Origin of the sequence: Glaciimonas soli, from assembly GCF_009497155.1 — a bacterium.
Classification (GTDB): Bacteria; Pseudomonadota; Gammaproteobacteria; order Burkholderiales; family Burkholderiaceae_D; genus Glaciimonas; species Glaciimonas soli.
Map to the genome: position 1 here is coordinate 1 of NZ_WINI01000004.1, position 461,373 is coordinate 461,373.

The window sequence follows — 461,373 nt, forward strand, 5'->3', positions numbered from 1 at the left end:
CGTGGCCGATAGTACCGACGTTTACGTGCGGCTTGGTCCGTTCGAATTTGCCTTTTGCCATTTTGAACTCCTAATGATTTGATAAGAATGCTCAGGCACACGCCCGACTGCGACTACAGATGAAAAACATTTACTTCTTTTTTGCATCAATCAAGAAATTGACACAGGAATTCTTTGGTGCTCTTGACGTGGATTGAACACGTGGCCTCTCCCTTACCAAGGGAGTGCTCTACCACTGAGCTACAAGAGCTACGCTTCATTTACGCTAAACACAGAACTGGAGCGGGTGAAGGGAATCGAACCCTCGTCTTAAGCTTGGAAGGCTTCGGCTCTACCATTGAGCTACACCCGCGAGATCATTTCCACATTCACTACCACGTTATTTTCACTACTGAATCCATTTGGTGGGGAGGGCTGGATTCGAACCAGCGTACTCTCTCGAGGTCAGATTTACAGTCTGATGCCATTAACCACTCGACCACCTCCCCGCACGGAACCCAAGACTATAGTGAAAGACTCGTCATTTGTCAATATTTATTAGCAGCTTTACCTAAAATATTTCTTTTAAATAAAACACCATAAAAACTGCGGCGAACCCAATCACGTTTGGGTCGCGCAGTATACTACGAGATTTTTCAAAATCACAAGTGGAATACAGTAATTTTTACTGTTTTTTTTAACTTTCTATAAAAAGCCTAAGTCAGAAGCGCGTTGCACGTGCGGCTTGTAAAAACCCATCCAAAATTGGGGTGCAATCGAGCAATGCCGGGCCGCTTGCGCGATGAAATTCAGGGTGCCACTGCAATCCCATGACAAACGGTGCTTTGCGGTAACGAATTGCCTCAATGATGTTGTCATCGCAAGAAATCGCCTCCACCGTTAAATCTCGCCCCAAATCCTTGACGGCCTGATGATGAATGGAATTGACGACCCACTCTTTCTCAGAATGAAACAATCCTGCCAGTGACGATCCTGGCGGAAACTTAACCGCGTGATGCAGACGCTCATAATCCTCGTTCACGTGAGTAATTGAGCTTGGAACATCGCTTGCAATATCTTGATATAAGGTGCCGCCTAGTGCCACATTAATTAACTGACAACCACGGCAAACTCCTAAAACCGGCTTCCCTGCCTCGATGAATTCGTGCAACAACTCCAATTCATACATATCACGAACCCGATCACCACCCCACTCCGGTCGGGTCACCGCTTCTGCATAACTTTGAGGCGAGACGTCGGCACCGCCTTGCAGCACAAGGCCATCCAAATGTTTGGCGTAATCACGCAAGCGGATGCTGCTGGGATGCACCAGACCATTGGTATTGACCGTCGGAATCATGAATACCATCACATCACGCGACATCACCCATTGCGCAATGGATTCCTCCAAATATTGCAAAGTCCGCCCACGCAATCCCTTCGCCCCCTCTTCCGGGTGAAAAATCCGCGCTGAAATACCAATCTTCAAGGTGCGCTGCATCATGCGGCGCCCGGCCTTATCAGACAATGCGCGGAAACGTGCGGCAATCAAATTCCACACCTGCCCCCACGGCGCCTCATCGTTCTTCAAACTGGAAACAGACTGCGCCGGTTGATGATTTTGATTTTGCGCGGCGGTTTGCGATAAAGGTGTCTGAGTACTCGCAGCGGCGGATGCAGGTTGCGCACCATACGAATCCGAAGCAACCGCAACCGCAGGATCAATTGCGTCAGGAGTGACTGAATCAACACCTGCATCAGGTTTAGTATCCATATTTTTTATATCAGCCATGTTGTCCGAATAGAAAAGAAGAATATAGGTAGACTACAAGCAACGTAAAAATATCCCCGCCCCATACGTAAAATTGTCCCGATAACAAATTCACCAAAGCTTGTTATCGCTGACAATACAGCGACAAGGCAATGTGATTCGACACTGCCAAAACGATTTTGCGTCAGTCCGATAACAAAGTATATGCTTAGTACACAGCCAGCAATCGCAACCACTATGAAACCGATACCGAATATTTTAGTTTTGTACGCCCACCCGACTCCGCATCATTCGCGCATCAATCAACGCATGGCCGATTCAGTGGCTTCATTGGCGCATGTGCATTTACATGACCTATATGAAACTTATCCCGACTTTCATATCGCTGTGCGCCGGGAGCAAAGCTTGGTGGCCGCTGCTGATTTGATTGTGTTTCAACATCCAATTCAGTGGTACAGCATGCCAGCACTGCTTAAACAATGGGTCGATATGGTGCTCACACCGGGATGGGCATACGGCCCCGATGGCAACGCGTTGCGCGGTAAGGATTTCTGGTTAGTCGCCACAACTGGCGGCAGTGAAGCGTCTTATCGGGAAGAGGGGCACAATCGGCTACCATTCTCAGTCTTCCTGCCGCCTTATCAACAAACGGCACAACTATGTGGCATGCGCTGGCTACCGCCGCACATTTTGCATGGCGCTCATCAAGCAAATGAAGCCGCTTTACTCGCCCACATCGATCTTTATCGCGAGCGCCTCGCAACTTATCCGCATTGGCCTGAATTGCAGACAATCAACGGCTCTCCCTCATCAACTCACGAAGTCGACTAAATTCATGGAACACAATCTTCTGTTCAACGCATTAGTTTATTTGGGCGCAGCAGTAGCCGTGGTGCCGATTGCAAAACGACTTGGGCTGGGTGCAGTGCTCGGCTATTTACTGGCTGGCATGGCGATCGGTCCGTGGGGATTTGGCTTAATCACGGGCGTTGAAGTCATCCTGCATTTTGCTGAATTTGGTGTCGTATTACTGTTGTTTGTGATCGGACTAGAACTTGATCCTAAGCGTTTATGGTCGTTGCGGCGACCTATCTTTGGCTGGGGCGGCGCCCAAGTAGCCAGCGTCACGCTGGTTTTATTCGGCGCGGCAATCGCCTATGGCGCTGATTGGAAAACCGCGCTGATCGCTGCTCTGGGCATGTCCTTGTCTTCCACAGCGATCGTCATGGCAACTCTGGGCGAACGCAAACTGACATCCACGTCTGCCGGCACTGCTGGCTTTTCCATTTTGTTGTTTCAGGATATTGCCGCTATTCCGATGATTGCCATCGTGCCTTTTCTCGGCGTAGCTGTCGCTCATGGCAGTGGTCAAGGCTGGCTGACTGCCGTCAAAGTAATAGTCGTCATTGCCGCCTTGATCATCGGCGGTCGCTATCTGATTCGCCCTTTGTTACGCATGATGGCGATGACCGGATTGCGAGAAATTTTTACCGCTTTCGCGCTTTTTCTAGTCATCGCCACTGGTTTATTGATGGAATGGGTCGGTATGTCGATGGCTTTGGGTGCATTTCTGGCCGGCGTGTTGTTAGCCGATTCGGAATATCGTCATGCACTGGAAACCGATTTAGAGCCTTTCAAAGGCTTGTTGCTAGGTTTGTTTTTTATTGCGGTAGGCATGTCTGTCGATTTCGGCGTTTTCATCACCCATGCGTTGCTGATCGTAGAATTGCTGGCCACTTTTTTGCTGATCAAAATCTGTGTGCTATACCTGCTCAGCAAAGCGTTCAAGATCCCTCGCGAACAGCAATTCTTGTTCGCAGCGTTGCTATCGCAAGGTGGTGAATTTGCTTTTGTGGTGTTTGGCGCAGCGGCCACCGCCAAAGTGTTTTCTCATGAAACGGCCTCTATCCTGATCGCTGTGGTTGCCCTGTCAATGGTCACCACACCGTTTTTACTCATCATCTACGACAAGCTGGTCGCACCTTATTTTGCTGCCGCGCGAAAGCGGCCAGATGACGATATCGATGACAACGATGATCACGTCATCATTGCAGGCTTTGGCCGCTTCGGCCAAATTATCGGCCGCTTGCTACACGCCAATCGGATCAACTTGACGATACTTGATCATGATCCAGATCAGATAGAACTGCTACGTCAATTCGGATTCAAAGTTTTTTATGGTGACGCCACCCGTATCGATTTACTGAAGACTGCTGGCGCCGCCAAAGCGCGAATGCTAGTGGTAGCCATCGACAATCCAGAAGACAGTGTGCGGCTGATCGCCGCAGCACGCCACGCTTTCCCACAATTGCCAATAGTTGCGCGGGCGCGTAACGTCACACATTATTATGATCTGATGGATCTGGGCGTCACCGTAATCGAACGCGAAATGTTCGATTCAGCTTTATATCTGGGCCGACGTGCACTGCAAGAGCTTGGCTTTGGCGCCTATCGCGCACGACAGGCCGCGATGAAATTTCGTGCTCACAATATCAAGACCGTACATGAGTTTTATCCGCATCGCGGAGACATGACAAAATTGGTGCCTTTGGCCAAAAAGGCGCGCGAAGAACTGGCAGAAATGTTTGCACAGGATCGTGTGCTACGTGGCGATACGCCGAATGAAAGTTGGGATGATGATGCGCAAAACATGCACGGACATAGTGAGAAGTAAGATAGGTGGATGAAGCGTAGCGATACCCATCCCACTATTTGCGTCCTCCTTACAAAAACCGCGCCAGCAAAAATACGACCGTCGAAATCAATATAGTGGAAGCAAATGGCAAAGAAAAAACTTTGCCAAATAATTTGAAACGAAAATCGCCCGGCAAACGCCCGATGCCTAGTTTTTCCAACCACGGTAACGCGCTTGAAAATACAATCACCGCAATAAAAATCACTAACAGCCAGCGTATCATCGCGTGCTTTCCGAAAAACGCCGTAAAGAAAAATGGGCCATTAAATACCTAAGCGATGGCTACGGTCTTGACGTAAAAAACGTTCTGGCAATGCTGCATTTATGCCGACCACCAGCACCTTGAATAACTCCCCCATTTCTGCGGGCGATAACAACTTTTGCATCGCATTGGCTTGCGGGAGATAGCGCATTACATTTTCCGGCGGCGTTCGCAGCAATAACTGGGAAATGCCAGCTTCCAGTAAAAATCCGGCTTGACTGGTATAGCCCAACACATCCAAACCACCGGCCATCGCCGCCTCGGTCATGGCAGTGAAATCAACGTGCGCGGTGATATCCTGCAAACCCGGCAAATAAAATGGATCGGGATGCGCGTGATGGCGGTAGTGACACATCAGCGTGCCCTGATCACGCTGCTCTAAATAATATTCAGCCGCGGGAAAGCCATAATCAAACAAGAATGCCGCGCCACCTGCTCCGCCTTTCAGCATCGCCGCCAAAGAATGCATGAAACCGATTGCAACCGGATGCACTTCGGTCAAATAATCAACTGCCAACACATCAGCGTCAGGAATTTGCGCCACCAATGCTGCATCAGCCGGTCGATCAATTGTGGAAAATACGATCTCATCACCCACAGATTCATGCAACCCCACGCCGCGCTGCAGCCAGCCATGCTCGCCTTTCAGCACCAATTCAACCGGCATCGCGTCCAACACTTCATTCGCAACCACCACGCCTGAAAAAACTGCAGGTAAACTATCTAACCAGCGCACTTGCGGGAATGCGCTTAATTTCTGTTCCTGGCGCGCCCGTAATTCGGCCGACAATTCAACGATGTAATACGCATCTATTGAACTGCCGATTGTTTGCAATTCCGTCAAGATATCAAAAGCCAGTTGTCCGGTGCCAGCGCCGAATTCCAAAATATTCGGCGATAATCCATCCTCTGGCGCAGAAATTAATTCTGTTGCCAAATTCGCCAATGTTGCACCAAACAACGGCGTAATCTCTGGCGCGGTTGTAAAATCACCGTCTTTTCCTAATTTTGCCGCTCCGCCACTGTAATATCCGAGCCTGGGCGCATATAGCGCCAACTCCATAAAACGTGAAAATGGAATCCAACCTGCATGAGAGTGAATTTCTTGCGCTATGCGCTGCTTGAGTGCTTGAGACGCAGCCAGGGCGTCTGGATGTGGAATGGGTAATTGCATGCCCGGCATTATAGTGAAACTGCGAGAAACTGCGGTAAAACTGCCGCAGTTTTAAGAAGCAAGCGCGCTAAAAACAGCAGAGTAGCCACCAATTGAACAAAATACGATGACGCTATCTAATCAAATTAAACAAACAAACAAAGTTGCCGAGCTTGCTAAAGTTGCACTAGTCACCGGCGCGGCTCAGCGCATAGGTCGCAGCATTGCGCTAGGACTTGCCAGGGATGGCTGGGATATCGCTGTGCATTATGGTCACTCTGAAGAGCAAGCATTGGCAACTGTTGCCGATATCACCGCCTTAGGCCGCCGCGCTGTCGCCCTGCAATGCGATTTAGGTGATGAAGCTGATGTGAAAACATTGCTGCCACGAGCGATTGCTGCACTGGGCTCGGTATCTTGCATTGTGAATAACGCGTCGCGCTTTGAATATGACAGTGCCTCCGATTTTTCGCAAATCCAGCTTGATCCACATATGCGCGTTAATCTGGCTGCACCGATTTTGCTGGCGCAGGCATTGCATGCTGCCACACGGCCCGGCAATCAAGCGTGCGTGATTAATTTACTGGATCAAAAGTTGGCGAATCTGAATCCCGATTTTCTTTCTTACACCTTATCGAAAGCGGCGTTGCAAGCGGCCACCACGATGTTGGCACAAGCTTTAGCGCCAACGGTGCGGGTAGTCGGTCTTTCACCCGGCATCACGATCGTCTCGCCGCATCAAAGCGATGTCAATTTTGCCGCTGCCCACAAGATCGCACCATTGGGGCAGTCCAGCGTACCCGACGATATTGCTGCCGCCGCTTGTTATCTGGCCAGCGCCAGCGGCGTTACCGGCACCACCTTAATCGTCGATGGTGGCCAGCATCTGCTGTCATTGCCACGTGACGTCACGTTTGTCGCCGACTCAACCGCGCAGCCCAACACGCAAGCCAACCCTACTTCTGAAAATAACTAACATCATGCTCTCAGCCCTGACCCATCCTCAATTAGCCGATTGTCGCCGCCTGTTTTTAAGTAATTACGAGGTGATGATCAATATTGGCGTTTATGAATTCGAAAAAAAGGGTGAACAGCGTGTGTTGATTAATATCGACCTCTACGTACCGCTGGCGTTGACCACTCCAAAGCAAGATCAAGAAAGTGAAGTCCTCGATTACAACCTGATGCGCAACACCATCAAAGAACGTATGGCGCAAGGTCACGTGCATCTGCAAGAAACCTTATGTGATGACATTGCAGAACGTTTGTTGTCACATCCGTCAGTGCGCGCAGTACGTGTTTCAACCGAAAAACCAGATGCCTACCCTGATTGCGACAGCGTCGGTGTCGAAGTATTTAGAATCAAGTCATCAGTTTAGAAAGAGTTTCAGCAACATGAATATCGTACAAAAAATTTTTGCACCCAACCTGTTGGATTTACCAACACCGAGTGCAGCAACCGAGCCAGTCACTATGACAACCACGAATAGTAGTGTGAATAGCGTCAAGCAAATCGAAAAAATTGCTCACGAAAATAACAAATTACACAAACGCTTGTGTCGTCAGGTCGGACAGGCGATTGGCGATTTCAACATGATCGAAGATGGCGATAAGATCATGGTCTGTTTATCGGGCGGTAAAGATAGTTATGCTCTGCTCGACATTTTGATGACGCTGCGTGAACGTGCGCCCATCAACTTCGACATCATTGCCGTCAATCTGGACCAAAAACAGCCTAATTTCCCGGCTCACATTTTGCCGGAATACCTGACTAAACTCGGCGTTGCTTTTCACATTGAAAATCAGGACACTTACAGCATCGTCAAGCGTGTGATCCCAGAAGGGAAAACCACTTGCTCGCTATGTTCGCGACTACGCCGCGGCATTTTGTATCGCGTCGCGACGGAACTGGGCGCGACCAAAGTCGCCCTCGGCCATCATCGTGACGACATCATGGAAACGTTTTTCCTGAACATGTTCTTTGGCGGAAAACTCAAAAGCATGCCGCCAAAATTACAATCAGATGACGGCAAACAAATCGTGATCCGACCATTGGCGTATGTTGAAGAAAAGGATCTGACGCGCTATGCAGAGGTCAAACAATTCCCCATCATTCCATGCGATCTATGCGGTAGTCAGGAAAATCTGCAACGCAAACAAATCAAGGGCATGCTGCGTGAGTGGGAGAAAAAACATCCTGGGCGCGTGGATAATATTTTTGCATCGCTGTCCACTGTCGCACCATCACATTTAATGGATCGAAAGCTGTTTGGCTTTACTGATTTAAAAGCCGATGGCGTAGCGGACGCGAACGGCGACATCGCATTTGATGACGAACCGTGCGCAACACCGACGTCAACTATCCCCAACATCATTCCTTTGCGAACTATGGACGAGTAATAAAAAAAAGACGCGAATCGCGTCTTTTTTTATAAGAATACTTAATCGATAATTTTACGGTATTACCGCAACGATCCCGATTCCCCGATCAAAGACGACACACAGTAAATCAATAACAGGTCCGCTAACACCAACCTGGTCGTCACCAAAATACAACGGAATAGCCGTCTTTTCGGCAAATTCGCCTCAAGTTGAAAGCAATTGTAAGGCACGTATTCTTTCCGCACGGCATTTGTTTACACTCCTGTGTCCCTTTTTTGGAGTTAATATGAATCGCCGTTCCTACCGCAATACAGTTTTGGCACTGACTGCTGTGACCGTACTGTCACTCACCGGCTGTGTGGTCGAGCCTCCGCACCAGCATGTCGAACACGTGCAACCGCGCATAGTTCAAGCCCCGCCTGCACCGCTAGTTGAAATCATTCCTTCTGCACCCTCTCCTGATGCATATTGGGTTGGCGGACATTGGAAATGGGAAGGCAATCGCTACGTCTGGAACAACGGACATTGGGAACAATCACGTCAAGGTCAGGTATATCAACAGTCTTACTGGACCCAAAATGGCGGTGAATTTGTTTTCCATCAAGGTCACTGGGTAAACATACAACCTGCATATAACACCGCACCTATCATCATTAACGTCGCACCGCCACCACCAAGAATCGAAATCATCAGCGCCGCACCAAGCCCGAATCATGTCTGGATCGGCGGTTACTGGCGCTGGAATAACAATAATGGCCGCCACGAATGGGTCAATGGTCATTGGGAACAACGTCGCGATGGTCAATTCTGGGCACCAGGTCATTGGGTCAGAAATGGTAATAGCTGGTCGTTCTCAGGTGGCTTCTGGCAGCACTATTAATCTCTGAAATAACGTGTAGCTTGTTTGACGAGGCCGGGAAGCGTTGCGCTTTCCGGTCTTTTTAGCAATTCAAGCGATACATATTGCATTCACCGGCACTTCCTCTTGAGACATATCGTCAATTCAGGTCGCGTGCTAAAATTTTGACCTTCCCTCTTATTCGTAAAGTCTGCTCTTATGAACGTTGTTATCCTCGCCGCCGGTATGGGCAAACGCATGCAATCGGCACTGCCTAAAGTGTTACATCCTCTGGCAGGAAAATCGTTACTCGGCCATGTGATTGATACAGCACGCACGCTGTCACCGAGCAAGCTATGTGTGATTTATGGCCATGGCGGCGATGCGGTGTTAAAACAATTTGATGCCGCCGATCTGGTGTTTGCCAAACAAGAACCACAACTAGGTACCGGACACGCTGTGATGCAAGCGGTGCCACAATTGGATGAGAGCGTGCCGACTCTGGTGCTATATGGTGATGTGCCGCTGACTTCCAGCGCCACACTACAGCGTTTAGTCGATGCCGCAGGCGCAGACAAATTAGCGATTTTGACGGTGCAGCTGGATGACCCGACCGGTTACGGCCGGATCGTTCGTGAAGATGGGAAAATCGCCCGCATCGTTGAACAAAAAGATGCCAACGCAGCCGAACGTGCTATCACCGAATGCAATACCGGCATCATGGTAGCGCCAACCAAACAGCTCAAACAATGGCTGGCCAATCTGTCCAATAACAACGCACAAGGCGAATATTATTTGACCGATATCGTCGCCAGCGCGGTCGCTGCAGGCACACCGGTGGTATCAGCGCAACCGGATGCCGCATGGGAAACGCTCGGCGTTAACAGCAAAGTACAGCTGGCGGAACTAGAACGTATCCATCAACGCAGCGTTGCCTATGCTCTGTTAGAACAAGGCGTGACCTTGCTGGATCCTGCCCGAATCGACGTTCGCGGCACCTTGCATTGCGGTCGCGATGTCACGATTGATATCGGCTGTGTATTCGAAGGCTGCGTCACGCTGGAAGACGGGGTCAGCATCGGCGCCAACTGCGTCATCAAAAATGCACATATCGCGCGCGCATCCAACATCAAACCGTTTTGCCATGTTGAAGATGCGAGCGTCGGTGCAAGTTCACAAATCGGACCTTACGCACGTTTGCGCCCCGGTACAGAACTTGGCGAAGATGTTCACATCGGCAATTTTGTTGAGGTCAAAAACAGCCAGATCGCCGCGCACAGCAAAGCCAATCATTTAACGTACATCGGCGATGCCACCATAGGATCACGCGTCAACATCGGCGCTGGCACCATCACCTGCAACTATGATGGCGTCAACAAATTCCGTACCGTGATTGAAGATGATGCTTTCATTGGTAGCGACAGTCAGCTAATTGCGCCAATAACGGTCGGCAAAGGCGCAACGCTAGGTGCGGGAACAACGCTGAGAAAAGATGCGCCAGCCGGGAAGTTGACCCTGTCACACAGTAAACAGGTGACGCTTGAAGGTTGGGAGCGACCTGTGAAAATAAAGAAATAGATCTGAAAAATTAACGCCATGCTTGTGTTTAAGTCCGGCGCAAAATAAAAGAAACAAAATGGCCGGAGTGCTAGCTTCGGCCTTCCGCCAACGTGTAAGCTTGATTTTTATCGCGTTTCCCTACCGCCAGCACCAATACAGTGACCGTCATGTCGTTGACTTCATATACCAAGCGATAACCAGCATCCCGCAATTTGATTTTATAAGCATCTTTCATATCTCTGCCATGTAAACGCGCAGAAGGAACACGCGGCGTTTCAAGGCGTTTCTCGAGCTGCTTTTTGAATTGCACTTTGATCGAAGGATCAAGTTTTTTCCATTCGTTTAACGTATCCTAATGAAATGCTAGCGTATATATTCCTGACATAACTCACGCTTCACAGCTCATCTAGCGTTACTTTCACCACTTTTCCACCACGGCGATTGCGAACTACGTCCGCTAAAGCAATATCCTCCAATTTTTCCAACATTGCCTCAAATGCCTCTGCTGGCACCAGATAGGCTGTTGCCCGATTGTGATTAAGTATCGCAACAGGGGAGTTTCCCCCCTCTTCGATAACCTGCCCGGGATTGCGTCGTAATTCGGTAATACTCACTGTTGCTCTGGCATGGATGGCATTTGTCATACTCATGATAATGTCCTTTAATAAACTCATTTATATTGCGCATAACTATACGCATTTTTATGTGCTTTATTATTCCCGCAACATCCTCAATGTCAAACCGCAATCCGCGTCTCAAACTTACTGCGCAAAATCGAAAAGTACGCCTTCACATTACGCACATTTTTTTGCGCAGCAAATACTTGATGCGCCAGGGCGTGATACGCCGCCATATCGGCCACCTGCACCACCAACACAAAATCAGGTCCCGGTGAAACCCGATAACATTGCAATACTGCGGCAACGTTAGCGACTACTGCTTCAAAAGCAAGCTGATGCTCATCACCCTGATGATCCAGCGTCACTTCCACAATCGCGGTCAAACCGCTGCCAACCTTTTCTGGCGCTACCAAAGCCACCTGACGTGTGATTACGCCGAGCTCGGTTAAACGCTTTACACGACGCAAACAAGTTGCTGGCGATGCATGTATCCGCTCAGCTAATTGCTGATTGGTTTGCGATGCATCGGTTTGCAGTGCATTTAGAATCCGCTTATCCAGCTCATCCAAAGTAATATCCATTTTAACCCTTGGTAAATTTGAAATATAAATTCAATATTTATTAATAATTGATATTTAATTTCACAGTAAAGTCTTTGTGAAATAATACATCGATTATCTATAAATTTAGATCATTTATTTCATTCACACTAACCTAAGATACGCGTATTCCATCTTTCTATTCGAGGTTGCTATGTGCGGTATCGTCGGCGCGGTTGCGCAAAATAATGTCGTTCCAGTTTTGCTAGAGGGCTTAAAGCGGCTTGAGTATCGCGGTTATGATTCGTGCGGCATAGCATTGCATGTCGACGGCAAATTGCAGCGCTCGCGTAGCACCTCGCGTGTGGCGGATCTCGAAAACCAGATCGCCATCTCCGGCCTGGCTGGCTTCACCGGCATCGCCCACACTCGTTGGGCCACGCACGGTGCGCCGGCAACCCACAACGCCCACCCGCATTTTTCACGTGATCGCATCGCACTGGTTCACAACGGCATCATCGAAAATCACGATGAACTGCGTGCTGAATTGCAAGCGGCCGGTTATGTGTTTGAAAGTCAGACCGACACCGAAGTGATCGCTCATCTGATCAATCACATGTACACCGGTGATTTGTTCGAAACCGTACAGCAAGCCGTCAAACGTTTAACCGGCGCTTATGCCATTGCCGTATTCAGCGTCGACGAACCACATCGCGTCGTCGCTGCGCGCCAAGGTTCGCCGCTGATCGTCGGTGTCGGTAACGGTGCCAATTATGTCGCATCAGATGCAATGGCACTGGCTGGCACGACCGATCAAATTATCTATTTGGAAGAAGGCGATGTCGTTGATCTGCAATTGCAGCGCGTCTGGATCGTCGATGTCAACGGCAAAGCGGTAGAACGCGAAGTCAAAACCGTGCACGCATATAGCAGCGCGGTTGAACTCGGCCCGTATCAGCACTACATGCAAAAAGAAATTTTCGAACAGCCGCGCGCCATCGCCAACACATTAGAAGGCGTCACTGGCGTGATGCCGGAATTGTTTGGCGATAAGGCGTTTGGCATTTTCAAGCAGGTAGACTCAGTCTTGATTCTGGCTTGCGGTACCAGTTATTACGCAGGCCTCACCGCCAAATACTGGATCGAATCGGTTGCTAAAATTCCTGTCAGCGTCGAAATCGCCAGCGAATACCGCTATCGCGATAGTGTGCCAAACCCGAATTCATTAGTCGTCACCATTTCGCAAAGCGGCGAAACGGCCGACACGCTTGCCGCACTAAAACACGCCCGTGCGCTAGGCATGCACCACACGCTCACCATCTGCAACGTCGGCACCAGCGCGATGGTGCGCGAGTGTGCATTGGCGTATATCACACGTGCAGGCGTTGAAGTCGGCGTCGCGTCGACCAAAGCCTTCACTACGCAATTGGTCGCCCTGTTCTTGCTGACTCTCGCGTTGGCACAAAGCAAAGGCCGGCTCAGCGACGAACAAGAAGCCGCGCACTTGAAAGCATTGCGCCATTTGCCCGCCGCATTGCAAAGCGTACTGGCGCTAGAGCCGCACATCGTCGCCTGGGCCGAAGCCTTCGCCCGCAAAGAAAACGCCCTGTTTCTCGGGCGCGGCATTCACTATCCGATTGCTCTGGAAGGTGCATTAAAACTCAAAGAAATCACCTACATCCACGCTGAAGCCTATGCTGCAGGTGAACTCAAACACGGCCCACTGGCACTAGTCACCGAAGAAATGCCAGTCGTCACCGTCGCACCAAACGATGCACTTATCGAAAAACTCAAATCGAACATGCAAGAAGTCCGCGCCCGCGGCGGCCAGCTATACGTCTTCGCCGATGCCGATTCCCGCATCAACTCCAGCGAAGGCGTACACGTGATTCGCCTGCCTGAAAATTATGGTTTGCTGTCGCCGATTTTGCATGTGGTGCCGCTGCAGTTGCTGGCGTATCACACGGCGTTGGTGCGTGGGACGGATGTGGATAAGCCGCGGAATTTGGCTAAGTCTGTGACTGTGGAGTAAGGTTGGGGCAAGGTCTGGAATGATGAAAACAAACAATAAAGTCTGTCGGGTGGCAATATAGTCTGTCGGGGGATACTAAATTCCATAGATATCTTTAATTCTCTTTTTTTAAGAGTTATCAGTGGCTTTAATGGAATGAACGCTCCTTTAGTTAAGCGGGTAATTCTCACCCTCACTATTTTGGCACTTTGATGCCGTTTTGAAAGGGGGCGTCCATTCCATTAAAGCCCAGATAAATCAAAATCAATCACGTTTCACACTGAACTTCAAGCAACTATTGGGATTCAATTTTATAGAAATTTAAATACTGAATCATCAATTGAGCTTGGCCCAGGAATTCATTCGATATATTTTAAGCAGTCAATCCCCAAAGATTATTTCCAACGAGGGAACGTCAATGCTCGCAGATAAATTTCATCGTAGAATTCTCCCATATTTGTTCAACACGTCCGTAGATGCATAGTCGCATCAATATGACCACCATTTCGCGTCTTAAAGTAGGCACACATTCGCATTTCAAAATAGCCGCCACAAGCAAAGTTCGATTCGCGCGTCATCGAAAACTGCCAAATGTCGCATGCGATCATTTTGAACCGATTCGGATTACTGGTAATCCAGCAGCACGGTCATCGCGCCGTTAACCGTCCCCGGCTTGATTGTTTCATCGGTCTTGATATAAGAGGCCTGCATCGGAATCATGTACGAACCGCCGGTTGCCTTGTTGTACGCGTTTACCATCTTCGACATCCCGAAGACCGCAGCGATGCCCTGGTCGTCGGTGATCCGAATATTCACGCCACTCGCGGTCGAATCTCCGGTAAGTGGCAACACGCCCGATGAGCTTGAGAGCATGCCTCCGATTGGTGAAAGCGTATAGCCAATCCGATTGTAGCCCGCCGGACAATTGTTGATCTGGATCCGAAAGTTCTGCGACCCGGCCGTTGAACCGATATCACCGAAATTACGCACTGGCGCGGTGGGCAACGTCACGGTTTGGGCCGGCACTGAGCAAGTGCCAGAGATCGGTGTGATCTTACCGCTCAAATAGATGGCTTGGTAAGTTGTTCCTTGCTCTTGCGAGTAAAGGATGAAATAGGACGCTGAGCCCGATGCGTTGATGCCCGCGAGCGAACCACTGCGAATTGGCTGTCCGTTGCTCAACAATTGTACCTCGAGCGGCTGACTGCTCTGTAGCGCGGGAGTGAACCTCATCGTCGGATATGCCTGTCCGTTGATTAGGAAACGAGTGGACACGCCGGGCACGTTTGTGGCGATCGTCGGTCCCGGAGCGTTAGCCTGGCCGCCATTCGGATAATTGAGAATTTGGGAATAATTACAAGTCGGCTTTCCGCAAGCTTCCAACGGTGAAATGTAGTGCCGCGCCAGCACAACTCCGCTAGGCGTGTTCATCGGTAGCGATATCTCTCTCCCAAAAGCATAAATCGCGCTCATCGCTGATGGCGAGGTGCCTATGCCGACCAGAAAAACAAAAAAGAACACGACTGTATGCAATTGCCGCATGATCATCGTAAGTGCATCATTGTTATGTTTCATCTCGATCGTCACCATTAAATTTCCTCTTTCCTGATCATTTTGTCTTTTCGTACCTGCATAGCCTAGCGGGCGGACAACGCGACGAACCCACCCTGTTCGCGGCTCAGCCCCTCCAGGGACTACTGTGTGGCACACACCGCGTCGAGCCGCCGCACCGTATTCCTGTATGCCATTTCATTGACCATCGGCAGCGCATAGGAGATCGAACACAAGGCCCGCGCGTCGTCGCTCCAGCGCACGGTCAACGTCCCCTTGTCGTCTAGCCCTCGCGCGAAGACCCGGCTACCCTGTCCAACTACGCCGACCTCCTTGCCCGTTGCATCGACGACCGCCGCGCCGAACGGCAGTCCGCTGCCGTTTGGACGCCGCGCGTCAATCACCGCTGACTTACCCAATGACGTCGGGAATGTCAGCATCAATACCGCACCGGCACGCGGCGCAACCTGCTGCGTCGTCGTCTTCACTTCAACGTCGGTGGATAAGCCTTCTGGATCAATCTCGACCGAGTTCATCGAATACGGCGTCAGGTACGGCACGACGGCATAGCCATGTCCATCCACCCGCACTCCCTGCGCATTGAGCACGCGCGCACCGGCCGCATCCGGTGCGTTGACGATCGCGAAAGTCTCTGACAGCGGCTGCGCGAGTGTCACGCCGCCGCGATGCGCAACTGCCGCGCCGCGAATGCCGAGCGAACCCTGCTGATAGCCGGTTCCCGCGCCCGCCGTCGCCGACACTTCACCGTAAGCACCGCGATACACGAGCGTGCCGCTGCCGTCGTTGCTGGCGCGGTCAACGCCGCCGGATGCCCGGTTCCCCGTTACGCTGTACGACAGCTGATCATCGCGGCCTGCCGAGCCAGACAAGGTCGTGGTTGCCTGCATCTGCCCGTTTGTGTTACGTGAGAAACTGGCTGTCGCCATCGTCGACGATGCGCGACCGAGCGGAATCGTCGCGCTCACGTAGTACGTCGTCTCGCTCCGCCCCATCCGACTCCTCTCGCGCAACGCCGATACGCTGTAGCTGACCCTGCGAAAGTTATTCGAATAGGAAACCGAATAGTTGAGATCCGAGCTGTTGCGATTCCAGTAATTCACCGTCGACACGCTACCCGCAAGTCGCCCGCCGCGCTGACCGAGAGCCTGATTAAGCGACAGCGACATGCGGCTACGCTGCCGCACGACCGAATCGACCGATCCGTATTTTTCGACCTGCTCGCGCACGCGCATCGCGTCGTTCAGCCCGAAATAGCCACTCGTCGAATAGCGATACGCGGCGACCGTCACGTCGGTCTGCGTCTGCCTGATCGACTTCGAATAACTAATCCGCGCACTAGTACCGGTGAAGCGCTTGACGCCCGGTACCGAGGTGCCGGCCTGCGCGACATCTATCCCGATCGCTCCGACCGGCGTGTTGAACGCGCCGCCGAGCATTCCCGACAGATAGCCCTGTGCGATGGTCATGCCGCCGTATCCAGTGACCAGGTTCGTAATGCCTTGCTGCCACGTGCCCTGCATAAATAACGGATTATTGTTACTCTGCATATCGCGGACCGTACCAGCGACAAAGTTGTAGCGATGCATGCCGGGCCGCAGAGACAACGGTATCGCGGCATACGGTACACTGAACTGACGTACCGAACCATTAGCTTCAGTCACCGTCACATTCAAATCACCGCCGTATCCGGTCGTATACAAATCATCGATCTCGAAGGCGCCAGGCGCAACCGTGGTCTCGTAGATTGTCAGGCCGTTCTGGCGAATCGCCACCTTGGCATTGCTATTCGCGACTCCGCGCACGACCGGCGCATAGCCGCGCATCGATTCCGGCAACATCCGGTCGTCAGAGCCGAGCTGCACGCCGCGAAACTGCGTCGAATCGAACAACTCACCCGTCGTATACGATTCGCCGATTGTCAATTGCGCTTTCAGTGCCGCGAAGTCTCGGCGCATGTAGGTCGCGATGTCCTGATACTGGCCACCGCGAGTAGTTCCCCAGCTGTACGTGCCTTCGTGCCGAAAGCGCCATTCATTCAAGTTCACCCCTGCGGTCAACCCGACATAACCCTGCGTGGTCGTCGCCCTTCCCGCGCTGCGCTGCGCGTAGACATTGGCGTTGTAGTTCAACATCCCCATCGTCACGCCCTCATCCCAACGATCGGGGCCGACATAGCCACGCGGGCTGCGGCGCAAGGCGGATTGAGGAATGCCCAGACGAAGGCGCTGATCGTCGAACACGAACGCGACCGCAGCGTTCGGAATCGCTTCCGCCAATTCCATGCACGCGCGATCCTCGCTCAACCGCGCGCGTGTTTGTTCGGACAGACGCTCGACATCCACGCCTATGTTTTGTAGCAAGCTTGCATCGAAGCAGGGTTGAGCATCCGGCGAATGCGCCGACACCCGGAACGCGATCCGCTCGCTCTTGACGAGATTGTCGTTCACGTAAACATCGACGCGATATATGCTGGGTAACACGGCATTGCCCTTCTCAAACCGAGACAGATCCACCTCACGGCGACCATTGTCGGTCAAAAAACCACTGTCGAATTGGACTCTTGCCACCTGCGTTGCAACTTCGCTTGACGTCAACGTTCCGCCGTTCGCTGACTCGTGCCAGCAGATGATCGCCGTTAGTACCATCGAATAGAGCAAGTTCAGGCGCGGCGCATAACGCAAGTCGGCGTCGCTTTCGTAAAACCAATTCATATTCACTCCGATTTTTATTTCATATTGCGAATCTGCCCGCCTGTAGATCGCAAATTATTCCGCACCGCGCAGAAGTCAGATGGCAGCCACTTCACCGGCTATTTTTGTTCTGAACGGAAAAATTCTTATCTCTAATGGACATCAATCGCTCGGCTTGTCGCTGATCGAGATTGTTTTCTGCGGCCGAATCACACCCCAATCATCAATCACGCTGTAATCGACCGTCGCGCGGACGGGGGCGGTTTTCACCCCGTGAGCCGACAACGTCACGGACTCTCTGGGGCGTACGAAGCCTGGCTGTAACGCATACTTGTGACCATCAGCGACGAGTTCAATGCTGCCGAAATTCACGACATATGCACTCGGATTCGTCACTTTGACGGCTAAATCTTTGTCGTCAGGCTGACGGACGATTTCCCAGCGCAGTTGTGTCGCTGGGGTAGCCTTATCCGGCAGGCCAGCAGGGCGAAACATCAGCTTGATACGCGTACGGAATGCGAGCTGAATGCGGTTCGCGCCATCGCTGCTGCTTGCCTTCGGCGGCACTTCCAGTACGTTCAGCCAGAACAGCGACTCGCGATCTTCCGGCAGCGGTTCGCCGGTATAGAGCAGCCGCAGCGACTGCCCGTTGCCCTGATCCAGCCGGAATATCGACGGCGTCAGCGCGAACGGCACGACGATCTGCTCCGGCGGCTGCTTTTCGTTGCCGGTATCGATCCAGGTTTGCACCAGTGCCGGCGTATCACCATCGTTCAACAGGCGTACCGTGACTTCACGGTTCTCACCCGGAAAAATCACGCGCGTTCCGGTGATGACGACGCTTGCATGCGCACATTGAGCCCACATCGCCGCACACAGGGCGAGCGCAGCCATGGATTTAGGTATCCGCCAGTTCATAGGTTAACTCGTTCGTTTAATCGAATTCAAGCAGCCGGACGAACTATCGGCGCTTGAATACAGTTAGATATGGGGATGGAGCGTGAAGCCGTCCGACATCGCGTCGAGCGGCCTCCGCGGGAGACTTACTGATAGTCCAGCGAATACTGAATACGCGAGTTCGCGGAGCCAGCCGTTGCCTTGCCGGTCGCGAAGTACTCGGCGTAGTAATTGAGCGTTGCGGTGCCATCGGTCAGCGCGACGGCCTGGGAGTTCTGCTGCAAACCTGCGGCACCCACCTTGATCGGTTGTTGTACGTCGTTGAGCAGATTGATCTGCACGTTGCCTGCAACCGTATCGGCGTCGCCGGAGGAAACGGGCATCAGGCGACCGCTTGACATATCGACGGTATCGCCTGCTTCAAACACCGTCGACACCTTGGTCGAATCGCCTGTGCAGCCACTTAGTTGAATCGAAAACGGCGTACGACCAGCCGCTACACCGGTATCCGCAAGTGCGCTTACAGATACGCTGGGCAGCTTGACGCTCATGTTCTTACCGCCGACTGCACCGCCACCGGCACTGATCGTGCAGGTCGTCGCCAACACCTTCCCGCTAAACGCGATCTCGCCGTCGGCCGCCATGGCCGGTAATGCCGCCGCCATGGCAGCTACTGTAGTCACACACAGGATCGTGCGTTCAATGTTCATTTTCTTACGCATATGTCTTTACCTCAAAAAAATCAGATTATCGAAGAAAATAAAGCGTCACCTTTGCATCACAAGTGTTTTCGCTTAACTTCGATTGAGATTATCCCAAGTGATGATTCACATGAATATGAGACATGTACCAAGCTCATGAGGTATTGACTAGTACATGTCCTATTGCAGCCTCACGGTGAGCACAATCCGATTTATAGGGAGCGCTGCAACGACGTTGCGCTGTCAAAGTCGCGTTGCCGTATCGAACTGCGCCAACGCAGTTTCTACGCGCTCACCGAGATGTACCAGCGCGTGCGTGAGAGCCTCACTTTCGCTGATCGGATCGTGCGCGAGTTGCGTTTCGATCTGCCGGCACACCGCCGCAACCTCGTCAAGTTGCAGCATCTTGAACGCCCCTTTGATCGAATGGATCTGAGCGGAAAACGTGTCCCAATCGTGGCGCTCTAGTGCGTCGTGAGCTGATCGAAGTGACTTTTCCGTTTGCTGCGCGAGCATGCCCTTCAAGTGTGCGGGCCGTGCGACTGGCGAAACGTGAGCCGCGCCGCCAGTCGCGGCACTTGGTCCCATCGTTTTTTTCAGACAACGGCGAACGACCGCATCAATCAATGCCAGCGACATCGGCTTAGATAGGATCGCCGATATCCCAACCTCTTGAAAACGCATAGTGTCCGTGGCGGTGACATCCGCCGTAATCGCGATGATCGGCGTATTCGCTCCCTGATTGCGCAAGCACGTCGCCAGCGCGTAGCCGTCTAATTTCGGCATCCCCAGATCGGTGAGCACAATATCGTAATGTCGTTCATTGAAATAGCGAAGCGCTACGAGCCCGTCTTCAGCAAGATCGCAGGTATAGCCGAGCGTATGGAGCTGATCGCGGATCAGCTCACGGTTCACTTCATGATCCTCTGCCACTAACACGTGAATACCACGCAGTTCCTCGTCCGTGACTTCCGGCTCGGTCGATACCTCCATTTCGTCGGCGCTGGTGGCGAGTGGCAGCGTCACCGTAAAGATGCTCCCGCGATCCGGCTCACTCGTGACTGCTATCGTGCCGCCCATCGCCTCGACGAGCCGCTTGCAGAGTGCAAGCCCGAGGCCCGTCCCACCGAAGCGGCGCGCGATCGTTTCGTCCGCTTGACCAAACGCCTCGAAGATTTTGGCCTGCCGTTCCGTCGGGATGCCGATGCCGGTGTCCGTCACTACAATGTCGAGCCCCTGCGCAGAGCTCTGGCTCGTTTGCACGCTAATCGCCACGGCACCACTGTCCGTGAACTTGATAGCGTTGCCCACGAGGTTCACGACGATCTGACGCAATCGCGTCGAGTCGCCGATATAGCGCAGCGCGATCGAGGCATCGACCGTCTCGGTCAACGTCAGTTTCTTGTGTTGCGCAAGCGGCATCAACATTGCGACGGTGTCGCGGATCATCGCACGAACATCGAAGCTGCTCGACTCGAAGCGCATTGCTCCCGCTTCGGCCTTCGAAAAATCGAGAGTGTCGTTCAAGATGTCAAGCAACGCACGCGACGATGAGGTCACCGTGCGCAGCCGCGCTGCAATCGGTGCCGACTGGGGCAAGCGCTCGATTAATTCCAGATGACCAAGGATCGCATTGAGCGGCGTACGAATCTCGTGGCTTATCGTCGCGAAGAACACACTCTTTGCCGCATTCGCACTGTCCGCCGCCTGTTTCGCCACAGTCAGTTGACGCGCGAGTTGCCGCTCTGCCGTCACATCCGAGAATGCTGCAACCATCACCGGACGTCGCTGGAAATGTGCAGGCGTCAGCTTCGCCACGACGTCAATCGCACCATCATCCGTCGTCGGCAAATGCAGTTCGACGTCAACCGTCTCCGCTTTTTCTTCGCGCCGCTGATGAAACGCTGTCGGTGCGTCCTGACTCAGCGCACCTCCGATCAACCCTTTTCCCCGTTCATCCAACTTCGCCCTGAGCGCCTGCATGTGCGCATTCTCCAGCAACGTCGAATGGTCGCTTGCATCGATCAACGCGAGTCCTACCTGGGCCGTCTCGATCAACGTACGACTTAGGTTTTCGCTGTCGAACACGCGTTCGGAGCGCTCGAACAGCGGAACCATAATCTTTCTATGAAAAAAGAGAACAAATATCCACAGTATTGCAACGGCGATTGCGGCGACAGCGGCCGACGTTGCCATATCACCGGCGACGACATGGAACATCACGCGCCACGGCAACGTATAGATTATCGTAAAGCCGGTATCGCCGAGCGGGCTCGCCAAGGTAAATGCGCCCCTCTCAAACGCCTCAGCGATATTACGCGGCGCGGTGTGCAATATCGTCAGTGCCCATGCAATAGTCGATACTGTCGGTCTCTCGGAAGAGGTGCTGATGATCGGCTCGCCACGTGCGTCGACAATGGTATAAAAGCCCGTGAGCGAACGACCAGCCAGGCCCTCGGTCAACAAGGACGTGCGATATTCGCCGACCACCACGCCGAATGGAGTACTCCCGTCGAATGCAAGCGCGGAGGCGCGAAACGTATCGCGCCCGGACAACCACCCTGTGTCCGGCGGCAGCCATCTAATACTACGCTTTCCCTCGCGCCGCTCGGAGGCCCATAGCACCACATCGTCGAGGCCAGCGCTGAAATAGCGCACGAGACGCGCACGATCCTTGAATGCGGCCGCAATAGCCGGGGCGTCCAGATTCGGTGCCGGCCGTATCGCGACGGTTGATCCCGACAGCGTCACGAAATAGATCCTGGGATCCCATAGGACTCTCGCGGAGTCGGTTAATATGTCGAGCCGACGCTCGCCCTCTCTCTGCACGCCATGCACCAATTCGATTACATGCTGTATGGTAGCGCCATCGTCCGGCCGTACCGACGGCAACCGTAGCATGAGCCCGGTATTCTGGCCTAGGCCATCGAAACGGACCAATCCGGCGCGCTGGAGTGTTGCGAGATCCGCCTCATCTCCTTGAGCAGCATGTTTCCACAAATACTCGGCATTCGTGGCGCGGAGTCGTACACTCGAGCTGATCGAATTGATGTTCGTTATCACACGAATGAGGTCGTTTCCGAACACATTGCGCTCATCCGTAAGCAACTGGCTCAAGGCGCTGATCGTTCCCAACACGAACCCAAGCAGAAGGAACAACGTCAACACACCCGCGCCGGTGAAGAGCAGGCGCAACTGATGGACTCGAAACCGGGAAAATAAAGTAGAAAGGGTTTGTGAGTACATGAAAGATGGACGATGTTAGATAGTGTGGCCGAGGCTTTTCATTCCTGATCGCAGTAGGTATTCAAATTCCTGTACAACACCCGGAAAATTGCGCCCCGACTGCGATATACTTCATTCGAAGCGCTACGCCATATCTGAAAGTCAGCGCTGAAGACATACATTCGACAATAGGCTAGCACAAATATCTTGAACAGCAAGAACCCATTTTTGATCCGCGTTATGCTTGCCGACGATCACCCGACGGTGCTTAGCGGACTTGCCCACGCACTGACGCCGATCAGCAGCGTGAAAATCGTCGGAACAAGCCAGAATGGCAGAGAACTGTGCGCAGCGCTCGCAAAGGAGTCGTGCGACGTAGTCGTCTCCGACTATTCGATGCCGGGCGGTCAACATAGTGATGGGCTCACGCTCTTTGAATACATCCAGCGCCAATATCCAGATGTAAACATTGTCGCGCTGACGGCGATGGACAGTCCGTCGGTCATTCAATCGCTGCTCGCAGTTGGTATTTCGTCGATTCTAAGCAAGTCGGATGCCATCGGCCACATCATCACGGCCATTCACGCGAGCTTTAGCGGCGGCGCATATCTGTCGCCAATCATCGACGACATTGTTCGCCAGCTCTCCAGCACAGGCGACGTCGGGCATCCGCTGTCACCGCGCGAGCATGAAGTCGTGCGACTTTTCGCGTCTGGACTGACGATCGGTGAAATCGCAAAGCGCCTCAATCGCAGCAAGCAAACAATCAGTTCGCAAAAGACATTCGCGATGCGTAAGCTCGGTGTGACGAACGATGCAGACTTGATCCGCTACGCGATAGAAACGCAGCTTGTCGCGTCGACTCCCAAGGATCGCTAGCCCTGCGCCGTGTCAGCTTGGCGGGTGTAATACCCTGTCAAAACCCAAGAACAATTTGTGGCCCACGTCGAAATTCGTATATTCCACTTATGTGTGATGCTAAATCGCTGACTAGCGGTTACTTTCACATGCGAAGTCGTGGCTACTTTAATGCGGATATGCAAGACATTCATCATCTGTTCAAAAATGCATCGGTTCGGAATAACCTCGAAAGCCGCGTGAATAAAGGGCTCGACAGACTATATTGCCTATTTCAACTGAAAATTTAAGATTCGCTATTAGCCCGACAGACTTTGCCGTCGATCTCTCGATTTTTCTTTTTCATAAAAATCAGATACTTATGAAATGCGTTTCCGACAGACTTTATTGTTCGCTTTCAAATACGTAAAGCGTTGCGGAAAATCTATTTCCCTTGTTTTTCTGAATTCTGTGTAAAATCAAAATCAACTTTGATGCAAACAACGGCCAGGGACGATATGGTCTATCGAGCCAGTTCTGACTCCCGAAAATACAGTCGTCAATAGCGAATATCGCTACTATGTAGTTATCCAAAACACAGGAGGAGCGAACACTTCGAAATGTCCAGGTCGTGACAGAAATGACAGGGGAATTGAGGCACAAACCATCTGCAGCTCAATTTGAGATGACGAATGCATCTGATACTGACCTTCATCCTGGCGACGAGCGGCGGGTTAATATCCTCTCTTGGCCGTATCCAGCGATCCAGTCGGGCATGCTTACCAGTTCTTCCGGTAAGACTTGGTATCGTGGAGGCGTTGTCAGTGTTAGCGTTGAATACTCCTTGGGTCACACGCATTTTCCATTTTGACTATATGAAACAACCCATGTTGTTTGATCCACTTCCGGGCGGGCAAAGCGCTCCAGACGCTTTTAACCCTTTCCGTGATCCAACTCATCAATTAGGATCATGATTGATTGTTCAGACGTTCGTCAACAGACCTTCATTCAAGTTCACTTGGTCAGCTATTGCAATATGCTTCACTCCTTTTTCTTCATGGATTTCTGATATAACGTGCTCAAGAAGTTCGTACATGGTTCAAACATCGTCCATTGTTAGGATTTCCAATTGTGGAAAAGTGACATCTAACGAAATATTTGCTTGCAGCGTACTCGTTTCCAATATGCTTTTGTTCCAATTTTTCGGGTCGTAGTATGGTTTGATAAGGGCAGCAGAATGCCCGTACGAGTTTCCCTTGCCATTTGAAAGTACAAGTACCGCTGGCTGTCCAGCTTTGGTCGGAGGTATGTCATTATCACTTATGGTTCCAACGCCCGCTCCTGATGATTTCAAAAGGCTCCATTTTGATCCGTGATGCGTCGCTTCTAAATGACTTAAATTCGCCTTTTGCTGGATTGGAATGTACGAATAGGAGCAGTCGCCAGGTAAAAGAATTTTGAACCCATTGGCTCCACTTATTGTGGCAGCAACTGAATAATTATTATTTTTATCCCATGAACTTTCACTTTTTGTTGACGCACTAAGCACCACATTATTTGGTATCAATGCTGCCGCTACTACCGTTACTGCAGCAAAATCTACACCTTTCCAGGCACCAATTGAATTTTGGGCAAAAGCGGGAATAGTTGGACCTCCTAAATATAATGATGGAATCCCTTTATTTTTTCCTGCTAACAGGATTGCACTGACTATGCGCTCGACAGTAGGGCCTTTTATTCCATAGGACGGAGAAAGGAATGTATTACTGGTCAGAAGTCGACCTAACGCTAAGGTACTAAGGCGGTAATGATCGCGATCCCAATGAGACAAGCAAATTGCCGCTTCTGACTTGACAATTTCACCGACTAATATTGTCATACTAGCGGAGTCAGCGGGGCTACCAAATCCAATATCGTGCCAGAAAAACACCTTACTATTTCCACCAACTGTTGCATTTAACGAGTGGCACGCACCTTGCCCAATATTGCGCACAATCACTGTATCAATTGAAGGGATCGTTACATTGGGGATTCTGAGTTTCGGTATGGGATCATTTTGCTTTACTGGAACCGGTATATTTTGAAAGAGTTGATCCAACAACGGTCCAATGACAGGTTCTAAGGTAGGAGTTAAGAACTCCGCAGCAATTCTTGCTGGGAGTTCAAAAACCGTACCGATTGTTGTCCCCGCTCCAATATTTGAGCCACTGATATAGGTATCAATTGATGAGGTGCCGCTACCAATTGTTTTTGCCTCAAGCTTATGCCACTCGCCAGGAACAATCCCTTTAATCTCATTATCTGTAAGTGGAATAGTTATAACGAAAGAAAATCCGAGGAATGCGTTTGCAATAAACGCAGATAGTGAAGCCGTATCTGTCATTAGTGGACATAAGAGGCAATCGAAAACTGCTATGAAGTTCCCGGGCTTATCCTCTACAGGATCAAGCGAATCCAGAACACCGATATATCTCCGTCCAAAATCATTTCTAACAATTGTCTTTGTATCTTCTTTAGCTTTTTGCCTACTGCGTGCAAGCGAGAGTTGAAGTTCTCTAGCTCCTTGCGCTTTATTTTGTTCGACGATCGCTTGGTATGTTAACTTTTCCTTGGCTTCTTCCAATTGCCATTTTTTTGTATCCCTAACCCATTGTTCCAATGCTTTCTGATACGCTATTTCTTCGGCATTATTATGTCCCCAAAGACTCATTTGAAATGCAACTGTAATAATAGTAAACGCGGCAAGCCCACCGATTATAGCTATACCTTCCAAACCAAGCGCCATCTCCGATATGGACGTGGCCATCAAACTATCAAATTCACCTAAAACATCTCCAAACAAAAAACCGGCATCGGCATCCATCCCATCTGCGCCAATACCATACTCTTTATCCATTAGTTTGAATAAATCATCCAACTCAATATCTGCAATTCCATTCAATTTGGATTGCGATGCAAGGGATTTAGCAGCTAACTGCATTCTTACTGAAAAGCCACTTTTATATACTTCTTTTGGATCAACAATACTTGAGCTCAACGTTTGCCGAATTTCATTTAGATCGTTTTGCCGAGTTACACCTTGTTTCATACTTGAATTAAAGATCGCTGCTTTCAGTTGGTTGATTTTTTGGTAGTCATCATTACCAATATTGGCGAGCGATTGAAGCAAAGTTATTGCCGCACTTACGGAAACTTTCCTCTGATAGCGTGGTGGAGTACTGTCATACTGTTTTTGACTTGCTAATGTCTCCTCAATTCGTGTTGTGACTGTTGGCAAGTTAAGCGCACTAGGAGCTGCAAGATCCTGAAGCCACTTTAGCTTAGTATTTAGGCTATTTGAGGAGCCTTTTAGCGATGACAAAACGGCTGCGGTTATCATACGATGCATCCGAATTTCCAGCCCATTTGGCACCTGGTCATTCAACATGCAATTCGCAAGAGCGCCAAAGCTGAGTGATTCCACTTTGGCGTTGCCATCATTTCCTGACGAGCCCACTGCTCCTGGATTGCCCGGTATGCCGTCAGGTCCATCTTCACCACATGGAAAACGGCTGGTAGCAGGTGATCCTTTCCCGCCTTTACCTAGAGTGCCACCTTTCCCACCTTCTCCAGCTGTGCCTCCAAGTGCCTGCACCAACAACTGTTTTTCTAAGCCGAGTTTGTATTCTGCTGAACTCACAGCGATAGAAATTGAACCGCCATTGCCACCTTTACCCCCATTTCCACCATCTCCACCATGGCCACCCGGCCCTCCGCTTAGCGGCGGATGTCCAGGCTGCAATGGCGGAATATCCGCGCCGGGAAACCCAAACATGCCCTCAGCACCATTTCCACCAGCACCTCCATTTGCCATAACGGATAACTTACTTGAGTTGTCATCAAAATCGATCCTAACTGCATTTATACTTATCGCTCCACCAGTAAATCCTTCATCGCCTACTTTGCTAATTTTAGATTTCCATCCCAGAGCTGTGTCAGTTCCGGAAAAATTAACGGTTACATGTCCGACTATTTTGATAGTCTCACAATCAATACGTAAATCGATCGGACTCACCCCAAGAGCCGCCTGCCACGACGTATCGTCAACCAAAATAACTTCACGCGCAAAAATTCTAATAACACTTCTGTACGGATTTTTAGCTAGATACTGAGGTAACGAAACAGTATCGGCAACATACCAGGTTGGTATGTCACCTTCAGTAATTTGCCATATTGTCTCTTCAGGATTATTCGAGAGCGATTTCATTCATGTCTTTCAAATTATTAATTTAGAGACAATAACACGCCTTGATATATTTCATATAAGAACTATTTGCGTCACTTCCAGAGCGCCAGAAAAGTGCTTTCCACACTCCTGCAACACCGACCGTCAAAGGCGCTAACCTCCGCGCTGTCCATCAAAGAACCCACCCCGCTCGCTCGATCCCCCTTCTGACGAAGCGGGAGTCTGCGCTCGACTGGCTTCGCCAGTACTGCCGCCCAAACTATTTTGGTTCACAATCTGATTGGTTTCAGATGTTGGTTGTCCAGAATATCGCTGACCGGTTCTTTGACTCTCCTAACGTTGCTCTGCACTGATCTCGTTATCCGACTCCATGACACCTTTATGGCCGTGTGCATAGACTTTCTTTCCATAGTAGCCAATTGACGTGTACGGATTGATTCCCAAGTCTGCGGCTGCGCCGGCTACACCCCTGTCCTTTTTACGGTTGGCTGCGAACTGGCCACATAGTTGATGCAAAGTCAACAAAAATTCAGTTCCCAGTTTTCTTATTTTTTGCTTATCCGCGTTAATCGCAGGAACATTCTCTTGTCGATTGCTGCCTGGTCGCGCAAAGCTTTGTTGGCACCGAACCAATCCTTGATCTTGCGGGTTGAATGACCGCTTGCAGGATTTGCGAATGTCCCTAATGGGTGGTTGCTGACTGTCGCAACACGTATTAGTTCGTAATAACGTAACGTGTGATCAACGATGACCCCATCTCAACGTATCAAGACGTTTTGTTTTCGACTTTATTTGTTGGATGAACGTCCCCTCTGGCCTTTCACATTTGTGTTTTCGACTTTGGACAATTTGTAATTAGATTTGAATGGCCGGGAACCAGCATGGATGCTAGTGGCTTGTTTTCGACTTTAATGACACGGAATAAATGATATTTCTTACGCCACATCCAAGCCGGATTATTCCTTGCCCTTGATCGGCTTGGGGTAATCCTTCATCACATCGATCGGTTGCGCATATGCCGAATCCCAGGTTTGCTGGTGCAACTCCGCGATGCGTTGTGCCATCTTCTCATTGCGCAGCACGACTTCCAGATTGCGCGAATTATCCAGGTAGCCGCCGCTCCAGTTACTGGTGCCGATCCATGCCAGTTGGCCGTCGATCTCCATGGTCTTGCTGTGGATCACGCGGGCGAACGGAATGAAGCCGGTGCTGGCCTGCGGCAGCGTAACGATCCTGATTTCCATGCCGGGCAGCAGCGCCAGACTTTTCAGATAAGCGATCGCCGGTTTTTCGGTATTCCAGTTTGACACCATTAGCTTGACCTTGACGCCGCGCGCCAGTGCCGCGCGGATCGCATTATCAATGACCGCGTAATAAGGACGTGTACGATGCGGGCCGTAACTTAACGGCGCATAGTCGAGCAACTGGATCCGAACCTCGGATTTGGCGGCGGCCAGCAGTTTCGGCAATTCGGTTTCCGAGTCGCCGACGCCGGGCGGGTTAAAAGCATTCGGGCTGGCCACCAGAAATGTCGCCTGCCGGTCGTTGGCCGCCATCACGCCCTGATTGAGTTTTGGCACCTCCTTTCCTTGTGCAATCAGTTCCTGCGCATGCCAGTCGTGCTCGAAAATATTCTGCAGCTGGCTGACGACCACGGCGTCCGTGATGCGCAAACCGGTTTCATGAATGTGCACAAACGAGCGCCAGTCGAAATTCTGGCTGCCGACATAGGCGGCACTACCATCGACCACCATATATTTTGCATGGATGATGCCGTTGCCGGTCAGCTTGGAATAATCGAGATAGCGGAATTCCAAATTCGGAATCTGCTTGAGCCGTTCGATGGTTGCCATGTCGGAGGCGAATTTCCCTTTTTCCTCCATCAGAAAGCGGATCTTGACGCCGCGCGCGCCGGCGGCTGCGAGCCGTGCGATCACCTGCTCAAATGTGGCACCAGGTTGGCTCGCCACATAAAACTGGCCCAGCACGATCTGCTGTCTGGCGGCGTCGAACATTTCGCTCCAGACTTGCAGCGGCTCACGCAAATCGGGCGTTGCCAAGGTGGTTTCGACCGGGGCAGTATGCACCAGTTCGTAACCGGGGATGCTGAATTCGGCATGGGCGCTGCCAGCACAAACGAACAGCGTTGCTATCAAAACGATCAATTTACGCATGGAATTTCCGAGAAATATTCAGTTAAGGTTAATGCACGCGCACAATGCGGCCGTCCGCCTGTGCGCTGCCGGCCGGATGGCCATCGTGTTCGCTCGCGCTCAGATAATGAGTCAGGGCATCAAGGTCATTAATGCCGGTGTCGACGCGGTCGGCCCCTTGCGTCAACAGGCTAAAGCCGTCGCCGCCCTGAGCGATAAAGCTGTTGACGCTAAGCCGGTACAGTCCCTGCGGCTTTAAATCGACGCCGTTCAGCTTGACGCTGCCGGGCAGCACCCGCTGTCCGAGCGGCCGCCTGGCATCCCAGCGATAACTCAGGCCATGCGAGACTTGCAACATGATGCGGCCGCTGGGGCGGTCCTGCTCCAACCAGCTTTGCTGCTCCAGCAAAGCAAGCAACTGGTTGCCCGTGAGCGACAGCAGTATCAGCGTATTGCCGTAGGGTGTGGTGGCGGCTATCTGGGCATAGTTACTACCGTCGGCGCCGCTGTCCAGACTCTCGCGAATGCTCTTGTGATTGGTCACGGCAATTTGGGCGCCCAACTTGCGCGTAGCTGCCAGTTGCGAATCGGCGATGACGTCGCCCAGAGGCGATTCACCGGCGTCATCGATCTTGCTATCGATGCGTGCGACCGCAATGCGTGCAATCGGTTGTACCAGCACCACATCGCTGCGTGCTTTCAACGTTTGCAGGAAAGTCGACAAGGCAGGATCTGGCGCAAAGTGCTGGTTGTCCATCAATACGTTCTGGGCCCGGATAGCCGTGATTTTCTGCTGCAGATCGGCGATGCGCGGATCGATGGTGAGCTTGATCCGCGTTAGCATGTGACCAAACGATTCACCCTGCGTCACGGTGCGACCGTCGACCTGGCAGGTATAGCCGTTATGGGTATGCGCGCTGATCACCAGCCGGATCGCCGGGTCGAGACGCTTGACGATATCGACGATAGGGCCGCGCAACCGGGTGCATGCCGCCATGTCGAACGGCTCGGCAGTCTCGCCGCCTTGATGTATCAAGACCACGATGGCGCTGACGCCCTGTGCCTTGATCTCCGGGATCCATTGATTGATGGCGTCGGCTTCGTCGATGAAGCTGACATTGCTGATGCCGTCGGCGGATACCATTTTCTCGGTTTCGCGCACTACGGCGCCGATGAAAGCGATCTTGATGCCGCGCACCTGTTCAATCCGATAGGGCGCCATCAACGGCCGGCCGCTGCTCTTGTCGATGACGTTGGCCGCCAAATAGGAAAATTTTGCGCCTGAAAAATGCTCTTCAAAATGACAGGCTTTGTCGGGCCGGTTTGACTTGCAGCCACCATGTTGATAGCGCAGCAGTTCGGCGCTGCCCTGATCGAATTCATGATTGCCGACGGAACTGACACGCATGTCGAGCTGGTTGAGCGTGCTGATGGTCGGCTCATCGGCCCAGATTGAGGACAAGGCCGGGCTGGCGCCGATCAAGTCGCCGGTGCCAACCAGCAGCAGCTGCGGATCTTGGGCGCGCCACGCGTTGAGAGCACCGCCTATGGTGGCGATGCCGCCAACCTTGGATTTGTGCGGTATGGGATAGTCGGCGCTGACATAGCTTCTGGTTTCGGCTTCCAGATGACCATGCAAATCATTAATCGCGACCAGGTTAATTTCAAGCGGCGCGCCCGGCGTTGTGTTTTGTAAGCTGGCGCACGCACTCAGGAACACCAGCGCCATGTAGCACAACAGCCTGGATAGCACTACAGATTTTGCGCGGAAATATTTCAAGCTGTCCTCGATTCAATCCTGATCAGGCGAGATGCAATTTACCGGATTCTGCCGGCGCCGCTTTGATACTGTTTTTTATGTCGCCACCAGCCAAGCGGCCGACGCAGGCACGCAACATCAACACCTTCAAATGATCGTTGATGCGTTCGATCCGTTCCTGGAACATATTAAAGAAAAACATGCCGATTACCGCGATGCCGATGCCCAGAGCCGTTGCATACAAAGCGGTACCTATGCCTTGCGACACCTGGCCCGGATCGGATACGCCCGATACTGCCAGCGCTTTGAACGTATCGATGATCCCCAAAATCGTACCGAGCAGGCCGAGCAGAGGAGCGGCGGTGACGATGGTGTCCAGAATCCACAACCGGTGCTGCACTTCGCCGCGGTTGGCGATGTAGACCGATTCGCTGAAATCTTCCAGATCCTTGTCGCTGGTCAGCTGATGTTTTTCTGCCAGGATGTCGGATACCAGAGTCAGCGGCAAACTGGCACGCGATGTGAGCGCCGCCGGCAGTTCACGCACATGCTGCACAGCGTGCGTCATGGCGCGTTCCAGGCCGATTGCCTGGCGCAGCGTGTAATTGAAAAATAGTCCGCGCTCGACAATCACGAATATCGCGAGGGCGGCACAGGCGTACATCAGATAGAAAGCGAGCTCGTGGAATAATTGCATGTTCATGGTGACCTTTCTGCGCACGAATGCACGTTTGTTGCAGCGGCGAACCCAACTCAGGATCCGCCACCAGGGATTGCTAGCCAGGAATTGCGCCAACTAGATTAAAAATCCGCCATCAGCGTCACGCTGAAAGTGCGTGGAGAACTGACATAGAACAACGGCGCGCTTGCCGGTGCGCTGGAACCAATCGCAACCGCATTTGTGGTGAAAGTGCTGCCACTGCCGGAGCTGAGACTCAGATACTGTTTGTCGAAGATATTGCTGAGGTTGAAGCGCACGGTCGGTTTTTTCAACCAGGTCGACGACGGGAACGTATATCCGGCGCCGGCGTTGAATACCGTATAACCGCCCAGGCTGTCATCATTGACCAGCGTGGTGTAGCGCTTGCCAGTGTATTTGGCCTGTCCGAACACGTACCAGCTGTCTTGCGCATATTGCAAGCTCATGCCGCTCAGCCAGTTTGGTGTATCAGGAAATTCCTTGCCGGCGGTCGGCAAGGAGAAATTGGCGGCAAACGGCATGTCGCTCTTCATCTTGCTCTTGATGTAGGACAGCGATCCGTACATGCTTAGATTCCTGGTGAGCGCATAACCGGATTCCAGCTCGAGACCCTTGGAGGTGGAATCGCCGACGTTGAAGTCGGTGCGATTTTGGGTATCGGGATTGTAAGAGGTGGCGATGCGATTTTGGTAGTCGATAAAAAACAACGAGCTTGAAAATGTCCACTTGTCGCCGGCGTAGCGGTAACCGAGGTCATAGTTCCACGACGTTTCCTTGTCCACCAATGGATTGCGTACGGTGCCGCCGGTATACGCGCCGTTGACGATATTGCCGCCCGAGATCAAACCGAAATAAGAGAAATTACCTGGCGCCTTGAAGTTCTTCGCCGCGTTGAAAAATACCGACTGTGCAGGATCAAGCTGATAGCGGATACCGACGCTAGGCAGCAAGTCGGAATACGATTTCTGCAAAGTATAGAAACCGGGTGCGCTTTGGCTCGGATTGTTGGTGAAGTCGCGGTCGATGCTCGAATAACGGGCACCGAGTTGCAGGTTCAGCTTGTCCTGCATCAGGCTGATGTTGTCCTGCGCAAAAGCGGATTTCCCGGTGCTGATGGTCATCGTGTCGCGGTATTGTACGAAAGAGCCGTCCTGGTTGCGCAGCCATACATCGGGATTGTTTTGCCAGACGTCCGCGGAGTTGCCGTTGTTGTCGATCGGTGCATAAGGGCCGGTTTGTTGATGACGTGCGCGTTCGTACCAATAGCCGACCATCAGTTTGTGGTTGTCGATCTGCTGGTTGTACTTGAGCGTGACGCCTGGACGATAGGTGCGGGTACGACTGCCTTCGTAAGCGAACACGGTGTCCTTGGTGTCGCCGTCGCCGTTGGCGTCACGCACGCCGCCGCCCAGCAAGCTGCCGGAATTGCCTTCCGTGATGGTTTGTAACTGATTGCCACCGGTGCCGAAGCCATACCACATGTACGGGCTGACATCGACGCTGGATTGCGGCGCCAGCTGGAAGTGGGCGTTCATGGTGGCAAGCCAGTTCTTGAACGGATTCAGGTTGTAGCCGTAGTACAGATTTTTGTTGCCAGTATTGATGCCGGCGTTCGGTCCGTAGGTCGAATCGTTCTGCGCACCGGGGCCGCCTGGCTGGTGGACCGGAGCACGGGTGCCGAAATCCAGATCGGGCCCGAATTGGGCGATCTGCGCTTTGGTCAACGAGCGATAATTGTTGTTCAGAGCCGAGTTATACATGAAGCCGGTATCGATAAAACTGCCGCCGTCCAGATCGAATTTGCTGTTGAAGTCGACGTGTTCCTTGTCGGCACGGCCGTCACCTTTGAACTTGTCGGCCTGGGTCTTGGAATAAGAGACGAAGAACTTGAAGCGATCATTGAGCAATTTGCCGGAATCGAGACGCACGTAGCCCTTCCACAAACTGTTCGAACCGAAGGTGTATTCAGTACGGAAGCGGCGTTGGTCTTCCGGAGTACACATGGTCATGCCGATATTGCCGCCGGTGGCGCCGACGTGCGGTGCTTCTGTGTCGGTCGAACCTTGGGTGACGAAGATGTCGCACAAGTTTTCTGCATCGGTGTATTCCTGCGGATAGACGGCGAAGCTGCCGGAATCGTTGACCGGCGCGCCGTTGATGGTGAAGCCGAGCTGGTCGCTGTTAAAGCCGCGCACCCGGATGTTACCGCCGAACAGGCCAGTGCCATCGGTATCGTAGCTATTCACGCCAGGCAGCAGATTAATCATCTGGAACGGATTGCTGGTGGTGCTTTGCTTGTCCATATAATCGCGATTGACCGAGCTGCGCGCTTTTGCCGATTCCTCTTGCTGGATCAGGCCGGTGTTCAGGCCGCCGTTGGCATCGCCTTGCACTGTGACCTTGCCGACGTCAGACGTATCGGCGGCGTGAACCAGCGGACTGGCGGCGATGAATAACCCGGAAATCAGCAGTGCTAGCCGGGTGACTTTGAATTGCATGGCATTACTCCCTGTACGTTTTTTTATGAAGTGTAAAAATTAAGTCTTCCAGCAGCTAAGTTTTCAAGCTGCTAGATATTCAAACCGTTGCTGGCTGTTTCTCTATCCCGCTACCGGGATGAATTCCAGCTCGGCGCTGAATCGATGTGTCGCTTCCCCGGCCCAGCTAGATTCGGGAAAAGCAGAAAAAGTGGCGCGGTTGATGGTCTTGCGGGCAGCTTCGTCGAGCAGCATGGAGTTCGATGATTCTTCGATGCCTTGTTCCGCCAGGGTGCCGTCGCGATTCAGCACGAACCAGATTTTGACTTTGCCTTGCGGCCGCTGCAGGCTGGCCTCGCGGCCTGTCGGATAGCGTTTGATGCTGTTCAGATGTGCTCGCACCTTGGCGACATAGCTGGCCTCGACGCTGGCGCTGTTCGGTTTGGCTACAGGCGGCGCAGGTTCCGGCGCCGGTGATGTTGCCGCCACTACAGGGGCGGGCGCCGCGACGATTTTTGGCGGCGTTGGCGGCGCAGCCACCTCTGCGCTTGGGCTGTTGGTGTTCGGTGTGGCGCTCACTGTCTGCGGCGGTCGCGGCGGCCGGATCGGCTGGATTAACGGTACCGGCTTCGACACTTGCGGCGGGGTCGGGGTTGGCGGCGGCGTGGGTGCGGTTACGGGCGGCATCGGCGGTTCGGGTTCCATCAATGCAATCTGCACCAGCGAATCGTCGGTGTGGGCTTCACTCTTGGCTGCTTTCTGGATGCCGGCAAAGATCAGGATGGCGAGTATGAGTATCGAAGGCAAAATTGCCAACGCGTCGCGGAATCGGTAGAAGAACGGCATCGTCATCATCGCTTGCATCACGGCTTGCGAGTGGCAATGGAAATCGATTCGAAACCGTTTTGTTTCAGCGTATCCATCACCTCCACCAGACGCTGCACCTCGACCCCGCGATCGCTGTTGACGATAACGTTCAGTTTTTCACCGCTCTTCTTTGCTTGATTCAAGCGTGCTGGCAGATCGGTGATTTTGGTGTCGACGCCATCGACTTGCAATGCGTCATTGAGACCGATCGTGACTACCGCCTTGTTTTGCGGTTTCAGATCCTGTGAGCTACTGGCTGTCGGCAAATGCGTTTTCATGCCGAGCGCAGGAATAACGTTGAGGCTGATCAGCACAAAAAACACCAACAGGAACATCATCACGTCGATCATAGGAATAATTTCGACGCGGGCTTTCCGCTTTTTTGGTTCGTCCCAACTACGCATTGCACTACCCCGAAGAAAGATGCGCGGTGCTAGCGTGAATTCGCTAACCGCTATAATTTTTATAACCGTCGGCAGAATAGCGAAGAATTATTTCGGCAGTATTACAATCGATAATGATGTGACGATCACACCGCGCAAAGTTAGGCGGAAGATCGCGAGGTGCCCTGAATATACGTGTGCGGTGTGCGCGCTGCTTACTTGCTTAACGGCGTGGCAACGGCACGAAAGACAGCAGGAACTTGATCGCATAGACCACGATCAGAGAGCCGGTCAGGTCGCCGATGGACATCACGACCAGGCCCGACCAGAAATGATAGGAGATGCCGCGCATTACAAACCACACCAGCTGCAACAACGGATTGGCGAGGCCGTACAGCAGGATGCAGGTCAGCAAGCGAGTGGTGGTCAGATTGCTCAGCGATCGCTGCAGACGCATCTCCTGCAATGTGAATCTGTAGGCAAGATATGGCGCCAGCGCCGAGATCGCGCTATAGCCGATGGTGGTGACTGGATCGCCGGGAAAGATGGCGTAGATGCTGGAAGTCAGTATTGAGGCAAGCAGGATGCCGAATACGCCCGCCTCGGCAAATAGCAATGTGCAGATCAACCGTATTCCGGCCGGCAAATAGATCCAGGCGATTCCTTGGGTAAACTCGATGTGTTTGAATAGCCAGTCGTTGGTCATGTACACCAGCATATAGACGATCACCGTGGTGGTGATTGTCAGCAGATTGAGACGCAATTTTTCGACAAGGGACGGGGTAGTGATCATGACGCGCGTATATTACCGAATTATCTGCGCGGGTGCTGTAAGATACTTGCGATTGCGATGAAATGACGGGTATGATCGATATAAAATTAACAGCGTTAGCAGAGTGAAACTGACATTTCTGACAACAGCTTACAATAGTGCTATGGATAAAAATAATAGACCTGCAGATATCTATGTGCGTTTTTTACAGCTGGCGAATGCGCTACGCGGCTTACCGTCGCTGCCTTCGCTAGATCCGTTGGAAGACCGTATTTTGGCTTTTGTTGCGCGCGCAGGACAAGCCAAGGAGCGCTTGTCGGTACGCGACATGATGGCGCAAAGCGAACTCGGTTCGCCGGCCATGCTGCATTCGCGTCTGAAGTCGATGCGGGAGAAGGGCTGGATCGTATTGACGGATACTGACGATACACGCCGCAAGCAAGTGGAGTTGAGCCAGGCAGCGTGGCTGCATTTCGATAAATTGTCGAAGTGCTTGCTACAGGCAACGCGGGATGCCGGTGCATAGTCTTGCGGGTTGCAGGTTTAAGATTGCACCGGTGCCGATGAAAAAAATTATAGTTATCCCGTTCATTTCCATTGCCTTCGCATCTGCCGTACATGGATCTCCTCTCGCCATCACAGCGGGTGGCGCAACAACGGTCCAGACTCGGTCACCTGCCATGACAATTGAGAGCGCCTTTTCTCCGGATGATGGCGCTGAGGCGCTCGTTCTCAAGGTGATAAATAGATCTGTTTCGAAAATCAGGCTCGCAGCATACTCCTTCAATTCGCCTCATGTAGTCGAAGCTTTGGTTAACGCAAAGAGGCGCGGTGTCGATGTCAAAGTAATTGTTGATGACCGGCGCAATAAGCGAAAAAACAGTATTGCTGCCCTAAATCTTTTGGTTAATGCAGACATCCCGACGAGAACAATTTCAGTTTATGCCATGCATCACGATAAATATATCGTTTCTGATGACTTATCCGTTCAGAATGGAAGCTTCAATTACAGCAAAGATGCAGCCACATCCAATAGCGAAAATGTAGTTGTAGTGTGGAACAATCCAGAATTAGCGAAAGCGTTTCTCGGTCACTGGGAAAACCGCTGGTCTAAGGGTATCGACTATAAATATTCAGATGATAAAGGTGACGCAGGCAGCCGTTAAATCCAAGAAGTGACTCTCCCACGACACTGCCTGAGCGATTGCAGTCGGCAGAACTGTGCGATTCGTGAAGACGGGTTTCGATGCCAAATTGTCCATCACATCCTGTCAACTTTTCCCTAAAAAAACTAGGCCCATCATATAAACACGTCGACGGTCACACCATCACTGGTTGACGTGACACATCCAAATTGTTACGGCGACTCAACGACGGTTCCTTGGTGGTAGACAATTTTCCATTCTCCGGTAGTGCGTCGCCAAAGCGTTGCCCGACGGGTAGTTCTGGAACCCTGTAACAACGTATAGGTCAACAGATAGGTATCAGGCGCAACTTCCTGGCAGAAGAAGTCTTGCGTCTCCCAATTTTCCTCGATTGACTGGCCGTATCGCTCTTCGAGAATGTCAAGGACGTGCGCCCGACTGTATCGGCGGCCAGACGCACCGACCTCCCAGAACTCTGCGTCTGTCATCAACTCGAAGGCGGCACGCGTTGTTCCATGTTCGGGCCGATGGAAGATCGGTTCTCGCGCCGACAATTCGTCTTGCACGGCCATAAGCCGTATTTCTGTGATTCGAGTAGGTTCCATATGATTGCCGCTAAGGCTTAATAACGGATTTGTCCTTTATCGACTCAATTCTCGGGTAGAAATAGCAGCTTCGTAGCCTGCACCAGATTGCATGGATCAGTCTCCACCAAAAGACGCCGTGACATGAGCCGATGGCACGACGAATGCCAATAGTATGACCGATAATTTCGCAATGCTAACTCCCTAACAGATATGGTGCTCATGCGGGCCGAGTTACGTAAATTGCAGGCATGAAAAAGCCACCTCCTCGGTGGCTTTTTTATTCCAGGTAAAGCCTTGCGGCGGAACTTTATGGCGCGCGTTTCGCTTCTTCCAGTTCTGCTTCTGCATGCGCCAGTTTGCTTTTGCTCTTGGCGATTTTTTTGGGGCTGCCGCTTGCTTGCGCCCGCTTCAGATCAGCTTTCTTTTCCTCGACTGCATGCGTCTTTTCTGTAATCTTCTCCTCGCGCTCTGCTGCCAGGCTGGCTTCCGAGCAGTTGTTTCTGACTGCGTCCAGTGCCGTCTGCAAACCAGCGATCCGTCCGCTGTTGCCATGGGCCTTGGCATAGTCCATTTCTTTTTCAAGCGATGCTCTTTTTGCCGCACATCCAGCAGGTACAGGAGATTGTGCCAATGCTGGCAGGCTGATCAGGATAGTTGCGGCCAAGGTGGCGGAGCGTAAATAGCGCATGGAGGTCCTTATTTGAATATGGGATGATTATTAAAATCACACGTAAAGATTGGCCAACTATACAACATATGAGTATTCGAAAGCAAAGCCATACGCACCAAAACAATGTTAACTTGATCCGTCATAGGCTCACAACACTCTGAATTGATGACCGCCTATGGTCATGAGTCCCAAGCGTCTGACAACCGATTTTTGAGACGACAAAATCATAAGGGTACGTGAAACAATTTGCATGGCCTATGTCCGACGGAGTCTGTGCTCGCGTCCGGCAAAAAGTTTACAGATCGAAATTGACGATTAGTGGTGTGCCATTAACTGATTGAACTTTACGAAACGCCTTTACTGCCTGGGTCTGTAATTCCACCGGCAATGGCACCAGTCCGGACTGCTCAATCGAATCGTCACCTTTGTTGAATGTCCAAAATATAAAGCGCAATGCTAAAGTCATTTTTTTGTCGTTCACGGCTTTTTGCGGGAGAACTATATAAATCGGCAGAAGGATAGGCCAGTTCTGACCAAGGTCCATGGCGGTCAATCTGCGCACACCATAACCGCCGTCTGTCGTTCTGGCACCAACTACGCCAGATCGAAGAAAACCCATATCTGCTTTTACGATTGAGCCGGTTGGGTGCTTTAGTTTTACAAACGTCATTTTATTTATATTGCCAATGTCCATTTCGATATAAGAAATCGCTCCGACAGTATCGTGAATCGTTGTTTCAAGGGTTTCGCCGCTATGCAAAAGCTGGACGGTACTTGGCCACCTGACCAATTCACCCGCTCCTATCTTGGTACTGAACTCGGTAGAAGACTTAGAAAGAAAAGAAGAGATCGCGAGCGTTGCACCTGAAGCATCGGATCGCGCCAAGGGCTTGATACGTATTGAAGGCAGACTCATACCTGGATTTAATGCGCGAATTGACTCGTCATTCCAAGCAGTGATTTCACCAGTCATGATCTTTGCCAATACCAAGCCATTGAGTACTAACTTATTCGACTCGACTCCTGGAAGATTCACGACTGGGACAATTGCTGTAACCATTGATGGAAACTGAATAAGCTTGCGCTCATCCAGTTCCTTGCCTGTAAGTGGAATATCAGTCACGGAAAAATCCACGGCACCAGATGCAACGCTCTTGGCGAATTCTTCCGTTTTCCCACCCGTATATTTTAATAAGAGTGGATTATCGATAGAAGCAAAGTCGTCGGCCAGAGCCATGTACAGTGTTTGCATGTACGGAACGCCCATGACATTAACGGTGACGCTGTTCTCGCTGAACGCCGGGTTCACTAAGAAGATCGATGCTGCCACTATCCAAAACGTTTTCAAGAATAAATTTTTCATAGTCCCTATATGGATAAAAAAATATGAAAGGCGCGTAACTGAGAGGCGGCTCCACTTGTCAGGCATGGTAGCGGAGAGTAAAGCTATCAACGAAAACCCAAGCTCGCCTTGTCGAGGCGCGTCTGAGTTGTTAGGACCAGAGCGTTTTACGTAATGCTGATACAGATAAGTTTTAGCCCCGTACATTTGTCGAAAGCATACAAAGACTTATCGCACCCGTTACCGGTTCACTGGTAGCTACCGAACGGCACCGTCATGTCATTTTCGTTTTACTGGTTGACGTGCACCGTGCGGATATCCGAGACCCAGGCTGCGGCTGACAAGCCAAGCGAGAGCGGAATTACTATAACCGAATAATTGTTCGGCTTTCAAGTGTTATTTGACAACCCTGCGTATCATTGTTCTCTCCATCAACCGTAAGTCTGAATGATTTAGACAGCATTTCGGCTATCTGGGCGAGAACCGCAATCAAGAATGGGCAGTACGCTATTTTTACTGATCCAATGTAAACAAATACGCTTGCGCTTCAACTCCCCGCATGTCCGAATAGCAAATACGTTCGTGCGGTAGCTTGTTTTCAACTTTATTTAAGCTAATATGCGTTGCCGTCAGTTTGTTTACGGCAATATTGTTAGTTTACGCCTTGAAAACGGGGATTTCGAATGGCCGAAGCACAATCGATAGATAATCCGATCGCTGTAAAGCACTATCAGATTCATGGTCGTTTGGGTGAAGGTGGCTTTGCTCACGTTTATGAAGCCTGGGATAGCAAGCTTTGTCGCAGCGTTGCCATCAAGCGCCTTAAAAATATCGATGGTGTCAGCAATGCCAAAGACATGCTGCGGGAAGCGCGTTTGTCGTCATCACTCAAGCATGCCGCCTTTGTCAAAATTCACGCTTTAGAAGAAGACGATAACGATACGGCCTCTATCGTCATGGAGTTAGTGCCAGGCCGTAGCTTGAAGCAGTTACTGGCCGAAGCGCCCGTCTCGGAACTGCAAGCGCTGCAGATAGTACAGGCCACTGCCGAGGCTATGTGCGAAGCACATGATTCAGGTCTGACTCATGGCGATTTGAAGCTCTCGAACCTTATGATCGAGCCATCGGGAACCTTGCGCATACTCGACTTCGGCCTGGCGGTGCACAGCGATCAGCAAGTCACAATCACATTACAGCAAGCAGATCCTCAGGGCACAATCGCTTACATGGCGCCAGAGCGCCTGCGAGGCGCCGCACTGAGTCCGCAATGCGACATTTACGCGCTCGGCGTGGTTTTATACGAATTGGCGACGGCAACGCGACCGTTTCCGCATTTATCAGGGCTCGCACTAGCCGCCGCCCATCTGCAATCTTCATCCGAGCAATGGCACTACCCGGTTACGATGCATGCTCAATTAATCGGTTTGATACACAGAATGACCGCCTATTCGAGCGAGCAACGGCTTCAATCCATGCGCGAGACGCATAGCCAAATCGTTGAGGTTGTGAAAGCACTGCAATCAGATTCATCCACCACTTCCGCGCCGACCGCGTTGATGCCGACTGTTTCGGCACCATTGCCGCCGGTAAGCAAAAATACGCCGCTCTCCCGGCTGGGGCGAAAACTCCCGCTGGCAATTGCACTGACAATTGCGCTCGCCGGTGGCGTGTGGCTGGCGTCGCCGTACGCATCGTATTGGTTAACACTGGTCACACCGAAAGCACCGTTCAGTGAAGCGCTGGAAATGAAACAGGGGCTGGCAGCGCTGCAAGCGTGGGACCGTCCGGGCGAACTGGACGACGCGGAAACCAAATTCACGACCGTACTCCAGCACGATTCGAGTAACGCTGCTGCCGTCGCAGGGTTATCGCAGGTCTACAGCCTGCGCTACAAGAACGACAATCTGGACGATACCTGGCGACAAAAGGCCGCAGCGGCGGCCCAACAGGCGCTCAAGCTGAATGACCAATTGGCGCTGAGCCATGTTGCCTATGGCAACGCACTGTTCAATGAAGGCAAAATCGAGGACGCGTCGGCAGCTTACGAACACGCGCTAAATCTGGACCCGACGAACCTGTTTGGATTATTAGCCAAGGCGCAATCGCTGGACAAATTGCATCGCCCCAATGAAGCGCTGGCCGCAGCGCAAAAGGATCTACAGGATTACCCGCATGAGCGAGCATTTGCCGACCTGATCGGTACGATATTTTATGAGCAGGGAAACTTCAAGGCGGCGGAGCAGGCATTCCGCCAGAGTATCAAGATTCAACCGGACGCCGTATTTTCATACGCGAATCTGAGTGCCGCGCTGCTCAGTCAGGATCGTTCGGCCGAAGCCATGCAAGTGCTGCAACAAGGCTTGCAGATCAGGCCTAGCGCCTGGCTGTATAGCAACCTGGGCAACGCCTTGTTCATGCGTGAAGATTATGTCGGCGCTGTCGCCGCTTTCGAGGCGGCAGTTTCCACAACCAAGGGTAACCCCAACGATTATCTTGGCTGGGCCGATCTTGCGGATACCTTGCTGTGGATACCAGGGCGTGAAGCGGAAGCCCGCACTAGTTATCAACACGCGATCAACCTGCTGTCGACACGCCTCGTACACACGCCAAACAATGAAAAAATGCTATCGCAAATGGCGTTGTACCTTGCCAGAGTGGGTAATCGAAGCGAGTGTGAAACTCTGTTACAGAAGGTGCTAAAACTGGCCCCCGACGATGCTTACGTTCATTTTCGTGCTGGCCTCGCCTACGAATTAATCGGTAACCGGAGCAAAGCGCTGGAATCCATCGCGCGCGCAAGGCATTTGGGGTTTCCTGCAAAATTTATCGAGACCACACCGGAACTGGTTGGACTACGCAAAGACCCGGGGTATTTAAAAATAGGGGCAATTCCGTGAACAGAAATGAGCCTGGCACGGCTTGTGCATTAGATAGCATTCGCGTCACCTTCATGCCAACGAAATAATTCGGAACCCAACCCAATTTCGGCGGCCAATTTAATACCCGGAGAAGTTATATGACTCAAACGAAGCAACCTATAGCCTACACTAGCACTTTGATTCCGTTAGACCAGACGATCCGTTCTGCTCCATACGTACCATGGGTAATTACGCCGACGCCAGAGCATACTGCGGAACCGGGTAAACTCGGCGGAATGCCGTGGTTCAGAGCGGGGGACACAATCACTTTTAACATCCAGGGCGTTGAGTCGGGCTCCGGCAAGAGCACCCTTACTTTCGCCAAACTCCCGCCGATGGAATCGACTTTGCCGACGCCATTCAAACAGTACAATAAGGAAAAACACCCGCACTCACCGTATCATTACAAACTGGGTGAGGTATTGGAGTTTGACAATATCGCCGGGCAGGAAGCGCAGTGGAGTTTTACCTTGGCGCATGATGCTGGAAACGGCAATCACCACGTACTGGAACTTGACCCGGAACTGCGGGTTGGTACTGGTGTTCAAGGCTGTGGCGACGATAAAAGTTAAACGGCCTTAACGATCACAAGATAATGGCGGGTGAAATCCGGAAAAATCCGGACTAGCTCGCCAACTACAATACCCGCAGATAACGCCTCAATGGCTCCGCGGGTGTCTTCAAGCGCGACGCGCACCGCTCGACGTTTCCGCCGCAATCGACCATGGCCTGACGAATTTCCTCCAGCGAAATGCTGTCCAGATTACGAATCTGAGGATGGGCTTCCAATAACTTGTACATTGACGGGCGCGATATCCCCAGCGTTTGTGCGGCACCCTGAATGTGCCAATCGTTCTTCTCCATGGCCGCCAATATCTCCGCCTGCGTCAGATCCACCAACCGCCGCCGGCCCGATACAGCGCTGGCCCTGGCAACACTCGAAAGAGCGCCGGTGGCGGGTCTGATCCGGGCAGCATCAGCCCTGGCATCAACCAAGGTGTAAAAGTCCGGCGCTGGTTCGCCCGGCAGCAATAGTAATAAGCGATTGACGGCATGTGTTAGCTGACGCACATTTCCCGGCCAGTCGTAGAGTATAAATTGCGCGATCAGCGAGGCCGGCAGCTGAAGTTCAACCCCCGTTGATAAGTTGGACGACGCCAGCAAATGGGCGATCAGCGTGCCGATGTCTTCACGTCGCTCACGCAGTGGCGGCAAATGGATGGTAAAACTCTCCAGTCGGCATAATAACGCCTGATTAAACATAAACCCGGTGTCATATAAATTCTGATCAGTAGCGGTAATCAGCCGCGCGCTCGATCGTACGTCGTGCGCCGCACCAAGCGGACGGTATTCACCCGTTTCCAGCACGCGCAGTAGCATGGGCTGTACTGCCGCCGGCGTGTTGCCCACTTCATCAAGGAACAGTGTGGAGTCCTCCGCTTCGGCGAACAGGCCGCTGCGGGCCGTTTGTGCCCCGGTATAGGCACCGCGAGTAGCGCCGAACAAATCTGCCGCCGCCAGTGACTCATTGAGCGTTGCCATATTTACACTTACCAGACGCGCCTTGGCACGCCGGCTCAATCTATGAATACCGCGCGCCGCGACCTCTTTTCCGGTACCGGTTTCCCCCATTAGCAAAACGGAAACATCGGTCTTGGCTACTTGCCGAATCTGGTCACGCGTGGCGATTGCGGCACTGCCTATTCCCAGCCAGCCATCGACCGGATTATCTCTGGGAAGACAGTGCATCCAATGCAGACATAGCACAACCATCCGGCCCAGACTCAATACCGCGCCAGCGGTAATTTGCTCGTGCGACAGAAAAGTGCTCTCGCTGATGTCGTTACCATTGATTTCGAGCGCCATGCGGGTATTACCCGATGGTTGAATGACAATACCGCCCTGGCTCTGTGTGATTCGCAGCGGCGCCCGTGAAATCCCGCCATATGCCAAGCCTCCGGCCTCCCCTCCTGGGCGGCGAAACAAAGGCTCAAAACGCGATAAATCCAACGGCGTGGATGGATCCGCCCACAAGAATTGCTCGCCTATGCGCATCGCATCCGGATGCCAAGCGATACTGAGGGCCAGCAGTGGCACATCCTTTTGCGCACCGGCGAATGAAGGCGATGGGATGGTAAAGTCTGAATTGATCATTGTCCGCCAGAAACAGTCTGAAGGGCGAATGTAAATGAGTGCGGGGCGAGTGTCAACTCGCCCCGCTACAGGCAAATGCAGCGCCGATTCAAAGTCAGATTTTGGCGGATACTACTCAGCAAGACGGCGAGGTATCGTCTTGCTGAGTAGTATTGTTAGAAATTACACGTTAGCCGGCGAACAAGAAACCACTCCGCCCAAGACATAGGCCTTTTGCTGCTGGATCGGGGTCGTGCCGCTGATCACCGGCGGTCCAAGCGTGACAGTGACCGATCCCGACGACGACCCAGCATTGATTTTTTGTACCGAATAAGAGCCTGAGGCTCCGCCGAAATCGAACATGCCGAGTAATTTAAGTTGTACCGCGGCGTTAACCTGAAAGTCGCTGGTGATACCACTGGCGTTGGAGCCGGCAAACGTGATGCTGATGGTCGGTTGCTGGCTGATGACGAAGGTTTTGAGACGCGACAAGGCTTTGCCCGGTCCAAACAATTTGGCCACATCGAACTCACTACCTTGCAGCTGGTAACCGGTCGCATCTTTTCCAGTCTGGGCAGCTATTTCCTGCAAAACATCGTCCGCATACCAACCCGTGGTGTTATCGGCCGATAGCACGCTCGGATTCGACGCAAACATGGTCACGCCCGGATAGGTAACGTTCATGGTGATCTTGGACTGCGACGTAATGTAGCGCGACAAATCGTGCGAGGCACCGGCGTTGACCGCAATGTCCAAAATATCGACGATGGGAATAGTGAAGCTGGCACCACCCGCAATGCTCAACTGTGCGCTGTAGGAACCGAAGTCGGATATATTGATTGCCACACTAATCGCATTGGTACTGGCATTCAAACCCACAACCAATTGATTAGCGGTAGGTAATTTGTTCGGCGTAAAGCCAACATAATCGTCCATATCACTAACCTGCATGCCCCCATTAGTTTGTGATGGCTTAGTGACGTTAGCGACAATTGCCGCAAGACGCGCGGTAGCGGCATAGTAGCGGTTGTGCAGCACATAGCTGTCACCAGATATGCTGTGGTATGCAGCGATCGCGTTACGCAAGGAATGCAACGAGGCTGGCATGTTGGGAACCGAGCCGTATGTCGCATTAATTTGATTGAATATATCCTGTAGTTTTCCACCAAAAGACAACGGCTTTTTGTACCTGCCGCCGACGTTCTCAAACTCGCTCAGGATAGCTGCGATCTGCGCGCTGGCAACCGCGTCTTGCCTCGCCATTATCGCCTGATCGTACTGGGAGAACGAGAACGTAACGGCACCCATGATCCGCGCATACAGTCTGGAAAAACCACCGGCGATGAGTTCTGGCCGACCATTGCTTGCCACACCCAGCAAGGTGTCGATGTCTTGCAGTGCGGCCTGATTATAATAAGTGTTGCTGCCGTCAGTGATACCGTAGTTAAAGCCAGACGGATAGTTAATCATGCTGAATGCGCCGTCGAGCCTGGTCGACAATAACTGGGTAACCTGCTTCTCGACACCATCGATGAAAGCTTGTTGCATCGGTAACACGCCCGCCCTGGCCGCCTGCACCTTGGGCTTATTCGGAAAAGTCAACGCGCGGCACTTCGACAGCAAAGGTGGCGCAGGAATTGGTTTGGCAGCGACCCAATTGGCGTAACATTCTTGTATGGCCGCAGCTGAGGAGGATGCAACGACTGTTTGTACCCAGTCGTATAGAGGGGAATTGGTGGATGGGCGAGCAATGCTGACGCGATACGCAGGCATGATGGTAAAGGCTCCGGATAAAATGATGGTTCAAATAAATGTCGGACGTGAACGGTTTTCCAAATCCGTCACACACACCGCACCTGATGCCAGGGTGACAGTGCCGATCATCGTTACTGCATTTCGACGATCGATTCTTCCTCCACTAACAACATTATTTGCAAACATCATGCCAAGCCAAAAAGCACCGGTTTTAAGCAGATCTCCATCACATCTGTGTAAAGTCGCCGATAATTTTACACACCGCGATTTTCTTTACACACCTTCTTTACACACCTTGCCGTGACAATAGGAAGTGCCAATGCGTCCATCTTCTCGTCATCGATGGATTCGTCTGTGCTCAAACCATAACGTAAATCCCGAGACGGAACCTCGGGACGTTAACGAGATAATTACTGTGTGCATACGCTATCGAGCGCATCCACACAGTTCTGCCGTTCAGGCGGACGCGCGCAACGTCCTGGCTGCAGCAACCATGTTGTTCAGCGCAGGAATGACTTCTGCCCATTGACGTGTTTTCAGACCGCAGTCCGGATTGACCCACAGACGCTCGGCAGGAACACGCTCTGCGGCTTTTTTCATTAGTTGCACGATGTGTTCTTGCGTCGGAATGTTAGGCGAGTGAATGTCATACACGCCAGGTCCGATTTCATTAGGGTAGTTGAAGTTATCGAATGCATCGAGCAACTCCATGTCCGAACGCGATGTTTCGATCGTGATCACGTCGGCATCCATATCGGCGATTGACGCGATGATGTCGTTGAACTCCGAATAGCACATGTGAGTATGGATCTGTGTTTCATCGTCGACTCCGTTGGCGGTGATACGGAAGGATTCGACAGCCCAGTCCAGGTATTCTTTCCATTGCGATTTGCGCAGTGGCAGGCCTTCACGCAAAGCTGCTTCGTCAATCTGAATGACGCGCACACCCGCTTTTTCCAGATCCAGTACTTCTTCACGGATAGCCAGTGCGAGCTGCTTGCACGATACCGAACGCGGCTGGTCGTCGCGCACGAACGACCAGTTCAGGATCGTTACAGGACCGGTGAGCATGCCTTTCATCGGCTTGGTGGTCAACGATTGCGCGTAGGTGATCCATTCGACCGTCATCGCCTGCGGACGGCTGATGTCGCCGAACAGGATAGGCGGCTTCACGCAGCGCGAACCGTAAGACTGTACCCAACCAAACTGGCTGAATGCGTAGCCTTGCAGTTGCTCGCCGAAGTATTCGACCATGTCGTTACGCTCTGCTTCGCCGTGCACCAACACGTCCAGACCCAGTGTTTCTTGTTCACGGACGCTGCGTTCGATTTCGGCTTGCATTGCAGTCTTGTAAGCTGCGTTGTCGAGACGCCCTGCCTTGAACTCGCTACGTGCATGGCGGATTTCTGCAGTTTGCGGGAACGAACCTATGGTCGTCGTCGGATACGCCGGCAATTTGAGCAAAGCCGCTTGTTTCGTTGCACGTTGCAGGTAGACGCTGTCACGTTGACCGAGTTTGGCATCGATCTTGGCAACTGCGGCTTGCACTGCAGGATTGTTCACCCGCGGCGATGCACGGCGCGCAGCCAGAGCAGCTTGATTGGCGGCCAACGCAGTCTTGACGGCATCGCGACCTTCGCGCAGTGCCTTGCCGAGCACACGCAATTCGTCCAGCTTTTGCTGCGCATAGGCCAACCAGGACTTGATCTCACCATCTAGTTTTTGTTCGCCGTTCAGATCGACAGGTACGTGCAGCAGCGAACACGAAGGAGCCACCCACAGACGGTCACCAAGGCGTTTAGCCAACGGTTCGATCCAATCCAGCACGGCAGTCAGATCGGTCTTCCAGATGTTACGGCCGTTGATCACGCCGAGCGACAACACCTTGTCGGACGACAGCAGGTCGATCAGCGGCAGCACGTCGTTGCGGCCGTTGATTGCATCTATGTGCAGACCGGCGACCGGCAGATTGGCGACGAGCTTCTGGTTTTCCAGCAACTGGCCGAAGTAAGTTGCCAGCAATAGCTTGACGCGGCTGTTCTTCAACTGACCGTAGGCAGTATTGAACGCATTTTGCCAGGCAGCGTCTAGTTCGGTAACCAGCAGCGGCTCGTCGATCTGCACCCATTCCACGCCTTGTGCAGCCAACGCGTCCAGCAATTGTGCGTATACCGGCAGAAGACGCGGCAATAGCGCCAACTTGTCCGAGTCGTCCTTGGCTTTACCCAGCGCCAGATAAGTGACAGGGCCGACGATAACCGGCTTGACCTTGACGCCTTGCGTCTTGGCTTCTGCCAGTTGCTCCAGCAGGCGCGAAGTATCCAGCTTGAATTCGGTTCCTGCGTTGAATTCCGGAACAATGTAGTGATAGTTGGTATCGAACCATTTGGTCATTTCGCCTGCGGCAACACCGCCGCAGCATGCGCTATGGTCCTCAGCGCCTTGGGCCGAACGACCGCGCGCCACGCGGAAATAGTTGTCCAGCGTATCGCCATGGAAATCACTGACACGTTGCGGCAGATTGCCTAGCGTAAAGCTCATGTCGAGTACCTGATCGTAGAACGCGAAGTCGCCGACTGGAACCAAATCCAGGCCAGCCTGATTGTCCCAGTGGCGCTTGCGCAGTTGCGCGCCGAGATCCTTCAGCGCTTCGCGTGAGGATTCGCCTTTCCAGTAAGACTCAAGAGCAAACTTCAGTTCGCGCTTGGCGCCGATGCGGGGAAAGCCCAAATTGTGGATGGTGGTCATGATCTATCAGTTTCCAATGGTTAAGAATGGGCTGATAGTAGACGTCGAATTTAATGAAGTAAAATGGTATTATTTCAGCAATCCATGAATTTTACTCATATAACATGCTAGAACGTATCCATTTGGCGGTCGTCCAGGAAGTCGAAAAAACCGGCTCTCTGACCGGTGCCGCAAACGTCCTCTGCGTGACGCAATCTGCCCTGAGCCACAGCATGAAAAAGCTGGAACAGCAACTGGGAACCGACATCTGGCTGCGCGAAGGACGCAACTTGCGACTGACACAGGCCGGAGAATATTTGCTGGCCGTCGCCAATCGTGTACTCCCCCAACTGGCCATGGCTGAAGAAAGGTTGCGCCAGTTCGCGCAAGGCGAGCGCGGCGCATTACGCATCGGTATGGAATGCCACCCCTGCTATCAATGGCTGTTGAAGGTGGCGGCACCTTATTTGACGGCGTACCCCGACGTTGATGTGGACGTCAAACAAAAATTCCAATTCGGCGGCATTGGCGCACTGTTCGGTTATGAGATCGATTTGCTGGTTACGCCGGATCCGCTCTATAAACCGGGCTTGAAATTCGTGCCAGTGTTCGACTACGAGCAGGTGCTGGTAGTTGCTCGCGGCCATGCTCTTGCAAAGGAAAAATACGTCAAGCCGCAACAGCTGACAAATGAAGTGTTGATTACCTACCCCGTCGCCACCGACCGTCTGGATATTTATAATCAATTTCTGATGCCGGCCGGCATAACACCCAAGCGTCACAAAGCCATCGAAACCACTGACATCATGATGCAAATGGTAGCCAGTGGTCGCGGCGTTGCGGCCTTGCCGCGCTGGCTGGTGGCGGAATATGCCAGTAAAAGCGAGGTTGTTCCAGTCCGCTTAGGCGCTGGCGGGATTGCCAAACAAATTTTTCTCGGCGCGCGCGAAGCGGACCTGGAAATCGACTACCTCCAGGCCTTCATTGAATTGGCTCGCAAGCACTCTACAAAATAGTGCCCAATGCTGGCTCCTACGTTTCAGAAAGCAATTATTTCAATCCTGATTGGCAGCAAGCCTTCCGGGGCGAAAATTATTCCGGACTATTAGCTATCAAGAATAAATATGAAGCCGATGGCTTGTTGTTTGTGCATCATGGTGTAGGAAGTGAAGAGTTGAGTGCTGATGGCTGCACACGTATATGTCGGCGCTAAGACAGCTAGTCCATGATGAAAATTGCTCTTAATTGAATGCGTCAGCAATGTCAGCGCAATGATGCTGCGGGGGCGACATTTTTGCTATGCTAACGCCTTTCCATAGTCGGCGCCAATGGCTGCGCCGACAGACCCTATATACGGAGCAGCACATATGGCCTCTTTGCAAGAGCAATTTTTGAAAGCCGGTTTAGTTGACAAAAATACAGTCAAACTGGCCAATCAGGATAAGAATAAGCAGAAGAAGGCCGAGCGCCGAGCCGGCACGGTTAGCGTCGATGAAACGCGCCTGGCCGCACTCGAAACGCAGCGCAAGAATGCCGAACGGGCCCGCGAACTCAATGCGCAACGCGATGCGGCCGCCACCCAAAAAGCAATCGCTGCGCAAATTGTTCAGATGGTGCAGAAAAATCGCCAAAGCCTGGGTTCCGGTGACATTGCCTACAATTTCACCCACAACAATAAGATCGAACGGCTGTATGTGTCCGCCGCGGTTCAGGCGCATTTAATCGCTGGGCGCCTGGTGATCATTTGCCAGGGCGACTCCAGAGAATTAGTGCCCCGGATCATCGCCGATAAGATAGCGGAACGCGATGCCTCGCTCGTCGTGCGGGTGAACAAAACCAGCACTGAGATCGATGCGGATGATCCGTATGCCGCCTTCCAAATCCCCGACGATTTGATGTGGTAGTCCCCGCGACAGTCTGCTACCGGAAAATAAACACCTGCACAGAAAATTGCGCATCGCTCGCTTTTTAAGTCTAGACAAAGCGAGTGAATTTCGATTTTGAACAGAGTCAGGCGGACATGCCACCACCTTAGGGATAAGTTTGATCTGCACTTTTTCCGATAGAAGGCAATGACGGAAGGATCGCATCGCACGCCCACTACACTTCGTCAGGTGCTCAGTGCGTCCAGAACGAAGTCGAGACGATCTTGTCCAAAGAACATTTCCTCACCGACGAAGAAAGTCGGTGCGCCAAAAGCGCCGCGCTTGATCGCTTCTTCCGTGTTCGCTTTCAGTTGGTCTTTAACCGCCTGGTTTGTGCTCATGGCAAAGATTTCCTCAGGATTAAAGCCAGCCTTGACTAGCATGTCAGCCACCACTTCAGCTTTGCCGAGGTTCAGTTGATCGATCCACATGCCGCGAAAAATCAAGTCCGTGAAGCCCATAAAACGGTCGGGCTGGTGCATCTGTACCGCCACGATCATGCGCATCAATTGCAGCGTGTCGATGGGAAAGTGCGGGTTGTAATTGAACGGGACCTGATAGCGGCGGGCAAAGCGTTGCAAGTCCGTGATCATATGCATCGCCTTCGCTGGCACCAAAGCCGGCGAGCCGTTGCCTGTCGCTTTGAATACACCGCCCAGCAGTAGCGGCTTGCGGTCGATCTGGGCACCTGTGGCGGCTTGAATGCGAGACATTTGGGTCCAGGCCAGGTAAGTTGTCGGACTGCCGACGTCGAAATAGAACTCCAGAGTTTTGTTGGTCATGGCCTCGCACCCATTGGTAAGTGATCGTTAGGTAAATGACCATTATGCTATCATTAAAATCTCAATGTCAAGCCGACGACTACAGATGCGCTACTCAAAGACTCACAAAGAAGAAACTCGCCGCAAGCTGCTGGATAGCAGTCGCGCACTGGTAAAGCAAGGTGGATTCGACTCGACTGGCGTCGACTCGCTGATGTCCGCTATCGGCCTGACGTCTGGCGCTTTCTATACCCACTTTCCTTCCAAGCAAGCGCTGCTTGAGGCCGTTATCCAGGAGGAAATCGACAATTCCGTTGAGTTGCTCTCCGTGCCGGAAGTCGGCAACATCCAAGACGTGAACCATGCCGTGGCGCTTTACTTGAGCAATGCCCATGCGCAGCACCCCGAGACGGGCTGCGTACTCCCGGCGCTTGGCGCAGAAATCAGCCGTACACCTCCGAAGATTCGATTCATTGTCGAGTCCGGACTCAAGCAACTGCACGGCAACTGGGAGGCTATCATTGGTGACAGCGATGCCGCCTGGTCGGTAATTTCTCAATGTGTGGGCGCCCTGACAATCGCCAGGACGGTCAAGTCTGAGAAGGCTCGCACAGAGATCCTAGAAGCCAATCGGCGCCACATTGGAAGGCTCGTGTCACAGCTTTTGTCACTCAAGTGACGGCTTAAACCAACAACAAATTTCCCTGCTTGACAAGCGAAGACTTTGCGCCACACAATTACATAACGATCATTTACCAATAGGGAATTTATGCCGCAAAATAAATCCGCCAAGAAGGTTGCCTTAGTGATTGGCGCGGGAGACGCAACCGGGGGCGCCATTGCCAAGCGCTTTGCGCGCGAAGGTTATGCAACCTGTGTGACGCGTCGCTCTGCGGACAAGCTGCGGCCTCTGGTTGACGAGATACTCGCCGCGGGAGGAGAAGCCCATGCCTTTGCATCTGACGCACGCAAGGAAGAAGAAGTCGTCGCCCTGATTGAGAACATCGAGTCGACCATTGGACCTATTGAGGTCTTCGTTTTCAACATTGGTGCCAACGTGCCCTGCAGTCTTTTGGAAGAGACAGCCCGTAAGTACTTCAAGATCTGGGAGATGGCGTGCTTCTCTGCCTTCCTGAACGCGAGGGAAGTTGCCAAGCGCATGGTCAAGCGCGAGCACGGAACGATGTTGTTTACGGGGGCCACGGCTGGCATGCGAGGCTCGGCCAATTTTGCTGCGTTCTCCGGTGCCAAGTTTGCCCTCAGATCTCTGGCGCAGAGTTCGGCGCGCGAATTGGGTCCACTGGGAATTCATGTTGCCCACATCGTTGTGGATGGCGCCATTGATTCGGAGTTCATTCGTACAGCCATGCCAGGCAAATACGCTCTCAAAGATCGCGATGGCATCCTCAATCCAGATCATATCGCGGAGAATTACTGGAACCTCCATTGTCAACCTCGCGACGCATGGACCTTCGAACTCGACCTTCGTCCATGGACAGAAACGTGGTAATGAAGGATTCCCCAAAAGTCCGATAAGTTGACTAATCCTAGCGAATTGCAGCACCTGAATTAACCGCTGAACCTATCGGCAACACCGAGCCTGCAACATTGCCTCTGAACGGCAGGGTCGCGGGGTTTACTTCTCAACTGTAAAAAAGGAGTTACTTGCATGCCCTATTCCATCGACTCGAAACTCGGCGAGTTGCTCGACAACGAAGCTACCAAAGCCATCCTCGAAAAATACATGCCAGACATCAATGAACATCCGCAGCTCAGCATGGGCCGAGGCTTCCCGTTGATGGCGGTGATCAAATTCGTTGGTCTAGCGATCCCGAAGGGCCAGCTCGAGATAATCGACGCGGAGCTAAGGACGCTCGGCTGATTCGATACCTTCCACTCTTCATATAGAGATGTCCGCTTTGGACTGAATTCGCCAAACTCGGTCATTCGCAAAATACCAAACTCTCCCCATTGCAGGCATACGTAATTCCAAATTTGATCAGTAATTAATTACACTAATTGGCTGATCAAATTTGGTAAACCTCAACAGCGCTTACTTAACTTTCGTCATTGAGCGGGAATTTGCATAGAAACTGAGCCAGGGCCTTTTGGTAAATTCAATGGCTGCCCTGCGGCCATGCCACCAGAACTCAGTTCAAATGCGCCGTTTACTACACTGCATTGATAATTTTCACACACCTCATTATGGTTCGGTGTCCAGACCGCATCGCCGCTTGCTTTGGTTAAGCAAAGCAGCATGTTAAGATTCGGCAAATTTCGATTCATTTGCCGACTGATGACAAACAAACAGAAGCCAACTCCGACAGATATCACTGGACACAAACGCCACGCGAAGTTGCGCCTTTCTTATGTCGTAGGTAGTCTTGACCGCATCATTCGGCGCAAGTTAGCCGAAGCGCTCACTCCGCTTGGCCTGACCATCGGGCAATTCACAGTCATGTCCGTTCTCGATGCCGGCGGTCAAACATCCAATGCAAAGCTTGCGGAACGTTCCCTGATAACGCCGCAATCGGCCAACGAAGTCATGAGCGCTATGGCCTTACGGGGCTGGGTTACCAGACAGCCTGATCCCAAGCACGGGCGAATTGTTTTGCTCCAGCTGACCGACGAAGGGCGTGAAATCCTTCGTCAATGTGAGCAGGCAGTGCAGGTAATTGAAGAACAGATGCTCAGTGGCATGGCACCAGACGTTGGAAGCTCCGTCCAAAGTTCTCTCGAACTTTTCGTGCGCAACCTGCGCGCCTAAGTCCTTTTCCTTTTTTTGTTTTTTTTGCCCAATCGGAATAATCGCGTTTGACATATCAGGCTACCTGATATAAAGTTGATTTCAAGGTTGGTGAGCGGCAAGAAAAATCACCTGTTTTATTGGATATTCATGAAGGAGTCTGCAATGAGCAATTACGAAGGTCGTTGGAAAACAGTAGAAGTAAAAGTCGAGAATGGCATCGCCTGGGTGATGCTCAATCGTCCCGAGAAACGTAATGCAATGAGCCCTACGCTAAATAGCGAAATGGTTCAGGTACTCGATGCCATTGAACTGGATGATGCAGCCAAGGTGCTGGTGTTATCCGGCAACGGCACTGCCTGGACCGCAGGCATGGATTTGAAAGAATATTTCCGTGAAGTCGATGCCGGCCCTGAAATACTGCAAGAAAAAATTCGTCGGGATGCATCGGAATGGCAGTGGCGTCGCCTGCGGATGTATACAAAACCGACTATCGCGATGGTTAACGGCTGGTGTTTCGGTGGTGGTTTCTCACCTTTGGTTGCTTGCGATCTGGCGATTGCGGCTGACGAAGCTGTGTTTGGTTTGTCAGAAATCAACTGGGGTATCCCACCTGGCAATCTGGTAAGCAAGGCAATGGCCGACACAGTTGGTCATCGGCGTGCGCTGCACTACATCATGACGGGTGACACGTTTACCGGCGTCGAAGCAGCCGATATGGGCCTGGTCAACAAAAGCGTACCACTAGAACAGCTGCGTGCAGAAACAATAGCGTTGGCCGCGAAGCTGACCGAAAAGAATCCCGTCGTATTGCGCACAGCGAAGCACGGATTCAAGCGTGCCCGCGAATTGACCTGGGAACAAGCCGAAGACTATTTGTACGCGAAACTCGATCAGGCACAATTGCGCGATCCGGAGCACGGCCGACAACAGGGCCTCAAACAGTTCCTCGACGACAAGTCAATCAAGCCTGGCCTGCAAGCTTACAAGCGTTGAATTGACGGCACTGCTCTATCACTACTCTCTATAACTATTCAGGAGATCGTCAAATGAACGAAATTACCATGCTAATTGGCGGCAAAAAGGTACAAGCTACCGACGGTCGCACCTTTGAGCGCCGCAATCCGCTGAGCGGCGACGTTGCTACCCGCGCACCAGCCGCGAGCCTTGCTGACGCCGATGCTGCGGTCGAAGCCGCTCATGCGGCGTTTCCGGCATGGGCCGCGTTAGCGCCGACCGAGCGCCGCAAGCGACTGCTTAAAGCCGCCGATCTGATGGATGCGTGCACCGTTGAATTCATTGCTGCTGGCGCTATCGAGACTGGTGCAATGCCGAATTGGATAGGCTTTAACGTCATGTTGGCGGCCAATATGTTGCGCGAGGCGGCCGCCATGACGACCCAGATTGACGGCAGCGTGATTCCGTCTGACATACCGGGAAATCTCGCACTTGCAGTGCGCCAGCCATGCGGCGTCGTGCTCGGTATCGCGCCCTGGAATGCGCCTGTGATCCTTGCTACGCGCGCAGTAGCGATGCCCCTGGCGTGTGGTAATACGGTTGTATTGAAAGCGTCGGAACTGTGTCCTGCCATGCACGCGATGATCGGCTCCGTGCTGCACGAAGCGGGGCTGGGCGATGGCGTGATCAACGTCGTGACCAATGCCCCGGAGGACGCAGCCGCGATTGTCGAAAGACTCATCGCGAACCCTCATGTGCGCCGCGTAAACTTCACAGGTTCCACGCATGTCGGACGCATCATCGCCAAACTTGCTGCGCAACACTTGAAACCGGTGTTGCTGGAGCTGGGCGGTAAAGCAGCGGTTCTGGTACTGCACGACGCAGATCTGGACGCTGCTGTGAATGCAGTGGCATTCGGCGCTTTCTTCAATCAAGGCCAGATTTGCATGTCGACCGAACGCGTGATTGTGGATCGTAAAATTGCCGATGCCTTCGTCGAGAAACTCTCTGTGAAAGCACGTTCACTTGTTGCGGGGAATCCGAGTGACGCAAATAGTGTGCTCGGCGCCATGGTCGACGCCAATGCGGTAACGCGCGTAACGGAACTGATTGCGGACGCGAGCGCCAAGGGTGCGCATTTACCGGTTGGCTGCAAACACGAAGGCGTCATCATGCAGCCTTCCATCATCGACGGCGTCACCCCGGAAATGCGGATCTATCGCGAAGAGTCGTTCGGCCCGGTCGTGACCGTACAGCGCGTGGACAGCGAAGCAGAAGCGGTGCGGATTGCCAACGACAGCGAATACGGGCTTTCATCGGCCATTTTCAGTCGCGACGTCTCGCGTGCGATGACGCTTGCAAAGCAGATTCAATCCGGTATTTGCCACATCAACGGCCCGACCGTCCATGACGAAGCGCAAATGCCATTTGGCGGCGTAAAAAACAGCGGTTATGGGCGTTTCGGCAGCAAGGCGTCGATAGGCGAATTCACCGAACTACGCTGGATCACCATCCAGAACGAAGAACGGCATTATCCGGTGTAGACCTGGATGCAGTTATAACCACAGGCCACAACGCCGTCATTTAGAAAGGCGGGCCGCAGTAGAAAAGCAGGAGACAAGAACATGACTAGTGCTGAAGCTGGCATAGGTGCGCGCTATAGAGATGTGGCAGTAACTACGGCAACGCCGGAAATCGTAAAAAAAGGCAGCGCCTGGTATCTGCGCTCGACAGAAGCGTTGCAAGCCTTCCCGCTGCGTTTGACCGACCGCCTGGTCAGTGGTGCGCAAGCTCACCCGGACCGAATTCTGGTCGCACGCCGAGACGAACACGGTGCGTGGATCAAGATCACCTATGCAGACATGTTGCGTCGCGCGCGGGCTATCGGCCAGGCGCTTCTGGATCTTGGCTTATCGCCTGAACGGCCACTTGCCATTTTGTCCGGCAATAGCCTGGAACATTTACAACTAAGCTTCGGTGCGATGTTGGCGGGCATTCCTTTTGCACCGCTTTCGCCGGCCTACTCTCTCATTTCCAGTGATTTCGGCAAGCTCCGTCATATGATGGAACGGCTGCGTCCTGGATTGGTGTATGCCGATGATTTTGATACGTATTCTCGTGCCATCGAAGCCACCGTTCCGATTGATGCAAAACTGGTGACGAATCAAACGAGCCACCGTTCTATGTCGTTCAATGCCCTGTTGGCGCATACGCCAACCAATATCGACGCAGTGTCGGCAAAGATCGACGCCGACACGATAGTAAAAATACTCTTTACTTCCGGTTCGACAAAACTGCCTAAGGCGGTACCGACGACCCATCGCATGTTGTGCAGCAACCAGCAGATGCTCTTGCAAACGTTTCCTGAATTTGCAAAGGAGCCGCCAGTACTGGTTGATTGGTTGCCGTGGAATCACACCTATGGTGGAAGTCATAACGTCGGCATTGCTTTGTACAACGGCGGCACACTCTATATCGACGATGGCAAGCCGGTCGGCGGCAAGTTCGAGGAAACATTACGCAATCTGCGTGAAATTTCGCCTACCGCATACTTTAACGTCCCAAAGGGTTGGGAGGAGCTGGCGATTGCATTGGAAACCGATGAGGTATTGCGACAGCGTTTCTTTGCCCGCGTGAAGCTATATTTTTTCGGCGGCGCAGGATTATCACAAGCGGCGTGGAACCGATTGGAGCGAGTCACAGAACGATATTGTGGCGAGCGCATCCGCATCATGTCCGGCCTCGGCATGACAGAAACGTCGCCGTCCTGCCTGTTTACTACCGGTTCGATCGCTCGTGCCGGTTATATCGGACTGCCTGCTCCTGGCTGTGAGACTAAGTTGGCGCCAGTTGATGGGAAATTCGAAGTGCGTTTTCGCGGCCCCAACGTCATGGCCGGCTATTGGCGCCACGACACAATCGGCGAACAAGTTTTCGATGAAGAAGGATTTTATTGCTCCGGGGATGCCGCCACTTTCGTCGACCCGGAACGACCCGAGATCGGACTGCAGTTCGACGGACGTATCACGGAAGATTTCAAACTGAGTTCTGGCACGTTCGTCAGTGTGGGGCCGTTGCGCGCTCGCGCGGTATCTGAAGGTGCACCTTACGTTCAAGACGTGGTGGTAACCGGCATTAATCGTGGTGAAGTCGGTTTGCTGATATTTCCGCGTATCGACGATTGCCGCCGATACGCACAACTCCCGCCTGGCACTGAGGTGAAAAATATATTGACCGCAGAACCGCTGAGGGCATTTTTTTCTGACTTCCTGACACGCGTAAATCTGCAAGCTACGGGCGGAGCGACGTTTGTTGCTCGTCTGTTGCTGCTCGAAACTCCACCGTCATTAGATCTCGGTGAAATCACCGACAAAGGATCTATTAATCAACGTGCAGTGCAGCAGCATCGGGAAGCACTGATCGAGGCGATGTACGCCCCTGATTCAGATCATCCACATGTAATCGCGAAGTGCAGTAAGTAGTCGATGGAGGAACTAAGTTAGCCGTGCAGTACGCAATTGCAAGTCTAAGTTGTATCAAAAAAACCAACACATATACTAATAATTGATGGGGACAACGAATATGAAATCACTTGGCGCTGAGCTGTCAGAAAGTAAGGTATCTGACGGGCCTGCTTTCAAATCCAGTACGATTACTACATTGGGATTGTGTTTTGCCGTCGCCTTGCTCGAGGGACTTGATTTGCAATCGGTTGGCGTTGCTGCTCCGCGCATGGCACGCGAATTTGGTTTGTCGGTTAGCCAAATGGGACTGGTATTCAGCGCCGGAACATTCGGTTTATTACCCGGCGCCATGTTCGGAGGACGGCTGGCAGATCGCATCGGGCGCAAACGCGTGCTGGTGATTTCGGCTTGTCTCTTCGGTTTGCTTTCAATTGCTACCGCACTTGTCAGTGATCTTCACACGCTCGTGATTGTACGTATATTAACTGGCATCGGCCTGGGCGGTGCGTTACCTAATCTGATTGCATTATCGTCGGAAGCGGTGTCGCCGAGATTACGCAGTACTGCCGTGAGTGTCATGTATTGCGGCGTCCCGTTTGGCGGCGTGATTGCAGCGGCTGTTGGCGTATTGTTTGCAGGTGATGCCGACTGGCGACATATTTTCTATGTTGGCGGGGTCGGTCCGCTTGTATTAGTGCCACTAATATTGATGTTTCTACCGGAGTCGACAGCATTTGTGCGCGCCTCAGGTAACGGCAACGTAAAACCTGCCCCGGTGAAGAAGGTACTCTTCGGCGAAACGCGCAGCCTGTCTACATTGCAAATCTGGATCAGTTATTTTTGCACGCTGATCGTTCTCTATTTTCTGCTCAACTGGCTGCCCTCGTTAATGGCTGCACGCGGACTTAGCCGACCTGAAGTCGGTTACGTACAGATATTTTTCAACATAGGCGCCGGGCTAGGCGTACTGTTTATCGGTGCGCTAATGGATCGCATACGTGCAGGTGCAGTCGTAACGGGCATGTACGTTGGCATCATCGCGTCGCTTGCAGCCTTGTCCATGGCACCGGATTTCACTGCTCTTGTTGCATCTGCATTCTTTGCTGGCATGTTTGTAACTGGTGCGCAATCCGTTCTGTACGCACTGGCAGCCGCGTTCTATCCAACAGCGATGCGTGGCACTGGCGTAGGAGCGGCTGTTGCGTTTGGTCGCCTCGGTTCGGTGGTCGGACCGTTGGCTGCCGGTCAATTGCTGGCAATGGGAAGCAGTTCAGCAATCGTCATTGGCGCAAGCATTCCGGTCACGTTGGTTGCCGCAGCTGCCGCCCTGTTGCTGATCGGACGGCCACGCGCAAACGATTAATGCACTTGTTATCCCTCAAGAGATGCGCAGTGAAACACACATTGCAATTTTCCTTGAGGGTTATCAGTTGTCAATTACCGGCCGCTAGTAACTACGAAACACGAGATCTAACGACTATCAGTTAGACACAGTCATTATTATGACAATCCTCCAATGAGTTTAATGAATAATTAAATGCTCTATTGCCGCCTCAGAATGCCCCAACGTAGTTCTCTGCCAACGATGTAGCCAAAGCGCGTGAGCTCACAATGTTCTCCAATTCAGCGCGTTGCATCTCGCGTTCAAACGGCGTGGCGTCGGCGAAGGTGTGCAGCAGACGCGTCATCGTCCACGAGAAATATTCCGCGCGCCAGATGCGCTTCAATGCATCCGCCGTATAACTGTTCAGAAGTTCTTCTCCGCCCTTGCGATAGAACTGCTCCAACCCGCGTGCCAGTAACCAGACATCTGACACGGCAAGGTTCATGCCCTTGGCCCCTGTCGGCGGCACGATGTGCGCAGCGTCGCCCGCCAGGAACAAGCGACCGGCTTGCATAGGCGTAGAAACGAAACTACGCATGCCAATGATATTTTTCTGGAAGATGCGGCCTTCCTTGAGTTTCCAGCCATCGCGATTTTCCAGTCGTGCGTGCAACTCGGTCCAGATGCGGTCATCGGACCAGTTGTCGGTACGGTCGCTGGGATCGCACTGGAAGTACAGCCGCTGCACCGTCGGCGAGCGCGTGCTGACTAACGCAAAACCTCTCTCATGCTGCGCGTAGATCAGCTCGTCGGATGACGGTACCGATTCCACCAAAATGCCGAACCAGCCGAACGGGTAGATGCGTTGGAAATCCTTGCGCAGATTCTGCTCTGGCATCGCCGGACGCGCCACGCCGTGGTAGCCGTCGCAACCGATAACGAAGTCCGCTTCCAGACTGCATGCCTCACCGCCGTGGCGGAAAATCACGGATGGCCGCGACGTTTCGACACCGTGCAGTTCGACATCACTTACTTCAAACAGCAACTGACCCTGCGCCGCCAGCCGTGCCGCCACCAGATCCTTGATCACTTCGTGCTGGGGATAGACGGTAATGGCTTTGCCGGTCAGCTCAGTCAGGTCGATGCGGTGACGAGCACCGTCGAAGGCCAGTTCTATGCCGTGATGCAGGGCACCCAGGCTACGCATACGCTCGCCTACGCCGGTCTCGTTCAAGAGATCCATCGTGCCCTGCTCCAGTACGCCTGCGCGGATGGTGGATTCGATATCGGCGCGCGAACGCGATTCAAGGACGACGGATTCTATTCCTTGAAGATGCAACAGGTGGGATAACAGCAGGCCGGCCGGGCCGGCACCAATGATGGCTATTTGGGTACGCATGGCGTGTCTCCGATGTGGTTTAGTTATGACTGCATCGTAGCCGCGCCGCACATCAAAAAACATGGATGAAGCAGCATAAAACTTGTACTATTTTGACACACCGTATGTTTTAGCTACTTTCACTACATGCCCGATATATCCAAACTCGCTTCCGCCGACATTCCTCAGTTTGCTCTGTACGGCGAACAAACACGGGCGGAAAACGCCGAATTCGTGCATATCGAGCTGATCGAAACACGTAGCCGTCTGTACAATTGGCATATCGCCAACCACACCCATCCTGGCTTGTTTCAGGTACTTTTTTTATTCGGTGGTCAGGTTCGTGCGAACGTCAATAATGTGGTGTGGGAATGCAATGGACCAGTTGCCATCACCGTCCATCCATCGGTGGCACACAGCTTTGATTTTTCGCAGGAAGCACAAGGTTATGTACTGACGGTGGATCAAAATGTGATCTTCGCCGTGGCGGGGAGCCACGCTGACCTCTATTCCTCATTGTTCGTACAACCGCTTGCAATCGCGCTGGCCGAACTGCCGGAAGTACACAGTCGGTTAGAGTCGCTACTGAAAAACTTGTTGGCGGAAGCCTCTTGGCCACAATACGGTCATACACTCATGCTGGAATGGCTGGCGCGTAGCGCCCTTCTGTTGCTGGTGCGCGTGCATGCGGAACATCGGTTGGCCGATCAGTCTGGCCGCAACGACTTTGAACTTTTCAGCCGCTTTCGCGCCGAGGTAGAACGGCATTTCAAGGATCAATGGCAGGTCAGCCAGTACGCCGATGTGCTACGCGTCACACCGACGCGACTGAATCGGCTTTGCCTCAAGCTGTCCGGCAAGTCGGCCTTTGACATCACGCAAGACCGGTTGATGCTGGAAGCCTGCCGCAAACTGACCTATGTCCCGACCAGCATCGCCAGCATCGCTTATGAACTCGGATTTCAGGACCCTGCTTATTTCAGCCGGCTATTCAAAAAACGTATGGGCGTCACGCCCAAGGAATTCCGTCGTCATCCGGCCGAAGCGACAGCAGAAGATTAGAGCAAGGCGTTCAGTTCAACCTGAATCTTGATCATCGCTGGCAGACAACGCTCTACCATTTGATCGATAGGCATGCGACCGGCGTGCACACTGATGTTCATCGCTGCCACTACTTCACCACGGAAGTTCTTCAACGGAACTGCAATAGTGCACAAACCAAGCTCCAACTCCTGATCCACCAACGCATAACCGCGCACACCGGCACGCGCGATGTCTAGCGCCAGGCGTTCCTTGTTGACGATGGTGTGCTCTGTGATTTGCTCTGGCCGTGCACGCTCCAGGAAAGCCTCGATCTGCTCCGGCGGCAGGCTGGCCAGCAGCATGCGGCCGTTGGCGGTGCAGTATGCCGGCACCCGCGTGCCCGGCTGCAGCGTGGCTGACACCAGTTGTCCGGCACTGACTGCCGCCACGCACACCAGCTGGTCGTGATCGAGTACGCCGACCGATGCGGCCTCGCCTAACGCATATGCGAGGCGGTACAGCAGCGGCTGTACTATTCGCGGCAGTCGCGCCGAATGCAAATAGGATTGCCCTAACCGCAATACCATCGGCGTCAACGAAAACAATTTATTCTCGTGCCGCATATAACCAAGGTGAGTTAGCGTAATCAGGTAACGTCGCGCCGCTGCGCGCGTCAGACCAGTACGTTCGGCCACCTCCGCGATGCTCAGACGGCTGCGTTCCTGGTCGAAGGCTTCGATCACTTGCAGGCCTTTTTCCAGTCCGGCGATCAGGTCGCGCTTCGCAGGCAGGTCGATTTCTGTATTCATGGTGAAAAAACGTCGATTTGGGCGCTATTCGCACATATTGTGCGTATAGCGAATATTACACGCCTTTCCTCCCTTGTGATGAGGCAATTGCTTGCATACCATCGTCTTCATCCCTGCCGCCTAACATACAAGGAGTCATGCTTTGAAATTTGATGCTATCGAGCCCGGCGTTTATCCGGAACTGATCTATCCACCCTACAAATCGACCGCCAAGCGCGGCCCTGTTCAACCGTCGCTGCGCATCGCCGCAGGCTTGCCGGTAGAACAAAACATTGCGCCATCGTCACGTATCATCTTGCCTCACGATATGGATCTGACGGCACAAGGCGATGCTGAACCGCTGGGCGAGAAAATCGTCGTCACCGGCCGCGTGATGGATGAAGACGGCAAACCCGTGCGCAACTCCCTGTTAGAAGTCTGGCAGTGCAACTCTGCAGGCCGCTACCGCCACAAACGCGACCAGCATGACGCGCCGCTCGATCCAAACTTCCACGGCTGGGGCAAGATGATGACCGATGATGACGGTCGTTACCGCTTCGTCACCATCAAACCCGGCCCTTATCCGTGGGGCAATCACGACAAAGCGTGGCGTCCGGCGCACATCCATTTTTCCATGTTCGGAAACGTGTATGCGCAACGTCTGGTAACGCAGATGTACTTCCCTAACGACCCGCTGTTCGAATACGACCCTATCTTCCAGAGCATTCCAGACCTGGCCGCACGCCAGCGCCTGATCTCGCGCTACAGTCTGGAACACACCGTTGGTGCCGAAATGCTGGGCTATGAATTCGACATCGTTCTGCGCGGCCGCGATGCCACGCCGATGGAAAAATAAGGAGAGTACACGAATGAGCAAAATCACGACTTCACAAACCATCGGCCCGTTTTCGCACGAAGCCTGGAACTGGGCGACCGAACTGAGCGCCGCCGACACTCTGCAAACCACTGCGCCCACCATCATCGTCAGCGGTACCATCTACGACGGTGACGGCAACGCTATCAATGATGCTCAGATTGAAAGCTGGCAGCCAGCAGCCGCTGCTGCGGAATCCGGCCAAGCCATTCCTGGCTTCCGTCGCATACCCAGCGACGAAGAGGGGAAATTCAGCCTGCGCTTGTCTGTATCTCCACAAGCCCCGGGCGAACCGCTGGCCTACGTAACGGTATTCGCACGCGGTTTGGTCAAGCACCAATTCACCGCTGTATTTCTGGAAGACGATGCCGGACTGAAGCAATCTGCGATACTGGAACAAGTGTCGGCCGCTCGCCGCCCCACGCTGCTTGCTACCCGTACAGCCGACGGCCAATACAGTTGGAATATCCATATGCAGGGCGAACAGGAAACGGTATTTTTCGACTATGAATAACTCTAAATCAGGGCTTACGCAAGATTGTCCCGGCAAGACGCGACGACGAAGACAGTACGAACGTACCGCTAGGAGAAGCAACGCAGCTCGGGTAGTTTTGCGAAAGTCCTGCCAATATGAACTGGAGCTGCAGTGAGTGTATCCATCTTCGATAGCTTCCTGACTACCACCGACATGATCGCTGTGTTTGACGATACGGCGATCGTGCAAGCCATGTTCCGTTTTGAGCAAGCACTGTCGCAGGCACAGGCTGACGAGGGCCTGTTACCACCCACCGCGGCGCGCGCCATCGCCGCCGTCTGCAATGCCCAACTTTACGATATCCCCGCCATCATCACTGCCGGCCGCCGCGCCGGCAGTCTGGCGATTCCATTGGTGAAAGAACTTACCAAGACCGTCGCTCTGTACGACGCAGAGGCTGCCACCAAGGTCCACTGGGGCAGCACCAGTCAGGACGTGATCGACACCGCGATGGTACTTGCCACGCGCGACGCGCTGCAATTGCTGGACGATGGCCTGTTCGACCTCACCGGCCGATTGTTGCAACTGGCGGAGCAGCACCTTGCCACACCAGTACTGGCGCGGACATTGATGCAGCCGGCACAGGTGACCAGTTTCGGTTTCAAGCTGACCGGCTGGCTGGCGCCGCTGGTTCGCTCGCGTGCGCGTCTGCGCGAGTGTGCTGCTCGCGCGCTGCAATTGCAGTTGGGCGGCGCCGTCGGCACCCTGGCCGTAATGGGCGAACAGGGTCCGGCAGTTGCCAATCGCGTGGCCGCTATCTTGGGCTTGAAGGTCGCCGATGCGGCCTGGCACACCCAACGCGACGAATGGGTGCGGCTCGGTCTGGAAGTCGCGGTTCTGTCCGGTAGCCTGGGCAAGCTCGCTACCGATTTGAGCCTGATGGCACAGGGTGAAGTCGCTGAACTGGCGGAACCATCTGGCAATGGCCGCGGCGGCTCGTCAGCGATGCCGCATAAGCGCAATCCGGTCTCGGCCATGATTGCACTTGCCGCCGCCACGCGCACACCGCAACATGGCGCTGCCCTGCTCGCCAGCATGGGCCAACAACACGAACGTGGTTTGGGAAACTGGCAAGCCGAATTGGCCGAATGGCCGGGGCTTTTCCTCAGCGCGCACGGTGCACTGCAGGCGTTGAACGATGCCTTCCTTGGCTTGCAGATTGACGGCTCGCGCATGCTACGCAATATCGATGCGTTGCAAGGCTTGGTATTTGCCGAAGCGACATCTGCTTATCTGGCAGGTGTCATCGGCCGTCCTAAATCGCATGAATTGCTGGAAAAGATGACCGACGTCGCGATATCCACGCAACGCCATCTGGCCGATGTACTGACCGAGGCGGTGCAAGCCGATCCGGCATTACGCGACCACGTAGATCTGATGCATCTGCGGACATTGTTCGATCCCGTCGCAGCAACTGCGCCGGCTCACCGCCTGGCGCAACAACAGTTGCAAAGTCTGCGCAGCGATATCGCTGCCTTGAACCTCGCCCACACCTTTCATCAATAAATGAGAACAACATGAGCTACGATCCTATCGACCACGACTTCGAGCGTGGCCTGAACAACCGCCGTAATATTCTGGGCGACGCCTGGGTGGAACGTTCGCTATCTAACGCCAACAGCTTCAATGCCGATTTCCAAAACCTGATCACCCGCTTTGCGTGGAACGAAATCTGGGGGCGACCCGGTCTGGAACAAAAGACCCGGCGCGCCATCGTCCTGTCGATTACTATCGCACTAGGTCGCTGGGAAGAGTTCGATCTGCACGTACGTGCCGCACTAATGGGTGATCCATCAAACCGTCTGACGCCGGACGAACTGAAGGAAGTGTTAATACAGTCGGCCATTTATGCTGGCGTACCAGCAGCCAATACCGCGTTTACACATGCGCTGGTGATCCTGCGCGAAATCGCTCCACAGATCGGCTACGTGCTGGAATCCATGGCACCAGCAGGTGTCACGCATCCCGGCAACGGCCTCGAAGGCCGTTGCAGTAGTAAGCCAGCATTACATTACTCTGTGCGCGCACGCCATAACGGCAAGGCGCCGCGCCACACTGTGGTGTTGAGCCACGCGCTGGGTTGCGACTTGACGATGTGGGACGAGCTGGCCAATTTGCTGACCGAAGATTGCCGCGTGATTGCTTACGACCATCGCGGCCATGGTAGCTCAGAAGCACCTGCTGGCATGTACGACATGGCGTCGTTGGCCGATGATGCAGCCGCCCTGTTGCGCGAACTTGATACCGGCCCGGTGGTATGGATAGGTTTGTCGATGGGTGGTATGGTCGGCCAGGAACTAGCTCTGCGTCATCCGACGTTGGTAAGTGCGCTGGTGCTGGCCAATACCACGTCCTCCTATACAGACGCCGCGCAGGCTATGTGGCAGCAACGCATCGCTACTGTACAAGAGCAAGGTGTCGAGGTTATCGGCGATGCGGTAATGGGACGTTACTTCACGGAAGAATTCCGTGCTAGCCATCCGCTTACGGTTGCACGCTTCCGCAACCGTGTAGTCAATACCGATGCCGTTGGCTACGTCGGCTGTTGTCATGCAGTCGGTAACGTCAATACGACTGCGCGGCTAGGTGGAATTGCTATTCCGACACTGGTAATTGCTGGCGAGTTGGATCAGGGTACGCCAGTTGCGATGGCGCAAACGCTGGCAGACGGTATATCCGGTGCGCAATTGCAGATATTGAAAGACGCTTCGCACCTGAGCTGCATCGAACAGCCGCAAGCCTTCAACCAAGTGGTGCGTGCCTTTATCGAGAATCTGTAAACAACTGCTGCGGCGTCTTCAATCAAGTGCCGCAGCATTCAAGCTTAAACGCCCGGATCGCGCACCTTATCGACCTTATCGAACTCCATGTTGTAGTACGAACCGCCATTTGCTTCTACCTTGCGGATATACACCGTCTGCACGATGTCGCGCGTAGTGGCATCAATGCTGATCGGACCACGTACGCTAGTCCACGCCATGCCTTTCATCGCGGCAAGCAATTTGTCGCCGTTGCTGTCACCGTTGGTTTGCTTCAGCGCCTGATACAGCAATTGCATGCCATCGTAGGCCCCGACCGAATGGAAGTTCGGACGCATACCTTTGTTCGCCTTGCTGAATGCCTCAACGTAGGCCTTGTTCTCTGGCGATGGATGCGCCGCCGAGTAATGATGGCTACTGACCACGCCAGTGGCGGCTGAGCCGATGCTATCCATCAGGTCATCATCCAGCACGTCTCCGGTACAAATCAGGCGTATCCCGGCTGCAGCCAGCCCACGTTCGGTGAACTGCTTGAGCACCGCAGCGCCCTCGCCCGACGGCACGAAAACAAATAGCGCATCCGGCTTGGCATCCTTGACGCGTGCCAGGAACGGCGCGTAGTCTGGATTGCGCAGCGGTACACGCAGACTGTCGATCACCTTGCCACCGCCTTCGGTGAAGCCCTTGACGAATACCTTCTCCGCATCCAGACCAGGACCGTAGTCGCTGACGAATGTGACTACACTTTTGATCTTGTTCTTCGCTGCCCACTGCGCCATCGGCGCCGTTACCTGTGCCAGCGTGAAACCGGTACGTACGATGTATGGCGAGCGCTGTGGGATCACCGATGTAGCGGCGGCCATCACTATCATCGGTACCTTGGCTTGTGTGGCGACCGGCGCGGCGGCAAAAGCCAGCGGCGTCAAGCCGAAACCAGCCAACACCTGCACCTTATCGCGCGCAACCAGTTCCTGCGCCAAACGCTTGGTGACATCCGGTGCCACTCCGCCATCGTCCTTGAGGATGATCTCGATTGGGCGTCCCGCCACAGTAGAACCGTTGCGCTGCATGTACAACTTTACCGCGGCCTCGATCTGGCGTCCGGTCGATGCGAACGGGCCGGACATTGGCACAATCAAGCCGACCTTTACGGGCTCGGCGGCGCTGGCGATCATTGGTAGCGCTCCCGCCGACAGTGCGGCGGCACCTAGCAGAATAGTTCGACGCTGGTGATTGATTTTCTCTGTCATGTTGTCTCCCTCTCGTTTTTATAAATGACCAGATACCGTGATAACTGGTCTGTTGTAGAACCCTATAGATCCAGCAGCAGCGTTGTGCTCTTGGCGCGCGAACAGCATGGTGTGAATTGATCGTTGGCGGCCTGCTCCGCTTCATCCATATATAAATCGCGGTGATCCGGCACCCCATCCAGAACCCGTGTCAGACAAGTGCCGCACACACCTTGTTCGCAGGAGGCCGGAATGAACACACCAGCATCAGTGAGCACCTGCAGCACCGAGCAGTCAGCCGGGATGGTGTACACCTTGCCGCTGGAAGCCAACTTGACCTCGAATGCCTGGTCGTTGGCGGTATCTGGTGCGGCGGCAGCGCCGAAGTACTCCAGGTGGATCTGATCTTTCGGCCAATCGTGCGCCTTGGCCGTAGCCAGCACGTGGTCAATAAAACCGGCGGGACCACACAGGTAAATATGGGTCTTTCGATTCAAGCCAGTCAGCAACGCCGGCAAATCAAACTTCTGAGCCGCATCACCGTTGTCGTAGTGCGTATGCACCTGCTCAGAGTAAGGTGCGCGCGCGATGCGATCAAGGAAAGCGGTGCGCTCCGGCGAACGTCCGCAGTAGTGCATTTCAAACGCAGCGCCCTGCGCGGACAGTGCCTCGGCCATGCAAAGGATAGGCGTCACGCCGATGCCACCTGCCAGCAGCAGGCTACGTTCAGCCTCCACTAACGGAAAGTGATTTTTCGGCACGCTGATCTGCAGCGTCATGCCGGCGAGAATATCATCGTGCATCGCCTGCGAGCCGCCGCGTGAAGCGGCATCGCGCAGTACACAGATCAGATAGCGATGCTGCTCTTGCGGCGAATTGCACAGTGAATACTGTCGCACCAGACCTGGACGCAGATGCACATCGATGTGCGAACCGGCACTGAAGGGCGGCAACGGTGTGTCGTCTGCGCTGACCAGTTCGTAGCTGCAAATGTCATCGGCCTCATCGACCTTGCGCGCCACCTTCACTTGCAATGTCGCCTCGCTCATGCCTGCTGCTCCTTCTGCAGCCACTGATCCAGCACGCGACGCGACTGCACGCCACCGGCATCAATATTCAACATCAGCAGCTTGCGCTCTGGATAGCGCAGCATATTGGCTTGCTGCAGTTCCAGCATCTCACGGTCTTCGCTGAATATCTTGCCCTGACCTTCTCGTATGGTTGCCGTCAGTTCCTTGTCTTCAGGTTTAAAGTTGCGTGCCATGCCCCAGAAATACCAGTGCGACGTTTCAGTTTCCGGCGTGATGAAGTCCACGACGATACTGGATGCCTTGTAGCGTGGATCGGCATCATAGCCGCCCTTGCCCGCATGCGCCACACCAACCTCAATCATCACATGGCTGGGCGGACTAAAACGGCAAATCTGCCAACGGTCCACCGGCACATCGTCAGCCAGTCCATTGCCGCGCAAGGCCGCACGCCAGAATGGCGGCGCCATGATATTTTCCATGTAGCGGCTGGTGACGACCTGCTCGCCTTCGACCGTGGTATTGACGGGCGCCTCGTCGATTTCTTTCTGACCTATGCTGGATGCGTGCACATAGGTTTCGTGCGTCAGATCCATCAAGTTGTCGATCATCAAACGGTATTCGCAGTTGATGTGATACAAGCCGCCACCATAGGCCCACTCGGGATTGTCTGCCCATTCCAGATGGTGGATCAGTGCCGGATCAGCCAGCTCTTTGTCGCCGGTCCAGACCCAGATGAAACCGTAGCGCTCTTCCACCGGGTAACTGCGTATGCACGGAAAACCGCGCACGCGCTGACCCGGCATGCTGACGACCTTGCCATCGCAACCCATATGCAGACCGTGATAGCCGCAGACCAACTCTCCGTCTTGGACGGAACCGAGTGACAGTGGCGCACCGCGATGCGGGCAAAAGTCCTCGACGGCGGCGACTTTGCCTTCGACGCCGCGATAGAACACGATCTTCTCACCGCAAATCTGGCGTCCTAACGGGCCGTCTTCAATTTCGCTCGGCGTACATGCGACGTACCAGGTATTTTTTGGGAACATTTTTGTCTCCTTGTTCGGTTTTCTAATCTTATATTCAGTGTGCTGAATGTTGTAAAGTATAATCCATTAAGCGACGAAGTAAACCGCCGCCATCAACTTTCGATATTGCGCTGCACAACCAGAGAAACCGCCATGCCAGAAACAGAAAGCAAACTGATAAACCTGTACGAACACCCGGGGCATTTGCTACGCCGTGCACAGCAGATTTCGGTGTCTATCTTCTATGACGAGATGGGTAACGAGCTGACGCCAGTGCAATACGCCATGCTGCGCAACCTTGCGGATCACCCTGGTACTGACCAGGTCTCGCTTGCGGCCCTCACCGGTATAGATACATCCACAGGCGCCACGGTATGCGCGCGCCTGGAGGAAAAATATCTTTTGGAGCGCAAGGTAATTCCGCACAATCGACGCCAGCGTGCGCTGACCATTACATCGGCTGGCGAGGAACTGCTAGACAGCCTTATCCCTGGATCACAACGTTTGCGGCGCCGTATTCTGGCACCGTTGAGCGGTCCGGAGCAGCTGCAATTCATGGAGCTACTCAGCAAGCTGGTCAATACCAACAACGAACAAAGTCGCGCACCGCAAGCAGTAGCGGGCGGCGACTAAATACATAGCTCAGGCGACTGCCACCAGGCGATCCAGCTTATCGCCATCTGCCAGCAAACTCGCGCTATCGGAGTCGTGAACGATGCGGCCCCGATCAAGTACGATGGCGCGCTGAGTCAACGACAGCGCAAGACGCGCGTGCTGCTCGACTACGATCACTGACATACCTTCGTCCTGCACCAGCCTGCGAATTACGCGCACCAGTTCCTGCACAATGATCGGTGCCAAACCCTCCATCGGCTCATCCAGCAACAGGATACGAGGATTAGTCATTAATGCGCGGGCAATCGCCACCATCTGTTGCTCACCACCGGACAACTGATTGCCGAAGTTGCTGCGACGTTCCAGCAATCGCGGGAATATCTGGTAGATTTTCTGCAGATTCCAAGGACCGGAACCAGCGCCTGAACGCGCCACCACTGTCAGATGTTCTTCCACTGTCAGCGACGGGAACATATGACGTTCCTGCGGAACCCAGCCCAAGCCAGAGCGCGAACGCTTGTAGGTCGGGACACGCGCAATCTCTTTCCCACCCCATCGGATACTGCCGCTATGCAAATGCGTCAATCCCATCAACGTCACCAGCAAGCTGGTTTTACCGACACCATTGCGCCCTAGCAGAGCAAGGCTATCGCCCTCATTCATTTTGAAAGACACATCTTCCAGCACGATAGACTCGCCGTAACCGGCGGTGACTTTATCGAGCGCCAACAACTCACGCATGTTCTGCCTCCCCCAGATAGACTTCCTTAACACGCGGGTCTGCCGCAATTTCTGCCGGCGTACCCTCGGTCAGCACCTTGCCGCCCACCAGTACCGTGATACGGTCGGCGAAGCGAAACACTAATCCCATGTCGTGTTCAATGAAGACCACGGTAACATCGCGCGGCAATTGGGCGATCACTTCAAACAGCTCTTTGCTCTCGGCTTGCGGAATGCCCGCTGCCGGCTCGTCAAGCAACAATATGCTTGGCTTGGTCGCCAGCGCCAGTGCGATCTCGACCAACCGCTGCTTACCGTAAGCGAGGCTGCGCGTAATGCTGTTTGCCTCTGCCGACAACTTGAGTGTAGTCAGCAAAGCCATCGCTTCGTCGACAACGTCGGTATGCTTTTCGACGGTCTTGTACCAGACCGAGTGCAGGCCGCGCCGCTCGCAGATCGCCAAAACCACAGACTCCAGCACCGTCATACCGGCAAACAAGGTATTAATCTGAAAGGTCCGTGTCATGCCGCGCTGCACGCGCTTGTGCTGCGGCAGCTGTGTGATGTCTTGATCGCCCAAATAGACTTTTCCACTACTGGGCAAGAAGCCACCCGTCAGCAGGTTGATGAAAGTGGTCTTGCCCGCTCCGTTAGGACCGATCAGCGCGTGGCGCGCACCCTTTGCGAAGGTCAGACTCACATCGCTATTAGCGGCAAACGCTCCCCAACTTTTGGACAGCCCTTCGGTACGCAGGGCAATATTTTGCTGCGTCATATTTGCTCCTTGCGGAAAGATGTTTTAATGCGCTGGACAATCAGATCAAGTCCACCCAGAATACCGCCGCGTGCAAACAGCACGATCAGGATCAACAACAGTCCTATATAAAACTGCCAGTAGGCCGGGTTCAGGCCGGAGATATAGTCTTGCGCCAGCATGAAGACCGCAGCGCCGATCAGCGCACCATACAAGCGTCCGGTTCCACCCAGAACCAAAATGATCAGCAGTTCAGCCGAGCGCGGGAAGCCCAACATGTCGAGGCCGACAAACTGTGTGGTCTGCGCCAGTAATGCGCCGGCCACGCCAGCAATGGCGGCGGAGATGGTGAACACCGTCACCAGACGACGGTTGACGCCCGCGCCAAGCGCAGGCATGCGCTTCCCACCCTCGCGAATACCGATCAGACTCAGGCCGAACGGCGACTTGACCAGTCTACGCATCACCACGAACAAGATAAACAGTATCGCCAGGCTATAGCAATAAGCGACCTTTCCATTTAGGTCAAACTCGAACAGACCGAGCAGCTTGCCGCCGGTCATGCCGGACAATCCATCGACACCACCCGTGATGAAGGCAGCTTTATTGGCCGCCTCAAACAGCATCAAGCCTATGCCCAGCGTAACCATCAAGCGGGTCAGATCCTGGCCGCGTACCACGAGGAAAGAGGTAATCAATCCAAACAGACCGGCCACTATGGCGCCAGCCAGCAGTCCGCTCAACGGCTCGTTCCAGCCATGGACCGACAGCAAACCGGCGGTGTAAGCACCTAAACCGAAGAATGCCGCATGACCCAACGAGACTATGCCGGCGTAACCCAAAATCAGATCCAGCGACAGTGCGAACAAGCCGACGATCATAATCTGGCTGATCAACACCAGGTAATCCGGGAAAAGGAAATAAGACACCACCGGTAGCAGCCAGAAGGCTATCTCCAGCGGCTTCCAGCGGTCATTCGGCAAATGTAATGCAGATCTCATATCGGATTTATTCATGTTCGTTGGCACAGGTATAGTCACCGCCTTGTCGGCAGTTTTGGTGATAGCGCTCATGCTTTCCTCCGCATCAAACCGGCAGGGAACAGGATCAGCAGCAACACCATCAAGCCATAGATGACGAAGGCACCCACTTCCGGCACATAGTATTTTCCGGCAACGTCGAACACACCAAGGATCAGCGCCGCCACCAGCGGCCCTTTGATCGTGCCAGCGCCGCCCACCGCGACCACTAATAGAAAGTAAACCATGTACTTGATCGGGAATGTCGGGTCTAGCCCCAACACGTCAATGCCCAGACCGCCGCCCAAACCCGCCAGGCCGGAACCCAGCGCGAAGGTCAGACTGAACACCAGACTGACATTGATACCCAAGCCGGCGGATGCGGTTGGGTTATCGACTGCAGCACGGATCTGCGCGCCAAAACGCGTGCGTTCAATCAGTAATCCCAGTGCCACAGTAATCAATACCACCACGCCGATCAGGAACAAACGATAGGCTCCCACATCCAGCCCGAACAGCGAAACCTGACCGCGCAGCCAATCCGGCAACGTCACCGGCTGCTGTGTCGGCCCATACAGCCATGTGGCACCGGCGACCGCCATGAATGTCAGGCCGATGGAAAACAATACCTGATCCAGATGACTGGCATTATATAGACGTCGATATAACAGACGCTCCAGCACCAGTCCGACCGCCGCCGACGCCAAAAAGGACAGCAGCAGCGAAGGCAGAAACGGCACGCCAAAGCGTGACAGCACCGTCACGCTGACATAACCACCCAGCATGGCGAAGGCACCGTGTGCCAGATTAATGAAGTTCATCATGCCCATCGTTACCGACAAGCCGACACTGATGAGGAAGAGAAGGCTGCCGTAAGCGATGCCGTCAAATAGCACACCGACCAAATTGCTTAGCATGACTGCCTCCCGCGCGAACGCGATGTTCCGCGGACTTTATTGCTGCTTATTTGCTTATTTATTTGCGTATTTATTTTTTTATTTATTTTGTTATTCATGGTGTCTCCTCCAGTATTCAATGTTGCGCCCTCATACCCGTTCAATGACGATGGCAATGCCCTGTCCTACCCCTATGCACATGGTACATAGTGCATAACGGCCACCAGTACGAATTAATTGATACATCGCCGTTGTTACCAGTCTCGCGCCACTCATTCCCAGTGGATGGCCCAGTGCAATCGCGCCGCCAAGAGGATTGACGCGCGGGTCATCGTCACGCAGGCCCAGCTCACGTAGTACAGCTAATCCCTGCGAGGCAAAAGCTTCATTCAGTTCGATGATGTCCATCTGCTCCAGCGTCATGCCCAATTGACGCATCAGCTTCTGTGTAGCCGGTGCCGGGCCGATTCCCATCACGCGTGGTGCCACGCCGGCCGTCGCCATGCCGACGATACGCGCGCGGGGCGTCAGACCATGACGTGCCGCGGCTTCGGCGCTGGCGATTAACAACGCACATGCGCCGTCGTTGACACCCGAAGCATTGCCAGCAGTGACACTGCCATCAGCGCGTACCACGCCTTTCAATCTGGCAAGCACTTCGACGCTGGTTTCGCGCGGATGCTCATCCTGTGTGAAGAGGATGGGATCTCCCTTCTTCTGCGCCAACGACACCGGCACGATCTCGTCATTGAACAGACCGTCGCGCTGGGCGTTGGCTGTCTTTTGTTGGCTAGCCAAGGCAAACTTATCCTGGTCTACACGGCTGATCTTGTAGTCATCTGCCACATTTTCAGCCGTCTCCGGCATTGCATCGACGCCGTACAACTCTTTCATTACTTTGTTTGGAAAGCGCCAGCCGATGGTAGTGTCGTAAATGGCGGCGTTGCGCGAAAACGCCGTCTCTGCTTTGCCCATGACGAAAGGTGCACGCGTCATTGATTCCACGCCGCCAGCAATCATCAGGCTGGCGTCGCCGGACTGAATTGCCCGCGCCGCCGTACCAACCGCGTCCATGCCAGAACCGCACAGACGATTGATGGTAGAGCCAGGAACTTCCTGCGGCAAACCAGCCAGCAGCGCCGACATACGCGCCACATTGCGATTGTCTTCGCCGGCCTGATTGGCACAGCCGTAGATCACATCGTCGACTTCTTTCCAGTCAACGCTGGCATTTCGACGCATCAACTCACGCAGCGGCACGGCGCCAAGATCGTCGGCGCGCATATCCTTCAACGATCCGCCGTAACGGCCGATAGGTGTACGGATTGCATCGCAGATAAAAGCTTCTGTTACTTGTTTCATAATGTCCTCACTTATTTCGCCTGCGGCAGCAAAACGACGGCGGTCGCAGCCTGTAATTCTTCAAAGGTCAGTCCAGGCGCCATTTCCAGCACCGACAGTCCGGCCTGCGTAACCTCCAGGACGGCCATATCGGTATAGATGCGATTGACACATGCCACACCCGTCAGCGGATAACTGCACGTTTCGACGATCTTGCTTTCGCCGGTCTTGGTCTGGTGATCCATCATCACAAACACCTGCTTGGCACCAATTGCCAGATCCATCGCACCGCCAACTGCCGGAATGGCATCCGGCGCTCCGGTGTGCCAGTTAGCCAGATCGCCGTTCGCAGCCACCTGGAAGGCACCTAATACGCAGATATCCAGATGCCCACCACGCATCATCGCGAACGAATCGCTGTGGTGAAAATAGGCACCACCGACCAATAACGTTACCGGCTGCTTGCCGGCGTTGATCAGGTCTTCATCTTCCTCGCCCGGTACCGGCGCCGGCCCCATGCCGAGCAAGCCGTTCTCACTGTGAAGAAATACTTCGCGCTCGGTCGGCAGGTAATTGGCAACCTTGGTCGGCAAGCCGATACCCAGATTGACGTAGGCTCCTTCAGGAATATCCTGTGCCACACGGGCAGCTATCTGTTCGCGGGTGTAACGATTTGTCATACGGCCTCCTGTACAACACGTTGGACGAAAATACCTGGAGTGATAATCGCCTCCGGATCGAGCTCACCCAGCGCCACCACTTTCTGCACTTGGGCGATGGCAACTTTGGCTGCCATCGCCATGATGGGACCGAAATTGCGCGCGGTTTTACGATACACGAGGTTTCCCCAGCGATCACCGTGCAATGCCTTGATCAGCGCAAAGTCGGCGTAAATCGGCGATTCCAGTACGTACATTCGACCATTGATCTCGCGCGTCTCCTTGCCGGCGGCCAGCAACGTGCCAAAGCCGGTCGGCGTAAAGAAACCGCCGATGCCGGCACCTGCGGCGCGTATGCGTTCGGCCAGGTTGCCCTGCGGGGTCAGTTCCAGCTCAATCTTGCCGGCCCGGTACAAGGCGTCGAAGTGGTGGGAATCGGCCTGACGTGGAAAGGAGCAGATTATCTTGCGCACCCGCCCCGCCGCTAGCAATGCGGCCAGCCCGGTGTCGCCGTTGCCAGCGTTGTTGTTGACGATGGTGAGCTCGCGTGCGCCTTGCTCAATCAGTGCATCAATCAGCGCCGCTGGCATGCCGGCGTTACCAAAACCACCGATCATGACGGTCGCACCGTCATGAATATCCGCCACAGCGTGACTGATTGATTCAAATGTTTTGTCGATCATATTCCGTCTCTGTAATGCATACGGCCTCTGACTTGCTGTCGTATGCTGTCGGCATACCTTGGCAAAGTATGCAATATTGTGCGATAATCGAACTAATGATTGATTACCGCACAAATAGTGTATCCAGCAAAGACTGCTCTGGTCAAGAAAAAAAACATCTTTCAAGCCCAGCTCTTGCATTAAAATCACCCTATGCCCAAGACCACCAACACCAAAGACAAGACTGTCGCCGAGACAGCGGAGGGGTTCGAGCCAACCATCGCCGAACAGATCGACGCACTGGCCGACCCCAGCTTCATGACGTCGCTGGCACGCGGCCTCGCCGTGGTGCAAGCCTTCAGCGATTCGCGCAAACCACAAACCATCGCCAACATCAGCCAGAAAACCGGCATCCCGCGCGCAGCCGTGCGGCGCTGCCTACATACATTACGGGAGCTGGGTTATGTGGATGCGGAGCTGAATAATTTCTCGCTACGGCCAAAAGTGCTCACTCTCGGCTACTCTTATTTATCGTCGACGCCGCTGACGGTGTCGGCTCAGCCTTATCTAAACAATATCAGTCGCACGCTGAATGAATCGAGCTCACTTGCTGTGCTGGACGATAGTGAAGTGCTGTACATTGCCCGCGCCGCCACCTCACGCATCATGTCGCTTGCACTGAATACCGGCAGCCGTTTGCCCGCCTACTGCACCTCACTTGGACGTGTCATGCTGGCATACCTGCCGCAAGACCAACTTGACGAGTACCTGGCCCGCACAAAACTGAAACCGATGACTAAAAACACGGTAGTCAATGTCAAGCGACTGCGAACGATCCTGGCTGACGTACGTCAGGCTGGCTACGCTATCAATAATGAAGAACTGGAACTTGGACTGCGCTCTATCGCGGTGCCGGTACGCGGAGCAACGGGAACCGTCGTGGCGGCGTTGAACGTCGGTGTTCAGGCAGCGCGCGTTAGCGTCGATCAATTGGAGCAAGAATTCCTGCCCGTGCTGTTGCGCGGCGCTCAAGAGTTGTCCGTTCTGCTGCCTTGACGGCAAGCCAAACTGTAACGACATTCCGGCAAGTCAAAAAAATGACAGCATCCCCGCATACGAGAAGCGGATGCTGTCATCAAAAAATACCGGCAGATGCCGGCATACCATTATCTTTAGAACGAGTGGCGCAATCCGCTCATCACGCCATTCTGCGTTCTGCCTGGCCCACCGATTGTTCCGCCTGCATCCAGCGCCAATGCTGACGTGCCAGAATTATCCATGCGACCATATGCACCGTAGATTGCCGTACGTTTCGACAGGTTGTACGTCAAACGTGCCACGAATAGTGTAGCGTTGGCATCCTGATCCTTAACGTCGAGGTGCGACACCTGAACGTCAAGGGTGGTTGCCGGCGCTACCGGATAACTCACGCCCAGGTAATACAGATCGGAATCCTTCTGGCCGGTCACAGCGTGTGTAGAGCGATCAATCACGCCGCCGCCTATTTTGCCCGCGCCCACCATCACATAGCCATTGACGGTAACGCGTCGGTCGCTGTCATCACTGCTAGTCAAACCGGCTGCTGCGCCAGTGTTGCCGTACAAGATATCGTAGGATGCATTAAGGCCATAGGCTTTGCCCTCGTAGCCGACCAAGGCTGTGATCTGGCGGCAGGCCTTACTGTTGCCAGCCACTTGCCCTGGACAGTTGGTAGCTGCAGGGCCGCCAGCGCCCGAAGCGTCGCGACCAGTACTGTATGTAGCACCTACTACGAAGTCGTTGAAGTTACCCCAGTAGCTAATGGAATTGTCACTACGCGCATTTGGAAGGTAGCTATCGATACTTCCGATCGAGAATAGGTTAGGTCCAAGTACATCTGATTTCAATGTGGCGATATAGGTCATGTTGATCTGGCGACCCAGCGATACAGTTCCATATTCATTTTTCAGCCCTACCAAAGCCTGGCGACCAAACAGTCGATTACCCTGTCCCATACTGCCATTGTTCACCGCCAATCCGGCCTCCAGAGTGAAGATGGCTTGCAAACCGCCGCCCAAATCCTCAGTCCCGCGAAAGCCCAGACGCGACGGAAATGATCCCGTTAGCGTTGGCATCTTAACGGCCGATTGGCCGGCAGCGTTGGCGTTTGTTGTGTAGACCAGTCCTGTATCGACAAGGCCATAAATCGTCACGGTGCTTTGCGCCATTGCTACAGATGCGCTCATCCCGCCCAGAAGCGCGAATGCGCAGCTGATAGTTTTTTTCATTACTGTCTCCCGTTGTAGTTTTATTTTCATGTGCGATTAACGAACATTAGGTTGTTAATCGCACATAAATTAGATAATATGGATGTCACGTAGTGTTGTCAACAAACTCTGACCATCGCAATTAGTGATGATGCGCACGACGTGGCAATTGCAACAGTCAGTCCTTCATAGACAAAAACAGCAGCAAACAGGAGACAAAAATAATGATGAAAAAAATTTTGGCAATAACAACACTTGCGGCCGTAAGCTACGCTGCAGTGTCGCCAGCCTATGCGGAAGACACCATTAAGATCGGTGTGATCGCTGCATTTTCCGGCCCCTTCGCGAATTACGGCAAACAGATGGAAGGCGGTATCAAAGCCTACATGGCGCAGCACGGCGACAGCGTGGCTGGCAAGAAAATTGAAATCATCATCAAGGACACTACCGGCCCTTCTCCGGAAATAGCCAAGCGACTGGCGCAGGAATTAGTTGTCCGCGATAAGGTTGATTTCCTGGCTGGCTTTGGCCTGACGCCGGAAGCATTGGCTGTCGCGCCTATCGCAGAGCAGGCAAAAAAACCAATGATCGTCATGAACGCGGCGACCTCTGCCATCACCACCAAGTCCAATTACATTGCCCGCTTCTCGATGACTCTGCCACAGGTCTCGGCACCGATGGCAAAGTGGGCAGTGAAAAACAACATCAAGAAAGTGGTGACGCTAGTTGCCGACTACGGACCTGGCATCGATGCGGAAGCCGCATTCAAGTCAGAATTGGTTAAGGGCGGTGGCGTCGTGACCGAAGCGATTCGCGTCCCGCTAAGCAACCCTGATTTCTCGCCTTACATCCAACGTATCAAGGACGCCAAGCCGGACGCCGTATTTATTTTCGTACCGGCAGGCGAACAAAGCATCGCCTTCATGAAAGGCTATCGTGAGCGCGGCCTGGCTGAAGCAGGCATCAAGGTGATCGCCACCGGCGATCTGACCGATGACCATGTGCTGCCTTCAATGGGCGACGCAACGTTGGGCGTGATCACCACTTTCCACTACTCGGCTGCACACAAGTCGCCAGAGAACCAGGCTTTCCTGAAGAGCTTTGCGGCCGCCAATCCAAACGGTGGACGTCCTAACTTCATGGCTGTCGCCGCTTATGATGGCATGGCAGCGATTTATGAAGTCGTACGCAAGCTAAACGGCAAGATCGATGGCCCGCAAGCGATGGCCATCCTGAAGAACATCAAGTTGAACAGCCCACGCGGTCCGATTGCCATCGATCCGAATACGCGCGACATCATTCAAACTGTGTATGTACGCAAGGTAGAGAAAATCAACGGTGAGCCATACAACGTCGAGTTTGACAAATTCCCAGATCAAAAAGACCCGGGAAAATAAGAGTCATTGATGACTGCTGTTGTCCATCCAGCGCATGCCCGACATCGCGACCAGGCTGGGCAAATACTGGCGCTAAACACCGAACTGTGCTTAGCGCCAGATTTCCTTTATCAGTTAGTTGCGCCTGCTTCGCTACAACAACGCACTCCATGCTCGGCACGCTGAGTTAGTGTCTATAGATCCAATACAAGAATTTTTGATGTGGCGCGTGAGCAGCAAGGCGTAAATTGATCGTTCTTTGCATGCTCCTGATCAGTGAAATACATATCGCGATGGTCAGGAGTTCCGCTTAGCACGCGGGTAATACACGTGCCGCATACACCCTGCTCACAGGAAGTCGGAATCTCGATACCGTTTTCCTCCAGAATCTGAATAACCGTCCTGTCGGCCGGCACGACGTACAGATTGCCGGTACTCGCAATCTGTACCTGGAATTCCGTGTCGGCTGTCGTGTCTTGCGCAGCGGCGCCAAAATATTCCAGATGAAGCTGCTCGCTGGTCCAACCCAGACCTTTCGCGGTGCCAACCACATGATCAATGAATCCCGTCGGCCCGCAAACATAGATATGCGTGTCGGGCTCTGGGCGCGCGATCAGATTTATCAGATCCAACTTCTGTTCCACTGAGCCGGCATCAAAATGAAAATGGACGTTATTAGCAAATGGCGATGCCTTGATCCTATCGTGAAACGCCGTGCGCTCCATAGCACGAGCACAGTAATGCATGTCGAAATCTGCATTGATACGGGTCAGCCGTTCGGCCATGCTGAGTATAGGAGTGATGCCGATGCCGCCGGCAAACAGCAAGAATCGCTTCGCATGACCCAGCGGGAAATGGTTCTTCGGCGCGCTAATCTGGATGACATCGCCTTCATTAACGGTGTCATGCATGGCCATCGATCCGCCCCGTGAATTCGGATCACGCAGCACACCGATCAGGTAACGATGTTCTTCAATAGGATCATTGCACAGCGAATACTGTCTGGTGATATCACGGCTAACCTGCACATCGATGTGCGATCCCGCGCTAAAAGGCGGCAACGGCGTACTGTCTGCGCTGATGAGTTCGAAACTGAAAATATCTTCGGCTTCCTGGACTTTTCTGACAACCTTTGCTGCGATGGTATTCATAATTTAATTAGCATATTAAACTGCGAAAATGGCGCAATGCATTGCGCCATCCTGTCATGCAATACCCGCTCACTGCTGGCTACACAGACGCTCGATGACGCGGCGTGCGCGATTGGCACCGGCATCAACATGGATATCTATCGTCGGGTTGCTGCCAAAGCGGGCCATATTGCGATATTGCGCATCAATGATGACGCGATCTTCTTCAAATGTTTGCTCGGTTTGCTGGTATACCAGTTCGCTGGTATCCGGCTGATCTGGGTGCGAATTGCTGGCCATGCTCCAGAAGTAATGCGAAGTGGTTTCGGTTTCGGGCGTGATGCCATGAAAGCCGCGCATATGGAAACCGCCGCGTTGCGGATCGTCGAGCGCCTCGGTGTCCGCATCAACGGCACCGGTCCAGATCGCCAGATAACTTACATGGAAATCGATTTCCTGCCAGCGATCGAGCAGTCCCTTGAACGGCCATGCAGCACTATAGGTTGCCGGCGCTTTCGAGGATTTCATCCACCGTACCACGCGGACGGTATCGCCATCGCTATACACGTTGGTGGGCGCTTCCATGTGCAATTTCGGGTTGCCGCCTATGGTTTTCAAATGCACGTAACCGAGATGACTCAGATCCAGAAGATTGTCATGGATCAGCTGATACGGCGCGTTATAGTGAAACACGCCGCCCTTGTATTTATATCGCGGATCGTCGTGCACAGCATAGTTTGGCGGCGGCATCGTCGGTTCGCTGCCAGCCTCTGCTCCCATCCAGATCCAGACGATCTGATTACTTTCGACCACTTTGGAAGCCGCGACACAGGCCTTGCCGGGAATCTTTAACTGACCGGGGATTTCGATACACTTGCCGCTAGGTGCATACAACAGGCCGTGGTAACCGCAACGAATGCCGTCGCCATCGAGTGTGCCGCAGGAAAGCGGCACGCTGCGATGACAGCAACGATCTTCCAGCGCGGCGACTTCACCGCTAGCCGTGCGGAACAGTACCACCGGACGATTCAAAAGAGTACGGGCAAGCGGCTTGTCCTTCAGCTCCCAGGCAAATGCAGCGACGTACCATTGGTTCATCGGAAACATGATTTTTTCCTTTCTAAGATAATTAATTCGATCACTTACCTGGGTCTTTGACACCGTCGTAACGATCGATTTCAGTGGCCACCAACTTGCCAGGGCCTTGTTTGTCTATCCTGCGGATATAAATGGTTTGCACGATATCGCGGGTGGCCGGATCGATGCTCACCGTGCCGCGCGGACTTGATGATGAATATCCCTTGACCGCTGCCATGAAAGCGCCGGCATCGGTATTGCCGTTGGTCTTGTTTAAGGTTTTGGCGATCAGCGCCATGCCGTCATAGGCAGATACGGCGAGAAAACTGGGCTTGAATTTGCCGTGTACCGTTTCCGCAAACGCGGCGAGAAATTTGGCGTTCTCGGCACCCGGACGGGTAAAAGAATAAAACCCGGCGGTATAAATACCGACCATCGCATCGCCACCCGATGCCATGATATCGTCATCGGCCCAGCCTTCACCGCCTAGAAAGCGGATGCCAGCCTTATCGAGCCCCTTCTCGCGATACGCTTTGATGAAGGACGCCATCGGCTGGCCATTTGGTAAAAACACGTGAATCGCATCCGGCTTTTCATCCTTGATGCGCTGCATGTAGGCGCTGTAATCGACGGTTGAGATCGGCACCCGCACCGAGCTAATAATCTGACCACCCAAAGCAGTGAAGGTCTTGCTGAACCAGGTTTCTCCATCCAGTCCTGGACCGTAATCTGAAACGATAGAAAAGACACGACGCGATCCGGTTTTGTAGGCCCATTCAGCCAGCGGTTTCACTGATTGTGCGATGGTATAAGAGGTCCGCGTGATATACGGCGAACGCGTGGTGACGGCCGACGATGCAGCATTCATCACGACCATCGGCTTTTTGGCTTGATCGACCACGCTGGCAACTGCCATCGCATTTGGGGTAAAAACGAAGCCGGCAAAAATATCAACGTTGTCGCGCGCAATCAGTTCGGTAGCGAGCCGCTTCGCGACATCCGCCTGTGGGCCGGTGTCGTCCTTGTAAATGACTTGCAACTTCTTGCCGCCAGCGGTATCGCCATTCAGGCGCAAGTAAGTTTCAATCCCCGCCTTCATTTGCTCGCCGCTTTGTGCGGCAATACCAGTCAATGAAGTGATGATCCCGATTTTGACAACTTGATTTGATTCTGCTGCGTTCGACGTCATGACCGCGAAAGTCAAGCTGGCGCAGCATAGCGTGGCTAGTATGCGTGACATATATGATCTCCTTTATATTTTCCCCAACTCATTTTTGGTCAGGTGATTTCGGGCAATCATGAGCTTAGCTACATTATTTTGGAATAGAATATTCTTAATAATGTTTATTTGAATTGTTAATATCATGGAATTTGATCTGAATCTGCTGCCGGTGGCACTGGCGATCTATGAAGAGCGCAGCGTAAGCCGGGCCGCGCAGAAGCTGGGCATGAGCCAGCCGACAGTCAGCGTGGCGTTGAATAAGTTGCGCGTTGCACTCGGCGACCCCTTGTTCGTCCGGACATCTCACGGCATGGAACCGACGCCACGCGCGGCGTCACTGATCACGCCGACCAAAGATATATTGCAGCGCATTAACGCTGAAGTCTTGTCCAGTACCGCATTCGATCCTGCGGTGACCACACGCAAGTTTACGTTCGCACTATCGGATATCGGCGAAATGACGATATTGCCAAAATTGATGGAACGCTTCGGAGCAGAGGCGCCGTTCGCATCGGTATCGTCGCTGAACTTGCCACCTGAAGAAATTTCGGCCGCACTTGAAAGCGGTGAGATTGATCTGGCAATCGGCTATTTCCCGGATTTGAAACACCGCAATTTCTTCCAGCAGCGACTGTTTTCACATTCATTCATTTGCTTGCTGAATGCGTCGCATCCCCTCAAGCAGAACCGCATCAGCATGAAAGAATTCTTGAAGCTGGGACACGCCGTGATTAAGGCGGAAGGCAGAAGCCAGGAGCTTGTCGAACAACTACTGGAGAAGAAGAAAATCCAGCGCCGTATCGTGCTATCGACACCGCACTATATGACGATTCCATTCATTATCGCTTCCACCGAGCTGATCGTAACAGTGCCGTATGCAGTAGGTGAATCATTCGCCAAGCTGACCAATATCAGACTGGTTGAACCACCACTGGAAATCCCGCATTTCGACCTCAAACAACACTGGCACCGAAGATTCAATAAAGATGGTCCCAACATGTGGTTGCGCTCCATTATTGTCGAGCTTTTCGGGGAATGACAAGAAATGCTCATTAACGCTGTGGGCAAGCCAGAAAACTCTGCGTACCCGAACGACCGCACCCCGTTTAGAGAATCGCTTCTCCACAGCGTCAACCAATGCTTACATTACAGATCTCCACGAAGAGGGAATCTTAATATGTCCCCGGTATCAAAATTTGCTTGTCCACTTTATTGACATCGGTGAGCCCGCAAAATGCCATGGTCAAATCTAACTCATTGCGAATAATGTCCAGACACTTGGTCACGCCAGCCTCGCCCATCGCACCTAAACCATACAGAAAAGGGCGGCCAATGTAGACGCCTTTGGCGCCCAGGGCAATGGCCTTAATCACGTCTTGGCCGGAACGAATACCACCATCCATATGGATTTCAATTTGCTTGCCCACCGCATCGACGATCGCGGGTAGCGCACGGATACTGGAAAGTGCGCCATCGAGTTGGCGGCCGCCGTGATTGGAAACAATCAGCGCATCAGCGCCGCTCTCCACTGCCAGATGCGCGTCTTCCGCATCCATGATGCCCTTGATAATCAGTTTTCCGCCCCAGCGCTGCTTGATCCATTCCACGTCCTTCCACGAAAGCGCCAGATCAAATTGTTGCGAGGTCCACGATGAGAGTGACGACATGTCCGACACGTTACTCGCGTGACCGACAATGTTGCCGAACGTACGACGTTGCGTGCCCAGCATACCCATGCTCCAGCGCGGCTTGCTCATCATGTTCAAAATATTAGGGATCGTCAGCTTGGGCGGCGCCGACAGCCCGTTTTTCAGGTCTTTGTGGCGCTGCCCCAGAATCTGCAAATCCAGCGTAAGCACCAGCGCTGAACAGTTTGCCGCTTTTGCCCGATCGATCAAGCGGTTGATGAAATCGCGGTCTTTCATCACATAGACCTGAAACCAGAATGGCTTGCTGGTGTGAGCCGCCACATCTTCAATGGAGCAGATACTCATGGTTGACAGCGTGAACGGGACGCCAAATTTTTCGGCAGCCTTGGCAGCAAGAATTTCGCCGTCGGCATGTTGCATTCCGGCCATGCCGGTTGGCGCCAGCGCTACCGGCATGGAAACTGCCTGCCCCACCATCGTCGTAGCAAGTGTGCGGTTTTCCATATTCACAGCGACACGCTGGCGAAATTTCATGTCCGCGAAATCACTGTTATTGGCACGATAGGTTGATTCGGTCCACGAGCCGGAATCGGCGTAATCGTAGAACATGCGCGGAACGCGCTTTTGCGCCAGAATGCGCAGGTCTTCGATATTCGTAATCACGGACATGGGGAGAGCTTCCTTTTCTCAATAAATAAAGTAAATCCGATCTGCAGGCCTCTCAAAATTTATCGTATTTAAGATATGCTTCCTGCGGATCGACATCTTCCAAAATGGCTGTTCGCACCCGATTCTCCTGAGTCGTTGCCGCCTCGGCCAGCTCCAATACCGATTCGATCACATCCTTAGGAATGCGCGTCAAACCGTCAAAATCGCCGAGCAGGTAATCACCGGGTAATCAATACATCGCCGATTTTGACCCGCTGACCGAATGCATCAGGTAACCAGTAACCGACCACATCGCGCGGCGAAAAGTAACGATGCAAAACCTGAAAGCCGAGGCCGATGATGAACTCTGCATCGCGTACATCGCCATCGTTTATCACGCCACGGATGCCCTTTAAGTTCAGCGTTTCGGTCGACAGTTCACCCACGTTCGAGACAGTCGAGTCGTTCGGTTGAATCGCCAGTATATGGCCAGACCTGGCTTTTGATTGCATTCCGGTCCATTGGTACAGTGTTTCGTGCGCGTCACTGCCAATGTTAACATGCCTGCCCGCCGTGAACCCCGGACCGCGCAGTTTTAGCCCGGGGATCAGCGGTCGCGACGTTGGTGACAGGGTGAAAATTCGAAGGCAAGGTGCCGATCAATTGCGGGAGCAAGTGATTCTTCAGCAAGGCAAGCACTGATGTCTCGCCAATATCCTCGCTTCCGGCGGCAAGTCGCCGTATGCCACCTTCGAAAAAAATCGGCACTGAATAACCACCGTTTGCGTCATCGAATCGCGCAGCCATCAGGTGCGCCTCCGCATCGCCGAAAATACTTCCCGCGTCTGCAATCGAGATGTCAAAACCAAGTTGGTTACGTCGTATTTGTGAAATTCTTTGATAACCATTGGTTATGCAAATAAGAAAAAGTGCGTTTTTGTTCTGTAGAAAATTGTTGAGAATAGCTACGTCATTAAATCCAAATCGCCATTAAGTGGCAGCAGCCTAGTCTTACCACGGCGCAGAAACATATAGCTTGGAACAAAATTATTACAACAGAAGGAGACGTAAGGTGGGGACAGTCAATACAAAAAACAAAACAAAATTTATCTGGTGTGGGATTGTGTGTGCGGGACTATCGATGCAACAGGCGCACGCCGATTCGTATCTGATGAGCCAGCTCGCTAACTTGCCTGAATACAGTAGCGGAAATAATGGCGGCGTGACGTTGTATGGTTCGGTTGACCTTGGCGGGTTGTACACTAAAGCCGACAATGCACCCAGCAATTTTCAAATGCAAAGTGGCGGAATGTACACCTCAAAATTTGGCTTGTATGGCCAAGAGGATCTGGGCGGTGGCCTGAAGGCGGAATTCAAGCTCGAATCCGGCTTCCTGGCCAACACCGGAGCCATGCAAGCGAGCGCATTATTCAACCGGGAATCCTGGGTCGGACTCAAGTCGAGCGAGTGGGGAACGGTGCGCTTTGGGAATCAGATCAATGCCATGCTGCCGTTGTTCATTGATCCCTTCGGACTTGTCACCACTAACTCGGTGTATGGCTGGGTTGGAGGCGGTGTGGTGCAGAGTTCCAGGGGAGCGGGTTATAACACCGATCTCGGCGTTGGTGCCAGTTCTCTGCTTACCCGAGTGCCGAATGCCATTACCTATGCGACTCCGCGTGTTGGTGGCGTCGACGGCCAACTCATTTATGCCACCAACACGACCGGCGCAAACAATCCTCGCGTGGCTAGTCAAGGCGGTGTCATTTCCTATCTGACTGCCCCGTTTTATTTTGCCGCGAGCTATAACCAGGTATGGAGCGCACCTGTGGCATTAACTCCGGATGCGGCTCCCGAGGGCATACGCACTGACATTCCCGCCATTGGCGTGATCTACGACAATGGGAAATTAGTGCTCTCTGCATCCTATACGCTGATGGCGCCAAAAGTAGCTCAGGATGGCATTGCGCGCATCACCACTTTGGGTGCCATTTTGCCGCTTGGCCGCTTTACCTATCGCGCCTCAGCAATCTACCGTGACACCTCTGACGTCCGCGACAGCACCGGCAAGGAAGTTCACGATGCGGCGTTGGGCATCATGTTGGGTTCTGATTACGCTTTTTCAAAGCGGACTACGCTGTATGCCCGCTTGGGCGAGGTCAGAAACTACGGTGCTTCTACTATCATTCTGAATAGTACGCCGCTACCGTTTGAGGCAGGTACGTTTAACCCACAAACCGGGATCACCACCAAATCGCTTGCGGTAGGTATGAATCACAGCTTCTAATTGGCTGGAGTCCGACGGACACGTGATCAGAATGTGATCACGTGAACCGATGCAAAGTCGGAGCTCTTCAACGCCAGAATCAAAAAAATCCGTCATCCTCGCGAACGCGGGGATCCAAGTTACGATCTCAGCATGGATTCCCGCGTTCGCGGGAACGACGAATTGAATTTAGGTAGCATGCCTTTAATCCGGACAAACATCATAAAATCTTGGCCAGATCCATGACGCACCGAATGAAATACTCTGCCGGCCGCGTAATAATTGCACCTTCGCGCTGAATCAAAAAAAGCTTTACGTCTGCTGGTTTTTCAATAAAGTCGAGTTTGCGAAATTGCCCCGTCGCATTGACTACTTCGAATATTGGAGATGGCCATGAAATCACCGAATCACATGTCAGGGCAATGCCAAACAGCAGCGCCTGAGACGTGCACTTCGTCATGCGATGCGGCGCTGGCAAGCCGCTCCGTTTGAATAACTCCGCGATATACAACGGATAAGTGTCCGATGGGTCGATATATAACCATTCAGCGTCGCTCAGGTCTTTCAGCGAGGTCGCTTTGGCTAACAGGCCATTTTCCCGCACCACAAATACCGCTGAATACGTCGCCAGTTCTGTGCTGTGCACAGATGTATCTGCCGGAGCGCGAGAGGCTGAGATCAATGCAAAATCGAGCGTGCCTTGACGTAGACTGTCGAGTAATTTTGACACCGGCTGCTCTAGAAATTCGGCTTTGACTTGAGGCATATCTTGCCGAAACCGTGCATAGGCACTTGGTAGCAGCGTCAGCGCTGCGAGAGCCGTTAAACCAATTGTGACTCTTCCTTCCTGAATCCCTCTTTCCACTCCCATCTGCTCTTCTGCCCGTTCTATCTCATGGACAATTAGCCGTGCACGTTGCAAGAGTGACTTCGCTGCTGGCATTAATGTCACGCCGCTGACACTGCGACCCAGCAGCGTTACCCCGACATCGGCCTCAAGTTCGCGAATCGCCTTGGTGATGGCAGGTTGGCTGACGAACAGCGCACGGGCAGCTCCAATGATACTGCCGTAGTCGGCAACGGCTACCAAAGCGCGGAGTTGATGCAGTTTCATTCCCATACACTACCTCTGAAGTTTCATTCTCATACGGCCTCCCAATATCGATGCCATAACTAAACATTATAGGCATAATATTTTTTCATTTTTTAAATATGTACTCTCGTCATAGACTGGCTTTCCAGTCCTGCCGTCATTGATATTGCACGGACATTATTATTTCAGTCTACATGAGGAGATCGCGTTGTCACGAATTATAAATATTCTTCCCGAGGTCAAAAAGCATGCTGCCGAATTCGTTGAGTTGCGTCACCGCATTCATGCTCATCCTGAATTAGGTTTCGAGGAAATTGAGACCAGCAAACTGGTGGTGCAAAAGCTGCAGGAATGGGGTTATGAGGTAACGCCGGATGTCGGTGGTACCGGGGTAGTTGGCCGCCTCAAAGTTGGCCAGGGTTCGCGCACTATCGGTATTCGTGCAGATATGGATGCATTGCCAATTTTGGAAGATACTGGCTTGTCCTATGCGAGCAAATTGCATGGAAAAATGCATGCCTGCGGACACGACGGCCACACCGCAATTTTACTGGCTGCTGCATATTATTTTTCTCAAACAAAACGCTTCAACGGCACACTGAATCTGATATTTCAGCCAGCAGAAGAAGGTTTAGGTGGCGCGCAGCGCATGATGGCGGACGGCTTATTCGAGCGCTTCCCTTGTGACGCCATATTTGCTCTGCACAATGCACCGGGGCTGCCTGTTGGCATGTTTGTCGCGCAAAGCGGCGCCATGGCGGCATCGTCCGATTCGGTGACGATCACCCTTACTGGCAAGGGCAGCCACGGTGCAATGCCACAGTTTGGACGCGATCCAGTTGTGGCCGCTGCCAGCATCGTCATGGCATTGCAAACTATCGTCTCGCGCAATATTTCAACGGCCGACGCGGCGGTTGTGACGGTAGGTTCAATCCAGGCCGGCACTGCCCACAACGTCATCCCGGAAACTGCAAAAATCCTTATCACCGTAAGGACCCTCGATAAAGCGGTCCAGACATTGATTGAAAAGCGTTTGCGCGAGATTGTCGAATTTCAGGCACGCAGCTTTGACGTCACGGCAGAGATAGCTTATCGGCCGATCTCTCGCGTACTGATGAACACGGAGCAAGAATCGGGATGGGCACGCGAGGCGATTGCGGCATTGGTCGGCATGGATAATATCGTCCCGCTACCAGCGGAGCGTATGGGCGGCGAGGATTTCTCCTGGATGCTCGAAAAAGTGCCTGGCTGTTATGTTGCGCTCGGAAATGGCACTGAGGGGAACGGTGGTTGCATGATCCACAATCCCGGTTACGACTTTAATGATGATGCACTACCGATAGGAGCTAGTTATTGGGCTCGTCTGGTTGAGCAATATCTGGTGGCGTGATGGTAGAGGGATACCTGGATGACATCGGTGCCTGGACGTTTAAGGTCAACTGCTATCCGATTCTTCCATCGTCCGTTCTTATACATTGGGTTTGATGCAATGTACTGCGCATATCAGTAGGAAATCTAAAAAAACAGTTCTCACCCGCCAGCAACTACGTATCAAGATTTTTTGAACGCCAGCTTGCTTGCGTGTGCAGAACTGTCATCGCGTCCAATTTGGAAACATCATGAATACTTTATCTGTCCCCGCAACGGTGCCTGTTAATACCGCACTGCCTCAACATGCCAAGGCTGCACCGTCTCGACGGGTAATAGTCGCTGCCGTACTTGGCAATGCGCTTGAATTGTTTGACTTTACGGTTTACAGTTTTTTTGCCGTAATCATTGGCAAACTCTTTTTTCCTGTCGTTGGAGAATATAGCCAATTGATGCTGTCTTTCGCGACGTTCGGTATCGGCTTCCTGGCCCGGCCTCTCGGCGGGATCGTATTAGGAATCTACGCCGATCGCGCTGGACGCAAGGCCGCTATGACCCTTACGATACTGCTGATGGCATCGGGTACTGCGATCATTGGTTTAGCGCCAACCTATGCGCAAATTGGCTTGGCAGCGCCATTACTGATCGTGATCGCACGCTTGATTCAAGGATTTTCAGCAGGTGCCGAAACCGGTATAGCGATGACATTTCTGATGGAGTCGGCACCACCCGGAAAGCGAGGATACCTTCTTAGCTGGCAGGTTGCGAGCCAGGGTGCCGCCGCGTTAGCCGGTGCCGCCTGCGGAGTACTTCTTACGCATATGTTGTCGCCTGCAGCGCTCGAAAGTTGGGGGTGGCGTGTTCCGTTTCTGTTGGGCTTGCTAATTGGCCCGGTAGGCATGTATATCCGCAATAATCTGGAAGAAACGCATACGGAGCAGCGCAGATCGAATGTTGTTCCCAAGCGTCTCCAATATGACATTCGCCGCATCATTTTGGGCACTTTGATAATGCTCAACAGTACGGCGACCATGTATATCATGGTGTACTTTTTGCCTTCGTATCTGGTGCGGGTAGCGCATATGCCTGCCTCAATGTCACTCTATTCCGGCTGTTTGGCGGGATTAATTTTAACGATAGGAACACCTCTCTGCGGCAAACTCGCTGATCGACTGAGCAAGCGCAAACCAATCTTATACGTGACAGGACTGTTCGGCATGGCTGCCATTTTTCCAGTCTTCATCACTATTCTGAAAACGCCGGAGTTGACCACGGTACTCTCGGGTGTAGCGCTAATGATCATTGTGATGGCACTGCAAGGTCCGGCGGGTTCGCTTATTCTGCTGGAGGGCTTTCCACGCGAGATGCGCGTGCGATCGATGGCGATCATGTACAGCATCAGCGTCAGTATATTTGGCGGTTTCTCACCCTTTCTCGTTACCTGGATAATCAAAGAAACAAACAACCCCTATGCGCCTGCATGGTATCTGTTCGGCTGTGCGTTAGTCAGCCTTATCGCGCTCATTTTGTTTGAAGAGAAAAAAGTGGATTAACGAAGTAAATTGCGTCGCTCGGCTTACTATTTATCATCTCCAGACAGGCAACGAATGCGTAATATGCGGTAACCGTTCACTTTCAGAGGTGAACGTGGCACCGCATCCTATGGTGCCCGCCCGACCATGGCACAAACTGCAATGAACGACTACTGCACTCCCCCTACTTACCCAGCAACGCCAGAGAATGATTCCATTCTGTAGTCCATTCTTGCAAAAATTCATACGTATTAAAAACTCTTTTCAGATGTGAGACTGGTACCCGATACACATCATTCAATCCCAATGCCAACGTAATCGGATTCCACGCGGCTTTGTTTTTTGCTCTTTTAGCGCTGCCTTTAACCCTTGCTCCCTCATCACCAAATATGCCGCCGCCACTGCTCAGGGCCTGGTCCAAATCAATTTTTACCAGACTGGCAAATGCTATTAACACCTGCTCTTTGCTGATACCACTCTGTGATTCCTTTGCCAGTTCAATGTTGGCAACTTTGGGTTCGGCCTCGCGTTTGAGTTTACTTACCAGACGCTCCAGATCTTTCTTCAGAAAACGTAACTCATGCAAAGACCTTCTAAAGCCTGGCGGCTTGAGTTTCGTCACTATCTTATAGACGTCTTTCGTGATCGTGATGAGCACGTCCTCACTGCCGGCGGCAAGTCGTTGGGTGTCGCCTTCGAAAAAAATCGGCGCCGGGTAACCGCCGTTCGCGTCACCGAACAACGCGGGATAGTCGGCGTCATAGTCCAGCCAAACGTAGGGAGTCAAGCCGCTTTCTATCATGCGTGCCAATGTCCATTGCGTGCCTGTTTGCTGCGCAAGCCAGTCGCAAGCCTGCTCAGTTGTTGCCCGAAAAGGCAGTTCGATCATCGTCATTTTTCTTTCTTTCACATGCCAAAATTGCACTGCTGGCATGACTTGCACATTGCTGTTAGTCCGCTGGTCTTTTATATGGGTCCAGGCTGAGCAGCCAATATATAAGTTTTCGACTTTATTTGTTGGACTAGTTTCACTGCGGGGAAGTCCATAGCAGCGACGAATCGATTTTGTGCAATTGAGGTTGTCCAGCCAGCGCCATTGCCACTTCCAATTCCGTTTGCAGTACGGTCAACATGTGCGCCACGCCTGGCATCCCGCCTACGGCCAATGCATGCAGAACAGGTTGGCCGATCAATACTGCCGACGCGCCTAAAGCAAGCGCCTTGAGAATATCGGTGCCACGCCTGACACCCCCATCGACCAGCACCGGCACACGTCCGGCAACAGCCTGCGTCACAAATGGCAAAACGGCTATGGTCGCTGGTACCGTATCGAGCGTGCGACCGCCGTGATTGGACACAATAATGCCCGCGCATCCGACACGCAGAGCAGGTTCAACATCCGCCGGATTCATGAGTCCCTTGACGATCACCGGCAACGCGGTCAATTGGCAAAGCCATTCAATATCCGCCCAGGTCGGAGCGCCCTTGAGCATGCCCTGGAATACCGGACTACCGGCGCGGGCTCTGATCGGCGGAGTAGCTTTGAAACCGCTCAGGTTGACGGCGGATATCTGCTCTGGCAGCCGGAAACCTGTTCTCTGCTCTGCGTTGCGAATGCCGCTGACGGCCGCATCGATAGTGACAACGATAGCCTTGTAACCGGCCGACTCAGCGCGCCTGATCAACGCGACCGTCTCTTCCCGCTCAGCGCGCATATATAGTTGAAACCATAACGGCGTACTCGCGGCGCTGGCCACGTTTTCAAGCGTCACGCTGGCTTGCTGACTAACCGTCATCCAGGTTCGCGTGAGCGAAGCGGCCTCGACCGTTGCCAACTCTCCGGCAGGATCAACCAGCTTATGAAATGCTGTCGGCCCAAGGATAATGGGGTAATCCAGCGTTTCGCCAAACAGCATGGTCTTGGCGCTGGCCTGCGACATATCGACCAAGGCGCGTGGCAAGATGTGCAAACGGTCAAAAGCTTGTCGATTTGCACGTTGTGTGATGCCATCCGCGGCCGCACCAGCGATGTAAGCTGCCACTGCAGTATCCACATGTTCGTGAAAACGCAGTTCGTAGTCACTCAGCGCAACGGTATCTGCAGGAATGTTCATGATGATATGGTGTGGAAATTGATGAAGAAACTGCGGTTGCGTTACAACTCTGCCCAGCGTCGCAACAAATTATGGTAATGATTGACCAGCCCCAGAACAGCCGGGCTATCGTCGCCGAGCTGGCCGCGAATTGCCATGATCGATTGATCGAGTTCATACAACGTGGCGCGCTCCCCATCGTCTTTGACCATCGATTGAGCCCAAAAGAACGAAGCCCAGCGGCTCCCTTTCGTGACTGGTTCGACCCGGTGCAAGGTCGATGCCGGGTAAACGATCATGTGCCCCATCGGTAGCTTGATTGCATGCGTACCGAAAGAGTCCGTCATCACCAGCTCCCCTCCTTCGTACTCATCGGGATTCGTCAGGAAAATGGTGCTGGAGACATCTGCACGCATACGCGCTCCACCACTTCCCGCTACGGATTGAATCGAATTGTCGACGTGCATCCCGAAGGTCATGCCTAAATCATAGCGATTGAATTTCGGCGGCAACACGCGCAACGGCAGTGCCGCCGAATGGTAGGTCGAATTCCGGCCAAGCGCATGCAAAATGATATCGCCAAGTTCTTGCGCCTCGGCGCTCTCGGCAGGAAGCTGCAAATTGTTCTTGAATTTGGCGGCCTGGTCGCCTGCAGTCACGCTGCCATGTACCCATGCCGAGCGCTCAAGCACTTGCCTGCAATGCTTTGCCTCCTCGGGAGTAAGTACATCCGGGATGTGAACCAGCATGGTGCTTGCCTTTCATTTATGAGAAAAGCCATACATGATCGTCCAACCATGTATGGCGTTTTATTCGCAAAGCGATAATCTGATCGACAACCCTGTCGGAGATAAGGCTGCCGATCTTAGCACGTCAGAATGTCGTGCCAAGATTTAGAGTAAACGTGCGGCCCGACGTTGGCACGGCGCGTGTTGTACCGAAGTACGACGAATAATTCTGGTGATCGGTCAGGTTATAAGCATTCAGCGAAATGCGGTATTTGTCCAGCTTGTACGCGACCATTGCATTGACAGCCAGCGTGTTCGGAATCTGTCCGGTATTGGCCGAATCAACCCAATAAGAGGACGCGTATTGAACACCGCCGCCCACGGTCACCCGACCCGGTAAAGGCAACAAACTACGGGGAACGTCATAGCTGGTCCAGACGGAAAGATTATTCCGCGGAACACCCGGTGCTGTTTTACCGATAGAGGATGCTGTGCTGGAATAGGTTACGGTGCCATCGAGATAGGCGTAAGCCAGATTGACGGTCCAATTGCTGCTGATACGACCCGTCAATCCCAACTCAGTACCGCGGATACGGTAGGCTTCGCCGCTATCGGAAAAGCCAGCTGCCACCATACCGGTATCAGGATCGATCGTATAGGAGTTGGATTTCTTGATCTGGAATATCGCGCCTGTCACACCCAGACGCTTGTTCAGGAAGTCCAGCTTGGCACCGGCTTCAATACTGTCAGAGCGCTCAGGCTCATTGCTGACACCATCTTTCGGCACTTCAGATTGAACCCCGCCAACCGCGACGGAAATATCCGTCCCGATCGGGCGGTACGTGCGTGAGAAAGAAGTGTAGAGCATCGTGTCTTGATTCGGCTCCCAGATTCCGCTCAAGGACGGACTCAGCTTCTTCGAATCGGCCGAGCCGCCAATCGAAGACGCGTTGGTCGAATATTCACTACGGAAATAATCCCAACGCAAAGCACCTAACAACGAGAACTGTTGCGTCAGCCATAAACGATCATTGGCAAAAACGCCGACATCGGAAGCGCTCGATTCACGGGTGGTTGCGCCATAGGCAACCGATGCACCCGGGGTCATGTCGTAGGTCGGGTTGACGATGTTCTGGTTATTGACGCGGCCAGTCCAGGTGCCTTGATCGCGATGGTCTTTCTGATAATTCATGTCCAGGCCGACCATTGCCTTGTTGCGGAATCCACCCAGATCAAAATCGCCTTTCAGGCTGCTCACATTCTGCACGGCCCATCCGCGTTGCTCATACGCCATCCCGCCACCGGCACCATATGCCAATGGGACATTGCGTCCCGCAAACAATTTTTGCAAGTTAGCATAGCTGACACTGGCGGGGTTGGTTGCCGAGAAATCCCGCTCGTAGACGCTCAGGCGCGTATCGTTGTTGATCGTCATGCCATTATCAAGCTTCTGGACGAAGGTTGATGTCACCATATGCGTCGTCGATACGTCTTTATCCGTGCTGCGCACATAGGATGTCGAGTCGGAAAACCCAGGAACATCATATTCGGTCAACGGTAGATAGATACCATCGGCACCTTGTGCCATTGGTACACCATAATCAGGCTTGCCATCGTTATGTTGATAGGAGTAATTGAGATGCCATTCGGTGCTGGTATCCAGACCGGTCCCGAAATCAATCGCAAAACCCTGACGATTATCTTTCACATGGTCACGATCGGCCACGTTGCCGCTCTGGTACATGCCGTTGATACGGATGGCATTGGTGTCATTGATACGAATATTGCTGTCGACCGTGGTGCGATAGGTGGATGCCGATGCAAAACTCTGATCGATGCTGGTACTGTTTTCGAGGCCGGCCTTCTTGGTAGTCTGATTAATGAGACCGCCCACATTGCCGACACCGAAGGCTTCGCCGGAAGGTCCCTTGATGACTTCGACGCTGTCCGTATTGAAGCTATCGCGCTTGTAAGCGCCGAAATCGCGCAAGCCATCGACGTAAATATCACCTTTGGCAGACATACCCCGAATCCGGAACTGATCACCATTCTGACCGCCATTACCTTCGCCGGTCGACATCGTGATACCCGGCACATTCTTCAATACCTGCTCCAGCGACGTTGCACGTTGCTGTTCAATCATCTCTTGTGAAATCACATTGATGACTTGCGGCGTTTCTTTGACCGTTCCCGGCATGCGGGCGATACCGGTGGTTGCCTGATTGGCATTCTCGGCCTTTTCCGTCACCGTAACCATAGGAAGAGATGTCAATGCATTGGGTGACTTTTTAGCGTCTTCCTCTGCGTCTGTTTTCGTCTGTGCTTGTACCATCAACGGCATTGAAGACATGGCGACGGCGAATCCGGCTGTTGCTGCTCCCGAAGCTACTACCCGAATTGCATCCGATATAACGTTTTTTTTCATCGATTACTTTCTAGTTATTGCGTTGTAAATTGGCTTGTGAATTGCGTGGTCAATGGCGCTGCCAGTCACGGCGCTCTCATTGAAATTCGTCTGTGGATGACTGCTTCAGGAGCAAGGAAACGAAGAGGGATAGCAATACTTCACGATCAGAGACTGATCCTTCCCTCGCCATTTCGGACAACATCTCCTTGCGGGTTTTGCGCGCCTTAACTGGCGTCATAAAAATTTGTCAGCAATTTCCTACGAATACAAATGCAAATCAGAATGATTCTTATTATTACATAATGTAACCGGAATTTACAATTCTCCAACATATTTTTTGCGCGCCGCCATTGACTTCCAAGGCAAATTGATAGTTTCCAAAAAGAATCAATGCGGTGGAGCGGTCTTCACATAGACATTGGTGACTTCGAGTCAAGAATGTAATGTCACGACAACGGTTTTTCTTCGCTAGTGAAAGACCCATACTGCGAGGCCTCTTTACCAATTCAGGAAGAAAATCATGCCTCTCGCACTATGGGCACTGACACTCAGTGCTTTCGCAATCGGGACTACAGAATTCGTTATTGTCGGCCTCATTCCAACTATTGCCGACAGTCTCGCGATTTCTGTTCCCTCTGCCGGTTTGCTGGTCAGTCTCTATGCCTTGGGGGTTGCGATCGGTGCGCCAGTACTGACTGCTTTGACTGGCCGCGTTCCGCGCAAGCAGCTTTTGCTGGGCTTGATGGCCTTGTTCACAGTCGGCAACCTGGTTGCATGGGCGGCGCCGAGCTACGAAGCGCTGATGGCGGCGCGGGTACTGACGGGGCTAGCGCATGGCGTGTTCTTCTCGATCGGTTCGACCATTGCTACTAGCCTGGTACCGAAAGAAAAGGCCGCTAGCGCAATTGCGATTATGTTTACCGGGCTTACCGTAGCGCTGGTCACGGGTGTGCCGCTCGGTACCTTCATTGGTCAGACTTTTGGCTGGCAGTCGACATTTCTGGCAGTGTCTTTGTTAGGAGTGATCGCATTCATTGGCAGCTGGATCCTGGTGCCAAACAATATCGCCAACAGCCAGCCCGCATCTTTGCTGACCCAGGCAGCGGTGCTGAAGAAGCCACGGTTGTTGTTGGTATATGCCATTACGGCATTGGGTTACGGCGGCTCCTTTATCGCCTTTACCTACCTGGCGCCAATTTTGCAGGAAATATCCGGATTTTCTGCCTCTACCGTCAGTCTCGTGATGTTGGTATACGGTGTTTCGGTAGCGTTCGGCAATATCTGGGGCGGCAAGCTGGCAGATAAAAAGGGGCCGATACGCGCATTGCAGATTGTGTTTGCCATGCTCGCGATCGTCTTGTTTGTATTGACTTTTACCGCTTCTAATCCATGGTTGGCAGTCTTGACCGTGCTGGCATGGGGCGCTTTCGCCTTCGGCAATGTGCCTGGCTTACAGGTATATGTGGTGCAACAAGCCGAACGTCACGCTCCGCGCGCAATAGATGTCGCATCCGGTTTGAACATCGCCGCGTTCAATGTCGGAATCGCGCTCGGTGCCTGGGGCGGCGGGTTGATCGTCAGTCATTTAGGATTGATGGCGACGCCTTGGATCGGTGCTCTGATTGTGCTCGGTGCGCTCGGGCTGACAACACTTGCTGGCCGCTTGGATCGCGAAGACGGCATCGCCCCTCTTGCCAAAGCATCACGCGCCGTTTCAGCGCATTAATTCATCCTTATACTGATAGCGGAGTGAAACGACTCCGCTATCTTGATCTGCTCGTCTCCGATTCCCTCTTTCCTTGCCCGCTTACGCAATTGGCGGCCAACGGCCACCACTAGCATCTATAGCTTTCGTCAATACATCTCCGTCGAGTCGCCACTCTTGCCTTAACAAGACACTAAACAAGACACAAAACAAGACACTAAAAGCATCAATATTTACGACTTTTTTATACGCGAATGTGTAACCTAGCCCGATATTTTTACTTATCCAGTTTTTCGAAATCGGCCGGCTAGCCTGGTCATCGATGTAAGAGATTCACCAGATGAACATTTCAATACTTCAGGAAGCTTTCAGCGCATTCATCCGCACTCATGGCCTGGAACGCCACTTCCAGCGCCTGGCCGTGTTCGACATCGGCAAACGTAGTGAAGCAGACAATGCCTTGGCTTCGACGTTAACAAAAAAGCTGATTTCCGCATCGAATACGCCGGCCGAGGCGCTGCTGTATTCGCTTGGCACGCATGCTGACGGCCTGACAGAATTGCAGGTTGCCAGCATACGCGAAGAGGCAGGATTCAATGAGGTTGGACAAGCGAAAATTTTGCGTTGGTGGATGCACCTGTGGCATTGCTATAAGAACCCTTTCAGTTTGCTGCTCACGGTGCTGGCAACGATCTCCTACTTCACCGATGATGCCAAAGGTGCCATCGTCATCGGTTCCATGGTGGCGCTTGGGACGCTGATCAGGTTCATGCAGGAATCACGCTCCAACAAGGCTGCGGAAAAACTGAAAGCGATGGTCAGCAACACCGCCACGGTTCTGCGCCGCAGCGTCACAGAAGACGTATTGGGGACAACCCGCGAGTATTTCAGTCTTCCTGAGCAACGCCATCAGTTGCACAAGATTGAGATTCCGATCAACCTGTTGGTCCCCGGCGACATCATCGCGCTGTCAGCAGGTGACATGATCCCGGCTGACGTGCGCCTTTTGACCGCCAAACATTTATTTGTCAGTCAGGCCGCGATGACCGGCGAATCCCTCCCGGTCGAGAAATTTACGCAACAAACGGTCGAAGACATATCCAACCCGTTGGATCGCGACAACCTGTGCTTCATGGGTACTAACGTAATCAGCGGTGCTGCCACAGCCGTCATCGTCAGTACCGGCAAGAACACTTATTTCGGCATGCTGGCTGACCGCGTCTTGAAGACTGACCGCTCGCCTACCGCTTTCCAGCGCGGTGTCAATGAAGTCAGCTGGCTCTTGATACGCTTCATGTTGGTGATGGTACCGATGGTACTGATGATCAACGGCTTCACCAAGCACGACTGGTGGAGCGCGTCATTGTTTGCGTTGTCGATTGCAGTCGGATTGACGCCGGAAATGCTGCTGATGATAGTCACGGCGACGCTGGCGAAGGGCGCCATCTACTTGTCCCGCAAAAAGGTCATCGTCAAACGACTCGATGCAATCCAGAATTTCGGTGCCATGAACGTGCTGTGTACCGACAAGACCGGCACTCTCACGCAAGACAAAATTTTCCTGGAGCGGCATACGGATATATTTGGTGTCGCTTCGGACAACGTATTGGATTATGCCTACCTCAACAGTTATCACCAGACCGGACTAAAGAATCTGCTGGATGTCGCGGTGCTGGAACATGTTGAATTGCAAAGCAAACTGAACGTCGCCAGCTGCTTTCGGAAAATCGATGAAATCCCATTTGATTTTCAGCGACGCCGGATGTCGGTCATCGTCTCTGAGCGTGACGATCGCCATCTCCTGATTTGCAAGGGTGCGGTCGATGAAATCCTGTCGGTATGCAGCAACGTCCATATGCACGGCACAACCTCCGCATTGACATCTGAATTACTCGAGCGTATCCGCAAGGTCACGGGCGCCCTCAATGAAGAAGGATTGCGCGTGGTTGCGGTGGCGGCACGCGAATGCAGGCCGAACACGGAAAGTTACGACGTCAAAGACGAAGCGGAACTGACACTGTTCGGCTATATCGCCTTCCTGGACCCTCCGAAGGAATCCACGGCGCCAGCCATCGATGCGTTGCAAAGACATGGCGTCAAGGTCAAAGTCTTAACGGGCGATAACGATAAAGTGACAGCCAAAGTTTGCCGTGAGGTGGGCCTGGCCTTTGACGCCATATTACTCGGTGCGCAAGTTGAAGCCATGTCCGACGCCGAACTGGCCGTGGCTGTGGAAAACTATGACATCTTTGCCAAACTCACACCTTTGCACAAGGAGAGAATTGTCAGAGCGCTGCGGCAAGGCGATCACATTGTCGGCTTCCTTGGCGACGGTATCAACGATGCTCCGGCATTGCGTGCGGCCGATATTGGCATTTCGGTGGACTCGGCAGTCGATATCGCCAAAGAGGCTGCAGATATCATTTTGCTGGAGAAAAGCTTGCTGGTGCTTGAACAGGGTGTGATGGAAGGACGCAAAACATTCGCCAATATGTTGAAGTACACAAAAATGTCCGCCAGCTCCAACTTTGGCAACGTTTTTTCGGTGTTGCTGGCCAGTGTCTTCCTGCCATTTCTGCCGATGCTGCCGCTGCAGCTCCTGGTGCAGAATCTGCTGTACGATTTTTCACAAGTAGCGATCCCGCTCGATAACGTAGATCCCGAATCACTGGCAATGCCGCAACGCTGGAACTCTGGAGAAATCGGTCGCTTCATGCTGTTCTTCGGTCCCATGAGCTCCGTATTCGATATCGCAACGTTCGGGCTGATGTGGTACGTCTTCCGCGCCAATAGTCCTGATACGCAAACGCTGTTTCAATCGGGTTGGTTTGTTGAAGGCCTGCTGACACAGACGCTGATTGTTCACATGATCAGAACCCGTAAAATTCCGTTCGTGCAAAGTCGCGCGTCCTGGCCATTGCTTGCCACCACAGCGACGATCATGGCGGTTGGGATTTTCCTGCCGATGGGGCCGTTCGCAGAGTACTTCAATTTGCAAGCCCTGCCGTTGAGTTATTTCGGTTGGCTGGCCGCAATTTTACTAGGCTACATGCTGCTGACACAGGCGATGAAGAGTTTTTACGCGCGCCGCTACGGTTGGGATTCTGCCCCACCAAAAAGAATGTTGAGGCCGCGTAAAATATCAATTGGGTCCGGTGAAGGGGTGATCTCGCAATGAAGCGAATACCTGGGTCAATTTTCGGGACGCGGAAAAACAACTAAAAAGAAAAGGCATGGCCGCGCTACCGGCCTGCCGCTCGATTTTGCATGTCGATCCAGCTTGCTTCGCACCATGCGCCCATCAGTCGGCAAGGCCTGCCGTAGCGATGAACGCGTATAAGGCGACGCAAATACTACTTCACCAGTTGACCGTCACGGCGCTGCCAAATATGCAGTGGATTAGCGTCTTGTACTGCCGCAGGCAACAAATCCTGTGGCAGATTTTGATATGACACCGGGCGGAGGAAGCGATAAATCGCGGCGCTGCCGACCGATGTACTGCGGCAGTCCGAGGTCGCCGGGAACGGTCCACCGTGTACCATCGCATGGGAAACTTCAACGCCGGTCGGGAAACCGTTTGCCAGAATCCGGCCAACCTTGCGCTCCAGCAGCGGCAACAGGCGGCGCACTAATGGTTTATCACCGTCATCCATTTGCAAGGTTGCGGTCAACTGCCCTTCCAGATGTTCAGTCACCTGCAACAACTCCGCTTCGTCGTCGCATGCAATCATCAACGATACCGGGCCAAATACTTCTGCGCTCAAGTTCGAATTGTTCAGAAAGGCCTTTGCGCTAGTGGTGAACAAAGTAGGCGTTGCCTGACAACCATCGGCAGCCGCACCATGCCCTAACAGTTTGACATCGGCTTGCTCGGCTAACGTGGCGACACCGCGTTGATACGCCGCATGGATACCGGCAGTCAGCATGGTAGCCGCGCTGCGCTGCGTGAATTCGTTTCCTGCCAGCTGTCCAAAACGCTCAAAATCAGCACCGGCCAGACCCAAAACGAGTCCCGGATTGGTGCAGAACTGACCGGCTCCCATGGCAGCTGAATCGACAAAATTCTTGGCGATACTGTCGGCACGTGCCGCTAGTGCTGCTGGTAACAAATAAACCGGATTGATGCTGCTCATTTCTGCATATACCGGTATCGGCTGTGGCCGGGCCGCAGCCACTTTCACCAGCGCCAAACCTCCCTGACGCGAGCCGGTGAAACCAACTGCCTGAATCTGTGCGTTTTGCACCAGCATCGTTCCGAGCGCATTGCCAATACCGGTCAACAGCGAAAACACACCTTCCGGCAATTTACTGGCTATCACCGCCTGCTGAATCGCACGCCCGACCAACTCCGAAGTTCCGGGATGAGCCGGATGCGCCTTGACTACCACCGGACAACCGGCTGCCAGTGCTGATGCGGTATCGCCGCCGGCAACTGAAAATGCCAAAGGAAAATTACTGGCGCCAAACACCGCTACCGGACCAATCGCAATATTTCGCAGGCGCAAATCAACGCGTGGCAGCGGTTGGCGCTCAGGCATCGCCGGATCAATGCGAGCATCATTCCACGAACCTTCGCGCAACACCGTTGCAAACAGATTTAACTGAGTTATGGTGCGACCCCGCTCACCTTCCAGGCGTGCACGCGGCAAACCGCTTTCAGCCATGGCGCGAACGATCAGTTCATCGCCAATGGCGAGAATGTTTTGGCCTATCTTTTCCAAAAATTGCGCGCGCACTTCCGGGCTGGTTTCCCGATAGGTATCGAATGCGGCTTGCGCCAGATCACAGGCCCGATCAACTTCGCCCTGACCCGCACTGTAGAAATTCGGTTCGATCTCCTTCCCTAAGGTCGGGTCGAAGGCAAGAAATGCCGCGCCGTTGTTATTGCTGCAACTGCTGCCGATCAGCGATTGTCCTGTAATAGTCATCTTGTTCTCTTATTCTCTTCGTTGGCATTCGTTTAATTATCAATAACTTTGCGCGCAAACAATTCCAGATAGTCGATCAGCGCGTTGGTTCCCTTTGCTGCATTCTGTGGATCGCCGTCTGCGACCGAAGAGGCCATCTGCAGATGGCATTTGGCGCCTTCGACGATATCTCCCTCGTGCTGGAAGGCATACCAGAAGCGTCGGCACTTGATGATCAGCGGAATCACAGCCGTCACAGCCGAGGGGTTGCGACAGGCCGCGTGAATCACATGATCGAGCTCTTGATCCGCTTGCATATAAGCACTCAGATCACCCTTTTTAGCTGCCGCCACCATTCGTTTGGCGCAAGCCACTAAATCTTTGCGTTGCTGCGGCGTAGCCAGGCGTGCGGCGCTTTGGGCGATCAGTTGATCGAGTACACGGCGCGTTTCGATCAGCGTCAGATGTTCGGCTGCTTCAATGTCACTGACGATCAGACCGCGCCTCGGCATCTGTTTGATCAAGCCATTCGCGGTCATCCGCAGCAACGCTTCACGCAGAGGAGTACGCCCGTGCCCGGTCATTTCTATCAGCTCGGCTTCAACCACAGGTGCGCCAGGCTGTATCTGTAGTGTCACGATCAGGTTTTCCAACGTGTCGTACGCAATATCGGCTGCACGCAATTTGGGAGCGGGCAGGATGCGGCGACTTGTTTCAATTTTGCTCATTACGTTTTACTACCTTTATTTTGATTGCATTACTTGCTGCCTTGGCTAATGCAAGTAGTCCGGTGACATTATCATCAATATCATTAGATTCACGCCAATGACTTTTTCGCGTCCAGCGATATCATTTATGCCGATTCTATCAAGATTCATGCGCAATTCTGCACAGTATTGGCGGCGTTCATAAATTGCATGGCCGCCGACTTTTTCGTACGCTTGATTTCCAGTTTGCACCGCTCCGATTGCGCCATTTAAATATATTGCAAATATATTTGCAAGGTATTATTCTCACTACTCAGCATTATTTTTTTCGACACTGGTGTGTGACATCCGTGTGTTTTTTTCTCAAAGGAGCTGTAAATGTCGTTACCAAAATGGGAAGGCGTATTCCCCGCAGTCACCACAAAATTCAAGGCAAATGAAGAACTCGATCACGCTGAAATGGAACGGCACTACGCCTTCCAGATCGATAGCGGCGTACATGGTCTGGTCACATGCGGCTCGCTGGGAGAAGCCAGTACCTTATCGTTGAATGAAAAACTGGAAGTGACCAAGATTGCGCTGTCTGTTGCTAACGGTCGCGTGCCGGTGCTGGCCAATGTGTCTGAATTGCGTACCAAAGACGCCGTGCATTTCGCTGAGCAAGCTGCCAAGATGGGCTGTCAGGGATTGATGGTTATGCCGTCAGTGCTGTATGTGGCCGATGCCCGCGAAGCCAAGGATAATTTGCGTACTATCGCCAACGCCGCACAGCTGCCGGTGATGGTCTACAACAATCCGGTTGCTTACAAAGTCGATCTGACTCCACAAGATTTTATCGATCTGGCCGATTGCAAATGGATGGTGGCGATCAAGGAATCAACCGATAACATTCGTCGCATTACCGATCTGCGCAATGCCTTGGGCGACCGTTATCAATTGTTCATGGGCGTCGATGATCTGGCTTTTGAATCACTGGCCATTGGTGCTGACGGCCTGTTGGCGGGCGTTGTTGTCGCCTTCCCGAAAGAAACCGTGGCACTGTACAACCTGATGAAGGCAAAGCGTTACGATGAAGCGCTCAAACTGTATCAATGGATGACGCCGCTGTTGCATCTGGACGTCTCAACCAAGCTGGTGCAAAACCTGAAATTGATTGAAGCGATGGCGGGTGTTGGAAATGAATACGTACGTCTGCCACGCCAACCATTGGCCGGCGCAGAGCGTGAGCGTGTTATGGCGATCATTCAGAAGGCGATCGACACACGCCCTGATCTGAGCAAATTCAATATCGCTTAATAAAGTAAAGTAGTGAATCGAGCAGCAAATAAAGCAGTAAATCAAGCCGTTAAGCGCTACGCCGTTAGTAAGTTCACTAACGGCGTAGCGTCATCAAAGTAGTCAATCTGGAAATTACGCCCGGCAGGGCAAGGACGTATAAGTAAGGCCGCATAAGTATTTAGGCAAGGCGGAGGCAACAACGTATAAATACTTATGCGGCCTTACTTACGATTTTTATCAAATTAGTCCCTTATTAATTAATAATAATTCAGGAGAAACGAAGATGAACTTTACGAACAAAGCAATTTTTCTGGCCTGCAGCTTGCTAATCAGCGGCGTATCGACGGCGCAGGAAGTAGTCAAGATCGGCCTCACCAGTCCGCTGACCGGCTCGCAGGCACCGGCAGGAAAAGACAATGAAAGCGGTGCCCAAATGGCGGTCGAACAGCTCAACAAGAGCAAGTTCACCATAGCCGGCAAACCGGTAACGTTTCAGTTGCAATCAGAAGACGATCAGGGCGATCCGAAAGCAGGCGTTACGGTTGCTCAAAAATTAGTGGATAGCAAAGTCAAAGCAGTCCTCGGTCCATATAATTCCGGCGTAGCGATTCCAGCGTCCAAAGTCTACAACGATGCCGGCATCGTCATGGCCACTGTCGGCACCAATCCAACTATTACCGAACAAGGCTACCAATATGTGTTTCGGTTAGATCCTAACGATAACCAGTTGGGTGGCAATATGGCTGTATTTGCGGCCAAACAATTGAAATTAAAACGAATTGCAGTCATCGATGACCGCACTGCCTACGGCCAGGGCGTCGCCGACGCCTTCCTGAAAGCGGCCAAGGCCAACAAGATCGAGATTGTCGATCGTGAATACACCAATGATAAAGCCAGCGAATTCAGTGCCATCTTGACATCGATCAAAGGTAAGCAGGTCGATGGCATTTTCTACGGCGGGTACTTCACCCAAGCCGCGGCGATGAAGCGTCAGATGAAAGCATTGGGTATCGACGTGTATCTGCTGGGCGGCGACGCCATCTGCAATTCGGAAACCGGAAAACTCGGTGGTGAAGTGGTCAACGACAAACTTTACTGCGTACAAGGTGGGACCGTATTAGGTACCAAGGCTACCGAAAAAGCTTTCCTGAGTAATTACCAGAAAACTTATGGCAAAGCGCCTCTCACCTACGCACCGTATTTCTACGATGGCATGATGATGGTCGCCGAAGCGATGAAGAAAGCCAACTCCACCGATCCAGCCAAATATAGTCCAGTGCTGGCGACGATGAAGTATTCGGGCGTGGTCGGTGACTACGAGTTCGATGGCACGCACAATCAGAAGAACGCACCGGTCACTATCTATCAGTTCAAGGGTGGCGAACCGATTCCGGCTCCGCTCAACTAACTTGCTCAACTAACTTGCTAAATTAAGTTGCTTGGTTAGATTGTTCTGTGGCTGCTAACGTTGAATACTGGTGAGTACGGCAGCGTAGTCAGTTTAATAAAAATTATATCAATCCAATCTGCGTCGTCCCCGCGAACGCGGGGATCCATCTTACGTTTGACATGGATTCCCACGTTCGCGGGAATGACGGATTTTTAAAATTGATTACATTGGATCACTCAGCAGCCATATTATTTTTCTGTGTGTATGATAAGAGAGCGCCAACTGCCCCACTATCATAATGAAACAATTAGCTGCACCTACAACTGTTCTGGCCGAGCGCCTCCTGCTGGGGGCATCGCTGGATAATGTCTTTTTTGCAGAAATACTGTTTGATGCATTACCGGATGTCGTATTTTTCGTCAAAGATAAACAAGCCCGGTATTTGCTTGCCAATCGCACCCTGGTAACTCGTTGCGGGCTCGTCGATAAAGCCGCGTTACTGGGGCGTACCGTCAGCGATATTTTCCCACCCAGCTTCGGCACCAACTACCTGGAACAGGACTTACGGGTATTAAATACCGGCATCGACATTCACGATCAGCTGGAATTGCACCTTTACCCTAACCGTGCACCGGGATGGTGTGTAACACATAAAATAGTGCTCCGAGATCGCGATGGCGGCATCGCCGGCATGGCAGGTATTTCGCGGGATCTGGCGATGCCGGATAAAAATCATCCTGTCTATAAACGCGTTGCCGCCGCTGCGCGTTTTATCCATGATCATTACGATCAGCAATTGCAAATCAGCGACCTCGCACAAATCGCCGATTTATCAGTGTCGCAACTAGAACGCTATTTTCACAAGATTTTTTTCCTGAATCCACGCCAGATGATCATCAAGACCCGACTGGATGCCGCCTCGGTGAAACTCGCCGGCGATGACAACATCACCGAAATTGCCGTCGCGTGCGGCTATCACGACCACAGCGCTTTCACGCGGCAGTTTAAGGCGACGGTCGGGATGACACCGCGTGCATATCGGTTGTTGTTACGATCCAGATAAATCCGATTTACGCAAAGCAACGTTGAGCACTTCCACAAAAAAATTTAGCGTCGCCAAGGCTGCTGCTTTTGACGTTGACGTTGACTTTGACTTTGAATTTCGCATTGGACGTTGCCAAATGTGACGACTGTCATTCGGAAAAAGAGGGAAGACATGTCTGAGCGCAGCGAGTTGGTCTTTCCTCCCGAATGACAGTTGACACATTTGGGGACCCGCCAACGGCGGGCAACGGCTCTGCGATCGCCTTCTTTTTGGTTACTTTTTCTTGGCGAAGCAAGAAAAAGTGACTAGCTGTCGGGCTACCCCCGACATTGCCAGCACCACGGAGTACCGACCTAATCAAGATAACCTATCGGAACAGCATTATCAGTCCGCCAGATCGCAAACTCGCGCAGCACCCTCATCACGCAAGGAAATCAAGCTACCAATCCGCGCAGGCGAAACCGGCAACCGCACCGAATCCGGCTTCCAACCAAACAGAAAATCCGTAGCGCCACCACAGACCTTCCCTTGACATGGCCCCATCCCACAACGCGTATGCAACTTCGCACTACGCCAACTGGCATGCGACTGCAAGCTGCTATAAGCGACATCTTCGCAACGACAAACCAGCGTATCAGCGTCGCACAAATTACGCAGTTCCGGCCGCAATGCGAAGGTCTTGCTCAAACGTCTGGCGAAACCCTGCTGGCTACGCCGTTGCGCCAGCCAGTGGCCGTCGGTAACACCGAGCCCACCGGCATGAGCACCGGCGATGTAGCCCTCTGCCAGCGCCAGATCAACGCCGCCAACACCACTGCCCTCACCCGCACAATACACATTTTCGACGCTGGTATGCTGACAGGCATCCACTTGCACTGCACCGTCAACGATGTGACAACCTATTGCTTCTGCCAACTCTGTATTCGGCAACAAGCCGTATCCGCAAGCAAGATAATCACAATCTATCGTTTCGCTCTGACCGCCACGCATTATTTGTACCGCACGTAACTGATAATCTCCCTCCGCTCGCACGACATAACTGTCGGTGTGATAGGCAATGCCTGCCAGTTGTCCACGCAATTGCCAGGCCTGCTTCAATTTCGCTGGTGTGCGCGTGAGTTGCAAGGCAAAGCCAGCCAACTGACGCCAATTGCTTTGCTCCAGTATTTGCAGCACGTGTGCACCACGCTGTTGCAAAGTCGCCGCTACCGCTAACAACAAGGGGCCGGAACCTGCCACGATGATGCGTTTGTCATGGACTGGATAACCACCTTTAACCAGTGCCTGTAAGCCGCCGGCACCAGTCACCCCGGCTAAGGTCCAGCCAGGAAACGGTAACAAGCGTTCTCGCGCGCCGGTTGCCAGTATCAGTTTGCGATAGCCCAGCTTAACCGCCTGCTGCGGTGTTTCCAGCAACAATTGCGCGGGGCCAACCAATCCCACGATACGGCTTTGCATGCACCATTGAACGTTGCTCATCGTTTGCAACTCAGTCCATAATTTCTTAGCTTGAGGATGCGTGCTGCGATTCGGACCGCCGCGCCAGATCTGACCGCCGGCCAGTGGATTGTCGTCAATCAATGCGATGGTGACACCGCTTTGTGCGGCGCTATGCGCAGCGGCCAAACCCGCGGGTCCAGCACCAACGATCACAATATCGACATCGCGCATCATGATGAGACCTGCGCAGTTTCTATCTGCATACCCGCTACGCAGATGGTCTGGCAAGCCAGGCTATACGGATTGCCATCGATGGTGACTCGACATTCCTGACAAATGCCCATGCCGCATAATGGTGCCCGTAACATGCCGCTGACCGAGCGCCGGGTAATTCCCGGTGCGCCTGCGGCGGCTAGCGATAGTGCCGCCGCCACGCTGCATCCATCAACCACGGTCACGCGATGGCCATTGATGTGAACGGTAATAGTGAGGTCATCTGCCATATTAATTTCTCAATTGTTCAAAACGCGCTGGCAAATACGGCGCTATCGGTATCTTCGACTGCTGCCCCACGATCTGTGCACATAGCAGCTGTGCGGTCGCCAGAGAAGTGGTAATACCCAACCCCTCATGACCGGTCGCCAGCCAGACATTCGGCCGCGATGGATGCGGTCCGATCAGCGGTAAACCATCGCTGCTCGCAGCGCGCAAACCCGTCCAGCAACGTAAGGCGTGCAAGTTCGTCAGCGCCGGCACGAAACTGGCAGCATGCGCCAGCATGCGCGCCAATATCGCCGGTTCGACAGTTTTGTCGGTCACATCGAACTGGCGCGAAGAGCCAATCAACAGCTGCCCCGTCGGACGCGGCTGCAGATTGAAAGCAACCGAATCGCCATCGGCTGCGTGTGCACTCTTGATATAGCCGAGTTCGACCAGTTGGTGATTGATCATGCCGGGATAGCGGTCAGTGATGACGATATGACCTTTTTTGTGGCGAATCGGTAATTCCGGTAGCAGCTGTACCGATGCGCTGCCATTCGCCACCAGCACTTTGCTGGCGTGTATTTCACTGCCATCGGCCAGTAACACGCCGTTGTCGTTGATGGCGATAACTTGTCCGCTACACAGCCTGGCGCCACGACTCTGCGCCCGTGCCAGCAGCAGGGCGGCGCTTTTTGGCGGATACACCACGGCGTCGGCGTTAACACGCAATCCACCGCGCAATCCGGGCCGCAGCTGCGGCTCGCATGCATACAATGATGCGGCATCCAGCATCTCGCAAGCAATGCCGTGCTCGCTCAACGTGTGCTGCTTTTCTCGCGCAACAGCCATTTCCTCATCATCGGCAGCGATCCATAGCGTGCCGCAACGACTGTATTCATGGCGTCGGGGATCAGTGGCAACCAGTTGCCGCCATAGCGCCACTGAATAAGATGTCAATGCGAGTTCGGCAGGGTTATCATCCATCACCACCAGATGCCCCATGCCAGCTGCGGTCGCACCGCTCCCGACCGCTTCGCGCTCGACGACCATCACCGCCAAACCTTCGGCCGCCAGCGCATCAGCGCAGGCGGCACCAATAATTCCGGCACCGACTATCAGGACATCGATGGTCAAACGATACCCCACGCGAACGGATCGTTCTGATTGAAAATAAAGCTGCTTTCGGCATTGACGTGGGCGCTGCCGCGAATGATAGGCAATATCTGATCACCGTGGCGTCGATACGAAGCGTCGAATACGCTGCCGATGATACTTTCCTGACGCCAGACTGCACCTTCCGTCAGTTTGCTATCTGCGGCCAGACAGGCAATCTTTGCGCTGGTGCCGGTACCGCAAGGCGAGCGATCGTATGCTTTGCCGGGACACAAAACGAAATTGCGGCTGTGATTGCCATCTTTCAGTGCTGGCGCAAACAGTTCAATGTGGTCAATCGGTGCCTCGTTTGCACCAGTAATGCCAGCCAGTTCCAGACTCTCGCGTACCGCCCACGAAAAATCGGTCAAAGCAGCGATGTTATCTTGCCGCAGATCCTGCGCATGATCGCCGATCAGGAAAAACCAGTTACCGCCCCAGGCGATATCGCCCACCACCTGACCGTAACCGGGCACCTGCAACGTCACGTCCTTGCGCAAGCGATAAGCGGGAATATTATGCACAGTCACGCTGCCATCGTCGTGCAGTTCGGTTTCGACCACACCGACCGGGGTTTCTATCTTGTAGCGCCCGGTACTTATGCGTCCCAAATACGCCAACGACGCAATCAGACCAATAGTGCCGTGCCCGCACATTCCCAGATAGCCGACATTATTGAAGAAGATGACGCCAGCGGCACAAGTCGGATCCTGCGGCGCGCACAGCAACGCGCCGACCAGCACATCGGAACCGCGCGGTTCGCACACCACCGCAGTACGCAAATTATCATGTCGCGTGCGCAATATCTGCAGCCTTTCGGATAAAGGTCCGTTTCCCAGATCGGGGCCGCCGTCGAGCACCAGGCGGGTAGGCTCACCACCGGTGTGTGAATCGAGAATTGAGATTTTTTTCATGTTGACAGAGTAACCTTGCCGACTCACCTTGTCTTGCTATTACGCATCGCAATACATGACGAAATCGGCATAGTTTTATACTGTCCATAACTGTCGCTATCAAGCGTGTTATCGCGCCGTACCGTTGGCAGATGCATGCGTCAGGTAGCTGCCCGCGTTGTTCCGGTGATTTGTAATACGCCGACTTCACCGTGCACTTCGAGTGGCGGGATACCGTCGCCGTGTGCGATAAGGCCACCCGTAATTGTTATTTCGCGCGCCGAACCACCGGGCTTGATGCTCAAGCCGATCGCACTGAGCGTCGTGACCACGCCTTTGACCAGCGAATCACCAGTGCCACCAAAGGTCTCGATCCCGCGAAAGACTTCCAATTTGCCGATCGGCTGGCTGATCTGTACGCCGACGGCACCATCCGCATGCGTCGTAATGCGGTCGAACTCAGCCAGATTGACGGTTCCGGCATAGACATTAAAGCCTCGTGCGCCCTGGCCGAAGGTTTCAATCGGTGCTTTGACTCTCAGTTCGTTCACGATGCCGAAGTTGACGAAACCGATGCCGCTGGGGCCGTAAGACGTGATCTTGTCTTCAGCATCCCAGCAATCCACTTGCCCCCAGTTGTCCAGCACCATGTCGTTGACACCGTACGTCACGACCGGAGCCAGATTGCGGACGGTGTCCACATAGGCACCATGTACAGTAAACACGCCACCGGTGATGACATCCGGCGTCCCCGGTGCAATGCGTCCATCGCTGTACACCGGCCCGGTCTCAAGCAAGTGAACACTTAATCTGCCTTTGCCGAAACCCGGTCCGCTCACGAAAATTCCACTCCCCAGTACCGGTGCAGCCGCATGACCCGCGGACAGGTCAACCAGATTCGCGCTGATGACGACCTGATCGTCAGCCTGCATGTTCCATAATGTGAAGGCGCCCTGTATGACATGTACACCAAACCCGACGGGACGATCGCTTTGCCCGCGGGCATCGGCGGCGATGATATGCAAGCCATCAACTTCTACATGCCCACTACGCACCTTGTCGCGCGCCAGCAGCTGCACCTGTCCCACCGTTTCCACGTCAAACAGGTGAATATGGCCCAGGCTGTCAACGCTGGTGTCGTTGAAAATTGCCCGGTGCTCGACAGACGTTTCAATGCGAAGATGAATCACCTCATTGTCAGTCGATAATTGCAAGCCATCCTGCCCCGCAGCGAATGTCAGCGTGGCTTGCTCGTCATAGCCTTCGATCGCCTGGCCCGGAGCTAAACGTATAGATGAGGAGTTGGCAAGTCGACCTTGTACGATGATTCTATTCACCTCAGTATCTTTGATCGCTGCCATCAACTCGGCTATGGTTGAAACGTTCTTGTATATATCTGTCATGTTTACTCCTGTACCGGCTTAACGACGAAGGGACCAAAATTTCACCAGCCACGCTATGCGCTGCAATAACTCTACTTTGGCTACGCTGCATTGCGACGCTTGCGTCTGCTGAACGCAAAGAACAGGGCGATGATCACGATGATTAACGCCCCTATTCCCGCTCTCGCTGCAGTTACCAGATTGGATGAAGCGCCACCGGCGCGTAGCGTTTTCACTTGCTCGACGCTTACCGAGGCCGCAGGATTGCCATAATTCTTGATCAGATAATTGCCAAGAGTGGCGATCTGCTGATCCGACAGTGCATTTTTAAAACCCGGCATCAACACCTCGGATGTATCGTTCTTCCGCTGCACGCCCTCAAGCATTACCATTACCAGATTGTTGGTATTGACGCGGCCTAGCGCCGTGTTGTGAAACAGAGGTGGCAAGCCGCCATCAAAACTTCCTTGCCCGCGGGCCTGATGACAAGTCGCGCACTGAGCGTCGTAGAGTTGCGGGCCGGTCATCTGGTTGGTATCTGCGGGCAAGGCCACACCCCGGATACTGTTCAAGTCATCGGCAGCAGCGCCAAATGCGTATACCGGACTAGTGTCAGCCGCATCGTGTTGTGCGGGCACGGTTTTCAGATAGACCGCAATTGCGTGCAAATCGGCGTCGTTCAAATGGCGCAGACTGTTATCGACCGCCTCCGCCATTGGTCCTGCAGCCTGCGCCTTGTTGGCAGTGTGGCCGAGGCGCATGTAATCGATAATTTCCTGCTCGCTCCATCCGCCGACACCACTATTCACATCCGACGTAATGTTAGGCGCATGCCAAGTGCCAACCTCGCCGCCGCCGAGTTCACGCGACAGGTTTTCTGCCATCAGCATATTTCGTGGCGTGTGACAGGTGCTGCAATGTGCGAGCCCAAGCGTCAGGTAAGCGCCGCGATTCCATTCCTGGCTTTTGCTGGCATCAGGCGTGAACGGCTGCTTGTCGAGATAAAGCAGATTCCAGGCCGCCATCGAGATCCGCAGGTTGAATGGGAACGGCAAAGCAGTAGCTGGCGCGCTAACATCGACCGGCGCTACGCCCTGCATGAAATACGCATAGAGCGCCTGCACATCGTCATCACTGACTTTCGCGTACGATGTATAGGGCATCGCCGGATAGAGATGTCGCCCATCCGCACGTACCCCTTTGCGCAACGCATCGCTGAATTGCTCAAGCGTGTAGTTACCGATGCCGTTCGTTTTCGAAGGTGTGATATTGGTCGAAATAATCGGGCCGAGCGGCGTTGGCAGCGACAGACCGCCCGCCATCGGCTTACCGTTCGGTGTGGAGTGACAGGCAATGCAATCGCCCGCGGTGGCCAGATACTCGCCACGCTTGATCAGGTCGGCATTGCCGGTGTCCGACGCTGCCGCAGCACAAACGTTCAAGTTGACCAGCGCCAGCACGATGGCGCCGAAATTAACGTGCAAGCGTGTCATCAATTTCATTGAAGGCTACCTTGACGATTAGGATGTCGACGTAGCCGGACCCGGCGTACGTACGTTGAATTGCTCTAATATGTGCTGTGTAGTTCTGAGCGCTAACGCCACGCCGGTCTGCGTCGAGTTGCAGGTCGCCGCCGTCGGCATGACGCCGGTGCTGACGATGAACAGATTTTCGTGATCATGCGTGCGACCGAAGCCATCAACGACCGAGGTTTTCGGGTCATTGCCCATACTCATCGTGCCGGTAATGTGCTGATTGTTGGCGTAATTGCCTTCCGGGCTGTAACGCAGATCGGTACCGCCCATCAATTCCGCAATCCGCGTAAAATCGGCTTTGGACACATCCGCGCCACGCCGCGTGTATTCATCAATCGAATAACTCGCCTGCGGTTTCGGAATACCCATGCTATCTTTTTGCGTGCTGAGGGAAATACGGTTTTCCGGATGGGGAAGCACTTCCAGAACGTTCTTGACATTGACCTGATGCGCGGCACGATAACGCAACTGCTTCTCGAATTCCGCGCCATATACTCCCTCCGCAATCAATGCCTGAGTGGAACTGAGCACTTGTGAAATATTCGTAAAATCAAGGCGATACGCTGCATGCTCGGAACGGAATGCTCCATCGCGCAGGGTATTGATGGAACTTGGACTTTGCGGCCCGCGCCCTAGCCACAACTCATCCTCTGCATAGAATGTCAGTGAAGTACTGGGGTGGTCCATCAGATTACGACCAACCATGTCGGAACTGTTCGCCAGACCATTTGGATATTTATCGCTGGACGACAGCAGCAACAGTTTCGGACTTTCTATGCCGTTGGCGGCGAGAATAAAAGTTTTAGCCGTAACGCGATGTGAATTCTTGTCAGGATCGTAGTAGAGCGCGGCCACAATGCGACCCTGCGCATCATGTTCGAGTTTGTAGACGTTGGCATTCGGAATCAGTTTGGCACCAGCGGCTTCGGCGGCTTCCGCTGCCAGACCTCCGTGATACTGAGCATCAATCGGGCAAATCGGTTGGCAGCTGTTATTTCCGCAGCACGCCGGACGGCCATCATAAGAGCGGCTATTGCGAGCGGTGGTATTGGCGACGACTTCGTAACCGCCAGGTGCAAGCCGCTCACGGAAACGCCGCATCGCCCAGGTTTCTTCTACAGGTTCCATCGGGAATGGTTTACTGCGCGGCGATCCGGTATTGGCAGCGCCCGACACTCCCATGATTTCTTCGGCCTCCTGATAAAATGGATCGAGCTCTTCGTAGGTCAGCGGCCAGTCGACTCCGACGCCATACAGGCTCTTGATGCGCATGTCATTCGGTACCACACGCCAAGCCTGTGCCGCCCAATGCCAGGTGGTTCCGCCAACCTGCCGGATGTACTCGGCGGGATACGGATAAGGGCCAGCCTGCACCAGATAACCGCTGTCCTTGGGCTGATAAATTGGATGCGGTGCCGATGGCACGGATGGATAGGGCGACATCCAGTCGCCCTTGCGCGGAGAGTTGCGAAAGCGAGCGACGATTTGGCCACGGTTAACGCGCGGGCCGGCCTCCAGAATCACGACCGAGGCACCTTGCTTCAACAGCTTGAGTGCGGTCAGTGAGCCAATGATTCCTGACCCGATTACAACGAAGTCTGCCGACAATTGATCCGACATCTGGCGCTCCTTAAAGTGGTTTTTTTGCCCAGCTTCCATACGTCCCATAGGCGTAGGTAGGTGGTTTCAACACATCTTCCACAATCACCGCATTCAGTGCAGTTTCATAGGCTATGCAACGCGCCTTCTCGCTATCGCCAACGATGCCCAGGCACCAGGCCGTCATGATTTTGCGCGGTAACGCGGCCAACGGTGAATGCTCGTCGTCCAGCGTTTTCTGCAAAGCGACAGGATCGATTTTTCTGTCGTTGATCAGCGTCAGCAATGCCTGTGCGGCGGCAGGAAATCCGGAGTCATCGGCGGTGAGTGCGTCATACAGACGCTTTGCCTGCACTGCGTCGAGCGCCTGACGGCCAACGAGGATCGCTGAAACCGCCACGAATGAACCTTGCTCGGGGTTCGCTACCGGTTGCGCCAGCGCCCACGGAATCAGCGAGGCACTATAGGCGGACAGCAAGCCGATCAATAATGTGCGCCGCGTCAGATTGGATGGAGCGGTGGTTTCCGTAACTTCCTCCGCAACTTCCTCAGTGATTTTTCCAGAGTGATCCATGATGCTTTCCTGTTTCAAAAAGGCTCAAAAGGAATGGCGTATACCCGCCATCAGGACGGTCTGATTACGGCCTGAAGATGGCGATCCGTTTTGTGAATCTCCGACCACGGCCACCGCATCGACCGGATCGCCGGTCCCTGCTGCGCCCAGCGTCGTCCCCTTGGCGAATTGATAGGCTACTAGCAGGTAAAGCGCTGTTCGCTTGGAAAACGAATAAGTTTGTTCCATCGCCAGCTGTTGGTGCTGGGGCTACTGTATAAACCGTGTTGAAAAAATTAAATCTGGGCAGTCGATCATGATCCGGGATGCTTGACTGAAAAAGCATCCAGCACCCGCGCCGAATACACCATCGCAGCACCCGCGTTGATCGCGATCGCAACGCCTAGTGCTTCGGCGATTTCCTCGACCGTAGCGCCATGCCTGGCAGCGGCATCCGTATGCACTGTGATGCAGCCGTCGCACTGCCGGGTAACCGCCACCGCCAAAGCAATCAATTCGCGCGTCTTTGCATCAAGCTTGCCCGTCTTTTGGCCAGCCGTGGACAGTGCCTGATATCCGCGCAGCGTATCTGGACTAAGTTTGCCAATCTCGCCGATGCGAGCCATCAACTCTTTCTGGTAGTCATTCCACTCGAGCATCATGTTGATTTTCCTTTCGTAGCAATCAAGATGGGTGTGTGCAAACGCAGTCAGTATGTTGTAGTGCCATAGGCCGTTCGAAACGAGACACGCTTCGACTTTTGTTCATACTCGGCGTGTTTTCAAATTTCGTCAAGGCAATAAATATTACTGCCGGCTTCATCGTAAGCTTCGATCAATGTCAACATGAAAACCAAACAAAACGTTTTATAAATCTGTTCACAATGGTGAAATTTCGACAAAGGTTACATAGTGAATTCTTGCTAAAAATGTCGCGTAAATTCTGATCGCGTACAGCAGGTTCTGAACGATTAAGGTCTCGCCAACGCGTCAATACCAAGAACGCTGGCATCGTCGGCACCATGTCCTGCTGCAATGAGTTGATCCATTCTGGCGGCGATTCCAGGTAACGCCGCCATCGGTCTGTCATCCGCCGTCTCCAACATCAGACCAACATCCTTGCGTGCCATTGCCAATTCAAAACTCGGGGTGAAGTTACCTTTTGCCATATTCAGCCCGCGCCCCGCTGCCATCGCATTCAAATCAAACAGCCCCAGCAACCGGATGGCATCTTCGCCGTTAACGCCGCTAGCCTGCGCCAAAGTCAGAACATCAGCCACCACTGCAGAGAGGCCAATGATCATGGCATTTCCAAACAATTTGTTGGCTGCAGCAAGATCGGCACGTTCGCCCAGATATTCGAGACGTCCTGTCATTTTGGCGAGATCCGCCTCGACCGATTCGAATAGCACCTTTGGTCCAGCCACCATCATCGACCCCTTGGCATCTCGCGCCGCCAGTGGCCCCATGAAGACGGGACAGTGCAGATATTTCAAGCCAGTCGCGTGGAAGCGCTCGGCCCGTACAGCGGTCAACGCTGGCAAAGTCGTGGAGTGATCAATCAGGATCGCGTCAGGAGATAATCCACTTTGCGCTGCTGCAATAACCGCCTCGACCGCTGCATCATCCTTCAGCACAAGATGCACTCTTGAAGCACCCCGAACGGCTTCGGCAGAAGTCTCAGCTGCCTTCACACCGAATGGCGCCAGAGCGAGGGCTTTGTCCGCAGAACGATTCCATGCAGTGACAGAATCACCACGTTTTGCAGCAGCCTCAGCGAATGCACTTCCGAGCAATCCAGTACCGAGAAAAGCGATATTTGCCATGATCATATTCCTTTTAAATTGAACCTGAACTTAACAGCGGGATGTTGAAATATAGCACCGGAACAATTTTGTCGAATGAAGTTGATCGCTTTAGGGGCGCTTACGACCTCAAGCCACCAATCAAATCTCACTTCGAATATGCTGCGGCCAGCCTTGAAAATCCATTAAGCGTACACTCGAATATCCGTTTCAAAGAGGAGACGACCATGAGTGAACTACGGTACCCAAACGAAAGCAGAGAATATCGCGACTCGCGTGACGCATTGCTTAAAGACGAACAAGAGCTTGTCGAAAAAGTAAAATCGGTAGCAGAAAAACGCCGCAACCTTCCTCTCGGCGGAGAGTTAAAAGAAGACTACGCTTTACTATGGGCCAACGATGGAAAAGTAGGAAAGAGTGTGAAACTCTCCGAACTGTTTGCGGACAAAAACACCCTGCTGCTTTACTCATTTATGTACGGTCCGAACTGGGACAATCCCTGCCCGTCCTGTACCTCGCTGGTCGATGGATTTGATCGAAGTTGGTATCAGGTCAACCAAAATGCCGCATTTGTCGCCATTGCCAAAGCGCCAGCCGAAAAAATCAATGCATGGGCCACACAACGCGGGTGGTCGCAGATTCCGCTGGTTTCGGGATCGGAGTCAAACTACCAAGCCGATTACAAGTGCCAGAGAGACTCTGATGACATGCAATTACCAGTGATGCATGTGTTTAAAAAGAAGGATGGCAAGATTTTCCATTTCTGGGGAACTGAACTATCGGGGAATCATGTCGACACGGTCTGGCCATATTGGAATCTCATGGACTTCACCCCAGAAGGTCGGCCAGACATTCTCACTCCGCCACAAAATTTCCGATCCGAATTTTTGGAAAAAAACTATCTGAATAAAGAGTAAGGAACAGTTGATGGCGGATTGCGAGCTTCAAGCCACTGGGTCGTAACCGGTGAATAGCCTGAATACATTTTCATCACCCCTTATTCCTGGCCGATTGTAAACGTTGTTGGGCGGCGACTTACGACCCAAAGGCGACATAGAGATTTCTCGAAACCGGCCATTCAAATATGCAAGCGGTGTTTGATACTGCTAGAGTTGTACTAAACTAGAAAAGGCAATGTCATGTTCGATATTGATGGACCATACAGAAAAACCGAACCAAGCCGCTTTGAACGCTGGGTCGAATTTCTCGCACTGATCGGCATCGCCATAAATGCAATCGTAACGTTGTTTTCTTTGTTCGAATGACTTCCCGGCGGGTCAAGATCAGACGTCGGCTTTTCGTCGCACACCCAATGTTCCAACCAATAACAAGCCGCATGAAAACGCAAACATCCCCAGAACAACGTGACGACCTGTAATAACTTGTTGATCTAAATAATTCTGGGTTGGTGGCATTCGGTTGTAGATTTCGACATCATTAGCATAAACACGAGTAATCATCTTGGTGCAATATTCGGCGCGCACTAATGTGCCACTCTTGACCGGCTCCAACTCCCGAGCAGGTCCGACGCAGCCGCCTTTGCCACAAAATGCAATTTGAATAATTTGATTCCGATTATTACGGACTATAGCCGAACCACCTACCCGCCATAACGATCCGTTTACTACCCGCGTGGGGCTGACATATCCAGAAGGCGATATTTCACAAACTGGTGCAACGGCTGGATGCAATATACCTCCTACATAAAGCAATATTGATGCTACTCCGAGTATCGCCCCCGCGAAAATCAATGACCACCATTGACTTACTTTCTTCGTTTGTTCCATTAGATTTCGACTTTAAAAATAGGAGTGAGCACAAGCCTTAATAAGATGCTTTCCAATTTGCGGTTAAATACTTTTACGCGCTCTTTGCCAAGGTTGCTCTTTGGAGTCGCGCCATGCGTGCCAGCCCAGAGGTAAGTCAGCAAGTATTACAATCGCCTCATCAATTTCAACGATGTTCTTTAAGCTAATCAACGCTGCATTGCTAGCATCCAAAGCATCTGCTGGAAGAAATTGCCAGGCACCATCACTTTGATCATGTGAGACATAGACTATAGAACTGGTTCTATCAACAATTTTCCGGTGTGTAAATACCGCGACATTTGGCGGGTCGCCGAATTTCCATTCCATCATCAGATACCTTTAATTTAATTTGATTTTCGTAATGGCCGCATTTGGCCGTTTTGAGCCAGCCGTTATCTAATCATTAGTGACAATATAGTTTTGATACATGCATCACAGTTGAGGCGTAAATAAACACAAAAAGAGGGATGAGTACAAGCCCCATACGTCCAAAACCGGAAAACCCGTAGATTTTCATAAACTGAAATAGAAACACTAATATTGGTATAGCGATACCCAATGCAAAAAATAATCCTAAGAAAACAGCTTTGATTCCTCGCCAATTTTTTACGCCAAGAAAATTACAATCCAGCCCCAAGCCCAAAGTGATAACAATAGTAAATGCTATGAACGAGACAAGGAGCCATTTGTTTTTAGCCATCATTAAACCTTAGTGATTAATGCATTCATCCTGCTGGATCGCGATGGAAATTTGCCTGTTACGGCAGTGACCGCTGCTGGCCGAACTGAGCCGCCCGTGAAAGACAGGTTACACCATGCACTCATGTCACGAACTAGGTTTGAACAGCATTTTTGATATTATTTTTCAGCCAAGCTATGTCGTCAGCAGATGAGCTTTTCCCTGTTCGCACCAGCCATATCCCGAACGTCAGCATAATGCCACTTATGGCAATTCCCTCCAATGCACCCTGGTTATGCTCGGATACCAGCACGAATACGCAAAGAGCGAAGATAGAGATAATTCCGACGATCCATAAAGCTAAAAAAACTTGGACATTGGGGGCCATCGCGAATTTCCCTGAAAGAACAACCTGTCCGTCTTGTTGCTTAAATCGACCGGTGAATACAGGATTGAATGAACTTTTCATTCCTCGTGTTCGACGTTGAAGAGTAACGCTCGACGTTTTTACTGAGCCAACCAGCCATTCTGAAACGAGTGTATCGGAGTTATATGGAAGGCACACAGACGACAAACGACTCAGCGATTCCGGTACTGAATATTTACTTTGAAAACAAATGCCTGTATTTCCACCAGGGAATCCGCATAGAAGCATCACGCAAAAAACCACACAAATAACCGACACGGAAATAGCAGCTATTAAGATGAGTAATGAGATTTGCATTGGTATCAGCCATAGTAGAAAAATAGTTGGGGTATCCTGCCACAAACTCTAACAAAGAATGTGCAGAGGCAGCTTTAGAGCATTTTTTGGAGAGACTGCTTCTGTCCGATTGCGGCCAACCAAATGATTTAGCGAAACCACGCAAAAAAAATTGTTTTGGTTAATCTTATAGTTGATAATTGTGGCCATGAACGATACCCAAAACCGCCCCCAACTTCCTGATCGGCTCTCGGTCGATCCTCGTAGCCCCTTCCATAATGCAGCCATATTTGAACATGATGTTGGCATTAAACTCAACGATAAAGAGCGTTTCGAAGTTGAGGAATATTGCATCAGCGAGGGATGGATCAAAGTCCCGGCCGGGAAGGCGCTAGACCGGAAGGGTAAGCCCTTAATGATTAAAGTAAAAGGCAAGATCGAACCTTTCTATCGATAAGTCTGTTCTTTGATTATCATTTCTTCACTTCTTTGATTCTGTGCAAGGACGTGTGCGCTAAGGTTTTTTTCGATAGTGCATACGCCTGCTCCGGGCCGGTTCCTGCGCTTACCCTACCTAACCCCGCCCGAACGGCAAAACGCATCCCACAACAGTCGGTGCGACTTATCCAATGACCGCCGCAGTGACCGGGGAAACTATCGTCCAGCCAATCGCCTTATACAGCGCGCGACCATCTTCAGTGGCAACCAGTACTCCTATTGTTGATTCGCTGGCAATGGAAACATTGCTCAGTGCTCCCATGACAATGCGCCCCAGGCCTTTCCTTTGATGCGCTGGCTCAGTCACTATTTGGTCAAAAATTGCAAAGCCATTGCTTTGCGCTACACGCCCTCGCGCAGCTAATTGTCCTTGATTGGTCCTCAGTTCCGCATCGGTGACCGCACTATTTGTGTGAATTGATAGCTGGTAGTCATCGCGCGCAATGATGGCGTGTTTGCGTAATTCTGCAGCCATCAAATACTCCGGCGGCTGAACCGTCCAGATATCAGCAAGAAAAGGCGCTACCACTTCCGGACTAGCGCAGACTTTAAGCCATGTTCCCGGAACCGTTAAGCTGATCGATAGCTCGCGCAAAGCTTGCGTATCGAAATTGCTTACTACATGGCGCTCGAGGTGGTCGGGTGCGCCCAAGTCAATTTTGTATCCATACGTTTGATTTACAGGGTGAGCTTTCTCCCTCGTAAGTGTCCACCCTCGCGCCCATGCTTCTGCAGTAGCCATCTGGTTAAACGCGCAATGACCATTTTCCAATATTGTTCTCCATTTGCAAAAATACGGTAGAGCCCATTTGGCCGATAGAAATCGCTCCAGACCGTCAAATTTTTCTAATGCGTCTCGTAACGCAAGACGGAACATCGACAAGAATGCTGGTCCCAAAAATTGAGATCAGCATTGCTTACGAATGTCATCAGTGCCTGTGGCCAAAATCCCCAAGATCAAAGCGCGCGCGCACCGCATTTATTTCTTCTTCCAATTCGTCAATTCGTCGTATCAACGTCATGGCCAGCGTCATACCGGCGTGATCAAGTTCAAAATCATCCCGCAACTTGCGCGCCATGTTTGCGGTAACAACGTAGCGCAGATGAAACAGCTTGGGCTGAGCAGCTTCGTCGAAAGGCACGATGACGCCGCTTTCAATCAGCTCATCGAGCTCTTCGGTTGTCAGGCCAGACACTTCAGCCAGATGTTGCGCCGAGCAGGTACCTTGTTCGTCGAGCAAAATGTATTCCGAAAGTGTAAGTTTCATTTCGTCCCCTTTCCGACGGCTTCACGCACATTGACTTTTGAGGCGGCAGCAAGCTGCTCATACAATTCTTGTTCTTGCTTGCTAACCGTTTTGGGCACCACTATCTGCACAACTGCGTACATATCTCCGGCAGTGCCACCCGGCGATGGCAAGCCGCGGCCGGTAAGTCGAAGTCGCTGGCCAGACGAGGTGCCCGGTTTGATCTTGAGTTCCACTGTACCGCCCAAGGTGGGAATTTCGACTGAGGTGCCAAGTACCGCTTCCCAGGGTGCCAGCGGCAGATCGCTATACAAGTCTCGCCCGCTGACACGATATTGTGGATGTGGCGCGATCGACAGAACGATGTACAAATCTCCTGCTTTACCGCCGTTGTGACCGGGGCCGCCTTTGCCGGTAAGCCGCAGGCGCTGACCTTCGGTAGCGCCTTTAGGAATGGTGACCCGAAAAGTGCGTGAAACCCGATGTGGCAAACCGTGTTCGTCGTATTCGGGGACCTGCACCGAGACATCCATTTCGCCGCCACTGAAAATCGTTTCTAGTGGGACTGAGGCATGCACTGAATAGTCTTCGCCGGGTTCCGGGAAGCTTGCGCGCGCTCTGCCGCCGCTGTGACCGCCTTGTCCGCCCGACCTGAAAGCATTCAAAATATCGGAAATATCGACGTCATCAAAGGCCGAGGCGTCGGAGCTATAGCGATGTTGCCATTCTGGTGGCGGGGTGAAATTGTCGCCAGCTGGACGCTTGCCCAAATTATCATATTCCTCACGTTTTTCAGGATCCTTCAAGGTCGCGTAAGCTTCTGCGACTTCCTTGAATTTTTCTTCGCCGTCAGGATCTTTGGAAATGTCTGGATGGTACTTATGGGCGAGCTTGCGATACGCCTTCTTGATATCCGCGTCTGACGCGGTTCGCTCCACACCCAACGCTTTGTAATAGTCCTTGTATTTCATTGCGACTCCACATCGAAAGTGAAAAAACTGGGCAAATTTCGTACAAATACGGTGCTAAGGAATGCTTGCTGCTAGCCTTGCAATAGATGCGAATCAGATTTGGGATTTATCCTCGATTATTCAAATCCGATTGATTGTAATTGATATAAGTAAGTTCAAATAATCACGTTGAAAATAACCTATTTGATATTACTTATCTGGGTATTTCATCAACTTCATCACTGCCTTTAAATTACCACATTCTCATTACTACATCCTCTTTACTGCTTGAGCCGCAACTATCGCCACTCTCAAACGACGGGTGCAGTGGCGTAAAACCACAGCGTTGCGTACACTACCGCCGCTATCAATTTAATTATCCTGAGCCATGACCATCACTATCAACGAAGACCTGCGTGCCTATATCGATCCATTGACCGAAGACGAATACACTGCACTGGAACGCAGTCTGCTGGCCGAAGGCTGCCGCGATGCGCTGGTGTTGTGGGGCGATCTTCTGGTGGATGGACATAATCGCTACGGCATCTGCCAAAAGCACGCTATCCCTTTCAATACCATGCAGAACACCACGTTCAAATCCATAGACGATGTGCATCTGTGGATGATAGACAATCACCTCGGGCGACGCAGCGTATCGGATTTTCAACGCGGCGTTCTTGCACTACGCAAGAAAGAAATCGTATCGGCGCGCGTAGCACAGACGCAAGTTCAGCAAGCGCCGGCAGTATCAACCACATCCGATACCCCTGTTCAATCCGAGAGCGAGCCACAATTAACCAGAGAAGCCGTTGCACGTGCCGCACGGGTGAGCAGCGCGACTTTGGGACAAATCGAAAAAATCCAGAAGACAGCTGCGCCTGAACTGGTCGGCGCCGTAAAGTCGGGAGTCATTTCCATTAATGCTGCGGCCGCCGTCGCTTCCTTGCCTAGCGAGGAGCAAATAGCGGCTGTTGCTGGTGGCAAGAAGGAACTGAGGTTGGCGGCAAGACAAGTGCGTGAAGCCCGTCTGCCGCCCAAGCCGAAACCTGAAGTGGAACCGCTACCGAACGATGCCACGCCAGATCAAATAGAAATCCATCGCTTAATGCAAGTGGTTGCCGAACTCACCGAAGAACGCGATCAGTTGAAAAAGAAGGTGCAGCATTTGACTATTGCGCTGTCGGAAGCACGTAGCGATCAATAGTTTGTTGCGGGTGTAATCTGGCGCTGATTTCGACTGGCGGCCTTAGACCGGAAATGATTATGTTCATGCGTATCGCCGCATGATAAAGTTACCCAACATCTTTACCTCATAACCGCTATCTCTCGGCCAAGAGCATGAAGCTAAAAACAGAAACAACGATACTTGCCGCTGATCTGGCGGGCACCTTTGTTTTTGCCATTGAAGGCTCTCTCACTGCTATTCATGGTGGCCTGGATTTGTTGGGGGTCATGGTGGTTGCATTCGTTACGGCACTCGGCGGTGGCGTGATACGCGACTTGCTGATCGGTGCCTCGCCGCCGAACGCTATCCGCGACTGGCGTTATCCGATGCTGGCTTTTGTGGCAGGATTGCTCACCTTTATTTTTCATACCAGCATACAAGCAATCCCAGCCTCACTGCTGATCGTGCTGGATGCCGCAGGTCTCTCACTGTTCGCCATGGCCGGAGTCGAGAAGGCGGTGTTGTTTGGCATCCGTCCGTTCGTGGCGATGCTGATGGGTACCGTTACCGGCGTGGGCGGTGGCGTGATCCGTGATATTTTATTAGCCCGAGTGCCGCTGATACTGCTCACTGACATTTATGCCACTGCAGCTTTTGCCGGCTCTTTTGTGGCGCTGACATGCCGCCGTTACGGATTGTCACCCGCCGCCTCAGCCATTACCGGTGGCCTGGTATGTTTTGTGTTGCGGCTTGTGGCCGTTTCGCAAGGCTGGCATTTGCCTAAAGCGGTGAGTTAATCAACCGCTATCAGACTGCATCTTATTTAGGCGGGCTCAAGCTTGGAAACAATTTCACCAACACTGTTTTCAACACTTTGTCGGTTCCCATGTCTTCGGCTGCATTGGCGACAACCATCACGCCCGAGTCCTGTGCCGGAAATAAAGCGACCATCGCGAGCCAATTGCCATCCGATCCCTGATGTACCAAGGCGGGGCCTTTGCGTCCAGCGACAGATTCTTGCACACCCCAATCGAGCCCTGCCGGACCACCCAACTGTGCTGTCTGCATCAAGTGATAGGACGCGGGAGTGAGTAATTTGCCGTGCCCTCTGCTTCCCGCCAGTTGATCCAGATTGAACTTCGCCCAATCATCCAGGCTCATGTGCAGAAAACCGGCCGGTGCGAACATATCTGGCGCGCCGTCGTCGTACTTTTTCATTTTGAGCATGGGATGACCATGCTGATGTCCACGGTTTTGACCATCGCGTGTATTGCCAAATCCAACATGCGTCATTTCCAGCGGTTGAAATACTTCTTGCTGCATCAACTCCTCATAGCTTTTACCCGTCGCTTTTTCGGCGATAGCCGCAGCAACCAGAAAACCGGTATTGCTATATATGAAAGTTGAGCCCGGCGCGGCTTCTGGCGCATCCCGCAGCGCAGCACTGATGTAGTCCAGACGTTGTTGCGTAAATGGACGCCCATCGGTAAAAAATTTCTGTGCAGAGTTGAGATTCTTCATATCGCGGGGCAAACCCGATCGATGAGAAAGCAACTGAATCAAAGTCACCTTCCTGTACTCCGGTCGCATGCTTGCAGCAAAATCCGGTAGCATTTTTTCCAGTGGTGTATCCCACGCAAGTGTCCCCTGCTCCACCAATCTGGCAATCATAGCAACCGTCATCACTTTCCCGGTTGAACCGATCAGCCAGACATCATCCAGCTTCACACGCGCATTGCCATCGTTACGGCGCACGCCATAAACCGCCTCCTCGGTGATTTTCCCGTCACGTATCACAAGTACGCCAACAGCCGGAACCTTAGAGCCAGCCATGGCCGTTTTTACAATCGTTTCCAGATTTTCAGACGCCATTGCGGGAGCGGTAATGACCAGCGTGAGTGCGACTATGACAGCAAAGAGACGAGACAGCATGGTGATATCCAATCAATGAAGTGAGCTAAATGCAGCAGAGTATAGACATGCATCCTATCCAAATCGCACGTCAAACGACGAGTCGATGAATAAGAGGCACAGGATGCAAATTATGGGGATAATCAGTGCCCCGAAATAGCCCCAAGCGACTTATAGCGATCTGATCAAGGATTTGCCAAAAGCGGTAAGACACTTATTAATTATCGAATTGCCAGGGATATGCGTGATATGTGGCGGCGACCGTCGGCGGAATCGGCGCTTCGATGCCGGCGCAAATGGCACGCAAAATATCGGCGCTGGCAATCGGCAATTCAGCGCCATTGTCAGCCACCGCCAGCAGGGCTTTGACCAGTTGCGGCTTGGCAAGCGGTGCCAGTTGATTGGCATTGTCCAGCGCCAGCCTTACTCGCGAGAAGCTGAGACTCGCACCATCACAATAATGTTGGGCGGCGAGCTTGAGCTCAGGGCACAACTGGACGCCGCGCAGGAAAGCCGCCAGGCGCGCAGCGATAGCATCGTCATGACTAGCCGGCACTGCCACATGCGCCACCAGCGAGAACAATACGGCAATATCGCTGCCAAGTTCCGATAATGCGTTGAATTTGATTGGCACCAAACGCCCTGAACGCGGCGCCAAACGACGCGTCAATACGGTCTGCAACACAAATTCGCTTAACGTGATGCGACTATCGGTCGCAATCAGCATATCTACCAGCGCCAGTAACTTGTCGCGTTCTGGCTGCGACAGTTGACGCAGTGCTGGCGCAGCCAAATCGACTAAAGGTAGTCTGGCACTCAACGGCAATTGCTTGATAGCCCCAGCTAAATGTGTGATCAAAGCGGCTTGATGAGGAGCCTCCTTCTTGAGCAACGTCAGCTGCCCTTCACGCTCTGCGCCATTGCCTAGTAATAGTGCATAGATCACCGCGCTAGCTGCGATCGGGTCGCGTACGGCACCGTCGAGCTGCGATGCCAGCGGCGATCCGCTATCACTGCTATTACCGAATTTTTGCGATGGCGCCAATAATCCGCTGGCGATCGGCGGGATTATCGACGTAGCTGCAGCATCTGCCAGATCTGCCGCGCTGACAGAAGTGAATGGCAGGTCCGGCAAACGCACTTTGCTGGCGATAGATCGTGTCACCAATTCTGGTGCTTCCAGCAGTGACATGCTGCGTCCGTAAATGCGCTTTACCCGGTCTTTCAGCGGCGGATGCGTGGCAAACCAGCCGCTCAGAAAATTGGGACGGGCACAACCGAGGAATAGGTGCGAGAGTTGCTCTGCATTCAGATGATTGATTTGCGAGCCAATTTTTTTCCCATCGGTGAGGCCACCAATCTTACGTAAAGCACCGCCAATCCCATCTGGATTACGGGTGAACTGGACGGCGCTGGCATCGGCCAGGAATTCACGCTGCCGTGACACCGCGGATTTGATCACGCGTCCAAAAAAGACCCCGATATAACCGACTGCAAAAAACATCGCACCTGCCGGGAACAGTACAGCCTGCCATGGTGGTCCCCTGTCATCGCGTTCGTCGGTCTCGTAGCGGCCAGCATCCATCATTTGCTGACCGAGGCCGGCAATCATCTGGATGCCAAACAAGACACTGATCAAATGAATATTCAAGCGCATGTCGCCATTCAGGATATGGCTGAACTCGTGGCCTACGACGCCCTGCAATTCATCTCGGGTTAGCCGGTTCAAGGTGCCGCGCGTGACGGCGATGACGGCTTCATTCTGGTTATAACCGGCGGCAAACGCATTTATTGCATCCTCTCGCTCCAACAGATAAACCTTGGGGCAGGCAATGCCGGAAGCCAGCGCCATTTCTTCCACCACGTTCAACAACCGTCGCTCTTGCAAATCGCCAGTGGCGGGTAAAACAATACGGCCGCCGGCCATCAACGCCACGGCATCGCCGCCATCACGTAGATTGAAGGTCTGGATCAGGGTACCGCCGCCAATCAGCAATAGCGTAACCGCGGTATTGGTTTCGAAGAAACCTCTGGGATATTGGCGCGGAACACCGTGATAGGCACCGAACTTGAACGTCCATAGCAACACCATCACCAGATTGACGGCGGCGACGATCACAATCACCGCCAACACAAACAAGAACACTAATTTTCTGGTTTCCTGACGTGCCTGATGCTGCTGCTCAAAAAAAGTCATGTCTGCAATCGCCGAGTTCTACGCTGGATTAGAACGTGACCTTGACCGCTTTGCGCTCTTCCGGCGTTTCGGTCGCCTTCAGCAATTCTGCTGGCTTGAAAGAATACATATTGGCGAACATCGAACCGGGAAATTGTTCGATGGCGGTGTTGTAATCCATCACGCTATCGTTATATGCCTGACGTGAAAAGCCGATTTTATTTTCCGTCCCGGTCAACTCTTCGGTGAGTTGCATCATGTTTTGATTGGCCTTCAGATCCGGATAGGCTTCCGACAAGGCAAACAATTTTCCCAGGCTAGCGCTAAGTGTGCTTTCGCTAACGACCATTTTCTGCACGGCAGCGACATCCGTGGCGTTACCAGCAACCCTGGCATTGGCACTGACCGCCTGATTACGTGCAGCAATCACGGCCTCCAATGTTTCGCGCTCATGCTTCATGTATTCTTTGGCGATTTCTACCAGATTCGGAATCAGATCGTAGCGGCGCTTGAGCTGTACGTCGATCTGCGCAAATGCGTTCTTGAAACGGTTACGAAAACTCACCAGACCGTTATAAATACTAATCATCCAAAATACGATACCAAGCATGATTGCCAGACAAATGATGAAACCGACCATGGTTTTTCTCTCCCAAAAAATGCCATATAACAATTTTCTATTTGGCAACGTTATATGATGGAAATGAGAAAAAAGCAAGTCTATTACAAGCAAATTCCTGTATTTCAACGCGATACGAATTATTGACCGACATTCCTTGACGCCGATTACGCGGACGTATCAGGTGATCGCGTTGACCGATACGCGATTGTTTTAAGGATTTACCGGTACCTTTGGAACGCGCTGTGCCGGGTCGTAAAAAAACTGTTCTTCGGCTATGCGCTCGCCTTCCCATCGTTGGTATGCCAACTCCTCCATCTCGGTGACGCTTCCATTCAGCCATTCGAAACGAAATATCCAGCGCACGACCACCTTGTCGCCATTCACGAAGACTGGACGAACGCATGTCGACGTCAGCGAAGCCGCCCTGGCTAAAACGTTCCGTTCATTTGCCACAAGATGTTCACGTCCGACTCTGGGTGCTGACTGATTTTCTTGCATCGAAGCGTCTTCTGTATAAAATTCTTCGAGAGCTTCGGCGTGAGCATTCTGCTCAACTCTTGCGATGAATTTTTCTATGGTTGCTGGTGTAGGCATAGTGTTTTCTCATTAAGTTATTAATAAAGAGCGCAAACAATAAAACAGCTGGATACACACATGGATGTGATGCATCATTTTTCAACTTTGACCAACGCTTACACCGCCCAACAAGCACAGCCTAGCGCACCCCAGAACGACTTCAGGTCGCTAATGGGCAGCTGGCTAGTCCAGGCTGTTGCATGTTGGTGTCCATGTACTCCGCAGGAATGACTGCAACCGCATGCGGCTGCAAACTTGTGCGTGTTTTTGCCTGAGTTGGTACTGTGAGTTTGCGCCCATGCACCATAACCACCGAAAGTACGAACCGGCGACCAATCCGGCATGGCTGGCGGCGGTGGGTTATCGTCAAAGATGGTAAATTCACCAGCGCCATACACCACGCGTCCGCCAACGACGGTGAGTTCGCATGCGATGTCAGTTATTTCGCTTTCGGGACAACTAAAATAATCGCGATCCGGAACCGTCAGGTCCGCGAACTGCCCGACCGCGATTCGTCCTTTTTTTCCTTCTTCGTTTGAGAACCAGGTGACATTCTCTGTCCACATGCGCAAGGCAGTCTCACGATCCAGACAGTTGGCGCGAGGATAGAGCTGCATGCCACCAACCGTTTTTCCGGTCACCAGCCACGACAGCGATACCCAAGGATTGTAAGAGGCAACGCGGGTAGCATCGGTGCCGGCAGATATTTTTACTCCCGCTTCGATGATACGCGTGACCGGCGGCGTCGCCTGTGCAGCACCGGGACCATAGCGCTCGACGAAATATTCGCCTTGATACGCCATCCGGTGTTGCACGGCGATGCCGCCACCTAATGCGGCGATTCTGTCGATTGATTTGTCGGATATCGTTTCGGCATGATCGAAGAACCAATTCAGACCTGCGAGCGGAATATCCTGATTCACTTTTTCGAACACATCAAGTGCCCGCGTAATGGTTTCGTCGTAGGTCGCATGCATGCGCCATGGCCAACGATTTTCAGCGAGGATGCGAACCACGCCTTCAAGATCTTCTTCCATTTCCGGCACCATATCGGGCCTGGGCTGACGAAAATCTTCAAAGTCCGCGGCAGAGAACACCAGCATTTCACCCGCGCCGTTGTGGCGGAAATAGTCATTGCCTTGCTTGTATTTCGAGGTTTTCGTCCAGTTCAGGAAATCCTCTTTTTCACCCTGCGGTTTCTGAGTAAAAAGATTGTAGGCCAGGCGTATAGTCAGCTGTCCCTCGTCGTCGAGTTTTTGTATGACCTGATAATCCTCTGGATAATTCTGAAAACCACCACCTGCATCAATCGCGCCGGTTACACCCAAACGATTCAAATCACGCATGAAATGGCGCGTCGAATTGAATTGATATTCAAAAGGAAGTTTTGGCCCTTTGGCCAACGTTGCGTAAAGAATCGCAGCATTTGGTTTCGCCAGCAGCAAGCCCGTCGGTTCGCCAGCGCTGTTATGCTCTATTTTTCCTCCCGCTGGCGCCAGCGTATCTTTGGTATAACCACAAGCTCTCAGGGCTGCGCCATTGAGTAATGCACGGTCGTACAGATGCAGAATAAATACAGGCGTATCAGGCGCAATGGCATTAATTTCTTCCAGCGTCGGCAATCGTTTTTCCACAAACTGATGTTCTGTAAAGCCGCCGACGACGCGCACCCATTGTGGGGCGGGCGTGATGGCGACCTGATGCCGCAACATCTCCATCGCATCGGCTAGCGACCGGACACCGTCCCAACGCAACTCCATATTGAAATTCAGTCCACCGCGAATGATATGCAAGTGATTGTCGATCAGGCCAGGAGTGACACGGCGCCCTTTGAGATCAATCAGACGTGTATTTTCTTTTGCCAGCGGCAGAATATCTTCATCGCGGCCCACAGCTGTAAAAACGCCATCACGAATGGCAACGGCAGTGGCGGTGGGGTTACGACGATCTAGCGTGGTGAACTGGCCGCGATACAAAATCAATTCGGGTGCTGGAAGAGTAGCGGACATAAGTCATTTCTCCTAAGACAACTTCTTGACGTTTAATCAAATGATCTTGCAGCTGAATACCGACATCCTCACAGCCAATCCGCACTATATCAGGCATGGCAAAACCGCACTTCAGGTTCAGCTGAACCTTCAGCGAAGCGCAGATCAGCTCACATTGAAAAATCTTAGGTAATCGCCCGAGCGCTTACGGGCAAAGAGGTGCCTGTGAGGAAGTCGGTTGACAGGATTTCTCGTCAACCGCATCTATTACTTCAGGTTCATCGACAGATGCCGACCACTGCAAGCCTGCATAAGAACCTGCAATATCCAACTGTCGGTAGAAGTTCCCATTCAATTGCGTGTGCTCAATCAGGTAGTTTCTAAAACGTTGGTAAAGCTCACCATTGACTGGTTGTTCTTCAGCTTGCCTCCAGAATTGGTCCAGTGAACCTTGAAAAGTTAAGCCCGGGATATCGTAAATGGCCTCGCCACACACCATCAGAGGCGTGCTGTGATGCAAGGCAGAAAGACCCACGGTGCTGTTCACTAACACCACGCCACGTGCGTGCTCCAGCAGTGTTGGCAAATGCTGATCATGGATATAACGTACGCTGTCCTGAATGCCATGCCTCCGGGCCAGCTCGGCAATCAGCCGTGTGTGGTCGTGATAGCCCCTATCCATAGGATGGTGCTTGATGACTAAATGCGTGCCGGGCGGTGCGAATTGGGCGAAGGAAGTCAGCGTGCAATCAATGAAGGCGGCAATTGATTCAAAATCAGAATGTACATGCATCTGCGCATCGTTGTGTACCTGCAATACAACCAGATAGAATTGCTTCGTCAACGTCGACGACAATTCTGCCTGACTGCCTTTTTCCTTACGCGCGAAATATTGCTTGCGCCAGATACTCCTAAGCCACGGAATTCCCTCCCAAAGGGAAAGCGGCCGATGATGTTCATAATGACGAAAAACTGGCCGTAACAGCGCACTGGCCAGGTAATATGACATCGCCCACCATGTCGCATGCCAAAAGGCATTGCCGACCGCGATATTTTGTGGAATATCAACGATAGGCTTGTTCAAATAAACAGCCGGATCGCGAGGAATCTGAGAGTAGCCATTAACCCCAAACCGCTCCAGAGTAATGTAATCAGGTCGAACATACCCTTCTTCAAATACCCCTATCTCAATGCCGCGTCCTGCTGCAATTTCATGGGCAATACCATGCATTGCCCGGCAATCCCCGAACAACAACACGACGTCGATCTTGTGTTCGCTGAGTACCCGCTCGAAAAAAGCCGGCCACTCCTCGACTCTCCCTCTGAACAGAATGGATCCGCTGGAAGAAAACAGCCAGTCACCGCCATTAAAATTAACCTTGGAAACCTGCGCGCCTGCGCGTGTCAGATCGCGCCCGAGTTTCTTGAAAAATGGGCCCAGCGGTCCCTGCAATAATAAGACACGCTTACTTTTGAATTCGGAGAGTCCACTCTTAATCACCGTTTACTCCCGACTATACGTAATGCTAAAAGTAAGCCCATTCGTAATACTTTTCGCCACCATGGCATCCGCTTCGGCGTCGCCGCACGCCAGGCCAATAACTCATCCAGTGCTTGCTCTGGCGTCGTAAAACCACTTGCCACACTACGGCTGATATAAATCGGATACAAAATCAGTGTTCCAGCCACCAACGCATGCAGGGATAAATGGCGGGTACGGCGAGCCACTGGAATGACATCCTTCGTCAATCCCCATCCCGCGTAAAACGGTTGCCCATAACAAGTCACCGGCTTATCGCGCAATAGTGCCTCGAAGCCTGCCAGCGAAGTCAGCACGTGCACTTCATCGACCGCAGGGAGTATTTCCCCCATCGCAATATCCATCACCACTTCGTCACACCATTGCCGCGCGGTGCGCTCACCCTGACCTTTGGCGCGCAGTCCGGCCACGACGTCTGGATGCGGTTTATACACGACGTAAGCATCCGGGTTCGCTGCCCGCACCGCTTGCAACAAACCCATGTTGCTGACGATTCCCGGTGCACCAAATTGAATCGAGGCATCCGTTTCCACTTGGCCGGGCACCAAAATCACCCGCTTTGCCAGTGACGGACGTTGCCAATTACCGGAACCAACGTTGTATTTGGTGAGCCCGTTTTCCACAATCCGGCGACGCAAGGAATATGCCCGTTCCAGCAACTCGTCGGTAAATTCGCTAGTCTGTAACAGATACTCCAAATCCGATGGTTGCGTGGCATCGTAATAAATTCCTCGCTGATCAATCACCCACGAAACCGGATGGATCAAATCCGCACCTAATCCTACGGAGCGCAAAAACCCGTCTTCCATCCGAATGACCTGAACATCCGATGTCAGCCCTGCGGGCAAAGGATGGCTCCCCCACAATAGCAAAGCGCTTCCCGACGGCAGATATTTAGCATGCCCCGCACGAATAAAACGCACCGTCACATTCCCGATAAAACGGCGGACGATAGCGCGCTTCCGGAAAGAAAATCCATAGGCAAAAACGCTGGCAGGCAAGGCACGAATACCTCCTGCAACACTCGCGGAGTGCGTCATTTCACGGTCTCCTGCAAACGCTCCAGCAATTGCTCAACCAACTGAAAATGCGTTACCCATGTAGGCGGCACGAAATGCACCATGCGATTTAACTGTGCAGTTCGCCCCGGAGAGTCAGTATTGGTATAGGCCTCGATGCGTGTCATCCAGCCCATAACGTCCAGCGGATCCAGATAATCGGGGATATCGCCTGCAATTTCCCGAAATACCGGTAAATCACTCGCGATGACAGGAATCCCAGCCGTCAACGCTTCCACCAGCGGCATGCCATAGCCCTCAACAAAAGACGGAAACAGCAAAGCTTGCGAATGATGCAGATAAGTGGCCAGGTCAGCATCGGAGCAATCCGGCAATTCTGTTACTACTCCACGCAAGTCTTCACAGCGTTCAAGTAGATCAATGACATTTTCACATTCCCAGCCGCGCTGCCCGATCACCACTAACTTAGGTGCACGCGTTCCCATGCGCTCCACCAGGCGCCGCCAAAGCTGCAACATCAGCCAGTGATTTTTACGCGGTTCAATGGTACTAAGCATGACGAAATACGGCTCCGCCATTGGTCGGACGAAAGCAGGTGCAGTGAACTGCGGCGCCGCTAACAGCGCAACCATCGCCGGTGGCATAGGCTTGCCAGCCTTTTGCGCAAAATGGTTCAACTCGTCCAGCGTCGCTTGTGAATTCGCAATCACGCCGCTAGCCAGATCTAATACATTGTTCATCCTGATCACATGCTTACCCTGCTCTCCGGGCCTGCAATATTCCGGATGGGTAATCGGAATCAAATCATGCACCACAAACAATGGTCGTACGCCCTGCCGCCGCAATTGCCTCGGATAAGATGTTTGCTCCAAACCGCTGTGGCCGGTATTGAACAGAAATGCATCTTTCAGATGGCGATTACCCGGCCATTTGAAACATTCCCGCCCTACCAGCCATCGCACTGTCCGATTGAAATCGGCAGAAGGTGTTAGTAATTTGCTGAACAATATTCGCGACGCTGCCTGAGGCAGCACTATCGTGCGCCCACTGACACGCACCAGCGCTTTCGCCCGCTCAGAAAAATGCCGTATATACGCCAAACCGACGCGATCCACCCCTGTTGGTAATCGTCCCGTCATGGAACGATCCAACAATCGGGTCACGTCGATTAATATTTCACGCATGGGCAAAAACCGAATGGGTAAAGCCAAACAATTTACCTAGAGATGCTGACGACACTAGCCACTGGATAAATTGCGGAAACGACTAAATTAAGAAATTTCTGCAGCTCAGCAGCAGGCGCATTTGATACGTACAACACATCCTTGTTTTCAATCGGGAAGCTTTGCGCAACGAAGAAGGATGCCGGATCCTTGAGATTGACACGATAAATCACCGGTATTTTTCCTTCAGGTGTCATCTCTACTTTCTTACCGCCTAAATCAATCGCATCAGGCGACTCGAAGCGGAAAATAAAAACACCTTGCGCATCGGCGCGGCTGTCCTGCAGCCCACCGACGCGAGCCAGAGCCTGAGCCAAGGAAATTCCCTTCGCTTCGAAATTCATTTCATCATTCTTGCCGGTCGCTCCGAGCACTGTAAAACTAAGCGACTGAAATAACGACGTAATCACATCACCTGGCTGCAGAACGATATTTTGCTTCGGATCACGGATAATCGTATCGAGCGGTAAGGCCTGAACCTGATCGCCACGCGTAACCTGCAACGTCATCTTGTTAACCGGTTGACGTACTCCTCCCGCCGCGGCCAATGCATCCAACAGCCGCTCGCCACGCGCAGTCAGCGGCATGCGCGTGCTGGCAGTCACCTCGCCAACCACAGTCACGTTCGCTGTGTTGTTGCGAATCATTCGGACCAACACTTGCGGTTGATTCGCTTTGCCTTTCAGTCGACGCACAATCTCAGCTTCAATTTGTTGCGGACTGCGCCCGTTAGCGGGTATCTGTCCTGCAAACGGAATATTGATCGTCCCGTCGCTGCTCACCATTTGTTCGGGGAGGGTAGTTACACGTGTGGTAGCCGGCCCTGAACTCGCATCCATCGCACCACCACCAAACAGTGCTGCAGGCGGTGCCTCCCAGATTGACACTTCAATCACATCACCTGAACCAATAACATAGCCAGCTTTCGCAGGCGCGTTAAATTTTTCAGAAAACAGACTCTGCTTTTGGTTGGCAAGCAATTTGCGGGTTACAGCGTCATTAACATCCACTATCTGGATACCGGTCCCAGGTTGAGCGTCAGTGACCGCTTGCACTTGCGCATAGTTCGGCCCTGAAGATGGCAGCCAACTTGGCGAGACGGCACAGCCGGTTAATGTGATTGTTATGGCGGCAGCCGCACAGCCAGTAATCAGCCGGCGGCAATCCTTTTGCGATAATTTCATATTATTTTATTTCCGGACAACGACATCGGATTTTGCAAAATTGACGATATCCTTGGCGTTGAGGTGAAACTCTGGCAACAAGGAAGATGCGCATGCAGCGATAAATACAAGGCCGCTAAGCATGTAAGCAAACGAAGTGAGGACACTGATGGAACCAAGGACCAAAGGAATCAGGCTGAGTATGATGGATGTTCCATATGAAATTCCCATATATCTCAAAGAGAAAAACATAATCAATGACAATACGATGGATTTAGAAATGCGAAAAAATATTTCCATAAGGTTCTTTATAAGTTGAGGTTGAAATTAAAATTGAGGTTTAAATTTAGAATGCAAATCAAGGCCTAAGAACTGCGTCCATGTTTTTTGGTGGCGCCTGACGTAGTCGTAAATACTCTGCTGCTTTTCCCGTAACACGCAAGTACCAGTCATCCGGCAAAGCACAGCCATCTTGATTCAGAAAAACCATGGTTGCGCCAGTGGGTAGTTTGTCTTTACGCGTTTCGACAGGGAACAGAGCGGTTCCTTCATCCACTTCATCGAACATGGCGGCATACAGCGTTTCAACATGTGCGTCGAGCAGATTGGAAACCTGATGCCAGAGGAATTTCCCACAATTACGTGGAGTCCGATTAAGGACAGCCTGATCTTTATTACCTCTATTGGTCATCAAGTTATACCAGGAAAACCCAGGAGAAATCACCGGCATATATTCCAGTTTCAAACGCTTAGTCTCGGCAAGATCGGGAACAACATTATTTTTTATAAATACGTCGGCCTCTTCGTCGTTGGAAAAACGCCCAACAGACCATGGACTAATGACGTCGTAACTGCGATACACCTTGGCCCAAGATGGATCCGACTTAGAGTCACCGGAAAGGGTACGCCAGTGCGTCGGTACACCGCCGATTAGCGTCACTGCTTGGAGACCATCATGCCCACCTTTCAAGTCGTTGATCAGCGCGGCAACTTCATCCGCTGTGCCGGGGCGATCTCCGAAACCAAAGCCCCATAACTGAAGCACAGGTTTACCGTGTTCCTTTAAATAGCTGGGACTTGTTGTGATTTTCAACTCATCCACCAAATGGTGCCAGTCGTTGCGAATATCCTCGACCACCGTTTTGGGATTAGCTCCAGAAACGTCATAGGTCACATAGAAAACCCGATCGCTAGCCACCGATGCAAGACGGACATTCTTTATGACATTATCGCCACGACGTTTCTTCTCTGGGGTCACTAGTTCCCCGACGAAACGCTGCACCGCAGCACCATCAATGCCATGCTCAGCCATCCAACGGAAGTGCGTCGCAACGACACGTTGGTTCTGCGACGAAAAAAGCAAAATCGCACTTCCATCCGGCCTGCTAAGTCCTGTATCACATAGATCTTCCGCATCGATTCCGCGAATCGAAGGCAGAAGATCAACAGTGAAATGATCCTGCTGGACGCGACCCAAAAACCAGTGCTGCCAATTGTCATTTTTTTCAAAATCGCCTGGACAACCGAACCAGCCTTGATAACCCACAATCATCTTTCCCGCTAGACCTGTTTTCGCATCTGAAGCATGTCCAACGCTACACATTAGTAATGCCGAGAAAACGCAAAATGCGGTAGTCAACCATCCCCTAAATATATATTTTATTTTTATCATCATTATCTTCAATGATCGGTGTCGATTGCTTCTTCATCACAAACAACCTCGTTCAACAGAGCGCTCTCTCGCATCAACTCTTCATCAAGGGCACTAACCGCCTTTTCATGAGTGGTCCTTTCCGACGAGTAATGAGACATAAACAGGCGCATCACATGGTCAACACCTTCTGGCTTTACCGAACGTAAATCAGTCTCAAAATATTCTCCTTTAGTGTAGTGTCCTGTAACAATTTCGTAGGAAGGAAAATATTCACACATCGGATTACGCTGACTAACTTCTTCGGCGGCAGCTCGCAAAACTGCCTTGCTGTACGTCGTGGAAACAAGAACATGGCGATCCTCATATGTAGCAATCAAGGGAACCGGGGAAACCGTCACAAGCATCCTCGCATGAGGATTCACTCGCAAAAGCCGCTCTACAAAGGCATTCATGTCCGCCACAACATCTGCAACGCCAAAATTCACAAACTCGTGAGTATCCGGATTCAATTCACCGGCAACAACGCCTGGCGCAAGGGGATACACCGCTCCATCGGACCGACACCGCCATGTTTCGGTCAGGCCCAGCGTAAATACGAGCACATCCAGATTTTCAAACATCTTGCGAACCGATGAAAAATGCTCCTCGCGAGATCGCTCGAGTTCTTCAACTGAAGCGAATCCGTCAGGTTCAATCTGTGGACGGAAAGGGTCCGCAAATCTGCCGTCGCCACGTATCCAGTACCGCTCAGTTGGAACGAAGATTCCGTATGCCCGATCAAATAGCTGTACCAACTGACGTGCTGTGTACAAGTTTCCGTAACGTGCTGAGAAAACACCGAAATTTCGCCTCTGTGCCTCTTCAGATGAAAGAGCATCCCCGCTCTCTGAAATGTAGTAGTTAAAACCATTTTTTTGCAACGTACGCGAGATGTGTTGGGCAAAACAACTCCCCGCTGTTGCCACTTTGTGTTCGCGATTAAGAATCATGCTGGACCGTACGACAGGATCGACGTCCTGCATAGGCAGTCGTTCAATCGCGCGACGCCAAAATTGATGGTCGGGTAAGCCCTGATAGGGGTTGCGCCCAATTCGGGATGTATCTGGCTGACTTACAGTGGAAACAGAAATCTTGGCAGAATTCGATATTTTTCTTTTCTTCAGAAAATTGCCTAATTCCTGATAGCGCGAGGAAGCGAGACGAGCACAAACCAAATCTTCTTTAGAGTATTTAGAAAACGACTCAAAAGAATCCCGCACAAACTCCGCCAGCCCAAGCATAAGAACCGGCTGATCCTGAGGACAAGATCCGCGTGCCTTTTTGAATTGATAGTGGCCGACTATATTCAACTTCCGGCCAATTTCGGGGTAAAGCGGCCAAACAGGTCCCTGTGCCAAATCATCATCAACAAACTGCTCTACATTTGATAATGCAGTTATACCTTCACGAGCCAAAATAGCCCGCGCCAAATCGGCAAGAACGAACAATTTAGGATGATTCGAGGAATACATCCATTCCCCCGTTCGGGACCATTTATCAATCAAATGTTCCAACGGTAGTCCTGTTGCTTTACCCTCTTGTATCAACGACTCCTTGCATGCATTCCAGTAATCGAAAAACCCAAGTTTCCCGAATACATCTTCGTTGTATAAATCGATTGTCTCTTCAACTGAGCAACCGTTTGCCCAACCGTAAAATGCGATCGTAGATTGATACTCGCCAAGCGGCCCCTTGATTCTGCTATTTTGAAGATTTGATATGTAATCCACATCGGGATGGAACGCCGAAAATGCGACTCTCGGAAACAATTTAGTTTTGCCTCGGGCATGAATAAATTTTTCCTCAAAAATCTTTGGAATTTCCGCATGCGGATGCAACAATATCAAATCACTTTGCGATACCAATAATGAAATGTCTAGGTCGCCAGACTTGAGACGATCGGTTGTAGCGGGTAATGCTTCTATGGTAGTTGTCACCACATTGCCGACCATTGCTTGAATTAAACGGGCGACGCCCTTAATCTGGCAATTACCAATGATTAATATTTTTATCGGTGGCAGACCAGTTCCCGTGGCTTTAGATGCAGGTAACGCCTTCAATTCAATTAAATTATCGAAGCGCTTACTTCTTGAAAACTCTCCCGATTTAATCAAAGTCTCGGCAAGTGCTGTTTCACTTTGCGCTCCCATATGCGCCTTGATGGTCTGTTCGGATTCGGGCTCACGTCCGAGGAAAAATCTGAATCCAAATATAACCGCATCTTTTGAAACTGCCATTCATTGCTCCAATATATTCGTAATAAGTCGGTCATTGGCTCCGGGCCAAGAAATTAAGTAGGCAGCCCATAGATCAATTCACGTAACGCTCCTGCTGTCTATTGAATCTCGTCCTTTTACACAAATTGCTGTTGCATCATTTTTTTTATTTCGGTCGTAGAAACATCTTTTGTTCGCGGAAGATAAATAACGTCACATAAATCTGACAGATCATCAAATTTCCCAATCCAATCGTCCCCCATCGCAAAAATATCAACATTTAGTCGTGTGATATCAGTGCGCTTTTGCTCCCAGCAGCATTCCGGGAAAACTTCATCCACGAACTTTGTAGCCTCTACAATTTGTGCCCGCTGCTCATAGGGAATAATTGTTTTTTTCCCTTTCAGGGAATTAAATTCGTCGGTTGATATTCCAACGATCAATCTAGCTCCAAGAGCTTTCAAATTCCTTAACAAGTTAAGATGCCCGATATGGAATAAGTCGAATGTTCCGTAAGTTAAAATAACTTTTTCGCATAACTCCGCTTTTTTCTTTACCTGCATAATGGAACCTTCGCGTGAATTGGATACAAATTATTAGCGCTTTGCAGCATCTCAACTATCGAATTCACACAACGATCCGCCGCTTCCTCACCTAAACAATCAACCATCATTCGAACAGTGTGGCTCTTGTCCGCAAAGGCTCGACTATCCATTAACAACTCCTGCTGCGCTTTCACAGCAATATTAATTTCCTCGCGAGGAACGAGAGTGCAAAAATCCCAATACACATCTGTATGAGGAATTCGCAACCGCGATTCATTTTCGAAAAATTTGGCATCGAAATCGGGAACACGCTTCATAGTTATGCACACGACAGGTTTTCCGAGCGCTGCGAATTCGATTGCTGTCGATGAAATGTCAGATACCAGAATGTCTGCCAAATGATAATAATCACTTATTGACTCATTTCCCCCCAAAACTCGAACACGATAACCAAGATCAGAAAACTCTTTCGCGTACTTCACATCGCCGTCATGAGGTATGGCAAATAAATTATCCGCATTGTCAAAGAATCGCAAATTGAATAGGCCACAATCACGGTCACCGCCACTCCAACTTGGTGCGAACAGAATCAATTTTTTTTCCGGATCTAAATTTAAATTTCTGCACATCTCAATTCTCTTACTAGCAGAAAGGGAGACTGGTGATTGTAGTTTTGGATAGCCTACGACGCGGCAACGATCAATCATTTCTGGATATATCGAAATAAGTCGTTTCGTCCAAAGTACCCCTGGCAATAACACCAAATCGTACCTACGATAGTGCGGGCTATATGTGTATTTTTTGAGGGGAGAAACACCATGCTCGGCATAAATATATCGGCCACGACATCCTGCGTTGAAAAGCTTTGCGTAAGGCGTAGCTGAAGATATAAGGAAATTACCAAGTAAAATATTATTCTTTTTTACGTAGTCGATCGCCGTATTTGTATCCATAAATTCAGCGGTATATCCAAGCTCGATAAGCCGCTCAAAAATCGGACGAAGACTATCAGCCTCTTTTTTTGCATCAAAAATGCACAGCAGAGTTTGTGCGCTCCCTACTGATACGGGGATATTGGAAATATAGTGGCTAAGGGGAATATCGAACCAAAGCTGAAACGCCAATTCTCGATTATCAGATGACAATCCCAATGACTGAGGGCTAATGGAGCCATCCGAGCTAAATCGAATAAACTTCGAGAGTTGTGAGCGTATCTTTATTTCATGGCAAGAATATGCATCGTCCAACGTTACGGTAAAAGATTGATCGCCGTCATCTATAGAAATATACCTCTTCTCGCCGGGAGATAAATAGTTGCAGCTCAAATACACACTGAAATTTCCATTGGCTATCAGTGAGGACTTCGCCGCACTCCAGACGAATCCAGATTCCTTACTATAAAATCCATCGGTGAGAATTATCGAGGTATCAGAAATTTTCCAATCAGATAATGGAGTTACCGCTGAAGCGATGTCATACGACAATTTCGCCTCTTCGTTGCGAGCCGCATTTATTGAAATGACGATCATTTTTTTTAGAACATCAGCGATAACATGCTGAAACTCTGTAGCGGAGGAAATCTTTGGAATGTTATTTGCTAATTCATTGGCATCTGGTTCGCGACCGGTAATTCCTATGAAAATTCCACGAACTAAATCTGGGGCCGCATTGCTGAAAAAATCTCTCCGAGCCAATTCGCTTTTGTTTATGCATGCAGTAAACTGTTCTAACTTGCCCTTGTTTTTTAAAATTGATCCATAAGTATCAAGTTCAGTTGCGTCAGGCGCACGACCCAATATTCCCTTAAAAATAGCACCCGCTATTTCATCGGACTTCCTTGCAAACAACATATCCCAGTGCTCCTGGGATTGCGTCAATGCCGAGAGCAAACCGCGCAGGTCTTTAGTTTGGGCCAGTTGCTCTGAGTACGTATGCAGCGCCTTGGCTTCTGGCGTTCTCGCCAGCAAACCTTGGAATGACGCTTCAACCAATTCTTCCGACCTTTGGCTCATCAGCCTTTCCCAATGCTCTTGGGATTGCGCCAATGCCGACAGCATCTGACTCAGGTCTTTGGTTTGGGCCAGTTGCTCTGCGTATGTATGCAACGCCTCAACATCCGGCGCTCTCCCCAGCAAGCCTTGGAAGGATGCTTGAACTAGTTCTTCTGATCTTTGGCTCATCAGCTTTTCCCAGTGCTCCTGAGAATGCGTCAAAGCAGAAAGTATTCCGCTCAGGTCTTTGGTTTGCGCCAATTCTTCTGTGTAGGTATACAAAGCTTCGGCTTCTGGCGCTCTCGCCAGCAAGCCTTGAAAAATCAAACGGACAAGTTCGTCGGGATGAAGATAAAAATTTCTTTCCCATGCCTCTCTAGATCTAGAGAAATCGCCCAAGATTGTCGAAAGATTTCCTGTTGATGCGATTTCTTTAGTGTAGGACGCTAATCCATTTTCATCTGGCTCTCGTCCCAGAATGCCTATATACGCTGAATGCGCAATCTTACGGGCATACAATTTCAAAACTAATTGGGAGATGTGCCGAGAGTCCATAGAAAATCAATCCACTTACTAAGTTGATGAGACTGAAGAGTTTTTCTCTTCGAATACAGTAGTTGTTGACGATTTTATTGATTTTCTTTCTGCAACAACTCGCTCTGCAAAACGCTCCCATTGCGGAATAATTTGCTCAGGGAGATAGCGCGACGACACTTCTCCTCCACGTTGACGCATTTGTTCTTGCTCTTGCTGCGCACCCTCCTCATAAAGCACTTTTTTGAGCGCCTTTACTAGGCTCATCGTGGCATAAGGATCAAAGTATTCGGCGGCATCTTCATATACTTCGCGATGCACCGGAATATCGGAAGCGATCGTAATACCGCCACTAGCCATAGATTCCACACCGGAAAAATCGAAGCCCTCCCCTAAACTTGGACAAACTGTCGCAGCCGCGTGACGATAAAGAACCCGGAGATCGGGCGCAGGAACTGCATTGAGCATGAACAGGTCGCCGCGGTCAATCCAAGATGAAAATGCTTTCGTAATAGAACTGTGTTCCCATCCCAATGTTCCAACTACTACCAGCTTGAGGTCCGGGTCAACATCAGCTTTTAGCACCTCCCAGGCTGCAAGAAGTCGTGTATGATTTTTTCTTGGCTCAATGGTTGATACAATCAGCAAATATTTGAAGTGTTTGTCTCCAAGCGAACGCTTATAAAAATTCTCTTTTTCTCGCAGACTAAAAAACTTAGGCAATAACTCAATTCCTTTTGATGGATCCCCCTCGTATAGTCGCGATCTGATAATTCCAGGCACACGCTCAAACGCAGAATTTTCCAAGAAATAGTGATGCGCCACCATATTGTGAATCGTCACCGCTCGATCGGTTACCTCTGGAAAAATTCGAATCAAATCCTGACGCGTTGCCTCCGAAACGCAGGCAAACCAAGCGCCAGATTTAACGTTACTCATCATGGCGTAGAAGTGCGTGGCCTGATGGAGCGATTTGTCCGATATGGTGTGCGGCATGAAAATCGGAATCGCGTCGTGGTAACGAATGACATAAGCCGTATCGGGATCGACTCGCGCTGGATAGGGTGTTTGACCGATGAAAATATCAAAGCCTTTCGTGTCCAGCTTCGGATATTTAGGTGTGGAGCGCCAGTTTAGAGTACTAAGACCGACTGTATGTAAGGTATGCCACGGCACGGAGCAGACACGGTGATTTGCCGGGGCGACCAACGAAAAATCAGATGCAGGCAAGGTCTTTGAAAAAATAGTCCGCCAAGTAAAATCTTCAAACGATTTGGATTCAAAACGCGTCAGCTTAATTTTCCCAAAACCACTGACCATCGAAATTTGCAGGCTGGCTACTTCTGCTCGCTTCTGGAAGTAATCCATAATAATGTCTAAAACGTTCCGGTATGGCTTTTCGGCCATCGAAATAATGACATTGGAGATTCGGTTATAGCGCCGGGCCGCCGAGATTTTCTTCCTGAAGAATCCCGTATCGCTGGTCCCTCGGGCTAAACGACGGTGCGATGTCTGCAACAACCCTTCAATATCCACAGACTCAATTTTGCGCAGCCCACGAAACAGCAATCTGACTTCTTGTGGAATACCGGCAAAACCGTCTAATGCAGGGCGTAATTCCAGTAATACTTTTATTTTTTTGTTCGCTTCATTTGTCATGTCAATTAATCCTGGGTCATACGTTGCTGTTGTAGTAGTCATATGCTGTATCAATGTCTGCAAAATCGTGCAGCAGGCCGTTGTGAATTACACAGGCACGATCACAGTGCTCTCGAATGTTGTGAACTTCATGCGACACCATAATAATGGCGCGGTCGCCCCGCTTCTCGAAAAGCTCTCGCTGGCATTTTTCGTGAAATCGGGCATCACCGACGGAAATCACTTCGTCAATCAAAAAGCAGTCAAATTCGATCATCATCGAGATTGCGAAAGCCAATCGACCACGCATCCCTGCCGAGTAGGTCTTGACCGGCTCTCGAAAATATTTCCCCAATTCTGAAAATTCCTGCACAAATTGAATTTTGTCTTCTGCGCTTGTCCCATACACGCGACAGATAAAGCGCAAGTTGTCTAGCCCGGTGAGACTTCCTTGAAACGCGCCGCCGAACGCCAGCGGCCAAGAGACGCTCATCCCACGGTTGATAGTGCCGCTGGTTGGTCGTTCGGCACCGCTTATAAGACGTATCAATGTGGATTTACCGGCCCCGTTGCGGCCCAGGATTCCAATTTTTTCACCACGCTTCACCTGCAGGCTGACACCATTCAGCACAGTGCTGAGCCCTTGTCGGGTCGGATAGCGCTTGACAATGTTTTCGATATGAATCATTCAGGTATTACCGTACGCGATACCACACGAACTTGCGAAAGCCCCAGCAAAGTTATGCATAGGTTAACCGTGCCAGCATAAAACAAATCGTAATGCGCATGAACCGCTGCGCCGAAGTAACCTTCGCGCAATATTTCGACAAAATGCACCATAGGGAAAAGTAGTACGAATTTTTGCGCGGGCGTGGGCAGCCAGTCGACCATAAAAGCTGCGCCAGATAGTGGGAAAAACAGGTAAGCCATCGGATGCCAGATTTTTTCAACAATTTCTGAGCGAGCACTCAACGCGCCAACAAGTATGGCCAATGCCGCACCAAACCAACTGAGCATTCCCCAGCCCAGCATGACTTTCAGTATGTCCTCTGGGGGTTTCATCAAGCCAATGGCGATAAAGACTATCCCCAACGTAATAAATGACGCGGTTGTGCCGGCGACTTCAAGAAGGATACGTGAAGCAAAAATATCGATGACTTTCACATTGCGGTGATACATCAATGCCAAGTTTGGCTCGATGGCTCCACTACAGCGACCAGGCATATTTCTCCATAAGAGAACTGACGAATACCCGGTGAGCGCAAACGCAGCAATGGGCAGACTAGACCCATGGTGGGCATTAGAAAAAGTCCATAACGCCGTCACACCAACTGTAAACATCATGGGTTCAACAAAGAGCCAAAGAAAGCCGATGTTATGACGTCCATAACGGGTAAGTATCTCGCGCATGAGCAGCGCGCCTATCACGCGAAACTGTATCGCTAGTGAACGCCTCAGTGTCGATGTATTACTCATAATTTAGGCTAGTCCTGATGCTCGCGCACGCTAGCCAGAAGCATGCCGAGCACACCCCAAGCGATCATGCCGAGTAGGAACGTAGTCAGTATGTTGCGTATCCGCCGCGGCTCTATTGCTACATCTGGTTTATTGGGCTGAACAATCCGCTCCAGATAGAGTTGTTTGCGCTGGGCATCGTTGCGGGCTTGTTCCAACGATGCTAGTGCGGCTCCCAATTGTTTATCGGCGAACGCGCGTTCCAAAGACAGGCGCTCATATTGTGTGGTCTGACTGGTCAACGATGTCCCGCCGCCAGCCACTTTGGCCATTTGCGTGTCCATCTCAGATTGCAATGTTGTCGCACGTTTTTGCAAGGCCGGAATCTGCGGATTATCAGGGGTGAAGGTGCGCACTTGGTCTAGCTGTGTTTTGGTGGCGATGAGTTCATCTTGAAGCTTGGAGATCAGTTGCAACTGGAGTGCTGATTGACGCTCAGGATCAAATATCGCTTTTTGGTTGCGATAATCTGACAATGCCAAACCCGCATCTTTAGCTTTTTTCTCCGCAACTTCCACCTCAGATGTTGCAAAACGAATCATGTCCTGTCGTCCACGTTCGTTTAGCTGGTTGACAAGGCGCTCGCCCATCTCCAGCAACGCTGCGTTGATACGATAGGCATCGTCAGCCGTGAAGGCACTCACTTTTAGCGATGAAATGGAAGATGCTGAGTCCAAGTCAATCACGACTTGCTTTTGGTAATAACGGTATAGAGCTTCAAAGCTATTGTCCCAGCCCAGCCCAGCAAAACGGCTGAATAAATCAACATCGTGATGGCCGAATGCTTTGTCGAGAGCCAGCTTCGCATTTAGTTGTTGCAGCGCGTCCCGAGAGAGCATGAAGTCTTGCACGCTGTAGGTATCATCCTGCGCGCGGGAGAATCCCGCACCTTGAAGTAGTGCGCCCAGGCCAGTGGCCGATTGGGGCTGAGGACTGCGCACCACAAAGCGAGATTCCGAAATATAGACATCGGAAGCGATCAACCCAAAGTAGACGGTCGCCACAATAGTGGGAATCGCTACCGTCACAAGAAATAAGCGATTGACGCGAACCAAGCGTTCTTTCAAGGCTTGAGGCCATGTTTTGGATGGCGATTGTAATTCTGAGGCAGATTGCATTTCCACGGGATTTCCTGCTGATGCGGTTTATTGTTGATCTTGTTTTGAATGCAGGTGAATGCAATCTCTACGGCTTACAAAAACAGTTGTTCGACTTCACTTACCCTTGACTGAATTTCTTCAGACACGTCCATAAGTGTCTTGGAAGCGCACGATATCGTCTTCACCAAGATATTCACCGCTTTGCACTTCAATCATGACCAGATTGAGCATGCCGGGGTTTTCCAGGCGATGTTTATGGCCTGCGGGAATGTAAGTAGATTCGTTGGTTCTGACGAACAGCTCATTGTCGCCATTAACGACTCTGGCCATACCGCTGACGACGATCCAGTGTTCGCTACGATGATGGTGCATTTGCAGAGATAAGGACGCGCCCGGTTTGACTTCAATACGCTTGATCTTGAAGCCAGGGTCTTCCTCGAGCACTGTATAAGTGCCCCATGGACGATGTACGGTCAGGTGATGTTTGTGGGCGTCGTGCCCTTGCGCTTTCAGTTCTGCATAGAGATGCTTAACGTCCTGCGCGCGGGATTTATCGGCCACCAGCAAGGCATCGGGTGTATCAACGATAATCAGATTGTCGATACCGACCGCACCAACGACACGCTTATTACTTTGGATATAGCAGTTGCTGACATCATGCAATAACGCGCTGCCATCAATCCGATTGCCGTTATCGTCAGCAGCCGACAGATCACCAAGTGCGCTCCAGGAGCCGATATCGCTCCAACCAATATTGCAAGGCACCACTGCTATCAGGCTTGATTGTTCCATGACGCTGTAATCAATGGAGCTATCCGGAACTTGCGCGAAGCTGGCTGCATCGAGTTCAAGTTCTGCGAAGCCTTTGCCTTCCGCTCTGCGAGATTGCTCAATACATGCTTTGGTTGCGGCAAGAATTTCCGGGCAGTGCTGCTCCATTGCCTGCAACATGGTGCCGGCCTTGAAACAGAACATCCCCGAATTCCATAAGAAGCGACCGGACTCGAGATATTCCTGAGCTTTTTCGAGAGAAGGCTTTTCTACAAAACGCAGCACTTTGTTGCCTTCGGATTCGATGTAACCATAGCCGGTTTCAGGCACATCCGGCTGGATGCCGAACGTCACAATTTTGCCTTGTTGCGCTAGTTCTGCTGCATCGATCACGGCGTTGGCGAATGACTCCTGGTGTTCAATCAGGTGGTCTGCGGCCAACACGAGCATGATCGCCTCTTCGCCATGCGCCTTGACTACATGAAGTGCAGCAGCCGCTATGGCAGCTGAAGTATTGCGCCCAAAGGGTTCCAGAATGAATGATGTCGGCAACTGAGCCTTGTTGACTTCCCTGAATTCATCTTCGGTCTTAAAGAAGAGTTCGCGATTGGTGACCGTCAGAACTTCCTTCACGCCGGGTAATGTCGCGCCTCGCAGGAAAGCTTTTTGCAACAGGCTTTGCCCATCTGCCAGGCGAATGAATGGCTTAGGATGAAGCTCACGGGAAACAGGCCAGAGACGTGAACCTGCACCACCACATAAAATTGTCGGAACCAAACGCATGGATATATATCTCACTCACATTTTTTATATATTTAACTATCCGTCGACGCTATTGTCATGCTGGCAAGCTACGACAATGAATTCATCAACTCGAGCTTGGCAGCCACGATTGCATCAGTTTCTCAGCGAATCACTGCCTTAAATACTGCTTAATTCGACCTAAGAAAAAACGCAGTCTTAAGACTGCGTTTTTTGTAAAAGTATCGTTTACACGCTTAACGCGCTCAAATGGCACGTGATATTGGCGGAAAATATTATCACGGGCCTTTTTTAAAAGATGTTATTCTTGCCATCAAGAAATCTTTGCACAAATAAAATGTTTCTTGACAATATCCCCCATAAAGCAATAATTAAGAATTTTCTTAAAGCAAGTTAAAAAGTGCATTCAACGCCTTAGAGTAGCGTCGAAAATTGACAAATTTCAGCGCTTCGTTATTTCCTATAAAACAAATTCCCAAAAAAAATCCGGCGTAATCCATCGTAGAAATTAGTTTTCTGCAGGAAACTTTCTTTGTTTTTTTGCAGTTATATGCAAACAAGTTTATATGCGTTTTTTGGGTGGACTTGACCGTATGTCTCAGTTTGAGAAATATCGATGTATTTGGACGCAAAGCTTCCTGCATAGAAATATATGCATACACTTTTTCATAGTCGTGAAGGGAATGCTGATTAATCGGCGATGTTGATCTCAGCTTTGACTTTCAAACTTCCAAACCGCACTTAACGAATAGTGCGCTTCTCCAATCCTTTGTTAAGAATGAAATCCACCAGCGGTTGCTCGCGCTTATTGGCACGATAGCAATGATCTGCCTGGAAGTGGTTGGTAAGCCAGATGACGGCTTTTGCCCAACGTCGGTGGCGCATCCGCCACGCATGCGACGAGATGGATTCCCATGCGTAGCCATTGAATACGGTGGCATTGACGAAATGGTCGAGCGCCCGCACACCTGCGCGGCCGCGTGCGGGGTTTCCTGCAAAACCGACAAAAACGATGATCAGATAACCCAGCAGTGCCAGCGGGACGATTATTGTCATCAATAAAAAACCAGCGATTCTTTCTTTCACAGCTGCTCTCTTAATGGTTCTATTGTTGTGCGTTTAAATACGGCCAAACTGATGCCGTTTTCTGAGCGGATAGTGAGTCGGCCTACCGGTTTGGGCATGTTACCAACCACAGATTCAAAACGGTAGCGTCTGGCTAACGTGCCAAGAATGAGGCTGGCTTCCTGCAAGGCGAATGACGCACCCATGCATACTCTGGGGCCCAAACCGAATGGCAAGTAGGCACACTTCAGGGAATCTTTGGCGCTTTCGCTAGCATAGCGATCAGGATCAAACTCATCCGGTCGCTCCCATAAGTCGCGGTGTCGGTGTATCAACCACGGAGCAATAATAATCGAGGCATTTGCGTGTACGGTTTTGTCGCGCATCTGCTGAGTTTCGGCCACTTGCCGTGCGATGAAACCGACTGGCGGATACAGGCGCAAGGTTTCGCGGAATACGTTGCGAATCAGCTCCATGCTTTTAATGTCTGCATATTCTGGCGGCTCACTCCCCATGACGACAACTGCCTCGTTGTGCATGCGCTCCTGAATATCGGTATCCATAGCCATCAAATACAGCGACCAGGACAGCGCACTGGCCGAGGTTTCATGGCCTGCCAGAAACAACATCGCGACCTGATCAACCAGCTCATCAAAACTGAAACCTTTTCCGGTAGCAGGGTCAACTGCCTCTAATAACGAGGAAAGAATATCGTCATACGCGCCGGGATTGCCCTGATGATAGGCATCGAAACGGGTGCGAATGAAACGCTCCAACACACTGCGAATCTCTTTTGCGGCGCGCTTGCTTTTGTAGATGGTGAACCAGGGAGCAAGCCAGTTGGGGAAGCGAAAGATGATCGGCATCAGAAGCCGCGGCGCCATTTCCTGGAAACGTTCGAAGGCGTGAAAGATGGTGCGCGCGTCGTCTCCTTCCAGAGGAATCGAGAGGATGGTACGGAAGATGATATCGGCAGTGACGTGCGTCATTTCCAGATCGACGTTGGTGGTCACGCCATCCGGCAGCGCGTCCATGCGTTCCACCATGGCGTTTGCGGCGGCATTCATCAGCGGGAAAACCAGCTTCAGACGCGTCTGGGCAAACGACTGATCCATCATGCCGCGCTGACGCTCCCATTGTTCGCCATTGGTAGTAAAAATGCTTTCACCCAATAGCGGTTCGAGCGCCTTTCCCAGCAAGTCATGCTTGGGAAAAACATTCGCATCTTCGACCAGCACCTGACGCACCAGTTTGGGCTCATTGACCATGTATAGATCCAGGCCGGGCAAATGCACCTCGCCCATTTTCATGCGATAACTACGCTCATACAATCCATCGAGCCAAGAGCGACGCTTGCCGAAAAACGTCCATAACACGGATGCTTTGTTTTTTTTGGGCTGGGGATAAACCGGACAGTGTCGGCTCATGAAAATACTTTCGGTCGCTTATAGTGTTGAACTGATGGCAGGGATTGATGGCGTTCTGCCAGCGTGAGATGGCCAGCGGTGATGGCAAAGTAGTCGTACTCGCCAGCCTTCTCGCTCGCCATGACATACTGAAAGTGCGTCCGATACCAATTGCGACGGATTTTTGCATACGTTGCTGGCGCAAACAATCTGGCAAAACGCGGAGACAACAATTTAGGCTTGGGCTCATCCGGGTTAACCTGCGAAATACCAGATACGGCGATGGGATCAACCAGCGCGAAACAGGCACCATCGGTAGGAGCCGTAAAATCTATCCAGTCCAATTTTTCTGCCTGCGCCAGCGTAGACAAAGCATCACGGAACTGCTGCGCTTGTGGCAACAGGCTGACAATCGGTATGCATTGACCCAATGTCAGCAGGCTGATGCGGGAGCGTTGCTGCTGCAGAAGCTCAGGATCTATCGCTAACGCGCGCGCCAGAACGATGGTCGCCATGATCGTTCCTGTACTGTGCCCGACAATCAGAATTTCGTCCGCATCGGAATTGCTGGCTTTAGCCACGATATGCCTAGCCATTTCATTGAGCCGCGCATCCAGATCCGGCAAATTGCCCAACCCCTGTTGCGCCGAAAACGCGTAAATTCGCAATAACCAATAGCTGTTCATGCGCCGCTCAAGCAAGCGTCCGCCCTGAATCAACAGCCCGAAGGCTCCCAAACCGGCAATTGCGCCCACCCACCATGGCATTTCAGCAAGCGCGATCAGTTGATATGCTCCGACCGCAGCACCCGATGCGAGACCCAACACAGTCAATAATATTGCCAACGGAAACAAGGCCGTGACAAATGGCGGCCAGGAAGCTTTCAGAACACGTGACAACGCGCCGCTGGACAGATAAATCCAAAACGCGCGTAAATAAGCTGCCAGCACCTGTATTTCATCGCGAACCCAATGTGCGCGAACAATATCGTCCCAATGCAAGAACTCATAATGGATTGCGGTGCGTTGATCACCAACGCCGGATTGGATCTGCCAACTGCTGGAGATGTCTGATGAGCGCCGCCGTGGGCCGACCTGCGCATTAAGTCCGCCAACGGCACATTGTTTCGCGGCCTCTCTCTGATACAGCAGGCGGTAAAATGCCGCTCCTCTGGGATCAAAGCCGCTTATATAAAAGACATGGCGTTTTTTTACAGTCAAAGCGAAAAGGTCCGGTTATTTGGTGGGCTGAAGAAATAAAGATGCAATTATAGTCATATCGGCTGTCTCAGAATTTTTTGATAAGTATGTCCAGACTTATGACAGCGGGTCGAATCTGATAGCCTAGTCATTTCATGCATCTAAAAAAAAGGGGATACGTCATGTCGTTTCAACATTATTGGCTTTTCCTTCCAGCCTGCTTCGCAGTCAACATGGCACTCGGTCCGAATAACGTGTTATCACTTTCCAACGGCGCGCGTTACGGTTTGCGCTATTCCGTCTTTGCTGCAGGTGGGCGGCTGCTGGCTTTCGCACTCATGATCGCGATCGCCGGCTTTGGTCTTGGCGCGCTTCTGCTCGCATCACAAACGCTCTTCACGGTGTTGAAATTTGGCGGGGCAGCCTACCTCGTGTGGATCGGCATCAAATTATTTCGCTCCGGTCCGGCTCTGCTGTCGCCCTCGGTTAACGACGATCCTGGCGAAAACTCCGCCGCTTCGGGCAAGCTACGTCGCCTTGCAAAGCAAGAGTTTCTGGTCGCCGCGGGAAATCCGAAAGCAATTTTGGTTTTCACCGCTTTTTTCCCGCAATTTGTCGATAGCTCAGCTTATACCGCCAGCTTCGTCGTGCTCGGTGCGACGTTTTTGTTGCTTGAAATGGTCGCCATTACCATCTACGGAATGATAGGTACACGGCTCGGGACAATGGCAAGTGACGCACAAGGATTTCGATGGGTCAATCGGATCAGCGGGACGTTGATGATAGGGTTCGGTTTGCTACTGATGTTTGTGCGGCGGCCTGCGACTTGATTGAGAAATGTACTCTGATAAAACGCCGACGCCTAAAGGAATATAGAAAATTGACTCGGAGCAGCCACCTGAAACAGCCGCTCCGAATCAATATTATTGACGATTAAGATTCATCAAATTACTCAGCAGCCCCCGCCAATCCTCGTGCCTCTAACAAAGGCCCAACATCCGGTCCACGTCCGTAGAAGTCCTTGAACAATCCACTCGGATCAGCGCTATAGCCGTGTGACAGCACTTTAGCGCGCAACAAGTCGCCGTTTTCGCGCTTTAAACCGCCGTGAGTGTTCATCCAATGTTCGGTGTCTTTGGCTAACACGTCGCTCCAGATGTAAGCGTAATAACCGGCTGAGTAGCCACTGGCGAATACATGCTGGAAGTAAGCGGTGTGATAACGCGGTGGCACTACATAACCTTCGCCGCTTGTTGCCGACTGCAATGCCCGTGCTTCAAATGCCATCACGTCTTTGGCGGCGGGAGTTTTGCCAGCAGGGATCTGATGCCATGCCTGATCAAGCATTGCTGCTGCCAGATATTCCGAGGTATCAAATCCAGCATTGAATTTTTGTGCTGCCAGCAGCTTGTCGACCAGTGCCTGCGGCATTGCTGCGCCGGTTTGATAATGTTTGGCATAGTTGGCCAGAACCTGCGGATTGTGCGCCCACATTTCGTTGAATTGTGATGGGTATTCGACGAAATCAGGCGGCACATTTGTACCGGAGAACATCGGGTATTCCACGTTGGAGAACATGCCGTGCATAGCGTGACCGAACTCGTGGAACATGGTGGTGACTTCTTCGAAAGTCAGCAATACCGGTTTGCCCGCTGGCGGTTTGACGATATTGATATTGTTGGATACCACTGCTTTGGTGCCGAACAGGTGCGATTGCTCAACATAGGTATTCATCCATGCACCACCCTGCTTATTTTCGCGTGCAAATGGATCGAACAGGAATAAAGCCAATGGTGAGCCATCTTTGTCGAATACTTCAAACACACGCACATCTTGCTGATACACCGGCAAGTCGAAACGTTCTTTGAAGCTGATGCCATACAGTTGATGCGCGGCATAGAACACGCCGTCTTGCAGCACATGGTTCAATTCAAAGTAAGGCTTGATTTGGGATTCGTCGAAGTTGTAACGCGCCTTACGCACTTGCTCCGCATAGAACGCCCAATCCCACGGCTGTAATTTGAACGGTTTGGTGTGGCTTGCTTTGGCCTGACGGTTGATCAACTGCTGCATCGCTGCAGCTTCCTTGCGGGCATTGGCGGCAGCCGCCGGTGCCAATTGCGCCAACATCTGGTTGACCGCAGCTGGCGTACCGGCAGTCTCATCTTCCAAGACATACGCGGCATGGCTTGCATAGCCTAACAACGCAGCGCGCTGGGCGCGCAATTTGACGATCTGAGCGACGTTGGCGACATTATCGGCGTTACCGCCATCGCCACGGTTAATCGATGCCTTATAAATGCGTTCGCGCAGCTGGCGATTTTTGAGTTGCACCAATATCGCCTGGTCGGTCGTGTTTTGCAATGCGATCAGCCATTTACCGTCGAGATTGCGTTTGCTGGCTGCCTGCGCCGCAGCGGCAATACGTTCCGACGACAAGCCATCCAGATCATGCAAACGATCGACTACCACCGCACCTTCAGTATTCTGTTTCAGCAAAGTTTGCTGAAATTGCGTGGTGAGTGATGAAATCTGTTGATTCATTTGACGCAGCTGATCTTTGTCAGCCGCAGACAAGCGCGCACCGGCTCGGACGAAGTCGGTGCGATAACGTTCCAGCAAGCGCAGCGATTCAGGATCTAGCCCCAGAGCGGCGCGCTGTTGATACAGCTGCTCGATGCGGGCGAATAGCTGCGGATCAAGAGAGATCGCATCCTCATGCGCTGCCAGTTTCGGCGCCATCTCTTCCTGCGTCTGATCCAGAATCGGGCTGGTGTTAGCGCCGATGAGATTAAAAAAGACGTCTTTAACCCGCGTCAGCATCTGACCGGAGCGTTCCAGCGCAACGATCGTGTTATCAAACGTCGGTGCCGCGGGATTGGTCGCGATCGCACTGACCTCCTGACGCTGCTGCGCCATGCCAGCTTCAAACGCCGGTTTAAAGTCCTTATCTTTAATCTTATCGAACGGCGGCAGATGGAAAGGCAAAGTGCTGACCTGCGCAAAGGGCGAGCTGGCAGCGAGTGTCAAGGCGGGTACTGCGGTGGGTGCAGGTGTAACTTGCGATGTCTTGACCGGCATATCGCAGCCCATCAATCCTGCTGCTGCGGTGAACATCAATCCAACTATTGAAATACGTCGTGGTGAAACTTGCATTGCATCTCCTGTACCGGTTGTTGATTTTTGTCGGAGCATTTTACGCCAGCATTCAATGCCGTGAGGAAAGATGCGATGTTTTGATGAAAAGCATGTAAGGCAGGACAGTGAAATATCCGTCCGGCCTTACCCGATTTTGGAAGCGCTGTTGAATCCGGTCGACGACACCGATCTGACTATCGCCATAAGCAAGATCATCACGCGATAAGCCGGGCACCATCAACAACGCTGGAAAATTGAAATGAGATACCATAACAGCGCATATCAGTGCATATCAGCGCTTTTCTCACGCTAACAATTTACTCTTCACCATAAATAATTTGAATGAATATGTTATCTCGACTTGATCTTTTTTCCCTGAAAGAACTTGCCTTGCGATCAGCCATGATCAGACAAGCATGCTCATGCAACAAAACGTCGTTAGTCGGCTGGGAGAGTATGCCGATATCGATGCCCGAAACGCAACTGCGCCAAATCGGTACGCTTATCGATGAGAATGAAGTGGAGCCGACAGTAAAGGAATACCATCCAAATGGTACCCATTATGCGTCTCTCGAAGCGCCGATTGCTCCACGTTACTTTCCCTATAATCGTTGCATTGTTTCGGAATGCATTGAGTGTGGGCGTTGCTACCTGCGCTATAACGAAGTCGGGGGTTATTTTTTCGACCAGAGGATACGTGCGCTTGATCCCTCATTAATTGTTGATGCTTTTTTGCCGGAATCTCCCGCCAAATAATTGGGTTCGCCGTTTTCACGTATTCAGCCACGGTAGATATTCACCCATATCCGGTATCTTTGGCTGGCACATTGGTGCCGAAAAACATCCGGTATTCCGCGTTGGAGAACAAGCCGTGCATGGCATGACAGAATGCATAGCAAAAACACGCAAGGCATGAGAAATATCTCATGCCTTGCGTGTCAAACACAGTGCGCCGCTTTCCCTTATCTGATTTTAGAAGCGATGCTGGATCCCGCTAATAACACCAGTCTGACTACTACCAAATGCAAGATCGTCACGCGACAAACCGACCGGCTGTTGGTTCTTTGCCTTGGCATAAGCCGCGCTCACATACAGGTCCGTGCGTTTTGACAATGCATACTTGCCACGTACCGAATACATGATCGGATCCGCATCTTTGCCACTGGCGACGTCCTTGATGTTCTGATAGTAGATAGCACCGATCAGCGTCACTACCGGCGTCACCTTGTAAGTGCCACCGCCCCAGAAAAAATCGCTGCGCAGATCAGGCGCATGTGAGGCCAGCGTTTTCTTGTAGTTGCGATAGCCCAGATCGAAAGACAGATCGTTGCTCAGTTTATAGTCACCTGCCACATGGATGCTGGTAGCTTTGTCATAGTCACCGTTGACGATGGCAGCCGTACCGTTTACTCGATCAAAGGTTGCGGCAACGCGGAATGGGCCAGTTTCATAACCTACGCCAAGTGCATATCGCGCATTGTCGCTGGCGCTACCGGCAGTTTGGCCAAAACCATAAGTCGCGCCCAGCTTGAAATCGCCGAACTTGCCTTGGTACTTGATCATGCTCGGCAGATTGGTCAACATGCCATCTTTACGACCGCCCGTAGCACCGGCCGACGTCACCCATGAGTACTGTCCTGAATAACCCATAGGGTCGAACGGCAAGATGAAATCATAGGTGGTGGAATACGAGCGACCGGCAACGATGCGACCGAAGCTGCCTTCCAGACCGACATTGGCTTGACGTCCGAACAGCAGCCCTTCGCTATCGAATTTTCCGGTATCTGCCCTGAAGCCGCTTTCCAATTGAAATACAGCCTTCAGGCCGCCGCCCAGATCCTCTGTACCGCGAAAACCGAGACGTGAGGTATTCATCGCTCCGGAACTCATGCGAACCAGGCTGTCCTTATGCGGATTGGCATTGTTGACATACTCGATCCCGATATCAACAAGACCGTAAATGGTGATGCTGGTTTGGGCGTAAGCAGCCGTTGTCAGCATACCGAATGCAGCGATGATTGCCGTCGCCAGGTGTTTTCTTTTCATTGTGAATCCTCCGTTATGTAATATTTTTGTGTTGACTGTGCGGTGTTACTCAAGCTGCACAAAGGCTGTTTTCGAACATCGGTATAACTCTCCCCCCCTTTTTTCAGTTCTTTTGAATGTCTGACTAGAACGCCCATAGCGAGGCTTGCGGCAATTGCAGCCAATACTCACCGGGTGCCAGCCGTTGCCTTGCGTAAGCGCGCAAGACGGTGCTATCTGTGCCGCTCGCGGCGGCGTTGTGAAACACGCATTCCCAGCGATCTCCTAGATACATGCAGGTTGACAGCGGCAGCTTGATGGCGTTTTCCACCGGTGTATCCGAGATGTTGATCTGCTCGACGCGAATAATCGCGACCGCGTCCTTGGCGTCGCTTTGGATAGCCTGACCGCGCAATGTCGCCTTCACATTGCCACCCTCGACCTGCAATAAGGCGTGCTCACCATCGCGCTGCAGCACCTTGGCGCGGAGGCGATTGTTGCTGCCCATGAACTCTGCGGTAAACAGCGTGTCTGGCGTTTCATACATGCGTTGCGGCGTGCCCTGCTGTTCGATCTTGCCGTTGTTGAGCAACAGAATGCGGTCGGAAATTGCCATTGCCTCGGCCTGATCGTGCGTCACCATCAACGCCGACAGACCCAACCGCACGATCAGCTCACGCAGAAAAGCACGTGCTTCTTCGCGTAGCTTGGCGTCCAGATTGGATAGCGGTTCGTCCAGCAAAATTACCGGCGGGTTGTATACCAGCGCACGGGCAATGGCGACGCGTTGCTGCTGACCGCCAGATAATTGATGCGGGAAGCGGTCGCCCAGATGACCCAGGCCGAGCTGACTCAACACCGTTTTGACGCGCTCGGCAATGTCGCTGCCGTTCATTTTGCGCAACTTCAAACCGTAAGCGACATTGTCGAATACAGTCTTGTGCGGCCACAGCGCGTAGGATTGAAACACCAGACCCAGATTGCGTTCTTCCGCTGGAATTTCCAGTTTGCGTTGGTCGTCGAACATGACGCGCTCACCAATCTGAATATTGCCGGACTTCGGCGATTCCAGACCGGCTACTGCACGCAGCAAAGTGGTTTTACCACTGCCGGACGGGCCCAGCAAAGCAACCACTTCGCCGCGCTGCAATTCCATCGACACACCTTTAAGAATCGGATTGGCGCTGGCGCCGCTGCCGTAATCGAGATGCAAGTTATTAACGCTTAATTCACTCATGATGATTTCCTGATTAATGTTGTAACTGAAGTAATTCTGCGTATCTATTTGGACTAGGCGGAGGTGGCGTCGTCTAAACAGTTACGCGGATTACTTAGTCGTGCAACTTGACGCCGAAGCGCAGCGCAACGCCGAGACCAATTGCCACCAGCGTGATGTTGATAAAGGAGAGTGTGGCAACCAGATCGACCGAACCGGAAGCCCACAACGAAACGATCAGCGCACCGATAACTTCAGTACCAGGCGACAGCAGATACACGCCAGTCGAATATTCGCGTTCGAAAATCAGGAACACCATCAACCACGCGCCAAGTACGCCGTAACGCACCAACGGCAAGGTGACATCGCGTGTCACCTGTGAACGGCGAGCACCGACTGCACGCGCCGCTTCTTCCAGTTCCGGGCCAACCTGCAACAACGCCGTGGTGATCAGACGCAAACCGTACGCCAGCCACACCACTGAATACGCCAGCCACACCGAGAAAATGGTGGAGCGCAGTTCACGCAATTGTGGAATGAAGTTTTCTACCAGCCATTGCGCTACGACGTTGTCATAACCCTTCAGCAGGTTATCGAGGAACGCCGGCACGAACAGGAACACCCACAGAAACGATAAGCCCGCCAGCAAACCTGGCACGGCGCGCGGGATCAGTACGCTGTAGTCGAGAAAGCGCGTGATGCCATCCGATTTGCGATGCATGGCCAGCGCGATACAGCAATAGCAAGCCACCGCAATCGCGCCACCGATGACGCCGATCAGGATAGTGTTGACGATGCCACGCATCAGCGGCGGCTGATCCCAAATATCGCGGAAATGCTGCAAAGTGAAAGTATCCATCAGTGACACGCCATAACCCCAGTGCGAGACAAACGCCCGTAAAGCAATGCCGGACAACGGAATCACGATCGTAAAAATCAGCCAGGCGGCGATCAGGCCGAACGCCAGCCATTTCCATTTGCCCAACGGCAGCGCCTTCTGGCGCGCACCCTTGCCCTTGATCGAGACATACTTGTTGGCCGAACGCAGCAGCCAGCGCTGAATCATCACCAGCGGCAGAGTCACCGCCACCAGACACACGGCAACCGCCGCCATCAAGTGATACGAAGGTGTACCGAGCTTATTGGTCAGCTTGTACAGATAAGTCGGCAATACCAGATGACCTTCCGGATCGCCCAATACCAGCACCAGACCGAACACCTCAAAGCCAAGGAAGAACACCAGCACGCCGGCATACGACAGCGCCGGCAAGATCATCGGTAGTGAAACATTCAACGCCACTTGCAAAGGTGAGGCACCGGCGACACGTGCCGCTTCTTCGACGTCAGCACCCAGACTCTTCAGCGCAGCGGAGGCGTACAGGTAAACGTGCGGCACGTGGGTCAGACCGGCGATGATGACAATGCTGGGGAAGGCATACACGTTCCACGGCATCGCTTCGATGCCGACCAGACGTAGCAAATCTTGCATCCACACCGTATAGAAACCGACTGGTCCCATTGCCACTACATAGCCGAAGCCGATCACCATCGGCGATACGAAAATTGGCACCAGCAGCAGCGGTGCGATCCAGTTGCGACCGGGAAGATCGGTACGCACCATCAGAAATGCCAGCATGCCGCCCAGCGGCACTGCGATCAATGCCAGACCGCTGGCCAGCAGCAAACCGTTAATGAAAGCTTCGCGGAACTCAGGATCATCGAAGATGAAACGATACGGTTCCAGACTCAGAGTTTTGACCGGCGCAAAAAATGGCGCGGACAAAAAGCTTTGATAAAAAATCAGTATCAGCGGCAAAAAAATGGCGATCGCCGCCAATGTAACCACCAGTCCACGCGGCCAATTAAGGCGCGCCAGCCGGGAACGGCTGGCCAGCGGATGGGGAGGAGAAATAGAAGTCATAGTTGCACCCTGCAGAAAAATCTGCGTCGTAAAAATCCGCCATTCCCGCGCACGCGGGAATCCAGGTTAGTAAATCAAATAAACAAAAATAAATTCCCGCCCGTGCGGGAATGAGGCCGCTGCCTTATTTCTTACCTGCCGTGGCTTTCCACTGTTTCAGGAACGCCAGGCGTTTGGTCTGATCCAGGTATTGCAACAAAGCCGGCGTAATCGGAATCGGTTTGAGTGCGCTGCCCAATTGCGTCGTCAGAGCACCCAGCGTGTTGTGGCCGCTGACATCCCCCCGCAAGGAATACAACTGAGATTCATTCGAGATGATGGTCTGACCGCGCTTGGACAGCAGGTAATCGACCCACAACTTGGCCGCATTCACATTCTTGGCAGATTTGTTGATGAACGCCACGCGCGACAGCACCAGGTTGTAATCCTTGGTGAACGCAACACCGATCGACGGATCCTTGGCCGCACGTGCCTGAGCATAGGAACCGATCACGTTATAACCGATCAGATTCTCACCAGAAGAAATTCGCTCCAGCATGGTGCCGGTTGATGATTGCACGCGAATGCCGACGTCGCCGAAGGTCTTTGCCAGATCCCAGAATTGCGGATTAGCTTGCGCATCTTCGGTGATAAAAGAAAATCCCACACCCGATTTTTCGATATCGTAAGTAGTCACTTTGTTGCGGAATTTGTCAGCCTTGGTAGACAGCAATTTCATCAGGTCAGCATGCGTGGCCGGCACTTCGTCAGCGCTGACCAATCGTTTGTTGTAAACAATGGCTAGCGGTTCGAAAGTAGTACCGTAAGCACTGTCCTTGTAATTGGCCCAGGCCGGAATAGCAGCCGCTTCCGGAGATTTATACGCTGCGGCATAACCTTCGCTGACCAGCTTGAATTGCAGATCCATCGCTGAGGACCACAACACGTCGGCAGTGGTGCCGCCGGCAGCAGCTTCGGAAATGAAGCGGTTGTATACCTCGGTCGAATTCATGTCATTGAATTCAATTTTCACGCCCGGGTAGAGCGTGCCGAAATCCTTGATCAATGGCTCTACCGCCTTGGAATCGGTGGCGCTGTAAATCACCAGCTTGCCTTCCTTCTTGGCGCCGTCAACGATCTTGGCGTAATCGGCAGGATAGTTGGCGGGAAGGCCGGCTGGCGCTTGCGCCGAGGCGTTCAGCGCCAAACTCATGGCCAGAATGCCGAATGTACTGGTCATTGTTTTTTTGATTAACATGGATATTGTCTCCTGATAGTTATAGTGGTTATGGTGCTTGCAAATACGCTGTAATAAGCGAGGTATAACGGCTCAACGCCTTCAAAATTAAGTATTCAAAAAGCGTGGGCGAGCCAAAGCCAGCCAGGTTGTGGCTGTCATTTGGAATTACTTATGGGTATGCCGGACCTATGGTCGCGGCCGGATTTATCGGATCAAACCAAGCTGGTCCGATATTTTGCGATAGTCGTCAATGGATTTTTTTACGTACCTGGTTAGTTGCTCGCCGCTCATCGCGAAGGGATACAGACCGCTGCTGGCGCGCATGCGATCGAACTCAGGGGTCGCCATCATTTTGTCGAAAATACCGACCCAACGTTTATAGTCGGCATCGCTGACTTGTGGTCCCATATAGACGCCACGAATGCTCGACCAACTGACTGGCATGCCCAGCTCCCGCGCTGTCGGCACATTAGCGAGCGCTCCCGGCAGGCGTTGATCGGAAAATACCGCCAGCACGCGAATCTCACCGTCTTGCGCATGCAAAGACGCTTCTGATGCATCGCCGGAAACCACTTGAATATGACCGGCGTGCAAAGCCGTAAATTCCTCGCCGCCGCCTTCTAATGCGACAAAGCGCAGATTCTTGGGATCAATCTGGTGCTGTGTCGCCAGCATGGAGATTTTCAACCAGTCCTGACTTCCGACGGTGCCGGAGGCGCCTATCGTGATCTGACTCGGATTTTTCTTGAGCGCATCCAGCAAATCGCGCAAGGTTTTATACGGCGAATCGCTACGCACCGCGACCATGCCGTAGTCGATCCCTACTGCCGCCACCCAGCGCACGTTGCGAACATCCGCTTCGCCGTATTTTCCTTGTGCCAAATTGAGCAGCGAACCGCCAGAAAATACAACTAATGTATTGGCCTCCGCCGGCTTCTGCGTGGTAAAAGAATTCCAGGCCACTGCGCCAACACCACCCGGCATGTAACTGATCTTGATAGGGTTATCCGTCGCGTGCGCCTGCAATTGCAAGCCTTTTTGAATTAGCTTGCAAGTCACGGACATGCCGCCGCCCGGCTTCGCTGGCGCTATACATTGCACCGGCGATTGCACCATCGATGGCACAGTCGAATGCGATCGCGCAGCCGGTTGCACCGGCGTTGCATAAGCGCTAAGCGTGACGCACGCACCGAGTGCGGCAATCCAGTTGATAGTGGAAGTCATTGTCTCCTGCCCATTCTATTGTTGTCACATCGCAATATTTTGCGATTATGCAACCAGGGTTTTATACATTTTTTTACATCATAACTGCCGGAGTCTTTCAGTTTCCTTTCAATCAGATTTTGCCAATCGGTGTTTTCTGTGTGAGTATTGACGACCCGTTTCAGAATGTTAGTCATTAATATTGTTCAAGAGTTGTTCAAAGCCATGCGGATTTTACTGATTGAAGACCATGTTGAGTTATCGCGCTGGTTGACCAAAGCGCTGCAAGACGCACATTGGTCGGTCGAATGCGCCATGAACGGTGCCGATGCGGACAGTTTGTTGCACACCCAACAATATGCTCTGGTAATACTGGACTTGAGTTTGCCAAAAATGGATGGACTGGAAGTCTTAAAGCGTTTGCGCGCGCGCGGCAGCAAAACACCAGTATTGATACTGACCGCGCGCGGCGGTTTGCAAGACCGGGTGCAAGGCTTAAATCTTGGTGCCGACGATTATCTGGCCAAACCGTTCGAGCTGGTTGAACTGGAAGCACGCGTCAAAGCCTTGCTACGACGGGCACAGGGCGGTGAAGCGCCGATCTACAGTTGCGGCGCTTTGCAATTCGATACGGTGTCGCGCATGTTCAGCTATGGCAATGTGACGCTCGCACTGACACCGCGCGAACATGCGGTGCTGGAGGTGTTAATCAGCAAAGCCGGTCGCGTGGTATCCAAAGAAAAATTGTTCGACGAAGTATTTTCACTGGTCGACGATGCCAATCCCGATGCGATAGAAATCTATATCCATCGTCTCCGCAAAAAATTGCAACGCACTGACACGGAAGCGGTCGCCATTACCACCTTGCGCGGCCTCGGTTATTTACTGGAAGTTGTCGCAGAAAAATGACACCAGCGCCTGTATCAACCGATTCGGTCAAGGCCGGACCTGCCAAATCTTTAGGCAGCTTGCGCAGCCAGTTATTGCGCTGGCTCCTGATTCCCTTGTTGCTAGTAGTAGCGCTGGATGCATTTTCGGTTTATCGCAACGCATTGAATGTGGCTGACCTGGCTTACGATCGCACCCTGCTGGCCTCAACCCGGGCGCTGGCAGAACGGGTATCGGTAGTCGATGGCAAGGTCGTTGCCGATGTCCCGTATGTCGCGCTGGACAGCTTCGAAACCGATACCCTCGGACGCATCTATTACAAGGTGACCGGCACACACGGCGAATTTATTTCCGGCTATGAAGATCTGCCAGCAATACCGTCGGACGTGCCACGCTCGGAAATTTATCCGGCACTGGTGCGCTTTTATCACGCAACTTATCACAATCAGCCAGTGCGCATCGCTGCCCTGTATCAACCTATGTATGACGATTCGATGCGCGGCATTGCGCTGATACAAGTCGCAGAAACCATGGATGCACGCAGCAACCTTACCCGGAAAATCCTGTTCAGCACCTTGTGGCGACAAGGTCTGCTGGTGACGGTGGCCGCGTTGCTGGTGTGGTTTGCAGTACGTTTTGTATTGCGTCCGCTGATGCAGCTGAAAGCCGCGGTGGAAGCGCGGGCAACCACCGATCTGGCCGATTTCGATGTTAATCAAGTCCACAAGGAAGTGCGGCCGCTGGTAATCGCCATGAACGGTTATATGGGGCGCTTACAGGCGCTGATCACCGGCCAGCGCCGCTTTATCGCCGACGCTTCACATCAGCTGCGCACCCCGCTCACCGTCCTCAAAACGCAAGCAGAACTGGCCTTGCGCGAACTTGATCGCAACCCAAACGATGCACATGCCTGGAAAAACCTGCGCGAAATCGTCGTCAGCATAGCTGGCACTACCGATGCTACCGTCCATTTGGCAAATCGACTGCTGATGCAGGCACGTGCCGAGCATGGTGCGGCCGAGAGCGACATCGAACCGGTCTCACTCACCGATGTCACGCGGCAGGTCGGATTGGAACAAGCACCGGCCGCCGTAAAAAAGCAGATCGATCTGTCGTTTGATGCGACTGACCAGTTGATCATCAACGGCAATGCATTATTACTACACGAATTGATCAGCAATTTACTCGACAACGCGATTCATTACACACCGGCCGGCGGCAGAATTACCTTGCGTGTGCGCCTTGATAGCGTGACACAACAAGCTGTTCTGGAGGTGGAAGACAGCGGCATAGGCATCGCCGAAGAAGACCGTGAACGTGTGTTTTCCTCCTTCTATCGTGCGCCGTCAGCGCAACAACAAAACCCCAGCGGCGCGGGACTTGGATTGTCGATAGCGCGTGATATCGCTGCTGCACATGGCGCGCAAATTACACTTTCCGCCGTGCATGACTGCAAAGATCAAACCCCGGGACTCAAGGTGACACTCAGTTTCCCCTTGCCTTTATCCTTGAACTCCTGAACTGCTTTGCTTTGTTAAAGCGCGAATGGAAGTTCATTTACGGTTCAAACATCCATCAAATCGTACTTGCTTCTGGCTAAAATCGACCAGCAAAAATATTTCACTGAAGAAATTTTTAGATGCCAGTCTAAGGGTATGCTATCGCCTTGAAATTTCACATTCCATGTTAAAAACCGTGGGCCGCAATTTGCGGTGACTGTCAACTTCCCACATAAACTTACTCACTAAGCGTCTTAATACTCATAGGAGTTCCAACATGCCACAACCAAAAATCACCGGCTTATCTGGAAATGAAATCTATTGCATGCAGTTGAAGGGCTACAAAGCCCGCGGTATTTTGGTGGGGAACAGCGTGCAGTCGATGGGTTTTCTTGGCAGTCTGGGCTCAGCCTTCCGTGGCGCCATGGGTGGCGAAATTCCGGCAGTAACCGAGATGATCCATGACGGACGGCAAGCGGCATTTGATCGCATGGCCGACGAAGCCGTGAGCGAAGGTGTGCATGGGATAGTTGGTGTCTCGTCAGAATTGCGTGGGCTGGCGGGCAATTCTGAATTTCTGTTTGTCGGCTCTGGAGTGGTTGGCAATAGTGCCACGAGAATGTTTTCCAGCGCAGGCGATGCGCAGGAATTGTATTGCCATATGGATGCCGGCTACCAGCCGATTCACTTTGCCTTTGGCAATATCGCCTACTCGGTTGGCGTAATCGGCGGCATCGCTGGCACGTTAAAAACCATGGTACGCGGCGAAATCAGAGAATTCAGCGACATCTTCAATGCCACCCGCCATCACGCACTGGAACGTCTGGTTAAACAAGCCAAAACGGCTGGTGCCAACGCCGTGGTCGGTGTGCGTACCAACGTGATGCGAATGAATGGCATGCATGAGATGTACATGACCGGCACCGCCGCCTACCACCCTAGCCTGCCGGGTGAATTTAACACAGCGCCAGTGACCAGCGATTTAACCGGAGAAGAGCTATGGGCCATGACCAGCTTAGGCTACGCCCCGGTCAAATTATTGATATCCACTTCGGTCTATTCCTTAGGTGCAATCGGCGGTGTGAAAGCGATGTTCAAAGGATTTGTCAAAGGAGAGATCAGCGATTTAACCACCTTGATCTATGACGCCCGCGAAAACGTATTCGACCGTTTGAATGCCGAAGCAACAGCGGTCGGCGCAGAAGAAGTGGTTGGCACAAAAACGTATATCGTCGAACTCGGTTCAGGCTTGATCGAGGTGGTCGCCATCGGAACCGCAGTACGTAAATTGCCTGGCTTTAGCGTACAGACAGCGGCTCTTCCTTGTCAGGCGATTATTCGGGATAAGGACACGTGGCTGAGTGGGGATGGTGGGTTTGATTTGCAATCTACTCGGGCTGGCGGGTGAGTTGTTGTTGCTTTAATCATCAGGTGCTTGTAAAGGATTAAAAGTATGCCCAGTACTATTTTTTTTATTCTACTTGTTATGCTGGGCCTACCCTATGTGCTTTATCGCTTAGGAAAATCTGACGAAGCCAGCTTTCATCGACGCAACCAAATCGATTCGCCACAAGGCATAACATTCGTTTTTAATCGCAGGGGCATTTTTTCAACGCTAGTTGTGTTTGGCGCAATCATCATTCCTTTACCCTTCATGATTTACGCAATGCTTCAGCGCGCTATTCAAGAAAATTTATGGTTACTCATGTTCGCGCTTGTTTTCATCGCGACTGGATTGCTCACCATTCCCATGGTTATACAGTTGGTTGGGCAGGTTACAAAATATCCGGCTGTTGTTCTTACTCCAAATTCGATTACTTACGAAAAATTAGAATTTAATTGGAATGAAATTGCTAGCATAAGCCTAGCCCATACCAAGGTTCCCACAGTTGTATTCAAACTAAATAGCCGGAGAATTACGAAATTGGGAATTTTTCATACTGACACCTTTTACATTCTATTGGACACCATTAAGGACAGCGATGGTTTACTGGGACATGCAAAGTATTTTTTCGAAAAGGCAACGCTTCGGAAAGCTGATATTGCCTTAGGTTAGTCATTATTCCCTCAGTTTAGCCAGCATCATGCTCACCCTGGAAGAACTACTCACCCTAGACCTGCTAACCCTGCGCGCCCATACCGAGCGTGCCGGCGATACACTCGATCCCGAGTTACACGCATCTCGCATACGTGAGTCGTTGCTGATTTCTCAGGTTTGCGCTGTGCGTCGTGATGGCGAATTGGTGGCTTATGCGATGTTGAGTCCAGAGTCGCCGACTGGCACTTGCTGGTTTGTTCTCGCCTTCAACACCCATCCACTACATCGCAACCCTGCGGTAATGTTTGAATTGTTTCAGGCATTTTTTGAGTTGGTGAAGCGCCTTGGTATCGAGGAACTTCGCAGCAACGTCTACAAAACAAACATCCTGTCGATGGCATTTCATAAACGGCTCGGGTTTCGGATTACAAAAGAGAGCGTCAAGGGTGTTGAGTTCTTTATTTCCGTCGCTGAGATCGCGGATAACCCAGCTATCGAACGCACATTGAAGAAACTGCGCGGGCAACCCGGCTAACCTCGAATAAGACATCGCAAGAAAAAAAAAGGCCACATTTGCATGTGGCCTCATCATTTCCAGGACTTCAATTAACCCTATTCCGATTCATCACTGCCATTGATTCCGCGAGTGATCAAAATCGAACAGATCAAACAGATCGCCGATCGCCGGACTATTTGCCGGTACGTAGGCATTTCTTCTTTCCGCGATTGGATTAGGTAAATTGTCACGGCTGCGATTGCTGACTGGTTTTAACTTCCAATTACGTTCGATGAATTTCAGGATCGAAACGTGATCGGTGTAATCGTGCGAGACATGGCCTTTTTTGGCCAACGGTGACACCACGATGAACGGAATACGTGTACCGTCGCCGAAGAAATCCACTGGTTGCACATAGCCTGAATCGTAATAACCACCACCTTCGTCGAAAGTAATGAAGATGGCTGTGTCTTTCCACAATTCTGGATTGGCTTTAACAGCGTCAACGATCTTCTTGGAGAAACCTTCGAACAGGTCAAGCTTGGAAGAAGATGGATGACCATCGACCAGACCGCTTGGTTTGACGAACGATACTGCTGGCAACGTGCCTGCTTTGATGTCTGCGTACAGATTGGTGGTGTCCTGGATATGCGCAGCAACTACAGCAGGTTTGCTCATGATGGACGTGTCGTATTGGAACGGATTACAGATGTTGCAATACTCGTCTGTGTTCGCACCTTGTGCACCATAGTTCAACTGGTAAGGATCATTTACATAATTGTTCCATTGGTCGCCGTAGTATTTCCAGGAGACGTTGGCAGCAATCATGCTGTCACCAATACTTGGCACCGACGATGGTGGAATGGTGAAGACCGTGTTGTTAGGGCTGTTATCGATGTAAGCATTATTACCGTTACCGAAATAACCTGGATTGTAGTTATTCAATAAATAGTAATGGCCAGCTTCGCAGTTTGAACGAATCGGATGTGGCAACGATTTCAGATAGTTGGCGATAGGGGCAACGCCGGGCTGGGTAGTATCGGCACAATTGCTATAAGAACCGCCACCATAAGATGCAGAGCCGTATGAACCACCGCCATAACCGTCTTCTGAATACCAATTGTTGGTACCGGCAGCAGCATTTGGATTTTCAACTTCATCGACGATGCCAGCATTTTTGCTACCGGCGGCCACCAAAGTATTGTGCGGAGGAGCCAATGGTTTGCCAGCACCATCACTGAACCAGAGTGCGTCGCCATGCCCAAGCATGATGTGATTTGCACCGGTACCGCCATTGACGGATTGATGGAAGTTGTCGCTGATGGCGTAACGATCTGCCAGATCTTTGAAGTAAGGTACGTCACCGGTTTTCATGTTGTAAAAACCAAGTGCGGTAGAACCTTCACCAGTAGTTTTCGCTGTCGGTGAATATTCAGTGCTGAAGTTTGCTGGCTCCGCATCACCATTGGCGCCGGCACCGACGGTGGTTTCAACCCATGAGAATAGCGACGAATCACAACCGGATGGGCGTGCTGGTGTTGCGTGCTTTACGTCGCAGTTAAGTTGCTGCCACATTTGATAGAAGCGATGTACCGGGCTTGCCGAATAATCGTGATAGCCAAATGTGCTGCCATTGGTCAGCTGGAACGGACCTGGCGGCAAAGCAGTGACATTGGTGATGCGTTGATCGGGTACGTGCGATGCCTGGCCGGTTCCACCGGCGACCAGGTATTGGTAATACTCATCCGGCAATCCATTTTCCGATTGCTGTGCAAGCGCCAAGCTGTTGCCCGTAATATAGGAAGTCTTCGGGCCACCTGTCAGCGGCGCTGGCAACACATTGCCAGGCAATGTCGTTTTCGCTGGATTTAACAGAAATTCATTAGTTTGCGTATCGCTGGCGGCTTGCTGCTGCGCGAGAGAGAAATTCGGTCCAGGTGTGCCATCTGCATTAACAATCCCCATCGAGCGCAGATTCCAGATGCCATGACCGTGTTTTGGTTCATACGTGGCAAATACATTATCGAAACTGTGATTTTCACCGATGATAACGATGACATGCTTAATTGGTGATTCAGTTTTGTAGGCCGCTGTATTTGCAGTATTCGGAACAGTTTGTGCTATTGCAGCACCCAACGACAACTGGAAAAGCGCGATTGAACTCAAACCAAGGCCCACGCCGCGCATGCCTTTTAATCTAAAATTCATAATTAACTCCCTAATCGTCACATGACAGCCAAGAAGGTACGCTTTCCACATGGCAATTAAATGAACGTTCTATGACAATTAGATGAAATTTTTGTGACCGCCTGATTTGAGTTTGTTATGGCTTTTTCAATTTACAAAGCATGTTTTGTTAGGTGTTTTTCTTGCTAATCTATCTCTGCGGGTTCCGTCTCACATAGGCGCGAAAGCGAATTTTCATTGCATTTATTTGAAATAATTTGCGCAAATCCCATCAAGATGCTGGCTGGTTTTTTTGCGGCTGCTTATCTCGCGCAATAACGCGAATCGTACCCATCATGCCTCCATCTTCATGTTCCATCAGGTGACAGTGATAGACAAAAGTGCCTACCGTGTTCGGATCGCGGAAATCCATGCGTAGTCGCACGCTGGGGTATTTCAACATACTGTCTTTGAAATAAGGGACGTTGACCGTATCGCGCAAGAAAGGCTCATCCACTGACATGCCTGCCCAATCCATCACAAGGAAGTGGATTTGATGAATATGGAAAGCGTGCAGTTCGTTGCTTCTGTTCTCAATGATCCAGTCTTCCACATCACCTTGATTGACCACCACATTGGGAACGCCGGAATGCGGATCGAACATGGTCGGCGTTTTACCATCTTCGGTAATATAAAAGTCGGTCGGACTATTCGGATCGTTTGGATTCGACGGCTTTTCGGAAAAGAAAAACTTCCGCACGCGTGTAGGCGTGACGTCTCCCAGCCAGGGAACGGTAGCCGCAGGCAATGGCACATGCGACATCGGCAGAATTGATTGCGGTTCCGGCGCATCGGCCTCTGTCGTAATTGATGCGAGCGCACGATTCGGTACATTTTCTCCGCCCGGCCCAGTATCGACTGTCCTTGTCACGAGCAAGCCGGGCACTCCGGCAGGCGGGCCGCTGACGATGAATTCGACCCGCGCACCCGGTGGTAGTCCGATGTGATTCACCCATTCAACGGACGTCGGATAGTCCGCATTGCTTTTTTGCGGAACGCCATCTATCGCAACAACCCCGAGTTGTTGCGCTCTGCGATTGGACAGCACCGCGAGGTTCAGATAGGTGATCGAAGATGCGTTAAGAACGCGCCACAGCTGGCGCTCATTTGGCTTCATTTTTATGCTGGCGGTTGGGTAATCCGGATATGGCACCGGCACAAAATTGAGGCTAAGATCTTTTGCCGGCTTACCGAAACCAGTGCCGTTATTCGTCGCATCACCGTCATTATCAAGCAGCGTTTTGGGGATGACAGGCTCTGACTTTGATGGTGCTGCATCCGGATTCTGCAAATCCTGATCGCGAATGATCAACACACGTTCTGGCAATCCCGCCACAGCCGGAATAGCACGTTCTATGCCTTCGATGATCAATGCGCCTGAAGCACCGCCCTGCACCTGCTTGCTGCTGAATCCATGAATATGCGGGTGATACCAATACAAACCCGGCGGTTCATCGCGCGGGATGTTGAAACGATATTCAAAGGCAGCATCGCCGGGTTGAATCGAGGTGTGTAGTACGTCATCCTGATGACACAACGGCGGCACTGTCAAACCGTGGAAATGGAGATTGGTCGAGGTGGCAGACATCATGTCACTGTTACAAGGGTCGGCTTTCTTATCAAACTTCATGCCGTGCATAGTCGATTTACTCAGCATCAGCAAATCCATGGCGCTTGGCTTAGCCGCGGATTTGCTCTGAGTTTTGTCTTCAACCAAATCATTCTTGAGCCGCAATATCAGCAGATCACCGGGATGCAATCGCAAAGTCGGCGATTGACTACCATCTGGAAGCTGATAACAGTAGCGCGTCGATCCGTCTGGTTCGTGGTAATTACGGATGGTCAGATCAAGCTTCAAAACGCCGTTCTGACTGCGCAAGTCTTCAGGCTCCGGTACCGGGCTGCCGGGTAGTGGCCTCGGACATAGCTGTGCAGCGGAATTTTGAGCAACGGTTGGCGGTAATGACTCGGCAGCCCATCCATTGAGCGAATAAAAACTGGTAAAAAATATAAATCCGATAAAACAGAGAGCAGTACGGGTGAAAAAATTGCGACAACCAAATTTGGAACCACGCATTTTATAATCCACAAAATCGTTCAAATCATGCCCTTTATCAGCTATAACGCTTAATATCGGATACCGTATCACTGTTAATTAGCAGCGATTATGTTGCCAGGCCCATCTAACGCGGCCTGTAAATGTGAATCAGTATAATTTTGGTTTATGACTAGATTAAGACGTGAAAATCTTTATAAATAAGGTCTATGTAAAGCAGGACTCAGCTAAGTTGCCGTTCGATTAAGAGGAGGGCCATTTGCCCGAAGTAGCTCAATAGAATGTGTTAGCGTCGCCAAGGCTGTTGCTTTTGACGTTGGTTTTGAATTTCGCATTGGACGTTGCCAAAATTACGGACAGCATTCGGAAAAAGAGGGAAGACATGTCTGAGCGTAGCGAGTTGGTCTTTCCTCCCGAATGCTGACCGTAATTTTGGGAACCCGCCAACGGCGGGCAACGGCTCTGCGATCGCCTTCTTTTGCTTACTTTTCTTGGCGAAGCAAGAAAAGTGAGTAGCTGTCGGGCTACCCCCGACATTGCCAGCACCACGGAGTGACGACTTAATCAAGATAGCTTACCTAAACAACGTCAATGCCCAACTTTCTTCCTACCCCCTGCTGTGTCATGGACCCCGGCATCATTATTCCGCGCCACATCCATGCGCAAGCCTACGCGACCATAGTGCTCGATGGCGGCTATCAGGAAGCGGGGGAATCCGGCCGCTGGCATGTGCGGGCTGGCGATGTGCTGCTGCATGCGCCATTTTCGGCCCATTGGGATCAGGTAACGCCACGCGGCGCCCGCGTGTTGAATTTGCCGGTCCAACTCTCCAACCAGTTATCGACATGCGGACAAGTAGACGATCTTGATCTGGTCATCCGCCTGGCAATGCACGATCAGACAGAAGCCGCTATCGCGCTCATGCAAGGCTGGCGTCAGAGTCAAGATGCGCTGAACGATGCGCCGGATCTTCTGGCACAAGCTCTGTCGGCCGCCGATCCGCTCGGCGTCCAGAACTGGGCATTGGAAAATGGCGTTTCACGCGTAACTGCTTTCCGCTGGTTCCGCTCTGTCTATGGCATCGGGCCGACGCAATATCGCGTCGAAGCACGCGCTCGGGCAGCCTGGCAAATGATTGTTAATAGCACCACTAGTCTGGTTGATATTGCCACCGATGCCGGTTACGCCGATCAGGCTCACATGAACCGTGATATCAAAACGTTCACAGGTCGTTCACCCGGGGCATGGCGCACCGGTTATGGATTGAAACATTCGTTCAAGACTGAAGCAAATTAACCTTGATATCGTTAGTTCATGACTACTTCCACGACACTGCGGATCGACCGCCCCTTCTTCCAGATAACCGGATTCAAGTTCCGTCTCTGGCCGATCATTCTGGCTGCTGTCTTGATGCAGGCAATGTTATGGCCCGCGCGCGAAGGCGCACGCTGGCTGGTCAAACATTATCCAGAATGGTTCCATCATCAAATATGGGCTTTCGTCGGTGTGGCGGAACTGTTCCAAATCATCGTCGGACTTATCGCCGTTCTGATCATGAAACGGTTGTTGCCGCAAGCCGATGCCAATCTGCGCTGGCCGCCGCAGCGCAGCTACGCCGGACTCGCTCTGTTGATTGGCGTAGTCATGGCGCTAATCATGCTGGTCGCTGATTATTGGCCGCAACTTCTCAGCCACACGGCACCCGATGGCGGTTACGAAATGACGCCTGTCGGTGTTCCGGGATGGTTGTTTGTGATGCTCGCTGCTGGTCCCAACGAAGAAATCATCTTTCGCGGCGTACTGGTCGGCATGCTGACCGTGCTGGTTCCGGGACGTGTGCGCATGGGGCGATTCGACATCCCGGTTTCCGGCGTCATCGTCAGTCTGTTGTTCGGCGCAGCGCATTTCAACAGTTTCTTCAGCGATCCTCTGTATCAAGCCGTTGCGCAACAAATCTATGCCTTCGCCTTTGGCTTGACTTATGTCTGGCTGATGGAACGTTCACGCAGCTTGCTCGCGCCTATGATTGCGCATGGCGTCAGTGACTTGGTGGAAGTGGGGGCGGTAATGCTGCTTACGGTAGCTTGGGGTTAAGAAAACATCGCGTTTCTTATTGTTCGAAGTTCAGTGGAAAATGTCACAATGCAACTTCGAACGATAGAAGGATTGTGGAGCGATATTTTACAGATGGCGCACAAGCGATTAAAAAAAGCAGGTTTAGCAATTATTTTTTTCTGGTTTTTAATCGGTGGAATCGGGCATTTCCTCGCACCGGATTTTTTTCTGAAAATCGTCCCGCCAGACTTGCCATTTCGCATCCAGGCCGTTTATATCAGTGGCTTTTTTGAGCTGCTTGGTGCCATCGGATTGTGCCATAACAAAACCCGCAGGATGGCAGGAATTGGCCTGTTCGTTTTGACCATCGCAGTGACACCTGCGAATGTCTACATGTGGACTCATCCTCAGTTGTTTCCAACCATTCCCGAGATCTTACTTGGATTGCGCCTGATACTGCAGCTGGCACTGTTGGCGACGATATGGTGGGCAACATTTTCTGACCTGGGTACAAAACATCCTCACCACATTTGATCTGAATTCACGCGGATTTCCAATAATCCGGATGCCTTGGCACCCTCTGCCATATCCATTGCCTATCCTGTCGTAATTAAGACTTGACCTCAAGTTAACTTGAACCGCTATCCTGACCACGACACAATCTGACACGACATTTAAAATCGGTAGATTGATAGCATGTTATTTATACTTCAAGAATTTAAGGAGCTGATGTGGACGCAAATTTTTGGCATAGCAAATGGGAACGGGGCGAGATTAATTTCCATATAAGTGAGGCAAACCCACTACTAGTAAAACATTTTGAAGAGTTACATCTGACAAAGGGCAGTCGTGTGTTCCTGCCATTGTGCGGAAAAACACGTGATATTGCATGGCTGCTTGCCTGCGGTTATCGCGTTGTTGGTGCAGAACTGAGCGAACTCGCCATCAGTGCGTTATTTAAGGAACTGGCCATAGAACCCGCAATCTCCACAGTTGGGAAATTGACACGCTACAGTGCTAAAGATATCGAGATACTGGTTGGCGATATTTTCGATGTGTCTGCTGAAAATCTTGGCCCCGTCACCGCAATATATGATCGCGCCGCTTTAGTTGCCCTCCCCGCTTCCCTGCGAGCACAATATGCGTCGCACCTGACGCGCATCACCGATGCAGCGCCGCAGTTGCTGATCTCTTATGAATACAACCAACTGCTAATAGATGGCCCACCGTTTTCAGTGAGTGCTGACGAAGTAAAGCAACATTATGGCGCTGCGTACCAAGTGAAATCTATTGAAAGCAGGAATGTCGAAGGCGGATTGAAGGGGAAAGTTGCGTCAACGGAAAGCGTTTGGCTGCTCCAAAAAATTGCTTCGAGCTCTGCCGAAGAAATCGTCCAGAAACAGCTCGACGCCTACAACGCGCGCGACATGGATGCGTTCCTTGCCACGTATGCGGACGAGGTTGCGCTTTTTAGATTTCCGAACACACCGTCGGCGACTGGCAAAGAGGAAATGCGCAAGAACTATACCGCACGGTTTAGCGATACGATTTTGCATTGCATCATCGTAAAGCGCATTGTTATGGGCAATACCGTCATCGACCATGAGCGCATTCGCGTCACGCTGCCCGAAGGACCGGGTGTCATGGAAGCGATTGCAATTTATGAAGTTCTGAACGGAAAAATCGCCAAGGCGACATTTATTTCCGGGAAAAAAACGCCCGGAGAAAAGTTATAAACGGATGAACGACGGGTCGGTCGTCGCCCGCCAGTCGCAAGCGTCATTTGGACAGGATTGACGTCCAACGTTTGGCGTGCGGGACGGTCTATGCCTCGGGTTCGTGGCAAACCACTTCGATGTTGTGCCCGTCCGGACCAATGACAAAAGCGGCATAGTAGTTCGCATGGTAGTGCGGGCGCAGACCAGGCGCCCCATTGTCTTTGCCACCGTGCTCCAGAGCCGCACGATAGAAAGCTTCGACTTGCTGGCGATTTTCGGCCGTAAACGCCAGATGAAGATGCGCCGGCTTCTCCTCGGTTTGGTACAGGCATAACGAAGCCTTCCCCTTTGGGCTAAGCTCGATACCGTATGTCGGCGTCCCTTCGGAGGCAACAGCTACACCCAGCGGTTGGAGTGCCTTGAGGAAGAATGCTTTGCTCGCTGCATAGTCGCTGACGCCGAATTTGACGTGGTCAAACATGAACTCTCCTTAAATGTTTAGGCTCGTGCAAGGCCAAAAGCAATATGGACCGTCATCGGCCCAGCTCAGGCAGCCTTGTTGCGCAAGCGCAGCAAACTCAGGCCCAGTACAACAAACATGCCGCCCGACACGTAGTTGAAAAGGCGCAATCGCTGGGGATTTGCGAATTGCTTCTTCAGTAAGCGCGCAAGCAAAACATAAAAGGTGTGCGATAAAAAAGCGCATGCCACGAATGTGGCCGTCAGCACGAAAAATTGTCCAACGATAGCTGCGTCATGCACCAGGAACTGCGGGAAAAGCGCCGTGAAAAACAGAATGGCCTTTGGATTTGTCAGCGCCACTGTCAGTCCGTGACTGAAAAGGCGCGGAGCCGCATGCACGCTGGTTGCGGTAGTTGCCACCTTTACATTTGCAAGGGTGCTTGATTTACTTCTCAATTGCTTGATGCCGAGGTAGATGAGATAAAGCGCGCCAGCAATTTTCAAGCCCATGAAAGCCGTGGCCGACGTCGCTAGCACCGCCCCCATTCCCGCCATCGCCACGGCCGAAACCACGAACAAGCCGATCGCATTGCCCAACGAGCCGATCATCGCACGGCGGGGCCCCACTGCCAGAGAGTTAGAGATCGCAAGCAGCACAGCCGGGCCAGGCGTAAAACTAGTCAGCAAGGCAATACCGCAGAAAATTAACCAATTCGAGATATGCATTTTCGTGGTCCTGACAAAGACAAAAGGTTGAGGCTGAAAGCTTACTGTAATTCAGTTCTGCATGCTGAGACTGCGCAAAAACGCCGCTGTCGCCGAGATTCGGCTGCCAATTTGCACGCCCTTTCCATCGAATTGCTTGATTTTCAATGTAATGCAAACATGACAACGCGCGTCAATGCCGCTTGTCGAACGCACCAAAGGACAGTCCATACCTTCCCAAAGGTGCCATTGCCTCTTTTGTATAGATGAAAGAGTATGACTCAGCAGATTTTCTTAGTAGTCGTATGGTTTTACGGACAGTTCGAAAATTACTGTCGGCTACGGTGGCGCATCCTAATCCGGTTTGCCTAAGCATCAGTGCCACGCAATTCGCTGTCGCTAACAAAGATATAAAGATATCTCCCAACCTCATTCTCACTAATAGCAATAGTTACTTTATCCATCTGGCAGGAGCATATATGGATTATATTTTTAATGGACAAGTGCTCAACAGCCTACATGCTGCTAATCAGCATATGGAGGAAAGAATTATTGGGATGTTGCCCCTCCTGATTGCAGTTATTCTGAGCCTCATTTTTTTTTGGTTCCTGGCAACGGCGGTGCGCATTGTTTTGCGGTTCATTTGTAAGCGCTTCGTCAAAAATCCGGCGAAATCACATCTGATTCAGACTGCTTCTTATAGCGTAGTCTGGGTGATTGGTGGCTGCGTTGCCCTGAATATTTTGGGAGCGGACGTAAAATCGCTCATCACCGGATTGGGCCTTGGCGGCGTCGCTCTGGGCTTTGCATTGAAGGATCTCCTTTCGAACTTCGTTAGCGGCATCAGCATACTGCTGTTGCAGACGTTCAAAATTGGCGATCAAATCGTCGTTGGTGAAACAGAAGGCACTGTAGAGCAAATAAATGTTCGCGACACCCACATCCGAACCTACGACGGGCGCCTGGTTCTAGTGCCAAACGGTCAGGTGTTCATGTCACGCGTAACCAATAACACAGCATCGGAACTGCGACGTGCGTCGGTGTTTGTTTACCTGGAATATGGCGAAGACGTTAATCGCGCAATGTCCATTATTCTCAACACCATCAATAACGTTCCCGGAGTGGCGACCGATCCTGCTCCATCAATACGGCTACGTGATCTGACAACGGAACATCTGTACATTGAGGCAAGGCTATGGGCGGACTCCCATCGGAAAAACCTCTGGGCGACGGCCTCTTTGGCACGCATTGCCATCGTGGATGCATTGACGAAAGAAGGAATGGCTCTGCCTAACCCACGCAAGCGTCAGGTAACGCTGGAAAACAATTCCGGTCAGTTGGTTGACCAGCCGTAGGAAACAATCATGGCGTTTGAAGTTAGACCATTTTCATCCGAACTACCTCAGCATTTATCCCGAAACGTGGCAAACAATGACTGCCGCCGTGCGCCTATATAGCGCATTTTGCGTGGGATGCCAAGAAGCGGCTTCCCGTCATCAGCGGCATTGAATGGTCATATGTGATTGAACTGGGCGCAGCCTATCCTAAGCATTAAATCGCCATATTCCGCAACATCTTAGAAGCCTCTCGATTGGCAATCAATTGCGTCCCGTCGCGCATTTGCAATTGCAGCTGCGATTGCTCATCGGCCTTCATCGATTCGACAAAGTCGAGATTAACCAGAGTCGAACGGTGAATCCGAATGAATTTGCCAGGGTCTAGCCGTGCGCTCAGTTCGGACAGGCCAATGCGAACCATGAATGTTCTTTTTCTGGCTGCAATCACGGTGTATTTTTCATCCGATTTCATGTATTCGATTTCATCCATCGCCAATGGAAAAATATGGCCGCGGTCGCGTACCAGAATGCGTTTGAGAAGTGAGGTATCGTGCTCTGCTGCCTGTTTCAGCACCAGTTGCAAATCATCTGAAGATGTCGCCGACACTTCCAACAAACGCTCGACCGCTGCATCAAAACGTTCGCGTGAAAACGGTTTGAGCAGATAATCGACGGCGTTGAGTTCGAATGCGGTTACTGCATATTGATCGTAGGCTGTCGTAAAGATATATTCAGGTCGGTGTATCAGGCGCTTCACCACTTCCAAGCCAGTCATCTCAGGCATTTGGATATCCATGAAGACAACTTCAGGTTTCAGCAATTCGATATTTTTCAAGGCCACCGCACCATCCGCCGCTTCGCCGATCAGATGCAGTTGCGGATGATCGTGTATCCAGTTGCGTAAGGTTTCGCGAGCAAGTGGTTCATCCTCTGCAATAAAGACGGTTTTGGTTTTCATGATGTCGAATGGTTTTTATTGGTAATCAATCGGTCTTCAATGGAATAGTCAGATGTATCGCGAACCCGGCTCCCGGCTCAGTATGAATCTCTACTTTCGCACGTTCGCCGTATTCCAGCGCCAGGCGTCTCTCTACGGTCTTTACACCAAGACCGCTGGCATTCTTCACCGTGTACAAATTGGAGCCGGGGCCGTCGTCGCTCACTACGATTTCCATGCTTACAGTATCCTCGTTCATCTTCGCGCTAATCTTCAGTGTGCCCGGTTGACTGCGGGGATTGAAGGCGTGTTTGATGCTGTTCTCGACCAGCGGCTGTACGCTGAGCGCCGGCACGCAGCGGCATAGGACAGCGTCATCGATATCCCATTCAACCGTCAAACGGGTGCAAAGTCGCAGCGATTCCAGCGCCAGATAGTCGCGTACAAAAGTGAGTTCATCATCTAGCATCACCATGGAATCGCCGCTTTTTTCGGTATCAAGCAGGTAACGCAGCATGTCTGAAAATTTCAGCAACGCGGTTTCGGCAGCGCTCGAATCCTTGCGGGTAAGTGCGATGATGGAATGCAGTGTATTGAACAGGAAATGCGGATTCAATTTGTTGCGTAGCGCTGTCAGTTCAGACTTTGCTAGTAAGGTTTGTGCCTGAGAGATCGCAATGGATTGCAAACGCGTCGTTTCTCTTGCACGCACCGCGTGAAAAATGCCAGCAATGATCGCATAGGTCATGAGATAAACCAGCGACTGCCAAGTCAGCATTTGCACTACCTCTGAGAGGTCATTATTTTGCTGATTGAAATGAAAAATGACGACGTAGTCCAGTGCAACACAAAATAATGTGAAGAGCAGTGCCAATCCCGCATGAATACCTAGCACTGCGATGGTACTGCGACCAACCCGCTGAAAATAGCCGGTTAAAGGCCATAGCAGAAAAAGTATGAATACTCCCGGACCAAGAATCAAACCCGCGTTCTTCAACCCTTTTCCCAACTCCAGATGACCATGAACTAGCCCTTCTTGCGTGGCGATTGCATAAAAGATAAAAACCGGCACCCAGGCGGCGAGGTAAAACGGCCAGATACGGCGATTCATGGTCTGTCCTTATGCATTATTTGATGCCAGATTGTCGCGCAGAATCCGCAACCGGCAATCTGATTTGGTATGAGTTGAGGAAATATGACCGTGAAATGCGAGGACCTAGCGGGAATGGATTTTGCATTATTGGAATTATGTCAACCCGCTAACGATTTGCACAACAAAGACTTCCTTTCAGCGCAATTGTGCTAACTTGTTCGTCAGCAACACAATAGCATCAGATAAAACAAAATAGATAGCCGGGACATAGCAGTGTTCCAGGCAGGAGACAGAAGTGCCAGATACATTCGAAAAACGCGCCAATATTCCATTGGTCGACGTCATGCTGCGACGTTTGAAATTGAAACCCTTGCTGATTTTTGAACGCGTGCTGGAGTCTTCTTCAATCGCCCGCGCCGCACGTGAGTTGAATCTGACTCAGCCCGCCGTTACCAAAGCGATTCAAGAATTGGAAGCCGACCTCGATGTGCCTTTGTTTGAACGCACCAATCGCGGTGTGGTGCCGACCTGCTATGGCAGTTTGCTAGGCGCGCGCGTCAAGACAGTGATCGCTGAATTGCGTTATCTGACCGACGAACTGAACGCCTTCCGCTCCGGCGATACCGGCCACGTCATTGTTGGCACGCTGATTTCAGCCTCTGCGCGATTGCTGCCGCAGACCATCACTAAACTGAAACAACAGCGCCCCGGCGTGCTGATTACTGTGCGCGAAGGGCCGACCGATCAACTGTTTCCGGCGCTGGCCAGTGGCGAACTCGACATCGTGGTCGGTCGCCTGCCAGAACGTGATTTGCCACTCACCCGCATGTTCGCTTTTGAGCACACCATGTTGTACAACGAAGCCATGTGCGCGGTGGTCGGTTGCCAGCATCCGCTATTGCAGCGCCCGGATATTCGGCTACCCGATTTGCTGGAATGGCCTTGGATATTTCCATTACAAGCATCACCAGCTCGCCTCACGGCGGAGCATCTGTTCCTGGATGCCGGCCTCAGCATGCCGATCAATATTGTCGAATCACTATCACTGCTCACCAACATCGGCCTCATGCAAGATTCGCCATCGATATCATTAATGCCACGCGATGTTGCCCAACATTTTGCTCGCCTAGGTTTACTGGCGATACTGGATCTTGGGGATCTGGGTAAATTCGGCGATATCGGTTATTCGGTACGCGCCGAACGTGCGCCTACTCCCGCCGCACATTTGTTCATTGAGTGCCTGAAACAAACGGCGGCGGAACGTTAGTACGACAACAACATCTCCGTCATTCTGGTACAGATGACGGAGAAAATTACACACATTCAAACTTGGCCAGCCATCAATTATTGGCATATCCAGATCCCTATATTTCATTATGTTTGATATCTGGCTCTCCCTATACTAGAAGCCAGACTGACCCGACCGCGCTGCGTATGGCACGCGTAAAGCTCGATAAAAAATCGACAAGGTCATGAGCCATAGGGAGACATAGTTGTGAGTATCAAAGTAGCTAAGCAATTACAGCATTTCATCGCTGGCGAATTCATCGCCAGCGAAAAAACATTTAAAAATATTTCACCGGTCGATGGCACCCTGATCGCCGATGTCTGCGAAGCTGATGCAGCCACTGTTGATGCCGCAGTGAAGGCTGCCCAAGCCGCACTCAAAGGGCCATGGGGCAAGATGGGTGTACAAGAGCGCGCTGCAGTGCTGCATAAGATCGCCGATGGCATACAAGCGCGCTTCGAGGATTTTGTCGCCGCTGAAGTTGCTGATACCGGACGGCCGTTACAGCAGGCACGCACACTCGATATCGCGCGCGGAATTGCCAACTTCCGTACCTTTGCCGACCTGGCAAAAACCGCCAATACCGATCTGTTCCAGAGCGATACAGCCGACGGCGCCGGTGCGCTCAATTACACCGTCCGCAAACCGCTGGGGGTGGTCGGCATCATCTCGCCGTGGAATCTGCCGTTGCTGCTATTCACTTGGAAAGTCGCGCCAGCACTGGCTTGCGGCAATACCGTCGTCGCCAAGCCATCGGAAGAATCACCGTCTTCGGCCACTCTGCTGGCAGAAGTAATGCGCGATGCAGGTGTTCCGCCCGGCGTATTTAATTTGATCCATGGTTTCGGTGGCAATTCTGCTGGCGAATTCCTGACCAAACATCCAGGTATCGACGCCCTCACCTTCACCGGTGAATCAAAAACCGGCAGCACCATCATGAAAGCAGTCGCTGATGGCATGAAAGAAGTGTCGTTTGAATTGGGCGGGAAGAATGCTGCGGTGGTGTTTGCCGATGCGGATTTCGATGCGGCGGTTGCCGGTGTAATGCGCTCGTCGTTTACTAATTCAGGTCAAGTCTGTTTGTGCTCAGAGCGGGTTTATGTCGAGCGGGCGATTTTCCCGCGCTTTGTGGCCGTCCTGAAAGAAAAAACCGAAGCGCTCAAAGTCGGTTATCCCGATGAAGCCAACGTCGACATGGGACCACTGATTTCACACGGCCATCGTGACAAGGTACTGTCTTATTACAAACTAGCCGAACAGGAAGGTGCCACCGTTGTCACCGGCGGCGCTGTTCCCATCTTTGGCGATATCCGTGACGCTGGCGCTTATGTACAACCAACCATCTGGACCGGGCTGCCCGACCATGCACGCTGCGTCACCGAAGAAATTTTTGGGCCGGTATGCCACGTCGCACCGTTCGATAGCGAAGAAGAAGTTATCGCGCGCGTCAACGATAGTGATTATGGTTTAGCCTGCGCGTTGTGGACGACCAATCTGGCACGCGCGCATCGTGTCGCGCCCAAGATAGATGCCGGTCTGGTGTGGGTCAACACCTGGTATCTGCGCGATTTGCGAACACCGTTCGGCGGCGTCAAACAATCCGGCCTGGGTCGTGAAGGTGGCCGCTATTCGCTCGACTTCTATTCGGAAGTCGTGAATATCTGCATCAAGCTGTAAGGCTGGACTAGCCATGACAAACAACCATCGTTTGTGCATTCAGTCAGCCGCGATTCCCGCACCGCGCTTTCATTACAGTCCCTGCGTGCAGATCGGATCATTAGTTCAGGTATCCGGCATGATCGCTCTCGACCCGCTCACCGGCCAGCTAGTGAGCGGTGGTGTCGGAGCCGAAACTGCATGCATTCTGGCTAATCTGCAACGTGCATTGGCCGACTACAAGGTCAGCTTGAACGACTTGTTGATTGCCAGGATTTTCACAACACGTTTTGAGGCATTTGCAGAAATCAATGCGGCATGGGAAGCGGTATTTAGCGGCGATCTGAACCCGCCAGCGCGTACCAGCGTCGGCGTCAGCGCCCTACCGCTAGGTGCCAGCGTAGAAATCGAATTCACTTTTGTTCAATCTTAGAGGACGTATGAATAACATTATTGAACAGGCCGCCGACCGTCTCTGGCAAGCCCACATAGACCACCAACCGTGCGCGCCGGTACATGATCTGATAGGGCTGACGGATATTGATGCCGCCTACGCCGTGCAACAAATAAACACCCAACGCCGGTTGCAACAAGGCCGCCGTTTAGTCGGTCGCAAGATCGGCCTGACCTCAAAGGCGGTACAAAAGCAGTTAGGTGTTGATCAGCCGGATTTTGGCATGCTGTTCGCTGACATGTGCGTCGTCGATGGCGAGCCGATTGACATTGCGCGCATCTTGCAACCCAAGATTGAAGCCGAAATTGCATTGATAATCGAACGCCCGCTAATCCACGCCAAACATACCGTTGCTGACATTATCAACGCCACTGCCTACGCGTTACCGGCGTTGGAAATCGTCGGCAGCCGTGTCGCCAACTGGGATATCAAACTAACCGATACCATCGCCGACAATGCCTCCAGCGGCCTGTTCGCACTTGGGTCGCGGCCAGTCAAACTGGCTGACTTCGACATCATCAATTGCGGCATGCTGATGGAACGCCGTGGCGATCAGGTTTCGATTGGCGCTGGTGCAGCCTGCCTTGGCAATCCGCTGTACGCAGCAGTCTGGCTGGCCGATGTGATGGTGCGTTTTGGCCAGCCTTTGCAACCGGGCGACATCATCATGACCGGCGCGTTGGGACCGATGGTAGTCGCCGCTGCAGGTGATGTATTTGAAGCGCACATCGAAGGCTTGGGGCGCGTCAGCGCTGCCTTCGCTCCGACCCGCTAACGATCTCAAAACAGGATAGAAAATGAACCAAAACCAGCATGATGACCAACGCATCAAAGTAGCCATCATCGGTTCCGGCAATATCGGTACCGATTTGATGATCAAGGTGCTGCGCAACGCCAAACATTTGGCTATGGGTGCGATGGTCGGTATCGATCCGCAATCCGATGGCCTGGCACGTGCTGCGCGCATGGGAGTCGCCACTACCCATGAAGGCATAGAGGGCTTGACCCGCCTGCCAGGTTTCAGCGACATCAAAATCGCCTTCGACGCCACCTCTGCCGGTGCCCATGCAGAGCACAATCGGATATTGCAACAACATAGTATTCAGGTGATCGATCTGACACCTGCCGCCATCGGCCCTTATGTTGTTCCGGTCGTCAACCTGCAAGAACATCTGAACAGCCCCAACATCAACATGGTCACTTGCGGTGGTCAAGCGACGATCCCGATGGTGCGGGCCGTATCGCGCGTAGCCAAAGTTCATTACGCCGAGATCATTGCCTCTATCGCCAGTAAATCTGCTGGCCCCGGTACCCGCGCCAACATCGACGAATTCACCGAAACCACTGCCAAGGCGATAGTCAGCGTCGGTGGTGCAGAGCGTGGCAAAGCCATCATCGTCATGAATCCGGCAGAGCCACCGCTGATGATGCGCGACACGGTGTTTTGTCTGGCCGATGCGGATGCCGATGAAGAAACCATACGCACATCGATCGAAGAAATGGTGCGCGATGTTGCTGCTTACGTACCCGGTTATCGCCTCAAACAACAAGTGCAGTTTGACCGGATTCCGGCGGATCAGCCGTTGAATATTCCTGGGCTCGGAAAACTTGCCGGACTCAAGGTCTCGATCTTTCTCGAAGTTGAAGGTGCAGCGCATTACCTGCCTGCCTATGCCGGCAATCTGGATATCATGACCTCAGCAGCGCTGGCAGCGGCCGAGCACATTGCGGCTGGTTACAGCAACACAAAATAAGGAATATCTCTCATGACTCCGAATAAGAAAATATATATTTCCGACGTCACGCTGCGTGATGGCATGCATGCGATTCGTCATCAATATTCGATTGCACAGGCGGTGGCAATTGCCAAGGCGCTTGATGCAGCCAAGGTCGACAGCATTGAAGTCGCGCATGGCGATGGCCTGAGCGGTTCTAGTTTCAATTACGGTTTTGGTGCGCATACCGATCTGGAATGGATAGAAGCGGTTGCCGAAGTATTGCAACACGCACGGGTAGCAACATTGCTGTTGCCGGGCATTGGCACGCTGCACGATCTGAACGCAGCTTACTCGGCGGGCGCTCGTACCGTTCGCGTCGCCACCCATTGCACCGAAGCAGACATTTCAAAACAACATATCGAACACGCCCGAAAACTGGGCATGGACACGGTCGGCTTTCTGATGATGTCGCACATGACCACGCCGAACGCATTGGCGCAGCAAGCCAAACTCATGGAATCCTACGGCGCGGAATGTATTTATGTGGTCGATTCCGGCGGTGCATTGTCGATGAGTGATGTGGCCGAGCGCTTCAAGGCATTCAAGGATGTGCTCAAACCAGAAACCCAAACCGGCATGCATGCGCATCACAATCTGGCGCTTGGCGTGGCTAATTCCATCGTCGCGGTGGAACATGGTTGCGACCGCGTCGATGCTTCTCTGGCGGGCATGGGCGCTGGCGCCGGTAATGCGCCGCTGGAAGTATTTATCGCGGCAATCGATCGCATGGGTTGGCAGCATGGCAACGATTTGTTCACGCTGATGGACGCCGCCGATGACTTGGTGCGGCCATTACAAGACAGACCGGTGCGCGTCGATCGCGAAACGCTGGCACTCGGGTACGCTGGTGTTTATTCCAGTTTCTTGCGTCACGCTGAGGCCGCATCCAAACGTTATGGGATTGCGGCGGTCGATATTCTGGTTGAGCTAGGACGTCGCCGCATGGTCGGTGGTCAGGAAGACATGATTGTCGACGTCGCTCTCGATCTGATCAAGCAACGCGGGGTGCCAGCATGATTGCCGCCGGCCTGCAAGCGCTGGCGACCACGCTCGACCGTGCCGCCATGGATCGCACTGAGATCGATCAACTCACGCCGCAACATGGATTTACGCTAGCGCAGGCCTATCAGATTCAGCACGCCTCGATAGCCCATCGTCATCAGCGCGGTGAACAACCGATTGGTATCAAACTCGGCTTCACCAGTCGCGCAAAAATGGTGCAGATGGGCGTCGATAGTTTGATCTGGGGTTTACTGACCGATGCGATGTTGCGCGAAGACGGCGGCATGGTTGATCTGGCCGATTTCATTCATCCACGGGTGGAACCGGAAGTCTGCTTTTTGACGCGTCGTGTGATTGACCGCCCATTAACTTTGCTGGAAGCCGCCAACTATCTGGAAGCCGTGGCACCAGCGATGGAAATTATTGATTCGCGCTATCGCAATTTCAAATTCACGTTGGAAGATGTGGTGGCAGACAACTGCTCGTCGGCAGCGCTGGTCGTCGGTACTTTCTCCGACAATTTGCGTGGACTGCTTAATTGCGGCGTGGCGATGCGCTTTAACGGCCACGCGGTGCAACTGGGCAGTACCGGCGCGATACTCGGCAATCCATTGCGCAGTATCGTTCAAGCATCACAATTGCTGACCCAGAACGAAATGGTATTACCAGCCGGTTCCTTGATCATGGCCGGTGCCGCCACTGCAGCCGAGGCCCTCACACCAGGACTGCATGTATCGACTGACATTAGCGGACTTGGGCGGGTCGAATTCTTTACTGCGGCAGGAGAACATCAATGAACAAGGTCGTCAATCCCACTCAGGCCATCGTTGTCTCTGGCAAAGCGCAGCCGCGCGGAAAATTCCCGCACATCAAACGCGCGGGAGACTTTTTGTTCATCTCCGGTACCAGTTCACGCCGCCCGGATAATTCTTTTGTCGGTGTCGAAGTCGATGCCATGGGCACTACCAAGCTCGACATACAGGCGCAAACCCGTGCGGTCATCGAGAATATGCGTGACATTCTTATGAGTGCCGATGCCGCCTTGTCAGACATCGTCGAAATTTCCACTTTTCTGGTCAACATGAACGATTTCGGTGGTTACAACACGATCTATGGAGAATACTTCGATATCGACGGACCGACCCGTACCACCGTCGCCGTGCATCAATTGCCGCATCCGCATTTGCTGATTGAAATCAAGGCGATTGCCTATAAACCGCTATAAAAAATCATAATAAGAATTATTCGATTCGCAAGGAGACTTTTCATGCTGACCTATGGCAAACCCTTTAATTTCCAGCACTGGCTAGAGCAACACGCCGATCTGCTCAAACCGCCGGTCGGTAATCAGCAAATCTGGCAAGACGCCGATTTCATGGTGACGGTGGTTGGCGGTCCGAATCAACGCACCGACTTCCACGACGATCCATTGGAAGAATTTTTTTATCAGATTAAAGGCAACGCTTATCTGAACATCATGGATAACGGCAAGCTGGAACGCATAGACCTCAAAGAAGGCGATATTTTTCTGTTGCCGCCGCATGTGCGTCATTCGCCGCAACGCCCTGAAGCCGATAGCCGCTGTCTGGTAATCGAGCGTCAACGCCCGCTCGGTGTGATCGATGCTTTCGAGTGGTACTGCCTCAACTGCAATCATCTGGTGCATCGAATCGAGATTCAGCTAAAAAATATTGTCACCGATCTGCCACCGCTATTCGAACAGTTCTATAACAACGCCGAGGTACGTGTCTGCAAACATTGCAACACCGTTCACCCGGGCAAGCATGTATCCGCTGCTACGACCCGACAACCCTCTACCAAAGTTAATCAAAAAGGGGCAACACCTTGAAGCAAGCCGCATCTTCTGTCATCGATATTCACTCACATTTTTTCCCGCCGATCACACAAGCGGAAGCAGCCTCGCTGGATCCGGAAAAAGCACCCTGGCTGCAGGTCAACGGCGATGAACATGGCATGATCATGACCGGCGATAAACCATTTCGGCCAGTCTATTCGGCGCTATGGGACCCTGCCCGCCGCATCGCTGAAATGGATGCCGCCGAGGTAGATTTACAAATCATGTGCGCTACGCCAGTGATGTTTGGCTATAACTATCCGATTGCGTTGGCACTGCCATGGGCGCAACGGATGAACGATTACGCAATTGAACTTTGCGCGCACAATCCGCAGCGTCTGAAAACGCTGGCGCAAGTTCCGCTGCAAAATATCGACGCCGCCTGTCAGGAAGCATCACGGGCAAAAAGCATAGGCCATATCGGCGTCCAGATCGGCAATCATTTCGGTAACAAAGACATGGATGACGCCGACATGCTGACCTTTCTGACGCATTGCGCCAACGAGGATATTCCATTGTTAGTCCATCCATGGGACATGATGGGTGGCGACCAGCGCATGAAAAAATGGATGTTACCGTGGCTGGTGGCAATGCCCGCGGAAACTCAGCTCGGTATCCTGTCGTTGATCTTGTCCGGTGCTTTCGAGAAGCTGCCGCGCTCACTCAAAATTTGCTTTGCCCATGGCGGCGGCAGTTTCGCCTTCCTGCTGGGACGAGTCGACAACGCCTGGCGCGAACGCGACATCATCCGCGAAGATTGTCCGAATCTGCCATCGTCTTATGTTGACCGTTTTTATGTTGACTCAGCGGTATTCGATACCAGAGCACTTGAATTGCTGGTTGATGTGATGGGCGAAGAGCGAGTGATGTTGGGTTCTGATTACCCATATCCATTAGGTGAGCAAAAGATTGGCAAGCTTATTCGCGATTCCCGTTTCAGCAGTCAGGCCAGAGATCGTTTGTTGAGTGGTAACGCTCGTCAGTTTTTTGGTATCTGAACGGAATACTTCCGCTCAGCGTAACACCTTTACATATCCCGGCATTCCGGGCAAAACAATTATAAAAATTCACCAGGAGATAGATCATGACGCATAGCAGCGATCATTTTCAGAAGGTAGTCGATCAGGAAAAAGGACTGCAACGCAGTCTGAGTAGTTCGCAGATGTCGATGATTGCCATTGGCGGTGCCATCGGTACCGGTTTGTTTTTGAGCAGTGGATTTGCAATTGGTTTTGCCGGACCCAGCGTCCTGATCAGTTATGCCATCGGCGCTGTGATTGCTTTGCTGTTGATGGGCTGCCTGGCGGAGATGACTGTCGCGCATCCGACTTCGGGTTCCTTCGGTGCCTATGCTGGTTATTACGTCAGTCCCTGGGCTGGTTTCATGGTGCGCTATGCGTATTGGGCTTCCATCGTTTTGGCAATCGGGGCCGAAGTGACCGCAGTGGCACTCTACATGCAGTACTGGTTTCCCAGCTCGCCATCGTGGGTGTGGATAGTCCTGTTTTCCGGTGGTCTGATTGCCGTCAACGCGCTCAGCGTGAATATTTTTGGGACGGTCGAATACTGGTTTTCTGCAATCAAGATCGCTGCAATTGTCGGTTTCATTCTGTTCGGTGCTTACATCGTCTACGGTGCACCAACCAGCAGTCCTATCGGCTTCAAAAACTACACCGATCATGGCGGCTTCTTTCCCAAAGGCTTATGGGGAACCTGGGTGGCGGTGATTGTCTCCATCTTCAGTTACCTGAGCATCGAAATGATCGCGGTCGCGGCCGGCGAAGCCAAGGAACCGGAAAAAGCCATCACACAGGCGTTCCGCGCTGCGATGGTGCGCCTGGTGGTGTTCTACATGCTGACATTGGCATTGATGCTGGCAATCGTACCGTGGTCAGCCGCCGGCACCGACAAAAGCCCATTCGTCAAGGTGATGGAAGCGGTACATATTGCAGGCGCGCCGGGCTTAATCAATTTCGTGATCTTGATCGCAGCGTTGTCAGCCATGAATAGCCAGCTATATATCACTACCCGCATGATGTTCAGCCTGTCGCGCGCCGGCTATGCCTCGCCACGCTTCGGTAAAATCAACAAACGCGGCGTTCCGGTACAAGCATTGGCGTTATCCTGCATCGGGATTGCACTGGCGACCGGCCTCAGCATTCTATATCCACGCGCTTCGTTCACCTTGATGATGGCGGTCTCGATGTTCGGCGCGATGTTCACCTGGCTGATGATTTTCGTTACCCATTATTGCTTCCGCCGCCGTTGGATCAAAGAAGGCGGCAAGCAACTGGCGTTTCGCATGTGGGGTTTTCCGGTGCTGACTTTGCTGGGCGCAGCACTGATGCTGGCAATCATGGTGACAACGTTATTTACCAATGAATTCAAGGCTACCTTGTTATCGGGAATTCCTTTTGTTGCGGTCCTGAGTGTGGTGTATTACCTTTGCTATCGCAAACCTGAAGCTGGCGAATTGACGCAGCAGGCAATTGCTGGTGAGGTTGAAACGCTGACGTAAATAAAGATGTAATTAGCAATCCATTCAAAATCTTCTTATCGAAATTATCGCTGCCTTTCTCCCGCAGGTGGGGGAGAAAGGCAGCGATACTCATCTGTTTCACTCTTAGCGTCAATCTCTTAACTTCTGCACGAAAAGGTGGCTATGTCAGCTTGCTGCTTAAAGCATGGCTAGCCCGGCAACTGTGTGATCGAAAGTGCATTCCAGAACATCAACGTTGTGTGCATTGAAAATCAAGTGGAGTATCTGATCTAAACAATGCGCAATGTGGAATGTAGAATATCAACGCTTCCCACATACATCCGTAATCACTCCATCGTCATTTCCGCGAACGCGGGGATCCAAGTTACGATCTTAATAACGTAAAGGAGAACCCTTCCCTCTTTGCCTTTCGGAAAATGGATTCCCGCGTTCGCGGGAATGACGGTGATGGGTACGTAACATCAGCAAATAAAAGGAAATTTATGTATAGAGGCGAACGTTTCAACGGTTATAGCCATCTGATTGGCGCAATATTTTCGGTTGCCGGCATGGTGGCGCTGATTGTTTATGCCAGCCTTTACAACGATGCCTGGAAAATTGTCAGTGCCGCTATTTATGGCAGTACGCTGGTTTTGCTCTATACCATTTCAACGCTTTATCACAGTCTGCAAGGCCGGGCTAAAGCCGTCTTTCAGAAGCTGGATCACTGTTCGATTTATCTGTTGATTGCGGGTAGTTACACGCCGTTTGCGCTGGTAACCTTACGCGGTCCATGGGGCTGGACACTGTTTGGCGTAAATTGGGGCTTGGCTATTATTGGCATTGTGCAGGAGCTGTGGATAGGCAAGCGCACACGTTTTTTTTCGTTGTTGATCTATGTGCTGATGGGCTGGCTGATTCTATTCGCCTTTAAACCTTTGATGGCGGCACTGCCGCCTGCTGGACTTTATTGGCTGGCAGCAGGTGGATTGGCTTATACCGCTGGGATAGGTTTTTTTCTGTTTGATGAAAAAGTCAGGCACTTTCATGGCATCTGGCATCTGTTTGTACTGGCAGGCAGCATTTGCCAGTTCATCAGCATTCTGGTGTACGTAGGATAAAGTCCAATAATAGATTACAGCACCGGTATCATCATTGCTTATTTGTCGCATTCAAACCCATCACCCAATGGGCAAATCTGTCAGCCTCTGCCGGTGTCAAGCCGACGTTGGCTGGCATTGCAGCACTGCCCCATTTGCCTTGACTCCCCTCAAGCATGCTTTTCTTTAATTTTTCGATTGCTTGCTGATCGTCCTTATAGCGAGCGGCGACTTCACGAAATGGCGGGCCTACCAGCTTGGCAGTCAGGGTATGGCATGCGCGGCAGGTGTCTTCGGTTGCGGCGGCTGCGTGACCGCCAGTTAACGCCAGCACTAACATCATCATGGAATAGTGCATTTTCATATTTCATCTCTCTGATTGATTGAATTAATGCTGCAGATGAAACTTAACTCAGCATGAAAAAAATGCCACTCAGTTTCAACACTGAGTGGCATAAAGCTTCGCACGTTAAACACAGTGAAAATCATTGCATCACGTGCACATGACCAGCATTCTGTACGGCGAGTCTTAACGCGATGGCCAAGGTTTGGCGGGCGCACCCATGACCGGCTTACCCAGCAGCGGAGATGCCAAAGCGTAAGCGCCGTTTTCCGTAAAAGCCCACATGATGTTGCGGTCGTATTCGGTATACATCGCCAGCACGCCCTTGCCGAGGGTGTAATTCGGCAGCTCGGTCTCATCTGCCAGTGGCGGCACGAAATAGCCCGCAATGGTCGGCTTCTCCGGATTCTTGACGTCGAAAATCTGGACGCCGGCGCTATAGAACGAATACGGAATGATGCCCTGACGCCAGCCGCCGGGTTGGCCGATGGCATTCGAACGCTTAGGACCGAAGTTGCCGCCGCGTTGGCAGAAGCTGGTGTACGGCGCACCCTCTGGTGGCGTCGGCATCGGCAACTTGGTTGCCACCTTCATATGCGACGGATCGTGCGCATCAACCACAAAAATGTCCTTGTACGGCTCATAGCAATCCCGGTTCATCGGATAGCCACTGGTCAGGACAAAGCCGGTGCGTGCGTACTGGCTGACGTCGGCGTTGTCAAATTCGGTGCCAGCGTAGCTAGGTGCCGTATTGACGTTACCCATCACTTTCGGCTGCTTCGGGTCGGACAGATCGAAGGACCAAAGGCCGAGGCCGCCCATCGCACCAAAGCCAATCTTGCCGCCGTTTTCCAATGGCTTCGGCAAGAAGATCGGAATACGCGAACCCATCCACGAGGTGCGGTTGCCGGCGCGCGGATTCTGCAGATAGGCCTGTTCGTGGTCCGCGTTGCCGAGAATCTGGCCCGGTACCGCAATCTGGGAAACAAAGGTCGGATTCGCAGGGTCGGACATGTCCCAAACCTGATAGCCCGGCGAATACAAATAGTTCGGATATTCCGTCAAGCCGTAAGTGTCGTCCGGCGCGGCCGACAGGATCATGTACTTGCCGCCGTAGTATTCAGGCGCATCCAGAGATCCGGAACCCTGCTGCTGCCCGACTGGTGCATCGGGATGTTTGTAGTCGGTGGTGCGGGTCGCCAGTAGTCGCCACTCGCTAGGCAGCGGACCATCCATCACGAAGACCTTGAACCCTTTGAGCGAATTGTAGTGACGTTGCGCCGCGACCTTGTCCGGCTGGTCGATCTTCTCGGTCATCAGGCCATAGCGTCCAATTTCGAACGAGGCGACGATGACCGGCTTGCCCAGCTTCTTGCTCCAGGCAATGGTGGCACCCCCGAGATAATCCTGGATATTGTTGGCATCGAATTTTTCAGTCGATCCTTTCGGACCCCAAACGCCGCCTTTGGAAAAGACTATCTTGCCATTGGCAGGATCGGTCACATCCATGATCCGCAAATAATCGCGGTCGTGAATGTACAGGTAACGGCGCCCGTTGAAGTCGGCGATATTGTTCCAGGCATGGAAAGGCGATCCGACGCCCGGATAAAAAGCCAGTACTTTGACATTTTTGGTAAAGGTGGACTTATCGCCCATCTTCATCTCACCGGGGAAGCTTTGCCCGTTATGCACTTCCGGCGTCGCTTTCGGCCAGACAAAGTTACCGGTCTTCGTATCCATCCCGTAGTCAACACCTGGGACCAAAGCCACAGGCCGGCGCTCAGGCGTCAGACGCAACCAGGCGGCAAGATACGGGTCCTGAACAGCGGGCGTCCCCGGTGTCGCTTGAACCGCGGATGCAGTCGCATCCTTGGCCGGTGCGGCTTGCGCATAGGCCGATCCTGACAGCAAGGTTGCTAATGCCACTGCTACTGTGCTGTAAGAAAAGATTTTAATGGTACTGCTGGTCCCATTCATTTTTTGTGTCTCCTAAGGTTTTCCTGGCCCGACTTTGCAATCGGGTTTACTCAAAATTAATTCTGCTTACCGATTTGTTGCTTGCATTTATTTGTGATCAGAAACCGTGTCGCAAGCCTATCTGCACGCCGCTGGTTGGTGTCGGATAGCTAGAGAACGTCACTGGATACTGAATCGCCGTTTGGTTCTTGGCGAGGATACGTGCGTAGTTGAAGTACATATCGGTACGCTTGGAAAAATGATAGTCATAGCCAACCACGCCACCATTGGCATCGGATAATGAGACGTTGTAGTCATCCTTGCGGCGAACATAGCTGGCAAAGAAACTGTGGCGATCACTCAGGTTGTAACGCGCGCCAATTTGTACATCCCAGCCCTTGCTCTGAAAAGCGGTGTACGGCGGGTAAGCGTAATAGCCGTTATAGGTGTGATAGATAAAGGTCGGTTCCAAATTGCCGAAGCTGTAGGTCGCTACGAAATAATTATCGCGTGAGGTCGGAATGTCGCTTGAATATAAATTCTTGGTGTTGGTCAAATCACTGACAATACCTGCGTACAAAGGACCGTTACGATAATCCACGCCGGTGCTCAGATAGCGACCGTTTCTGGTGCCATCATTGGCGCCAGTCGAATACATGAAGCGTCCCTGGAAGCCGCCGATGCGCGGCGTGTTGTAGTTAATGGAATTACTTTCGCGATATGGCGCATAGAAAAATTCCATATTGCTGACCATACTGAAGTCAGCCGACCAGCTTGGATCGGCATATCCTGCAACCCAATATGACGGTGTATTTTGCCGTCCTAAAGATAGTGTTCCGTAAGGACCGGTGGCGCCGACAAACGATTGACGTGGTGTCGGCCCGGCACCCGTGTTAGCGGCAAACTGCATTTCATAAGTAAAGAAGGCTTTCCAGCCAGCACCCAGATTTTCCGAATCGCTGAACACCAACCGCGAGGAATTCAACCCTCCACTAGACATGCCAACGGAGTCCCCGTTGGCTGAGCCTAACCGCTCCACGTTCACATCCACCCAACCGGAAATCGTCAGACCATCATCAGCATGCACCTGCGCACCCGCCAACAACAATCCAACTAACATCACTCCCTTGATTTTCATTTTGTCTCCTCTTTATGGATTTTTATTTGCCAGTTCGCTGATGACGCCGAATCGTGGCTGTTTTTAAAACGCTTACTCCCTCAAGTCACACCCTTTAATCATTAACTCATCTGCGACGTTAGCCATGTGCGCTACGGTCGAAAAACAAACAAAGTCCTGCTCACCATGCTCACGAACTGCAGCAGATGTAAAAAACGAGCAAGGCTTTTTAGCATTGCTCGCATCATTGTTGGGTTAGGTCACCGCTTTTTTAGTCAGGAACTGTGCTTGGTTCCATTCGTCTTTGACCATGATTTCGGCAATTGCCTGAACCGTGTCGTAGACATCGACATAGCGCACATATAAAGGGGTGAAGCCGAAGCGCAAGATATTCGGCATACGGAAATCGCCGGTGATACCACGAGCGATCAATGCCTGCACAATCGCGTAGCCTTGTTTATGCGTCAGCGAAACCTGACTACCGCGCACAGCGCTGTCGCGCGGCGAAGCTAATCCGAAATCGTACTCTGACAATTTTTCATCGACCAGCTTGATAAATAAATCGCACAACGCCATGCTTTTGATACGCAAATCATGCATGTCAACACCGTCAAATACATCCAGAGCAGCATCCAGACCCAGCATGGAAATCAGTGGAGGCGTACCGCATTGCATCCGATCCATGCCATCGGCCGGTTGATAATCCAGGACGAATTCAAAAGGCTTTGCATGACCGTGCCAACCGGACAACGGTTGACGCATTTGCTGATGATGACGCTTGGCGACATAAATAAAGGATGGCGCACCGGGACCGCCATTCAAATATTTGTAACCGCAACCGACCGCCAGATCGACCTCGGCAGCATTCAGATCAACTTCCACCGCACCTGCACTGTGCGCCAGATCCCACACGATTAACGCGCCGACTTGATGTGCTTTTGCGGTAATTTCCGCCATCGGATAAATCGCCCCGGTGCGGTAATTGACATGGGTCAGCATGGTCAGGCAAATGCTGTCGTCCAATGCTGCCAACACCGCTTCTGGGGTTGATTCAACATAACGAATTTCAAGGCCGAACAGTTCTGCGATGCCTTGCGCAATATACAAATCCGTTGGGAAGTTATCCAGTTCCGTCAGTATCACTTTGCGATCTGGATTAAGGCGTGCCGCAGTGGCCAGCGCTTTGTATAAATTGACCGAAGTCGAATCGGCTACCGTCACTTCATCGGCATTTGCCCCAATCAACCGTGCCACTTTGGCAGAAATACGTTTTGGCACATGAATCCAGCCTGCATCATTCCATGAGCGGATCAGACCATTTCCCCATTCCTTGACGACGACTTCCTGAATCCGCGCTGGCAGATGACTTGGCATCGCGCCCAGCGAATTACCATCCAGGTATATCTCGCCTTCCGGCAAAGTAAATTTATGGCGATACTCTGCAAGTCCATCGCGCTCATCCAAAGTAATACAATCTTGTCTCGTTACCATCTATCTATTCCTAATTTTCAAAAGTGCCGTCGAATTTGATGCTGAATCTTTTATTAGCTGCGTCGCCATTTCTGACTGCGATTTCTGGGATTGCCGACATTTTTTATCGCCCTTTAGCCTATCTCCATATCGCCGCGCGCTACATTCTTAGCGTTGTATATGACTTAGTATGCAACCCCGTTGAAATAAGTGAAAATGAATAATTCTGTCTTTGTTATGCCATTAATTTATAGGCAAAAACGCATCGTTATTGCTTAACTGCCTAAAGTTTGCAGGGGGATTTTTGAAATACAGACTTGGCAGGGCAATATTGCTATTGCACTGAAATGGTCAACGCTGACGTCAACCGAAGTAATTCTGTCAACAATCAATTTCGATAAATCATTGCATTTACGAAGATCGACAAATAGTTATATTTTTCCTCAACCGCATGCGCCTGATTTTAATATTTTCTTGCACTTCAAAGTAATGAAACATTGCTTAAAATCGCTGAAGACTTGCATGAAACCTGGCTTTACACCTGTAGTGATTTCTCACACGAGGCATTTGGCATTGGCGAAAAAATAATAGTAATCTTCATTGAACCTCCGTCGCTACTGCCTTTTCCCTTGCACCTCAGGCACAAAAGCAACAGCCGCTCTCCGCAGTAAAATAATATTGCTCGGAATAGTTCATTTTGGTACTATTTAAAAATGAACAGTAAAAAACGCATGCAGCAATCTGAAATTGAAAACCTCGTAGAGATCGCTCATCAAAAGGCGAGTGGAATCGGACTTGGTGACGTTCGGATTAATATTCTGATCAAACACAACAACGGTTTGATGCTGGATCTGCTCAACCTTCGTCTTGCGCCGTATGGTCTCTCCAGCGTCGGATATTTCGTCATGATGCAACTTCACAGCACGCACAATAATCTCGCAAATCCATCGGATCTGTGCGTGCGTAATGGCGAGACTCGCGCCAATATGACGCGCATTTGCGATGATCTGACCAACAAAGGTTTGATGAAACGTGTCACCAACCTGGAAGACCGGCGTCGTGTTGATTTGTCGTTAACGGACGAAGGTATCGCCTTGTTGCAAACTGTCGTGCCGGCGCTACGTAAAGATGTGGATGCGCTATTCAGCGTCTTTAACGAAGAAGAAAAAGCGACTTTAGTAGCCTTACTGGTTAAACTCAATCAGAAACTCGAAGCATTAGCGTGATGACCGCAACAGCCGGCCTCACGTTTTTTCTCAAGGAATTAATTACAAAATGAACTATCTCGTTAGATATCACATGCGATACGGCAAGTTACTTCCTCTCATTGCAGCCCTCATGCTGGCCGGTTGCGTGATACCGCCAGCCAAAGATCCGGCGCCCGTATTGAACCCGCCACAGGCAGGTGATTTCGCCAGAGCCGGCACTGCGCAATGGCCCGCCGCCAATTGGTGGAAACAGTTTAACGATCCGCAACTCGATGTCCTCATCACTCGCGCATTAGCAGAGTCGCCCAGCATGGCCGTTGCGCATGCGCGCTTTCAGCAGGCAACGGCTAGCGCAAGTGGCGTCGCCGCCAGCAGCGGTGCCAGTTTAGCGTTCGATGCATCAGTCTCGCGCCAACTCTATACGGACAACTATATCTACCCGCCCCCACTTGGCGGCGCTTATGACAACAGCGGCATGATGGATTTCCATTTCAGCTATGACTTCGACTTCTGGGGCCGCAATCGCAGTGCGCTCGAATCGGCTGTAGGTCAAGTTGCAGCAGCGCAGGCTGAGACTGCCGGTGCCGCTGCATCGTTATCCGCCGCTATCGCCAAAACCTATTTCCAGTGGCAAGCACTGAATGCGCATATCACGATGGTGCAAAGTATTGAAAGCCAGCGTAACAAATTGATCCAACTCGGTTTGAGCCGCGTTAAATCAGGCATTGATCCCGGCGATAATTTGCATGCACTGCATGCAGATGCCGCGGCACCGCGCCAAACCTTGATTCAACTTGAAACACAGCGCGAACAAACGCTCTATCAACTCAAATCACTGGTTGGCGGGAATGACGATCTGCATCAACTCAAGGCGGTCGCGCTGCCGCAAGTCAATGCCGATTTGCCAGCCGATTTGCGTTTAGATCTATTGGCGCGTCGACCTGACGTAGCGGCAGCACGCGACCGGATACAGGCATCGCTCAGCGCGGTGGATTCGGCACGGGCCGAGTTCTATCCCGATATCAGCATCAGTGCTTTCCTCGGTCTCAATAGTCTGCGCATGGGTCAACTACTGCGCGCCAGCAGCCGGGAGCAAGGTATAACGCCAGCGATTCACTTGCCCATTTTCGATGCCGGACGCATACGTGCCAATCTGAACATGAATCGTGCTGATGCGGCGCTTGCCGTTGCACAGTACGAGCAAGCGGTACTCAGTGCGGTGTCAGACGTCAACGATGCAGTGGTTCGACTCGACGGAATAGCACGTGAAAGCCAGCCACTCGAAAGACAAACCGAAGCACGCCAACACGATTTGCAAAGCGTTTCCCGCCGAGTTGAAGCAGGTCTTGCCGATAAGCGCGAAGTCTTGCGGGATCAACTCAGCATCGTCGCGCTGCAAGATCAGGAATTGACCCGTCATGCACAAGCGCTGGCGGCGCAAATCGATCTGATCAAGGCGCTGGGCGGCGGTTACGACAAAGCGGATGCAGATGCAAAAACACAAACTAAACAATAAGTTGGCACATTAAGCCGGCCAATCTCACTTTACGCATACGGAGCACCTCATGGCAACATCACCTGCACCTTCAGCTGCACCACAAACTCCCCCGGCGCCAGCCGGCAACAACAATGGGGGGCGCTTCAAAAAAATCGGCATCGCCGTCGCCGTATTCGCGGCCATTGGCATCGCTTATGGTGCTTACTATTTGCTCTACGCTCAGTATCATGAAGAAACTGACGATGCGTATGTCGCCGCCAATATGGTGTACGTGACGGCACAAGTAAGTGGCACTGTCACCGCGCTGGGTGCCGATGACAACCAGCCAGTCAAGGCGGGCCAGACATTAATAAGTCTGGATCATGCCGACGCCACAGTGGCATTGGCTGATGCTGAAGGACGCCTGGGTGAAACCGTGCGTCAGATTCGTCAACAATTTCGCTCGGTAGATGAGTCACAAGCTGTGGTAGCCCAGCGCAAGACCGATCTCCAGCGTGCGCAAAGCGATCTGAGTCGACGCACACCACTCGCTGGCAGCGATTCCTTATCCACGGAAGAGTTAGTGCACGCCAAAGAAGCTGTCGCTGCTGCCAAAGATGCATTGACGGTGGCGGAGAAACAATTAGCTGCTGCACGCGTTCCGACCGAAGGCACTACGCTCAGTTTGCAACCTAGCGTACTACGTGCTCGCGCTGCCTTTGTGCAGGCTTATCTCGCGGTTCAACGGAACGACATCCCTGCACCGGTCGACGGTTTTGTTGCGCGTCGTTCGGTGCAGGTTGGTCAACGCGTAGCACCTGGTGCTTCTTTGCTGGCTGTAGTGCCGCTCACGGATGTATGGGTCGATGCGAATTTCAAAGAACCGCAACTGCGCAACATCCGTATTGGTCAACCAGTGAAAGTAAGTACTGATATCTACGGCAGCCACGTCGAATATCACGGCAAAGTCGCCAGTATTTCTGCCGGTTCCGGCGGTGCTTTCTCGTTGTTGCCACCACAGAACGCAACCGGCAACTGGATCAAAGTCGTGCAACGTGTCCCGGTACGCATCACGCTTGATCCAGCCGAACTGAAAAAGCATCCATTGCGCGTGGGCTTGTCGACCGACGTTTCCATCAATACCCATCAACGCGACGGCGAGGTCAACACGTCTGTGTCGCAACCCAACCCGGCTCTCGACACCTCGGTATTTGATCAGCAATTGAAGATTGCAGAAGCAAAGGCTGACGTAATCATCGCCCACGCAGTGGGCCAAAGCGCAGGGCAAAACGAATGAGCACGCCTGCAGCTCCTGACGCACCTGCGTCAGCCCCGGTACCGGCGAACGCGCCGCTGCCCGCTGGCGTACTGGCGATCTTCACTGTCGCGGTTGCTTTCTCTACCTTCATGGAAGTGCTCGACACTTCCATCGCCAACGTCGCGATCCCAACCATCGCCGGAAATCTCGCGGTAAGTGCAAATCAAGGCACCTGGGTAATTTCATCCTACGGCCTTGCAGCTGCGATCGTGGTACCGCTGACCGGTTGGATTGCAAAACGTTTCGGCGAAGTGCGCACCTTCATCTGGTCGGTGCTGTTATTTACTGTCGCCTCGGCACTATGCGGTTTGGCCACCAGTTTTCCGATGCTGGTCGCTTTCCGTTTCTTGCAAGGTCTGGTTTCCGGTCCGATGGTACCGCTGTCGCAAACCCTGCTGCTATCTAACTATCCGCCACAGAAGCGCGGTATGGCGATGGCATTGTGGGCGATGACTGTGGTGATTGCGCCAATTTTCGGGCCGCTGTTGGGCGGCTACATTACTGACAATTCGTCTTGGCCGTGGATCTTTTACATCAATGCGCCGATTGGTATTTTCTCTGCCATTGTGACGTATACCATCTTGAAAAAACGTGAGACGCCGACCGCAAAGTTGCCGATTGATGTGGTCGGTTTGATTCTGATGGTGTTGGGTGTCGGTAGTTTGCAACTGCTGCTCGATAACGGCAACGATCTGGACTGGTTCAATTCCAACATCATCATTGCGCTATGTGTCACATCAGTCATTTCACTGACGATTTTCATCATTTGGGAACTGACTGACGAACATCCGATTATCGATCTGTCATTGTTCAAGACCGCCAATTTCCGCTACGGCGTGATCGCCATGGCATTGGGTTATATGTCCTTCTTCGCGATGACGGTGCTGTTCCCGCTCTGGTTGCAAACTGTGATGAATTACACGCCGACCTGGGCCGGTATCGCCACCTCACCAGTAGGGATTTTCGCGTTGCTATTCTCACCGATTGTAGGCCGCAACATCCAACGCCTTAATCTGCGACTGGTCGCCAGCTTTGCCTACGTTGTATTCGCCATCACAGCCTTTTGGTTTTCGACCTTTACACTCGACACTTCGCTCAATCAGATCTATTTGCCGCGTCTGGTACAAGGTATCGCCGTAGCCTGTTTCTTCGTACCGATCAACCAGATCATCTTGTCGGGAATTCAACCGGCACGACTGGCAGCGGCATCGGGGCTATCTAACTTCTTCCGCACACTTTCAGGGAGTATGGGAACCGCCATCGTCGTGACATTGTGGAGCCACCGCACGCAAATACATGCTGTGCGCCTGGCAGAAAACTTCACGCCCAACGGCGTAGAAACGCAAAACTACGTCGGCAAGCTCACCCAGCTTGGCAGCTCCACAGACGTGGCTTACGCTCAGGTACAAAGCGTCATACAAGCACAAAGCGCGATGCTGGCAACCAGTGAGGTATTCTGGGGAATCTCGATTGTGTTCATATTGTTGATCGGATTGGTTTGGCTGACACGGCCACCGTTTGGTGTTGCTGGCGGTGGTGGGCCGGGGCATTGATAGCATAACGGAACTTGCCTACGTATCCGGCGAGAGCTCCTTTCTCTCACAAGTGGGAGCAAGGAGCCCTACAGTCGGATCTTTAAATAAGCTCGTAGAAAGTAACATCGCGTGAAAATATATTTAGTCAGGCACGCGGAGCCGCTGTCCGCGTTAGGGTCGGATGAACAAGTGCCTTTGCAAGAAGCAGAAAATCACCTGTCTGCCAACGGTATGACGCAAGCTGAGAATCTGGCCGCTGATTTCTCTCGGATTCTCGGTGCTGAACCGGTCGAAATTTTCTGCAGTACCTTGCTACGCGCCCAAGAAACTGCCGAGCGGATCGCCAGCAAACTCGGCGTTGACATTCGTTACACAGCATTGCTAAACGAACGGGATTTCTCTCCGCAAAATCTGAAAAGCAATCTGGAATTAAAACAATTACAGCTTTGGTCATACAAAAATCCAGCGCTATCAAAATACGGTGAAGAGACAACACTAGCGCAACGAGCGCGCGTGCAGAAATGGCTTTCCGATTTCGCCAAAAATGTCCGGCTTGAGTCGGATATAAACTATTTGATCGTATGCCACGGCGGCACGATAGAGCACCTCGTTGCGACAATGATGCAGGCTCCGATAGACAGCATTTCCAGCTGCATTACCTTATGCGATCACGCCCATTACCATCAAATCTCAGCGATTTTGCCGGAACGCGGTTGGCTGGTCTGGCGCATTGAGGCAATTAATTTACCCTTTTCATCGTCGCTGTAATGGCAATCTTCCTGACATATTCAAAGCTGCTGCACGACCTTGCCCGCCCGACTGTCATACCAGCTATTTTCTGACAATCTGATTTCATGATGTCCACATCCGGCAGCTATCATCGGAAAACAGTTTTCACGCTGCTCGACCGCCACGTCGAGAAAAAACGGCCGCGGAGATGACAAACATGCGTCGATCGCATCATCCAGCTCAGAAGCCAGTTCGACCCGCCGCGCGTCCCAACCAAAGGCTTTGGCCAATGCAACAAAATCGGGCAACGCCTCGGTATAGCTATGGCTATAACGCGCACCGTGATGCAGTTGCTGCCATTGTCTAACCATCCCCATGCAACCGTTGTTGGAAAGGATCACCTTCACCGGGCATTGATGCTGGACCGCTGTCGACAATTCTTGAATATTCATAAGAATAGAAGCGTCACCGCTGACACACACGACCAACTTGTCCGGGTGCGCAATCTGCGCGCCAATCGCGGCGGGCAAACCGTATCCCATCGTGCCCGCACCGCCAGAAGTGAGCCAGCGGCGCGGTTCTTCAAACTGGAGATATTGTGCCGCCCACATTTGATGTTGACCGACGTCAGTGGAAACAATCGCGTCTTCACCGTGGAGATGAGCAGCGAGTGTTTGCATCAAGTGCTGAGGAGCGATGCTGTCGGCAGTGCTGTGTGCTCTCTTATATCCAAGAGAATCTTCGTTGCGCCATTGTTCAATTTGCACCCACCAGTCGGCAGTGCGCGCAGGCGCTATCGCCAGCATATCTAGCTGCGCTTGCAGAGCCTCAAGAACTTCCGCGCAATTGCCGACTAATCCGACATCCGCTTTAACCACCTTGTTGATCGACGCCGGATCGATATCAATATGAATGATCTGCGCTTTAGGGCAAAAATCTTGCAATCGACCGGTTACCCGATCATCGAATCGTGCGCCCACGCAAACGACGAGATCGGCCTCATGCATGGCCATGTTTGCTTCCAACGTGCCGTGCATGCCTAACATGCCGAGCCACTGAGGATCAGACGCGGGGAATGCTCCCAAACCCATCAGAGTAAGCGTACACGGCGCGTTCATCTTATGTACCAGTTCGGCAAATCTGGTACATGCCTCACGTCCCGAATTGATCAACCCTCCTCCGCCATAAACAACAGGTCTGCGCGAAGCGGCGATCAGACTGGCCGCTTTACGCAGAGATGGCTCCAGAGGCAAACTCGCCTTCGTTAAATTCGCGAACGATGGTCGTGCAGTCGTTTGTGTGTACTCCGTAGTAAACGTCTGTCCCTGTATATCCTTCGGCACATCAATCAACACCGGTCCCGGCCGCCCCATCGTCGCCTGCTGCACGGCGTGCCTGATCGTCGCTGGAATATCGCTAACATCGCGTATCTGAACATTCCATTTAGTAACCGTACGGGAAATACCGAGCGCATCGCATTCCTGAAATGCATTCGTGCCGATCACCGTCGAAGCGACTTGACCACTGATGCAAAGCACTGGAATCGAATCGCTTAAGGCATCGAGCAAACCAGATGTGGTGTTGGCAATTCCCGGGCCGGAAGTGACAAAGACCACACCGAGACGGCCTGTCGAACGTGCGTAACCCTGTGCTGCGTGCACTGCAGCCTGCTCATGACGCACAAGAATGTGACGAAGACGCGGTTCCGAATGCAATGCGTCATAGAGCGGCAATGCAGCTCCGCCGGGATATCCAAAAATCGTATCCACTCCGCATGCAATCAAGTTATGCAGCAGAACCTGTGCGCCGGTCAGCGGAGTTTGTGAGTCGGATGTCAACATCGGACGATTGGGATCTAGTTCATTATCAGCGATTTTCATATTTAAATGGTATTCCATATACCATTGAAAATGCTTCATAATTTAAGTGTATATAACTACTTTTCAGAAAATTAAATGACTATTCAGAAGAAATCAGGAAAAATTTTCGACAATCATGATCTTGCCATATTGCGCGTTCTGTTAAACGATTCACGCAAGAGCCTGCAAGACATTGGCCATGAAGTCGGACTATCCACGACTTCGTGCTGGAATCGCATCAAGCGTATGGAAACAGCGGGGGCGATACAAGGCTATACCGTCAAGGTTGACCTGGCTCAACTCGGATATCAAGACACAGTCATCGTTCAGGTGAATCTGGAAAGCCACACCGACGAAACTCTGTATGAATTCGGCCGTGTCCTTGCAACCATTCCGGAAATTGTCGAAGCCTATCTTGTCTCTGGCGACTACGACTATTACATCCGCATTGCCGTGCAAGATACAAAAGATTACGAACGCTTGTTAAGAGAAAAACTCTACAAGATTCCCGGCATTCGACACAGCAAGTCCAGCTTCGTATTACGCACCCTGAAGAAATCGGATACGCCGTTAATTTAACGTCTTGCGCAAGACGCAAGGATCAACTCAGCTAGCGTTGCAATGCCGACAGTCGATAATGTGATGAGATTCAATTTTCTATGTTGGCGATATAGAAGTAATATGTGGGTCAAGCAACTTTGGAACTAAGTAACGTTGTTTGCCCCGGCAAATAAATCAGCGCAATCAATTTTAAAAAAATCTCTGCCATTCCGGCGTTCCCGAGGATGACGACGGTGTTTTTTGAATTTCAAATTGATTACAACGAATTACTTACATTAGATAACACTGCATGGAGTCTATAAATGAATGATGCACCCGAACTCGAATACGTTGGATTTTGGGCCAGAGTCTGGGCCTGCCTGATTGACACTGTCTTGATGATGTTCATCATTGTCCCGGTATCGCTCGCTATTTTCGGGCGCAAGGAAATAACATCCGGCTTTGGCTATTTCGGATCACCGGATTTACTCGGGTCATCACATTTTTTTGAATCAGTTAGCGTTCTAAGCAGTTCGTCGAATTTTATTATTTCCTACGTATTGCCTGCTGTCGCAGTAATGGCATTTTGGATTGCCAGAAGTGCGACACCCGGAAAAATGGTGATCGGCGCAACCATCGTCGATGCCAAGACTGGCGGAACACCTAGCATTGCGCAGTTTGTTATTCGGTATTTGGGTTATTTCGTTTCGACGTTCCCATTCTGTCTCGGTCTGATCTGGGTCGGCTTCGATAAGAAAAAACAGGGCTGGCACGACAAGCTCGCTGGAACTGTCGTCGTGCGGCCCAAGCACAGAGGAGCGGAAGCGGTACGATTTGATGCATAGGTGAAAAGCTGGGCTTTTCAGCCCAAATCTGCTTTTATATCAAGCGATAGAACGCACCACACCGCCATCGACACGCACAGATGCACCGGTGGTGGCAGATGCCTGTTGCGATGCCAGGTAGACCACCATGTTCGCCACTTCTTCCACGGTCGCCAGACGCTTGATCAGCGAGCTTGGCCTGTGCTGCGCGATGAAGTCACTCTCCAATTGCTCCACCGTGACACCTTGTTCTTTCGCCAGCCCTTGGAAGAAATCACCGACACCTTCTGAACGTGTCGGCCCCGGCAATACTGCATTGACCGTCACACCGGTGCCAGCCAGCGTTTCAGCCAGACCACGCGAGACGGCAAGCAAGGCGGTTTTCGTCATGCCGTAATGCACCATCTCAACCGGAATCTGCAAACCCGATTCGCTCGATAAAAATAGTACACGTCCCCAACCTTGCGTCACCATTTTCGGTGCGTAATAGCGCGATAGACGCACCGCACTCATGACATTGATGTCAAAAAAACGTTGCCATTCGTCGTCACTAATGTCGAAGAATCCCTTGGCTTCGAATATCCCCAGATTATTGACCAGAATATCCGCAGCAGGTACCGCAGCGGTCAATTGGGCAATACCCTCGACAGTGCCAAGATCCGCCGCAATACCACGCAAACGTGCCGCTGGAAATTCGTCGAGAATCGCTGCCAGCGCGTGATTCACACGTTCCTGGCTACGACCGTTCACCACGACTTCTGCCCCCGCTTGCGCCAAGCCACGCGCAATCGCCAAACCGATACCAGCAGTCGAGCCGCTGACTATGGCGAGTTTGTTGTTTAGTTCTATTTTCATGATGTTTATCCTGAAAAATAACAGCCTTCGGTTCCGAATCGCATCTTAGTTTTGAGAAGCATGTCGCATGACATTAAAAATCTCATGCGCTGGGCTTAAATGAAAAATGGGAGAGGACTTTTCTCGTTTAAGAAAGTCTTCTCCCATTTTTTGAAGTGCTTATTTATTAAGCAGCAGGTTGCTCTGTGCTATCAGTGCTATCAGTGCTATCGTCGTCTTTTTTCTCAGCCAAATGATCAGTTACCGCTTCTACGCCCTTATAACCAACAACCGCAGCGATTCCTTCGGTTAATAACGATGCATTTGGATCTAATTTCTTAACGCCTTCAACGGCGGCCACTGCACCAATCACTTCTTCTAATATTCCCATCATTAACTCCTTGAAAATTAGCAAACAAAAAAATCGACCCTGCGAAAAACGCCGCCTCATCATAGCATGATGGCGGGCAGCTATTTTGCAGTTGCCTTATACTGAATTCATCGCTTCCATCAAATTTGCCTGGTGTGATTGAGTGCCTCAATGACGTTGGGTGTTTCCCAACCATCGTTTTGAATAGGCGTACCGACGAAGACAGTACTTTAGTACGGCCGGGAGGTACAACAACTTCAAAACGGTTGTTGGGGAACACTTATCTGGCAAACAACAGAAAGTCGTCCTTATGAGAAAGGGGGCGCAAAATGTTTCCAATTTTCGGGTTCGTAGGGTTAGCTATCTGCGTTTTTATACTGGTCATCTTGCTGAATGCGTCAGTCTACATTTTTCGGGAATATGAACGTGGTGTCCTGTTTACACTGGGGCGCTTCACTGGTGTCAAAGGGCCGGGGTTAGTATTGATTATTCCGGCTATTCAACAACTGGTGCGGGTTGATTTGCGTACCGTTGTGCTGGAAGTGCCGACGCAAGATGTCATTTCACGCGATAACGTATCGGTGAGGGTCAACGCGGTGGTGTACTTCCGTGTTGTCGATCCTAAAAAAGCTATCGTCGAAGTCGCCAATTTTTTCAATGCGACCAGTCAGTTGTCGCAAACCATGCTGCGATCAGTACTAGGTAAACATCAACTCGATGATATGTTGGCTGAGCGTGAAAAACTCAATCTCGCTATTCAGCTAGCGCTTGATGCACAGGCCGATTCGTGGGGAATCAAAGTTTCCAACGTTGAAATCAAACAGGTCGATTTGACTGAGACCATGATACGCGCCATCGCAAGACAAGCCGAAGCGGAACGCGAACGGCGCGCCAAAGTCATTCATGCGGAAGGTGAATTACAAGCTTCAGAAAAACTATACCAAGCTGCCCACGTCTTGGCGCAGGAGCCTCAGGCTATTTTGTTGCGCTATCTTGAAACGTTAACGGTCATTGGTGCAGATAAGAATACAACGGTTGTATTCCCGTTGCCGATGGATTTACTTTCATCGTTTTTGGGCGACAAAAACAAAGCGTCGCATTGAGTGCACTTAGCCTAAAAGCGTGAGCACAACTTTTTGTGCTCACGTTATTTACGCCATATCATGACAACGCCCCGAGTGCGTCGGTACAAATGCCAGTCAACTCACACTGTCGTCAAACAATCCGATCCGTCGTACTTATTTTCGTACTTGTTTGATTTAGTGAAGCGGCTCTTGTAGCCCGTTAACACCAACATTTCTGCCAACAGTCGCAACATTTCCCAAGATACTGAGCTGATCACAAACTCCATCGCGCAATACCAAATCCACATTCAATACTTCCAAGACCTTGCATAGTCGGTCAATACTGGCAGACGTTGGGTTGGCTTCTAATTGCGCATAACTTTGCTGGCTCACACCTAGCTTCTGTGCCAAGGCTGTTTGTGTCAGTTTGTTCGCTTTACGCAGACCTTGCAAAATAGAACGCAATTGGCTCAATGTATTTACCGGATATTCCATAATTGCTCCCATTCGGATAATGTTTTTACTAATAGTGACTCACGTAAATGGCTGACATACGCTGCTAGCCATCCATGTTCGTCATTCTTCAAATTTTTCTCAATGAACGCTCGTCTGGCCACATCACGCCGTAGCGTCCTCTGACGGCGTTGCAAGCAATTCGTCTTACGTCTTCACGTTCTCTGAAATTTCGATCCAACATGCAAAAATCGGATGCCCGCCAATCACCATCGGTGGCCCGGCACGATGTGCGTGAAAGCCCGCCTTTCGTAGCAAGCGCTCTATTCCAATCGGCGATACAGTAATGATGCGTTTGGCGCCACGCGCAGCTGCGCAAGCAATCGATTCTTGCAGCAAACTAACCGCGATGTCGGAAGAAAACTGTCCCAATGCCGAGCTGGTACGCTGGTTAAAATCAACTGCAGCAAAACGCGATAATTCCCAAATATCGGGCGAATTTGGCAATGGCAAACCATTCATTAATTCGGGAAAAACATCACCTAAAAGATAAGGATTATTCGTTGGCAGCATACGTGCGCAGCCATTCACCTGCCCTAAATCGTCTTGTGAAACCACGTAGACCGTATCCTGTCGGTCAAACTGGTCTAATTCGTGTCCGTTTTTGCAATCGAGGTCCCACTTTAGAGTCTCGACAAATACCTTGTGACGGTAACTCGACATCTTCGAACACAGCTCATTCGAAAGACGATCTGCAGTACCTGAGATAACGTTCATGGTCTATCCCTGAGAAATTGTTAATCGTTGTGCGACAGCACAATTCTGCAGCGGGGATAGGACGTAACGTAACTGTCAAAACCTACAGGTTTGCTAGACTAAATTTCTCAGTGTTGTTAATAATCAATTCGTCCGATAGCTGGATGCTTTATGTAACTCGAGCAACCTGAGGTGTTACGAGGTAAATGATTTACTAAAATGCATGGCTGTAGCTATTATTTATATATTGTTGTACTTGCCATTGCCATGTCAAAGAGTCAATGTATTCCTCAAGCAAAATAACCGTTCTGACGGGACCTACATCCTGGCGGTCACTATCTTGCAACATGAGATTGCTGCGCGGCTCCCCCACTCTTTGCAATATAATCTGCCCCCCCGAAACGACCATTTGCCAATCCCAACCAATCGTAATAGCGGGCGTACCAGCAGTCAGCCATTCGGTGTAGCCAGTGATCTCAGTTGCCACAGCCGCACGCGAGAAGCTAACCGGCATATCTTCGTCGAGGCCGGACATAAAATGTCCGAGAGAAATATGCAAGAGCTCATCGGGCGACAATCGGACATAACCGTCCTCGGATACGCTGAAAAAATTGTCAACTAATGATGAATCTCTTGGTGCTTTTGATGGAACATATTGTTGTGTCATGACATCGCCATAGTTATCTGGTAAGGGAAGAATTATGGTACTGCGTTTCGGGTTTGGCAGTAATGTCAAGGTTGACAGCTATTTCAGATCACCATGGTCATTAGAGAAATGAATAAGCGATTAAGCAACTGAATAAATATTCGTATAAAAAATTTGTACAATCCGTATTATGTGTATTACTGTGTAGCAATGAAAAGTACGCAATTACAGAATATGGTGAGGTCAGTTGTCGTAGAAATAAAGTAGCAATTTTCTCAAGTAGTCCTAGCCGTTAATTCGGCTGGGCCGACTACTAGATTATGCTCGAATGAGTAGTGAGGAAAATATGCTTAGCTGGGAAGAAGAACAGATTCAGTCATTGCTCAGTGCAAAGACCGAAACGGCATTTTTTGCCGTGTTGTCTCGCATTGCGCTTAAATTGGGCTTTGATTATTGTGCCTTTGGCATGCGCTTGCCTTTACCGATTGCCGATCCCAAGGTGATCACACTGAATAATTATTCGACCTCCTGGCAGCAGCGCTATACACAGGAAAACTATATTGCAGTTGATCCTACCGTCAGCCACGGAATGAAATCGACCTTGCCTTTGGTCTGGTCAGACGAGGTGTTCTCAAAATCTCGCGCTTTCTGGGAGGATGCACAATCGCATGGCCTGCGCATAGGTTGGGCACAGTCATGCCACGATAGACGTGGCGTCAGTGGGCTACTTAGTCTTGCCCGCTCTAACGATCAGTTCTCAATTTCGGAATTGAATGACATTTCACTCAAAATGTCCTGGTTGACACAAGCTGCCCAACAGGGATTGTCGCGTTTGTTAGTACCAAAATTTTTACCAGAAGCCAACGCCGATTTAACCCCGCGCGAGATTGAAGTATTACGCTGGACTGCCGATGGGAAAACCTCGAACGAGGTTGGCGACATCATGCATATTTCAGAACGCACAGTCAATTTTCATGTCACCAACGCCTTAATCAAGCTTAACGCACCGAATAAAACTGCCGCCGCCATCAAGGCTGCGATGTTGGGCATGTTGTAGTTATTACGTTTGCATTGAAAGCGAGCGCTTGATAAAGCAAGGTTTTATCTCCATTGCTATCCTTGCAAGTAATCCCAAGTAATTGATTTGAAGAATGCCGCCGTCATCCTCGCGAGCGCGCGTACCCAAGTTACGCACCATGGATTCCCACGCTTATAGGAATGACGAGGGTATTTTCAAAATGATAGATTGAGCTTACTTAACGTGAATTGGCATTGGCGGCGATTTGCTAACGCGCCTATGATGTGGGCTTAAGCAACAGACAAAGCCAACGCATATGCCATTTTCTACCCTAGGTTTATCTCCATCGTTACTGCTGGCGATCAGCCAGAAACAATATCTCGCTCCAACGGCGATTCAAACGGCAGCTATTCCGGCGATTTTGCGCGGGGACGATGTGCTGGCTTCGGCGCAAACAGGTTCTGGCAAAACCGCAGCATTTGTTTTGCCAATATTGCAACGATTGCTGAATCAGCCAGCGCAGCAAGCGCAACGTTCTGCATCCGCCAATAGTCGTAAAAATCCTCGCGCACTGATCCTCGTCCCCACGCGCGAACTGGCGATGCAAGTCGGCCAGACCTTAGAGCAGTTTGCTCATGGTCTTTCTACATCATTAAATTCCCCGCTTAAAATTAGTACGCTTTTTGGCGGTGTTTCTATCAATCCGCAAATGATGGCATTGCGTGGCGGCGCCGATATCGTGGTGGCGACGCCCGGACGCTTGCTCGACTTGATAGACCATAATGCGCTTTCGCTTTCTGCCGTCGCTATGCTGGTATTGGATGAAGCTGATCATCTGTTGGATCTCGGATTTTCCGATGAAATCACGCGGATATTGAGCTTGCTTCCCAAGCAGCGCCAAAACCTGTTTTTCTCAGCCACTTTTCCCAGCAAGGTGCAAACGCTGACTAAAACAATACTCAAGCACCCCATTCGCATAGCCGTGCCTGCGGCGCTCACCGACGATATCAACAATAGCGCCGACAACACCTCCGCGATCACACAGCGCGCCATCGCTGTCGATGCCAAGCGTCGTACGCAGTTGCTGGTATATCTGTTTCGAGAGCATCAATGGAGTCGCGTTTTAGTATTCGTCGCCACTAAATACTCGGCTGATTATGTCGCCGAAAAATTGCGTCGCGCAGGGATCAGTGCCGCGGCTTTTCATGGAGAACTCAGCCAAGGGCTACGTAACCAGACGCTGGCAGAATTCAAAAACAGTAAATTGCAAGTCGTCGTGGCCACCGACATCGCCGCTCGTGGCATCGATATTACGCAACTTCCGGTAGTCTTAAATTATGACCTGCCACGTTCAGCCGTTGACTACACACATCGTATAGGCCGCACTGGTCGCGCCGGTGAAAGTGGTATCGCCATCAGCTTTATCACGGCAGAAACCGAAGCGCATTTCCGTTTGATAGAAAAGCGACATGGCCTGCTCTGCCCGCGCGAGCAAATTGCCGGTTTTGAGCCAACCGAGTTGATGGGAACAGCATCGGCGGCGACACCACAGCTTGCCAATGGTGGCATCAAAGGTAAGCGCAAAAGCAAGAAAGATAAACTACGCGAAGCGGCAGCACAGTCATAGCAGCACCAGAGCAATTTTTCGTAGTCCTGATTGATAATAAATTATTGCCACTTGGTCTATAGCAGAGATCGCAAAAAAAATGTCTACTAGCGGATGTTGGCACCGGGCTTGTAAAACATTTCAGCCAACATCCCTTAGCATCTACCGAAAATAATCTGGAGAAGCATTATGAAATTAAATCCTTATCTGTATTTCAACGGTGACTGCAAAGCAGCGTTTACATTTTATGAAAAATGCTTGAATGGCACTAACCTCGTACTCATGACCCATGCCGGTACGCCTGCGGAAGCGACAACGGCCCCAGAATGGCTTGATAAAATTATCCATGCTCGCCTCACTGTCGGCGATGTGTTGTTGATGGGATCGGATGCGCCAACAGAGCACTTCAAAACACCGCAAGGGTTTTCGGTGACGCTGGGTTTTGATGATCCTGCAGAAGCTGAGCGCGTATACAACGCCTTGCTAGAAAAAGGTGTCGCCACCATGCCGCTGGCAGAAACCTTTTGGGCAAAGAAATTCGGTATGTTGATTGATCAGTTCGGCACGCCTTGGATGATCAATTGCGAGAACCGGCCAGCGTAATTTTTCTATGGCGTGTTGTACCGTCGCTATTAACTCATTGTGCCAATTTAATCTGGAGGAGCTATGTTAAAAATACTACTGGCAATCATCGTCGTCGCTGTCATCGGCGTTCTGGGTCTGGCATCAAGTAAACCCGACACTTTTACGGTCACACGCTCCGCCAGTATCAAGGCGCCTCCAGAGAAAATTTTTGCGCTGATTAGTGACTTTCATCATTGGAATGCCTGGTCGCCGTGGGAAAAACGCGATTTGGCAATGAAAAAAACACTGAGCGGTGCTAACAGTGGAGTAGGTGCCGTATATGAATGGGAAGGTAATAGTAAAGTCGGCGCCGGGCGCATGGAAATCGTCAACGCTACGCCATCGTCTCACATCGCCATCAAACTCGATTTTTTAAAACCTATTGAAGGTCACAACGTGGCGCAATTTACGCTCACACCACAAGGAGACACGACCAACGTCACTTGGGATATGACTGGCCCTACACCATTTATTTCCAAAGTCATGCAAGTATTTATAAGCATGGACAAGATGGTAGGGGGTGATTTTGAAACCGGCCTGGCTAACCTAAAAGCGCTGGCTGAAAAGTAAGTATCATGTAAATGATTAAAGGGCACGGCATGCCGTGCCCGTACTTTCTATCCGTTTATACTACGCGCAACATCTGCAATCATTTCATATGAATGCAAGCGCGCTTTGTGATCAAAAATATCCGACACAATCATTAATTCATCCGCGGCGGTAAAACTGAGTAGCTTTTCCAATCCGGCGCGTATGGTTTCCGCTGAGCCGATGATGGAGTTGCCCAGCATGTGTGAGGCTTGCGCTTTTTCTGCTGGCGACCAATATGTTTCAATATCATCGATCGGCGGTTTACTCAAACCTCGTACGCCGCGATGCATATCTGCGAAACTCATTTGCTGCGTGGTTGCCAAACGACGTGCCTCGGCATCGCTATCGGCGGCAATGATGTTGACACCAACCATGGCGTGCGGCGTTTTGCTTTGTGCCGATGGTTTGAAACGCGCGCGATAAATACGCAAAGCGTCCACCAGTGCATCGGGCGCAAAATGCGAAGCAAAGGCGTAAGGTAAACCGAGCTCAGCTGCAAGTTGCGCGCCAAATAAACTCGACCCTAAAATCCATAAGGGCACTTGCGTCCCATGTCCCGGCACGGCGACGATGCGTTGACCTGTCTCGATAGGCGCCAGGAGTTTTTGTAATTCCAGCACATCTTGCGGAAATGATTCAGCACTGGCGTATTCTCGTCGTAACGCACGTAAAGTGGCCTGATCAGTACCAGGTGCCCGGCCCAGCCCCAAATCTATCCGATCAGGAAATAAACTGGCGAGTGTGCCGAATTGTTCAGCAATTACCAGCGGTGCATGGTTGGGTAACATGATGCCGCCAGCGCCTACCCTGATAGTGCTGGTGCCAGCGGCTACGTGGCAGATCGCCACTGCCGTTGCAGCGCTGGCGATACCGCGCATATTGTGATGTTCCGCCATCCAGAAGCGGCGATAACCCCACGCTTCGGCATGACGCGCCAGATCGCGGGTATTGTCCAGTGCGGCGCGGGCATCGCTACCTTCTCTGATACGCACTAAATCTAAAATGGAAATTGGGATCATAGGATTTCCTTGAGTCGAAGTTACTTAGGCAATTGCCAAGTATATAGAGCTCTACTCAATTGCGTATCCCGGTCACTATTTCCGGACATTGGCGTGTAACTCCTGCAAGGCTTGTGCGGCGCTCAGCGTTCGCGCTCCTTGCGCCACTATCTGCCGCATAAAGTCATGATATTGCTGTTCAAACCCCGCCACCGGACTCATACAATCAGTAATTAATATCAACTTGCCAATGTGGGCAGGACCGAAATTTTCGGCGATATGTTCCGTTGTCGCCTTGACGCAATGGCTACCGGCTTCTCCAGCGATATAGATACGATCGGCTTGTGCGAGATTAGTCAGCAGACTGCGATTGGTACCGGTCGACGCGTCATCGGGATCTGGCACTTCCGCGCGCACGGCGGAGTAATGCTCTGTCCACGGATTACTTCCCTTGCTCACTTTGGCAACCGTGTTTAAGGTCTTGAGCTCCCAGCCGTGATAGGCATGTTGGATGTCAGTATGCACATTGTGTCCCCACGACCCAATTTCGCAATGGACCGGCCACACCATCAAGTGATAACGCCCGGCGGCTTCCAATTGGTCCAAATAAGAAAATACCCGTGGCAAGGCATTTTCCATACGCGGTACATATTGTCCAATGCGCACATCAGCGGCCGTGATCTGTGTAAATGGCGGCACGGAGTCTCCATTTTTGTCGCACCAAAAAGTGGGATGAGCGATGTCCAGATAATGATGCGAATCCAGAGTGATGGTGATTGTTCTCAAGCCGTCGCCGCCATCAGTAATCAGCTCGGCCAACCGCACCATATCTGCATGGGCACCGGGCACTGGCAACGATGGAGCTATCTTTTGGCCCTGACCGTCTGGCGGTAAATATGCTGCAGGCAAGTCACAGAAATCATTTTGTGGATCAATGATGAGCAGATGAAAATTGGCGTGAGTATGCATGTTCAACTATTCGCAGGTTATTTTGAATCTCGGAAAACTTCTAACGCCGTCGAAACCAACCCGTCAGTGACAATCTTTCGCGCGTTGCCGCTAGTACTTCATGGGGTAATGCGGCAGAAAGAAACAACACCAGGCTAGCTCCCAGCGGCAAAATATCCCGCTCCGGTTCGCCTTCAGGATACAAACGCAGCGCACCGCCATGTTCTGGCAACCAGTCTTGATTCAAGTAGATCACCATAGATACAACACGATGATCATCGTCGTGAAACCTATCCACATGCTTTTGATAAAAAGCACCGGGTGGGTAGAGCGCGAAATGGCATTCAACCTCTTCCAGGCCGAGATAAAGCTCCTGATTCAAGCGGCACCGCAATTGCTCGATGATCTGTAAAAACTGGTCGGTCGGGTCCGATTGCCCTGCTTCCAGCCATTGAATATGATCGCCGCGTATCCCTTGTTGTACCGTCCGTTCGGTGCCGCGACCAACCCCTGCCGCGATCAAATTTCCGGCGGCGGCATTCGCCCGGCATTGCGCCGCTAAAGCAAGTGTCAGCTCTGGCGACAAAAAGTCACGCTGATGAGACCAGCCATGTTCTGCCAGGTCGTCGATAATACTGTGGTTAATCTGTTGCATTAAGGGAGAGGATATAGACATAATGTCCGATTCTACCAGTGACGTTACTTCAACAAAAATCGATAGCGCAAATACTGATTGCACCGCACATATCCACTATTTCAATAAATGAAACTTTCCAAACTTGCCGAACCGTACGCCATGCTGCGCTATCTATTGCGCTGGCTAGTCCTTTCAGCGATGGTCGGCTTGCTGGCAGGTGCCGCATCCGCAGCGTTATTACTGGCGCTTGATTGGGCCACCAACACTCGCAGCACACATCCATGGTTGCTGTGGCTGCTGCCGGTGGCCGGCTTTTTTGTGGGCTGGATTTATCACCACTTTGGAAAATCAGTCGAGGCTGGTAACAATCTGCTGATAGATGAATGTCACGATCCACAACGCATCGTGCCAAAGCGCATGGCACCCATGATTTTTGTCGGCACCATCATTACGCATTTATTCGGCGGCTCTGCCGGGCGTGAAGGAACAGCGGTGCAGATGGGTGGTGCGTTCGCGGACTTCATTACGCGTATATGCAAACTCGGCAAAGAAGACAGACGCATCTTGCTGATGGCCGGAATCAGCGCTGGCTTCGCGTCGGTATTTGGCACACCGTTGGCCGGTGCGGTGTTTGGATTGGAAGTACTGGCGATTGGACGGCTGCGTTATGACGCCATCCTGCCTTGCTTTATCGCCGCCATCGTTGCGGATCAATTACCGGGTTTGCTGGGCGTACATCACACGCATTATGTGATCCCTTTTGTACCTCACATCAGTTTGCAGGGATTTGGCTCTGCCATCATCGCTGGTATTGCTTTTGGCTTGGTCGGCATGCTATTTGCCACCAGTACGCATGGTCTGTCGCGCGTAATAAAACACTGGATCAGCTATCCGCCGTTGCGGCCATTTGTTGGCGGTTCGGTGGTGGCTTTAGCGGCAACTTTGCTGGCAACCGATCGCTATTTGGGGCTAGGTATTCCCACTATTGTGGAGGCATTTTCGCAACCGCTACCAGCCTATGATTTTGCCGGGAAAATTGCTTTCACCGTTGTCACCCTGGCGTCCGGATTTAAGGGCGGTGAAGTCACACCGCTGTTTTATATCGGTGCGACGCTGGGCAATGCCTTGAGCTATGTGCTGGCGCTGCCATTACCGGTTTTAGCCGGATTGGGTTTTGTGGCCGTGTTTGCCGGCGCCGCCAACACGCCGCTTGCTTGTACCATCATGGCGATGGAACTATTTGGGGTGGAGATCGGTACTTTGGCTGCGATTACCTGCGTTGTCAGTTATTTGTTTTCTGGGCATAGCGGGATTTATCATGCGCAGCGGGTGGGTGAGGAAAAGGGTAAATAATATTTGCATAGAGCAGCGGTTAAGGCTCTTCAACACCAAAATCAAGGGACCGTCATCCTCGCGAACGCGGGGATCCAAATTACAAGCTCAACATGGATTCCCGCGTTCGCGGGAACGACGCATCGGATTTAATGTAAAAATTGAACGGCACTTCAGCCGTGGCGAATATGAGTAACATCAGGTTTTACCTACGCTCATAGACCAAACTTACGTACTGCATCCAACGCCAGCCCCGCGCCAATACTACCGAACAAATCACCCTCAACTGCTTTTGCCGTTGGTACTACCTTGGCGATCTGTTGGCGCAGCAAACCAACGCCACTGGAGCCACCTGTGAAAAATACGGTATCAACTGCATCAGCCTTGACGCCAGCATCACGTAATAATTTGACGACCGTTTCCTCTACCGACGAAACCAAATGTGTGATGCTGGTATTAAATTCGCCACGTGTCAGTTGCAGCGTATGACTTGGCGATAAGCGGTCTAATTCCAGAGCAACTTGCTCCGCATCCGACAGTGCAATCTTCCCCTCCTCGACTTTCAACGCCAGCCAATGACCGGCGCGTTGCTCCACCAGATCTAGCAAACGATTAAATTTATCCCGCTCGCGCACATCACGGGCAACATCTTGCAATTGCAAGCCCATCTTGCGCGTGTAGATCAAGTTGATGGTGTGCCAGGTTGCGAGATTGAAATAATAACTGGAGGGAACCTCGCTGTTATTGTTCAATTGGCTGCCATATCCCAACATGGGCATCACACTCGCCAGACTCAGATATTTATCAAAGTCCGTACCACCAATATGGATACCGCCGGTGGCGAGAATATCGTCACGGCGATCGGCATTTTTTGCCCGCTCCGGCGATAAACGTACCAGCGAAAAGTCCGACGTTCCGCCGCCGATATCGGCGATCAACACTAATTCCTCGCCACTGATGGTGGATTCATAATCAAACGCCGCAGCTATCGGCTCATACTGAAACGCGATATGCTTGAAACCGACTGAGCGCGCAATTTCTTCCAGTGTATTTTGCGCGCGCTGATCGGCGTTGGGATTATCATCCACAAAAAACACCGGACGACCTAATACGACGCAATCAAATCGCTTTTCTGTTGCACGTTCTGCACGGTTTTTCAGTTCGGCGATGAAATGCGCCAGCAAAGCTTTAAAAGGCAAAGCGCGGCCACCCACTTCGGTTTGCCCATCAATCAAGCTGGAACCCAGCAGACTTTTTAAAGAACGCATCAGGCGCCCTTCATGTCCAGCCAGATAACCAGTTAACGCAGCCCGACCATAACTGAATGCGTCATCTTCTGCATTAAAAAAGACCACCGATGGCAATGTAACCTTGCCATCTTCCAACGGTAACAAAGCAGATTGTGCTGATTGCAGCGTCAGAGTTTGTTGCGTTTGCCGTTGCCAGCCTACCGTCGAATTAGATGTGCCGAAATCGACACCGCAAGCAGCATGAGACATGTCACATCCTAAAAATAAAATCGGGCGCAATCATAACGCGAATCAAGTAAAGTAAACAATGGCGTAAAAAACCACGCTTGCAGACCATTTCAAATTATTGCATCATGGCATTGCTTTATACAATATGTTACATAGTGATTTTCTAACCGATTCAAACCTAAAAGTAATCTTATGAAAATATTATTAATTTCTATTCTTGCTCTACCATTTTTGGCTGGTTGCGCTGCACCTGCGACCGATAGCGCAACAGCGTCGAAACGTCACGAAGATGCTGACTATCAGATTGGTAGTAATTTACCTAAGCACAATGGATCGTCAGTGCAAACAGTTTCGCCAGAAGATGCTGAAAACATGGCGGGATTTGCTCAAACCCGCGCGAAAAGTAATTAATCGCAACAGCAAGTTTACGTAAAACGGGGCAGCGTAAAACGCTGCCCCGTTTGTTTTCTGGTACTAAGAATTAATCTTAGAAATTAAGTCTTAGAACTTATGACGCAAAGCAATGCGCAACAATGATTGTTGTTGGCTATCAGATACGCCACCAGAACCAGGGATGTAAGCATCGCCTAAGTACGAACCAACTGAACCAGTGTCGCCGCTAACTTTTTGGAATAACAATTGGCTATAAATGTCAGTGCGTTTAGACAAGTTGTAATCTGCCATCAAACCGAATGAATTCCATTTCAGTTTGCTTTGGCCAACTGAAGTGTCATAGTTAGCATGTGTATATACATACATTGCGCCAACAAAGAACATTGGAGTAATTTGCTGTTTCAGGTTCAACTCATAGTTTGTGAACTTGAGTGTAGACAAAGTAGCACCGCCACCTGGCAACAGATTTGTATTCGTACCGTCAAAATACGAAGTAGCTGTTGGGTTGTCCAGATTTGTACCGGTGTACACGAAGCCCAATGTAGTTGCTGTTGGGAATGTGTAGTTAATACCAATACCAGCTGTCTTTTGTTTCGAAGCTACGAAGTTATAGTCATTTCCAACTGAGCCACTTGCTTGATTGGAAGGCGCGCCTGGATTATTCAATTGCATGAAACCGGCAGCTACTGCCAATGGGCCGTTCACATAACTTGCGCCAAGACTGTATGTGTTGTTTGTATTAGCGCTACCTGCAACACCACCAAAACCATACAAACCGCCGAATGTGAAGCCGCTGTAATTTGCGCTGGTGTATTTCAGTGAGCTATTGATACGGAATGAGTTATCAGTGTTGTCGTTATCCAGTGGATGCGAGAACAAATAACCAGACCAGTTACCATTTGATGTCAATGGGCCGATGTAGTCAACGATAGAGTCATATTGACGACCCAATGTGATAGTACCCGCTGTCGTGCTAGACAAACCTACAAATGCCTGACGACCAAACAAACGACCGCCTTGACCTAATGTACCTGTATTCGCGGAAAAACCGTTTTCCAATTGGAATACTGCGCTCAAGCCGTTACCCAGATCTTCTGTGCCTTTAAAACCAAGACGGCTACCTTGTACATCGCCGCTGGCCATTTGTACACGAGTTAGACCATCAACGTTGCTGGTGTAATTCAGGCCCAGATCGATGATACCGTAGATAGTAACGCTGGTTTGCGCTTGTGCTACACCGGCAAAACCGGCCAATATACTTGCTGCCAAGATTAGTTTTTTCATGCAGTTTGCTCCCAAGATGTTTAAATAATTATTTATACAATTAATACCGCTATTGCTTTATTTTTTTAGTATTTAGTCCCAGCCTCCCCCTAGAAATACCGCCTGAAACACGAGGCAGATATTCGTAGAAGCAGTTAGGATGCCACAAGCTATCAGCGATGAACAGAAACAACATAGGAGGTGTTGCATTCTGGCGGCATGGCTTGCAATCTATTGCAAAAACGCATATAACCATGTTACAAGTACGGGTTCGGAATAAATTTCTTTCTTTTTGCCTTAGCTCTGTAAAGACAAAGCCAGGGTTTCTTTAATTTCCTCCATCACTACATAGCTTTTCGACTGCGCCGCCCCAGGCAGCTGTAGCAGCATGTCTCCCAGCAAAGTGCGGTATTGCGCCATTTCTCGAATCCTGGCTTTGATCAGATAATCAAAATCACCTGATACCAGATGACACTCCAGCACTTCAGGGATACGTAACACCTCGCGCCGAAACTGCTCAAACGCGGTTGCCGATTTGTGATTCAGCGTAATTTCCACAAAAACCAACAATTGAGCACCTACCGCCGCCGGATTGACGCGCGCATAATAACCAGCAATCACACCATCACGTTCCATACGTTTGACGCGCTCTATACATGGCGTGATCGACAAACCGACTTGTTCGCCGAGTTCTTTCATCGACATTCGGCCATCTTGTTGCAATAAATGCAAAATATGGCGATCAAGTTTATCCAAAGTGCGAATAGATGCCTTTTCAGTTCTCATGATGGTCTCAGATAGAAATTTATTTTCAGAATTATTTGCTAAATTTTACTATTTATACAGTAACAAAAACTGCCTTACTTTACTTAGCATAGCGTTAATAACTAAAGATGTTTGCTAAATTAAGGAGATGCAATGCGAGTGTTAATTCTGGGTAGCGGCGTGGTCGGTGTGACCAGCGCTTATTATTTGGCGCGAGCGGGCCATGACGTCACCGTGATTGATCGTTTACCGGGGCCAGCGCAAGAAACCAGCTTTGCCAACGCTGGTCAGATCTCGCCCGGTTATGCCTCGCCCTGGGCCGCGCCTGGCATTCCGTTAAAAGCATTGAAGTGGATGTTGCAAAAGCATGCGCCGTTGTCGATTACGCCTGACGGCAGCTTGTTTCAATTGCAGTGGATGTGGCAAATGCTGCGCAACTGCAACGCCACCAGCTACGCCATCAACAAAGAGCGCATGGTGCGTTTGGCAGAATACAGTCGCGACTGCTTCAAAGCATTACGCGCTGACACTGGCATCGCTTATGAAGGCCGGCAACAGGGCACTTTGCAAGTTTTTCGCACTCAGCAACAAATGGACGAAGCTGCCAAAGATATTCAGGTACTCAAGGAAACTGGCGTACCGTTTGAAATATTGACGGCTGACCAGCTAGGCAATGCGGAACCGGCACTGGCTGCGGTGAAGCACAAATTGCAAGGCGGCTTGCGTTTACCGAATGACGAAACCGGCGATTGCCAGCTATTCACCACCCGATTGGCGCAAATGGCGGAACAACTCGGGGTGAAATTTCGCTACGGAATACAAATCAATGCGCTGACTTTTGCCAATGGCCAGATCGCTGGCGTGCAATGCGAATACGATTATCTGCAAGCTGATAGCTATGTCGTAGCGTTGGGTGCTTTCTCGACCAATTTCCTGAAAAATATCGTCGACATTCCGGTGTATCCGCTTAAAGGCTATTCGATCACTGTTCCCATCACCAATGCAGATGCGGCACCGGAATCGACCATCCTTGATGAAACCTACAAAATCGCGATTACGCGTTTTGATAACCGGATTCGGGTTGGCGGTATGGCGGAGATCGTCGGCTTCAACAAAGCGCTCAATCCCAAACGTCGTGCGACGTTGGAAATGGTGGTCAACGATCTGTTCCCCAATGCCGGCGATACCAGTGTTGCCAGTTTCTGGACAGGCTTGCGGCCTATGACGCCGGACGGCACGCCGATCGTGGGCGCAACGCCTATCCGCAATTTATTTCTCAACACTGGCCACGGTACGCTAGGCTGGACCATGTCTTGTGGCTCTGCGGCGTTATTGTCGGACCTGATTTCTGGTAAGCGTCCGGCGATTGCGGCTGATGATTTGACTGTAGCTCGTTATACAAAGCAAGGGGTGCAAAGTGCTGGGCATTCTTATGCGTGATGGTATGTAAACTTGCCGCGAAACTTATCTGATAAGTTATCTTGATGGGGGAGTCACTTCGTAGTACGGGCAATGTCGGGGGTAGCCCGACAGCTACTCACTTTCTTTGCTTCGCCAAAGAAAGTAAGCAAAGAAAGGGCGGGAGCACTGCTCCTGCCAGAGTCGTCACTCGTCTTTGACGAGTGCTCCCCAAAATTACGGGCTGCATTCGGGAGAAAAGACCAACTCGCTGCGCTCAAACATGTCTTCCCTCTTTTCCCGAATGCAGCCCGTAATTTTGGCAACGTCCGATGCGAAATTCAAAGTCAAAAACAACAACATCGGCGGCGCTAAAATAATTTACGACACAGATCTGGGGAAACGACTTCCCTCCTAACCGAAAGACGTTTCCTCATTCCACCCAATTAATGCCCATCGGCATCCTCATTTGCGAAGATTTGTTAAACTGACATTCTTTGCCTCTCTTTACTTGGGCGTATTATCCGCAGCCTTAGCACGCCGCATCAACTTCACAAGTTATCAATGAAAAATCTTCCCTCTACGTCCTCGGAGAAAATGCTTCCGGGTTGGTTGCTTTTATTAGGCGCGTTAACTGCGATCGGCTCGCTGTCGATTGATATGTACTTGCCCAGCTTTCCCACCATCGCCAATGAGTTAAACGTTGGTAGCAATCTGGTGCAACTGACACTGGCTAGTTTCTTGATTGGGCTGGCGGTTGGGCAGATGTTCTATGGTCCGCTCAGCGATCGCTTCGGTCGCAAACCACCGCTGTACTTTGGCTTGGCGCTGTATACCATCGCCTCCGTCATCTGTTTTTTTGCACCGGATGTCACTGTATTAATTTTTGCGCGTTTGTTGCAAGGTTTAGGCGGCTGTGCTGGCATGGTCATCGGCCGCGCGGTGATTCGCGATCGCATGGGTGCTGCCGGTTCAGCCAAGGCATTCTCGCTGTTAATGCTGGTGATGGGTCTGGCACCGATACTGGCGCCTTTGATTGGCGGTGAAGTACTCAAATTGTGGGGATGGCGCGTTATTTTTGGCGGGCTGACAGCATTCGGCATGTTTTGCTTGTTCGCTATTCATTACACGATGGAAGAAACATTAGACCGACATCAAGCTGCGCCGCTGCATTTAGGACGCACGCTGAAACAGTACGGCAAATTACTATGCGATCGGCAATTCCTCAGTTATTCGCTATGCGGCGGATTGATGCAAGCCGGGATGTTTGCCTACATTACCGGCTCACCATTTGTCCTGATTGAACTGCATGGCATCAAACCCGAAAATTTCGGCTGGGTTTTTGGCAGCAATGCCGCAGGCCTGATTGCAGCATCACAAGTTAATGCCAGACTGGTTGGCAAAATGACTTCAGATACCCTATTAGGCCGTGCGTTGTGGCTCCCTGCTGCGGCATGTTTGCTGATCACGCTGTTGGTGGCGTTTGGTTTCGATCATTTATGGTTGCTGTTATCAGGATTTTTTGTTTATCTCGCTAGTTATGGCTTCATCAGCCCGAATGCATCGGCAATTGCATTGTCTCAGCAAGGAAAACAAGCCGGCGTTGCCTCGGCCTTAATGGGAACAGTGCAATTTGGTCTGGGCATTATTGCTGGTACTAGCATGAGCTTGTGGCACGATGGCACAGCACTGCCATTAATGGTGGTGATGAGCATCTGTGGCGTGGGCGCGTTGTTATTGCATCGCTATATCGCACGCCCTGAACATGAACGCATATTGGCGCAGGCGGCACAATCATCATAAGGTGTTGTCTGCTTGCCTTTAATTTGTTGCGTAGAATACGATTTACTTTTCGGCAATCTCTGGTTTTCACTCAGCCGTTTCAACTTTCTTACGTTAGCTGCCATCATGCAAGCAGGTATATTCCTCGCATTCGCTTCTTACACCATCTGGGGTCTGTTTCCACTCTACTTCAAAGCGTTGCAAGACATTCCGCCGGTCGATATCGTCATGCATCGGATGCTATGGTCGTTTCTATTTTTAGTGCTGATTCTGGCTTATCGTAAACAATGGGCCTGGATAGGTCCGGTCTGTCGCCAACCACGTGTGCTGGCAGGTTTTGCCGCTAGCGCACTGCTATTGGCAATCAATTGGCTGACCTACATCTGGGCCGTGAATAACAATCATGTAGTGGAAGCCAGTCTTGGTTATTTCATCACACCGCTGGTCAATGTCGCATTGGGATTTGTGTTTTTACGCGAACGCCCACGTCTGGTGCAGTGGATTGCGATTGCAATGGCAGCGCTTGCCGTCCTCTGGCTAACCTGGCAAGTTGGGCATCCGCCATGGATCGCATTGGCTCTGGCCTTATCGTTCGGCAGCTACGGTTTATTGCGCAAAACGGCCAGCCTCGGCGCCCTGCATGGATTAACCCTGGAAACGACGTTGGTACTGCCATTGGCATTGGCTTATCTGGCGTTCACCACGCAACAAGGGCACAATAGCTTTGTCGCCGCCTCTGGCAATACGCAATGGCTGTTAGCGGCAGCTGGTCCGATTACTTCGATTCCGCTGATCATGTTTGCTGCCGGGGCGCGTCGCATCCCGCTTTCTACGCTCGGCCTGTTGCAATACATCTCACCATCGTTACAATTGCTGTTGGGCGTGTGGTTGTATCACGAACCATTGGATGGAAATCGCTTGATCGGTTTCATCATTATCTGGTGCGCGTTGTTACTTTATACAGCCGAAGGTTTATGGATAACGTGGCAACGAAACAAAAACACAGAAGCGCCCACCTTGGGCTGAAATCCAAGATCGGTTATCCTTCGCCATCTTTATAAGTCTCTTTTTTAATTTTTTCCAAGAAAAATACCATGGCGCAATACGTCTACACAATGAACAAGGTCGGCAAAATCGTGCCGCCTAAACGTCAAATCCTGAAAGATATCTCGCTCTCATTCTTTCCCGGCGCGAAAATCGGCGTACTCGGTCTCAATGGTTCGGGTAAATCGACACTGCTCAAAATCATGGCTGGTATCGATAAAGATATCCAAGGTGAAGCGACACCAATGCCAGGTTTAAACATAGGTTATTTGCCGCAAGAGCCGCAACTCGATCCGGAACAAACCGTGCGTCAGGCGGTTGAAGGCGGTCTCGGTGAAGTGTTTGAAGCACAAGCAAAACTGGATGCTGTGTACGCCGCGTATGCGGAAGAAGACGCTGACTTCGACGCATTGGCTGCCGAACAACAACGACTGGAAAACATCATTTCCACCGCTGGTGACGGCAATCTTGATCTGCAATTGGAAATGGCTGCTGACGCATTACGCCTGCCACCCTGGGATGCAAAAATCGGCGTTTTGTCCGGTGGTGAAAAACGCCGCGTCGCGCTGTGTCGTTTGTTGCTGTCCAAACCCGACATGTTATTGCTAGACGAACCAACCAACCATTTGGACGCTGAATCGGTCGAATGGCTGGAACAATTCCTGTTGCGCTTCCCTGGCACTGTGGTCGGTATCACCCATGATCGCTACTTCCTGGACAACGCCGCCGAATGGATATTGGAGCTGGACCGCGGCCACGGTATTCCATGGAAAGGTAATTACAGTTCATGGTTGGAGCAAAAAGGCGATCGCTTGAAGCAGGAAGAAGCGACCGAATCTTCGCGTCAAAAAACCATCGCTAAAGAACTGGAATGGGTACGTCAAAATCCAAAAGGCCGCCAAGCGAAAAGTAAAGCGCGTCTGGCACGTTTCAATGAATTGAGCGAACACGAATACCAAAAGCGCAATGAAACACAGGAGATATTTATTCCCGTGGCTGAACGTCTCGGTAACGAAGTAATAGCATTCACCAACGTCTCCAAATCATTCGGCGACCGCATGCTGATCGATAACCTCAGTTTCAAAATTCCTGCCGGTGCCATCGTCGGCATCATCGGCCCTAACGGCGCCGGTAAATCGACGCTGTTCAAAATGATCACCGGCAAAGAACAACCGGACAGCGGTGAAGTCGTGATCGGTCAGACTGCACGTGTGTCGATAGTCGATCAACATCGTGATGCACTATCGGATGCGAAGACCGTGTTTGAAGATGTCTCGGGCGGTGCCGACATTCTTACCGTTGGCCGTTTTGAAATGCCGTCACGCGCCTATCTTGGCCGTTTCAACTTCAAAGGCGGCGACCAGCAAAAAATCGTCGGCAATTTATCCGGCGGTGAGCGTGGCCGTTTGCATTTGGCGAAAACCCTGCTTCAGGGCGGTAACGTTCTGCTACTCGATGAACCATCCAACGATCTCGACGTAGAAACGTTGCGCGCGCTTGAAGATGCCTTGCTTGAATTTGCCGGTAGTGTGATGGTAATCAGCCATGATCGCTGGTTCCTTGATCGTATCGCCACACATATTCTGGCGTTTGAAGGCGACTCACAAGTGAGTTTCTTTGATGGTAATTATCAGGAATATGAAGCAGACAAACGCAAGCGCTTGGGTGAGGAAGGCGCTAAACCTAAGCGGATTCGCTATAAGCCAGTAACACGATAAGTTGGAAAATAAACGTGGGTACAGCAATGTACCCAGAGCTGTTCAATCCTGTAACTAATGTTAATTCGTCGTTCCCGCGAACGCGGGAATCCATGTTGAGATCGCAACCTGGATCCTCGCGCTCGCGAGGATGACGGATTTTTTAATTTCAGCGTTGAATCGTCCTGGCAGCGTACCCACGTTACCGCTTAATAATGCAACGTCGCCAACAGTCCCAGCACGACACCAATCCCCGCCGCGCCGTACGATACCTTTTTCAGCCAATTTTTCCGCGTCAACAAAGTAATCGCTGCCATCGCAATCGCGATTTGTATCGCTGTCATCGCTTGTGCCCAACGGTGATGTTGATGCAGAGCTTGCTCTGATTTTTGATCCCAGGCAGTTGACTCTGCTTCCAGCGCTTCAGCCTTCTTTTGTATCTCTTCTTTTTCTGATTTATAGCGCGCAGCTTCGGCCGTGTAGTGCGCAGCATCGACACCGGGAATATGCATGGCTAGTTCGGCCAGGTTTTGGCGACTCGATTTGGCCTGATAATAATTCCATTGATTCGCGGCTTCCGTTTTTTTGATGGCGGCATCATTTTTATTCATCGCCGCTTCACTTTCAGTGGAACCGGCTTGATAGCTGAACATCGCTCCGACCGTAGCCATGATGGCGGTCATCACTGCGATCTTACCGGCAAAATTATCGCCGCTTCCATGCGCATGCTCGGTCACATGCTCGACATGATGCTCATGTGGACTGGGAACTTCAAACTCTTCGGCCATAGATACTTTCGTTAATGCGATATAGTTGCTGTATAGCATAAAAATTTATGCCATTCAAACGAAAGAAATGAAAATGACACTGCTTCTTAACCGTCTGCAAAACGGAATGATCGTCGCATCATGCGGTTTGGCGGTATTGCTCACCCTCATTTCACTGCCTGGCAACGCCGCTGAGCCGGTGCTGGAAATTCATATCGGTCAACAAGTCAAACAGCTTAGCAGCGCCGAATTATTAAAATCTCCAGATGTCCGTACTATCGAGATTGCAGATGACGTCTCCTATAAACGCAAAACACAGTATCGCGCGGTGCCGTTTACGGCATTAATCAGTGCGAAACAGTTAGCGCAGGCGGAGACCGTGCAATTTACGGCGCTTGATGGCTTTGTTGCCAATATCCCTGGCACATTACTCAATAGCGCGGCGCAACCCTGGCTGGCAATTGAACCGGCAGATAAACCATGGTCGCCGTTGAAACCGGGAAAACCTAGCGCCGGTCCGTTTTATCTGGTCTGGCGAGCTCCCGGAAAAGCAGCCGTATCGGCGGAACAATGGCCGTACCAGATCGCGACAATTACCGAAACTATCGCTTTAGAAAAACGCTTCCCGCAAATCGTGCCTAAAGCGTCGGCAAGCGACCTGAGCTCTAAAGCCGCTTTACGTGGCATGCAGGTATATATCGCCAATTGCTCTGTATGTCATAAGATAAATAATGCTGGCGATGCCACCATCGGCCCCGATTTGAACAGACCATTTAGTCCAACCGAGTATTTTCAAGATGCGTTTTTGCGCAAGCTGATACGCGACCCAACGTCAGTACGTAACTGGCCGCAAAAATCCATGCCTGGCTTTACCGCGACCAATCTAAGTGATGCTCAGTTAAATGACTTGTTGGTGTATTTGCAGCAAATGGCTAAGCAACGTTAACCATTTGATTTCAAGGCTGAGGCTGAGACAGAGCAGCCCGATTTAAGTAAGGCCGCATAAGTATTTAGACTAGGCGCCCCGGCACAGACAGTACGACTGCACGGCAAGGCGGAGGCAACAACGTATAAATACTTATGCGGCCTTACTTAATTGTTTATCGGAGCTGTTTTGAATAATCGCAAGCTTGGCAAAGTTGCCCATAAAGTCGCGGCGACAATCAAGCCGCCGCCCACCCACGCCAATCCACTGAGTTGCTCACCCAGCCATATCGCAGCGAACAAGGCGCCGAAAACCGGTTCACTTCCCATTAATAATGCGACGCGCGTGGGATTGCTACGGCGCAGCGCATAGATCTGAGCGAAAAATGCAAACAGCGTACAGAACAAGACCAGATAGATCGTATTTCCCCAGAATGCCGTTGCAGTTGGCAATGCCGGTAAGCCGTCTTTCAGCAGCACCAGTGCCAGCAGCAAACTTCCCAAACCAACGACTCCGGACTGCACTGCCGTCAAAGTAAGCGATGAAATATTTTTGTTTTCGGTGAGTCGTTTAGTCATACACATCATCAACGCCCGCAACAGCGCTGCAACCAACATCAAACCGTCACCAAGGTTGAACGTCAAACGCGCACCATACGTCAGCAACCATGTGCCGAACAAGGCGATAAAGGCCACTATGAAAGCACTGATCGCTGGCCGCTTGCCCATCACCATCCACTCAACAAACGGCGTAAATACAATACACAAGCTGATTAAAAATGCAGCATTCGATGCTTGTGTTTGTGCGACGCCAAAAGTTTCGCAGACAAAAATCGATAGCAACAACAACCCCAATGGCAAACCTACCCAAAACGCCGCACGTCCTTCGGGCCGTAGCAATGGCCGCAGAGTCGGCAGCATGACCGCAAAAGTCAGACAAAAGCGGATCGCCAAAAATCCGAGCACCGGATAATAGGCCAATGCTTGCTTGGCCATTCCGTAACTACTGCCCCACACTATGGCAACCAGCAACAGCATCAGATCAGCGATCCAGAGGGATTTAGAAGGTGTGTTTGTTATGGTCACGGGTCGGGTCAGCTTTTTAGTTAGTTTAGTGTGATATTACTTACTCTTGTGTGCCAGAACACGATGGATGATTTTGCCAGAAGATGCGCTAATAAGTTCTTCATCCAGCAGCAATGCACAACCACTTAATTCCTGTCGAATCAGTTCACTATCGAAAGCGGTATAGAGACGTCCCGCAGGATCACGTAGATCGTCATTCAGCGTCACCCGCCAACTCAGATACAACATCCCGCCAGGTTTCAGTACCGCAGTTAAGCGACGTACCGCCGCCGGTATGTGTTCTTTATCCAAATGCATGATCACGGTTTCGCACAATACATTATCGAAGCTCGCATCGGCGATACCGTCCAACAAGGGCAAGCTGGCCTGCATAAAGGTCAACTCCGGGTAACGCGCTTGCGCCTGCTGCAACAATCCATTGGACGCATCATACCCAATCGCGGCAAAACCATGTGTCACCAGCCACGCCACTTCACGGCCACTGCCACAACCGATATCAGCGGTCAGTCCGGGATGGAAATGACGCGCTACGGTTTCATACAGATCGACCGGCGCTGATTGACTATGCCAATCGTCCGCATAATCGGCAGCCGCCGCATCATAGGCTTGCAAGGTCTGAGTATCCATAAAGTCACCCTCTTAAAGTTGATTACACTTCCGTTACCGCATATTGCAAACTCGCCCTTGCCATCTGAATTATCTGTGTTGATAGGGCTTGCGTGAGTGGCGTCTGGATATTCCAGGCATGCCAGATCAGCGGTACATCAAAACCATCGCCGGGAGTGAGATCCACCAACTCTCCACTCTCCAACGCATCGCCGATTTGCAAAGTCGGCAACATGCCATAGCCTAAACCCATTTTGACGCATTTCTCAAATGCTTCTGCCGACGCAATCGAATGATGTGGGAATTTTCCCTGCCAGCCCAGCCGCCAGTCCAAAAAACGCGCATGCAGAGCATCTTTTTGATTGAATACCACCGCTGGCGCTTGTCCCACTGCCGCGGAGGTAAAACCATCGCCGAACCAACGTGCTGCAAATGCGGGTGACGCGGCGCAAATGTAGCGCTCCACGCCCAACGGCGTGGCAGTGGTGCCAGCCACGGTTTCGTTAGAGCTGGTAACGCAGGCAAACACACTGCCTTCACGCAGTAATTGTAGCGTGTGATCTTGATCGTCAATCAACACCGTCAATTGACATTGCGGCGGATTGAGTACCGGCGCAATCGCATCCAATAACCAGGTTGCCAAGGTGTCGGCGTTCACTGCAATCGCAATATCGGGCAAGCTGCCGGGTTCGCCGACATCAATATCCAACGCCGCTTCCATCAATTTGACCTGACGGAAATGCGCAATCAGCCGCTGCCCCAATACCGTCGCCACCGCCGGTTGCGCACGAATGATGAGCAACTGACCGGTCATATCTTCCAAAGTACGGATACGTTGCGACACGGCTGACTGGCTGATGAAAAGCGCCGTAGCGGCCTTCTCAAAACTGCCCAGAGTGGCGACTGCGTCGAGTGCGGCCAAGCCGCGATAATCAAGATTTTTCATACGGGCAATTATAAGCAATTCTAATCAATGAGTAAAATCATTCGTTTTACTTATATTGTGCGGCGCAGTATTCTGATGCCATGAACTTAAGCAATAACGCAAGAGGTTGAAAAGTAGAAGGAGTACATCATGGAAAGCACAGCATTCATCAAAGGATTAGGATTAGGTGGCAGCTTAATTATGGCTATTGGCATGCAAAATACATTTGTTCTGCGACAAGGCCTACAGCGCCAGTATGTGCTTACATCTGCGTTAATTTGCAGCCTGTGTGATGCCATGTTGATTGCTTTAGGCGTGGCAGGTGCCGGTATATTGATCGCTGATAATCCAACATTATTGACCATAGCAAAATGGGGTGGTGCAGCATTTTTACTCTGGTACGGCCTGCGCTCTGCACGTGCCGCGTGGAAACCAGCGGTACTCAATCCAGATGCAAAACCATTAGCGCCGCCACGCCATGCAGCAGTCATCGCTAGCGCTTTGGCGTTGAGCCTGCTAAATCCACATGCTTATTTGGATACGGTAGTACTGTTAGGCTCCATCGGCGGCCAAGAGATCGGCATCGGTCGTATTCTGTTTGCCGCTGGTGCAATGCTGGCATCGTTCTTATGGTTTATGGGTTTGGGATTTGGTGCCAGATATGCTGCACCACTATTCAAGAAACCACTAGCATGGCGCATGCTCGATAGCGTGACAGCCTTGATGATGCTGGCAATTGCGGTGTCTTTGTTGGTTTAGAAATTCTTGTTTGACAACAAAAAAGGGTGTCCAGATAAAACTGGACGCCCTTTTTATATCTTGCTTATTTACAGATCTTATTCGGCGTCAAAATCATACCGCCGTCATTCGCGCGAACGCGGGAATGACGGCGGTATGTGCGCAACATCAGTTATTCATGGTGCGCGTCGATCTTGATTCCTGCCTCACCATTACGCAACATCAATTCTCTTACCGGGAAAGGAATATTGCACCCGACCGCATTCAGGGTCGGCCAGATTTTCTGAGTAATGTCCCAGCGTACCGCCCAAAATTCACTGCTGTTGGCCCATATGCGTATCTTCAGCATCACCGCGCTATCGCTGTGATCGGTCACAACGACCAACGGTGCAGGCGTCTGTAACACACGCGGATCGGCATTAACTAATGCTTGCAAGGCTTTAATAGCGACTGCCGCATTATCTTTATAATCAATTCCAACCGGGATATCCATACGACGTGTAGCGTGACGACTGTAATTGATTAATGCACTATTCCATAGCTGATTGTTCGGCACAAACAAGCAAATCCCCTCCGATTTGGTCAGCTGAGTAGCAAATAAACCAATTTCGTTGACAGTACCTTCGATACTGCCGCTTTCAATATAGTCGCCAGCATGAAATGGTCGTAGAAACAACAGCATCATGCCGGCAGCAATATTTTGCAGTGTCCCCTGCAATGCCAAACCAATCGCCAAACCAGCCGCGCCAAGAACGGCAATAATACTGGCGGTTTGTACCCCAAACTGACCGAGCACCGCAATCAACGTAATCATGCGCACCAGCCACAGCAACACACTGCGCAACACTGGTCTTAAGGTTGCATCCACATTGGAACGAATCAAGACACGCTCAAACGCTTTGGCCAATGTGGAGGACAGCCACCAACCCGCCAGCAATATCACCAGCGCCAATACGGCGTTGACTGCGTAATGCATGGAGGAAGTCAGGAGGAAATCCCATAGGGCAGAAAATTGATTAACGGCGTGTATATTCAACGGAAACTCCCAGGACATAATAAAAATCTTCTCAAAAGTGGCAAAAAACCAGGCACCATTAGGCCGAGCCGTGCTTGTTTAGTTCGCCATTTTACTTCTTCATCTCACTTATTCGCGCTTGTAGATACGTGATCCCGCTGGCTTTGATACCATAGGGTTTTAGCACGCACGCATAGTCACTTCCATTACCAGCCCTATAATTACCAGCCGCATATCGACTCACCCTAACCTTCATCGACAGTATGAGCAAATTCTGGAGTTCTATCGTCAGCAAGCTGACGCCTTATATCCCTGGTGAACAACCTAAGATCGATAATCTGATCAAGTTAAATACCAACGAAAATCCCTACGGCCCATCGCCATTGGCTGTGGCAGCGATTGAGCGCGAAATCAACAGCAGCGGCGCGAGTTTGCGTTTATATCCGAATCCAGATTCGGAACAATTGAAACTAGCGATTGCAAAACAACATGCGCAGCATGGCATTACGCCCGCGCATGTATTCGTTGGCAATGGCTCTGACGAGGTGCTGGCGCATGCATTTCAGGCATTGCTGAAACATGACGATCCTATTTTGTATCCAGATATCACTTACAGTTTTTATCCGGTTTATTGCGGCCTGTATCACATCGCCTATAAAACGATCCCGCTCGCAGATGACTTCACATTGCGCGTCGATGATTATCTGAACGCAGGTAAAAATGGTGGCATTATTTTCCCGAATCCAAACGCACCGACTGGCTGTCTGCTGCCATTGTCAGAAGTCGAGCGTCTGGTTGCCGCACAACCAGATAGCGTGGTGATTGTGGATGAGGCCTACATTGACTTTGGCGGTAAAAGCGCGATACCTCTGGTCAGCCGCTACCCGAATTTGCTGATCATACAAACAATGTCGAAATCGTATTCTCTGGCTGGATTACGCGTCGGCTTTGCAATAGGTCATCCGGATTTAATCGCCGGGCTAACCCGCGTCAAAGACAGTTTTAATTCTTATCCGCTGGATCGCATGGCGATTGCCGGCGCCACCGCCGCAATAGAAGATAAAGCGTATCTCGATCAAACCTGCCAGGCAGTGATCAATAGTCGTGACAAATTAGTCGCCGGTATGACTGCACTCGGCTTCGAAGTATTGCCTTCCGCTGCCAATTTCATCTTGGCTCGTCATCCACAGCATGATGCGGTAAAAATCGCCGCGGGATTGCGCAGTGATGGGATTCTCGTGCGACATTTCAAAGACGCGCGCATCAATCAATTTTTGCGCATCACGATAGGCACTGATGCGGCGTGTCAGGCCTTGCTGGAAGCGTTACCGCGACATTTGGCTGGCGTTAACTAACTACGCAAGTTCTCTCTCCCGTAAGTAGGAGAGAGAAAACACATCTTAATAAATCCTAAAGGGAAATCGCCATCAAGCGCTTACAGTCCATCGCACTTCCGTTCTTTTTCATTCTGTTAGGAATAGTTTACGCAACGTGGGCATCACGCATCCCGGCGATACGCGATGCATTGCAGCTTGATCCGGCATCGTTAAGTCTGGCCTTGTTATGCGCTGGCCTGGGAGCGACCTTGTCGTTTCCATTGGCGGCATGGCTGGTCGCGCATTACGGGCCGCGGCACAGCGTACTGTTAGTCGGCGTATTTCTGCTGCTGACCTTGCCCTGCCTGGCATTGGCACCCCGTCTGCATTTATTGATGGCGGCAATGATTTTCCTTGGCACTTTTTCTGGTTGCTTCAATGTCGCGATGAATGCGTTAGCAACCCATGAAGAAAGAGCCGCCGGTCGCTCCATCATGTCGATGATGCATGCCTGGTATTGTCTGGGCACCTTATCCGGCGCACTGATCGGCAGCGCATTGGCGGGTTTGGGCATGCAAACCTGGCTGCATTTCGGCATGCTGTCGCTTCTATTACTGCTCCCTTTAGTGCTTTGCTACCAAGCGTTACCAAATGACAGACCAGAAAAAATTTCAGGCAACAAGCACTTTGCTGTGCCGCATGGTCCCTTGATCGCGCTTGGTTTAATAGGATTTTGCGGTGCGATTGTGGAAGGTGCGATTGCCGATTGGAGTGGGATTTATTTGAAGGATAATCATCATGCCAGTGATGGCATTGCGCCATTAGCTTTCGCTGCTTTTGCGGCGATGATGCTGATTACACGCGTAATTGGTGATCGTCTGAAAGAACGTTTTGGTGCTCGCAAAATCGTTGCAGCGGGCGCATTGACAGCCGGGCTTGGCATGCTGATCGCGCTCATCGCCAGCGCGATACCTTTAACGATTATCGGCTTTGCGCTCACCGGCGTTGGTGTCGCTACCTTATTCCCATTTGTCTTCAGCGCCGCTGGAAAACATGGGCCGACTGCATTGGCCGCAGTAGCAACGCTCAGTTACGCTGGCACCTTGGTAGGACCGCCAGCGATCGGTTTTCTGGCGCATGGTTTTGGACTACACCTCGCTCTGGTGCTGGTTGGGGTCTTGTGCCTGGCGGTGGCATTGGCAGCAAGTCGGGCCAAATGGCTGGAATAAAACGGCCGAAAAATGCAGTCTATTCTTTGTAAATAAGACAGGACTTTTGAATTTAATCCCAAATAGTCTGTCTATCACACACTTAGCAAGTTTTTAGAAGACATAGGCAACGCATTGCGTAGAAATCTATCTGAGAACTGACCATCACATTTAAAAGTTATGCATCATTTATCAGTTTGTTATCGATAAGCTAAAATGCCAGGCAAGCTTAAGTGCTGCCATAACCAAAGGAAAAACACATGTCTATGCCAACCTTTACACGCAGCTTGATGTTGCTAGTCGTGACTACCGCCACCTTGGCAGCCTGCGCCGGCCCAACCGCGACACCAATCAACTCATCGGCAAGCGATGAAGCGCAATTGATGGCGTCACGTTGGGAACTGGTCAAGTGGCCGGATCATGTGATACCGAATGGCGATAACGGCGAACCGGTGATGCTGAATTTCGCCAACGAAACTGGCCAGGGACATGTCAGCGGCCGTTCGTGGTGCAATAATTTTTCCGCTACTTATGCGCTGGCATCTGCGAACAGACTGACGATAGGTCAGGCAGTCGGCACACGAAAAATGTGTCCGGAACCAGCGATGCAATTTGAAAGCGACTTCCTCAATCAGCTGCAAACAGTAAACACTTACAGTTTCTCCGGCCCATTACTAGAAATTAGTACGAGCGACCATCAAACGTTGACGTTCCATCGTCGCGAAAAACCGAGCGCGGCAGCTAAAACTAAACTGGTTTATGTCGCCTCTGAAAAAGCACCTTGCAGCAATGGCGTAATGCGCACCACTTGCTATCAAATCCGTGAAGACAAAACCCAACCGTGGCAGCTTTGGTATGGCGATATCGTCGGTTTCAAACCCGAGCCTGGGATAGCTTATCGCTTGCGTATCTTAGAAGAAAAAATACCAAATCCGCCGCAAGATGCCAGTTCGATCAAGTGGACACTGGATATGGTGATTGAACAAGAAGTGATTAAGTCCCGTAATTAATTACTGTGTAACGGATAAGGAAAAGCCTGCAATCGATGAGATTGCAGGCTTTTTTATTTAGCCAGACCAGGCAGATAACTGCCAGGCGCTGAATCAGACTGTCTTGATGAACAGGGAAATCAGCTTGCGCGTGGTGGCGGTGTAAGGCGGGTAAAACATCTTCGCCAGCATGATGCGACCGCGCACTACCGCACGCTCGTGAGAAAACGCCAGGAAACCGTAGTGGCCATGGCCGCTGCCGATGCCGGAATTATTGACGCCGCCGAAGGGCAGATTCCCGTGTAGGAACTGCACCACGCAATGGTTAATACAGGCACCGCCGGAAGTGGTCTGTTGCATTATCTTGTCGATGTTTGCCTGCTTGCGGCTCCAGACATATAGCGCCAGCGGCTTGGGGTCGGCATTGATACGCGCGATAACTGTATCCAGATCGGTAAAGCTGATGATGGGCAGCAGCGGCCCAAAGATTTCCTCGCTCATGATCTTGGCGTCGTCCGGAATATCGTCGATCAGGGTCGGCGCGATATAGCGCAGTCCGGTGTCGACCTGGCCACCGGTCACCACCCGTGCGCCGCGTGCCTTGGCGTCATCCAGCAGAACCTTGACGCGTTCGGCATGGCGTTCGTTGACGATGCGCGCCAGGAATGGACTCTCGGCCTGCTCCGCCTCCTTGCCATATGCGTCTTCCAGCGCAGCGATGCAATGCTGCAGAAAGGCGTCCTTGACGCTGGCGTGCACATACACATGATCCGGTGCAATACAGGTCTGGCCGTTGTTGGTGAACTTGGCCCACAGAATATTCCGGGCAGCCGCCGCCAAGTCAGCCGTATCATCGACGATGGTCGGCGATTTCCCGCCCAGCTCCAGCGTCACGCTGGTCAAATGCTTTGCGGCAGCGGCCATGACGATCTTGCCAACCGCCGGAGAACCGGTAAAGAAGATGTGATCGAAGGGCAGCTCCAGCAACGCCTGCGCCACCGATGCCGGTCCTTCGAACAACGCCACTTCGTCCTCTGCGAATACTTCACGCAGGATTTTGTCAATCACGGCGGACGCATGCGGCGTCATTTCCGAAGGCTTGATGATCACCGCGTTGCCAGCGGCCAGCGCCGATACCAGCGGCCCTAAGCTTAGGTTGACCGGATAGTTCCAGGGTGCCACTATCAGTACTCGCCCCTTGGGTTCATATTGCGTATAACCCTGAGTACCGACCGACAGCCGCGACGGCCACACTTTCTTGGGCTTCATCCAGCTGCCTAGTTTGCGGATGGCGTCATTTGCTTCGGCGATCACCGGCAGGATTTCAGTCAGCTCGACCTCTGCTGCCGGCTTGCCGAAATCGGCAAAGCCAGCAGCAATAATCGCCTCGCGATTGGCCAACACTGCCGCTTTTAATTTGCGGATCTTGGCGACGCGTTCGGCTTTACCAGATTGCCGCAGGTGCAACGCGGTTGCGCGTTGCTGCTCAAACACACGCTGGATTTCGCTTTTGATCTGGTCGCACTCAAGCTCAGCCGTGGCTTCGTTCACGATAGCGTTCATGTTCTGCCTCTGGTATTTATTTTTATGTAAGTAATGTCAAACAATCGATTTGAAAACGCTGGTCATTCCCGCCAACGCGGGAATCCATGTTAACCCAAGGTGGATCCCCGTGTCCGCGAGGATGGCGATGCGGAGGTTGCTTGCCGAGCTTGCATCTGCAATTCAAATCTGTTTTTGTATCTTACTTGCAGCGCGTTGAATGAAAGGCGTTCAAAAGCATTCAAAAGCGAAACGCGCCGAATACCAAGTATCTTGGTCGACCGCCCGACCTGTCGTTTCCGCCGGAGGCTCGCTCTGAGCCTTCGGCGCGTTACCTCAATATCAATCCGCTTAGAATTTATAACCAACTGTCAGTGTAGACACCAAAGGATCAAGTGTGATTTTAGTAGTGCTATGGACCGTGCCTGTCGGTGTTTCCGTACTCAGATCAGCCTTGGTACTCAATTTGACATAGGCCAGGGATGCGTTAACAGACCAATTATTGTTGATATTGTAGACAAAACCGACATTCGCGATTGGCACAAAGGAGCTGCTCAGTTTTGCGCTGGTTGAAGCAGACGGATTGCCGGCCGCGACAAGGCCGAGTAATTGCGTCAAATTGTTCGTCAACTTAATATCGGAATACCAGACGTAAGCAACACCGCCACCGAGGTAGGGACGGAATGTACTGGTGGCCTCGCCAAAGTAATATTTTCCTAGCAACGCCGGACTCCACTGTTTTGCAGTCGCAATCTGCCCAAGCCCTTGGAGCAGCGCTCCTTGTCCATAGAGTTTGAATGTTGGTGGAACTCCCATATCCGCAGTTACTGCGAAATTGTCAGTGAAGAAATGGCTGAAATCCACTAGCAAGGTATCAGCGTTGCTGACTCTCGCACCTGTGCCTGGAATAGCATTTCCGTTAACGGATAACAGTTCGCTCGATTGGTTGAGACTGACATGAGCCCAACCTACATTGACGACGTTATCGCCAGCTTGTTGCGCCATGGCAGGTGCTGCAAATGCCGCCAATACCGATAAAGCAGCGAGTTTCGATAATGCTGTAAATTGCTTCTTCAAGTGTCTTCTCCAAATTTGTATTTGATTTTTTATAGTGCTCTTCATTACACGATGCGCCATATTTTTAGCGCTTTGCAGTACCGGTCAATTTAAGTTGCCTACCCTCCTACTCCAGTATTAGTCTGAATCTGCGTATCTTTATTGTTACCTGTAAAAAACAATTGCTGCACGATTCTATTTCATTGAATTCCAATTCAATAGCAATTCTTCGCTCAGCCAGCAGTCAGTTAAGCCCGCCGCGTTCAAGCCAGTTAACGGCCATATCACCAGCGCGAGAAATGCTCCTCGGTCACACCCACCAAGTGCTGCACCAGCCGTGGCTCAGCATTCGGTTCCGGTTTGACCCAACCGCTGAAACTACCTATCGGCTGGATATAACGCGTAACGGCGATCAACAGATTCTTGTTTTCGCGACGAGCACCTTCCGGCATGAATGTCAGATCCAGCAAACCGTCGTCGGTATAAATATGCCAGGGTGCTAACGGCGTGACTGGGTCATATTCGAAATGCGCGTGGCCCAGCGGATACAACTGGCCGTCCAGCCACAGCACGTTTTCTTGATTGCCGAAATAACCGGACTGCAAGTTGAAACCGATATCCAGTCCGTGTGCCGATGCCCAGCGCCATTCGGTTTCGCGCGCCAGCAAGCCGTTGGAATAGTCGGCGCTGGCAACACCGCCCTGCAAATCAAAACGCTGGTCGCCTACCAGCACCTTGCCGCTGAGCGGCATGCCAGGCGATTTTTGGGTCGCATGCACCGAACCGTTGGCGATCGGTCCGACCGCCAGCAACTGCGGTGTTGCGCCGCTGTCGTCGAATTCGGCTTCGATGCTGAACTGCTTGCTGTGCAAACTGAGTTGGTGCTTGCCGCCATGCGCACCGACCGGCGGCTGATAACTGATGCGGTGGCCGAAGCAGTTGAAGCGGCTCGCGCCGCCCGGCTGCTCGCTGACATGGGCGCTCAGGCCGGGGATGCCGTCCTGTGAAAAACTGGCGATCTGCTTACCCTGCAGGCGATCGAAGACATAGGCGAAGGCAGTATTGGTCCAGCCGACGTCGACAATCGCGATGCCGCAGAACAGTTCTGGTGTTGACAGCGCTACATACTGCCAGCGTTTGTGATGGAAACGCCGCCACCAACCACTGCGAGCGAAAGGTGCGGCCAGGGTTGACCAGTCGATGGTACCGGTCTGCCCGGCATAGCGGCCCATGCGCGGCTGGCCGCTCGCATCGACGACGTTAGCGGGAGCCACGGGCAAGTTTTGTATGGCTGTTGAAGAAAATGTCATTGGGATTGCACCGAAGACTGATGGGTACTGGCGCGCTCATACTCAGGTGGCGCCCACAGATGTTTCAAGCGTTGCCACAGACTACCTGGCTGCGCCACGTCACGCCACATTGCGATAAATTCGTGGAAGTTGAGGGTTAGCAGATTGTGGCTGTGAACCTGACGTTTGATGCCGTAATCGACGGCTTCCTGTTCTTCGACGTAGGTGCCGAACATGCGGTCGAAAATGATCAGCACACCGCCATAGTTCTTGTCGATGTAGCAGTCATTGCGGCCGTGATGGGCGCGATGATTGCTGGGCGTGTCGAACCAGTATTCCAGCACAGGATGTAGCTTGCCGACACTTTCAGTGTGGATGAAGAACTGATACACCAGATCGCACGCATACAGGATGAACACCACTGCCGGATGCACGCCCAGCAGCACCAGCGGCATGAAAAACAGCCACCAGCCGGTGATTGGATAGAGCAGTGACTGGCGCATGGCGGTCGTCATGTTCATGTGTTCGCCACTGTGATGTACCACATGGGCAGTCCAGAACCAGCGTACACGATGACTGCAGCGATGAAACCAGTAGTAACAAAATTCGACGCCAAGGAAAATGGGCAGCAGAGTCCAGCCGTTGATAGCAATCGTAAAGAAACGATGGTGCCAGAACCAGAATACCGCAGCCCCTACGAATATCACATGCGCCGCCAGTTCGAACAACTGATAACTGCCGCCGAGATTGAGGTTGGTGAGAATATCTTTCCAATAGAACTGCTGCCCTGCGCCGCGCTTACGCATGACTTGCCATTCGATGGCAAAGGCAATCAGGAACATAGGCGTCATGCCGATCAGCACCACCTGCTTCCATTCTATATGAGCGCCGAATGTGGATTCCATCCAGGCAATCAGATCCATCATGATGTACCGCTCCATGCGCATAGTTGATCTACTGGATTCTAGCTCTGGGGAAACTTAAAGGCTTGACCGCGACAGACAATTATTTGACAATTCTCGCCATGCATCCAACCATCGCAGAACAGCCGGTCCGCGGCGTTGTCCCCAGCACCTACGTGCGGCTATTGTATGAGTACCTTGAAAAACGGGGTGTGGCAACTGCCGCCTTATTGGGCGTCGCCGCGCCGGAAGCGGCCGACCGCGGCTCGCTGCGTTATCCGGTGACCGCCTGGCGCACCTTGCTGCAGCGCGCTGCCGAACACCTGCATGATCCCTTGCTCGGCCTGCATCTGGGTCAGACCATTACACCGGCGCATTTCGGTGTGATGGGCTACGTACTGCTGGCTTGTCCGAACCTCGGTGCGGCGCTGGCGCGTACCATGCAATACCAACGTCTGTTGTATGACGTCAATCCGATGCGCAGCACAATGGACGGCAGCGATCTGCTGCTGGAATGGGGTATCGAACAGGGCCGACCCGGACCGCTGGTGGACGAGTGCGCCATCACCGCGCTGCTGCAACTGATCAACAACGCGACCGGCCGCCGCATCGTCGCTACTGAAATCCGTTTCGTCAATCCTGCGCCGGCCGACATTCAACCCTATCGGGAATGGTTCGGCTGTCCGGTATTGTTCGATCAGCCGGAGACCTCCATTCGCTTTCCACAAACACTGCTGGCTTTACCGTTGCGGCAGCCGGATACAGTACTGCTAAATGTTCTGGAAAGACAGGCGGATGACTTGATGGCGCAATTGCCGCCCAGCGACGATTTCGAACAGGCGGTGCGCCGCTGCATCGCCCGTTTGGTACGCGAAGGTCAGCCGGAACTGGACCTGGTCGCCAACGAGCTGCACGTTTCGACCCGCACCTTGCATCGCCGGCTGGCTGCCAGCGGCATCAACTTCAAAGAACTGCGCGAGAACATCCGTCAACGCCTCGCCGAAGATTATCTGGCCGATCCACGCCTGCAACTGGCTGAAATAGCCCAACTGCTGGGCTATTCCGAGCAAAGCGCTTTTACCCGAGCATTCCGGCGCTGGAACGGACAAGCGCCGTATGCTTATCGGCTGAGCTTGCTTAGTTCCGCGGCCAACTGAGATCCATCGTCAAATCGATAGCGGCCACAAGGTCTGCTTCCGCCCTCTCCTTTTCAGGTCGTTCGCGCCTGGCGTTTTGCTGAGTCGCTTCTGACACGCTTTGGACAGCAAGTAAGCCGCGGCCATCTGCGATATTTTCACAACTCAATTTTTCCGAACGCAACACACTAATTCATCCGACGCAATGGACGGCTTACTCTAAATGCACCGCTCACTCTGAACGGCTTGTTGTTTTTAGAAAACCTGAAAGTTGTGACATCAGGAAGTAATATTTCTTATTGACAATAGAATATGATGCGAATGCATGCAGCCCTCACTGACCGATGCGCCCATGCACTTTTGCCGACTATAACGATCATTCCCATAATAGGATAAATTCATGAAACCTCGTTCCCTGGCGCTGGCATGCGCGACGCTAGTCTATCTGAGTGGCTGCAGCAGCAGTGGCGGTAGTTCGTCCGGCAGCACCGTAAGTGGCGTCGCGGCGAGCGGCAAAGCACTGGTTGGCGTCACCGTCACCATCACCGACAGCAGCGGCCAGAACATTCAGACAGCACTCACCGATGCCAACGGCAAATTCACACTGGCTCTCAAAGGTACTGCACCGTTCGTTTTGACAGCGCCGTTCAACGATGCCGACGGCAGTGCCGCGACGCTGTCTTCAGTCATCAATCCGAGCTCTGCACCGGGAAGTACAGGCAGTCCTGTGCAAGCCAATCTCAATCCACTGACCTCCCTGATCACCCAGCGCGTGCTCGGCCTGATTCCGAACGGCAGCCCGACTGCAGCACAAATCGGCGCCGCCAACATCAGTGCGGCCAGCATATCGAAAGCTGTCAGCGACGTCTCTTTGCCACTGCAGCCTTTGTTTACCGCGCTTAATGTCCCCGCCTCTGAAACCAGCGATCCGATAGGTAGCACGGTATACCAAGCCACTGCCGGCGACCCGCTCGACAATCTATTCGACCTGACGCACTTCACAGTCCATACCGGACAGATCGCTGTCGGCACCGACGCCAATCGAGCGGTGCTGACGATTCCGGCCACCGGCAACATCACGAGTGTGTTGCCAGCCACCGCAATCCAGTCCGTGGTGGCGTTAAACAATGGGCCGACCAGCACGCCGATCCAGAACGTCATCGTAGTCGTCGGCGAAAACCAAACCTTCGATGCGGTATTCGGTGCTTATCAACCGCCGCAGGGCCAAACCGTGAAGAACCTGTTATCGCAAGGCATCATTAACGTCGACGGCAGCCCCGGCCCGAACTTTAATCTGGCGCTGCAAAACCAGGGCACAACCCAGACTGTTTATACAGTTAACCCAACCCGCGCCAGCGCTTACGCCACTTTGCCACAGCCGACCGCGATTGGCGAACTCGCACCGCCGACCTTTCAGGATCCAGGTGGCGTACCGGATGCGCGCTTCCCTGCGAACTTGCCGAGCGGGCCATTCCAGCTCACCAAATATGCACCTTACGGCACCGCAAGCAGCGCCCAGACTGGCGATCCGGTCCATCGTTTCTTCCAGATGTGGCAGCAAACCGGCGGTGACAATTCCAAGCTGGATCTGTTCACCTGGGTCGCTGCCAGCGTCGGTCAAGGCGGCGACACCACCGGCATTACGCCAAGCAATCCAGGACAAGGAGGCGAGCTGATGGGTTTCCTCAACATGGCCAGCGGCGATGCGCCTTTCTTCAAATCGCTGGCACAGCAATATGCATTAAGCGATAACTATCATCAAAGCATCATGGGCGGTACCGGCGCCAATTTCTACTCCATCGCTACCGCCGACCTGCCGTACTTCAATGCTGGCGGTGCGGTTGGCGTACCACCGGCGAACCAGATCGAGAATCCGAATCCACTGGCGCAAACTGCGAATTTCTATACGCAAGACGGCTATCAGGGCGGTTCCTACGTCAACTGTTCCGATCCGAGCCAGCCTGGCGTCGGCGCCATTCTGAATTTCCTGAGCGGCAAAAAGGTCAAGAGCAATTGCGACGCCGGCAAATACTATTTGGTCAATAATTACAATCCAGGCTACGACATGAGCGGCAATGTGCAGCCTATTGGCCCCAACAATTACAACTACCCACCGCAAACCGTACCGACTATCGCAGAAGGATTGGCAAAGAAAAACGTCGCCTGGAAGTGGTATACCGGCGGCCGTGAAACTGCCGACGTGACAGCCGATGCTGCAGCTCTGGGTTTCCCAATCTCGATTACGCAATACATCCAATACAACACCATCGGCGATCCGCTGGTAGCCTCCAGCAACGTCATGAACAGCAACCTGAAGTCCAGCCTGGCTGGTCTCACAACCTTCTACAACGACGTCGCCAAAGGCACTTTACCGGCAGTATCGTTCGTGGTGCCGAAGAGTCTCGACAGCGGTCATCCGGGCTATTCTGCGCCAGCCCGCTACGAAGCGTTTCTGCAAGATCTGATCGCCAAAGTCAAAGCCAACCCGACGTTGTGGGCGCATACCGCGATTCTGGTCACCACCGATGAAGGCGGCGGTCATTTCGATACCGGCTACATCCAGAACGTCGACTTCTTCGGCGACGGTCCGCGCATCCCATTCCTGCTGGTATCGCCGTACGCACGCACCGGCTTCATCGATCACACCTACTACGATCACTCCTCGGTGTTGAAATTCATCGAACGCAACTGGCGCTTGGCACCTCTCTCGCCACGTAGCCGCGACAACCTGCCTAACCCAGTCAGCGTCGCCGCCGATAAGTATCGTCCGGTAAACACCACCGCCATCGGCGACCTGATGGCGATGTTCAACTTCTAAGTCCCATCAATTGGATCAGAGTCAGATGGATGAGCAAATCAATTCGACTCTGATCCCAATTGAATTATTGAAACGGATGTAAAGTTTTGAGTAGCAATCATCATTGGTTGGTTTGCAAACACTGGCATTTCGGTGCGGCATTGTTGGTCGCGACGCTGGTAAGTGGCTGTCACGATGCAGAATCGCCAGCCCAGGTTGCGCGTGCAGATGCCTCAGTGGCGGCGCGTGCAGCGCCGGCCGCGTCGAAACCGTCCCTGAAAATGTGGGTGCGCTACCCGGAACCGCCAGCAGCGCTGAGTGCCGCGGCGAGTTTGGGTAAACAAATATTCTTCGACCCATCACTGTCGGCTTCCGGCAAAATGTCTTGCGCCACCTGCCACAGTCCCGATCATGCTTACGGGCCGCCCAACGGTCTGGCGGCGCAACTGGGAGGCGCCGACATGCAGCGACAAGGCACACGCGCCGTGCCGTCGTTGCGCTATCTGGGATTCACGCCAAAATTCGCCCGCCACTACTATGTGCCGGGGCCGGACGATACTGAAGACGAAGGCCCTACCGGCGGCTTCACGCGCGATGGCGCGGTCGATTCGCTGCACGAGCAAGCGTTAATTCCTCTGCTCAACGTCAACGAAATGGCCAACCCAAACCCAGCCGCAGTGGTCGTTAAACTGCAAAATGCCAACTATGCCGCGCAATTTCGGCGCGTCTATGGTGATGACATTTTCGATCATCCGACCGCAGCGCTGGAAAAGGCAACACTGGCGCTGGAAGCATTCCAGACTGAAGACACTAGCTTTCATCCCTACACCAGCAAATTCGATGCAGCAATGGCTGGCAACGCCGATTTTTCACCCGCCGAATTGCGCGGTTACGGCTTATTCAACAATCCCAACAAGGGCAATTGCGCCAAGTGTCACGTCGATACTCCGGGACCCGGAGGACGGCCAGCGCAGTTCACCGATTTCGGCTTCCAGGCGCTAGGAGTGCCGCGCAATCCGGAAATCGCGGCGAATCGTGATGCCAAGTATGTCGATCTTGGCATTTGCGGCCCCGCCCGCAAGGACATGGCGCAGGAAGCAGCATTCTGCGGCATGTTCAAATCGCCTACCTTGCGTAATGTGGCAACGCGCCAAGTATTTTTTCATAACGGACGCTTCCACACGCTGGACGACATGATGCATTTTTATGTCACGCGCGATACCGATCCCGCCAAGTGGTACCCGCAGGTGAAAGCCAAAGTGATCAAATTCGACGATCTGCCGCCGCGTTACCGCGCCAATATCGATAGTCTGGATGCTCCGCTGAACCGCAAGGCAGGCGATGAGCCCGCTCTGAATGACGAGGAAATTGGTGACCTGATCGCTTTCTTGAAAACGCTCAATGACGGCTACTCGGCCAAATCCGGTGCTGTGCGCAGCGACTATCGAGTTCATGGGCCTGGCGCTAGTTAGTGATTTTATTTGGGGATGTTAAATATTTTTACTGAATTTATTTTGTAATATTCGTCATTAGCCCCGCAATTTAGCTCTATCCGGCAAATTTCCTGTCATTTCGCCCAAACAAAATCACGACAAGCACATTGACATCCCATTTATTTAGTCTATTCTATGCATATACATGGATGCATATACATCAGAAAGAAAGCTCTCATGACCAGCCAATGCACTTGTTCAAATTTACGCCAGCTGAACCGCAAGATGACCAGTATTTATGATCGTCATCTTGCGGCGGATGCGCTGACTATTAGTCAATATTCGCTATTGGCCCGCATCGGTAGATATGGCGCTATTGGTGTCATACCTTTGGCGGCAAAGATGGGTATGGATCGCAGCACCATGAGTCGCACGCTTAAACCATTAATTAGTGCGGGCTGGATAGAGATGGTGGACTTGCCGATTGAGATGCTGACGGATAAGCGTTCGTTCGGCGTCGAGTTAAGCGCGAATGGTGAGAAGAAATGGAAAGCCGCTTTTCCAAGTTGGCGTAAAGCGCAAAACCAAATCAACAAAATATTAGGTGAAAAATTGCATCAGGATTTAGTCGCATTAGTCGATGATGCGAATCTCAAATTTGAAAATAACTAGGCCAGCTCTTCATGAACTCAACTATCCAAACCATCATAGCGCGCACACGGATTAATTATGTGTGGGTCGTTCTTGGCATTACTTTTTTATCGCTGCTTGCAGCGGCCGGTATCCGCGCCACTCCGTCGGTGATGATACTGCCGCTGGAACATGAATTCGGCTGGAATGTTGCCACCATCTCGTTTGTGATTTCAGTCAATATTGCTTTGTATGGATTGATAGGGCCGTTTTCTGCTGCCGCCATGCAGCGTTATGGCATACGTCCCATGGTCTTGGGCGCTTTGGTGTTGCTGGCGATTGGTACGTTTGCCAGTACCTATATGACGATGCCGTGGCACATGGTGCTGGCGTGGGGAATACTGGTCGGTTCTGGTAGCGGTGTGGTTGCCAATACACTGGCTGCAACGATTGTCAGTCGCTGGTTTGAAACGCGGCGCGGTTTGGCGATGGGGATATTGACGGCCAGTTCTGCGACGGGACAAATGGTATTTTTGCCGTTGATGGCTTACATGGTGGGACATTTCGGCTGGCGCTCGGTGGCGATATTGGTCGCCGCTGTCGCGGCATTGGCGATTCCTTTAGTGGCGATATTTTTGCCAGAACGTCCGCAAGATATCGGTTTGAAACGCTATGGTCAGTTAGAAGATTTACCACCGGAAGCTACCGAGTCGAAAAAAAATCCTTTATCGATTGCATTCAGCGCGTTAGGCAAAGCAGTCAAAATCCGTGATTTCTGGTTGCTGTTTTTCAGCTTCTTTGTGTGTGGCATGAGCACCAACGGTTATATTGGTTCGCACTTCATTACCATGTGCGGCGACTACGGCATTACTGCGGTCGGCGCTGCCAGCATGCTGGCTACCATGGGAATGCTGGATCTGGTTGGTACTACTGCATCTGGCTGGTTATCCGACCGTTTTAATCCGCGCGTGCTGCTATTTTGGTATTACGGTTTGCGCGGCCTTGCTTTGATTTTTCTGCCGCATGCCTTTGGTCTCAGTTATTTTGGTTTGCCGGTGTTTGCGCTGTTTTATGGACTGGATTGGATTGCTACCGTGCCGCCGACTGTCCGTTTGGCCAACGATGTGTTTGGCCGATTGGCAGCGCCTATCGTGTTCGGCTGGATCGTCGCAGGTCATCAGCTTGGTGCCGCCAGTGCCACTCTGCTAGCGGGTTATTTGCGCAACAGTCTGGGTAGCTATACGGTATCGTCGATGTTGATGGGTGGCGCTTGCCTGATCGCCGCAGTGATGGTGTTGCGGATTAAAGGGCATAGTGTCAGCGGTGAATTCATACCGGTGGCGCCTGTACTGAATCGCTAAGCCAACATTTAATTGACTGATGTTAGGCACACTACTGTCATTCCCGCGAACGCGGGAATCCATGTTACTGAATCAAGTCCAAAGTGAGGACTATATATAGTCACGCGCGTATTCTTCGACACGAAGCAAGCGTAGCTTTACATGACGTAAAATGGATTCCCGCGTTCGCCGGAATGACGGTGATTAGATTGTCAGATTATGACTATGCGTAACAACAATTAGTTAAGCAGAAAAGGCATGCCGTGCCTCTGCAGTGCCGCTATTTTTGCAGAATACGTACTGCTTCTTCTACCGATGGCGCTCTGTTCACTGGTTGGCGGAAACTGATAGCCAAACGATTCCACGCGTTCATCAAGGTAATCGCGTACGTCAGTTCGGTGATTTCCACATCAGTGAAATGCTTTTTCAACTCATTGAATAAGTCATCTGGTGCATGCGTTTCAGCGATTCTGGTTACCGATTCCGCCCATGCCAAAGCAGCGCGTTCGCGCTCGCTGTAGAACGTGGTTTCTTCCCATCCCACCAGGCTGTTGATACGCTGCCAATCGTCGCCTTGCTTGATTAAGTCGCGCGCGTGTTTATCGATACAAAAAGCACAACCGTTGATTTGCGACACACGTAAAAATACCAGATCAATTAATTTCACACCGATGCTGGTAGCGGCAACTGCCTCACCGAATGCGAGCATAGGCTGAAAAAGTGAAGGTACTATCGTTGCGTAAGAAATACGTAGACCAGACATGATCGTTCCTTAAAATAGTATGAGGGGATTCTCATATCTATAAGACGTTTGATCATGCTGGTTTGTGACAGTTACTATTAATTTTTCTCGTCAATTCTGAACGCGGCATCCACGCCAAGCAATTTATGCGGATTGCGCAACGCGTAAAGCGCTTTTATTCGCGTTTTACCATGCTCGTCTGCTTCCAATACAAATGACAAGACAGAATCCAGCTTGCCATTCCCATAACGCAAAATTCCTGGCTCGCCATTGATGTCGGCCACCTGAAATGAAAGAATATCGCCGTGTTGGCGCGCTATCGCGTGGAACAAGCGGGCGATTCGATCCGGGCCATGCAGAATTCGCAGCGCCGATACCACCACCCCACCGCCATCGCCGGTAAACGTGGCATCGCTGGTGAACAACGCTTCAAGATGTGCACGGTCACCACTTTTACTTGCAACCATAAATTGCTGTAGCAATTGCAGATGCATTTCAGGACTCACCACATGCTTGACTGCGGCGACAGGCTTTGCATCCGACTGTCGCACGCGACCGCGCGCCCGGCTCACCAATTGACGGCAACTGGCTTCTGTCTTGTCCAACATGTTGGCAATCTCTGAATAATCCAGTTCAAACACATCATGCAGTAAAAACGCCGCTCGTTCTTCCGGCCCCAAGCGTTCCAGGACCACCAAAAATGCAGTGGAAACGTCGCTGGCAAATTCCACCATCCACTCGGGCGAATGATGATCAATGTCGGTCGCAATCAACGGTTCCGGCAGCCATGCGCCGATATAGTTTTCACGTTCCAGTTTGACTTTGCGCAAACGGTCTATGCACAATCGTGTGACGACTGTCACCAGCCATGCTTCCGGATTTTCCGGTTGCGCGCTCAACGCATGCCAGCGCAGATAGGCATCTTGTAAAACATCCTCCGCATCGGCATGGGTTCCCAGCATGCGATAGGCAATGCCGAATAATCGTTTACGGTGCTGATGAAATGCTGAGATTTGTGTATGCATAAAAAACTCCTTCGTTTCTTGATCTTCATGATCATAAAACGAAGGAGTTTTTGTGGTGTTGCAAATGTAGAATATTCTTTACAGCGCGATACGCTTGCGTGCCGCCTGATATTCCGATTCCAGCCTATCCACCATCGCTGCCACGGTTGGAATATCGTCCATCAAGCCCACGCCCTGACCTGCGCCCCAGATATCGCGCCAGGCTTTGGCAGCGTTACCGCCGGAACCAAAATTCATTTTCGACTTATCTGCGTCTGGCAAATTATCGGGATCCAGTCCGGCGTTGACGATGGATTTTTTCAGATAGTTGCCGTGGACACCGGTGAACAAATTGGTGTAAACGATATCGCCGGCAGTGGACTCGACTATCGCCTGACGGTAAGTTTCATCGATATTCGACTCTTTCGTTGCCAGCCAACGTGAGCCGATATAGGCCAGATCAGCACCCATCGCCTGCGCTGCCAAAATCGCATCGCCAGTTGCAATCGCGCCCGACAAAGCAATCGTGCCATTATAAAATTTACGTACTTCTCCGACCAACGCAAACGGCGACAGCGGCCCGGCATGACCACCCGCGCCAGACGCCACCAGAATCAAACCGTCAACGCCCGCTTCCAAGGCTTTTTCTGCATGACGGATTGAAATCACGTCATGCAAAACGATTCCGCCATAACTGTGAATCGCATCCATCATTTCCTTCGGCGGCGCACGCAGGCTGGAAATAATAATCGGCACTTGATGCTTAACGCACATCGCCACGTCCTGCGCCAGACGATCATTGGATTGATGGATGATTTGATTAACTGCAATCGGGCCAACTTTAGTAGTTGGATTTTCAGCTTGATAGGTTGCCAACTCTGTTTGCAATTGCGTCAGCCAGACATCCAACTGATCCGCTGGCCGTGCATTCAGCGCCGGGAAAGCACCGACGATCCCCGCCTTGCACTGCGCTGCGACCAAAGCCGGGCCGCTGGCAATAAACATCGGTGAACCGATGACGGGAAGGCGTAAATTTTGCAACGCGACGGGCAATGCCATGACAACCTCTTGAATAGGAGAAAGAAATTGATTATAGAGGTAAAGTCGAAATTAAAAGCACGATCGTGCTAGATTTTTGGCTCTAAAAAAGCGGATTACCATTTAATAGTAATCCGCTTTTTGTAAACATTAACTTAATGAAATTCAATTAGGCCATTACTTTGCTGCACCAAACCACATCCGTCGCAATGTCCCATCTTTGCGCACAAATTGATGCCATAACGCGCCCAGAATATGCAAGCCGACCACATAGTAAACAGCATTACCAATAAATTCATGCACTTCTTTAATGCTGCCTCTCAGCGCTTTATCAGGCGAAATGAAATGCGGCAAAACCCAGCCCAGGAAATCTACTTCTTTACCGCCAGCTTGCGTAAACAACACACCGGTAATCGGCAATGCAAACATCACCAGATATAACAAAGCATGCATCGCATGTGCGCTCCAGATCTGCCAACGCGGTCCCGACAGCGCAGCAGGTACGCCAAAACTGAAACGCGACGCCACACGCAGTACGACAAATACGAACACCAATTGCCCAAATAGCATGTGGTTGTGCAGAATTATCTTCTTGTCCGGATCGCCTTTCGGCAAAAAGCCACGATACTCAATCAACGCCAGTGCGGCGGCCATCAGCAAAAAAATCGCCCAATGGAAAAAAATCGATGTGGCGTGATAGTGCTTAGAATTGCGTTTCTGATTCATATACGTGGCACCAATAAGGAGGACAAGTTGAGCATTCTAGCGTCATGATTGCCATATGGAAAATAAATTATGTAGCCTTATGTAGTGCTATGTAACCAACGCCCGACGTTGTTTTATCAACACCCAAACCGCCCGTTTTTGTCCGTCACTGGCACGCGACCATTTGGCAATTTCATCCAAAGTCCGTGCACAACCTTTGCACAAACTTGTTTCGTCATCAATCTGACAAACGTTGATACAAGGGGAGTTGGTGCCGGTTTTGTCCGGCTGAATCTGGCGCTTGGTGTTCACAGTAGTTTGTTCAGCTAAATTGGTGTGGCAAAACGAAAAGAGAAATTATTGATGCGCCCGAACGGGATAAAACGCCATCATACTGTTTCACAGCAAGTGCATTGTATATAAAAATACAATGGCATTTTTTAACGCATGGAGGGTGACGACCATCCAGAATGGCGATCCTCCCTTTGCTTTTTCTAATACATATACGCCACCCAGTACTAACCCGGCGGGGAAGACAATAACAACGTAGAAAATGCTGTAGTAATGCGATGCGGCGAAGAGCCCCGCCGAAATAACGACTGCGACAATTGCACTGCATCCGGGGATCTTGCGAAGCAGATTGATGCAAAGCCATTGAAACACGCTAGTTTCGTAAAGCGGTGCAACAATGCATGCCATAACAATCTCAAGGATGACTCCATGTTTAGCAACGTCAGGACTGCCGATATGGATATCTGGGAAAAATAGCGCGAACAGCAAGGCGACGGGAATCGGCACTGTGAATAGCGCTAGCAAGGCCAGTGGAATCAGCTTCCATGCGGGAGTTTTGACCCAATACTCAAGCATGCCGGTAGTCGTCAGCGGCCACCGTCTGGTAGATATTGATGTCATTCCGATTTTCCTGTCATTTGTTGGTTGGGACAGTTACTAACCCGCGAATATAACCAACGCATTGTGCCATCGAAAGTTTCCAAAAAATAAGTATTTCCTTTTGGAATTGCATTAATTGCATGTCTCGGGGCTCGGAAAACGTCATCATCCAGGCTGGCACCAAGCGCGGATGATTTTAGACAGATGGATAGAATTCAGCTCTGGATAAAATTTAGTGGCGTAGAACTACGCAGCTGAGTAGCAGGTTGTGCTGGTCTGACTACTGGCTAAACCGCTTCCCCATGCTGATACGCTCTTCCACTTCGTAACCCAGCTCTTTATAAAAAGCGACGACGGCTGCATTGGTGGAGCGCACTTGCAAGTTGATTTTAGTGCAACCGAGAGCGGTTAAAGCCTGTTCAGCATGACGAATTAATTTCGTTCCAAGGCCCTGCCGACGATGTTGTGGGCTGACCGTGACGGCATAAAACCAGCCACGATGACCGTCATAACCGGACAAAATGGTTCCGGTAATTTTCCCCGCCTCTTCACTCACGAAAAACAATTCTGGCTGGTGCGTGATTTTTTGTTTGATGACAAGCGCCGGTGCGTTGTGCGCCGGTTCATCAGGGAAAACTTCCTGCCACAATGCGCTGACAAGTTCGGTATCGGTTTCTTTAAAGGGTCTGATATGCATAAAAATATCTAGTCGAATTACAGCCGTTAAGGTGCTACAGAGAAATGATCAGTTAGTGCTCGCTCTCCTGCTGCCGTAAATTTCACAACGCGTGAGTCTTTGCTGCGTGTTGCCCAGCCAAGAGCGACAATCCTCGTCAATAAAGATGCGCCCAATGCTCCTGCCAGATGATGACGGCGTTCGCTCCAGTCGAGGCAAGCACGGCAAAATGTGCGGCGCTGCGTTGCCAGAGTATCGGTAGCGATACCGATTTGAGCAAATAGTTGATGGCCGCTGTCGCTGAGTTTAAGACCGTCAGCACCAGGTAGCAATATCCCCCGCTGCAACATGCTTTCATAAATGCTCACACCCAGCTCACCTGCCAGATGATCGTAGCAAACCCGGGCTTTGCGCAATGCAGGTTCGCGCGGACTGCTGCGGATTCGTACCGCCCCGACTCTGAATGCAATACCCATCAGCGATTCCAGCAAATGCGCGACATCACGATCCGCCAGCCGGAAATAACGATGTCGTCCCTGACTTTCCACGGTGATCAATCCGGCATCAACCAACTTGGCCAAATGGCTACTAATTGTCTGTTTGGTCACACCGGCAATATCGGCCAGTTCGGTCGCAGTCAAGGCGCGATCGGCCAGCAAAGCCGTCAAGACTTCTGCCCGCGCATGATCACCAATCAGCGCAGCAATTCCAACAATGTTTGGGCCATCTTTCATAGTTCGATGTTAGCCGAATCATCTCGGTACGACAAGCGTCTATGCTGCACTATATCTACACCAAAGGAGAATCACCATGAACACCATCACTTGCTTTATCCGCTACGAAATCGATCCTTTTCAGCGCGACGCATTCAAAGCGTACGCAGAAAACTGGGGTCGCATCATTCCACGCTGTGGCGGCGATCTGCTAGGTTATTTCCTACCGTACGAAGGCAGCAACAACATCGCCTGGGGCTTGATTGCGTTTGATAGCCTGGCATCCTACGAACGTTATCGTGCGCGCCTGAAAACCGACTCTGAAGGCCGCGCCAATTTTGAAATGGCGCAAGCGAAGCGGTTTATCTTGCGCGAGGAACGGACATTTCTAGAAGCCGTTCCACCTTCCGTCCCCCGCCATCCAGCGTGGGAGTAGAAAAATGATTGCCGTTATCTTTGAAGTCATTCCGCACGCAGAACAAAAACAAGCCTATTTCGATGCCGCTGCCGAACTACTTCCGCATTTGAAACAGATAGATGGATTTATCTCGATAGAGCGTTTTGAAAGTCTGACGCAGGCTGGCAAAGTGTTATCGCTATCTTATTGGCGTGATGAAGCTGCGGTGCAGCAGTGGCGCAATCTTGAAGTGCACAGACAAGTTCAACTAGCCGGGCGAAAAACCATCTTCGCTGATTATCGTCTGCGTGTGGCACAAGTGATGCGAGACTATGGCTTGCATGACAGAACGCAAGCGCCGGAAGATTCGCGAGACGCGCACAAAGAACCTGTCGCCATCACAAGGGAATAACTGTGTCAGATCTCAATACCTACCTTGCAAAAAACTACTTTAATGCAGAACAGTTTGCCGCCGCTTGCGACATGACTGTCAGCGAACTCAACGCGCTGATTCAAGCCAGTCTCATTCCTGCACCCTCATACGTCGTCACACCTTCTGCGACAGTAAGGTCACATGTCTTTGGTGAAATGGCAGCCCCAGGTGCAATTCCCGGGGATTATTTTCATCCCGCTAACGTGGTCTGGGTGAATGTCGCACGAGAGATCGTCGCTCGTAACGATCATCAAACACCTTTTGCGTCGTTGAAAGAAAGATATTGCAGTCATTTTCAGAAAGCACTCTCCGACTTAAATATCACGACCTGGCGCCTAAAAGACTGCTTCCATGATGATGGTGCTCCCATAAAAGAGGGATTGCATATACGTACCGAGTTCGCATGGGAGCAATTTCTTTTAGGGACTTTTGGTTTGTGCATTGCCAACCCAATCTCGGAAGCGGAGATTGCTCTGAAAGAGGTGTTACAGGAAAAGCTCGTGGCGCTAAGCGAAAATGGGAGCAAGATCACATTCAACCAAACTGATGCAAAAATGATGCTAACTCTGATAGACGCGTACCAAAACGCAGCTATGCCATTTTCGCCAGTTGAATACCATTTAAGTAGTCGCAAACGACTGGTTGATGATTTGCGACGGCAGATCAATCAAAAGAAATAGATGACATAGCAAGGCTTGGGCATCAATATGGCAACCTGAGCGGAAATGCATGCGTATTTACCACTCGCGTCACCGCTTGTGATAAATTCGGTCAGCATATTTCACCGCACTCAACTTATTGCCTTTCTCAGCCCGGACAGTTTCAATGACCAGACCCAAGCCTTTTTCAATGATCCGTGAGTTTCACCTCGCCGATTGGTTCACCCTCAGCAATGCCTTTTGCGGCGTCGGCTCCCTTTTTTCCGTCATGACCTACCTGCAGACACGCAACGTGGAGCACTTGCTTTGGGCATGCTATTTAATTCCATTAGCACTGATTTTTGACGTGCTAGATGGCCGTATTGCGCGTTGGCGAGCGAAAAGTTCAGCCATGGGGCGTGAACTTGATTCATTGGCCGACATCATTTCGTTTGGCGTAGCACCTGCGGTCATTGCTTACGGCTGCGGCATGCAAGGCCTTGTGGATCGCATCATATTGGTGTTTTTTGTCGCAAGCGGCGTATCACGCCTGGCGCGCTACAACATCACCGCGGAACAACTTTCCGAAGGCGGCGACAAGGTGAAGTACTTTGAAGGCACACCGATTCCCACTTCGCTGGTACTGGTTATTGTATTGGCTGCCGCTGCCTGGTGTAATGCATTAGGCGAGCAATTATGGTTCGGCGTGGTATACGTAGCAGGATTTCAGTTCCATCCGCTGGTCTTGATGTTTGCCGCATCTGGTGCGTTAATGGTGAGCCGAATTCGGATTCCGAAGCTATAACGATCAATCGCAGATCGGAAGACGTTGCGCTTTTCCGACCTGCAAATTTTCGTCTTACTAAAGATTTTTGCTACAGCTTCTCACTAACGTTTCATACTAACGTTTCTTACTAAAGCTTATTACTCAAACCTTCAAAGCCACATCCGCCACCGGTGCAGCCGTCATCGCCACCAATTGTTGTGGCGTCAAATTAAACACCGCATGTGGATGTCCCGCAGCGGCCCAGACACTTTCCAACTGCAATAAATCCTGATCAATCAACATCACGGTTTTACTGGCGTGACCAATCGGACAAACGCCGCCGATGGCGTAGCCTATACGTTCTTTGACGAAACGGGCATCGGCTTTACCCAATGCGCCGACGATGGCAGCAACTTTGGCTTCATCGACGCGATTGCTGCCACTGGCAACCACCATCACGGCGGCATCGTCGCTCAAGCGACGAAACACAATCGACTTGGCAATTTCGGCAACGCTGCAACCTAAGCCCGCAGCGGCTTCGGCGGATGTCTTGCCAGTTTCTGGCAGCATCACAACTGATTTGTCGTGACCAATCTCACGCAATAATTCCGCCACGCGTTGTGCGGTGTCTGGGAGTTTTTGTTGGTTGGCATTTTCCATAAAACGATCTCTCTTGGCTTACGCAAAACTACAAAACAGAAATGGCGCAAAAGCGCCATTTCATTTTCTACCACTTTTACATTAATGACTATGCATCTTACCAAACATCTTTGGCCAATTTTGCTTGCAATGCCGGAATGGTTGCACGCGTAAATCCTGACTAGTTTTACTTGGTAGTTGGTGTAGCGGCTGGGAAATATGTGGAAAAAATCTTATTGTAAGTGCCGTCGGCTTTGATCGCGGCCAGACCTTGATTGATTTTGGTCTGTAATGCCACATTGCCTTTCTGTACGGCGATGCCGTAATACTCTTTCGGCGAAGTATCATCGGTCACAATTTTAATGCCTTTGGTGTCATTGTTGGCCAGGTAATGCGCCACTACGCCGTTATCAGCGATGACTGCACTGACGCCACCACTTTGCAACTCTTTTAATGCCAATGAACTGAATTCAAAACGCTTGATATTTTCGCTGTTATCGCCCTGCAATTTTTGCATCATGTCATCGGCAGTTGAACCCTGTACCACGCCTACTTTGAGTGACTTTACATCGGCAATTTTCTGTATGGTCGATCCTGCCGGCACCACAATAACTTGCGCCGCTTCGAAATAGGGATCGGAAAAATCCACCGTTTCTTTACGTTTATCCGTAATTGTCAGGCCAGAAATAATGATGTCTCGGTCACCCTGCGCCAGCGCGGTAAAGATGCCATCAAACGGTGTGTTGACGAATTTGAGTTTCATCCCCTCTTTCGCCGCTATTGCCTTCAACACATCGATATCAAAACCAACGATTTCTTTTTGTTCATTTTCAGATTCAAAAGGCGCATAGGTTGCGCCAGTGCCGACCACATATTCTTTTTCTGCCGTGGATGATGAGGTGTCTGTATTGCTGTGTTTACCGCATGCCGCCAAAGCCAATATGGTCAACATGACGCATGCTGTTTTAACTAGTCTGATTTTCATTGAGCTTCCTTTTTCATTAAGAATTCAACCAGACTAGTCCAGTCAAACTCAGTTATCTATTACGCGCTTGGCCGCAATCGCATTACCGGCACGGCTAACAGCCTTGCGCCCGAGGTGGGTTGAAATAAACTGCCCGGCATCGACCACTTTATCCAGGTCTATGCCGGTTGCGATGCCCAGCCCATTCATCATATAAAGCACATCTTCTGTGGCGACATTACCGGTTGCGCCTTTGGCATATGGACAACCGCCAAGCCCGGCGACCGAAGAGTGATAAATCGAAATGCCGACTTCCAGACTGGCATAAATATTTGCCAGAGCCTGCCCGTAAGTGTCGTGGAAATGTCCAGACAGCCGTTCGATAGGAAATTCTTGTGTCAATTTTTGCATCACCGTTTGCACCTTATTCGGTGTGCCGACGCCGATAGTATCAGCGATATCAATCTCATCGCAACCCAGATCGTGCAAACGTTTCAGTACGTCAACTACAGCAGCGACATCAACCTCGCCTTGATAGGGACAACCAAATGCGCAACTGATGCTACCGCGCAATCTTTTGCCCGCCTGCTTAGCCATTAATGCTACTTCCCGGAAACGTTCTATCGATTCGGCAATGGAACAATTAATATTTTTTTGTGAGAACGCTTCAGATGCAGAACCGAAGATCACCATCTCGTCAGCATTCGCCGCCAATGCCGCTTCCAGGCCTTTCATGTTAGGCACCAGAGCAGAATAAATTACGCCCGGCTTACGCGTAATTGCGGCCATGACTTCGCTTGATGTTGCCATCTGCGGCACCCATTTCGGCGAGACGAAAGAAGCTGCTTCGATATTAACGAAACCGGCAGCAGTCAGTTGATTGACCAGTGCAATTTTAATGTCGGCGGGAATGGTTTCTTTCTCATTTTGCAAACCATCGCGTGGGCCAACCTCAACGATTTTTACTTTGCTTGGGAGTGACATTTATTTTCCTTTTCAAAACCTATCGTGGCATGTGTAGGCTGGGCACGCTTTTACACCCATGCGTATCACCATCATTTTTATTTTTTATCTAAGTAATCAACTTGAAATTTAAAATCCATCTCCGTCATCCTCGCGAACGCGGGGATCCATTCTACGACTAACATGGATCCCCGCGTTCGCGGGAATGATGGGGATTTTTTAAAATTGTTTACACCAATTTACTTACCGCATTCAATGTTATTCCGAGTGGACACAAAAGCGCAGCCACTCTACGACGGTCTCATACCATCAATAGCCTTGCGACCTGTCCACCAAACCACTCACCGTTTCCCCACGCTGCAACGCGCGTATCTTGCCGGTGATCTGCAATACGGTTTGCTCTTCCACCGACTGCGCTGATATATGCGGTGTGATGGTGATACGCGGCTCTTTCCAAAACGGATGTGTTTCTACTAACGGCTCATGCGCAAATACATCCAGCGTCGCGCCGGCGATCTGCCCAGCTTGTATCTGCGCCAGCAAATCTTCTTCCACCAGATGCCCGCCGCGCGCCACATTAATCACATAAGCAGCATGCTGTAACTTCTGTAAATTAGCACTATTGACGATACCGCGTGTCGCCGGCGTCAACGGCAAAATACACACCAATACGCGCGTCGCCCGCAAGAATGCATCGAGCTCTGCGTCTCCGGCATAGCAATGCATGCCCGGCACAGATTTTTTAGTCCGACTCCAACCATGCAAGGGAAAATCGAAATGCGCCAACGCTTCGGCGATCCGCGAACCTAAAACACCCAGTCCGAGAATCCCAACGCTGAAATCTTTTTTATTCGGCGGTGCCAGCTGCTTCCACTCACGCCGCGCAGCTTGTTGCTGGTAAATGTCAAATTGACGGAAATAACCCAACACAGCATGCGTCACGTATTCCGCCATCGGAACCGCCATGCCGCCATCATCAATCCGAATCACCGGCACGTCTGCGGGCAAACTATCACCTAACTGCAGAATCGCATCGACACCAGCACCCAGATTAAAAATCGCCTTCAGATTACGTCGCCCGGCAAACATCTCCACTGGTGGTCGCCATGCCAAAATATAATCAGCATGGGCGTTATCGCCCGACCGCCAATGACGGCACTCAGCCTCAGGCAAAGCGGCGCTAAATTGCGCTATCCAATCTTCCATGCCGCTGCCTGATGGCGCGTGGAATAACACTTTCATAGATCACCTATGCAATCGTTTTAGGTTTGAACATACCCGAACTGATATTAAAATTACCGTCATCCCCGCGTTCGTGAGAATGACGGAATTTTTAATGTCCAAATAATTGTGCTGAACTAGTCAATCAAGCGCCTTTAGTCAACCTTAAACGCCAGCAACTGCGCCGATTCCGACACTTGATCACCCACCGCATATAACAACTCTTCCACCAAGCCATCCGCCGGTGCTGCGATGGTGTGCTCCATCTTCATCGCCTCCATAATCAACAACGGTGCGCCCTTTTTCACTTGCTCACCTTGCGTTACCAACAGCGCGACAATCTTGCCTGGCATCGGTGCAGTCAGACGACCACCGTCGCCTTCGCTTTCACCGGCATGCGCCAGCGGATCGGCATAAGCCAAGGTATGTTGATGACCTTCGGTGAAAACATGGAATAACTCACCCTCGCGCACTACCGTACCGCGCACGGTGCGGTCAGCCAGGCTGATTTCAAAGTCATGCTCGCTTTGCTTTAGCAAGGTCATCAGGCTGAAATGTTGTCCATGCTGCAGCATGTAACTGCCGTTTTGATACAAGACCGCGACTGCGCTGGTTTTTCCTTCATCAACAAACGTCAGCTGACGTTGCAAATTGCTGTTGGCGCGCCAGCCGTTGGTGTTGGCCCAAGGATCAGTGCTAGTAGTATTTTCCGAGGCTAACAATGCTGCTGTCGTCAATGCCAATACAGACATCGCAACCGGTTGCGGTGCAGGGAATAAAACATCCTGATGGCGTTCGATTAATCCCGTATCCAGATCTGCGGAAGAAAATGGCTGGCTAAGTATCAAGCGCTGCAAGAAATTGATATTGCTGGAAAGTCCGACGATTTGATACTGCGCCAATGCGCTGACCATACTTGCCAACGCCTGTTGACGATCTGGTGCCCAGACGATCAGTTTGGCAATCATCGGATCATAGAATGGCGAAATGGCGTCGCCCTCGCGTACACCAGAATCTATCCGCACGATCACATCCTTAGATGCACTGACCGCAAATTCACGCGCCAACGGCGTACGTAAATGACGCAAGGTCCCGATGGAAGGCAGGAATCCTTTTTCTGGATTTTCTGCATAAATTCGCGCTTCGATCGCGTGGCCATGCAATTGCAACTGCTCTTGTTGCAGTGGCAGTGCTTCACCAAACGCGACCCGTAATTGCCACTCCACCAAATCCAGACCAGTGATCATTTCAGTCACCGGATGCTCCACTTGCAAACGCGTGTTCATTTCCATGAAGTAGAACGAACCATCTTGATTTGCAATAAATTCCACCGTGCCGGCACCTACATAGCCAACTGCTTTTGCCGCCGCCACCGCCGCATCGCCCATCGCTTTGCGACGTTCCGCGGTCATGCCGGGCGCTGGTGCTTCTTCCAGTACTTTTTGATGACGACGCTGCACCGAGCAATCGCGTTCAAACAAATACACGCAAGCGCCATGGCTATCGGCAAAGACCTGGATTTCGATATGGCGTGGACGCGTCAGATATTTTTCGACAAGTACTTTGTCATCGCCAAAACTATTGATCGCTTCCCGTTTGCACGATGCCAGAGCAGCTTTAAAATCTGTGCTCCGTTCAACGATACGCATGCCTTTTCCGCCGCCACCGGCACTCGCTTTCAACAGCACTGGATAGGCAATTTTGTCGGCTTGCTGTTGTAAAAAATCAGCATCTTGATTGTCGCCATGATAGCCGGGTACCAAAGGCACCTCGGCTTTTTCCATCAGCGCTTTGGCGGCCGATTTGGAACCCATGGCTTGAATCGCCGTCGCTGGCGGGCCAATGAACACTAATCCTGCGGCAGCACATGCTTGCGCGAAACCGGCGTTCTCAGACAAGAAACCGTAACCCGGATGAATCGCCTGCGCGCCTGTGGCTAACGCGACTGCGATAATTTTATCGCCTAGCAGATAGCTTTCTTTCGCCGCTGCCGGGCCGATCAATACCGCCTCATCACAGACAGCAACGTGCTTGGCTTTGGCATCGGCTTCGGAGTATACCGCTACCGTTTTAATGCCCATGCGGCGCGCAGTAGCAGCAACACGACAAGCAATTTCGCCACGATTGGCGATGAGAATTTTGGTGAACATCACGTCTCCATTTATATTTTTGTTTTGGTTAAAAACAGTGTTGTATCAATACTGTTCATTCACTTTTGGCAACGAACGCATTGAAACATCTTTCATAAATCACGCCTAGGAAACTCCCTCTCCCGCCCGCGGGAGAGGTGCGTAAAACATTTACGCTTGCGTTACATCACAACGCGCATCTATCGCAGTTGAACGTGTACGCATTCCTAATTTTTCCAATAATGCACGGTCTTCTTCAACTTCCGGATTGCCAGTCGTCAGCAATTTATCGCCGTAGAAAATCGAATTAGCGCCTGCCATAAAGCACAGCGCTTGTATCGCTTCGCCCATCTGACGACGACCGGCGGACAAACGTACTCGCGCTTTTGGCATGGTGATACGTGCTACCGCTACCGTGCGGACAAACTCCAGCAGATCCAGTTTTTCTGTACCGAACAAAGGTGTGCCTTCCACTTGCACCAGATTATTGACAGGGACCGATTCCGGATACGGTGTCATGTTAGCCAGTTGCGCCACTAAACCTGCGCGCTGCAAACGTGATTCACCCATGCCGACGATACCGCCGCAACAAACTTTGATGTCAGCGCCACGCACGTTTGAAATCGTGTCGAGACGATTTTGATAATCACGGGTAGTGATGATGTCGCCATACAGTTCTGGTGCTGTGTCCAGATTGTGATTGTAGTAATCAAGACCAGCCGCTTTCAAACGCTCAGCCTGACCTTCACCCAACATACCTAGCGTTGCACAAGTTTCCAGACCCAGCGCTTTGACTTCGCGCACCATTTCTTCGACGTGCTCCAAATCACGATCTTTCGGTTCGCGCCATGCAGCCCCCATGCAGAAGCGGGTTGCGCCATGCGCTTTGGCTTCACGTGCGGCAGTTAATACCGTCTCTAATGGCAGAATTTTTTGTGCGACAACACCAGTGTCGTACCGCGCCGCCTGTGGGCAATAGCCGCAATCTTCTGGACAACCACCGGTTTTAATCGACAGCAGTGTCGCCAGTTCGACTTCGGTAGGGTCAAAATTTTCTCTATGAATTTGTTGCGCACGGAAGAGCAAATCGTTGAATGGCAAATTGAATAATTCCAGCACCTGCTCTACGCGCCATGCAGCATCGACTAGCTGAACAGGTTTTTGTTGAGCGATGCCCGGTTGAAAAGCGATAGGCTGTGAAGACATAATTAAACTTCCTTTGTATAGAGAGAATGAGTTGCTGCCTTATTAATTACAGGCCAACCCGGTAAATATGAAAAATCTAAATAAGGCGCTGCGTTTGCAGCGCTGGGCGAATCTAATCGCGGTACGCAACCCAACAACGGAGCAGGAATGCGCGACGTCAGCGCTGCGATCGTCGCATCGCTGTTGAGCATGGAGGCATCGACCGTATTGATCACCCATCCTGCCAATGGCAGGCCGCGAGCAGCAATCGCTTCGACCGTCAACAGCGCATGACTGATACAACCTAAACGCAGACCTACCACCAATACCACCGGCAAATTCAGCTGCTGCGCCATATCTGCGGTGTCATGCTCATCATTGAGCGGGACACGAAAACCGCCCACCCCTTCCACTATGACAGCATCAGCCTGGGTTGCTATCTGTTGATAGCAATGCAGAATATGTGGCAAGTCTATAACGCAATTTTCCAAGGCAGCAGCTATGTGTGGCGCGGTTGGCTGTTGCAACAGATAGGGCGTGGTCAATGCAACCGGTAAAGCCACACTGGCTTGTGCCGCCAATGCATCAGCGTCGTCGTTATGCCAGACGCCGCCGCGATTCTCTGCGCCTGCAGCAACTGGCTTCATGCCTGCGCTGCGCACGCCGGTTTGCGTCAGCGCATACAACAAGCTACTGGCGATCAGGGTTTTGCCGATTTCCGTGTCAGTGCCAGCAACGAAATAAGAACAATGATTATGCATTATCAATCACACTTTCAAACACGGCAGCGGTACGAGCTGCCAGATCATCACATTCTGCATCGTCGAGAATATACGGTGGCATCAAATACACCGTACGACCTATCGGACGCAACAGTAATTCGTGTTCCAGTGCCTTGCTAAAAAAGCGCCGCGAAAACGTCGTGGCAGCGGCGTCGCTCATCACACCATCAAACGCCCAGATCATGCCGCGTTGTCGAAAGTGCTGGACTTGTTGATGCTGTGCTAACGGTTGCAATGCCGCCGTAATGCGTTGCGCTTTGCGTCGATTCGCATTAAGCACGTCGTCCTGGTCAAAAATATCCAAAGTCGCCAGCGCCGCACGACAAGCCAAGGGATTGCCGGTATAAGAATGCGAATGCAAAAATCCCCGGCGCACATCGGTATCGTAAAACGCTTGATAAATCTCGTCACGCGTCATCACCAGCGACAGCGGTAAGTAACCTCCGCTAATGCCTTTCGAGAGGCACACAAAATCCGGCCAGATAGCCTGACCATCAGACGATGCAGCTTGCTCCGACGCAAAAAAAGTCCCGGTCCGGCCGCAACCAACGGCGATTTCATCAAAAATCAAATGGATTTGATAACGATCACATAAGGCGCGCACTTCGGCTAAATACACCGGATCATGCATCGCCATGCCGGTAGCACATTGCACCAAAGGTTCGATGATAAGCGCGGCAATATGAGAGCCGCGCTGCTGCAATAACATTTCCAATGCATGCGCTGCGCGAAGCGCCACGTCAGCCGCAGTTTCTCCCTTTTGTGCGCCGCGCGCATCGGGCGACATCACCACATGCGCCCGATTGGCAGACAACATCGGACCATATGCATCGCGGAACAAAGATACATCGGTGACGGCGAGTGCGCCTATAGTTTCGCCGTGATAGCTACCTTGCAAGCAAACGAATTCCTGCTTGCTGCTGTGGCCCAAATTGCGCCAGGCATGGAAGCTCATCTTCAAGGCGATTTCCACCGCCGAAGCGCCATCAGAAGCGTAAAAACAATGGCCTAAAACATTACCTGTAAGCGCGGATAATCTTTCCGACAATTGAATTACCGGTTCATGCGTAAAGCCAGCCAACATCGCATGCTCGAGTTTGTCCAACTGATCTTTTAAGGCTGCATTAATGCGTGGATTGGCATGCCCAAACAGATTGACCCACCATGAACTGATGGCATCCAGATAACGCTTACCATCGGCATCGTATAACCACGCGCCGCGACCATGCGTCACCGGAATCAGCGGTACTGATTCATGGTGCTGCATTTGCGTGCAGGGATGCCAGACGCTTTGCAGACTGCGTTGCATCAGTTGCTGGCTGTTTGTTGGTGTGCTTGTATTCAAATTGCTCTCAATTATTTCTTTACTATTCATTTCAACATTTCATCATCCTCGCCAGAGCGGGAGTCCGGAATGATATTTTTGGCCACATTTTTCAACGCCGCAATTAACTGTTCGACTTGTTCTTCACTATGCGCAGCGCTCAACGAAATCCGTAACCGCGCGGTACCTTTTGGCACTGTCGGTGGCCGTATTGCAGGCACCCAAATACCTTGTTCATATAGGGCTGCCATTAAGTCTAATGCCAGCTGATTATCTTCCACGATCAAGGCTTGTATCGCCGTTTGCGATGGCAATAAACGCCACGGCAAATCTGCCAAGCCTTGTTGTAATTGTTGTATCCGCTCTTGTAAGTGCTGTTGTCGCCAGTATTCAGTTTCAAATATTTTCAGCGTTGCCAATAAAGCACTTGCCAACATCGGTGGACTAGCGGTGGTAAAAACATAGGTACGTGCGCGTTGCATTAACCAGGTAATCAGCGTTGCATCACCGGCGACAAATGCCCCCGCTACACCAGCCGCTTTGCCGAACGTACCCATATACAAAACGCGTGGCGATGCCAAACCAAAATGCGCCAGACTGCCGCGCCCTTGCGGACCCAACACGCCAAAACCGTGTGCATCATCGACCAGCAACCACGCGTCATATTCTTCACACAACGCCAGCAATTCCGGCAGACGAGCGATGTCCCCATCCATGCTGAATACACCATCGGTGATGATCAGTTTGCGTGGGCTTGTGTTTTTGGCCAGTAGCTGCTTTAGTCGCGTTATATCGTTGTGTGGGTAGATGCGAAATTCAGCGCCGGACAGTCGTGCGCCATCGATCAGACAAGCGTGATTTAAACGGTCGCAAAACACCGTATCGCCAGCACCGACCAAAGCCGGAATGATGCCCATATTGGCCATATAGCCATTGGAAAAATGCAGCGCACGCGGCATGCCAACAAATGCGGCTAACGCCACTTCCAACTCTTCCATTACACGGCTGTGACCACTGACCAGCGCCGAGGATGCTGCACCAACGCCGTAACGGTCTATGCCTTCATGTGCGGCGGCGATTAACGCAGGATGATTGGCGAGGCCGAGATAATCGTTGCTGGCAAATGCCAAAAACGGTTTGCCGTCGACGGTCATGACCGGCCCTTGCGGCCCATCAACGATACGCCGTTGGCGCAACAGCTTTTGCTCTTGCAACGCCAGCAGCTGAGTACTGATATCGTCCACTAAATCAGGCATACGCGGCCTCAGTTGGCGATGATGACGATGTCGCGGCAGCAGTGAAATGCAACGGCAAGGCATTCAAACTGCGATAGACCGCGTTCTGCCCCCATGACTGGGTATCGGATGGATTAGCGAGCGTCAAACCGGGCATGCGTCGCATCACGCTGCGCATGGCGATCTCGGCTTCCATATACGTCAGTGTCGCGCCGATACACACATGCGGGCCATAGCCAAAGGATAAATGCGCGCCTTGATTACGATGAATATCCAGCGCATCCGGATCCGTAAATTTGGCAGGATCACGATTCGCAGCGCCGATCAAAGGAATCACCAGATCGCCTTTTTTCATCGTTTTCCCGTGCATTTCCACATCGACTTTGAGGCGACGCCCGCTGTATTGGACGGGACTATCAAAGCGCAATAATTCTTTTAGCGCAGATGGCAACAATGCCGGGTTGTTCTGCAGCGCCTGCCATTGCTGCGGATGCTGCAGCAATGCCAACATGCCATTGCCAAGTAAGTTACGGGTAGTTTCGTGACCAGCGAATAGCAAGGTGCAGCACTGCGCCAATAATTCTTTGGTGGTGATGATGCCGCCGCTGGCTTCGGCAATGACGAGCTGACTGATCAAGTCTTCACCGAGGTGCAAACGACGCTGCGCTAATATGCCGCGGAAATATTCATTCATCGCAATCAGACTGGTTTGTGCACGACGCGCAATGTCTATCGTCGGTGTCGGACTGCCTATAAAATCAGCAATATCGTCTGACCAGGCAACAAATTCGCTGCGATCTGCACCATCTATGCCTAACATCTCGGCAATCACCAAAGCTGGCAATGGCCGTGCAAACGCGGACATAAAATCAAACTGCGCATTAGCCGGAATTTGATCTAATAGACCATCTACCAGCTGTTGAATTTTCGGTGCCAGCGTATGTAATGCGGATGGCTTGAATCCGGCGTTCATCACTTGCCGCAAACGCGTATGTTGAGGCGCATCAACAAATAATAACGAGCGCGAAAATATCCGCTTGAATTCACGCAATTCCTGCATCGCTTGCGGTCCGCTGCTGTTGGCCCAGCCACCGGCTCGACGCACCGAGAAGCGCGGATCGCGCAAGACACTGGCGACGTCAGCGTACTCCGTTAACAACCAGGCTCCACCGCAAAATTCTTCGTTCCAATGCAATGGCCCCGCTTCTCGCATGGCCTGATAGGTCGGATATGGGTTGTTGTGAAATGCGCTATTGATCATTAACTTACTTTTTAATTGCGTTTTTAAAAACATGCTGCTGGTGAAGATAACCGAACCCGAGATTGTAGCTGGATTAAGGCTTATTCATACGCAGGTCGGAAAAGCGTAACGCGTTCCGACACTGCTATATATCAACTTTCATCGCTGTCATTTGAAGCGCATGTAGGAAGGCGCTATGCTTTTCCGACATGCATTCTCAAACCAACCATGATGGTTTGCGCTTTTCTAAAAATGCCTTCACGCCTTCACGCCCTTGTTCTGAAGCCCGGCTGCGCGCTATACCTTCGACCGTGGAGGCAATCAATGCATCCGTCAGCGGTTGCCCGGCCACATCTCGCACTAGGCGTTTTGCATCGGTAACAGCATGCGGGCTGGCGGCAAGCAGGTTTTTTAATAAAACGTCAACGCTCTCATCCAACGCTTCAGCCGCCACCACTTCGTGTACTAACCCTATGCGTTGCGCAGTCGCCGCAGTAAACCGTTCAGCAGTAATGAAATAACGCTTGGCAGCGGACTCACCAATGGCTTTGATGACATACGGTGAAATGGTCGCCGGAATCAAACCTATCCTTACTTCTGACAAACAGAAATGCGCTGCTTCAACTGCTACCACGATATCGCAAGCTGCAATCAAGCCCAGACCGCCGGCATAGCAATCACCCTGCACTCGTGCGATAACCGGTTTGGGGCAGTGATAGATGGTTTTCAACATCGTCGCCAATTGTCCGGCATCGGCACGATTTTGTTCTGGCGTGTAATCCGCCATCGCCTTCATCCAGTTTAGATCACCACCGGCACAGAATGCCGCGCCATTTGCAGCCAGGACAATGGCGCGTATTTCAGGCGCGGCGCTCAACTCGGTAAAAGCACGTGTGATTTCAGCAATAGTGTCCGCGTTGAATGCGTTACGAACATCCGGCCGATTGAGTGTGATGGTGGCAGTTTGCGCTTGCTGCTCTATCAATAAAGTCTGGTATGTCATCTGCTGTATCACTTCGCCATCTCCCCACGAACAAAATAAATTAAATCGATTTCCGGGCAGTCATAACCCATGCTGGTTAACGCGGCGCTGAGTTGACCGCGATGATGTGTGCCGTGATTAAAAATCATGACCTAGCGTAGCTGTAAATGGCGAGCTGACGGCTACGCCATCAGCGCGTTTGTAATACAACAAACTATCGTATCGTTGTGGCGGCATCTCGCTCAAAAATTGCTGCCAGGGTTGTACCGCGTCGCGTAGTCTTGCATCTAGTGCGGGTCGATCTGTTTCAACCTCTGTATTGAGCGCCAGCGACAACGCTGGTGCGCCACTGAAACGTGCATACCAATGCAGATCGCCAACCAGCATGTGATTCAGCGTGCCGTGTATCGACTTGAAGAACAAACCACAATCTTTGCGATAATCTGCTTCATTAATAGTCGCGATCTGTTGCAGGATTTTGTCGGTCGCCCAGAGATGATAACGCGCCAGAGTGTTGAAATAATCTCGCATCATTACATCCGGAACACGCCAAACTTGGTCTCATCTATGGGCGCGTTCAACGCTGCACTCAAACCCAGACCCAGCACCATGCGGGTATCCGCAGGATCAATCACACCGTCATCCCACAGACGTGCGGAAGCGTAATAAGGATGACCTTGATGTTCATATTGCTCACGAATCGGGGCTTTGAATGCGGCTTCCTCTTCGGCGCTCCACTGCCCGCCTTTGGCCTCAATACCATCGCGCTTGACGGTAGCCAGTACCCCTGCGGCCTGATCGCCACCCATCACGGAGATACGGGCATTTGGCCACATCCACAAGAAGCGCGGTGAAAAAGCACGGCCACACATGCCGTAATTTCCGGCACCGAAACTGCCGCCGATGATGACCGTCAATTTTGGAACAGAAGTGGTGGCAACCGCCGTCACCATCTTGGCACCATTGCGGGCGATGCCTTCATTTTCATATTTTCGGCCAACCATGAAACCGGTGATATTCTGCAAAAACACCAGCGGAATTTTACGTTGCGAGCACAGCTCGATGAAGTGCGTGCCTTTTAAGGCCGCCTCCGAAAACAAAATTCCGTTGTTGGCGATAATACCGACTGGCATACCGTAAATGTGAGCAAATCCGCAAATCAAGGTGGTGCCATAACGCGCTTTGAATTCGTCGAATTCACTGCCATCGACCACGCGAGCAATCACTTCACGCACATCAAATGGTTTACGCGTATCGACCGGAATCACGCCATACAATTCGCCGGCGGGATATTTGGGCTCGACCACCGGGCGCAATACCATCTGTTGCGGCTTTTGACGATTCAGATTAGAGACAATGGTGCGTGCCAATGACAGCGCGTGCATATCGTTTTGCGCCAGATGATCGGCAACGCCGGACAATCGTGTATGCACATCAGCGCCGCCGAGATCTTCGGCGCTGACAACTTCACCTGTGGCCGCTTTTACCAATGGCGGTCCAGCCAGGAAAATCGTCCCTTGATTTTTGACGATAATGGATTCATCGCTCATCGCCGGCACATAAGCACCGCCGGCGGTGCAAGAACCCATCACGACCGCAATTTGCGGTACGCCTTTGGCAGACAATTGCGCCTGATTGTAGAAAATGCGGCCAAAGTGATCGCGATCAGGGAAAACATCATCTTGATTTGGCAAATTGGCGCCACCACTATCCACCAAATAAATACAAGGCAGATTATTTTGCTCAGCAATTTCTTGTGCACGTAAATGCTTTTTGACGGTCAACGGATAATAAGTGCCGCCTTTGACGGTTGCGTCGTTACAGACGATCACGCATTCTTGTCCGGCGACTTTGCCGATACCGGTGATCACACCGGCAGCAGGTGCGGCATCGCTGCCGTCTTTATCTTTGTAGACGTGATACGCCGCCAATTGCGAAAATTCCAAAAACGGTGTGCCGGGATCTAGCAGCATTTGTACCCGATCGCGCGGCAATAATTTGCCGCGAGCGACGTGTTTGTTGCGCGCAGTTTCACCACCACCTTCGGCAATCTTTGCGACTTTTAACCGTAAATCATCCACCAACAGGCGTAAGGCCAAAGCGTTTTGCTGAAAATCTTCACTACGTGTGTTTAACTTGCTTTCTAATTGCGGCATTGTGTATCTCTCTCTTTGTTCATTTTTATTTAGGACTACGCAGTAGGAATATCTGGCAACTTTAATTCTTCGCTCATCGCTTCACGGATTTTGAATTTTTGTATTTTCCCGGTAATCGTCATCGGAAATGCTTCTACAAAACGGATATAACGCGGCACTTTGTAATGCGCAATCTGCCCACTACAAAATGCACGTAATGCCTCTTCATCAGCCACCTGCCCTGGCCGTAAAATAATCCACGCACACAATTCTTCGCCGTATTTCGCATCCGGTACGCCAACCACTTGCACATCTTGCACCGCTGGATGGCGATATAAAAACTCTTCTATCTCGCGTGGGTAAATATTTTCGCCACCACGTATCACCATGTCTTTGATGCGACCAACGATCTTGACGTAACCCTCGCTATCCATCACTGCCAAATCGCCGGTATGCATCCAGGCGTCGGCATCGATTGCTTCCTGGCTTTTTTCGGGATCTTCCCAATAACCCTGCATCACGGAATAACCACGTGTGCATAGTTCACCAGTTGTGCCGATCGGAACGATCTCGCCAGATTCGGGGTTGATCATTTTTATTTCCAAATGTGGCTGCACTCGACCGACAGTGCTGACCCTTTTTTCCAATGGTGTGTCGGTTGAGCTTTGACAACTGACTGGACTGGTTTCTGTCATGCCATAAGCAATCGTCACTTGCGCCATGTGCATGTCACGCACCACGCGCTTCATCACTTCGATCGGGCAAGGTGAACCTGCCATGATGCCTGTCCGCAGAGTGGATAAATCAAATTCAGCAAAGCGCGGATGATCAAGTTCTGCAATGAACATGGTTGGAACCCCATGCAGTGCGGTGCATCGTTCATCTTGCACCGCTTGCAAAACGGCGAGCGGATCGAAAGCATCGCTGGGATAAATGATCGTCGTACCATGGGTCAGACACGCCAGATTACCCAACACCATACCGAAACAGTGATACAACGGCACCGGGATGCACAGCCTGTCCTGCGCCGTCAAGTGCATAGCTTCGCCGATAAAGAAACCGTTATTTAAAATATTGCGATGCGTGAGTGTTGCGCCTTTAGGGAAGCCGGTGGTACCGCTGGTAAACTGAATATTGATGGCGTCTGTCGCCTGCAGGCCGGCACTTATTTTTTTGACCTGTTCGTCCTCATGCTCCCCACTAAAAGCCGGAGCCATCAGATCGGAAAAACGCAACATGCCTGATTCGACTTCTGTACCAAGATGAATAATGGTTTTCAAATCTGGCAAACGTGCCGCCTGCAATTGTGGCGATGTGGCAGTCGCCAATTCAGGAACCAAGGTCCGCAACATGTCGAGATAATTGCTGGTCTTGAACTCAGTCATTGTGATCAAGACCTTGCATCGAACTTTGTTCAGCGCATATTCCAGTTCACTGACGCGATAAGCCGGATTGATGTTGACCAGTATGATGCCGACTCGCGCCGTCGCCAATTGCGTCAACAGCCATTCGCTGTTGTTATGTGACCAGATACCAAGCCTATCGCCGGGTTGCAGACCTAATTTCAAGAATGCACTCGCCAGTTTTTGGGATGCCAGCTGTAACTGGCGATAGGTCATACGCACGTTTTGATGGCGCACCACTAACGCGTCATTATCTGGAACGCGCGCTACCATTGCGTCAAAGCAGGCCGCAATGGTGGACTCTATCAATGGGGTATCTTTATTACCGCTTGCTGCACTTAGTTGCGTCATTTTCCTGTCTCCTGCTCCACCCGTATCGGCATTTGAGTTCTTTCGAAACCGTTGCGGGCATATTCATCATGCACAGCTGGTGAAGAATGCAATTTTTCGTTATTTTTGTGGGAAAACACCATCTACATAAAACCATCGCCATTCTTGATCGTTGCTACCCTTTTCCTGCTCCCTTACAAAATTGCTGATTTCGTGCAATCTATGCGCGCGTCCTGCTACTTTGTAACGTGCAACGAAATCGACAGTTGCGTGATTTGCATCGGCGGCCGATGCATTGCCCGAATTACGGACTTCTAATCCCAGCCACTTGGTTTCTGCATCGGTGATTCCACCCTTTGGGCGCGTACTGTGATGCCAGGTCGCGCGCAGATAAGTGTCGTCACACAAAGTGAAGGCGGTATAACGTGAACGCATTAATTCTTGCGCAGTCTGCGGCACATCTTGCGATGCGATAAACCGGCCGCAGCATGTCGAAAATAAACCACCGCCGCATGGGCACAATGCCTCAACTTTACTCATGACTAATTTAGATTTTTCCGAATTCCAGCATCGCCTCAATTTGCGAGAAACGATCAAACCCCCAAAACGACTCGCCGTCTACAATCACGAACGGTGAACCAAACACGCCACGCGCCATCGCCAGATCCATCTCTGCTTTCAGCTGGTTTTTAATCACGATGCTGTTGACGCCCTCCGCCATGCCTGTCGTATCAAAGCCGCCTTTTTTCGCAATCTCCAATATATGCATAGGTTCAGCGATATTGATGCCATCAACGAACATGGCGTGATATATCAACTGGGCAAATTGGATCGCCCCTTCCGCACCACGAAAATTTTGCACCCACAACATCGCCCGTGCCGCCACCGTTGTTGGCAATGGAAAAGCCGGCGGTTGTTTATATGGGATGCCATGAAAGCGCGCAGTACGTTCAAAGTCGCGCAAGGAATAAGCTCCCTTCATCGGAATCTGCGTCAACACCGCAGAACCGGTAGTCTTAAACACCGCACCCAACAAAATCGGATGCCATTCCACATCCCGCCCATACTTAGCCGCTAACGCATCAATTCGCATCGCGGCGAAATAGCCGTAGGGAGAAGAGAAGTCAAAATAGAAATCAATGGCTGTGCGCATGTGCCTCTTTCTAAAAATTTTTATGGCGTTAATTTAATGTTAATTTTTGATTCCCAATTAAATCGAGCCAGAATATTTTGCACTGAGTGCAAAATATTCTGGCTCTTTAGGGATAACGCGTCAGCTAGTTAGCCTCAATACACACTAAAACATGCAAACAGTTACACCAACTCAATCGCCACCGCAGTCCCTTCACCGCCGCCTATACACAACGATGCCACACCGCGCTTGCCACCTGTGGCCTTCAACGCGCCGATCAAGGTAACGATGATACGAGCGCCGGATGCGCCGATAGGGTGACCCAGCGCACATGCGCCGCCGTGAACGTTGACTTTGCTGTGCGGGATATTGAGCTCTTTCATGGCAGCCATTGGCACGACAGCAAAGGCTTCGTTGATCTCAAACAGATCTACGCTATCAGTGGTCCAACCGGTTTTTTTGTAGAGCTTTTCAATCGCGCCCACCGGTGCAGTAGTGAACCATTCCGGTTCTTGCGAGTGACTGGCGTGAGCAACTACTTTTGCGATCGGTGTCAAACCGAGTTTTTTAGCGGTCGATTCACGCATCATGACCAATGCGGCGGCGCCATCGTTGATGGATGACGACGATGCTGCAGTAATGGTGCCGTCTTTCTTGAAAGCGGCACGTAGCGATGGAATTTTATCGACTTTGGCTTTAGTCGGACCTTCGTCTTTGTCGATCACAGCTTCACCGGCACGGCTGGTGACGGTAACAGGCGCGACTTCCCATTTAAACAAGCCATCGTTGGTCGCGGCTTGTGCGCGCTTGACTGAAGCAATCGCGAAATTGTCTTGCTCTTCGCGGGTGAAGTGATATTTGGCTGCACAATCTTCACCAAAAGTGCCCATAGAACGGCCACCGCCATTGTCGCCTTTGGAATATGCATCTTCCAGACCATCCAACATCATGTGATCAAGAATAGTACCGTGACCAATGCGATAGCCACCGCGCGCTTTCGGTACCAAATACGGTGCGTTGGTCATGGACTCCATACCGCCAGCGACGATTACGTCATTGGTACCGGCTAGCAGCGCATCGACCGCAAAAATTGTTGCTTGCATGGCCGATCCGCAGACTTTGGAAATCGTTGCTGCGTTAGTGCCTATCGGCAAACCGGCTTTAAGTGTCGCTTGACGCGCTGGTGCCTGACCTTGACCAGCAGACAGCACATTGCCAAACATAACAGCATCAACTTGGGCTGGTTTCAGGCCAGCGCGTTCGACTGCAGCTTTAATAGCAACTGCGCCTAAGTCGCTAGCGGTCAACGATGAAAAATCACCTTGGAATGCACCCATAGGGGTACGAGCTGCACTGACGATTACGATAGGGTCGTTCATTTTTACATCTCCAGATAAAAGCGGGGATCAGTATCTTCAAAAGCCTCGCCTTCCTCGCAGAACGGAAATGACGATTACTTTTAAAATATCTTTACGCCGCTAGGTTAATTACATTCTGTGCGCTATTTGTACTGATATTTGGTTGAAAACTAAAACGATATTCTTGTGGATAAGGAAATACATCGTCGAAGTGACCTTCCAGAATATGCTGCTTGTGCTGCTGCCAATATTGCTGTGTTAACAAATCAGCATGGTGTCTCATAAAGTATTTTTTGACGTTGGGATTGCCAAGTAAAAAAACACCGAATTGTTCTGGGAATACATCGTTTTTAGCGACGGCATACCAAGGCTCTGCGGCCATTTCATCTTCTTCGTTACGCGGCTGCGGGATGACACGAAAATTGCAGTCGCTGATGTATTCAATTTCATCATAGTCGTAGAATACAACTCGATTATGACGCGTAACACCAAAATTTTTGTACAACATGTCGCCGGGAAAAATATTGGCAGCGATCAATTCTTTGATGGCATTGCCGTATTCGATCACGCCATGTTCAAGCGCGGCCTGATCATCATTTTTTTCGGCGTTACTTAAGTAAATATTCAGTGGCACCATGCGCCGTTCAATGTACAAATGCTTGATGATGATCTGATCCCCATCTTCTTCGACCACAGATGGCGCAACTTGTTTCAGTTCGGCCAATAATGCTTCATCAAAACGACTGCGCGGAAAAGCAACGCTGGAATATTCCAGCGTGTCGGCCATGCGGCCTACGCGATCATGATTTTTTACCAGCAAATACTTTTCTTTGACCAGCGCGTTGGTCGTCTCTTTCGGCGGCGGGAAGTAATCTTTGATGATCTTGAATACGTAAGGGAACGATGGCAAAGCAAATACCACCATCACTAGCCCGCGAATACCCGGAGAGATTTCAAAGCGATCAGATGAGTGCCGCAAGTGGCGCAAGAAATCGCGATAAAACAGCGCTTTGCCGAGTTTTTGCAAACCCAGTATGGTGTAAATTTCGCTACGCGGTTTTTCTGGCATCAAAGTGCGTAAAAACTGCACATATGCCGACGGCACTTCCATATCGACCATAAAATAGGCACGGGTAAACGAAAACAATATCGCCAGCACTTTGCGGTCATATAGCACTGCATCTAATATCAGCTCGCCTTCGCGGTTATGCAAAATCGGCACGACAAAAGGGTATTCACGGCTGCCGTTAATGATCTTGCCGACCATGTAAGCGCCTTTGTTGCGATAGAACAGCGACGATAGCACTTGAATCTGATGATTCGCTTCCATCGCATTGGTATCGAAAATTTTCTGAAGATGCTGTTCTACGATGTTGACATCGCGCTCCAGATTCGCAAAGGGTCGTTGCAGCTGGAAGTTCGTGATGATGCGCTTCAAGGTGTAATGCAATCCATCTTGTGCCGGGTAGTACACGCGGTACGTCGGTGATAAAGCACCATCATCCAGATATTCGGTCGACACTGCTGGCCGGACAAAAATGAAATCGTTATGGAAATACGTGCGATGCAAAATCTTGCAACAAACTGAATTGAAGAAAACTTCCGCCAATTCCGGCTGCTTGTGATCCATTAACAAGCCGATGAAATGCAGTTTGACCTCGCGCCAGACTTCGTCGGTTAAATCGACGCTTTCGTATTCATCTTCCAGTATCTCTACACATTCGTCTACGCGCTTGTCATAAAAAGCAATCCGTTCACGCGCTTCGGTTTGCGCTATTTTCCAGTCGCCACTTTCAAAATGCCTATGCGCTGCCTGACTCGCTTCCCGGAATAAGCGGTAATGCTTATCGAAGCCATCCAAAATCGTCCGCGCAATGTCGAAGGCGATTTGTGAGGAAAGCAATTTTGGGAAGGCAGGAGCGATCATCAGCGTCTTTACTTAAAGTGAGAATTGCTCTTTCCAGCTAGCCAATGCGACAAGATTCACGCCTATGCCACCACAGACTACAATCAATGGACGCTTAAATGGTTGCAATACGGGTAAATTTTGATACGCCACTGCCAATGCGGCACCACAAGCTGGCTCAACCAGTGTGCGCATATCATCGGCGAAAGACAAGCACGCAGCAACCGCTTGCGTATCACTGACGACAATGCTGTGCACGGTATGACGGCGAGTCCAGTTGAATGCTTCTGCGGCAACTTTTGATGCGCCTAAAGTAGTCGCAATCGAGGTAATCGCCGGAAGCGAAACGAGTTCATCGGCTTGTATCGCGACGTGTAACGATGCTGCGCCTTCGGTTTCGACGGCTATCAATGGCACGTCTTGCAATCCATTCCGATGCAAACCTTGCAACACGCCAGACATCAAACCGCCACCACCGACCGAACAGATCACGGCATCAAAGCTGCTGCCTTGTTCTGCACATTGGGCCACAGCCTCATCAATCAACGTCGCATTGCCATCCCAGATATCGGCGTGATCGAACGGTGGAATATAGATAGTGTTGGCTTGTTGGCAAAGTTGCAGCGCATGTTGATTCGCGCGCTCCCACACATTGCCATGCACAATGACCTCGGCACCGATATCGCGAATCCGTGCAATCACGGCGGCAGACGTTGTTTCCGGCACCACGATGGTAGTTTTGACGCCAAGCGCTGCGCCAGCATAAGCGGCCGCAAATCCCGCGTTACCACCCGATGGACAAACCAGTTGCGTTGCACCGGATGCCACTGCACGTTGGCACAGCAAACCAATGCCGCGCAGCTTGAATGAGCCGGCTGGTTGCATGTTTTCCATCTTCAGCCAGACTTGTTTGTGAAGTTTTGCTGACAGTTGCGGATGTGTTTGCAGGGCAGTTTGTACGTGAAGTGATGGCATCTTGTGTTCTTAATCCGAAAATTTCATTCTAACTGCAGGCGACTACAATTTGTAATTTGTAGCCGCCACACATACAGCTTCTGCACTTCTTTACATCGTTTCGGCAAATAATTCACGGCCAATCAACATCCGGCGGATTTCACTGGTGCCGGCACCGATTTCATACAACTTGGCATCGCGCCACAAGCGGCCGACCGGATATTCGTTAATGTAGCCATTACCGCCCAAGGTCTGGATTGCTTCACCAGCCATCCATGTGGCTTTTTCTGCAGAGTACAAAATCGCGCCGGCGGCATCTTTGCGCAATGCACGCGCTGCTTCTGGTGTTTTCGCACGATCACAAGCCTGGCCAACCGCGTAAACATAGGCTTTACAAGCCATCATGGTGGAGTACATGTCTGCCAGTTTGCCTTGCATCAGTTGAAATTCGCCAATGGCTTGACCAAACTGTTTGCGATCATGGACATAAGGCACAACTGCATCCATACAAGCTTGCATGATGCCAAGCGGGCCACCAGATAACACGGTACGTTCGTAATCGAGGCCAGACATCAGAACATTGACACCTTTGCCGATGCCGCCTAAAACATTTTCTAACGGGATTTCACAATCCTGGAATACCAGTTCGCCGGTATGTGAACCGCGCATGCCGAGTTTGTCTAATTTTTGCGCAACGCTGAAACCTTTGAAATTCTTCTCAACGAGGAAGGCAGTCATGCCACGCGGGCCAGCATCCATATCGGTTTTGGCGTAAACCACCAGTACATCGGCGTCAGGGCCGTTGGTGATCCACATTTTTGTGCCGTTTAAGACATAGCGATCGCCCTTCAGTTCTGCGCGCAGCTTCATACTGACAACATCGGAACCAGCATTGGGTTCGGACATGGCAAGTGCGCCTACATGATCACCGGAAATCAGCTTCGGTAAATATTTGTCTTTTTGTGCGGCGTTACCATTGCGACTGATTTGATTAACGCATAAATTGGAATGCGCGCCGTAGGAAAGACCGACGGAGGCCGATGCGCGGGAAATCTCTTCCATGGCGATGATGTGCGCCAGATAACCCAGGCCAATGCCGCCATAGGCTTCATCGGCGGTAATGCCGAGCAAGCCCAGATCGCCCATTTTTTTCCACAAATCCATAGGAAACTGGTCGGTGCGATCTATCTCGGCTGCGCGCGGTGCAATTTCTGCCGCAGCGAATTGTTGAATGCTCTCGCGCAATGCGGCGATATCTTCACCGTGATCGAAATTAAGGCCTGGTAGGTGGATCATCTTGTCTCTCCGTTTTTATAATTGTTCGTGTCTGTTTTGAAACTTCATTCAAGAACATCGAACAATGATTATTTAAATATTAACACTACGCGAGATTTGCCATCGCTATTGCATCACATGCGTTGGCTAATCTTGTGGTCGTTAGGCTTTTACTGCTCTTACATTGCTTTCATTTGATTGCTTTTTAATAATTCAGCACACTCGGCTTCGTGCGCGGTAATTTCTGCCAATGTGACGGCGATGTCTTCTCGTTGCTGCTCCAGCAATGCTCGATGCCGGGCCAGAACCGCCAAAAATCCCTCTAATTGCACGGTTGAGCCTTTTGGCGAATCGTACATATCGACCAGATTCTTGATGTCCGAAAGACTTAACCCCAAGCGCTTACCGCGCAAAGTCAGCTTTAATCGAGTACGTTCCCTTGCGGCGTAAACGCGATTACGGCCACCAGCACCATCACGGCTGGGGCTTAGCAAGCCTTGATCTTCATAGAAACGGATCGCACGCGTGGTAATGTCAAATTCGCGAGCAAGCTCAGTAATGGTATAAGTTGACATAATGATTAAATTTTCAATGTTGTGGTGCGTGCGAAGTAAGGTCTTGCTATAGTCGGTAGAATTACGGAAGTTGAAATAATATTGCAATCCCGCAGTTAACGTAAACGTAAACCATTTTGTGCTCATGCACAATATAAATGTCCTTATGATTTATTCGAATACAAAGTTGAAAGATCACCGTGAACGCACTTGAAGCACAACTTGACTACGCATTTGGCGAAACACTCCCCGAAATTGGCGCCACAATTGAAGTCGCACCCGGCGTACGCTGGTTACGCATGGCACTGCCATTCGCGTTAAACCATATCAATTTGTGGTTGCTGGAAGACAGCATAGAAACCGACAACGGTACACAAAAGGGTTGGACTATCATTGATTGCGGGATTGCTAACGATGCCACCCGCAGCGCTTGGGAGAGCATTTTCGCGACGCAGTTGAACGGCTTGCCGGTGCTGCGCATATTGGCGACACATTGTCATCCTGACCATATTGGCAATGCAGACTGGCTTTGCCAGCGTTGGCAAGCGCCGTTATGGATGAGTGCTGGCGAATATTTTTTTGGGCGCGTGTTAGTCGCGGGAATGCCGGGAGCAGACGGCAGCGCCGCATTGCCGCATTTCGAATCGCACGGCATGCGCGATCCGGACATGGTTTCCAAAGTAGGACAACGCAAATCGTATTTCACCGATATGGTGCCATCGATACCGCATGCCTACCATCGCTTGAGCGATCAGCAAGATGTCCGCATCGGGAATAATAAATGGCGCGTCATCACCGGCTTTGGGCATTCACCGGAACATGTGTCGTTGTATTCACCGGAGTTAAATGTGCTCATTTCCGGCGACATGGTGCTGCCACGCATTTCCACCAATGTCTCGGTATTCGCGATTGAGCCTGAATCCAATCCGGTGCAGCAATATACAGATTCTCTGAATAAATATCGTCACCTGCCCGCCAGCACATTGGTACTGCCTGCACACGGCAAACCGTTCCGCGGTTTGCAAACCCGCATAGATCAGTTGCAGCAACATCATCAAGAACGACTTGCCGAAGTGGTTGCGGCATGCGCAACGCCACAATCGGCCAGTGACATCGTGCCGGTCATGTTTCGCCGGCCGCTAGACGCGCATCAGATGACATTTGCGCTGGGCGAAGCGTTGGCGCATTTGAATAAATTATGGATAGATGGTGTGTTGACGCGGCGTTTGAGTGAGGACAAGATTTATCGGTTTCAGGTTAAATAAGGCTGCTTAACCAATTTGATAGCTGTCACATCCTCAAAATTTGTGTCGTCCCCGCAAACACGGGAATCCATCTTGCGTCTAACATGGCTTCCCGCTTTCGCGGGAATGACGGATTCTTTAAATTGTTTACTTTGAGTCACTTAGTAAATAAATCATCTCTGCAAAGTAGCGACGACCATCGCCACGCCCAGCATCAAACTCCCTGCGATCCTGTCAGTGACGCGTGCATAACGTGCTTGTGTCGCGATATTTTGCATTTTGCCTGCCAATACGCCATAGCCGAGCAGAATAAAAAACTCTGGAATCACTGAACCCAACATCAGCCATACCATCTGCATCGGTACATTGCCAGTCGGATTGACGAACTGCGGCAGAATGGCGATGAAGAAAATCAAGGCTTTGGGATTGGCCAATTGCAGTGTCATGCCACTCAACCAAATCTTCCATCCAGAGGTATTTTTCTCATTCAGCTTTGAAGCAGTGATCGCTGACGGTCGGCCAAATAGTGCGGAAAGACCGAGATAGCCCAAATACGCCACGCCCAACCATTTCACGGCAGTAAACAAAGTATAAGAAGCGGCAATCAACGCGCCGACACTGGTTGCCGACAGTAAGAAATAAATGATATTTGCCGTCAAAATTCCAAGAGTTGCAAAGACTGACTTTTTCCAACCAGCAGTGATGCCATAGGCAACCACTAACATCACCGCAGGACCCGGTGAAACAGACAACGCAAATTCGGTCAGAACGTAGAGAGAAAAAGTATTGAAATCCATGAATTTATTCGGCAAGAAAAGAAAAAATGAAGAACGGACAGGAAGCACGCCAGAGTATCCATCAACATCGGACATGGCAAGGAGACACAACAACATCTAAACATTTTTTTGGTTGCACTTAAGACTTATCGACCTCAAGTACGATGATAAATAGGCCTGACTCCAATGTCTGGCAGCGCACCACCATGCAACAGCGTAAACAAATGGGGCAAGACCGTCACTCTATCGACAATTTTCCAATTTTCTGAATGGGCCAATTTAGTCAATGCTTCTTCTGGCTCAAAAGCGATGGCGTGCTGCACCAGCTGAAAAACCTCTGCATCGGAAGTAGTGTCGCCAATTGCCAGGGATTGTTGCAGATCTTGCTCAATGCGAGCAATCAGTGCAATTAATAGAGCCGCTTTTTGCCCTAAACGCGCCGGTGCGGTGAGCAATTCAGCGACGCAATATCCTTCATGAACTTTGATGCGCGCGCCTATGCCGTAATTGATGCCAAGATCCGCAATGGCGATGTCGATAATTTCTTGTGGGCTGCCGGAAATAAGAATGGTTTGGTAACCGCATGCTGCCAGTTTTGACAACGCCGGTCTAACATATGCAAACAAGTGCTCACGCGCTTTTCCCCATACTTTGGAAGCGACATCTCGGACGTGACTGTGCTCGACGCCATTCAAAGTGCGACTATAGTTTTGATAAAACTCATCGACAATCGTAGACTGACTCACCAATCTTTTTTTACGGCGCTGCAAAGCCTCGATAATGGCATGCGAGGTTTCCTTATGTCCGTGCTCTGCATCCAACAATCCCTGGATCATGTCGGAAGCTAAGGTTCCGGGATAGAGCGTTCCATCCATATCTAAAATGGCTAAGGGCATCGGTATCCTTTGAATAATTAGGACTTACGCGAAATTGCCCCAGCAACGAGTTTGCAAGACCTCGTTCTATATGAACATTACAATTCATAGTATGTACACACAACGCTGCTGAAACGGTTTTGCGTATTCCTATGCAAGCAATAAGAATATTCCCACACAGAAGCGCAGGAAATATTAACAGCTTTTACTTTTTCAGACAGCGGACTGCATGCTCCTTTATTTGCGTTTCTTTTGCGGTGCTCTGGCAAATGCGAAGTCATACACGCAATTCGGCAATAGCCGCAATAATTTTGCCACCACGCCCATTTGCCACGGAATCACTTGATAGCTGCGGCCAGCCGTAATCACCGCGACAGCCTTGCTGGCGAAGCTTGCTACCGGCATCAAAAACGGCATGCGATAGTGATTCACCTGTGTCATCGGCGTATCAATATAGCCCGGCAGTATCGTCACCACCTTGATGCCACTCGCACGTAATTCGACACGTAGTGCTTCGCAATAGCTGATGACCGCTGCTTTCGAACTGCTATACGCGCCACCCCCAGGTAAACCGCGTATCCCCGCAACGCTTGCGACACCGACCAATCGGCAATCACTCTGCCCGGCTTTTGCTTGTTGCTTCATGGTCGCGATGAAAGGGCTAAAAGTAGCGACAGTGGCCAGCACATTGGTGGCGATCACCTGTTCAAATACTTGCAAATCTTCCGCGTGCTCAGTCAATGTTCCATGTGAGATTCCGGCGCTGGCAATCACCACATCAACACCGCCGGCTTGGGCGATAAAATCTGTCGCCGCAGTCTGCAAAGCGGCATGATCGTTCACGTCCAATACATAGAGTTTATGGCGCTCTGGATGCGGCAAACTATCCAGCAATTGCTGCAATTGCTCATGTCGCCGTGCTACCAAACCTAACATCGCGCCTTGAGCGGCATACTGCTGTGCGAATGCAGCGCCGATACCGGAAGATGCGCCTGTGATGAAGATGCGTTGCATAAGATCCCTCGCCTCAAATACATATTAACAATACGATGAATACAAATAAAAAGTCCGCCCTCTTATGAGAAGCGGACTCTATGAGAGGTTTTTAATCTCTTATTTCTTTGCCGGTGTTTTCGCTACTTTAGTATTTTCTAACGCTTCAGCTTTTGCAATCAAACTATCGATAGTTTGCATCGTAGCAGCAAATAATACCGAGTCTGCGACGTTGCTTGGCAGAGACTTGCTGGCATCAAGCGGGGAAGTCATGTACAGCCCATCGATCGCAAAGTACGGGACACTATCAATCTTGTAAGCTTCTTCCATTTGCAACGCTTTTTTCACTTCAGTATTCACCGCAAACGAATTGTACATTGCGCTAAATTTTGCCTTATCAATGCCTTGCTTAACGACCCAGGCGAGAATATTGTCATCAGTATCTAAAGCCTGACGCTCAACGTGAATGGCGTTGAAAACCTTCGCGTGCATGGTCGACACCAAATTCAATGCCTCTAACGTGTAATACAATTTTTGCTGCGGAATAAAACGTGGATCAAATTGAACCGGCACACGTTTGAAAATAATTTTGTCACCTTGTTTGGCAAGCCAGGCTTCCAAAGTAGGCTCCAACGCATTGCAATGTGGGCAGCTATACCAGAAAAATTCTGTGACCTGAATCTTTTTACCAGCCGTATCGGTGACTAACTTCTGCGGCAGTTGGGTGTAATCAGTACCCAAAACCGGATTAGCTGGTGAAGCACTTGCCGTAGCTGCTACCAAACCAAGACTTAAGCTCATCAGCGCCAATACATGTTTAAGAAAACGCATAAAAATTCCTTCTACACTTTAAAAATTTACACATAATAAAAAAGTCCGCCCTCTTACGAGAGACGGACCATGTTGGATTTTTTAATTTCTATTATTTCTTAACTGCTGCTTTAGCCGCCGGTTTTGCTGCTTTGGCTTTTTCTGCTGCTTCTGCTTTTGCAATCAAACTATCCAGTGTTTGCAAAGTCGCCGCAAACAAAGCGTCGTTTGATGTTGGAGGAGGATTCATCGCCTTGCCAACGGTGGCTGGGGATGTGATGTAAAGACCATCAACCGCAATGGTTGGTACGCCGTCGATCTTGTAAGCGTCTTGCAATTGCTTGGCCTGCATCGCTTTAGCATTCACAGCAAACGAATTGTAGATATCCGTAAATTTCTTTTTATCGATACCTTGTTTTACTGCCCAGCCGATAATAGCGTCATCGTTATCCAGACGTTGTCCCTCAACGTGGATAGCATTGAACACCTTCTTGTGTACCGCTGGCACCAAATTCAATGCTTCTAGTGTGTAATACAGTTTTTGTTGCGCTAAAAACCGCGGGTCAAATTGAATTGGTACACGCTTGAAAGCAATCTTGTCGCCTTGCTTGGCAACCCAATCTTCCAATTTTGGCTCTAAGTCATTGCAATGCGGGCAGCTGTACCAAAAGAATTCGGTAACCTGAATCTTTTTACCATCTGTATCGGTAGGCTGTTGTTGCGGCAATTGCGTGTAATCTTTGCCCAAAACAGGAGCAGAAGGAGAAGCACTTGCGGAAACCGCAACCAGACCCAGACTTAAACCCATCACCGCTAATGCATGTTTAAAAAAACGCATGAGAAATTCCCTTATTAATAAGTTTATTTTTAGTTAATTCGATAGTATTTTATTTTGCTGATCGTACAACAGCTGCATTGATGCCGTTATCAGACAGCTTGCTACGCATACGGTTCATTGTTTCTAAACTACTAAATGAGCCTATTCGTACGCGATACAAAGACCCTTCGTCGGATGGTCGTTCACTAATAGTTGCTTCGAATCCCATCAAAGCCAAGCGTGCCCGCGCATTTTCTGCCTCAGCCTGCTCACGGAAAGCGCCGACTTGCAGGTAATAAATCCAATTGCCACCTGCATCAGCGGTATCAGTCTTGGTGCCGGTACTGTTGCTGGCACTGTCAGCAGCAGCCTTTTTAGCTTTTTCGGCAGCAACTTTATCTGAAGTTGACTTGCTGACAGCAGGGACTTTTGCTTCTTTCTGCATTTCCTGGATTTTTTCACCGATTAAATCCGGTTCCTCTGTTGATTTAGGCGCTGCAACAGGCGTTTCCGGAGTCGGTGTTGTTATCGACGGCGCCGGAGTGATGGTGCCGCGATTGCCGTATAAAGGCTTGTTCGGATCTGACAATTGTTCTGGCGTTGCCACTACATCCGCACTTTTATCTGCTTTAATGTTTTTATTGTTAAATGGCGATGGTGTTTTAGTAATCAGTATCGCCACCACGACGGCAATGGCCAAACCTATAATCAGACCGATAATTAAACCCAACATGGTGCCGCCGGCCTGATTTTTGCTGTGATTCTTGCTGTGATTTTGTTTGCGCATACTTTCCGACTTCCTTGGAAATTGTGTCAATGAAATACCTACTTGTTGTGCCTCTCTCTCCCGCAAGTGGAAGAGAGAAGCAGTCACTTTTTACATACGCTCCGGCGCAGATACGCCAATCAACGCCAAGCCATTGCGTAATACCTGGCGCGTTGCCACCATCAATGCCAGACGCGCCATTTTGAGCGCCTCGTCATCCACCAGAGTGCGTTCAGCATTGTAGTAGCTATGCAATTCGCCAGCCAGATCGCGCAGATAAAATGCAACCTGATGTGGACCCAGCTCATCCAACGCGTGTTGTAGCATATCTGGATAAGCAGCCAGTTTTGCCATCAGCAAAGCTTCACGCGGTGCGGTCAGCGGAGTCAGATCAACCGTATTAAGTACCGCTTCGCTTCCAGTCCATTGTCTTAAAATAGAGCAAATCCGCGCATGCGCATATTGCACGTTATACACGGGGTTTTCGTCCGATTGTGCCAACGCTTGATCGACATCGAACACAAACTCGGTATCGGCTTTGCGTGAGATCAAGAAGAATCGCACCGCATCGCGTCCGCGTACCAAATCCTGATTGCCGTTTTCGTCGACCGCATCGCCGGCGGACCACTCGATCAAATCGCGCAAAGTGACGTAAGAACCGGCACGTTTGGAAATTTTCACTTCCTCGCCGCCCTTCATCACTGTCACCATTTTGTGCAGCACGTAATCAGGATAGCCCTGTGGGATACCAACGTCGGCGGCTTGTAAACCAGCGCGTACGCGGGCGATAGTGCCGTGATGATCACTGCCCTGGACGTTGATCGCTTGTCCAAAACCCCTCTGCCATTTGACAATGTGGTACGCGACGTCAGGCACAAAATACGTGTAAGTACCGTCGGACTTTTTCATCACGCGGTCTTTGTCATCACCGTAGTCGGTAGTGCGCAGCCACAAAGCACCATCTAGCTCATAGGTTTTCCCTGCCGCGATCAAGGCTTCCACTGCTGCATTGACTTTGCCATCCTGATATAACGACGATTCCAGATAGTAGTTATCAAACTTGACGCCAAATGCCTGCAAGTCCAGATCTTGCTCACGACGCAAGTAAGTAACCGCAAACGGGCGAATTGATTCAAGATCGTCGATATCGCCGCTTGCCGTTACCGGAGCTCCATTACTGGCAGCGACGGTTTTCTTCGCCAGAAAGTCTTGTGCAATCTCAGCAATATAATCGCCGTTGTAAGCCGATTCCGGCCAATCCGCATCGCCGGGTTTCAGACCACGGCCGCGCGCTTGCACTGAATTTGCCAAGGTCGCAATTTGTACGCCTGCATCGTTGTAATAGAATTCTCGCGTGACCGCATAGCCTTGCGCTTGAAACAAAGCCGACATCGCATCGCCCAACGCACCCTGACGGCCATGACCGACATGCAAAGGGCCAGTTGGATTGGCGGAGACAAATTCCACCATTACTTTTTTGCCCGCGCCAGATGTGCTCTTGCCAAATTCTGCACCTTCACGCAATACCGCTTTGACCACTTCCTGTTTGGCCGCGTCAGTCAGACGCAAATTAATAAATCCAGGGCCAGCGATGTCAGCCGAGGCGATCAAATTCGCGCCAGCGCGGTTCGCCAGTACTGCGGCGACCAGAGTCTGCGCCAGTTCACGCGGATTTTTTTTCAAAGGCTTGGCCAACTGCATGGCAATGTTGCAAGCAATATCGCCATGCGACGGATCGCGCGGACGCTCCAGCGTCACCGCTGGTTGCAGACCTGAGTCAAGCACAATAGGCTGCAAAGCGTCGTTGAAAAGGTCGATGATCTGTTGTTTTTGTTGAGCGAGCATAGGATAGCAATCAATAAATATAAGCAAAATACGGCAATCGACGATTATACCGGCTTGCAACACCGTATAAGTAATGCTGTGTAACTATGCTGATAAAACATGCATATAGCATCCCGCTTTCGCAGAAGCCGCGATCATCTGTTAACTAGTCACCTTCTTACTTAGAGATAATGCCGCTAATAGCATCTTGTCTGCAAGCACCAAAAACTGCTGCTAAGATGCGCTTCTAATTTTTAGTTTGGAGTCACAATGACACGTACTGCCGATTACCCTATCAATCCCCAATTTGTTAACCGTTGGTCGCCACGCGCCTACACCAATGAAGAAATGAGTGAAACCGAGTTATTCACGATTCTGGAAGCCGCACGCTGGGCGCCATCGTCCTACAATGCGCAACCGTGGCGCTTTGTTTTTGCCCGCCGTGGAACGCCACATTGGACAAAATTGCTCGGCTTGTTAAATGAATTCAATCGCAGCTGGGCAGAAAATGCCTCTGCTTTGGTCATCGTTTTATCCAAAACCACTTTCGCGGCACCTGGAACCACAGAAGAAAAGCCAGCACCAACACATTCTTTCGATGCTGGTTCGGCCTGGGGTTATCTGGCACTACAAGCGAGCTTATCCGGCTGGTACGCGCACGGCATGGCTGGATTCGACAAAGAAAAAACGCGTATTGATTTGGCTATTCCTGCTCACTTCGCCATCGAAGCAGCAGTAGCGATCGGAAAACTTGGCGACAAAGCAACGCTGCCAGAGCATTTGCAAAAAGGCGAAACACCTAGCCCTCGTTTGCCGTTGACCGCGCTGGTTTCGGAAGGCACGTTTACCGCGTAAATTTGTACAGCATCAAGCGCAATCTGGGCTTGATGCTTTTTCTATGTATCTCCATCAAACTCCCGCATTTTAACTCCTATATCGCTCAACTCCTTCCATCTCACCATTTTTCACTATAACGCGCTTCGCCTTCTGAAAAATCTTTGGTTACCCGGCGTCAAATCCTATCGATTGCGTGTTAACTGGTTTCGTTAAAAAGATGATGACTTAACAGCGTTGATAGACCTGGTGATGCAGGCTGGCAACAACACTTCGCCAATTCCGGTTACACAGTATTACGCAATTCACACTCTTGACATAATCGGTCACTATGCTGACACATTATGTTTAGTACAACCGAACCTTCCCATCATGTCCCTCATGCCACCCCAGCAATGCGCAAGATACTCATACTAAGCGTCTCAGCCGGCAGCGGCCACATGCGCGCTGCCGAGGCAATCAAAGCATATGCAACAGAATTCCCCGATGTCGAAGCGGTGCATCTGGATGCGATGGATTATGTTTCCAGCGGCTTTCGTTCCATTTACACGGACTTTTACCTGCATTTGGTCAATCGCCACCCCGCTGTATGGGGTTACGTTTATCAAAAAAGCGACAATGCGCTGCCTAGTGCCACCATGCAAAAATTGCGTCGCGCGATGGAACGCCTTAGTACACGCGCACTACGCGCCGCGATCAACGATCATGCTCCTGAAGCAATTATTTGCACCCATTTCCTGCCCGCTGAAATGCTGGCGCGTGAAATCGCCAATTTGCGCATGACTTGCCCGGTATGGGTGCAAGTAACCGACTTTGATTTGCATAGCATGTGGTTGCAACCGCATATGCAGGGTTATTTTGCTGCCAGCGAGGAGATCGCTTTTCGCATGGCGAGCAAAGGTGTCAATCCAGCAGCGATACACATTAGCGGTATCCCCATCATGCCCGCATTTGCACAGCCGCTAGATCGCGCCCATTGCGCGGCGACTTTCGGACTCGACGCCAGACGTCCGATAGTGCTGATGATGTCGGGTGGTGCGGGTATCGGCGGCGTCGATAAAACGGTACAGCGCTTGCTGAGCATGGATGGCAACTTTCAATTGCTGGCCGTAGCAGGGAAAAATGTCGAATTGCTAGCGAATTTGCAGCAAATCGCGGACAAACATCCGCATCGCTTACGCGCGCTCGGTTTTACGCAGCAAATTGAGCAATTGATGGCATGTGCTGATCTGGCCATTACCAAACCCGGCGGCTTAACGACCTCGGAATGTCTGGCAATGGGCGTGCCGATGATTATTCATTCGCCGATTCCCGGACAAGAAGAACGCAACGCCGATTATTTACTAGAACAAGGCGCTGCGCTCAAAGCGGTTGATTTAAGCGCTCTGGAATATCGTCTGAATGTCCTGTTACAGCATCCGCATTTGCTGGCGCAGTTACGCAGCCGCAGCCAAGCTTTAGGTCGGCCACATGCGGGGCGGACCGTGCTGCACACTGTACTGCAACAGCTGGAAAGCAAGTCGCAGCAGAGGATTCGTAAAACCGACCATGTGCCACACTCTTCCACGTCGGTCGAAGATGCCGTAACGATATAATTTTAATAATAATTCATCATGCCCGTAACTGATCAAAATCCACATCCTAAACTCAGGCTATGCCTTATGCTGTTCTGGGTCCTTTTGCTGGCGTATTTTTTCGCCAATGTAGAAATTCAAATTGAAGGCGGTCATGGCTGGGCCACCAGCTTACCGACCTGGCGCATAGAGCATCACTGGCTACTCGATATTTTTTGGGGTGGTCGCGCCATGACCGGCTATCACGCGTGGGTATTTCCTTTTATTGCGCTGATGTTTCATTATCCGATTTTCTTCCATGATCGCTGGAATTGGCGCACTGAAGCACGTATTTTCGCCTCTATCATGGTGTTCTGGATTGCCGAAGACTGGCTTTGGTTTTTGATCAACCCGGCTTTTGGTTTAGGACGCTTTAACCCGACCGATGTGCCATGGCATAAAGTCTGGCTGGGGCCTGTGCCAATTGATTATTGGGTGTACTCGATTATCGCGATATTGTTGTTATGGCTGGCAGAGCGTAAAGTCCTTCCCCGAAAAGTCACTGTCAAACTATCGCCATTGCGTGACGGCGATCAAGTTTAATGTCGTTTTTATGCCTGCAACTGCGTGATGTCATGCACAACTTCAGTAACTGAATAAAAAACAGGCGAAGTACATTTCTGTACTCCGCCTGTTTTATTTACATCAACAACTTTAACAACACTTCCCTACCCCACCAGCATATCGCGCTTCCTGACGCTCGCGGAAAAACTCTTCATATGTCATCACAGGTTTGTCTGGATGCATTTTTTCCATGTGCGCCACATAAGTGCTGTATTCCGGTATGCCGACCATCAGTCGCATGGTTTGCCCGAGATAGCGACCTGCTTTGGCTAATTCATCTAACATTATTGACTCCTTACCACCGTTCTTTATGCGCCACTGACATTCGCAGGAAACGCTTCAAATGGTGTTTCTTTAGTTGTCGGCTTGTTGTTAGCACGTGCCACCATGATAGTCCGAATACCAAATACCAGCACGGCAAGCACGACCGCCATAAAGAAACCCGCCAACGCAGCATCGACATAATCATTAAATATGATTTGCTGCATTTCGGCCATGGATTTGGCCGGTGCCAATAGCTTGCCGTCAGCCAGTGCGTCCTTATATTTGGCGACGTGCGACAAGAAGCCTATGCGTGGATTCGCGTCGAATATTTTTTGCCAGCCAGCAGTCAGCGTACAAATCAACAACCAGATGGTCGGTACTATCGTGACCCAGGCAAAGCGTTCGCGCTTCATTTTGAACAGAACACACGTACCCAGGATCAGCGCAATTGCCGCCAGCATTTGATTGGCAATACCAAACAACGGCCATAAAGTATTGATACCGCCGAGTGGGTCCACCACGCCTTGGTACAAGAAATAACCCCATGCGGCGACACATAAACCGGTAGCAATCAGGTTGGCAGGCAAGGAAGACATGTTTTTCATCGACGGCACAAAAGTACCCATCAAATCCTGCAACATGAAGCGGCCGGCACGCGTACCAGCGTCAACCGCCGTCAAGATAAACAAGGCTTCAAACAAAATCGCGAAGTGGTACCAGAACGCCATCATGACCTGACCGCCGCCAATGCCGGACAAAATATGCGCCATACCAACTGCCAGAGTGGGCGCGCCACCCGCACGAGAAATAATACTGTGCTCACCGACATCTTTGGCCACTTGCAAGATCATGTCCGGCGTGACGTAAAAACCCCATTGCGAAACAGCTGTCGCCGCCGATTGTGCGGTGGTGCCAATCAATGCACCTGGGCTATTCATCACAAAATAGATACCCGGTTCGATCACCGATGCGGCAATCAACGCCATGATGGCGACAAACGACTCCATCAACATCGCACCATAACCAATGAAACGCGCGTGGCTTTCGTTTTCCAGCATTTTCGGTGTTGTGCCAGATGAAATCAATGCATGGAAACCAGAGACCGCACCACAGGCAATCGTGATGAACAGGAATGGGAACAAGCTGCCTGACCAGACCGGACCGGAACCATCGATAAATTTGGTAAACGCTGGCATTTTCAACTCAGGCGAAACCACCACGATACCGATAGCAAGTGCCAGTATCGTACCGATCTTGAGGAAGGTCGATAAGTAATCGCGTGGTGCCAGCAATAACCACACCGGTAATACGGAAGCAATAAAACCGTAACCGATCAGCATCCAGGTTAACTCTACGCCAGTGAAACTGAACATCGCGCTTAAGTCTGGATGATTGTTCACATACTGCCCACCGAACAGTGCGCCCATCAACAAAATGAAACCTATGATAGAGACTTCACCGATATGGCCGGGACGAATGTAGCGGGTATAAATTCCCATGAATAATGCAATAGGAATCGTCGCTGCCACAGTGAAAGTGCCCCAAGGCGAATTTGTCAGCGCTTTGACCACGATCAAGGCCAGCACAGCCAAAATAATCACCATGATCATGAAGGCGCCAAACAAGGCAATAACCCCCGGTACTTCACCCAACTCCGATTTGACCAAATCACCTAAAGAACGGCCATCACGGCGGGTCGAGATAAACAGCACCACGAAATCTTGCACCGCGCCAGCAAACACCACACCGGCCAGTATCCACAGCATGCCAGGCAAATACCCCATTTGCGCCGCCAACACCGGACCCACTAACGGTCCCGCCCCCGCAATCGCCGCAAAGTGATGACCGAACAAAACAACCTTGTTGGTCGGTACGTAATCCAGACCATTGTTATGTTTATAGGCGGGCGTCATGCGCGTTGCGTCTAAGCCCAAAACCTGATCAGCAATGTATTTACTGTAAAAACGATACGAGATCAGATACACGCAAACAGCCGCGATCACAATCCAGATTGCACCGATGGATTCGCCGCGATTAACGGCGATGTAGGCAAAGGCTAATGCACCTAGCAAAGCTAGCGCAAACCAGCCTAATTTAGATAAAACACGATTCATATTTCTCCCCCGTATGGGCCTCGTTATTAACTATTTTTGTTTATGGTGTCGTTTACTCAGCTTAAGGAATAAGCATTCAGCAGAACAATTCTAGCGCGAACGCACCATCATTGCGCATCAAATTCACCGTCAGAATTTAACCCAGTCGGCCTTCCTCTGCCAATTCCCGAATCACGCGTATGGTGTCGTTATCGGCCTCTTCATACGCCGAGCAACGGAACTGGTTATAAAGCTTTTCTTCCTCGCTAACTTCATCGGTAGCGTTATCCTCATAGGAAAAAAGTACGCGAAATGCTGACGGCTGCGGTTCCTCTATCGTCATAGTCATGTGGGAGCCTTCGATATCCAATTGTTTAGGCACCTCATAATGCACATGCGATTGCGACGTATAAGTAACGATGTCGCGTATCGTTACCTGACCATATCGACACTCCCGCGTTACGGAGTTCGTGGTGTGATCGAATAATTGACAATCGTCCAGATGCGCGACAAACAGCCTCGGCTCTTCCGCACGAAGAACCAGTCCGTGCCATAACTGGGTGCGTGTTAATGGCATGATTTCTGGGTGTGATGGATCGTTAATTACGATCAAATGTTCAAATTTCATGATGTGTTTAAAGCTGTAAAGTTGTGAGATGAGGGGATTGTCCCATAAGTAAGGCCGTATGACTGTTTAGACCAGGCGCGCCGACGCAGACGGTACGGCGAGGAGGAGCAACGACGTATAAATAGTTATACGCCTTACTTACCCGTAGCTGCTTTGCGTATGTGCGACCCTGTTAAAATGGCCGGCTTTACTTTACTCCCTTCTCCTATTCCAGCGCATGTCTTCCACTCCCAATTTAGGTATGAACGTCCCGCAGCGCGAGGCCGTCTATTATATGGATGGCCCATGTCTGGTACTGGCCGGCGCAGGTTCTGGCAAAACACGCGTCATTACGCAAAAGATTGCGCATCTCATTGAAGATTGCGGCTATGACGCCAAGCATATTGCGGCCCTGACGTTCACCAACAAAGCCGCGACTGAAATGCAGGAACGGATTGCCAAGTTACTAAAAGAACCAAAACTTGCCAAACATATCACGGTTAGTACCTTTCATTCGCTGGGCGTAAAAATTTTGCGGCAAGAGGCGCGTGAGTTAGGCCTGAAAGATCGCTTCTCCATCATGGATAGCGATGATTGCTTTTCCATCGTACAAGATTTAGCCGTCACCACCGACAAGCAATTAATACGTCGGATACAAACTGCGATGTCGTTGTGGAAAAATGGGTTGATCGATCCTGATCAGGCCCTCCAGCAAGCGACTACAGAAGATGAGGCGCAGGCCGCCCGTATCTATCTCAGTTATGTGGCAACCTTAAAAGCCTATCAGGCAGTCGATTTCGATGACTTGATCCGTTTGCCGGTGGAACTGTTCCGCAGCAATGAGGCGGTGCGCGATAAATGGCAACGGCGCTTGCGCTATCTGCTGGTCGATGAATATCAAGATACCAATACTTGCCAGTATGAACTGGTCAAATTGCTGGTAACGGGCGTCGGCAAAAAACCAATGTTCACGGCAGTGGGAGATGACGATCAGGCGATTTACGCCTGGCGCGGCGCTACCATCGAAAATCTGAAAACACTGCAAGTCGACTTCCCTGATTTAAAAGTCATCAAGCTGGAACAAAATTACCGTTCATCGACGCGCATTTTGCAAGCCGCCAATGCCGTCATCGGTAACAATCCCAAATTGTTTGAAAAAGCTTTGTGGTCAGAACATGGCTTGGGAGATCCGATCAAAGTCATGGCAATGGCCGATGACGAACAAGAGGCGGAGCAAGTTGCCATCATGTTGTCGGCGCATCGTTTTGAACGACGCGCCAAATTTGCTGATTATGCAATTCTGTACCGTGGCAATCATCAGGCACGCATCTTTGAAAAAGCCTTGCGCCGCGAGCGCATTCCCTACGTGATGTCTGGTGGGCAGAGCTTTTTTGACCGCGCCGAAATCAAAGACATCATCAGTTATCTGCGCCTGATCGCCAACGAAGACGATGATCCAGCCTTCATCCGTGCGATTACTACGCCCAAGCGTGGTGTCGGCCAAGCGACGCTGGAAGCACTCGGCACCGTTGCCGGGCAGTGGCAATGCTCCTTGTTTGAAGCGGTATTCAAAGGTGGGATTGAGTCAAAATTGACGGAGCGTCAGCTTTATCCTTTGCGTGAATTCTGCAACTTTATCAATCAGTTGGAAGCGCGCGCCAGTCGCGTAGGTGCCAGCGGCAGCGGTGAAAATGCGGCCGCGGTACTGGACGATATGATGAAGGAAATTAATTACGAAAATTATTTATATGACTGCTTCGATGACAGGCAAGCACAAAATAAATGGCAAAACGTCCTCGACTTTACCAACTGGCTAAAAGAAAAAGGCAATGGCGGCAAGGACGGCGATAACGAAGAAAAGAATTTGCTGGAATTGACGCAAATGGTGGCCTTAATGTCGATGCTGGAAGGTCGCGATGAAGAACCTGACGCGGTGCGGATGTCGACATTGCATGCATCGAAAGGCTTGGAATATCCGCACGTCTTTTTAATCGGCGTCGAAGAAGGTATTTTGCCGCACAAAGGCGATCCCGATGCCCCCATCGAAACGCTGGCAGCACGGATAGAAGAAGAGCGTCGCTTAATGTATGTTGGCATCACCCGCGCACAGCGCAGCTTGCATGTGAGTTGGTGCAAGAAGCGCAAACGCGCTGGTGAAAGTGTGCATTGTGATATGTCGCGCTTTATCAAGGAAATGAAACTTGATGAAGGCGATGCGATGCCAACGGAAGCCGAACAACTGACACCGCAAGAGCGATTGGCAAAGATGAAGGCGTTGTTACAGACTCCTAAAGTGGCGTAAGATTAATCATTCGTCTATCGTAAACCGAAAAGAAAGCACCATCATGACCACTGAATCACTCAAGAATGCACTGCAAAAATTACATGCGACGCTGGAAAGCGGCGCGCCTGTTGATGAAAAAACGAAAGAGTTGCTACGCGATCTGGATAGTGAAATTCAAGGAATTTTGGCAAAAACTCCTGAGGAAATTGCAGAGCAACCGAATCCGGATAATCCCGTCAGCTTGGTGCAAAGCATCTCTGCCAACCTGGCTGCACGCCACCCGCATCTGGAACCAGTGGTTCGCGAAATTGCTACAACCCTGACCAATATGGGTATTTAATTCCGGCGAAAAACTGCCGAGCATAGTTATTTTAGGGCTGACGCAAATTTGTTCCGGTTAGGCATATCTACGAAGACAGTACTTTAAGATATAACGCCGCTGGGACAAGTTTGCGTCAGCCCTTTGCCGTGTAAAATGGCGCCTCATTTTTAAATACGAAATACGGAAAACGCCATGTGGTTTAAGAATTTACAGATTTATCGCATCCCAGCACCGTGGGCTATTTCTTCTGAGCAATTGGAGAGTTTCTTAGCTAAGCAGGCATTTTCCTCATGCAGCAGTCTGGAATTGCAAAGTCAAGGCTGGATATCGCCGCGCGACAATGGCATGTTGGTGCATACGGTCAACCGTCAAATGATATTGGCTTTGGGCACTGAAAAAAAGCTGTTGCCTGCCACTGTCGTCAATCAAGTCACCAAAGCACGTGCCGCTGAAATCGAAGAGCAGCAAGGTTTTGCCCCTGGTCGCAAGCAATTAAAGGATTTAAAAGAACAGGTCACGGACGAACTGTTGCCGCGCGCGTTCAGCATTCGTCGCACGACATGGGTCTGGATCGATCCGGTGAATGGCTGGTTAGTGGTCGATGCTTCCAGCCCGGCAAAGGCGGAAGAAGTGTTGAAACTGTTGCTAGGCTCGGTCGATAAATTACAAGTCGCTGGTTTGCGTACGGTCCATTCGCCAGTAACCTCTATGACCGATTGGCTGGCAGCTGACGAAGCACCACACGGCTTCACGGTCGATCAAGATACGGAATTACGTGCCACCGGCGAAAGCAAAGCCACCGTGCGTTATGTGCGGCACACTTTGGAAGCCGACGACGTGCGTCGTCATATTGCCGCTGGAAAACAATGTACACGATTGGCGATGACCTGGGCGGATCGCGTCTCGTTTGTACTCACCGAAGGCCTGGCCATCAAACGTATAGCACCGTTGGATGTACTTAAAGAAGAGCACGACACTTCCAGCAAAAACGATGACGAACGTTTTGACGCAGATTTCTTGCTGATGACGGGCGAGCTCAATAAATTGATGGGTGATGTGGTGTTTGCATTAGGCGGAGAGCCGGCTGTGTAAATCATGTCTGCATAAAAAAGGGCGCAATGCATTGCGCCCTTTTTTTATTTCGATTGCCGCCACGCTAGACAACAAATAGTTATGCAATAGTATTCGGCCTCAAATTTAACTAGGCTCTTGCCGCACGTGCAATCGCTTGTGTGGCACTAGTGACATAGCCAGGCTCATCACTTGCGACGATCTGATTGCGACCTGCAGCTTTAGCGGCATACATTGCCGCATCTGCGCGTTGGAAAGCAATATCAATAGTCTCGCCAGCCCGATAATTGGTTACACCAATAGAGGCCGTGACGCCGCAACCTTCTCCAAACTGATTCCAGTCATATTGCGCCGTTTCGTCGCAAATCCGTTGCAACGGAGTCATTCCATTTGCCACCGTCGTATCGGTTAATACCAACACAAATTCATCGCCCCCATAGCGTGCGAAATGATCACTGAGGCGCATTTGACTGTGCACGATTTGCACAAATGCTTTGAGTACTTCATCACCAACTGCATGACCAAAACTGTCGTTGACACCCTTAAAGCCATCCAGATCAAGAATGGCAATGCAAAATGGGCTACCGCTGCGCTGAAAACGATTTTGTTCAACTGCAAGAAGCTCCTCTAAAGAGCGACGATTTTTGGTATTGGTTAAGGCATCACGCGTTGCAAGCTCCTGCACATGCTTCATTGCTATGCTTAGCTCTTGATTCTTGTCGGCCAAACCACGGCGAATGTTGCCGAGCATATTGGCGATCACCATACAGCGGCCTAATGTCAGAATAAATGACAGATACACCAATATTTTGGTGATATGACCCGTAATCGGAAAAGCAATTTCAACACCGACCAAGTGAAAGGGGATGCTTAGCGCCAACGCGCCAAGCAGCCAACTGGCCAGATACCAACCGGCAGTTAACCTGAGCATCCCAAAGGCATACACTGCAAATAAGTTGATCAGGAAAAGATAACCGACTTCAGGCGCGATGACCAAAAATCCCACTTGCATTAACGCAGCCGTCATTAGCTGCAAAAAAGTCATGCTAGGGTCTTTGAAACGGCGATTGAAACCGCTTTTAATCAGCACATAATAGACGCCATTAAAAAACAGTGAGAGCGCGCCATATAGCACCGCAATGCGACCATTGATGAGTCCTTCATGCGCGAAGCCAGCCAACAGCAAAGTGTCAAAAGTACAACTCAGCAGCACCCACATCAGCATGCGCTCAGATAGGGAGTTAATTTTATTGAGTTGTTGAGACGTCATAGGATCAGTAACACATAGAGACTTTAGCTTTATCGGCCTAATTCAATTAGGTTGAAGTGGCAGCAGATTCATCATTTTCCTAAGAAAAACGGTATAAAAGACTTACGCTTATACTTTAGGCATTTCCACCAGAAAACAATGGCAGAATATTACCCAGTAGAAAATAATTTTGGGCAAAAGTTCACGAGATTTAACAAATTTCTCGCTCTCGACTATGAAATCGCAAATGTCTGTGGGGTGTTGAACGCGATCTTGCCTAACAGAAAGTTAGTTGCGACATGGAAATTATATATTAATTTAGAATTTATACATATTGACCCGGCGCTAAATAATTAAGCGGCAAAAACAAAAAACCGTATCTAGCGCAAACTAAATACGGCCATTATTTAGGCATATTCTTTACAGAGCTGATCCTTCTGCATTCTGCGAGGCAATGCGTCGCAAGCAAGCGATTTCCCGCACGCCACAAACAGCATGTGCATTAAACACAAAAGCGTTTTACAAATAAAAATGCCCGCTTTCGCGGGCATTTATAATCTTGGCGGAGCGGACGGGACTCGAACCCGCGACCTCTGGCGTGACAGGCTAGCGCTCTAACCAACTGAGCTACCGCTCCTTGCTAATACAACTGTTTAATTGGTAGGAGCTGACGGGTTCGAACCGCCGACCCACGCCTTGTAAGGGCGTTGCTCTACCAACTGAGCTAAGCTCCCAATTAAACTTTTTCCAACCTCTGAAACGTTTGTTACTACGTCTAAGAGAGGCCGAATTATACATGAGTTTTTTTATTTTGCTAGAGTTTGTATAAAAATTTTCAAAGATTTTTTCTAGACACGCCTCCAGCGTTATTTCATGCCCTTTTTTATCTTCCTAATACATAGAAAAACAGCGACACCTTTCCAGTATACGGGAATTCTGCGCAGACCGAATGAGTCTGCTATCCTTCCAGCCTGAATCAACATCAAGGCCTCGTGCATGACGTGTGACTGCGATGTGATTCTTTTATGGATGTACTGCCTGTACGATCCGGTCAATATTGGTGATGGTTGAGGATAAGCTGCTGAAAAATGTGGCACTTATGCCGTCGACTATCGCTGCCATAGGAAGATACAATTAATACTATCGGTTATTTGTATATAATTTAGTTACTCTATTGAATAAGGAAATGCTATGAAAACAATCGGACAATCACTGGCACCATTTAGCGTTGTTGGCGTTAAACCTGGCTTTAATTTGCCAGAAGAAGGCGGCGTATCGGCATTTGAAGATATCAACGAGAAATCGTTCGAAGGTAAATGGAAAATCATCTATTTCTACCCAAAAGATTTCACATTCGTTTGCCCAACTGAGATCGTCGCTTACAACAAGCTGGCGCGTGATTTTGAAGACCGCGATGCAGTATTGATGGGCGGCTCTACAGACAATGAATTCTGCAAATTGGCATGGCGCCGTGAGCACAAAGATCTGAACAAACTTGGCCACTGGCAGTTCGCTGACATCACTGGTGCTTTGATCGACCAATTGGGCATTCGTCATCCAGCTGGCGTCGCATTGCGTGCAACATTTATTGTTGACCCACAAAACGTCATCCAGCACGTTAGCGTTAATCCATTAGAAGTTGGCCGCAATCCAGACGAAACACTGCGTATTCTGGATGCATTGCAAACTGGAGAACTGTGTGAATGCAACCGCGCACCTGGCGCTGACACATTGAGCCACACCAAGACTAAATAAGGAAACGTATGGATATGCTTCAACTACGGGATGCTATTCCCCCATATGCCAAGGACGTCTGGATTACACTGGACAACGCTTTGAACAAATCAGGATTAGCGCCTGAAGTGGCGGCAGCGGCAGGGATTGCTGCGGCAATTTCCGCAGGCAGCCCTGAATTGGTTGAAGCATTTTCCGGCTTAAGCAACGAAGCGGAAGCCACGGCAGCCAAAACTGCAGCGGCAATCATGGGCATGACCAATATCTGGTACAGCTATTTGGATTTGGCTGAAGATGCTGAGTTATCAGCCCAACCGCCGCAAATCCGTATGCAAGCCTATGCCACCCACGGCGGCGTCGAGAAAAAGCATTTTGAGATATACGCCCTGGCTGCATCCATCATCGGCAAATGCCGTGGTTGCGTTACGGGTCATATCGCTGAATTAAAAAAGCTCGGCGTCACTGCTGCAGAATTGCGTGATATTGGTAAATTGGCTGCGGCAGTTAATGCCACTAGCAAATTACTCAAGCTCAGGTAAATCAGCATTCAGCAACAAGCACGGCGAAATTTTATTTTCGCCTGAAAAAACGCCAGCTTAATGCTGGCGTTTTTTTATGCAAGTCCTGAATAAGTAACAAAGCATGACAGCAATATTCGCTGTCACACTCCGATGATAATATTTGCGCTTGGAAATTTTCCGCCCACAGATGCGCTCGGACATGATCACAACGAAAAAAATTACAGCTGCGATTTGCGCCAGCACGCTACTTTTAGCTGGCTGCAGCAACTTACTACCCAGCAGTGTAAGTAGCATATTTACGGGCACGAGTAATTCTGGCGCAGTCAGCCAGGCAGCATTAGGCGATTATAAGCAAGACGTTGCGCAGCGCATCATCGCGGCGAATCCAGGAAAAACATATACCGTTCGGCCACAAGCTTTATTACGCTCGGTGATTGTATTGAAGTTTTATATCGGTGCGAATGGGCAATTATTGCGCTCCGAAATCATGCGCTCTAACAAAGACCGCACCAATGAAGCGACCGCATTAGCGTCTCTCAAAAACGCGGCGCCGTTTCCTCAACCGGCTTCACGCTACTTAAGAAATGGTCGTGTCGAAATGATAGAGACCTGGCTGTTCAATGATGATGGGCGCTTCCAATTGCACTCGACCGCCGCAGAGCAAATGCACGAGTAATTACTGGCCGCGTACTTGTTAAATATGGCGATTGCCGGGCCTGCACTTGCATCCTCGGCGCTTCTGGCCTACCATCGTGCTACACCGAGTGAGCAATAACAATCTGAGATGTGCTCTGCAGCACAATAAGCTTGTCGCCTATTCCCATCCTGCTCCTACTTTTACGAAAATATTATGGATGTTAAACCCCCGATCTCTATTACCGGCTACGATCTTGAACGTATCGAACAATTACTCGATTCAAAGCTTTATCTGAACGCACCTGGACTCGACGCGCTAAAAAGCGAGCTTCAGCGCGCGAGCATATTGCCACAAGACAAAATTCCGGCGGGTGTGATCACCATGAATTCGGAAGCACGTTTTGTCGACGACAAAACCAACACCGAATACACTTTAAAACTCGTTTACCCACATCAAGCAAATCTACCTAACTCCGTGTCTATTTTGGCTCCGGTTGGTAGTGCTTTATTAGGTCTGTCGGTTGGCCAATCCATTTCATGGCAAGGACCTGGCGGCAGAGATTTGAACTTACGCGTACTAGAAGTGACATATCAACCAGAAGCAAATGGTGAATTGCATCTTTAATTAGTTTCACCAAAGTTCTTTTGATTTAAACCACCCTTAAAATAAGATTAGGGCCAGTGCATCATGTCACCAGTAGATTATCAACGCCCACCCAAGCTTTATCGTTACTCGCAACGTACTTGGTTAGAACGCTCGCTCACATCAGGCGAATTCCGCCTGCGGCCTCCGGTCGACAGCCTGCAAATACAGCATCTGCATCATGGACGCTCAACAATACAGCTGCTCACGCTGAGCATGACCAGCGTATTTAACGATGCGTTATTCGCTACCTTTGGCGACAATAATTGCTGCCTGGTGATCAATAACCCGGAAGAATTCGGCGAGCGCATTCATCGTGCAGCACAGCGTATGCTGCCCAATTGGGCTGGAATTGATGCCGCCATTTCCTATGGCAAGCAAAGCCCGTTAGGTACTGCGTTTACAAAGAATCAGCACGACGTATCTCAAAACGAATGGCTGTTTGCATGGCGTCCCGCGCAACCGACAATTGCCCTGCGTCCGGTCATTATCCAAATTGGTAATATTGAAAAGATTGCCGAACTGCGCGATCGGGTTTAGGCGATTGCGCATTCATACGGCATTGCATCTCTATGGGCGATTTCATCGGCAGCATGTTTTGCTATTGCCAATTACCGCAATCCATAACAATATGTAACAATCTGTAGCAGCAATAAGACAAAGATTGCCTAGTGCAGGGCAGTTTTTCAAAATTCTATTCGCTATACTTGTATTTTTTGGCAAGGAGTAACACGATGCATAGATCCAGTATAAGAACTACACGTGGTGATATCAAAACGCTCATCAAAGATGCGCAGGATATGTTTCACGAAGCGGCATTATCGACCGGTGAAAAAGCTGAAGATTTACGTATCAAGGGTGCGCAGTTGCTCGATTCTGCAGTTGTGAAGGCACAAAATGCCCAAGCGGTTGCAGTAGAAACCAGCAAAGAAATCGCCGCCACTACCGATGATTATGTACAAGAACATCCGTGGCATGCGGTTGTTGTTTCGGCCACGGTTGGGTTATTGTTTGGTCTTATCATTTCTCGTAAATAATCACTGCACATCATTGGAATTCTGAGTAGCACAATGCAGCGGAACTTATAGGCGGACATGGATCACTCATCTTCAGACTCATCAGCGCGTCATGAATCGCGCGATACGCATAGCAAAGCTCGCAAAACGCACGATAAGCATGCGCACATCGGTTTAGTCTCAGGCCTGATAGGTACGGCAAAGAATCTGTTTGCATTACTGATAAGCCGCGCTGAACTGGCAGCGTTGGAATTCTCTGAAATTGGCTCGCATATCGTCAAATTGCTGCTGGTATTTTCGCTTGGTATTCTGGCGCTCTTATTTGCGTTAGCTTTTTGGAGCGGCTTAGTCATCGTATTGGCGTGGGATAGCCTGGGCTGGAAGATAATTCTGATTTTGGCCGCTTTTTTCACTTTCGTCGCCATCGCCATGGGACTGTATGTGCGTTCAATTTTGCGCCAGGGTCGCATCGGGTTGCCGGCGACGATGAATGAATTGCGCAAAGATCGGGATGCCTTGCTATGAATGTTTTAGCTTATTTTTCTTTGAGGCACATATGACGCAACTTCCCAATTATGATCGCCATCGTTCCCTGGCCGAGCGCAAATTGCAATTGCTGCAAGAAGGTGCTGCCTTTCGTGCCGAAATGATTCATTGTCGCGATGCCGTCAGGTCCAATCTGAACACCCGCTCCTGGAGCAAAAATCTGTTGGGACGTGCCACTGGCATGGCGTATTCGTTGATTAAACAACCTGCAACTAAAGCGGTTGGCCTCCAGGTATTGGCACCGCTATTGGCAACCGGTGCTTCCTTTTTGTCCAAAAAACACTATCCACGTAAGTCACTGATCGTTGGCAGCGCACTCATTGCCGCCATCGGCGCAGGTGCCGCGTACTTTAGATTCAAGAGTAACAAATCTGTAGATAGCGAGTAGTAAGTCCACATAACTGTTTAGGCCAGGCGTCCCGACGCAGACAATACGGACTGTACGGCTAGTTGGGGCGATAACGCATAAACAGTTATGCGGGCTAACTTAACGTCGATCTGCAGCAACACTGCTGTTTTTTGAAGATACTTAACTTATGAAGGGAAACACAATGAATAAATTTAAGCTAGGTGCTCTCACATTGGCCGTTACTTTGGCTGCAACAGGTTGTGCCAATATGAATGACACGCAAAAAGATACCGGTATCGGCGCTGGCGTTGGCGCAGTAGCCGGAGCGGCTATTGGTGCATTAACTGGCAACAAGAAAAACGCACTGATCGGCGGCGCAATTGGCGCTGGCATTGGTGGTGTTGGTGGCGCGCTTTGGGGTAACAAGCAAGACGAACAAAAACGTAAAATGGAACAAGCGGCTCAGGGTACTGGCGTTACAGTTACTCAAACCCCAGACAATCGCTTGAAATTAGGCGTGCCGGCTGATGCTGGATTTGCTACTGGCCGTGCGGATATTCAAGGAAATCTTCCACGCGTTCTTGATAGCCTGGCGCAATCCTTGAATCAAAACCCAACCTCAGTTGTAGATGTTTTTGGCTATACCGATAGTACCGGTAGCGATGCGGTCAACAACCCATTGTCACTCAACCGCGCAAGTGCCGTGCGTAATTATCTGATCTCTCGCGGCGTTGCACCTAACCGTATTAATGCTCAAGGCTTCGGCTCGCAAAGTCCAGTCGCAGATAACAGCACTGTCGCTGGCCGTGCTGCAAACCGCCGTGTTGAAATTTTCGTTACTGAGCCTGGCCAACCACGTCAATAATATTGATGGCAATAAATTCACTCGCATATTTTTGTCGGGTGAAATAAAAATGCCGACTCACAGAGTCGGCATTTTTTATGTGCGGTTGCTATTTAACGCAGCAACGCAAATCTCGTTCACGTCATTTTGCAGCTGGTGCCGATGCAGTGCTTGCGACTGCTGCTGCGCTAGCCGAAGTGTCTGCGGTTGCCGCAGCAGCTGGCGCCGGCACTTCTGGCTCCTTAAATTTGCCGCCGGATTGATTGACCATATAGACCACGGCACGTGCAACTTCGACATCATCCAGATCAGGGTTACCACCCTTGGCCGGCATGGCACGCAAGCCACTTAATGCAAAACCAATAACTTTATCCTCACCAACCGCAAGACGTGGACCCCAAGCCGCAGCATCGCCAACTTTCGGTGCGCCAGCCGCGCCAGTGGCATGACAAGCGGAACAAGTTGACTTAAACACCTCTTCACCGGTCAAGAATACCCGCGGAGCGTTGACATCTTTAAACGTAAATCCCTCATCACCAACTGGTTTCAGACGCGCTGCAATCGCTTCTGCCGTCTGCCCCTCCGAACCTGCCCCGACTTTTTGTACGTTAGTCACGTACTGAACCAACAATATGATGCAAATGATAGGAACCAAAAAACCTGCAAGTACAGCAACAATTAACTGCTTCGGCGTTTTGATCGCCGATTGTTCTTCGTGATGTGCGTCGCTCATAAAGTCCTCAGTACATTTTTAAACTAGGAGGGTTGAAAATAGATGCATTCTATGCAACTCAAAGCTAACCGTTGATTATAGACGTAATAATTGCGATTTGGAACGATAAAACTTTGACTACAACGGACAATAAGGGCGACATGGCATGGACGTACACCCAGAAAAACGGTATCCTTCACGCCTCTGGTTATCAGCGAAGAGTCGCACCACTTAAAGCGGTATGGACTTGATAAGATTTGCTGATGATTACGTACACTTATGCGGCTGTAGCTCAGTGGATAGAGTATTGGCCTCCGAAGCCAAGGGTCGCTGGTTCGATTCCAGCCAGCCGCACTTATATTTTACCTATGAATATTGGGACTTTGTGTTTTTCAAAGTTTCCGATTTTCCCTACTTGTGCTACCCATGTGCTACCCGATAGATGTATTTCCAGATAAGTTGAAATAACTGTCTTCTGCCTTACACCCTTCCCCTACCTGTTACTTCTCACTCGTGGGTCTCTTCACTTTCCGAATTCGCTTTGACGTCACAAAAGTTTTGCCGTCATCCATGATCTGAGGAAGACCAAGCTCTTTGATTAGATAAGAGCAGCGGACTGGGGGCCATACTTCATTTTCGTCGTATACGTAACTCCAAGCCTCTTGAATGCACCTGATGTTTGCGCCGGTCAGGCCACATACCTTGTCAGCATATGGTTGGGGGATATGTGACTCGTCTATCCATAAATTTACGGTTATCACATCTACATTAAAAAGCCGACAAACAGCTGCAATACCTCCCAAGCGTTCAACGTAAAACATAACATCGTTGTTATTAGCAATGAAACGTGGCTTACCAGTAACTGGACTGATTTCTATCCGCCACTCTTGCATTTTTTTTATTGTATTGAAGTCCATCACAATGTACTCCTCAACTGCTTAAGCTCTACACCGCTGAGTTCCGCCATCAGTTTGGCTCTGTCAATATTGACGATCCTGCCTTGCTTAATCCAACTATGAATAGTCGTTCCGGATACCGCCATAACATTGGCTGACTTGGTTACTCCGCCGATCCTTTCCACGGCAATCTTTACGTAATTTTGTGGGATGGGATACATTTCTGTCCTTGTTATTTTTCTTATATGAACATAGCAATTACTTATTAACTGCCTGTCATTATTATTTTAGTTCAAGGAATGGACTGCGTTAAAAATACTGACAATAAAAATGAAAAACCCGCTGTTTAGGCGGGTCTAAGCACAACAAATTCATACTCCTTAGTCAGAGTGTCGCTTTGATCCTCGATAAATCGTCAGCATTCAATGCTCCAGAGCCGGCCAAGGGAATCAGCGCTGTTAAAAAATCTTCCGCACTCTCAAAAGGCTTCTTCTCGGACAACTCGCTAATGAGGTACGACACTTTTGACCGATACTCCTCTTCGCTCAATAAGCCGCTCTTGTTCAGCGCATAAATTTTTTCTACCTTGATCACCAGATCAGCAACTTTGGTGTGGGTAGCATTGATGGCGTCCTCTTCGTTCTCTTTACTGCGCTTCTCAGCAAGCATCCCAGCAATCTGCTCATTAATTTCGTTGGCACGTCTATAAGCATGATCAACACTTACTATAACAACAATAATCCAAATCGGCCAAAAAATTACCCAGCAAAGAACAGTTGCGATAAAAAATGCCACGCCCTGCGCCGTGTCCCCGTTGTAAAACTGGCCGAACCCAGCACACAAAATGCTCCAGATCATTGCAGCAGAAGGGTTTTTCTTTGGCGAGATAGCAGTAATGCCTGACACTTGATTAGACACCTGATTAATATCCATATCCATTATTTTGATCTCCCTGATTTTGTGTAGTTATTTACCCGACTTGATGCGTGACTGCCGGGATTTTTCGAGGACCGCATAGTCTTTGGTTGTGGCCCGGTCAAAGCCTCGGTCGGTCCAATTGCCATTTTCATCGGCATATCCCTGACGTTTTAAAGAGGTACTCGACATGTCGGCAAGATTTTTTACCTGTCCATCGTGCCGAGATCCCATTACCAAAAGGCCAGCGTCAAGTAGTTTGCGTAATCCCATGCTCACTCCTTCAATGATCGCTGCGATCGAAAAACATTCCACTGACAATTGTCACAAGCAACCCTGCAACAGCCAGTCCCAAGCCGCTACCGAATCCACTAAAGAAATTCCTGACACCTTCTCTAGTCCCATCCTTAGCGGCATCTTTAAAGCCGCTACCTTCATCTTCGTTTTCAGTAAATTGCGTCATAGTTCGCCCTGTGGGGGTTGTCATTCGGGGTTATGCCGCCTTAAGTGGTCGGTTTTTTAATTTTACCATTTGGTATATCACAACAACCATATTGTTTTCAAACACGACACAGCTTATTTCACACTGGGGGAATGCCAACCCCAATTAACGAAAAACTAGAATTTTCCCTGCGGCTGAAGCAGGCGCTGAAACGGAGTTCGAAGAAAATCGAGACTCCCACTGAGTTAGCGTTGCAATTCAACTTACGTCACCAACACGACTCTATAACGCCAGCAGCTGCGCAGAAGTGGATGAACGGATTAGCACGGCCTACACCGGACAAAATCGAAACCCTCGCAGAGTGGTTGAATGTGTCAGCACAGTGGCTTCGTTACGGTATTGCTGAAGATAGACCAGCAACGACTACTGGACGAAAGGTATCAGCAAGAAAATCAGCCGCAACAATCCAACCGACGGATGATGAGCTCAAATTGCTGATAAAGTTGCGGAGCCTAAGCGAACATCGGCGTAACTTGGTGGTCGAGGTCCTGGAGCAATTTTCTTTGGAACAGGAAATGTGGCGGGATTGATCGGGCAGTGCCTGATTTTCTGTAATCTCAGCCTGCTCAGACACGAACAATAAAATCGAGGCATGATTTGTATTGAATGTTTCAGATCGGCCAGAAGCGACTGCATGTTCAGATGTATAAAGCTACTCGCTATTCCATCTCGGCTGGAAGCGGTTACTCGATTAAATAGTAATTCGAACCGATCGTCTCGGATCACACATCTGAAAATATCGTTTTGGAATACACTTTAACGCTATACACATCACGTTGGACAATCCATGCAAATTGACATGACACGCCCGTCAAAACTCTATCGGTACTCAGAAAGAAAATGGCTGGAACGATCTCTCAATTTTGGAGAATTTCGCCTTCGACCAGCTAGTGACTACAAAAATCACGAAACCGATCACGCACGACACGATGATGAACTTATTCGAGTAAGCAAATCCCCGGCGAACACAGTCACCATTACGGTGGAAGGCACTGGGCAGCAACTGAAGCCAATCGGTGAAATAGTCTACCAGTCAGAAGTTGGTACAAATTACTTGACGATATGCTTCTCGGAGATTTGGGATGAATTGTTGTTTCAAGATTTCCCTGGCACCGATGCATGCCTCGTTATTCATGATGTAGAAACATTTGCTGAGAGATTTCACGCTGAGGCTCAATCGGCATTGCTGGAGTGGGGTGGCATCGACGCACCTGTCGTCTATGGCGGCGACAGTCCACTTGGGGCGGTGTTTTCCAAACCGCTTCCATTTATCCTCCAGAAGGAATGGCGGTTTGCCTGGAGACCGCCTGTGCCTATTCACCACATCGAGCCAATCACAATTAGTATTGGCAGCATCGCTAACATTGCAGAGATCATCGAACGTCCACGCCTTGAACCACACATCTAAATGACCTTCGATTGAACTAACGCATTCTTCCAGTACATCTACGCTGGACTCCATTTTCAATGTCCGGTTTGGGTTCTTCTGCAGCAATCAAATATGGCGACTTTCCACCGGCACTTCCTATTGGCACAAACCTGAATTACAACAGCAGATTCAATATTTTCCACCCCCATTGGTATAAGAACAGTGCTGTAAAACCTTCACTGTTCCACCTCTACCAAGGAGCCCCCACATGAACCAAGCAGTCCGAAGTTTCCTCCTGGTCCTGCTGATCGAGTCTATCTGTGCAGTTGCTGCATTCCTAAAAAGCTATTTAATGAGGCACATGCAAAGCGATCACGAATACGGCTTCAGTCACGATCACGAATCTGAATTCTCCTAAGCTGTAACCCCGCCGCACAGCTCACCGCTTCCCCTCTTCACTTCCGCAACAACATTCAACGTACTGACCTTGCTCCGGCTGCTTTTTCGCAGCGGCATCAGCACGTCTATTCACAACATCTAAAGGAAAAAATCATGGCACACATGCTTGAAACAATGGCCTATGTCAATGAAACATCCTGGCATGGCTTGGGAAACAAACTCACCGCTAAGCAGCCCATCGAAGTTTGGGCAGAGCAAGCGGGCATGGACTGGCAGATCAAGGAAGCGCCGGTTCGATTCATGACGGAGAGCATCGGAAGTCTTGGTGCGATCATGAGCTTCCCCGAAAATAAAGTGTTATTCCGGTCTGATACGAACGTCCCTCTGTCAGTGGTCAGTCAACGCTATCAGGTAGTCCAGCCACGTGAAATTCTTGAGTTCTATCGTGATCTTACTGAGATATCCGGCTTCAGTTTGGAAACTGCGGGAGTCCTCAAAGGTGGTCGTAAAGTATGGGCCTTGGCTCGTACGAATCAATCGTCAACGCTCAAGGGCAACGACACCGTCAATGGTTACGTTCTTCTTGCCACCGGTTGCGATGGAACATTGGCGACTACTGCTCAATTTACGAGCATCAGGGTTGTATGCAATAACACCTTGGCTATCGCACTTGCGAATAACTCCGGTGCAGTGAAAGTACCTCACAGCACCAGCTTTGATCCTGAAGCAGTTAAACGCAAACTGGGTATTTCTGTAACGTCATGGGACAGCTTTATGTACAAGATGAAGGCGATTTCTGAACGCAAGGTCAAATCTATCGAAGCCGCCAATTATTTCCTGCGAGTCTTCACCGATTCAGCCTTACCAGCATCGGGGGTAACAAACGAACGGGCAATGAAGAAAGTCCAGTCGCTATTCGAAGGCCACGGAATGGGCTCTCAATTGACTTCTTCCAAAGGAACGGCTTTCGGTTTGTTGAATGCCGTAACCGAGTTCGTGGACCATGAACGTCGAGCCCGATCGGTAGACCATCGGTTGGAAAGTGCATGGTTTGGCCCAGGTGCGACGCTCAAACAAAAAGCATTGGATCAGGCGTTATTGATGGTTGCCTGACACTTCGTTTCACACCATCCCACAAGCCTGGCTGAGCTAATCCTCTCCGGGCTTTTTCTATTTGAAGGAGCACGCAATGAGCATTGCCGAAAGAGTAGTGAAAGGAAAATCGAACCGTCCTGCATTACGACTGGTTTCAACGAAAGATCTTAATCGAGACGATTGGCTTGTTGTTCGTAAAAATGGAATCGGAAGTAGCGATGCTGGCGCTGCTGTTGGTTTGAATCCCTATCAATCACAGCTTGAATTGTGGATGATTAAAACAGGTCGAGATGCTGATCTTCCGAAGATCGATCCAAACGATGACACTACTCCCGCCTTTTTTGGAACGCTGTTCGAACCTCTCGTAGCCAGTCTTTATACACGCCGCACCGGCAACAAGGTCAGGCGCATCAACGCAGTGCTGCAACATCCCGATATTCCTTTCATGCTTGCCAATATCGACCGTGAAATTATCGGCGTTGACGATGTGCAAATCCTTGAATGTAAAACAGCAGGCGAGTTCGGTTCACGGCTCTGGCGTGACGGTGTTCCTGAGTATATACAATTGCAGGTACAGCATCAGCTAGCCGTTACGGGGAAGATGGCCGCAGATATTTGCTGCTTAATTTGCGGTCAGGAAATTCGTATCTATCGCATTGATCGTGACGACGCTCTTATCGCACGGCTCATGGAACTGGAAAGGCAGTTCTGGTATTACGTTGAAACAGATACACCTCCCCCCGCTGATGGCAGTGATTCAGCGGATGTTGCATTACGGTGCTTGTATCCAAACGATTCCGGTAAGACGTTGGATCTTACCCACGACAGAGAAATGTCTGCTGCATTTGCTGATTTGGTTTCAGTCCGTGATGATATTGCAGCCCGTGAAAAAGTCGAAGCACAGCTAAAGCAACGTATACAGCAGAAAATGGCTGATGCGACTAAAGCCAAATTCGAAACCGGCGAAGTCAGCTTCAAGCGCAGCAAAGATGGCAGCAGTCTGGATGTCACGAAGCTACTGCAAGATCAACCCGATCTGCTCCAGCGTTATCCCCTCACCAAACCTGGCTCTCGCAGGTTCCTCGTTTCAACGTAATCCCTCGCAGTTCCAACCGAAGTCAGTGCCTTGTTCCGCCAAGGCCGCTTGTGCACGCCTGCCCTTGCGGAAACCGGGGTGGGCACTATTAATTTAAAGGAGTCAACATGATCAAAGGTTTAGCAATCACACCGCCAATCTTGGGACGTATTTCAATCGGAAGGGTTGTCGAAAAAAACGGGAAACGTCTTCCTGAAAAAGATGACCAATTTACGATAACCAGCCAAGTACAAAACAAGGACGGTTGGATATTGCACCCGTTTGATGAAGGACTTCGCAAGGCAGCTATTGGGGGCAAGCTTCGATCCATTCCAATACGTGTTCTATTCAACGAGCCGGATCTTAATTTACGAGCCGAGTACAGCTTGTTTGATCGTCAGACTGGCAGACCACTGTGTACCGGCAATGGAGACGTTTGCAGACGCTACACGGCATCGGGAATTGAATCACTACCTTGCCCGTCACCTGATTCTTGCCAGCTCGCCAAGAGCGGTTGCAAGCCTTATGCACGTCTCAACGTTTTGATTGGGGACGAAAATGAAATTGGTAGCTTTATTTTCAGGACAACCGGTTATAACAGCATCAGAAGTTTGGCTGCACGGCTCAGCTACTACAAGGCGGTGTCGGGAAATCTGCTGGCCTGTCTACCGCTGGAATTGCGCCTTCGAGGTAAGAGCACAACCATGAGTCATCGCAGTGCTATCTACTACGCTGATATTACAGTCAGAGAAGGGATGACCTTAGAGGAGGCTATAACCCAAGCGAAGGAAAACGATGAACGACGAAAATCGGTAGGCTACGATCAAGTTGCGTTGGACGATGCCGCCGCAATAGGGTTTGCCAATGGAGCGTTTGAAGACAGTACGGAAGAAGTTGCGGAAGTCGTGGAAGAGTTCTTTCCCGGTGCTGTCGCTGGTGCTGATCCGCAGTCCACAACGTCAACTAGCAAACCCAGTCTGATGGACAAGCTGGATAAAAAAGTCAGTGGCAATGCCGAGGGTAAGTCATGATCTTCATCCGGTTCGTGCTGTTTTGCTTCGGCCTGCCAGTAGCACTCATTACCATTGGCATTATTTGGCTGTGGTTTGGTAATAAGATTGTCGGTTACGTATTTTTCGGCGGGTAGGTTCCGCCTTTGCTCCCGAAGTTTCAGGGAGTTTTTAGCCAGCATCAATTTGCGGACGTTGGCATCGGCCACTTCAAAATGTGATGGCGTATGCAACGCTGCCTAGCTGCGAAGCTGCTTGTATCGCTTCCTGTCCCTATCTATATATAGAGAAACAGAATCACCTCAAACCCAAAGTAAATACAGGCATTGCAGCCAATTAAGAACCCACCATTTCTTGAGTTTTTGTGGGCGCTAATGGCATGCAAGAGGGATGGTAGAACGTAAGCGATGATTGATGCAGATAGTCTAGCGTTCGCTTGATTGCCCATAAAAGTGCCGTCCACAAAAATTCTGATGTGAATTAACCACGATTTGTGAACGATTGCAAAATCCAGTTGTTGATTTTCAAAATGACAATTCTTAACATTCAAGATTTCACTAGACTTCTTCTCTTCTAGCAAGAACAACGAAGGCAGTAAAAAATGGGGCAGCGCCTTAAAAGCAAGGGGAAATTGGTCGGTTTTGCCAAAGGCATGGGCATGGCTTTGCTATGGGCGTCCGCATTACCCACCAGCCACGCTCAAACGGCACAAACGACAGGCAGCGAAGAGCTACGCCGCCGTAATCAAGCTGACACCTTGGAACGTCAACGCCAGCAGCAGGCTCCGAACGTTGATCTACAGAGCCAGGCTCTCGCAGAAGCCGCAGACACACCAGCATTGCCAAGTGAATCACCTTGTTTCCCTATTCAGCGCTTTGCGCTGGAAATTCCTAGTCAGCTATCACCCGCCATCCGGCTAGCCGGTGCCAACGATTTTCATCATAGTGTTATCTGAGTTTATTCATGCGTGGTAAGCGTAGGTACGTATAGATGGCTCCTATAGTGGTGTGCATTGCTGAACATCAACGCTGCGACTTCGGAAAATTTAATGAGATATGTGAGTGACTCAACAACAAATACATAGAGAGGAAAAATTACATGTCAGCATACGCAATTGTTCGCCAAGGTGACTCGACATCGCACGGTGGGACGGTTCACGAAGGTTTTAACTTTCCCCTTTATGGACGAAATATTGCTGGGGTCGGTCATAAAGGCTTTTGCCCTCAATGCAACTGTGAGTTCACCATTATTGGTGGTTCGGGAAGTGATCTCACCGTTTTAGGAATGACAGTTGCTGTCGAAGGCATGCTTACTTCATGTGGTGCTTATTTAATTGCCTCGCAACATGTGGCAACAATTGGTGGTATTCCCAGTGGAGTTCCTGCGCAAACGCCATTTGCTAGTAGCAATGCTTCAAATTATGCAGAAGCTAAAGCACAAAAATATGATGAGCAAATCCGCGCAATAGACCATGAGACGGGGAGCATTATTCCAAACATCGCTTATTTTATTAAAACCAATGACGGCGAAATTTATAATGGCTATACGGACGACTTTGGATTATGTCCACGAGTCTACACTGATCAAACAGAACCTTTGTCCGTTTGGTTTGGCTTTACGGCCATAGATATGCAGCTGGAGAAAAATAATGGCGGATGAAATAACGCATAAGCCAAGCGGGAAAGTAGCTACGAATCCAACAAAAAATTCTATAGCGGATATCAAACATCCTAGCCCAACTTTTATTTTATATGGAAGAATCGCAGCGGGTGTCATTGGATATGTTGGGGGATTAAATACTCCAGATTTACACTTCACATTGTTCATTGATGATGGTCAAGGCGGTTCAATTGGTATTGATGGGCAACCAACTCTGGATGTATACGCTGATAGCAGACCGTTTCAGAATGTAAAATTTATTCGCTCTAATTTTTACAGAAATACCACCATATCAGGTGTAGTTATTAAAATTCCACTACAACCACCTGCTGGAATGAGTAATCATATTTTTGCTCAAAAACTGATGGAGAAAGCGTACAGCTTTGCAAGCTATACACTGCCTTACTCTGCCCCTGAAAATATAGGTGGCACCATTATGCGAGAAGGGGAATATAACAGTAATTCATATATGGCTGGACTTTTGAACAGTGTTATGGGAAGTGTCCCGAAAATATCACATCCAAACTACCTAACTCCTGGCTGGGAAACGCCCATACCATCTTCTTACTTCAAAGGTGAGTCGGGAGAAAATTCCCAACCATGAAGAGCAAAGGCCGCACATTTCTGAATATACTGGCATGGTTTTTTGCCATACCAGTACTTTTCTACTTAACATCATTATTTTCGGAAAATTTTTCGAAAGCCCATCATCAGATCATCATTGGGTTTATTTACTTATTTTTTCTTATAACTGCAATTTTTATATATAAGAACAATGTTACATCGAAAAAAACTGCGCTCAAAAATGGATTTCAAATATTTTTGTTCGGCTCAATGATGATGGTAATTTTTTTTGTTGGGTTAGTTTTATCGAATTGGCTCATGATGTTTATTTATGATGTTATGCCGTAAGTAGACTCGTATGAGTATTTGTGCGTCGAAGCATCGTAGTCTACGATGTTTAATCTCTCTAGTATTTAGAAACGTATCGAACGGGCGGCGGTAATGAAGGCAGGCGAAAGTCCGAGGCCAACTTATTTCAGTCAGGGGAATACGATGCAAGCCATTAAATTTTGTGCCATTACTCTCCTAATATTTTTTATAAGCAACAGCTATGCAGCGACTACAAACCCGGAGTGCCTCAATCATTTAGGCGGGGCTTTTGCTGATGTAGAGTGTTACAACGGTCTGTCGAATGACTTGATTGAAGAAAATAAGATTTTAATAAACAAAATCAGTTCAACTATCCCAGCAGAAAATCCAAATAAAAACCTACTCAAGCAATACGCTCATCAACAAAAAGAATCGAAGAAGTACTGTCAGTTAAGTCGTGATTCATTAAATGCTTGGGTAACTGAAAAACCAGCCAGTAATCCACGATATTTTTACTATGATGCTGCTTATTACCAGTGCGTTTATGACAATAATAAGTACAGCAATGGATTTTTAAAAGAAATACTCAAAAACACTACGCAGTAATCATGATTTCAACCAAGAAATTTATTACTTCTTTTTTTTCATCTTTGTTTTTTTCATGCTCAGCTCTATGTATTTCTTTCTTCCCATTTCAGTCAGCATTTAGCGAGGATATATCAGATAACCTTTTGTATTTCTGTAATGCGAAGAAATCAGAAATCTCTATTGATCTTGCAGAACAGTCCCGCACGGTTACAAAGCCAGATTTCATCAAAAAAACGATTAACTGGGCAAAACTACTTCAGCTTGGCCCAGAAAAAAATGGTGGCGGTCAACCACTAAAAACCGGTAGCAAAATAGCTGTTCGACAATATGGGATGATTCAAATTAGAACGGAAAGTGGGTTTGTTAACGATAATCCGCAAGGTGAATCTGGGGCTTGGGATTTTCCAGTTATTGAACTACGCGTTGCTGAAAAAACTGTTTTGCAGAGAACGGCGCTAGATACTTGTTCTGCAAACGACAAACGAGCAAATATCTATTTTGGAACATGTCCCGGTAATTGGGCGCAATCAATTGAAACGAAAATGCTTGCTGATGGTCGTGTTGAAGTTGAAGTTAAAAGAAAATTTGATGATAGCGACGGTCAAACAAAAGGAACACGAGAAACGCAAATGATTACTGACTGAATTTAGATTGGTCGAACAATAACTGCTATCGAAAAATAGGTATTCCCTTTGATGAACTCCAAAAATGAACAAACAGCCATCCAAAATCCCTCCATGTGGTCATGTTTTACATCCTGACCATCCATTCCACGTTTTGGTCACGTACCAGCCACAACAAGGGCAGCCAGACCATGTCCGTGTGATGTGTGAGGCTATGGAGGATGGGAGTGTAATTTCAGCCTATCTCTCCCCGATACATGCGTTGATTGATGCTGCATTTAGCGCAAAACCACCGACTACATTTTATAAACACGTACCAATCCAATTATTCAACCCTCAAGAATTCATTACGGACTTTAACGGGCAATTACGCTTCTTATTTCACTGTGGTTACACTGCATACGACGGAAAAATAATTGTCAGGAAAAATGGTCATTTGGGTGGTTTTGGGTCTTTGCAAATTGAGGAAATTCATGCAAATGATATCAACAATATTGAATTCAAGATTGATAAAGACATTCCTGCTGCAATGAAACGTGTGTATGAACATGCGGGGTTGTTCGCATATAACGAAACTATTGAAAATAGCAGTAGATGGACGGAGCAAGAATGTCAGAAAGAGGTGTACGCAGCGGTCGAACGTATCGGTGAAACCGTGGATGCAGGATTTCAATACAATCAAATCGCCATTTACGACCCTGAGTTTAGGCAATGGCATTTTGTGCCGTTAGAAATTTATACTAAAGACGATTGAGGTTGTTGTTAGTAAAAATCTCCAGCCTCACTGCCCGCAAACGGTAGTGGGTCAGTTAGCTTCGCAATAGGTGATCCTTCCTATCAAATCGTGGAAGAGGCAGCACCGAAAGAAGCAGACGGTGTGGCAGCTCCAACAACGGAAACTGCACCGGAGAAAACGCAGTAAAGAAGTGAATCTGTCGCTGTTTTTTCAGCCACAAGATACCTGACGTACCAACCGACAGATTCATTTTTGATAAAAAATATTCACACGGAATTGATCATGAGCATCAGCATTTTTTCAGGCGCAACGACAAGCAACAAGGTCGATGAGTCGGTGAGCTTTGATCCCAATCGCTTATTCGACGCATTGCTCACCAAACTTCATTTAAAAAATGATGCGACGCTATCGTGCTTGCTCGGTGTAGTGCCAAGCCAGGAACGAAGGCGGAGCATGGGACTATGCGGCGTTAAAAGCCGAACATGGGACGCTGATAAATGCTGACAGTCTTGTACCAACTCGCATGCTAGCCGCTAGATATGGCGTTTCTGTGACGACGATAGAGAATGAAATTTATAAAAGCGGCAATCCTCCAGTCTTCCACAGTCACGATCCGTTTGGACATTGCAAACGCATGGCTTAACGATTTCTCTTTCACTCAAATAACAAGTTAAACGATTATGAAAACTACTCCATTCCTCAGCGCCACGACCGTCAAAAAACTCGATGAACCAGTGACGTATGATCCATGTTATCTGCTGGACGCACTGATCGAAAAATTACAAGTGAAAAATGATGCTGGGTTGTGCCGGAGACTTGGAATTCAGCCGCCCGTAATCAGCAAAATTCGGCATCATCGTAAGCCAGTAGGGGCAGCAATCCTGATCCGGATGCATGAAGAGAGTGATCTGACTATCTCGGAGCTACGTACGTTGTTGGGAGACCGTCGCAAAAAATTCCGCATTAGCGACAAGCAGTTTAAGCCTAAGCAAGGTTAATGGTTTAGCAGAGTATTGATGATGACTATTCACACCACTACGGACGCACCGACACGTAATCTGCTCGATGACCAGACGACCTATGACCCAAACCGGTTACTGGACGCATTGATTGAAAAATCCCACCTGAAAAATGACGCCGCACTTGCACGACTGCTCGAAGTTGCACCGCCCGTAATCAGCAAAATTCGACATCGCCGGTTGCCAATAGGTGCGACATTGTTGATCAGCATGCATGAAGTCAGTGGTCTAACTATCACTGAATTGCGAGCCTTGATGGGGGACCAGCGCAAAAAATTTAGCGGCAGCACTGCCTAAATCAAGTCAAAAGAAAATTAAAGCAACACACATCAACAATGCCCACTATTTAGCAATTTTAAGAAAGCACTTCATGGTCCCTTTTCGCCGCCTTGCACCGCTGATAGCATCCATTGCATTTATATCTGGCTGCGCTGCTCCTGGAGCCGAGCCGTTGATTATTCCAGATAACGCACCTCACGCTACAATTTTTCTGAGTGCACCTTTTCCGTATACCGAACTTTATTTAAGGGGGCCACTTCGATGCACATCGTTTCTGGGGCTCCCAGGTAAAAGCAGGGGTGGGACGAGACTGATAGATATACCGAAATATGGTCGTGATGAGAAAAAACAGCAGGCCAGAGTACCGGTTGGTGCCCATCTTACATTCGGTGTTGTGCAACCAGAGCGTGCTACGAATCAATACTCGCAATTGGATTGGACTATGCCGGTGGAGGCTGGAGCAACGTACATTGTGCGAGTCGATCCGATCCAGCACCTGGTAATATTTTTCTCAGGTTTTCATGTGACAGTAACGAAAGACGGGGTGCCTGTGCCAATAAAAATGCTACCTGTACCTATTAAATCCGATTGCCCGGAAGATTTGTCATAGGCCATTCATGCAGCAAGAATACCTGGCTCGTCTTCCCGTACGTAGGTTCCGTTTATCGTTCAATTACTGGAAGCAATCTATTCCATGCCTACGGAAAATAAAACTTCTTTTGAAAAATTCGAGAGAGTTATTCCACTCGTCAGCCATATAGCACAGGTCATCATAATGCTGCTGACAGCCGGTGGACTATATTTCACAGTAATTCCTCTTTATCAAAAGGCAGCAGTTGATGAGCAGGTTGCGAAGCAACAACTTAGGTTGGAACAGCTACAGCGCACGGTCGCAACAAATTACAAAAAAATGCGAGCTGAAGCAATACGTCAATATGTCTTTCTAGCAGGAGTAGATTGTACTGGGCTAATGACCCCCATTCCGCCGTTAGGCGTAAGATCTACAGGTGCGGATCTAAATGACAAAATTTTGGCTATCAATGTGTCTGATTGTATGCACGCAGATTTAACTACGGCCACTCTCTTGACTGCTCTTACCCCTGAGGATCGGGAAGCTCTGTCTGTATCTGTAAATAATATTGCCGCTGACATTGATATTGCTCGATTGGCTGCTAAGGTACGAAATTCTGCAGCTAAACCTCCCTTCAATGCAGCTGGCCCATTAGATTTAGGTCTAGGGGAGTTTGCCGAAATGCAGCTAGCGGTTATAAAAAAATTTGGGGCTACCGATAATCAAGTTAGAGCAGCCAGGGAACAGATGTCAGTGAATACGCAAAGAAACAAGATGACCGTGCAATACACTACATTCGCTCGATCAGAAATTGGGAAATTGAATCAGCTTGTATGGCCAAAAAATACTGATTAGATTCTACAAATATTTTGAATTGGGTACAGCCTAGACAGCTGCAAATTTTGCGTTGGTTCAACCACTTCAAACTCTTCAACCACACATGCAGCCAGAATACATTGCACGTCTTCCCTTAGATATTCGCACCTTGGTCGAAGAGATCGAACGGGCCAGCCGAGTTAAAATCACCGTCGAGGTGGATTCCGCCAGGGCACGGAACATACCAAGCCAACCGGACACCATGGCCTGCGAATTCAGTCCACATGGCGCAAAATTGCTAATCCCTACCTCCGACTATTTTCCCGACGGTTCAGTGCTGCACGAGTTGCTTCACGTTCGCAGGTTTCTGGTTGAAGGCATACCGTGCCTTGTTGACTGCCTGACTTACCAGCATTGGAGGCTCTACTTTGCTGCCGGGTTAATCCGCCTAGATAACAGCATTGAGCATCTCATCATCGTTCCAGAAGAGCTTCGTATTCGCCCAAACAGGAGAGAGTACTGGGAGCGAGTAATGATGCGTCTCTGGGACGAGCTTGCCTTGGACAGGCTCACAGAGTTAGCACGACGAGAACTGGCACTGATCAATTGGGCGTTCATTGAACACGTACTGCCTGGCAGCGCCGTACAATCTTATGCAAGAGTTGTATTGGCTAAATTTGATCTCACTGATCGGGCGCAGCGCTGTTGCGACGAATTGATACCAAGTTTGCAGGACAAGGAAAGCGCCATTAGGGTGTGCTTCAGCCACTTAGAGCTGCCGTTGGAGGTGGCTTCGCTTGAATACATCGATACCCACGCTGGTACACGCAGAGAGGTTCCCTTAGGCTAGTTGTAGATTATTCCTCCTGGAAATTAATCAGAAAAATTTGGCTGTTGCTACAAATGCCTTTGTTTGTCGTGCTGCAATCGTTGCAGCGAAACTGAAGTAGTTATCCGAGGTAGATGAAATGGCTGAACAACGTACGCCAAATGAGCATAATCACATTGGCACAACAACACACAGTTGGTGGTTAAACTCCACTATATTTATCTTGTCACTCGTAGCCACGAATCTTGTGACATATACCGGAATTTCATATATTGAAAAAGAAAAGATTGATGTCCCGGTCATGGGAATCGAAGATGCGAGTGAAAATAACGTTCTAGATATGCCCACTACAGGGCAATCTGGCGACGATATTTCGACAATTCCGAAGCAGCCTGAATTAGACCTTTAGTTTGGAGTGAAACCATAGGTAATTTCACAGATAAAAAACTGTTTTTTATATTTGAAGGTATGAGTGAAAATAATGTCGGAAATATGCCCGGTATAGGGCAATTTGACGACACTTTCCGGCAGCATCAAACCGGGCTATGAATTAGTTCATTTACCAAGGGCTGTATGTAGGCTCTTAAGGTGTGTGGCTCGGCGCTGAAAGCCCGGAAGGGGCGAGACAACGTTTTGTGTTGGCTCGATGCATAGCACGCCATAGCCGATTTTCGCGGGGGCGAAAATGCCCCAAACGTTTTCCAGTTTTTTTTAAAAAAATACAGATATATTTACTAATACCTGAATTTCGGTGCGGTGAAGTAAAATGCAGCCTTGAGGCATAGAAGCTTACATCGGATTTAGAATGAGAATATGGGACTAAATAAACGAGAAATTGCCGTTATTGCAGAGACAAATAGAGATAATTACTCCGTGGAAATTAAAATGGATGATGGTCGTTTGTCGCAAGCATCCATTACGATCATTCAGCCTGAAAAGCGCTATGAAGTATTCACGAGCCGGGGGGAATTGAAAACTTGGCGAAATCTCGCTGATGCAGTTATGTACATACAAGAAGTATGTCCTGATTGTAAAAATGTAACGTTTACTGTCGGTTCATGGTCATTTGTAAGGGCTTTATGAGGTAGGCCAGAGAAGGGGTTTTAAAGCAAAATCCCTTGGTCATATAGACGTTGTTTTACACCATTTGCAGCTTCACGTAGTGCCTGGTGTAAAAAAGCGGATAAGGGATTATTTTCTGCACGTTGATTTTCCAGTATTCCAACTTCCCGATAGAACACAGATTTTTCAAGGGAAATATACGCATTGGCAAAAATTGGAATTCAACAGTCGACTCGTTTAGTTGAGTTTGCCAGCAAATTTCCTGACACGAATCCAGTAGCAGTTCAATTTCGCAATATTTTCCGTAACCAACTACCATTGGTCAGTGATCGCCGGAAGATGGTGGAATATGAGTTGGCAAAAAACCGAATACAACTTTCTGCTCAGCGCTATCAAGTCATCACATCGTTTCTGGCCTTGATTGACGAAGGGCCGCATTACGGCGCAGCGACGTTCGATGAAAAAGCCGAATCAATTTGGATTGATCATATGGATGCAATACGTGCACAAGCAAAAAAATTAGAGCAACCTAACTAGGATTTGGAGAACCATGGCGTCGTTGTCTCACGTGTCGCACGACTGTCTCATGAGCATTTTTCGTCATGTGCCGATATCTATTCCTTCCGTCCAAGCTGTGAAGAGGCAACGTCAACAAGCAAACCCAGTCTGATGGACAAGCTGGATAAAAAAGTCAGTGTCAGTCCGGGGAGTAAATCATGACCGCCTTCAGTTTGTTGTTATTCGCCTTTGGATTTCCTCTTGCGCTCATTGCCATCGGCATTGTTTGGCTATGGTGGGGAAAGATGCTGGCCGGGTACGTTTTCTGTGGTGGCTAACGCCGCCATTTGCTCCTGCTGTATGGGAGTTTTTAGCCCAATTTCTACATTTTCGTTGCAGATTCCTATTAGTGAAGCCTGCTAGATATAATATTGTATTGCTCTGGCCTACAGCATTCCCCCATTAAACACTCAAGAAAACCGAATTTTGTGATTTTTTTGAAGACTACTAACAACAAGCCAAAATAGCGAGCTGAAAAGTGTGGCCACCACCGAAAGAAATAGTAACTTTATGGAAGAGTCAAGCCTCTCCCAACGAGTTTTATTAAGTCTTGATTGATCTTTAAATATTGCTTGTGCCTCTCCAACAAATCGTAGCTGTCCTGTTGGCTCAAGTGAACCAAGCAAATTTCCATTTTTAACAGTAAATTTCTCGAATGGGCTGGCATTAATTTTTGCACCATCCATCTCGAAACTCTTCACTCCCCCGGTAAATGACAAATCTTTTACCAATCCTCTTGATGTAATTATTGAGGCATCTTGATTAGATAAATTTTTTACACTAACCCAGCCGTTAATTCCATTAATATGAAGGGCGTTCTTTCTATTCGAGGAAAAGCTATCAACTGGTGTTTTTCGTTCTATTTGCAAAATAATTCCGACAGCAATAGCCATGTCTGAAATATTAACTTTAATGCCAGGAACGAATTTTGTTTTTGTTATCGGATTGCAATAAAATTTGTCCTCAAAATTAAGCGTTTTTTTGCTTTCAAAATTTAAATCGTATCTGACGCCATCGGCGTTAATTTTGATTCGCCTTGGTTGTAGTGATGAATTTTGCATCTTATCGCTTTTTATGAGATAAGTCGAAACGTATGCTTTCAATTTATTCGATGAACTCCAATAATCTAAAGTCGAATTAGATCCCGGAAAACGATTCAATGTAAGCAACTTAGTTTTTAAATCTTGAGAAAGCCAATATATATTTAAAGCCTCGTTATCTATTGCAACCTCACCGTTTGCGCCGCTCTTCGAATTTATTAATAACTGCGTGATACCTGAGTCAATTTCTACTTGTAAGTTATTGAGATTATCAAAAGTTATAGTATTGTCAGGCTGCGATACTTTGGTGGGAAGATTATACGGCAAGCAACCTGTGTAAAGCATTATGGAGCCCTTATAAATTCCTGGCCTGTCAGATTTTTTCCAACTAAATACGAGTGGGGTTTGGTTAATAACTTCTAAATCTCCATTGAAATTTCCTCCTTCAGAAAATAAACCAAATTTTTTCTCTGTTGCGCTACTTAACTCACCTTGTTTTTTAGATATGTTTGAAGTGTAATATCCAAAAGTGGATGGATCTAAAAGTATATCTATTTTGGCAGGCGTTAAACTGAAAAATAGGGTGCATACATAATACGCACTAGCGCTTACGGCGAATCCTATCACCGGAGGAGAGGCCAGTGCTAAAACACGCTGAAGGGATACATGGGTTCGTGTGAATGACAGTATTAATTCAGTAAATCTAAAAACTAGAAGTACATAGCTTGCGATAAGCAAGGAGCCGAAAATATTTGAAATGACACACTGAAAAATATTTATCTTATTTGAACCGTTGATTTGCACAAAGGCAGCATATAAATCCAATACCGTAAGTGCAAAACAAAAATAAACTATGGCAATAACAAAAACGTCTCGATAATTAGTAGCTTTCCGCACAAAAAAAATGAAAAATGCAGAAACTAGAGTAAATGGCCAAAGCATCCCGTTAAACCAAGTATTTATCCCGGGAAATTTGATAAAACTGTCACCATATGCGCTGGAGTAAATGCTGTTTTCAGGGCTAGTTAAAAGCGATAGCAAATAAAGTTGAAGGTATGGGCCGATACATAAGATCATGCCTAACCCAACAGAAAAAGAAAGAGCATGTGCCAGTGGAAGTGCCAGGCGCTTTCTCAGAAATTTCTTTCCCAATCCGCTTACTGATAGTTTTTTTTGCATGAGCTAGTAGGATGAAATCTATGGCAAACGGTGATTTTGGTTTAATTTAAAATACTGCTATGAAACTACTGTTTTTGTTACGAAATCTCCGTATCGATTTAGTAACCGAATACTATTAATATCTTCACAAGATCGCCATCACCCTCTATTGATCTTAGCCGTTCAATGCAAGTCAGACTCGATCATACACATCATATCTGGTGATCAACCCCAATTTTGTCACTTGCTTCACAAGTATTGTTCTGGCGTAGCTGACTATTGATGTTGAGTGTCGACTTAGCGCTGTTAGTGTCTATATAAACTTTGAGACTTTTCTACTGCTTCATTTACGCATTGAAAAATGTATTCATAGTCCTGATCGCCAATAGCGTTGGTCGAATACGAAGAAGCTTCAAAAAGTACGCTATATCGATTTAAGATGTCGTGAGCACGACGGAGTAGCGTTTCAAAGTCGTCCCACGACAGCGGATATGTATCGGCAATGCTCGTTGCCCTTGCGGTATTTCTTGCGTTGCGATGCGCCATCGTGCTACTTCTGTGAACTACCAATGTTTTTACTAGTGGATCTGAAATTGAGCAGGAGACTATATCTATTTCCAGAACGGAAATATCAGGTATCCGACTACCTACAGCCAAACTTTCTACAAAAGGATTTTCACATAGGCGATCTCTAAAGCCCTGATCCCCAAACAGTTGTTGATTTTCCTTGATTGTTCGCAGCCAACTAGAAAGGTGGAGGGATTTATCGTCCGTGTCATAAACTTTTGCTAGTAGGGCAAAGCTTGTTAGATTGAGTGCTTTAAGTGTCGTTGACCAAAAGGTATTGGACTGCTGCATTACCAGTGGATATTTATCTGCGGCTTTTATAAGATCCTTGCGCATCTTATGGTGGATATGGGCTCCCACAATATCGTCGGCTAGGCCATTCAATAGGCGTTTGAAGTCTGCTGCGTCTCGAATCTGAATCATTACATACCTCCGACGGAAAAAATAAATGCAATGTCGCTAGATAATAGACGAAAGATCGGCCCCAAAGGTGTCGGGTTGGTGTCGGGTCTAGCCGTACCCGTCGCCCCTAAAATCCAATATCTGTTCAACTTCCATACTCCGGTGACGGGTGTGTCGGGCTGTGAGAAAATCCATTAATATTTTTTATTCGGGCATAGATTTTTTCTTCCCGCATAGGATTAAGTCCTCCACGTCCCATCCTGCTCTTCTTTATTTTATTTTTGAATTTAAGTAAAAATCACGACACCCCGACACCTTTCGCACCAACCCTCATAATTGACTGAGACTTTAGTGGTGACGGGTACATGTCAGACCCGACACCAACCCGACACCACTCGTCACCTTTTAAATGTGATATTTTCCTGCAAGCGGAGTGATGGATAGCACTGGAGGCTCATCTGGCATTTGCGAGACGGTGAAAAGACAATATTCCACATGCCAGTACCGCCCAGCTTTATCCCTATCTTTTTTGAAACCGACACCTTCCAGACGATCTGCGAACTGATTACTCGCAAGTGTCTTGTAACCATTGTCAGCACTCCAGTCCTTGTAGTAGCCATACAACTCGGCACCTCGCACACAACGATTTGTATCTTCACAGGCTCTGAGGAACCCCTCTGCAAACTGTCGAACAGGATCCGAGTTCACACGATATTGCGTAACCTCTACCTGGCAGCTTGGCGGAATCATGAACGATCCTCTCGTCAACAGGTTCTGCAATCCAGCCACGGCCCAATTCAAGATACCTGGTAGCTCTGCCATGAGCCTGACTTCCCGTTGATTGTCCTGCTCGGCCTCAGTGAACTGACGATTGAGCCGTAAGATCATTGCCCTACGAAAGAAACCATCCGAGTGATCTAAAAGTCGGGGTAGTAGGTTAGTTGCGCCAATCAGACGTGAATATGGCTTGAACGAAAAAGGGCGTTCATTTTTGCGCTCAGCTTGAATGATGTCACCAGCCGTTATTTGTTTCAGATAGCCATCCGACACGGTTGCATGCGCCGACATCTCAGAACTGATATTGACTAGCTTGCCCTGTAGTTCTGCACGCACAAATTTTTCTCCCAAATTTTCTATTTGGGCGTAGCTGATGTTTACCTTCCCTATCAAAGCGGTTATTACAGCCAGAATCAGCGATTTGCCGTTACCGCCACCACCGACCATCCACAGAAATTTGTGAATGCGGGTATCAGGAATCTGACAGTAGCCGATATATTCCTGCAGCAATTGAATCTTCTCGGCCTTATCAGTATCTGGTGCAAATATTTCATCCAGAGTCTGGAGCCATAAAGGGCACTGCGCCAGAGCATCGTAAGCGATATCTAGCTTGTTCGTCAGGTAGTGATCTACCGTGTGCGGCAATAATTCCCTGGTGAGCGGATTCAACGTTCCATTGTTTAAGCAAATGAGCGGAGATTGTCGCTCAAACATTTCCGGCATAGATGCGTACTTAATTTTGACCAGTTCAAACACGCCGTTCACTTTAGATGCAGTGGCGTTATCATCCATTGCTTGGAGTATCGGCTGTTTAATATGGACGTCAGGATTCAACGCCGCCCAATAACCATTGGTGTAGGCGAGAGCTTGGCTGTTAAAATACGCAATGTTGCCGCCGTGGTGCACCATGGCAAATTCATTGGCAAATTCTAAAGCCGTTTTTTTCTTCGGTTGGCGTGAATTTTCGTCAACCCCAACTTTCTTTGGTGTCGACGCTAATGCCGGTGAAGGAGATGTTGGCTCAACTGATGTCACTGGTACCCAAAGCGCATCCCCGAACGATGCCAGTTCCGTTGCGGTCCATCCATCAGCTTCTGCATCAGCCAGGTCGTAGCCTTCAGCTAGCGGAGTCTCGCCTTTGACCAACAACTCCAAATTCATCACGGCGACGACTTCCGCACCGACGTCACCAAGCAATTCAATCAGCTTGCCGGTGTAATTCATAACCGCCTCGAAGTTCAGGCCCTTCGGAATCGAATGATGCAAAGCGAGTAGATCCTTAGCACGTGATACCGGATCGGTGTTTTTGATTGGCGCTACCGCTTCCACGCCAGCGTTGTTGCAGGTTACTACGTTATCTTGGAGCTTAATATCGCTCTCTTTTTTTGAATTAAAATACATTTATACACTTTCATATTATTGTTTTTGGCCGGTTAGAAAATTGCGTTTTCGTCCGGCTTTTTTGTTTTTCTGCTCGCCTCCAAAGATTTTCTCTAAGTCGCACTCTCCTTAAATCGTGGCCTCAACGAATCAACAGCAAACCCACTTGCTGCTGAAACCCTGGTAGCCATGTCCAGATTAGGAATGACACCGTGACGACACCACTTGCTGATCGTGCTGGTGGAAACCCGTAATTTTCCCGCGGCTATTTTGGCCCCACCCATGTTATAAATCGCTTTTTTTACATCTTGATTTTCTGTCATTTGAAATTTCCTTTATAAGTAAACGACAGTGATTTTTTCATCACTCTATATATATGTTAACTTCCGTTTTTCGAGTCGATGGGTTTTTGCGAAAATAATTTGCAAGAGAAAAGCGGATGCATCCTGAGTCGCAAATCCTTGAGACGTCAGTGTTCCTGGGCATTACCCATGCATCGTTTTCACATCATTTATTTACACGCTTGATTGAAAGCCGTATCAGCTTTCTTGAAACCCGTGCGTTGTCCCTTGCACCGCTGTTGCTTGATTTTTTTCAAGCTTCATTTTTATTTTGGCGGTGTGATAGATTCCTTGCTAATCAACAGAAATTTTCTTCTGCAATCGGAATCTATGCTTCCAGCGTACCGTATACAGACAGGCACTTTCAACAGGTTTCTGAGGACGAATATAACAAAGTATTTCGGGATATGAATGGCAGGTCCAGGCTGTCGGAAATCACGCAATCACCGCAAACGAATAGCAGTGATGGCAACTGAATATTTTATCGCTAATAGTGAAAACATCCTCCCATCCTCCCAACGTTGCTGCATTGATTACGAAGTGGGAAGATCGGGAAGATGGTTTGCCGTAAGCATGCAACCGGTCAGATGCAAGACCAGTTGGATGCGTGATCAAGCTGCAAGTGCTAGACCAAGATCGGGTAGGAGTTGAACAATTTTTGGCAAGATTGACGCGGGGCGGAAGTACTCTTTCCCTGCTTCTGTCGCACTGACCAACCACCACGATTGATTTGATTTCCGAGACGTAAACTCTAAAGCAGAAAGCTCACGTCCAAGCGTTATCATATTACCGGCATCAAAACCACGCTCCCTGCACCAAATCTTAAACGCCATAAAGATATCCTTGGATAACATACCGATTCTATCGGTAGACGCCACTAGACATTCTTCAGCAAATAGCCTTCCCGGAGAGATCTCTTCCCGGTAAATCTGCACGGCTTGTTCCGATGATTCCGGAATGGTGAAACGACCCTGCGCACGCAACTCGTACAAACCTTCGAGCCCCCACCGTATGATGCCCGGTATTTCCGGAATCAGCGATTGCAACAGATTTGGATTGCGTTCACTTTCAGCAAACTGTTGATTGAATGTCAGAATCATCAAACGGCGGAAATAGCCATCGCTGGTGTCCTTGCAATCTGGCATGTTGTTGGTCGATACGATCAAGCGCACGTATGGTTTGATCGTGTGCGACTGCTTATGTTTTAGTGCAACTTCGACCGCATCGCCTGAGACTATAGCCTTCAAGTCACCATCTGCCGTAATATTTTTCTTTGGCAAATCTGGCGACACATTTAACAACTTTCCATCCATAGTTGCACGTACATACGACAGACGCAGCCGATCCAGCATGGCGCTTGACGTGTTTGCTTCGCCTATGATTTCTCTGATCAGGTCCATTAATACTGTTTTGCCATTTGCACCTTCACCCTTGAGAATCAACATCTTGTGCATGCTACTGTCAGCAACAAGCAGATAGCCGATCCACTGGCGAATTAACTGGATTTTCTGATCACGGTCCGTGTCATTGGCCCAGACGCTGCTCAAGAACGTAATGAAACCGCCGCATGTAGCAGTGGCGCTAAATGGATGTGGAATTCGGTTCAGCAGCATATGCGCTGGGCTGTGCGGCCCCAAGATTCCGGTCGCAACATTCAGCGTGCCATTACTAAAGCAGATGAAATTCGGATCAGGTCGAATGACATCCATCGATTGATCGCATTGGATGAACACCATCTTGATTAGCTCGGCAACATGTCTTGGCTTAGCGTCGAGACCAAGGTGAGGTACGCCCTGCTTCCTATAGTCTTTAGCAGTAGAGATACACAATATTTCCCTGTCCTCACTCTCCACTTTCCATTGCGAACTGAGGCTGAAACCAACTTTTTCTCCATCCTTCTCGATCACATCTATCCAAGCCTGAATACCTTCCGCTTTCAAGCCACCGCCTCCATCTTGCATAGGATTTTTATCGGAACAACGAAACATTACGCCACATTCTATTATTTGCTGAAGCATGGCTCGCATCGTATCGCTTGACTGTTTGAGATAGTGGCCATCTCTCATACTCTCTACCATCAATTCTTTGAGCCAGTCTAGGTCATCGCTCTTCGCGTCTCGAATAATTATTTTCATTTTATCTCGCCGGATAAAGTACAAAAAAGGCGCTGTAAGCGTCTTTTTAATACTGTTTACATATTACTTCTATGATGCCTTTCTAACATTGCATACTAGCTATCAACGTTAGCCTAACGTATTCCCCAGAACGGTAGTTTCCTTTAGGCAAGACGAGAAAACGTCACAATTGCGCCAACGAAGTGGTGCCTAGTTGATGTGTCTAGTACATACTCGCAAACTTCCTCTTTGATCGTTCCGTCCGGCTCCCAACTGACTCCAAAAGTTTCGACGGATTCAACAACATCGCTACGCTGCCCGAGACCAGCTAACCACCTTTGATATTTCTTCTTTACTTCGACCTCCTTGACGAACGCTTCATGTAAATTTTGTGGCACTGGCGTTTCGTGTAATGCAGCGAATACGACAAATCCCAACACGCTCGCGCCAGTGTCCCCTTCAAGCCTCATGAATTCCAAATTCCGACGAAGATCATCCATTACCAATTTGCGTGCTGGATCGAAGCCTTTAAGTTCGATGGCGCAAAGTGGTTGCCGACCAAAGTATCCAGATTTAGGTGAGTCGTGATAAACAGCGATATCAATTCGGCCATTTCGGTCGATTTTAGGGGGTACTTTCGAACGCCGCTTAGTCGATCCACGAACCAATGGATGACCAAACTTGAACGGTAACAGGCAGTCTCGAGCAAACTTCTTAGTACTCTGCTCGATCCGAATTTCGTAAGCATGAGCAGGAACATAATTATGCTCGTCGATGGCATTTGCTGTATTAACTGTAAAAAGGTACTCTGCATTGAATGCCAGTGCCGGCTCATCCGTAAAGCTATGCATCGCTTGGCATGCCCTTTTCATTCCGGTCTTAATTGCTTCGATAATTTGTTTTTGATTATGCATAGACATTCGGAGGATAACAGCGACTTCTAGAGCCGCAAACACGATAATTGTTCATCGTTTTAGAATTCTCGGCGCTTTAGGTTACCCATATTTGGCGCTCTTTAACCATGTCTAAAATAGAGAACGCTCTCGGTCGAAGTGCGATTCGCAACGTACATGCGTGCTTTCGGATTTATTCCGGCCATCGATCGTTTGGAGTGGAAGTCTCCTCGATGAACTAGTTCAAGCCCACTATTCGACGCCATTTCACAAACGATTTGTGGGACATTGTTATATACGTCCTTGTAATACGAGTCCTGAACTACAAGCACACATGTGCCATTCCGCGCTAACACGCGACCAACCTCAGAAAGCGAACGGGAAAGCGACGCAAAATATTGAAGGTGATTCTTGAAGTAATAGGTGCTGGAAGCCACTGAAGAGTGATCATAAACGGCATCAAGAAAAGTTAAGCATGTCGGTCCCCAACTAGGATTAAGTGCTTTAGGCTCCTTTGTTACAGTTGAAGTCCCTGTGAGCGACCTCCGCAGACTGTCAAACTCGGAAGTAGAAAGTCCCAAAACGGCCAATTCGATTGCAGTCGCGACCGCGTAGTCGATACGTGTACAGTAAGGTGGGGAGCTGATAACAGCATCGGCGCTTGAGTCCGCGAGCTTAATGTCCTCCGCGTTTCCCATCTGCAAAGCGATTGGAATTACCTTTTTAGTCTTGACTTGTTTTTGCGAAAAAATTTTCACACTGAGGGATTGAACCTCGCTTATGAATGTCTCAGCAATGAGACTAGCAGATGGTCTTTTTCGATTCAGAGTACTCCGGGGAATTTTTGTCCATGTTGGGTTCGTTGGTACAAAATCCCGAAGTAAACGTCGAGTAGTTCTAAATAGTGCCAAATAAAAGAACGCAGCAAGAGCGGAGATTTCATTTAGAACAGAAGCCTCTTTTAACGATGCATATCGATCAAATGAAACCAGGGCACGATTGATCTCGAGTTCGAGTGCGCGTATATGGGTCGCACTTTGTGGCGTTAGCCACACCCTTAGCGGGTCGGCAGCGCTATCAAACATTTTGTGAACTTGCGCCCGATCAACCAGCAAGCGCGCAAGATGAGGTAGGCTAGGAGCGTCAGCGTAAGATACTGCATTTGCTTTAGCCACAACAACCATAGCCGGGTTTAGATCAAATCCGACAGCCTTGTAACCTAGGCTATTCGCCGCATTAGTTGTGGTCCCGCTCCCATTCCATGGATCAAGTACCAATGCATCCTTATCCAGCGAAAGAGACTTCAGTACATTCAATGCAAACGATGATGAGTACCCTGCGTAATACGGAAATAGCCTGGCCTCTTGCACCGACAACGTGTCATTGTTTCTTTTTGGGTTTAAAGTGTGGATACTCGAAAAGTTCTTTTCGACAATCGTGTCGTTGGAGCATTTGTTCATTTCAACTGTCTTAATTTGTCGTTTGTCACTATTGTTGCTTTACTATTTACGTTACGCCGCACTCCGATAGACTCCACGGTACCTTGGTTGCACAAAACTTAGATCAGAGGCATGTTCTTCAAGCGCTGATAAAAAATAGATACACTCCGCGTAAACTGCGTCCATTCTTAACACTAAGTCTGCCAACGTCCGTCCTTCACCCACTTCAGTAGCAGTATCCCGCCCGTGAGCGACGGCGTTCCGCTTATCAACTATCTCTTGTAAGTAGCCAATTTGTCTTGGCTCCGGCGTAGGCGGAAGATCAATCCCAAAGCAATGAAAAACCTCTTCAATAGTAGATGGATGCACATTGTGTAAGAACGTTCCGAACGCTGTGTTAGAGATGGTGCAAACAGAACTGTCTGCCATTTTTTCAAACAGAGCACGGCGCGATGGCCATTTTTTCTTCTCCCCAGCGTCCCGTACGGATGTAAGAAACGGGTCTAACGCGACTACGTTTACACTATATTCAAGATGGGCGTTCTGAACTTGAGACGCGCTAATGAAATTCAGCAAGCCTTGAACACCCTGCTCCACACAGTACTCTAGCGCTCCATATAAAGAGACATAGACCATCCCTCTAATTGTGGCACTAGTTGGGTCGTTTTTTGGGACTTCCGACTGGGGACCTCCGTCAATTTTTAGGAGGCCCAACATTAATCTAGCTTCTGCCAGCCGCGCGTTGACGCCAGTTCGGACGTGATCAAGATTCACAACAGCTTGTCCCTAGTGTATTCGATTCGTCCAATTACCATTCTCTTAGCGTTCGAGCCTGCCCCAGTAAATTTCTTTAGTTCATCGTCAGAAAGTAATGCAACTACAAGACCAGGGTCGATTTTTGATCCTGCACGCAATGCTAGTGCTGCACCCACAGAGACTGCCTCAAACAAATTAATTGGTGTAGCCTTCCGGCTACGCGATATACCGTCAGGTAAAGCCGCCATCAAGGCATCGAATACCTCTCTGAATAGTTTTAGCGTAACTTTGTCGATATCGATCTTTTGGTATTTTTTCATAAAGGCGTTAAGGAATTCCTTTACCGAGTGATCGAATTCTTTATAGCCATGAAGATATGCCAAAAATCGGAGAACCAATTCTTCATACATACCGTTGTTCTTGTCGCCGTCCTTTATCTTGACCACAGCTCGAAAAGCTGGGTATGCCGACATCTCCTTTATCGTATCGTTAAATGGTCCTCTATAAACACAGTTTCGAATCTCTTGTGCGGTCAACAGCACGCCGCCTGTGTTCAAACGTTCGAATAGGTCAAAACGCACCGACAAATCACTTTTGTCATTTAACACCGTAACTCGAAGCGGGCGGGTAAAGAAACGCAATTGCAGAGACTTCGGAAAATCTGCGAAGGTCAAATTATTTAAAGCGGTTAGTTTCTCAAGTCCTGTGATTGTTAAAGGCTTGTCCCTCGAAATTTTCTCAAGCAATATAACTGAAGCGACGAAATGAGACAGAGTTCCAAGACGCTGTACACCGTCAACAACCTCCCAAGTCGAGTCCGAATTTGTCGCCATAAATAAGCTTGGCACCGGTATTCCTAAAAATACGGATTCGATCAATGCAGATTGGCGCACAGGATCCCAAATAAACTGACGTTGGTATTCAGGCGGAACAAAAATATCCCCGCTTTCTACCATATCAAGTAGCTGTCTCACGGAAAGATCGTAACTATCAAACGAAACTAACTTGCGCTCTTGGTCAAGTTGTACTTGAACGTCATTCGGAGTTGCGACCATCATTTTCCTATCTCGTGGTTAATACGCATCACTCAGAGGCAACGCATCTGTTCTTACTTAGTAGTTCTTTCGCAGCCACCCGCCTTCCCACATTCGGCGAATAATCTTGAATTGCGTACCGATTCGCCCATCGCTCCCGAAATAATACGGTCACCCGTGGGCGCATCGCGCAGCATAACATGGACAAGTACTGCCGGTTGCCCCGTGATTTTTAAGCAAGTGAAGACGAGACGTCGCGCTCACGCGGGCATGCTCTCCTGCCTTGAACGTATTAAGGTGCCCTAATCCATGCCGAACTGTTTTTACAATCTGTCACCCACAGTACCGGGGCGATTTGAGTCTCATCCCAGTAGTTCTATAACTGGGATTGTGCCTCGCGCGGTTTTTTGCGCACGGACACAACCGCATGGTGAGAAGCCGCCGAAGGACGGCTCCCCTGCATATCATGATTACCATGCTGTCGCGTTTTTAGACGCACCAGCGTCGCGACATGGGAATCCGCACATAAATTAATTATTTGACACAATAGAGCCCAATTCTATTTATAACGGACAGCTACTCAAAGACCAAAAGCCTTTACTGAAAAAAATTAATACTGTATATTTAAACAGTATTAATTGAACTTGCTAGATAACCTTTTGGTCCTAATCATATACTCTGATGTTTTTTCATGAATTCTGAGCTGTTCTGGTAGCGAATATCATTTTTAGTAGCTAAATGATTTGACAAGGCGATCACAAGTATATAAATTAAGGTCGAATTAGCTGTCCAGTTTGCAAATGTCTTGCGACGGAGGCTTAAAATTATGCAAAATATCTTCTCAGAAAAAAAAGCCGCGCAAGTTGCCGCTTATTTCCTCTTTCAAGCCCGTGGTCGATTGCCAGTTCTGAAGCTGATGAAGCTAATGTATTTGGTTGAACGTCGATCCTATCAACAATACGGTGAGCCGATAATTGGTGATACGCTCGTCTCTATGGAGCATGGCCCAGTTCTATCGAGGACTCTTAACCGTATCAATGGCATGACGCCATCTGCTGAAGATGGTTGGGACATGTGGGTTTCAGATCGGGAGGGCTACGATGTAGCGCTTAGCGATGCTAGTCTCATTAGATCACCAGAAGAAGATTTACTCGAATTGAGTGATGCAGATTTGAGTTTACTTGCTGAAACGTGGGCTGAATTCGGTCATTTAAGTAAATATCAAATTCGTGATTACACTCATGATCATTGCCCAGAATGGGTAGATCCAGACGGGTCATCGGTAGCTATAAGCATCAATCGGTTATTTGAAGTGCTCGACTTCAATAATGATCAATCACAAACGCTTGCCACTAGACTCGAAGAGCAACGTGTAATAAACACCGCTTTTGCGTCTGCGATTTAATTTATGACAGTTTGGGTCCCAACTGCAGGGCAAACATTATTTATACCGTCTGGACCTGCTGGGGCTCATCTTTTTATAATATTAAATGACCCAGTTGCAATTCCCGACTATCCCGGCGCAGTTTGCCTTCTTGTGTGCGTATGCTCCAAATATCCCGACTTGCCGTTCGACCCTACCTGTGAACTGGCTCCTGATTGTCATCCCTTTGTAAGGCACGACAGTTACGTCGCTTACAGGCATGCTCGCATAGAAACGTCTACTTCACTTACTACACTAGTGGCTCAAGGGGTATTCACAGTAAATCAACCATGCGTGGACCCCCTGTTTTCACGAGTAAAAGCTGGGTTAAACTTATCCAGACACACAAAGCGCGCCTTTAAAAATCTTCCGATTTAGTTTCAAAAGTGGCTTAACTATCCATAGGCTCTTGTATAGTAAGGTATTGTTGTTCATAGATAAGTCAAGCATGGGTGAACTCTGTTGAGTTCACCCTATTTTTTTTGCCAGGTCTTCAGCTCGCAAGTGCGTGTAGCGCTTGAGCATGTCTAGTGTCTTATGTCCCGTGATCGCTGCAACTTCCATCACGTTCAAGCCTTTTTCAAACAGACGACTGGTGGCTTCGTGGCGCAAATCGTGAAACCGCGCCCCGACGATATTTGCCCTGTGTGGCTCGCAAGCGCGTTCGAACGCCTGACTCATTGATTCCGCCTGAAGTGCAAAGACACGGCCATCTTCTTTCACTCCGAACGCATTCAATGCTTTGACTGCAGCTCTTGATAACGGGACAGTTCGAGGCACGTCCGTCTTTGTTTTTGGTAAGTGTGCCGTTTGGTTCTTCAGATCGATTTCATCCCAGACTAACGAAGCTATTTCGTTTCGGCGCATACCAGTCTCAACGGCTAGTGTGACGATTGTTCTCAGCTCAAGCGATTCCGTGGCTTCGAGGATTTTTGCGATTTCTAATTCTGCAACACGACGGTCGCGCCCTCTTGGCTTGATTGGCTTTCGAACTTGCTCGGTCGGCAGTCCACCAGGCAGGGCAATACCCCAATCCATCGACGCAGTTTTGAGAACTCGATTGAGCAAGTTGATTTCGTGAATGACTGATTGCGGGCCGACTACTTTCAATCGCTGGTCGCGAAATTTCGCAATCTGAGTAGAGTTAAGGCTCGCCAAGCGGTAGTTACCAAATTCTTCGATTAGTGTCTTGATGCGCGACTTATCCGACTGTTCGCTTCGCTTTGTCGGCAATACTTCCGATGCGAATCGCTGCAACACATCCTTGACTAGAGTGGCTTCCGCCTCTGTGCGCGATACAAATACACCACGCTCCATTTCGGATTCGATGATCGTAGCCCATCGCTTAGCGTCTACCTCCTTGGTGAACGTTTTGGTTTGCGTAGGGTATCCCCGTTTGCGGATCTGAACGTGATATTGGCCTTCGCCTTTTTTGCGGATGGTTGGCATTGATGGAAAGCTACGCTGAAGGAAGGTAGCAGTGTGCCAAAATTGTGCCAACAATGGAATAAAATCTTTAACAGCCTTATAGAACCTTGCTGTATTTTGGGCCTCCGAAGCCAAGGGTCGTGGGTTCGATCCCCGCCAGCCGCACCAGTAAAATCAAGGTTCTCCGTCAAATCTTGGCAATTTTCGTTGCTCAAATTTGCGTCATAGCCAAAATGCCGGTTTTTACGATTAAATTGGCTCTTTGCTGCATGTCAAAAACTGACCGCCAGTCCCACTGACACACCCGAAACATTATTGCCAAACACGTATCGCGCAACAATCCGCGTGCGGGTCACGATGACGTTGTACTTGCTGGAGTCGAATTCTATCCCGGCGCCCAGTGATGTCAGGTCGTTGAAGCCCAATGCGCCACGTAAATCGCCCATGAATTCCGTGTGTGCCAGTTCTAATACATAGCGCACCGGTCGGTCCATCAATGTCATACCTGTAGGCGCACGGTAGCGCGCCCAAAGTCCCATGCTTTCCGAGGTGGCGTGTCCCTGCACGATACTTGAATTGGTGCCGAACGTCTGCAGGGCGATGTTGGTGTACCGCAGTTCAGTTTCGAATTCCCGCGCTGGGGTGAAGTCTTCGTAAACCAGCATTAACGACCCGCCCAAACCATAGGAATTGAACGTGCCGCCGTTCAGGAACTTGAAATCGGTTCCCAATTTGTCATTTACAAGCCATTCTCCGGCGGTTATATCGCTAGCGACAGTGCCTAAAGCAACGTTCAGAATTGGGCGTATCGCGAGCTTGTCTGTGATCGGAAAATCCCATCCTACGCCGCCGCTTGCCGTCACCGCATTCCATCGCAGCGGCAGGAATCGACTTTCGGTGCCGTCGCTGGCAACAAAAGTCGGGTCGTAACGGGTATATGCAGCAACGCCCTCCAGATAGAGTGGGAACGACTTGCTCATCGTAGCGCCCCCACCAAACTGGGTCGAGTAAATGCCGGGGTCACCGGTACTTGCGTTAGTGATCGACAGCGAGCTTGTCGTCACATCCGGCACAATCGCATAGCCGATCAGACCTACGACGCCATTGACGCGTTTTTGCAAGTTACCATCGATGATATTGAAAATATCACCGCCAGCTGCCCAGGCACAGTTCGTCCATATGGTAAACAGTGCGACGAGCAGCCAGAAAAAACCTCGAGTCGATTTTTGCGTCATAAATTTTTAAAAATATTTATCGACGTCGTCCGAAATGCCCCCTACTCATACCCATAGAAGACTGACGCAGTTGATTGGCTTGCATACCGCCATTGAAGCGCCCGCTTCGCTCCTGATTCAATTCGCCTATGCGATCTGCTCCGGCACCAGAGGGTGCCATTCCTTGCGGATTTGCCCGCTGAGCTCCCAGCCCGCCTGTAGCGTTACGTGTGGCTTGTCCTTGTGCGCTACCTGCTACCGGCTGCCAGCCGCCGTCGGTATGTTGTTGCCAGCCGTTGCCGGTATTGCGATAGACGTTACCGTCTTTACCGGCGTACACATCGTCGCCAACATGACCGGCATGGCCGCCATTTGGTCCAGATACGCCACCAACATTGGTCCATTGACCTGTGCTTTTATTGTAGACAGCACCGCGATTACCTGAGACCTGATTGCCGCTATAAGCATTACCCGCCGTCCCATGCGAACCGACGACGACATTGCCTGCCGGGCCTGTCGCCACTCCTCGCGCACCGCCAGCGTAGTTGCCTGAATAAACATTCGCGACACCACCGCGCTGTCCGGCAGACGCAATGCCGGTACGGGAATTATAGGAAGCACCAACTTGCCCTGCCCATCGGTTGCCAGTCCAGGCATCGAAGCCACCAGCAACCCGAGACACGCTAGCGCGGTTACCCCATTGTTGATAAATATTGCCGCTATAGCCGGCCCAACCACCTGGTCCCCATGCCACGGCACCACCAGCTGCGCCCCATGCGACACCGCCATACCAGGCTGGATAGGCCCAAGGGCCCCAGTAAGGATATGGTCCCCAGCCCCAGCCATACGCAAGGGTTGCTGCGCCCCAGTACCAGCCAAAACCGAAACCGTAAGCCCAACCCGACCAAGGTGTGTAGGCGATCGCCGCAGCATAACCATACGTGACAGAATCGCCATACCAAACTGCCCCGACCCATGGGCTGTAAGCGTAGCCGGTGCCGTAGACGACAACACCAGTAGTCGGGTCAATATAAGCCCCTTGATAACCCGGCGTATAACCAACGTAGACAGTATTACCTGATACTTCATAAATACGCACGAATGTCAGGTAGTAAAGTGATGAGCTTGGAGGAATAGCATAAATTTCGGCTGGTACGCTGGTGGCAACCGTCCAGTTGCCATTCAAAGAAGGAGCCGTAAACCAGACGCCGTTCTGCATTGCATAAACAGTCGAGCCACCAACACGCACTATCGGCGTAGACGTATTCGCGACATATTCCAATGCGGTTTCCGGGATAGCTTGGAATGCCGGAGTGCCATCAAATTTAGGAGGCGTCAGGGTAGTCCCTGCAATATTGACCGCAGCAGTTTGCGGCACAGAGGTTTCAATGACAGCGTCGGTAGCTTGCTGGGTTCCGGCAATCGATGCTTTGACGTTTTCGACAGGACTATCATCAGGAATCTGCGCGAAATCTGCCGGCAACGCATTGGCAGCAACATATTCCCAAGGTCCGTGATTATCTGCGGCGCGGAACCAACGACCAGATACCAACACATAGATCTGATTATCGGGTAAATGTTTAAACACATGGCCCGTGGTGTTTTCTACGTATTCCAGATGCGTTCCGGCCACTGCTACATATTTTGGTGCGCCGTTAGTGACAATCAATTCGGTCGGCTTAGTCACAACAAATATCGTCGGAACAATAGTTTTGAGGGAAGGACCAGGCTTGTCGGGTGCGGACTGACCGGTGAGCGGGTCGATCAGATGCGCATCAGAAGCTTGCTTAAATGCGGTATTAAGATTGGCAGGCGCATTGGTGAGCACGCGCCAAGGCCCTTCTAACGCCGATGCAGACATCCAGCCATCAAACAATTTGAGATAGTAAGTGTTGCTGCTGTCGCGCAGCACCAACGCGCGGGTATTGATCACACGTTCGTACGGCAAGCCGCTCATGGCACGATAAGTTGGTGCGCCGTCGACGTATATTTGCATCGATGGCGTGGTCGAGAAAATAAACTCCGGAGCAACGTTGCGAAGCGGCTTGCCTTCGATTTTTTCCTGTGCATGGGAAATGGCCAGTTGCTGCTGCAAACGATCGAGCGCAATGGTGCGCGATTTACCGGCAAAATCCTGCGCGATGGCACTGCTCCAGGCTTGCGATTGCGCAGCTGGCACCGAGCGGAAATCACTCTTGACGATGGTTGCCTGATTAATCGTGACGACGCGTGTGCCTTTATCCGTCAAGGTGGTAGCCTGAACAGTAATCACACCATACGAATTTTGCGGAGGATTGGTTGCCGACGTAGCGCGTACTGCGAGCCTGGCGTTCAAATGGTAGCCATCCCACGAATCGATCTGCGGCTGAAAGACGGTAAGTTTGGTGGAGCCCGAGGTTATGCTCAGCGGCCACGGCGATTCGCGGCCGATTGCCTGTGTTTTTGCGTCCACCTCTGCCGTATTTGCTGCATTTGCAAGATGGTTAGCATCAACCAACAAACAGGTCGTCAGTGCAAATAACATCACCGTAAATCGATAAGCGTAGGTCTTCATTACTCTCTCCGTTTTTGCACATTCAACTTGATCAGTCGGTCCCGCAACGAGAATTCGACAGGCGTTACCGCGCATCGCTTAGGCTGAAATACATGATGAAATCGAATCGGATGCCATGACAAAACTTACTGATCCTGAGGTCTCACCACGTATCTCTCACGGTTATAAAAATCATCAAACCTCATCCGTTTTTCGGACTATGCAACGGAATCCCAAGTGGCAAGTTGCGGTATCAATCGGCTGCGCCATCCGTGCCGCAGGCCGATAGCGACGACAGTAATTCGGGGCGCACAAATGTGAACCGCCCTTCATGACTTTTCGCGGGATCTGCGTATCCTTGGACCGTTGATCAACACTTGTTTCGCGCTGTCCTCCGCGTGGATTGTCGATGGTGCAGCAAGCGTGCTCTATTTTCCCGTGCTCCTGATACCAGTCTGTGGTCCACTCCCACACATTCCCAGCCATCTCGTAAAGACCATAACCGTTGGCAGGAAAAGCGCCGACCGGAGCGGTCCATTCATAACGATCTTGCAGCAAGTTCTGCCACGGAAATTCGCCCTGCCATGTATTGGCCATCGTCCTGCCGCCCGGCATGTAGTCGTCACCCCACACATAGGCCGCAGCTTCAAGCCCACCGCGCGCGGCGAATTCCCACTCAGCTTCGGTAGGAAGAGTCTTGCCGGCCCATTCTGCATAGGCCATCGCGTCCTCGAAACCGACATGTACCACCGGATGTTTCCAAATCCCTTTAAGCGAAGAATCCGGACCACGCGGATGCCGCCAGTTCGCGCCCGGCACATACTTCCACCATTGATATGGATTACCCAAATCGACCGCTTTCGGCGTCTTTTGGAATACCACTGACGACGGCACCAGCATTTCTGGAATGGCATTGGGATAATCGCTGGCATCAACCTCGCGTTCAACCAAAGTGACGTAACCGGTAGCATCGACGAATGACTTGAATTCGGCGTTGGTAACGGCGTACTTATCCATCCAGAATCCACCGACAACAACCTTGTGCGCAGGTGCTTCTTCCGGATAATGGTCATTCGATCCCATCAGGAATTTACCGCCCGGTATCCACACCATGTTCGCTGAAGGCAGCGTCGTCTCTTGATGTGTATTTCGCAGCGCAGCTTGCTGCGAATCTTGCATTGCATCGTCCTGTACTACTCTCACTTTTTCGGTAACGGGCATAGGGCTCTCTTGAATAAAAATGGCGGGTTAACGTCGTGAGTATTGTGCATGACCTTAAGGCAAATTATTGTTCTTTTTCTTTGCGATCCAGTATTTGGCAATACGCGCGACCGGGCCGCGAAACAGTAAATACGGCAACACGGCGAGAAAGAAAACAACGTTCAGCGCTTCAAGCACATGAAAAGTGCCCATCTTGTACTGATAAATCGCTTCCATCACCACGCCCAGCCCGATGATGCGGCTGGTCGACTTCAAACCTTCCAATATCCTGCCAACGCGTTCGGCCGGCTCGTGCAGAATCGTCCAAAAAAACGGCGTGCGTCCGGTACGCGCATCTTTGACCCCATCCAACCACGCTACGACAAGCCCCATCACCGGTTGCAGATAGAACCGGAACGCCATCGGACCGCTTGGCCGCGAGATAAGATCTGTCCAGAAACGTTGTGCTACTTCTTGTATTTCAATCATGGCGACCTCTGACAATTATGTACGTTGATTGTTGTCAAACCGGACCAACACTTTTCCGGCTACCTGTTAGCGATCGATCGTCGTTTCCCAACCACTCTTTAATGATCGACTCCACGCCCACACGAGGACCGATGTCGAATTGTTTATCCAAACCGTCACGTCGCAACAGGTCACGCACTTCGCCTGTCAGGTTTGAAATCTTGAGGGCAATTCCACGACCCGCCAGATCCTCCTTCAACGAAGCAAGCATCTCTGCCGCTGCCACATCCGAGTAAGGTGATGACGACAAATCAAACACCACCAGTTTTACGGGCGACATCTGTGCCGTGATTGCATCCATCAGATCACTCTTGACCTTCTCAACGTTGGCGTAAAACAGGCCGGCATTAGCGCGGAAAACCAACACGCCAGGTACGCTTTCATTGTGCGGATGACGCGCAAGATCGCTATACAACTGTGTCCCGGGAATGCGGCCGAGCAGAACCGTGCTTGGATTACTGGCGCGCCATACCAACATCAGCAGCGATAACACTGTTCCTATCATGACGCCTTCCAGCATCCCGAACGCCAATACACCGAACATGGCAGCAAGCGCGATCCAGAATTCCTTCTGACTGACGCGCCACAAGCGCTTCAATGCCGGAATATCGATCAACCCTTTCACAGCGACCAAGACCACCGCAGCCAGTATCGGTTCGGGTAAATTCGTGAATGCACCGGTGAAGAACAACACGATAACGCCGAGAAGGATTCCAGAAATCGCGCCGGCAAACGGTGTCTTCGCACCAGCCTGGTCATTGACTGCGGAACGCGACATGCTGCAACCCACCGGCATTGCCGAGCCTATGCCGCACAATACATTCGCCGCCCCGACCGCCAACAGTTCCTGATTCGCATCGGCCGGATATTTATGCTTGGCAGCAAACGTGCGTACCACGCCCATACCCTCTACGTACGACAACAAAAACACCGCAAATGCAGACGGTAGCAATAACTGGATATCGGCCAACGCAAACGTCGGTATTTTGAACGGCGGCAGCCCGTTCGGAATCAACCCGGTAATCTTGATACCTTGCCCACCAAGCGCGGTGAACATGATCAACAAAATCGACACTGCCACCACGACCAGCGCCCACGGCACACGCGGTGCCAGTTTTTCTGTAATCAGCAGGAATGCAATGCCACCCAAACCAAGCCCGAGCGCCCATATATTCGTCGTGCCGAGGTGGTTGAAGATATACATGATGCGTTCGATAAACTCCCCTTTTGCACCTTCAATACCGAACAGTTTGCCAAGCTGAGTGGTTCCGATATAGATCGCAGCACCGGCAGAGAAACCGGTTAGTACCGATTCGGAAATAAAATTGACGAGAAAACCAAGTCGCATCACCCGCGCCACAATGGCGATCACTCCGACCATTACCGCCAGCAGCGCAGCCAATTCCATATAACGCGCAGGATTACCATGCGCCAGGCCCGCAAGTCCGGTCGCTACCAAAATCGCTAATGCCGAAGTTGGCCCGATCGCCGCCTGGCGTGAGGTACCAAACAATGCATAGGCGAAGACAGCAAGCAAGCTGGCATAAAGACCGGCCTGCGGTGGCAGTCCGGCAAGACCTGCGTATGCCATGCTCTCAGGTATGCAAAATGCCGCTACCGTGACACCTGCCAACATATCGGCCCTGAACCACTCGCGCCGATAGTGCGGTGCCCAGCCAAGAACCGGCAGGCAGCGTGTCAGCAAAGACGGGGCAGCTGGAGGTGACGGAGACAGCGTGGTTGTATCATTCATATCGCCCTCTTCAACTTAATGAAAATGAAATTACATCTGGAATATCGCGTTGTCGTTTTTTTCATCCATGATGAAATTTCTCAAATATTCACATTCAAGTAGTCCCGTCAGCCAATTGCAGCGACATGGGAAATTTTTAATAATCATCAACTAAATGGTTCACGATTACTGCTGTACCAAGGTGATTTTTCTATTGCCTTTTGGTGCAAGTACGGAGAGTTACCTGCGTTGCGATCAATGACTGATGTTACGCACGCCTCACCGTCATTCCCGCGAACGCGGGAATGACGGTGATTGCCACTCAAAATATCAAAGCAATTTCACGGCGTTATTTGGCATCTTCGATTAACTCTATATTTGGCAACGGCCACGAAGAATCCAGATAGGCTTCCGTTGGCGCGTAAAGACGGAAATAGGCGAACCAGGCGCGGCCGGGAATCGATGGAATCCAATTTTGCTCATGACCAGAAATCGCTGTCGGTCCCACATACAGATCAACCGAGCCGTCAGCATTTTTTTCCAGCTCAGGCATACGTGAGGATTTATCGCCAATACCTTGCTTATTATCGATCAGACAACGAGTCCGCGTGTCGTAGACAGTCAAAGACCAGAACTGTTTTGCTGGCTGATTCGGCGGGACGCGCAATTTGTAGGTTTTTGCGCCATCAAACCAATTACCGTGCTGATCATGATAGGAACCCAGATACGCTTGCCCCAGCCCCGCTACGCGACTCATCATGCCTTTGCTGGCAGTCACCGCTTCATAAAACCATGCGGTACGCTGGTCGAGTTGCGTATTGTTTTCGTCTTCCTGATTTGGATCTTTCATTTCAAGGACATAGACCCAGTTGGCATCCGGCCGGTATTTGGCACCTTCGAAGCGCTTGTTGAACGAGAAATTCATTGCCATCAACTCGCCTACTTCAGCACCTTGCTGCAGTAATTCTTTCTGCCGGTTGTCCGGCGAAAATGGCTTGCCTTTTTCAATCCCGAGCGGAATCAGCATCGCCATCATCATCCGATCGCGTGCTTCAACTGGTTCTACCTGCAAGATGGAATTCAGACGCTCCCAATAAGCGAGGCCACGTGGCTGTCCCTGATTCCACGATTTGCCAGCAGGAGACAGCAGTTGTGCGGTTGATGGCTTTTCACGCTCGCTGAATGGGTAAATCGCCAGTTTGGCAATCAATGCCTTCGATTTTTGCGGATCTGGTTCAAGACTACGGACCCCGAACATGATATTGTTCATCGGCATCTGCACGACTTGAAAGCCCTCTGTCTGCGTTACTTTCTGACCTGGGCCTACCAGCAAATACTTCGCTCCCTGACCACGATCCGGTCCGGTTTCGCCCATGTCTGTCACACTACGTTGCCAAAAATCACCGACACCTCCGGCCATCGGCCCGGCTGGAAAATCGATTACCAACGGCCCGGTGCGCAACAGATTGGCAAATGCCATGATATAAGGCGTAGTCGCATTGGCAGTCAAGATGCCGAGCTTGTCCCGATAATTATCATAGATCACCAGCTGTCCATCTTTCGCACCGAATACATTCTCATGCTGATGCTGCCATTCGGCGAACGAAACGATAGGCAGCGCCCACAAATAGGTTTGGCAGGCGCGTTGGAAATCCAATTCATCGAAGAGCTTTTTAGAATCGCCAGCACCGGCCGGAAGGCCTTTTTCCAGCGTGATGCTGCCTATCCGTGTATCGATTTTCCCGCTGACCAATTTATCTTCAAGAGTGCTTGTCATGATTCGAATCCTCTATGTGCAATACAGATCAGCTTACGGCTGCAGGTGAAGGCAGCTTCCATGTACCGTTCATCGCCGCTTCGCTCGGCCCATAAACCCGGGCGACGAAACTATATGAAGCGTCCGGTGCGGGAATCCAGTTGCTTTCCTTGTCTGTACCAGGCGAGGCGTGGCCGACGTAGATCGTCAGTCCGCCATCGGCGTTGTATTTCAAGCCCTGGGTCCGGTCGCCAATCGAATAGCGGTTGAGAGGATTGTCGTAGAGGAAGCGATCTGGCAACGTGTAGAGCGTGATCGACCAGAAGAACTTCGCTGGCGGTAACTGATCCTTGGAAAAAGTTACCTGTATCAGTTCACGGCCATTGCCGACAAACCCGCCGTACCAGGCTTCCGCCAGATCGTTGCCATATAAGCCCATGGCCGCGGCAACGGCGCGCGTCAGGTAATCCTCGCCCTGCGCTTCACGCGAACCGAACAGGCCGTTGGAGCCGTGCGTCACCGCAATTTTTTTCTCGATCTCTTCCTGCGCGTCTTTTACTCCCGCGTCGATGGCGGCGAGTACTGCAGGCTCAACCTGACTGGCATTCCATGCCGCGCCCGCGACAATGCCGATTTTTTCCATACGCTGGCGCAAAACTACTTCGTTCGGATGCGGAGGCAGTGCGAGTCCCAACAGAAAGTTCAGGTAGCTAATGAAATCGTGGGAAGCAACCTTGGCCTTGTCATATGGCGGGAAACTCAATACTGGCGCGGCAGGCGGCGCCGGTTTCTTTTGAAACGCGCTCAACGGCCTGAGTTTGAAGCCGGCCTGCACCTGTTTAACGTTATCGATATCCTGCGGGCCGTTCAACTGCGTACGTCCCAGTATCCCGACAATCTCCGTCTCGCTCTTGAATACTTTCTTGATGCCGCCTGGCACATCACCCTGCCACTGAGGCCCGACGATCAGATAGTCGCCGGCATCGTTACCGGTAGAACGCGAACCGATGTAAGCACAGTTATAGGTAAAAAGATCGATGAACTGCAGCACGTAATAGCGATCGGATGGCACAGCCGGAACGCTGACGACAATCGGTTCGGCACGCAAGTCCAGCCACACCCAGGAATAAGGTGTGTCGTTGTTCGGTGTGACTACATCGTGGTTCGCCGGCGAGAAGAGTTGCGCGTAGTGCCGGAATTTGTTGAATCCACCGACATAACTCGGTGAGTCCTTGACAACCGCCTGCGGATACCATGTGTTGTAGTTTTCCATCATGGCGAATGCATAGACGTACGCTTCTTTGGCGATAGCTCTGGCGTCATCTGGTGCGACGTCTATCTTTGCTTGAGGTTGATTCATGATGTCCCTTAGATAACGACTATGCAGTAGCGCCAGCTGAAAATTGGCGTATTAAATTGACCCATAGCTACTTCCATATACAAGCAAAAAAACGGGCGCAAGAAAAACTGCGCCCGTTGCTTTTCAATCAGCGACCTGCATTAGAAGCTTCAGACATTTTTGTCAAAGCATCGTCAATCGTGAAGCTGCCTGGCTTTTGACGCGGTGGAAAATCTTTGAATGTGGCTGCGAATTTATCCGCCAGTGCGTAAGCGCCGAACAGTATGTAGGCGTGATAAAGCATCCATTCATAATAGCTATTCGACGTGATGTCGGCCCGTTCGTACGGATCGGTGCGCAAGTTGAATAACTTTGGCAAGCGCAAAGGCGTAAAAGGTTCAGCCCAGATTTGCAACGTCCCTTTGCAACGCTGTTCCATGAAGACGACCTTCCAGTTGTCATATCGCAGACCCAGCACATCGCCATCGTCACTAAAGTAAAAGAAGAATTGGCGCGGACTTTTCTTTTCCAGGCCCGTCAGATAGGGCACCAGATTGTAGCCATCGATATGCACTTTGAACTTCTGTCCATCGGCCTCGTGCCCAACTAGCAGCTTTTCCTTGACGTCAGGATCGCCGGCAATTGCCAGGAAAGTAGGAAGCCAGTCATGATGTTGGACCATCTCGTTGCAAACGGAACCAGCCTTGATCTTGTTCGGCCAGCGTACCAGCATCGGCACCCGGAAAGCACCTTCCCAATTGGTATCCTTCTCACTGCGGAATGGTGTCATACCGCAATCTGGCCAACTGTTCATGTGCGGACCGTTGTCGGTGGAATACATGACAACGGTATCTTCTGTGATACCAAGCTCATCAAGGTAGTCCAGCATTTCACCGACATTCTTGTCATGATCGATCATGGTGTCGTGATACGGCGACTGCCAACGCCCGGACTGGCCGAGGCTTTCTTTTTTTGTATGTGTGAAGAGATGCATGTGCGACGTGTTGAGCCAGACAAAAAAAGGCTTGTCAGCATCGTGCTGTGTTTTGATGAATTTCTTGGAAGCGGCGACGAATTCATCATCGCAGGTCTCCATTCTTTTTGTAGTCAGTGGTCCGGTATCGGTAATTTTTTGCTTGCCGACACGACCCCAGCGCGGCTCAACGGTTGCGTCATCTTCTTCTTGCGCCCAACTATGCATAACACCGCGCGGTCTGATGGATTTCACTAAACCTGGAAAATCTTTTTCCGGATAGTAATCGTACATTTCCGGCTCTTCTTCAGCATTCAGATGATAGAGATTACCGAAAAATTCATCGAAGCCGTGAACAGTCGGAAGAAACTTGTTCAAATCGCCTAAATGGTTCTTACCGAACTGACCGGTGGCATAACCCTGTTTCTTGAGCAGCTGGGCAATCGTGACATCCTCCGCCTGCAGACCGACCGTCGCACCCGGTATGCCGACTTTGGTCATGCCGGTGCGATAACCGCATTGCCCGGTAATGAAAGAGGCACGACCGGCCGTGCAACTCTGTTCGCCGTAAGAATCAGTGAACAGCATGCCTTCATGTGCAAGCCGGTCGATGTTTGGCGTTTGATATCCCATCAGTCCGCGTGAATAACAGCTTAAATTTGAAATCCCGATATCATCGCCCCAGATGACCAGAATATTCGGCTGTTTTGTGCTCGTCTTTGCCATGTCAATTCCTTTACAATTATCAAAAAGTCGATCTACACATTTTAAAAACCAAGGTCAGGCTCAGACCTCTTCCATTTCCCCGTTTCCTGCTCATAGCAACAGAGCCGGTCGAGATCACTACAAAAAATTCAATCTCATCGTCCGATCAGATTCCGTGAAATAAAACAACCAGAAATGCACAGGCTCCGATCATGATCAAACAAATCGCCACGCCCATAATCGGCGTTTCGATCGGAGCCTTGGCGGAACCTGCCAAAGGAATAAAATCCTTATTCCACAGGTACTGAGAAAAAGCCCGGTATTGCCACAACGCGACGAATAGTGACAAGACGCCTGCAGCAATCAACGCGAGCCCCAGATAGCGCGGCATTGTTGGATGCAACATCGTGCTATTGTCTGGACCGCCATAGGTATTTCTGAAAAACTGCACGATGGTGAAACCGAAGCCAATCAATGCCGTTGACGTTCTCACCCATGACATCAACGTGCGCTCCAGGCTCATGCGTGTGCGCAACCAGGAAAAATGACTTTCTGCAGTGGGTCTGACGTCGAACTTGCCATCTGACCTTCCGGAGCCGAGAAACCGGTCATGCAATCTGGCAAAGAACCCCGGCTTTTCAGGGAGAACATCGATCCCCGTATGATTTTCACTACGATCCCGATCCATTTTTGTTTAACCTTTCATTTTGATGTCGTCATCTAAAACAACAGGCCAGTCAGCTTGTTAACGATTACTTCGAACGGTGCCGCCATCAGGGCAACCGGCAAAAAAGGGAGTAAGGTCGCGACGGCAAGCATGATGATGCTTTTAGGATGTAGCGGAAGTAGCCACATGGCATAGGCGCGATCCACCACTTGAAACAGATCGGTGGCGGAAGAAAAGTCCGGCCGTTCCAGTACTGTCTCATCCAGCGGTGCATCGTGAGCGAACCATTTGCGCTCAAACTGAATGCCGAATTTATCTGCCAGCGCGCCGTATTCCAGCGTGCCGCGGCGCCATGCTTTGACCAAATGATTGAGAAAAAACAGCAACGGCGCGTTGAAAAACACCACAACGCCAACGGTGAAAATGATGACAAAAATATGATACGAAGTAACCGGTGCACCGGCGTAAATTTCGCTGGCGACCCTGCCGGCGGCAAGTGCCCCGAGCGCAGTCGCCAAGACGGTAAATGCCTGTGATGAGTAACCGATAAAGCGCAAACCGCCAGCGCCGTCCGGATGCATAGGCACCAGACGCAAGTTCAGACGCGACATAGCCCACACAAAGCGCGTCCAAAGGCAAAATCGCCATAACCAGGCTAACTGCAAAGCAACCAGAATCGGCATACTCACCAGCAATCCCCACCAACCCGCTGGCGACGGTGTTGTTGTAGCTGTGTTTTCTGCCAGCAGCCACGCTGGTATGGCTTTGGCAGACAAACTATGAAAAGCAAATGCAACGACTAAGTAGGCAATAACAATGACGGCAATCTCGGCCCACACTGCGTTAAGTAATCGACGTGTGGAAGTGATGACAGAGAAAAAACGTGCCTGATCTGCATCTGCGATGAGACCCGCATCGAGAAAATTAAAAGCCAGGGCATTCATGCGCGGCACGCATACTCCATCGGCAATAATGAACAGCGGAACGACGGCCAGATAGCGCACGTGCGCGCCGAAATCCGGCAGAAACGTCTTATCGGTGTCATGACCCGTTATGAAGTACAAAATGGCCAATGGCAGCCAGCACACGACCATCGCTAATAGTGCGCGCCTCACCACGTTGGATCGGCCAGGGCTGATCAGCCCTAACAGCGACTGTATCCGGTACAGCGGCCCGCCATCAAAAACCGTGCGATCCGATGCCGCGTGTTCGGATTTGAATTCATTACTGTTACCGGTATCAAGCTGCTCGTTGTGCTGCACTTGATCAGACCTCGAACGATCGCTATCACTGCGAGCGGACATCAGTGCTAACGTCGCAATGTTTTTCTTCCCTGCGTTTATAAAATTGAGGAGATTCAAGCCACGCAAGGTCAAACCCGTGGTCGACATGTTAATCGTCGCCGAGCTATCCAGATTACCTTCCCAACAGTACTTTCGGTTCATCGGATTACGCATGTCGTCTCTCGTTGCCATATGCCGACTCAATGAAAAGTCGACTGGATATGCCCGCATGGATTTTGAAACTCAACGGTGTCGGCAAAAAATATGCCGTTCATATACCGTTAAAGTTTTTCTATCATCGTGCAAGCCCGCATGGAAAGAAATCGGACCTTGGTGAGTACCAACATTGTCCTTTGGTGCATTTGATTTGCGACGCGAAGTTACATGACAAACAATTGGAAACAGCGATAGCGAAGCCTTCTCTCGTAAATGGGAGAAAGGTTGGGATGACGGTGCTTGCCAAGACCTGTAATATGAATAATTACGGCAGCCCGCAACTACCTACCCCTCTCCTGTTCACGGGAGAGAGGACGTAGCGATGTTGATACATAAAATTCAGATGAATTCTACGATTAGGTTTATTGCAGCTTCGCAGTTTCGACTGATAAGGCTTCACCTTCTGTCACCACAACTTCTACCTGATCGCCCTTGTTGACATGGGTCAGCAATGACAGATCATGTACTTGCAACGTCCGCGAACCGTTTACGCCGCGCAAAGTGACAGTACCCGTCTTGTGGTTCACCGCAGTGACATTGGCTATGATGCGGGTCTCGTGGGTAGCAACGATGCCGGGCTTATCGCCCGGTTGTGCAACGTGGGTGGCATCAGATTCCGTACGTTCACGAATACCGTTATGACCAGCTATTTTTTTCAGGTTCAGTACGACGGCCTCTGCTTGTCGATACACGACTTGATCGCCGGTCTTGATCTGGTCAAAATTTTTCACAACATCACTGGCCAGAACGACAACCTCTTCACCGTTTGGACGTTTAATCGTGAATTCACGTGTAGCAGGATTAACGTTCGTAATCGTGCCACGTGCAACAACCGCACCGGCCGCCCCAACCGAACCGGCTTTTCTAGCCACTACCACACCACCATCAACTGACGGTTTTGCGAGCGGCGCAGCATTTTGTGTTGCATCTTGTGCCGCAACCGAACCACTCACGATTAACGTTAAAGCGGCAAATGACATCCCAGCAATTTTTGTAAACATGGTGAAATTCCCTTTACTGTTGAAAAAACATACGTACGGGTCACACTTATTTGCGATCCCATTTCCACTTACCATCAACCTTGCAAAACACCACATCCGTAGTGTTGTTCAAGCCTTTATGATGATTTTCGATACGCGCCTTGCGGCAATCTGCACGTCCTGCAGGATCTTTTGAAGGAATGATGGTGCCGCCGTTTTGCGCTGCGGCGTTTTCCCATGTAACCGGCGCACCGTCTGCGCTATTTTCCAGTGCGTCGTGCACGGCTTTTGCCAGCAGTTTCATATCCGTCTTGGTAAATTTTTCGGCAGGAGTGTTGCTCAACCAGCCAAGATTGGACTGTGCTTCTGCCAACATCGTGGCGCTAGCCAATAACAGCATTGCGATGAGTGTTTTTTTCATGTTCATCTCCTTTAAAAAAGGCAATATTCAAATTCGACATCAAGTCGATACCAATTCCCACGTACGTACTGCTGAGCTCAACTCTAGCAAAATCACGTGGAAAGTGGCAATGAATGCAATATCAATAGTGATTGCAAACAACTCAACTATTATTTTGGAAAAATCAACGTGACCTGAAAACGGAAGTACCAATCCGGCGCATCGCTTGGTTTAACTGCGTTATAGCCCACACCGGCACTAAAATTCAACGGCACAAAATTCTTCGGTTTGGTCAACACGGAGAGTGCTGCGCCGATTGGGACTGTCCAGCGCTCGCCGGATTGATGTTCTGTCCAGTCACCAGTCACGGTGCCGATGTAGCCGAGGCTATATTTAGGGTTGATGCGATAGCTGATAATTGGTTGCAGAGAAAAATAATTGACGTTTTTGCGTTGACCGTCACCGGCGAAGGACCACACTTGCGTCACCAGGCCGCCAACCGTCCATTTTGCGGTTTCCTGTAACGCCAGAAAAGCCGGTCCGGCCTGCCATTTTCCCTGACCGAGCCTGTCATCGGTTGCCGTGGGCATAACGAAAATTGGGCCAAAGCCCCAGATCAGGCCGCCCTTTTTTGTTGGTGTCGGCGCAAAAAAACCTTCATAGGTAATGTCGCCAAGACCGGTAACTCTATCCTGACCCGGCACATGACCAGGATCGGAAGAAATAGGAAGGATGGCTCGGTTGATCAGTGACCAGCCGCCGCCCAGATTCATGGGATAGACCGGTTGAATGTTGAGCGTCTGTCTTGGTGTTTCTTGCGAGCCAGCGTTGTTATAGGTGGTCCACTGGAACGGCACCGAAATCAAATCCGCGACCGGATTGGCCAGCTTTGCCTGCAGATCTTCGTCGGCAAACGCTATGCTCGTGCCAGCAGAATAAATGACGGCAATTTGAAAACATAATCTGACTATGCGCATAGCGTTACCCATAAAAAAATTAAAATGGCTTTTCTTGACGAAATGCCTGGCCTTCGTTCGTCATGTTGCAATCATGAATACACGTTGCACATTTGAAAATTGGTTCATGGTGCAGATCCATGTGCCCCTTAAGGCAATGCGCGCCAAAGCAATGCACAAACTTGCATCACTGCTTTAAAATGCCTCGCCGACATACACGTACACCGAATGGTTATCCTTGGAAAAGGCAACGTCTAAACTCACATTGACCTTGTAAGCCTTGCTCGCTTGCCAGCGCACGCCGGCACCGGCTGATGCCATGAGTTTTTCACTCAGGAGTTCAGAAAATGAAGGAGCGATGGAACCGACACCGGCAAACCCCACTACGCCCCAGCGCTGCGTAAGTTTCCAGCGCACTTCACCTTGTGTCGCGATCAATGCACGGTCACGGTATTGTCCGGTTGCGTAACCGCGTAAATCGTTGTTTTGGCCAAACATGCAAAGGTTGGTAAACGGTACCCGACCGCCGACCACGCAACCTGCCACACGTGCAGCCAGTACAACTTTGGCGCTATATTCCCAATAGCGATTCCAGGAAGCAGTCAACTGGCGGAAGTCGACATCGCTGCCAAAGGCCTTATTGTAAAAATTAAGATTAGCTTTGGCCGACACGCCACTGGTCGGATAAAACGAATCGTCGCGCGAATCGTATTCAATCGCAGGACCCAGCGATGCGGTGTTGAGTTTCAGATCGGCTTCCGGAATTACCGCTCCCAGCACTGGCAACGCAGACAAATCGACAGTGCTCTTCAAATGCATATTCTCGTAGCGCATGCCGGCAAACCAGTGGTCGCCAACTTGATACAGCGCCTGTAGCAAACCTCCGGTGCCAACCTGATTCATCGGGATCGAAACGCCACGATCACCGGCAGCAGCGCCCACGCCATAAAAATGCAAGTTCAAGTCGGCGTAAGCAAAACCGCCTAGCAAGCGCAAGCGGTTTTGCATCAGACTTGCCTGTTGAACAGCAGCGAAAGCATGGCTGCTACCAGCGTACATCAAGCCGACACCAGTGGCCCATGGACGGTCGCTTTGATTCGGGTTGTACAGAGCCAAACCCACTAGCGTTAACCCAGAACCTAAGGCCGGATTCGATTGTGGAATGGGTAATGCGACATAGCTGGGCTTACTTTCATCCTTACCGGCCAAGGCACCAGCCTGATCAGTGCTGTCAGTGATTTCGCTAGTGGTCGCCATTGCATCGGATTGTGCGAAGCAAGCAACCGACGGATACAGTGCCGCCAGCAACCACAGCATGGAAAGCCGGCGTAAGGCCATCGTTTAGTTCTCCGGTGAGGGAATGAGGTAGTGAACTTGCGAATTACAAGAAAAGTAAACTCACACTCAAACCAAGAGAATTACCCTTAGGACGGTTTCTGGCTTCTACATCTGTGACCCAGCGAGCGCTCAGACTGGCAGGCGTACCGCCAAACTTGCCGCTCCAGGTAATGATCGGTCCAAGACCGACGGCTTGTCCCTGGAATCCATTGAGACGATCTGCGATTGGACCTTTATCATCGCCCAGTTGATAAATCACCCCGCCAACTACACCGAGGTTGGTTCCGGTTGCAACCCGTGTGGTCCACATTGCTTCAGTTACCAGCAATGGTGCGTTGGTATAGTCGGTGGCGTGATTGCGCGTATATAACTGCAGCATGCCCATCGCAGTGAATTCGCCGCCATCGCTATACAAATGGGTATAGGCGATCGTTGGCATGAAGGTCCAGTTGTTCTGCCCGAGGTTGGCGAGATTGCTGGCGCTATAGCTAGCACTTGGTGCAAATATCGACAACGACAGCGACATGTGGTCTGTTTTGCTGAAATGTTTGCCAGCGATGATGGGCGTAAGCAAAATATCGCCTATGCCACTGGTCGAATCCGACACTCCAAAACCACTGTTATCGGTAGCGACACTGGCTTTGATCTTCACGAATTCCAGCGGCGCACCGAAAGCAGAGGCAAAATTCCAACTGCCAGTACCAGTATCCCAGATATGCGTGAAGTTAGCCATGTTGTAAGAGACGCTGGCGTCAATACCCGAACTAATCTTCCCCCCCAGCGGTACCTGACGCGAACCACCGATGTCGCCGTTGTAGTTAATGCTAGATATCGACACTCCCCACCCAGGTTCCGGCGGTACGATACCCATGTCGGACGAAATTTGTTCCGCGGTAATAGGCCGCCCGAGTGCATATTCGGTGGCTTGACTACTGGCCGGCCACAAGGCTACCAGTGAACTTGTGATGACCAATAGTTTCCGTAACATCCAATGCTCCCAATTGTGGCAAATATAAGAGCACAGCATGAAGATAAGTACCCGCAATTGCACTTGTCTCTTGGTGACCACGCATATACCCCTTAGTGCAATGACTTTATGGGCGCAAACACCATGCCCAAACGTGCAATCAAAGCGGCCCCACCGAACAATATGCAAGTTTGCGGTCAAGGCTCAGTATGGAAATGAACAAGCGATGCAATTTAATCGCATCACATGATTGCTCTTGAAGCAAAACCGGTAAACGACGACAGCCTGACGATTTGATATTTTGTCCACATCGCATTAATCGTGTCGGCAAAATTAAGGCATCGCGTCGCATGCTCACTCTGGAGGTAAACAAATGAAGGTGAGCGTTAAGCCATGGCAGATAGCAGTGGTTGAAGACGATGACGGACTGCGCAGCGCCATCCTGCGCATGCTCACCACATGTGGCTGGAACTCGGTCGGTTTTCCTGCAGCAGAAAACCTGCTGCGCTCGCCCGTGTTACACGGCCTTGATTGTCTGGTACTGGATCTGTATTTGCCAGGCATATCGGGATTCGATTTTCTCGATGAAATCAAGGTCAGAGGATTGCACATTCCTACGATTCTCATCACCGCGCAGGATGATGAAAAAATCCGATTGCGTGTGCAAGAAACCGATGCGCTATTTTTGCCCAAACCATTTAGCGGCCAGTTGTTGGCGACTACCGTATTGGAGTGCATGAAAAAAGCTGACGCCGACTTAATCACAACCAAAAGGGGGAGTCGATAAAACAACACATGATCTGGCTAACTATTGGTCTGTCAACACACATCACCAGCCATGCCATTTATACCTAGCCATAGCTGGGTACGGAAGCACGGAAATGATGATTACCATCTTGGGCAATAACCGTTTGTCTTGGCGTTTTTCACGCTGAGTCAAATGCAGATATCACATCGAATAACTGTAAAGGAACTTTCATGGATCGCATGCCACTTACCATTCGGTCGTTGCTAGCCATCGCCGCCAGCTGCTTTTCTTTGACGTGCGTGGCGCAGGAGGCCCCGGCGGCTCCTGCAATTGATCCGAATGTGATCAAAGCGTTAGATAATATGGGTGAATATCTACGCACGCTGAACACGTTCGAAATACGTACCGCATCCGTTACTGACGCGCTTCTGGGTGATGATCAGACGGCGCAATACGGCAGTACGGCAATACTAAAAGTACATCGGCCTAACCAGCTGCAGGCAGATACCACCAATGATCGCGGCGATCACAAACTGTTGTATTACAACGGCCGCACCACCACAGTGTACGGCCCGGATACCAAGTTCTATGCCACCGTGCAGGCACCTCCGACATTGAAAGATCTGGTACAAGTATTGGCGCAAAAATACGGTATAGAAGTGCCGCTGACAGATCTGTTCTATTGGGGCACCGAAAAAATCAGCACATCAGATATCAAATCTGCAGATTATCTTGGAGAAGCACTGGTTGATGGCCATTCAACGTCGCACTATGCCATCCGCGAAAAAGATATCGATTGGCAAATCTGGATCGATAACGGCAACAAGCCTTTACCGCGCAAGATGGTCATCACTACAACCAGTGAAAAAACCCATCCGCAACATGCGACTTTGATACGTTGGGATCTGACGCCAAGCTTCGCAGCTGGCACATTCGATTTCAAAGCGCCGGCGGGCTCGCACCGAATCGCCATTGAGACTGCTGACGGAAAAATCGACAGCGTTGACCACTGACATCTATTTGCGGGAGAACGCTATGAATATGAATTATCCTTTGAGAAATCGTCTGTTTTCTATTGCGCTGAGCCTGGCGACAGCGGTGAGCTTTTTCTGCATTAGCACGAATGCTGAAGCCTTTCGCGAAACACGTGATATTGCCCGTACCAATGTTCATGGGAACGCTAATGTGAACCGTAACGTTAACGCCAATGTAAATCGCAACGTGAATGTGAACGTCAATAACAACGTAAATGTGAATGGCCATGGCGGCTACTACAACCATGGCGTCTACTACGATCATCCGGTCGCCACTGCGGCAGTGGTTACCGCAGGTGTCGCCGTAACGGCCGCTGCAATCGGCTCAATGGTGCGCACTCTGCCGCCAAGCTGCAGCACCGTGGTGGTCAACGGACTCGCGTATCAGAACTGCGGCAACGTGTGGTATCAACCACAATACGCCGGAACACAGGTGAATTACGTGGTGGTTAACGCACCGCGCTAATCCATCGCGAGCATCAGAATGCACGGCGTAAATATTGTTGATATTAACGTCGTGCCTTTGCCGCAGCTCTTTTAATTATTACAAATTTAACATAATTGCAGGCAGCTACCAGATCCTGAAAATCACTCGCTAACAATTCCCATCCTCGTGTTCCTCCCCTGAAAGAATGCGTTTTGTAACTCACCATGCTTGATAACAAGTACACCATAGGGCAGTTCTGACTGCCCTTTAGTACATATTTCGCCCGCTAATCACGCGCGATATTCTTGTCATCTTACGAAAGCTCCTAATATATTAATGGAAAAGATACTTCTCACATGCAACTTATTATGATGTAATATGCAATCAAAAGTAACACAATGTAACAATTAATATAGAATCCCAATTAGCGATATCCGGCACCAATCTGCACGAGGCACGATCCTTTTGAATACCATCACGGAGATCACGCATGAACACGTCAGCACTTCAGGATCGCACCGAAATACCCGTCATTCGCATAGTCGATGACGACACCTCATTCAGACGCGCACTTCAGCGCTTATTACAAGTTTCAGGATATAAGGTTAGGGAATACGCTTCAGTCGGCGACCTGTTGCTGGCCGGGATAGGTTCCGAAGATGGCTGCCTGATTCTCGATATCCACATGCCAGGCCCGAGCGGTCTCGATTTGCAGGAAATGCTGGCTGCCGATGGCCATCCACTGCCCGTCATTTTCATGACTGGTGAGGCCACGGTGCACGACTCCATCCGCGCAATGAAAGCAGGTGCTGAAGATTTTCTGCTCAAGCCACTCGATAGCCAGGCTCTGCTAGCTGTTTTGGAAAAAACACTGAGAAATGCTGCCTGCGACTGCCAAGAACGCCAGCGCATCGATGCACTACGAACGCGATACGCTACGCTTAGTCCGCGAGAGCGGCAAGTGTTGGATATGGTCACGAAAGGATCATTGAATAAGCAGATCAGCGCAGCACTCGATGTGGCGGAACGTACGGTCAAGGCGCATCGCGCACGTGTGATGCAGAAAATGGAAGTGCGCACTCTGGCAGAACTTGCACGCATCGTTGAACAACTCCATATCGTCACGGATTCTGTCGCATTGCCCTCCAGAGCAGCACGATATTCTTAACCAGCAGGACAATGCGAATCGGTCCTTCTGGTTATGCATCCATTTTGATGCATGCATACCCTATTCATTTGCGCACAAGCCTCAGCGCTTGTGCAGTTCTTTGCTGCTTGTCGGCATGGGCTTCGGATCAACCGCAGACGAACACCAAGACCATCTTGATCATCAACCCTGATGGAGTACTGTCGGACAATGTACAGGTGGTTGATCGGGCAATGTATGACGTTTTTGCAGGATCTCCGCAACACACGGAGATTCTGTCTCAGCATGTAGTGACACGTCCTGGAGTGGAGAACGAAGCAGAGATACTCGCCTTGGTAAAAGAAAAATACCAGGGACGCCATATAGACCTGATCATTGCACGCGGAGAGCCGGCATTAGACTTTGTAGAGCGCAATGGGGATTACTTGTGGCCGGGTACTCCGGCAATGTTTTTTTCCATTCCTGCAACATCAATTTACTGGCGTGCACGACCGCTTCACAAAAGCGGCATTTTCATTGACGATCATTACGCCGACACACTCGCCCTGATCCGACGGTTGCAACCATCCGTACATCGCATTATTCAGATGAATGTTCCAGGCGCTGATGAAGAAAAGCAAATGCCGCAAACCAACCTATCGTCTGCGGCAAAAAGTGATCTGGCTATCGAAACCCTGCCTGAAATGCCATTACCGACGCTGTTAAAACGTGTGGGCGAACTACCGAATGACACAGCGTTGCTGGTAATGGCAATTGAGGATGACCGCGATGCCCTCCTCCATTCGGCCGGAAATACATTGAAGACTATTTCGACAGCGACAAATACTCCGATGTATGGTCTCCACGAAAGCTATATCGGCAATGGCGTAGTCGGCGGACAAGTGCCGGATCTTGTCAGCCACGGGCGCCAGGCCGCGAAGCTCGCTTTAGAACTGCTGGCACATCCAGATGCGGCACCGATATTCCAGATCACCAGGCAATCGAACTGCGTTGTCGACAATCGACAATTGATGCGTTGGCAATTTGACCCGAATACATTGCCGCAACAATGCGAACGCCGCTTTTATACACCGACCTACTGGGATCGCTTCGGCTGGCAAATAATGACGTTCATATTCATGCTGGCGGCAATTTTGGGATTGCTGCTTTTGTTACAGGCGCAACGCCGCAGAAGAATAGGATCCGATAATGAGGCAGTCCGTCAACGTACAGCTCTCGCGCATGTCGCCAGACTGGGTAGTGTTGGCGAACTGACGGCGTCAATTGTTCACGAAATAAACCAACCGCTCGGCGCTATTTTGGCCAATGTCGATGCTGCCACCATGATGCTGATGCAACAGAAGTCACATGATAAAGAGCTGGTAGCGATTTTGATGGATATCCGCCACGATGATATGCGCGCCAGCCAGATCATTCAGAAACTCAGGACGCTATTGAGCAAACGTACGCTCGAATTAATCCCTCTGTCGCTTAACGAAATCATCGACGCCAGTAAAAGCCTGTTCGGCAATCTGGCAATCCGACATCACTCCACGCTGCAAGTACAGTTGGGTGAAAACCTGCCTTTGATCATGGGAGACAGCACCCATCTCCAACAGGTGCTGACAAATCTGATATCCAATGCGATGGAGGCCATGAGCCAGTTTCCGCCCGAGCAACGCATACTGACATTGATGACCGGAACGGATGAAGCAGGTTTCGTTTTACTGAAAATATCGGACTACGGTCCAGGCATCCCTATAGATGTCCTGCCCAACATCTTTGACTCGTTTTACACCACGAAGCAAGACGGTATGGGAATGGGGCTCGCGATCGTCCAAACCATCGTCCATGCACATCACGGACATATCGAGGTTTCAAACAATCCGCAAGGCGGTGCCACTTTTAGAATTAGAATTCCGGGGCTTTCGTCAACAACGGTAAGCACATTTACTCAGGATCAATCCGACAGATTTCTATCTATGCATTTTGAATGACAAGCAGGATTTTCCGCGAAATTACTCCAATATCCTACTCGCTCGGCGTCATCGCCAGGCTATCATTACGTTCGATCGCCGCCGACCACAACGTCAGGCCCAATGCAAGCACCACCACTACTACGCCGACAAAAGGCAACGTGGTCAACTGGAAACCGGCACTGATTGCCATGCCGCCAAACCAGGCGCCACCCGCATTGCCAAGATTGAAAGCGCCCTGATTCAAGGTCGAAGCCAGATTCGGTGCAGCGCTCGCGCGTTCTACTACCAGCATTTGCAACGGCGGCACAATCGCGAATGCCAGCACGCCCCAGATGAAAATCGTGATCACTGCTGGCAACGGTGTGCGCATGGTCAAGCTAAATATGGTCAGGATGACCGCCAGTGCCACCAGGAAGGCTATCAGCGACGGCATCAAACGCCAGTCGGCCAGTTTACCGCCAAGCGCGCTACCTACCGTCAGGCCGAGCCCGAATACCAGCAGCACCAGCGTCACAGCATGCGGCGTCAGCCCGGTGACATCTTCCAAAATCGGCGTAATGTAGGTGAACACCGAAAACAAACTGGCTGAAGCCAACGCACTGATTCCCAGCACCATCAAGACTTGCTTATCCTTGAGCACGGCGAACTCCTGCAGCAGACTGGTCTTTTGCATTTCGATCTTTTTCGGCAGCCATAGCGCCAACGCAATTGCCGCCAACACGCCGATCACTGTCACCGCCCAAAACGTCGAGCGCCAGCCCAACTGTTGCCCGAGGGCAGTACCAAACGGCACACCGAGCACATTAGCCAGAGTCAAACCGGCAAACATCAGGGCGATCGCCTGCGCGCGCCGGTTCGGCGCCACTAGTCCCGCTGCCACGACCGAGCCGATTCCAAAGAACGCGCCATGGCAAAACGCAGTCACCACGCGCGCCACCATCAGCACAGTGTAATTGGGCGATAAGGCGCACAAAATATTGCCGATAATAAATAGTGCTATCAAGCTCAACAGCGCTGTCCTACGTGGCAGGTTGGCAGTAGCAATCGCCACGATAGGTGCACCTATCGTCACGCCCAGTGCGTAACCGGTCACCAGCATCCCCGCTGCCGGAATCGTCACACCCAGATCACGCGCGACATCGGGCAACAAGCCCATGATGACGAATTCCGTCGTGCCGATGCCGAAAGCGGCAACAGCAAGGGCTAGTAGGGGCAAAGATAGCATTGATAATCATCCGGAAAGGGAACCGCCGACAATATGCTGCGTGGCGGTAAGAGGCGCGCATCGGGAACTTTGGTGCGAAGCGCGATTATATCAACGATGATTTATTTGCGTGAGCGCCGACAGATTTCCGACATGAAACTTGCCGGTTGATGAGGAGAGTGTTGAATTTTTTGTGGCCGTTCCAACGAGCAACAGCCGACAGCTCATAGCAAACTATTCAAACGCCAATTCCCGCCATGCTGCAATATCAGTTCGCTGCCATGGAATACCGTCAGGCTGCTGCGGTGGCCGACGCTGATCAGCATGACATCCGGCAGTTGCTTGCGCAGCAAACTATACATTGCGTGCTCCAGACCTTCGTCCATCGCAGAACTGGCTTCGTCAAGGAAGACCAGTTGCGGCCGATGCAGTAGCACCCGCCCCGGCGCCAACCGTTGCTGTTCGCCTGGCGACAGAATGTTGCTCCACTCGCTCTCCATGTCCAGTTCCGTCACCAGATTTCCGAGTTGTATCTGCTCCAATATCAAGCAAAGCGCGCTATCGTCCGGTTCGGCTGGCTCGGCCAAAGGGTAATACAGGGCCGATCGCAAAGTCCCCAGCGGCAGATAAGGTTTCTGCGGCAAGAACAAGCATTGCTGGCCAGCCGGATAAACAATCTCGCCGCTGGCATATGGCCACAAGCCCGCTATAGCCCGTAACAGCGTGGTTTTACCTACACCGGACGGGCCTCGCACCAACAGTGCGGCACCAGGTGCCAAAACAAGGTTCAGATGTGCGGTCAATATCGCACCGGTCGGGCTTTCGACCGTCAGCGCGTTGACCACGAAATTTTGTCCCTGATACGTAATCTGCGGCATCGTGAGCTGGTCGGCAGCATCGACCGTATCCAGGAAACCGGTGAGACGATTGACGATGGCACGGTAGCCGGCAAAGTCGTCGTATGAGGACCGGAAGAACGACAAGGCGTCCTGAACCTGACCAAAAGCCTGCGCCGTCTGCATCAGATCGCCCAGCGTAATCTGCTTGCTGAAGAAACGCGGTGCCTGCACCATGAATGGAAACACGACGGCCAACTGGTTAATGCCCAGATTGAAACCCTGGAATTTTAGTGAACGAAACACAATTGCCCAAGTATTCGCGATGACATGCGAGAAGCGCTTGAGCAAGGTGCCATGTTCCACCGCTTCACCTCGGAAGAAAGCGATGTTCTCTCCATATTCGCGCAAACGTATCAAAGCATAACGAAAATCAGCGTTCAGTTTTTCACTCAGAAAATTCAACTTGATCAGAGGTCGACCGAGTTTCACCGCAAACACCGTGGCAACCAGCACATACACATAAACCAGAAAAGTCATTGCCCGTGGAATTTCCTCGCCAAACAGCGTGAGTGTGCCGGATAAACTCCACAGTATCAGCGTGAACGAGAACAGTGAAACGGCAGAGCTGACGAGTCCCAGGAATAGCGAGAGTGAGCTACCGACAAAACCGGCGATATCCTGCTGAATACGCTGATCCGGATTATCAGTTCTGTTGGGCAGATGCTGGCTGCGATAGTAAGCCTGCTGCTCCAGCCAGCGCGCCATCAGGTTCTCTGTCAGCCACACACGCCAATGAATCTGAAACGCCTGGTTGAGGTAAAAATTCACCAGCGCGCGCAATACATGGACGCTCGCCAGGACGCCAAACACAGCCAGCAGCGACCAGAACGCAGCAGCGTCGAAATTTTGCAGCGAAGTGTACAAGCCATTGTTCCAGAATGTGAACAAGATATCCATGCGCACCGAGAACAAGGTCATCAGAATCAGCAGCGAAAGTTTTGCCAGTGGCCGCCAGTCGCGGACCGGTGAAAACCAGACCCACGTCACCCGTAAAAACTGTTGTCCCCAAGAGGTAAATTTTCCAAGCAGGGTCGTAATGCAGGCGATTGCCACCATGCTGATGACGAACGCTTTGCAAAGCCAGATGACACTGTCGAGCAGTTGATGATGCCAATCCATTTTGTTTCCGCCGCTTCAAAAAAAGGGACGTCATGCGATGATGCAATAACAAAATCTATTAAACCGGCAACCAATTCATATGTGTCTTCAAGCGGTGTAATTTGAGTAACGATACCTTACTTTGGCATACCGCTTATAAGCAGCATTGATACAAAATACGCTAGAAAATTTTACCCCAATATCCCGGCAATACCGGCGTACAGCCCCAACGCCGCCGTTATCGTAAAAATGATACTGACCACCCTCGCGTATTTCCCCTTAAGACGCAACGATTCGGGCAATTCGGTGCAAGCCAGTCGATATAGGAACCACAGCACGATCGGCAATAACAGTGCATTGACGACACCGGTGGCGATCGAAAGATTAACCAGATTGATACCCGAGCATACCAGTGCACCGCCTGCTAACAACATGACCGCGAATGACGCGTAGAACCAGGGCGCTTCGCGCGGATGCTGTTCCAGCGAATGGCGTACGCCGATAACTTCTCCCACCGACCAGGCAGCAGTCAGGCAGACCACGATGGTCGCTACCAGCGCACCGCCGCTGAGACCGACGGCGAAAACGATGCGTCCGAATGTATTTCCCAGCACAGCCGTAAACGCCTCAGCGATCTGCGGCACATTTTCCAGACCGGTACCGTGCTGACCAAGTGATGCCGCCGCAGCTACCAACACCGCAGCCTGCAATGTCTGACACAAGATTGCGCCAAACAAGGTCTCATATCGGGCGACTTTCAAATGCTTCAGCGACAAGCCTTTATCAATCAATGCCGACTGCTGATAGAACATTGTCCAGGGCATGATGCTGGTACCCAGATTAGCAGCCAGAAGATAAAGATAGCGACTATCGCCCAATGGCATTTTCTGCATCTGATCCAGCATCTGTCCGGTATCGGGATGCGCTTTCCAAGCAACGAACAGGAAAGCCAGTCCGAACAAACCCAAAAGAATCGCGATTCGTTCAACCGAGCGATAAGAGCCGGTCCATGTCATCACGAAGATCAGTATGACAATCAGTGCAATGGTTTGCCAAATGGGGACGCCGAATAATTGCCCGACGCCGGCAAGGCCGCTCATTTGCGTCAGCAATGCGCCGAAACAGCTAATGAGTAAAATTGCCATCGACAAAAAAGCCATGCCGCGCCCGAAGCGCAGACGTATCAATTCGCCGTATCCCTTTCCCGTACCGAGACCGAGCCTGACAGTCAGCTCCTGGGCCATGAATAACAATGGAATAGCAAGAAATTGCAGCAGTAACAGACGATAGCCCCACTCGGCACCGCTTTGCGCGGCCGTAATGACGCTGCCAGCTTCTGTGTCGGCAAGCATGACGACCAGACCTGGACCGACGGTAGCAGCGATACGCCAGAATCGGGTCGCCCTCCCGCCACCAGCCATCATCCGGATCGGCGACTTCGTTCGCTGTGCTTGCTCAGTGCTTGTATCCACGCTAAAGCCTCGTAACTGATTGAATTATTGGCGACAAATAAATTTCATCTCCGTCATTCCTGCGAGCGTTGGAAGCCATGTTGCTTAGCTCAACAAGCCTGGATATAAATCTCCCCAATTTGGATTGGATAAGTCAACACGATGTTAGCGTAGTTTTGGATTTCGTAAAATGGATACGCGCGAATGATAGTTATTACTTTTTTTTCTTGGTGGCGGCAATCAAAACACCAAAATCGGGGCCGATTTCGGCATCTTCTCCTGGGTACATGCGGGAGATGCTGCCGTCGAGATAAAGTGCATCGGTACAGCTAATCTTATCCCGTAAAAACTGTGCAAATTCGTAAAAATTGACGGGTTCACGCGCGATTGCCAGCACAACGTCGTGCGGCGACGTAATGCAGACCGCATTGCGAATCAAGCGATTGTCCGATGCCGCAGAAAACGTTGCATTGATTTTCCCATTCTGCAGCAGCAGCGGTCCCGATTGGGTCGCGTACAGCACACCCGGTAGTAACGCGTCGCGCTCGGCAGCAAAGCGGTCGGTATCGATGATCTCAGCCTTCTTATCGCGTATCAGGAAAATACCGTTCGGCTGTATATAGAAATTGCCATAGGCATTCTTGCGCACGTTCAATTGACGCTGCGTTACGCCATTCTCGATATACAGTCCCAGCGGTCGATAGTCTTGTTGGTAGATACCGGCATTGGTTGCGCACACGACGTCTTCTCCTTGCGCATGCAACCAGGTTTGCAATCGGGAGAATCTGCCAAGCAGCAGTTTATTGTCGTCTTTCCAAAACATCCGCACCGTGTCGCGCAGCAGATCGATCTTACAGACGCTGACCATCAGGTTGGGACTGTTGTATACGATCAATTCTGCGCCACTGGCCCGGCTCGCTGTGAGCGCCAGAAAGCCACAAAAAAATAAGCTGTTCAGGCTCAAATAACGTCTGTTCGATTTCATTAAATTGATTGTTCTGTGCGTGGTAAGCAATACTACAATACTAAATAAGCAATTAAAAAAATACCGCCATCATCCTCGCGAACGCGGGGATCCAAGTTGTGTAAGATGAATTCCCGCGTCCACGGGAATGACGAGGGTGTTTTCAAAAAAAATTTTTGGTCCTTCGTTACGTTAATGCAAAGTTAAAAAAATAAAGCCTAAATAAATAGGCTTTGTAATGCAATTTTTTGCAATGCTACAGTTTTCTAAGTCTTCGAAGCCCCATTCTTCCACAATCGAGGCCCGCCATCGCCGTAACGGTCGTCAAAGCGCTTTAACAACGCCTCGCATCCAGCATCCGATAGCCAAAGGTAAGTGTCGCCTTTTTCGATTGTTGCGTATTGCTCACCCGCTTTCGCAAGGTCATCGGAGATATGAAAATCCTGAACCCATTTGTCTTCTTGTTGTTTTTTTACTATATCAACAGTCGATAATGCTTTCGTCATTTCACTCTCCTCTGGTCAGCAATGTAATGAGAGACAACTCGCTCGGGCAGCAATGGATTAAGTCAATGTCACGAACCAGTCATAATAATGATGAGTTTATCCTCTCTGGAATTTACTTGTATTTTTTCTGCAGACTAATTTCTGATCCGCTCAACAAAATCTGAAATAGTTTCCACCCTGACAAAAATCCATACGCTCTCCGAATCACTCTGCGTCAATTTGCTTACATAACGTGGTGAGCAATACTACGTTACAAATATCCCCTCCCTAGTTACAAAAGTGTTCTCGTGGCAATAAGCAGCTTACATGTGGCAGGTTTAATAGAGTCTCTGTGGGACAAAGTTTAAGCACTGTAGGACTTATGCATGTGCCCCAGCAAGGCGTGCCGTGCGGCAAGTAGGCACAACGCCGCTGGGGCGGTTTTGCGTAAATCCACATTCATGTAAAAGGTTGGCGTCGTGAGTAAAGAAAATTTGAGTCGGGTAGCTAAGCCTTATCTACAACGCTATCTGCTCCGAAAAGCCGGGCTTTGGGTGGTAGTCATATTGTTACTGGCAGCTGTAGGTTTTACTTATTATCAGTGGGCAAGTAACCGTGACAAACCGCATTTCGTCACTGCCGACGTGACTAAGGGTGATATTGAACGTTCAGTTAATGTCACTGGCTCCATCAATCCGCGCGTCACCGTTCAGGTTGGCTCCTATGTATCGGGCACCATCAAATCACTGACTTGCGACTTCAACTCGCAAGTCAAAGCCGGGCAAATTTGCGCCAAGATAGACCCGTCCACTTTTCAGGTGGCCGTCGACCAAAATACCGCGCAATTAAATAGCGCCCGCGCGCAGTTGAACAAGGACGAATCGGCACTCGCTTACGCGAAAGACGTGTTTGATCGTGATACCAAACTTCGCGCTGATGGCATCGTGGCGCAAGAGGTCCTCAATAACGATAAGAATGTCTATCAGCAAGCCACGTCACAAATTGCGTTAGACAAAGCTGCCATCGTTGCGCAACAAGCATCGCTCAAATCGGCCATGGTCAATCTCGGTTACACCGACATCGTATCGCCGGTGACTGGCACGGTGCTGACACGTAATGTCGATGTAGGACAAACGGTAGCTTCCAGCTTACAAACCCCGACCTTGTTTTTGATTGGTAAAGATCTGACCAAAATGCAGGTCGATGCGAACGTTAGTGAAGCTGACGTTGGTCGCATCAAGGTTGATCAAGATGTTACGTTCTCGGTGCAGGCTTATCCCGATAAAACCTTTGAAGGAACGGTGAAGCAGATTCGCCGTGGGCCAATCACAGTACAAAATGTCGTTACTTACGATGTCGTGGTGTATGTCGATAATCCCGATTTACTGCTATTTCCCGGCATGACTGCTGATGCAGAAATTGTCACTGACTCACGTGAAGAAGTGTTGCAAGTCCCGCTTGCTGCAACCCGTTTTGTACCCGATCCAGCCGATATTTCGGACTCAGAATTTCACTCAGGCGGTGGCGGCCGTCGGAGAAATCCGGATGGAACGCGTCCTGATCGTAGCACTGGGGATAGCACTGATCATTCGCACAATAGCGCGCGTCAAAATGATCAGGCAGCGCAGGATAATCAAGAGGAAAATCCGCACCCGGCGTCTGCGAAGAAGCACGCCCGGGTTTGGGTACTGCGCGACGGCAAATTGCATCCAGTATGGATTACAACCGGTTTGGATGATGGCGAGTCGATCGAAGTAGTGGCTGGCAAATTGCAAGAGGGCGATAAGGTCATTATCAAAGAAGTACATCCAACAGAGGCAAAAAGTGCACCGATGCAGTCGCCCTTGAATCAGACAGGACGACGCGGTGGCGGTATGGGGATGGGACGAGGACGATCATGATAACGGCAGCAAAGCCAGATAGCGGGCTCCATGAGTCCGCTGATCTGGTGATCGATGTTCAAAATCTGACCCGCACTTATCAAGTCGGATCACAAGAAGTGCATGCCTTGCGCGGCGTGAGCTTTAGCATAGAACGCGGCGAGTTTGTCGCCATTATGGGCGCATCTGGCTCCGGTAAGTCTACGCTGATGAACCTGATTGGTTGTCTTGACCAAACGACCGGTGGTACTTATTTGCTGGAAGGCGTGGATGTTGCCAAATTAGATGAACAAGCACTGGCAAAAATACGCAGTCATCGGGTTGGCTTTGTGTTTCAGAGTTTCAATCTGCTGCCACGTACCACTGCCGCCGAAAATGTGTCGCTTCCGTTATTTTATTCGGGGCAGTTAGCCGATAGCGAAGAAAGGGTCAAACAGACGCTCACGCTATTGGGTTTGGGCGACCGACTCAATAATCGCCCCAATCAACTGTCTGGCGGACAGCAACAGCGGGTAGCGCTGGCGCGCGCGCTGATTAATAATCCTGCCATTTTGCTGGCCGATGAGCCAACCGGTAATCTGGATTCAGCGACCGCGAACGAAATTATGAGTTTGCTGCAAAAACTCAATCGTGAAAACGGTCTGACCATTATTCTGGTCACGCATGAACAGGAAATGGCCGATTTCGCTGATCGCACCATTACTCTACGCGACGGGTTGATGCTGTCTGATGTTCGAAAATCGGCAGTAAAAAATACCAGCCAACGTGTCATCACAAATATTGCACCAGCTGCCGCATCGTCCAAATTAAGCTTCACCGAAGTGCTGTCGTTTCTGATGATGGTCTGCGTTGCTGCGTTAAGCGCCATTGGTCGTAACAAATTGCGTTCGGCACTGACCATGCTCGGTATTTTTATCGGTGTGTGCGCGTTGATTATTATGCTGGCAGTTGGTGAAGGTGCGCGTGCAGCAGTGCAAGAGCAACTGAAAAGTCTCGGAACTGATTTACTGATTGTCTTGCCGGGCTCGACTCGCGGCGGCGGTGTGCGCGGTGGTTCGGGTAGCGCATCTTCGCTCAAAGTCGCGGACGGCGAGGCGATTCTGGCAGAAAATTCAGCCGTGGGTGCTGTCGCTTACGTGAATCGCCAATCCGCACAGGTAGAGAACGGTGACGAGAACTGGTCCACCAGCGTGCAAGGTGTTACGCCGAGCTATTTGACGATACGCAATTGGGCACTCTCAGCAGGCAGACTGATCAGCGACGAAGATGAGCGCGATGGTAAAGCGGTCTGTATTCTGGGGCAAACCGTGGTCGACAATCTATTTGGTGACGGTCAGAATCCCATTGGCGCCACCGTGATTGTGAAGAATGTGCCGATGGAAGTGATCGGCGTGTTGGCAGTCAAAGGCCATGCCGCTTCCGGCCAGGATCAGGACGATGTGGCGTTGATTCCATTTCACACATCGCAAGTCCGTGTGCTGGGCGTGTCGCAACCATCAACCAGCATGACCCAAGGCAGTACGGTGTATCCGGCACCGCCTAATCCATTCAACATTCAACCGAAGTTACAGGGTTTTGTGCAAACCATGTATGTCCAGGCACGCAGCCCGGAATTGGTAAAAACGGCCTTGCAGCAAGTCACCCAAACGCTGGAGCGACGGCATCGTATCAAACCCGATCATGATGATGATTTCAGCGTCCGCGATCTCACTGAAATTGCCGAAGTGGCGGATCAAAACAGTCGCGTCATGGAGTTATTACTTGCCGCTATTGCCTCAATTTCCCTGATCGTCGGCGGAATTGGCATCATGAATATTTTGCTGGTCTCAGTCACGGAACGTACGCGCGAAATCGGTATCCGCATGGCCATAGGCGCGAAGCGATCTCATGTATTGCTGCAATTTCTGATGGAAGCAACGCTATTGAGCCTGATTGGCGGTGGCATTGGGGTATTAGCGGGTATTGCGGGCTCCCAGATCATCGCCAAAGTCGCCCACTGGCCTACCCTGCTACATACCAGTGTGATTGTTGGCGCATTTTGCTTCTCTGCGGCCATTGGCATGTTTTTCGGATTTTATCCTGCGCGCAAGGCGTCTCTTCTCAACCCTATTGATGCGCTACGTTATGAATAAACATCGGAATAAACTTGCACCCACCAAACTAGTATTGCTAGCCATCGCAGCAGGCCTTGCCGGTTGCACTGTCGGGCCGGACTTCGTGCGTCCGGCAGCGCCAAATTTCAGTTCTTACGACAACGATCAGACGCCTGCCGCGACATCGACACAAAACGCAACTTCACCTGTCGCACTAGGGCAAACCTTGCCTGCGCAATGGTGGGAACTGTTTCGTACACCGGCGTTAACGGAAGTGCTTAATCAGGCCATAGGCGCCAATCAAACCTTGGTCGCTGCGCGTGCAACGCTGGCCCAAGCACAAGAGACTATCGTACAGGCGCGTTCAACCTGGTACCCTACTGTCAGCATTGGCGCATCTGCCGGAAGAAGTATCATCGGTTCCGGCACCAATCAATTTACACAAGGCCAAAGCTTTAACCAGTTTTCACTGGGTCCATCCGTCAGCTATACCTTTGACATAGCCGGACAAACCGCGCGCACCGTAGAACAAGCCAAAGCCAACGCGGAAAATCAACACTATCAATTAGCAGCGGCCTATTTGACGCTCACCAGTTCTGCTGTGACACAAGCCATCACCCTGGCTGTCACGCAGAAACTACTCACCACGACGGAAGAGCTGATCAGGAACGACGAGAAAAATCTGGAGCTGGTGCAGAAATCATTCCTTATCGGCACCGCTGCGCAAACCGACGTACTGACAGCGCAATCGCAACTTGAGAATGATCGCACGCAACTACCCGCATTGCATCAACAGCTGAGTGTCGCCCGCCATGCATTGGCAGTATTGGTAGGGCAAGCGCCATCGCAATGGCACACACCCGATTTTGATTTTGATACTTTCAAGATGCCCGATACGCTACCCGTCAGCCTGCCATCCGAATTGGTGCGTCAACGTCCTGATATTCTGTCCGCAGAAGCACTATTGCACGCCGACAGCGCTGCCATCGGCATCGCTACGGCACAACTCTATCCGAGCTTGACCTTGTCGTTATCAGACACCTACCAATCGACAATACTTAACCAGTTACTCACCAACGCCAGCAAAGCATTAGGTGCATCCACTGACGGCAATTGGACCTTGTTTCAGGGCGGTTCGCTACAGTCACAAAAACGTGCTGCGGTTGATGCTTACAACGCACAATTGGCCATCTATCGCCAAACAGTTTTAGTCGCATTTGGTCAGGTCGCCGATGCATTGCGTGCGATCGACAATGATGCGGAGTCACTACGATTGTCACAAAATGCATTACAGATTTCGACCACATCGCTGCGCCTGCAACGGGCCAGCTACAGCGCTGGAAAATCTAATGTCTTGCAGTTGATCACTGCAGAAAATTCTTACGCGCAAGCGAGTATGAATTACGTTCGCGTGCAAGGGCAGCGGTTGCAAGATTGCGTTACGTTGTTTGCGGCGCTGGGAGGGAATTGGCAGGCTAAAGAAGGAATAGGTTTATCGGCTGATAAGTAAGCCCAATTAGCCCATTTGAAAATTGTCGTCGTTCCCGCCTGTGCGGGAACGGCTGATATAAATTATATTGAACAGAGATTATCCTGCAAAAAACCGCTGCTGCATTTCTTCCAAACCCAGCGTCGACAACACTTCTTGCAAACGTTCTGTCGGGCGCTTCCGTGGCAAATCTTTATAGGTGGCGATAATCAATTCATTCTTCATTGAATGTTCCCAGCCCACCAATTCCGTGACGCTGACTTGATAACCGTGCGCTTCCAATTGCAGGCAACGTAATACGTTGGTTACCTGGCTACCAAATTCACGAGTGTGTATCGGATGCCGCCATATTTCTGTCAGCGCGTCTTTCGCCAAAGACTTGCCTTTATTTTTCTTTAATACCGATGCCACTTCCGCCTGGCAGCAAGGCACCAGCACCATGTGCTTCGCTTGCTTTTTCAGCGCAAATGCTATCGCATCATCTGTCGCAGTATTGCAGGCATGCAAAGCCGTCACCATATCGATGCGTTCTGGCAGCAAGTCTGATTCGGTTGAAGCAGCAACCGATAGATTCAGGAAAGACATGCCGGGAAAATCTAATCGTTGCGCCAGTTCTTGCGATTTTTTAACTAGCTCTTCGCGCGTTTCTATCCCATAAATATGCGATTGATCATTTAGCATTTTAAAGAAGAGATCGTACAAAATAAATCCTAAATAGGATTTCCCTGCACCATGATCAACCAGTTGAATATCTACGTGATCGCGCTTGATTTCCTCTAACAGCGGTTCGATGAATTGGTATAGGTGATAAACCTGTTTGAGCTTGCGACGGCTGTCTTGATTCAACTTGCCATCACGCGTCAATATGTGCAGCTCCTTTAGCAATTCATGCGATTGCCCAGGGCGAATCTCGTGCTTATCGTTATTCAACGTAGATAAACTGACATCTTCGGATTCTGTTTTTTTACTATTTTGCTTTGTGATATTTTTCATACTTTTTGCATTCCTGGCGGCAGCGCATTGTGCTGCAATGCCACCAGTATACCGGCTTAACGGCTTCAACTACTGCCTGTAGCGTGTGCCAATACCGATAAAGTAAGCATCTTCGGTTCTGGCACCGCGACAAAATGCTCCCCCAAAGGAGCATCAATACCCCGCGCATAACGCCCTAGTTCGATGTCATTTTGCAGTCCCATTTTTTTCATCGCGGACGTTTTTTGCAGACCAACCGTTTTGACACTTTTATTTAAACGCTTTGCAATTTCATGCAGGGTGAGACCTTCTACGTATAGGCGCAACACTTCGGTTTCTCGTGGGGTAGGCATTTTCACCAATGGGCCAGCGCGTAACATGTTACGAATCGATGTCCCGATGTAATGCGCATTCTGACCTTCACCCTGAATCGCATGGCCCAGCTCCGCCATCTCATCACTCACGTGTAGCAAGCCATTTACCCCGCCTTTGATAATTTGGTACAGCACCGCTGGCATGGCATTCATTGTGAAAACAATCACCCATAGCGCCGGATAATGTCGCTTAACATAGGACAACAGCGTTAAGCCATCGCAAATACGACTGATCGGCATGGAGAAATCCATAATCAAGATATCGCACTGCGTATCCGTTAATCGGGCCACCAATTGATCCGTCGTGGCAACCGTTGCGGTAATGTTAAACCCTGGCGAGCGCTCAATATAAGAGCGGACGCCAGCAACAATAATGGGATGATGATCAGCTAAAATAATTTGCCTCATAGTTTTATATGAGCACGTCCCGGTTGCCGCGACTCGCGGCATCCATTCAAATGCACATCCTTTTATGCAGGACTAAAGTAATGTTGCCCCGAGCAGGCATGACGACTGGCGCACCACGGTCATTGCACTGATGGAGTACATGCTTCATTTCCTGTAAATGAATATCTGCCGGTTCGCGATCTGCTTACTAGCCTAGCGCTACCCCAGCCTCCCTGATACAAACGGTCATGTTTCTGGTTATCCATATCTACACAGCTTTCGGTGCTTTAGCACTGTTTTGATCGTTATCAACAATTACATATTAAATAACTTATTTTTAGATTATCCCAATAAGCGCCAAAAGTGCATAAGGTCCAACTTAATATTTTTTTGGAAACATCCTGCGTCTGAATGAATCGGCCTAATCGCTCCATTCCCTGTTTGAAAATATTGCTGATTGGATGCCTTTTTCTCATGCTAGAGGTGAAAATTTATCGTTTGCTCAGGTCATGACTCAACTCCGACAATAGCTTCACCGTCTGCCGTCTCCCGTTTGCAGGGAGCACAGTCCAGCTTTTGGCTATGCAATTTTTTAGCTATCGATTTTTAATAATTCCAAAAACGGAGATACGCATGAGTGCAGCAAACAACAAACAACTTTATATCGGTGAAGGTTTCGAAGGCCCTGGCGTCAATCTTTGCCACGTCAATGTTTTAATCGGCCCACGTAATGGCCCTGCAGGATTAGCGTTTGCGACTGCGTTGGCCACACCAACAGCGGGCCACGCACCTTTTGTCGTCATTGCCCGCCCTGGTATTCCTACCAAACCGGCGACCTTATACGTTAACAAGGCGCAGATTGTGAATGACTTCCATGGCAATGCTACCTGGGGTGCCTCGCAAGCGGGCATCGCTAAAGCGGTTGCCGAATCACTGGAAAGCGGCATGTTGCCGCCTGAAGCAGAAGATGACTGGGTCGTCGTCACGGCTAATTGGGTCAACCCCGGCGCAGATGATCTCGATGCTGTATTTCTGAATCACTATAACGGCACCAAAAACGCCATCAAAGCTGCCATGCTGGGCCTACCGAAAAAAGAGGAAGTCTTCGCGGCAGCACGTCAAGTCAGCAACCCTTTCTACACGCCTAAATAAATCACGGTAGCGCTCTCCTGCTTGACCTTCTCCCACTTACCAAAGCATGGGCGGGCAGGAGCAAAACATCAAACAGCAAAACAAAGAATATCTACAATAATCAGGAGATTTTATGGAATATGTACGTCTCGGCCAATCCGGCTTGAAAGTGTCCAAACTGTGCCTTGGCACAATGAACATGGGCACGCCTGACTGGAAGCCTTGGATTTTTGATGAAAAGCAAAGCGAACCTATCGTTCGTCATGCGCTTGATGCTGGCGTCAACTTTATCGATTTGGCCGACTTTTATTCCACCGGTGTGAATGAGGAAGTGTTGGGGCGTATCTTGAAACGCAATGCGCGTCGGGAAGAAATCGTCGTCACCACTAAAGTCGGTTACGACATGGGTTCGTACCCTAACGCCGGCGGCCATTCGCGCAAGCATGTGATGGATGGAATTGATGGCTCGTTAAAACGGCTCGGCATGGAGTATGTTGATATTTTCATGCTGCACTATTTTGACATTAACACGCCCATCGAAGAAACCATGGGTGCACTTAATGACATCGTTCGCTCAGGAAAAGCGCGCTACATCGGCGTGTCAACCATGACCACCTGGCAGCTCGCAAAAATCCTGCAAGTCTGTGAGCGTAACGGCTGGGACAAACCCATCAATATGCAATTGCAATTGAATCTGGCTTATCGCGAAGAAGAACGCGAAATGATTCCGTACTGTCAGGATCAGGGAATCGGTGTATCGGTGTTCAGCCCGCTCGCACGTGGTTTGCTGACTGGTGATGCGAAGTCCACACGCAATCAAACCGATTTCTTCACCGAACAAATGTATGGTGATGAAGCATCCCACCGTATCGCCGAATCGGCTCAGCGCGTCGCCGCACGTCGCGGTGTTTCTGCAGCCCAGATTGCACAATCTTGGGTCGTCAATCACAGCGGTATTTCAAGCATGCTGGTAGGCGCTGATACGCCGGCGCAATTTGATAGCGCTTTAGCAGCGCTAGAAACCAAACTGGATGCTGACGAAATATACGAACTCGAACGTAATTACACGCCTTGTGACGTCATTAACGATTACACCGCGGGCAAAAGAATCGCCCGATTCGCACGCCCGGCCAAAGGATTTTTTGCGGGATAAGTATTGTAGGGAAACGCGTAAATCACTATGAGGTATCGTGTAAAGCGGCAAATTTATTGCCATAAAAATATTTTTGCCTGCTTTTTTCCTTAGAATATCAAAATGTCATTTTTGGCCAGTCTAACAATTTGCGATTTGTGCCGGCCAAATCTTTTTCGATGAAATCCGTAACGAAGTCCCTTGTGCCCTTCGCCATCCCTGCATTGCGAATAACCGTCACAGGTAAACCCATTCCAATTTCAGTTCGTTTGTGAACGCAGCTAAAGCTAGCAGACACGCGTAGTAAGGGCTAAAAACAAAGTTGCATTAATAGTATCGAAATGGATTGAGGCCTGCGCCCAGACAACTTGAGGTAACCAGCATGAGTAGTTATAACAGCGCCACAGCACCGAGCAGTCTCGCACCAGCAAATCCACCGTCGCATAAAACACATCAGCGATCCAGCGACCCAACAGGAAAAGGCCGCATCGCCCTTGACGATGTACCGGTAAACGGTTTTCATATCAAAATCGCTGGCCTTACTTTTGGCGCACACTTAACCGAAGGTTACGCGCTTGGCACTATTGGCTTCGCACTCGCTTCGCTGCAGCAACAAATTCATATAGATGCCTGGTGGATGGGTTTGCTGGGCAGCTCGGCATTAATCGGGATTTTCTTTGGCAGCCTTTTGTTCGGCTGGCTTTCAGATCGCATGGGGCGGCAAAAAATCTTCCTCACCAGTTTCATCATCATTACGATCGCCGCCTTCGCGCAATTCTATGCTGAGACAGCCCTACAGCTATGTATCCTGCGCTTTCTGATTGGCATCGGCATGGGCGGTGATTTTAGCGTCGGCCATACTTTGCTTGCCGAATTTTCTCCGCGCAAACACCGTGGCACATTATTAGGTTCATTCAGCGTGATCTGGACCGTGGGTTACGTCGCCGCCAACGTGATTGGTTTGTTCTTTGCTGATGCCTCTCCCGATGCCTGGCGCTGGCTGCTGGCTTCTGCCGGTATTCCTGCATTAATTGTGTTGATCTTGCGTGCCGGTACGCCAGAGTCGCCACGCTGGCTGTTAAGCAAAGGACGCAAAGCCGAGGCAGAGGCCATCGTGCATAAATTTTTCGGCCCCAATGTCTGGCTGGATGGCGGCAGCGCTAAAGAGCATGCGCACACTGGCTATGCACGCTTGTTCCAGAAAGACATGATCCGCCGCACCTTGTTTAATTGCATCTTCTTCGTGTGTCTGGTGATTCCTTATTTTGCGATCTATACCTTCTTGCCGTTGATCCTGAAAACCGTCGGCTTAAACGAAGATCATACAACCGACTTTATGCTCAATGGCTTGCTGATGGCAGGCGCGCTGCTCGGTATCTGGTTGACGATTAAACTATCGCGACGATTTTTCCTGATAGGGTCATTTGCAATCTTAACCGTGGCTTTATTGGCTTTAGCCTTCACGCCACAGAGCGCTTCCGTCGCCATGATCGTTGCCTTTGCTGTCTTTACCCTGATCATGTCGGCAGTCAGTAATCTGGTTGGCGTATTTCCACCAGAATGCTTCCCCACTGAAAGTCGTGCTTGCGGTGTTGGCATGGCGGTGGCGATTAGTCGTTTGGGATCAGCTATCGGTACATTTTTGCTACCGGTGGGTGTCGCTCAATTCGGATTTAGCATCACGATGATGATCTTGGCGGCAATTTTGGTCATCGGCATGATCGTCTCCATCATATGGGCGCCGGAAACTAAATCATTGACGTTAAATCAGGCCGCTGGGGAATAACGCCACGCATCATTCGTCTTATTGAAAACGGCTTGAGCAATGGTGTTGTTCAGGCCGTTTTCATTTGTCGCGCGTGTGCCGATCTAAATATCCACCGGGTCCACTTCCAACGACCATTTCACTCGCGATTTCATTGCTCGCAGTGCCGCCACCCATTCTGTCAAAAATGCCTGTAATGCGGGTCTAGACGGACATTCAATCAACAACTGTGCGCGATCTACGTTGGCAACGCGAGTCATTGTCATTGGAATCGGATCATGGATGATGATGCCATCATGCGCCAGACAGGTTGCCGCTTGTTGCAAAAATTCAATCGCCGTTTCTAACTCCCTGGCTTCGGCGCGTAGCAACGCCTGGAAAATATAAGGCGGCAAGTGTGCTTGTTGCCGCTCTTCCAATAACGATGTGGCGAAGTGATCATAATCATGTGCAATCACGGCAGCGTAAAGTGGATGCTGTGGATAGCGGGTTTGAATCAGCACTTCGCTGGGACTGCCACCTTCTTTTTGTGCGGTGCGACCAGCACGCCCGGCCACCTGCATCAGTTGCGCGAATAAGCGTTCACTTGCGCGGTAATCATGAGAAAACAAGGCTGTGTCGGGATTCAGAATACCGACCAAGGTAAGTTTTTGAAAATCGTGACCTTTGGCGACCATCTGTGTGCCGATCAAAATGTCCACATCGCCGCGATGTACGCTATCAAACGCCGCTTGCGCACTGCCCTTACGACGGGTGGAATCGGCATCAATACGCAACACACGCGCTTCCGGAAACATCTTTTTCAAACCCTCTTCCAGTCTTTGCGTACCGCGTCCTAGCGGTTGTAAATCGACATTCCCGCAAGTCGGGCAAGATTTGGGAATCCGCAGTTCAAGGCTGCAATGATGACAACGCAGCCGATGTTCGGGTTTGTGCAACACCATGAACGATGTGCAGCGTGTGCAGTTGCTGACCCAGCCACAGGCATCGCAAGCGATCACAGGCGCATAGCCGCGACGATTGAGAAATAATAAAGACTGCTCGCCGCGTTGCAAACGTTGCTTGAGAGCAGCAACCAAAGTGGAGGTCAAACCTTCGGTGGGTTTATCACGCTCCATGTCGATCAACCGCACAGCAGGCAAGACGGCATTTTTCACTGCTCGCTCACGCAGCTCCAGTTTGCGATAACGGCCAGATTGCGCGTGATGCCAGGTTTCCAATGAAGGTGTGGCGGAACCTAGCACTATCGGGATTTTTAACTGATGCGCTCGCCACACCGCTAAATCACGTGCGGAATAACGCAAACCTTCTTGTTGTTTGTACGAAGGATCGTGCTCTTCGTCAATGATGATCAGTTTCAGATGCGGCAACGACGCGAGCACAGCCAACCGCGTACCAAGGATAATTCTTGCTTGCCCGGAATGTGCAGCCAGCCAGTGGCGCAAGCGCTCACCCTCGGCCAAACCGCTATGCAGCGTCGCCACCATCACGCCGGGGAAACGAGCGCGGATATTTCCTTCCAATTGCGGCGTCAAATTGATTTCTGGCACCAGAATCAAAATTTGTGCAGGATTTTCAGCTGCTTCGCTGGCGGATTCAATGTTTTCGGTGTCACTTGCCAGCACTTGCGCTGCCGCTTGCAAATACACCTCCGTTTTGCCACTGCCCGTTACGCCATACAGCAAAATCGGCGCAAACCCGTTCGCGCCGGCAATCGCATCGGCGGCTTGCTGTTGCGATGCATTGAGTGCAGGGACATCAATCGGTGTTGCATCGTGCGTCTCATCGGTCTTCGATAATTTCTTCAAAGCACGATCCAGTGACACTGTGGTCAGCGTCCGCAAATTTTTGGGCAATCCGGGTAAAACCACCTCCCCTAGCGGACGTTGGTAATAATTTGCGGCAAAACGACATAAGGCTAACCATTCTGGTGCAAGCGGCTTTAGTTGATCGCGTACTGCCTGTATCTCTTTGAGTTTATCTACAGGAACATCGCTATGCTCACTGCTGCCGATCACCATTCCTATAACCTCACGTCGACCAAACGACAGCTGCACTAACTGCCCGGCCTGCGGTATTGCCGCAGCCGTCTCGTCACCTGCGGGCGAGGGGCTGAGATAGTCAAAACTACTGTCAAGAGGAGTGTCTAGAACGACTTGGAGGATAGGTTGTTTCACGAAGTTAAAGTGAATCCTGAGGAATGATGCTAACTATCGGTTTCATAAGCGCTTTTAAAACTATCCACAAGATCTGTGGATAACTTTGTGGATAAGCCCTGCTTGACAGTCGGAGACGGCCTATTTATGCGGCCTTCAACAAAATGCCCAAACAGACAGCAGAAAATAAATCGTTTTAAATCAATGAGTTACAAAGTCAAGTAAGTCATGAAAAATTTATTTTATTTTATTTTTCACGTGCACCAACAAGCCCCAATTTGTGCATAAGTTACTTTTAAAAGTGCATATGAAGAGCAATTTTTTGATAAATTGCCAAATTTACATGCTATCGATATCAGCACTGTGCCGGCCGTTTTGCGTCATCTCGTCGAATTGTAACTTAATGTAATACATGAAGAAATCGGCTAACTATCGGTTTCATAAGCTCTTTTAAATTTACCCACAGAAACTGTGGATAACTTTGTGAGTAACCTTGCCTTACCCTCGTCTAGCGCCATATTTTATGCGGCTTTCAACATATTGCACAAAGTAAACGCAAAAAATAAACCCTTATAATTCAATGACTTACAAAATTAAAAATCAAACAAATAATAAATATAGTTATAAACAAATACCGCACTGCATCAGATTTATTTTGTGCATAACTAAAGCGCTGTACTGTGCAAATGCAGCAAAAAAACCAATAATTACGGTGTTGAAATCACCAAAATGGTGAGCCGCCGACGTCTCACCCAAGCGAGAAAATACGCTTGCCGCAAGTACAGAAGTTTCATTGTAAAACCGGTAATGATGCTGAAAAAAGCCTTATTCAACGCATTTTTCGGCTAATTTCATGTACTGCATCTACCATAACGGCGACTGCGTCAGGTGGAGTGAACTGTGAAATACCATGGCCTAGATTAAAGACATGACCATGACCCGCTTGCGGCGCACCATAAGAAGCAAGTACGCGCTCTACTTCGGACCGGATTTGCTCCGGATTGGCAAACAGGACAACTGGATCAAGATTTCCTTGCAGCGCAACTTTATGGCCGACTTTGGCGCGTGCTTCAGTCAAATTGACAGTCCAGTCCAAACCGACAGCATCAGCGCCGATATCGGCAATTTGCTCTAACCACAAACCACCGCCTTTGGTAAAAACAATGGCTGGAATCGGGACACCATCTTTTTCACGCTTCAATTGCCCCATAACCTGGCGCATGTAATCCAGTGAAAACTCCTGATACGCGCCGTCCGCTAAAGCGCCGCCCCAGGAATCAAAAATCATGACAGCCTGTGCACCCGCATCAATTTGCGCGTTTAAATAGGCTGCCACGGCGGCCGTGTTGGTGCTAAGGATGTGATGCATTAAATCTGGACGGTTATACAACATGGTTTTAACCGTGCGGTAGTCGTCCGAACCACCACCCTCCACCATATAACACGCTAAGGTCCATGGACTGCCAGAAAAGCCTATCAACGGTACTCGACCACCCAGCTCCGTGCGAATTTGGGTAACCGCCTTGAAAACATAATCAAGGCTGCCCAAATCCGGCGCACGCAATGCCATCACCGCTTTTTCATCCCGTAAAGGACGTTCAAATTTAGGGCCCTCACCGTCTGCAAAATACAAACCCAGGCCCATCGCATCAGGCACAGTCAAGATGTCAGAGAACAAAATCGCCGCATCCAGCGGATATCGATCTAATGGCTGCAAAGTAACTTGAGTAGCGTAATCCGGATTCTTTGCCAATCCCAAAAAAGAACCAGCACGCGCACGCGTGGCGCGATACTCCGGCAAATAGCGCCCGGCCTGACGCATCAACCAGAGTGGTGTGTAGTCAGTCGGCTGACGCAGCAAAGCGCGTAGGAAAGTATCGTTTTTCAGAGGGGCAAATGTTGACATGAGGAAATCCAAAGCAGGGGCAATGGCGCATTATCGCATCCCATGCGGGATAGATGCTACCGCCAGACAATCAAGTGACCATCATCGGATGATGATAATGGTCACCAAAAAATTATTTGCCAATTTACCAGCCGCTCAGGCGTTCTAGTTGATTGAGCTCTTTCCAACTGTCACGCGCACGCACCAAATCCGCTAATTTAGCCAGCGCCGGCCATTGCGCCGACTTACGTGGCATATTGCGTGACCAGCGCATAAGCATCATGAGCAGGATATCAGCACTAGAAAATTGCTCGCCTAGCAAATACGGGCCATGCGCACTCAGATGCGCGTCAAGGTTATCCCACACATCCGCGATTCTCTGCTGCAGCGCAGTACTAATATGTGAAACATGTTCCGCAGTTCCCAGATCCATAGGATAAAACCAAAAGCGGTAAGTCGCGGACAGGTTGTTACTCAGATACACCATCCATTGCAACCAGGCAGCGCGCTCCGGGCTACCGATTGCCGGTGCCAGTCCGGCCTCGGGATGGCGCTCAGCCAATAGCATCAGCAAGGCGGCAGACTCCACCACCGGTTTACCGTCAACCACTAAAGTCGGTACTACGCCATGCGGATTGAGCTTCAAATATTCAGCATCGTGCTGTGCATCGTTATCAAAATCGACCAATTTCAGCTCATAAGGAGCACCAATTTCCAGTAATGCCTGATGCACTGCCATGCTGGCGGTACCGGGGGAATAGTAAAGCGTGTACATAATTGCTCCGGGTTAGTTGTAAATCGGCAGCGCCAAGAATAACTTGATCACAATTGCATTCGCAATATCAATAAAAAACGCGCTCACCATCGGCACCACCAAAAACGCTAAGTGCGATGGGCCGAAACGATCTGTCACGGCCTGCATATTGGCAATCGCAGTCGGTGTCGCTCCCAAACCAAAACCGCAATGTCCGGCCGACAGCACGGCTGCGTCATAATTTGAACCCATTACACGGAACGTGACAAAAACAGCATAGAGCGCCATCACTACTGCTTGCACTGCCAGAATTAGCAAAACAGGCAGTGCCAATGATGCCAAATCCCACAACTTCAAGCTCATCAGCGCCATCGCCAAAAACAACGACAGGCTAACGTTGCCGAGTACCAGAATTGCGCGCTCAAAAATCTTGTAACCAACCAGCAGCGACAAACCATTGCTTAACAGCACGCCGACAAACAAAACACAGACAAAAGTCGGTAATTCAAATGCCGTGCCGGCGAGCTGATTGGCAAACATGGTGCCAACCGACAGGCTGATGGCGATCAGTGCCAAAGCCTCAATAAACGCTTGCGCTGTTATCAGCTGAACCGCTTTAGGCTGCTCAAAACTCAGTGGCATATCGTCAGCCGGCACATCTTTTTGTACACCTGGCAAAGGCTGCTTCACTCGCTTGACTAAAAACCCTGCTACAGGTCCGCCAATCAAACCACCCAGTATCAGACCGAAAGTTGCGCACGCAATGGCAATTTCCGTCGCAGCCGCCAAGCCGTGCTGCTCCGCAAATACGCGGCCCCACGCGGCTCCGGTGCCATGCCCGCCCGACAACGAAATCGTGCCTCCCAACAGACCTATCAGCGGATCCAATCCCATGAGTTTCGCCATGACTAGGCCGATAGCGTCTTGCAGTATCAGTAAACCCAGCACCACACCAAGAAACAATGCAAGCGTACGGCCACCGGCTTTTAAGCTGGCAAGGTTTGCATTCAAACCTATCGTCGCAAAAAACGCCATCATCAACGGCCCCTGCAAGCTGCTATCAAACTGCACTTTTATGTTGGCAAAACTGTGTAACGCCAGCAATAGCAAAGCGACCAGCAAACCACCGACAACTGGTTCGGGGATGCTATAGGTTTTCAAAAATGTCGATTTCGCTACCAGCTTGCGGCCTAATAACAAAACCAGCGATGCTGCCACCAGGGTTCCCAATACATCTAAGGTCATTACTCGTACTCCTTTATAGGATCAACAATTAGATAATGCTGCTCAATACTTTCGTCCCATCCGGCGAACCAAGTCCAGTGCAAGCATCCCATCCCGGTTCTGCATTAAAGTTGCCGTTATTACCTTGCGTGATGTCATGAAACGCGGCCTGTTGTTGGTACAGCTTGGGATTGATGAAACCAACTGAAGTCCCTTTTGTATCGCTACCGGCACCGCTTCTTGCACTGTTAATGCAAGCAACCAGTGCCGCCCACAACGGCGCAACAGCGCTGGTGCCTCCAATCACCGTATCAGTCCCATCAACCCGTACCGCATAGCCGGTAGCCGGATCGGCATCGCCAGCGACATCTGGAACGCCGCGTTTGGTCAATGGAGACTTGATTCCGCTTTCCGTGGTGACGGTTAAATTCTGCTGCCAGACAGGTAAAGCAAACACTGCACTGACTCCACCGCCGCCAGCGCCACCCTGTGCGCCATCATTCCACACTACTTCACTGGTAATCGCTTTAGCACTGGCATGCAAACTGGTGCCGCCACACGCCAGCACATAAGGGCTAGATGCCGGGAAGTCGACATTGTTAGAACCACCGCTGACACCATCGCTAGAGCCGCTATCACCCGATGCGACGCAGACTGTCACGCCCATCGCAGCGGCCGCTTGCAAAGTTTGATTAAACGCTTGCATCGCTTGTTGGGTCCATGATGATTCTGGGCCGCCCCAACTGATGGAGATCACTGACGGCTTATTTTGCGCATCATGAATCGCGGTATTGACGGCACTGATAAAGCCCGCATCGGTATTGGGCGAAAAATAAACTGCGATGTTTGCCTTCGACGCAATCGCTCCAGCCACTTCGATGTCGAGCATCACTTCACCATCGGCACTATTAGCATCGCCAGTCGGCTGATTCTTTCCCGTACCAACGGCAATCGCCGTCACGGTTGGCGCTGTAATACCCAGGCCGCTAAAGTAAGTTTGCAAATCGCTGGCCTGATAACCGCCGCCCAATTCAATCAGGGCGATACATTGCCCTGCTCCGGAATTGCCGGGGAAATTGTAGAGCGAGGCAACTTGCAACGGCGTATAAGAGACATCGCTGCCTTGCGCCGCAGGATGAAACGGAGGACGAAAGCGGAAATGAGACCGCGCTTGTGGCCGGTTATCCAATCCCAGCACCGCAGTCACAATATCTTTCAGCTCTGTTGGAATTTCCAATACTCCAGTGCGTCCACGATAACTGCCTTGATGGGTTTTCTGCCGATGTTGATAACTATATGTACAACGCTCCAAATCAACATTAAACGCCGCATTACATTGCGCTACCGTTCCCGATAAAATCACTGAGGCGCTTGCCGCATTTTCGCTGACGACATGCAAACCATGCTGTTTTGCGAAATGCTCGACCTTGGCAATATCCTGAGCAGCAGCACCGAATTTTTGCGCAAATTGTTCGCGAGTAAGATGCGCAACTTGCTCGTTTCTGTTGAGTTTGTCGATCAACCCAGACAACGCGGCATCAGCCTGGCGACGCAAGATGACGATCACTTCCAGTTGTTCATTTGGATCAGCTTTGCCGACACAACGCGCGCCGCTTAGTATTTGCCGTTCACTGCCAGAAAGAGAAAATGCTGTCATGATCGTTCTCCGTTTGAATATAACACTACGAAATCCACGGCAAAACCTTATCACAGGCTAGGATAATGTAAGAGTGGAAATTTTGTATTGTCATTTTTTGGTGCTACATTGTTTAGCTTGTACAACCGGATTCCACGACCATCATGAAAAAATTTTTGCTCATCATCGCCTTGCTATGTTCTGCACTATCAACATCTGCAATGGCGCAAACCTCGCGTATGGACGAGATAATCAAAAGCGGAAAGCTGCGTGTCTGCATGACTGGCGATTACAAGCCATTCACCTTTTACAAAGCCGATAAAAGCTTTGAAGGCATTGATGTCGATCTCGCACAATCGTTAGCCAAAGCAATCGGCGTCGAAGCGCAATTCGTGAAAACCGGCTGGCCTACATTGACTAAAGATTTCCTGGAAAAATGCGATATCGCGATGGGCGGTGTATCGGTGACGTTTGATCGACAAAAGCAAGTCTCGTTTTCAACACCGCATATGGTAGATGGAAAATCTGCGATTGCGCGCTGTACCGATGCCGCCAAATTTCAGTCGTTAGCCGCCATAGATCAACCCGGCACCCGCGCCATCGTCAACCCCGGTGGCACCAACGAGCGCTTCGCCAAAACGCACTTCAAACATTTACAACTGATCGAACATCCAGATAACGTCACCATCTTCGATCAAATCGTCGCAGGCAAAGCAGACGTGATGGTGACCGACGCCAGCGAGACTTTATGGCAAGCGAAATTGCATCCAGAATTGTGCGCAATCAATCCCGATAAGCCACTACAGTTTGCGGAGAAAGCATTCATGTTGCCGCGCGGCGATGTACCGTTTAAGGAGTTTGTAGATACGTGGATGCGGCAGTTGAAGGCGACGGGTGAGTATCAGCAGATCTCGGATCGTTGGTTGAAGTAACCATGGCAGTTCAACGCTGAAATTAAAAAATCCGTCATCCTCGCGAACGCGGGGACGACGATACAACATTAGTTACAGCATTGAGCGGCCCTGCTGAAGTAACAACCACCAATGTGCAAAAATTATGGGCCTGTAAATAACTCTGCGTCATCGATCTAAGAAATGAGAACGATGACGCTCTTTAAAAGGCCATGCCTCACATATTAATCGTTAACGCCATTTGTACTGTTAGAGCTAACTGCATTTGTAGGTAGCTGCGTAACAACCGCATCTTGCTTTGCGGCTTGCTTGGCCGCTTTTTTTGCAGCTTGCGCAGCTTGTTTTACCTGTCGTTTCGACGCTACGCCATCATGCTCAAATCGCTCCGAACGAGGGCCGTACAACATGCCGTTGGGTGCTTTTGGATAGAGCAAACTACTGCTCGCAGTAGCAGAAAGTTTATAACTGATATCCCTGGAATTATTAATAATTTGCGTCAAAGCAGCCCCGATCAATGCACCAACTACGCCGCCACCAGCATTATTTTGCGGATTATCCACAACCGATGCTGTTCCTTGCCACAATAATTTTCCCGTTTGCAAATCAACTAACTTGGCATCCAATTGCACCGTCGCAACTGAAGCAAACACTTGGTACGACGAACCATATTGTTTCACCCTCACATACAACGCTGCATCTGCACCAAAAATACTGCGCAATTTTTCTATCGGTGCTGCATGCATTTCTGGCGGATTAACCAAACCATTTTGCTTGAACATTTCATCAACCAAGGTCACTGGCATGACGTAATATCCGGCTTCAGCCAATGGCCATGTCAATTGCGACAAAACACCATAAGTCGCTTTCACATCCGGCGAATCATTGATCGGTGGCAGTATCAAGATCGATGTTGGACGGCTTTCTTTGAATGCAGAATAGTCATAAGCAGCTTGCCGGTGTGCGCAACCGGTCATTAATACAGCTAGAGCAAGAACGATCAACATTCCTGCGCGATTTTTCAAAAACATTACATCCCCCTTAATTATTCTTAGGCTTCAATTTGCCTAGCAAGTAATCCATAAATGTGGCCGATTCAGGAAACAGTTTTTTCTCTGTTTGGTATTCCTGAACACTCTTATCGTCTTTCCCTTCATTCGCATACAACATACCAAGATGCGCGTGATAACCAGGAGGTAAAGGACGACCACTGGATTCTGCTTGCTGTGTATTTTTCTCAAGCTCTATGATTTGTGCAGTGCTATCGTTATCACTACTACTAAAATATTGATGCACTTGATCCTGATAATTTCCCCAGTAATAAGTTGACTTAGGTGCGGTATTACAACCGCCCAGTAAAAGACCAACACCGACGCACAGCACGAGGCCGAACGATTTTATTAAATCGCGTTTCATAATTTATACCTGAAAATATTTCTATGGATGCGTTCTCATTTGCATATCATCGTGAACGTGATGGCAACTCAGAAGCATTGCTAAAATATTGTGCCAACAACGTTCAGAATGAAAATGAGATTATTCTGCAGGACGCCATGCACCAGATTGCATGCCATTGACGAGATGATCGACTGCATCACGAATGGCCAGATCCAACACTTTCCCATTCAATGTTGAGTCATAACTGGCAGTGCCGCCAAAACCGATGATTTCACGGTTAGACAAACTGTATTCGCCAGCACCTTGCACGGAATAGACCACTTCAGAAGTCGTTGTATTAACAATGTTCAAATTCACTTTTGCATAAGCAATCTGTGATTTTCCACGTCCCAACAGACCAAATAATTGTTGATCACCGACTTCTTTGCGACCAAACTCAGTCACATCGCCAGTTACAACATAATCAGCACCCTTAATCTTCTGTGTCTGCTGTTTATAACCTGCCTCTTGCTTGGTTTCGGCTAAATTGTCGCGATCAAGCACATTGAAATGATTGCTTTGCTGTAGATGCGTGACCAGAATAGTTTTTGCCTGCCCACCCAAACGATCAACTGAATCAGAAAACACACCGCGCATAAAACTGGAGCGATTATCAAATTTCCCAATGGAAATGGGAGTTTTCTTGCCGATATAAGGTGTTGCGGCTGCAGCAACTTGTTGAATAGGCAAAATGCGCGATTCTTCTGTAGCACACCCACCTAGAACGGTAAGTATCCCGACAGTTCCTGCCAGCAATGCTGACATAACGATTTTTCTTGTCATATTAACTTCCCATTTTATTTACATAAATACAAATTTGTTAAATATTAACATAGAATAAACAATTCGCAGCTAGATCAGAAAACTGTCTTTTGTCCGCTTACTTAGCTTGGCCTTATTAATATTATGCTCAGACATTTAAGGAAAATCGACATGCCAAATAAGTTAACAAGTGATCTCATTAACTACATTGAAAACGTATTAGCGACCGCACAGATTGGCCTTACTTTTTCAAAAGACCAGTTTGATATTGAGCGATTCAACACATTGAAAAGCTTGTCTGCAGAACTGTTATCCCGACTGGAAAATGAAAAGGTCGTAAAAACATCCAAGTGGATTGCTTTGGACGAAAATTACACAACTCCCAAAATTGACGTGAGAGCCGTGATATTTGACGAACAAAAGAGGATCTTGCTGGTTCAAGAAAAGAGTGACGGCAATTGGACATTGCCTGGCGGCTGGTGTGACATCGGTGAATCGGCATCTGAATCTGTAGCACGAGAAGTAGAAGAAGAGACCGGACTAGAAGTAAAGGCGATACGCTTGCTCGCTCTTTTTGACAAACTAAAACACGATCACCCACCGCAGCTGCCACACGCGTACAAATGCTTTTTTCTATGTAACGTGAACGGCGGTACTGTCATCACCGAAACCAATGAGACCTCTGGCTGTGCTTATTTCAGCCTGGAGAATCTTCCCCCATTGTCCAGACACCGGGTTACAGCAAGTCAGCTGGTAAAAGTAGCAAAGCACGTGTACTCAGAGCAAGAGACTTGCCTCTTCGATTGAAGAAGTGGCCTGCAAAGAATAGCTGTGCAGAACGACAATTGATCGAATCAGCACTAAATTCAATCGTTTATGCATTATAGTTGACACTATTTAGTGCAATAATTTTTGCTCTGTTAATCAAAGGAGCATTCGATGAATATGTCATTACGTCAAAAGGTGCAAGCATTCGCCGTGTTCTCCGCATCTGTCCTGGTCGCCGTCCCGGCTCTGTCGGCGGGTCAATTTCAGGTCAGCAGCGATGATGTCAAGAACGGCCGGCTAGTCAACGAACAAGTGTTAAACGGTTTTGGCTGCAACGGTGGTAACGTATCGCCGCACATAGTCTGGAGTGGTGTGCCAAAAGGCAGCAAGAGTTTGCTCGTGACGATACACGATCCCGATGCCCCTACCGATGGTCTCGGCTGGACCCATTGGGTGATCGCTAACATCCCGCCGACCATCACCGAACTGGCAAAAGGAATCTCCATCGACAGCAGCAAACTGCCTGCAGGCGCGGTGCAGACCAATACCGATTTCGGTAAGGCCGGTTACGGCGGCCCTTGCCCACCCGTTGGCTCTGCGCATCGCTATATCGTCACGGTCAATGCACTCAAGGTAGAAAAACTTGCGGTTGATGCTAACTCTACTCCGGCGCTGGTGGCCTTCATGGCTAACGGTCAAAGCTTGGGTAAAGCCAGCTTCACGTCTCTTTATCAACGTGCGAATTAACGTATGACGACCGGCTCGACTAAACGCATCATTTGTAGCCGTGCCGGTATCGGGACGTCAGCGCATATCGTTCAGCAGCAGGAACTGCTATTCACGCATCTGGTTATCGACCAACCTATGCTGATCGTTGTGCTGCAAGGCGCAAAGACCTTACGCTCACAAGAAACCACGTACCAGCTTCGGGCCGGTGAAGCCATTGTTATTGCCGGCGGACGCAGTTTCGATGTGATCAATCACCTGTCGCCCCAAGGTCGTTATGAAGCATGCTGGCTGAGCTGGGATTCCGCTCTCATCGCTGAGCATGCTTCAGTTTACGATAAGGCGAGCATTCAATCAGATCGAAAAGTAAGTACCATCACCCAAGCGTTGCCATTGCGTCATATCGCGCCATCCTTCATGGATGCGATCAATGCGGCGATGGAAGCGATTCGCGACCAGGATGGGATCCCTGATGCGATTGCAAAGCACCGCTTAAGCGAGGTATTGCTGTGGTTGAGTCTGCATAATGCTCGCTTGTCATGCACGGAAGTCCGGACTTTGTCTGGCAAATTGCGATTGCTGCTGAGTTCTGCTCCCGGCAAATCATGGGCGGCCCCGGATATTGCACAACAAGTAGCGATGAGCGAGGCCACGCTGCGTCGTCATCTCGCGGCAGAAGACACGACATTAAGCGAATTACTAATGGATGTTCGCATGTCATTCGCATTAGGGCTGTTGCAAGCAACAGACAAGCCTATTGCGCAGATTGCATTCGAGAGTGGATACGAATCGGCATCACGTTTTGCGATTCGATTCCGTACGCGATTTGGTTTTCCTCCAACGGCGATTCGCGGTCATCGCCGTCGTCCGAACGAACAAACGGAACGAGGTACTAGCTACAACAATGTCATTTGACCTTCAACCCGGCCAATTTCGGATTTGCTGCTGGTGGTGTCAGCTTTAAGCTCTCCAGCGTCTCCAATACAATGCTGGCAACCGCTAAATTACGTTGCGTTTTAGAGTTTGCTGGTATCACATACCATGGTGCATGATCGGCGTCGGTCGCCTCGATGGTTTTAGAAAACTGCTTTTGGTATTCATCCCATTTTTCACGTTCGACCAAATCACCTTCATCAAACTTCCAATTTTTAGCAGGATCGTCGATGCGTTCTTGCAAACGTTCTGCTTGCTCATCTTTCGAGATGTGTAGCAAAAATTTGATGATGGTAGTTCCCGTTTCATACAGCATACGTTCGAAATCACAGATCTGTGCGTAGCGACGCTTGCATTCTTTTTCATCGATCAAGTCGTGCACCCGGGTGATGAGCACGTCTTCATAATGACTGCGATTAAAAACCGTAATTTCTCCGGCTTGGGGAACTTGCTGATGCACACGCCATAAATAGTCGTGCGCAAGTTCTATCGGAGTCGGGGCTTTGAAGCTGACGATGCGTATGCCTTGCGGATTAACGCTAAAGAAGACATCTTTGACAGTGCCATCCTTGCCGCTGCTATCTATCCCTTGCAAAACGATGAGTAGTTTATGCTTCTTTGTTGCGTACATCATTTCTTGCTGCTCTGCTATATCCTCTGCTAATGCTATTGTTTGCGCTTTGTCCTGAGATTTATCGCCACTGGTGATCGGCCTTTTCCCTGCATCCGCATCTTTAATTTCGGTTTTTTTGTTGGCGCGAAAATGCTCTAGTACTGTCATGGCAGTTCCTTTAGATTAATTTATACCCTAATCTTCCTACGTAAGATTAGGACTTAGCGCTTATTTCGTAATACATCTGGATTGACAACATTACTTGGGTGCCCACCAGCATACGCAACTATCTGATCAAAAATGTCAGTAAATTGAATCTCATATTCATCACGAGAAACGTAGCCGATATGCGGCGTGCACACTACATTTTCCATTTTTAATAATGGATGGGTAATATCTAAAACGGGCTCTGCTTCATAGACGTCTACTGCGGCCATCCCTGGGTGCCCTGTTTGTAACGCATGTTCCAGTGCGTGCGTTTCAATAAGCTGCGCGCGACTGGTATTAACGATCAACGCTGTTGACTTCATGCGCGCCAGATCTGCTGCTGTGACTATGCCACGTGTTGCTTCATGCAAACGCATATGCAAGGAAATCACATCGCAGGTAGCAAAGAAATTTTCTTTACTGCTCGCCACGGCATAACCATCAGCTTGTGCTTGCGCCAGAGATGCGGCACGCGCCCATATCACTACATTCATATTGAAGGCTTTTCCATACCCTGCAACGACTTTACCGATACGACCGTAACCGTAAATACCCAGTGTCTTACCACGCAAGGTATTACCAACACCGATCTGCCATTTTCCGGCTCTCAATGCTGACATTTGCTGCGGAATCTGACGCATTGCCGCGAGTATTAATCCCCACGTTAATTCGGCTGCCGCATACGATGGCGTGTCAGCATGCATGTTGGAAGAAACAATAATACCGAGACGTGTGCATGCCTCGATATCAATATGAGGATAAACGCTGCGTTGACTAATTAATCTGAGATTGGGTAGGCGCTCTAACAACGACCCACGAATCTTTGTACGCTCACGTATCAGGACCAATGTCTCTGTGTCTTTTAATCGTTCGACCAACGCGTCTTCGTCTTGCACATGATCGTTCCAGACAGTGATGTCATGACCGGTCAACTTTTGGAAACATGGAAGCGTGTGCAAAGTATCGTGATAATCGTCGAGTATAGATATTTTCATTCTTTACTCCTTTACCAATTACATAAACAAAGACGGCGTCAAACAAGCCTGGGGATAAATAAAAATTTATAGTACGCCGTGAAAGTTTCCTAATGCATGTTCCACTTTGATACAGCGATCCATCACTACTTGCAAACCGGCTTTGGTCGCTTTGTCAGCTGCCGCTTGATTGCTAATACCAAGCTGCATCCAGATACAATCCGCATCTATCATGATGGCTTCGCCAACGATGGGAGGAATATCTTCTGCTTTGCGAAAGCAGTTAACGATGCTGATCTTATGATCTCCTGCCGCCAGTACTTTCGCTGCCTCGAACAAATTTGCATAGCAATGTTCGCCAAGTATCAACTCACCTGCGTGCCTGGGATTAATCGGCACAATGCGATAACCATGCTCCTGCATATAGCGCGACACGCTATAGCTTGCGCGATGCGGCTTGTCAGATAAACCTACCACCGCAATGATAGGCAGATCGGTTGATGCTGGCGTTAAATTCACTGTTGCGGACATGATATTCACCTCATCATTTAGCAAAATACCTTGCGTAGATTTTGTCGTAAGTGCCATTTTCACGCAGTGTTTTTAAAGCTGCGTTGATCTTGGCAATCAGTGCAGTGTCTTCTTTGCGCACAGCAATACCATAATATTCTTTTGTGAAATCATCGCTGTAAATCAGCTTGAACCCTTTGCTGTTATTATTTTTAACGTAGTTCTCCACAGCACCATTGTCACCGACTGCCGCATCAACACCACCAGCATCGACTTCTTTTAATAGCAACGGCAGACTTTCAAAACGAACGATCGCTTTATTAGTCTTTCCTAATATCTTCTGAACCACTGTATCAGCACTGGTGCTAGTGGTAACGCCGACTTTATTGGCTTTCTTCAAATCCTCTGGCGTAGTGATATCTTTGCCGGGTGGGACCAGAATAACTTGCTTGGCTTCGAAGTACGGATCGGAAAACAGCATGCTTTGTTTACGTTCATCGGTAATGGTGACGGCCGATGCGATGATATCGATATCACCTTGTGCCAAGGTAGAAAAAATTCCTTCCCAGGGCGTATTCACCCAGACGATTTTGATGCCGGCTTGATCAGCAATTGCCTGCATGATATCCGCATCGAAACCAACGATTTTGCCAGCCTCGTTGACTGAACCAAATGGTGCGAAGGCTGCGTTCATGCCGACACGATAAACCTTCCCAGTGTCAGGTGCATGTCCGGCGCTGCTGGTTTCTGCTGGTTTGTTTTTATCGCAGGCGACTAAACCCAACGTGATCAGGGAAATGAATAAAAGACTTAAAAACGGGCGTAGAGATAACTTCATGCATTTCCCCTGGTTGTTGTAATCGTAAAATCAACATAGTAGAGGAAAATTGCATGAACGTCATGAAGTACTATTTTTCACAAATCTACCGGCAACAAAAAAGCAGCCGAAGCTGCTTTTTTGTTCAATACTTGCTGAATACTCTTGAGACGAATCAACGTCCTTTTTGACGCAATTTCGCAATCGCTGCTAATTGCGCAACGGCTGTAGCCAATTCAGCTTGTGCTGTTGCGTAATCAATTTTTGATTCTTTATTCGCTAATGCTTCTTCAGCCATTTTCTTAGCTTCGGTGGCTTTAGCTTCGTCAAGATCACTACCGCGGATTGCCGTATCTGCCAAAACAGTCACGTGATTCGGTTGCACTTCCAGCAAACCACCAGCGACGAATACAAATTCATCTTGCGCTTGACCCGGTACTTTAATTCGAACAGCACCTGGCTTGATGCGAGTGATCAGTGGTGTATGTTTAGGATAAATCCCTAACTCACCCGACTCACCCGGCAACGCGACGAATTCGGCTTCGCCGGAGAAGATGAGCTCTTCTGCCGAAACCACGTCTACGAGAATTGTGTTTGCCATTGTATTTGCCATTTCGACCCTTTGATTTCCAAGATAACCACCAAAATGTAATGTGATTCGCGCACAAGCACGAATCACTCACAAATTAATTAGTTAATCTTCTTGGCTTTCTCGATTGCTTCTTCGATCGTACCAACCATGTAGAACGCTTGTTCTGGCAGGTGATCAAGTTCGCCGCTAGCGATCATCTTGAAGCCTTTGATCGTGTCTTTCAGCGAAACGTATTTACCTGGTGCACCGGTAAATACTTCAGCAACGTGGAATGGCTGCGATAGGAAACGTTGCATTTTACGTGCACGTGCTACCAACAATTTATCTTCCGGTGCCAACTCGTCCATACCCAGAATCGCGATAATGTCGCGCAATTCTTTATAGCGCTGCAATGTGTTTTGCACTGCACGGGCTGTCTCGTAATGCTCTTGACCAACCACTTGTGGATCCAATTGACGTGAAGTCGAATCCAGTGGATCAACCGCTGGGTAAATACCCAAAGAGGCGATGTCACGTGACAGAACAACGGTGGAATCCAAGTGAGCAAACGTGGTTGCTGGTGATGGATCGGTCAAGTCATCGGCTGGAACATAAACGGCTTGGATCGATGTGATCGAACCAGTTTTAGTCGATGTAATACGCTCTTGCAGCTGACCCATTTCTGAAGCCAGTGTCGGTTGGTAACCCACAGCAGAAGGCATACGACCCAACAACGCAGAAACTTCAGTACCGGCCAAAGTGTAACGATAGATGTTATCGACGAAGAACAACACGTCTTTACCTTCATCACGGAAACCTTCAGCAATCGTCAAACCAGTCAACGCAACGCGCAAACGGTTACCTGGCGGTTCATTCATCTGACCGTAAACCATCGCTACTTTGGAGTTTTCTGGCGTTTCCAGATCTACCACTTTAGCATCAGCCATTTCGTGATAGAAGTCGTTACCTTCACGAGTACGCTCACCCACACCAGCAAACACTGACAAACCACTATGTGCTTTAGCGATGTTGTTGATCAGTTCCATCATGTTCACGGTCTTACCAACACCCGCACCACCGAACAGACCAACTTTACCGCCTTTAGCAAACGGGCAAATCAGGTCAATAACCTTGATACCTGTTTCCAATAGCTCTTGCGATGGCGACAGTTCATCGTACGCAGGTGCTTTACGGTGGATAGAAGCCGTTGTTGCATGGCTTACCGGACCGCATTCGTCGATTGGGTTACCCAATACGTCCATAATACGACCTAGTGTTGCTTTACCAGTCGGTACCATGATCGGCTGACCAGTGTTCTTGATCATCATGCCGCGACGCAGACCATCAGAAGTACCCAACGCGATAGTACGGACGACACCGTCACCCAGCTGTTGTTGAACTTCTAGTGTCAGCTCTGAGCCGTCCATTTTCAATGCATCGTAAATCTTAGGCATCGCGTCACGGGGAAATTCAACGTCCACCACAGCGCCGATACACTGAACGATTTTGCCATCAGCCATTTTCGTTCCTTCAATATAAAAAATTTAATAGTTGAACGCGGTTAGGCGTTGAATATCTTTTGCGATTAGCAATAATTAAGTAAGCTAAACCGCAGCAGCACCAGCGACAATTTCCGACAATTCTTTAGTAATCGCTGCTTGACGGGTTTTGTTGTAGACCAGCTTCAACTCACCAATCACGTTACCAGCGTTATCACTAGCGGACTTCATCGCCACCATACGGGCCGATTGCTCGGACGCCATATTTTCTGCAACTGCTTGATAAATCAGTGCTTCTACGTAACGCAGCAGCAAGTCGTCAATCACGCTTTGCATATCTGGTTCGTAGATGTAATCCCACGCATGTGCAGCTTTGCTCGCTTCGTCAGTCGTGAGACTTTCACTCGACAATGGCAGCAATTGCTGCAATGTCGGTTCTTGTCTCATGGTGTTGACGAACTTGGTGTAAACCATATACACCGCATCTAGTTGACCTTCTTCGTAAGCGTCCAGCAGAACTTTGACTGGGCCGATCAACTTATCCAAATGCGGGGTATCACCGAGTTGCACTACGTGCGATACAACTTTTGCGCCGACGCGGTTCAGAAAACCAAAACCTTTGTTACCGATCGCCACCGCTTCAATCTTATTTCCTGCCGCTTCCAGCTCACGCATCTTGGTGGTCAACAAACGCAAGGAATTGGTGTTCATCCCGCCGCACAAACCTTTATCGGTTGTGACAACAATGAAACCCACTTTCTTAGCGCCGTCAGACTTAACCATGAACGGATGCGTGTACTCTGGATTCGCTTGTGACAAGTTAGAGGCGATATTACGAATCTTGTCACTATAAGGACGTGCCGCATGCATCCGGTCTTGCGCTTTACGCATTTTGGATGCAGCGACCATTTCCATCGCCTTAGTGATCTTCTTCGTATTTTCTACGCTCTTGATCTTGCCCCGTATCTCTTTGCCTGTAGCCATGATTTCTCCTTAAGGATGACTCCTTATAGCTCCAGTCAATTAAGCGATGAACGATTTTTTGAAACTAGCTACTGCTTCAGTCAATGCAGCTTCTGTTTCTTTGCTCACGGCTTTCTTATCTTCGATGTCTTTCAAAATCGACGCATGGCTAGTTTCCAGGAAACTGTGCAGGCCGCTTTCAAATGGCAACACTTGCTTCACGTCGATATCATCCAGATAGCCTTTGTTCGCAGCGAACAGACTTGCTGACATTTTTGAAATCGACAACGGTGCATATTGTGCTTGCTTCAACAGCTCAGTCACGCGCGCACCACGATCCAACTGCTTACGTGTTGCTGCGTCGAGGTCAGATGCGAACTGCGCAAATGCGGCCAATTCACGATACTGCGCCAAGTCGGTACGGATACCGCCGGACAAGCTCTTGATTGCTTTAGTCTGCGCTGCACCACCAACACGCGACACCGAAATACCGGCGTTAATCGCAGGACGGATACCAGCGTTGAACAATGAAGTTTCCAGGAAGATCTGACCGTCTGTAATCGAAATCACGTTAGTCGGAACGAATGCAGAAACGTCACCAGCTTGTGTTTCAATGATAGGCAATGCTGTCAGTGAACCAGTTTTACCTTTGACTTCGCCTTTGGTGAAATCTTCAACGTATTTTTCGTTGACACGTGCTGCGCGTTCCAGCAAACGGCTGTGGAGGTAGAACACGTCACCAGGGTAAGCTTCACGACCTGGTGGACGACGCAACAGCAACGAAACTTGACGGTACGCAACAGCTTGTTTAGACAAATCATCGTAAACGATCAATGCATCTTGACCACGATCACGGAAGTATTCGCCCATGGCGCAACCGGAGTAGGCCGAAACGTATTGCATCGCTGCAGAATCAGAAGCGGTCGCAACAACAACAATGGTGTAATCCATTGCGCCGTGTGCTTCCAATGCGCGTACGATGTTTTTAACAGATGATGCTTTTTGACCGATAGCGACATAGATACATGTCACGTCTTGACCTTTTTGATTGATGATCGCATCAATCGCAACAGCAGTCTTACCTGTTTGACGGTCACCAATGATCAATTCACGTTGACCGCGGCCAACTGGAACCATCGCATCAATTGACTTGATACCGGTTTGCAAAGGTTGATCAACTGATTTACGCGCAATAACACCCGGTGCAATCTTTTCGATCGGGGCTGTCAATTTTGCGTTAACCGGGCCTTTACCGTCGATAGGCTGACCCAGCGCGTTAACTACACGGCCACGCAGTTCCGGACCGATAGGCACTTCCAGAATACGACCGGTACACTTAACAGTGTCGCCTTCGGAAATGTGTTCGTATTCACCCAGAATAACGGCGCCGACAGAGTCGCGCTCCAAGTTCAGCGCGAGGCCGAATGTGTTACCTGGGAATTCCAGCATCTCACCTTGCATCACGTCAGACAGACCATGGATACGGCAGATACCGTCGGACACGGAAATAACCGTACCCTGATTGCGAATCTCAGCGGTATCGCCAAGGCCTTGAATCCGGCTCTTGATCAGTTCGCTGATTTCAGACGCGTTGAGTTGCATACTAACTCCTAAAAATTTTTTGGCTAGGCGGTCTTGACTGCACTAGGCTGCTAAAGCAACTTGCATGTGTTGTAGCTTGGCGCGTACTGAAGTGTCTAACACTTCATCGCCAATCACCACGCGCACACCACCGATCAATGAATTGTCTACCGTTACCGAAGGATTCAGCTTGCGGCCGAACTTCTTTTCCAGTGTCGCTATCAGTTCTTGTACTTGTGCTGTCGTCAATTCAAAAGCGCTGGTGATATAAGCATCAGCAGCACCTTCTTCGGCATTCTTCAGTACATGAAACTGTTCACCAATTTCCGGCAGCGCTGCCAGTCGGCCATTTTCAACCAACGTAGCGACGAAGTTTTTGGCTTCAGCGCTAGTCGCTTGAGGCGACTTCAACAATGACAAGAAAGTATCGGCGACAACCTGAGGTACCAGACTAGGATTATGCGCTAGTGCTTGTACTTCAGGGTGAGCGGCAACCTGTGCCATTTCAGTAACTAAACCAGACCAGGCAGCCAAGTCTTTCGACTTAGCTACCCGGAACAGTGCTTCTGCGTAAGGGCGAGCAATCGTTGCGATTTCAGCCATGATTACAGCTCTGTTTTCAGTTGAGCCAACAATGCTGCATGTGCATCAACATTGACTTCACGTTTCAAAATCTGTTCGGCGCCTTTAACTGCTAAGGTAGCTACTTCGCCGCGCAAGTCTTCACGCGCTTTGGTTATTTGTTGCTCCGCGTCGGCTTTAGCGTTGGCGATGATACGCGCTGCTTCTTCAGATGCCGTCTTTTTGGCTTCGTCGATAATCAGTTGTCCACGCTTTTCAGCTTCGCCAATACGCTTTTGGCCTTCGTCACGTGCAGTTGCCAATTCAGCTGAAGCACGCTTTTCAGCGGCGGCCAAATCTGCTTTGCCACGGTCAGCGGCTGCTAAGCCGTCCGCAATCTTCTTGGCGCGCTCATCAAGCGCGTTCATCAATGGCGGCCAGATGAATTTCATCGTAAACAGCGCCAAGATAATGAAGACTACGAACTGTGCAAACAAGGTTGCATTTATGTTCATCAGTGTTCCTTCTCAGAATAACGTGTGCCGAATCAACTGATTCGGCATGAGAATGTGGCTTAACGCTAGATTAAATCTTTGCGGTAAGCCGCTCAAATTACTTAGGAACGAACGGATTTGCGAACGCGAACAACATGGCGATACCAACACCGATCAAGAACGCAGCGTCGATCAAACCAGCCAACAGGAACATTTTTGTTTGCAATGTGTTCATCAATTCTGGTTGACGTGCTGACGCTTCCAGGTATTTACCACCCATGATAGCGATACCGATACAAGCACCGATAGCACCCAGACCGATGATCAAACCACAAGCCAAAGCAACAAAAGATAGATCCGTCATGACAATTCCTTCAAAGTTAAAGTTAATACGAAAGGCAATACAAAATACACAAAACTGCTGATACTAAAACTGAAATACTGATATCGCTTTTAACGATATTTTCTACTTTTTTATTTAATTAATGCTTCTCATGTGCCTGACCGATATATACCAGGGTCAACATCATGAAAATAAATGCTTGCAACAACACGATCAAGATGTGGAAGATCGCCCAAACAGAACCTGCTATCACTTGCCCAACAAAGCCAAAACCTGTTGCTGTAGCACCCAGCAATGCGATCAACAAGAACAACAATTCACCGGCATACATATTGCCGAATAGTCGCATCGCCAGAGAAACAGTTTTTGCAGCGAATTCGATCAAGTTCAGTAATAAATTAAACGGCGCTAACCAGATACCGAAAGGTGCAGCGAATAATTCATGAATAAAACCGCCCAAGCCTTTGATTTTGACACTGTAATACAGCATTAACACCAGAATGCCTAAGGCAATCCCCATAGTGCCGTTCAGGTCAGCAGTTGGTACCACGCGATGATGAGAAATCAGACCATCCAGACCAACCAATTTGAACAATGAGGAAAACATGTCAACTGGCAAGAAGTCGAGCGAGTTCATCAATGCAACCCAGACAAAGACTGTCAAAGCGAGTGGGGCAATGAAACTGCGATCGCCGTGAACGATGGCTTTGGATTGATCCTCCACCATTTCAACAATCATTTCAACGAAGGCTTGAAAACGGCCAGGTACGCCCGCAGTTGCCTTGCGTGCTGCTAAATACATTAATCCACAACCAACCACACCGGCAAAAACGGACCAGAAAATGGTATCGATATTGAGGATAGAAAAATCAACGATCTTGGTTTGATGACCGTTGGAGAGATGTCCAAGATGATGGACAATATATTCGGAAGGGGTAAGTGCGTCGTTTGCAGCTGCAGTCATGATCGGCGTCTAAACAGTAAGATGAGGTAACTTTTCAGTACCACGATAAAGGCGGCAATAAATGCCAGCCAATTTATATCGTGATACAACCAGACAACTGCGCCCATCAGCGCAACTGTTGTAGCAATTTTGACAAACTCCCCGATGAAAAAGGACATCGGATTAGCTCCACCGGGCTTACGCGCGCTGAAGTAAAGACGGGCAGCAAACAGACCATTTGGTACTGCACAACACACACCGCCAAATAATGCAGAAAGAAAACCGGGGGTCCCCCCCAATAATCCAGCTACGACTGCGACTACTACCGTCACCACGAATTGCCAGAAAACAATGCGTAACATATTGTCTCCTTTGTTGACAAAACAGGGCACCCAGAATAGTGCGCTTACGGCAGTTTTAGAAGCCCGAGGATTATACGGTCAGCGCAGCCGCTTCGTCAAACTTTACCAGCAGAATCATATGCATATACGGAACTAAACGACAGGTTTATGTACATTTAGCGACAACCAGTTGCTCCAACCAAACACGTCCTTGCGGCCAATCACCCAAACCACTGGTCGAATTGATATGGCCGCGTGCACCAATATCGTGAAAATCTGCGTCCCACGCAGCAGCCCAGGACTGCGCCCGAGGCAAAGCGCCCCAAGGATCATCAGAGGAAGCAACGACAATACTCTTAAATGGCAATACCGACTGTGGCACCGGTGCAAAACCGCGCACGTCTTTCGGAAACTCTTCGCGCTCAACATCTGGTAACGCTACCAGCAATGCGCCTTTTACTTTATTGGCATGTGCTTGCTCGCCATGTTGCTGCGCCCACCAAACGGCCAACATACACCCCAGACTATGCGCCACCAAAATTACTGGTGTCGTTGCGGATTTGATGACTGTGTCTAACTGCTCCACCCATGTTTCTCTGGAAGGTGCATCCCACTCTTCCTGATCCACGCGATGTGCATTCGGCAATATTTGTTCCCAAAGCGTTTGCCAATGCCCTTCTCCTGAATTGTTCAGGCCGGGTAACAATAAAATAGTTGCAGAGCCAGTATCTGTAGTCATGTCGATTAAATGTCGTAAATAGTTAAACTACTTATCTATGTTAGGCACATCTCACCGTCATTCCCGCATTCGCGGGAATGACGGTAGTTAGATTATGCGTATACGTAACATCAGTTTCTTACTCAAACACACACTTTCTGCATCTACATCATCACACTTTGTATCCGATATAACTTTAAGCTTCCTGCTCAACACCTTTTAAACGTGCGATCAATTCATCCAAAGCATCCAGATCAGCAAAATCAATAATCAGTTGTCCACGATTTTTGCCGTTGGTTTTAATCGTTACTTGCGTCGCCAACGTATCTGACAGTTCTTCTTCCAATCGCGCAATATCGCGCGATTTTTCTTTACTCTTAACTGCAGGGCGAATTACATCGGTTTGTTCGGCGATGGTGCGCGTGACTAATTTTTCAGCATCGCGTACCGACATGCGTTTTGCCACTACCTGATTGGCCAACGTAATTTGTGTGGCAGCGTCGACTGCCAATAACGCCCGTGCATGCCCCATATCAATATCACCTGCCATCAACATGGTTTGCACTGGCTTAGCCAAATTTAACAAGCGCAATAAATTCGATACGGCACTGCGTGAACGACCTACCGACAGCGCGGCTTGTTCATGCGTGAAATTAAAATCCGTAATCAGTCTGTGTATGCCTTGCGCTTCTTCCAGCGGATTTAAATCTTCACGTTGAATATTCTCAATCAACGCCATCGCTGCAGTGGCTTGGTCATCCACATCTTTGACCAACACCGGCACTTCCGTTAACCCGGCAATTTGCGCCGCACGAAAGCGTCGTTCACCCGCAATAATTTCGTAATGCTGCGCACCGTTTTGTAATTTGTCTGATGCTGCGATCGGACGTACCAAAATTGGCTGCAACAAACCTTGTTCTTTAATCGAAGCGGCTAACTCAGTGAGCGCACCTTCATCCATACGAGTACGCGGTTGATATTTACCCGCCTGCATCTGCGTTACTTGCAACACGGATGGCGCACCAGGAATCGTCGGTACCGCTTCAGTGATATCAACAGATCCACCCAACAGCGCATCTAACCCGCGCCCTAAACCTTTAGATTTTTTCGTGACCATTTTGTGTTCGCTATTTTTGCATTACTCAATAAATTATTGTTCTGCCCTGCTGCATGCTGCGTATTACTACTTTTACATAGTCTTGATACGCTCTACCATTTCCGCGCCAAACTCAATGTAGGCTTGTGCGCCCTTGGAGGCAGGATCAAATACCACACCCGGTAAACCATACGACGGCGCTTCAGCTAAACGGACATTACGTGGGATGACGGTTTTAAATACTTTATCGCCGAAATGACTTTCCAATTCACTAGACACTTGTTGCGACAAGGTCATCCGCGGATCAAACATCACGCGCAACAAACCGATAATTTTCAAATCAGGGTTCAGATTGGCATGCACCTTTTTAATGGTGTTGACCAAATCCGATAAACCTTCCAACGCATAATATTCACACTGCATAGGAATGATGACGCCGTTGGCAGCGCACAAACCATTTAAAGTCAGCAGCGACAATGCCGGTGGGCAGTCGATTAAAATAAAATCGTACTCATCGGCCACCAATGCAAAAGCATCCTTCAAACGCTTTTCTCGATTTTCCAGTTCCACCATCTCAACTTCAGCACCGGCCAACTCACGGTTCGCAGGTAATACATCAAACTTGCCGGTTTCTGATGTGACACGTACACCTTTAATATCCGACATGCCGAGCAAGACTTGATAAATCGTTGCTTTCAAATCGGCTTTATTAATACCCGCGCCCATCGTCGCATTACCTTGAGGATCAAGATCGGCCAGCAATACGCGTTGATTTAATTGCGCCAGGCCAGCTGCCAAATTAACAGCTGTTGTGGTTTTTCCTACTCCACCTTTTTGATTTGCGACGCAGAAGATTTTTGCCATGTGTTGATTTTATTGTTAAGTGGTTTAACGAGCGGCTTATTTCAAACTTAATTCAGATTTGTTCCGAGCTCAATTCGAACTAAATTATTTATACGATTTAACTTGTCGTCAATTTGATACCGAAAGCTATCAGAAAAAGTCCCGCTGCTTTTGTTGCAAAGGCAGCGATACGACGATGGCGCGCCAAACTTTTAGCGGCTGCATTACCAACCAGAGTTAGCATGGTGCCGTACACCAAAGTGCAACTGCTAATGATCATGCCCATGGTTAAAAATGTGAGGCTTCCGCGATGCATGGTTGGATCGATGAACAAAGGGAAAAAAGCCATGTAAAAAATAATTGCTTTGGGATTCATTAACGTCACAAAAAAACCGCGACGCCATTCTTCAATCTTTAAAGTCGTTTCTGTCGCTGGGATTGTTTCGACTCCGACCGCACTGCTCTCTTGTTTTTTTTCACGTAACAATTTAAAACCAAGATAAGCCAAATAGATTGCACCCACATACTGCACCGCTTTAAAGACTAAAGGGTTCGCATGCAACAACGCAGCAACGCCGATGGCGGCCAAAAACATTAACACCATGTCGCCCATCATGACGCCTGCAACGGTAGAGAATCCGGCACGCAAGCCATTCTTGCTGGCACTACTCAAAATACAAAATGTGCCTGCTCCAGGCAACATCAAAAACACGATGGTCGCGGCAATCAATTGCCAGACATCGGTGATACCAAGTGTATGAAAGAAAATACTCATCGCTTACTTTCCACTGACTTCTCTTTGAATAAAAATCAAATGCCGTTCCGCATCCAAGCCAGGAACAACAATTGGTCTGATTTCAGTCACAACCCAACCTGCCGGCAAATTAGAAATTTCTGCTTCAGGTCGTACACCTTTAAGCGCAATGAACTGACCGTCATCGGCTAACAAATGCGCAGACCAATTGATAAAATCGGCTAGTTCCGCAAATGCGCGCGAAGTAATCACATCAAATTTCTGCTTTACCTGTAATTGCTCTACGCGTGCCGTATGTACACTGACATTGGTCAACATCAACTCTGCTTTGACCTGCGTCAAAAATGCGGTTTTTTTATGTACCGTGTCGACCATGGACACGCGCATTTCCGGCTGCGCAGATAACGCCCAAATTGCTAATATCATGCCCGGTAAACCGCCTCCGGCACCAACATCCAACACATTTTTTGCGTCCCTGAATGCGGGAATCACTGCCAGCGAATCGAGCAAATGGTGCGTCATCATTTGCTCGGGATCTCGAATAGCGGTGAGGTTATAAGTGCGGTTCCATTTCGATAACAATTCCAGATACGCCAATAATTTCTGCTGCTGGTCTTGATTCAGCGTAACACCACATTTTTCAGCACCTGCTAATAAGGTTGCATGCATTGCTTCAGCAGACATCAAGCAGCCTCATTATTGTTATTTTCATCACTTTTATTCTCGGCACTTAATCGTCTCATGCCATCTTTTTTAAGATGCACCAATAACAACGATAATGCCGCTGGCGTTACACCCGCAATCCGCGAAGCCTGGCCGAACGTTTCTGGCTTATGTTGGTTCAGTTTTTGCCGCACTTCCATCGATAACGCTTGCACATCCAGATAATCAAGGTCGGCAGGCAATTTCAAGTTCTCACTATGCTCATGCCGCTCTACTTCCTTTGCCTGACGGTCGATATAGCCTGCGTATTTCACCTGAATCTCCACCTGCTCTTTGAAGATATCATCTTCCAGACCTGGACCAGCCAAATCTTGACCTTCAATACCTTTTAAGGTCATCAAGTGATCGTAACTGACGTTAGGTCGACGCAGCAAATCGAGCAAAGTGTATTCTCTCTCAATTGCCTTACCCGCGACGCGCTCCGACTCAACTGCCGACACTAATTTTGGACTAACCCACGTTGACTTCAGTCGCTCCAACTCGCGCGCGACTGTTTCGCGTTTTTGCTCAAACTGTGCCCATTGCTGATCGCTAACGCAACCCAACTCACGGCCAATTTCAGTCAATCGCATGTCGGCATTGTCTTCACGTAAACTCAGACGATACTCGGCACGGCTAGTGAACATACGATAAGGCTCCAATACACCTTGCGTGATCAAATCATCAACTAGTACGCCTAGATACGCTTCATCGCGTCGCGGAGTCCAGGCATCGCGTTCTTGTGTTTGCAGTGCAGCATTTATACCTGCCAGCATGCCCTGTGCCGCGGCCTCTTCATAACCAGTAGTGCCGTTGATCTGACCTGCGAAATACAAGCCACTGATTTGCTTGGTTTCCAACGAGGCTTTTAATCCACGTGGATCGAAATAATCGTATTCAATCGCATATCCCGGGCGCAAAATATGCGCGTTTTCCAAACCACGCATAGATTGGACTAAGGCTAATTGCACATCGAACGGTAAGCTGGTTGAAATACCATTTGGATAGTACTCATTGGTCGTCAAGCCTTCTGGCTCCAGGAATATCTGGTGCGACTCTTTCCCGGCAAAACGGTGAATTTTGTCTTCGATCGATGGGCAATACCGTGGGCCGACACCTTCAATCACGCCGGTGTACATAGGACTACGATCTAAGCCGGATCGGATAATGTCGTGCGTTTGCAAATTGGTATGCGTAATCCAGCATGGCAATTGCTCTGGATGCATAGCGGCCTTACCCATCACGGAAAATACGGGCACCGGGTCCAAATCACTCGGTTGCGCTTGCATTACAGAAAAATCGATAGTCCGTCCATCTATTCGTGGAGGTGTTCCGGTTTTCAAGCGCCCCTGTGGCAACTTCAATTCTTTCAAACGTGCCGATAGTGAAATCGCTGGCGGATCACCCGCCCTGCCCGCTGCATAGTTATTTAAGCCTACGTGGATTTTTCCATCCAGGAATGTACCTGCAGTCAGTACTACTGCACTACTCAGAAATTTAATACCGATTTGCGTTACCGCGCCAATTACGCGATCACCCTCAACCAAGAGATCATCGACCGCTTGTTGGAATAACCAAAGATTGGGTTGATTTTCCAGGCGTGAGCGAATCGCCTGCTTATAGAGGATACGGTCGGCTTGCGCACGAGTAGCGCGCACCGCTGGGCCTTTTGAAGAGTTCAGAATACGAAACTGGATACCCGCTTCATCGGTTGCAATGGCCATTGCCCCGCCCATCGCATCGACCTCTTTAACCAGATGCCCTTTGCCAATTCCACCAATTGATGGATTGCAGGACATCTGACCTAAGGTCTCGATATTGTGAGTGAGCAGTAAAGTTTTTTGGCCCATGCGTGCAGAAGCAAGGGCAGCTTCGGTGCCGGCGTGACCGCCGCCGACAACAATGACATCAAATTTTGTAGGAAATAGCATAATGCGCCTCGATGAGACGGGTGAACAGAGGCGTGATTATAATTCCATTTCACACCACTCGCCCGTTTTCTGGGTCAACACTTACATTACAATCCTCAATCGCGTTGTTTAGCAACCAATGTTTCACGTGAAACAATCAACGATTTATATAAATATTAACGAACATGTAAAACCAAGAACGATTGTTTCACGTGAAACAATCGAAATTCACTCACTTGAAAAAAGCATCATAAGCAGTCTTAACGATTAATACTGACACCACAACTAAAAACAATTTGCGGACAAAAGCACTGCCATGCTTAATCGCAAGTCGCGTTCCCACCAGTGAACCAGCAACATTACAGATCGCCATCAATATACCCAACTGCCAAATTATATGTCCGCTGTAGCCAAACCATAACAATGCAGCCAGATTTGTCGCCACATTAATCACTTTGGAAACCGCAGAAGCTCCTAAAAAATCGTAACCAAAAAAACGTATAAATAAGAAAATTAAGAAGCTACCTGTACCTGGTCCAAATACGCCGTCATAAAAACCAATACTTCCGCCAATACAAATTGCCAGAAGCTTCTCTTTCATTCCCGTATGCAGTGGCGCATGGATACTGCCGAAGTCTTTCTTTTTGTAGGTATAGAGCGCGACAGCCAATAAGATAAAAGGCAGAGTTTTACGGATTGCTTCCGTTGGAATATGCGTAACGGTGTACGCACCTAAAAATGCAAGAGCAAAGGCGGCACCTGCTGCTGGCAGTGCCGCACTCCAGGCAATTTTTACGCGTCTGCTAAAATTGATCGCTGCCGCACTAGTACCAAAGATACCAGCCAATTTATTGGTACCAAAGATGGTTGCTGGCGCAGTATTAGGTAACATCGAAAATAAAGCCGGGATTTGAACCAGGCCCCCTCCTCCAACTACGGCATCAATTAATCCAGCAATAAAAGCAGCGCAACCTAGCAGTAGGAAATCAAACATAAGAAAAATCAGGAGTTATAGAGACATTGAGTAGAAACAACATTATAAATGCAGAACTTAACACTTTCACAAAACAACAAAGCCCGCACTGGTGATGCGGGCTTTTAAAAACTATCGCTTTAATTCCAAATCGATCGCTAGTTAATGCGTGGGTAAATGCTTTTTCAACAGCGCGCCCAACTCTCCGACTATGCCGCGCCGAAATGCCAACACGCAGACTATAAAAATAAAACCCGTGACGATGGTGACCGATTCATCCAGACTGTTAAACCAATCAATATGGGTAACCGCAGCCAACCAATTACCGATATCTCCTAGCTTATTTTCTAGCAGGATAATAATAACTGCGCCGACTATTGGACCTGTCAATGTGCCAAGTCCACCAACCAGCGTCATCAACACCACTAAACCGGACATCGTCCAATGCACGTCCGTCAATGTCTCAAAACCAAGTACCACGGTTTTCATGGCACCAGCCAAACCTGCTATTGCCGCGGACAATACGAAGGCCAATAATTTATAGCGATGCACGTCATAGCCCGGAGAAATCGCCCTCGGTTCATTCTCTTTGATCGCTTTAAGCACCAAACCAAAAGGTGAATTTACTATACGGGTAATGAGTAAAAAAGCGGCAATCGCTATCGCCAAGACAACGTAATACAAAGTCAGGTCGTTACTTAAGTCCAACATCCCAAGCAACTTTCCACGCGGCACACCTTGCAAACCATCTTCGCCGCCGGCAAAAGGTGCCTGAAGGAAAATAAAATACACCATTTGCGCCAATGCCAACGTGATCATCGTGAAGTAAATTCCTTGCCGACGAATCGCCAAACTTCCCATTACCAAGCCTATTAATGCGCCCGACAATGTACCGAGTAGCAAGCTTATTTCGACTGGTAATCCCAACAAGCTCAAGGCATAGCCCGTTATGTATCCGGCACCGCCAAAAAATGCTGCATGACCAAACGATAACAAGCCGGTAAAACCAATGAGTAAATTAAAGGCACATGCAAACAAAGCAAAGCACAATAATTTCATTAAGAAAACCGGATAAATTGCTAACGGAGCCGCCAACACCATTAGGAATAAAAGTCCGTATCCCATTTGGTAAATTGCTTTTTTATTCATTTTATTTTTCCTTACCAAACAGACCGGCTGGCCGTAATACCAACACGATTGCCATCACAACAAATACGACCGTTGCCGAACCTTGCGGATAAAACACACGAGTCAAACCTTCTATCACTCCCAACATTAAACCGGTAACAATCGCACCCAAAATCGATCCCATACCACCGATCACCACCACCGCGAATACGACGATAATCAGGTTGGAGCCCATGAGGGGCGAGACTTGTATCACTGGAGCCGCCAAGACCCCGGCAAAGGCCGCCAAAGCGACGCCAAAACCGTAAGTCAAGGTCACCATTAACGGTACATTAATACCGAAAGCTTCGACCAATTGGGGGTTTTCTGTACCGGCGCGCAAATAAGCGCCCAGTTTGGTTCTTTCAATCACAAACCAGGTTGTAAAACACACCAGCAACGACGCCAGCACAACCCAGGCACGATAGTTAGGTAACACCATGAAACCCAGATCAGTCGCACCACTTAACAATTCTGGCGCGGAATACGGCTGCCCGGAAACGCCATAGATAGAACGAAATATTCCTTCCACCATCAAGGTGATCCCAAAAGTGAGCAACAAACCATATAAATGATCCAGCTTGTAAAGCCAGCGCAGCATGGTGCGTTCAATCAGCATGCCGAATACGCCAACGATCAAAGGGCCAACAAAAAGCATCACCCAATAATTCAAACCGAAATACGTTAATCCCATCCATGCCAAAAACGCGCCCAGCATATAGAAGGCACCGTGGGCAAAATTAATCACATTCAGTAAACCAAAAATCACTGCCAGACCGAGTGACAACATGGCGTAGAAAGAACCGTTGACTAGCCCCAATAACAACTGGCTCATCAAGGCAGAGGCAGGAATGCCGAATATTTCCATAGTGGGATCGCAATTGAATCAATTGAATAATTGGTGTTACGCACAGCGCATCATCTAAACAATGTCATTCCCGCGCACGCGGGAATCCATGTTGCTTAGTTAAACAAGCTGCTACCGGGCACATTTAATCAAATTTCAAAAAACGTCGAACGTACTCGCGCATTACTCAACATGATGTAAACGTCACTTTGCATCTCGTAAAATGGATTCCCGCATGTGCGGGAATCACGCTAGTCAGATCATGGCTTTTCGTAACATATGAAATTAATTTATTTCCAGGCTGCGCACTTAGAATCCGCTTTTGACATAAACGCCTGGTCACCAGGAATCGTTTGAATCTTGTTTAAATAATCCCAGGGATATTTCGATTCAGCCGGCGTTTTCACTTGATACAAAGTCATGTCATGCACGACTCGACCATCAGCACGTAGATAGGCATTTTTGGTATACATGTCGTTAAACTTCATCTTGCGCAATTGTGCGATGACTTTTTCGCCATCGTCCGTACCTATCGCTTTTACCGCAGTCAGATATTGCGTGGCTGCCGAATAATCCGCCGCTTGCAAACTCGATGGCTCTTTATTCATTTTTGCAAAATAACGTTTAGCCCAGGCACGTGACGCCGCGTCCTGATCCCAATACCAGCTATCGGTCAAATACATTCCTTGCGTTTGCTGCAATGTCAGCGAATGGATGTCATTAATAAACACCAACATGCCGGCCAGTTTTGCAGTCTTTGTTATGCCGAATTCATTCGCCGCTTTGACTGAATTAACGAAGTCACCACCGGCGTTTGCCAGTCCGATAATTTGCGCTTTCGACGCCTGTGCTTGCAATAAAAACGAAGAAAAATCCGATGCATTCAACGGATGTTTAACCGAACCTAACACCGTTCCACCGGCCGCTTTAATGATCGCGGTTGTGTCTTTTTCCAATGAAGCGCCAAATGCATAATCAGCTGTTAAAAAAAACCAGGTCTTGCCACCGTGTTTTACTACTGCTGAGCCAGTCCCCTTACCCAAGGCATAAGTGTCATAAGCGTAATGCAGCGTATAGGGTGTACATTCCTCGTTAGTTAAACGCGTGCTACCGGCGCCAATTTCAAAAAATGGTTTTTTCTTTTCTGCCGCAATTTTCGCCATTGCCAATGCGGTACCAGAATTGGTGCCGCCGATCAGCATATCGACGCCATCCCGGTCAAACCATTCACGGGCTTTGCTCGATGCAATATCTGCTTTATTTTGATGGTCAGCGACCAGCAATTCAATTTTCTTGCCGTTAATGCTGCCGCCCATATCCGCAATCGCCATCTTGATTGCTTCTACGCCGCCAGCACCATCAATGTCCGAATACACGCTGGACATATCGGTGATAAAACCTATCTTCACAACATCACCAGAAATTTGTGCCGCTGCAAAAGGACTGCTGGCAAGTGCGGCTAAACACACCGAAGTTAACGCTATTTTTTTGAATTTCGCTGCTGGTTTCGTTGCTTTACGTAGTGATTTTTTCATAGTCTTCTCCATTTTTATACTCCTAACAAAGTATTCAACAGCGGCATTTTTTGCTCTAATTCAGTAGCTGAAAACGTCTCAACTATCTGGCCGTGTTCCATCACATAAAACCGATCAGCCAATGGTGCGGCAAAACGAAAATTCTGTTCCACCATCACAATGGTGTAGCCCTTCTCCTTCAACGTCATAATCATTCGCCCCAACGCTTGCACAATCACGGGCGCTAAACCTTCTGAAATTTCATCAAGTAACAGCAAACGCGCACCGGTACGTAATATTCGCGCGACTGCCAACATTTGCTGTTCTCCTCCCGATAAACGTGTGCCTTGACTATTTCTACGCTCGTATAAATTGGGAAACATCTCGTAAATTTCCGCAATAGACATACCCTTTTCAGTTTTGGAAACAACAGGTGGAAGCAACAAATTTTCTTCAACCGATAAAGAAGAAAAAATCCCACGTTCTTCAGGACAATAACCAACACCAAGATGTGCAATTTTGTAAGTCGCTAATGAGATCGCATCCTTCCCCATAATTTGAATAGCGCCAGAACGTTTTCCGACCAAGCCCATTACAGCACGCAAAGTCGTGGTTCTACCGGCCCCATTTCGACCCAACAAAGTAACCACTTCGCCTGCATGCACCGTCAAATTTACGTTATGCAAAATATGTGCTTCGCCATACCAGGCTTGTAAATTGCTGATGTTTAATGCAGGAATAGTTTGGAACGAAGGAACAGCAACTATAGGAGACAAAGATGACATTAATGTTCTCCTGCTAATGCAACGTCAGTCGTGCCCATATAAGCTTCCACCACTAATGGATTTTTTGACACTTCGTCATATGAGCCTTCCGCTAACATTGCACCGCGTTGCAACACGCTGATTTTGTCGCAAATGCCGGAAACCACATTCATATTGTGTTCCACCATCAAGATAGTACGTCCCGCTGATACTTTTTTAATCAGTGCGGTTACCCGTCCGACGTCTTCATGACCCATACCCTGAGTAGGTTCATCGAGCAACATCAACTCAGGATCCATTCCCAATGTAGTCGCAATTTCCAATGCGCGTTTACGCCCATATGGCAAATCCACAGCAAGCGTATCGGCGAATTTTTCCAGATCGACTTCTGCCAATAACGCCATCGCTCTCTCATTAAGTGCCGATAAAGTATTGGCACTTTTCCAAAAATGAAACGAGGTATTTAGCTTACGTTGTAAGCCGATACGTACATTTTCGAGGGTAGTTAGATGAGGAAAGACAGCAGAAATCTGAAACGATCGAATAATTCCCATACGGGAAATCTGCGCTGGAGCAGTAGAAGTAATGTCGTGACCATTAAACAAAATCTGGCCAGAAGTGGGGACTAAAAATTTGGTAAGAAGATTAAAACAAGTTGTTTTACCGGCCCCGTTAGGACCAATCAAGGCATGAATATGGCCACGTTCAACTTGTAAATTGACGTTATTAACAGCCGTAAAACCCTTGAACTCTTTACTCAGGCTTTTTGTTTCCAAGATGATGTCATTCACCTGGTCTCCTTTACGCTATTAGGTCTACATGCCTGATATTGCTATAAATACTATAGGAGCGGTTACAGTTAAGCAATAGCACAAATGATGGTCGAACAGACAATATCGTTGTTTATTTATTATCTAAAACGAATTTAAATTGATTTATAGGCAATAAATAACGTTTTTTTTGAAAAACATCTGTTTCTTCTTTAATTTAAAGATTTATATATAAAAATAGTAGTAATAGTAAACACCTGAATTTTCTGTGGATAGGTCGTTTTTTTTTATTGTAAACAACGGTTTAAGCTAAGGATAAATAGCCAGCAAAGCTTGTATTTGTTAACAATAATTACTGAATAAAAATAGTTGATCAGCTGTAAACATAAGCTATTCACATTGAAAGCTACCAGCTATCCAAAGACTTATCCACAGGCTGAAAAACAATATCGTCAAAACGATGTGTTTCACGTTGTTTTTGTGGATTAAAAATATTGTTTCAAAAGCAATTTCAAAAAAATAAAAAAACGAACTTCGCTTTTAGGTTTACAGGTTTATATATATGAATAGTGATAATAGTTAACGACATACTTTTCTGTGGATAACCCATAAAAAATCTATGAAATCAACAAGTTGAGATTTGGACAAAGCAAAGGAAATCGTTGTATGGAAAAAGAATAGAAGTTGGACAAAAAAAGCTGTTCATAAAAAAGCGAAGTTGTTTACATTAAAAGCAGTACTTACCCACAGATTTATCCACAATTGTTCATATTCGTGGCACGTAAACGGTTGCAAATTCGATTTTCAAGAATTATTATGCGCATAGCGTATATATTTTTGAAGGGAATTTTATGAGCGTACAACAACAAGTCTTTCTTCGTGATGCCATGCGTAGGTTAAATTTAACGCGGGAGGCATTTTCAAATCGCATTGGTGTTGGTCGTCGTGCTTTAGATACATGGCTATTACCCGAGGAATCTTCAGAATTTCGAAATATGCCAGAAATCGTAGAGCGCTTTGTTTCGGAAATTCTCAATGCAAATCTCGGTGAAAAATATACGCATAGCGTACAATTGGAGCTTCCAACCGATCTGATTTCTTTTGAAGGCAAGCCTCAATTATTATCTGTCAGTCAATTTTCACGTGAATCTGTTGAGACTTTGTTCCGGTTGGCAGATGTCATGCAACCGATTGCGCGGCGTCAGAAGGTCACGCGGGTGCTGGAAGGTGCCGTATTAGGGAATTTGTTTTTTGAAGCCAGCACACGCACGCGTGTGAGCTTTGCCACGGCATTTTGCCGTTTGGGCGGCTCGGTATGCGATACCACCGGGTTCACCTTCTCTTCCATGGCCAAAGGCGAATCGATTTATGACACCAGCCGAGTGATGAGCGGATATGTTGACGCGTTGGTCGTGCGGCACCCGGAACAAGGCGCTGTAGCCGAATTTGCACGCGCTACTAACATCCCCGTGGTCAATGGCGGCGATGGTCCTGGTGAGCATCCTAGTCAAGCCCTATTGGATCTTTACACCATACAGAGGGAGTTTTCCCGGCTCGGAAAAGTGGTTGATGGCGCACATATTGCCTTGGTAGGCGATTTGAAATATGGCCGGACCGTACATTCTCTGAGCAAATTGCTGGCACTATATCGGGGTATCAAATTCACATTAATCGCCCCGGCATCACTGGAAATGCCATCTTACATCGTCGAGCAGATGGCAAAAAATGGCAATATCGTTGAACAAACCTCCGTATTGCAAGAAGGCTTGAAAGGCGCGGACGTCGTTTATGCCACGCGGATTCAAAAAGAAAGGTTTGTGGATGAAGTGTTTGAAGGCTACACGCCTGATTTCCAAATCAATCTTGCATTGATCAACAATGTCTGCGACCAACACACCTTGATCATGCATCCACTGCCCCGCGATAGTCAGCCGGGAGCGAATGATCTTAGTACTGATCTTAATCACGATTCAAGATTAGCGATTTTTAGACAAACCGATAATGGCATACCGATCCGAATGGCAATATTCGCTAGTTTGCTTGGCGTCGATCAGCAAGTTGCGCATACCATGCGCGACGCAACCTGGCGATCACCGCGTTATATTGGTCCTGATGATGCGATTTTTCATGGTGTCGATTAATTACCCCGGCAAGAAAGCAAAGTACCTTATTTAATTTACATTAATTCGATTTCGTGAGAAGCAAAAATGCTATCTAAGGCTGGGCTAAGTTTAGTTGGGGAGAATACTGGAAACAATTTTTTGTAACCATTAAGGGACTGGGCTTGGATACCGCGAACAGTCGCGTTATCTTTTTAGTGTCAATTTCCGGATTGGCTGTTTAGTTTTCTTACACACAAAAAATTCCATCAGCCACAACGACAGAACGAAAGACTATGAACAATAAGACCGCACATACTTTGAGCAAGGTTCCAGAAGTCACTTTGCTCTTTTGGATAATAAAAATTGCTGCGACCACGCTGGGTGAAACCGGTGGCGACGCCGTAACCATGTCGATGAATCTTGGCTATCTGGTCGGCACGATAATTTTTGCAGTGATTTTTTTAATTGCTGTAGCTGCGCAAATCGGGGTGAAAGGATTCCATCCATTTCTCTATTGGGCAACCATCATTGCAACGACAACAGTCGGAACAACGCTGGCCGATTTTGCAGATCGTTCTCTTGGGATTGGTTATGCGGGAGGATCAACTTTACTGTTTATCTTGTTGCTAAGTTCTTTGGCTATCTGGTATCGCACTCTTGGCTCGGTATCGGTGGATACTGTCAATTCGCCGAAAGCCGAGATGTTTTATTGGGTGACGATCATGTTCTCCCAAACCTTAGGTACCGCGTTAGGTGATTGGATGGCGGACACGGCCGGCTTTGGCTATAGCGGAGCGGCGATTGTATTTAGCGCCATGCTGGCACTCGTCGTTTTTCTGTATTACAGAACCAAGGTATCGCGTACGGTCCTGTTTTGGGCGGCTTTCATTCTCACCCGTCCGCTTGGTGCCGTAGTCGGAGATTTTCTGGATAAACCGATTAGCGCAGGCGGACTGGAATTAAGCCGCTATTCAGCATCGCTTGCCCTATTCGGTTTCATTTTGGGTTGCCTCTTGATCTTCAAACAAAGAGCTGCAAGCCGAGTGCATTGAGTAGATTTTTTCGCAGCTTATGACATCTCGCAAATACTGCATTGCACAGTGTTTGCTACGGCCGCAACAGTGATAAAACGTCGCTGTTGCGGCACATGATGCGTTTCTCGCGGACTTCTTGCTTTAAGACTGCAGAGTCATCAAACTGGCATTTCCGCCGGCGGCCGTCGTATTGACGCACAGAGCGCGCTCAGAGACCAAACGCCACAAAGGAATAGCAGCGTGTTCAGAAGTCTCTAAAATCGGCACCAAAGCCCCGTCTCGCGCTGCTAGTAATGGACGCAAACGAACCAGATCGGCACCATCAACCAACGCCAGGTGAAGTGCTACATCCGCTTCGCTTGTCACGCTATTGGCGATGCGTATCGCATCGCGCACAATTTTTGGCAAGCCATTCGGAATCAAAGCCACAGCGCTTGTTTCAACCACCGGCGTATTACCGGTCGCAAGCACGGCCGTTAATTGATTAAGCAATGCGCCAACAGAAGCTGCGCCACACAAAATTTCACCGCGGGGAGCGAACGATAAACTGTTGCGTTCACCTGTCGGCCCCGGCAACACCAGAGAAGTACCTAGCCAGCTGTGACGGATATAATTTTCACCCAGTTCAGCAATCCGCTGATGGCCGTGCGTAGTCGCCCACTGTAATAAAGCTTGCAGTGCCGTGGCGCCATTTTTTGCTTTGTTATTTGAAGCATGAATCGTATGTGCTCCCAGCGACACAACCGGATTACGTTGCAAGCGTTTCAGATATAGAGGCCCACCTGCTTTCGGGCCGATACCGGATTTACCTTCGCCGCCGAATGGTTGTACGCCAACCACTGCGCCGACAATATTGCGGTTCACATAAATATTGCCGACATGCGCTTTACTGGTGATGAAGTCGATGGTTTCATCAATCCGTGAATGCACACCTAGCGTTAATCCATAACCAGTCGCGTTGATGGCATCGACCAGACTCGGCAATTGTTCACGCGCATAACGAATTACGTGCAATACCGGGCCAAATACCTCGCGTTTTAATTCTGCGAGCGAGTCAATTTCAATCAGCGTAGGCGGCACAAATGTACCGTTTTCTTCAGCCGTAGAAAGCGGCAATTGGAAAAAGTCTTTGGCAGTTTTTTTCATGCTGGCGATATGAGTCAGCAATTGTGCTTGTGCATCGGCGTCAATTACCGGGCCGATATCGGTAACCAGGCGATCCGGATTGCCTACGCGTAGTTCTTGCATCGCGCCTTTCAACATATGCAGCGTGTGATCAGCGATATCGTTTTGCAAGCACAGTACACGCAACGCTGAACAACGCTGACCGGCGCTATCAAATGCAGAACTGAGCACGTCCAGGACAACTTGTTCCGGCAGTGCACTGGAATCGACGATCAGGGCATTCTGACCACCGGTTTCAGCGATAAACGGCAAATCAATCGATTCTTCCACTGCACGTTTTGCCAACACACGATTAATCAATTGTGCGACTTCGGTAGAACCCGTAAAAATTACGCCTTTAATGCGCGGATCAGAAGTCAGCCTCGCGCCGACAATTTCACCGCGACCTGGCAATAACTGCAACGCGGCATGGGGAATCCCAGCTTGATGTAAGAGCTGCACGGCGCGGCTGGCAATCAATGGTGTTTGTTCCGCTGGCTTGGCCAACACGACGTTTCCGGCAGCTAAGGATGCGCTGATTTCACCGACAAAAATCGCTAATGGAAAATTCCAAGGGCTAATGCAAACAACTGGACCAAGCGCTAACGAATTGAGGCTATGCTGAGTTTGTGCTGCGTAATAACGTAAAAAATCCACCGCTTCGCGGACTTCTGCAATCGCATTCGGCAAAGATTTTCCGGCTTCGCGGATCGCCAAAGCCATCAATTCCAATTGGTGCGTTTCAAATAAATCTGCCGCTTTCATTAGCATAGCTGCGCGTGTAGCAGGCGACAATGTTTGCCAATCCATCGCGTAACTGGTCGCTGCATGCAACGCATGATCGACATCATCCGCCGTGGCTTCGACCACGCTACCAACGACATCGCGACGATCTGCCGGATTTAAAATTTGCAACGGTGTTGAAGTGTTCGTTGTCACTTCTTTTTCGGAAATCAGTGGGGTCGCATGCCACTGTTGCTGCCCAAACTCTTGGAAAGCCACATCAATTTCACGTAATGTATTTTCATTACTTAGATCAATCCCTGCAGAGTTTTTGCGTTCCGCGCCATATAAAGCAGACGGTAACGGGATATGTGGATGCGGTTCACCGCCAAGTTTCAGCGCAGCTTCCATCGGGTCTGCGATCAAGCTGTCGATAGAAACACTTTCATCAACGATTTGATTTACGAACGACGAATTTGCGCCGTTTTCCAATAAACGCCGGACCAGATATGCCAACAATGTCTGATGTGATCCGACTGGTGCATAAATGCGACAAGGCTTATCCAGATTTTCTTTGCCAACCACCTGGTCATACAACGTTTCACCCATACCATGCAGACATTGGAATTCGTAATCGGTGATTTTCTGTTCTTGCGCCCAGCTATAAATCGTCGCCAGAGTATGCGCATTGTGGGTAGCGAATTGCGGATAAATCACATCGCTTGCAGCCAATAATTTTTGGGCGCAAGCGAGGTAAGAAACGTCGGTGTAAACCTTGCGCGTGTAAACCGGATAACCCGGCATGCCATCGACTTGCGCGCGTTTGACTTCAGAATCCCAATACGCGCCTTTTACCAGACGCACCATGAATTTGCGACCACTGCGGCGTGCCAGGTCCGCTAAATAATCGATGACAAACGGACAGCGTTTTTGATAACCCTGCACCACAAAACCGATACCCTCAAAGCCCGCCAGGTCAGCATCAAACGCCAATGCTTCCATCATATCCAGCGATAGTTCCAAGCGATCTGCTTCTTCTGCATCAATATTCAAACCGATGTTGTATTGCTTGGCCAGTAGCAGCAATTGCTTCAAGCGCGGCAATAATTCCGTCATCACGCGCTGTTCTTGGGCGCGGGAATAACGCGGATGCAACGCTGATAATTTCACCGAAATGCCAGGGCCATTTTTAATGCCACGACCAGCAGATGCCTGGCCAATCGCGTGTATCGCGACTTCATAAGATTGGTAGTAGGCAGCCGCATCTGCTTCCGTTAACGCAGCTTCACCCAACATATCGTACGAATAGCGATAACCGCGTTTTTCATTTTCACGACTATTCTTTAGCGCCTCGTCGATGGTCTGGCCAGTGACAAATTGATTGCCCAGCATGCGCATCGCTACATCAACGCCCTTGCGTATCAATGGTTCGCCGCCTTTGCTGATCAGCTTGGTTAACGCCGAGCTCAAACTGTTTTCGCTACTTGTGCTGACCAGTTTTCCAGTGATGAGTAAGCCCCAGGTTGCCGCATTAACGAACATCGACGGCGATCCGCCTAAATGACTGCGCCAATCTCCTTTACTAATCTTGTCGGCGATTAATCTGTCCGCAGTCTGGCTGTCGGGAATGCGTAGCAAGGCCTCCGCCAGACACATCAGCGCCACACCCTCTTCAGACGATAGAGAAAATTGATGCATCAACGCATCTACACCTGAAGCGCGAGTCCGCTTTTCCCGGACTGCTTGAACCAGTTTGCGGGCCAGATTTTGTCCCACCGCATGCGTGGCAGAAGTATCTTTGATCTGCGTCAATAGCCATTGCACGGCAAGCGCTTCATCGCGTCGATAAGCGGCGGTGATGGCTGCGCGTAGAGGCGATGCGTCGCGTTTGATTTCTGAGTGAAATGTTGTAAAAGCAGCAGTAAAAGCAGGTGCTAATGGCGTTGATGATGGCTGGTTAGCGGACGTGGACATGGTGTTTTTCTCGGAAGAAGGATGTATATGAGAAACAATTTGTGAATCGTATGATTGTAGGGGGCATTGCGATGGATTAATTCTGGTAATACTGCCAACTATCAAAATTTTCTTAATAATGAGAAAATTTGGCCGAATAATATTTTTCGGATAAATCCCATGCTCGACAAAATTAGCAAAAAGATCTTGGTAGAGCTGCAAAATGATGGACGTATTAGCAACGTCGATTTATCTGCCAAGGTCAACCTGTCCCCTGCGGCCTGTCTGGAGCGGGTGCGTAAATTGCAAGATGCGGGTTATATCTTGCATTACAGCGCACATCTTAATCCGCAATTGCTAGATGTTGCGTTGCTGGTGTTTATTGAGGTCGTGCTCGATCGCACCACTCCCGAAGTGTTCGATGCGTTCAGTAAAAGCGTGCAAGTTATTCCGGAAGTGTTGGAATGCCACATGGTTGCGGGCGGCTTCGATTATCTGGTCAAAGCGCGCGTCAAAGATATGAATGCTTATCGCGAATTTCTTGGCAAATCCTTGCTCCAACTGAAAGGTGTACGCGAGACGCACACTTATGCGGTGATGGAAGAAGTAAAACATACAACCCGTTTGCCGATTCGTTAATCATCGGCCTTATGCAAAATCACCTCAATGGTGTTATGTCTGCGGCATGCTTTGTCGAGACAGTTTGCGTAAGCCCTAATATTTTCAAAGCTAGGTAGTCAATGCAGTCCCAAGAATATATGTTGGGTGTCGATATCGGCACCACCAGCACCAAAGCCGTGATGTTTTCCGCTGCAGGCAAAGTCGTGACGCAACATACCGTGGAATATCCGCTGTTATGTACCGCTACCGACATGGCGGAGCAAGATCCGGAACAAATTTATACCGCAGTACTGACGACAATACGGCAAGCGACGGCGCAAGCACACACGCTGGAAAATGTGCGCGCAGAACAAGTCATTCTGGTCTCGTTTAGCGCCGCGATGCATAGCGTAATTGCGATAGATGCACAACACCAGCCGCTGACCAACAGCATCACATGGGCAGATAATCGCGCAAGTGCCTGGGCCAATAAAATTCGTGATGAGATGGATGGCCACGCGATTTATCTGCGCACCGGAACACCGATACATCCGATGTCACCACTGTGCAAATTAATGTGGTTGCGGCATGATCATGCCGATATTTTTTCACGTAGTGCACGCTTTGTCGGCATCAAAGAATATGTGCTGCACAGGTTATTCGGAGAGTGGCTGGTTGATCATTCGATTGCATCAGCAACCGGGATGTTTAACCTGCAGAATTTGGCATGGGACGATGCAGCATTGGCTATGATTGGCATTACGCCGACGCAGCTGTCGCAGCCGGTTCCGACTACGCATCAATTGCACGGTTTAACACCAGGGATGGCGCAGCAACTCGGTTTGCTGCCTGATACACCATTTGTCATAGGTGCCAATGATGGCGTGTTATCTAATCTCGGTGTCAATGCGATTGCACCGGGTCAGGTGGCAGTCACGATTGGTACCTCGGGCGCGATGCGTACGGTGATAGATCAGCCTAAGACAGATCCTGCCGGACGTACTTTCTGTTATGCCTTGACTGAAAAACATTGGGTGGTTGGTGGTCCCATCAATAACGGCGGTAGCATTTTGCGTTGGGTGCGGGACGAATTGGCAACTGCAGAAACGTCAGCCGCAAAACAGCGAGGAGATGATCCTTACGATGCTTTGATGGCGATTGCCGCTAATGTCAGTGCGGGTTCCGGAGGCTTGCTATTCCATCCGTATCTGGCTGGCGAGCGAGCACCATTGTGGAATGCCGATGCGCGTGGCTCTTATTTTGGCTTGGCGCTGCATCATGGCAAACCGCACATGATACGCGCCGCATTGGAGGGCGTGATTTTCAGTTTGTACAGCATTCTGCCAGCGCTCGAAGACATGATAGGTACAACAGAACGCATGATGGCAACAGGTGGTTTTGCCCGTTCTCCTTTATGGCGTCAAATGATGGCCGATATTTTTAACTGTGAAGTGGTCGTCCCGGAAAGCGTCGAATCATCTTGTCTGGGGGCGGCAGTGTTGGGCTTGTATGCCTTGGGTCGTATAACTTCATTGGATGCGATAGCGCAGATGGTGGGGTCTTCGCATCAGCACAAACCTAATCCGGAAAATGTCGCTATTTATAAACGGTTGTGGCCGATTTATGCTGCGATTCCTCAGCAGCTGGAACAGCAATATCACGCGTTGGCGGAATTCCAGCGACATACTTAAGGGAGTAAGAATGAAAGCGATAAAATTTTTCTCTGGTTTATTTTTCGCATTTTCTTTGACATCAGGTATTGCACACGCTGCAGAAAATAATCAACCCGTCATCGTCGGTGCAGATGTAGATGCGCATGGCTGTAAGCCGTCAACCGGTTATAGCTGGTCAGTTTTGCAAAATGAATGTGTACAGTATTTCTCATACCGACCAAGACTGAATGATTTGCGTCGCACGACGCAGGCGGGTTTTTTCTGGATGAACCCAGAAAAAAAGAAAGTCGAATTCTTTGGCGGTGGATTTTCGCCCTCTTTAGTCCTGACTTTGCAACGCAATAAGTGGAGCCAAAGACATCCGCGTTATCAGTCAACGGATGGGCGATATATCTTTACGTCAGTTAAGGGAAAATGGGTGTTGTTAGATAACAGAGCCAAGACGACTAACAAGCGCTTGTTCGAACAAGAATAAACGCTTATCACGTCACGATATTTTGCTGCCGCATCTTATGCAAAATGCGCTTGAATCTCACATCGTTGTGATTGCCTAGTTCGCTTAATGGAAACCACTTCGCATCAAAGACTTCCTCTTCTTGTGCAGTGAGTGGCAATGTGGAATCTGCCGTGAGCAAATAAACGAAGTCATGATGTATGTGAGGGCCTTCATTCTTTTTAGGCTGCGCCGCTATCGCATGCGAATCAATATCAAACGGCGCTTTGTGGAGATCAAACCAGGGATGTAGTTGTACATTTTGCGCTCCGGTTTCCTCTTCAGTTTCACGCAGTGCCGATTGCCACAAAGGCACCGTCCCTTCATAGTGACCGCCCGGTTGCAGCCACAAGGCATACAGTTTGTGATGTATCAATAACGCTAACGGTGTCGGTGATGCCGCGAGGTCGATCACGAATGCACTGGTGGTGATATGACCGCGCATATTTTTGCGGTCAACGACATCTGCGGTATCCGTTTCTAACTGTGAGGCCAGTGCGGTTAGCCCTTCTTTTTCAGCAGGAAAATGCTGCAAATAGCGCGCAAATTCCTGCTCAGCTTGTTTTCTAAGCGTCATATTTATTTCTTCTCTGTTTCTTTCAATAATTGCGCCAAATAAGATTGCCAGACCGCTGCGTAGGTATGCGTCCCATGACCATGCGTTTGATCGCTGGCCGGAATGAGAACGTAGCGCCCGTTTTTGATTTTTTTCACCTGTGCTTCGGCGATCTTAGTCTCAGGAGGATTGATAAAATCATCTGCCGAATTGACCCACATTACCGGCGCCGTAATTTTATCTAAATTTGCTGACGGATCATAATTGCGCGATGCGCTGACCTGATACAGCACATCGTTGGCGTCGAGCGTAGCAAGGTCTTTTTTCACGTGCTCGGTGACATATGCATCCGCCGCATCGGCGGTGGGATATTCTTTTTGCAGCTGATGTGATGCACTACCGGCGATCAACAACATATCTGCAGCAGTGCGTAATCCTTGTTGCGGCTGGCTTTTATACTCACCACCTTGCCACGCCGAATCATTGGTAATCCCATCAATAATCATTTTACGCCAGGCACGATTGCGTCCGGCAATTTGTACCGGTTGGCAAGCCAATGGCATCAGCGCATCCATAAACGATGGATAGTTTTCACCCCACACAAATGAATGCATGCAGCCCATCGACGTCCCCATGACTAAGCGCAAGTGATCGACGCCCAAACCTTGTGTAACTAAAGCATATTGTGCGGCAACCATATCGCCATAGTCATATTTGGGAAAGCGCGCATGCAAGCCATCGCTGGGTTTTGATGACTTCCCATGACCGATACCATCCGGCAGGATGATGTACATTTTTGCGGGATCAAGCAAACCGCCCGGCGCAAACAAGACGTTGGCAAATTGTGGTCGCAGGAATTGATGGCCGTCGCCACCGGTGCCATGCATGACAATGACCGCATTGGTCACATGCCCATCAGCATCACGTTTTGGTGTACCCAGCGTGGTGTAGTGCAGCTTCAGCGTTGGCAGCGTTTCGCCGGAATCAAATTTGAAATCATGTACAACGAAATCACCTTCGCGCGTCGTCAGTGCAGGTGTGGACTGCGCGATCGCGGCGGTACTGACAGCGCACATGAAAACGGTGGAAATGAGTGAGGGAAATGATTTGGAAAGTAAGCGTGTCATAACAATGTCTCGTTGTTTTAGTTGTTGTTAACTTAACTAAATACTGACACTATGTCAATTTCAATTATTCCGCACGATGGCAAACCGCCTCAACCCGATTCCCGAATGGATCGACTAAAAAAGCCGCGAAGTAGTTTGGATGGTAATGTGGACGCACTCCGGGAGCGCCGCCGTCTTTGCCGCCATGCGCTAATCCTGCTTTGAAAAAAGCATGCACCTGGGCGCGGTCAGCAGCTTTAAAGCACCAGTGTCGTTTGAAGTCGATATTGGCTGTGCTTGATTGAAAAATGGCGAGGTAGGTATGCTGTTCCTCGCCTGCGCTGCAACGCGCGCCGTAACCAATCGCATCGCCAGCTAAGTCGTACACTTTTTCTGCGCCCAATGTCGCCATGATGGCGTCGTAAAACGACCGCACTGCATCGAGATCGGGAACGGAAATGGAGACGTGATCTAGCAGTTGCATATGGCTTATTCTTTGTGGCTTGCTTCGGTGATATGACTAAATTTATCGTGTGCAGTTTTAACCAGATGCGCGCGCAACCATTTATGGCCAGGATTGCGCACATCACGTTCATGCCACAGCATATCGACATGTACATCCGGTGTCTGGAAAGGTAACTCACGTGCCACCAATACATCGCTCATGCCAGTGGAATCAATCAAATGACGTGGCAAAACCGTAATCAAATCGGAACTGGAAACCACTCGGCCAGCTGTGAAAAATTGATTCACCGTTAGCAGGATGCGACGCTTGCGTCCCATCGCGGACAAGGTTTCGTCGATTAAGCCATGGGCGCGGCCAGAAAAACTCACTAGCAAATGATGGGCATTGCAGTAGCTATCTAATGTCAATGGTTCCTGCGCCAATGGATGGTCTTTATGCATCACACAGACGTATTCACCGGTGTACAGTCGCTCGTGGTGAATGGGGGAAGCCGATGTGGTTTGACTGCCTGATAATTGTTCAGTCACACCGGGGAAAAAACCGATCGCCAGATCGACATCGCCACGCACCAGCATCTGACGCGGATCGCGGGTGGTCAAAGGCACCATGCGGATGTTTAATTCTGGCGCATCGCGTTCTATCGTGTTGATCAAATCCGGTAACCACAACACCGCAGTCGCATCAGCCATCGCCATTTGAAAGGTAATGTGCGCGCGTGCGACATCGAACGCCTCTGGCGCAATGGCGGTTTCCAGCTCAATCAATGCACGGCGTATCGCCGGCCAGATTTCTTCCGCATATTGAGTCGGTTTCACGCCATGCGCAGTGCGTATCAGTAATTCGTCATTGAGCGATTCGCGCAAACGCTTTAATGCATTGGAGACTGCAGGCTGCGTCATCGCCAGGCGATTGGCTGCACGCGTCAGGTTTTGCTCGGTCATGACGGCATCAAAGACGCGCAGCAAATTTAAATCCAGCGTAAGGAAGCTCATGTCTCTAGTATTTTGTTTTAGGAAAGATCGGTATTCACGAAGTTTATAACTCTTGCACTAAAAGGCAAATATAATTTCAAATAATAACAAAAATGCTGCTTCGCAATATTAAAAACGATACAAATGATGTTGGATACTGGCATTGTTTACAGTTACCGCCATTGCAAAATCGTTCACAATTTAATACCGGAAATTAAATTTCATTTGAGATGGTTTGTGGCGTAGTTTTTGAAAAAAAACGCTGAGGTAAGATTTTTGATGGTGTATTGCGAAAAATGATTTACGTCGCGTGCGCAGCGTCAAATACCGTTAAAGGTGTCTGTACGCAGGAGCATGGCTTGATAGATGTGATTAAGCAACAGATAGGCATTTTATATTTCCAATTGCAAATTATTGCGACTATATTGGAAACAGTGTGAAACATTAGTCTTATTGCTTATCGGTATAACTGTTATCGACAGCAATAATTGGCATAATAGATGCAAATTAAATATACTGCACTGCAATATAATTAATGCTATTCTTCACACACATAACATGTCTTTTCTTACTTTGCTTTTCGCTGAAACGGCTTGGTTTGCTTTACCGTTTGAGCTCACAAAGATCACTGCCATTCTTTGGCCGCTGCTAGGGTTAGCCGCGATTGCCGCATTATTGATGCTTTTTAAGCCGCTGTTGTCCGGGATTTTGCACGCCGCATTGTTGTTGATGAAGCCTCGTAAATCGTTAGAGCAACGTATCGCAGAGCACAACGCAACTGAAAGAAAATTATTGCATCGCAAAGCCAATGATCAGGACGGTAGTCAAGTCGCGATTGCCACCGACTTACGCTTACTGCGCTGGCCTTAATACTGAACACGCAACATGTAGCATGATTGCCGAATGTCTCCTCCACCCTCCTCGGTGGATTTCCCCACCAGCTTGATGGCTCGTGGGGATTTTTTTGTGTTGAGAGTGTCGAATACAAAACAAAAAAAGCGCCATTGATTCAATCAATGGCGCTTTTTATAGAGCGGACAGTGCCGGGAAATTACTGCGTTAAACGTTTTTCCAGCTTCGCTTTAACCTCAACCAACTCCTGCGGCAAGTGATGCTTCAACTTCTCAAATAACTCCGTATGCAGCGCTGTTTCAGCTTTCCATGCAGCGTTGTCAATCGATGTGATCTGATTGAACTGCTCTTCGGTGAAATTCAAACCATCCCATTGCAGATCATTAAACTGTGGTGTTACACCGAACAAATGTTCAACCCCGCCAGCATTATTCTCTAAACGATCTAGCATCCATTTCAGAACGCGCATATTGTCGCCAAAACCCGGCCAGACAAATTTGCCATCGGCATCCGTACGGAACCAATTGACGCAGAAAATCTTTGGCAACTCGGCAGGCGATGCGGCGATTTTGCGACCCATGTTGAGCCAGTGCTGGAAGTAATCGCTCATGTTGTAGCCAATGAACGGCAACATCGCGAAAGGATCGCGGCGTACTACGCCTTGTTGGCCAACTGCGGCGGCAGTCGTTTCAGAACCCATGGTTGCGGCCATGTAGACGCCTTCGACCCAGTTACGTGCTTCTGTCACTAACGGGACAGTAGTGGAGCGACGGCCACCAAAGATGAATGCGGAAATTGGTACGCCAGCAGGATCATCCCAGGCGGCGTCGATCACAGGATTCTGTGTTGCGGCTACGGTGAAGCGCGCATTTGGATGCGCGGCTTTAGCGCCGGTTTCCTTAGCGATCGCCGGTGTCCAATCATTACCTTGCCAGTCGATTAAATGGGCCGGTGCTTCTTTGGTCATGCCTTCCCACCAGACATCGCCATCGTCCGTTAAGGCGACGTTGGTGAAGATTGTGTTGTCGCGCATGGATGCCATGCAGTTGAAGTTGGTTTTTTCGTTGGTGCCCGGAGCCACGCCAAAATAACCTGCTTCTGGATTGATCGCGTATAGCTTGCCATCCGCACCCGGTTTGATCCAGGCGATATCGTCGCCGATGGTGGTTACTTTCCAGCCTTCGAAACCTACTGGCGGAATTAGCATAGCGAAATTGGTTTTGCCGCATGCGGATGGAAACGCTGCTGCGACGTAATGCTTTTTGCCTGCTGGCGATTCTACGCCGAGGATCAGCATGTGCTCTGCCAACCAGCCTTGATCGCGACCCATGGTCGAAGCGATGCGTAATGCAAAGCATTTTTTGCCCAGCAAAGCATTGCCGCCGTAACCGGAGCCGAACGACCAGATTTCACGGGTTTCCGGGTAATGCACGATGTATTTGGTTTTATTGCAAGGCCATGCCACGTCTTGCTGGCCAGCAGTCAATGGTGCGCCGACGGTATGTACGCAAGGAACAAAGGCGCCATCAGTGCCGAGCACGTCATACACTGCTTTACCCATGCGCGTCATGATGCGCATGTTTACGGCGACGTAAGGAGAATCGGATAATTCAACGCCAATGTGCGCAATCGGTGAGCCCAGTGGACCCATCGAAAATGGCACGACATACATCGTACGGCCTTGCATGCAACCGTCGAACAAACCGTTCAACGTACCGCGCATTTCGGTCGGATCCGTCCAGTTGTTGGTTGGACCTGCGTCTTCTTTGTTTGCCGAGCAAATGAAAGTACGGTCTTCTACACGTGCAACATCGGTAGGATCGGAGCAAGCCAAAAAGCTATTCGGGCGCAGTGCCGGATTGAGTTTCTTCATGGTGCCGGCGGCGACCATTTCGTTGCACAGACGGTCATATTCCTCTTGCGAACCGTCGCACCAGTAGGTGCGGGCAGGTTTGGTCAGCGCCGCAATTTCGGCGACCCAGTTGATCAGTTTTTGTTGTTTAACATAGGCTGGTGCGCTAATGGTGCTGATGCCAACAGGTTGAGGATGGTTCATGGTGATACTCCAAGCTAAGAAAAATTCTGTATCAGGACTTAGTCAAAATTGCCCCAGCAGCGTTGTGCCTATTTGCCGTACATCCGTACTGTCTGCGCACGACACGCCTTGCTGGACTAATTTGGCGTAAATCCTAAGTATTTCTGGTGTCAATAACGGCGTCATGCGCAGTTCTGTGATCGCTCTTCTCGCGGCTACACAAAAAGCTAAAATGTCAGACGACTATTTCGTATACTGACCATATTAGGCCAGCTATTGACAGGAAAAGTTTGGCGATTGTACACCGCATATGTAGTAATAATGACCAAGTATTGTAGTAAGGTATATCCCATTCCTTTTATGCCGTTGCTTTATTACGTGAACTGCGGTTTGTGCCGATTTTATTAAGAAAATATTATTGAAAGATCATATGAAAATTGCCATCCTCGATGATTATCAAGATTGCGTCCGCCATCTGGACTGCTTTGGATTATTGGCCGACCATCAAGTCAAAGTGTTCCACAATTCTGCGCGCGGCGTTGGTCAGCTAGCGATTCGACTGGCACCGTTTGATGCGTTAGTGTTGATACGTGAGCGTACCGAACTTCCCAAAGCATTGCTGCAAAAATTACCCAACTTGAAATTGATTTCACAGACTGGCAAAGTCAGCGGTCATATTGATGTCGCCGCGGCGACCGATTGCGGCATCACCATCGTAGAAGGTATTGGCGACCCGACTGCTCCGGCTGAATTGACGTGGGCATTAATCATGGCCAGCGCACGACGCATTCCACAATATGTGCAACATTTGCGTGAAGGTCAGTGGCAACGCTCGGCCAGCGATCTGCAACATAACGGACTTGGTACGGTGTTAAAAGGACGAACCTTAGGGATATGGGGTTACGGGAAAATTGGCCGCATAATTGCTGGTTACGGCAAAGCGTTCGGCATGCGCGTGATGGTGTGGGGCGGCGACATGAGCCGTGCTGCAGCGTCGCAAGATGGCTATTTGGTGGCGGAATCGAAACAGCAGTTTTTTGCTGAAGCAGATGTGCTGTCATTACATTTACGCCTGCACGATTCGACACGTGGTGTCGTGACGGCGCAAGATTTGGCACTGATGAAACCGACCGCGATTTTCGTGAATACTAGTCGTGCCGAACTAGTCGCAAGCGACGCGTCGTTACCGGCATTACAACAAGGTCGTCCCGGTTTTGCAGCGATTGATGTGTATGAAACAGAACCTTTGCCGCATGATGCGCCGTTACTACGGATGGAAAACGTTCTGGCTTCACCGCATTTGGGCTATGTGGAAAAAGATAGCTACGAATTGTATTTCCGCGCAGCGTTTCAAAACATCGTAGATTTTGCAAAAGGTGCGCCACAGCATGTATTGAATCCTGAGACGATGAAAAATTAAGCAATTTCAGAAGTTGTTGGGCTGAAAAGCCCAACATTTTATAATCCGGATTTCTGAGCGGAATAAACTGAAACGCGATTTGTCTTAACTCAATTTAATCATCTTCTAGCTGACTACCAGCAGGCAAAATCAACGGCATAATTTTGGTAGCAGGCGTAACCATTTCCTGACGCTGCCACAGCCCCACCCAGCCGGGCGGCCAGGGTAATGGAGCGCCGCTGTATTCAGGAATGCCTTTGCGCACAGGAATAATCGGCAGGCTTGCGGGCATCAGCACATGGCTGGCCGGATTGCTATGGTCTGTATCCCAGGCCAGACTGTATGCGTAATCAGGCAAGAGTGCATCGCAGACCATGGCAAACCACCTGGCATGATCTTCATCCTGACCCAATGCCTGCGCCAGACCGTGCGGATCGCTACGCGCTAAAGCGCTGACTAATTCATGTGCTGATGCGCCGGGCTGGTCACCCCAGCCAAGAATGGGATTGAAATTGTAATCGGCACCAGAGCCGTACCAGCCTTCACGTCGTGGTCTGTCCATCCAGCTGCGATGCCCACAAAATAATTGCCAGCGCCAGTGCAAGCCCGACGGCTTCGGCCAGCTATAGAGATACAGACGTTGATACCCGGCTTGGTGTAATTGCCGCACCATCGCCATTAAACGCGCATGTGGCATCCGATCTGGCGGTGCATGACGAAACATGATTTGCTCGCCGTCAGCATGTTGTATTTCATCGGACGACAGGTTCAAATCCAGCGTCCGCACTTCGCTGCCAAACCTTGCGGATATCCAGCCGGTCAACAAGTTAACAGCTGTAATCACGCCGTAACCACGGTAACGATGGAAAATAACAGTGCCGGGAGCGATGGCTTTCATGGTTCAGTTGATGTCAGGCAGGTAGTATTGGGAATGGTATTGTATGCTCAGGCTCTTATGGCGTAGATATCAAATAGATTACATATGTTCAATCATCTCGGAAGCTAACTTCGTGCGTTCCGCACTTCGCCGTTTTGTGAGCATACAATGCCAAACTCGTTGCTGCATCGTGTAAATCTCTAGTGGATTAAAATAACCGAAAGATGATAGGGGAATTCAAAAAACGTATGGCTTAAAAATTAAGCTTGGCTTTTATACCGCCCTTAGTATAATCAGATCACCTATACGGCAGAAAGGACTCGCAACATGATGCAACGTCCACCTGATTCATCTTCACCAAGCGGGCTGGTCAGCGATCCGCTTTCTTCAGATTCCCCGCAACAGCATACCGCATCATCTTCAGATAAGAACCATGCTTTACCGCTACTTTCGCGACGCAATGTCTTGCTATTGGCCGGCGGGAGTTTTGCCGTAATGAGTGCGCCGCGCTGGCTACAGCAGGCAGCGGCACAAAATACGGTACAAAACGCGGCAGCGACGCAAGCTTCGCCAGCTGACAGTGATTTCTTGGCTTTATCCACTTTGTTGACGGCCAATCAGAAGCTTCAGCCGCAGACCAGCGCCCGCACCTACGCTGCATTGAGTGCGCAAGCCCCTGAGTTTCAGAAACAGGCCGCCGCATTATGGCAGTTCGCAAAAGCGCATCAACTCAAGAATGTTGATGCATTAGCTGCTGCTGTGGCCAACAATGCAGAGCTAAATGCGGTGCTGCATAAAATCATTAGTGCATGGTACCTGGGTGTGGTTGGCGACGGCCCGCAAGGCAAAGTGATCGCGTTTGAATCGGCGTTAATGTTCGATCAGGTGCGCGACGCGGTAGTGGTGCCGACTTACTGTCGTGCGGCACCCGGCTATTGGGTGACCAAACCTGCAGTCTTGAAAGCGAGGGTATGAAGATGGCGGAAAACTTGTCGGCAGATGTCGTGATCGTTGGCTCCGGTGTCGCAGGCGCCATCGTTGCCCATCAATTGGCGAAATCTGGCGTTTCCGTATTGGTGCTGGAAGCCGGCCCGCGGTTAGAACGTTGGCGCATCGTTGAGAACTATCGCAACACGCCGAGTAAAGACGATTTCATGACGCCTTATCCGTCGACCAAATATGCGCCCCATCCGGAATACACGCCAGAGAATAATTATTTGATTTTCAAAGGCGAGCATAAATATAACTCGCAATACATCCGTGCCGTCGGTGGGACAACATGGCATTGGGCTGCTGCCGCATGGCGTTTTTTACCTAGCGATTTTGAAATGAAAACGCGCTATGGTGTTGGACGCGATTGGCCTATCAACTATGATGAATTGGAACCGTATTATTATCGCGCTGAAGTTGAGTTAGGCGTATCTGGCCCTAACGACGGTACTGATTTGGGATCGCCGCGCAAGCAACCGTATCCTATGGATCACTTGCCTTTTTCGTGGAATGACCAACGCTTTAGCGCGGTGGTTAACGCGCATGGTCACAAGGTCGTATCGGAACCCGTCGCGCGCAATAGCCGTGCTTACGATGAGCGCCCTAACTGCTGTGGCAATAATAATTGCATGCCGATTTGTCCGATCAGCGCGATGTACAGTGGAATAGTTCACGTCGAAAAAGCCGAGAAAGCTGGCGCAAAAATTTTGCCAGAAGCCGTAGTCTATAAAGTCGAAATCGATAGTAAAGATCGCGTCAGCGCAGTGCATTACAAAGACCCCGGCGGCGCAACACATCGCGTGACCGGAAAATATTTCGTACTGGCTGCAAATGGCATCGAGATACCAAAATTGATGTTGATTTCTACTGATGATAAACATCCAAATGGCATCGGCAATAGCTCCGATCAAGTCGGTCGTAATTTGATGGATCATCCCGGCACCAGTGTCAGTTTTTTAGCGAATGAGGATATGTGGCCAGGACGCGGCTCGATAGAAATGTCATCCATCGTGGATATGCGCGACGGCGCATTTCGCTCGGAATACGCAGCTAAAAAACTTCATTTGAACAACATGGCACAGACGAATCATGCAGCGCAAGCGGCGTTGAAAATGGGATTGGTCGGTAGCAAACTGGATAAGGAAATTCGCCATCGCGCAGCACGCATGGTCAATATCAATAGCTTCCATGATATTTTGCCGAATCCGGAAAATCGTGTGCTCCCCAGCGCCGATCATAAGGACGCACTCGGTATTCCTCAGCCGGAAATTACCTACGCAATCGATGATTACGTCAAGAAAAGTGCCATTAAAACGCATGAAGTGTATGCCGACATTGCGGCCTTGTTTGGTGGCACCGAAGTCACTTTCGACGATAATTTCGCACCGAATAATCACATCATGGGTTCCACCATCATGGGGAGTGATCCGCGTGATTCCGTTGTCGATGCGCATTGCCGTTCGCATGATCACGAGAATTTATTTATTGCCAGTAGCTCGGTGATGCCGGTGGCCGGAACAGTCAATTGCACGCTGACGATTGCAGCTTTGTCGCTGCGGATTGCAGATACTTTGAGGACCGTGTTATGAAGATAACCCGATGTGTTCATTCGCTGCTGACGGCAGTCGTTGTAAGCACGGGTTTTACGTTCTTCGCGGCTGCTCATGCAGACGATAGTGCAACCGCTTCCGTCATCACAACCGGTGCCAATGCCGAGCAAATCAAACGCGGAGAATATCTGGCGCGCGCAGCGGATTGCATTGCTTGCCATACGGTAGACAAAGCCAAACCGTTTGCAGGCGGTTATCCGTTGGCGACACCATTCGGTACGATTTACGGCCCGAATATCACGCCAGATAAAGAAACTGGCATAGGTACCTGGAGTGATGAAGATTTCATCCGCGCGTTACACACGGGTGTTGGTAAAAATGGCGAGCATCTCTACCCTGCTTTCCCTTACACCTCTTTCACAAAATTATCGCGCGACGATGTATTGGCGATCAAAGCCTATCTGTTTAGTTTGCCGCCGATTCAACAGAAGACGCCGGAAAACAAATTACCATTTCCATTCAATCAGCGGATTATTTTGGCTGGCTGGAAGCTGTTTAATTTCACTCCTGCACTTTGGCAGCCAGATGAGGCTAAAAGCGTCGAATGGAATCGTGGTGCCTATCTGGTTGAAGGGTTGGCGCATTGTCAGGAATGTCATACGCCGCGCAATGGCACGATGGGACTTGATCACAAACGCGCATTTGGTGGCGCGCCGTTAGCCGGGTGGACGGCATATAACATTACACTTGATATGGAGAGCGGTGTCGGTGGTTGGAAAGATCAAGAGCTGGTGCAATATCTCAAAACCGGTTCGGTTCCCGGCAAAGCTTCGGCAGCCGGCGGTATGGGAGAGGCGGTAGAGCATAGCCTGCAATTTCTGACCGATCCTGATTTGCAAGCCATCGTCACCTATTTGCGTAGTGTGCCAGTAATTCATAATCCGATAGATACCAAGCCGCGCTTTGCGTGGGGCCAACCATCGCAAGACGATGCCACTTTGCGCGGCATCGCGCCAGTCTCTGTCAGTAGCGTCGCATCCGGTGGTGCAGAACTGTTTAGCGGCAATTGCGCCAGCTGTCATTCGGCCAGCGGCAGCGGCGTGACCGATGGGTATTACCCATCGTTGTTCCATAATAGTACGGTGGGGGCAAGCGATCCGAATAACTTGTTAATGGTGATCTTGAATGGTGTGCAGCGCCACAATAAAGGAACCTCAGACAAAAAAGGCGACGATGTCTTTATGCCAGGGTTTGCGGACCATTTGAGTGATGCGCAGATTGCTACACTGAGTAATTTCATCGTGCAGCAATACGGCAATTCAGCAACACCTGTAATCACGGCAGAACAAGTTAGCAAACAGCGCAAAGGTGACAGCGGCGGATTCTTATCGTCAATAGTCGCCTTTTTCCAAGGACTTTGGCGGCGCGTATAGTCTCGGTTGAGTTAGAATTTACCTCTGATTTAATTCGCATAACTAAAAAGGAAGTTGACTCTCATGGCATTACGTATCATCGCCACCGGCGGCACATTTGATAAACACTATGACGAAATCGCTGGCAAGCTGGGCTTTGGTGCCAGCCACTTACCTGAGGTGATCAAACGCTCGCGCATCACTATCGCCAACACGCTGGAAGAACTACCCTTGTTGGATTCATTAGAGATGCAAGATATCGATCGCCGTCGCGTACTCGTTTCTTGCAGTCATGCCGAAGAAAAGGCCATCGTCATCATCCACGGCACAGACACCATGCGCGAAACCGCAGCGGTATTGGGCGTAGCCAATCTGGATAAAGTTATTGTCATTACCGGTGCCATGATTCCATACGAAATCGCCAATTCTGATGCCCTGTTCAATTTAGGATTTGCTTGCGGTGTCGCACAAGTGTTGCCATCCGGGGTCTACGTGGCGATGAACGGGAAGATTTTTAACTGGGATAAGGTCCAGAAAAATCGCGGTGCAGGAGTATTCGAATCGTTGAGTTGATGTTGTGTTCATCGTAAACGGCAATAACGATCAATCCCATAGTGGTTTCGTTATTGCCGTTATTTTTCCTTCGTCACCCAGTCAAAACTCATCCTCACATTTAAGCTTTCAGCCAATAGTGATCGCAGCCTGACACTCTTATAATTTTTTCATCGTTATTCAAATATGCGAGTAGAAAAATGTCCGGATTGTTGACGTGTGATTGGCGTTTCTCGTTGAAATATAAGCACCGACAATCGGGCAGCTGCTTGATTGAAATACTGATCGCCATCGTTATCTCGGTTTTTATTTTACTGGCTTTGGCCGCTGCGCAATTGACGACGTTGCGGAATCAGACCGTTGCGCATGATCGTACTTTGGCGACAGTTTTGAGTGGCGAACTCATTGAACGCATGCGAGCAAATCGCGATGGCGCGCTTAATGGTAAATACAGTCCAGCGTTACAAAATTATCCGGGCCAATCAGCCAATCGGCTTACCAATGGCGCAGCGCCGGGCTGTGCAGATGCCATCATTTGTACATCATCAGAAGTCGCCGCAATGGATCTATACGAATGGCGCGCATCACTTGCTCGTGCAGTTGTAGGTGGTTGGGGGGAAATCTCAGGTTCAGCTCAGCAGGGTTTTGTGGTGAGAGTGTATTTCAAAGAATCTGATAACGAGGACGGTGTGACCGCACATGCCGATGATGCGGATCTCAGTAAAAGCAATTGTCGTATGGCGGTATTGGCTGCAACAACGGATAAAGATGTGCGTTGTCTTGCGACGATTTTCTCGCTGTGATGGTGTGTATGAAAATACTATCGCATTTCCCGCAACAGCAGTGTGGCATTGCACTGCCGATGGTATTGATATTTCTGATGGTGATCGTGTTGTTGACTGTGACGGCAATGCGTAACGTGTTATTAGAAGAAAAAATGGCCGCAAACTTACGCAGTCGGCAATTGGCATTTGAGGCCGCAGAGCTGGCTTTGCGGTATTGCGAAAGATTGGTGGAAAACCCGCCCGATGATGCCAAATATCCTCAATTAGACGCAGGATACAGCGCTACGAAGATGGGAGACAAACCTTGGAATTCGATCGGCAATTGGCGCAATAATGCGATCTCGATAGCGTTGCCTTCAAGCGCAAATGTGACTGTAGGATGGGCAGAGGCACCGCGTTGCATGATAGAGAAAATTGTGATGCGCGCAAGACAGGAATACCAACTGCAAGCAGATGACGCACCGCCCGCTTTTCGAATCACTGCGCGCGGTGTCGGCATGACAGATAAGGTCGTGGTGCTAGTACAAAGTTACGTGCGATTGTGATGCTCTCAATGACTTATTCCCTTCGAATTTGGTTCTCAATGTTATTTTTCATCGCCGTTTCGCTCTCTGTAAAAGCACAAATAGCGCAAATACCTTTAATGCCATCCAAGTCTTCCGGACTGATCTACGATAGCACCAAGCCCAATACAGAATCACTGGTATATCAAACTAGTTATAGCGAAAACGACTGGACTGGACATCTGCGGGCGTTCCACGTGCTACCGGATGGAAGCGCGGGAGCGCAATTATGGGATGCAGCAGATTTACTGCCGAATTGGGCCGGACGTAAGATCGTCACATGGATATCAGAACAAGGACGCGCCGTTAATTTTTACTGGTCGGAGTTAAGCGACGCACAAAAAACAGCGCTGTCATCTGAAAGTATGGTTGCGTATTTGCGCGGAAGTGATGCGCTGGAGGTCGGTCATACAGATGGCTATTTTCGTCGGCGTGCAAGCAACCTGGGCGATATTGTCAACTCATTACCATTCCTTGTAAAAAACGCGTCATTTGCTTATGACTTGCTAACAACGGAAAACGGCGGAGGCACGCTCTATCAGGCCTATCTCAGCGCCAAGCAAACGCGTAATCCAAACGGGATGTTATATGTCGGTGCAAACGACGGCATGTTGCACGCTTTTGATGCCAAAACCGGCATCGAAAAATGGGCGTATATACCGCAGGCTGTCTATCCATTTTTGAAGTCGCTTTCTGATGTCTCCTATGTCGCACCTAAACATCATTACTTTGTCGATGGTCAAATGTCGGAAGGTGATGCGTATTTACTGACCGCTTCCGGCACTGCACGCGCCTGGAAATCCATCCTGCTGGGGAGCACAGGTGCCGGCGCCAAAAGTGTATTCGCCATCGATATCAGCGCCCCAGCAGAATTCGAGGCAAAAAGCGTGTTGTGGGAACATGCAGATATTGCCAACGATGGTGTGCCAGATGATGACATGGGTTATGTACTGGGCAAAGCATCGGTGGTGTTACTGCGTAACGGACAGTGGGCAGCGTTGTACGGAAATGGCGTTGAAAGTAATCATCAAAATGCGGTGTTGTATTTGCTTGACGTGGCGACCGGTACATTGATCAAAAAAATCTCTGCTGCAGAACATAGGGACGATGCAAGAAATGGCTTAGCCACCCCCGCTCTACGCTTTAATCAACAGCGTGAAGTGATCGCGGCTTATGCTGGCGATTTACGCGGAGCGCTGTGGAAATTCGATCTGGCCAATAGCAAACCGGATACTTGGCAATTGGCATATAACGGTGTGCCATTCTTTAACGCCACAGATAAGTCCGGGCAAACTCAACCGATCACACAACAGCCTGCCATGACCGCCCATGCTAAAGGCGGTCGGATGATTTTGTTCGGCACCGGAAAGTTGTACGAGACGAGTGATCAGACAGACAAACAAATACAAAGCGTTTACGGCCTATGGGAAAAGCCATCTGATACAACGACGGGGATGGTGATCAGCGGTCGTGATCAATTGCAGCAGCAAACCTTAACCGCAGTAAGTAATGGTCGCCTGATCACACAAAACGCCATTGATTGGAAAAATCAGCGCGGTTGGTATGTTGATCTTTTGGATAAAGGCGAACGCGTGGTCGGCGCGCCATTCATCGTGGATGATAAATTGGTAGTCTTAACTTTTACACCGGGTATTGCTGGTGCGCCTGCATCGTCGCAGTTAATGGTGTTTGATTTGAAAACCGGCGGCGCCTCGGCGCAAGCGATCTTTCCCAATGCGCCAGCCAACCAGATATCGCTGACCGTGCCCGCATCATTGACAGCGCCTGTTGTCATTACCCTGCCAAATGGTCGCCGCAGTTTGGTATTGCAAACGCTGGAGGGAAAAACGAAATTTGTCGATATCACCACCGCTAAAAGAAAACCTCTGAGAACCTGGCATGAATTGCAGGTACAGCGACCGACACAGTGATGAAAAAATATCGGAAAAATGAGCGAGGAGCGAAGAGTGGTGCAGCGGGATTTACTCTATTCGAAATATTGATAGTCGCCGTGATCATCGCATTATTAAGTGCGATTGCTTTGCCCAGTTACCGCACCCATATCCAGCGCGGCAACCGTGCCGCAGCTGCTGCAGTATTACACGAAGCAGCCCATTGGATGGAGCGACGTTTTACGATGAACCATAGTTATGTAAATGGCGATGGCAGTGTTCCCACTTTGCCTGCTGGTATCAATCAGTCACCGAAAACTGGAAAAGCAATCTACGTGATCAATCTGGTAGCCGCTGACACAGGATTGACAACTTATAAATTACAAGCGGTTCCGCAGAAGCTGGACAATTGCGGTACCTTGATCTTAGATCAAAGCGGTGCACGCAGCATGGTGGATGCTACAGCAACGATGGAACAATGCTGGGGGCGCTGATACGACGCAAACACTTAGTGGGATGAGAAACAGTATTAGCGAAGAGACATGCCACATTGAATATACCTCATCCCACGACAACTAAATAATTAGTTGATTAGTGACTAACCGGGGCAGGTGCGATTGCTGGGGCCGTAGAAGTTGTAGCTGGAGCCACGGGATGAGCAGCCTGAGCAGCTTTTTGATTCGCCAGTTTATGCCCAACATAGCAGCCGCCAATGGCACCGATAACCGCATGATGACCAGCGTAATGGCCGGCTACGCCACCGACAACAGCACCTTTAATACATCCTTTAGCACTAGCAAAACCTGATGCGGCTGTAAGAGCGATGGCGCATGACATTACTGCAATAAGTTTGGTGTTCATTTTTCTATATTCCTCAAATCGATAATAGGCATTTGCCAGGATTTAACAACGGCAATGAGGGCATTGTGGTTGACCGCAAGAAGTCTTATTTTCCGATACAAAACCGCGAAAATATCACCCCTAGCAAATCGTCCGGCGTAAACGCGCCAGTAATGCTGCTTAAGCGATCTTGCGCCAGGCGCAATTCTTCTGCAAACAAATCCAGCGATTGATCGCTGACACTGGCATGTTCAGCAGCCAGCTCCAGATGATCGCGTGCAGATTTGAGGGCGATTAAGTGACGCTCCCGCGCCAGATAGCGCGATTCTCCGGTTTGCTGCCAACCAGCGATACGCAGCAGTTCTCCGCGTAGCAAATCGATACCTATGTGGTCAGTGGCGGATAAATAAATGTGCGTGACGTCATGCGCGATATCCACCGCGGCTTTATGGCCAGACTGGTCGATTTTGTTCCAGATGCGAATGACCGGGGCGCTATCGGGGAAACGGCCGAGGATTTTTTCGTCGGCCAGAGTCGGACCATGATTGGCATCGAGCATATGCAAGATGACGTCAGCTTTGGCGACCGCAGCCCAAGTGCGCTCAATGCCGATGCGCTCTACTTCATCGCTGGCCTCATCGAAATCGCGGATACCGGCGGTGTCGATGATATTAAGCGGGATACCTTCGAGCTGGATGGTTTCGGTCACCTTATCGCGGGTGGTGCCGGCAATTGGAGTGACGATGGCGACGTCTGCACCTGCCAGTACATTGAGCAGCGATGATTTACCGACGTTAGGTTGGCCAGCCAACACAATGTTCAGGCCATCGCGTAACAGCGCACCTTGCGCGGCTTGCGCGAACACTTGATCCAGCGTGGTGCGGATGGTGCTCAACTGGCCTCTGGCATCGGATTTTTCCAGGAAGTCGATTTCCTCTTCTGGGAAATCCAACGTGGCTTCGACCAGCATGCGTAAATTGGTGACTTGTCCGACCAGGCCATGGATCACGTTGGAAAATGCCCCAGACAGCGATTCTGATGCCGATTTAGCCGCAGCTTCGGTGGAGGCTTCGATCAAGTCAGCGACTGCTTCAGCTTGCGCTAAATCGAGTTTGTCGTTGAGGAAAGCACGTTGGGTAAACTCACCCGGTTCGGCCATGCGTAAACCGATTTCCTGACCCGCTTGCAAACAGCGCGTCAGCAGCATTTGCAAGACCACTGGCCCACCGTGCCCCTGCAACTCCAGCACATCTTCGCCAGTGTATGAATGCGGGGCTTTGAAATAGATGGCCAGACCTTGATCTATCACGCTGCCGTCCAGATTTTTGAAAGGCAGATAAGTAGCGTGGCGCGGCGTCAGCACGGTTTCAGTCACGCCGCAAACAGACTGAATGACCGTGCCCAGATTTTTACCGGAAATACGGACGACACCGATACCACCACGTCCGGGCGCGGTAGCAATTGCTGCGATAGGAGAAGAATCGAATGACATGACTTTGATTTTACGAGTGTTGTTGATTATCTGAAACAACCGCGAAAGAAAAAGCCCGTGAATTTTTAGTTCACGGGCTTTTTTACGACAGTTATTTCTACTTTTCCGACTTAATCACTTGCCGCTGTTATTTTGCGTCAACGATCTTCCGGGTAATTACCCATTGCTGAGCAATCGACATCAGCGTGTTGGTAACCCAATACAGTACCAGACCAGCCGGGAAGAAGAAGAACATAACCGAGAAAATCAGCGGCATGAACATCATCACTTTGGCTTGCATTGGGTCAGGTGGTGGTGGGTTCAGCTTGGTCTGAGCGAACATCGCAACCGCCATTACCACTGGCAAAATATAGAATGGATCCGGTGCTGCCAAATCGTGAATCCAGCCTAACCACGGCGCGTTACGCAACTCTACGCTGGCCTGGAACACATGATAGAGCGCAAAGAAAATCGGCATCTGAATCACAATTGGTAAGCAGCCGCCGAGAGGATTGATTTTCTCGGTTTTGTACAGCTGCATCATTTCCTTGTTCATTTCTTGCGGCTTGTCTTTGTAGCGCTCACGAATCGCGGTCATCTTCGGCGTGACTTTTTTCATCTTCGCCATACTGCGATAGCTAGCTGCCGATAATGGGAAGAACGCTAGCTTGATGAGTATCGTCAAAGCGATGATGGTCCAGCCCCAGTTGCCGAGGACGTGGTGGATTTGCGTCATCAACCAGAAAATCGGTTCGGCGATCACTTTGAGCCAGCCATAATCTTTGACTAGTGTCAGACCAGGTGCTGCATTTTCCAGCAGAACAGTTTCTTGCGGACCGGAGAACAGACGCGCATCCATAGTGACGCTGGCACCCGGAGCAATCGTACCCAATGGCAGGACGTTACCGATAGCGTATAGATTGTTGCTAACCTTCTTGGCGAAGATTTCGCGCTGGGCGTTATTTTGCGGAATGAAGGCCGAAACAAAGTAATGCTGAACGATAGCGATCCAGCCATCTTTGGCACTCTTATCGTAATCCGCTTTACCATTTTCTATTTTGTCAAAAGTGAAATTTTGATATTTTTGCTCATCGGTATAGACCGCTGCACCTGTGAAGGTGTGGGAGAAGCGCTGTTCACCTTCTGGGGCATTACCATCGCGTACCAATTGCAAATACAGTGAAGGCGAGATAGGTGCGCCGGTATCGTTGGTCACAGTGTGCTTGACGTCGATAACGTAATCATCGCGTTTGAAAGTGAAGGTTTTGGTCAGCTTGACGCCGCCTTCAGTTGACTCCAAAACCAATTGCACTTGATTGCCGTTGTCCAGCGAACGTGCGCCAGGCAATGCAACAAACGGTGATTTATGGTTAGGGAATGGGCCACCGATCAAACCTGTTTCTGCCAGATAAACCCGTTTGGCGCTGGAATCAAACAGCACCAGATTCTTGGTTGGATCAACTGTATCGCGTTGCTTCAACAATTCCAGATGTACCAGTTCGCCGCCCATGGTGTCGATCTGCGCTTTCACCAGATCGGTCGTGATAGTGATCAGCTCACCTTTTGCTGCAGGAGCAGTATCGGGTACGGCGGATGCCGGTGCAGCTTGTGCACTGGCAGATTGCGGCACGTCGGTGCTGGCCGCAGCATTCGCTGCTGCCGGAGTACTGGCCGGAGACGCGCCAGCAGCTGGCGCAGTTGCCGCAGGGTTAGGGAAAAACATCGACGGATGGCCATTGCTTCGTTGCCAGTTATCCCAAAGGAACAACAGCGACAGCGAAAAAATAACCCACAAGACGGTACGTTTGATATCCATAAGAGTAATTCTCTATACAGGGTAAGGGTAGGACTGAATTCAGGAATGGCTGCAGCGGCATGAGTGACGATCAGGATTAACTTCACGATCAACTTTAGCTGCAGGAGGAGCTACGGAAACGCCAGATGGGGGCGGCGGCACAGGATCCAAGCCACCAGCATGCCAGGGATGGCATTTACCTAAGCGGCAAGCTGCCAGTGCGCAACCTTTTACGGCGCCATGCACATTAATGGCTTCGGCGGCATATTCGGAGCAACTAGGATAAAAACGACAATTCTGTCCAAGAAAAGGACTGATTCCCAATTTATAGCAACGCAACAGGAACAGTAAAATCGTTTTCATGATCTGATCGCTTTTCGCTTAAATTTGCTTAGCTACGTAATAAAAGCATGCGCTGTGACGCAAACAGTTGCGTTAATTCGTCACGTAATTCCCGCTTCAGACGCGCTGTTGTGGCCGGACCGGCTTTGGTATTGACCGGTTTGGATAAGCGCACAATGCAGTCGAACGGCGGCAAAGACGTCTGGCGAAACAATTCGCGCGTCACGCGTTTCACAGTGTTGCGTGTCACCGCGCGCGGCGCTAACCGCTTTGCCGCGACTACGCCAAGGCGTGCCTGCGCACCAACTTGCGTATTCAGACGCGTATACAGAACAAAATGCGCGGTTCTAAATACGGGGCGCAAACGAAAAACGGATGAAAATTCATCCGTTTTAACGATACGTCGCTCACGCGGAAAACTCGGTGATGAGTTCAACAACGGGTTCAACGTGATATTCGCTGTAGCAACGTCGTAACGAAACGCTGTAGCAATTGCCGAAGCAATTAAGCTGCCAGACGTTTACGACCTTTAGCGCGACGTGCATTTAACACAGCACGGCCACCACGGGTTGCCATACGGGCGCGGAAGCCGTGGGTACGCTTACGGCGTACAACGGAAGGTTGGTAAGTACGTTTCATGATGGTCTCTAGGTAAAAAACTACTAAGCTACTAAATAAATCGGAAATTCACAGTTTTGCGCCACAGTTAAACACATTGCAGCTGCTGGATCCGCCTTAACGCCGAGCGGCTAAAAGGCTGACAAAACAGCCAAGATTTTAATCTTGCCATCCAGTTTTGCAATTCAACGCGCAGTGAACCTTGGATTAGAACGCATTTTCCGCTTGTTTGTCAATCACTTAGCGTATTTTCCTTGTAGTTTGTTGCATAAGAAAAATCACGGTGAATCGTAGAATAATGCCTCGTACCTGTGGATAACTTTGGTCAGCAAGGGTAGAATAGCGACATTGTGTGGCATGCGTAATCGCAACATCGGTCAACATTTTGACAGTCTCTGGCAGATTAGTTCAACACCGCCCACGGCATGTCAGAGTGTCATGACCCCCCTTCCACACCACACTTCACATAGAGATTCATGGATAATTTTTGGCAAAGTTGCTCCGCGCAATTGGAGCAGGAGTTGACGCCTCAACAATTTAGCGCGTGGATAAAACCACTGGTACCGCTCGACTACGACGACGGTCGTTTGCGTGTCGCGGCGCCAAATCGCTTTAAGCTTGATTGGGTAAAAACGCAGTTCGCAAGTCGCATTACTTCTTTGGCATGCCAATATTGGGAGCAACCGACAGAAGTATTGTTTGTGTTGGATCCGCGCACCAATGTTGCGCGTAAGCCAACATCTGCTGCAATGCCAGTTACTTCCGATGATGACAGCAATGGTTCATATGGTGGTTCGGCGCAGGCTGGCATATCGAATGAGCAAAATAGCTATCCTGGCAACTTTGAACGCGCGCCGGAAGTGCAGGCGGAGTCCACTGCTGTTACCGCACGTCGCGATCAATCCAAGATTAATACAGCCTTAAGTTTCGATAGTTTCGTGACCGGTAAAGCTAATCAGCTTGCCCGTGCTGCGGCAATTCAGGTCGCCAATAATCCTGGTGTTTCTTACAACCCACTGTTCTTATATGGTGGCGTAGGCTTGGGCAAAACCCACTTGATTCATGCTATCGGCAATCAGTTGTTGTTAGATAATCCGGCATCGAAGATACGCTACATCCATGCAGAACAATACGTTAGAGACGTAGTGACTGCTTACCAGCGAAAAGGTTTTGATGACTTTAAGCGCTATTATCATTCGCTGGATTTGTTGCTGATCGATGATATTCAATTCTTCGGCGGCAAGAGCCGTACCCAGGAAGAATTCTTTTATGCGTTCGAAGCATTGATTGCCGCAAAGAAACAAATTATTATTACCAGCGACACCTACCCGAAAGAAATCACTGGCATGGATGATCGCCTGATTTCGCGTTTCGACTCCGGTTTAACGGTGGCGATTGAGCCGCCGGAACTGGAAATGCGGGTGGCGATTTTGCTGAAAAAAGCAGCATCGGAAGGCGTTACTTTTTCAGATGATGTGGCTTTTTTTGTTGCCAAACATTTACGTTCCAACGTGCGTGAGCTCGAAGGCGCGTTACGCAAAATTCTGGCTTACTCGCGCTTCCATGGTAAAGACATCACCATTGATGTAGTCAAAGATGCATTAAAAGATTTGCTATCTGTACAAAACCGTCAGATCTCGGTCGATAATATCCAGAAAACAGTCGCTGACTTTTTCAATATTAAAATTGCCGATATGTACTCGAAAAAGCGCCCGGCTAACATTGCGCGTCCGCGTCAGATTGCGATGTATCTGGCCAAAGAGTTAACGCAGAAGAGCTTGCCGGAAATCGGTGAAATGTTCGGTGGTCGTGATCACACTACTGTCCTGCATGCGGTGCGCAAGATCGCCGGTGATCGCGCAAAGAATCCAGAATGTAATCATGAGTTGCACGTGTTGGAGCAAACTTTAAAGGGCTAAAGTGTGCTCATCGCGGTTGATCGTGGGCTTGTGGATAACATGGTTTAATTGTCGCTTTAAAAAAGATGAACAAAATGGCATGTGTGGTTTTTTTGCATAAGCCTGTAACCAAACTCGTAGACGATATTTAGACAAATGTTTACCGGTAATGTCATTCTTAAGTAGTTGAATTAAGTTACATTTATAGCTGTCCTCAATTTGTACTTTTGACGTATAAAAACAGTAGCAATAATGCAACATTGATAGCAATTTTAGAAGAAGGAAAAACTATGCAATTGGTCAAAACCAGCCGAGATGCCCTTCTCCGGCCACTGCAGATCGTGAGTGGTATTGTCGAGCGTCGGCACACATTGCCGATTCTGGCCAATATCCTCATACGCAAAGACGGCGAAAAAGTCTCGTTTTTATCAACAGACATTGAAGTACAAATCACCACCAATGCCGCAGTCGGTAGCGGTACTGATGTAGCAGCAACAACAGTCGCAGCACGTAAATTGCTCGACATTTTGCGTGCCTTGCCAGAGTCGGGCGATGTTTCGCTCACACTCAGCAACAAACGCATGACGGTGCAATCGGGTAAATCACGTTTTGCGTTGCAAACCCTGGCCGCGGAAGAATTCCCAACCGTGGCCCAGGCCGATAAATACAACGCGACTGTTACGCTGCCGCAAAAAACCTTGAAGCACCTGTTTAACATGGTGCATTTCTCGATGGCGCAGCAAGATATCCGTTATTACCTGAACGGTTTGTTGCTAGTGTTGGAAGGCAAACATGTGATCGCGGTTGCCACCGATGGTCACCGTCTGGCGTTTTGCCAGGTTGCGACCGATCAGGAATTTGAAAAGCAAGAAGTCATCATCCCGCGCAAAACCATTATGGAATTGCAGCGCTTGCTGGAAGATACTGATGAAACGGTGCAGTTGGATATTGCCAATAACCAGGTCAAATTATCGTTCGCTGATATTGAACTGATTTCGAAACTGGTCGAAGGTAAATTCCCTGATTACACCCGCGTCGTACCGAAGGGTTATAAAAACGATTTCACCATCAGTCGCGATCAATTGCTGCGCTCATTGCAACGCGCTGCCATCATGACCAGCGATAAATTCAAAGGTGTACGCTGGGTGGTGACGCCAGGCAGTTTGAAAATCAGCTCGACCAATGCTGATCAGGAAGAAGCGATTGAAGAAGTCGAAATCGACTACGGCGGCGACAGTGTCGATATCGGTTTCAACGTCACCTATTTGCTCGACGTATTAAATAATCTCAAGTGCGACCAGATCAATATCGCGCTTGGTGATGCAAACTCTTCGGCGCTGATTACCGTGCCGGAAAATACGGATTTCAAATACGTTGTAATGCCGATGCGCATTTGATTTTTTTGTATATTGTTAGTAGTGACAAGGGGCTTCGTGCCCCTTTGCCCATTTAAGTAATTCGTGATTGATGCATTTCAGCACTGTGTTTTTCTGAAAATGCACTCTCAGTAGTCATAAATTAAGCAGTCTTTACAGAAGGTAGCCATGTCATCCATCCCTCAAGACAACACCACACCGTCAACCTCAGATGCCGCACAAACTGCCGCCGCAAGCGCAGCAGGATCGAATGCCTACGGTGCATCCTCGATTCAGATTCTAGAAGGTCTGGAAGCTGTACGGAAGCGTCCCGGGATGTACATCGGCGATACTTCTGACGGCACCGGCTTGCACCATCTGGTGTTCGAAGTGCTGGACAACTCGATCGATGAATCGCTGGCCGGTCACTGTACCGAAATTCACGTCACCATCCATTCCGATAATTCGATTTCGATTGCCGACAATGGTCGCGGCGTGCCAACTGGCGTCAAGTTCGACGACAAACATGACCCAAAACGCAGCGCCGCCGAAATCGTCATGACCGAGCTGCACGCCGGTGGTAAGTTCGACCAAAACTCGTACAAAGTTTCCGGTGGTTTGCATGGCGTGGGTGTTTCTTGCGTCAACGGCTTATCAAAATTGCTGAAGCTGACGATTCGTCGCGACGGCAAAGTGCACTACATGGAATTCGTTCGCGGCGTACCGCAAAACCGTGAAATCGAAACCATCGACGGCGTGGTTGTATCGCCTATCAAAGTCATTGGCGACACCGACAAACGCGGCACCGAAGTGCACTTTTGGGCCGACGAAGAAATTTTCACGCACGTTGAATTCCACTACGAAATTCTGGCAAAGCGTATCCGCGAATTGTCCTTCCTGAACAACGGCGTGCGCATCAAACTGACCGATCAACGCACCGGCAAAGAAGAATTGTTTGCCTTCGAAGGCGGCACGCGTGGTTTCGTTGAATACATCAACAAAAACAAAAGCATTCTGAATCCGACCATTTTCCAGGCCACTGGTGAAAAAATGTCGGAACACGGCACCAACATCAGCGTTGACGTCTCGATGCAATGGAACGACGCCTACAACGAACAAGTGCTGTGCTTCACCAACAATATTCCGCAACGCGACGGTGGGACGCATCTCACCGGTTTGCGCGCAGCGATGACACGCGTCATCAACAAATACATCGAAGAAAACGAGCTGGCGAAAAAAGCCAAGGTCGAAATCTCCGGCGACGATATGCGCGAAGGTTTGACTTGCGTGTTATCCGTCAAAGTGCCAGAACCAAAATTCAGTTCACAAACCAAAGACAAATTGGTTTCCAGTGAAGTGCGCGGACCAGTTGAAGAAATCGTCGCCAAAACATTGACCGACTTTTTGCAAGAAAAACCAAACGACGCGAAAATCATTTGCGGCAAAATCGTCGAGGCAGCCCGCGCTCGCGAAGCAGCCCGCAAAGCGCGTGACCTGACGCGTCGTAAAGGCGTGATGGACGGTCTCGGCTTGTCCTCCAAGCTGGCCGATTGCCAGGAACGCGACCCAGCCTTGTGCGAACTCTACATCGTCGAGGGTGACTCTGCGGGCGGTTCAGCCAAACAAGGCCGTGACCGTAAATTCCAGGCGATTCTGCCGTTGCGCGGTAAAGTGCTCAACGTTGAAAAAGCGCGCTTCGAAAAAATGCTGTCGTCAGAACAAATTACCACGCTGATCGCCACACTCGGCACCAGCATCGGTGCCGACGAATTCAACGCCGACAAACTGCGCTATCACCGCATCATCATCATGACCGATGCGGACGTCGACGGCGCCCACATCCGCACCTTGCTGCTGACGCTGTTCTATCGTCAAATGCCGCAACTGGTCGAACGCGGTCACATCTACATCGCGCAACCGCCACTGTACAAAGTCAAACACGGCAAAGACGAACGCTATCTGAAAGACGACGCCGAAGAAGTCTCTTACATGATGCAAGTCGCGCTCAACGACGCAGCATTGATCGCCAGCGAAGGCGCAACACCGATCAGCGGCGATGCGCTGGCCGAGTTGGTCCGCCAATACAATATGGCCAACGCCATCATCACGCGCCTGACCCGCGTCATCGACGGCGCAGCACTATCGGCCATCATGACCGGCGTCACGCTGCAAATGGACAGCTTCGCCAACACCGAGTTATCAGCGCAAGCTTTGACCAAAGAAATCAACGACCCGTTTGTCGAAGTCATCGCCGAAACCGACGAACTATCCGACAAACAACTGCTACGCATCAACCGTCGCTATCACGGCAACATCAAAGTCAGCACCATCGACAGCGACTTCGTCAACAGCACCGACTACCAGGTCCTGCGCAACGCCGCCGCAACCTTCAAAGGCCTGATCGGCAAAGGCGCATCGATCCGTCGTGGCGCCGGTGAAAAAGTCAAAGAATCAGCCATCATCGACTTCCATCAAGCGATGGCCTGGTTACGCGACGAAGCAGAACGCGGCGTCAGCAAACAGCGCTACAAAGGACTGGGCGAAATGAACCCAATGCAACTATGGGAAACCACCATGGACCCAAGTATTCGCCGTTTGTTAAAAGTGCAGATCGAAGACGCGATTGCTGCGGATCAGATTTTCATGACGTTAATGGGTGATGATGTGGAACCGCGTCGGGCGTTTATTGAGTTGAATGCGCTGCAGGCTGGGAATATTGACGTTTGATTTTTTTGGCGACTCTGAATGCGAAATTTACGTCAAATAAGAGTTGGGCATTTTGTGTCCTAGGAATAAAGGTAAACGGGCTCTTGTTGAGCCCGTTTTTTCGTCCATTTCGTCAGTCGTATAACGCCATCTATCGAATCATCTTTTGATCATGACAGCAAAAAACATATCTGAAATAACCGATCTTCCCGACTACCCTTCTATCCAAAAATTGGCATCTGCTCTGCATAATTTTAATGGTAACCAGCGTGGCGCGGCCATTATGATAGGCGCGGGATTTAGTCGTTGTGCGGCTTTTCATGTTGGCCATACAAAGAAAATGCCGCTATGGAATGATTTCAGTAAAAAATTAATAGAGGGGCTTAATTCAAGCGATAAGGAATTGAGTTTTTCTGACCCTCTGCGGATAGCTGAGGAGTACCGTATTTACTTTGGTCAAGCAGCATTGAATGACCAGATTCGCACGGAGATTAATGATGATGCTTGGAGAGCCGGTGAACTTTATCAATCATTGTTGAACTTACCATGGTCAGAAGTTATGACCACCAATTGGGACACGCTTTTAGAGCGTGCCGCAAAAAATGTCCATAGTCGTTACTACACTTCTGTCACTAAACCTTCCGATTTAGCATGGGCACCATCACCACGAATCGTCAAGCTACACGGAACGATCGGAAGCAACGATACTTTTATTGCGGCTCAAGAAGACTTCAGAACTTATCCGGCAAAATTTGCTCCTTTCGTTAATTTTGCAAGGCAGGCATTTATCGAGAACGAACTTTGTTTGCTGGGTTTTTCGGGTGATGATCCTAACTTTTTGCAATGGGCAGGTTGGGTGCGTGATCACTTAGCAGAACACGCACGAAAGATTTACCTCATCGGTGCTTTGAATCTTACCGCAGCTCGCCGCAAATATTTGGAGTCAATTAATATTGCCCCGATTGATTTATGGGATGCGGTGCACAATATTGAAGACTCAGATCGCAGGCACCAAACTGCAACGGCCTTGTTTTTGAAAGAGGTGAAGCGTATAGGCGAGTCACGGGTTGAAAAACATAAGTGGGCTCCAACAAATTTACATCGTCAACAAGTATCTGAGGATGATTTCCATCGCCAGTTTAAAGAACCTGAGTATGCTGCAACTTTACTCAAACAGCAGTTAGCTATTTTAAAAAGTGATCGGGAATCGTACCCAGATTGGCTAGTATGTCCACCGGATTTACTTGGACGTATTCAATCTCAGATTAGTGACCCACGCCCCACTCCGCAAAATATTTCAGCATTAGCTGTAGAAGACCGCGCTAAGTTGCTATATGAAATTGTGTGGCGCTACGACATAACATTAACCTCTATTCCGTCCTGGCTGACGGATGTACTTTTTCAGTTTGTTAATCCTGATACACCATGCTCTCTTAGCAAGCACCAACAGCTAGAAATAGCATTGATATTACTCAAAAATAGTCGGTGGCTTGAAGCAAAAAATGAAGAGGACAAGCAGGCAATACAGACACATATTAAAGAGCTGACTGCTATATTAGAAAAGCACGTGCAACATTTTCCCGACTGCGCGACTGAATTGGCCTACCATCAAGCGTTAGTGGCACGTGATGCATTCGACTATCCGAATATGGAGAGCGCTGCAGAAAAGATAGTGGGTGATGATCCTATATGGAAATTGCGACGAGCCACATTATTAATGGAGTTGGGCAGGTCTGAAGAAGGAATAAAGATAATCAACATGGCATATGGTGAATTACGTGAAAACTACCGGGGTGATCGCGACTCCATATCTATTTTGTCTCGTTTTATGTGGGCACATTGGTTGTTGCAGTCAATCCATAGCTATCATTCAAATCAGAGACCAGAGAAGTTAGCTGCTTTTATTGAAAACATAACTCAGGAGTGGAAATGTGATCCATGGATCTGGATTGAGCATATCCGCGGCAAAGTTGGACAGCGCCAGGAAGAGTATTTTAAGAATCAGCATCCCATCGAACTGACATTTGAGCAGGGATCTTATAGGGATAACTCTAGCCACCATTCAAATAATAGCGGAGTAAGTGAATTTCTTCAGTTGGAAGAGCTGAGTAGATGTGTAGGTATTCCCTTGCGCATTAGCTCTGGTTTTATCGGTGTTAGCTTACTTTCAAATGCCGCCGAAAAATTGGTACTGTCTGGTGGTATTGGTTCTGAACTATTGAACTACATTTTGGCGATTCGCTCTGCTAGTAACGAAAGATCTTCATCGATTAATGCTCTTTTTACGCGTATTGGTGTAGCGTCTGCATCAAAAAATGTGGTTGACACTTTAGTTGAACGCACTCAATTAGCAATAACCTACTGGCGTGAGCAGCGAACCACAGGAAGCAAAGAACGACAGAAGCATGCGTTGTCCACCCTTGGTATAGTGATAGAGGTGTTAGCACGTCTGGTAGTACGCGTGCCATCTGGGAAGGCCAAAATAATATTTCGATTGGGACTCTCATTGGGGCAACAGAAAAATTTACAGTGCTATGATTTATTTGGTGTCGTCGCATCTTTGCTGGATAATTCCCTAAAAAGCATTCCTGCGTCAGAACAAGGGGAATTATTAGTTGACGCATTAGCGTTTCCATTGCCAAGTGAAATAATCGATCAGCAGGCTTTGTCGCGTTGGCATAATATTAGTATTCAATATCCAAACGAACGGAATGCCTATCGCCATGTTGGAATACGTATTGATGAACTAATTAATGCAGTCAAGTCCGATACCTCAATTACACGTACTGCCGCATTGTTACGTCTTTTGCCTTTGGTGAAAAAAGATGATTTCCTCAGCCAGGAGGAGAATGAAAAATTAGCAAAAGCAGTGTGGAACGATAACTTAGATTACCAAACTCTCCCAGCTACTTCGTACCTATATCCCCATGTTTTTCTCATTTTGCCAACACTAGATGAAGAACAAGTTCGAGCCCTAGTTCGCCATCATTTATATGAACATGGTAAAGAAATTCTGATGGATACGCGGGAAAAATTACGCACTTTCCCATCAGAAGAAATTCATCGGGCGACTATGGTTTACTCAGGGATGGCCCACGCAGCAAGCAATGAAATTACACAACTGTTTCCAACGTCAAAACAGGCGACAATCTTATTTGATCGCTTAATGGGATGGAGGGATCAAGAACCAGAAGCTGATGATTTTTTTCAAGAAATCAGAAGCGCAAACAAACTTATTGATGATATCGGCAATGCACTTTCCTATGCGATCGTCCCAGCCTTATCCAAAAAGAAAAAAACAGTTAAG

The 461,373-nt window shown here is 50.3% G+C and carries 426 protein-coding genes, 6 tRNA genes and 3 pseudogenes (1 of these 435 only partly in view); 174 read left to right on the forward strand and 261 right to left on the reverse strand.

All coding sequences use genetic code 11. The annotated features are described in order from the left end of the window. The 5 genes and pseudogenes from GEV47_RS08275 to GEV47_RS08295 form a co-directional block, all read right to left on the reverse strand. Window positions 1–61, reverse strand: a pseudogene (locus GEV47_RS08275) (GTP-binding protein); the annotation flags it as partial. 114 nt (window positions 62–175) lie between these two features. Further along, window positions 176–250, reverse strand: a tRNA-Thr gene (locus GEV47_RS08280). Between the two features lie 28 nt (window positions 251–278). Continuing rightward, window positions 279–352 (reverse strand) — tRNA-Gly (locus GEV47_RS08285). Window positions 353–402: 50 nt separating this feature from the next. Next, window positions 403–488: transfer RNA gene (locus tag GEV47_RS08290), tRNA-Tyr, on the reverse strand. Window positions 489–700: 212 nt separating this feature from the next. Next, window positions 701–1,771, reverse strand: coding sequence for a gamma-glutamyl-gamma-aminobutyrate hydrolase family protein (locus GEV47_RS08295; protein WP_153234300.1), 1,071 nt, complete (start codon window positions 1,769–1,771; stop codon window positions 701–703). Window positions 1,772–1,987: 216 nt separating this feature from the next. Between GEV47_RS08295 and kefF the strand changes: the two genes are divergently transcribed. Both kefF and kefC read left to right on the forward strand, forming a co-directional pair. Beyond that, a complete protein-coding gene (gene kefF, locus GEV47_RS08300; protein ID WP_153234716.1) occupies window positions 1,988–2,581 on the forward strand; it encodes a glutathione-regulated potassium-efflux system oxidoreductase KefF in 594 nt (197 codons plus the stop codon). 4 nt (window positions 2,582–2,585) lie between these two features. After that, window positions 2,586–4,424 carry a glutathione-regulated potassium-efflux system protein KefC gene (kefC, locus tag GEV47_RS08305; RefSeq protein WP_153234301.1) on the forward strand — a complete coding sequence of 613 codons (1,839 nt, stop codon included), beginning with the start codon at window positions 2,586–2,588 and terminating at the stop codon, window positions 4,422–4,424. Between the two features lie 49 nt (window positions 4,425–4,473). Here the strand turns inward: kefC and GEV47_RS08310 are convergent, their stop codons facing one another. After that, complete coding sequence (locus GEV47_RS08310; RefSeq protein WP_153234303.1) at window positions 4,474–4,668, reverse strand: DUF2905 domain-containing protein; 195 nt, start codon at window positions 4,666–4,668, stop codon at window positions 4,474–4,476. Window positions 4,669–4,708: 40 nt separating this feature from the next. Continuing rightward, window positions 4,709–5,881: a class I SAM-dependent methyltransferase gene (locus GEV47_RS08315; RefSeq protein WP_153234304.1), complete on the reverse strand. Its 1,173-nt coding sequence runs from the start codon at window positions 5,879–5,881 to the stop codon at window positions 4,709–4,711. Window positions 5,882–5,987: 106 nt separating this feature from the next. Between GEV47_RS08315 and GEV47_RS08320 the strand changes: the two genes are divergently transcribed. From GEV47_RS08320 to glmU, 5 genes are all read left to right on the forward strand, one after another. Beyond that, complete coding sequence (locus GEV47_RS08320; RefSeq protein ID WP_153234306.1) at window positions 5,988–6,836, forward strand: SDR family oxidoreductase; 849 nt, start codon at window positions 5,988–5,990, stop codon at window positions 6,834–6,836. Between the two features lie 4 nt (window positions 6,837–6,840). Next, entirely contained in the window at window positions 6,841–7,239 is a 399-nt protein-coding gene (locus tag GEV47_RS08325) for a dihydroneopterin aldolase (RefSeq protein WP_153234308.1), read from the forward strand. A 94-nt stretch (window positions 7,240–7,333) separates the two neighbouring features. Beyond that, on the forward strand, window positions 7,334–8,260 hold the full coding sequence (gene ttcA, locus GEV47_RS08330; RefSeq protein WP_153234717.1) for a tRNA 2-thiocytidine(32) synthetase TtcA: 927 nt from the start codon (window positions 7,334–7,336) through the stop codon (window positions 8,258–8,260). A 268-nt stretch (window positions 8,261–8,528) separates the two neighbouring features. Next, entirely contained in the window at window positions 8,529–9,122 is a 594-nt protein-coding gene (locus tag GEV47_RS08335) for a YXWGXW repeat-containing protein (protein ID WP_153234309.1), read from the forward strand. 177 nt (window positions 9,123–9,299) lie between these two features. Next, window positions 9,300–10,658 carry a bifunctional UDP-N-acetylglucosamine diphosphorylase/glucosamine-1-phosphate N-acetyltransferase GlmU gene (gene glmU / locus GEV47_RS08340; protein ID WP_153234311.1) on the forward strand — a complete coding sequence of 453 codons (1,359 nt, stop codon included), beginning with the start codon at window positions 9,300–9,302 and terminating at the stop codon, window positions 10,656–10,658. Window positions 10,659–10,728: 70 nt separating this feature from the next. On the opposite strand, the pseudogene GEV47_RS08345 reads toward glmU, so the two are convergent. The 3 genes and pseudogenes from GEV47_RS08345 to GEV47_RS08355 form a co-directional block, all read right to left on the reverse strand. After that, window positions 10,729–10,974: pseudogene (locus GEV47_RS08345) on the reverse strand (type II toxin-antitoxin system RelE family toxin); the annotation flags it as partial. Between the two features lie 61 nt (window positions 10,975–11,035). Then, on the reverse strand, window positions 11,036–11,290 hold the full coding sequence (locus GEV47_RS08350; protein WP_228124634.1) for a type II toxin-antitoxin system prevent-host-death family antitoxin: 255 nt from the start codon (window positions 11,288–11,290) through the stop codon (window positions 11,036–11,038). 86 nt (window positions 11,291–11,376) lie between these two features. Next, a complete protein-coding gene (locus tag GEV47_RS08355) occupies window positions 11,377–11,841 on the reverse strand; it encodes an Lrp/AsnC family transcriptional regulator (RefSeq protein WP_153234313.1) in 465 nt (154 codons plus the stop codon). 172 nt (window positions 11,842–12,013) lie between these two features. Between GEV47_RS08355 and glmS the strand changes: the two genes are divergently transcribed. Continuing rightward, window positions 12,014–13,831 carry a glutamine--fructose-6-phosphate transaminase (isomerizing) gene (gene glmS / locus GEV47_RS08360; RefSeq protein WP_153234314.1) on the forward strand — a complete coding sequence of 606 codons (1,818 nt, stop codon included), beginning with the start codon at window positions 12,014–12,016 and terminating at the stop codon, window positions 13,829–13,831. Between the two features lie 603 nt (window positions 13,832–14,434). Here the strand turns inward: glmS and GEV47_RS08365 are convergent. The 5 genes from GEV47_RS08365 to GEV47_RS08385 form a co-directional block, all read right to left on the reverse strand. Beyond that, a complete protein-coding gene (locus tag GEV47_RS08365; RefSeq protein WP_228124635.1) occupies window positions 14,435–15,400 on the reverse strand; it encodes a fimbrial protein in 966 nt (321 codons plus the stop codon). Window positions 15,401–15,504: 104 nt separating this feature from the next. Beyond that, window positions 15,505–18,093: a fimbria/pilus outer membrane usher protein gene (locus GEV47_RS08370; RefSeq protein ID WP_153234316.1), complete on the reverse strand. Its 2,589-nt coding sequence runs from the start codon at window positions 18,091–18,093 to the stop codon at window positions 15,505–15,507. Window positions 18,094–18,234: 141 nt separating this feature from the next. Further along, the gene (locus GEV47_RS08375) at window positions 18,235–18,990 is read right to left on the reverse strand and encodes a fimbrial biogenesis chaperone (protein WP_153234317.1); all 756 of its coding nucleotides are present in this window, start codon (window positions 18,988–18,990) and stop codon (window positions 18,235–18,237) included. A gap of 125 nt (window positions 18,991–19,115) precedes the next feature. Then, a complete protein-coding gene (locus GEV47_RS08380) occupies window positions 19,116–19,691 on the reverse strand; it encodes a fimbrial protein (RefSeq protein WP_228124636.1) in 576 nt (191 codons plus the stop codon). Window positions 19,692–19,913: 222 nt separating this feature from the next. Continuing rightward, window positions 19,914–22,916, reverse strand: coding sequence for a sensor histidine kinase (locus GEV47_RS08385; RefSeq protein WP_153234319.1), 3,003 nt, complete (start codon window positions 22,914–22,916; stop codon window positions 19,914–19,916). A gap of 219 nt (window positions 22,917–23,135) precedes the next feature. Here GEV47_RS08385 and GEV47_RS08390 point away from each other — a divergent pair, with 219 nt between their 5' ends. Next, the gene (locus tag GEV47_RS08390) at window positions 23,136–23,774 is read left to right on the forward strand and encodes a response regulator transcription factor (protein ID WP_153234721.1); all 639 of its coding nucleotides are present in this window, start codon (window positions 23,136–23,138) and stop codon (window positions 23,772–23,774) included. 1,057 nt (window positions 23,775–24,831) lie between these two features. On the opposite strand, the gene GEV47_RS19695 is transcribed toward GEV47_RS08390, so the two are convergent. From GEV47_RS19695 to GEV47_RS08430, 8 genes are all read right to left on the reverse strand, one after another. Beyond that, window positions 24,832–27,978: a collagen-like triple helix repeat-containing protein gene (locus GEV47_RS19695; protein WP_153234320.1), complete on the reverse strand. Its 3,147-nt coding sequence runs from the start codon at window positions 27,976–27,978 to the stop codon at window positions 24,832–24,834. A 935-nt stretch (window positions 27,979–28,913) separates the two neighbouring features. After that, window positions 28,914–30,131 carry a phospholipase D-like domain-containing protein gene (locus GEV47_RS08400; protein ID WP_153234321.1) on the reverse strand — a complete coding sequence of 406 codons (1,218 nt, stop codon included), beginning with the start codon at window positions 30,129–30,131 and terminating at the stop codon, window positions 28,914–28,916. A gap of 28 nt (window positions 30,132–30,159) precedes the next feature. Continuing rightward, window positions 30,160–31,890: a bifunctional metallophosphatase/5'-nucleotidase gene (locus GEV47_RS08405; RefSeq protein WP_228124637.1), complete on the reverse strand. Its 1,731-nt coding sequence runs from the start codon at window positions 31,888–31,890 to the stop codon at window positions 30,160–30,162. Window positions 31,891–31,912: 22 nt separating this feature from the next. Then, window positions 31,913–32,572, reverse strand: a complete 660-nt coding sequence (locus tag GEV47_RS08410) for a MotA/TolQ/ExbB proton channel family protein (protein ID WP_153234322.1) — start codon at window positions 32,570–32,572, stop codon at window positions 31,913–31,915. Window positions 32,573–32,670: 98 nt separating this feature from the next. Continuing rightward, window positions 32,671–35,067: a TonB-dependent receptor gene (locus tag GEV47_RS08415; RefSeq protein WP_153234324.1), complete on the reverse strand. Its 2,397-nt coding sequence runs from the start codon at window positions 35,065–35,067 to the stop codon at window positions 32,671–32,673. 102 nt (window positions 35,068–35,169) lie between these two features. Then, the gene (locus GEV47_RS08420) at window positions 35,170–35,910 is read right to left on the reverse strand and encodes a TonB family protein (protein ID WP_322741597.1); all 741 of its coding nucleotides are present in this window, start codon (window positions 35,908–35,910) and stop codon (window positions 35,170–35,172) included. Beyond that, window positions 35,910–36,317: an ExbD/TolR family protein gene (locus tag GEV47_RS08425; protein WP_153234326.1), complete on the reverse strand. Its 408-nt coding sequence runs from the start codon at window positions 36,315–36,317 to the stop codon at window positions 35,910–35,912. The genes GEV47_RS08420 and GEV47_RS08425 overlap by 1 nt, the downstream gene beginning before the upstream one ends. A 202-nt stretch (window positions 36,318–36,519) precedes the next feature. Then, a complete protein-coding gene (locus tag GEV47_RS08430; RefSeq protein ID WP_153234327.1) occupies window positions 36,520–37,089 on the reverse strand; it encodes an MASE1 domain-containing protein in 570 nt (189 codons plus the stop codon). A gap of 142 nt (window positions 37,090–37,231) precedes the next feature. Between GEV47_RS08430 and GEV47_RS08435 the strand changes: the two genes are divergently transcribed. After that, on the forward strand, window positions 37,232–37,594 hold the full coding sequence (locus tag GEV47_RS08435) for a winged helix-turn-helix domain-containing protein (RefSeq protein ID WP_153234328.1): 363 nt from the start codon (window positions 37,232–37,234) through the stop codon (window positions 37,592–37,594). 37 nt (window positions 37,595–37,631) lie between these two features. Continuing rightward, entirely contained in the window at window positions 37,632–38,234 is a 603-nt protein-coding gene (locus GEV47_RS08440) for a phospholipase D family nuclease (protein WP_153234724.1), read from the forward strand. 191 nt (window positions 38,235–38,425) lie between these two features. On the opposite strand, the gene GEV47_RS08445 is transcribed toward GEV47_RS08440, so the two are convergent. The 3 genes from GEV47_RS08445 to GEV47_RS08455 all read right to left on the reverse strand — a co-directional run bounded on the left by GEV47_RS08445 (window position 38,426) and on the right by GEV47_RS08455 (window position 40,833). Beyond that, complete coding sequence (locus GEV47_RS08445) at window positions 38,426–38,818, reverse strand: nuclear transport factor 2 family protein (protein ID WP_153234330.1); 393 nt, start codon at window positions 38,816–38,818, stop codon at window positions 38,426–38,428. 289 nt (window positions 38,819–39,107) lie between these two features. Further along, the gene (locus GEV47_RS08450; RefSeq protein WP_153234332.1) at window positions 39,108–39,488 is read right to left on the reverse strand and encodes a DUF1090 domain-containing protein; all 381 of its coding nucleotides are present in this window, start codon (window positions 39,486–39,488) and stop codon (window positions 39,108–39,110) included. Window positions 39,489–39,765: 277 nt separating this feature from the next. Continuing rightward, entirely contained in the window at window positions 39,766–40,833 is a 1,068-nt protein-coding gene (locus GEV47_RS08455; RefSeq protein ID WP_194270617.1) for a substrate-binding domain-containing protein, read from the reverse strand. A 662-nt stretch (window positions 40,834–41,495) separates the two neighbouring features. On the opposite strand from GEV47_RS08455, the gene GEV47_RS08460 reads away from it, so the two are divergent. Next, complete coding sequence (locus tag GEV47_RS08460) at window positions 41,496–43,709, forward strand: serine/threonine-protein kinase (RefSeq protein WP_153234334.1); 2,214 nt, start codon at window positions 41,496–41,498, stop codon at window positions 43,707–43,709. Between the two features lie 119 nt (window positions 43,710–43,828). Beyond that, complete coding sequence (locus GEV47_RS08465; RefSeq protein WP_153234335.1) at window positions 43,829–44,302, forward strand: hypothetical protein; 474 nt, start codon at window positions 43,829–43,831, stop codon at window positions 44,300–44,302. A 64-nt stretch (window positions 44,303–44,366) separates the two neighbouring features. Here the strand turns inward: GEV47_RS08465 and GEV47_RS08470 are convergent, their stop codons facing one another. The 3 genes from GEV47_RS08470 to metE all read right to left on the reverse strand — a co-directional run bounded on the left by GEV47_RS08470 (window position 44,367) and on the right by metE (window position 50,366). Further along, on the reverse strand, window positions 44,367–45,884 hold the full coding sequence (locus tag GEV47_RS08470; RefSeq protein ID WP_153234336.1) for a sigma 54-interacting transcriptional regulator: 1,518 nt from the start codon (window positions 45,882–45,884) through the stop codon (window positions 44,367–44,369). Between the two features lie 162 nt (window positions 45,885–46,046). Then, window positions 46,047–47,636, reverse strand: a complete 1,590-nt coding sequence (locus tag GEV47_RS08475; RefSeq protein WP_153234337.1) for a hypothetical protein — start codon at window positions 47,634–47,636, stop codon at window positions 46,047–46,049. 438 nt (window positions 47,637–48,074) lie between these two features. After that, window positions 48,075–50,366: a 5-methyltetrahydropteroyltriglutamate--homocysteine S-methyltransferase gene (metE, locus tag GEV47_RS08480; protein ID WP_153234338.1), complete on the reverse strand. Its 2,292-nt coding sequence runs from the start codon at window positions 50,364–50,366 to the stop codon at window positions 48,075–48,077. Window positions 50,367–50,470: 104 nt separating this feature from the next. Between metE and GEV47_RS08485 the strand changes: the two genes are divergently transcribed. Both GEV47_RS08485 and GEV47_RS08490 read left to right on the forward strand, forming a co-directional pair. Beyond that, complete coding sequence (locus GEV47_RS08485) at window positions 50,471–51,361, forward strand: LysR family transcriptional regulator (protein ID WP_153234339.1); 891 nt, start codon at window positions 50,471–50,473, stop codon at window positions 51,359–51,361. Window positions 51,362–51,712: 351 nt separating this feature from the next. Beyond that, window positions 51,713–52,249 carry a DUF2058 domain-containing protein gene (locus GEV47_RS08490; protein WP_153234340.1) on the forward strand — a complete coding sequence of 179 codons (537 nt, stop codon included), beginning with the start codon at window positions 51,713–51,715 and terminating at the stop codon, window positions 52,247–52,249. A 206-nt stretch (window positions 52,250–52,455) separates the two neighbouring features. Here GEV47_RS08490 and GEV47_RS08495 read toward each other — a convergent pair whose 3' ends face one another. Beyond that, on the reverse strand, window positions 52,456–53,052 hold the full coding sequence (locus GEV47_RS08495) for a 2-hydroxychromene-2-carboxylate isomerase (RefSeq protein ID WP_153234341.1): 597 nt from the start codon (window positions 53,050–53,052) through the stop codon (window positions 52,456–52,458). 85 nt (window positions 53,053–53,137) lie between these two features. On the opposite strand from GEV47_RS08495, the gene GEV47_RS08500 reads away from it, so the two are divergent. From GEV47_RS08500 to mhpT, 8 genes are all read left to right on the forward strand, one after another. After that, window positions 53,138–53,710 carry a TetR/AcrR family transcriptional regulator gene (locus tag GEV47_RS08500; RefSeq protein ID WP_153234342.1) on the forward strand — a complete coding sequence of 191 codons (573 nt, stop codon included), beginning with the start codon at window positions 53,138–53,140 and terminating at the stop codon, window positions 53,708–53,710. Between the two features lie 90 nt (window positions 53,711–53,800). Then, window positions 53,801–54,541, forward strand: coding sequence for an SDR family oxidoreductase (locus GEV47_RS08505; RefSeq protein WP_153234343.1), 741 nt, complete (start codon window positions 53,801–53,803; stop codon window positions 54,539–54,541). Window positions 54,542–54,700: 159 nt separating this feature from the next. Next, window positions 54,701–54,913: a hypothetical protein gene (locus GEV47_RS08510; RefSeq protein ID WP_153234344.1), complete on the forward strand. Its 213-nt coding sequence runs from the start codon at window positions 54,701–54,703 to the stop codon at window positions 54,911–54,913. A gap of 414 nt (window positions 54,914–55,327) precedes the next feature. Beyond that, complete coding sequence (locus GEV47_RS08515; RefSeq protein ID WP_153234345.1) at window positions 55,328–55,798, forward strand: MarR family winged helix-turn-helix transcriptional regulator; 471 nt, start codon at window positions 55,328–55,330, stop codon at window positions 55,796–55,798. Between the two features lie 144 nt (window positions 55,799–55,942). Continuing rightward, a complete protein-coding gene (locus tag GEV47_RS08520; protein ID WP_153234346.1) occupies window positions 55,943–56,773 on the forward strand; it encodes a p-hydroxycinnamoyl CoA hydratase/lyase in 831 nt (276 codons plus the stop codon). A 53-nt stretch (window positions 56,774–56,826) separates the two neighbouring features. After that, window positions 56,827–58,278 carry an aldehyde dehydrogenase gene (locus GEV47_RS08525; RefSeq protein WP_153234347.1) on the forward strand — a complete coding sequence of 484 codons (1,452 nt, stop codon included), beginning with the start codon at window positions 56,827–56,829 and terminating at the stop codon, window positions 58,276–58,278. 81 nt (window positions 58,279–58,359) lie between these two features. After that, on the forward strand, window positions 58,360–60,216 hold the full coding sequence (locus GEV47_RS08530) for a feruloyl-CoA synthase (RefSeq protein WP_153234348.1): 1,857 nt from the start codon (window positions 58,360–58,362) through the stop codon (window positions 60,214–60,216). Between the two features lie 100 nt (window positions 60,217–60,316). Beyond that, on the forward strand, window positions 60,317–61,561 hold the full coding sequence (gene mhpT / locus GEV47_RS08535) for a 3-(3-hydroxy-phenyl)propionate transporter MhpT (protein ID WP_228124639.1): 1,245 nt from the start codon (window positions 60,317–60,319) through the stop codon (window positions 61,559–61,561). Window positions 61,562–61,751: 190 nt separating this feature from the next. Here the strand turns inward: mhpT and GEV47_RS08540 are convergent, their stop codons facing one another. Then, the gene (locus GEV47_RS08540; protein WP_153234350.1) at window positions 61,752–62,921 is read right to left on the reverse strand and encodes a 4-hydroxybenzoate 3-monooxygenase; all 1,170 of its coding nucleotides are present in this window, start codon (window positions 62,919–62,921) and stop codon (window positions 61,752–61,754) included. A gap of 126 nt (window positions 62,922–63,047) precedes the next feature. Here GEV47_RS08540 and GEV47_RS08545 point away from each other — a divergent pair, with 126 nt between their 5' ends. Next, window positions 63,048–63,962: a helix-turn-helix domain-containing protein gene (locus tag GEV47_RS08545; RefSeq protein ID WP_153234351.1), complete on the forward strand. Its 915-nt coding sequence runs from the start codon at window positions 63,048–63,050 to the stop codon at window positions 63,960–63,962. Here GEV47_RS08545 and GEV47_RS08550 read toward each other — a convergent pair. Further along, window positions 63,959–64,732 (reverse strand): IclR family transcriptional regulator domain-containing protein, encoded by a 774-nt coding sequence (locus GEV47_RS08550; RefSeq protein WP_153234352.1) that lies wholly within the window; start codon window positions 64,730–64,732, stop codon window positions 63,959–63,961. The genes GEV47_RS08545 and GEV47_RS08550 overlap by 4 nt on opposite strands. Window positions 64,733–64,874: 142 nt before the next feature. Here GEV47_RS08550 and pcaH point away from each other — a divergent pair, with 142 nt between their 5' ends. From pcaH to pcaCD, 4 genes are all read left to right on the forward strand, one after another. Then, window positions 64,875–65,567, forward strand: a complete 693-nt coding sequence (gene pcaH / locus GEV47_RS08555; protein ID WP_153234353.1) for a protocatechuate 3,4-dioxygenase subunit beta — start codon at window positions 64,875–64,877, stop codon at window positions 65,565–65,567. Between the two features lie 13 nt (window positions 65,568–65,580). Beyond that, on the forward strand, window positions 65,581–66,099 hold the full coding sequence (locus tag GEV47_RS08560) for a peptidase associated/transthyretin-like domain-containing protein (protein WP_153234354.1): 519 nt from the start codon (window positions 65,581–65,583) through the stop codon (window positions 66,097–66,099). Window positions 66,100–66,231: 132 nt separating this feature from the next. Continuing rightward, on the forward strand, window positions 66,232–67,626 hold the full coding sequence (locus GEV47_RS08565; protein WP_322741598.1) for a lyase family protein: 1,395 nt from the start codon (window positions 66,232–66,234) through the stop codon (window positions 67,624–67,626). Window positions 67,627–67,637: 11 nt separating this feature from the next. Continuing rightward, entirely contained in the window at window positions 67,638–68,900 is a 1,263-nt protein-coding gene (gene pcaCD, locus GEV47_RS08570; protein ID WP_153234355.1) for a bifunctional 4-carboxymuconolactone decarboxylase/3-oxoadipate enol-lactonase PcaCD, read from the forward strand. Between the two features lie 44 nt (window positions 68,901–68,944). On the opposite strand, the gene GEV47_RS08575 is transcribed toward pcaCD, so the two are convergent. The 3 genes from GEV47_RS08575 to GEV47_RS08585 form a co-directional block, all read right to left on the reverse strand. Next, window positions 68,945–70,129 (reverse strand): ABC transporter substrate-binding protein, encoded by a 1,185-nt coding sequence (locus tag GEV47_RS08575; RefSeq protein ID WP_153234356.1) that lies wholly within the window; start codon window positions 70,127–70,129, stop codon window positions 68,945–68,947. 62 nt (window positions 70,130–70,191) lie between these two features. Next, entirely contained in the window at window positions 70,192–71,157 is a 966-nt protein-coding gene (locus tag GEV47_RS08580; protein WP_153234357.1) for a PDR/VanB family oxidoreductase, read from the reverse strand. Then, entirely contained in the window at window positions 71,154–72,185 is a 1,032-nt protein-coding gene (locus GEV47_RS08585) for an aromatic ring-hydroxylating dioxygenase subunit alpha (RefSeq protein ID WP_153234358.1), read from the reverse strand. The genes GEV47_RS08580 and GEV47_RS08585 overlap by 4 nt, the downstream gene beginning before the upstream one ends. Window positions 72,186–72,317: 132 nt before the next feature. Between GEV47_RS08585 and GEV47_RS08590 the strand changes: the two genes are divergently transcribed. After that, window positions 72,318–72,797, forward strand: coding sequence for a MarR family winged helix-turn-helix transcriptional regulator (locus GEV47_RS08590; RefSeq protein ID WP_153234359.1), 480 nt, complete (start codon window positions 72,318–72,320; stop codon window positions 72,795–72,797). A 9-nt stretch (window positions 72,798–72,806) separates the two neighbouring features. Here GEV47_RS08590 and GEV47_RS08595 read toward each other — a convergent pair whose 3' ends face one another. The 7 genes from GEV47_RS08595 to GEV47_RS08625 form a co-directional block, all read right to left on the reverse strand. Then, window positions 72,807–73,520, reverse strand: coding sequence for an ABC transporter ATP-binding protein (locus GEV47_RS08595; protein WP_153234360.1), 714 nt, complete (start codon window positions 73,518–73,520; stop codon window positions 72,807–72,809). Continuing rightward, window positions 73,513–74,274, reverse strand: coding sequence for an ABC transporter ATP-binding protein (locus tag GEV47_RS08600; protein ID WP_153234361.1), 762 nt, complete (start codon window positions 74,272–74,274; stop codon window positions 73,513–73,515). The genes GEV47_RS08595 and GEV47_RS08600 overlap by 8 nt, the downstream gene beginning before the upstream one ends. Further along, a complete protein-coding gene (locus tag GEV47_RS08605) occupies window positions 74,271–75,269 on the reverse strand; it encodes a branched-chain amino acid ABC transporter permease (RefSeq protein WP_407646223.1) in 999 nt (332 codons plus the stop codon). Before GEV47_RS08605 ends, GEV47_RS08600 begins: the two co-directional genes overlap by 4 nt. 53 nt (window positions 75,270–75,322) lie before the next feature. Beyond that, window positions 75,323–76,189, reverse strand: a complete 867-nt coding sequence (locus tag GEV47_RS08610) for a branched-chain amino acid ABC transporter permease (RefSeq protein WP_153234362.1) — start codon at window positions 76,187–76,189, stop codon at window positions 75,323–75,325. 129 nt (window positions 76,190–76,318) lie between these two features. Next, the gene (gene pcaF / locus GEV47_RS08615) at window positions 76,319–77,530 is read right to left on the reverse strand and encodes a 3-oxoadipyl-CoA thiolase (RefSeq protein WP_153234363.1); all 1,212 of its coding nucleotides are present in this window, start codon (window positions 77,528–77,530) and stop codon (window positions 76,319–76,321) included. A gap of 11 nt (window positions 77,531–77,541) precedes the next feature. After that, window positions 77,542–78,189, reverse strand: coding sequence for a CoA transferase subunit B (locus GEV47_RS08620; RefSeq protein WP_153234364.1), 648 nt, complete (start codon window positions 78,187–78,189; stop codon window positions 77,542–77,544). Further along, a complete protein-coding gene (locus GEV47_RS08625; protein WP_153234727.1) occupies window positions 78,186–78,851 on the reverse strand; it encodes a 3-oxoacid CoA-transferase subunit A in 666 nt (221 codons plus the stop codon). The genes GEV47_RS08620 and GEV47_RS08625 overlap by 4 nt, the downstream gene beginning before the upstream one ends. Before the next feature lie 192 nt (window positions 78,852–79,043). On the opposite strand from GEV47_RS08625, the gene GEV47_RS08630 reads away from it, so the two are divergent. Further along, a complete protein-coding gene (locus tag GEV47_RS08630) occupies window positions 79,044–79,886 on the forward strand; it encodes an IclR family transcriptional regulator domain-containing protein (protein WP_153234365.1) in 843 nt (280 codons plus the stop codon). A gap of 116 nt (window positions 79,887–80,002) precedes the next feature. On the opposite strand, the gene GEV47_RS08635 is transcribed toward GEV47_RS08630, so the two are convergent. After that, window positions 80,003–81,097, reverse strand: a complete 1,095-nt coding sequence (locus GEV47_RS08635) for a porin (RefSeq protein WP_153234366.1) — start codon at window positions 81,095–81,097, stop codon at window positions 80,003–80,005. Window positions 81,098–81,303: 206 nt separating this feature from the next. Between GEV47_RS08635 and GEV47_RS08640 the strand changes: the two genes are divergently transcribed. Together GEV47_RS08640 and GEV47_RS08645 are read left to right on the forward strand one after the other, a co-directional pair. After that, complete coding sequence (locus GEV47_RS08640; protein WP_153234728.1) at window positions 81,304–82,473, forward strand: ABC transporter substrate-binding protein; 1,170 nt, start codon at window positions 81,304–81,306, stop codon at window positions 82,471–82,473. Window positions 82,474–82,482: 9 nt separating this feature from the next. Beyond that, entirely contained in the window at window positions 82,483–82,638 is a 156-nt protein-coding gene (locus GEV47_RS08645; protein WP_153234367.1) for a hypothetical protein, read from the forward strand. An 8-nt stretch (window positions 82,639–82,646) separates the two neighbouring features. On the opposite strand, the gene GEV47_RS08650 is transcribed toward GEV47_RS08645, so the two are convergent. The 3 genes from GEV47_RS08650 to GEV47_RS08660 all read right to left on the reverse strand — a co-directional run bounded on the left by GEV47_RS08650 (window position 82,647) and on the right by GEV47_RS08660 (window position 85,899). After that, a complete protein-coding gene (locus tag GEV47_RS08650; protein ID WP_153234368.1) occupies window positions 82,647–83,603 on the reverse strand; it encodes a PDR/VanB family oxidoreductase in 957 nt (318 codons plus the stop codon). A 69-nt stretch (window positions 83,604–83,672) separates the two neighbouring features. Then, window positions 83,673–84,689, reverse strand: coding sequence for an aromatic ring-hydroxylating dioxygenase subunit alpha (locus GEV47_RS08655; RefSeq protein ID WP_153234369.1), 1,017 nt, complete (start codon window positions 84,687–84,689; stop codon window positions 83,673–83,675). Between the two features lie 31 nt (window positions 84,690–84,720). Then, entirely contained in the window at window positions 84,721–85,899 is a 1,179-nt protein-coding gene (locus GEV47_RS08660; RefSeq protein WP_153234370.1) for an ABC transporter substrate-binding protein, read from the reverse strand. A 124-nt stretch (window positions 85,900–86,023) separates the two neighbouring features. Between GEV47_RS08660 and GEV47_RS08665 the strand changes: the two genes are divergently transcribed. Continuing rightward, window positions 86,024–86,920, forward strand: coding sequence for a LysR family transcriptional regulator (locus tag GEV47_RS08665; protein ID WP_153234371.1), 897 nt, complete (start codon window positions 86,024–86,026; stop codon window positions 86,918–86,920). A 133-nt stretch (window positions 86,921–87,053) separates the two neighbouring features. On the opposite strand, the gene GEV47_RS08670 is transcribed toward GEV47_RS08665, so the two are convergent. Genes GEV47_RS08670 through GEV47_RS08685 form a run of 4 tightly spaced genes read right to left on the reverse strand, consistent with a single transcriptional unit; the run spans window position 87,054 to window position 88,985 of the window. Continuing rightward, window positions 87,054–88,199, reverse strand: coding sequence for an alpha-hydroxy acid oxidase (locus tag GEV47_RS08670; RefSeq protein WP_153234372.1), 1,146 nt, complete (start codon window positions 88,197–88,199; stop codon window positions 87,054–87,056). Window positions 88,200–88,251: 52 nt separating this feature from the next. After that, window positions 88,252–88,392, reverse strand: coding sequence for a hypothetical protein (locus GEV47_RS08675; RefSeq protein ID WP_153234373.1), 141 nt, complete (start codon window positions 88,390–88,392; stop codon window positions 88,252–88,254). A 25-nt stretch (window positions 88,393–88,417) separates the two neighbouring features. Next, complete coding sequence (locus tag GEV47_RS08680) at window positions 88,418–88,690, reverse strand: RraA family protein (protein WP_153234374.1); 273 nt, start codon at window positions 88,688–88,690, stop codon at window positions 88,418–88,420. Window positions 88,691–88,733: 43 nt separating this feature from the next. Next, window positions 88,734–88,985, reverse strand: a complete 252-nt coding sequence (locus GEV47_RS08685) for a hypothetical protein (RefSeq protein ID WP_153234375.1) — start codon at window positions 88,983–88,985, stop codon at window positions 88,734–88,736. A gap of 334 nt (window positions 88,986–89,319) precedes the next feature. Between GEV47_RS08685 and GEV47_RS08690 the strand changes: the two genes are divergently transcribed. Continuing rightward, window positions 89,320–90,465, forward strand: a complete 1,146-nt coding sequence (locus GEV47_RS08690) for a porin (RefSeq protein WP_153234376.1) — start codon at window positions 89,320–89,322, stop codon at window positions 90,463–90,465. 199 nt (window positions 90,466–90,664) lie between these two features. On the opposite strand, the gene GEV47_RS08695 is transcribed toward GEV47_RS08690, so the two are convergent. Beyond that, window positions 90,665–91,564 carry a LysR substrate-binding domain-containing protein gene (locus GEV47_RS08695; protein WP_228124640.1) on the reverse strand — a complete coding sequence of 300 codons (900 nt, stop codon included), beginning with the start codon at window positions 91,562–91,564 and terminating at the stop codon, window positions 90,665–90,667. A 181-nt stretch (window positions 91,565–91,745) separates the two neighbouring features. Between GEV47_RS08695 and GEV47_RS08700 the strand changes: the two genes are divergently transcribed. Together GEV47_RS08700 and GEV47_RS08705 are read left to right on the forward strand one after the other, a co-directional pair. Beyond that, window positions 91,746–92,927 carry a M20 aminoacylase family protein gene (locus GEV47_RS08700; RefSeq protein ID WP_153234377.1) on the forward strand — a complete coding sequence of 394 codons (1,182 nt, stop codon included), beginning with the start codon at window positions 91,746–91,748 and terminating at the stop codon, window positions 92,925–92,927. 229 nt (window positions 92,928–93,156) lie between these two features. Beyond that, window positions 93,157–94,458, forward strand: coding sequence for an MFS transporter (locus tag GEV47_RS08705; protein ID WP_153234378.1), 1,302 nt, complete (start codon window positions 93,157–93,159; stop codon window positions 94,456–94,458). A 163-nt stretch (window positions 94,459–94,621) separates the two neighbouring features. On the opposite strand, the gene GEV47_RS08710 is transcribed toward GEV47_RS08705, so the two are convergent. The 4 genes from GEV47_RS08710 to GEV47_RS08725 all read right to left on the reverse strand — a co-directional run bounded on the left by GEV47_RS08710 (window position 94,622) and on the right by GEV47_RS08725 (window position 99,683). Continuing rightward, a complete protein-coding gene (locus GEV47_RS08710; RefSeq protein ID WP_153234379.1) occupies window positions 94,622–95,332 on the reverse strand; it encodes a hypothetical protein in 711 nt (236 codons plus the stop codon). A 133-nt stretch (window positions 95,333–95,465) separates the two neighbouring features. Further along, window positions 95,466–96,551, reverse strand: a complete 1,086-nt coding sequence (locus GEV47_RS08715; RefSeq protein WP_153234380.1) for an alpha-hydroxy acid oxidase — start codon at window positions 96,549–96,551, stop codon at window positions 95,466–95,468. Between the two features lie 41 nt (window positions 96,552–96,592). Further along, a complete protein-coding gene (locus GEV47_RS08720) occupies window positions 96,593–97,279 on the reverse strand; it encodes a Fe2+-dependent dioxygenase (RefSeq protein WP_153234381.1) in 687 nt (228 codons plus the stop codon). A gap of 124 nt (window positions 97,280–97,403) precedes the next feature. Beyond that, entirely contained in the window at window positions 97,404–99,683 is a 2,280-nt protein-coding gene (locus GEV47_RS08725) for a TonB-dependent receptor (protein WP_153234382.1), read from the reverse strand. 502 nt (window positions 99,684–100,185) lie between these two features. Here GEV47_RS08725 and GEV47_RS08730 point away from each other — a divergent pair. Next, the gene (locus GEV47_RS08730; RefSeq protein ID WP_153234383.1) at window positions 100,186–101,391 is read left to right on the forward strand and encodes an MFS transporter; all 1,206 of its coding nucleotides are present in this window, start codon (window positions 100,186–100,188) and stop codon (window positions 101,389–101,391) included. Between the two features lie 319 nt (window positions 101,392–101,710). Beyond that, a complete protein-coding gene (gene mgtA / locus GEV47_RS08735; protein ID WP_153234384.1) occupies window positions 101,711–104,548 on the forward strand; it encodes a magnesium-translocating P-type ATPase in 2,838 nt (945 codons plus the stop codon). Window positions 104,549–104,723: 175 nt separating this feature from the next. Here the strand turns inward: mgtA and GEV47_RS08740 are convergent, their stop codons facing one another. After that, window positions 104,724–106,298, reverse strand: coding sequence for an aldehyde dehydrogenase (NADP(+)) (locus GEV47_RS08740; protein WP_153234385.1), 1,575 nt, complete (start codon window positions 106,296–106,298; stop codon window positions 104,724–104,726). 32 nt (window positions 106,299–106,330) lie between these two features. Next, a complete protein-coding gene (locus tag GEV47_RS08745) occupies window positions 106,331–107,005 on the reverse strand; it encodes a GntR family transcriptional regulator (RefSeq protein ID WP_153234386.1) in 675 nt (224 codons plus the stop codon). Window positions 107,006–107,362: 357 nt separating this feature from the next. Between GEV47_RS08745 and GEV47_RS08750 the strand changes: the two genes are divergently transcribed. The 3 genes from GEV47_RS08750 to GEV47_RS08760 all read left to right on the forward strand — a co-directional run bounded on the left by GEV47_RS08750 (window position 107,363) and on the right by GEV47_RS08760 (window position 110,715). After that, window positions 107,363–108,280 (forward strand): dihydrodipicolinate synthase family protein, encoded by a 918-nt coding sequence (locus tag GEV47_RS08750; RefSeq protein WP_153234387.1) that lies wholly within the window; start codon window positions 107,363–107,365, stop codon window positions 108,278–108,280. Window positions 108,281–108,545: 265 nt separating this feature from the next. Beyond that, entirely contained in the window at window positions 108,546–109,670 is a 1,125-nt protein-coding gene (locus tag GEV47_RS08755; RefSeq protein WP_153234388.1) for a branched-chain amino acid ABC transporter substrate-binding protein, read from the forward strand. Window positions 109,671–109,950: 280 nt separating this feature from the next. Continuing rightward, window positions 109,951–110,715 carry an AraC family transcriptional regulator gene (locus tag GEV47_RS08760; RefSeq protein WP_153234389.1) on the forward strand — a complete coding sequence of 255 codons (765 nt, stop codon included), beginning with the start codon at window positions 109,951–109,953 and terminating at the stop codon, window positions 110,713–110,715. A 366-nt stretch (window positions 110,716–111,081) separates the two neighbouring features. Here the strand turns inward: GEV47_RS08760 and GEV47_RS08765 are convergent, their stop codons facing one another. The 11 genes and pseudogenes from GEV47_RS08765 to GEV47_RS08815 form a co-directional block, all read right to left on the reverse strand. Next, window positions 111,082–112,368: an NAD(P)/FAD-dependent oxidoreductase gene (locus tag GEV47_RS08765; RefSeq protein ID WP_153234730.1), complete on the reverse strand. Its 1,287-nt coding sequence runs from the start codon at window positions 112,366–112,368 to the stop codon at window positions 111,082–111,084. Next, complete coding sequence (locus GEV47_RS08770) at window positions 112,368–112,640, reverse strand: 2Fe-2S iron-sulfur cluster-binding protein (protein WP_153234390.1); 273 nt, start codon at window positions 112,638–112,640, stop codon at window positions 112,368–112,370. The genes GEV47_RS08765 and GEV47_RS08770 overlap by 1 nt, the downstream gene beginning before the upstream one ends. A 1-nt stretch (window position 112,641) precedes the next feature. After that, a complete protein-coding gene (locus tag GEV47_RS08775) occupies window positions 112,642–113,754 on the reverse strand; it encodes an NAD(P)/FAD-dependent oxidoreductase (protein WP_153234391.1) in 1,113 nt (370 codons plus the stop codon). After that, on the reverse strand, window positions 113,751–114,686 hold the full coding sequence (locus tag GEV47_RS08780; RefSeq protein WP_153234392.1) for a 4-hydroxyproline epimerase: 936 nt from the start codon (window positions 114,684–114,686) through the stop codon (window positions 113,751–113,753). The genes GEV47_RS08775 and GEV47_RS08780 overlap by 4 nt, the downstream gene beginning before the upstream one ends. Before the next feature lie 140 nt (window positions 114,687–114,826). Further along, window positions 114,827–116,068 carry a hypothetical protein gene (locus GEV47_RS08785; RefSeq protein WP_153234393.1) on the reverse strand — a complete coding sequence of 414 codons (1,242 nt, stop codon included), beginning with the start codon at window positions 116,066–116,068 and terminating at the stop codon, window positions 114,827–114,829. 80 nt (window positions 116,069–116,148) lie between these two features. Further along, window positions 116,149–117,549, reverse strand: a complete 1,401-nt coding sequence (locus GEV47_RS08790) for a cytochrome c (RefSeq protein WP_194270619.1) — start codon at window positions 117,547–117,549, stop codon at window positions 116,149–116,151. Between the two features lie 18 nt (window positions 117,550–117,567). Then, window positions 117,568–119,202 (reverse strand): GMC family oxidoreductase, encoded by a 1,635-nt coding sequence (locus GEV47_RS08795; protein WP_153234394.1) that lies wholly within the window; start codon window positions 119,200–119,202, stop codon window positions 117,568–117,570. A gap of 10 nt (window positions 119,203–119,212) precedes the next feature. After that, window positions 119,213–119,755 (reverse strand): sorbitol dehydrogenase family protein, encoded by a 543-nt coding sequence (locus GEV47_RS08800; RefSeq protein ID WP_153234395.1) that lies wholly within the window; start codon window positions 119,753–119,755, stop codon window positions 119,213–119,215. Between the two features lie 24 nt (window positions 119,756–119,779). Further along, window positions 119,780–119,992: pseudogene (locus GEV47_RS08805) on the reverse strand (porin); the annotation flags it as partial. Window positions 119,993–120,048: 56 nt separating this feature from the next. Next, complete coding sequence (locus tag GEV47_RS08810; RefSeq protein ID WP_153234732.1) at window positions 120,049–120,393, reverse strand: carboxymuconolactone decarboxylase family protein; 345 nt, start codon at window positions 120,391–120,393, stop codon at window positions 120,049–120,051. A 311-nt stretch (window positions 120,394–120,704) separates the two neighbouring features. Continuing rightward, window positions 120,705–121,559 (reverse strand): NAD(P)-dependent oxidoreductase, encoded by an 855-nt coding sequence (locus GEV47_RS08815; RefSeq protein ID WP_153234396.1) that lies wholly within the window; start codon window positions 121,557–121,559, stop codon window positions 120,705–120,707. Window positions 121,560–121,600: 41 nt separating this feature from the next. Between GEV47_RS08815 and GEV47_RS08820 the strand changes: the two genes are divergently transcribed. Both GEV47_RS08820 and GEV47_RS19700 read left to right on the forward strand, forming a co-directional pair. Next, complete coding sequence (locus GEV47_RS08820) at window positions 121,601–122,455, forward strand: DUF899 family protein (protein ID WP_228124641.1); 855 nt, start codon at window positions 121,601–121,603, stop codon at window positions 122,453–122,455. Window positions 122,456–122,677: 222 nt separating this feature from the next. Then, window positions 122,678–122,803: a hypothetical protein gene (locus GEV47_RS19700; RefSeq protein WP_265588502.1), complete on the forward strand. Its 126-nt coding sequence runs from the start codon at window positions 122,678–122,680 to the stop codon at window positions 122,801–122,803. An 18-nt stretch (window positions 122,804–122,821) separates the two neighbouring features. Here GEV47_RS19700 and GEV47_RS08825 read toward each other — a convergent pair whose 3' ends face one another. The 4 genes from GEV47_RS08825 to GEV47_RS19525 all read right to left on the reverse strand — a co-directional run bounded on the left by GEV47_RS08825 (window position 122,822) and on the right by GEV47_RS19525 (window position 124,749). After that, complete coding sequence (locus GEV47_RS08825; protein ID WP_153234397.1) at window positions 122,822–123,229, reverse strand: hypothetical protein; 408 nt, start codon at window positions 123,227–123,229, stop codon at window positions 122,822–122,824. A gap of 159 nt (window positions 123,230–123,388) precedes the next feature. Continuing rightward, window positions 123,389–123,676, reverse strand: a complete 288-nt coding sequence (locus tag GEV47_RS08830) for a hypothetical protein (RefSeq protein ID WP_228124642.1) — start codon at window positions 123,674–123,676, stop codon at window positions 123,389–123,391. A 73-nt stretch (window positions 123,677–123,749) separates the two neighbouring features. Next, entirely contained in the window at window positions 123,750–124,049 is a 300-nt protein-coding gene (locus GEV47_RS08835; RefSeq protein ID WP_153234398.1) for a hypothetical protein, read from the reverse strand. A gap of 130 nt (window positions 124,050–124,179) precedes the next feature. Next, the gene (locus GEV47_RS19525) at window positions 124,180–124,749 is read right to left on the reverse strand and encodes a hypothetical protein (protein WP_228124643.1); all 570 of its coding nucleotides are present in this window, start codon (window positions 124,747–124,749) and stop codon (window positions 124,180–124,182) included. Window positions 124,750–124,936: 187 nt separating this feature from the next. On the opposite strand from GEV47_RS19525, the gene GEV47_RS08845 reads away from it, so the two are divergent. Next, window positions 124,937–125,185, forward strand: coding sequence for a DUF3297 family protein (locus GEV47_RS08845; protein WP_153234400.1), 249 nt, complete (start codon window positions 124,937–124,939; stop codon window positions 125,183–125,185). A gap of 165 nt (window positions 125,186–125,350) precedes the next feature. Here the strand turns inward: GEV47_RS08845 and GEV47_RS08850 are convergent, their stop codons facing one another. The 3 genes from GEV47_RS08850 to GEV47_RS08860 all read right to left on the reverse strand — a co-directional run bounded on the left by GEV47_RS08850 (window position 125,351) and on the right by GEV47_RS08860 (window position 127,444). After that, complete coding sequence (locus tag GEV47_RS08850; protein WP_153234401.1) at window positions 125,351–125,878, reverse strand: GNAT family N-acetyltransferase; 528 nt, start codon at window positions 125,876–125,878, stop codon at window positions 125,351–125,353. Between the two features lie 277 nt (window positions 125,879–126,155). After that, window positions 126,156–126,494, reverse strand: a complete 339-nt coding sequence (locus GEV47_RS08855) for a chaperone modulator CbpM (RefSeq protein ID WP_153234402.1) — start codon at window positions 126,492–126,494, stop codon at window positions 126,156–126,158. After that, window positions 126,491–127,444, reverse strand: a complete 954-nt coding sequence (locus GEV47_RS08860; RefSeq protein WP_153234403.1) for a DnaJ C-terminal domain-containing protein — start codon at window positions 127,442–127,444, stop codon at window positions 126,491–126,493. The genes GEV47_RS08855 and GEV47_RS08860 overlap by 4 nt, the downstream gene beginning before the upstream one ends. 367 nt (window positions 127,445–127,811) lie before the next feature. Between GEV47_RS08860 and GEV47_RS08865 the strand changes: the two genes are divergently transcribed. Both GEV47_RS08865 and GEV47_RS08870 read left to right on the forward strand, forming a co-directional pair. Further along, a complete protein-coding gene (locus GEV47_RS08865; protein WP_153234404.1) occupies window positions 127,812–128,627 on the forward strand; it encodes a ParB N-terminal domain-containing protein in 816 nt (271 codons plus the stop codon). A 134-nt stretch (window positions 128,628–128,761) separates the two neighbouring features. Continuing rightward, window positions 128,762–129,385, forward strand: a complete 624-nt coding sequence (locus GEV47_RS08870; RefSeq protein WP_153234405.1) for a trimeric intracellular cation channel family protein — start codon at window positions 128,762–128,764, stop codon at window positions 129,383–129,385. Between the two features lie 22 nt (window positions 129,386–129,407). Here GEV47_RS08870 and GEV47_RS08875 read toward each other — a convergent pair whose 3' ends face one another. The 22 genes from GEV47_RS08875 to GEV47_RS08980 all read right to left on the reverse strand — a co-directional run bounded on the left by GEV47_RS08875 (window position 129,408) and on the right by GEV47_RS08980 (window position 157,262). Then, a complete protein-coding gene (locus GEV47_RS08875) occupies window positions 129,408–130,520 on the reverse strand; it encodes a serine hydrolase domain-containing protein (RefSeq protein WP_153234406.1) in 1,113 nt (370 codons plus the stop codon). 196 nt (window positions 130,521–130,716) lie between these two features. After that, window positions 130,717–132,696, reverse strand: coding sequence for a M48 family metallopeptidase (locus tag GEV47_RS08880; RefSeq protein WP_153234407.1), 1,980 nt, complete (start codon window positions 132,694–132,696; stop codon window positions 130,717–130,719). A gap of 28 nt (window positions 132,697–132,724) precedes the next feature. Next, window positions 132,725–133,315 (reverse strand): LemA family protein, encoded by a 591-nt coding sequence (locus GEV47_RS08885; protein ID WP_153234408.1) that lies wholly within the window; start codon window positions 133,313–133,315, stop codon window positions 132,725–132,727. A gap of 192 nt (window positions 133,316–133,507) precedes the next feature. Continuing rightward, a complete protein-coding gene (locus GEV47_RS08890; RefSeq protein WP_153234409.1) occupies window positions 133,508–133,891 on the reverse strand; it encodes a nuclear transport factor 2 family protein in 384 nt (127 codons plus the stop codon). 98 nt (window positions 133,892–133,989) lie between these two features. Further along, window positions 133,990–135,882 carry an amidohydrolase gene (locus GEV47_RS08895; protein ID WP_153234410.1) on the reverse strand — a complete coding sequence of 631 codons (1,893 nt, stop codon included), beginning with the start codon at window positions 135,880–135,882 and terminating at the stop codon, window positions 133,990–133,992. A 184-nt stretch (window positions 135,883–136,066) separates the two neighbouring features. Next, the gene (locus tag GEV47_RS08900; RefSeq protein WP_322741599.1) at window positions 136,067–137,362 is read right to left on the reverse strand and encodes a capsule biosynthesis protein; all 1,296 of its coding nucleotides are present in this window, start codon (window positions 137,360–137,362) and stop codon (window positions 136,067–136,069) included. Next, complete coding sequence (locus GEV47_RS08905; protein ID WP_153234411.1) at window positions 137,359–138,441, reverse strand: capsular polysaccharide export protein, LipB/KpsS family; 1,083 nt, start codon at window positions 138,439–138,441, stop codon at window positions 137,359–137,361. The genes GEV47_RS08900 and GEV47_RS08905 overlap by 4 nt, the downstream gene beginning before the upstream one ends. Continuing rightward, window positions 138,438–139,604 carry a glycosyltransferase family 4 protein gene (locus GEV47_RS08910; protein ID WP_153234412.1) on the reverse strand — a complete coding sequence of 389 codons (1,167 nt, stop codon included), beginning with the start codon at window positions 139,602–139,604 and terminating at the stop codon, window positions 138,438–138,440. Before GEV47_RS08910 ends, GEV47_RS08905 begins: the two co-directional genes overlap by 4 nt. Window positions 139,605–139,636: 32 nt before the next feature. Beyond that, on the reverse strand, window positions 139,637–140,827 hold the full coding sequence (locus tag GEV47_RS08915; protein WP_153234413.1) for a polysaccharide biosynthesis/export family protein: 1,191 nt from the start codon (window positions 140,825–140,827) through the stop codon (window positions 139,637–139,639). Window positions 140,828–140,833: 6 nt separating this feature from the next. Further along, on the reverse strand, window positions 140,834–141,037 hold the full coding sequence (locus GEV47_RS08920; RefSeq protein ID WP_153234414.1) for a hypothetical protein: 204 nt from the start codon (window positions 141,035–141,037) through the stop codon (window positions 140,834–140,836). A 127-nt stretch (window positions 141,038–141,164) separates the two neighbouring features. Continuing rightward, window positions 141,165–142,481: a glycoside hydrolase family 71/99-like protein gene (locus GEV47_RS08925; protein WP_153234415.1), complete on the reverse strand. Its 1,317-nt coding sequence runs from the start codon at window positions 142,479–142,481 to the stop codon at window positions 141,165–141,167. Window positions 142,482–142,486: 5 nt separating this feature from the next. After that, complete coding sequence (locus GEV47_RS19370) at window positions 142,487–144,736, reverse strand: GSCFA domain-containing protein (RefSeq protein WP_194270620.1); 2,250 nt, start codon at window positions 144,734–144,736, stop codon at window positions 142,487–142,489. Between the two features lie 116 nt (window positions 144,737–144,852). Continuing rightward, window positions 144,853–145,278, reverse strand: coding sequence for an adenylyltransferase/cytidyltransferase family protein (locus GEV47_RS08935; protein ID WP_153234416.1), 426 nt, complete (start codon window positions 145,276–145,278; stop codon window positions 144,853–144,855). Further along, the gene (locus GEV47_RS08940; protein WP_153234417.1) at window positions 145,269–147,806 is read right to left on the reverse strand and encodes a DUF4214 domain-containing protein; all 2,538 of its coding nucleotides are present in this window, start codon (window positions 147,804–147,806) and stop codon (window positions 145,269–145,271) included. The genes GEV47_RS08935 and GEV47_RS08940 overlap by 10 nt, the downstream gene beginning before the upstream one ends. A gap of 18 nt (window positions 147,807–147,824) precedes the next feature. Next, the gene (locus GEV47_RS08945) at window positions 147,825–149,486 is read right to left on the reverse strand and encodes a glycosyltransferase family 4 protein (protein WP_153234418.1); all 1,662 of its coding nucleotides are present in this window, start codon (window positions 149,484–149,486) and stop codon (window positions 147,825–147,827) included. Continuing rightward, window positions 149,461–150,111, reverse strand: a complete 651-nt coding sequence (locus GEV47_RS08950; RefSeq protein ID WP_153234419.1) for an ABC transporter ATP-binding protein — start codon at window positions 150,109–150,111, stop codon at window positions 149,461–149,463. The genes GEV47_RS08945 and GEV47_RS08950 overlap by 26 nt, the downstream gene beginning before the upstream one ends. Next, on the reverse strand, window positions 150,108–150,899 hold the full coding sequence (locus GEV47_RS08955) for an ABC transporter permease (protein ID WP_153234420.1): 792 nt from the start codon (window positions 150,897–150,899) through the stop codon (window positions 150,108–150,110). The genes GEV47_RS08950 and GEV47_RS08955 overlap by 4 nt, the downstream gene beginning before the upstream one ends. An 8-nt stretch (window positions 150,900–150,907) precedes the next feature. Then, entirely contained in the window at window positions 150,908–152,056 is a 1,149-nt protein-coding gene (locus GEV47_RS08960; RefSeq protein ID WP_153234421.1) for a hypothetical protein, read from the reverse strand. Between the two features lie 120 nt (window positions 152,057–152,176). Next, a complete protein-coding gene (locus GEV47_RS08965) occupies window positions 152,177–153,592 on the reverse strand; it encodes a mannose-1-phosphate guanylyltransferase/mannose-6-phosphate isomerase (RefSeq protein ID WP_153234422.1) in 1,416 nt (471 codons plus the stop codon). 720 nt (window positions 153,593–154,312) lie between these two features. Continuing rightward, window positions 154,313–154,657 (reverse strand): hypothetical protein, encoded by a 345-nt coding sequence (locus GEV47_RS08970; RefSeq protein ID WP_322741600.1) that lies wholly within the window; start codon window positions 154,655–154,657, stop codon window positions 154,313–154,315. Beyond that, on the reverse strand, window positions 154,654–156,063 hold the full coding sequence (locus GEV47_RS08975) for a cytochrome P450 (protein WP_153234423.1): 1,410 nt from the start codon (window positions 156,061–156,063) through the stop codon (window positions 154,654–154,656). The genes GEV47_RS08970 and GEV47_RS08975 overlap by 4 nt, the downstream gene beginning before the upstream one ends. Next, window positions 156,060–157,262: a hypothetical protein gene (locus tag GEV47_RS08980; protein WP_153234424.1), complete on the reverse strand. Its 1,203-nt coding sequence runs from the start codon at window positions 157,260–157,262 to the stop codon at window positions 156,060–156,062. The genes GEV47_RS08975 and GEV47_RS08980 overlap by 4 nt, the downstream gene beginning before the upstream one ends. A 161-nt stretch (window positions 157,263–157,423) precedes the next feature. On the opposite strand from GEV47_RS08980, the gene GEV47_RS08985 reads away from it, so the two are divergent. Further along, window positions 157,424–158,071, forward strand: coding sequence for a LysE family translocator (locus GEV47_RS08985; RefSeq protein WP_153234425.1), 648 nt, complete (start codon window positions 157,424–157,426; stop codon window positions 158,069–158,071). Between the two features lie 118 nt (window positions 158,072–158,189). Here GEV47_RS08985 and GEV47_RS08990 read toward each other — a convergent pair whose 3' ends face one another. Next, window positions 158,190–160,397 (reverse strand): M3 family metallopeptidase, encoded by a 2,208-nt coding sequence (locus GEV47_RS08990; RefSeq protein WP_194270621.1) that lies wholly within the window; start codon window positions 160,395–160,397, stop codon window positions 158,190–158,192. A gap of 52 nt (window positions 160,398–160,449) precedes the next feature. Next, entirely contained in the window at window positions 160,450–160,650 is a 201-nt protein-coding gene (locus tag GEV47_RS08995) for a hypothetical protein (RefSeq protein ID WP_153234427.1), read from the reverse strand. A gap of 71 nt (window positions 160,651–160,721) precedes the next feature. Between GEV47_RS08995 and GEV47_RS09000 the strand changes: the two genes are divergently transcribed. Beyond that, entirely contained in the window at window positions 160,722–161,135 is a 414-nt protein-coding gene (locus GEV47_RS09000; protein WP_153234428.1) for a hypothetical protein, read from the forward strand. Window positions 161,136–161,351: 216 nt separating this feature from the next. Here the strand turns inward: GEV47_RS09000 and GEV47_RS09005 are convergent, their stop codons facing one another. From GEV47_RS09005 to GEV47_RS09025, 5 genes are all read right to left on the reverse strand, one after another. Beyond that, on the reverse strand, window positions 161,352–162,425 hold the full coding sequence (locus tag GEV47_RS09005) for a porin (RefSeq protein WP_153234429.1): 1,074 nt from the start codon (window positions 162,423–162,425) through the stop codon (window positions 161,352–161,354). A gap of 124 nt (window positions 162,426–162,549) precedes the next feature. Further along, window positions 162,550–163,641: an ABC transporter ATP-binding protein gene (locus GEV47_RS09010; protein WP_153234430.1), complete on the reverse strand. Its 1,092-nt coding sequence runs from the start codon at window positions 163,639–163,641 to the stop codon at window positions 162,550–162,552. A 94-nt stretch (window positions 163,642–163,735) separates the two neighbouring features. Next, entirely contained in the window at window positions 163,736–165,541 is a 1,806-nt protein-coding gene (locus GEV47_RS09015; protein WP_153234431.1) for an ABC transporter permease, read from the reverse strand. 124 nt (window positions 165,542–165,665) lie between these two features. Then, window positions 165,666–166,778 carry an ABC transporter substrate-binding protein gene (locus GEV47_RS09020; RefSeq protein ID WP_153234432.1) on the reverse strand — a complete coding sequence of 371 codons (1,113 nt, stop codon included), beginning with the start codon at window positions 166,776–166,778 and terminating at the stop codon, window positions 165,666–165,668. Between the two features lie 186 nt (window positions 166,779–166,964). After that, window positions 166,965–167,984 (reverse strand): Bug family tripartite tricarboxylate transporter substrate binding protein, encoded by a 1,020-nt coding sequence (locus tag GEV47_RS09025; RefSeq protein ID WP_153234433.1) that lies wholly within the window; start codon window positions 167,982–167,984, stop codon window positions 166,965–166,967. A 204-nt stretch (window positions 167,985–168,188) separates the two neighbouring features. On the opposite strand from GEV47_RS09025, the gene GEV47_RS09030 reads away from it, so the two are divergent. From GEV47_RS09030 to GEV47_RS09050, 5 genes are all read left to right on the forward strand, one after another. Further along, window positions 168,189–168,872, forward strand: a complete 684-nt coding sequence (locus GEV47_RS09030; protein ID WP_153234738.1) for a response regulator — start codon at window positions 168,189–168,191, stop codon at window positions 168,870–168,872. Further along, the gene (locus GEV47_RS09035; RefSeq protein ID WP_153234434.1) at window positions 168,869–170,371 is read left to right on the forward strand and encodes a sensor histidine kinase; all 1,503 of its coding nucleotides are present in this window, start codon (window positions 168,869–168,871) and stop codon (window positions 170,369–170,371) included. Before GEV47_RS09030 ends, GEV47_RS09035 begins: the two co-directional genes overlap by 4 nt. 256 nt (window positions 170,372–170,627) lie before the next feature. Beyond that, window positions 170,628–171,758 (forward strand): heavy metal-binding domain-containing protein, encoded by a 1,131-nt coding sequence (locus tag GEV47_RS09040; protein ID WP_153234435.1) that lies wholly within the window; start codon window positions 170,628–170,630, stop codon window positions 171,756–171,758. Window positions 171,759–171,803: 45 nt separating this feature from the next. Then, the gene (locus GEV47_RS09045; protein WP_153234436.1) at window positions 171,804–172,406 is read left to right on the forward strand and encodes a hypothetical protein; all 603 of its coding nucleotides are present in this window, start codon (window positions 171,804–171,806) and stop codon (window positions 172,404–172,406) included. Between the two features lie 28 nt (window positions 172,407–172,434). After that, window positions 172,435–172,923 carry a GNAT family N-acetyltransferase gene (locus GEV47_RS09050; protein WP_153234437.1) on the forward strand — a complete coding sequence of 163 codons (489 nt, stop codon included), beginning with the start codon at window positions 172,435–172,437 and terminating at the stop codon, window positions 172,921–172,923. 90 nt (window positions 172,924–173,013) lie between these two features. On the opposite strand, the gene GEV47_RS09055 is transcribed toward GEV47_RS09050, so the two are convergent. Together GEV47_RS09055 and GEV47_RS09060 are read right to left on the reverse strand one after the other, a co-directional pair. Continuing rightward, a complete protein-coding gene (locus GEV47_RS09055) occupies window positions 173,014–175,092 on the reverse strand; it encodes an alkaline phosphatase family protein (protein ID WP_153234438.1) in 2,079 nt (692 codons plus the stop codon). Window positions 175,093–175,342: 250 nt separating this feature from the next. After that, entirely contained in the window at window positions 175,343–177,187 is a 1,845-nt protein-coding gene (locus GEV47_RS09060) for a multicopper oxidase family protein (RefSeq protein WP_153234439.1), read from the reverse strand. Window positions 177,188–177,757: 570 nt separating this feature from the next. Between GEV47_RS09060 and GEV47_RS09065 the strand changes: the two genes are divergently transcribed. From GEV47_RS09065 to tmpT, 4 genes are all read left to right on the forward strand, one after another. Then, window positions 177,758–178,462 (forward strand): helix-turn-helix domain-containing protein, encoded by a 705-nt coding sequence (locus GEV47_RS09065; RefSeq protein ID WP_153234440.1) that lies wholly within the window; start codon window positions 177,758–177,760, stop codon window positions 178,460–178,462. A gap of 18 nt (window positions 178,463–178,480) precedes the next feature. Then, window positions 178,481–179,260, forward strand: a complete 780-nt coding sequence (locus GEV47_RS09070) for a CPBP family intramembrane glutamic endopeptidase (protein WP_153234441.1) — start codon at window positions 178,481–178,483, stop codon at window positions 179,258–179,260. Between the two features lie 48 nt (window positions 179,261–179,308). Further along, entirely contained in the window at window positions 179,309–179,755 is a 447-nt protein-coding gene (locus GEV47_RS09075) for a DoxX family protein (RefSeq protein ID WP_228124644.1), read from the forward strand. A gap of 197 nt (window positions 179,756–179,952) precedes the next feature. Beyond that, window positions 179,953–180,957: a thiopurine S-methyltransferase gene (gene tmpT / locus GEV47_RS19785; protein ID WP_153234442.1), complete on the forward strand. Its 1,005-nt coding sequence runs from the start codon at window positions 179,953–179,955 to the stop codon at window positions 180,955–180,957. An 88-nt stretch (window positions 180,958–181,045) separates the two neighbouring features. On the opposite strand, the gene GEV47_RS09085 is transcribed toward tmpT, so the two are convergent. Beyond that, window positions 181,046–181,420: a VOC family protein gene (locus GEV47_RS09085; protein WP_153234443.1), complete on the reverse strand. Its 375-nt coding sequence runs from the start codon at window positions 181,418–181,420 to the stop codon at window positions 181,046–181,048. A gap of 65 nt (window positions 181,421–181,485) precedes the next feature. Next, entirely contained in the window at window positions 181,486–182,127 is a 642-nt protein-coding gene (locus tag GEV47_RS09090; RefSeq protein ID WP_153234444.1) for a LysE family translocator, read from the reverse strand. Window positions 182,128–182,585: 458 nt separating this feature from the next. On the opposite strand from GEV47_RS09090, the gene GEV47_RS09095 reads away from it, so the two are divergent. Then, window positions 182,586–183,461: a mechanosensitive ion channel family protein gene (locus GEV47_RS09095; protein WP_194270622.1), complete on the forward strand. Its 876-nt coding sequence runs from the start codon at window positions 182,586–182,588 to the stop codon at window positions 183,459–183,461. A gap of 196 nt (window positions 183,462–183,657) precedes the next feature. Here the strand turns inward: GEV47_RS09095 and GEV47_RS09100 are convergent, their stop codons facing one another. Beyond that, complete coding sequence (locus tag GEV47_RS09100) at window positions 183,658–184,401, reverse strand: LytR/AlgR family response regulator transcription factor (protein WP_153234446.1); 744 nt, start codon at window positions 184,399–184,401, stop codon at window positions 183,658–183,660. Between the two features lie 25 nt (window positions 184,402–184,426). Beyond that, window positions 184,427–185,491 (reverse strand): sensor histidine kinase, encoded by a 1,065-nt coding sequence (locus GEV47_RS09105; RefSeq protein WP_153234447.1) that lies wholly within the window; start codon window positions 185,489–185,491, stop codon window positions 184,427–184,429. Between the two features lie 325 nt (window positions 185,492–185,816). On the opposite strand from GEV47_RS09105, the gene GEV47_RS09110 reads away from it, so the two are divergent. The 12 genes from GEV47_RS09110 to trhA all read left to right on the forward strand — a co-directional run bounded on the left by GEV47_RS09110 (window position 185,817) and on the right by trhA (window position 197,106). Then, the gene (locus tag GEV47_RS09110) at window positions 185,817–186,740 is read left to right on the forward strand and encodes a LysR substrate-binding domain-containing protein (protein WP_153234740.1); all 924 of its coding nucleotides are present in this window, start codon (window positions 185,817–185,819) and stop codon (window positions 186,738–186,740) included. Window positions 186,741–186,974: 234 nt separating this feature from the next. Beyond that, complete coding sequence (locus GEV47_RS09115; protein ID WP_407646224.1) at window positions 186,975–188,438, forward strand: 2-hydroxymuconic semialdehyde dehydrogenase; 1,464 nt, start codon at window positions 186,975–186,977, stop codon at window positions 188,436–188,438. Between the two features lie 13 nt (window positions 188,439–188,451). Next, complete coding sequence (locus GEV47_RS09120) at window positions 188,452–188,850, forward strand: RidA family protein (protein ID WP_153234448.1); 399 nt, start codon at window positions 188,452–188,454, stop codon at window positions 188,848–188,850. Window positions 188,851–188,857: 7 nt separating this feature from the next. Beyond that, window positions 188,858–189,646 carry a 2-keto-4-pentenoate hydratase gene (gene mhpD / locus GEV47_RS09125; protein ID WP_153234449.1) on the forward strand — a complete coding sequence of 263 codons (789 nt, stop codon included), beginning with the start codon at window positions 188,858–188,860 and terminating at the stop codon, window positions 189,644–189,646. A 22-nt stretch (window positions 189,647–189,668) separates the two neighbouring features. Continuing rightward, window positions 189,669–190,625 (forward strand): acetaldehyde dehydrogenase (acetylating), encoded by a 957-nt coding sequence (locus GEV47_RS09130; RefSeq protein ID WP_153234450.1) that lies wholly within the window; start codon window positions 189,669–189,671, stop codon window positions 190,623–190,625. Window positions 190,626–190,637: 12 nt separating this feature from the next. Beyond that, entirely contained in the window at window positions 190,638–191,666 is a 1,029-nt protein-coding gene (dmpG, locus tag GEV47_RS09135; RefSeq protein ID WP_153234451.1) for a 4-hydroxy-2-oxovalerate aldolase, read from the forward strand. Then, window positions 191,663–192,448 (forward strand): 2-keto-4-pentenoate hydratase, encoded by a 786-nt coding sequence (locus GEV47_RS09140; protein ID WP_153234452.1) that lies wholly within the window; start codon window positions 191,663–191,665, stop codon window positions 192,446–192,448. Before dmpG ends, GEV47_RS09140 begins: the two co-directional genes overlap by 4 nt. Then, window positions 192,445–192,876, forward strand: coding sequence for a RidA family protein (locus GEV47_RS09145; RefSeq protein ID WP_153234453.1), 432 nt, complete (start codon window positions 192,445–192,447; stop codon window positions 192,874–192,876). The genes GEV47_RS09140 and GEV47_RS09145 overlap by 4 nt, the downstream gene beginning before the upstream one ends. Before the next feature lie 42 nt (window positions 192,877–192,918). Further along, entirely contained in the window at window positions 192,919–193,500 is a 582-nt protein-coding gene (locus GEV47_RS09150) for a 3-hydroxyanthranilate 3,4-dioxygenase (protein WP_153234454.1), read from the forward strand. Continuing rightward, window positions 193,497–194,504 (forward strand): amidohydrolase family protein, encoded by a 1,008-nt coding sequence (locus GEV47_RS09155; RefSeq protein ID WP_153234455.1) that lies wholly within the window; start codon window positions 193,497–193,499, stop codon window positions 194,502–194,504. Before GEV47_RS09150 ends, GEV47_RS09155 begins: the two co-directional genes overlap by 4 nt. 86 nt (window positions 194,505–194,590) lie before the next feature. Further along, window positions 194,591–196,024: an amino acid permease gene (locus tag GEV47_RS09160; protein ID WP_153234456.1), complete on the forward strand. Its 1,434-nt coding sequence runs from the start codon at window positions 194,591–194,593 to the stop codon at window positions 196,022–196,024. A gap of 464 nt (window positions 196,025–196,488) precedes the next feature. Further along, window positions 196,489–197,106, forward strand: a complete 618-nt coding sequence (trhA, locus tag GEV47_RS09165) for a PAQR family membrane homeostasis protein TrhA (protein WP_153234457.1) — start codon at window positions 196,489–196,491, stop codon at window positions 197,104–197,106. Between the two features lie 31 nt (window positions 197,107–197,137). On the opposite strand, the gene GEV47_RS09170 is transcribed toward trhA, so the two are convergent. The 4 genes from GEV47_RS09170 to kynU form a co-directional block, all read right to left on the reverse strand. Beyond that, the gene (locus GEV47_RS09170; protein WP_153234458.1) at window positions 197,138–197,449 is read right to left on the reverse strand and encodes a c-type cytochrome; all 312 of its coding nucleotides are present in this window, start codon (window positions 197,447–197,449) and stop codon (window positions 197,138–197,140) included. Window positions 197,450–197,614: 165 nt separating this feature from the next. Further along, window positions 197,615–199,405 carry an LVIVD repeat-containing protein gene (locus GEV47_RS09175; protein ID WP_153234459.1) on the reverse strand — a complete coding sequence of 597 codons (1,791 nt, stop codon included), beginning with the start codon at window positions 199,403–199,405 and terminating at the stop codon, window positions 197,615–197,617. A gap of 97 nt (window positions 199,406–199,502) precedes the next feature. Then, on the reverse strand, window positions 199,503–200,522 hold the full coding sequence (locus GEV47_RS09180) for a porin (RefSeq protein WP_153234460.1): 1,020 nt from the start codon (window positions 200,520–200,522) through the stop codon (window positions 199,503–199,505). A 234-nt stretch (window positions 200,523–200,756) separates the two neighbouring features. Then, window positions 200,757–201,992: a kynureninase gene (gene kynU / locus GEV47_RS09185; protein WP_153234461.1), complete on the reverse strand. Its 1,236-nt coding sequence runs from the start codon at window positions 201,990–201,992 to the stop codon at window positions 200,757–200,759. 692 nt (window positions 201,993–202,684) lie between these two features. Between kynU and GEV47_RS09190 the strand changes: the two genes are divergently transcribed. The 5 genes from GEV47_RS09190 (at window position 202,685) to GEV47_RS09210 (ending at window position 208,277) form a co-directional block, all read left to right on the forward strand. Continuing rightward, a complete protein-coding gene (locus tag GEV47_RS09190; protein ID WP_153234462.1) occupies window positions 202,685–203,197 on the forward strand; it encodes a MarR family winged helix-turn-helix transcriptional regulator in 513 nt (170 codons plus the stop codon). 49 nt (window positions 203,198–203,246) lie between these two features. Then, window positions 203,247–204,695: an efflux transporter outer membrane subunit gene (locus GEV47_RS09195; RefSeq protein WP_153234463.1), complete on the forward strand. Its 1,449-nt coding sequence runs from the start codon at window positions 203,247–203,249 to the stop codon at window positions 204,693–204,695. A gap of 49 nt (window positions 204,696–204,744) precedes the next feature. Continuing rightward, on the forward strand, window positions 204,745–205,953 hold the full coding sequence (locus tag GEV47_RS09200) for an HlyD family secretion protein (protein ID WP_153234464.1): 1,209 nt from the start codon (window positions 204,745–204,747) through the stop codon (window positions 205,951–205,953). Continuing rightward, on the forward strand, window positions 205,950–207,527 hold the full coding sequence (locus tag GEV47_RS09205; protein WP_153234465.1) for a DHA2 family efflux MFS transporter permease subunit: 1,578 nt from the start codon (window positions 205,950–205,952) through the stop codon (window positions 207,525–207,527). The genes GEV47_RS09200 and GEV47_RS09205 overlap by 4 nt, the downstream gene beginning before the upstream one ends. Before the next feature lie 111 nt (window positions 207,528–207,638). Beyond that, the gene (locus GEV47_RS09210; RefSeq protein WP_153234466.1) at window positions 207,639–208,277 is read left to right on the forward strand and encodes a histidine phosphatase family protein; all 639 of its coding nucleotides are present in this window, start codon (window positions 207,639–207,641) and stop codon (window positions 208,275–208,277) included. A 20-nt stretch (window positions 208,278–208,297) separates the two neighbouring features. On the opposite strand, the gene ilvB is transcribed toward GEV47_RS09210, so the two are convergent. Further along, entirely contained in the window at window positions 208,298–210,118 is a 1,821-nt protein-coding gene (gene ilvB / locus GEV47_RS09215; protein WP_153234467.1) for a biosynthetic-type acetolactate synthase large subunit, read from the reverse strand. 75 nt (window positions 210,119–210,193) lie between these two features. Between ilvB and GEV47_RS09220 the strand changes: the two genes are divergently transcribed. Further along, on the forward strand, window positions 210,194–210,676 hold the full coding sequence (locus GEV47_RS09220; RefSeq protein ID WP_153234468.1) for an Lrp/AsnC family transcriptional regulator: 483 nt from the start codon (window positions 210,194–210,196) through the stop codon (window positions 210,674–210,676). A gap of 284 nt (window positions 210,677–210,960) precedes the next feature. Beyond that, on the forward strand, window positions 210,961–211,482 hold the full coding sequence (locus GEV47_RS09225) for an RDD family protein (protein ID WP_153234469.1): 522 nt from the start codon (window positions 210,961–210,963) through the stop codon (window positions 211,480–211,482). A gap of 39 nt (window positions 211,483–211,521) precedes the next feature. On the opposite strand, the gene GEV47_RS09230 is transcribed toward GEV47_RS09225, so the two are convergent. Continuing rightward, window positions 211,522–212,316: an SDR family NAD(P)-dependent oxidoreductase gene (locus GEV47_RS09230; protein WP_153234470.1), complete on the reverse strand. Its 795-nt coding sequence runs from the start codon at window positions 212,314–212,316 to the stop codon at window positions 211,522–211,524. Window positions 212,317–212,482: 166 nt separating this feature from the next. Then, complete coding sequence (locus GEV47_RS09235; protein WP_407646217.1) at window positions 212,483–212,689, reverse strand: hypothetical protein; 207 nt, start codon at window positions 212,687–212,689, stop codon at window positions 212,483–212,485. 305 nt (window positions 212,690–212,994) lie between these two features. Between GEV47_RS09235 and GEV47_RS09240 the strand changes: the two genes are divergently transcribed. Then, window positions 212,995–213,768: a slipin family protein gene (locus GEV47_RS09240; protein ID WP_153234471.1), complete on the forward strand. Its 774-nt coding sequence runs from the start codon at window positions 212,995–212,997 to the stop codon at window positions 213,766–213,768. A gap of 156 nt (window positions 213,769–213,924) precedes the next feature. On the opposite strand, the gene GEV47_RS09245 is transcribed toward GEV47_RS09240, so the two are convergent. The 3 genes from GEV47_RS09245 to GEV47_RS09255 all read right to left on the reverse strand — a co-directional run bounded on the left by GEV47_RS09245 (window position 213,925) and on the right by GEV47_RS09255 (window position 215,605). Then, the gene (locus GEV47_RS09245) at window positions 213,925–214,224 is read right to left on the reverse strand and encodes a helix-turn-helix domain-containing protein (protein ID WP_153234472.1); all 300 of its coding nucleotides are present in this window, start codon (window positions 214,222–214,224) and stop codon (window positions 213,925–213,927) included. Between the two features lie 165 nt (window positions 214,225–214,389). Beyond that, a complete protein-coding gene (locus tag GEV47_RS09250; protein WP_153234473.1) occupies window positions 214,390–214,959 on the reverse strand; it encodes an acyl-homoserine-lactone synthase in 570 nt (189 codons plus the stop codon). A gap of 193 nt (window positions 214,960–215,152) precedes the next feature. Beyond that, window positions 215,153–215,605, reverse strand: coding sequence for a DUF4902 domain-containing protein (locus tag GEV47_RS09255; protein WP_153234474.1), 453 nt, complete (start codon window positions 215,603–215,605; stop codon window positions 215,153–215,155). 325 nt (window positions 215,606–215,930) lie between these two features. Between GEV47_RS09255 and GEV47_RS09260 the strand changes: the two genes are divergently transcribed. The 4 genes from GEV47_RS09260 (at window position 215,931) to GEV47_RS09275 (ending at window position 219,402) form a co-directional block, all read left to right on the forward strand. After that, window positions 215,931–216,641 (forward strand): autoinducer binding domain-containing protein, encoded by a 711-nt coding sequence (locus GEV47_RS09260; RefSeq protein WP_153234475.1) that lies wholly within the window; start codon window positions 215,931–215,933, stop codon window positions 216,639–216,641. Window positions 216,642–216,918: 277 nt separating this feature from the next. Continuing rightward, entirely contained in the window at window positions 216,919–218,229 is a 1,311-nt protein-coding gene (locus GEV47_RS09265) for a DEAD/DEAH box helicase (RefSeq protein ID WP_153234476.1), read from the forward strand. Window positions 218,230–218,397: 168 nt separating this feature from the next. Next, window positions 218,398–218,811 (forward strand): VOC family protein, encoded by a 414-nt coding sequence (locus GEV47_RS09270; RefSeq protein ID WP_153234477.1) that lies wholly within the window; start codon window positions 218,398–218,400, stop codon window positions 218,809–218,811. Between the two features lie 63 nt (window positions 218,812–218,874). Then, window positions 218,875–219,402, forward strand: coding sequence for an SRPBCC family protein (locus tag GEV47_RS09275; RefSeq protein WP_153234478.1), 528 nt, complete (start codon window positions 218,875–218,877; stop codon window positions 219,400–219,402). Window positions 219,403–219,449: 47 nt separating this feature from the next. Here GEV47_RS09275 and GEV47_RS09280 read toward each other — a convergent pair whose 3' ends face one another. The 3 genes from GEV47_RS09280 to GEV47_RS09290 form a co-directional block, all read right to left on the reverse strand. Continuing rightward, window positions 219,450–220,442: an LLM class flavin-dependent oxidoreductase gene (locus tag GEV47_RS09280; protein WP_153234479.1), complete on the reverse strand. Its 993-nt coding sequence runs from the start codon at window positions 220,440–220,442 to the stop codon at window positions 219,450–219,452. 75 nt (window positions 220,443–220,517) lie between these two features. After that, the gene (locus GEV47_RS09285; protein WP_153234480.1) at window positions 220,518–221,390 is read right to left on the reverse strand and encodes a cysteine hydrolase family protein; all 873 of its coding nucleotides are present in this window, start codon (window positions 221,388–221,390) and stop codon (window positions 220,518–220,520) included. A 40-nt stretch (window positions 221,391–221,430) separates the two neighbouring features. Then, on the reverse strand, window positions 221,431–222,045 hold the full coding sequence (locus tag GEV47_RS09290; protein ID WP_153234481.1) for a 2OG-Fe(II) oxygenase: 615 nt from the start codon (window positions 222,043–222,045) through the stop codon (window positions 221,431–221,433). A gap of 87 nt (window positions 222,046–222,132) precedes the next feature. On the opposite strand from GEV47_RS09290, the gene GEV47_RS09295 reads away from it, so the two are divergent. Beyond that, complete coding sequence (locus tag GEV47_RS09295; RefSeq protein ID WP_194270624.1) at window positions 222,133–223,359, forward strand: voltage-gated chloride channel family protein; 1,227 nt, start codon at window positions 222,133–222,135, stop codon at window positions 223,357–223,359. A gap of 194 nt (window positions 223,360–223,553) precedes the next feature. Here the strand turns inward: GEV47_RS09295 and GEV47_RS09300 are convergent, their stop codons facing one another. Beyond that, window positions 223,554–224,837 (reverse strand): Hsp70 family protein, encoded by a 1,284-nt coding sequence (locus GEV47_RS09300; RefSeq protein WP_153234482.1) that lies wholly within the window; start codon window positions 224,835–224,837, stop codon window positions 223,554–223,556. Window positions 224,838–225,008: 171 nt separating this feature from the next. On the opposite strand from GEV47_RS09300, the gene GEV47_RS09305 reads away from it, so the two are divergent. Further along, on the forward strand, window positions 225,009–225,227 hold the full coding sequence (locus tag GEV47_RS09305) for a hypothetical protein (RefSeq protein WP_153234483.1): 219 nt from the start codon (window positions 225,009–225,011) through the stop codon (window positions 225,225–225,227). 90 nt (window positions 225,228–225,317) lie between these two features. On the opposite strand, the gene GEV47_RS09310 is transcribed toward GEV47_RS09305, so the two are convergent. Next, window positions 225,318–226,493 (reverse strand): porin, encoded by a 1,176-nt coding sequence (locus tag GEV47_RS09310; protein ID WP_153234484.1) that lies wholly within the window; start codon window positions 226,491–226,493, stop codon window positions 225,318–225,320. A 276-nt stretch (window positions 226,494–226,769) separates the two neighbouring features. After that, complete coding sequence (locus GEV47_RS09315) at window positions 226,770–227,258, reverse strand: Lrp/AsnC ligand binding domain-containing protein (RefSeq protein ID WP_153234485.1); 489 nt, start codon at window positions 227,256–227,258, stop codon at window positions 226,770–226,772. Between the two features lie 132 nt (window positions 227,259–227,390). On the opposite strand from GEV47_RS09315, the gene GEV47_RS09320 reads away from it, so the two are divergent. The 4 genes from GEV47_RS09320 to ettA all read left to right on the forward strand — a co-directional run bounded on the left by GEV47_RS09320 (window position 227,391) and on the right by ettA (window position 233,179). Beyond that, on the forward strand, window positions 227,391–228,677 hold the full coding sequence (locus GEV47_RS09320) for a D-amino acid dehydrogenase (RefSeq protein WP_153234486.1): 1,287 nt from the start codon (window positions 227,391–227,393) through the stop codon (window positions 228,675–228,677). 522 nt (window positions 228,678–229,199) lie between these two features. Continuing rightward, the gene (locus GEV47_RS09325; protein WP_153234487.1) at window positions 229,200–230,438 is read left to right on the forward strand and encodes a Bcr/CflA family multidrug efflux MFS transporter; all 1,239 of its coding nucleotides are present in this window, start codon (window positions 229,200–229,202) and stop codon (window positions 230,436–230,438) included. 105 nt (window positions 230,439–230,543) lie between these two features. Continuing rightward, on the forward strand, window positions 230,544–231,443 hold the full coding sequence (gene rarD / locus GEV47_RS09330; protein WP_153234488.1) for an EamA family transporter RarD: 900 nt from the start codon (window positions 230,544–230,546) through the stop codon (window positions 231,441–231,443). 68 nt (window positions 231,444–231,511) lie between these two features. Beyond that, window positions 231,512–233,179 (forward strand): energy-dependent translational throttle protein EttA, encoded by a 1,668-nt coding sequence (gene ettA / locus GEV47_RS09335; RefSeq protein ID WP_153234489.1) that lies wholly within the window; start codon window positions 231,512–231,514, stop codon window positions 233,177–233,179. Window positions 233,180–233,367: 188 nt separating this feature from the next. On the opposite strand, the gene GEV47_RS09340 is transcribed toward ettA, so the two are convergent. Beyond that, on the reverse strand, window positions 233,368–233,946 hold the full coding sequence (locus GEV47_RS09340; RefSeq protein WP_153234490.1) for a DUF4337 domain-containing protein: 579 nt from the start codon (window positions 233,944–233,946) through the stop codon (window positions 233,368–233,370). A gap of 73 nt (window positions 233,947–234,019) precedes the next feature. On the opposite strand from GEV47_RS09340, the gene GEV47_RS09345 reads away from it, so the two are divergent. After that, window positions 234,020–234,871 carry a c-type cytochrome gene (locus GEV47_RS09345; RefSeq protein WP_228124645.1) on the forward strand — a complete coding sequence of 284 codons (852 nt, stop codon included), beginning with the start codon at window positions 234,020–234,022 and terminating at the stop codon, window positions 234,869–234,871. 146 nt (window positions 234,872–235,017) lie between these two features. On the opposite strand, the gene GEV47_RS09350 is transcribed toward GEV47_RS09345, so the two are convergent. The 3 genes from GEV47_RS09350 to GEV47_RS09360 all read right to left on the reverse strand — a co-directional run bounded on the left by GEV47_RS09350 (window position 235,018) and on the right by GEV47_RS09360 (window position 237,487). Beyond that, the gene (locus GEV47_RS09350; RefSeq protein WP_153234744.1) at window positions 235,018–235,887 is read right to left on the reverse strand and encodes a DMT family transporter; all 870 of its coding nucleotides are present in this window, start codon (window positions 235,885–235,887) and stop codon (window positions 235,018–235,020) included. 84 nt (window positions 235,888–235,971) lie between these two features. After that, window positions 235,972–236,562 carry a class I SAM-dependent methyltransferase gene (locus tag GEV47_RS09355; protein WP_153234491.1) on the reverse strand — a complete coding sequence of 197 codons (591 nt, stop codon included), beginning with the start codon at window positions 236,560–236,562 and terminating at the stop codon, window positions 235,972–235,974. Window positions 236,563–236,584: 22 nt separating this feature from the next. Beyond that, window positions 236,585–237,487: a LysR family transcriptional regulator ArgP gene (locus tag GEV47_RS09360; RefSeq protein ID WP_153234492.1), complete on the reverse strand. Its 903-nt coding sequence runs from the start codon at window positions 237,485–237,487 to the stop codon at window positions 236,585–236,587. 129 nt (window positions 237,488–237,616) lie between these two features. Here GEV47_RS09360 and GEV47_RS09365 point away from each other — a divergent pair, with 129 nt between their 5' ends. Continuing rightward, window positions 237,617–238,225 carry a LysE/ArgO family amino acid transporter gene (locus GEV47_RS09365; protein WP_153234493.1) on the forward strand — a complete coding sequence of 203 codons (609 nt, stop codon included), beginning with the start codon at window positions 237,617–237,619 and terminating at the stop codon, window positions 238,223–238,225. Window positions 238,226–238,376: 151 nt separating this feature from the next. On the opposite strand, the gene GEV47_RS09370 is transcribed toward GEV47_RS09365, so the two are convergent. After that, complete coding sequence (locus GEV47_RS09370) at window positions 238,377–239,240, reverse strand: mechanosensitive ion channel family protein (protein ID WP_153234494.1); 864 nt, start codon at window positions 239,238–239,240, stop codon at window positions 238,377–238,379. A gap of 242 nt (window positions 239,241–239,482) precedes the next feature. On the opposite strand from GEV47_RS09370, the gene hisC reads away from it, so the two are divergent. The 3 genes from hisC to GEV47_RS09385 all read left to right on the forward strand — a co-directional run bounded on the left by hisC (window position 239,483) and on the right by GEV47_RS09385 (window position 242,753). Continuing rightward, window positions 239,483–240,574, forward strand: coding sequence for a histidinol-phosphate transaminase (hisC, locus tag GEV47_RS09375; protein WP_153234495.1), 1,092 nt, complete (start codon window positions 239,483–239,485; stop codon window positions 240,572–240,574). Window positions 240,575–240,696: 122 nt separating this feature from the next. Then, a complete protein-coding gene (locus GEV47_RS09380; RefSeq protein ID WP_322741611.1) occupies window positions 240,697–241,764 on the forward strand; it encodes an MFS transporter in 1,068 nt (355 codons plus the stop codon). A 239-nt stretch (window positions 241,765–242,003) separates the two neighbouring features. Continuing rightward, window positions 242,004–242,753, forward strand: coding sequence for an META and DUF4377 domain-containing protein (locus GEV47_RS09385; protein ID WP_153234497.1), 750 nt, complete (start codon window positions 242,004–242,006; stop codon window positions 242,751–242,753). A gap of 93 nt (window positions 242,754–242,846) precedes the next feature. Here the strand turns inward: GEV47_RS09385 and GEV47_RS09390 are convergent, their stop codons facing one another. The 4 genes from GEV47_RS09390 to GEV47_RS09405 form a co-directional block, all read right to left on the reverse strand. Further along, a complete protein-coding gene (locus tag GEV47_RS09390) occupies window positions 242,847–244,295 on the reverse strand; it encodes an aldehyde dehydrogenase family protein (RefSeq protein WP_153234498.1) in 1,449 nt (482 codons plus the stop codon). Window positions 244,296–244,625: 330 nt separating this feature from the next. Beyond that, window positions 244,626–245,351, reverse strand: a complete 726-nt coding sequence (locus tag GEV47_RS09395) for an OmpW/AlkL family protein (RefSeq protein WP_153234499.1) — start codon at window positions 245,349–245,351, stop codon at window positions 244,626–244,628. A 263-nt stretch (window positions 245,352–245,614) separates the two neighbouring features. Then, a complete protein-coding gene (locus GEV47_RS09400) occupies window positions 245,615–246,640 on the reverse strand; it encodes a DUF2804 domain-containing protein (protein WP_153234500.1) in 1,026 nt (341 codons plus the stop codon). Further along, window positions 246,637–247,545 carry a sterol desaturase family protein gene (locus tag GEV47_RS09405; RefSeq protein ID WP_228124646.1) on the reverse strand — a complete coding sequence of 303 codons (909 nt, stop codon included), beginning with the start codon at window positions 247,543–247,545 and terminating at the stop codon, window positions 246,637–246,639. Before GEV47_RS09405 ends, GEV47_RS09400 begins: the two co-directional genes overlap by 4 nt. A gap of 62 nt (window positions 247,546–247,607) precedes the next feature. Here GEV47_RS09405 and GEV47_RS09410 point away from each other — a divergent pair, with 62 nt between their 5' ends. From GEV47_RS09410 to GEV47_RS09430, 5 genes are all read left to right on the forward strand, one after another. Beyond that, a complete protein-coding gene (locus tag GEV47_RS09410; RefSeq protein ID WP_228124647.1) occupies window positions 247,608–248,678 on the forward strand; it encodes an AraC family transcriptional regulator in 1,071 nt (356 codons plus the stop codon). A 379-nt stretch (window positions 248,679–249,057) separates the two neighbouring features. Further along, window positions 249,058–251,475: an alkaline phosphatase family protein gene (locus GEV47_RS09415; protein WP_153234501.1), complete on the forward strand. Its 2,418-nt coding sequence runs from the start codon at window positions 249,058–249,060 to the stop codon at window positions 251,473–251,475. A gap of 86 nt (window positions 251,476–251,561) precedes the next feature. Further along, a complete protein-coding gene (locus GEV47_RS09420; RefSeq protein ID WP_228124648.1) occupies window positions 251,562–252,926 on the forward strand; it encodes a cytochrome-c peroxidase in 1,365 nt (454 codons plus the stop codon). 198 nt (window positions 252,927–253,124) lie between these two features. Further along, a complete protein-coding gene (locus GEV47_RS09425; RefSeq protein WP_153234502.1) occupies window positions 253,125–253,559 on the forward strand; it encodes a MarR family winged helix-turn-helix transcriptional regulator in 435 nt (144 codons plus the stop codon). An 11-nt stretch (window positions 253,560–253,570) separates the two neighbouring features. Then, a complete protein-coding gene (locus GEV47_RS09430; protein ID WP_153234503.1) occupies window positions 253,571–254,878 on the forward strand; it encodes an MFS transporter in 1,308 nt (435 codons plus the stop codon). 259 nt (window positions 254,879–255,137) lie between these two features. Here GEV47_RS09430 and GEV47_RS09435 read toward each other — a convergent pair whose 3' ends face one another. The 8 genes from GEV47_RS09435 to GEV47_RS09470 form a co-directional block, all read right to left on the reverse strand. Further along, window positions 255,138–255,620, reverse strand: coding sequence for a carboxymuconolactone decarboxylase family protein (locus GEV47_RS09435; protein WP_153234504.1), 483 nt, complete (start codon window positions 255,618–255,620; stop codon window positions 255,138–255,140). Window positions 255,621–255,697: 77 nt separating this feature from the next. Then, window positions 255,698–256,624 carry an RNA polymerase sigma factor SigJ gene (gene sigJ / locus GEV47_RS09440; RefSeq protein WP_153234505.1) on the reverse strand — a complete coding sequence of 309 codons (927 nt, stop codon included), beginning with the start codon at window positions 256,622–256,624 and terminating at the stop codon, window positions 255,698–255,700. 78 nt (window positions 256,625–256,702) lie between these two features. Continuing rightward, a complete protein-coding gene (locus GEV47_RS09445) occupies window positions 256,703–257,662 on the reverse strand; it encodes an NAD(P)H-dependent flavin oxidoreductase (protein WP_153234506.1) in 960 nt (319 codons plus the stop codon). 156 nt (window positions 257,663–257,818) lie between these two features. Next, a complete protein-coding gene (locus GEV47_RS09450) occupies window positions 257,819–258,367 on the reverse strand; it encodes a cytochrome b (protein WP_153234507.1) in 549 nt (182 codons plus the stop codon). Window positions 258,368–258,454: 87 nt separating this feature from the next. After that, a complete protein-coding gene (locus GEV47_RS09455) occupies window positions 258,455–258,658 on the reverse strand; it encodes a DUF1289 domain-containing protein (RefSeq protein WP_322741603.1) in 204 nt (67 codons plus the stop codon). Window positions 258,659–258,745: 87 nt separating this feature from the next. After that, entirely contained in the window at window positions 258,746–259,258 is a 513-nt protein-coding gene (locus GEV47_RS09460) for a CPBP family intramembrane glutamic endopeptidase (protein WP_153234508.1), read from the reverse strand. Between the two features lie 259 nt (window positions 259,259–259,517). Then, on the reverse strand, window positions 259,518–259,934 hold the full coding sequence (locus tag GEV47_RS09465; RefSeq protein WP_153234509.1) for a GNAT family acetyltransferase: 417 nt from the start codon (window positions 259,932–259,934) through the stop codon (window positions 259,518–259,520). Between the two features lie 26 nt (window positions 259,935–259,960). Next, the gene (locus tag GEV47_RS09470) at window positions 259,961–260,647 is read right to left on the reverse strand and encodes an ArsR/SmtB family transcription factor (RefSeq protein WP_153234510.1); all 687 of its coding nucleotides are present in this window, start codon (window positions 260,645–260,647) and stop codon (window positions 259,961–259,963) included. Between the two features lie 76 nt (window positions 260,648–260,723). On the opposite strand from GEV47_RS09470, the gene GEV47_RS09475 reads away from it, so the two are divergent. The 4 genes from GEV47_RS09475 to pssA all read left to right on the forward strand — a co-directional run bounded on the left by GEV47_RS09475 (window position 260,724) and on the right by pssA (window position 262,899). Then, window positions 260,724–261,062, forward strand: coding sequence for an NIPSNAP family protein (locus GEV47_RS09475; RefSeq protein ID WP_153234511.1), 339 nt, complete (start codon window positions 260,724–260,726; stop codon window positions 261,060–261,062). Window positions 261,063–261,066: 4 nt separating this feature from the next. After that, complete coding sequence (locus GEV47_RS09480) at window positions 261,067–261,435, forward strand: antibiotic biosynthesis monooxygenase family protein (RefSeq protein ID WP_153234512.1); 369 nt, start codon at window positions 261,067–261,069, stop codon at window positions 261,433–261,435. A gap of 2 nt (window positions 261,436–261,437) precedes the next feature. After that, window positions 261,438–262,136: a DUF6058 family natural product biosynthesis protein gene (locus tag GEV47_RS09485; protein ID WP_153234513.1), complete on the forward strand. Its 699-nt coding sequence runs from the start codon at window positions 261,438–261,440 to the stop codon at window positions 262,134–262,136. A gap of 145 nt (window positions 262,137–262,281) precedes the next feature. Continuing rightward, window positions 262,282–262,899 (forward strand): CDP-diacylglycerol--serine O-phosphatidyltransferase, encoded by a 618-nt coding sequence (gene pssA, locus GEV47_RS09490; protein WP_153234514.1) that lies wholly within the window; start codon window positions 262,282–262,284, stop codon window positions 262,897–262,899. Between the two features lie 123 nt (window positions 262,900–263,022). Here the strand turns inward: pssA and GEV47_RS09495 are convergent, their stop codons facing one another. The 22 genes from GEV47_RS09495 to GEV47_RS09595 form a co-directional block, all read right to left on the reverse strand. Beyond that, window positions 263,023–263,520 carry a YbaK/EbsC family protein gene (locus tag GEV47_RS09495; protein WP_153234515.1) on the reverse strand — a complete coding sequence of 166 codons (498 nt, stop codon included), beginning with the start codon at window positions 263,518–263,520 and terminating at the stop codon, window positions 263,023–263,025. Between the two features lie 166 nt (window positions 263,521–263,686). Continuing rightward, the gene (locus tag GEV47_RS09500; RefSeq protein WP_153234516.1) at window positions 263,687–264,484 is read right to left on the reverse strand and encodes a basic amino acid ABC transporter substrate-binding protein; all 798 of its coding nucleotides are present in this window, start codon (window positions 264,482–264,484) and stop codon (window positions 263,687–263,689) included. 48 nt (window positions 264,485–264,532) lie between these two features. Further along, window positions 264,533–265,447 carry a hydroxymethylglutaryl-CoA lyase gene (locus GEV47_RS09505; RefSeq protein ID WP_153234517.1) on the reverse strand — a complete coding sequence of 305 codons (915 nt, stop codon included), beginning with the start codon at window positions 265,445–265,447 and terminating at the stop codon, window positions 264,533–264,535. Between the two features lie 288 nt (window positions 265,448–265,735). Then, window positions 265,736–266,668, reverse strand: coding sequence for a 2-hydroxyacid dehydrogenase (locus tag GEV47_RS09510; protein WP_153234518.1), 933 nt, complete (start codon window positions 266,666–266,668; stop codon window positions 265,736–265,738). 134 nt (window positions 266,669–266,802) lie between these two features. Then, the gene (locus GEV47_RS09515; protein WP_153234519.1) at window positions 266,803–268,797 is read right to left on the reverse strand and encodes an acetyl/propionyl/methylcrotonyl-CoA carboxylase subunit alpha; all 1,995 of its coding nucleotides are present in this window, start codon (window positions 268,795–268,797) and stop codon (window positions 266,803–266,805) included. Between the two features lie 150 nt (window positions 268,798–268,947). After that, on the reverse strand, window positions 268,948–269,982 hold the full coding sequence (bioB, locus tag GEV47_RS09520; RefSeq protein WP_153234520.1) for a biotin synthase BioB: 1,035 nt from the start codon (window positions 269,980–269,982) through the stop codon (window positions 268,948–268,950). Window positions 269,983–269,984: 2 nt separating this feature from the next. Next, window positions 269,985–270,722 (reverse strand): dethiobiotin synthase, encoded by a 738-nt coding sequence (gene bioD / locus GEV47_RS09525; protein ID WP_153234521.1) that lies wholly within the window; start codon window positions 270,720–270,722, stop codon window positions 269,985–269,987. Next, window positions 270,715–272,052, reverse strand: a complete 1,338-nt coding sequence (gene bioA, locus GEV47_RS09530; RefSeq protein ID WP_228124658.1) for an adenosylmethionine--8-amino-7-oxononanoate transaminase — start codon at window positions 272,050–272,052, stop codon at window positions 270,715–270,717. Before bioA ends, bioD begins: the two co-directional genes overlap by 8 nt. A gap of 62 nt (window positions 272,053–272,114) precedes the next feature. Beyond that, a complete protein-coding gene (bioF, locus tag GEV47_RS09535) occupies window positions 272,115–273,323 on the reverse strand; it encodes an 8-amino-7-oxononanoate synthase (protein WP_153234523.1) in 1,209 nt (402 codons plus the stop codon). Then, window positions 273,316–274,563 (reverse strand): cytochrome P450, encoded by a 1,248-nt coding sequence (locus GEV47_RS09540; RefSeq protein WP_153234524.1) that lies wholly within the window; start codon window positions 274,561–274,563, stop codon window positions 273,316–273,318. The genes bioF and GEV47_RS09540 overlap by 8 nt, the downstream gene beginning before the upstream one ends. A 196-nt stretch (window positions 274,564–274,759) precedes the next feature. Next, window positions 274,760–275,545 (reverse strand): enoyl-CoA hydratase/isomerase family protein, encoded by a 786-nt coding sequence (locus tag GEV47_RS09545; RefSeq protein ID WP_153234525.1) that lies wholly within the window; start codon window positions 275,543–275,545, stop codon window positions 274,760–274,762. An 8-nt stretch (window positions 275,546–275,553) separates the two neighbouring features. Next, window positions 275,554–275,673, reverse strand: a complete 120-nt coding sequence (locus GEV47_RS19850) for a DinB family protein (protein WP_407646218.1) — start codon at window positions 275,671–275,673, stop codon at window positions 275,554–275,556. Further along, window positions 275,663–276,058: a DinB family protein gene (locus tag GEV47_RS09550; protein ID WP_265588503.1), complete on the reverse strand. Its 396-nt coding sequence runs from the start codon at window positions 276,056–276,058 to the stop codon at window positions 275,663–275,665. Before GEV47_RS09550 ends, GEV47_RS19850 begins: the two co-directional genes overlap by 11 nt. Next, on the reverse strand, window positions 276,058–277,680 hold the full coding sequence (locus GEV47_RS09555; RefSeq protein WP_153234526.1) for a carboxyl transferase domain-containing protein: 1,623 nt from the start codon (window positions 277,678–277,680) through the stop codon (window positions 276,058–276,060). Before GEV47_RS09555 ends, GEV47_RS09550 begins: the two co-directional genes overlap by 1 nt. A gap of 35 nt (window positions 277,681–277,715) precedes the next feature. Beyond that, window positions 277,716–279,413 (reverse strand): AMP-binding protein, encoded by a 1,698-nt coding sequence (locus tag GEV47_RS09560; protein ID WP_153234527.1) that lies wholly within the window; start codon window positions 279,411–279,413, stop codon window positions 277,716–277,718. 99 nt (window positions 279,414–279,512) lie between these two features. Continuing rightward, a complete protein-coding gene (locus tag GEV47_RS09565) occupies window positions 279,513–279,932 on the reverse strand; it encodes a YchJ family protein (protein WP_153234528.1) in 420 nt (139 codons plus the stop codon). Between the two features lie 7 nt (window positions 279,933–279,939). Continuing rightward, window positions 279,940–280,545, reverse strand: a complete 606-nt coding sequence (locus GEV47_RS09570) for a 2-hydroxychromene-2-carboxylate isomerase (protein WP_153234529.1) — start codon at window positions 280,543–280,545, stop codon at window positions 279,940–279,942. 161 nt (window positions 280,546–280,706) lie between these two features. Then, a complete protein-coding gene (locus tag GEV47_RS09575) occupies window positions 280,707–281,903 on the reverse strand; it encodes an acetyl-CoA C-acetyltransferase (protein WP_153234530.1) in 1,197 nt (398 codons plus the stop codon). A gap of 91 nt (window positions 281,904–281,994) precedes the next feature. After that, window positions 281,995–283,809 (reverse strand): bifunctional isocitrate dehydrogenase kinase/phosphatase, encoded by a 1,815-nt coding sequence (gene aceK / locus GEV47_RS09580; RefSeq protein ID WP_153234531.1) that lies wholly within the window; start codon window positions 283,807–283,809, stop codon window positions 281,995–281,997. A gap of 12 nt (window positions 283,810–283,821) precedes the next feature. Continuing rightward, complete coding sequence (locus GEV47_RS09585) at window positions 283,822–284,763, reverse strand: pyridoxal-phosphate dependent enzyme (RefSeq protein ID WP_153234532.1); 942 nt, start codon at window positions 284,761–284,763, stop codon at window positions 283,822–283,824. Window positions 284,764–284,853: 90 nt separating this feature from the next. Beyond that, entirely contained in the window at window positions 284,854–286,038 is a 1,185-nt protein-coding gene (locus GEV47_RS09590) for an isovaleryl-CoA dehydrogenase (RefSeq protein WP_153234533.1), read from the reverse strand. Between the two features lie 158 nt (window positions 286,039–286,196). Further along, the gene (locus GEV47_RS09595; RefSeq protein WP_153234749.1) at window positions 286,197–286,592 is read right to left on the reverse strand and encodes a MerR family transcriptional regulator; all 396 of its coding nucleotides are present in this window, start codon (window positions 286,590–286,592) and stop codon (window positions 286,197–286,199) included. 179 nt (window positions 286,593–286,771) lie between these two features. Between GEV47_RS09595 and GEV47_RS09600 the strand changes: the two genes are divergently transcribed. After that, window positions 286,772–287,836 carry an MBL fold metallo-hydrolase gene (locus GEV47_RS09600; protein ID WP_322741604.1) on the forward strand — a complete coding sequence of 355 codons (1,065 nt, stop codon included), beginning with the start codon at window positions 286,772–286,774 and terminating at the stop codon, window positions 287,834–287,836. A gap of 152 nt (window positions 287,837–287,988) precedes the next feature. Here GEV47_RS09600 and GEV47_RS09605 read toward each other — a convergent pair whose 3' ends face one another. The 7 genes from GEV47_RS09605 to argS form a co-directional block, all read right to left on the reverse strand. Beyond that, window positions 287,989–288,612 carry a LysE family translocator gene (locus GEV47_RS09605; RefSeq protein ID WP_194270625.1) on the reverse strand — a complete coding sequence of 208 codons (624 nt, stop codon included), beginning with the start codon at window positions 288,610–288,612 and terminating at the stop codon, window positions 287,989–287,991. Between the two features lie 134 nt (window positions 288,613–288,746). After that, on the reverse strand, window positions 288,747–289,487 hold the full coding sequence (locus tag GEV47_RS09610) for an HAD family hydrolase (protein ID WP_153234535.1): 741 nt from the start codon (window positions 289,485–289,487) through the stop codon (window positions 288,747–288,749). Window positions 289,488–289,703: 216 nt separating this feature from the next. Further along, the gene (locus GEV47_RS09615) at window positions 289,704–290,480 is read right to left on the reverse strand and encodes an SDR family oxidoreductase (protein ID WP_153234536.1); all 777 of its coding nucleotides are present in this window, start codon (window positions 290,478–290,480) and stop codon (window positions 289,704–289,706) included. A gap of 99 nt (window positions 290,481–290,579) precedes the next feature. After that, window positions 290,580–291,290 carry a thiol:disulfide interchange protein DsbA/DsbL gene (locus tag GEV47_RS09620; protein ID WP_153234537.1) on the reverse strand — a complete coding sequence of 237 codons (711 nt, stop codon included), beginning with the start codon at window positions 291,288–291,290 and terminating at the stop codon, window positions 290,580–290,582. Window positions 291,291–291,381: 91 nt separating this feature from the next. Then, entirely contained in the window at window positions 291,382–292,107 is a 726-nt protein-coding gene (locus tag GEV47_RS09625) for a thiol:disulfide interchange protein DsbA/DsbL (RefSeq protein ID WP_153234538.1), read from the reverse strand. Between the two features lie 49 nt (window positions 292,108–292,156). Then, window positions 292,157–292,873 (reverse strand): SPOR domain-containing protein, encoded by a 717-nt coding sequence (locus GEV47_RS09630; protein WP_153234539.1) that lies wholly within the window; start codon window positions 292,871–292,873, stop codon window positions 292,157–292,159. 90 nt (window positions 292,874–292,963) lie between these two features. Beyond that, the gene (gene argS, locus GEV47_RS09635) at window positions 292,964–294,697 is read right to left on the reverse strand and encodes an arginine--tRNA ligase (RefSeq protein WP_153234540.1); all 1,734 of its coding nucleotides are present in this window, start codon (window positions 294,695–294,697) and stop codon (window positions 292,964–292,966) included. Window positions 294,698–294,946: 249 nt separating this feature from the next. Between argS and GEV47_RS09640 the strand changes: the two genes are divergently transcribed. From GEV47_RS09640 to GEV47_RS09650, 3 genes are all read left to right on the forward strand, one after another. Then, complete coding sequence (locus tag GEV47_RS09640; RefSeq protein ID WP_153234541.1) at window positions 294,947–295,531, forward strand: nitroreductase family protein; 585 nt, start codon at window positions 294,947–294,949, stop codon at window positions 295,529–295,531. Window positions 295,532–295,905: 374 nt separating this feature from the next. After that, complete coding sequence (locus GEV47_RS09645) at window positions 295,906–297,105, forward strand: MGDG synthase family glycosyltransferase (protein ID WP_153234542.1); 1,200 nt, start codon at window positions 295,906–295,908, stop codon at window positions 297,103–297,105. A gap of 66 nt (window positions 297,106–297,171) precedes the next feature. Further along, the gene (locus GEV47_RS09650) at window positions 297,172–297,666 is read left to right on the forward strand and encodes a hypothetical protein (protein WP_228124649.1); all 495 of its coding nucleotides are present in this window, start codon (window positions 297,172–297,174) and stop codon (window positions 297,664–297,666) included. 111 nt (window positions 297,667–297,777) lie between these two features. Here the strand turns inward: GEV47_RS09650 and GEV47_RS09655 are convergent, their stop codons facing one another. From GEV47_RS09655 to GEV47_RS09665, 3 genes are all read right to left on the reverse strand, one after another. Next, the gene (locus tag GEV47_RS09655; protein ID WP_153234544.1) at window positions 297,778–297,972 is read right to left on the reverse strand and encodes a YbdD/YjiX family protein; all 195 of its coding nucleotides are present in this window, start codon (window positions 297,970–297,972) and stop codon (window positions 297,778–297,780) included. 23 nt (window positions 297,973–297,995) lie between these two features. Then, complete coding sequence (locus tag GEV47_RS09660; RefSeq protein ID WP_153234545.1) at window positions 297,996–300,065, reverse strand: carbon starvation CstA family protein; 2,070 nt, start codon at window positions 300,063–300,065, stop codon at window positions 297,996–297,998. A gap of 136 nt (window positions 300,066–300,201) precedes the next feature. After that, on the reverse strand, window positions 300,202–300,672 hold the full coding sequence (locus GEV47_RS09665; protein ID WP_153234546.1) for an AtaL-like protein: 471 nt from the start codon (window positions 300,670–300,672) through the stop codon (window positions 300,202–300,204). Between the two features lie 217 nt (window positions 300,673–300,889). Between GEV47_RS09665 and GEV47_RS09670 the strand changes: the two genes are divergently transcribed. The 3 genes from GEV47_RS09670 (at window position 300,890) to GEV47_RS09680 (ending at window position 304,349) form a co-directional block, all read left to right on the forward strand. Beyond that, window positions 300,890–302,953: a UvrD-helicase domain-containing protein gene (locus GEV47_RS09670; RefSeq protein WP_153234547.1), complete on the forward strand. Its 2,064-nt coding sequence runs from the start codon at window positions 300,890–300,892 to the stop codon at window positions 302,951–302,953. Window positions 302,954–302,996: 43 nt separating this feature from the next. Next, entirely contained in the window at window positions 302,997–303,275 is a 279-nt protein-coding gene (locus tag GEV47_RS09675) for a DUF4404 family protein (protein ID WP_153234548.1), read from the forward strand. 174 nt (window positions 303,276–303,449) lie between these two features. Beyond that, window positions 303,450–304,349, forward strand: coding sequence for a recombination-associated protein RdgC (locus tag GEV47_RS09680; RefSeq protein ID WP_153234549.1), 900 nt, complete (start codon window positions 303,450–303,452; stop codon window positions 304,347–304,349). A gap of 109 nt (window positions 304,350–304,458) precedes the next feature. Here GEV47_RS09680 and GEV47_RS09685 read toward each other — a convergent pair whose 3' ends face one another. From GEV47_RS09685 to GEV47_RS09695, 3 genes are all read right to left on the reverse strand, one after another. Next, entirely contained in the window at window positions 304,459–305,598 is a 1,140-nt protein-coding gene (locus GEV47_RS09685) for a GGDEF domain-containing protein (protein WP_153234550.1), read from the reverse strand. A gap of 539 nt (window positions 305,599–306,137) precedes the next feature. Beyond that, window positions 306,138–306,214: transfer RNA gene (locus GEV47_RS09690), tRNA-Asp, on the reverse strand. A gap of 21 nt (window positions 306,215–306,235) precedes the next feature. Next, a tRNA-Val gene (locus GEV47_RS09695) sits at window positions 306,236–306,311 on the reverse strand. Between the two features lie 457 nt (window positions 306,312–306,768). On the opposite strand from GEV47_RS09695, the gene GEV47_RS09700 reads away from it, so the two are divergent. From GEV47_RS09700 to GEV47_RS09740, 9 genes are all read left to right on the forward strand, one after another. Further along, window positions 306,769–307,332, forward strand: coding sequence for a peroxiredoxin (locus GEV47_RS09700; RefSeq protein WP_153234551.1), 564 nt, complete (start codon window positions 306,769–306,771; stop codon window positions 307,330–307,332). A gap of 8 nt (window positions 307,333–307,340) precedes the next feature. Further along, window positions 307,341–307,850: a carboxymuconolactone decarboxylase family protein gene (locus tag GEV47_RS09705; protein ID WP_153234552.1), complete on the forward strand. Its 510-nt coding sequence runs from the start codon at window positions 307,341–307,343 to the stop codon at window positions 307,848–307,850. Between the two features lie 181 nt (window positions 307,851–308,031). Then, window positions 308,032–308,508, forward strand: a complete 477-nt coding sequence (locus GEV47_RS09710; protein ID WP_153234553.1) for an energy transducer TonB family protein — start codon at window positions 308,032–308,034, stop codon at window positions 308,506–308,508. Between the two features lie 174 nt (window positions 308,509–308,682). Further along, the gene (gene rnk / locus GEV47_RS09715; RefSeq protein WP_153234554.1) at window positions 308,683–309,093 is read left to right on the forward strand and encodes a nucleoside diphosphate kinase regulator; all 411 of its coding nucleotides are present in this window, start codon (window positions 308,683–308,685) and stop codon (window positions 309,091–309,093) included. A gap of 63 nt (window positions 309,094–309,156) precedes the next feature. Beyond that, complete coding sequence (locus GEV47_RS09720; protein WP_153234555.1) at window positions 309,157–309,651, forward strand: hypothetical protein; 495 nt, start codon at window positions 309,157–309,159, stop codon at window positions 309,649–309,651. Window positions 309,652–309,845: 194 nt separating this feature from the next. Beyond that, window positions 309,846–310,148, forward strand: coding sequence for a DUF883 family protein (locus GEV47_RS09725; RefSeq protein WP_153234556.1), 303 nt, complete (start codon window positions 309,846–309,848; stop codon window positions 310,146–310,148). A 57-nt stretch (window positions 310,149–310,205) separates the two neighbouring features. Beyond that, window positions 310,206–310,652, forward strand: coding sequence for a phage holin family protein (locus tag GEV47_RS09730; RefSeq protein WP_153234557.1), 447 nt, complete (start codon window positions 310,206–310,208; stop codon window positions 310,650–310,652). Window positions 310,653–310,683: 31 nt separating this feature from the next. Then, window positions 310,684–311,061, forward strand: coding sequence for a hypothetical protein (locus GEV47_RS09735; protein ID WP_153234558.1), 378 nt, complete (start codon window positions 310,684–310,686; stop codon window positions 311,059–311,061). Window positions 311,062–311,224: 163 nt separating this feature from the next. After that, window positions 311,225–311,887: an OmpA family protein gene (locus tag GEV47_RS09740; RefSeq protein WP_153234559.1), complete on the forward strand. Its 663-nt coding sequence runs from the start codon at window positions 311,225–311,227 to the stop codon at window positions 311,885–311,887. Window positions 311,888–312,008: 121 nt separating this feature from the next. On the opposite strand, the gene GEV47_RS09745 is transcribed toward GEV47_RS09740, so the two are convergent. Then, on the reverse strand, window positions 312,009–312,599 hold the full coding sequence (locus tag GEV47_RS09745) for a c-type cytochrome (protein WP_153234560.1): 591 nt from the start codon (window positions 312,597–312,599) through the stop codon (window positions 312,009–312,011). 260 nt (window positions 312,600–312,859) lie between these two features. Between GEV47_RS09745 and GEV47_RS09750 the strand changes: the two genes are divergently transcribed. Beyond that, a tRNA-Arg gene (locus GEV47_RS09750) sits at window positions 312,860–312,932 on the forward strand. A 146-nt stretch (window positions 312,933–313,078) separates the two neighbouring features. Here GEV47_RS09750 and GEV47_RS09755 read toward each other — a convergent pair. The 4 genes from GEV47_RS09755 to GEV47_RS09770 all read right to left on the reverse strand — a co-directional run bounded on the left by GEV47_RS09755 (window position 313,079) and on the right by GEV47_RS09770 (window position 314,852). Next, the gene (locus GEV47_RS09755; RefSeq protein ID WP_153234561.1) at window positions 313,079–313,495 is read right to left on the reverse strand and encodes a hypothetical protein; all 417 of its coding nucleotides are present in this window, start codon (window positions 313,493–313,495) and stop codon (window positions 313,079–313,081) included. A gap of 363 nt (window positions 313,496–313,858) precedes the next feature. Further along, window positions 313,859–314,413, reverse strand: coding sequence for a TM2 domain-containing protein (locus tag GEV47_RS09760; RefSeq protein ID WP_153234562.1), 555 nt, complete (start codon window positions 314,411–314,413; stop codon window positions 313,859–313,861). Between the two features lie 27 nt (window positions 314,414–314,440). Continuing rightward, on the reverse strand, window positions 314,441–314,662 hold the full coding sequence (locus GEV47_RS09765) for a hypothetical protein (RefSeq protein WP_153234563.1): 222 nt from the start codon (window positions 314,660–314,662) through the stop codon (window positions 314,441–314,443). A 10-nt stretch (window positions 314,663–314,672) separates the two neighbouring features. Next, window positions 314,673–314,852, reverse strand: a complete 180-nt coding sequence (locus GEV47_RS09770; RefSeq protein ID WP_153234564.1) for a hypothetical protein — start codon at window positions 314,850–314,852, stop codon at window positions 314,673–314,675. 131 nt (window positions 314,853–314,983) lie between these two features. Here GEV47_RS09770 and GEV47_RS09775 point away from each other — a divergent pair, with 131 nt between their 5' ends. The 19 genes from GEV47_RS09775 to GEV47_RS09865 all read left to right on the forward strand — a co-directional run bounded on the left by GEV47_RS09775 (window position 314,984) and on the right by GEV47_RS09865 (window position 329,431). Next, entirely contained in the window at window positions 314,984–315,421 is a 438-nt protein-coding gene (locus GEV47_RS09775) for a transcriptional regulator (protein WP_153234565.1), read from the forward strand. Between the two features lie 257 nt (window positions 315,422–315,678). After that, window positions 315,679–316,299 (forward strand): hypothetical protein, encoded by a 621-nt coding sequence (locus GEV47_RS09780; protein WP_153234566.1) that lies wholly within the window; start codon window positions 315,679–315,681, stop codon window positions 316,297–316,299. A 513-nt stretch (window positions 316,300–316,812) separates the two neighbouring features. Continuing rightward, entirely contained in the window at window positions 316,813–317,772 is a 960-nt protein-coding gene (locus tag GEV47_RS09785) for a DUF932 domain-containing protein (RefSeq protein ID WP_153234567.1), read from the forward strand. A 76-nt stretch (window positions 317,773–317,848) separates the two neighbouring features. Then, window positions 317,849–318,850 carry a YqaJ viral recombinase family nuclease gene (locus GEV47_RS09790; RefSeq protein ID WP_153234568.1) on the forward strand — a complete coding sequence of 334 codons (1,002 nt, stop codon included), beginning with the start codon at window positions 317,849–317,851 and terminating at the stop codon, window positions 318,848–318,850. Window positions 318,851–318,957: 107 nt separating this feature from the next. Further along, window positions 318,958–319,860, forward strand: a complete 903-nt coding sequence (locus tag GEV47_RS09795) for a recombination directionality factor (RefSeq protein WP_153234569.1) — start codon at window positions 318,958–318,960, stop codon at window positions 319,858–319,860. A 580-nt stretch (window positions 319,861–320,440) separates the two neighbouring features. Further along, window positions 320,441–320,794 (forward strand): hypothetical protein, encoded by a 354-nt coding sequence (locus GEV47_RS09800; RefSeq protein WP_153234570.1) that lies wholly within the window; start codon window positions 320,441–320,443, stop codon window positions 320,792–320,794. Window positions 320,795–320,937: 143 nt separating this feature from the next. After that, entirely contained in the window at window positions 320,938–321,498 is a 561-nt protein-coding gene (locus tag GEV47_RS09805; RefSeq protein WP_153234571.1) for a PAAR domain-containing protein, read from the forward strand. Then, on the forward strand, window positions 321,488–322,102 hold the full coding sequence (locus tag GEV47_RS09810; protein WP_153234572.1) for a hypothetical protein: 615 nt from the start codon (window positions 321,488–321,490) through the stop codon (window positions 322,100–322,102). Before GEV47_RS09805 ends, GEV47_RS09810 begins: the two co-directional genes overlap by 11 nt. 452 nt (window positions 322,103–322,554) lie before the next feature. Then, on the forward strand, window positions 322,555–322,977 hold the full coding sequence (locus GEV47_RS09815; RefSeq protein ID WP_153234573.1) for a hypothetical protein: 423 nt from the start codon (window positions 322,555–322,557) through the stop codon (window positions 322,975–322,977). Between the two features lie 2 nt (window positions 322,978–322,979). Continuing rightward, window positions 322,980–323,603 (forward strand): hypothetical protein, encoded by a 624-nt coding sequence (locus tag GEV47_RS09820; protein WP_153234574.1) that lies wholly within the window; start codon window positions 322,980–322,982, stop codon window positions 323,601–323,603. A gap of 64 nt (window positions 323,604–323,667) precedes the next feature. Next, the gene (locus tag GEV47_RS09825) at window positions 323,668–324,336 is read left to right on the forward strand and encodes a hypothetical protein (RefSeq protein WP_153234575.1); all 669 of its coding nucleotides are present in this window, start codon (window positions 323,668–323,670) and stop codon (window positions 324,334–324,336) included. A 264-nt stretch (window positions 324,337–324,600) separates the two neighbouring features. After that, window positions 324,601–324,822, forward strand: coding sequence for a hypothetical protein (locus GEV47_RS09830; RefSeq protein ID WP_153234576.1), 222 nt, complete (start codon window positions 324,601–324,603; stop codon window positions 324,820–324,822). Window positions 324,823–324,998: 176 nt separating this feature from the next. Further along, window positions 324,999–325,316, forward strand: a complete 318-nt coding sequence (locus tag GEV47_RS09835; protein WP_153234577.1) for a hypothetical protein — start codon at window positions 324,999–325,001, stop codon at window positions 325,314–325,316. 18 nt (window positions 325,317–325,334) lie between these two features. Continuing rightward, a complete protein-coding gene (locus tag GEV47_RS09840) occupies window positions 325,335–325,634 on the forward strand; it encodes a hypothetical protein (RefSeq protein ID WP_407646220.1) in 300 nt (99 codons plus the stop codon). Between the two features lie 676 nt (window positions 325,635–326,310). Then, window positions 326,311–327,042, forward strand: coding sequence for a hypothetical protein (locus tag GEV47_RS09845; protein ID WP_153234578.1), 732 nt, complete (start codon window positions 326,311–326,313; stop codon window positions 327,040–327,042). A gap of 85 nt (window positions 327,043–327,127) precedes the next feature. Next, entirely contained in the window at window positions 327,128–327,853 is a 726-nt protein-coding gene (locus GEV47_RS09850) for a hypothetical protein (protein ID WP_153234579.1), read from the forward strand. 118 nt (window positions 327,854–327,971) lie between these two features. Then, complete coding sequence (locus tag GEV47_RS09855) at window positions 327,972–328,241, forward strand: hypothetical protein (RefSeq protein WP_153234580.1); 270 nt, start codon at window positions 327,972–327,974, stop codon at window positions 328,239–328,241. 404 nt (window positions 328,242–328,645) lie between these two features. After that, window positions 328,646–328,915, forward strand: a complete 270-nt coding sequence (locus GEV47_RS09860) for a hypothetical protein (RefSeq protein ID WP_153234581.1) — start codon at window positions 328,646–328,648, stop codon at window positions 328,913–328,915. Between the two features lie 183 nt (window positions 328,916–329,098). After that, window positions 329,099–329,431, forward strand: coding sequence for a hypothetical protein (locus GEV47_RS09865; protein ID WP_153234582.1), 333 nt, complete (start codon window positions 329,099–329,101; stop codon window positions 329,429–329,431). 431 nt (window positions 329,432–329,862) lie between these two features. Here GEV47_RS09865 and GEV47_RS09870 read toward each other — a convergent pair whose 3' ends face one another. From GEV47_RS09870 to GEV47_RS09885, 4 genes are all read right to left on the reverse strand, one after another. Beyond that, window positions 329,863–331,671 (reverse strand): hypothetical protein, encoded by a 1,809-nt coding sequence (locus GEV47_RS09870; RefSeq protein ID WP_153234583.1) that lies wholly within the window; start codon window positions 331,669–331,671, stop codon window positions 329,863–329,865. 285 nt (window positions 331,672–331,956) lie between these two features. Then, the gene (locus tag GEV47_RS09875) at window positions 331,957–332,640 is read right to left on the reverse strand and encodes an AbiU2 domain-containing protein (RefSeq protein ID WP_153234584.1); all 684 of its coding nucleotides are present in this window, start codon (window positions 332,638–332,640) and stop codon (window positions 331,957–331,959) included. Window positions 332,641–333,024: 384 nt separating this feature from the next. Continuing rightward, window positions 333,025–334,797: a DNA primase family protein gene (locus GEV47_RS09880; protein WP_153234585.1), complete on the reverse strand. Its 1,773-nt coding sequence runs from the start codon at window positions 334,795–334,797 to the stop codon at window positions 333,025–333,027. Between the two features lie 92 nt (window positions 334,798–334,889). Further along, window positions 334,890–335,099: a hypothetical protein gene (locus GEV47_RS09885; protein WP_153234586.1), complete on the reverse strand. Its 210-nt coding sequence runs from the start codon at window positions 335,097–335,099 to the stop codon at window positions 334,890–334,892. A gap of 116 nt (window positions 335,100–335,215) precedes the next feature. Between GEV47_RS09885 and GEV47_RS09890 the strand changes: the two genes are divergently transcribed. Continuing rightward, window positions 335,216–335,593, forward strand: a complete 378-nt coding sequence (locus tag GEV47_RS09890; protein ID WP_153234587.1) for a hypothetical protein — start codon at window positions 335,216–335,218, stop codon at window positions 335,591–335,593. Between the two features lie 135 nt (window positions 335,594–335,728). On the opposite strand, the gene GEV47_RS09895 is transcribed toward GEV47_RS09890, so the two are convergent. The 5 genes from GEV47_RS09895 to GEV47_RS09910 form a co-directional block, all read right to left on the reverse strand. Further along, window positions 335,729–337,252, reverse strand: a complete 1,524-nt coding sequence (locus tag GEV47_RS09895) for a DNA primase family protein (protein WP_153234588.1) — start codon at window positions 337,250–337,252, stop codon at window positions 335,729–335,731. Between the two features lie 143 nt (window positions 337,253–337,395). Then, complete coding sequence (locus GEV47_RS09900) at window positions 337,396–338,145, reverse strand: hypothetical protein (protein ID WP_153234589.1); 750 nt, start codon at window positions 338,143–338,145, stop codon at window positions 337,396–337,398. Between the two features lie 101 nt (window positions 338,146–338,246). After that, on the reverse strand, window positions 338,247–339,584 hold the full coding sequence (locus tag GEV47_RS09905) for a DNA methyltransferase (protein ID WP_153234590.1): 1,338 nt from the start codon (window positions 339,582–339,584) through the stop codon (window positions 338,247–338,249). 51 nt (window positions 339,585–339,635) lie between these two features. Beyond that, window positions 339,636–340,337 (reverse strand): HEPN domain-containing protein, encoded by a 702-nt coding sequence (locus tag GEV47_RS19375; RefSeq protein ID WP_194270626.1) that lies wholly within the window; start codon window positions 340,335–340,337, stop codon window positions 339,636–339,638. Further along, window positions 340,334–341,377, reverse strand: a complete 1,044-nt coding sequence (locus tag GEV47_RS09910) for a DUF262 domain-containing protein (protein WP_153234591.1) — start codon at window positions 341,375–341,377, stop codon at window positions 340,334–340,336. The genes GEV47_RS19375 and GEV47_RS09910 overlap by 4 nt, the downstream gene beginning before the upstream one ends. An 802-nt stretch (window positions 341,378–342,179) precedes the next feature. Between GEV47_RS09910 and GEV47_RS09915 the strand changes: the two genes are divergently transcribed. Further along, complete coding sequence (locus GEV47_RS09915; RefSeq protein ID WP_153234592.1) at window positions 342,180–342,758, forward strand: Panacea domain-containing protein; 579 nt, start codon at window positions 342,180–342,182, stop codon at window positions 342,756–342,758. Window positions 342,759–343,244: 486 nt separating this feature from the next. Here the strand turns inward: GEV47_RS09915 and GEV47_RS09920 are convergent, their stop codons facing one another. The 16 genes from GEV47_RS09920 to GEV47_RS09995 form a co-directional block, all read right to left on the reverse strand. Beyond that, window positions 343,245–344,225, reverse strand: a complete 981-nt coding sequence (locus GEV47_RS09920; protein WP_153234593.1) for a site-specific integrase — start codon at window positions 344,223–344,225, stop codon at window positions 343,245–343,247. Window positions 344,226–344,476: 251 nt separating this feature from the next. Beyond that, on the reverse strand, window positions 344,477–345,439 hold the full coding sequence (locus GEV47_RS09925) for an autotransporter domain-containing protein (RefSeq protein WP_153234594.1): 963 nt from the start codon (window positions 345,437–345,439) through the stop codon (window positions 344,477–344,479). Between the two features lie 16 nt (window positions 345,440–345,455). Further along, a complete protein-coding gene (locus GEV47_RS09930; protein WP_194270627.1) occupies window positions 345,456–347,972 on the reverse strand; it encodes an autotransporter in 2,517 nt (838 codons plus the stop codon). A 174-nt stretch (window positions 347,973–348,146) separates the two neighbouring features. Continuing rightward, a complete protein-coding gene (locus GEV47_RS09935) occupies window positions 348,147–349,172 on the reverse strand; it encodes a formylglycine-generating enzyme family protein (RefSeq protein WP_228124650.1) in 1,026 nt (341 codons plus the stop codon). A 54-nt stretch (window positions 349,173–349,226) separates the two neighbouring features. After that, on the reverse strand, window positions 349,227–349,640 hold the full coding sequence (locus GEV47_RS09940; RefSeq protein ID WP_153234595.1) for a hypothetical protein: 414 nt from the start codon (window positions 349,638–349,640) through the stop codon (window positions 349,227–349,229). Between the two features lie 34 nt (window positions 349,641–349,674). Beyond that, on the reverse strand, window positions 349,675–351,432 hold the full coding sequence (locus tag GEV47_RS09945; RefSeq protein ID WP_153234596.1) for a SulP family inorganic anion transporter: 1,758 nt from the start codon (window positions 351,430–351,432) through the stop codon (window positions 349,675–349,677). Window positions 351,433–351,760: 328 nt separating this feature from the next. Further along, a complete protein-coding gene (locus GEV47_RS09950) occupies window positions 351,761–353,188 on the reverse strand; it encodes a DUF1254 domain-containing protein (protein ID WP_153234597.1) in 1,428 nt (475 codons plus the stop codon). Window positions 353,189–353,216: 28 nt separating this feature from the next. After that, window positions 353,217–354,527, reverse strand: coding sequence for a DUF1254 domain-containing protein (locus GEV47_RS09955; protein WP_153234598.1), 1,311 nt, complete (start codon window positions 354,525–354,527; stop codon window positions 353,217–353,219). A 127-nt stretch (window positions 354,528–354,654) separates the two neighbouring features. Beyond that, the gene (locus GEV47_RS09960) at window positions 354,655–356,205 is read right to left on the reverse strand and encodes an arylsulfatase (protein ID WP_153234599.1); all 1,551 of its coding nucleotides are present in this window, start codon (window positions 356,203–356,205) and stop codon (window positions 354,655–354,657) included. Window positions 356,206–356,350: 145 nt separating this feature from the next. Beyond that, on the reverse strand, window positions 356,351–356,872 hold the full coding sequence (locus tag GEV47_RS09965) for a YidH family protein (RefSeq protein WP_153234600.1): 522 nt from the start codon (window positions 356,870–356,872) through the stop codon (window positions 356,351–356,353). A gap of 32 nt (window positions 356,873–356,904) precedes the next feature. After that, the gene (locus GEV47_RS09970; protein ID WP_153234601.1) at window positions 356,905–358,326 is read right to left on the reverse strand and encodes a hypothetical protein; all 1,422 of its coding nucleotides are present in this window, start codon (window positions 358,324–358,326) and stop codon (window positions 356,905–356,907) included. A 386-nt stretch (window positions 358,327–358,712) separates the two neighbouring features. After that, window positions 358,713–359,351, reverse strand: a complete 639-nt coding sequence (locus GEV47_RS09975; protein ID WP_153234602.1) for a hypothetical protein — start codon at window positions 359,349–359,351, stop codon at window positions 358,713–358,715. 46 nt (window positions 359,352–359,397) lie between these two features. Further along, window positions 359,398–359,751: a hypothetical protein gene (locus tag GEV47_RS09980; protein ID WP_153234603.1), complete on the reverse strand. Its 354-nt coding sequence runs from the start codon at window positions 359,749–359,751 to the stop codon at window positions 359,398–359,400. 149 nt (window positions 359,752–359,900) lie between these two features. Further along, the gene (locus tag GEV47_RS09985; protein WP_194270628.1) at window positions 359,901–360,707 is read right to left on the reverse strand and encodes a transporter; all 807 of its coding nucleotides are present in this window, start codon (window positions 360,705–360,707) and stop codon (window positions 359,901–359,903) included. A 174-nt stretch (window positions 360,708–360,881) separates the two neighbouring features. Beyond that, on the reverse strand, window positions 360,882–362,024 hold the full coding sequence (locus GEV47_RS09990; protein ID WP_153234605.1) for a BamA/TamA family outer membrane protein: 1,143 nt from the start codon (window positions 362,022–362,024) through the stop codon (window positions 360,882–360,884). 43 nt (window positions 362,025–362,067) lie between these two features. Next, window positions 362,068–363,012, reverse strand: a complete 945-nt coding sequence (locus GEV47_RS09995; RefSeq protein ID WP_153234606.1) for a SphA family protein — start codon at window positions 363,010–363,012, stop codon at window positions 362,068–362,070. Between the two features lie 352 nt (window positions 363,013–363,364). Between GEV47_RS09995 and GEV47_RS10000 the strand changes: the two genes are divergently transcribed. The 5 genes from GEV47_RS10000 to GEV47_RS10020 all read left to right on the forward strand — a co-directional run bounded on the left by GEV47_RS10000 (window position 363,365) and on the right by GEV47_RS10020 (window position 368,323). Then, window positions 363,365–363,778 (forward strand): response regulator transcription factor, encoded by a 414-nt coding sequence (locus tag GEV47_RS10000; protein ID WP_153234607.1) that lies wholly within the window; start codon window positions 363,365–363,367, stop codon window positions 363,776–363,778. 191 nt (window positions 363,779–363,969) lie between these two features. After that, window positions 363,970–364,752: a DUF2092 domain-containing protein gene (locus GEV47_RS10005; protein WP_153234608.1), complete on the forward strand. Its 783-nt coding sequence runs from the start codon at window positions 363,970–363,972 to the stop codon at window positions 364,750–364,752. Between the two features lie 22 nt (window positions 364,753–364,774). Then, a complete protein-coding gene (locus GEV47_RS19380; RefSeq protein ID WP_194270629.1) occupies window positions 364,775–365,239 on the forward strand; it encodes a DUF6515 family protein in 465 nt (154 codons plus the stop codon). A gap of 451 nt (window positions 365,240–365,690) precedes the next feature. Then, the gene (locus GEV47_RS10015) at window positions 365,691–366,368 is read left to right on the forward strand and encodes a response regulator transcription factor (RefSeq protein ID WP_153234609.1); all 678 of its coding nucleotides are present in this window, start codon (window positions 365,691–365,693) and stop codon (window positions 366,366–366,368) included. A gap of 11 nt (window positions 366,369–366,379) precedes the next feature. Continuing rightward, window positions 366,380–368,323, forward strand: coding sequence for an ATP-binding protein (locus tag GEV47_RS10020; protein WP_153234610.1), 1,944 nt, complete (start codon window positions 366,380–366,382; stop codon window positions 368,321–368,323). Between the two features lie 34 nt (window positions 368,324–368,357). Here GEV47_RS10020 and GEV47_RS10025 read toward each other — a convergent pair whose 3' ends face one another. The 5 genes from GEV47_RS10025 to GEV47_RS10045 all read right to left on the reverse strand — a co-directional run bounded on the left by GEV47_RS10025 (window position 368,358) and on the right by GEV47_RS10045 (window position 374,427). Then, window positions 368,358–369,530, reverse strand: a complete 1,173-nt coding sequence (locus GEV47_RS10025; RefSeq protein ID WP_153234611.1) for an MFS transporter — start codon at window positions 369,528–369,530, stop codon at window positions 368,358–368,360. Between the two features lie 203 nt (window positions 369,531–369,733). After that, window positions 369,734–371,527 (reverse strand): ABC transporter ATP-binding protein/permease, encoded by a 1,794-nt coding sequence (locus tag GEV47_RS10030; protein WP_153234612.1) that lies wholly within the window; start codon window positions 371,525–371,527, stop codon window positions 369,734–369,736. A gap of 170 nt (window positions 371,528–371,697) precedes the next feature. After that, entirely contained in the window at window positions 371,698–372,978 is a 1,281-nt protein-coding gene (locus tag GEV47_RS10035) for an NRAMP family divalent metal transporter (RefSeq protein ID WP_322741605.1), read from the reverse strand. A gap of 193 nt (window positions 372,979–373,171) precedes the next feature. After that, the gene (locus GEV47_RS10040; RefSeq protein WP_153234613.1) at window positions 373,172–373,942 is read right to left on the reverse strand and encodes a phosphodiester glycosidase family protein; all 771 of its coding nucleotides are present in this window, start codon (window positions 373,940–373,942) and stop codon (window positions 373,172–373,174) included. A 245-nt stretch (window positions 373,943–374,187) separates the two neighbouring features. After that, window positions 374,188–374,427 carry a hypothetical protein gene (locus GEV47_RS10045; RefSeq protein WP_153234614.1) on the reverse strand — a complete coding sequence of 80 codons (240 nt, stop codon included), beginning with the start codon at window positions 374,425–374,427 and terminating at the stop codon, window positions 374,188–374,190. A 458-nt stretch (window positions 374,428–374,885) separates the two neighbouring features. Between GEV47_RS10045 and GEV47_RS10050 the strand changes: the two genes are divergently transcribed. The 3 genes from GEV47_RS10050 to GEV47_RS10060 are packed head-to-tail and all read left to right on the forward strand — an operon-like array spanning window position 374,886 to window position 379,889. After that, window positions 374,886–376,307 (forward strand): efflux RND transporter periplasmic adaptor subunit, encoded by a 1,422-nt coding sequence (locus GEV47_RS10050; protein ID WP_153234615.1) that lies wholly within the window; start codon window positions 374,886–374,888, stop codon window positions 376,305–376,307. Further along, a complete protein-coding gene (locus GEV47_RS10055) occupies window positions 376,304–378,418 on the forward strand; it encodes an ABC transporter permease (protein ID WP_153234616.1) in 2,115 nt (704 codons plus the stop codon). The genes GEV47_RS10050 and GEV47_RS10055 overlap by 4 nt, the downstream gene beginning before the upstream one ends. Then, window positions 378,411–379,889, forward strand: a complete 1,479-nt coding sequence (locus GEV47_RS10060) for an efflux transporter outer membrane subunit (protein WP_194270630.1) — start codon at window positions 378,411–378,413, stop codon at window positions 379,887–379,889. Before GEV47_RS10055 ends, GEV47_RS10060 begins: the two co-directional genes overlap by 8 nt. Window positions 379,890–379,967: 78 nt before the next feature. Here the strand turns inward: GEV47_RS10060 and GEV47_RS10065 are convergent, their stop codons facing one another. Beyond that, a complete protein-coding gene (locus tag GEV47_RS10065; RefSeq protein ID WP_153234618.1) occupies window positions 379,968–380,861 on the reverse strand; it encodes a class I SAM-dependent methyltransferase in 894 nt (297 codons plus the stop codon). A gap of 65 nt (window positions 380,862–380,926) precedes the next feature. Beyond that, window positions 380,927–381,622 (reverse strand): response regulator, encoded by a 696-nt coding sequence (locus GEV47_RS10070; RefSeq protein ID WP_194270631.1) that lies wholly within the window; start codon window positions 381,620–381,622, stop codon window positions 380,927–380,929. A 612-nt stretch (window positions 381,623–382,234) separates the two neighbouring features. Here GEV47_RS10070 and fae point away from each other — a divergent pair. The 3 genes from fae to GEV47_RS10085 all read left to right on the forward strand — a co-directional run bounded on the left by fae (window position 382,235) and on the right by GEV47_RS10085 (window position 385,650). Continuing rightward, the gene (fae, locus tag GEV47_RS10075) at window positions 382,235–382,753 is read left to right on the forward strand and encodes a formaldehyde-activating enzyme (RefSeq protein WP_153234620.1); all 519 of its coding nucleotides are present in this window, start codon (window positions 382,235–382,237) and stop codon (window positions 382,751–382,753) included. Window positions 382,754–382,865: 112 nt separating this feature from the next. Continuing rightward, complete coding sequence (locus GEV47_RS10080; protein ID WP_153234621.1) at window positions 382,866–383,885, forward strand: aldo/keto reductase; 1,020 nt, start codon at window positions 382,866–382,868, stop codon at window positions 383,883–383,885. Window positions 383,886–384,246: 361 nt separating this feature from the next. After that, a complete protein-coding gene (locus GEV47_RS10085; protein ID WP_153234622.1) occupies window positions 384,247–385,650 on the forward strand; it encodes an MFS transporter in 1,404 nt (467 codons plus the stop codon). A gap of 83 nt (window positions 385,651–385,733) precedes the next feature. Here the strand turns inward: GEV47_RS10085 and GEV47_RS10090 are convergent, their stop codons facing one another. The 5 genes from GEV47_RS10090 to GEV47_RS10110 form a co-directional block, all read right to left on the reverse strand. After that, window positions 385,734–387,806, reverse strand: a complete 2,073-nt coding sequence (locus GEV47_RS10090; RefSeq protein WP_322741606.1) for a primosomal protein N' — start codon at window positions 387,804–387,806, stop codon at window positions 385,734–385,736. An 808-nt stretch (window positions 387,807–388,614) separates the two neighbouring features. Further along, window positions 388,615–389,691 carry a uroporphyrinogen decarboxylase gene (hemE, locus tag GEV47_RS10095; RefSeq protein WP_153234623.1) on the reverse strand — a complete coding sequence of 359 codons (1,077 nt, stop codon included), beginning with the start codon at window positions 389,689–389,691 and terminating at the stop codon, window positions 388,615–388,617. Window positions 389,692–389,815: 124 nt separating this feature from the next. Then, on the reverse strand, window positions 389,816–390,445 hold the full coding sequence (locus GEV47_RS10100) for a glutathione S-transferase family protein (RefSeq protein WP_153234624.1): 630 nt from the start codon (window positions 390,443–390,445) through the stop codon (window positions 389,816–389,818). A 12-nt stretch (window positions 390,446–390,457) separates the two neighbouring features. Beyond that, the gene (gene gltS / locus GEV47_RS10105) at window positions 390,458–391,669 is read right to left on the reverse strand and encodes a sodium/glutamate symporter (protein WP_153234625.1); all 1,212 of its coding nucleotides are present in this window, start codon (window positions 391,667–391,669) and stop codon (window positions 390,458–390,460) included. Window positions 391,670–391,697: 28 nt separating this feature from the next. Continuing rightward, the gene (locus GEV47_RS10110) at window positions 391,698–393,308 is read right to left on the reverse strand and encodes a S53 family peptidase (protein WP_407646226.1); all 1,611 of its coding nucleotides are present in this window, start codon (window positions 393,306–393,308) and stop codon (window positions 391,698–391,700) included. Between the two features lie 140 nt (window positions 393,309–393,448). Between GEV47_RS10110 and GEV47_RS10115 the strand changes: the two genes are divergently transcribed. Beyond that, window positions 393,449–394,216: a transporter substrate-binding domain-containing protein gene (locus tag GEV47_RS10115; RefSeq protein WP_153234627.1), complete on the forward strand. Its 768-nt coding sequence runs from the start codon at window positions 393,449–393,451 to the stop codon at window positions 394,214–394,216. A 203-nt stretch (window positions 394,217–394,419) separates the two neighbouring features. Here the strand turns inward: GEV47_RS10115 and GEV47_RS10120 are convergent, their stop codons facing one another. From GEV47_RS10120 to GEV47_RS10130, 3 genes are all read right to left on the reverse strand, one after another. Continuing rightward, window positions 394,420–395,223 (reverse strand): DUF799 domain-containing protein, encoded by an 804-nt coding sequence (locus tag GEV47_RS10120; RefSeq protein WP_153234628.1) that lies wholly within the window; start codon window positions 395,221–395,223, stop codon window positions 394,420–394,422. A gap of 10 nt (window positions 395,224–395,233) precedes the next feature. Further along, a complete protein-coding gene (locus GEV47_RS10125; protein WP_153234629.1) occupies window positions 395,234–395,608 on the reverse strand; it encodes a DUF4810 domain-containing protein in 375 nt (124 codons plus the stop codon). A 120-nt stretch (window positions 395,609–395,728) separates the two neighbouring features. After that, window positions 395,729–396,394 (reverse strand): CsgG/HfaB family protein, encoded by a 666-nt coding sequence (locus GEV47_RS10130; protein WP_407646227.1) that lies wholly within the window; start codon window positions 396,392–396,394, stop codon window positions 395,729–395,731. Between the two features lie 168 nt (window positions 396,395–396,562). On the opposite strand from GEV47_RS10130, the gene GEV47_RS10135 reads away from it, so the two are divergent. The 3 genes from GEV47_RS10135 to GEV47_RS10145 all read left to right on the forward strand — a co-directional run bounded on the left by GEV47_RS10135 (window position 396,563) and on the right by GEV47_RS10145 (window position 398,800). Then, the gene (locus GEV47_RS10135; protein WP_153234631.1) at window positions 396,563–397,198 is read left to right on the forward strand and encodes an NUDIX hydrolase; all 636 of its coding nucleotides are present in this window, start codon (window positions 396,563–396,565) and stop codon (window positions 397,196–397,198) included. Between the two features lie 132 nt (window positions 397,199–397,330). After that, on the forward strand, window positions 397,331–397,906 hold the full coding sequence (locus GEV47_RS10140; RefSeq protein ID WP_322741607.1) for a YbhB/YbcL family Raf kinase inhibitor-like protein: 576 nt from the start codon (window positions 397,331–397,333) through the stop codon (window positions 397,904–397,906). A 3-nt stretch (window positions 397,907–397,909) separates the two neighbouring features. Beyond that, window positions 397,910–398,800, forward strand: coding sequence for a helix-turn-helix transcriptional regulator (locus GEV47_RS10145; protein ID WP_153234632.1), 891 nt, complete (start codon window positions 397,910–397,912; stop codon window positions 398,798–398,800). Here GEV47_RS10145 and GEV47_RS10150 read toward each other — a convergent pair. The 25 genes from GEV47_RS10150 to GEV47_RS10270 all read right to left on the reverse strand — a co-directional run bounded on the left by GEV47_RS10150 (window position 398,793) and on the right by GEV47_RS10270 (window position 421,314). Further along, the gene (locus GEV47_RS10150) at window positions 398,793–399,599 is read right to left on the reverse strand and encodes a PPK2 family polyphosphate kinase (protein ID WP_153234633.1); all 807 of its coding nucleotides are present in this window, start codon (window positions 399,597–399,599) and stop codon (window positions 398,793–398,795) included. The genes GEV47_RS10145 and GEV47_RS10150 overlap by 8 nt on opposite strands. Before the next feature lie 53 nt (window positions 399,600–399,652). After that, window positions 399,653–400,633: a D-2-hydroxyacid dehydrogenase family protein gene (locus GEV47_RS10155; RefSeq protein WP_153234634.1), complete on the reverse strand. Its 981-nt coding sequence runs from the start codon at window positions 400,631–400,633 to the stop codon at window positions 399,653–399,655. A 66-nt stretch (window positions 400,634–400,699) separates the two neighbouring features. Further along, window positions 400,700–401,143, reverse strand: coding sequence for a CoA-binding protein (locus GEV47_RS10160; protein WP_153234635.1), 444 nt, complete (start codon window positions 401,141–401,143; stop codon window positions 400,700–400,702). Between the two features lie 13 nt (window positions 401,144–401,156). Then, window positions 401,157–401,960, reverse strand: coding sequence for a basic amino acid ABC transporter substrate-binding protein (locus GEV47_RS10165; protein WP_153234636.1), 804 nt, complete (start codon window positions 401,958–401,960; stop codon window positions 401,157–401,159). Window positions 401,961–402,114: 154 nt separating this feature from the next. Continuing rightward, entirely contained in the window at window positions 402,115–402,540 is a 426-nt protein-coding gene (locus GEV47_RS10170) for a F0F1 ATP synthase subunit epsilon (protein ID WP_153234637.1), read from the reverse strand. A gap of 89 nt (window positions 402,541–402,629) precedes the next feature. Next, the gene (gene atpD / locus GEV47_RS10175) at window positions 402,630–404,030 is read right to left on the reverse strand and encodes a F0F1 ATP synthase subunit beta (protein ID WP_153234638.1); all 1,401 of its coding nucleotides are present in this window, start codon (window positions 404,028–404,030) and stop codon (window positions 402,630–402,632) included. A gap of 84 nt (window positions 404,031–404,114) precedes the next feature. Further along, window positions 404,115–404,993, reverse strand: coding sequence for a F0F1 ATP synthase subunit gamma (gene atpG, locus GEV47_RS10180; RefSeq protein WP_153234639.1), 879 nt, complete (start codon window positions 404,991–404,993; stop codon window positions 404,115–404,117). A gap of 39 nt (window positions 404,994–405,032) precedes the next feature. After that, window positions 405,033–406,574, reverse strand: coding sequence for a F0F1 ATP synthase subunit alpha (gene atpA, locus GEV47_RS10185; protein WP_153234640.1), 1,542 nt, complete (start codon window positions 406,572–406,574; stop codon window positions 405,033–405,035). Window positions 406,575–406,616: 42 nt separating this feature from the next. Further along, window positions 406,617–407,156, reverse strand: coding sequence for a F0F1 ATP synthase subunit delta (locus GEV47_RS10190; RefSeq protein ID WP_153234641.1), 540 nt, complete (start codon window positions 407,154–407,156; stop codon window positions 406,617–406,619). A gap of 2 nt (window positions 407,157–407,158) precedes the next feature. After that, window positions 407,159–407,629, reverse strand: coding sequence for a F0F1 ATP synthase subunit B (locus GEV47_RS10195; RefSeq protein WP_153234642.1), 471 nt, complete (start codon window positions 407,627–407,629; stop codon window positions 407,159–407,161). Window positions 407,630–407,726: 97 nt separating this feature from the next. Continuing rightward, window positions 407,727–407,972, reverse strand: coding sequence for a F0F1 ATP synthase subunit C (gene atpE / locus GEV47_RS10200; RefSeq protein ID WP_038494309.1), 246 nt, complete (start codon window positions 407,970–407,972; stop codon window positions 407,727–407,729). Window positions 407,973–408,090: 118 nt separating this feature from the next. Continuing rightward, on the reverse strand, window positions 408,091–408,915 hold the full coding sequence (gene atpB / locus GEV47_RS10205; RefSeq protein ID WP_153234643.1) for a F0F1 ATP synthase subunit A: 825 nt from the start codon (window positions 408,913–408,915) through the stop codon (window positions 408,091–408,093). After that, a complete protein-coding gene (locus tag GEV47_RS10210) occupies window positions 408,912–409,256 on the reverse strand; it encodes an ATP synthase subunit I (RefSeq protein WP_153234644.1) in 345 nt (114 codons plus the stop codon). The genes atpB and GEV47_RS10210 overlap by 4 nt, the downstream gene beginning before the upstream one ends. 145 nt (window positions 409,257–409,401) lie before the next feature. Next, entirely contained in the window at window positions 409,402–409,974 is a 573-nt protein-coding gene (locus GEV47_RS10215) for an RBBP9/YdeN family alpha/beta hydrolase (RefSeq protein ID WP_153234645.1), read from the reverse strand. Between the two features lie 175 nt (window positions 409,975–410,149). After that, window positions 410,150–411,070, reverse strand: coding sequence for a ParB/RepB/Spo0J family partition protein (locus tag GEV47_RS10220; RefSeq protein ID WP_153234646.1), 921 nt, complete (start codon window positions 411,068–411,070; stop codon window positions 410,150–410,152). Between the two features lie 72 nt (window positions 411,071–411,142). Beyond that, window positions 411,143–411,913, reverse strand: coding sequence for a ParA family protein (locus tag GEV47_RS10225; RefSeq protein ID WP_153234647.1), 771 nt, complete (start codon window positions 411,911–411,913; stop codon window positions 411,143–411,145). A gap of 97 nt (window positions 411,914–412,010) precedes the next feature. Beyond that, window positions 412,011–412,667, reverse strand: a complete 657-nt coding sequence (gene leuE / locus GEV47_RS10230; protein WP_153234648.1) for a leucine efflux protein LeuE — start codon at window positions 412,665–412,667, stop codon at window positions 412,011–412,013. A 3-nt stretch (window positions 412,668–412,670) separates the two neighbouring features. After that, a complete protein-coding gene (rsmG, locus tag GEV47_RS10235) occupies window positions 412,671–413,315 on the reverse strand; it encodes a 16S rRNA (guanine(527)-N(7))-methyltransferase RsmG (RefSeq protein ID WP_407646228.1) in 645 nt (214 codons plus the stop codon). A 14-nt stretch (window positions 413,316–413,329) separates the two neighbouring features. Further along, window positions 413,330–415,279, reverse strand: a complete 1,950-nt coding sequence (gene mnmG, locus GEV47_RS10240; protein ID WP_153234650.1) for a tRNA uridine-5-carboxymethylaminomethyl(34) synthesis enzyme MnmG — start codon at window positions 415,277–415,279, stop codon at window positions 413,330–413,332. Window positions 415,280–415,490: 211 nt separating this feature from the next. Continuing rightward, window positions 415,491–416,252: a sulfite exporter TauE/SafE family protein gene (locus GEV47_RS10245; protein WP_153234651.1), complete on the reverse strand. Its 762-nt coding sequence runs from the start codon at window positions 416,250–416,252 to the stop codon at window positions 415,491–415,493. Between the two features lie 141 nt (window positions 416,253–416,393). Continuing rightward, a complete protein-coding gene (locus GEV47_RS10250) occupies window positions 416,394–417,380 on the reverse strand; it encodes a branched-chain amino acid ABC transporter permease (RefSeq protein WP_153234652.1) in 987 nt (328 codons plus the stop codon). A gap of 1 nt (window position 417,381) precedes the next feature. After that, a complete protein-coding gene (locus GEV47_RS10255; protein WP_153234653.1) occupies window positions 417,382–418,266 on the reverse strand; it encodes a branched-chain amino acid ABC transporter permease in 885 nt (294 codons plus the stop codon). A 269-nt stretch (window positions 418,267–418,535) separates the two neighbouring features. Continuing rightward, on the reverse strand, window positions 418,536–419,780 hold the full coding sequence (locus GEV47_RS10260) for an ABC transporter substrate-binding protein (RefSeq protein ID WP_153234654.1): 1,245 nt from the start codon (window positions 419,778–419,780) through the stop codon (window positions 418,536–418,538). 14 nt (window positions 419,781–419,794) lie between these two features. Beyond that, window positions 419,795–420,544: an ABC transporter ATP-binding protein gene (locus GEV47_RS10265; RefSeq protein ID WP_153234655.1), complete on the reverse strand. Its 750-nt coding sequence runs from the start codon at window positions 420,542–420,544 to the stop codon at window positions 419,795–419,797. Further along, window positions 420,544–421,314, reverse strand: a complete 771-nt coding sequence (locus GEV47_RS10270) for an ABC transporter ATP-binding protein (RefSeq protein ID WP_322741608.1) — start codon at window positions 421,312–421,314, stop codon at window positions 420,544–420,546. Before GEV47_RS10270 ends, GEV47_RS10265 begins: the two co-directional genes overlap by 1 nt. A gap of 830 nt (window positions 421,315–422,144) precedes the next feature. On the opposite strand from GEV47_RS10270, the gene GEV47_RS10275 reads away from it, so the two are divergent. Next, the gene (locus GEV47_RS10275; protein WP_153234656.1) at window positions 422,145–423,434 is read left to right on the forward strand and encodes an aspartate carbamoyltransferase; all 1,290 of its coding nucleotides are present in this window, start codon (window positions 422,145–422,147) and stop codon (window positions 423,432–423,434) included. Window positions 423,435–423,688: 254 nt separating this feature from the next. Then, complete coding sequence (locus tag GEV47_RS10280) at window positions 423,689–424,447, forward strand: COG4705 family protein (RefSeq protein ID WP_153234657.1); 759 nt, start codon at window positions 423,689–423,691, stop codon at window positions 424,445–424,447. Window positions 424,448–424,570: 123 nt separating this feature from the next. Here GEV47_RS10280 and putA read toward each other — a convergent pair whose 3' ends face one another. Further along, on the reverse strand, window positions 424,571–428,290 hold the full coding sequence (gene putA / locus GEV47_RS10285) for a trifunctional transcriptional regulator/proline dehydrogenase/L-glutamate gamma-semialdehyde dehydrogenase (RefSeq protein ID WP_153234658.1): 3,720 nt from the start codon (window positions 428,288–428,290) through the stop codon (window positions 424,571–424,573). A gap of 159 nt (window positions 428,291–428,449) precedes the next feature. On the opposite strand from putA, the gene GEV47_RS10290 reads away from it, so the two are divergent. The 3 genes from GEV47_RS10290 to GEV47_RS10300 all read left to right on the forward strand — a co-directional run bounded on the left by GEV47_RS10290 (window position 428,450) and on the right by GEV47_RS10300 (window position 431,017). Then, the gene (locus GEV47_RS10290) at window positions 428,450–428,908 is read left to right on the forward strand and encodes an Lrp/AsnC ligand binding domain-containing protein (RefSeq protein ID WP_153234659.1); all 459 of its coding nucleotides are present in this window, start codon (window positions 428,450–428,452) and stop codon (window positions 428,906–428,908) included. Between the two features lie 101 nt (window positions 428,909–429,009). Further along, a complete protein-coding gene (gntK, locus tag GEV47_RS10295) occupies window positions 429,010–430,560 on the forward strand; it encodes a gluconokinase (protein WP_153234660.1) in 1,551 nt (516 codons plus the stop codon). Between the two features lie 10 nt (window positions 430,561–430,570). Continuing rightward, window positions 430,571–431,017 carry a hypothetical protein gene (locus tag GEV47_RS10300; protein WP_153234661.1) on the forward strand — a complete coding sequence of 149 codons (447 nt, stop codon included), beginning with the start codon at window positions 430,571–430,573 and terminating at the stop codon, window positions 431,015–431,017. 7 nt (window positions 431,018–431,024) lie between these two features. On the opposite strand, the gene GEV47_RS10305 is transcribed toward GEV47_RS10300, so the two are convergent. From GEV47_RS10305 to GEV47_RS10320, 4 genes are all read right to left on the reverse strand, one after another. After that, entirely contained in the window at window positions 431,025–431,612 is a 588-nt protein-coding gene (locus GEV47_RS10305) for an NUDIX hydrolase (protein ID WP_153234662.1), read from the reverse strand. Window positions 431,613–431,614: 2 nt separating this feature from the next. Continuing rightward, window positions 431,615–432,718, reverse strand: coding sequence for an alpha/beta fold hydrolase (locus GEV47_RS10310; protein WP_194270632.1), 1,104 nt, complete (start codon window positions 432,716–432,718; stop codon window positions 431,615–431,617). Between the two features lie 64 nt (window positions 432,719–432,782). Beyond that, complete coding sequence (locus GEV47_RS10315; RefSeq protein WP_153234663.1) at window positions 432,783–433,181, reverse strand: VOC family protein; 399 nt, start codon at window positions 433,179–433,181, stop codon at window positions 432,783–432,785. A 5-nt stretch (window positions 433,182–433,186) separates the two neighbouring features. After that, window positions 433,187–434,155 carry a LysR family transcriptional regulator gene (locus tag GEV47_RS10320; RefSeq protein ID WP_153234664.1) on the reverse strand — a complete coding sequence of 323 codons (969 nt, stop codon included), beginning with the start codon at window positions 434,153–434,155 and terminating at the stop codon, window positions 433,187–433,189. A gap of 537 nt (window positions 434,156–434,692) precedes the next feature. Here GEV47_RS10320 and GEV47_RS10325 point away from each other — a divergent pair. Continuing rightward, a complete protein-coding gene (locus GEV47_RS10325; protein WP_153234665.1) occupies window positions 434,693–435,004 on the forward strand; it encodes a hypothetical protein in 312 nt (103 codons plus the stop codon). A gap of 181 nt (window positions 435,005–435,185) precedes the next feature. On the opposite strand, the gene GEV47_RS10330 is transcribed toward GEV47_RS10325, so the two are convergent. Continuing rightward, a complete protein-coding gene (locus GEV47_RS10330) occupies window positions 435,186–437,042 on the reverse strand; it encodes a phosphoenolpyruvate carboxykinase (GTP) (protein ID WP_153234666.1) in 1,857 nt (618 codons plus the stop codon). A 409-nt stretch (window positions 437,043–437,451) separates the two neighbouring features. Here GEV47_RS10330 and GEV47_RS10335 point away from each other — a divergent pair, with 409 nt between their 5' ends. Beyond that, window positions 437,452–438,441: a D-2-hydroxyacid dehydrogenase family protein gene (locus GEV47_RS10335; RefSeq protein ID WP_153234667.1), complete on the forward strand. Its 990-nt coding sequence runs from the start codon at window positions 437,452–437,454 to the stop codon at window positions 438,439–438,441. Window positions 438,442–438,535: 94 nt separating this feature from the next. On the opposite strand, the gene GEV47_RS10340 is transcribed toward GEV47_RS10335, so the two are convergent. Next, the gene (locus GEV47_RS10340) at window positions 438,536–439,318 is read right to left on the reverse strand and encodes an L-asparaginase (protein WP_153234668.1); all 783 of its coding nucleotides are present in this window, start codon (window positions 439,316–439,318) and stop codon (window positions 438,536–438,538) included. A 306-nt stretch (window positions 439,319–439,624) separates the two neighbouring features. Between GEV47_RS10340 and GEV47_RS10345 the strand changes: the two genes are divergently transcribed. From GEV47_RS10345 to GEV47_RS10380, 8 genes are all read left to right on the forward strand, one after another. Next, window positions 439,625–440,272 carry a sorbitol dehydrogenase family protein gene (locus GEV47_RS10345; RefSeq protein WP_153234669.1) on the forward strand — a complete coding sequence of 216 codons (648 nt, stop codon included), beginning with the start codon at window positions 439,625–439,627 and terminating at the stop codon, window positions 440,270–440,272. Between the two features lie 2 nt (window positions 440,273–440,274). Further along, window positions 440,275–441,876: a GMC family oxidoreductase gene (locus GEV47_RS10350; protein ID WP_153234757.1), complete on the forward strand. Its 1,602-nt coding sequence runs from the start codon at window positions 440,275–440,277 to the stop codon at window positions 441,874–441,876. Beyond that, complete coding sequence (locus tag GEV47_RS10355) at window positions 441,873–443,270, forward strand: c-type cytochrome (RefSeq protein ID WP_153234670.1); 1,398 nt, start codon at window positions 441,873–441,875, stop codon at window positions 443,268–443,270. The genes GEV47_RS10350 and GEV47_RS10355 overlap by 4 nt, the downstream gene beginning before the upstream one ends. A 63-nt stretch (window positions 443,271–443,333) precedes the next feature. After that, a complete protein-coding gene (locus GEV47_RS10360; RefSeq protein ID WP_153234671.1) occupies window positions 443,334–443,822 on the forward strand; it encodes an asparaginase domain-containing protein in 489 nt (162 codons plus the stop codon). 179 nt (window positions 443,823–444,001) lie between these two features. Beyond that, window positions 444,002–444,604: a type IV pilus modification protein PilV gene (gene pilV, locus GEV47_RS10365; RefSeq protein WP_153234672.1), complete on the forward strand. Its 603-nt coding sequence runs from the start codon at window positions 444,002–444,004 to the stop codon at window positions 444,602–444,604. Window positions 444,605–444,612: 8 nt separating this feature from the next. Next, entirely contained in the window at window positions 444,613–445,131 is a 519-nt protein-coding gene (locus tag GEV47_RS19385; RefSeq protein ID WP_228124651.1) for a pilus assembly PilX family protein, read from the forward strand. Window positions 445,132–445,229: 98 nt separating this feature from the next. Continuing rightward, window positions 445,230–447,080: a pilus assembly protein gene (locus GEV47_RS10375; RefSeq protein WP_194270635.1), complete on the forward strand. Its 1,851-nt coding sequence runs from the start codon at window positions 445,230–445,232 to the stop codon at window positions 447,078–447,080. After that, window positions 447,080–447,535, forward strand: coding sequence for a type IV pilin protein (locus tag GEV47_RS10380; RefSeq protein WP_153234758.1), 456 nt, complete (start codon window positions 447,080–447,082; stop codon window positions 447,533–447,535). Before GEV47_RS10375 ends, GEV47_RS10380 begins: the two co-directional genes overlap by 1 nt. Before the next feature lie 97 nt (window positions 447,536–447,632). Here the strand turns inward: GEV47_RS10380 and GEV47_RS10385 are convergent, their stop codons facing one another. From GEV47_RS10385 to rpmH, 6 genes are all read right to left on the reverse strand, one after another. Next, a complete protein-coding gene (locus GEV47_RS10385; RefSeq protein WP_153234674.1) occupies window positions 447,633–447,902 on the reverse strand; it encodes a hypothetical protein in 270 nt (89 codons plus the stop codon). An 85-nt stretch (window positions 447,903–447,987) separates the two neighbouring features. After that, window positions 447,988–449,373 (reverse strand): tRNA uridine-5-carboxymethylaminomethyl(34) synthesis GTPase MnmE, encoded by a 1,386-nt coding sequence (mnmE, locus tag GEV47_RS10390; protein ID WP_153234675.1) that lies wholly within the window; start codon window positions 449,371–449,373, stop codon window positions 447,988–447,990. Between the two features lie 127 nt (window positions 449,374–449,500). Then, window positions 449,501–451,168: a membrane protein insertase YidC gene (gene yidC / locus GEV47_RS10395; protein WP_153234676.1), complete on the reverse strand. Its 1,668-nt coding sequence runs from the start codon at window positions 451,166–451,168 to the stop codon at window positions 449,501–449,503. Window positions 451,169–451,207: 39 nt separating this feature from the next. Continuing rightward, window positions 451,208–451,510: a membrane protein insertion efficiency factor YidD gene (gene yidD / locus GEV47_RS10400; RefSeq protein WP_153234677.1), complete on the reverse strand. Its 303-nt coding sequence runs from the start codon at window positions 451,508–451,510 to the stop codon at window positions 451,208–451,210. Between the two features lie 28 nt (window positions 451,511–451,538). After that, window positions 451,539–451,925: a ribonuclease P protein component gene (locus tag GEV47_RS10405; protein ID WP_228124652.1), complete on the reverse strand. Its 387-nt coding sequence runs from the start codon at window positions 451,923–451,925 to the stop codon at window positions 451,539–451,541. Between the two features lie 68 nt (window positions 451,926–451,993). Then, window positions 451,994–452,128, reverse strand: a complete 135-nt coding sequence (gene rpmH, locus GEV47_RS10410) for a 50S ribosomal protein L34 (protein ID WP_061535510.1) — start codon at window positions 452,126–452,128, stop codon at window positions 451,994–451,996. Between the two features lie 455 nt (window positions 452,129–452,583). Here rpmH and dnaA point away from each other — a divergent pair, with 455 nt between their 5' ends. The 4 genes from dnaA to GEV47_RS10430 form a co-directional block, all read left to right on the forward strand. Next, window positions 452,584–454,026 carry a chromosomal replication initiator protein DnaA gene (dnaA, locus tag GEV47_RS10415; protein ID WP_153234679.1) on the forward strand — a complete coding sequence of 481 codons (1,443 nt, stop codon included), beginning with the start codon at window positions 452,584–452,586 and terminating at the stop codon, window positions 454,024–454,026. Window positions 454,027–454,295: 269 nt separating this feature from the next. Next, complete coding sequence (gene dnaN, locus GEV47_RS10420; protein ID WP_153234680.1) at window positions 454,296–455,402, forward strand: DNA polymerase III subunit beta; 1,107 nt, start codon at window positions 454,296–454,298, stop codon at window positions 455,400–455,402. 147 nt (window positions 455,403–455,549) lie between these two features. Further along, window positions 455,550–458,087: a DNA topoisomerase (ATP-hydrolyzing) subunit B gene (gene gyrB, locus GEV47_RS10425; RefSeq protein WP_153234681.1), complete on the forward strand. Its 2,538-nt coding sequence runs from the start codon at window positions 455,550–455,552 to the stop codon at window positions 458,085–458,087. Between the two features lie 151 nt (window positions 458,088–458,238). Further along, window positions 458,239–461,373, forward strand: partial view of an SIR2 family NAD-dependent protein deacylase gene (locus GEV47_RS10430; RefSeq protein WP_153234682.1) — the 5' portion only. Its footprint extends 576 nt past the window's final position; the window shows 3,135 of its 3,711 coding nt (coding positions 1–3,135); it begins with the start codon at window positions 458,239–458,241; its stop codon lies off the right edge, out of view.

Excerpts from the sequence above, each read along its gene's own strand:
- GEV47_RS08365 (WP_228124635.1), bottom strand. The coding sequence starts at position 15,400 with ATGGTGACGATCGAGATGAAACATAACAATGATGCACTTACGATGATC.
- GEV47_RS10360 (WP_153234671.1), top strand. The coding sequence starts at position 443,334 with ATGGCATTACGTATCATCGCCACCGGCGGCACATTTGATAAACACTAT.
- GEV47_RS10220 (WP_153234646.1), bottom strand. The coding sequence starts at position 411,070 with ATGGTCACGAAAAAATCTAAAGGTTTAGGGCGCGGGTTAGATGCGCTG.
- GEV47_RS08385 (WP_153234319.1), bottom strand. The coding sequence starts at position 22,916 with ATGTACTCACAAACCCTTTCTACTTTATTTTCCCGGTTTCGAGTCCAT.
- GEV47_RS08435 (WP_153234328.1), top strand. The coding sequence starts at position 37,232 with ATGGATAAAAATAATAGACCTGCAGATATCTATGTGCGTTTTTTACAG.
- GEV47_RS09005 (WP_153234429.1), bottom strand. The coding sequence starts at position 162,425 with ATGAAAAGAAAACACCTGGCGACGGCAATCATCGCTGCATTCGGTATG.
- ilvB (WP_153234467.1), bottom strand. The coding sequence starts at position 210,118 with ATGAAAATCGCTGATAATGAACTAGATCCCAATCGTCCGATGTTGACA.
- GEV47_RS09180 (WP_153234460.1), bottom strand. The coding sequence starts at position 200,522 with ATGAAAATCAAGGGAGTGATGTTAGTTGGATTGTTGTTGGCGGGTGCG.
- GEV47_RS09885 (WP_153234586.1), bottom strand. The coding sequence starts at position 335,099 with ATGACAGAAAATCAAGATGTAAAAAAAGCGATTTATAACATGGGTGGG.
- GEV47_RS09195 (WP_153234463.1), top strand. The coding sequence starts at position 203,247 with ATGAACTATCTCGTTAGATATCACATGCGATACGGCAAGTTACTTCCT.
- GEV47_RS09300 (WP_153234482.1), bottom strand. The coding sequence starts at position 224,837 with ATGTCTCATGCTGCTTGCGGTGTCGATTTCGGCACATCTAATTCGACG.
- mhpT (WP_228124639.1), top strand. The coding sequence starts at position 60,317 with ATGAAATCACTTGGCGCTGAGCTGTCAGAAAGTAAGGTATCTGACGGG.
- GEV47_RS08820 (WP_228124641.1), top strand. The coding sequence starts at position 121,601 with ATGTTGAAATATAGCACCGGAACAATTTTGTCGAATGAAGTTGATCGC.
- GEV47_RS10070 (WP_194270631.1), bottom strand. The coding sequence starts at position 381,622 with ATGAGGCAAATTATTTTAGCTGATCATCATCCCATTATTGTTGCTGGC.
- GEV47_RS09785 (WP_153234567.1), top strand. The coding sequence starts at position 316,813 with ATGGCACACATGCTTGAAACAATGGCCTATGTCAATGAAACATCCTGG.
- GEV47_RS08690 (WP_153234376.1), top strand. The coding sequence starts at position 89,320 with ATGCAACAGGCGCACGCCGATTCGTATCTGATGAGCCAGCTCGCTAAC.
- GEV47_RS09430 (WP_153234503.1), top strand. The coding sequence starts at position 253,571 with ATGAACTCAACTATCCAAACCATCATAGCGCGCACACGGATTAATTAT.
- GEV47_RS08625 (WP_153234727.1), bottom strand. The coding sequence starts at position 78,851 with ATGATCGACAAAACATTTGAATCAATCAGTCACGCTGTGGCGGATATT.
- GEV47_RS09645 (WP_153234542.1), top strand. The coding sequence starts at position 295,906 with ATGCGCAAGATACTCATACTAAGCGTCTCAGCCGGCAGCGGCCACATG.
- GEV47_RS09675 (WP_153234548.1), top strand. The coding sequence starts at position 302,997 with ATGACCACTGAATCACTCAAGAATGCACTGCAAAAATTACATGCGACG.
- GEV47_RS09895 (WP_153234588.1), bottom strand. The coding sequence starts at position 337,252 with ATGAAAATAATTATTCGAGACGCGAAGAGCGATGACCTAGACTGGCTC.
- GEV47_RS10275 (WP_153234656.1), top strand. The coding sequence starts at position 422,145 with ATGAGCGTACAACAACAAGTCTTTCTTCGTGATGCCATGCGTAGGTTA.
- GEV47_RS09890 (WP_153234587.1), top strand. The coding sequence starts at position 335,216 with ATGCATCCTGAGTCGCAAATCCTTGAGACGTCAGTGTTCCTGGGCATT.
- GEV47_RS10140 (WP_322741607.1), top strand. The coding sequence starts at position 397,331 with ATGAATATGTCATTACGTCAAAAGGTGCAAGCATTCGCCGTGTTCTCC.
- GEV47_RS09205 (WP_153234465.1), top strand. The coding sequence starts at position 205,950 with ATGAGCACGCCTGCAGCTCCTGACGCACCTGCGTCAGCCCCGGTACCG.
- GEV47_RS09925 (WP_153234594.1), bottom strand. The coding sequence starts at position 345,439 with ATGACGCAAAAATCGACTCGAGGTTTTTTCTGGCTGCTCGTCGCACTG.
- GEV47_RS10330 (WP_153234666.1), bottom strand. The coding sequence starts at position 437,042 with ATGAACCATCCTCAACCTGTTGGCATCAGCACCATTAGCGCACCAGCC.
- GEV47_RS09720 (WP_153234555.1), top strand. The coding sequence starts at position 309,157 with ATGTCACCAGTAGATTATCAACGCCCACCCAAGCTTTATCGTTACTCG.
- GEV47_RS08520 (WP_153234346.1), top strand. The coding sequence starts at position 55,943 with ATGAGCAATTACGAAGGTCGTTGGAAAACAGTAGAAGTAAAAGTCGAG.
- GEV47_RS08755 (WP_153234388.1), top strand. The coding sequence starts at position 108,546 with ATGAACTTTACGAACAAAGCAATTTTTCTGGCCTGCAGCTTGCTAATC.
- GEV47_RS09840 (WP_407646220.1), top strand. The coding sequence starts at position 325,335 with ATGATGACTATTCACACCACTACGGACGCACCGACACGTAATCTGCTC.
- GEV47_RS10030 (WP_153234612.1), bottom strand. The coding sequence starts at position 371,527 with ATGGATTGGCATCATCAACTGCTCGACAGTGTCATCTGGCTTTGCAAA.
- GEV47_RS09045 (WP_153234436.1), top strand. The coding sequence starts at position 171,804 with ATGCCCAGTACTATTTTTTTTATTCTACTTGTTATGCTGGGCCTACCC.
- GEV47_RS08585 (WP_153234358.1), bottom strand. The coding sequence starts at position 72,185 with ATGTTCCCAAAAAATACCTGGTACGTCGCATGTACGCCGAGCGAAATT.
- GEV47_RS19695 (WP_153234320.1), bottom strand. The coding sequence starts at position 27,978 with ATGAAATCGCTCTCGAATAATCCTGAAGAGACAATATGGCAAATTACT.
- GEV47_RS09035 (WP_153234434.1), top strand. The coding sequence starts at position 168,869 with ATGACACCAGCGCCTGTATCAACCGATTCGGTCAAGGCCGGACCTGCC.
- GEV47_RS09820 (WP_153234574.1), top strand. The coding sequence starts at position 322,980 with ATGATTTCAACCAAGAAATTTATTACTTCTTTTTTTTCATCTTTGTTT.
- GEV47_RS09225 (WP_153234469.1), top strand. The coding sequence starts at position 210,961 with ATGAATGATGCACCCGAACTCGAATACGTTGGATTTTGGGCCAGAGTC.
- GEV47_RS09055 (WP_153234438.1), bottom strand. The coding sequence starts at position 175,092 with ATGAATTTTAGATTAAAAGGCATGCGCGGCGTGGGCCTTGGTTTGAGT.
- GEV47_RS10155 (WP_153234634.1), bottom strand. The coding sequence starts at position 400,633 with ATGAAAATATCTATACTCGACGATTATCACGATACTTTGCACACGCTT.
- GEV47_RS09730 (WP_153234557.1), top strand. The coding sequence starts at position 310,206 with ATGGATCACTCATCTTCAGACTCATCAGCGCGTCATGAATCGCGCGAT.
- GEV47_RS09790 (WP_153234568.1), top strand. The coding sequence starts at position 317,849 with ATGAGCATTGCCGAAAGAGTAGTGAAAGGAAAATCGAACCGTCCTGCA.
- GEV47_RS09170 (WP_153234458.1), bottom strand. The coding sequence starts at position 197,449 with ATGAAAATGCACTATTCCATGATGATGTTAGTGCTGGCGTTAACTGGC.
- GEV47_RS09670 (WP_153234547.1), top strand. The coding sequence starts at position 300,890 with ATGTCTTCCACTCCCAATTTAGGTATGAACGTCCCGCAGCGCGAGGCC.
- GEV47_RS10260 (WP_153234654.1), bottom strand. The coding sequence starts at position 419,780 with ATGAAAAAATCACTACGTAAAGCAACGAAACCAGCAGCGAAATTCAAA.
- GEV47_RS10065 (WP_153234618.1), bottom strand. The coding sequence starts at position 380,861 with ATGAAAAATATCACAAAGCAAAATAGTAAAAAAACAGAATCCGAAGAT.
- GEV47_RS09150 (WP_153234454.1), top strand. The coding sequence starts at position 192,919 with ATGCTGACCTATGGCAAACCCTTTAATTTCCAGCACTGGCTAGAGCAA.
- GEV47_RS08875 (WP_153234406.1), bottom strand. The coding sequence starts at position 130,520 with ATGCTGTCTCGTCTCTTTGCTGTCATAGTCGCACTCACGCTGGTCATT.
- GEV47_RS08595 (WP_153234360.1), bottom strand. The coding sequence starts at position 73,520 with ATGCGTGAGTTGTTGGCGCTCGATAAAGTCACCGCCGGTTACGGCGAG.
- GEV47_RS09985 (WP_194270628.1), bottom strand. The coding sequence starts at position 360,707 with ATGCGCATAGTCAGATTATGTTTTCAAATTGCCGTCATTTATTCTGCT.
- GEV47_RS08855 (WP_153234402.1), bottom strand. The coding sequence starts at position 126,494 with ATGAAACTTACACTTTCGGAATACATTTTGCTCGACGAACAAGGTACC.
- GEV47_RS09400 (WP_153234500.1), bottom strand. The coding sequence starts at position 246,640 with ATGACATTTTCTTCAACAGCCATACAAAACTTGCCCGTGGCTCCCGCT.
- GEV47_RS08750 (WP_153234387.1), top strand. The coding sequence starts at position 107,363 with ATGTCGTTACCAAAATGGGAAGGCGTATTCCCCGCAGTCACCACAAAA.
- GEV47_RS08630 (WP_153234365.1), top strand. The coding sequence starts at position 79,044 with ATGCCCAAGACCACCAACACCAAAGACAAGACTGTCGCCGAGACAGCG.
- trhA (WP_153234457.1), top strand. The coding sequence starts at position 196,489 with ATGTATAGAGGCGAACGTTTCAACGGTTATAGCCATCTGATTGGCGCA.
- GEV47_RS08420 (WP_322741597.1), bottom strand. The coding sequence starts at position 35,910 with ATGCAAGCGATGATGACGATGCCGTTCTTCTACCGATTCCGCGACGCG.
- GEV47_RS08985 (WP_153234425.1), top strand. The coding sequence starts at position 157,424 with ATGTCGTTTCAACATTATTGGCTTTTCCTTCCAGCCTGCTTCGCAGTC.
- GEV47_RS09415 (WP_153234501.1), top strand. The coding sequence starts at position 249,058 with ATGAAACCTCGTTCCCTGGCGCTGGCATGCGCGACGCTAGTCTATCTG.
- GEV47_RS09025 (WP_153234433.1), bottom strand. The coding sequence starts at position 167,984 with ATGACTTCCACTATCAACTGGATTGCCGCACTCGGTGCGTGCGTCACG.
- GEV47_RS09445 (WP_153234506.1), bottom strand. The coding sequence starts at position 257,662 with ATGGCATTGCCCGTCGCGTTGCAAAATTTACGCCTTCCCGTCATCGGT.
- GEV47_RS09360 (WP_153234492.1), bottom strand. The coding sequence starts at position 237,487 with ATGAAAAATCTTGATTATCGCGGCTTGGCCGCACTCGACGCAGTCGCC.
- atpG (WP_153234639.1), bottom strand. The coding sequence starts at position 404,993 with ATGGCTACAGGCAAAGAGATACGGGGCAAGATCAAGAGCGTAGAAAAT.
- mnmG (WP_153234650.1), bottom strand. The coding sequence starts at position 415,279 with ATGCTATTTCCTACAAAATTTGATGTCATTGTTGTCGGCGGCGGTCAC.
- GEV47_RS08815 (WP_153234396.1), bottom strand. The coding sequence starts at position 121,559 with ATGGCAAATATCGCTTTTCTCGGTACTGGATTGCTCGGAAGTGCATTC.
- GEV47_RS09665 (WP_153234546.1), bottom strand. The coding sequence starts at position 300,672 with ATGAAATTTGAACATTTGATCGTAATTAACGATCCATCACACCCAGAA.
- GEV47_RS08860 (WP_153234403.1), bottom strand. The coding sequence starts at position 127,444 with ATGAAATACAAGGACTATTACAAAGCGTTGGGTGTGGAGCGAACCGCG.
- hemE (WP_153234623.1), bottom strand. The coding sequence starts at position 389,691 with ATGTCAACATTTGCCCCTCTGAAAAACGATACTTTCCTACGCGCTTTG.
- GEV47_RS09000 (WP_153234428.1), top strand. The coding sequence starts at position 160,722 with ATGAATATGTTATCTCGACTTGATCTTTTTTCCCTGAAAGAACTTGCC.
- glmS (WP_153234314.1), top strand. The coding sequence starts at position 12,014 with ATGTGCGGTATCGTCGGCGCGGTTGCGCAAAATAATGTCGTTCCAGTT.
- rarD (WP_153234488.1), top strand. The coding sequence starts at position 230,544 with ATGCAAGCAGGTATATTCCTCGCATTCGCTTCTTACACCATCTGGGGT.
- GEV47_RS08470 (WP_153234336.1), bottom strand. The coding sequence starts at position 45,884 with ATGATCAATTCAGACTTTACCATCCCATCGCCTTCATTCGCCGGTGCG.
- GEV47_RS09290 (WP_153234481.1), bottom strand. The coding sequence starts at position 222,045 with ATGTCTATATCCTCTCCCTTAATGCAACAGATTAACCACAGTATTATC.
- GEV47_RS09605 (WP_194270625.1), bottom strand. The coding sequence starts at position 288,612 with ATGGATTTCAATACTTTTTCTCTCTACGTTCTGACCGAATTTGCGTTG.
- GEV47_RS08915 (WP_153234413.1), bottom strand. The coding sequence starts at position 140,827 with ATGAAATTATCGCAAAAGGATTGCCGCCGGCTGATTACTGGCTGTGCG.
- GEV47_RS10135 (WP_153234631.1), top strand. The coding sequence starts at position 396,563 with ATGCCAAATAAGTTAACAAGTGATCTCATTAACTACATTGAAAACGTA.
- GEV47_RS10125 (WP_153234629.1), bottom strand. The coding sequence starts at position 395,608 with ATGAAACGCGATTTAATAAAATCGTTCGGCCTCGTGCTGTGCGTCGGT.
- GEV47_RS08995 (WP_153234427.1), bottom strand. The coding sequence starts at position 160,650 with ATGGTATCTCATTTCAATTTTCCAGCGTTGTTGATGGTGCCCGGCTTA.
- GEV47_RS09245 (WP_153234472.1), bottom strand. The coding sequence starts at position 214,224 with ATGGAATATCCGGTAAATACATTGAGCCAATTGCGTTCTATTTTGCAA.
- GEV47_RS19370 (WP_194270620.1), bottom strand. The coding sequence starts at position 144,736 with ATGGCAGTTTCAAAAGATGCGGTTATATTTGGATTCAGATTTTTCCTC.
- GEV47_RS10115 (WP_153234627.1), top strand. The coding sequence starts at position 393,449 with ATGAAAAAATTTTTGCTCATCATCGCCTTGCTATGTTCTGCACTATCA.
- GEV47_RS09385 (WP_153234497.1), top strand. The coding sequence starts at position 242,004 with ATGTCTATGCCAACCTTTACACGCAGCTTGATGTTGCTAGTCGTGACT.
- GEV47_RS08880 (WP_153234407.1), bottom strand. The coding sequence starts at position 132,696 with ATGACTTTTTTTGAGCAGCAGCATCAGGCACGTCAGGAAACCAGAAAA.
- GEV47_RS08910 (WP_153234412.1), bottom strand. The coding sequence starts at position 139,604 with ATGCGTGAAATATTAATCGACGTGACCCGATTGTTGGATCGTTCCATG.
- GEV47_RS19525 (WP_228124643.1), bottom strand. The coding sequence starts at position 124,749 with ATGCAAATCTCATTACTCATCTTAATAGCTGCTATTTCCGTGTCGGTT.
- GEV47_RS08505 (WP_153234343.1), top strand. The coding sequence starts at position 53,801 with ATGCCGCAAAATAAATCCGCCAAGAAGGTTGCCTTAGTGATTGGCGCG.
- GEV47_RS10025 (WP_153234611.1), bottom strand. The coding sequence starts at position 369,530 with ATGCTATCTTTGCCCCTACTAGCCCTTGCTGTTGCCGCTTTCGGCATC.
- GEV47_RS10005 (WP_153234608.1), top strand. The coding sequence starts at position 363,970 with ATGGATCGCATGCCACTTACCATTCGGTCGTTGCTAGCCATCGCCGCC.
- GEV47_RS09960 (WP_153234599.1), bottom strand. The coding sequence starts at position 356,205 with ATGGCAAAGACGAGCACAAAACAGCCGAATATTCTGGTCATCTGGGGC.
- GEV47_RS09590 (WP_153234533.1), bottom strand. The coding sequence starts at position 286,038 with ATGATCCACCTACCAGGCCTTAATTTCGATCACGGTGAAGATATCGCC.
- GEV47_RS09495 (WP_153234515.1), bottom strand. The coding sequence starts at position 263,520 with ATGGAAAATGCCAACCAACAAAAACTCCCAGACACCGCACAACGCGTG.
- GEV47_RS08720 (WP_153234381.1), bottom strand. The coding sequence starts at position 97,279 with ATGCTGGTTCACATCCCGGATGTACTTACTCCCGAGGAGGCAAAGCAT.
- GEV47_RS08740 (WP_153234385.1), bottom strand. The coding sequence starts at position 106,298 with ATGACTATTACAGGACAATCGCTGATCGGCAGCAGTTGCAGCAATAAC.
- GEV47_RS10100 (WP_153234624.1), bottom strand. The coding sequence starts at position 390,445 with ATGTACACGCTTTACTATTCCCCCGGTACCGCCAGCATGGCAGTGCAT.
- GEV47_RS10165 (WP_153234636.1), bottom strand. The coding sequence starts at position 401,960 with ATGAAGTTATCTCTACGCCCGTTTTTAAGTCTTTTATTCATTTCCCTG.
- GEV47_RS08660 (WP_153234370.1), bottom strand. The coding sequence starts at position 85,899 with ATGTCACGCATACTAGCCACGCTATGCTGCGCCAGCTTGACTTTCGCG.
- GEV47_RS09510 (WP_153234518.1), bottom strand. The coding sequence starts at position 266,668 with ATGAAAGTGTTATTCCACGCGCCATCAGGCAGCGGCATGGAAGATTGG.
- GEV47_RS09095 (WP_194270622.1), top strand. The coding sequence starts at position 182,586 with ATGGATTATATTTTTAATGGACAAGTGCTCAACAGCCTACATGCTGCT.
- GEV47_RS09160 (WP_153234456.1), top strand. The coding sequence starts at position 194,591 with ATGACGCATAGCAGCGATCATTTTCAGAAGGTAGTCGATCAGGAAAAA.
- GEV47_RS09310 (WP_153234484.1), bottom strand. The coding sequence starts at position 226,493 with ATGAAAAAACTAATCTTGGCAGCAAGTATATTGGCCGGTTTTGCCGGT.
- GEV47_RS08730 (WP_153234383.1), top strand. The coding sequence starts at position 100,186 with ATGCCTCTCGCACTATGGGCACTGACACTCAGTGCTTTCGCAATCGGG.
- GEV47_RS09905 (WP_153234590.1), bottom strand. The coding sequence starts at position 339,584 with ATGAACAAATGCTCCAACGACACGATTGTCGAAAAGAACTTTTCGAGT.
- GEV47_RS09995 (WP_153234606.1), bottom strand. The coding sequence starts at position 363,012 with ATGTTACGGAAACTATTGGTCATCACAAGTTCACTGGTAGCCTTGTGG.
- GEV47_RS08950 (WP_153234419.1), bottom strand. The coding sequence starts at position 150,111 with ATGATTCATATCGAAAACATTGTCAAGCGCTATCCGACCCGACAAGGG.
- GEV47_RS08540 (WP_153234350.1), bottom strand. The coding sequence starts at position 62,921 with ATGCGTACCCAAATAGCCATCATTGGTGCCGGCCCGGCCGGCCTGCTG.
- GEV47_RS08550 (WP_153234352.1), bottom strand. The coding sequence starts at position 64,732 with ATGAATACAGAAATCGACCTGCCTGCGAAGCGCGACCTGATCGCCGGA.
- GEV47_RS08785 (WP_153234393.1), bottom strand. The coding sequence starts at position 116,068 with ATGACAGATATATACAAGAACGTTTCAACCATAGCCGAGTTGATGGCA.
- GEV47_RS10160 (WP_153234635.1), bottom strand. The coding sequence starts at position 401,143 with ATGTCCGCAACAGTGAATTTAACGCCAGCATCAACCGATCTGCCTATC.
- kynU (WP_153234461.1), bottom strand. The coding sequence starts at position 201,992 with ATGGTAACGAGACAAGATTGTATTACTTTGGATGAGCGCGATGGACTT.
- GEV47_RS10350 (WP_153234757.1), top strand. The coding sequence starts at position 440,275 with ATGGCGGAAAACTTGTCGGCAGATGTCGTGATCGTTGGCTCCGGTGTC.
- GEV47_RS08640 (WP_153234728.1), top strand. The coding sequence starts at position 81,304 with ATGAAAAAAATTTTGGCAATAACAACACTTGCGGCCGTAAGCTACGCT.
- GEV47_RS09015 (WP_153234431.1), bottom strand. The coding sequence starts at position 165,541 with ATGACTTCTATTTCTCCTCCCCATCCGCTGGCCAGCCGTTCCCGGCTG.
- GEV47_RS09855 (WP_153234580.1), top strand. The coding sequence starts at position 327,972 with ATGGCTGAACAACGTACGCCAAATGAGCATAATCACATTGGCACAACA.
- GEV47_RS09615 (WP_153234536.1), bottom strand. The coding sequence starts at position 290,480 with ATGCAACGCATCTTCATCACAGGCGCATCTTCCGGTATCGGCGCTGCA.
- yidC (WP_153234676.1), bottom strand. The coding sequence starts at position 451,168 with ATGGATATCAAACGTACCGTCTTGTGGGTTATTTTTTCGCTGTCGCTG.
- GEV47_RS09950 (WP_153234597.1), bottom strand. The coding sequence starts at position 353,188 with ATGACAAGCACTCTTGAAGATAAATTGGTCAGCGGGAAAATCGATACA.
- GEV47_RS09725 (WP_153234556.1), top strand. The coding sequence starts at position 309,846 with ATGCATAGATCCAGTATAAGAACTACACGTGGTGATATCAAAACGCTC.
- GEV47_RS19850 (WP_407646218.1), bottom strand. The coding sequence starts at position 275,673 with ATGATTTTTAATCACGGCACACATCATCGCGGTCAACTCAGCGCCGCG.
- GEV47_RS08450 (WP_153234332.1), bottom strand. The coding sequence starts at position 39,488 with ATGCGCTATTTACGCTCCGCCACCTTGGCCGCAACTATCCTGATCAGC.
- GEV47_RS08865 (WP_153234404.1), top strand. The coding sequence starts at position 127,812 with ATGACCATCACTATCAACGAAGACCTGCGTGCCTATATCGATCCATTG.
- GEV47_RS09760 (WP_153234562.1), bottom strand. The coding sequence starts at position 314,413 with ATGGATATGGATATTAATCAGGTGTCTAATCAAGTGTCAGGCATTACT.
- GEV47_RS08350 (WP_228124634.1), bottom strand. The coding sequence starts at position 11,290 with ATGAGTATGACAAATGCCATCCATGCCAGAGCAACAGTGAGTATTACC.
- GEV47_RS10045 (WP_153234614.1), bottom strand. The coding sequence starts at position 374,427 with ATGACGAAAGCATTATCGACTGTTGATATAGTAAAAAAACAACAAGAA.
- GEV47_RS08830 (WP_228124642.1), bottom strand. The coding sequence starts at position 123,676 with ATGATGGAATGGAAATTCGGCGACCCGCCAAATGTCGCGGTATTTACA.
- GEV47_RS10375 (WP_194270635.1), top strand. The coding sequence starts at position 445,230 with ATGCCATCCAAGTCTTCCGGACTGATCTACGATAGCACCAAGCCCAAT.
- GEV47_RS09365 (WP_153234493.1), top strand. The coding sequence starts at position 237,617 with ATGGAAAGCACAGCATTCATCAAAGGATTAGGATTAGGTGGCAGCTTA.
- GEV47_RS09070 (WP_153234441.1), top strand. The coding sequence starts at position 178,481 with ATGACTACTTCCACGACACTGCGGATCGACCGCCCCTTCTTCCAGATA.
- aceK (WP_153234531.1), bottom strand. The coding sequence starts at position 283,809 with ATGATCGCTCCTGCCTTCCCAAAATTGCTTTCCTCACAAATCGCCTTC.
- GEV47_RS09500 (WP_153234516.1), bottom strand. The coding sequence starts at position 264,484 with ATGAAAATCAGACTAGTTAAAACAGCATGCGTCATGTTGACCATATTG.
- GEV47_RS08335 (WP_153234309.1), top strand. The coding sequence starts at position 8,529 with ATGAATCGCCGTTCCTACCGCAATACAGTTTTGGCACTGACTGCTGTG.
- gyrB (WP_153234681.1), top strand. The coding sequence starts at position 455,550 with ATGTCATCCATCCCTCAAGACAACACCACACCGTCAACCTCAGATGCC.
- GEV47_RS08645 (WP_153234367.1), top strand. The coding sequence starts at position 82,483 with ATGACTGCTGTTGTCCATCCAGCGCATGCCCGACATCGCGACCAGGCT.
- GEV47_RS09975 (WP_153234602.1), bottom strand. The coding sequence starts at position 359,351 with ATGTTTACAAAAATTGCTGGGATGTCATTTGCCGCTTTAACGTTAATC.
- GEV47_RS08495 (WP_153234341.1), bottom strand. The coding sequence starts at position 53,052 with ATGACCAACAAAACTCTGGAGTTCTATTTCGACGTCGGCAGTCCGACA.
- GEV47_RS09480 (WP_153234512.1), top strand. The coding sequence starts at position 261,067 with ATGATTGCCGTTATCTTTGAAGTCATTCCGCACGCAGAACAAAAACAA.
- GEV47_RS08525 (WP_153234347.1), top strand. The coding sequence starts at position 56,827 with ATGAACGAAATTACCATGCTAATTGGCGGCAAAAAGGTACAAGCTACC.
- leuE (WP_153234648.1), bottom strand. The coding sequence starts at position 412,667 with ATGAGTATTTTCTTTCATACACTTGGTATCACCGATGTCTGGCAATTG.
- GEV47_RS08590 (WP_153234359.1), top strand. The coding sequence starts at position 72,318 with ATGCCAGAAACAGAAAGCAAACTGATAAACCTGTACGAACACCCGGGG.
- GEV47_RS09105 (WP_153234447.1), bottom strand. The coding sequence starts at position 185,491 with ATGAATCGCCGTATCTGGCCGTTTTACCTCGCCGCCTGGGTGCCGGTT.
- metE (WP_153234338.1), bottom strand. The coding sequence starts at position 50,366 with ATGACCACCATCCACAATTTGGGCTTTCCCCGCATCGGCGCCAAGCGC.
- GEV47_RS08665 (WP_153234371.1), top strand. The coding sequence starts at position 86,024 with ATGGAATTTGATCTGAATCTGCTGCCGGTGGCACTGGCGATCTATGAA.
- ttcA (WP_153234717.1), top strand. The coding sequence starts at position 7,334 with ATGACAACCACGAATAGTAGTGTGAATAGCGTCAAGCAAATCGAAAAA.
- GEV47_RS08460 (WP_153234334.1), top strand. The coding sequence starts at position 41,496 with ATGGCCGAAGCACAATCGATAGATAATCCGATCGCTGTAAAGCACTAT.
- GEV47_RS08610 (WP_153234362.1), bottom strand. The coding sequence starts at position 76,189 with ATGCTAAGCAATTTGGTCGGTGTGCTATTTGACGGCATCGCTTACGGC.
- GEV47_RS09450 (WP_153234507.1), bottom strand. The coding sequence starts at position 258,367 with ATGAATCAGAAACGCAATTCTAAGCACTATCACGCCACATCGATTTTT.
- ettA (WP_153234489.1), top strand. The coding sequence starts at position 231,512 with ATGGCGCAATACGTCTACACAATGAACAAGGTCGGCAAAATCGTGCCG.
- GEV47_RS08355 (WP_153234313.1), bottom strand. The coding sequence starts at position 11,841 with ATGGATATTACTTTGGATGAGCTGGATAAGCGGATTCTAAATGCACTG.
- GEV47_RS08475 (WP_153234337.1), bottom strand. The coding sequence starts at position 47,636 with ATGCCTGCGTATCGCGTCAGCATTGCTCGCCCATCCACCAATTCCCCT.
- GEV47_RS08465 (WP_153234335.1), top strand. The coding sequence starts at position 43,829 with ATGACTCAAACGAAGCAACCTATAGCCTACACTAGCACTTTGATTCCG.
- atpA (WP_153234640.1), bottom strand. The coding sequence starts at position 406,574 with ATGCAACTCAACGCGTCTGAAATCAGCGAACTGATCAAGAGCCGGATT.
- atpB (WP_153234643.1), bottom strand. The coding sequence starts at position 408,915 with ATGACTGCAGCTGCAAACGACGCACTTACCCCTTCCGAATATATTGTC.
- GEV47_RS09390 (WP_153234498.1), bottom strand. The coding sequence starts at position 244,295 with ATGAACGCTATCGTGAACGAAGCCACGGCTGAGCTTGAGTGCGACCAG.
- pcaF (WP_153234363.1), bottom strand. The coding sequence starts at position 77,530 with ATGAAACAAGTAACAGAAGCTTTTATCTGCGATGCAATCCGTACACCT.
- GEV47_RS09220 (WP_153234468.1), top strand. The coding sequence starts at position 210,194 with ATGACTATTCAGAAGAAATCAGGAAAAATTTTCGACAATCATGATCTT.
- GEV47_RS10310 (WP_194270632.1), bottom strand. The coding sequence starts at position 432,718 with ATGACACGCTTACTTTCCAAATCATTTCCCTCACTCATTTCCACCGTT.
- atpD (WP_153234638.1), bottom strand. The coding sequence starts at position 404,030 with ATGGCTGATGGCAAAATCGTTCAGTGTATCGGCGCTGTGGTGGACGTT.
- GEV47_RS09425 (WP_153234502.1), top strand. The coding sequence starts at position 253,125 with ATGACCAGCCAATGCACTTGTTCAAATTTACGCCAGCTGAACCGCAAG.
- GEV47_RS09630 (WP_153234539.1), bottom strand. The coding sequence starts at position 292,873 with ATGCGCAAACAAAATCACAGCAAGAATCACAGCAAAAATCAGGCCGGC.
- putA (WP_153234658.1), bottom strand. The coding sequence starts at position 428,290 with ATGTCCACGTCCGCTAACCAGCCATCATCAACGCCATTAGCACCTGCT.
- GEV47_RS10280 (WP_153234657.1), top strand. The coding sequence starts at position 423,689 with ATGAACAATAAGACCGCACATACTTTGAGCAAGGTTCCAGAAGTCACT.
- GEV47_RS10335 (WP_153234667.1), top strand. The coding sequence starts at position 437,452 with ATGAAAATTGCCATCCTCGATGATTATCAAGATTGCGTCCGCCATCTG.
- GEV47_RS08905 (WP_153234411.1), bottom strand. The coding sequence starts at position 138,441 with ATGACGCACTCCGCGAGTGTTGCAGGAGGTATTCGTGCCTTGCCTGCC.
- GEV47_RS08760 (WP_153234389.1), top strand. The coding sequence starts at position 109,951 with ATGAAACAATTAGCTGCACCTACAACTGTTCTGGCCGAGCGCCTCCTG.
- GEV47_RS09900 (WP_153234589.1), bottom strand. The coding sequence starts at position 338,145 with ATGCATAATCAAAAACAAATTATCGAAGCAATTAAGACCGGAATGAAA.
- GEV47_RS09200 (WP_153234464.1), top strand. The coding sequence starts at position 204,745 with ATGGCAACATCACCTGCACCTTCAGCTGCACCACAAACTCCCCCGGCG.
- GEV47_RS09010 (WP_153234430.1), bottom strand. The coding sequence starts at position 163,641 with ATGAGTGAATTAAGCGTTAATAACTTGCATCTCGATTACGGCAGCGGC.
- GEV47_RS10250 (WP_153234652.1), bottom strand. The coding sequence starts at position 417,380 with ATGAATAAAAAAGCAATTTACCAAATGGGATACGGACTTTTATTCCTA.
- GEV47_RS09990 (WP_153234605.1), bottom strand. The coding sequence starts at position 362,024 with ATGGCCTTACGCCGGCTTTCCATGCTGTGGTTGCTGGCGGCACTGTAT.
- GEV47_RS09910 (WP_153234591.1), bottom strand. The coding sequence starts at position 341,377 with ATGATGGTCGCAACTCCGAATGACGTTCAAGTACAACTTGACCAAGAG.
- GEV47_RS09610 (WP_153234535.1), bottom strand. The coding sequence starts at position 289,487 with ATGCCCTTAGCCATTTTAGATATGGATGGAACGCTCTATCCCGGAACC.
- GEV47_RS08580 (WP_153234357.1), bottom strand. The coding sequence starts at position 71,157 with ATGAGCGAGGCGACATTGCAAGTGAAGGTGGCGCGCAAGGTCGATGAG.
- GEV47_RS08920 (WP_153234414.1), bottom strand. The coding sequence starts at position 141,037 with ATGGGAATTTCATATGGAACATCCATCATACTCAGCCTGATTCCTTTG.
- glmU (WP_153234311.1), top strand. The coding sequence starts at position 9,300 with ATGAACGTTGTTATCCTCGCCGCCGGTATGGGCAAACGCATGCAATCG.
- GEV47_RS09175 (WP_153234459.1), bottom strand. The coding sequence starts at position 199,405 with ATGAATGGGACCAGCAGTACCATTAAAATCTTTTCTTACAGCACAGTA.
- GEV47_RS10150 (WP_153234633.1), bottom strand. The coding sequence starts at position 399,599 with ATGACAGTACTAGAGCATTTTCGCGCCAACAAAAAAACCGAAATTAAA.
- GEV47_RS09945 (WP_153234596.1), bottom strand. The coding sequence starts at position 351,432 with ATGAATGATACAACCACGCTGTCTCCGTCACCTCCAGCTGCCCCGTCT.
- GEV47_RS09650 (WP_228124649.1), top strand. The coding sequence starts at position 297,172 with ATGCTGTTCTGGGTCCTTTTGCTGGCGTATTTTTTCGCCAATGTAGAA.
- GEV47_RS09780 (WP_153234566.1), top strand. The coding sequence starts at position 315,679 with ATGCAAATTGACATGACACGCCCGTCAAAACTCTATCGGTACTCAGAA.
- GEV47_RS08310 (WP_153234303.1), bottom strand. The coding sequence starts at position 4,668 with ATGATACGCTGGCTGTTAGTGATTTTTATTGCGGTGATTGTATTTTCA.
- pssA (WP_153234514.1), top strand. The coding sequence starts at position 262,282 with ATGACCAGACCCAAGCCTTTTTCAATGATCCGTGAGTTTCACCTCGCC.
- mnmE (WP_153234675.1), bottom strand. The coding sequence starts at position 449,373 with ATGTCATTCGATTCTTCTCCTATCGCAGCAATTGCTACCGCGCCCGGA.
- GEV47_RS10345 (WP_153234669.1), top strand. The coding sequence starts at position 439,625 with ATGATGCAACGTCCACCTGATTCATCTTCACCAAGCGGGCTGGTCAGC.
- GEV47_RS09340 (WP_153234490.1), bottom strand. The coding sequence starts at position 233,946 with ATGGCCGAAGAGTTTGAAGTTCCCAGTCCACATGAGCATCATGTCGAG.
- GEV47_RS10170 (WP_153234637.1), bottom strand. The coding sequence starts at position 402,540 with ATGGCAAACACAATTCTCGTAGACGTGGTTTCGGCAGAAGAGCTCATC.
- GEV47_RS09625 (WP_153234538.1), bottom strand. The coding sequence starts at position 292,107 with ATGCGTTTTTTTAAACATGCATTAGCGGTGATGGGTTTAAGTCTGGGT.
- GEV47_RS08390 (WP_153234721.1), top strand. The coding sequence starts at position 23,136 with ATGCTTGCCGACGATCACCCGACGGTGCTTAGCGGACTTGCCCACGCA.
- GEV47_RS09325 (WP_153234487.1), top strand. The coding sequence starts at position 229,200 with ATGAAAAATCTTCCCTCTACGTCCTCGGAGAAAATGCTTCCGGGTTGG.
- GEV47_RS09505 (WP_153234517.1), bottom strand. The coding sequence starts at position 265,447 with ATGTCACTCCCAAGCAAAGTAAAAATCGTTGAGGTTGGCCCACGCGAT.
- GEV47_RS08490 (WP_153234340.1), top strand. The coding sequence starts at position 51,713 with ATGGCCTCTTTGCAAGAGCAATTTTTGAAAGCCGGTTTAGTTGACAAA.
- GEV47_RS19700 (WP_265588502.1), top strand. The coding sequence starts at position 122,678 with ATGTTCGATATTGATGGACCATACAGAAAAACCGAACCAAGCCGCTTT.
- GEV47_RS09815 (WP_153234573.1), top strand. The coding sequence starts at position 322,555 with ATGCAAGCCATTAAATTTTGTGCCATTACTCTCCTAATATTTTTTATA.
- GEV47_RS09560 (WP_153234527.1), bottom strand. The coding sequence starts at position 279,413 with ATGACGCAACTAAGTGCAGCAAGCGGTAATAAAGATACCCCATTGATA.
- GEV47_RS09550 (WP_265588503.1), bottom strand. The coding sequence starts at position 276,058 with ATGATGCGAGATTATTTCAACACTCTGGCGCGTTATCATCTCTGGGCG.
- GEV47_RS08990 (WP_194270621.1), bottom strand. The coding sequence starts at position 160,397 with ATGCAAGTTTCACCACGACGTATTTCAATAGTTGGATTGATGTTCACC.
- GEV47_RS08790 (WP_194270619.1), bottom strand. The coding sequence starts at position 117,549 with ATGAAATTGATGACACGCTTGCACGTTAATTTCGGCGCCATCGTGCTG.
- GEV47_RS09860 (WP_153234581.1), top strand. The coding sequence starts at position 328,646 with ATGGGACTAAATAAACGAGAAATTGCCGTTATTGCAGAGACAAATAGA.
- GEV47_RS09065 (WP_153234440.1), top strand. The coding sequence starts at position 177,758 with ATGCCCAACTTTCTTCCTACCCCCTGCTGTGTCATGGACCCCGGCATC.
- GEV47_RS09620 (WP_153234537.1), bottom strand. The coding sequence starts at position 291,290 with ATGCGTTTTCTTAAACATGTATTGGCGCTGATGAGCTTAAGTCTTGGT.
- GEV47_RS09295 (WP_194270624.1), top strand. The coding sequence starts at position 222,133 with ATGAAACTTTCCAAACTTGCCGAACCGTACGCCATGCTGCGCTATCTA.
- GEV47_RS08975 (WP_153234423.1), bottom strand. The coding sequence starts at position 156,063 with ATGAGCCGACACTGTCCGGTTTATCCCCAGCCCAAAAAAAACAAAGCA.
- GEV47_RS09830 (WP_153234576.1), top strand. The coding sequence starts at position 324,601 with ATGAGCATCAGCATTTTTTCAGGCGCAACGACAAGCAACAAGGTCGAT.
- gntK (WP_153234660.1), top strand. The coding sequence starts at position 429,010 with ATGCAGTCCCAAGAATATATGTTGGGTGTCGATATCGGCACCACCAGC.
- GEV47_RS09110 (WP_153234740.1), top strand. The coding sequence starts at position 185,817 with ATGCTGCGACGTTTGAAATTGAAACCCTTGCTGATTTTTGAACGCGTG.
- sigJ (WP_153234505.1), bottom strand. The coding sequence starts at position 256,624 with ATGCATACACAAATCTCAGCATTTCATCAGCACCGTAAACGATTATTC.
- GEV47_RS09540 (WP_153234524.1), bottom strand. The coding sequence starts at position 274,563 with ATGATCAATAGCGCATTTCACAACAACCCATATCCGACCTATCAGGCC.
- GEV47_RS08795 (WP_153234394.1), bottom strand. The coding sequence starts at position 119,202 with ATGTCGGATCAATTGTCGGCAGACTTCGTTGTAATCGGGTCAGGAATC.
- GEV47_RS08810 (WP_153234732.1), bottom strand. The coding sequence starts at position 120,393 with ATGCTCGAGTGGAATGACTACCAGAAAGAGTTGATGGCTCGCATCGGC.
- GEV47_RS10320 (WP_153234664.1), bottom strand. The coding sequence starts at position 434,155 with ATGAGCTTCCTTACGCTGGATTTAAATTTGCTGCGCGTCTTTGATGCC.
- pcaCD (WP_153234355.1), top strand. The coding sequence starts at position 67,638 with ATGAGCTACGATCCTATCGACCACGACTTCGAGCGTGGCCTGAACAAC.
- GEV47_RS10145 (WP_153234632.1), top strand. The coding sequence starts at position 397,910 with ATGACGACCGGCTCGACTAAACGCATCATTTGTAGCCGTGCCGGTATC.
- GEV47_RS08680 (WP_153234374.1), bottom strand. The coding sequence starts at position 88,690 with ATGCAATCAAAAGCCAGGTCTGGCCATATACTGGCGATTCAACCGAAC.
- GEV47_RS09100 (WP_153234446.1), bottom strand. The coding sequence starts at position 184,401 with ATGAAAACCAAAACCGTCTTTATTGCAGAGGATGAACCACTTGCTCGC.
- GEV47_RS08510 (WP_153234344.1), top strand. The coding sequence starts at position 54,701 with ATGCCCTATTCCATCGACTCGAAACTCGGCGAGTTGCTCGACAACGAA.
- GEV47_RS09230 (WP_153234470.1), bottom strand. The coding sequence starts at position 212,316 with ATGAAAATAGAACTAAACAACAAACTCGCCATAGTCAGCGGCTCGACT.
- GEV47_RS09250 (WP_153234473.1), bottom strand. The coding sequence starts at position 214,959 with ATGAACGTTATCTCAGGTACTGCAGATCGTCTTTCGAATGAGCTGTGT.
- GEV47_RS09825 (WP_153234575.1), top strand. The coding sequence starts at position 323,668 with ATGAACAAACAGCCATCCAAAATCCCTCCATGTGGTCATGTTTTACAT.
- GEV47_RS09285 (WP_153234480.1), bottom strand. The coding sequence starts at position 221,390 with ATGCATACTCACGCCAATTTTCATCTGCTCATCATTGATCCACAAAAT.
- GEV47_RS09565 (WP_153234528.1), bottom strand. The coding sequence starts at position 279,932 with ATGAGTAAAGTTGAGGCATTGTGCCCATGCGGCGGTGGTTTATTTTCG.
- rsmG (WP_407646228.1), bottom strand. The coding sequence starts at position 413,315 with ATGCATGCAACCTTATTAGCAGGTGCTGAAAAATGTGGTGTTACGCTG.
- GEV47_RS08715 (WP_153234380.1), bottom strand. The coding sequence starts at position 96,551 with ATGAACATTCCTGCAGATACCGTTGCGCTGAGTGACTACGAACTGCGT.
- gltS (WP_153234625.1), bottom strand. The coding sequence starts at position 391,669 with ATGACCTTAGATGTATTGGGAACCCTGGTGGCAGCATCGCTGGTTTTG.
- GEV47_RS10245 (WP_153234651.1), bottom strand. The coding sequence starts at position 416,252 with ATGTTTGATTTCCTACTGCTAGGTTGCGCTGCTTTTATTGCTGGATTA.
- GEV47_RS10020 (WP_153234610.1), top strand. The coding sequence starts at position 366,380 with ATGCGAATCGGTCCTTCTGGTTATGCATCCATTTTGATGCATGCATAC.
- GEV47_RS08710 (WP_153234379.1), bottom strand. The coding sequence starts at position 95,332 with ATGACGATGATCGAACTGCCTTTTCGGGCAACAACTGAGCAGGCTTGC.
- GEV47_RS09965 (WP_153234600.1), bottom strand. The coding sequence starts at position 356,872 with ATGGATCGGGATCGTAGTGAAAATCATACGGGGATCGATGTTCTCCCT.
- GEV47_RS09795 (WP_153234569.1), top strand. The coding sequence starts at position 318,958 with ATGATCAAAGGTTTAGCAATCACACCGCCAATCTTGGGACGTATTTCA.
- GEV47_RS10195 (WP_153234642.1), bottom strand. The coding sequence starts at position 407,629 with ATGAACATAAATGCAACCTTGTTTGCACAGTTCGTAGTCTTCATTATC.
- bioF (WP_153234523.1), bottom strand. The coding sequence starts at position 273,323 with ATGCCTGATTTAGTGGACGATATCAGTACTCAGCTGCTGGCGTTGCAA.
- GEV47_RS08780 (WP_153234392.1), bottom strand. The coding sequence starts at position 114,686 with ATGAAAAAAATCTCAATTCTCGATTCACACACCGGTGGTGAGCCTACC.
- GEV47_RS08375 (WP_153234317.1), bottom strand. The coding sequence starts at position 18,990 with ATGAACTGGCGGATACCTAAATCCATGGCTGCGCTCGCCCTGTGTGCG.
- GEV47_RS09835 (WP_153234577.1), top strand. The coding sequence starts at position 324,999 with ATGAAAACTACTCCATTCCTCAGCGCCACGACCGTCAAAAAACTCGAT.
- GEV47_RS08515 (WP_153234345.1), top strand. The coding sequence starts at position 55,328 with ATGACAAACAAACAGAAGCCAACTCCGACAGATATCACTGGACACAAA.
- GEV47_RS10055 (WP_153234616.1), top strand. The coding sequence starts at position 376,304 with ATGATAACGGCAGCAAAGCCAGATAGCGGGCTCCATGAGTCCGCTGAT.
- GEV47_RS09700 (WP_153234551.1), top strand. The coding sequence starts at position 306,769 with ATGAAAACAATCGGACAATCACTGGCACCATTTAGCGTTGTTGGCGTT.
- GEV47_RS10015 (WP_153234609.1), top strand. The coding sequence starts at position 365,691 with ATGAACACGTCAGCACTTCAGGATCGCACCGAAATACCCGTCATTCGC.
- GEV47_RS09280 (WP_153234479.1), bottom strand. The coding sequence starts at position 220,442 with ATGATCCCAATTTCCATTTTAGATTTAGTGCGTATCAGAGAAGGTAGC.
- GEV47_RS09145 (WP_153234453.1), top strand. The coding sequence starts at position 192,445 with ATGAACAAGGTCGTCAATCCCACTCAGGCCATCGTTGTCTCTGGCAAA.
- GEV47_RS10080 (WP_153234621.1), top strand. The coding sequence starts at position 382,866 with ATGGAATATGTACGTCTCGGCCAATCCGGCTTGAAAGTGTCCAAACTG.
- GEV47_RS09060 (WP_153234439.1), bottom strand. The coding sequence starts at position 177,187 with ATGCGTGGTTCCAAATTTGGTTGTCGCAATTTTTTCACCCGTACTGCT.
- GEV47_RS08955 (WP_153234420.1), bottom strand. The coding sequence starts at position 150,899 with ATGAGTAATACATCGACACTGAGGCGTTCACTAGCGATACAGTTTCGC.
- GEV47_RS08925 (WP_153234415.1), bottom strand. The coding sequence starts at position 142,481 with ATGATGATAAAAATAAAATATATATTTAGGGGATGGTTGACTACCGCA.
- GEV47_RS09320 (WP_153234486.1), top strand. The coding sequence starts at position 227,391 with ATGCGAGTGTTAATTCTGGGTAGCGGCGTGGTCGGTGTGACCAGCGCT.
- GEV47_RS09880 (WP_153234585.1), bottom strand. The coding sequence starts at position 334,797 with ATGTATTTTAATTCAAAAAAAGAGAGCGATATTAAGCTCCAAGATAAC.
- GEV47_RS08890 (WP_153234409.1), bottom strand. The coding sequence starts at position 133,891 with ATGCCTACACCAGCAACCATAGAAAAATTCATCGCAAGAGTTGAGCAG.
- GEV47_RS09575 (WP_153234530.1), bottom strand. The coding sequence starts at position 281,903 with ATGAACGACCCTATCGTAATCGTCAGTGCAGCTCGTACCCCTATGGGT.
- GEV47_RS09040 (WP_153234435.1), top strand. The coding sequence starts at position 170,628 with ATGCCACAACCAAAAATCACCGGCTTATCTGGAAATGAAATCTATTGC.
- GEV47_RS09265 (WP_153234476.1), top strand. The coding sequence starts at position 216,919 with ATGCCATTTTCTACCCTAGGTTTATCTCCATCGTTACTGCTGGCGATC.
- GEV47_RS09810 (WP_153234572.1), top strand. The coding sequence starts at position 321,488 with ATGGCGGATGAAATAACGCATAAGCCAAGCGGGAAAGTAGCTACGAAT.
- GEV47_RS09090 (WP_153234444.1), bottom strand. The coding sequence starts at position 182,127 with ATGCATATCTCGAATTGGTTAATTTTCTGCGGTATTGCCTTGCTGACT.
- GEV47_RS10085 (WP_153234622.1), top strand. The coding sequence starts at position 384,247 with ATGAGTAGTTATAACAGCGCCACAGCACCGAGCAGTCTCGCACCAGCA.
- GEV47_RS08770 (WP_153234390.1), bottom strand. The coding sequence starts at position 112,640 with ATGGCAGATGACCTCACTATTACCGTTCACATCAATGGCCATCGCGTG.
- GEV47_RS09970 (WP_153234601.1), bottom strand. The coding sequence starts at position 358,326 with ATGGCAACGAGAGACGACATGCGTAATCCGATGAACCGAAAGTACTGT.
- GEV47_RS08425 (WP_153234326.1), bottom strand. The coding sequence starts at position 36,317 with ATGCGTAGTTGGGACGAACCAAAAAAGCGGAAAGCCCGCGTCGAAATT.
- GEV47_RS08945 (WP_153234418.1), bottom strand. The coding sequence starts at position 149,486 with ATGACTACTACAACAGCAACGTATGACCCAGGATTAATTGACATGACA.
- GEV47_RS09405 (WP_228124646.1), bottom strand. The coding sequence starts at position 247,545 with ATGATGGATCTGATTGCCTGGATGGAATCCACATTCGGCGCTCATATA.
- GEV47_RS08315 (WP_153234304.1), bottom strand. The coding sequence starts at position 5,881 with ATGCAATTACCCATTCCACATCCAGACGCCCTGGCTGCGTCTCAAGCA.
- mgtA (WP_153234384.1), top strand. The coding sequence starts at position 101,711 with ATGAACATTTCAATACTTCAGGAAGCTTTCAGCGCATTCATCCGCACT.
- GEV47_RS09515 (WP_153234519.1), bottom strand. The coding sequence starts at position 268,797 with ATGTTCACCAAAATTCTCATCGCCAATCGTGGCGAAATTGCTTGTCGT.
- GEV47_RS10060 (WP_194270630.1), top strand. The coding sequence starts at position 378,411 with ATGAATAAACATCGGAATAAACTTGCACCCACCAAACTAGTATTGCTA.
- GEV47_RS10380 (WP_153234758.1), top strand. The coding sequence starts at position 447,080 with ATGAAAAAATATCGGAAAAATGAGCGAGGAGCGAAGAGTGGTGCAGCG.
- GEV47_RS09705 (WP_153234552.1), top strand. The coding sequence starts at position 307,341 with ATGGATATGCTTCAACTACGGGATGCTATTCCCCCATATGCCAAGGAC.
- dmpG (WP_153234451.1), top strand. The coding sequence starts at position 190,638 with ATGACTCCGAATAAGAAAATATATATTTCCGACGTCACGCTGCGTGAT.
- fae (WP_153234620.1), top strand. The coding sequence starts at position 382,235 with ATGAGTGCAGCAAACAACAAACAACTTTATATCGGTGAAGGTTTCGAA.
- GEV47_RS09465 (WP_153234509.1), bottom strand. The coding sequence starts at position 259,934 with ATGCATATCAGACCCTTTAAAGAAACCGATACCGAACTTGTCAGCGCA.
- GEV47_RS09130 (WP_153234450.1), top strand. The coding sequence starts at position 189,669 with ATGAACCAAAACCAGCATGATGACCAACGCATCAAAGTAGCCATCATC.
- GEV47_RS08415 (WP_153234324.1), bottom strand. The coding sequence starts at position 35,067 with ATGCAATTCAAAGTCACCCGGCTAGCACTGCTGATTTCCGGGTTATTC.
- GEV47_RS08695 (WP_228124640.1), bottom strand. The coding sequence starts at position 91,564 with ATGGGAATGAAACTGCATCAACTCCGCGCTTTGGTAGCCGTTGCCGAC.
- GEV47_RS09260 (WP_153234475.1), top strand. The coding sequence starts at position 215,931 with ATGCTTAGCTGGGAAGAAGAACAGATTCAGTCATTGCTCAGTGCAAAG.
- GEV47_RS08685 (WP_153234375.1), bottom strand. The coding sequence starts at position 88,985 with ATGGCTGCGCGATTCGATGACGCAAACGGTGGTTATTCAGTGCCGATT.
- kefF (WP_153234716.1), top strand. The coding sequence starts at position 1,988 with ATGAAACCGATACCGAATATTTTAGTTTTGTACGCCCACCCGACTCCG.
- GEV47_RS09585 (WP_153234532.1), bottom strand. The coding sequence starts at position 284,763 with ATGCCATCACTTCACGTACAAACTGCCCTGCAAACACATCCGCAACTG.
- GEV47_RS10120 (WP_153234628.1), bottom strand. The coding sequence starts at position 395,223 with ATGTTTTTGAAAAATCGCGCAGGAATGTTGATCGTTCTTGCTCTAGCT.
- GEV47_RS10290 (WP_153234659.1), top strand. The coding sequence starts at position 428,450 with ATGCTCGACAAAATTAGCAAAAAGATCTTGGTAGAGCTGCAAAATGAT.
- GEV47_RS09140 (WP_153234452.1), top strand. The coding sequence starts at position 191,663 with ATGATTGCCGCCGGCCTGCAAGCGCTGGCGACCACGCTCGACCGTGCC.
- GEV47_RS09770 (WP_153234564.1), bottom strand. The coding sequence starts at position 314,852 with ATGACGCAATTTACTGAAAACGAAGATGAAGGTAGCGGCTTTAAAGAT.
- GEV47_RS19380 (WP_194270629.1), top strand. The coding sequence starts at position 364,775 with ATGAATATGAATTATCCTTTGAGAAATCGTCTGTTTTCTATTGCGCTG.
- GEV47_RS10355 (WP_153234670.1), top strand. The coding sequence starts at position 441,873 with ATGAAGATAACCCGATGTGTTCATTCGCTGCTGACGGCAGTCGTTGTA.
- GEV47_RS10385 (WP_153234674.1), bottom strand. The coding sequence starts at position 447,902 with ATGAACACCAAACTTATTGCAGTAATGTCATGCGCCATCGCTCTTACA.
- hisC (WP_153234495.1), top strand. The coding sequence starts at position 239,483 with ATGAGCAAATTCTGGAGTTCTATCGTCAGCAAGCTGACGCCTTATATC.
- GEV47_RS09685 (WP_153234550.1), bottom strand. The coding sequence starts at position 305,598 with ATGACGTCTCAACAACTCAATAAAATTAACTCCCTATCTGAGCGCATG.
- GEV47_RS08455 (WP_194270617.1), bottom strand. The coding sequence starts at position 40,833 with ATGAAAAATTTATTCTTGAAAACGTTTTGGATAGTGGCAGCATCGATC.
- GEV47_RS08960 (WP_153234421.1), bottom strand. The coding sequence starts at position 152,056 with ATGCAATCTGCCTCAGAATTACAATCGCCATCCAAAACATGGCCTCAA.
- GEV47_RS09355 (WP_153234491.1), bottom strand. The coding sequence starts at position 236,562 with ATGGATACTCAGACCTTGCAAGCCTATGATGCGGCGGCTGCCGATTAT.
- GEV47_RS09755 (WP_153234561.1), bottom strand. The coding sequence starts at position 313,495 with ATGGACTTCAATACAATAAAAAAAATGCAAGAGTGGCGGATAGAAATC.
- GEV47_RS10040 (WP_153234613.1), bottom strand. The coding sequence starts at position 373,942 with ATGAAATCGAACAGACGTTATTTGAGCCTGAACAGCTTATTTTTTTGT.
- GEV47_RS09030 (WP_153234738.1), top strand. The coding sequence starts at position 168,189 with ATGCGGATTTTACTGATTGAAGACCATGTTGAGTTATCGCGCTGGTTG.
- GEV47_RS08605 (WP_407646223.1), bottom strand. The coding sequence starts at position 75,269 with ATGAATAAATCCGATATGAGATCTGCATTACATTTGCCGAATGACCGC.
- GEV47_RS09460 (WP_153234508.1), bottom strand. The coding sequence starts at position 259,258 with ATGACATCAATATCTACCAGACGGTGGCCGCTGACGACTACCGGCATG.
- yidD (WP_153234677.1), bottom strand. The coding sequence starts at position 451,510 with ATGAAAACGATTTTACTGTTCCTGTTGCGTTGCTATAAATTGGGAATC.
- GEV47_RS09235 (WP_407646217.1), bottom strand. The coding sequence starts at position 212,689 with ATGATGGGAATATTAGAAGAAGTGATTGGTGCAGTGGCCGCCGTTGAA.
- GEV47_RS09920 (WP_153234593.1), bottom strand. The coding sequence starts at position 344,225 with ATGCCAACCATCCGCAAAAAAGGCGAAGGCCAATATCACGTTCAGATC.
- GEV47_RS09775 (WP_153234565.1), top strand. The coding sequence starts at position 314,984 with ATGCCAACCCCAATTAACGAAAAACTAGAATTTTCCCTGCGGCTGAAG.
- GEV47_RS10130 (WP_407646227.1), bottom strand. The coding sequence starts at position 396,394 with ATGTCAGCATTGCTGGCAGGAACTGTCGGGATACTTACCGTTCTAGGT.
- GEV47_RS08370 (WP_153234316.1), bottom strand. The coding sequence starts at position 18,093 with ATGAATTGGTTTTACGAAAGCGACGCCGACTTGCGTTATGCGCCGCGC.
- GEV47_RS08885 (WP_153234408.1), bottom strand. The coding sequence starts at position 133,315 with ATGGTCGGTTTCATCATTTGTCTGGCAATCATGCTTGGTATCGTATTT.
- GEV47_RS10325 (WP_153234665.1), top strand. The coding sequence starts at position 434,693 with ATGTCTTTTCTTACTTTGCTTTTCGCTGAAACGGCTTGGTTTGCTTTA.
- kefC (WP_153234301.1), top strand. The coding sequence starts at position 2,586 with ATGGAACACAATCTTCTGTTCAACGCATTAGTTTATTTGGGCGCAGCA.
- GEV47_RS08545 (WP_153234351.1), top strand. The coding sequence starts at position 63,048 with ATGCCCGATATATCCAAACTCGCTTCCGCCGACATTCCTCAGTTTGCT.
- GEV47_RS09740 (WP_153234559.1), top strand. The coding sequence starts at position 311,225 with ATGAATAAATTTAAGCTAGGTGCTCTCACATTGGCCGTTACTTTGGCT.
- GEV47_RS09315 (WP_153234485.1), bottom strand. The coding sequence starts at position 227,258 with ATGAGAACTGAAAAGGCATCTATTCGCACTTTGGATAAACTTGATCGC.
- GEV47_RS09745 (WP_153234560.1), bottom strand. The coding sequence starts at position 312,599 with ATGAGCGACGCACATCACGAAGAACAATCGGCGATCAAAACGCCGAAG.
- GEV47_RS09475 (WP_153234511.1), top strand. The coding sequence starts at position 260,724 with ATGAACACCATCACTTGCTTTATCCGCTACGAAATCGATCCTTTTCAG.
- GEV47_RS09765 (WP_153234563.1), bottom strand. The coding sequence starts at position 314,662 with ATGGGATTACGCAAACTACTTGACGCTGGCCTTTTGGTAATGGGATCT.
- GEV47_RS08440 (WP_153234724.1), top strand. The coding sequence starts at position 37,632 with ATGAAAAAAATTATAGTTATCCCGTTCATTTCCATTGCCTTCGCATCT.
- GEV47_RS09075 (WP_228124644.1), top strand. The coding sequence starts at position 179,309 with ATGCAACTTCGAACGATAGAAGGATTGTGGAGCGATATTTTACAGATG.
- GEV47_RS09545 (WP_153234525.1), bottom strand. The coding sequence starts at position 275,545 with ATGACATACCAGACTTTATTGATAGAGCAGCAAGCGCAAACTGCCACC.
- GEV47_RS09870 (WP_153234583.1), bottom strand. The coding sequence starts at position 331,671 with ATGCAAAAAAAACTATCAGTAAGCGGATTGGGAAAGAAATTTCTGAGA.
- GEV47_RS08895 (WP_153234410.1), bottom strand. The coding sequence starts at position 135,882 with ATGTCCGCTACTCTTCCAGCACCCGAATTGATTTTGTATCGCGGCCAG.
- GEV47_RS09570 (WP_153234529.1), bottom strand. The coding sequence starts at position 280,545 with ATGCGCACAGCCATTGATTTCTATTTTGACTTCTCTTCTCCCTACGGC.
- GEV47_RS09120 (WP_153234448.1), top strand. The coding sequence starts at position 188,452 with ATGACAAACAACCATCGTTTGTGCATTCAGTCAGCCGCGATTCCCGCA.
- GEV47_RS08835 (WP_153234398.1), bottom strand. The coding sequence starts at position 124,049 with ATGATGGCTAAAAACAAATGGCTCCTTGTCTCGTTCATAGCATTTACT.
- GEV47_RS08325 (WP_153234308.1), top strand. The coding sequence starts at position 6,841 with ATGCTCTCAGCCCTGACCCATCCTCAATTAGCCGATTGTCGCCGCCTG.
- GEV47_RS08620 (WP_153234364.1), bottom strand. The coding sequence starts at position 78,189 with ATGACAAATCGTTACACCCGCGAACAGATAGCTGCCCGTGTGGCACAG.
- GEV47_RS08430 (WP_153234327.1), bottom strand. The coding sequence starts at position 37,089 with ATGATCACTACCCCGTCCCTTGTCGAAAAATTGCGTCTCAATCTGCTG.
- GEV47_RS09350 (WP_153234744.1), bottom strand. The coding sequence starts at position 235,887 with ATGCTGTTGCTGGTTGCCATAGTGTGGGGCAGTAGTTACGGAATGGCC.
- GEV47_RS10190 (WP_153234641.1), bottom strand. The coding sequence starts at position 407,156 with ATGGCTGAAATCGCAACGATTGCTCGCCCTTACGCAGAAGCACTGTTC.
- GEV47_RS10225 (WP_153234647.1), bottom strand. The coding sequence starts at position 411,913 with ATGGCAAAAATCTTCTGCGTCGCAAATCAAAAAGGTGGAGTAGGAAAA.
- bioA (WP_228124658.1), bottom strand. The coding sequence starts at position 272,052 with ATGCAACGCAGTCTGCAAAGCGTCTGGCATCCCTGCACGCAAATGCAG.
- GEV47_RS09980 (WP_153234603.1), bottom strand. The coding sequence starts at position 359,751 with ATGAAAAAAACACTCATCGCAATGCTGTTATTGGCTAGCGCCACGATG.
- GEV47_RS08575 (WP_153234356.1), bottom strand. The coding sequence starts at position 70,129 with ATGACAGAGAAAATCAATCACCAGCGTCGAACTATTCTGCTAGGTGCC.
- GEV47_RS08560 (WP_153234354.1), top strand. The coding sequence starts at position 65,581 with ATGAGCAAAATCACGACTTCACAAACCATCGGCCCGTTTTCGCACGAA.
- GEV47_RS09240 (WP_153234471.1), top strand. The coding sequence starts at position 212,995 with ATGTTTCCAATTTTCGGGTTCGTAGGGTTAGCTATCTGCGTTTTTATA.
- GEV47_RS08725 (WP_153234382.1), bottom strand. The coding sequence starts at position 99,683 with ATGAAAAAAAACGTTATATCGGATGCAATTCGGGTAGTAGCTTCGGGA.
- GEV47_RS08765 (WP_153234730.1), bottom strand. The coding sequence starts at position 112,368 with ATGCGCGATGTCGATATTGTGATCGTTGGTGCTGGACCCGCGGGTTTG.
- GEV47_RS09595 (WP_153234749.1), bottom strand. The coding sequence starts at position 286,592 with ATGTCAACTTATACCATTACTGAGCTTGCTCGCGAATTTGACATTACC.
- GEV47_RS19385 (WP_228124651.1), top strand. The coding sequence starts at position 444,613 with ATGAAAATACTATCGCATTTCCCGCAACAGCAGTGTGGCATTGCACTG.
- GEV47_RS08530 (WP_153234348.1), top strand. The coding sequence starts at position 58,360 with ATGACTAGTGCTGAAGCTGGCATAGGTGCGCGCTATAGAGATGTGGCA.
- rpmH (WP_061535510.1), bottom strand. The coding sequence starts at position 452,128 with ATGAAACGTACTTACCAACCTTCCGTTGTACGCCGTAAGCGTACCCAC.
- GEV47_RS08745 (WP_153234386.1), bottom strand. The coding sequence starts at position 107,005 with ATGAGCAAAATTGAAACAAGTCGCCGCATCCTGCCCGCTCCCAAATTG.
- GEV47_RS08635 (WP_153234366.1), bottom strand. The coding sequence starts at position 81,097 with ATGAAAAAAACTATCAGCTGCGCATTCGCGCTTCTGGGCGGGATGAGC.
- GEV47_RS10215 (WP_153234645.1), bottom strand. The coding sequence starts at position 409,974 with ATGACTACAGATACTGGCTCTGCAACTATTTTATTGTTACCCGGCCTG.
- atpE (WP_038494309.1), bottom strand. The coding sequence starts at position 407,972 with ATGACGGATCTATCTTTTGTTGCTTTGGCTTGTGGTTTGATCATCGGT.
- GEV47_RS09345 (WP_228124645.1), top strand. The coding sequence starts at position 234,020 with ATGACACTGCTTCTTAACCGTCTGCAAAACGGAATGATCGTCGCATCA.
- GEV47_RS09275 (WP_153234478.1), top strand. The coding sequence starts at position 218,875 with ATGTTAAAAATACTACTGGCAATCATCGTCGTCGCTGTCATCGGCGTT.
- GEV47_RS08705 (WP_153234378.1), top strand. The coding sequence starts at position 93,157 with ATGAATACTTTATCTGTCCCCGCAACGGTGCCTGTTAATACCGCACTG.
- GEV47_RS10315 (WP_153234663.1), bottom strand. The coding sequence starts at position 433,181 with ATGCAACTGCTAGATCACGTCTCCATTTCCGTTCCCGATCTCGATGCA.
- GEV47_RS08295 (WP_153234300.1), bottom strand. The coding sequence starts at position 1,771 with ATGGCTGATATAAAAAATATGGATACTAAACCTGATGCAGGTGTTGAT.
- GEV47_RS09270 (WP_153234477.1), top strand. The coding sequence starts at position 218,398 with ATGAAATTAAATCCTTATCTGTATTTCAACGGTGACTGCAAAGCAGCG.
- GEV47_RS08650 (WP_153234368.1), bottom strand. The coding sequence starts at position 83,603 with ATGAATACCATCGCAGCAAAGGTTGTCAGAAAAGTCCAGGAAGCCGAA.
- GEV47_RS09305 (WP_153234483.1), top strand. The coding sequence starts at position 225,009 with ATGAAAATATTATTAATTTCTATTCTTGCTCTACCATTTTTGGCTGGT.
- GEV47_RS09655 (WP_153234544.1), bottom strand. The coding sequence starts at position 297,972 with ATGTTAGATGAATTAGCCAAAGCAGGTCGCTATCTCGGGCAAACCATG.
- GEV47_RS10000 (WP_153234607.1), top strand. The coding sequence starts at position 363,365 with ATGAAGGTGAGCGTTAAGCCATGGCAGATAGCAGTGGTTGAAGACGAT.
- GEV47_RS10210 (WP_153234644.1), bottom strand. The coding sequence starts at position 409,256 with ATGTTACGCATTGTTTTCTGGCAATTCGTGGTGACGGTAGTAGTCGCA.
- GEV47_RS09955 (WP_153234598.1), bottom strand. The coding sequence starts at position 354,527 with ATGAATCAACCTCAAGCAAAGATAGACGTCGCACCAGATGACGCCAGA.
- GEV47_RS10265 (WP_153234655.1), bottom strand. The coding sequence starts at position 420,544 with ATGTCATCTTTGTCTCCTATAGTTGCTGTTCCTTCGTTCCAAACTATT.
- GEV47_RS09800 (WP_153234570.1), top strand. The coding sequence starts at position 320,441 with ATGGGGCAGCGCCTTAAAAGCAAGGGGAAATTGGTCGGTTTTGCCAAA.
- GEV47_RS08800 (WP_153234395.1), bottom strand. The coding sequence starts at position 119,755 with ATGGATCACTCTGGAAAAATCACTGAGGAAGTTGCGGAGGAAGTTACG.
- GEV47_RS09470 (WP_153234510.1), bottom strand. The coding sequence starts at position 260,647 with ATGAAAGATGGCCCAAACATTGTTGGAATTGCTGCGCTGATTGGTGAT.
- GEV47_RS08655 (WP_153234369.1), bottom strand. The coding sequence starts at position 84,689 with ATGTTTCCGATGAACCAATGGTACGTCGCTGCATTTGCCTGGGAGCTG.
- dnaN (WP_153234680.1), top strand. The coding sequence starts at position 454,296 with ATGCAATTGGTCAAAACCAGCCGAGATGCCCTTCTCCGGCCACTGCAG.
- GEV47_RS09710 (WP_153234553.1), top strand. The coding sequence starts at position 308,032 with ATGATCACAACGAAAAAAATTACAGCTGCGATTTGCGCCAGCACGCTA.
- GEV47_RS09850 (WP_153234579.1), top strand. The coding sequence starts at position 327,128 with ATGCAGCCAGAATACATTGCACGTCTTCCCTTAGATATTCGCACCTTG.
- GEV47_RS09255 (WP_153234474.1), bottom strand. The coding sequence starts at position 215,605 with ATGACACAACAATATGTTCCATCAAAAGCACCAAGAGATTCATCATTA.
- pilV (WP_153234672.1), top strand. The coding sequence starts at position 444,002 with ATGTCCGGATTGTTGACGTGTGATTGGCGTTTCTCGTTGAAATATAAG.
- GEV47_RS08670 (WP_153234372.1), bottom strand. The coding sequence starts at position 88,199 with ATGTCCGTGATTACGAATATCGAAGACCTGCGCATTCTGGCGCAAAAG.
- GEV47_RS09020 (WP_153234432.1), bottom strand. The coding sequence starts at position 166,778 with ATGTTAATCAAAAAAACAATGACCAGTACATTCGGCATTCTGGCCATG.
- GEV47_RS08485 (WP_153234339.1), top strand. The coding sequence starts at position 50,471 with ATGCTAGAACGTATCCATTTGGCGGTCGTCCAGGAAGTCGAAAAAACC.
- dnaA (WP_153234679.1), top strand. The coding sequence starts at position 452,584 with ATGGATAATTTTTGGCAAAGTTGCTCCGCGCAATTGGAGCAGGAGTTG.
- GEV47_RS10255 (WP_153234653.1), bottom strand. The coding sequence starts at position 418,266 with ATGGAAATATTCGGCATTCCTGCCTCTGCCTTGATGAGCCAGTTGTTA.
- GEV47_RS10300 (WP_153234661.1), top strand. The coding sequence starts at position 430,571 with ATGAAAGCGATAAAATTTTTCTCTGGTTTATTTTTCGCATTTTCTTTG.
- GEV47_RS09660 (WP_153234545.1), bottom strand. The coding sequence starts at position 300,065 with ATGAATCGTGTTTTATCTAAATTAGGCTGGTTTGCGCTAGCTTTGCTA.
- GEV47_RS09915 (WP_153234592.1), top strand. The coding sequence starts at position 342,180 with ATGCAAAATATCTTCTCAGAAAAAAAAGCCGCGCAAGTTGCCGCTTAT.
- GEV47_RS08320 (WP_153234306.1), top strand. The coding sequence starts at position 5,988 with ATGACGCTATCTAATCAAATTAAACAAACAAACAAAGTTGCCGAGCTT.
- GEV47_RS08410 (WP_153234322.1), bottom strand. The coding sequence starts at position 32,572 with ATGAACATGCAATTATTCCACGAGCTCGCTTTCTATCTGATGTACGCC.
- argS (WP_153234540.1), bottom strand. The coding sequence starts at position 294,697 with ATGCTCGCTCAACAAAAACAACAGATCATCGACCTTTTCAACGACGCT.
- GEV47_RS09805 (WP_153234571.1), top strand. The coding sequence starts at position 320,938 with ATGTCAGCATACGCAATTGTTCGCCAAGGTGACTCGACATCGCACGGT.
- GEV47_RS09875 (WP_153234584.1), bottom strand. The coding sequence starts at position 332,640 with ATGATTCAGATTCGAGACGCAGCAGACTTCAAACGCCTATTGAATGGC.
- GEV47_RS08400 (WP_153234321.1), bottom strand. The coding sequence starts at position 30,131 with ATGCGTAAATTGATCGTTTTGATAGCAACGCTGTTCGTTTGTGCTGGC.
- GEV47_RS09050 (WP_153234437.1), top strand. The coding sequence starts at position 172,435 with ATGCTCACCCTGGAAGAACTACTCACCCTAGACCTGCTAACCCTGCGC.
- bioB (WP_153234520.1), bottom strand. The coding sequence starts at position 269,982 with ATGTCTTCACAGCCTATCGCTTTTCAACCGGGCATCGCTCAACAAAAA.
- GEV47_RS10305 (WP_153234662.1), bottom strand. The coding sequence starts at position 431,612 with ATGACGCTTAGAAAACAAGCTGAGCAGGAATTTGCGCGCTATTTGCAG.
- GEV47_RS09085 (WP_153234443.1), bottom strand. The coding sequence starts at position 181,420 with ATGTTTGACCACGTCAAATTCGGCGTCAGCGACTATGCAGCGAGCAAA.
- GEV47_RS08870 (WP_153234405.1), top strand. The coding sequence starts at position 128,762 with ATGAAGCTAAAAACAGAAACAACGATACTTGCCGCTGATCTGGCGGGC.
- bioD (WP_153234521.1), bottom strand. The coding sequence starts at position 270,722 with ATGCATAATCATTGTTCTTATTTCGTTGCTGGCACTGACACGGAAATC.
- GEV47_RS08935 (WP_153234416.1), bottom strand. The coding sequence starts at position 145,278 with ATGCAGGTAAAGAAAAAAGCGGAGTTATGCGAAAAAGTTATTTTAACT.
- GEV47_RS08600 (WP_153234361.1), bottom strand. The coding sequence starts at position 74,274 with ATGACGCAGCAAAATATTGCCCTGCGTACCGAAGGGCTGTCCAAAAGT.
- GEV47_RS10340 (WP_153234668.1), bottom strand. The coding sequence starts at position 439,318 with ATGAAAGCCATCGCTCCCGGCACTGTTATTTTCCATCGTTACCGTGGT.
- GEV47_RS08845 (WP_153234400.1), top strand. The coding sequence starts at position 124,937 with ATGAACGATACCCAAAACCGCCCCCAACTTCCTGATCGGCTCTCGGTC.
- GEV47_RS09555 (WP_153234526.1), bottom strand. The coding sequence starts at position 277,680 with ATGCCGCAATTAGAAAGCAAGTTAAACACACGTAGTGAAGATTTTCAG.
- GEV47_RS08940 (WP_153234417.1), bottom strand. The coding sequence starts at position 147,806 with ATGGACTCTCGGCACATCTCCCAATTAGTTTTGAAATTGTATGCCCGT.
- GEV47_RS09435 (WP_153234504.1), bottom strand. The coding sequence starts at position 255,620 with ATGTCTGGTCTACGTATTTCTTACGCAACGATAGTACCTTCACTTTTT.
- GEV47_RS08445 (WP_153234330.1), bottom strand. The coding sequence starts at position 38,818 with ATGGAACCTACTCGAATCACAGAAATACGGCTTATGGCCGTGCAAGAC.
- GEV47_RS08500 (WP_153234342.1), top strand. The coding sequence starts at position 53,138 with ATGCGCTACTCAAAGACTCACAAAGAAGAAACTCGCCGCAAGCTGCTG.
- rnk (WP_153234554.1), top strand. The coding sequence starts at position 308,683 with ATGGATGTTAAACCCCCGATCTCTATTACCGGCTACGATCTTGAACGT.
- GEV47_RS09735 (WP_153234558.1), top strand. The coding sequence starts at position 310,684 with ATGACGCAACTTCCCAATTATGATCGCCATCGTTCCCTGGCCGAGCGC.
- GEV47_RS09940 (WP_153234595.1), bottom strand. The coding sequence starts at position 349,640 with ATGATTGAAATACAAGAAGTAGCACAACGTTTCTGGACAGATCTTATC.
- GEV47_RS09680 (WP_153234549.1), top strand. The coding sequence starts at position 303,450 with ATGTGGTTTAAGAATTTACAGATTTATCGCATCCCAGCACCGTGGGCT.
- mhpD (WP_153234449.1), top strand. The coding sequence starts at position 188,858 with ATGAATAACATTATTGAACAGGCCGCCGACCGTCTCTGGCAAGCCCAC.
- GEV47_RS08380 (WP_228124636.1), bottom strand. The coding sequence starts at position 19,691 with ATGCGTAAGAAAATGAACATTGAACGCACGATCCTGTGTGTGACTACA.
- GEV47_RS09845 (WP_153234578.1), top strand. The coding sequence starts at position 326,311 with ATGCCTACGGAAAATAAAACTTCTTTTGAAAAATTCGAGAGAGTTATT.
- GEV47_RS09930 (WP_194270627.1), bottom strand. The coding sequence starts at position 347,972 with ATGAAGACCTACGCTTATCGATTTACGGTGATGTTATTTGCACTGACG.
- GEV47_RS09640 (WP_153234541.1), top strand. The coding sequence starts at position 294,947 with ATGACACGTACTGCCGATTACCCTATCAATCCCCAATTTGTTAACCGT.
- GEV47_RS09935 (WP_228124650.1), bottom strand. The coding sequence starts at position 349,172 with ATGCCCGTTACCGAAAAAGTGAGAGTAGTACAGGACGATGCAATGCAA.
- GEV47_RS08965 (WP_153234422.1), bottom strand. The coding sequence starts at position 153,592 with ATGCGTTTGGTTCCGACAATTTTATGTGGTGGTGCAGGTTCACGTCTC.
- GEV47_RS09190 (WP_153234462.1), top strand. The coding sequence starts at position 202,685 with ATGAACAGTAAAAAACGCATGCAGCAATCTGAAATTGAAAACCTCGTA.